Annotated in this window: 314 protein-coding genes, 2 tRNA genes, 1 other RNA gene, 6 pseudogenes and 1 riboswitch (1 of these 324 only partly in view); of the genes and pseudogenes, 138 read left to right on the forward strand and 185 right to left on the reverse strand. The window is 67.9% G+C overall.

The features are described from left to right. The 4 genes from purB to B3Z70_RS15595 form a co-directional block, all read left to right on the forward strand. Positions 1–364 carry the 3' portion of an adenylosuccinate lyase gene (gene purB, locus B3Z70_RS15580; protein WP_292023143.1) on the forward strand. The gene continues 938 nt to the left of window position 1, outside the view, so only the last 364 of its 1,302 coding nucleotides appear in the window; its start codon lies beyond the left edge, outside the window; the stop codon is at positions 362–364. Next, a complete protein-coding gene (locus tag B3Z70_RS15585; RefSeq protein WP_292023141.1) occupies positions 361–873 on the forward strand; it encodes a DNA-deoxyinosine glycosylase in 513 nt (170 codons plus the stop codon). The genes purB and B3Z70_RS15585 overlap by 4 nt, the downstream gene beginning before the upstream one ends. After that, a complete protein-coding gene (purU, locus tag B3Z70_RS15590; protein ID WP_292023139.1) occupies positions 873–1,715 on the forward strand; it encodes a formyltetrahydrofolate deformylase in 843 nt (280 codons plus the stop codon). The genes B3Z70_RS15585 and purU overlap by 1 nt, the downstream gene beginning before the upstream one ends. 106 nt (positions 1,716–1,821) lie before the next feature. Next, complete coding sequence (locus B3Z70_RS15595) at positions 1,822–2,454, forward strand: fasciclin domain-containing protein (RefSeq protein ID WP_292023137.1); 633 nt, start codon at positions 1,822–1,824, stop codon at positions 2,452–2,454. 184 nt (positions 2,455–2,638) lie between these two features. Here B3Z70_RS15595 and B3Z70_RS15600 read toward each other — a convergent pair whose 3' ends face one another. Next, positions 2,639–2,962 carry a DUF1476 domain-containing protein gene (locus B3Z70_RS15600; protein ID WP_292023135.1) on the reverse strand — a complete coding sequence of 108 codons (324 nt, stop codon included), beginning with the start codon at positions 2,960–2,962 and terminating at the stop codon, positions 2,639–2,641. A gap of 315 nt (positions 2,963–3,277) precedes the next feature. On the opposite strand from B3Z70_RS15600, the gene purC reads away from it, so the two are divergent. The 7 genes from purC to purQ are packed head-to-tail and all read left to right on the forward strand — an operon-like array spanning position 3,278 to position 7,438. Continuing rightward, positions 3,278–4,036, forward strand: a complete 759-nt coding sequence (gene purC / locus B3Z70_RS15605; RefSeq protein WP_292023134.1) for a phosphoribosylaminoimidazolesuccinocarboxamide synthase — start codon at positions 3,278–3,280, stop codon at positions 4,034–4,036. Continuing rightward, complete coding sequence (purS, locus tag B3Z70_RS15610) at positions 4,036–4,272, forward strand: phosphoribosylformylglycinamidine synthase subunit PurS (protein WP_292023131.1); 237 nt, start codon at positions 4,036–4,038, stop codon at positions 4,270–4,272. The genes purC and purS overlap by 1 nt, the downstream gene beginning before the upstream one ends. Before the next feature lie 44 nt (positions 4,273–4,316). Further along, a complete protein-coding gene (locus B3Z70_RS15615; protein ID WP_292023128.1) occupies positions 4,317–4,577 on the forward strand; it encodes an AbrB/MazE/SpoVT family DNA-binding domain-containing protein in 261 nt (86 codons plus the stop codon). Beyond that, a complete protein-coding gene (locus tag B3Z70_RS15620; RefSeq protein ID WP_292023126.1) occupies positions 4,574–4,978 on the forward strand; it encodes a type II toxin-antitoxin system VapC family toxin in 405 nt (134 codons plus the stop codon). Before B3Z70_RS15615 ends, B3Z70_RS15620 begins: the two co-directional genes overlap by 4 nt. 29 nt (positions 4,979–5,007) lie before the next feature. Then, positions 5,008–5,487, forward strand: a complete 480-nt coding sequence (locus B3Z70_RS15625; protein WP_292023124.1) for a YbhB/YbcL family Raf kinase inhibitor-like protein — start codon at positions 5,008–5,010, stop codon at positions 5,485–5,487. 37 nt (positions 5,488–5,524) lie between these two features. After that, positions 5,525–6,742 (forward strand): MFS transporter, encoded by a 1,218-nt coding sequence (locus tag B3Z70_RS15630; RefSeq protein ID WP_292045889.1) that lies wholly within the window; start codon positions 5,525–5,527, stop codon positions 6,740–6,742. Between the two features lie 33 nt (positions 6,743–6,775). Next, positions 6,776–7,438: a phosphoribosylformylglycinamidine synthase subunit PurQ gene (purQ, locus tag B3Z70_RS15635; RefSeq protein ID WP_248120374.1), complete on the forward strand. Its 663-nt coding sequence runs from the start codon at positions 6,776–6,778 to the stop codon at positions 7,436–7,438. A 159-nt stretch (positions 7,439–7,597) separates the two neighbouring features. Here purQ and B3Z70_RS15640 read toward each other — a convergent pair whose 3' ends face one another. Next, positions 7,598–7,798 carry a hypothetical protein gene (locus B3Z70_RS15640; RefSeq protein ID WP_292023121.1) on the reverse strand — a complete coding sequence of 67 codons (201 nt, stop codon included), beginning with the start codon at positions 7,796–7,798 and terminating at the stop codon, positions 7,598–7,600. A 56-nt stretch (positions 7,799–7,854) separates the two neighbouring features. Further along, a complete protein-coding gene (locus B3Z70_RS15645) occupies positions 7,855–8,253 on the reverse strand; it encodes a hypothetical protein (protein WP_292023119.1) in 399 nt (132 codons plus the stop codon). Between the two features lie 115 nt (positions 8,254–8,368). Here B3Z70_RS15645 and B3Z70_RS15650 point away from each other — a divergent pair, with 115 nt between their 5' ends. Then, entirely contained in the window at positions 8,369–9,166 is a 798-nt protein-coding gene (locus B3Z70_RS15650) for a hypothetical protein (protein ID WP_292023117.1), read from the forward strand. Between the two features lie 61 nt (positions 9,167–9,227). Here B3Z70_RS15650 and B3Z70_RS15655 read toward each other — a convergent pair whose 3' ends face one another. Together B3Z70_RS15655 and B3Z70_RS15660 are read right to left on the reverse strand one after the other, a co-directional pair. Next, a complete protein-coding gene (locus B3Z70_RS15655; RefSeq protein ID WP_292023115.1) occupies positions 9,228–9,476 on the reverse strand; it encodes a Tat pathway signal protein in 249 nt (82 codons plus the stop codon). Then, the gene (locus B3Z70_RS15660) at positions 9,473–9,616 is read right to left on the reverse strand and encodes a hypothetical protein (RefSeq protein ID WP_248120384.1); all 144 of its coding nucleotides are present in this window, start codon (positions 9,614–9,616) and stop codon (positions 9,473–9,475) included. The genes B3Z70_RS15655 and B3Z70_RS15660 overlap by 4 nt, the downstream gene beginning before the upstream one ends. A 112-nt stretch (positions 9,617–9,728) precedes the next feature. Here B3Z70_RS15660 and purL point away from each other — a divergent pair, with 112 nt between their 5' ends. The 4 genes from purL to B3Z70_RS15680 all read left to right on the forward strand — a co-directional run bounded on the left by purL (position 9,729) and on the right by B3Z70_RS15680 (position 14,957). Next, on the forward strand, positions 9,729–11,957 hold the full coding sequence (gene purL / locus B3Z70_RS15665; RefSeq protein ID WP_292023113.1) for a phosphoribosylformylglycinamidine synthase subunit PurL: 2,229 nt from the start codon (positions 9,729–9,731) through the stop codon (positions 11,955–11,957). Beyond that, positions 11,954–12,382 carry a DUF305 domain-containing protein gene (locus B3Z70_RS15670; protein WP_292023111.1) on the forward strand — a complete coding sequence of 143 codons (429 nt, stop codon included), beginning with the start codon at positions 11,954–11,956 and terminating at the stop codon, positions 12,380–12,382. Before purL ends, B3Z70_RS15670 begins: the two co-directional genes overlap by 4 nt. Positions 12,383–12,423: 41 nt before the next feature. Beyond that, complete coding sequence (locus tag B3Z70_RS15675; protein WP_292023109.1) at positions 12,424–13,809, forward strand: cytochrome P450; 1,386 nt, start codon at positions 12,424–12,426, stop codon at positions 13,807–13,809. 71 nt (positions 13,810–13,880) lie between these two features. After that, on the forward strand, positions 13,881–14,957 hold the full coding sequence (locus tag B3Z70_RS15680; protein ID WP_292023106.1) for a glycosyltransferase family 4 protein: 1,077 nt from the start codon (positions 13,881–13,883) through the stop codon (positions 14,955–14,957). A gap of 4 nt (positions 14,958–14,961) precedes the next feature. Here B3Z70_RS15680 and B3Z70_RS15685 read toward each other — a convergent pair whose 3' ends face one another. The 7 genes from B3Z70_RS15685 to B3Z70_RS15715 form a co-directional block, all read right to left on the reverse strand. Beyond that, on the reverse strand, positions 14,962–15,783 hold the full coding sequence (locus B3Z70_RS15685) for a TIGR00282 family metallophosphoesterase (RefSeq protein ID WP_292023104.1): 822 nt from the start codon (positions 15,781–15,783) through the stop codon (positions 14,962–14,964). Beyond that, positions 15,780–16,325 (reverse strand): 5-formyltetrahydrofolate cyclo-ligase, encoded by a 546-nt coding sequence (locus tag B3Z70_RS15690; RefSeq protein ID WP_292023102.1) that lies wholly within the window; start codon positions 16,323–16,325, stop codon positions 15,780–15,782. The genes B3Z70_RS15685 and B3Z70_RS15690 overlap by 4 nt, the downstream gene beginning before the upstream one ends. Further along, positions 16,322–16,801, reverse strand: a complete 480-nt coding sequence (locus B3Z70_RS15695) for an RES family NAD+ phosphorylase (protein WP_292023100.1) — start codon at positions 16,799–16,801, stop codon at positions 16,322–16,324. The genes B3Z70_RS15690 and B3Z70_RS15695 overlap by 4 nt, the downstream gene beginning before the upstream one ends. Next, positions 16,798–17,220, reverse strand: coding sequence for an antitoxin Xre/MbcA/ParS toxin-binding domain-containing protein (locus B3Z70_RS15700; RefSeq protein WP_292045890.1), 423 nt, complete (start codon positions 17,218–17,220; stop codon positions 16,798–16,800). Before B3Z70_RS15700 ends, B3Z70_RS15695 begins: the two co-directional genes overlap by 4 nt. 150 nt (positions 17,221–17,370) lie before the next feature. After that, positions 17,371–17,531: non-coding RNA, 6S RNA (gene ssrS, locus B3Z70_RS15705), on the reverse strand. A 52-nt stretch (positions 17,532–17,583) separates the two neighbouring features. After that, the gene (locus B3Z70_RS15710) at positions 17,584–17,901 is read right to left on the reverse strand and encodes a cell division protein ZapA (protein WP_292020466.1); all 318 of its coding nucleotides are present in this window, start codon (positions 17,899–17,901) and stop codon (positions 17,584–17,586) included. Then, positions 17,901–18,167: a hypothetical protein gene (locus B3Z70_RS15715; RefSeq protein ID WP_292020464.1), complete on the reverse strand. Its 267-nt coding sequence runs from the start codon at positions 18,165–18,167 to the stop codon at positions 17,901–17,903. The genes B3Z70_RS15710 and B3Z70_RS15715 overlap by 1 nt, the downstream gene beginning before the upstream one ends. 96 nt (positions 18,168–18,263) lie before the next feature. Between B3Z70_RS15715 and tkt the strand changes: the two genes are divergently transcribed. The 4 genes from tkt (at position 18,264) to B3Z70_RS15735 (ending at position 24,168) form a co-directional block, all read left to right on the forward strand. Further along, complete coding sequence (tkt, locus tag B3Z70_RS15720) at positions 18,264–20,255, forward strand: transketolase (protein ID WP_292045891.1); 1,992 nt, start codon at positions 18,264–18,266, stop codon at positions 20,253–20,255. A gap of 149 nt (positions 20,256–20,404) precedes the next feature. After that, positions 20,405–21,604 (forward strand): formate-dependent phosphoribosylglycinamide formyltransferase, encoded by a 1,200-nt coding sequence (purT, locus tag B3Z70_RS15725; RefSeq protein WP_312082900.1) that lies wholly within the window; start codon positions 20,405–20,407, stop codon positions 21,602–21,604. Between the two features lie 250 nt (positions 21,605–21,854). After that, positions 21,855–23,942, forward strand: coding sequence for a carbon starvation CstA family protein (locus tag B3Z70_RS15730; RefSeq protein WP_292020458.1), 2,088 nt, complete (start codon positions 21,855–21,857; stop codon positions 23,940–23,942). After that, positions 23,935–24,168 (forward strand): YbdD/YjiX family protein, encoded by a 234-nt coding sequence (locus B3Z70_RS15735; RefSeq protein WP_292020455.1) that lies wholly within the window; start codon positions 23,935–23,937, stop codon positions 24,166–24,168. The genes B3Z70_RS15730 and B3Z70_RS15735 overlap by 8 nt, the downstream gene beginning before the upstream one ends. Positions 24,169–24,327: 159 nt before the next feature. Here B3Z70_RS15735 and B3Z70_RS15740 read toward each other — a convergent pair whose 3' ends face one another. Next, a complete protein-coding gene (locus B3Z70_RS15740) occupies positions 24,328–25,599 on the reverse strand; it encodes a S41 family peptidase (RefSeq protein ID WP_292045892.1) in 1,272 nt (423 codons plus the stop codon). 142 nt (positions 25,600–25,741) lie between these two features. Between B3Z70_RS15740 and B3Z70_RS15745 the strand changes: the two genes are divergently transcribed. The 4 genes from B3Z70_RS15745 (at position 25,742) to carB (ending at position 33,904) form a co-directional block, all read left to right on the forward strand. Continuing rightward, positions 25,742–26,440: an HAD family hydrolase gene (locus B3Z70_RS15745; protein WP_292020451.1), complete on the forward strand. Its 699-nt coding sequence runs from the start codon at positions 25,742–25,744 to the stop codon at positions 26,438–26,440. A 295-nt stretch (positions 26,441–26,735) separates the two neighbouring features. Next, positions 26,736–30,071 (forward strand): TonB-dependent receptor domain-containing protein, encoded by a 3,336-nt coding sequence (locus B3Z70_RS15750; protein ID WP_292020448.1) that lies wholly within the window; start codon positions 26,736–26,738, stop codon positions 30,069–30,071. Positions 30,072–30,267: 196 nt separating this feature from the next. Then, positions 30,268–30,582: a ribonuclease E inhibitor RraB gene (locus B3Z70_RS15755; protein ID WP_292020446.1), complete on the forward strand. Its 315-nt coding sequence runs from the start codon at positions 30,268–30,270 to the stop codon at positions 30,580–30,582. A gap of 25 nt (positions 30,583–30,607) precedes the next feature. Beyond that, positions 30,608–33,904: a carbamoyl-phosphate synthase large subunit gene (gene carB, locus B3Z70_RS15760; protein ID WP_292020443.1), complete on the forward strand. Its 3,297-nt coding sequence runs from the start codon at positions 30,608–30,610 to the stop codon at positions 33,902–33,904. A gap of 56 nt (positions 33,905–33,960) precedes the next feature. On the opposite strand, the gene B3Z70_RS15765 is transcribed toward carB, so the two are convergent. Both B3Z70_RS15765 and B3Z70_RS15770 read right to left on the reverse strand, forming a co-directional pair. Further along, positions 33,961–35,874, reverse strand: coding sequence for a methyl-accepting chemotaxis protein (locus B3Z70_RS15765; protein WP_292020441.1), 1,914 nt, complete (start codon positions 35,872–35,874; stop codon positions 33,961–33,963). 192 nt (positions 35,875–36,066) lie between these two features. Then, entirely contained in the window at positions 36,067–37,371 is a 1,305-nt protein-coding gene (locus B3Z70_RS15770) for a dicarboxylate/amino acid:cation symporter (protein WP_292045893.1), read from the reverse strand. 130 nt (positions 37,372–37,501) lie between these two features. Between B3Z70_RS15770 and B3Z70_RS15775 the strand changes: the two genes are divergently transcribed. The 7 genes from B3Z70_RS15775 to trxB all read left to right on the forward strand — a co-directional run bounded on the left by B3Z70_RS15775 (position 37,502) and on the right by trxB (position 41,811). After that, entirely contained in the window at positions 37,502–37,726 is a 225-nt protein-coding gene (locus B3Z70_RS15775) for a cysteine protease (RefSeq protein WP_292045894.1), read from the forward strand. A gap of 58 nt (positions 37,727–37,784) precedes the next feature. Further along, positions 37,785–38,450: a glutathione S-transferase family protein gene (locus B3Z70_RS15780; RefSeq protein WP_292021393.1), complete on the forward strand. Its 666-nt coding sequence runs from the start codon at positions 37,785–37,787 to the stop codon at positions 38,448–38,450. Positions 38,451–38,504: 54 nt separating this feature from the next. Next, on the forward strand, positions 38,505–38,705 hold the full coding sequence (locus B3Z70_RS15785) for a hypothetical protein (protein ID WP_292021395.1): 201 nt from the start codon (positions 38,505–38,507) through the stop codon (positions 38,703–38,705). 145 nt (positions 38,706–38,850) lie between these two features. After that, positions 38,851–39,324, forward strand: a complete 474-nt coding sequence (gene greA, locus B3Z70_RS15790) for a transcription elongation factor GreA (protein WP_292021397.1) — start codon at positions 38,851–38,853, stop codon at positions 39,322–39,324. Positions 39,325–39,328: 4 nt separating this feature from the next. Beyond that, positions 39,329–39,751: a VOC family protein gene (locus B3Z70_RS15795; protein WP_292021400.1), complete on the forward strand. Its 423-nt coding sequence runs from the start codon at positions 39,329–39,331 to the stop codon at positions 39,749–39,751. Further along, positions 39,748–40,734 carry a mitochondrial fission ELM1 family protein gene (locus B3Z70_RS15800; protein ID WP_292021402.1) on the forward strand — a complete coding sequence of 329 codons (987 nt, stop codon included), beginning with the start codon at positions 39,748–39,750 and terminating at the stop codon, positions 40,732–40,734. The genes B3Z70_RS15795 and B3Z70_RS15800 overlap by 4 nt, the downstream gene beginning before the upstream one ends. 69 nt (positions 40,735–40,803) lie before the next feature. Then, a complete protein-coding gene (trxB, locus tag B3Z70_RS15805; protein WP_292021404.1) occupies positions 40,804–41,811 on the forward strand; it encodes a thioredoxin-disulfide reductase in 1,008 nt (335 codons plus the stop codon). A 143-nt stretch (positions 41,812–41,954) separates the two neighbouring features. Here trxB and B3Z70_RS15810 read toward each other — a convergent pair whose 3' ends face one another. The 4 genes from B3Z70_RS15810 to B3Z70_RS15825 form a co-directional block, all read right to left on the reverse strand. Next, positions 41,955–42,914, reverse strand: coding sequence for an aldo/keto reductase (locus tag B3Z70_RS15810; RefSeq protein WP_292021406.1), 960 nt, complete (start codon positions 42,912–42,914; stop codon positions 41,955–41,957). A 72-nt stretch (positions 42,915–42,986) separates the two neighbouring features. Further along, complete coding sequence (locus B3Z70_RS15815; protein WP_292021408.1) at positions 42,987–43,394, reverse strand: response regulator; 408 nt, start codon at positions 43,392–43,394, stop codon at positions 42,987–42,989. A 63-nt stretch (positions 43,395–43,457) separates the two neighbouring features. Then, the gene (locus B3Z70_RS15820; RefSeq protein ID WP_292021410.1) at positions 43,458–45,323 is read right to left on the reverse strand and encodes a PAS domain-containing protein; all 1,866 of its coding nucleotides are present in this window, start codon (positions 45,321–45,323) and stop codon (positions 43,458–43,460) included. Positions 45,324–45,489: 166 nt separating this feature from the next. Next, on the reverse strand, positions 45,490–46,668 hold the full coding sequence (locus B3Z70_RS15825) for a cell wall hydrolase (protein WP_292045895.1): 1,179 nt from the start codon (positions 46,666–46,668) through the stop codon (positions 45,490–45,492). Between the two features lie 130 nt (positions 46,669–46,798). Between B3Z70_RS15825 and B3Z70_RS15830 the strand changes: the two genes are divergently transcribed. After that, positions 46,799–50,155, forward strand: coding sequence for a PAS domain S-box protein (locus B3Z70_RS15830; RefSeq protein ID WP_292024179.1), 3,357 nt, complete (start codon positions 46,799–46,801; stop codon positions 50,153–50,155). 60 nt (positions 50,156–50,215) lie between these two features. Here B3Z70_RS15830 and B3Z70_RS15835 read toward each other — a convergent pair whose 3' ends face one another. Further along, positions 50,216–50,572, reverse strand: coding sequence for a DUF6481 family protein (locus tag B3Z70_RS15835; RefSeq protein ID WP_292024180.1), 357 nt, complete (start codon positions 50,570–50,572; stop codon positions 50,216–50,218). 249 nt (positions 50,573–50,821) lie between these two features. Then, positions 50,822–51,004 (reverse strand): hypothetical protein, encoded by a 183-nt coding sequence (locus tag B3Z70_RS15840; RefSeq protein ID WP_292045896.1) that lies wholly within the window; start codon positions 51,002–51,004, stop codon positions 50,822–50,824. Between the two features lie 513 nt (positions 51,005–51,517). On the opposite strand from B3Z70_RS15840, the gene B3Z70_RS15845 reads away from it, so the two are divergent. After that, positions 51,518–52,612 (forward strand): cell wall hydrolase, encoded by a 1,095-nt coding sequence (locus tag B3Z70_RS15845; RefSeq protein ID WP_292045897.1) that lies wholly within the window; start codon positions 51,518–51,520, stop codon positions 52,610–52,612. A 19-nt stretch (positions 52,613–52,631) separates the two neighbouring features. Here B3Z70_RS15845 and nadC read toward each other — a convergent pair whose 3' ends face one another. From nadC to nadA, 4 genes are read right to left on the reverse strand one after another with little or no spacing between them, the layout of a single operon-like run. Next, positions 52,632–53,489, reverse strand: a complete 858-nt coding sequence (gene nadC / locus B3Z70_RS15850; RefSeq protein ID WP_292045898.1) for a carboxylating nicotinate-nucleotide diphosphorylase — start codon at positions 53,487–53,489, stop codon at positions 52,632–52,634. Beyond that, complete coding sequence (locus B3Z70_RS15855) at positions 53,486–55,006, reverse strand: L-aspartate oxidase (RefSeq protein ID WP_292045899.1); 1,521 nt, start codon at positions 55,004–55,006, stop codon at positions 53,486–53,488. Before B3Z70_RS15855 ends, nadC begins: the two co-directional genes overlap by 4 nt. Continuing rightward, a complete protein-coding gene (locus B3Z70_RS15860; RefSeq protein WP_292045900.1) occupies positions 55,003–55,872 on the reverse strand; it encodes a metalloprotease in 870 nt (289 codons plus the stop codon). The genes B3Z70_RS15855 and B3Z70_RS15860 overlap by 4 nt, the downstream gene beginning before the upstream one ends. A 54-nt stretch (positions 55,873–55,926) precedes the next feature. Beyond that, the gene (nadA, locus tag B3Z70_RS15865; RefSeq protein ID WP_292045901.1) at positions 55,927–57,006 is read right to left on the reverse strand and encodes a quinolinate synthase NadA; all 1,080 of its coding nucleotides are present in this window, start codon (positions 57,004–57,006) and stop codon (positions 55,927–55,929) included. A 211-nt stretch (positions 57,007–57,217) separates the two neighbouring features. Here nadA and ilvA point away from each other — a divergent pair, with 211 nt between their 5' ends. Together ilvA and B3Z70_RS15875 are read left to right on the forward strand one after the other, a co-directional pair. After that, positions 57,218–58,732, forward strand: a complete 1,515-nt coding sequence (ilvA, locus tag B3Z70_RS15870; RefSeq protein WP_292045902.1) for a threonine ammonia-lyase, biosynthetic — start codon at positions 57,218–57,220, stop codon at positions 58,730–58,732. A 121-nt stretch (positions 58,733–58,853) separates the two neighbouring features. After that, positions 58,854–60,281 carry a purple acid phosphatase family protein gene (locus B3Z70_RS15875; protein ID WP_292045903.1) on the forward strand — a complete coding sequence of 476 codons (1,428 nt, stop codon included), beginning with the start codon at positions 58,854–58,856 and terminating at the stop codon, positions 60,279–60,281. 56 nt (positions 60,282–60,337) lie between these two features. Here the strand turns inward: B3Z70_RS15875 and B3Z70_RS15880 are convergent, their stop codons facing one another. The 7 genes from B3Z70_RS15880 to B3Z70_RS15910 all read right to left on the reverse strand — a co-directional run bounded on the left by B3Z70_RS15880 (position 60,338) and on the right by B3Z70_RS15910 (position 65,016). After that, entirely contained in the window at positions 60,338–60,736 is a 399-nt protein-coding gene (locus B3Z70_RS15880) for a host attachment family protein (RefSeq protein ID WP_292019410.1), read from the reverse strand. Positions 60,737–60,841: 105 nt separating this feature from the next. After that, on the reverse strand, positions 60,842–61,387 hold the full coding sequence (locus B3Z70_RS15885; protein WP_292019408.1) for a methylated-DNA--[protein]-cysteine S-methyltransferase: 546 nt from the start codon (positions 61,385–61,387) through the stop codon (positions 60,842–60,844). Further along, positions 61,371–62,555: a bifunctional transcriptional activator/DNA repair enzyme AdaA gene (locus B3Z70_RS15890; RefSeq protein ID WP_292045904.1), complete on the reverse strand. Its 1,185-nt coding sequence runs from the start codon at positions 62,553–62,555 to the stop codon at positions 61,371–61,373. Before B3Z70_RS15890 ends, B3Z70_RS15885 begins: the two co-directional genes overlap by 17 nt. A 7-nt stretch (positions 62,556–62,562) precedes the next feature. Next, positions 62,563–62,772 carry a helix-turn-helix transcriptional regulator gene (locus tag B3Z70_RS15895; protein WP_292024566.1) on the reverse strand — a complete coding sequence of 70 codons (210 nt, stop codon included), beginning with the start codon at positions 62,770–62,772 and terminating at the stop codon, positions 62,563–62,565. Beyond that, a complete protein-coding gene (locus tag B3Z70_RS15900) occupies positions 62,765–63,466 on the reverse strand; it encodes a hypothetical protein (protein ID WP_292024567.1) in 702 nt (233 codons plus the stop codon). The genes B3Z70_RS15895 and B3Z70_RS15900 overlap by 8 nt, the downstream gene beginning before the upstream one ends. 54 nt (positions 63,467–63,520) lie before the next feature. Next, positions 63,521–64,654, reverse strand: coding sequence for a hypothetical protein (locus B3Z70_RS15905; protein ID WP_292024569.1), 1,134 nt, complete (start codon positions 64,652–64,654; stop codon positions 63,521–63,523). A 26-nt stretch (positions 64,655–64,680) separates the two neighbouring features. Beyond that, positions 64,681–65,016 carry a PadR family transcriptional regulator gene (locus tag B3Z70_RS15910; protein ID WP_292024572.1) on the reverse strand — a complete coding sequence of 112 codons (336 nt, stop codon included), beginning with the start codon at positions 65,014–65,016 and terminating at the stop codon, positions 64,681–64,683. 120 nt (positions 65,017–65,136) lie between these two features. Between B3Z70_RS15910 and B3Z70_RS15915 the strand changes: the two genes are divergently transcribed. Together B3Z70_RS15915 and uvrB are read left to right on the forward strand one after the other, a co-directional pair. Further along, positions 65,137–68,556, forward strand: coding sequence for a class I SAM-dependent DNA methyltransferase (locus B3Z70_RS15915; RefSeq protein ID WP_292024574.1), 3,420 nt, complete (start codon positions 65,137–65,139; stop codon positions 68,554–68,556). Between the two features lie 64 nt (positions 68,557–68,620). Next, on the forward strand, positions 68,621–70,960 hold the full coding sequence (gene uvrB, locus B3Z70_RS15920) for an excinuclease ABC subunit UvrB (RefSeq protein ID WP_292024576.1): 2,340 nt from the start codon (positions 68,621–68,623) through the stop codon (positions 70,958–70,960). A gap of 118 nt (positions 70,961–71,078) precedes the next feature. Here uvrB and B3Z70_RS15925 read toward each other — a convergent pair whose 3' ends face one another. Beyond that, the gene (locus tag B3Z70_RS15925; protein WP_292024577.1) at positions 71,079–72,662 is read right to left on the reverse strand and encodes an RNA-directed DNA polymerase; all 1,584 of its coding nucleotides are present in this window, start codon (positions 72,660–72,662) and stop codon (positions 71,079–71,081) included. Between the two features lie 415 nt (positions 72,663–73,077). Then, complete coding sequence (locus B3Z70_RS15930; RefSeq protein ID WP_292024578.1) at positions 73,078–73,848, reverse strand: hypothetical protein; 771 nt, start codon at positions 73,846–73,848, stop codon at positions 73,078–73,080. A 173-nt stretch (positions 73,849–74,021) separates the two neighbouring features. On the opposite strand from B3Z70_RS15930, the gene B3Z70_RS15935 reads away from it, so the two are divergent. Together B3Z70_RS15935 and B3Z70_RS15940 are read left to right on the forward strand one after the other, a co-directional pair. After that, positions 74,022–74,591 carry a hypothetical protein gene (locus B3Z70_RS15935; RefSeq protein WP_292045905.1) on the forward strand — a complete coding sequence of 190 codons (570 nt, stop codon included), beginning with the start codon at positions 74,022–74,024 and terminating at the stop codon, positions 74,589–74,591. Between the two features lie 294 nt (positions 74,592–74,885). Beyond that, complete coding sequence (locus B3Z70_RS15940) at positions 74,886–76,379, forward strand: DEAD/DEAH box helicase (protein WP_292045955.1); 1,494 nt, start codon at positions 74,886–74,888, stop codon at positions 76,377–76,379. A 113-nt stretch (positions 76,380–76,492) separates the two neighbouring features. Here B3Z70_RS15940 and B3Z70_RS15945 read toward each other — a convergent pair whose 3' ends face one another. Further along, positions 76,493–77,860 carry an OmpP1/FadL family transporter gene (locus B3Z70_RS15945; protein ID WP_292022352.1) on the reverse strand — a complete coding sequence of 456 codons (1,368 nt, stop codon included), beginning with the start codon at positions 77,858–77,860 and terminating at the stop codon, positions 76,493–76,495. Positions 77,861–78,205: 345 nt separating this feature from the next. On the opposite strand from B3Z70_RS15945, the gene map reads away from it, so the two are divergent. The 7 genes from map to B3Z70_RS15980 all read left to right on the forward strand — a co-directional run bounded on the left by map (position 78,206) and on the right by B3Z70_RS15980 (position 82,617). After that, on the forward strand, positions 78,206–79,024 hold the full coding sequence (gene map, locus B3Z70_RS15950; RefSeq protein ID WP_292022350.1) for a type I methionyl aminopeptidase: 819 nt from the start codon (positions 78,206–78,208) through the stop codon (positions 79,022–79,024). A gap of 270 nt (positions 79,025–79,294) precedes the next feature. Then, positions 79,295–80,020, forward strand: coding sequence for a RadC family protein (radC, locus tag B3Z70_RS15955; RefSeq protein ID WP_292022348.1), 726 nt, complete (start codon positions 79,295–79,297; stop codon positions 80,018–80,020). After that, on the forward strand, positions 80,017–80,541 hold the full coding sequence (locus B3Z70_RS15960) for a GNAT family N-acetyltransferase (protein WP_292022347.1): 525 nt from the start codon (positions 80,017–80,019) through the stop codon (positions 80,539–80,541). Before radC ends, B3Z70_RS15960 begins: the two co-directional genes overlap by 4 nt. 56 nt (positions 80,542–80,597) lie before the next feature. Further along, positions 80,598–80,840: a BolA family transcriptional regulator gene (locus B3Z70_RS15965; protein WP_292022345.1), complete on the forward strand. Its 243-nt coding sequence runs from the start codon at positions 80,598–80,600 to the stop codon at positions 80,838–80,840. Between the two features lie 5 nt (positions 80,841–80,845). Then, a complete protein-coding gene (locus tag B3Z70_RS15970) occupies positions 80,846–81,751 on the forward strand; it encodes an oxidoreductase (RefSeq protein WP_292022342.1) in 906 nt (301 codons plus the stop codon). 81 nt (positions 81,752–81,832) lie between these two features. Beyond that, on the forward strand, positions 81,833–82,186 hold the full coding sequence (grxD, locus tag B3Z70_RS15975) for a Grx4 family monothiol glutaredoxin (protein WP_248118129.1): 354 nt from the start codon (positions 81,833–81,835) through the stop codon (positions 82,184–82,186). Continuing rightward, a complete protein-coding gene (locus tag B3Z70_RS15980) occupies positions 82,186–82,617 on the forward strand; it encodes an acyl-CoA thioesterase (protein WP_292045906.1) in 432 nt (143 codons plus the stop codon). The genes grxD and B3Z70_RS15980 overlap by 1 nt, the downstream gene beginning before the upstream one ends. 157 nt (positions 82,618–82,774) lie before the next feature. Here B3Z70_RS15980 and B3Z70_RS15985 read toward each other — a convergent pair whose 3' ends face one another. Then, positions 82,775–83,155: a hypothetical protein gene (locus tag B3Z70_RS15985; protein WP_292022338.1), complete on the reverse strand. Its 381-nt coding sequence runs from the start codon at positions 83,153–83,155 to the stop codon at positions 82,775–82,777. Positions 83,156–83,432: 277 nt separating this feature from the next. On the opposite strand from B3Z70_RS15985, the gene B3Z70_RS15990 reads away from it, so the two are divergent. Then, complete coding sequence (locus B3Z70_RS15990; RefSeq protein WP_292022336.1) at positions 83,433–84,536, forward strand: NADH:flavin oxidoreductase/NADH oxidase; 1,104 nt, start codon at positions 83,433–83,435, stop codon at positions 84,534–84,536. 176 nt (positions 84,537–84,712) lie between these two features. On the opposite strand, the gene B3Z70_RS15995 is transcribed toward B3Z70_RS15990, so the two are convergent. The 3 genes from B3Z70_RS15995 to rpsD all read right to left on the reverse strand — a co-directional run bounded on the left by B3Z70_RS15995 (position 84,713) and on the right by rpsD (position 88,311). Further along, positions 84,713–87,076, reverse strand: coding sequence for a bifunctional diguanylate cyclase/phosphodiesterase (locus B3Z70_RS15995; protein ID WP_292022334.1), 2,364 nt, complete (start codon positions 87,074–87,076; stop codon positions 84,713–84,715). 100 nt (positions 87,077–87,176) lie between these two features. Then, the gene (locus B3Z70_RS16000; protein WP_292022332.1) at positions 87,177–87,560 is read right to left on the reverse strand and encodes a hypothetical protein; all 384 of its coding nucleotides are present in this window, start codon (positions 87,558–87,560) and stop codon (positions 87,177–87,179) included. Positions 87,561–87,693: 133 nt separating this feature from the next. Continuing rightward, positions 87,694–88,311: a 30S ribosomal protein S4 gene (rpsD, locus tag B3Z70_RS16005; RefSeq protein WP_055806141.1), complete on the reverse strand. Its 618-nt coding sequence runs from the start codon at positions 88,309–88,311 to the stop codon at positions 87,694–87,696. 256 nt (positions 88,312–88,567) lie between these two features. Here rpsD and B3Z70_RS16010 point away from each other — a divergent pair, with 256 nt between their 5' ends. Next, positions 88,568–88,789, forward strand: coding sequence for a hypothetical protein (locus tag B3Z70_RS16010; RefSeq protein WP_292022330.1), 222 nt, complete (start codon positions 88,568–88,570; stop codon positions 88,787–88,789). Between the two features lie 3 nt (positions 88,790–88,792). Here the strand turns inward: B3Z70_RS16010 and B3Z70_RS16015 are convergent, their stop codons facing one another. From B3Z70_RS16015 to B3Z70_RS16045, 7 genes are all read right to left on the reverse strand, one after another. Next, positions 88,793–89,740 carry an MBL fold metallo-hydrolase gene (locus B3Z70_RS16015; RefSeq protein WP_292022328.1) on the reverse strand — a complete coding sequence of 316 codons (948 nt, stop codon included), beginning with the start codon at positions 89,738–89,740 and terminating at the stop codon, positions 88,793–88,795. A gap of 88 nt (positions 89,741–89,828) precedes the next feature. Then, entirely contained in the window at positions 89,829–90,440 is a 612-nt protein-coding gene (locus B3Z70_RS16020) for a superoxide dismutase (RefSeq protein WP_292022326.1), read from the reverse strand. A gap of 106 nt (positions 90,441–90,546) precedes the next feature. Then, positions 90,547–90,771 carry a hypothetical protein gene (locus B3Z70_RS16025; RefSeq protein WP_292022324.1) on the reverse strand — a complete coding sequence of 75 codons (225 nt, stop codon included), beginning with the start codon at positions 90,769–90,771 and terminating at the stop codon, positions 90,547–90,549. A 128-nt stretch (positions 90,772–90,899) separates the two neighbouring features. Then, complete coding sequence (gene fghA / locus B3Z70_RS16030; RefSeq protein WP_292022323.1) at positions 90,900–91,739, reverse strand: S-formylglutathione hydrolase; 840 nt, start codon at positions 91,737–91,739, stop codon at positions 90,900–90,902. A 160-nt stretch (positions 91,740–91,899) separates the two neighbouring features. Continuing rightward, a complete protein-coding gene (locus B3Z70_RS16035) occupies positions 91,900–92,283 on the reverse strand; it encodes a VOC family protein (RefSeq protein WP_292022320.1) in 384 nt (127 codons plus the stop codon). Positions 92,284–92,349: 66 nt separating this feature from the next. Next, positions 92,350–93,042, reverse strand: coding sequence for an SDR family oxidoreductase (locus tag B3Z70_RS16040; RefSeq protein ID WP_292022317.1), 693 nt, complete (start codon positions 93,040–93,042; stop codon positions 92,350–92,352). Positions 93,043–93,044: 2 nt separating this feature from the next. Beyond that, a complete protein-coding gene (locus tag B3Z70_RS16045) occupies positions 93,045–94,151 on the reverse strand; it encodes an S-(hydroxymethyl)glutathione dehydrogenase/class III alcohol dehydrogenase (RefSeq protein ID WP_292022315.1) in 1,107 nt (368 codons plus the stop codon). Positions 94,152–94,338: 187 nt separating this feature from the next. On the opposite strand from B3Z70_RS16045, the gene B3Z70_RS16050 reads away from it, so the two are divergent. Then, positions 94,339–95,229, forward strand: a complete 891-nt coding sequence (locus B3Z70_RS16050; protein ID WP_292022313.1) for a LysR family transcriptional regulator — start codon at positions 94,339–94,341, stop codon at positions 95,227–95,229. 94 nt (positions 95,230–95,323) lie between these two features. Beyond that, positions 95,324–96,025, forward strand: a pseudogene (locus B3Z70_RS16055) (NAD-dependent deacylase). A 61-nt stretch (positions 96,026–96,086) separates the two neighbouring features. Here the strand turns inward: B3Z70_RS16055 and B3Z70_RS16060 are convergent. Next, on the reverse strand, positions 96,087–96,638 hold the full coding sequence (locus tag B3Z70_RS16060; RefSeq protein WP_292022310.1) for an OmpA family protein: 552 nt from the start codon (positions 96,636–96,638) through the stop codon (positions 96,087–96,089). Between the two features lie 376 nt (positions 96,639–97,014). Between B3Z70_RS16060 and B3Z70_RS16065 the strand changes: the two genes are divergently transcribed. Next, positions 97,015–97,851 carry a hypothetical protein gene (locus tag B3Z70_RS16065; RefSeq protein ID WP_292045907.1) on the forward strand — a complete coding sequence of 279 codons (837 nt, stop codon included), beginning with the start codon at positions 97,015–97,017 and terminating at the stop codon, positions 97,849–97,851. Here B3Z70_RS16065 and B3Z70_RS16070 read toward each other — a convergent pair. The 5 genes from B3Z70_RS16070 to B3Z70_RS16090 form a co-directional block, all read right to left on the reverse strand. Further along, entirely contained in the window at positions 97,848–98,174 is a 327-nt protein-coding gene (locus B3Z70_RS16070; RefSeq protein ID WP_292019466.1) for a YnfA family protein, read from the reverse strand. The two genes, B3Z70_RS16065 and B3Z70_RS16070, sit on opposite strands and share 4 nt — an antisense overlap. Beyond that, entirely contained in the window at positions 98,171–98,479 is a 309-nt protein-coding gene (locus B3Z70_RS16075) for a GIY-YIG nuclease family protein (RefSeq protein WP_292019464.1), read from the reverse strand. Before B3Z70_RS16075 ends, B3Z70_RS16070 begins: the two co-directional genes overlap by 4 nt. Before the next feature lie 162 nt (positions 98,480–98,641). Continuing rightward, positions 98,642–99,418, reverse strand: coding sequence for an RNA methyltransferase (locus tag B3Z70_RS16080; protein WP_292019462.1), 777 nt, complete (start codon positions 99,416–99,418; stop codon positions 98,642–98,644). A 226-nt stretch (positions 99,419–99,644) separates the two neighbouring features. Continuing rightward, positions 99,645–100,664 (reverse strand): S1/P1 Nuclease, encoded by a 1,020-nt coding sequence (locus tag B3Z70_RS16085; RefSeq protein ID WP_292019460.1) that lies wholly within the window; start codon positions 100,662–100,664, stop codon positions 99,645–99,647. Positions 100,665–100,774: 110 nt separating this feature from the next. Further along, positions 100,775–102,637, reverse strand: coding sequence for a monovalent cation:proton antiporter-2 (CPA2) family protein (locus B3Z70_RS16090; RefSeq protein ID WP_292019468.1), 1,863 nt, complete (start codon positions 102,635–102,637; stop codon positions 100,775–100,777). 154 nt (positions 102,638–102,791) lie between these two features. Here B3Z70_RS16090 and B3Z70_RS16095 point away from each other — a divergent pair, with 154 nt between their 5' ends. From B3Z70_RS16095 to B3Z70_RS16120, 6 genes are all read left to right on the forward strand, one after another. Continuing rightward, the gene (locus tag B3Z70_RS16095) at positions 102,792–104,645 is read left to right on the forward strand and encodes a vWA domain-containing protein (protein ID WP_292019458.1); all 1,854 of its coding nucleotides are present in this window, start codon (positions 102,792–102,794) and stop codon (positions 104,643–104,645) included. 76 nt (positions 104,646–104,721) lie between these two features. Further along, positions 104,722–105,129 carry a CBS domain-containing protein gene (locus B3Z70_RS16100; RefSeq protein ID WP_292019456.1) on the forward strand — a complete coding sequence of 136 codons (408 nt, stop codon included), beginning with the start codon at positions 104,722–104,724 and terminating at the stop codon, positions 105,127–105,129. A 75-nt stretch (positions 105,130–105,204) separates the two neighbouring features. Next, on the forward strand, positions 105,205–105,774 hold the full coding sequence (locus B3Z70_RS16105; RefSeq protein WP_292045908.1) for a hypothetical protein: 570 nt from the start codon (positions 105,205–105,207) through the stop codon (positions 105,772–105,774). A gap of 90 nt (positions 105,775–105,864) precedes the next feature. After that, on the forward strand, positions 105,865–108,249 hold the full coding sequence (locus B3Z70_RS16110; protein WP_292045909.1) for a sensor histidine kinase: 2,385 nt from the start codon (positions 105,865–105,867) through the stop codon (positions 108,247–108,249). A gap of 172 nt (positions 108,250–108,421) precedes the next feature. Further along, positions 108,422–109,222, forward strand: a complete 801-nt coding sequence (locus B3Z70_RS16115; RefSeq protein WP_292024233.1) for a DeoR/GlpR family DNA-binding transcription regulator — start codon at positions 108,422–108,424, stop codon at positions 109,220–109,222. Positions 109,223–109,232: 10 nt separating this feature from the next. Continuing rightward, on the forward strand, positions 109,233–110,381 hold the full coding sequence (locus tag B3Z70_RS16120) for an MFS transporter (protein ID WP_292024232.1): 1,149 nt from the start codon (positions 109,233–109,235) through the stop codon (positions 110,379–110,381). A gap of 225 nt (positions 110,382–110,606) precedes the next feature. Here the strand turns inward: B3Z70_RS16120 and B3Z70_RS16125 are convergent, their stop codons facing one another. Then, entirely contained in the window at positions 110,607–111,794 is a 1,188-nt protein-coding gene (locus B3Z70_RS16125) for an acetyl-CoA C-acyltransferase (protein WP_292024231.1), read from the reverse strand. A 45-nt stretch (positions 111,795–111,839) separates the two neighbouring features. Continuing rightward, positions 111,840–112,805: a flavin reductase family protein gene (locus tag B3Z70_RS16130; RefSeq protein ID WP_292024230.1), complete on the reverse strand. Its 966-nt coding sequence runs from the start codon at positions 112,803–112,805 to the stop codon at positions 111,840–111,842. Between the two features lie 147 nt (positions 112,806–112,952). On the opposite strand from B3Z70_RS16130, the gene B3Z70_RS16135 reads away from it, so the two are divergent. Continuing rightward, entirely contained in the window at positions 112,953–113,843 is an 891-nt protein-coding gene (locus B3Z70_RS16135; RefSeq protein ID WP_292024229.1) for a hypothetical protein, read from the forward strand. Between the two features lie 72 nt (positions 113,844–113,915). On the opposite strand, the gene B3Z70_RS16140 is transcribed toward B3Z70_RS16135, so the two are convergent. Beyond that, complete coding sequence (locus tag B3Z70_RS16140) at positions 113,916–114,668, reverse strand: alpha/beta hydrolase (protein ID WP_292024228.1); 753 nt, start codon at positions 114,666–114,668, stop codon at positions 113,916–113,918. 53 nt (positions 114,669–114,721) lie between these two features. On the opposite strand from B3Z70_RS16140, the gene B3Z70_RS16145 reads away from it, so the two are divergent. Then, a complete protein-coding gene (locus B3Z70_RS16145; RefSeq protein WP_292024227.1) occupies positions 114,722–115,789 on the forward strand; it encodes a FecCD family ABC transporter permease in 1,068 nt (355 codons plus the stop codon). Continuing rightward, positions 115,786–116,556: an ABC transporter ATP-binding protein gene (locus tag B3Z70_RS16150; RefSeq protein ID WP_292024226.1), complete on the forward strand. Its 771-nt coding sequence runs from the start codon at positions 115,786–115,788 to the stop codon at positions 116,554–116,556. Before B3Z70_RS16145 ends, B3Z70_RS16150 begins: the two co-directional genes overlap by 4 nt. On the opposite strand, the gene B3Z70_RS16155 is transcribed toward B3Z70_RS16150, so the two are convergent. The 6 genes from B3Z70_RS16155 to B3Z70_RS16180 all read right to left on the reverse strand — a co-directional run bounded on the left by B3Z70_RS16155 (position 116,553) and on the right by B3Z70_RS16180 (position 123,347). Then, on the reverse strand, positions 116,553–117,413 hold the full coding sequence (locus tag B3Z70_RS16155; RefSeq protein WP_292024225.1) for a class I SAM-dependent methyltransferase: 861 nt from the start codon (positions 117,411–117,413) through the stop codon (positions 116,553–116,555). The two genes, B3Z70_RS16150 and B3Z70_RS16155, sit on opposite strands and share 4 nt — an antisense overlap. Before the next feature lies 1 nt (position 117,414). Continuing rightward, the gene (locus tag B3Z70_RS16160; RefSeq protein ID WP_292045910.1) at positions 117,415–118,533 is read right to left on the reverse strand and encodes a YncE family protein; all 1,119 of its coding nucleotides are present in this window, start codon (positions 118,531–118,533) and stop codon (positions 117,415–117,417) included. 34 nt (positions 118,534–118,567) lie between these two features. Continuing rightward, positions 118,568–119,707, reverse strand: coding sequence for an ABC transporter substrate-binding protein (locus B3Z70_RS16165; protein ID WP_292022071.1), 1,140 nt, complete (start codon positions 119,705–119,707; stop codon positions 118,568–118,570). Beyond that, the gene (locus B3Z70_RS16170; RefSeq protein ID WP_292022069.1) at positions 119,707–120,636 is read right to left on the reverse strand and encodes an alpha/beta hydrolase; all 930 of its coding nucleotides are present in this window, start codon (positions 120,634–120,636) and stop codon (positions 119,707–119,709) included. Before B3Z70_RS16170 ends, B3Z70_RS16165 begins: the two co-directional genes overlap by 1 nt. Continuing rightward, complete coding sequence (locus B3Z70_RS16175) at positions 120,636–122,690, reverse strand: TonB-dependent receptor domain-containing protein (RefSeq protein WP_292022067.1); 2,055 nt, start codon at positions 122,688–122,690, stop codon at positions 120,636–120,638. Before B3Z70_RS16175 ends, B3Z70_RS16170 begins: the two co-directional genes overlap by 1 nt. A gap of 222 nt (positions 122,691–122,912) precedes the next feature. Beyond that, positions 122,913–123,347, reverse strand: coding sequence for an acyl-CoA thioesterase (locus tag B3Z70_RS16180; protein WP_248118446.1), 435 nt, complete (start codon positions 123,345–123,347; stop codon positions 122,913–122,915). Between the two features lie 137 nt (positions 123,348–123,484). Here B3Z70_RS16180 and B3Z70_RS16185 point away from each other — a divergent pair, with 137 nt between their 5' ends. Then, entirely contained in the window at positions 123,485–124,615 is a 1,131-nt protein-coding gene (locus B3Z70_RS16185) for a zinc-dependent alcohol dehydrogenase family protein (RefSeq protein ID WP_292022065.1), read from the forward strand. A 341-nt stretch (positions 124,616–124,956) separates the two neighbouring features. Here B3Z70_RS16185 and B3Z70_RS16190 read toward each other — a convergent pair whose 3' ends face one another. From B3Z70_RS16190 to B3Z70_RS16205, 4 genes are all read right to left on the reverse strand, one after another. Further along, entirely contained in the window at positions 124,957–127,434 is a 2,478-nt protein-coding gene (locus B3Z70_RS16190; protein WP_292022075.1) for a S9 family peptidase, read from the reverse strand. A gap of 307 nt (positions 127,435–127,741) precedes the next feature. Next, positions 127,742–128,587, reverse strand: coding sequence for a ribokinase (locus tag B3Z70_RS16195; protein WP_292022063.1), 846 nt, complete (start codon positions 128,585–128,587; stop codon positions 127,742–127,744). Next, complete coding sequence (locus B3Z70_RS16200; protein ID WP_292022060.1) at positions 128,584–129,537, reverse strand: nucleoside hydrolase; 954 nt, start codon at positions 129,535–129,537, stop codon at positions 128,584–128,586. The genes B3Z70_RS16195 and B3Z70_RS16200 overlap by 4 nt, the downstream gene beginning before the upstream one ends. A gap of 52 nt (positions 129,538–129,589) precedes the next feature. Beyond that, positions 129,590–130,264 carry an aspartate/glutamate racemase family protein gene (locus tag B3Z70_RS16205; RefSeq protein WP_292022058.1) on the reverse strand — a complete coding sequence of 225 codons (675 nt, stop codon included), beginning with the start codon at positions 130,262–130,264 and terminating at the stop codon, positions 129,590–129,592. A 139-nt stretch (positions 130,265–130,403) separates the two neighbouring features. On the opposite strand from B3Z70_RS16205, the gene B3Z70_RS16210 reads away from it, so the two are divergent. Beyond that, positions 130,404–131,096, forward strand: a complete 693-nt coding sequence (locus tag B3Z70_RS16210; RefSeq protein WP_292022056.1) for a hypothetical protein — start codon at positions 130,404–130,406, stop codon at positions 131,094–131,096. A 20-nt stretch (positions 131,097–131,116) separates the two neighbouring features. Here B3Z70_RS16210 and B3Z70_RS16215 read toward each other — a convergent pair whose 3' ends face one another. From B3Z70_RS16215 to B3Z70_RS16225, 3 genes are read right to left on the reverse strand one after another with little or no spacing between them, the layout of a single operon-like run. Beyond that, the gene (locus B3Z70_RS16215; RefSeq protein WP_292022054.1) at positions 131,117–131,629 is read right to left on the reverse strand and encodes a hypothetical protein; all 513 of its coding nucleotides are present in this window, start codon (positions 131,627–131,629) and stop codon (positions 131,117–131,119) included. Positions 131,630–131,656: 27 nt separating this feature from the next. Then, a complete protein-coding gene (locus B3Z70_RS16220; RefSeq protein ID WP_292022052.1) occupies positions 131,657–131,896 on the reverse strand; it encodes a DUF3253 domain-containing protein in 240 nt (79 codons plus the stop codon). Positions 131,897–131,901: 5 nt separating this feature from the next. Beyond that, positions 131,902–132,900 carry a D-cysteine desulfhydrase gene (locus B3Z70_RS16225; protein WP_292022050.1) on the reverse strand — a complete coding sequence of 333 codons (999 nt, stop codon included), beginning with the start codon at positions 132,898–132,900 and terminating at the stop codon, positions 131,902–131,904. 493 nt (positions 132,901–133,393) lie between these two features. Here B3Z70_RS16225 and B3Z70_RS16230 point away from each other — a divergent pair, with 493 nt between their 5' ends. Both B3Z70_RS16230 and B3Z70_RS16235 read left to right on the forward strand, forming a co-directional pair. Further along, positions 133,394–134,236 (forward strand): TIGR02587 family membrane protein, encoded by an 843-nt coding sequence (locus B3Z70_RS16230; RefSeq protein WP_292022048.1) that lies wholly within the window; start codon positions 133,394–133,396, stop codon positions 134,234–134,236. A gap of 6 nt (positions 134,237–134,242) precedes the next feature. Next, complete coding sequence (locus B3Z70_RS16235) at positions 134,243–134,626, forward strand: hypothetical protein (RefSeq protein WP_292022047.1); 384 nt, start codon at positions 134,243–134,245, stop codon at positions 134,624–134,626. Between the two features lie 7 nt (positions 134,627–134,633). Here the strand turns inward: B3Z70_RS16235 and B3Z70_RS16240 are convergent, their stop codons facing one another. After that, positions 134,634–135,041 (reverse strand): BLUF domain-containing protein, encoded by a 408-nt coding sequence (locus B3Z70_RS16240; protein WP_292022045.1) that lies wholly within the window; start codon positions 135,039–135,041, stop codon positions 134,634–134,636. A gap of 123 nt (positions 135,042–135,164) precedes the next feature. Continuing rightward, positions 135,165–135,274: riboswitch (TPP riboswitch) on the forward strand. A gap of 191 nt (positions 135,275–135,465) precedes the next feature. Between B3Z70_RS16240 and thiC the strand changes: the two genes are divergently transcribed. From thiC to B3Z70_RS16270, 6 genes are all read left to right on the forward strand, one after another. Further along, on the forward strand, positions 135,466–137,355 hold the full coding sequence (thiC, locus tag B3Z70_RS16245) for a phosphomethylpyrimidine synthase ThiC (protein ID WP_292022073.1): 1,890 nt from the start codon (positions 135,466–135,468) through the stop codon (positions 137,353–137,355). 139 nt (positions 137,356–137,494) lie between these two features. Beyond that, the gene (locus tag B3Z70_RS16250) at positions 137,495–138,544 is read left to right on the forward strand and encodes a DUF262 domain-containing protein (protein WP_292022043.1); all 1,050 of its coding nucleotides are present in this window, start codon (positions 137,495–137,497) and stop codon (positions 138,542–138,544) included. Positions 138,545–138,927: 383 nt separating this feature from the next. Then, the gene (locus tag B3Z70_RS16255; protein WP_292045911.1) at positions 138,928–139,188 is read left to right on the forward strand and encodes a hypothetical protein; all 261 of its coding nucleotides are present in this window, start codon (positions 138,928–138,930) and stop codon (positions 139,186–139,188) included. 2 nt (positions 139,189–139,190) lie between these two features. Beyond that, complete coding sequence (locus B3Z70_RS16260) at positions 139,191–139,700, forward strand: AAA family ATPase (RefSeq protein WP_292045912.1); 510 nt, start codon at positions 139,191–139,193, stop codon at positions 139,698–139,700. After that, on the forward strand, positions 139,697–139,873 hold the full coding sequence (locus B3Z70_RS16265; RefSeq protein ID WP_292045914.1) for a hypothetical protein: 177 nt from the start codon (positions 139,697–139,699) through the stop codon (positions 139,871–139,873). Before B3Z70_RS16260 ends, B3Z70_RS16265 begins: the two co-directional genes overlap by 4 nt. Positions 139,874–140,067: 194 nt before the next feature. After that, positions 140,068–140,982: a hypothetical protein gene (locus tag B3Z70_RS16270; protein WP_292045915.1), complete on the forward strand. Its 915-nt coding sequence runs from the start codon at positions 140,068–140,070 to the stop codon at positions 140,980–140,982. A gap of 67 nt (positions 140,983–141,049) precedes the next feature. Here the strand turns inward: B3Z70_RS16270 and B3Z70_RS16275 are convergent, their stop codons facing one another. Both B3Z70_RS16275 and B3Z70_RS16280 read right to left on the reverse strand, forming a co-directional pair. Continuing rightward, a complete protein-coding gene (locus B3Z70_RS16275) occupies positions 141,050–141,721 on the reverse strand; it encodes a DsbA family oxidoreductase (RefSeq protein WP_292019595.1) in 672 nt (223 codons plus the stop codon). Positions 141,722–141,907: 186 nt separating this feature from the next. Next, the gene (locus tag B3Z70_RS16280; RefSeq protein WP_292019593.1) at positions 141,908–142,798 is read right to left on the reverse strand and encodes a DUF1206 domain-containing protein; all 891 of its coding nucleotides are present in this window, start codon (positions 142,796–142,798) and stop codon (positions 141,908–141,910) included. A gap of 134 nt (positions 142,799–142,932) precedes the next feature. On the opposite strand from B3Z70_RS16280, the gene B3Z70_RS16285 reads away from it, so the two are divergent. After that, on the forward strand, positions 142,933–143,133 hold the full coding sequence (locus B3Z70_RS16285) for a hypothetical protein (protein ID WP_292019591.1): 201 nt from the start codon (positions 142,933–142,935) through the stop codon (positions 143,131–143,133). Positions 143,134–143,296: 163 nt separating this feature from the next. Here the strand turns inward: B3Z70_RS16285 and B3Z70_RS16290 are convergent, their stop codons facing one another. The 3 genes from B3Z70_RS16290 to B3Z70_RS16300 are packed head-to-tail and all read right to left on the reverse strand — an operon-like array spanning position 143,297 to position 145,748. Continuing rightward, on the reverse strand, positions 143,297–144,736 hold the full coding sequence (locus B3Z70_RS16290) for a sensor histidine kinase (protein ID WP_292045916.1): 1,440 nt from the start codon (positions 144,734–144,736) through the stop codon (positions 143,297–143,299). Next, positions 144,733–145,413: a response regulator transcription factor gene (locus tag B3Z70_RS16295; RefSeq protein WP_292045917.1), complete on the reverse strand. Its 681-nt coding sequence runs from the start codon at positions 145,411–145,413 to the stop codon at positions 144,733–144,735. The genes B3Z70_RS16290 and B3Z70_RS16295 overlap by 4 nt, the downstream gene beginning before the upstream one ends. Further along, complete coding sequence (locus B3Z70_RS16300) at positions 145,413–145,748, reverse strand: hypothetical protein (RefSeq protein WP_292024683.1); 336 nt, start codon at positions 145,746–145,748, stop codon at positions 145,413–145,415. The genes B3Z70_RS16295 and B3Z70_RS16300 overlap by 1 nt, the downstream gene beginning before the upstream one ends. Before the next feature lie 220 nt (positions 145,749–145,968). Here B3Z70_RS16300 and B3Z70_RS16305 point away from each other — a divergent pair, with 220 nt between their 5' ends. Then, positions 145,969–146,349 (forward strand): hypothetical protein, encoded by a 381-nt coding sequence (locus B3Z70_RS16305; protein ID WP_292024681.1) that lies wholly within the window; start codon positions 145,969–145,971, stop codon positions 146,347–146,349. 26 nt (positions 146,350–146,375) lie between these two features. Here B3Z70_RS16305 and B3Z70_RS16310 read toward each other — a convergent pair whose 3' ends face one another. From B3Z70_RS16310 to B3Z70_RS16335, 6 genes are all read right to left on the reverse strand, one after another. Next, positions 146,376–147,173 (reverse strand): acid phosphatase, encoded by a 798-nt coding sequence (locus B3Z70_RS16310; protein ID WP_292024680.1) that lies wholly within the window; start codon positions 147,171–147,173, stop codon positions 146,376–146,378. Between the two features lie 24 nt (positions 147,174–147,197). Further along, positions 147,198–148,769 (reverse strand): alkaline phosphatase D family protein, encoded by a 1,572-nt coding sequence (locus tag B3Z70_RS16315; protein WP_292024677.1) that lies wholly within the window; start codon positions 148,767–148,769, stop codon positions 147,198–147,200. Then, entirely contained in the window at positions 148,766–150,076 is a 1,311-nt protein-coding gene (locus B3Z70_RS16320; RefSeq protein WP_292024674.1) for a serine/threonine protein phosphatase, read from the reverse strand. Before B3Z70_RS16320 ends, B3Z70_RS16315 begins: the two co-directional genes overlap by 4 nt. A gap of 58 nt (positions 150,077–150,134) precedes the next feature. Next, positions 150,135–152,360: a TonB-dependent receptor gene (locus B3Z70_RS16325; RefSeq protein ID WP_292024673.1), complete on the reverse strand. Its 2,226-nt coding sequence runs from the start codon at positions 152,358–152,360 to the stop codon at positions 150,135–150,137. A gap of 274 nt (positions 152,361–152,634) precedes the next feature. Then, entirely contained in the window at positions 152,635–153,885 is a 1,251-nt protein-coding gene (locus B3Z70_RS16330; protein WP_292024671.1) for a TetR/AcrR family transcriptional regulator, read from the reverse strand. 61 nt (positions 153,886–153,946) lie between these two features. Then, complete coding sequence (locus B3Z70_RS16335) at positions 153,947–155,191, reverse strand: MFS transporter (protein ID WP_292045918.1); 1,245 nt, start codon at positions 155,189–155,191, stop codon at positions 153,947–153,949. 201 nt (positions 155,192–155,392) lie between these two features. On the opposite strand from B3Z70_RS16335, the gene B3Z70_RS16340 reads away from it, so the two are divergent. Beyond that, positions 155,393–157,249 carry a glycoside hydrolase family 9 protein gene (locus tag B3Z70_RS16340; RefSeq protein WP_292024666.1) on the forward strand — a complete coding sequence of 619 codons (1,857 nt, stop codon included), beginning with the start codon at positions 155,393–155,395 and terminating at the stop codon, positions 157,247–157,249. Positions 157,250–157,307: 58 nt separating this feature from the next. On the opposite strand, the gene B3Z70_RS16345 is transcribed toward B3Z70_RS16340, so the two are convergent. The 4 genes from B3Z70_RS16345 to B3Z70_RS16360 form a co-directional block, all read right to left on the reverse strand. Beyond that, positions 157,308–158,756, reverse strand: coding sequence for a sugar porter family MFS transporter (locus B3Z70_RS16345; protein ID WP_409514359.1), 1,449 nt, complete (start codon positions 158,754–158,756; stop codon positions 157,308–157,310). Positions 158,757–158,793: 37 nt separating this feature from the next. Then, positions 158,794–160,101, reverse strand: coding sequence for a cation:proton antiporter (locus B3Z70_RS16350; RefSeq protein WP_292024663.1), 1,308 nt, complete (start codon positions 160,099–160,101; stop codon positions 158,794–158,796). A 27-nt stretch (positions 160,102–160,128) separates the two neighbouring features. Further along, complete coding sequence (locus tag B3Z70_RS16355; RefSeq protein ID WP_292024661.1) at positions 160,129–162,654, reverse strand: glycoside hydrolase family 3 protein; 2,526 nt, start codon at positions 162,652–162,654, stop codon at positions 160,129–160,131. Positions 162,655–162,804: 150 nt separating this feature from the next. Next, positions 162,805–163,848 (reverse strand): LacI family DNA-binding transcriptional regulator, encoded by a 1,044-nt coding sequence (locus tag B3Z70_RS16360; protein ID WP_292024688.1) that lies wholly within the window; start codon positions 163,846–163,848, stop codon positions 162,805–162,807. Positions 163,849–163,990: 142 nt separating this feature from the next. Here B3Z70_RS16360 and B3Z70_RS16365 point away from each other — a divergent pair, with 142 nt between their 5' ends. Further along, the gene (locus B3Z70_RS16365; RefSeq protein ID WP_292024660.1) at positions 163,991–165,517 is read left to right on the forward strand and encodes a tryptophan halogenase family protein; all 1,527 of its coding nucleotides are present in this window, start codon (positions 163,991–163,993) and stop codon (positions 165,515–165,517) included. Beyond that, positions 165,517–166,917, forward strand: a complete 1,401-nt coding sequence (locus tag B3Z70_RS16370) for a tryptophan 7-halogenase (RefSeq protein ID WP_292045919.1) — start codon at positions 165,517–165,519, stop codon at positions 166,915–166,917. Before B3Z70_RS16365 ends, B3Z70_RS16370 begins: the two co-directional genes overlap by 1 nt. Positions 166,918–166,978: 61 nt before the next feature. Here the strand turns inward: B3Z70_RS16370 and B3Z70_RS16375 are convergent, their stop codons facing one another. The 5 genes from B3Z70_RS16375 to B3Z70_RS16395 form a co-directional block, all read right to left on the reverse strand. Next, complete coding sequence (locus tag B3Z70_RS16375; RefSeq protein WP_292021184.1) at positions 166,979–170,074, reverse strand: TonB-dependent receptor; 3,096 nt, start codon at positions 170,072–170,074, stop codon at positions 166,979–166,981. Between the two features lie 174 nt (positions 170,075–170,248). Further along, positions 170,249–171,757 (reverse strand): tryptophan halogenase family protein, encoded by a 1,509-nt coding sequence (locus B3Z70_RS16380; RefSeq protein WP_292021186.1) that lies wholly within the window; start codon positions 171,755–171,757, stop codon positions 170,249–170,251. A gap of 351 nt (positions 171,758–172,108) precedes the next feature. Continuing rightward, entirely contained in the window at positions 172,109–174,979 is a 2,871-nt protein-coding gene (locus B3Z70_RS16385) for a TonB-dependent receptor (protein WP_292021188.1), read from the reverse strand. A gap of 214 nt (positions 174,980–175,193) precedes the next feature. Further along, entirely contained in the window at positions 175,194–175,802 is a 609-nt protein-coding gene (locus B3Z70_RS16390; protein ID WP_292021190.1) for an HD domain-containing protein, read from the reverse strand. Positions 175,803–175,844: 42 nt separating this feature from the next. After that, positions 175,845–177,983 carry a phosphocholine-specific phospholipase C gene (locus B3Z70_RS16395; protein ID WP_292021193.1) on the reverse strand — a complete coding sequence of 713 codons (2,139 nt, stop codon included), beginning with the start codon at positions 177,981–177,983 and terminating at the stop codon, positions 175,845–175,847. 182 nt (positions 177,984–178,165) lie between these two features. On the opposite strand from B3Z70_RS16395, the gene B3Z70_RS16400 reads away from it, so the two are divergent. Next, complete coding sequence (locus B3Z70_RS16400) at positions 178,166–178,885, forward strand: UTRA domain-containing protein (protein WP_292021195.1); 720 nt, start codon at positions 178,166–178,168, stop codon at positions 178,883–178,885. Here B3Z70_RS16400 and phnX read toward each other — a convergent pair. After that, positions 178,882–179,712, reverse strand: a complete 831-nt coding sequence (phnX, locus tag B3Z70_RS16405) for a phosphonoacetaldehyde hydrolase (protein ID WP_292021197.1) — start codon at positions 179,710–179,712, stop codon at positions 178,882–178,884. The two genes, B3Z70_RS16400 and phnX, sit on opposite strands and share 4 nt — an antisense overlap. Beyond that, positions 179,709–180,842: a TIGR03364 family FAD-dependent oxidoreductase gene (locus tag B3Z70_RS16410; protein ID WP_292021198.1), complete on the reverse strand. Its 1,134-nt coding sequence runs from the start codon at positions 180,840–180,842 to the stop codon at positions 179,709–179,711. Before B3Z70_RS16410 ends, phnX begins: the two co-directional genes overlap by 4 nt. A gap of 74 nt (positions 180,843–180,916) precedes the next feature. On the opposite strand from B3Z70_RS16410, the gene B3Z70_RS16415 reads away from it, so the two are divergent. The 3 genes from B3Z70_RS16415 (at position 180,917) to B3Z70_RS16425 (ending at position 188,879) form a co-directional block, all read left to right on the forward strand. After that, positions 180,917–182,188, forward strand: a complete 1,272-nt coding sequence (locus B3Z70_RS16415; RefSeq protein ID WP_292021211.1) for a DUF5690 family protein — start codon at positions 180,917–180,919, stop codon at positions 182,186–182,188. A gap of 554 nt (positions 182,189–182,742) precedes the next feature. Then, on the forward strand, positions 182,743–184,506 hold the full coding sequence (locus B3Z70_RS16420) for a PAS domain-containing protein (RefSeq protein ID WP_292021201.1): 1,764 nt from the start codon (positions 182,743–182,745) through the stop codon (positions 184,504–184,506). Positions 184,507–184,619: 113 nt separating this feature from the next. Beyond that, positions 184,620–188,879 (forward strand): YadA-like family protein, encoded by a 4,260-nt coding sequence (locus tag B3Z70_RS16425; protein ID WP_292045920.1) that lies wholly within the window; start codon positions 184,620–184,622, stop codon positions 188,877–188,879. Between the two features lie 171 nt (positions 188,880–189,050). Here the strand turns inward: B3Z70_RS16425 and B3Z70_RS16430 are convergent, their stop codons facing one another. The 4 genes and pseudogenes from B3Z70_RS16430 to B3Z70_RS16440 all read right to left on the reverse strand — a co-directional run bounded on the left by B3Z70_RS16430 (position 189,051) and on the right by B3Z70_RS16440 (position 193,788). Beyond that, positions 189,051–189,941: a LysR substrate-binding domain-containing protein gene (locus B3Z70_RS16430; RefSeq protein WP_292021205.1), complete on the reverse strand. Its 891-nt coding sequence runs from the start codon at positions 189,939–189,941 to the stop codon at positions 189,051–189,053. Between the two features lie 39 nt (positions 189,942–189,980). Further along, a complete protein-coding gene (locus B3Z70_RS16435) occupies positions 189,981–191,078 on the reverse strand; it encodes an alkaline phosphatase D family protein (RefSeq protein WP_292021207.1) in 1,098 nt (365 codons plus the stop codon). Then, positions 190,988–191,614, reverse strand: a pseudogene (locus B3Z70_RS17270) (alkaline phosphatase D family protein); the annotation flags it as partial. The pseudogene B3Z70_RS17270 and the gene B3Z70_RS16435, both read right to left, overlap by 91 nt. Next, positions 191,503–193,788 carry a TonB-dependent receptor plug domain-containing protein gene (locus B3Z70_RS16440; protein ID WP_292021209.1) on the reverse strand — a complete coding sequence of 762 codons (2,286 nt, stop codon included), beginning with the start codon at positions 193,786–193,788 and terminating at the stop codon, positions 191,503–191,505. The pseudogene B3Z70_RS17270 and the gene B3Z70_RS16440, both read right to left, overlap by 112 nt. Positions 193,789–194,265: 477 nt before the next feature. On the opposite strand from B3Z70_RS16440, the gene B3Z70_RS16445 reads away from it, so the two are divergent. Genes B3Z70_RS16445 through B3Z70_RS16455 form a run of 3 tightly spaced genes read left to right on the forward strand, consistent with a single transcriptional unit; the run spans position 194,266 to position 199,695 of the window. Then, entirely contained in the window at positions 194,266–194,874 is a 609-nt protein-coding gene (locus tag B3Z70_RS16445; RefSeq protein WP_292045921.1) for an ImuA family protein, read from the forward strand. Continuing rightward, entirely contained in the window at positions 194,765–196,333 is a 1,569-nt protein-coding gene (locus B3Z70_RS16450; RefSeq protein WP_292045923.1) for a Y-family DNA polymerase, read from the forward strand. The genes B3Z70_RS16445 and B3Z70_RS16450 overlap by 110 nt, the downstream gene beginning before the upstream one ends. Further along, on the forward strand, positions 196,330–199,695 hold the full coding sequence (locus B3Z70_RS16455) for an error-prone DNA polymerase (RefSeq protein ID WP_292023979.1): 3,366 nt from the start codon (positions 196,330–196,332) through the stop codon (positions 199,693–199,695). The genes B3Z70_RS16450 and B3Z70_RS16455 overlap by 4 nt, the downstream gene beginning before the upstream one ends. A 531-nt stretch (positions 199,696–200,226) precedes the next feature. Here the strand turns inward: B3Z70_RS16455 and B3Z70_RS16460 are convergent. From B3Z70_RS16460 to B3Z70_RS16520, 13 genes are all read right to left on the reverse strand, one after another. Beyond that, a complete protein-coding gene (locus tag B3Z70_RS16460; RefSeq protein WP_292023981.1) occupies positions 200,227–203,562 on the reverse strand; it encodes a TonB-dependent receptor domain-containing protein in 3,336 nt (1,111 codons plus the stop codon). Positions 203,563–203,693: 131 nt separating this feature from the next. After that, positions 203,694–204,698, reverse strand: coding sequence for a FecR family protein (locus tag B3Z70_RS16465; RefSeq protein WP_292023983.1), 1,005 nt, complete (start codon positions 204,696–204,698; stop codon positions 203,694–203,696). Continuing rightward, positions 204,695–205,285 (reverse strand): RNA polymerase sigma factor, encoded by a 591-nt coding sequence (locus B3Z70_RS16470; RefSeq protein WP_292023985.1) that lies wholly within the window; start codon positions 205,283–205,285, stop codon positions 204,695–204,697. Before B3Z70_RS16470 ends, B3Z70_RS16465 begins: the two co-directional genes overlap by 4 nt. A gap of 252 nt (positions 205,286–205,537) precedes the next feature. Continuing rightward, positions 205,538–206,497: an NAD(P)H-dependent flavin oxidoreductase gene (locus B3Z70_RS16475; RefSeq protein ID WP_292023987.1), complete on the reverse strand. Its 960-nt coding sequence runs from the start codon at positions 206,495–206,497 to the stop codon at positions 205,538–205,540. 92 nt (positions 206,498–206,589) lie between these two features. Next, positions 206,590–207,369 (reverse strand): SDR family oxidoreductase, encoded by a 780-nt coding sequence (locus B3Z70_RS16480; RefSeq protein ID WP_292023989.1) that lies wholly within the window; start codon positions 207,367–207,369, stop codon positions 206,590–206,592. Beyond that, positions 207,366–207,797 (reverse strand): nuclear transport factor 2 family protein, encoded by a 432-nt coding sequence (locus B3Z70_RS16485; RefSeq protein ID WP_292023991.1) that lies wholly within the window; start codon positions 207,795–207,797, stop codon positions 207,366–207,368. The genes B3Z70_RS16480 and B3Z70_RS16485 overlap by 4 nt, the downstream gene beginning before the upstream one ends. Before the next feature lie 44 nt (positions 207,798–207,841). Beyond that, positions 207,842–208,603 (reverse strand): SDR family NAD(P)-dependent oxidoreductase, encoded by a 762-nt coding sequence (locus B3Z70_RS16490; RefSeq protein WP_292023993.1) that lies wholly within the window; start codon positions 208,601–208,603, stop codon positions 207,842–207,844. A 95-nt stretch (positions 208,604–208,698) separates the two neighbouring features. Further along, positions 208,699–210,261, reverse strand: coding sequence for a class I adenylate-forming enzyme family protein (locus tag B3Z70_RS16495; protein ID WP_292023995.1), 1,563 nt, complete (start codon positions 210,259–210,261; stop codon positions 208,699–208,701). Positions 210,262–210,427: 166 nt separating this feature from the next. Continuing rightward, positions 210,428–211,600, reverse strand: a complete 1,173-nt coding sequence (locus B3Z70_RS16500; RefSeq protein ID WP_292023997.1) for an acetyl-CoA C-acetyltransferase — start codon at positions 211,598–211,600, stop codon at positions 210,428–210,430. Positions 211,601–211,737: 137 nt separating this feature from the next. Next, positions 211,738–214,407 carry a LuxR C-terminal-related transcriptional regulator gene (locus B3Z70_RS16505; RefSeq protein ID WP_292023999.1) on the reverse strand — a complete coding sequence of 890 codons (2,670 nt, stop codon included), beginning with the start codon at positions 214,405–214,407 and terminating at the stop codon, positions 211,738–211,740. 194 nt (positions 214,408–214,601) lie between these two features. Further along, entirely contained in the window at positions 214,602–216,938 is a 2,337-nt protein-coding gene (locus B3Z70_RS16510; protein WP_292024002.1) for a TonB-dependent receptor, read from the reverse strand. Positions 216,939–217,012: 74 nt separating this feature from the next. Beyond that, positions 217,013–218,092, reverse strand: coding sequence for a 2Fe-2S iron-sulfur cluster binding domain-containing protein (locus B3Z70_RS16515; protein ID WP_292024004.1), 1,080 nt, complete (start codon positions 218,090–218,092; stop codon positions 217,013–217,015). 15 nt (positions 218,093–218,107) lie between these two features. Further along, entirely contained in the window at positions 218,108–219,211 is a 1,104-nt protein-coding gene (locus tag B3Z70_RS16520; protein ID WP_292024005.1) for a fatty acid desaturase, read from the reverse strand. Between the two features lie 135 nt (positions 219,212–219,346). Here B3Z70_RS16520 and B3Z70_RS16525 point away from each other — a divergent pair, with 135 nt between their 5' ends. From B3Z70_RS16525 to B3Z70_RS16560, 8 genes are all read left to right on the forward strand, one after another. Beyond that, positions 219,347–220,126 (forward strand): enoyl-CoA hydratase/isomerase family protein, encoded by a 780-nt coding sequence (locus B3Z70_RS16525; RefSeq protein ID WP_292024007.1) that lies wholly within the window; start codon positions 219,347–219,349, stop codon positions 220,124–220,126. A gap of 113 nt (positions 220,127–220,239) precedes the next feature. Further along, complete coding sequence (locus B3Z70_RS16530; RefSeq protein WP_248118237.1) at positions 220,240–221,343, forward strand: NAD(P)-dependent alcohol dehydrogenase; 1,104 nt, start codon at positions 220,240–220,242, stop codon at positions 221,341–221,343. A gap of 21 nt (positions 221,344–221,364) precedes the next feature. Next, on the forward strand, positions 221,365–222,789 hold the full coding sequence (locus B3Z70_RS16535; RefSeq protein ID WP_292024009.1) for an aldehyde dehydrogenase family protein: 1,425 nt from the start codon (positions 221,365–221,367) through the stop codon (positions 222,787–222,789). A gap of 73 nt (positions 222,790–222,862) precedes the next feature. Then, the gene (locus B3Z70_RS16540) at positions 222,863–223,639 is read left to right on the forward strand and encodes an enoyl-CoA hydratase-related protein (protein ID WP_292024011.1); all 777 of its coding nucleotides are present in this window, start codon (positions 222,863–222,865) and stop codon (positions 223,637–223,639) included. A 479-nt stretch (positions 223,640–224,118) separates the two neighbouring features. Then, complete coding sequence (locus B3Z70_RS16545; protein ID WP_292024065.1) at positions 224,119–224,505, forward strand: HipA domain-containing protein; 387 nt, start codon at positions 224,119–224,121, stop codon at positions 224,503–224,505. A gap of 397 nt (positions 224,506–224,902) precedes the next feature. Further along, on the forward strand, positions 224,903–225,919 hold the full coding sequence (gene dusA / locus B3Z70_RS16550; RefSeq protein WP_292024013.1) for a tRNA dihydrouridine(20/20a) synthase DusA: 1,017 nt from the start codon (positions 224,903–224,905) through the stop codon (positions 225,917–225,919). Positions 225,920–225,988: 69 nt separating this feature from the next. Beyond that, positions 225,989–226,681 (forward strand): hypothetical protein, encoded by a 693-nt coding sequence (locus B3Z70_RS16555; protein WP_292024015.1) that lies wholly within the window; start codon positions 225,989–225,991, stop codon positions 226,679–226,681. Positions 226,682–226,877: 196 nt separating this feature from the next. Then, the gene (locus B3Z70_RS16560; protein WP_292045924.1) at positions 226,878–227,435 is read left to right on the forward strand and encodes a 3D domain-containing protein; all 558 of its coding nucleotides are present in this window, start codon (positions 226,878–226,880) and stop codon (positions 227,433–227,435) included. A gap of 76 nt (positions 227,436–227,511) precedes the next feature. Here the strand turns inward: B3Z70_RS16560 and B3Z70_RS16565 are convergent, their stop codons facing one another. The 3 genes from B3Z70_RS16565 to B3Z70_RS16575 all read right to left on the reverse strand — a co-directional run bounded on the left by B3Z70_RS16565 (position 227,512) and on the right by B3Z70_RS16575 (position 230,893). Further along, on the reverse strand, positions 227,512–228,402 hold the full coding sequence (locus tag B3Z70_RS16565) for a hypothetical protein (protein WP_292024021.1): 891 nt from the start codon (positions 228,400–228,402) through the stop codon (positions 227,512–227,514). Positions 228,403–228,492: 90 nt separating this feature from the next. Further along, positions 228,493–228,816 carry an Mpo1-like protein gene (locus tag B3Z70_RS16570; protein ID WP_292024023.1) on the reverse strand — a complete coding sequence of 108 codons (324 nt, stop codon included), beginning with the start codon at positions 228,814–228,816 and terminating at the stop codon, positions 228,493–228,495. A 187-nt stretch (positions 228,817–229,003) separates the two neighbouring features. Continuing rightward, positions 229,004–230,893, reverse strand: a complete 1,890-nt coding sequence (locus B3Z70_RS16575; protein WP_292024026.1) for a DEAD/DEAH box helicase — start codon at positions 230,891–230,893, stop codon at positions 229,004–229,006. 206 nt (positions 230,894–231,099) lie between these two features. Here B3Z70_RS16575 and B3Z70_RS16580 point away from each other — a divergent pair, with 206 nt between their 5' ends. After that, a complete protein-coding gene (locus B3Z70_RS16580) occupies positions 231,100–231,291 on the forward strand; it encodes a flagellar hook protein FlgE (protein WP_292024028.1) in 192 nt (63 codons plus the stop codon). 4 nt (positions 231,292–231,295) lie between these two features. Here the strand turns inward: B3Z70_RS16580 and B3Z70_RS16585 are convergent, their stop codons facing one another. Continuing rightward, positions 231,296–231,979: a winged helix-turn-helix transcriptional regulator gene (locus B3Z70_RS16585; protein WP_292024030.1), complete on the reverse strand. Its 684-nt coding sequence runs from the start codon at positions 231,977–231,979 to the stop codon at positions 231,296–231,298. 58 nt (positions 231,980–232,037) lie between these two features. On the opposite strand from B3Z70_RS16585, the gene B3Z70_RS16590 reads away from it, so the two are divergent. The 4 genes from B3Z70_RS16590 to B3Z70_RS16605 all read left to right on the forward strand — a co-directional run bounded on the left by B3Z70_RS16590 (position 232,038) and on the right by B3Z70_RS16605 (position 234,259). Continuing rightward, complete coding sequence (locus tag B3Z70_RS16590) at positions 232,038–232,481, forward strand: VOC family protein (protein ID WP_292024032.1); 444 nt, start codon at positions 232,038–232,040, stop codon at positions 232,479–232,481. Further along, complete coding sequence (locus B3Z70_RS16595) at positions 232,481–232,963, forward strand: VOC family protein (protein ID WP_292024034.1); 483 nt, start codon at positions 232,481–232,483, stop codon at positions 232,961–232,963. Before B3Z70_RS16590 ends, B3Z70_RS16595 begins: the two co-directional genes overlap by 1 nt. Positions 232,964–232,984: 21 nt before the next feature. Continuing rightward, positions 232,985–233,338, forward strand: coding sequence for a DUF1428 domain-containing protein (locus tag B3Z70_RS16600; protein ID WP_292024036.1), 354 nt, complete (start codon positions 232,985–232,987; stop codon positions 233,336–233,338). Positions 233,339–233,407: 69 nt separating this feature from the next. Continuing rightward, on the forward strand, positions 233,408–234,259 hold the full coding sequence (locus B3Z70_RS16605; RefSeq protein WP_292024038.1) for a Ku protein: 852 nt from the start codon (positions 233,408–233,410) through the stop codon (positions 234,257–234,259). Positions 234,260–234,446: 187 nt separating this feature from the next. On the opposite strand, the gene ligD is transcribed toward B3Z70_RS16605, so the two are convergent. The 7 genes from ligD to B3Z70_RS16640 all read right to left on the reverse strand — a co-directional run bounded on the left by ligD (position 234,447) and on the right by B3Z70_RS16640 (position 243,633). Continuing rightward, positions 234,447–237,020: a DNA ligase D gene (gene ligD, locus B3Z70_RS16610; protein ID WP_292024040.1), complete on the reverse strand. Its 2,574-nt coding sequence runs from the start codon at positions 237,018–237,020 to the stop codon at positions 234,447–234,449. 34 nt (positions 237,021–237,054) lie between these two features. Beyond that, positions 237,055–237,798 (reverse strand): extensin family protein, encoded by a 744-nt coding sequence (locus B3Z70_RS16615; RefSeq protein ID WP_292024042.1) that lies wholly within the window; start codon positions 237,796–237,798, stop codon positions 237,055–237,057. 55 nt (positions 237,799–237,853) lie between these two features. Continuing rightward, a complete protein-coding gene (locus B3Z70_RS16620) occupies positions 237,854–238,033 on the reverse strand; it encodes a DUF2256 domain-containing protein (protein WP_292024044.1) in 180 nt (59 codons plus the stop codon). Positions 238,034–238,085: 52 nt separating this feature from the next. Then, complete coding sequence (rpoD, locus tag B3Z70_RS16625) at positions 238,086–240,029, reverse strand: RNA polymerase sigma factor RpoD (RefSeq protein ID WP_292024046.1); 1,944 nt, start codon at positions 240,027–240,029, stop codon at positions 238,086–238,088. A gap of 74 nt (positions 240,030–240,103) precedes the next feature. After that, on the reverse strand, positions 240,104–241,963 hold the full coding sequence (dnaG, locus tag B3Z70_RS16630; protein ID WP_292024049.1) for a DNA primase: 1,860 nt from the start codon (positions 241,961–241,963) through the stop codon (positions 240,104–240,106). 264 nt (positions 241,964–242,227) lie between these two features. Then, positions 242,228–243,061, reverse strand: coding sequence for an LD-carboxypeptidase (locus tag B3Z70_RS16635; protein WP_292024051.1), 834 nt, complete (start codon positions 243,059–243,061; stop codon positions 242,228–242,230). Beyond that, a complete protein-coding gene (locus B3Z70_RS16640; RefSeq protein WP_292024053.1) occupies positions 243,058–243,633 on the reverse strand; it encodes an isochorismatase family protein in 576 nt (191 codons plus the stop codon). The genes B3Z70_RS16635 and B3Z70_RS16640 overlap by 4 nt, the downstream gene beginning before the upstream one ends. A 71-nt stretch (positions 243,634–243,704) precedes the next feature. Between B3Z70_RS16640 and B3Z70_RS16645 the strand changes: the two genes are divergently transcribed. Continuing rightward, positions 243,705–245,099, forward strand: a complete 1,395-nt coding sequence (locus B3Z70_RS16645) for a UDP-N-acetylmuramate--L-alanine ligase (protein ID WP_292024057.1) — start codon at positions 243,705–243,707, stop codon at positions 245,097–245,099. Between the two features lie 54 nt (positions 245,100–245,153). Here B3Z70_RS16645 and B3Z70_RS16650 read toward each other — a convergent pair whose 3' ends face one another. From B3Z70_RS16650 to B3Z70_RS16705, 12 genes are all read right to left on the reverse strand, one after another. Beyond that, on the reverse strand, positions 245,154–246,524 hold the full coding sequence (locus tag B3Z70_RS16650) for a sulfite reductase subunit alpha (RefSeq protein WP_292024059.1): 1,371 nt from the start codon (positions 246,522–246,524) through the stop codon (positions 245,154–245,156). Further along, positions 246,521–247,630, reverse strand: a complete 1,110-nt coding sequence (locus B3Z70_RS16655; RefSeq protein ID WP_292024060.1) for an FAD:protein FMN transferase — start codon at positions 247,628–247,630, stop codon at positions 246,521–246,523. The genes B3Z70_RS16650 and B3Z70_RS16655 overlap by 4 nt, the downstream gene beginning before the upstream one ends. Positions 247,631–247,639: 9 nt before the next feature. Then, positions 247,640–248,440 (reverse strand): DUF4198 domain-containing protein, encoded by an 801-nt coding sequence (locus tag B3Z70_RS16660; protein ID WP_292045925.1) that lies wholly within the window; start codon positions 248,438–248,440, stop codon positions 247,640–247,642. 11 nt (positions 248,441–248,451) lie between these two features. Further along, positions 248,452–248,964, reverse strand: coding sequence for a DUF2271 domain-containing protein (locus tag B3Z70_RS16665; protein ID WP_248118316.1), 513 nt, complete (start codon positions 248,962–248,964; stop codon positions 248,452–248,454). Positions 248,965–248,975: 11 nt separating this feature from the next. Beyond that, positions 248,976–249,653, reverse strand: coding sequence for a PepSY-associated TM helix domain-containing protein (locus tag B3Z70_RS16670; RefSeq protein WP_292019875.1), 678 nt, complete (start codon positions 249,651–249,653; stop codon positions 248,976–248,978). A 67-nt stretch (positions 249,654–249,720) separates the two neighbouring features. Beyond that, positions 249,721–250,407, reverse strand: a complete 687-nt coding sequence (locus tag B3Z70_RS16675) for a Fe2+-dependent dioxygenase (RefSeq protein WP_292019876.1) — start codon at positions 250,405–250,407, stop codon at positions 249,721–249,723. A 79-nt stretch (positions 250,408–250,486) separates the two neighbouring features. Beyond that, a complete protein-coding gene (locus B3Z70_RS16680; RefSeq protein WP_292019878.1) occupies positions 250,487–252,808 on the reverse strand; it encodes a TonB-dependent receptor in 2,322 nt (773 codons plus the stop codon). Between the two features lie 95 nt (positions 252,809–252,903). Further along, positions 252,904–253,671 carry a peptidase gene (locus B3Z70_RS16685; protein WP_292019888.1) on the reverse strand — a complete coding sequence of 256 codons (768 nt, stop codon included), beginning with the start codon at positions 253,669–253,671 and terminating at the stop codon, positions 252,904–252,906. 79 nt (positions 253,672–253,750) lie between these two features. Beyond that, positions 253,751–254,593, reverse strand: coding sequence for a transglutaminase family protein (locus B3Z70_RS16690; RefSeq protein WP_292019880.1), 843 nt, complete (start codon positions 254,591–254,593; stop codon positions 253,751–253,753). Positions 254,594–254,597: 4 nt separating this feature from the next. Next, positions 254,598–255,536, reverse strand: a complete 939-nt coding sequence (locus B3Z70_RS16695) for an alpha-E domain-containing protein (protein ID WP_292019882.1) — start codon at positions 255,534–255,536, stop codon at positions 254,598–254,600. Further along, positions 255,537–256,958, reverse strand: a complete 1,422-nt coding sequence (locus B3Z70_RS16700) for a circularly permuted type 2 ATP-grasp protein (protein WP_292019884.1) — start codon at positions 256,956–256,958, stop codon at positions 255,537–255,539. It abuts the gene before it with no gap. Positions 256,959–257,039: 81 nt separating this feature from the next. Beyond that, positions 257,040–258,245, reverse strand: a complete 1,206-nt coding sequence (locus B3Z70_RS16705; RefSeq protein WP_292045926.1) for an NAD(P)/FAD-dependent oxidoreductase — start codon at positions 258,243–258,245, stop codon at positions 257,040–257,042. A 153-nt stretch (positions 258,246–258,398) separates the two neighbouring features. Here B3Z70_RS16705 and B3Z70_RS16710 point away from each other — a divergent pair, with 153 nt between their 5' ends. The 13 genes from B3Z70_RS16710 to B3Z70_RS16770 all read left to right on the forward strand — a co-directional run bounded on the left by B3Z70_RS16710 (position 258,399) and on the right by B3Z70_RS16770 (position 270,903). After that, positions 258,399–258,683 (forward strand): YerC/YecD family TrpR-related protein, encoded by a 285-nt coding sequence (locus B3Z70_RS16710; protein ID WP_292019637.1) that lies wholly within the window; start codon positions 258,399–258,401, stop codon positions 258,681–258,683. Between the two features lie 10 nt (positions 258,684–258,693). Beyond that, positions 258,694–259,575, forward strand: coding sequence for an ATP phosphoribosyltransferase (hisG, locus tag B3Z70_RS16715; RefSeq protein WP_292019639.1), 882 nt, complete (start codon positions 258,694–258,696; stop codon positions 259,573–259,575). Next, on the forward strand, positions 259,575–260,897 hold the full coding sequence (gene hisD, locus B3Z70_RS16720) for a histidinol dehydrogenase (RefSeq protein ID WP_292019641.1): 1,323 nt from the start codon (positions 259,575–259,577) through the stop codon (positions 260,895–260,897). Before hisG ends, hisD begins: the two co-directional genes overlap by 1 nt. 172 nt (positions 260,898–261,069) lie before the next feature. Beyond that, entirely contained in the window at positions 261,070–262,494 is a 1,425-nt protein-coding gene (gene hisB, locus B3Z70_RS16725) for an imidazoleglycerol-phosphate dehydratase HisB (protein WP_292019643.1), read from the forward strand. A gap of 166 nt (positions 262,495–262,660) precedes the next feature. Next, positions 262,661–263,260 carry an imidazole glycerol phosphate synthase subunit HisH gene (hisH, locus tag B3Z70_RS16730; RefSeq protein ID WP_312124168.1) on the forward strand — a complete coding sequence of 200 codons (600 nt, stop codon included), beginning with the start codon at positions 262,661–262,663 and terminating at the stop codon, positions 263,258–263,260. Continuing rightward, the gene (gene hisA / locus B3Z70_RS16735) at positions 263,254–263,985 is read left to right on the forward strand and encodes a 1-(5-phosphoribosyl)-5-[(5-phosphoribosylamino)methylideneamino]imidazole-4-carboxamide isomerase (RefSeq protein ID WP_292019645.1); all 732 of its coding nucleotides are present in this window, start codon (positions 263,254–263,256) and stop codon (positions 263,983–263,985) included. The genes hisH and hisA overlap by 7 nt, the downstream gene beginning before the upstream one ends. A 31-nt stretch (positions 263,986–264,016) precedes the next feature. Then, complete coding sequence (gene hisF / locus B3Z70_RS16740; RefSeq protein WP_292019647.1) at positions 264,017–264,784, forward strand: imidazole glycerol phosphate synthase subunit HisF; 768 nt, start codon at positions 264,017–264,019, stop codon at positions 264,782–264,784. Then, positions 264,781–265,410 (forward strand): bifunctional phosphoribosyl-AMP cyclohydrolase/phosphoribosyl-ATP diphosphatase HisIE, encoded by a 630-nt coding sequence (gene hisIE / locus B3Z70_RS16745; RefSeq protein ID WP_292019649.1) that lies wholly within the window; start codon positions 264,781–264,783, stop codon positions 265,408–265,410. The genes hisF and hisIE overlap by 4 nt, the downstream gene beginning before the upstream one ends. Before the next feature lie 42 nt (positions 265,411–265,452). Then, a complete protein-coding gene (gene zwf, locus B3Z70_RS16750; protein WP_292019652.1) occupies positions 265,453–266,913 on the forward strand; it encodes a glucose-6-phosphate dehydrogenase in 1,461 nt (486 codons plus the stop codon). Further along, a complete protein-coding gene (pgl, locus tag B3Z70_RS16755) occupies positions 266,906–267,622 on the forward strand; it encodes a 6-phosphogluconolactonase (protein ID WP_292019654.1) in 717 nt (238 codons plus the stop codon). Before zwf ends, pgl begins: the two co-directional genes overlap by 8 nt. Further along, complete coding sequence (gene edd / locus B3Z70_RS16760) at positions 267,622–269,511, forward strand: phosphogluconate dehydratase (RefSeq protein ID WP_292019656.1); 1,890 nt, start codon at positions 267,622–267,624, stop codon at positions 269,509–269,511. The genes pgl and edd overlap by 1 nt, the downstream gene beginning before the upstream one ends. Then, a complete protein-coding gene (glk, locus tag B3Z70_RS16765) occupies positions 269,393–270,514 on the forward strand; it encodes a glucokinase (protein WP_292019658.1) in 1,122 nt (373 codons plus the stop codon). The genes edd and glk overlap by 119 nt, the downstream gene beginning before the upstream one ends. An 83-nt stretch (positions 270,515–270,597) precedes the next feature. Next, positions 270,598–270,903 (forward strand): hypothetical protein, encoded by a 306-nt coding sequence (locus tag B3Z70_RS16770; RefSeq protein ID WP_292019660.1) that lies wholly within the window; start codon positions 270,598–270,600, stop codon positions 270,901–270,903. Positions 270,904–270,963: 60 nt separating this feature from the next. Here the strand turns inward: B3Z70_RS16770 and B3Z70_RS16775 are convergent, their stop codons facing one another. The 4 genes from B3Z70_RS16775 to B3Z70_RS16790 form a co-directional block, all read right to left on the reverse strand. Beyond that, positions 270,964–271,329, reverse strand: coding sequence for a hypothetical protein (locus B3Z70_RS16775; RefSeq protein ID WP_292019662.1), 366 nt, complete (start codon positions 271,327–271,329; stop codon positions 270,964–270,966). Next, on the reverse strand, positions 271,326–272,621 hold the full coding sequence (hmgA, locus tag B3Z70_RS16780; protein ID WP_292019664.1) for a homogentisate 1,2-dioxygenase: 1,296 nt from the start codon (positions 272,619–272,621) through the stop codon (positions 271,326–271,328). Before hmgA ends, B3Z70_RS16775 begins: the two co-directional genes overlap by 4 nt. 69 nt (positions 272,622–272,690) lie before the next feature. Further along, the gene (locus B3Z70_RS16785) at positions 272,691–272,948 is read right to left on the reverse strand and encodes an Lrp/AsnC ligand binding domain-containing protein (protein ID WP_045811868.1); all 258 of its coding nucleotides are present in this window, start codon (positions 272,946–272,948) and stop codon (positions 272,691–272,693) included. Positions 272,949–273,021: 73 nt separating this feature from the next. After that, positions 273,022–273,534 carry a GNAT family N-acetyltransferase gene (locus B3Z70_RS16790; protein WP_292019666.1) on the reverse strand — a complete coding sequence of 171 codons (513 nt, stop codon included), beginning with the start codon at positions 273,532–273,534 and terminating at the stop codon, positions 273,022–273,024. A gap of 203 nt (positions 273,535–273,737) precedes the next feature. Here B3Z70_RS16790 and B3Z70_RS16795 point away from each other — a divergent pair, with 203 nt between their 5' ends. Continuing rightward, positions 273,738–274,418 (forward strand): bifunctional 4-hydroxy-2-oxoglutarate aldolase/2-dehydro-3-deoxy-phosphogluconate aldolase, encoded by a 681-nt coding sequence (locus B3Z70_RS16795; RefSeq protein WP_292019668.1) that lies wholly within the window; start codon positions 273,738–273,740, stop codon positions 274,416–274,418. A gap of 5 nt (positions 274,419–274,423) precedes the next feature. Here B3Z70_RS16795 and B3Z70_RS16800 read toward each other — a convergent pair whose 3' ends face one another. From B3Z70_RS16800 to B3Z70_RS16860, 13 genes are all read right to left on the reverse strand, one after another. Beyond that, positions 274,424–274,954: a periplasmic heavy metal sensor gene (locus tag B3Z70_RS16800; protein WP_292019669.1), complete on the reverse strand. Its 531-nt coding sequence runs from the start codon at positions 274,952–274,954 to the stop codon at positions 274,424–274,426. Beyond that, entirely contained in the window at positions 274,951–275,358 is a 408-nt protein-coding gene (locus B3Z70_RS16805) for a hypothetical protein (RefSeq protein ID WP_292019671.1), read from the reverse strand. The genes B3Z70_RS16800 and B3Z70_RS16805 overlap by 4 nt, the downstream gene beginning before the upstream one ends. After that, the gene (locus B3Z70_RS16810; RefSeq protein ID WP_292019674.1) at positions 275,355–275,930 is read right to left on the reverse strand and encodes an RNA polymerase sigma factor; all 576 of its coding nucleotides are present in this window, start codon (positions 275,928–275,930) and stop codon (positions 275,355–275,357) included. Before B3Z70_RS16810 ends, B3Z70_RS16805 begins: the two co-directional genes overlap by 4 nt. Positions 275,931–275,996: 66 nt before the next feature. Further along, positions 275,997–276,602 (reverse strand): EF-hand domain-containing protein, encoded by a 606-nt coding sequence (locus tag B3Z70_RS16815; protein ID WP_292045927.1) that lies wholly within the window; start codon positions 276,600–276,602, stop codon positions 275,997–275,999. Between the two features lie 52 nt (positions 276,603–276,654). After that, positions 276,655–279,576: a bifunctional [glutamine synthetase] adenylyltransferase/[glutamine synthetase]-adenylyl-L-tyrosine phosphorylase gene (locus B3Z70_RS16820; RefSeq protein WP_292045928.1), complete on the reverse strand. Its 2,922-nt coding sequence runs from the start codon at positions 279,574–279,576 to the stop codon at positions 276,655–276,657. A gap of 138 nt (positions 279,577–279,714) precedes the next feature. Continuing rightward, positions 279,715–281,136 (reverse strand): sensor histidine kinase, encoded by a 1,422-nt coding sequence (locus tag B3Z70_RS16825; protein ID WP_292019948.1) that lies wholly within the window; start codon positions 281,134–281,136, stop codon positions 279,715–279,717. A gap of 145 nt (positions 281,137–281,281) precedes the next feature. Further along, positions 281,282–281,953 (reverse strand): response regulator transcription factor, encoded by a 672-nt coding sequence (locus B3Z70_RS16830; RefSeq protein ID WP_248117903.1) that lies wholly within the window; start codon positions 281,951–281,953, stop codon positions 281,282–281,284. 84 nt (positions 281,954–282,037) lie between these two features. Beyond that, complete coding sequence (locus B3Z70_RS16835) at positions 282,038–283,579, reverse strand: Do family serine endopeptidase (protein ID WP_292019947.1); 1,542 nt, start codon at positions 283,577–283,579, stop codon at positions 282,038–282,040. Positions 283,580–283,686: 107 nt separating this feature from the next. Further along, complete coding sequence (locus tag B3Z70_RS16840; protein ID WP_292019946.1) at positions 283,687–284,193, reverse strand: cytochrome c-type biogenesis protein; 507 nt, start codon at positions 284,191–284,193, stop codon at positions 283,687–283,689. Then, positions 284,190–286,178 (reverse strand): heme lyase CcmF/NrfE family subunit, encoded by a 1,989-nt coding sequence (locus tag B3Z70_RS16845; RefSeq protein ID WP_292019944.1) that lies wholly within the window; start codon positions 286,176–286,178, stop codon positions 284,190–284,192. Before B3Z70_RS16845 ends, B3Z70_RS16840 begins: the two co-directional genes overlap by 4 nt. Next, complete coding sequence (ccmE, locus tag B3Z70_RS16850) at positions 286,175–286,669, reverse strand: cytochrome c maturation protein CcmE (RefSeq protein WP_292019943.1); 495 nt, start codon at positions 286,667–286,669, stop codon at positions 286,175–286,177. The genes B3Z70_RS16845 and ccmE overlap by 4 nt, the downstream gene beginning before the upstream one ends. A 58-nt stretch (positions 286,670–286,727) precedes the next feature. Next, on the reverse strand, positions 286,728–287,546 hold the full coding sequence (gene ccmI, locus B3Z70_RS16855; protein ID WP_292019941.1) for a c-type cytochrome biogenesis protein CcmI: 819 nt from the start codon (positions 287,544–287,546) through the stop codon (positions 286,728–286,730). A 54-nt stretch (positions 287,547–287,600) separates the two neighbouring features. Then, the gene (locus B3Z70_RS16860; RefSeq protein WP_292045930.1) at positions 287,601–288,953 is read right to left on the reverse strand and encodes a hypothetical protein; all 1,353 of its coding nucleotides are present in this window, start codon (positions 288,951–288,953) and stop codon (positions 287,601–287,603) included. A 158-nt stretch (positions 288,954–289,111) separates the two neighbouring features. Here B3Z70_RS16860 and B3Z70_RS16865 point away from each other — a divergent pair, with 158 nt between their 5' ends. Genes B3Z70_RS16865 through B3Z70_RS16885 form a run of 5 tightly spaced genes read left to right on the forward strand, consistent with a single transcriptional unit; the run spans position 289,112 to position 293,728 of the window. Then, positions 289,112–290,044 carry an ABC transporter ATP-binding protein gene (locus B3Z70_RS16865; RefSeq protein WP_292045931.1) on the forward strand — a complete coding sequence of 311 codons (933 nt, stop codon included), beginning with the start codon at positions 289,112–289,114 and terminating at the stop codon, positions 290,042–290,044. Further along, entirely contained in the window at positions 290,041–290,808 is a 768-nt protein-coding gene (locus B3Z70_RS16870) for an ABC transporter permease (RefSeq protein WP_292019952.1), read from the forward strand. Before B3Z70_RS16865 ends, B3Z70_RS16870 begins: the two co-directional genes overlap by 4 nt. 41 nt (positions 290,809–290,849) lie before the next feature. Continuing rightward, a complete protein-coding gene (locus B3Z70_RS16875) occupies positions 290,850–291,872 on the forward strand; it encodes a hypothetical protein (RefSeq protein WP_292045932.1) in 1,023 nt (340 codons plus the stop codon). A gap of 60 nt (positions 291,873–291,932) precedes the next feature. Then, complete coding sequence (gene tldD / locus B3Z70_RS16880) at positions 291,933–293,363, forward strand: metalloprotease TldD (protein WP_292024241.1); 1,431 nt, start codon at positions 291,933–291,935, stop codon at positions 293,361–293,363. Positions 293,364–293,422: 59 nt separating this feature from the next. After that, a complete protein-coding gene (locus tag B3Z70_RS16885) occupies positions 293,423–293,728 on the forward strand; it encodes a hypothetical protein (protein ID WP_292024240.1) in 306 nt (101 codons plus the stop codon). Between the two features lie 17 nt (positions 293,729–293,745). Here the strand turns inward: B3Z70_RS16885 and B3Z70_RS16890 are convergent, their stop codons facing one another. Beyond that, a complete protein-coding gene (locus B3Z70_RS16890; RefSeq protein ID WP_292024239.1) occupies positions 293,746–294,723 on the reverse strand; it encodes a TraB/GumN family protein in 978 nt (325 codons plus the stop codon). 112 nt (positions 294,724–294,835) lie between these two features. On the opposite strand from B3Z70_RS16890, the pseudogene B3Z70_RS16895 reads away from it, so the two are divergent. After that, a pseudogene (locus B3Z70_RS16895) lies at positions 294,836–296,904 on the forward strand (TonB-dependent receptor plug domain-containing protein). 76 nt (positions 296,905–296,980) lie between these two features. Here the strand turns inward: B3Z70_RS16895 and B3Z70_RS16900 are convergent. Beyond that, positions 296,981–298,912, reverse strand: a complete 1,932-nt coding sequence (locus B3Z70_RS16900) for a peptide MFS transporter (RefSeq protein WP_292045934.1) — start codon at positions 298,910–298,912, stop codon at positions 296,981–296,983. 284 nt (positions 298,913–299,196) lie between these two features. Here B3Z70_RS16900 and B3Z70_RS16905 point away from each other — a divergent pair, with 284 nt between their 5' ends. Next, positions 299,197–300,345, forward strand: a complete 1,149-nt coding sequence (locus B3Z70_RS16905) for an N-acetyltransferase (protein WP_292045936.1) — start codon at positions 299,197–299,199, stop codon at positions 300,343–300,345. Here the strand turns inward: B3Z70_RS16905 and mscL are convergent, their stop codons facing one another. From mscL to aroA, 6 genes are all read right to left on the reverse strand, one after another. Continuing rightward, positions 300,346–300,768, reverse strand: a complete 423-nt coding sequence (mscL, locus tag B3Z70_RS16910; protein WP_292045937.1) for a large-conductance mechanosensitive channel protein MscL — start codon at positions 300,766–300,768, stop codon at positions 300,346–300,348. 31 nt (positions 300,769–300,799) lie between these two features. Then, positions 300,800–301,090 carry an integration host factor subunit beta gene (locus B3Z70_RS16915; RefSeq protein ID WP_291540503.1) on the reverse strand — a complete coding sequence of 97 codons (291 nt, stop codon included), beginning with the start codon at positions 301,088–301,090 and terminating at the stop codon, positions 300,800–300,802. A gap of 272 nt (positions 301,091–301,362) precedes the next feature. Further along, a complete protein-coding gene (gene rpsA, locus B3Z70_RS16920; protein ID WP_292020517.1) occupies positions 301,363–303,066 on the reverse strand; it encodes a 30S ribosomal protein S1 in 1,704 nt (567 codons plus the stop codon). A gap of 201 nt (positions 303,067–303,267) precedes the next feature. After that, entirely contained in the window at positions 303,268–303,912 is a 645-nt protein-coding gene (cmk, locus tag B3Z70_RS16925; protein ID WP_292045938.1) for a (d)CMP kinase, read from the reverse strand. Positions 303,913–304,011: 99 nt separating this feature from the next. Next, the gene (locus tag B3Z70_RS16930) at positions 304,012–304,278 is read right to left on the reverse strand and encodes a hypothetical protein (RefSeq protein ID WP_292022128.1); all 267 of its coding nucleotides are present in this window, start codon (positions 304,276–304,278) and stop codon (positions 304,012–304,014) included. After that, positions 304,278–305,585: a 3-phosphoshikimate 1-carboxyvinyltransferase gene (aroA, locus tag B3Z70_RS16935; protein WP_292022130.1), complete on the reverse strand. Its 1,308-nt coding sequence runs from the start codon at positions 305,583–305,585 to the stop codon at positions 304,278–304,280. The genes B3Z70_RS16930 and aroA overlap by 1 nt, the downstream gene beginning before the upstream one ends. Before the next feature lie 125 nt (positions 305,586–305,710). Here aroA and B3Z70_RS16940 point away from each other — a divergent pair, with 125 nt between their 5' ends. The 3 genes from B3Z70_RS16940 to B3Z70_RS16950 all read left to right on the forward strand — a co-directional run bounded on the left by B3Z70_RS16940 (position 305,711) and on the right by B3Z70_RS16950 (position 306,929). After that, on the forward strand, positions 305,711–306,175 hold the full coding sequence (locus B3Z70_RS16940) for a TIGR02300 family protein (RefSeq protein ID WP_292022132.1): 465 nt from the start codon (positions 305,711–305,713) through the stop codon (positions 306,173–306,175). A gap of 269 nt (positions 306,176–306,444) precedes the next feature. After that, positions 306,445–306,520, forward strand: a tRNA-Ala gene (locus tag B3Z70_RS16945). Positions 306,521–306,677: 157 nt separating this feature from the next. Next, complete coding sequence (locus tag B3Z70_RS16950) at positions 306,678–306,929, forward strand: DUF2171 domain-containing protein (protein ID WP_292022134.1); 252 nt, start codon at positions 306,678–306,680, stop codon at positions 306,927–306,929. 19 nt (positions 306,930–306,948) lie between these two features. Here the strand turns inward: B3Z70_RS16950 and B3Z70_RS16955 are convergent, their stop codons facing one another. Further along, a complete protein-coding gene (locus tag B3Z70_RS16955; RefSeq protein WP_292022136.1) occupies positions 306,949–307,599 on the reverse strand; it encodes a DUF1345 domain-containing protein in 651 nt (216 codons plus the stop codon). A gap of 341 nt (positions 307,600–307,940) precedes the next feature. Here B3Z70_RS16955 and B3Z70_RS16960 point away from each other — a divergent pair. The 4 genes and pseudogenes from B3Z70_RS16960 to B3Z70_RS16970 all read left to right on the forward strand — a co-directional run. Beyond that, a pseudogene (locus tag B3Z70_RS16960) lies at positions 307,941–309,842 on the forward strand (TonB-dependent receptor); the annotation flags it as partial. Further along, positions 309,815–309,890, forward strand: a pseudogene (locus B3Z70_RS17275) (hypothetical protein); the annotation flags it as partial. The pseudogenes B3Z70_RS16960 and B3Z70_RS17275, both read left to right, overlap by 28 nt. A 97-nt stretch (positions 309,891–309,987) precedes the next feature. Beyond that, positions 309,988–311,079, forward strand: a pseudogene (locus B3Z70_RS16965) (PepSY-associated TM helix domain-containing protein); the annotation flags it as partial. Then, the gene (locus B3Z70_RS16970) at positions 311,076–311,258 is read left to right on the forward strand and encodes a hypothetical protein (protein WP_292019472.1); all 183 of its coding nucleotides are present in this window, start codon (positions 311,076–311,078) and stop codon (positions 311,256–311,258) included. The pseudogene B3Z70_RS16965 and the gene B3Z70_RS16970, both read left to right, overlap by 4 nt. A gap of 101 nt (positions 311,259–311,359) precedes the next feature. Here the strand turns inward: B3Z70_RS16970 and B3Z70_RS16975 are convergent. Both B3Z70_RS16975 and cpdR read right to left on the reverse strand, forming a co-directional pair. After that, positions 311,360–311,434: transfer RNA gene (locus B3Z70_RS16975), tRNA-Val, on the reverse strand. A gap of 126 nt (positions 311,435–311,560) precedes the next feature. Then, positions 311,561–311,917, reverse strand: a complete 357-nt coding sequence (cpdR, locus tag B3Z70_RS16980; protein ID WP_292019475.1) for a cell cycle two-component system response regulator CpdR — start codon at positions 311,915–311,917, stop codon at positions 311,561–311,563. Between the two features lie 111 nt (positions 311,918–312,028). Between cpdR and B3Z70_RS16985 the strand changes: the two genes are divergently transcribed. Beyond that, complete coding sequence (locus tag B3Z70_RS16985; protein WP_292019477.1) at positions 312,029–312,844, forward strand: N-formylglutamate amidohydrolase; 816 nt, start codon at positions 312,029–312,031, stop codon at positions 312,842–312,844. 243 nt (positions 312,845–313,087) lie between these two features. Here the strand turns inward: B3Z70_RS16985 and B3Z70_RS16990 are convergent, their stop codons facing one another. Continuing rightward, a complete protein-coding gene (locus B3Z70_RS16990; RefSeq protein WP_292019479.1) occupies positions 313,088–313,771 on the reverse strand; it encodes a DUF599 domain-containing protein in 684 nt (227 codons plus the stop codon). Between the two features lie 130 nt (positions 313,772–313,901). On the opposite strand from B3Z70_RS16990, the gene ppa reads away from it, so the two are divergent. After that, positions 313,902–314,459 carry an inorganic diphosphatase gene (gene ppa / locus B3Z70_RS16995; protein ID WP_248121224.1) on the forward strand — a complete coding sequence of 186 codons (558 nt, stop codon included), beginning with the start codon at positions 313,902–313,904 and terminating at the stop codon, positions 314,457–314,459. A 67-nt stretch (positions 314,460–314,526) separates the two neighbouring features. Here ppa and B3Z70_RS17000 read toward each other — a convergent pair whose 3' ends face one another. Next, positions 314,527–315,057: a GNAT family N-acetyltransferase gene (locus B3Z70_RS17000; RefSeq protein WP_292019481.1), complete on the reverse strand. Its 531-nt coding sequence runs from the start codon at positions 315,055–315,057 to the stop codon at positions 314,527–314,529. A gap of 156 nt (positions 315,058–315,213) precedes the next feature. Between B3Z70_RS17000 and B3Z70_RS17005 the strand changes: the two genes are divergently transcribed. Together B3Z70_RS17005 and hslU are read left to right on the forward strand one after the other, a co-directional pair. Further along, positions 315,214–316,212 carry a DUF2268 domain-containing putative Zn-dependent protease gene (locus B3Z70_RS17005; RefSeq protein ID WP_292019483.1) on the forward strand — a complete coding sequence of 333 codons (999 nt, stop codon included), beginning with the start codon at positions 315,214–315,216 and terminating at the stop codon, positions 316,210–316,212. Between the two features lie 57 nt (positions 316,213–316,269). After that, positions 316,270–317,571 (forward strand): ATP-dependent protease ATPase subunit HslU, encoded by a 1,302-nt coding sequence (hslU, locus tag B3Z70_RS17010; RefSeq protein ID WP_292019485.1) that lies wholly within the window; start codon positions 316,270–316,272, stop codon positions 317,569–317,571. Between the two features lie 8 nt (positions 317,572–317,579). On the opposite strand, the gene B3Z70_RS17015 is transcribed toward hslU, so the two are convergent. After that, complete coding sequence (locus B3Z70_RS17015; protein WP_292045940.1) at positions 317,580–318,860, reverse strand: YihY/virulence factor BrkB family protein; 1,281 nt, start codon at positions 318,858–318,860, stop codon at positions 317,580–317,582. Between the two features lie 77 nt (positions 318,861–318,937). Between B3Z70_RS17015 and prmC the strand changes: the two genes are divergently transcribed. Continuing rightward, positions 318,938–319,849 (forward strand): peptide chain release factor N(5)-glutamine methyltransferase, encoded by a 912-nt coding sequence (gene prmC / locus B3Z70_RS17020; protein WP_292045941.1) that lies wholly within the window; start codon positions 318,938–318,940, stop codon positions 319,847–319,849. 250 nt (positions 319,850–320,099) lie between these two features. Then, positions 320,100–320,456 carry an endonuclease domain-containing protein gene (locus B3Z70_RS17025; protein WP_292045942.1) on the forward strand — a complete coding sequence of 119 codons (357 nt, stop codon included), beginning with the start codon at positions 320,100–320,102 and terminating at the stop codon, positions 320,454–320,456. Positions 320,457–320,652: 196 nt separating this feature from the next. Here the strand turns inward: B3Z70_RS17025 and clpB are convergent, their stop codons facing one another. Together clpB and B3Z70_RS17035 are read right to left on the reverse strand one after the other, a co-directional pair. Further along, positions 320,653–323,241, reverse strand: coding sequence for an ATP-dependent chaperone ClpB (gene clpB, locus B3Z70_RS17030; protein ID WP_292045943.1), 2,589 nt, complete (start codon positions 323,239–323,241; stop codon positions 320,653–320,655). 142 nt (positions 323,242–323,383) lie between these two features. Continuing rightward, positions 323,384–325,627 carry a TonB-dependent receptor domain-containing protein gene (locus B3Z70_RS17035; RefSeq protein ID WP_292045944.1) on the reverse strand — a complete coding sequence of 748 codons (2,244 nt, stop codon included), beginning with the start codon at positions 325,625–325,627 and terminating at the stop codon, positions 323,384–323,386. A 160-nt stretch (positions 325,628–325,787) separates the two neighbouring features. On the opposite strand from B3Z70_RS17035, the gene B3Z70_RS17040 reads away from it, so the two are divergent. The 3 genes from B3Z70_RS17040 (at position 325,788) to B3Z70_RS17050 (ending at position 329,935) form a co-directional block, all read left to right on the forward strand. Continuing rightward, the gene (locus B3Z70_RS17040) at positions 325,788–327,674 is read left to right on the forward strand and encodes a BCCT family transporter (RefSeq protein WP_292045945.1); all 1,887 of its coding nucleotides are present in this window, start codon (positions 325,788–325,790) and stop codon (positions 327,672–327,674) included. Between the two features lie 46 nt (positions 327,675–327,720). After that, the gene (locus tag B3Z70_RS17045; RefSeq protein ID WP_292045946.1) at positions 327,721–329,373 is read left to right on the forward strand and encodes a serine hydrolase; all 1,653 of its coding nucleotides are present in this window, start codon (positions 327,721–327,723) and stop codon (positions 329,371–329,373) included. A 106-nt stretch (positions 329,374–329,479) separates the two neighbouring features. After that, entirely contained in the window at positions 329,480–329,935 is a 456-nt protein-coding gene (locus tag B3Z70_RS17050) for a hypothetical protein (RefSeq protein WP_292045947.1), read from the forward strand. 240 nt (positions 329,936–330,175) lie between these two features. Here the strand turns inward: B3Z70_RS17050 and B3Z70_RS17055 are convergent, their stop codons facing one another. The 4 genes from B3Z70_RS17055 to B3Z70_RS17070 all read right to left on the reverse strand — a co-directional run bounded on the left by B3Z70_RS17055 (position 330,176) and on the right by B3Z70_RS17070 (position 334,120). Beyond that, positions 330,176–330,940, reverse strand: a complete 765-nt coding sequence (locus B3Z70_RS17055; protein ID WP_292045948.1) for a DUF4893 domain-containing protein — start codon at positions 330,938–330,940, stop codon at positions 330,176–330,178. 63 nt (positions 330,941–331,003) lie between these two features. Next, on the reverse strand, positions 331,004–331,720 hold the full coding sequence (locus B3Z70_RS17060; RefSeq protein ID WP_292045949.1) for a DUF4893 domain-containing protein: 717 nt from the start codon (positions 331,718–331,720) through the stop codon (positions 331,004–331,006). 41 nt (positions 331,721–331,761) lie between these two features. Then, complete coding sequence (locus B3Z70_RS17065) at positions 331,762–333,072, reverse strand: hybrid sensor histidine kinase/response regulator (RefSeq protein ID WP_292045950.1); 1,311 nt, start codon at positions 333,070–333,072, stop codon at positions 331,762–331,764. A gap of 70 nt (positions 333,073–333,142) precedes the next feature. Beyond that, positions 333,143–334,120 (reverse strand): DUF4167 domain-containing protein, encoded by a 978-nt coding sequence (locus B3Z70_RS17070; RefSeq protein ID WP_292045951.1) that lies wholly within the window; start codon positions 334,118–334,120, stop codon positions 333,143–333,145. A 356-nt stretch (positions 334,121–334,476) separates the two neighbouring features. Between B3Z70_RS17070 and B3Z70_RS17075 the strand changes: the two genes are divergently transcribed. Both B3Z70_RS17075 and B3Z70_RS17080 read left to right on the forward strand, forming a co-directional pair. Then, positions 334,477–335,706: an NAD-dependent epimerase/dehydratase family protein gene (locus B3Z70_RS17075; RefSeq protein WP_292019820.1), complete on the forward strand. Its 1,230-nt coding sequence runs from the start codon at positions 334,477–334,479 to the stop codon at positions 335,704–335,706. A 26-nt stretch (positions 335,707–335,732) separates the two neighbouring features. Then, the gene (locus B3Z70_RS17080; RefSeq protein ID WP_292045952.1) at positions 335,733–336,623 is read left to right on the forward strand and encodes an SDR family NAD(P)-dependent oxidoreductase; all 891 of its coding nucleotides are present in this window, start codon (positions 335,733–335,735) and stop codon (positions 336,621–336,623) included. 58 nt (positions 336,624–336,681) lie between these two features. Here the strand turns inward: B3Z70_RS17080 and B3Z70_RS17085 are convergent, their stop codons facing one another. The 7 genes from B3Z70_RS17085 to B3Z70_RS17115 form a co-directional block, all read right to left on the reverse strand. Continuing rightward, entirely contained in the window at positions 336,682–337,293 is a 612-nt protein-coding gene (locus B3Z70_RS17085) for a DUF1134 domain-containing protein (protein WP_292024389.1), read from the reverse strand. A 108-nt stretch (positions 337,294–337,401) separates the two neighbouring features. Beyond that, positions 337,402–338,856 (reverse strand): alpha/beta fold hydrolase, encoded by a 1,455-nt coding sequence (locus B3Z70_RS17090; RefSeq protein ID WP_292024414.1) that lies wholly within the window; start codon positions 338,854–338,856, stop codon positions 337,402–337,404. A 172-nt stretch (positions 338,857–339,028) separates the two neighbouring features. Then, positions 339,029–341,452, reverse strand: coding sequence for a phenylalanine--tRNA ligase subunit beta (gene pheT / locus B3Z70_RS17095; RefSeq protein WP_292024391.1), 2,424 nt, complete (start codon positions 341,450–341,452; stop codon positions 339,029–339,031). Continuing rightward, positions 341,449–341,856, reverse strand: a complete 408-nt coding sequence (locus B3Z70_RS17100) for a hypothetical protein (RefSeq protein WP_292024393.1) — start codon at positions 341,854–341,856, stop codon at positions 341,449–341,451. The genes pheT and B3Z70_RS17100 overlap by 4 nt, the downstream gene beginning before the upstream one ends. Then, complete coding sequence (locus B3Z70_RS17105) at positions 341,853–342,266, reverse strand: hypothetical protein (RefSeq protein ID WP_292024397.1); 414 nt, start codon at positions 342,264–342,266, stop codon at positions 341,853–341,855. Before B3Z70_RS17105 ends, B3Z70_RS17100 begins: the two co-directional genes overlap by 4 nt. Before the next feature lie 12 nt (positions 342,267–342,278). Next, a complete protein-coding gene (gene pheS / locus B3Z70_RS17110; protein ID WP_292024399.1) occupies positions 342,279–343,355 on the reverse strand; it encodes a phenylalanine--tRNA ligase subunit alpha in 1,077 nt (358 codons plus the stop codon). A 41-nt stretch (positions 343,356–343,396) separates the two neighbouring features. Further along, the gene (locus B3Z70_RS17115) at positions 343,397–344,380 is read right to left on the reverse strand and encodes a polysaccharide deacetylase family protein (protein ID WP_292024401.1); all 984 of its coding nucleotides are present in this window, start codon (positions 344,378–344,380) and stop codon (positions 343,397–343,399) included. Between the two features lie 172 nt (positions 344,381–344,552). Between B3Z70_RS17115 and B3Z70_RS17120 the strand changes: the two genes are divergently transcribed. After that, entirely contained in the window at positions 344,553–346,148 is a 1,596-nt protein-coding gene (locus B3Z70_RS17120) for an ATP-binding protein (RefSeq protein WP_292024404.1), read from the forward strand. 118 nt (positions 346,149–346,266) lie between these two features. Here the strand turns inward: B3Z70_RS17120 and rplT are convergent, their stop codons facing one another. The 3 genes from rplT to B3Z70_RS17135 all read right to left on the reverse strand — a co-directional run bounded on the left by rplT (position 346,267) and on the right by B3Z70_RS17135 (position 348,373). Further along, positions 346,267–346,620 carry a 50S ribosomal protein L20 gene (rplT, locus tag B3Z70_RS17125; RefSeq protein ID WP_292024406.1) on the reverse strand — a complete coding sequence of 118 codons (354 nt, stop codon included), beginning with the start codon at positions 346,618–346,620 and terminating at the stop codon, positions 346,267–346,269. A 109-nt stretch (positions 346,621–346,729) separates the two neighbouring features. Beyond that, the gene (rpmI, locus tag B3Z70_RS17130) at positions 346,730–346,927 is read right to left on the reverse strand and encodes a 50S ribosomal protein L35 (RefSeq protein WP_003166435.1); all 198 of its coding nucleotides are present in this window, start codon (positions 346,925–346,927) and stop codon (positions 346,730–346,732) included. Positions 346,928–347,092: 165 nt separating this feature from the next. Next, entirely contained in the window at positions 347,093–348,373 is a 1,281-nt protein-coding gene (locus B3Z70_RS17135; protein WP_292024408.1) for an MFS transporter, read from the reverse strand. Between the two features lie 156 nt (positions 348,374–348,529). On the opposite strand from B3Z70_RS17135, the gene B3Z70_RS17140 reads away from it, so the two are divergent. Then, on the forward strand, positions 348,530–349,282 hold the full coding sequence (locus B3Z70_RS17140) for a hypothetical protein (RefSeq protein ID WP_292024410.1): 753 nt from the start codon (positions 348,530–348,532) through the stop codon (positions 349,280–349,282). A 141-nt stretch (positions 349,283–349,423) separates the two neighbouring features. Here the strand turns inward: B3Z70_RS17140 and infC are convergent, their stop codons facing one another. Both infC and B3Z70_RS17150 read right to left on the reverse strand, forming a co-directional pair. Next, positions 349,424–349,945 carry a translation initiation factor IF-3 gene (gene infC / locus B3Z70_RS17145; RefSeq protein ID WP_201099872.1) on the reverse strand — a complete coding sequence of 174 codons (522 nt, stop codon included), beginning with the start codon at positions 349,943–349,945 and terminating at the stop codon, positions 349,424–349,426. Between the two features lie 125 nt (positions 349,946–350,070). Next, positions 350,071–351,033, reverse strand: a complete 963-nt coding sequence (locus tag B3Z70_RS17150; protein ID WP_292045953.1) for a glycosyltransferase family 9 protein — start codon at positions 351,031–351,033, stop codon at positions 350,071–350,073. A 192-nt stretch (positions 351,034–351,225) separates the two neighbouring features. Between B3Z70_RS17150 and B3Z70_RS17155 the strand changes: the two genes are divergently transcribed. Beyond that, positions 351,226–351,966 (forward strand): alpha/beta fold hydrolase, encoded by a 741-nt coding sequence (locus B3Z70_RS17155; RefSeq protein ID WP_292021634.1) that lies wholly within the window; start codon positions 351,226–351,228, stop codon positions 351,964–351,966. A gap of 136 nt (positions 351,967–352,102) precedes the next feature. Here B3Z70_RS17155 and aguB read toward each other — a convergent pair whose 3' ends face one another. From aguB to B3Z70_RS17180, 5 genes are all read right to left on the reverse strand, one after another. Beyond that, complete coding sequence (gene aguB / locus B3Z70_RS17160) at positions 352,103–352,966, reverse strand: N-carbamoylputrescine amidase (protein WP_292021632.1); 864 nt, start codon at positions 352,964–352,966, stop codon at positions 352,103–352,105. Between the two features lie 45 nt (positions 352,967–353,011). After that, a complete protein-coding gene (locus tag B3Z70_RS17165) occupies positions 353,012–353,383 on the reverse strand; it encodes a four helix bundle protein (RefSeq protein WP_292021630.1) in 372 nt (123 codons plus the stop codon). Positions 353,384–353,407: 24 nt separating this feature from the next. Continuing rightward, positions 353,408–354,427, reverse strand: a complete 1,020-nt coding sequence (locus tag B3Z70_RS17170) for an agmatine deiminase family protein (RefSeq protein ID WP_292021629.1) — start codon at positions 354,425–354,427, stop codon at positions 353,408–353,410. Positions 354,428–354,559: 132 nt separating this feature from the next. Further along, positions 354,560–357,151, reverse strand: a complete 2,592-nt coding sequence (locus B3Z70_RS17175) for a TonB-dependent receptor (RefSeq protein ID WP_292021626.1) — start codon at positions 357,149–357,151, stop codon at positions 354,560–354,562. Between the two features lie 178 nt (positions 357,152–357,329). Next, positions 357,330–358,688: a capsular biosynthesis protein gene (locus tag B3Z70_RS17180; protein ID WP_292021625.1), complete on the reverse strand. Its 1,359-nt coding sequence runs from the start codon at positions 358,686–358,688 to the stop codon at positions 357,330–357,332. Between the last annotated feature and the right edge of the window lie 276 nt (positions 358,689–358,964).

Raw genomic sequence — 358,964 nt, forward strand, 5'->3', positions numbered from 1 at the left:
CGGCATCGGGCCCGACGCCACCATCCACCTGGATTTCGCCCTGCACCGGCTTGCCAATGTGGTCGAGCGGCTGAACGTCTATCCTGAGAACATGCAGAAGAACATCGACCGCCTGGGCGGTCTGGTTCACTCGCAGCGTGTCATGCTGGCCCTGACCCAGGCGGGCATTTCGCGCGAAGACGCCTATGCCGCCGTTCAGGAAAACGCCATGAAGGTCTGGCGCGGCGAAGGCGCCTTCATCGACTTCCTGAAGGCCGACGACCGCGTCACCCTGCCCCACGACCAACTCGAAGCCCTGTTCGACTTGGGCTACCACACCAAGAACGTGGACGTGGTGTTCAAGCGGGTGTTCGGAGAGACGTGAGCGACAGCCGCCGCATCGGTTTCGCCCCCGTCGTCGATGCGGACACGCGCCTGCTGATCCTGGGCAGCCTGCCCGGGGATGCCTCTTTGAAGGCGGCGCAATATTACGCCCATTCGCGCAATGGCTTCTGGGCGCTGATCGGGGGCGTGCTGGACGAAGACCTGCCCGCCAAGCCCTACATGCAGCGTTTGGCGCGATTGAAAGGCCGCGGGGTGGGGCTTTGGGACGTGATCGCCTCGGCCGAGCGGTCGGGCAGTCTGGACGCGGCGATCCGGTCGCCGGAAGCGGCCGATCTGCGGGGTCTGGTCGAAAGCCTGCCCATGCTGCGCGCCGTGGCGTTCAACGGCGGCTTGGCGGCCAGGCTGGGTCGGCGAATCCTGAGCGACCTGGAGAGCGTCGCCCTGATCGATCTGCCGTCGTCCAGCCCCGCGCACGCCATATCCTTGTCGGCAAAGGCCGAAAGCTGGGCCATACTGGGGACGTTTCTCCCGGATAAGCCTCCCGCCTGATGATTCTCACCCTCTCCTGCCCCGACCGTCACGGCATCGTCGCGGCCGTTTCCGCCTTCCTGCTGCAGCGGGACGCCAATATCTCCGACGCCCAGCAGTTCGGCGACGCCTCCAGCGCGACCTTCTTCATGCGTGTGGTGTTCGAACCGGCGCAGGGAGACGGCGAAGACGCCATCCGCAACGCCTTCGCGCCCTTGGCCGAGCGGTTCTCGATGGATTGGACCTTGCGGGGCGCCGAACCGCGCAGGGTGATGATCCTGACGTCCAGGCTCGATCACTGTCTGGCGGATCTGCTGTACCGCTGGCGCATCGACGAACTGCCGATGCAGGTGACGGCCGTCGTGTCGAACCATCCGCGCGAACTGATCGGCCATGTCGATCTGGGCGACCTGCCCTTCCATCACCTGCCGGTCGACGCCGCCGACAAGCCGGCGCAGGAGGCCGCGTTGCTTCGTTTGATCGAGGAGACGGGGACGGAGTTGGTCGTGCTGGCGCGCTATATGCAGATCCTGTCCGACGACCTCAGCCGGCGGCTGGAGGGGCGTTGCATCAACATCCACCATTCCTTCCTGCCGGGCTTCAAGGGCGCCCGCCCCTATCATCAGGCCCATGCGCGGGGCGTGAAGGTGATCGGCGCCACCGCCCATTATGTGACGCCCGACCTGGACGAAGGCCCCATCATCGAACAGGACGTGGAGCGCATCAGCCACCGCGACACGCCCGAAGATCTGATCCGCAAAGGTCGCGACATCGAACGTCGAGTTCTGGCCCGCGCCGTCCGTCGTCATCTGGAAGACCGCGTTTTGCTGCACGGCGCAAAGACAGTGGTGTTCGAAGACTGAATGGTGAAGCTGCGATTTCTTGTCGCGCGACACGCATCCTTTCGGCCGCCCCGAACGTAACGTTCCCGTTACCGCCTCGTGAGCGGCAAATAGGGAACGAAACACCATGACAAATCTTCGCAATCTTATGCTCGTCGCCGTATCCGGCGGCGCGCTGATGGCGCTGGGCGCCTGCAACAACAACGAACCGGCCAAGACCGCGCCAGCGGAATCGACCGCCATGGCCCCGGCCGAGGGCGCAGCCATGGCTCCCGCCGCCGATCCGATGGTCGGCGGCGCGGCGATGAGCCCGAACGAGACCATCGTCGCCAACGCCTCCAAGGCGTCGAACCTGACCACCCTGGTCTCTGCCGTCAAAGCCGCCGGTCTGGTCGATACCCTGCAGGGCGCTGGTCCCTTCACGGTTTTCGCGCCTGACAACGCCGCCTTCGACAAGATTCCCGAGGCGACGCGCACCAGCCTGATGCAGCCGGCGATGAAGGCCGATCTGACCAAGATTCTGACCTATCACGTCGTCGCCGGTCGTCTGACCGCCGCCGATCTCGCCGCCCAGGCCCAGGCCAATGGCGGGACCGCCACGCTGAAGACGGTTCAGGGCGAAGAACTGAAGGTTTCGGCCGGCCCGAACAACACCTGGGTCATCACCGACGCCAAGGGCGGCAAGTCCACCATCACCCAGGCGGACGTGGCGCAATCCAACGGCATGGTCCACGTCGTGGACACGGTTCTGATGCCGTAAAAATAATTGCGTTTCGGCGTCTCGGCGCTGAAACCAAATTCCCGCGTCCGTGTTCTTCAGGGGCGCGAGACGCACAGTACGCCGGGTGAGACATCCCCCAACGTCCCCGGCAAAAAAGAAAGGGCCGCACTTTCCCCCGGGTGCGGCCCTTTCGAATTCCGATATCGCCCCGAAGGTCGAAGGCTTACTCGCCGGCGCGAATCTGCTCGCGGGCGATGGAGGCCAGTTCGTCGATCTTGGAGCGAATCTCGCCTTCGGACACCGACAGGCCCGAGGCCTTGAAGTCGCCGGCGACCTTGCGGAACACGTCCTCGTCGCCCGGCTGCTCGAAATCGGCGCGCACGACGGCGGCGGCGTATTGATCGGCGCTTTCCGCCGACAGGCCCATCTTTTCGGCGGCCCACAGGCCCAGCATCCGGTTGCGCCGGGCGATGGCCTTGAACTCCTGCTCCTGATCGAGGGCGTACTTGGCCTCGAAGGCCTTTTCCCGATCGTCGAAGGTCGTCATTTCGCTCAGCATAGCTCCGTACGCCCCGCTAACGTCGGGGCAACGGCCGTCTATAGACCGCCCGGCCATGAACGCAACCTGACTTCAGTCGGGTGGGACCGACTGTCCCCATCCGTCGCATTCGTGACCAGGGGGTCCACAGGGCGCGCCCGCCATCCATATTTGTATCCAGGCCCGCCTTCCGCTAAGGAGACCGCGAACGAGATTGACTGCCCGAACGATTCCGAAACGCGCCGCCAGGACCGGGTATTGCCCTTCCATTCATGGCCGCGCGATTTTTGTTTCTGGAGGGCGCCCGTAGGCCGGGACCGGACGATGAACAGCAAACGCAAGAAAATCTACGAGGGCAAGGCCAAGATCCTCTACGAAGGACCCGAGCCCGGCACCCTGATCCAGTATTTCAAGGACGACGCCACCGCCTTCAACGCGCAGAAGAAGGCCGTGCTGGAAGGCAAGGGCGTGGTCAACAACCAGATCAGCGAGTTCATCATGTCGCGCCTGAACGGCATCGGCGTGACCAACCACTTCATCAAACGCCTGAACCTGCGCGAGCAGTTGATCCGAGAAGTCGAGATCATTCCGCTGGAAGTCGTGTGCCGCAACATCGTCGCCGGTTCGATGAGCCAGCGTCTGGGCATCGAGGAAGGCACGCCCCTGCCCCGCTCGATCATCGAATTCTACTACAAGAAGGACGAGCTCAACGACCCGATGGTCACCGAAGAGCATATCACCGCCTTCAACTGGGCCTCGACCCAGGAACTGGACGACATGCTGGCCATGACGGTGCGGGTGAACGACTATCTGTCGGGCATGTTCGGCGCCGTCGGCATCACCCTGGTCGACTTCAAGATCGAGTTCGGCCGGGTTTGGGAAAACGACTTCAGCCGCGTGCTGCTGGCCGACGAGATCAGCCCCGACAGTTGCCGCCTGTGGGACGCCTCGACCGGCGAGAAGCTGGACAAGGACCGCTTCCGCCGCGACCTGGGCAATGTGATCGAAAGCTACACCGAGGTCGCGCGTCGCCTGGGCATCATGAAGGGCATGCCGACGGTGATCCAGGGAGGACTGCACTGATGGCTAAGGTGAAAGTTCACGTCTTCCTCAAGCCCGGCGTCCTGGACGTTCAGGGCAAGGCCGTCGAAGGCGCCCTGCAGGGCCTGGGCTGGCCCGGCGTGTCGAACGCCCGCGTCGGCAAGCTGATCGAATTCGACCTGACGGGCGTCGAAGACCCGCAAGCCGAGGCCAAGAAGATGTGCGAGCAGTTGCTCGCCAATACGGTGATCGAAAGCTACCGCATCGAGGCGGCCTGACCCCGGCGGTTGAATGTAATGCAAAATCGCATTACATTGGCGAAATGACGACGCTGACCGTCACGAGCCGAGGCCAGGTGACCTTCCGCAAGGAGGTGTTGCAGCATCTCGGCATCCAGCCTGGGCAGAGAATCCGTCTGGATCTGCTGCCTGACGGTCGCGCCGAACTCAGCGCCGAACAGATGAAGGGGTCGTGGGCCGACCTGTCCGGTTTCCTGAAAGGCCGGACGAACGGCGCCCGCCTGTCGATCGAACAGATCGACGCCCTGACGGCCCAGGCCGGCGCGGATTCCGAGCAGCCTTGAACATCACCGCCGACACCAATGTCCTCTTGCGGGCCATCGTCGGCGATGACCAAAGTCAGCAACGTCTGGCGGTAGAGGCTTTGGAATCCGCGGAGCGGGTGGCTGTCACCAGCCAATCCCTGTGCGAGTTGGCCTGGGTTCTGGCGCGGGGCTATCGCACTTCGCGCGAAGACATCGCCGCCGCCATTCGTCGCCTGCTGGAGATGCGCAACATCTCGGTGGATCGTCGAGCCGCAGAGGCCGGTCTCGCCGTGCTCGAAGCCGGCGGCGATTTTGCCGACGGCGTCATCGCCCATGAAGGCCAATGGCTGGGCGGGGAAACCTTCGTCTCCTTCGACGTTCAGGCGGTAAGGTTGCTGGAGCGCAGCGGCGTAAAGGCGCGCCTCCTGTCCGCCTACTGAGTTCTGCATTTCCGAGAAAGCGCCTTCAGATGACCTTCACCCTTACCTCCACCGACATTCAGGACGGGGGCGTGCTGCCGGACGCCCAGGTTCACGCCAAGGGCAATACCTCTCCGCAACTGGCCTGGTCGGGCGCGCCCGAGGGTACGAAAAGCTACGCCATCACCTGCTACGACCCCGACGCCCCCACCGGTTCGGGCTTCTGGCACTGGACGGTGGCCAATATTCCGGCGGACGTGACGGAGCTGGCGACCGGCGCCGGATCCGCGGGCGGTCATCTGCCGCACAGCGCCATTCAGGGGCGGACGGATTTCGGCCAGGCCGGTTTCGGCGGCGCCGCCCCGCCGCCCGGCCACGGCCCGCACCGCTACATCTTCACCGTCTTCGCGGTGGACGTGGAAAGCCTGGACGTCACGGCCGACAACTCGGGCGCCGTGTTCGGCTTCAACCTGCATTTCCATACCCTGGCCAAGGCGTCGATCACGGCGACCTACGAAAACCGGGGCTGATCGCGGGTTTGCCCTTGTCGGGTCATCAAGCGAGCTTATGTTGCGCCGCAACATGACCCAGGCCGCTCTCGTTCCCGACTCGCCAACGCTGTCACGCGGCGCAGTGGCGCTGGTGCTGATCGCCCTCGCCATGGGCGGCTTCGCCATCGGCGTGACCGAGTTCGCCGCCATGAGCATCCTGCCCGACTTCGCAACGGGCCTGGGCGTCGATGCGCCGACCGCCGGCCATGTCATCAGCGCCTATGCGGCAGGCGTGGTGGTCGGGGCGCCGATCCTGGCGGTGCTGGGCGCGCGTCTGCCGCGCTGGCAGTTGCTGATCGGCTTCATGGCCTTGTTCGCCGTCGGCAATGTCGCCAGCGCCCTGGCGCCCACCTATCACTGGATGCTGGTGTTCCGCTTCCTCAGCGGCCTGCCGCACGGGGCCTATTTCGGGGTGGCGGCCCTGGTGGCGGCCTCGGTCGTGCCGCTTCATTTCCGTACGCGCGCCGTCTCGACCATACTGATGGGCCTGACAGTGGGGACGGTGCTGGGCGTGCCGGTGGTCAACATCATCAGCCACGCCCACGGCTGGCGCTGGACCTTCGCCATCGTCGGCCTGCTGGCCGTAACGACCATGGCCCTGGTCGCCCTGTTCGCGCCGCGCGATCCGGCCCATTCGGACGCCAGTCCCTTGCGCGAACTGGGCGCCCTGAAGCGCGGTCAGGTGTGGCTGACGCTGGGCGTCGGCGCCGTCGGCTTCGGCGGCATGTTCGCGGTCTACGCCTATCTGGCCTCGACCCTGCACGCCGTGACGGGCGCGGGCGCGGACGTCATGCCCTGGGTCTTCGCCGTCTTCGGCGTGGGGATGTTCATGGGCAATATCCTGGGCGCCTGGGCGGCCGACCATATGGGGTTCAAGGCGGCCGGCGTGCTGTTGCTGTGGAGCGCGGCGGCCCTGGCCCTGTATCCGATCGCGGCGCCGCACCTTTGGGCGGTGATGATCGTGGTCTTTCTGATCGGCGGCGGCGGCGGCCTGGGGTCGATTCTGCAGACGCGGCTGATGGACGTGGCGGGCGACGCCCAGACCCTGGCGGCGGCGCTGAACCACTCGGCCTTCAACACCGCCAACGCCATCGGTCCGCTGCTGGGCGGCATGGCGATTGCGGCCGGCTACGGCTGGACCTCGACCGCTTGGGTCGGCGTGGGTCTGTCGCTGGGCGGCTTCGTCATCTTCCTGGTCGCCTGGCTGACGGGCCGGGCGCGCACGACGACCTGACAAGCCGAAAGAACCCTGCTAAAGGCCCGCGCCATGAGCGCCGCCGTCATCGTCTTCCCCGGTTCCAACTGCGACCGCGACTGCAAGGTCGCCGTCGAACGCTCCACCGGCGAGCCCGTCAGCATGGTCTGGCACGCCGAGACGGAGCTTCCCCAGGGTCTGGACCTGATCGTCATTCCCGGCGGCTTTTCCTACGGCGACTATCTGCGCTGCGGCGCCATGGCGGCCCAGTCGCCGGTGATGCAGGCGGTCAAGAAGGCGGCGGAAGACGGCGTCGCCGTGGTCGGCATCTGCAACGGCTTCCAGATCCTGTGCGAGGCCGGACTGCTGCCCGGCGCCCTGCTGCGCAATCAGGGTCTGAAATACGTCTGCAAACCCATCGCCCTGACCGTCGCCAACGGCCAGACCCGCTTCACCGCCGGCTATCAGGGCCAGCGCGAGGTCGTCATGACCCAGGGCAACGGCGACGGAAACTTCTTCGCCGACGCCGAGACCCTGGCCCGCATCGAGGGCGAGGGTCAGGTGGTGTTCCGCTACGTCGACAATCCCAACGGCTCGGTCAACGCCATCGCCGGCATCCAGAACGCGCGCGGCAACGTCCTGGGCATGATGCCCCACCCGGACCGCGCCTTCGAGGCCGAACTGGGCTCGGCCGACGGCGCGGTCCTGTTCCAGAGCATCTACGCGGCCGCTTGACGGCAATCTGACGTTGGCTACAACCTGTGACGATCCGTCGAACGGTCGCTGCCGCGCGCCCGCCTGAAGCTGTCCGATCAGGCCGCTGCGGCCGGTCTTTCGCTCGCCGGCCGCATGGTCCGCTTCTCGGTCAACTTCAAGATGGAGCCCTGAGGGCCGTCAGATGTCCTTGATCTGAGCGCGTCCGTCCGACAGGTCGGCGGCTTCGTCGTCTTCGGTCTGGTCGTCGTCGAACGCCTTCTCGCCGGCCTCGCGTTGAGCGGCCAGTTCGCGGGCACCGACGCCCAGCCCCTGTTCGATCGCCAGGTTGGCCTCCACTTCGTCGGTCAGGTTCAGGTCTTCGTTGTCGGGGTCGGCCACGGGAGCATCCTTTTGAGGGGTTCCCGCGAACAACAGCCGGTGGGCGCCTTCGGTTCCTAGCGGCCGAAGAAGGGGTCCAGGCTGGCCCGCGACAAAGGGCGGAACACCAGGAACTGGCCGCCGACCGTCACCGTGACCTCATGCGCCTGGGGGCGTTGCAGCAGAGCGGGGTCGTCGAGCGACACGGTGCGGCCGGAGGCGATGTCGCGAGCGTCCAGGGGCGGCAGGGTCGGTCGACGCTCGGACGCCGCAAGCGCCGAGAGGAAGCCGCGCACGGCGTTGGCCTGCTGGGCGGGCGTCAGGGCGGCGCGCACCTGGCTCCAGGCGTCCTGAACCGACGCCGGCAAGAGAGCGGCCTGGACCGCGGGCTGAACCTGAGCGACCGCCGAAGCCGCAACGGCGCCCCCCGCCAGAAGGGCCAGAATCGACAGGAGCGGGCGGCGCAGCGTGAGCATTCGCAAACAGACGCCGCCGGCCGCGTGAAATGCAAGCTTCACTTTTCCAGGCGGCTGGGTGAACCTCCCGGGCTCCGGCGCGTATGGCCGGGGCAAGCGTCATATTGGAAACCCAATGTCCTCCATCATTCGCCCCACGCCGCGCCAGCGCACCCGCCGTCTGGTCGTCCTGGCCGCCGCCCTGTTCGCCATCGTCGCACCCCTGGTTCAGAACCTGGCCGGTCTAGGTTTGACGCAGGCCGAGTTCGCCGCCGACGGGAACACCACCCTGCGCGTCGCCGGTTACGCCTTCTCGATCTGGGGGCTGATCTATCTCGGCATCCTGGCCTATGCGATCCGTCAGGCCCTGCCTCAGACGGGCGAGAGCCCGCTGCTGGGCCGGATGGGTCTGCCGTCGGCTGTCGCCTTCTTCGGCATCGGCTTCTGGATCATCGTGGCGGCCATGAACCTGAAGGCGGCCAGCGTGGGCGTGATCTTCGCCTCGCTGATCGCCCTGCTTCTGCCGCTGCTGGCGGTGTCCGGCCATATTCGCGCGCTGCGACTGATGGATCGCGAGCGTATGCTGGTGGTCTGGCCCCTGGCGGCCCTGGCCGGTTGGCTGACGGTGGCCGCCCCGCTGAACCTGATCACGACGGTGACGGCGTTCGACGCCCTGCCCGCCGCCCTGTCCCCCAGCCTGTGGGCCATCGTCGCCATCGTGGCGGTCACGGTCGTCGCCCTGGCGGCGACGGCGGTTCTGCGGACGATGGCCTATCCGTTGCCGACCGCCTGGGGTTTGCTGGGCGCTTTCGTGGCGGAACAGGCGGACAAGCCCGCCGTCGCCTTCACCGCCCTGGCGGGCGCCATTGTCCTGCTGGTCGGTGGACTGCTGCTGACCTTCCGCCTGCGGCCGGGCGTGGAGCGCGCGCGATAGGGCTGGACTCTATCACTTCCGCTCATCCCCGCGAACGCGGGGATGAGCGGAAAGAGATGGATCACGGCTGGGGCGTGTCGGTGACGGCGTCATCCTGCGGCTCGTGATCGTCGGCGCCGACGTCGAAGGCGCCGCTTTCATCGAAGCCGACGCTGCCTACCCCGACCGCCGAACCCGTCAGGCGCTGACGGCTGGCCAGCGCGGCTTCCGGCGCCGCCGCATCCATCTCGCGCGTCGTTTCGGGATCGTTAGAGCGATCCATCTGCTGGCCCGAAGCGGGGACGATGCGGTCGGTGTGCGGCTTGCTCACTTGTCGTCCTCCTCGGCGTCGTCTTCCGCCTTCTTCTGAGCGGCTTCGGCAAGGGCGGATGCGCCCGCATCATCGGCGGCGATCTCGGGCCGGTCGTCATCCTCGGGCGTGGCGGCGGGGTCGATGGGGGTGTCGGTCATGGTGTGCTCCTTGGGACTGTCGCCGGAATCAACCGCTCGCGATGGTCGATGTTCCCCGATCTTGCGCCACGCGGGCTGACAATCGGCGCATCTGCGGCTAGAAGCGCCGCCCATGAGCGCTCCTGAAAAGACCCCCCAGAAGTCGATGGCTGAATTGGCCGCCGAATACGGCCTGGCCCCCAACGAGTATCAGGTCGTCCTGGACCGGCTGGGGCGCGAGCCGAACCACGTCGAACTGGGCGTCTTCTCGGTCATGTGGTCCGAGCATTGCTCCTACAAATCCTCCAAGATCCACCTGGGCAAGTTCCCGACGACCGGCGAGCGGGTCATCTGCGGACCGGGCGAGAACGCGGGCGTGATCGACATCGACGACGGCGACGCCTGCATCTTCAAGATGGAGAGCCACAACCACCCCAGCTTCATCGAACCCTATCAGGGCGCGGCGACGGGCGTGGGCGGCATCATGCGGGACGTCTTCACCATGGGCGCGCGCCCGGTGGCCCTGCTGAACGCCCTGCGCTTCGGCGACGTGAACCATGAGAAGACCAAGCGTCTGGTCTCGGGCGTCGTCTCGGGCATCGGCGGCTACGGCAACTGCGTCGGCGTGCCGACCGTGGCGGGCGAGACCAACTTCCACGCCGGTTACAACGGCAACATCTTGGTCAACGCCATGTGCGTCGGCCTGGCCAAGGCCGACAGCATCTTCTATTCGGCCGCGCCCTCGGCGGGCCTGTCGGTGGTCTATTTCGGCTCAAAGACCGGCCGCGACGGCATCCACGGCGCGACCATGTCCTCGGCCGAGTTCGACGACGAATCGGAATCGAAACGCCCCACGGTCCAGGTCGGCGACCCCTTCGCCGAGAAGCTGCTGATCGAGGCGACGCTGGAGCTGATGGCGTCCGGCGCCGTCGCCGCCATTCAGGACATGGGCGCGGCGGGCCTGACCTCCTCCTCGGTCGAAATGGCCGGCAAGGGCGGCGTCGGCATCGAGTTGAACATGGACGCCGTGCCCCAGCGCGAAGAGGGCATGACCGCCTATGAGATGATGCTGTCGGAAAGCCAGGAGCGGATGCTGGCGGTGCTGAAGCCCGGCCGCGAGGAAGACGGCCACCGCATCTTCCAGAAGTGGGGCCTGGACGCCGCCGTCATCGGCGTGACCACCGACACCGGCCGTCTGGTGCTGAAGCATCATGGCGAAACCGTCTGCGACGTGCCTCTGGCGCCCCTGTTCGACGACGCGCCCCTGTACGACCGCCCGTGGGTTCAGCCGGTGTTGCAGGCGAAACTGAACCACGCCGAAATCCCCGCGCCCGAGAACTGGGCCGATGCGGTCATCAAGGTAATCGCCTGCCCCGACATGGCGTCCAAGCGCTGGATCTGGGAACAGTACGACCGCCATGTCATGGCCGACACCCTGCAGGATTCGGCCACCGGCGCCGACGCCGGCGTGGTGCGCGTGCATGGCACGGACAAGGGTCTGGCCGTCACCTCGGACTGCACCCCGCGCTATGTCCAGAACGACCCCTACGAGGGCGGCAAACAGGCGGTGGCCGAGGCCTGGCGCAACCTGACCGCCGTGGGGTCGCGCCCCATCGCCATCACCGACAATCTGAACTTCGGCAATCCGCAGCGGCCCGAGATCATGGGCCAGATCGTGCGCGCCATCGACGGCATGGCCGAGGCCTGTCGCGAACTGGTCTTCCCGGTCGTGAGCGGGAACGTGTCGCTCTATAACGAGACCAATGGCGTCGCCATTCCGCCCACCCCGACCGTGGGCGCCGTGGGCCTGCTGCCCAACTATGACGTGGTCACCAACTTCTCGACCATGGCCGAGGGCGACGCCCTGGTCCTGATCGGCCAGACGCACGGGGAACTGGGCGCATCCATTTATTTGCGCGAGGTTCTGGGCCGCGAGGACGGCGCCCCGCCTCCTGTCGATCTGAAGCTGGAAAAGAAGACCGGCGATTTTGTGCGCGGCCTGATCGAAGCCGGCGAACTGACTGTGGTGCACGACCTTTCGGACGGCGGCCTGATCGGCGCCGCCGCCGATCTGGTCCTGGCCTCCGACGTTGGCGTGACCCTGGACGCCTCCAGCGCCGCCCACGCCCACATCTTCCTGTTCGGAGAGGATCAGGCCCGTTATCTGGTCGCCGTCACCGACGCCGACGCCCTGATCGCCAAGGCCCAGGGCGCCGGTCTGCACGCCTCGGTCGTCGGCCATGCGGGCGGCGACGCCTTCGCCTCCAGGGGCGACAAGGGCGAACTGTTCAGCATCCCCGTCGCCCACCTGCGCGAATGGCACGAAGGCTGGATGCCAGGCTGGATGGGCGACGCCGCATGATCCGCGCCGCCCTGCCCGTCGCGCTGGTCCTGATGCTGGGGGCCTGCGACGGCGGCGGCGATCCGGTGCAGCAGGCGCTGCGCGACACATCGGCCGCCAATCATGCGGCGGCGGCCCGCACCACGGCTGAAGCCGAGACGACCCACAGCCCGGCGTCGAACGTCACGCCGGGCGACCGCGCCTTCGCGGCGTCCGAAGCCGAAATGCATCGCAAGATGGCCGCCGCGTCAGGCCGGACGATCGACCAGGCCTATGTCGCCAAGATGATCGCCCACCACGAAGGCGCCGTCGCCATGGCCAAGGTCGCCCTGCGCGACAGCCGCGACCCGGACATCCGCCGCACGGCCCAGACCGTGATCGATACACAGACGCGCGAGATCGCCGAGATGAAGGCCTGGGCGTCCTCCACGCCGCCAACGCGCTGATCCGCCTTTCGAACGTCACATCCCGCGCCTAGAGTTCGGGAATGGCTGACGGCGCAACGCCCTTTCGTCCCGCGATACCGCCCCGACGGGCGGGCAAGCCCCTGTCTCTGCTGCCCTTCCTGTGGGTCAGTTGGCGCGATCCGATCCGCATGTGGTCGCAGCGGCATTTCACCAAGCCCCAGATCTACGGTCACTCGGCCTTTGGCGAGGTTCTGGTGGTCAGCCATCCCGAGGGCGTTCGGCACGTCCTGACCGAAAACGCCGCCAACTATGAGAAGGGCGAACTGCAGAAGCGGGTGCTGGGTCCGATGCTGGCCGAGGGCTTGCTGTTGACCGAGGGCGACAAATGGCGCCGCGCCCGGCGCATCCTGGCGCCCCTGTTCACCCCGGCGAAGATGGCCACGTTGAACGCGCGCATGGCCGAGGTCTGCCATGCCCGCGTCGCCGTCTGGGCGCTGTCGGCGCGCGGGCGGGTGCTGGATATCGACAGTGAGATGTCGGGCCTGACCTTCGACATTCTGTCGGCCACCATGTTTTCGGACGAGCTGGGCGGCGAGGCGCGCGGGTTCGAGCGGGCGCTGAACCAGTTCCTGGCCAATGGCGCGCGCATCGACCCGCTGGATGTGCTGGGCGCGCCCGACTGGGCCCCGCGTCTGGGGCGGGTGGCCAGTTTCCGCTCGGCGCGATTCTTCGAACAGCGGGTGACGCGGCTGGTCGAGGCGCGACGGGCGCACATCCAGGCGGGCGACGCGCCGCCCGCCGATCTGCTCAGCGCCCTTCTGCTGGCCACGGACGAGAATGGCGGGGCGGGCCTGTCGGACGCCGAGGTGGCCTCCAACATCCTGACCTTCATCCTGGCCGGGCACGAGACGACGGCGCGCGCCCTGGGCTGGGTGCTGCATCTGCTATCGCGCCAGCCGGAGTATCTGGCCCGGGTGCAGGCCGAGGCCGACCAGTTCGACATCGCCGATCCCAAATGGGCCGAGGGCCTGCCCTGGACCCGCGCTGTGCTGGAAGAGACGATGCGCCTGTTCCCGCCCGCCCCGACCATGGCGCGCAAGGCGCTGGCGGACGACGAGATCGGGGGCCAGAAGATCAAGGCCGGCGCGACGGTGATCGTCTCGCCGTGGATCCTGCAACGCCACACCCTGCTGTGGGACGATCCCGACGCCTTCAAACCCGAGCGGTTCCTGCCCGAACATCGCAAGGCCATCGACCGTTACGCCTACATCCCCTTCAGCGCCGGGCCGCGCGTCTGCATCGGCGCGGCCTTCGCCCTGCAGGAGGCGATGATCGCCTTGGCGGCTATCCTGCGGATCGCCGAGGTCGAGCCCCTGACGACCGCCGAACCCCGCCCCGTCCACCAGATCACTCTGCGCAGCCGCGAACCGATGCGGCTGAGGCTGCGGGCGCGGCGCAAAGGCTGAGCGACGCCCGTCGCCGTTCCGCCACGGATGAGCGATAGAGGATCATCGCCCTTCAACGGACCCGATTCCCTTTGCGCGTCGCCATTCTCCTGCCGCCCGGATGCCGGTTTTCGGAAGCCCAGCCGAACTCGATGGAGACGGTGGTGCGCACCCTGGCGGGCGCGAATCGGAGCGCCGAGACGCGCATCTTCTGCTGCGCCGGGGCGGACGATCACAATGTCGAAGGGGTCGACGTTCTGCCAGTCGGCGGCAGGCGGATGGAGACCTTGATCGCGCGGCTGCGCGCCTTTCGCCCCGACGTGATCGAACATCATCAGCAGGTCAAACAGGCGCTGGCGGTGCAGAACGCCCTGCCCGAGGCCGTGCATCTGCTCTATCGCCACAATGCGCTTCGAACGCCGCGCCATGCGCTGGACGTTTGGCGCTATCGGGCGCGTTATCGGCGAGTGGACGGCCTGGTCTTCGTCAGTCGGGCCGAACGCGACGCCTTCGTCGGCGCCTTCCCGGAGATGGACGCCCGCGCCTTCGCCGTGCCCAACCCCATCGACGCCCGCGCCTGGCTGGCCTCGCCCGAGAATCGGCGGCCGGTCATCGCCTTCGCCGGGCGCGCCATGGCCGAGAAGGGCGTCGATGCGCTGTGCGCCGCCCTGCCCGCCGTGCTGGACGCCCATCCCGATTGGCGGGCCGTGCTGATGCTGAACGACTGGGACGATCATGCGCGCTGGGCCGCCCGCCACGTGGCGCCGCTGGAGCGATATGGCGACCGGATGGAGGTGCTGAAATCCGCCCCCTTGGCCGAGGTTCGGCGGCGGATGCAGTCGGCGGCCATCGCCCTGACGCCCTCGGTGTGGGACGAGCCGTTCGGCCTGACAGCCATAGAGGCCCATGCGGCGGGCGCGGCCCTGATCTCGTCCGGTCGCGGGGGCCTGCGTGAGGCCAGCGGGCCGCACGCCCTCTATGTCGATGCGGTGACGCCTCAGACGCTGTCGGCGGCGATGGATCGGCTGATCCGCGACCCCGCCGAACGATTGGCGCTGGCGCGCGGCGGTCAGGCCTATGTGCTGGAAGCCCACACGCCCCAGCGGCGCGCGGGCGAGTTGAATGCGATCAGGCGCATCCTGGTCGAGCGACGACGGATCGCCGCCTGAGGCGTCAGACGGCCGGCACGGCCTGAGACAGCCGCCCGCCGACGCGGATCGGCTCGACGCGCGTCGCCAACCCTGTCCGGTCGTCCGTCTCCACGAAGACGCCGCAGATGGTGGCGGGGCCGGATGCCGGCATATAGCGACCACCGGAGATGCGGGTTGTGAAGCGCCGCAGCGGCTCTTCCTTCTCATTGCCGATGACGCTGTCATAGTCGCAGCAGCCGCCGGCGTCGGTCTGATAGGCCGTGCCGCCGGGCAGAATCTGGCAGTCGGCGGTCGGGACGTGGGTGTGGGTGCCCACGACCAGCGACGCGCGGCCGTCGCAGAAATGCCCCATGGCCATCTTCTCCGAGGTCGCCTCGCAGTGCATGTCCACGATGACGGCGTCCGCGACGGCGCCCAGGGGGGCGGCCGCCAGTTCGCGCTCCACAGCGCCGAACGGATCGTCCATCGGGTCCATGTGGACGCGGCCCAGCACGTTCATGACCAGGACGGAGCGCCCCGTGTCTGTTTCGAACAGATTGGCGCCCGCGCCCGGCGCATCCATCAGACGCGGATAGTTCGCCGGCCGGATCAGGCGCGGCTCGCGCACGATATAGGTCAGGGCCTCGCGCTGGTCCCAGCTGTGGTTGCCCAGCGTCAGACAGTCGGCGCCCGCCATGAACAGTTCGCGCGCCGTGTTCTCGGTGATGCCGAACCCGCCCGCCGCGTTCTCGGCGTTGACCACCACGAAGTCGAGCTTCAGGTCGCGCTTCAGGCCGGGAAGATGATCGCTGATGCCGTCACGGCCGGACTTGCCGATGACGTCGCCAAAAAATGCCAGTCTCATTCGAAAGCCGTATAGCCGTTCTCGGTCAGAACGCCATGCAGTCGGATGTCATGATCTTCCAGCGCCAGCCGGTCGACCGCCTGTCCCGCATAGGCGTAGCCGATGCGCAGGGCGTCCGGGCGCGCGGCGAAGGTGCGGTCGTAATAGCCCCCGCCCTGCCCCAGCCGCCCGCCGAAAGGGTCAAAGGCCAGAAGCGGGGTCAGGATCAGATCGGGATCGACCGTCTGGGCCAAGGGCAGGGGCGCGGGGCATCCGGCGGCGTCCAGCTCCAGCGGTTCGCCCGGCGACCAGGCGCGAAAGATCATCGGGGCATCCCGTTCCAGCACCACCGGCAGACACAGCTGACGCCCCGCCGCCTCCAGCGCCACGGCCAGGACGTCGGTGTCCAGTTCCGACCCCATCGCACGGTAAAGGGCCACGACCTCACCCTTCGGCATTTGGTCCGCATGATCGGCGGCGCGCGCCGCCGCCTCTGGATTACGCCCGGCCAGATGTTTGCGTCGCGTGCGCATGTCCGCACGCTGTTGGGACTTGTCGCTCATGGAAACAGTCTCGCGTCCCAATAGACGGGGGTGTTCAGCCCGGTCGTGATCCGCGCGAACTCGGAGTGGGCGGGATTGATCAGGATGTTGCTGTCCAGCCGCGCCACGACGGAGGGAACGATCAGGATCAACGACCGCGCCGATCGGTGCCATTCGCAGCCGAAAGCGCGGCTGACCGCGCCATTCGCCAGATCCCAGCCCGGATGGGCGGCGGGCTGAAACACCTCGTAGCTGACGCCTGCGGGGATGGCGATCTCGATGTAGTGCTGGTTCGGCGGCAGGGCGCCGGAGCCGTGGACCAGCTTCTCCAGCAGGCTGGTGGAATAGTGTTGCGCCGCATAGATCAAAGGATGCGTCGGGTCGTTCCAGCGGCCTGGATTGAGGGTCGATCCTGTGGCGTCGAAGATCGGATAGGCCCCCGCCGGATCGCCGATCCGATAGGCGGTCAGCCCCTTGTCCAGCCGTTGCGCCGTCAAGCCGCCGAGCCGTAGCGCAGCCGACCCAGAATATCGCACACCAGTTCCGCGCCCAGCTCGCTGCCGATGGCCACCGTCATCGGGGCCTGATTCTCCAGCATGGCGTGGGGGCGGAACAGGAAGCCGCGCGCCGCGACATCGCCGCCCCAGACCGCCACCGCCTCGGCCCAGACGCGCGCCACGCGGGCGACCCGCTCGCTGGCGGCGGGAGACAGGACGCCCGACTTGTTGCGGGCGGCCGTGGCGCGCGGCACGACCTTGTGCCGGAAGGCGTTGTCGTCGGGGCTGACGGCGTCGGCCACCAGCGTCAGGGCGCGCGTCGGCAGACCTGCGCTGACCGATCGGGCCAGATCCATTGGCGAAATGCTGGCGGCGTCCTTCACCCCCAGCACATAGGCGACAGTGGAATAGTCAGACATGACCGGCCTCGCTCAACATAGACACGATGTCGTCTCGCATGAGACGTTTGTCAATGACGGCAAGCCGATGTGGCTGAGCGGGATCACGCACACGCGCTCAAGCAGCGAGCCGCCGCGCGGCGAGTGTTAGCGCCAAAAAGAATGGAAGGTGGCGGCGCCGCGCGAACCGTGAAGAACGTTTAAATCCTCTCGACCTGGGTAGCCAGGTGGGCTCCATATGCCCAGGCCCTCGAGCCCGGACAGGGACAGATCCCGTAGAGTGAATTAAGGTCAGAAGGATATGTTGTCTTCGACGTGAGCCGCAGCATGACCCGCCGCCGGACAAGATAGGGCCTTGCGCCCGAACGCGCCAGCGGCCCTGCGTCAGATATTTTGAGCGATCTTCTCGATCCGGGCGGCGACGGCGTTCAGGGCCTCGGCGACCCCGTCGGTCGCGGCGGACGCGGGCGCAGCGGCGAAGGGCGCCTTTCCCCCGCCTAAACGGGCTTCGTGCAGTTCGTCGGCCAGGATCAGGGCGGACATCAGGAACAGACGCAGGTCGCCGACCTGACCGACATCCTGGGCCACGGCGCGAACCTGATTGTCGAACTGTTTGGCCAGGATGCGGACCCGTTCTTCCTGACCGTCGGCGCAGCCCACCGCATAGGGGCGGCCGTTCACCTCAACCGTCACCGTCGCCATCAGCGGTCCTCGCCTTCGGTCATGTCCTGGGCCTCTTCCAGAACCTCGCGCACGGCCTGGGCCGCGCGGCCCAGGGCCTCGGACGCCTCGCGGCCTGCGGCCTCAAGCTCGGCGACGCGCGCATCCGCGGGGCGGGGCGCGAACAGGTCGTCATCCGCCACGGCGGGCGCCGAGGCGGGCCGCGCCTTCAGCTCCAGGATCTTGCGTTCGAGATCGGCCAGGGCGCGGTCGATGCGCGCCCGTGCGGCCGTGGTGGCGTCTGCCATCGGTCGCTCCTTGCAAATTGCGTATAGAACCCGAGGACGCGCCGGGGTAAAGCGGCGCCGCCTCTTAAATTCCGCATCGTTCGAAAGGTCTCCGCCGTGACCGACGCCAAATCCGCACCCAAGGCCACCCCCGAACAGATGGCCAACGCCATCCGCGTCCTCGCGATGGACGGCGTGGAGAAGGCCAAGTCGGGCCACCCCGGCATGCCGATGGGCATGGCCGACGTCGCCACGGTGCTGTTTTCCAAGTTCCTGAAGTTCGACGCCTCGCGCCCCGACTGGGCCGACCGCGACCGCTTCATCCTGTCGGCCGGCCATGGCTCGATGCTGATCTACGCCCTGCTGCACCTCACCGGCTACAAGGCCGCGACCAAGGAAGAGCTGTCCAACTTCCGCCAGTGGGGCTCCAAGACCGCCGGCCACCCGGAATACGGCCATATGCCGGGCGTCGAAGTGACCACCGGCCCGCTGGGTCAGGGTCTGGCCACCTCGATCGGTTTCGCGATGGCCGAGCGTCATCTGGCCGCCAAATACGGCGACGACCTGGTCGATCACCGCACCTGGGTCGTCGCCGGCGACGGGTGCCTGATGGAGGGCGTTTCGCAGGAAGCCATAGCGCTGGCTGGCCGCTACAAGCTGAACAAGCTGACCGTGCTGTGGGACGACAACGAAATCACCATCGACGGCAAGGTCTCGCTGTCGGACGCCGTTGACCAGAAGGCCCGCTTCAAGGCCGCCGGCTGGGCGGTCAAGGCCGTCGACGGCCACGACATGAAGGCGATCAAGTCGGCGATGCAGTGGGCGATCCGCCAGGACAAGCCCGTCCTGCTGGCCTGCAAGACCAAGATCGGCAAGGGCGCCGCCACCATGGAAGGCAGCCACAAGACCCACGGCGCGGCCCTGGGCGCCGCCGAGATCGCGGCCACCCGCCTGGGCCTGGCCTGGGATCACGACCCGTTCGAAATGCCCGAGACCATCCTGTCGGCCTGGCATAAGGTCGGTCGGCGCGGATCCAAGGACCGCAAGAAGTGGGAGGCCCGTCTGGCCGCCTCGTCCCAGGCCGCCGACTTCACCCGCGCCATGAAGGGCGACCTGCCCGAGGCCGCCTTCGACGCCCTGAACGCCAAGATCGCCGAACTGATCGAGACCAAGCCGGCCCAGGCCACGCGCCAGTCGTCGGGCGCCGCGCTGGACGAACTGTTCGCCGCCATTCCCGAACTGGTCGGCGGCTCGGCCGACCTGACCGGATCGAACAACACCTTCGTCAAGGGCACCCCAATCCTGGACGCGCCGACCTATGAGGGGCGCTACGTCAACTGGGGCATCCGCGAGTTCGGCATGGCGGCGGCCATGAACGGCCTCGCCCTGCACGGCGGGGTCATCCCCTACGGCGGCACCTTCATGGTGTTTTCGGATTACAGCCGTCCGGCCATCCGTCTGGGCGCCCTGATGGGGGTGCGCGCCATCCACGTTCTGACGCACGACAGCATCGGTCTGGGCGAAGACGGCCCGACGCACCAGCCGGTCGAACATCTGGCGGCCCTGCGCGCCATTCCGAACCTGCTGGTCTTCCGCCCCGCCGACACGATCGAGGCGATGGAGTGCTGGCAGATCGCGCTTCAGACCAAGACCGCGCCTTCGGCCCTGGCCCTGTCGCGCCAGAAGACGCCTGCGGTCCGCACCGTCGCCGCGTCGGAAAACCTGTCGGCCAAGGGCGCCTATGAGATCAAGGCCGCCAATGGCGAGGCCAAGGTCACCCTGTTCGGCACCGGCACGGAACTGGCCCTGGCGCTGGAGGCTGCATCGGTTCTGGAAGCCGAAGGGACGCCCACCCGCGTCGTCTCCGTCCCCAGCTTCGAACTGTTCGAGCAACAGGACGCCGCCTATCAGGCCGCCGTCATCGGCCGCGGCACGGTGCGCGTGGCGGTGGAAGCCGCCATTAAACAGGGCTGGGAACGGTTCATCGGCGAGGACGGCGCCTTCATCGGCATGTCCAGCTTCGGCGCCTCGGCCCCGGCCGAAGTCCTGTACGAAAAGTTCGGCATCACCTCGGATGCCGTGGTCGCGGCGGTCAAGGCTCGGCTGTAACTCTCCGTCTCCCTGTTCGCGCAGCGAATGGGGAGGTTGCTCGCAGCGAAGCGGAGAGACGGAGGGGCTCTTTCGGCGCCCAGAACCCCTCCACCGCTTCGCGGTCCCCCTCCCCGCTGGCGCGGGGAGGACACAGGCGCCTGAGATTGATCGCCATGAAACTCGGCACCCCGCTTTCCGACACCGCCGTGCGCGTCATGCTGCTCGGCGCGGGCGAACTGGGCAAGGAAGTCGCCATTGAACTGCAGCGGCTGGGCTGCGAGGTGATCGCGGTGGACCGCTATCCCAACGCCCCGGCCATGCAGGTGGCGCACCGCAGCCACGTCATCCCCATGACCGACGCCCAGGTGCTGAACGGCGTCATCCTGGCCGAGGCGCCGCACATCATCGTGCCCGAGATCGAGGCCATCGCCACCGAGGTTCTGGCCGATATCGAGGCGGCGGGCATGGCGCGGGTCGTGCCCACCGCCCGCGCGGTGCAGCTGACCATGAACCGCGAGGGCATCCGCAAGCTGGCGGCGGAAACCCTGGGCCTGCCCACCAGCCCCTACGCCTTCGCCGGTTCGCCTGAGGAACTGGCGACGGGCGCCGAGACGGTCGGCTATCCCAATTTCGTCAAGCCGGTCATGTCCTCGTCCGGCAAGGGTCAGTCCTTCGTCGAGAACGCAGACGAAATCGCCGACGCCTGGACCTATGCCCAGGAAGGCGGCCGCGTCGCCGGCGCCCGCGTCATCGTCGAGGGGCGGATCGACTTCGATTTCGAGATCACCCTGCTGACCGTGCGTTCGCTGCGCGACGGCGTGGTCGTCACCGACTTCTGCGCCCCCATCGGCCATCGTCAGGTCAAGGGCGACTATGTCGAGAGCTGGCAGCCCCAGGCCATGAGCGCGGGCGCCCTTGCCTCGGCCCAGGACATCGCCGCCAAGGTGACGGAGGCGCTAGGCGGTCTTGGCGTCTTCGGCGTCGAACTGTTCGTCAAGGGCGATCAGGTCTGGTTCTCCGAGGTCTCGCCCCGTCCGCACGACACCGGCCTGGTCACCCTGGCCAGCCAGACAATGAGCGAGTTCGCCCTGCACGCCCGCGCCATCCTGGGCCTGCCGGTCGATGTGACCCAGCGCGAGCCCGCCGCGAGCGCGGTCGTCTACGGCGGCATGGAGGCGCAAGGCGTGGCCTTCGAAGGCGTGGCCGAGGCCCTGTCGGTCCCCACCGCAGACCTGCGCCTGTTCGGCAAGCCCGAAGCGTTCGAGCGCCGCCGCATGGGCGTGGCGAGCGCGCGCGGCGCCGATGTGGATCAGGCCCGCGAACGCGCGCGCGAAGCCGCCGGGCGCGTGAAGGTGGTGCGGGGCTGACGCCGACCGTCTCCTCCCCACTTGTGGGGAGGGGGACCGCGCGTAGCGTGGTGGAGGGGCTGTTGAAGCCCCACGGGCGCCTGCGAAGCGGTGAAGAACCCCTCCGTCACGGCGCTAAGATGCGCCGCGCCACCTCCCCGCTCCGCAGGGAGGAGACGTCTTTCTACGACTTTGGTCGATTGGCCTTGTCCCGCATTGTGGTGCAAACCATGGGCGAGGGCCGCGATCAGTCGGCTGGGAGGAGTCTGTCGTGGGCAAGCTGAGCACACCCATAATCTTCGGCGCCATCGCCATCCTGGGGGCCGTGTCCCTGGGCATCATCGCCCTGCACCAGGGCGAGAGCATCAGCGCGGTCTGGATGGTGGTCGCCGCCGTCTGCACCTATGCGATCGCCTATCGGTTCTACAGCCGGTATCTGGCCAACAAGGTCATGGGATTGAACCCCGCGCGCCTGACGCCCGCCATGCGTCGCAACGACGGGCTGGACTATGTGCCGACGCCCCGGAACGTCCTGTTCGGCCACCACTTCGCCGCCATCGCGGGGGCCGGGCCGCTGGTCGGGCCGGTGCTGGCCGCGCAGATGGGCTATCTGCCCGGCGTCCTGTGGATCCTGGTCGGGGCGGTGCTGGCGGGGGCGGTTCAGGACATGATGGTCCTGTTCATGTCCACGCGCCGCGACGGCAAGTCCTTGGGCGACATGATCCGCACCGAAATGGGCAATATCCCCGGCATCATCGCCCAGGTCGGCGTCCTGATGATCATGGTCATCATCCTGGCCGTTCTGGCCCTGGTGGTGGTCAAGGCCCTGGCCGAAAGCCCGTGGGGCACGTTCACCGTCGCCGCCACCATCCCCATCGCCATCTTCATGGGCCTGTACACCCGCTTCCTTCGGCCGGGCCGCGTGGGCGAGGTGTCGGTGATCGGCGTCGTCCTGCTGATCCTGGCCATCATCGGCGGCGGTCATGTGGCGGCTGATCCCTACTGGGGCCCGGCCTTCACCCTGACCGGCCCGACCCTGGCCATCCTGATGATGGTCTATGGCTTCATCGCCTCGGTCATTCCGGTGTGGCTGCTCTTGGCGCCGCGCGACTATCTGTCGACCTTCCTGAAGATCGGCGCCATCGTGGCCCTGGCCGTCGGCATCCTGATCGTGCGTCCGCACCTGCAGATGCCGGCCATCACCCCCTTCATCGACGGCACCGGCCCGGTCTTCGCCGGCGCCCTGTTCCCCTTCCTGTTCATCACCATCGCCTGTGGCGCCGTGTCGGGCTTTCACGCCCTGATCTCGTCGGGCACCACGCCCAAGCTGCTGGAGAACGAAGCCCAGATCCCGATGATCGGCTATGGCGCCATGCTGTGCGAAAGCTTCGTCGCGGTCATGGCCCTGATCGCCGCCACGGTTCTGGATCCGGCGGTCTATTTCGCCATGAACAGCCCGGCCGCCGTGATCGGCAAGGACGCGGCCTCGGCCGCCGCCGCCGTGGCCCAATGGGGCTTCCACATCACGCCCGGCGAGCTTGAGCAGCTGGCCCGCGACGTGGGCGAGCATTCGATCCTGTCGCGCGCGGGCGGCGCCCCGACCCTGGCGGTCGGCATGGCCCACATCCTGTCCAGCGTGATCGGCGGCAAGGCGATGATGGCCTTCTGGTATCACTTCGCCATCCTGTTCGAGGCCCTTTTCATCCTGACCACGGTGGACGCCGGCACCCGCGTCTGCCGCTTCATGATCCAGGACCTGCTGGGCGTCGCCGTGCCCAAGATGCGCGAGACCAAGTCCTGGGCCGCCAACGTCGTGGCCACGGCCCTGACGGTCGGTCTGTGGGGCTATTTCCTCTATACCGGCGTGGTCGATCCGCTGGGCGGCATCAACAGCCTGTGGCCCCTGTTCGGCATCGCCAACCAGATGCTGGCGGCCGTCGCCCTGATCCTGGGGACCGTGGTCCTGTTCAAGATGAAGCGCGAGAAGTTCGCTTGGGTCATGGTGGTCCCGGCCACCTGGCTGCTGATCTGCACCCTGACGGCGGGCTTCCAGAAGCTGTTCCACCCCGAGGTCCGCATCGGCTTCCTGGCCCATGCCCGGAAGTATCAGGAGGCGCTGGGCGCCGGCGAACTGATCGCCCCGGCCAAGTCGGCGGCGGACATGCACCGGATCGTGGTCAACGACTACGTCAACTCGGCGCTGACGGCGGGCTTCCTGTTCGTGGTCATCACCATGGTCGTCTATGGCGTCCTGGCCTGCCGCAAAGCCTATCTGAACAACCGTCCGACCGTGCGCGAATATCCCGAAAGCCACGAACTGACGGCGGCCGACGAAGCCGCGGACGTGGCCCGTGCCTGACCCCTCGAACGAGGACCTGCTGTGCCTGTGCCGCGACGCCGCCCTGCGGTGGGGTCGCGGCGTCAGGCGCACGGCCGGCGCCATGATCGGCCAGCCGGACTATCAGGCCTATGTCGACCATGCGGCGGCGACCCATCCCGACCAGCCGCCGCTGGACAAGACCGCCTTCTTCCGCCTGCACGAACAGCGCCGGTTCGGCGGGGCGGGCGGGTTCAAATGCTGCTGATCGCTCTTTGATCTTCCGCTCATCCCGGCGGAAGCCGGGACCCAGCGCTTCGGGCGGTCAACCCGGAGCCAGAGCGCCAGCCGCCCATCCAACGCACCCATCTTGCAAAAGACCTGGGTCCCCGCTTCCGCCGGGATGAGCGGATAGAGGAAGATGATCTTAGAGCGGGCCGGGTCGGTCAGCGGCGCCGGCCCGGTCCTGGCCGCGAAGCGCGGCGATGGCGGCCTCCAGCGTCGGATCGTCGCCGGCCCGGCGCTGGGCCACGGTTCGAGGGGCGGCGATGTCGGGCGTCACCCCGCGCTTCTCCAGCCGCGTCCCGCCGGCGGTGACGAAGTCCGCCCGGCTGAGCGTCAGCCGCCCGCCGTCGGGCAGATTGGTCTCCTGCGCGATCAGCACCGAGCCGCCGGTCCGTTCCCCCACCACGATGCCGCGCCGCGCCTCCTGCAGGGCCGCCGGGGTCAGCTCGGCCGCGCTGCGGCTGCCCTGATCGACCAGCACCGCGACCGGATTGGCCAGCGGATCGCGCCGGTCGCCGCAGTCGCCCGCCGCCCTCAGCACCACCGCCCGGCCGGTGCGTCCGGTGCGCGTGGCCCAGGCCTGATTGCGCGGCAGGAAGCAGGTCAGAACCGATTCCGCCTCCCACAGCCGTCCGCCCGGATTGCCGCGCAGATCCAGCACCACGTCCACATCGGGCGGCAGGCCCTCCAGCGCGCTGCCCATCCACGGCCCAAGGCCCTTGTCGAACTGCTCGACCCGCAGCACCAGCACCCCGGGCCGCGACGTATCGGCGACAAAGGGCTGGACCGCATCCATGATGCGCGGCGTCAGGGTCGTCTCGCGCCGCTGGCCCGTCTCGTCGGTCAGGACCAGATGCACGGGCCGGCCGTCGAACGTCTCCACGTCCGGCCCCCACGGCTGGCCATCCACGGTATTCAGCGCCCAGCCCAGTTGTATGCCCGCCTCCTCGGCCGGCGAGCCGGGGCGGATGCGTTCGACGGTCCAGTCGTCCGGGCTCTGACCCCGCATCAGGGTCATGCCCATCACGGCGCGACGCGCGAACTGGGCCTCCTGGCGGCGCACGGCCGCCGGCGGGCTGGCGGCGGCGTGGCCGTCGTCCAACAGGTCCAGCATGGCGTTCAGCACCCGGTACAGCGCCCGTTCATCGGGCGCGGCCAGGGCCTGGGGTCGGAACTGCGCCCGCGCCGCGCGCCAGTCCACGCCATGCAGGCCGGGGTCGTAATAGCCGCGCCGCACCTCGTCCCACACGCGGTCGAACACCCGCTGGTTCAGCCGCGCCTGCTGGCGGGTCGGCCCCGCCGCGACGACCGCCGCACTAGCACTGTCAGGCGCCGCATCGGCCGCCGCCGCCTGCCCTACGGGAAGGCCCAGCAACAGGACGCCGAACAACCGTGCGGAAAGGCAAAGACGCATGGCCTTCATCTGACCCAAGCCCCGCCACGCCTCAAGTCACGAATGCGCGTCATCCGGGCAGTCCCGCCTGCCGCCCCCACGATCGCATCCGATCCTTTCGTCACGTCTCCCTTCGCGCCGCATCCCATGATAGGGGCGCGGCATGAGCATCACCACGGTCGGCCTGGACGCCGACGACACCCTTTGGCACAACGAGACGATCTTCCGCCTGACCCATGCGCGGTTCGTCGATCTGCTGGCCGACCATGGCGACGAGGCGACCATTGAGTCGCGCCTGGCCGAGACCGAACAACGCAATCTGCGCCTCTATGGTTACGGGGTGAAGGGCTTCACCTTGTCGATGATCGAGACGGCGATGGAGTTGACCGACGGAACCGCCCCGCCCCACGTCGTGCGCGAGATCCTGGCCGCCGGCCGCGAGATGCTGGCCCACCCGGTCGAGACCCTGCCCGGCGTCGACGAAGTGATCGCAGAGTTGTCGGAGAAATATCGCCTCGTGCTGATCACCAAGGGCGACCTGCTCGATCAGGAACGCAAACTGGCCGCGTCCGGCCTGGGCGAACGGTTCAGCGCGGTCGAGATCGTGTCGGAGAAAGACCGCACCACCTACGACCGCATCTTCGCCCGTCATGGCACAGGCCCGGCCGAGGCCGTCATGGCCGGCAACTCCATGAAGTCCGACGTCCTGCCCGCCATCGCCGCCGGCGCCTTCGGCGTCCACATCCCTTACGCCGTCACCTGGGCCCACGAACTCGCCGACGCCCCGGTGGACGAACCTCGCTATGTCTCGCTGGCCCGCATCGGCAAACTGCCGGACTGGATCGCGGCGATCGATTTTTAAGACAGAGCCTAATTTCAAGGCCTTGGTCGCCGCGAGAGGAACCTAAGCCGAGACACACATAAGAAATCTTCAATAACGTCCGACTGTGCTTCAGCAGCAAAAAAGCTCAGATCACAGGCAAAATGGGTGAGTGTGTCTATTCTAAAACACTGCGAATGTATAACATCGTTATATTCGCTATAATCACCCCCTGCCTTGACGTCACCATCTGTGTCAGGTTTGTGACCCGCAAGCGGCGGATCAACGACGTCTTTTGGCGTCTTGTCCCCCATCGGCCGCGCCATACGGAGTCCATATGCGAAATATTCTATTGTCATCAACGGTGCTCGCTGGCGCCCTGATCGCCACGACCGCCTTCGCCCAAGATCTGCCTGCCCAGACGACGTCCCCCTCAGACGCTTCGGCCACGCAACTTGACGAAATCATAGTCACCGGATCGCGCATCCGTCGCAGCGCCGCCAATGCGCCGACCCCTCTGATCCAGGTGTCGCAGGACGAGATTCTGTCGACCGGCCAGACCAGCGTCATCGACTATCTGGCGACCATCCCTGCGCTTCAGAACTCCACGGTGCCCTCCGACACCACCGGATCCAGCCTGAACACGGGGGGCCTCTCCTTGCCCAACCTGCGCTCGCTGGGCGCGGGTCGCACGCTGACGCTGGTCGACGGTCGCCGGCATGTCGGGTCTTCCGGCGGCGAACTGTCGGTGGATGTGGACACCATTCCGCGCCTGCTGATCCAGAATGTCGAAATCATCACGGGCGGCGCCTCTTCGGTGTACGGCGCCGACGCGGTTTCGGGCGTCGTCAACTTCATTCTGAAGAAGGACTTCGAAGGTCTGGAGATCGACGCCAACTATGGCCAGATCAACAGCAACGGCGAAGCCAGCCGCCGCATTTCCGGCCTGATCGGTAAGAACTTCTTCGATGACCGGCTCAACGTCTATGCGCATGCCGAGTACGAAAAGATCGACAACGTCGATTCGATGGACATCAACTGGATCCGTCGCGCCCCGATCCGTTTGTCGATCGACGCCGACCCCACGACGGCGCCGTATGACGGCCGTCTAGACGCCACGGTCTTCTATGGCGTCAACCGTCTGGACATCCTGCCGTGGGGCCAAACCACGCTGGCCAATCTGCAACAGCCCAGCAACCTGACCAATCCCAACATTCCCTATCAAAACTGCTTCAGCGGTGGGAACTTCACCTATGCCGCAAACTGCTACGGCGTCACGCCCGGAAAGACCTACGTTTATGACGGCGCAAACGGTCGCCTGGCGAACTTCGGTCAGCGCGTCGGCAACGTCGGCATCAATCGTCCCTATAACATCGGCGGCGACGGCATGCCGTTGGGCGAAGTGGCTGGCTACAGCCGCGTTCCCGCGTCGGAATCGCAGCGTTACCAAGTCGGCACCAACTTCAAGATCACGGACGCAATCAGCTTCTACGCCGAAGCTAAATATGTCACCGAAGACACCTTCATGCGGGGTCAGCGGACCTTCTTCGACGTTGATCTGGACAACGATTCCTACGGCGCCAACGACACGAACTCTATCTGGGGCACATCGGCCTTCGACCTGCGCTGGGACGACAACGCCTTCCTGCCGCAGAACTTGAAGACGGCTATCGCCGCCAATCGCATTGATATTTATGCACCCCCGACCGCCGCGAACGCCGGTCAGTTGATCAGCAGCCAGGCGCTGCCGATCGCGCGTCACAGCTTCTTCGGCCCCGACCGGACGCAGTCGAACACCCGTGACATCCAACGCTATGTCGCTGGCTTCAAGGGCGATCACGGGCCGATGGGCTTCGCCAAGTCGCTGTCCTGGGACCTGGGCTACACCTACGGCAAGGCCGAGATCGAAAACATCGAGCGCGCTGTCGATTCGCAGCGCATGGCGCTCGCCGCCGACTCGGTCATCGACAGACTGGGTGTCGCTGGCCCGGCAGGCTCCATCGTCTGCCGCTCCAAACTGCTTCAGGCGCAAGGCGCGACCTTCATCGCCGACAAGCACCGCAGGGACGCAAACGGCGCCCCCACCAACCTGCTGGACACGGAATACGGCCGCAACTCGATCGCGCAGTGTGCGCCGCTGAACATCTTCGGCGCAGGCAATCAGTCGGCTGAAGCGCTGCAGTACGTGGACGCCGCCGTCGTTGTTAAGGAAATGAACGAGCAGCAGCAGGCTGTCGGCTCGATCTCCACCGAGCTCTGGGATCTCTGGGGCGCCGGCAACCTCGGCTTCGCCTTCGGCGGTGAATGGCGCAAGGAAACGACATCGGCCATCGGTCGTAGCGCGTCGGCCGGCGACCGCCTGCTGTTCCTCAACACCGGAGCGGATTTCCCTGAAGTCAGCTATGAATCCAAGGAAGTGTTCACGGAGCTGTCCGTGCCGCTGTTCCGCGATTCCCGTCTTGGCGAATATGCCGAACTCAGCGGTTCGTACCGCTGGGCCGACTATTCGACGGTCGGCAATGTCGATGTCTACGGCGTGAACCTGGTTTATCGCCCGATCCGCGACATCACCTTCAAGACCAGCTTCAACTCCTCTGTTCGCGTTCCGAACCTCGGCGAGAACTACGCTCCGTTCGGCCAAACCTTCGCGAACAACTTCGTCGATCCCTGCGCGACCGCCAGCATCGCCGGAGTGAACGACCAGGAGACGAAGGCCAACCGTATCAAGAACTGCACGGCCTTGGCCGCGCAGAAGGGTCTGACGTTCGACTTCGCCGGCGCGACCGCCACCAACACCGACGACTTCCGCCCGGACTACACCTCGGGCATCGCCGGCGTCAGCGGCGGCAATCCGAACCTGGAGCCGGAAGAATCCGAATCCTTCACCTTCTCGACCGTGCTTCAGCCGCGCTTCATCCCCGGCCTGACCATGACGCTGGATTACTATGAAATCCGCATCGACAAGGTGATCGCCTCGGTCTCGGCTGAAGGGATCGCGAACAACTGCGTCAATGGCGCGGAACTGAACCTGGACGCCTGTAACTCGATCTTCCGCAACTCGCCGAACATTCCGTTCGGTGTCGGCGCACCGTCCGGCAATGCGATCGGCGGCTTCATCGAGCGGTCGTTCAACTACGCTGCTCTTGAGACCCGCGGGCTCGATTTCGGCGCCAACTACACGCTGGAAACGGCTGACTTCGGCAAGAACTGGGGCGCCTTCGACTGGCGTGTGAACGGGTCGTGGCTGATCGAGCAGAAGCAATATCTGAACGAGTCGGACCCCAGCGACTACGATGAACTGGCCGGCAGCATCGGTCTCAGCGGCACGAACGTCTATCCGCGTGTGCGTCTGAGCTCGTCGCTGGCATGGCGTCCGAACGACACCTGGAACATCAACTGGACGGCCGACTGGCAGTCGAGCGCCAACATCATCCGGGCGCGTGACTTCATCAACAACGCCGACGCCCGCTTGGTCGACCAGATGGAGACCGGACCGTTCGTTCGTCACGATCTGACCGTTCGCTACAAGGTGCGGGACGATCTGACGCTGCGCGCCGGGGTCGTGAACCTGTTCGACGCCGAACAGCGCGACATCCTGGGGACGACCATCTACTCCAACTACGACCCCTACGGCCGTCGCTTCTTCGTCGGCCTGAACTTCCGCCCCTTCTAAGGCGGGTTCACTTCTGAGACTGAAGGGCGGCGTCGCAAGACGCCGCCCTTTTTCTTTGCGCAGAGGCCGCACCGCCTTGTCAGGCGTCCCCTCCCTCTCTAAACGGGCCGCTTAACCGACAACATGACGCGAACGTCGCATGGCCCTGCCGTGCGGGGGCTTCTCGCGCGCGTGAAGACCGAAGGAACAGGCCGCCTTGCTCGCCCCCGACATCCGTCATGACGAACGCGACGCCATGGTGCGCGCGGCGCTGGCCGAACAGGGCGACAGCGGCGTGACGCCGCGTCACACGCGGTTCTACTTCTATGGCGAAGGCGACCACGGCGACCTGAACGAGGTCGCCCGCCGCGCGGGTTTCCTGACCAGCGGCGCCGACGATTCCACCATTCTAGAGACCACCATGGCGGTGGACGAGGCGTCGTTTTCGGCCACCTCGGCCATGATGCAGACCTGGGCCGCGGCCTTCCAGCTGGACTATGACGGCTGGGACTGCGCGGTCGTGACCCATTAGCGTTCAATAAGAAGAAGAGCTGGCGATGCCCAAGCGCACAGACATCAAGTCCATCCTCATCATCGGCGCCGGCCCGATCGTCATCGGCCAGGCGTGCGAGTTCGACTATTCCGGGGTTCAGGCCTGCAAGGCGCTAAAGGCCGAAGGCTATCGGGTCATCCTGGTCAACTCGAACCCCGCCACCATCATGACCGACCCGGAGGTGGCCGACGCCACCTATATCGAGCCGATCACGCCCGAGATGGTCGAGAAGATCATCATCAAGGAAAAGCCCGACGCCCTGCTGCCGACCATGGGCGGACAGACGGCGCTGAACACCGCCCTGGCCCTGCATGAATCCGGCGCCCTGGCCCGCCACGGGGTCGAGATGATCGGCGCCAAGGCCGAGGTCATCGACAAGGCCGAGGATCGTCAGAAGTTCCGCGACGCGATGGACAAGCTGGGCCTGGAATCGCCCCGCTCAAAGGCCGCCCATTCGATGGAAGAGGCGCTGGAGGGGCTTGAGTTCGTCGGCCTGCCCGCCGTGATCCGCCCGTCCTTCACCCTGGCCGGCACCGGCGGCGGCATCGCCTATAACCGCGAGGAGTTCGACGAGATCGTGCTGCGCGGTCTGGACCTGTCGCCGACGACCGAGGTCCTGATCGAAGAGTCGGTGCTGGGCTGGAAGGAATACGAGATGGAGGTCGTCCGCGACACGGCGGACAACTGCATCATCATCTGCTCCATCGAGAACGTCGATCCGATGGGCGTCCATACGGGCGACTCGATCACCGTCGCCCCTGCCCTGACGCTGACCGACAAGGAATATCAGCGGATGCGGACCGGCTCGATCAATGTGCTCCGCGAAATCGGGGTCGAGACGGGCGGATCGAACGTCCAGTGGGCCATCAATCCCGTCGACGGCCGCATGGTGGTGATCGAGATGAACCCGCGCGTGTCGCGCTCGTCGGCGCTTGCCTCCAAGGCCACCGGCTTCCCCATCGCCAAGGTCGCGGCGCGCCTGGCCGTCGGCTACACGCTGGACGAACTGCAGAACGACATCACCCAGGTCACGCCCGCCTCGTTCGAGCCGAGCATCGATTATGTGGTCACCAAAATCCCGCGCTTCGCCTTCGAGAAGTATCCGGGTTCGGAGCCGCTGCTGGGCACTTCGATGAAGTCGGTGGGCGAGGTCATGGCCATCGGCCGCACCTTCCAGGAATCGATGCAGAAGGCCCTGCGCGGGCTGGAAACCGGCCTGTCGGGCTTCGACGAAATCGAGATCGAGGGCGTCGCCGGCGCCGCCGACGATGCGACGGCCCGCGCCGCCGTGGTGCGGGCGCTGGGCGTGCCCACGCCCGACCGCATCCGCGTCATCGCCCAGGCCTTCCGCCACGGCCTGTCGGTCGAAGAGGTCAATGCTGCCTGCGCCTATGAGCCGTGGTTCCTGCGCCAGATCGCCGACATCGTGCGCGAGGAAGGCCATGTCCGCGTCAAGGGCCTGCCGTCCGACCCGACCGAGTTCCGCCGCCTGAAGGCCAAGGGCTTCTCCGACGCCCGTCTGGCGCAACTGACCAGCGCGACCGAGAAGGCCGTGCGTCTGGCCCGTCGCGGTCTGAACGTGCGCCCGGTGTTCAAGCGGATCGACACCTGCGCCGCCGAGTTCGCCTCGGCCACCGCCTATATGTATTCGACCTATGAGACCGGCGCGCTCGGCCAGATCCCAGAGTGCGAGGCCGAACCGTCGGACAAGAAGAAGGCCATCATCCTGGGCGGCGGTCCGAACCGGATCGGCCAGGGCATCGAGTTCGACTACTGCTGCTGCCACGCGGCCTTCGCCTTCGACCAGATCGGCGTCGAGTCGATCATGGTCAACTGCAACCCCGAGACCGTCTCGACCGACTACGACACCTCCGATCGCCTGTATTTCGAGCCGCTGACGGCCGAGGACGTGCTGGAGCTGATCGAAGTCGAACGCTCCAGGGGCGAACTGATCGGCTGCGTCGTGCAGTTCGGCGGCCAGACGCCGCTGAAGCTGGCCCACGCCCTGCAGGACGACGACATCCCCGTTTTGGGCACCAGCGTCGACTCCATCGACCTGGCCGAGGATCGCGAGCGCTTCCAGCAGATGCTGGAAGGCATCGGCCTGCGCCAACCGCCCAACGGCCTGGCCCGCAGCGCCGAAGAAGCCGCGCAGAAGGCCGAAGAGGTCGGCTACCCCGTCGTCCTGCGCCCCTCCTACGTCCTGGGCGGACGCGGCATGATGATCGTCCACGACCGCGAGCAACTGGACCGCTATGTCCATGAGGCCATGCGCGTCTCGGGCGACGATCCCGTCCTGATCGACCACTATCTGAACCGCGCCACCGAGGTGGACGTGGACGCCCTGTGCGACGACGAAACGGTCTTCGTGGCGGGCGTACTGGAGCATATCGAAGAGGCCGGCGTCCATTCGGGCGACAGCGCCTGTTCCATGCCGCCCTACTCCCTGTCCGCCGAGACGGTGGCCGAGCTGAAGCGCCAGACCACCGAAATGGCCAAGGCTCTGAAGGTGCGCGGCCTGATGAACGTGCAGTTCGCCATCGAGGAACCGCACAGCGCCGAGCCACGCATCTTCGTGCTGGAGGTCAACCCGCGCGCGTCGCGCACCGCGCCCTTCGTGGCCAAGACCATCGGCCAGCCCATCGCCGCCATCGCCGCCAAGGTCATGGCGGGCGTGCCGCTGAAGTCCTTCGGCCTGACGGACAAGCCCTACGACCATATCGCGGTCAAGGAAGCCGTCTTCCCGTTCGCGCGCTTCGCAGGGGTCGACACCATCCTCGGCCCGGAAATGCGTTCGACCGGCGAGGTCATGGGCCTGGACTGGAAGCGCGAGGGCGAGGCCGACATGGCCCCCGCCTTCGCCCGCGCCTTCGCCAAGTCCCAGATCGGCGGCGGCACCACCCTGCCGACCTCGGGCTGCGCCTTCATCTCGGTCAAGGACGAGGACAAGCCCTTCATCGTCGACGCCGCCCGGACCCTGCTGGCCGAGGGCTTCAGCCTGATCGCCACCGGCGGCACCCACACCTATCTGGTCGAACAGGGGCTGGAGGTGAAACGGGTCAAGAAGGTGCTGGAAGGCCGCCCGCACATCGTGGACGCCATGAAAAACGGCGAGGTCCAGCTGGTCTTCAACACCACCTCGGGCAAACAGTCGCTGCAGGACAGCTTCAGCCTGCGCCGCACGGCTCTGATGATGAAGATGCCCTATTACACCACCACCGCCGGCGCGCTGGCGGCGGCCCAGGCCATCGGCGCCATCAAGGCCGGCGACCTGGATGTGAAGGCGATCCAGGAATACTGAGCGATCGACGGGCGGAGGTTTCGACCTCCGCCCGTCGGCTTTTGAGACTTAGCGGGTCAGAATTCTTCCCAGCCTGCGTCCTCGGCGACCGGTTCGGGACGGCGCACGGCGGCGGAGCCCGACCCTGTGTTGCGCATCTGGACGACCGGCCGCGGGGCCTGGCGGGCGGCAGGCGGGACCGGGGCCTTGCGCGCGACCGAAGCGGGCGCGCCGAGGTTGAACCGAGCGACCGAGTCCGCAAGCCCCATCGCCTCTTGCGACAGAGAATGGCTGGCCGCCGTCGATTCCTCGACCATGGCGGCGTTCTGCTGGGTCACCTGGTCCATCTGGTTCACGGCGGTGTTGACCTGGGCCAGGCCGACGGCCTGCTCCTGCGCCGAGGCGGCGATTTCGGACACCAGGCCGTCGATCTCGGCAACGCGGCCGACGATGCGTTGCAGGGCCTCGCCCGTCTGGCCCACCAGATTGACGCCCGTATTCACCTGGCGCGTCGACGCCGAGATCAAAGCCTTGATCTCCTTTGCGGCCTCGGCCGAACGCTGGGCCAGGGCGCGCACCTCGGAGGCCACGACCGCGAACCCGCGACCGGCGTCGCCCGCGCGGGCGGCCTCCACACCGGCGTTCAGGGCCAGCAGATTGGTCTGGAAGGCGATTTCGTCGATCACGCCGATGATCTGGCTGATCTCCTGCGCCGACTTTTCAATGTCCCCCATCGCCTGGACCGCGTCGCGAACGATGACGCCGGACATCTCGGCGTCGCCCTTGGCGGCCTGAACGGTATCGGATGCCTGACGCGCGCCGGCTGCGGTGCGGTTGACGGTGGCGGTGATCTGATCCAGCGCGGCGGCGGTTTCCTCCAGGCTGGCGGCCTGTTGTTCGGTGCGGCGCGACAGGTCGTCGGCGGCGTGGCTGATCTCGCCCGAACCCGAGCGGATGGCCGACACATTGGTCACGACGACCGACATCGTGTCCTTCAACGCGGCCATGGCGGCGTTGAAATCGGAACGCAGCTTTTCGTACTCCACCGGCAGGCTGTCATTGACATGATAGGTCAGGTCGCCCTGCGCCAGCCTGTCCAGCGCGACCCCGAAGGATTGCACGACCAGGGCCTGCTGTTCGGCGATGGCCGTTTCGCTGGCGATGCGTTGATCGTGGTCGGCCTTGGCCTTGGCCTCGACCAAGGCCGCGTCCGCCTTGATCTTGGCGACGGCGGCGTCGCGGAACACCACCACGGCGTCGGCCATCTGCCCCAGTTCGTCGCGCTGCCCCACCGCCGGAACGACGATGCCGTGGTCGCCGTCCGCAAGGCGCAACATGGCGCCCGTCATGGCCTGCAGAGGCGTGGAGACCCGTTTGACGATCACATGGGTGGCGAAGATCAGCAGGCCGACAGCCGCCAAGGCGATCAGGGCCATGACGATCATGGCGATCTTGAAGACTCCGGCGGCTTCCACGCCATCTTCGCGGGCCACGCGAACCTGAAGATCGACAAGCTTGGCCATGTTGGCGCTGACCGGATCGATCGCGGGATAAAGGTCGGTTCGAACGAACCGGTCCAGCCCCGCCGTGTCGCCCGCGCGCAGCAAACGCTCCAGCTCGTCCACCGCCGCATTGGCGGCGGGCAGGGCCGCCGACGTGCTCTCGACCAGAGCATGCTCGTCGGTCGTCATGCGCGTGACGCGGTAGGCGTTCCAGTTGCTGGCGATGGTCGACTTGGCGGCCGTGATGGCCTGGATCGCCTGGTCGGACGTCATCGCGCCGTCGCGCGCCTTGTGTGCGGTATCGACGATGTTGACGGCGTACATGTCGACGGCCGCCTTCAACTGCTGCATCGGGACCACGCGATTGGCGAGAACCGACTGCATGCGCTGGTTCATGACCGATGCGGACACCCAGCCGCTGAGACCGATCGCCGCCATGCCGACGGCCAGGGCGGCCAGACACAGCAAGAGCCGCGCTTTGATGCTCATGATCGCAATTCACCTCGAATGGGATCGCGCGTGCCGATGCCGCGCCTGTCCTCGTCCCTGCGGCGATTACAGAATGCGCATTAAGCAAGTCTCAATTGTTGCTTTTGGAGTAAAGTATCGTCGCAACTCCGAAGACACGCGCCAGTTGCGTTATTCTTTTCGAAAGGGACAGAATAGTTTCAGTCCGGCGTCTTATGACGTCTTGGAGTGCTCGGACCCGATCGGCTCCGCATCCCCGCCCTGCACGATCCGCGTCGCGGCCAGGTCGGCGGTGACATTGCCCACGGTGCGGAAGATGTCGGGGATGACCTCGACCGCCAGCAGCAGGGGCAGGACGCCCAGCGGCAAACCCATGGCCAGGCAGATGGGGCCGATGGCGGCGAAGAAACTGACCTGGCCCGGCAGGCCGACCGAGGCGATGGACACGGCGATGGCCGTCAGCCCGCCCGCGATCAGAACGCCGAGACCGAGGTCGATCCCGTTCAGCTGCGCCACATAGAGGCAGACCGCCAGGTTGGCGACCGGGCTGGTGATGCGAAACACCGCCACCGCCAGCGGCAGGATCAGGCCGGCCGAGGTCTGGGGCACGCCCAGCCAGTCACGCGCCCGTTCGATCATGACCGGCAGGCTGGCCAGGGACGACTGGGTCGAGACGGCGACGACCTGGGCCGGGGCCACGGCGCGGGCGAACCGGGCCAGCGAAATCCGACCCCAGACCACCGCCACGACATAGGTGATCAGGATCAGGCCGATCTGGCTGAGGCAGACAATGGCGACATAGTGGGCCAGCGTCCCCGCCACGCCCAAACCCGCACGCAGCCCCACGCCCAGCGCCAGGGCGAAGACGCCGAACGGCGCGGCCAGCAGCACCCAATGGACGATCACCACCATGGTCTCGGCCACCGCCTCGAAGAAGCCGGCAAGGGGACGACGCAGTTCGGTCTTGATCCGGGTGGCGGCGAAGCCGAAGGCCACGGCGAAGACGACCACGGCCAGCACCCCGTCGTCGGCGGCCGCCTTGACCACATTGGCCGGCGCCAGACTGGACAGGAAGGCGCGCAGGCCGTCCGTTCGCGCCGCCTCGCCCACCACGGCGGCCGAATCCGCCGGCGTTCCGGCCAGAAGGGCGCGGCCGGCCTCCGGGTCGATGGGCCACAGGGCCAGCAGCCCCAGACCCGCCAGGATCGCATAGACGGTGGCCCCGACCAGCAAGACGCCGAAGACCATCAGCGACCGCGCCGCGATTCGCCCGGTGGCGGCCGCGTCGGCGATGGAGACGATGCCGGTGACCAACAGGCTGAAGACCAGCGGGATGACGGTCATACGCAGCGCGTTCAGCCAGACCTGCCCCAGACTTTCGACCACCCCCAGCCCGCCTGTCAGCCACGGCGCGTCCGCGCCCTGGGCCATCCCCCCGACCACCACGCCCGCGACCAGGGCGGCGATGACGAAGAAGCTGAGCGAGGTGAAGAAGGCGGCGAGACGAGAAGAGCGCATCGGCCAGAGCTAGCATCCCTTTTTGCGATGCGCGCGCCAAACCTTCTGACGGTCGCTGGCAGATCAGGTCGTCGCAGCACGAAACGCGAACCCGACGGGCGCGTTGGAGACCAGAACAAGGAGATCGACCATGTCCCGTGTGCACAAACTGGTTCCCATGCTGGGCGGCCTCTTGCTGTCCAAGGGCGGACGCCGTCTGGCGGGTCGCCACGCCGGCAAACTGGCCCTTGCGACCCTGGCCTATGAGGTGTGGCGCAGCCGTCGCGACGGCGGCCGGCCCACGGCCGCCGCCCCGAACCAGACCCAGGGCCGGCCGCGCCCCCGCGCCCGCTGGAGCGGCCGCAAGCCGCATTAGGCCTCGACTTCACCTCCCGCGGCGCGAATAGTCGCCGTTCGCCGTCCGGAGCCGACCCATGATCAAAGTCCATCACCTGAACGACAGCCGCTCGCAGCGCGTGCTGTGGCTGCTGGAGGAGTTGGGGCTGGACTATGAAGTGATCCGCTACGAGCGAAACCCCGGCAACCGGCTGGCGCCACCCGAACTGCTGAAGGTTCATCCGCTTGGCAAATCGCCGGTGATCGAGGACGGATCCATCACGGTGGCCGAGACCGGCGCCGTGGTCGAATATCTGCTGGATACTTATGGTCAGGGCCGACTGAGCCCGGCGGCGGGCACCGAGGATGCGCGGCGCTTCACCTATTGGCTGCACTATGCCGAGGGTTCGGCCATGCCCCCGCTGTTGCTGAAGCTGGTGTTCAGCATGCTTCCCCGCCGCGCGCCGGGGCTGATGAAGCCGCTGGTCAAGGGCGTGGCGAACAAGGCTCTGACCAGTTTCGTCGATCCCCAGCTTCGCACCCATGTCGCCTATTGGGAGGCCGAGTTGGCGCGCTCGGAGTGGTTCGCCGGGGATCAGTTCACCGCCGCCGACATCATGATGAGTTTCCCCGTGGAGGCAGGCGCCGATCGCGCCTTCGACGCCTCGACCAAGCCGCGCTTGAAGGCCTTCCTCGACCGCATCCATGCCCGCCCGGCCTATCGCCGCGCCCTGAAGAGAGGCGGCGAATACAGCTATGCGTGATCGGATCGTGATCGGCTGATCGCAACCCGACAGGGCGCAAGGCGTTAACGGATCATGCGCCTTCAAACCATTCAGATCATCGCCGGGCTCGCCGCCGCCGTCGCCTTCGTTCTGGCCTTCATGGCCGCCGGGGCCGCGCTGGTCTCGGGCCTGTTCATGTTTACCGGCCTGGCCGCCATCGGCTGGCTGGCCTACAGCCTGATCAAGGGCGTCCTGCGCCGCGATCCCAAGTCGGAACCGCCCGCGCGGGCCTGAAATATGGCCCGCTTGGGGCGGCGCTCTTGATTTGAGGCGCGATAACCCCTAGTTTTGATGCCCGGCCGCGCCCGCCCCGCGGCCTTTTGTGTGCCTACTTCCGCGTCTTTCCAGTCTCCGGGCGAACAAGAAAAATCACGACACAATGGAAAAAGTGCCGATGACGGCCGAGGGCTATCGCGCCCTCGACGATCAACTGAAACAATTGAAGTCGGTCGAGAGGCCCAGCGTGATCGCGGCCATCTCCGAGGCCCGCGAGCACGGCGACCTGTCCGAAAACGCCGAATACCATGCCGCCAAGGAGCGGCAGGGCTGGATCGAAGGCCAGATCGCCGAGATCGAGGACAAGATCAGCCGCGCCCAGGTCATCGACGTGTCCAAACTGTCGGGCGACCAGGTCAAGTTCGGCGCCACCGTCACTGTGGTGGACGAGGACACCGAGGAAGAGAGCCGCTACCAGATCGTCGGCGAGCACGAGGCCGACGTGAAACAGGGGCGCATCTCCATCGCCTCGCCCATCGCGCGCGCCATGATCTCCAAGGAGGTCGGCGACGTGGTCGAGGTCAACACCCCCGGCGGGGTCAAGGCCTATGAGATTCTCAAGGTCGAGTGGAAATAAGACCATGACCGGCGCCGCCGAAACACGACCGCCCCTGGTGTCGCATGTTTCGGTGGGCGTCACCGACCTGGCCAGGGCGGGCGTCTTCTACGACGCCGCCTTTCAGGCGCTGGGCGTCGGCCGGGTGATGGACCACCCCATGGGCCTGGCCTACGGCCGCACCCTTCCCGAATTCTGGGCCTCCGTGCCTCAGGATCGTGAGCCGGCTACGGCCGGCAACGGCGTCCACGTCTGTTTCGCCGCGTCGGATCGGGATGCGGTGGATCGTTTCCATGCCCAAGGACTGGCCGCAGGCGGCCATGATGCGGGCGCGCCCGGCTTCCGTCCCGAGTATGCCCCCGGCTATTACGCCGCATTCCTGCGCGATCCCGACGGCAACAAGATCGAGGCCATGACTTGGCTGCGGGCCGACACCGGCGGGGCGTGACCCCCATTCCCCCCTCAAGCCCTCTAAGCGTCTGGGTCGTCTCGGACGGCCGCGCCGGGATCCAGAACCAGGCCCTGGGGTTGGCCGAGGCCGTTCAGCACCTGACCCCGGCCGAAATCACGATCAAACACATCCGCTGGCGGCCCGTCTTCGACCGCCTGCCGTCGGCCTTGAAGACGACGGCCATGCTGGCGCCCGCATCCGATCCGATCATCGCGCCCTGGCCCGATCTGTGGATCGCGACGGGCCGCGCCACCCTGCCCCTGTCGACGCGGGTGAAGACCTGGAGCGGGGGCAAGACCTTCGTCGTCCAGACCCAGGACCCGCGCTGGGCGAACGACCGCTACGACATGATCGTCGCCCCCGCCCATGACGGCCTGTCGGGCGACAATGTCTTCGAGATCACCGGCTCGCCCCACCGCATCACGCCCCGGCGCATCGCCGAGGCCGCGCCCGCCTTCGCCGACCGCATCGCCCCCCTGCCCCATCCGCGCGTCGCGGTCCTGATCGGCGGCCGTTCCAAGGCCTTCGACCTGCCCCCCGAACATGCCGCCGACCTGGCCGACCGGATCGCGGCGGCCGTTCGGGCGTCGGGCGGGTCGCTGATGCTGACCTTCTCGCGCCGCACGCCCGAGGCGGCCAAGGCGGCCATGACCGCCCGCCTGGCGGACCTGCCCGGCTGGATCTGGGACGGTGCGGGCGACAATCCCCTGTTCGGCTTCCTGCATTTCGCCGACCACATCCTGGTCACCGAGGACAGCGCCAACATGGCCGCCGAGGCCGCCTCGACCGGCAAGCCGGTCCACGTCCTGCCGATGGTCCCGCTGAAATCCGGCGACAAGTTCGCCCGCCTGCACGACGACCTGCAATCGCGGGGCGCGACCCGCCCGTTCGACGGGACGTTGGACAACTGGACCTATGAGCCGCTGGCCGAAACCGACCGCGCGGCGCGAGCGGTTCTGGAGGCGATGCGGGCGCGATAAGGCGACGCTTCGTCGTCATCCGTCATGACCGGCATCGCGCAAAAGGGAATCACCGCCTAAATAGGCGTCATGACCCAAGCTCGTACCGTTCGCGTCGCCATCATCGGTTCCGGCCCCGCAGGCTGGACCGCCGCCATCTACGCCGCCCGCGCGTCGTTGAACCCCGTCGTCATCGCCGGCATCCAGCCCGGCGGCCAGCTGACCATCACCACCGACGTCGAGAACTATCCCGGCTTCGCCGAGACCATTCAGGGCCCCTGGCTGATGGAGCAGATGCAGGCACAGGCCCTGCACGTCGGGACCGAGGTCATCCACGACATCGTCACCTCGGCGGACCTGTCGCAGCGTCCGTTCCGCCTGACGCTGGACAGCGGCGAGGAGATCCTGGCCGAAACCGTCATCATCTCCACCGGCGCCCAGGCCAAGTGGCTGGGTCTGGACAGCGAGGCCGCCTATCAGGGCTTCGGCGTCTCGGCCTGCGCCACCTGCGACGGGTTCTTCTATCGCGGCAAGGAAGTGGTCGTGGTCGGCGGCGGCAACACCGCCGTGGAAGAAGCGCTGTTCCTCACCAACTTCGCCTCCAAGGTCACGGTCGTTCACCGCCGCGACGAGTTCCGCGCCGAAAAGATCCTGCAGGACCGCCTGTTCGCCAACCCCAAGGTCGAGGTGGTCTGGAACGTGGCCATCGAGGAGATCGTCGGCGTCGTCGACGGCATGGCCAGGAACGTCACCGGCGTGCGCCTGAAGAACGTCAAGGATGGCGCGACCCGCGAAATCCCGGCGGACGGCGTCTTCATCGCCATCGGCCACGCCCCGTCGTCGGAACTGTTCAAGGGCCAGCTCGAAACCAACGCGGGCGGATATCTGCGCGTCAAGCCCGGCACGGCCTCCACCGCCATCGAGGGCGTCTGGGCCGCCGGAGACGTCACCGACGACATCTATCGTCAGGCCGTCACCGCCGCCGGCATGGGCTGTATGGCCGCCCTGGAAGCCGCCCGCTTCCTGGCCGAGGAAGACCACGCCAAGGCCAACCACCCCATCAGCCACGCCGAGGCCGAGAAGATCGGCGTCTGGTGACGCGCTTTACACCCAAGTCGTCATCCTGGGCCCTGCGCCCAGGATCCATAGACTCCGTCTATGACGGTGAGCACCGGCGAAACCGGGCGTATGGATCCTCGGGACAAGCCCGAGGATGACGAGGATGTTGGGCGAGATGCGGTTTAATAGGCGCTCGCCTCCGTCAACTCCGACACATCTTCGTCCGACAGCGTCAGATGCGCCGCCTTCAGCGTATCGGCCAGTTGCTCCAGCGTCGTGGCGCTGACGATGGGGGCGGTGACGCCGGGCTGAGCCAACAGCCAGGCCAGGGCGACCTGGGCGGGGGTGGCTTCGTTCTTCTGGGCGATGGCGTCCAGAACGGCCAGGATGCGCACGCCGCGCTCGTCGAACTTGTCCTTCAGCGCGCTCTCACGCTTGGTTCCGGCGATCTGATCGACAGTCTTGTACTTGCCGGTCAAAAAGCCGCTCTCCAGGCTGAAATAGGTGATGACGCCCAGGCCCTGCTCGACCGCCAGATTCTGCAAAGGCCCTTCGAAGGTGTCGCGGCTGTAGAGGTTGTAGTGCGGCTGGATCGAGGCGTAGGCGGCCAGCCCGTCGCGTTCGGATATGGCCAGCGCCTCGGCGACCTGTTCGGCGCTGTGGTTGGACGTGCCGATGGCCCGCACCTTGCCCGCCTGCACCAGCCGGTCCAGCGCGCGCAGCGTCTCTTCCTGCGGGGTCAGGGGGTCGGGCCAGTGGGTCTGATACAGGTCGATGTAGTCGGTCTGGAGCCGACGCAAGCTGTCTTCGACCGCCTTCTCGATCCAGGCGGGCGACAGGTCCTTGTGGCCCTGGCCCATGTCGGATCCGACCTTGGTGAAGATCTTGACCGCGTCGCGATCGCCACGCCTCTTCAGCCATTCCCCGATGATGGTCTCGCTTTCCCCGCCCGAGTGACCCGGAACCCAGCGCGAATAGGCGTCGGCCGTGTCGATGGCGTCGAAGCCGGCCGCGATGAACCCGTCCAACAGGTCGAACGACGTGGCCTTGTCCGCGGTCCAGCCGAAGACATTGCCGCCGAACACCAGCGGCGCGATGTCCATACCGCTGCGGCCCAGGGGACGTTTTGCGAGATTGCTCATAGGGGGAGGCTCCGTTTCGGGGAGCCCTGGACATAGGGGACGGCGAACCGACCGCAACCGCTTCGCCGGCGATCAGCCGAACAGTTGAAGTCCGGGCGGCGCGTAATCTGTGGGCTGCCCTTGTCGGCGACGCAGGGCGTAATCCACGGCTGTCTGGACGGCGCGCTCGTCGGTCGGCTTGGACAGGACGCCGATGGTGCCGGCGACGCCCTCGCGCACCATGCCGGGATTGGCGGTCATGAACAGGACGCTGACGCCCATCTCCTGGCCCAGTTCGCGGCCCAGTTCGATGCCGGTGGGACCATCGGAGAGGTGGATGTCGACCAGCGCCAGATCGACGTCGTTTTCGCGCACGAGGTCTTGCGCGGCCTTTGCGGTCGCGGCGACGCCCATGACCTGGTGGCCCAGGTCTTCCAGGACGAACCGAAGCTCCATGGCCACCAGGGCCTCGTCTTCGATGATCAGGATACGCGCAGTCATGGTTTAAGCTTGTGCCCGGGAGCGTACGGAACGCGGTTTGCCGCAGTAGGTTTCAAGAAAATGCTAAATTCCGCCGGCGATCGCCGCACGGCGACGCGACAGAGCCGTCGAAGGCAGATCGACAATGACCTTCAACCCGTCCGCGTTCCACTCCCGGTCCAGTTTTCCGCCCAACTGACCCTGCACGGACAGGGTGGCCAGGGACGAGCCGAAGCCCGAGCGCAAGGGCGGCCCATCGATGCGGGGACCGTCCCGCTCGATCCAGGTCAGGATGAAGCGATCATTGTCCCGCACCGTGTTCAAAAGCACGGTGCCCGCCTTCTGCGACAGCGAACCATATTTGGCGGCGTTGGTGGCCAGTTCGTGAAACAGCAGGGCGACCGATGTCGCCGCCTGATCGTCGAACACCGCGTCGTCCCCGTCGATGATGACGCGCGGCAGGCCCACCTCGTCGGCATAGGCCTTGAACAGATCGGCCAGGAAGGCGTGCAGGGTCGTGGCGCCGATGGTGGTCTTGGACGTCTCGGTGTGAGGCCGAACGAACTCGTGCGCGCGGGCCAGGGCGGCGATGCGGGTGCGCAGGGACGCGGAGAAGGCCTTGGCCTCCGGGTACTGACGCGCGGACAGGGCGACCAGGGCGGTGACCACGGCGAAAATGTTCTTGATCCGGTGGCTCAGCTCCTGGCTGACCAGTTCGCGCCCCTGCTCCAGACGTTTCAACTCGTCGATGTCGGTGCAGGTCCCGAACCAGCGCGTGATCTGACCGTCGTCGTCATGGATCGCCACGGCCCGACCCAGGGTCCAGCGATAGGCGCCGCTGTGGTGTTTCAGCCTGTATTCGATCTCATAGGGATCGCCCGTCTCCAGCGAATGGCGCCAGGTCGTCCAGGCGCGTTGCTGGTCGCCGGGATGGAAGATGTCGCTCCAGCCCTCCCCGTCCGTCGAGCCCACGGGGACGCCGGTGAACTCGTACCAGCGGGCGTTGTAATAGTCGTGGAAACCGTCCGGCTGGGTCGACCACACCATCTGCGGCATGGCGTCGGCGAGCACGCGGAACCGGGTCTCGCTTTCGCTGAGGGCGCGGGCCGTTTCGGCCAGGTCGGTCTCGATCTGCTTGCGTTCGGTGATGTCGACGGCCACGCCGGGCAGACGCACCGCCGCGCCGGAGCGATCATATTCGACCCGACCTCGGGCCAGCACCCAACGCGCCAGGCCGTCGACGACCAGCCGATACTCGCTGACGAACGGCCCTTCGCCGTCCAGGGCGCGCTGGATGTCCTCTCCCAGCCGGTCAGCGTCGTCGGGATGGACGCTGGCGCGAAACACCTCGATCGGCGCGCCCTCGCGCGCGGCGACGGGGTCGACGCCGTACATCCGCGCGAAACGCTCGTCGGCCACAACGCGGTCCGAGGCGATATCCCAATCCCAGGCGCCGACATAGGCCGAGGCCTCGATCGCCAGGCGGGCGGTCTTTTCGCTGCGGTCCCGGTCCAGCAGGGCGCGACGCAGCTCCAGTTGGGTCATGACCTGGGCCGCCAGGGTTTGCAGGGCCAGGGCCTGAAGCTCGGTCAGGCCTTGCGGCCGCGCCTGATGATCCAGCACGCACAGCGCGCCCAGCGGCGTCCCCTCCGGCGTCTTCAGCGGATAGCCGGCGTAGAAGCGGATATGCGGGGCGCCGGTCACCAGCGGATTGTCGGCGAAGCGTGGGTCCTGCTCGGCGTCGGTCACCACCATCGGCTGGTCGCTGACCATGGCGTGGGCGCAGAACGATGTGGGACGCGGCGTCTCCGACACGCCTAGCCCGACCTCGGCCTTGAACCATTGTCGCTCGGCGTCGACCAGACTGACGGCGGCCATCGGGGCGTCGCAGAGGCGCGCGGCCAGATTGGCCAGATCGTCGAACGACGCCTCGGGCGTCGTGTCCAGCACCCCATATCGCCTGAGCGCCGCAAGACGATCCGCTTCGTCCCACCGGGAACAATCGACTTCTGGGTGGTTCAACGAGGCATCCTCTTGGGCCCGGCCTCCAGGGCGCATGGCGTTTCGCGTAAGCCCCTCAATGCCCCGAGGCGTCAAACCGTTGCAAGCCGGCTTTTCAGTTCGTCGGCCGGCCGACTTCCTCGACCTCCATCGTCGTGACGCCGGCCGGCGCGGGCGTCGCGGCTTTCGGCCGCTCCAGGGCGGTCAGGCGGGCGTTGATGGTGGCGACCTCGTCGCGCGTCGGCAGGCGCCGTCCGCCCAGACTGACCACGCCGACAACGCGCTGCTGGCCGTCGATCTCCACCGTCCGAAGGGGCGCATCCTTCACCCCCGCCGCAGGGGCGTCGGGATCGGGTCCGCCGGTCGCGGACCCGGCGGCCTGGATGGCGCGCGGACGCGAGAAGCGCGCCTCGTCGATCGCGGGCTCGCGCCCCTTGTAGACGTTGCGGAAGGCGGCGGTCTCGCCATAGACGCCCTTCCAGCGATAGAAGATGTGCGCGCCGATCTGCGTGACCTTGGCCACAGTCGGCGCCCACCAGGGATGCACATAGTCGGCGTGATAGTGGGTGGCTGTGCCGACCTGCTGCGCGACCGCGCCGTCCAGCGCCTTTTCCGCCACGCGACGCGCGCGATCCCACGCCCAGGCGACCGGCGCCTGAGCCAGGGAGCCGTCGCAGGTGAAGCTGAACTGGCAGCCCGTGGTCCGCTCGGCCCCTTCGAACACCACGCCGCAGACGGTGTTGGCGTAGTTGGGATCGCGCACGCGGTTCAGGACCACCTGGGCCACGCCGGCCTGGCCGCTGTCCGGCTCCAGCGCCGCTTCGAAATAGACGGCCTGAGTCAGGCAGCGCAGGGCGCGGCGACGGTCCTCGGCGCTGCCCTTGAAGACGAACGGCTGAGCGGGGCGCAGCGCGCCCGAGGCGGGCGCCATGGCGGCGTTCAGACGCTGGGCCTCCAGCCCGCTCTTGCCCGGCTCCAGTCCCGGCTTTCCGGCCAGGGTCAGGCTTTCCCACCCCGGCGTCAGGCCATAGAGGGCCGGCTGCAGCAGGTTGGGATCGTGACGCATGGCCTCGGCCAGTTGGGCGGGCGTCAGCCGCGCCTTGATCGCCGCCAGTCCGTCCACGCCCAGGTCGCCGCCGGTGATGCGCGACACCGCCTCGGCCGTGCGGTCGGCGTCGGGGCGCACGCTGGACCCGGCGGCCATGGCGACGCCCAGCACCGCGCCCGCCGCCGGCAGGGCCGCCGCCGAACGCCGCAGCGTCTTCAACATCGTCTTCCAGGGCGGCAGGGTCATTCAGGGTCCGACAGGGCGTTCGACAACGTCGCCGAACGCCAGAGGTTCGCGCCTTTAACGACAAACCTAGACCAATTTCCGGCGACACGGCGACCGCTGTTACCTTGTGTCTCGGTCGGTGCGGATCAAGATGGGGTGGCCGGTCGCGACGCAAGGTGTAAAGCTGTCGCCAGTTCGCCTGATCGAGACGGGACCGGGGATGCGGAAAACCAGGGACGACAGGGCGTCGTCGTGGCGCATGAAGGCGGCCGACAGGTGGCTGGTCGGCCTTGCGCAGCTATCGACCCCTTCCGTCCTTGGGCGCGTGCTGATCGGCGTCGGTTTCGCGGCGGCGGCCCTGATCGCGCGTGCCGCGCTGTCGGCGATCTATGGCGAACTGACCGGCTTCACCATCCTGCTGCCGGCGGTCAGCCTCGCGGCGCTGGCGGGCGGCTGGACCGCAGCCCTGGTCGCGCTGGTGATCTGCATCGGCGGGGGCTGGGCCATTCTGGGCGTGACCGCCACAGGCAAGGACGGGGTGCTGAGCGCGATCGGCCTGGTGGCCACGGTCAACTTCATCATGGTCGGCCTCTTCATCGCCGCGGTCAGCGCGGCCCTGCGCGGGGCCCTGCTGCGGATCAGCGAGAGCGAGACCCGGTTTCGCCAGCTGGCCGACACCACGCCCGCGCCCATCTGGCTGCGCAACGCCGACGGCGCGTTCCAATTCGCCAACGCCGCCGTGCTGAACCTGCATGGCCTGGATCAGGCGGCGCTCGCCGACGGCGGCTGGCGGCAGGCGATCCACCCCGACGACCTGCAACAGATCGACGTCCTGGAGGCCGAGGCTTCCAAGGATTGCAAACCCTACGAGTTCGAGGCGCGTGTTCGCGGGACCGATGGCGACTGGCGCTGGATGCGCGCCATCGCACGTCCCCGCTTTGACGATCATGGTCGCTTCCTGGGCCACACCGGGATCGCCTTCGACATCACCGACAGCCATGCGGCGCTGGAGGCGTCCGCGCGGGCGGAACGTCGCCATGCATTTCTGCTGGACCTCAGCGACCGGCTGCGCGACCAGACCGATCCCGACGAGATCATGGGCCAGGTCGAGAGCGCGCTCGGCGGCCTGCTGGACGCCGACCGGGTCGGCTACGGCGAGGTCGATCAGGCGGCCGGCATTGTGTCCATGACCCGCGACTGGACCGCCGGCGTCGCCAGCGCCCGGGGGCATTTCAGCCTGCACGCCTTCGGCGAGGGGCTGATCGCAGACCTGGCCGACGGCCGCACCATCCAGATCGAGGATGTTCGCCAGGACCCCCGCACCGCCGACTTCGCCGACGCCTTCGACGCCATCCAGACCCGCGCCCTGATCCGCGCGCCTCTGATCCGCAACGGTCGACTGCGCGGCTTCCTCTATGTCCACGCCTCGCGGCCCCGCGCCTGGACCGAGGCGCAGGTCAGCCTGGTCGAGGAGGTCGCCGCCCGCACCTGGGCCGAGGTCGAACGCGCCCGCGCCGAGAACGAGACCCGCGAGAGCGAACAGCGGTTCCGCGTCATCGCCGACACCGCCCCCGTCCTGATCTGGGTGACGGGCCAGGACGGGCGCCGCAGCTTCGTCAACCAGACCTACGTCGATTTCTATGGCGCCGGCTATGAGGCGGCGCGCGACCTGGACTGGCGCGTGGCGATCCATCCCGACGACCAAGCGCGCATCCTGAGCGAATCCGTGGCCGGCGAGGCCTCGCGCACGCCCTTCTCGCTGGAGGCCCGCTATCGTCGACATGACGGCCAGTGGCGCTGGCTGAAGTCGTTTTCGCGGCCGCGCGTCAGCGGCTCGGAGGTGATCGGCTTCGTCGGCGTGGCCTTCGACGTGACCGAGACCCGTGCGGCCCAGGCCAGGCTGGAGGAATCCGAGAACCGCTTCCGCACCGTCGCCGACAGCGCCCCGGCCCTGATCTGGATGAGCGACGACGCGGCCCAGCTGATCTTCGCCAATCGTCGCTACCGCACCTTCTTCGGCGTCAAGGGCGAGACCCATCTGCCCGACAGCTGGCGCAGTCTGGTGCATGGCGACGACGAAGCGGTCTTTTCGGCCGCCTTCATGCGCGCCTTCGAAGCGCGGGATCGGTTCGAGGCCCTGACGCGGGTGCAGCATCCGTCGCTGGGTCTGCGCTGGCTGCGCACCGAGGGGGTGCCGCGCTTCGATGCGTCCGGCCTGTTCCAGGGCTACGTCGGGGCCTGCCTGGACGTCACCGACGCCAAGCGGGCCGAGGACGACCTGAAACGGATCAACGAACTGCTGGAGGAACGGGTCGACGAGGCCCTGGTCGAAAAGGCCCAGGCCGAGGCCCAGTTGATGCACGCCCAGCGGATGGAGGCGGTCGGGCGCCTGACCGGCGGTGTGGCGCACGACTTCAACAACCTGCTGACCGTCGTGATCGGCGCGCTGGACATCATCCTGCGCAGCGACGATCCGGCCAAGCGCAAGAAGCTGGGCGAGGCCGCCCTGGCCGCCGCCCGGCGGGGCGAGAGCCTGACGCACCAGTTGCTGGCCTTCTCGCGCCGTCAGGCGCTGCGGCCCGAACCCATCGACCTGAACGCCCTGATCCACGAGGGCGAGCCGTTGTGGCGGCGCGCGGTCGGCGAGGCCGTGGACTTCAAGGTCAAGCTGAAGCGCGGCGGGGCGCGCGCCAACGTCGATCCCGCCCAGTTCGAGGCGGCCCTGCTGAACCTGATCGTCAACGCCCGCGACGCCCTGGGCGACGTGACCGGGCCCAAGGGGCGCGGCGGGGCGCGCATCACCGTGCAGACGCGCGAGGTCCAGGTCGCGGCCGGTCAGGTCGCCGAACTGGCGCCCGGCCGTTATGTCTGCGTCGCGGTGATCGACAATGGCGAGGGGATGTCGCCCGACATCCTGGACCGGGTGTTCGAACCCTTCTTCACCACCAAGGGGGTCGGCAAGGGCACCGGCCTGGGCCTGAGCCAGGTCTATGGCTTCGCGCGTCAGTCGGGCGGAGGGGCGCAGATCGTGTCGGCGCCGGGACAGGGGGCGGAAATCCGTCTGTATCTGCCGCCCCTGTCGCGCGACGACGCCGCAGTCGAAGGCGCGCCGGTCGAGACCGACGCCAGCCGCATCGAGGGCGGCCGACTGCTGCTGGTCGAGGACGATCCGGGCGTGGCGGCGGTGGCGCTGGAAATCCTGGAGGAGCTGGGGCTGGACGTCGATCTGGCCGAAAACGGTCAGGACGCCCTGCGCGCGCTGGATCAGGCCGCGTTCGACATGATGCTGACCGACGTGGTCATGCCGGGCGGGATGAGCGGCGTCGATCTGGCGCGCGTCGCGGCCCGGTCCTGGCCCGAGATGCGGATCGCCCTGGTGTCGGGCTATGTCGGCGACGATGTGGACGAGGCGCTGGCCGACACGCCCTGGCCGCTGCTGCGCAAACCCTATTCCTCGGACCAGCTTCGCGGCCTGCTGGAACAGTTGACCGCCGCGCAGGTCGCCTGACCAACAAAAAAAACGCGCCGCAGAGCCTGCGGCGCGTCGATCGTTCAGTTGGGCCGATGGTTAGCGGCGCGCCTTGCGGGCGGCGTAGCGGGCGTCGCGCTTGGCCTTCTGCTCTTCCTTGGTCAGTTGCTTGCGCGCCTTGCGGTCCGCGCGCTTCTCGGCGTCGATCTCTTCCTGAGCGGCGAGTTCGGCGGCGAGGCGAGCGGCTTCCTTCTCGGCCTTTTCACGACGCAGCTCGGCCTTGGCCAGTTCGTGCTGCTGGCGCAGGGCTTCCTTTTCGGCGGCCCGCTTTTCGGCCAGCTTTTCGAACTCGGGATCAGGCGCGGCGGCCTTGGGCTTGAACTTGGCGAGCAGCGCCTTCTTGGCGTCCTGCTGGGCGGTAATGCGGTCGGAGAATCCGGTCTTCAGATCTTTCATGCGAAAGCGTCAGGGTTCCTTGTGAGCGGCCAGGAGCGGCCGTCGGGGGTCAGGCGGCGAAGAAAACGCGCGGCCCGAAGCGGGGCGCACAAAGCCGATATGCGAGCGAAAATCAAGGTTCGCCGCCATGAAATCGACGGCGAAAGAGATTCGATGAACGGTGGCGGCCTCGCCGCAACACCGCCATCAGATAGGACATCGCTGCCGGACGGCAAGCGCCGCCGTCCGGCGGACCCGCCGTTCTGGGGCTTAGCGCGGCTTCTGCGACTGGCCGACCGCCGTGCCGGCCGCGCCGCCGACGGCCGCGCCGACAGGGCCGCCGACCACGGCGCCGGCGACCGCGCCGCTGGCGGCCTTCTGTTCGATGGTGGTTCCGCAGGCGGCCAGGGCCAGGGTCCCCAGGACGGCGGCGGCGGTGATGGCGATTTTCATGAGAGGTCTCTCCAAAAGCCACGCTTCAACGCCGAACACGGCTTAACGGTTCCGGCGGCGGCTTTCAGTCGTGGATTACGGCCTATGTCACATTTAACAACCGTATCGACGCCATTTTTAGTTATCGACATCAGATACGTCGATTTATGACAAAATGCACAGATAACGGAATACAGTATTGGCCCTATAGATTGCGCGTTCAATGTCGGCTTTCGGCCACATGACGGGCGACTGCTGAAAAATACATAGGCGCTTCTGTCGTTTAACCATCCGATTGCGAATCGACCACATTGCGGCCATAAAAGGCTGGCTATAGGCCCGTCCTCGACGCCCAGGCCAGTGAGCCGAGCGCCGGAAATTGCAGGCTGGAAAGCGACCGACAGCGTCGCCTGGCCGGCAAGACTACCCCCGGGGGCCGCGTTTCTCGCCCTGCTGAACAGGACTACCTCGTTGTCGCATTCCTCGCAGACGCGCGCCCTTCTGCGCGCCGATCGTGTGGCCAGGATGAAGCCCATGACGGCCGCCGCAGCGATCGGCGGTCTGGTGGGTCTGGCGATCGGATGCGCCTATCTGGGCGGTACGGCTGCGCGCGCGACGACGCTGCGCGCCCAGGCCGAACGGATCCAGGGCGCCACCGCCGCCGGCTTCACCGAAGAGGCCCTGGCCGCCGCCGCCGGCGGTCTTGACGCCAGCGCCCTGACCATCGCGCGTCGGCACGATCCCTATACCAGCGCCGGGTCCGCCCAGCGCGACCGCCAGTCCGAACTGCTGGCCGCCCGTCTTGAACAGCTTCGCGCGTCGGACGGTTCCAATCTTCGTCGCGCCAGCCTGACGGCGCCCGACCCCGCCCGCCCCTTCCGCATGGACCACGCGCTGGACGCCAGCCGCGATCTGGATTGCCTGACGCAGGCCGTCTATTACGAAGCGCGCGGCGAAGGGTCCGACGGCATGAAGGCCGTGGCCCAGGTGGTTCTGAACCGCGTGCGTCACCCCGCCTTCCCCAAGACCATCTGCGGCGTGGTGTTCCAGGGCGCGGCCCGCAGCAGCGGGTGCCAGTTCTCCTTCACCTGCTCGGGCGTGATGCGCGGCCGGGTCAACGCCTCGGCCTGGACCCGCGCGCGTTCGGTCGCCTCCGGCGCCCTGTCCGGTTCGGTCTTCGCCCGCGTCGGCAACGCCACCCATTTCCACACCACCAATGTCGCGCCCGGCTGGCGCTCGTCTCTGGTGCAGGTCAGCCAGGTCGGCAGCCATCTGTTCTATCGCTTCGGCGGGCGTTCAGGCGGTAGCAACGCCTTCACCTACGCCGCCCATCCGTCGTCCGGCGCCGAGCGCCCGCGTCTGGTCCAGGCCAGCCTGAACCCGGTCGAGACGGCCCGCCAGGCCGGTCAGGCCGTGGCCTATTCGCTGGTCTTGGCGCAGGAAGGGCTCAGCGTCCCGACCGCCCATGCGGCCGCGCCCCAGCCGCGTGCGGCGAACGCCCAAACGCCCACCCCGGCCCAACCCGTCACTCGCTCGACCGGCGCTGCGGCCCCCGCCGCGCGTCCTGCCCGCCCCGCCGAGACGGCCGCCAAGGCCGAGATGGCCGAAACCGCCGCCAGCCCCGCCTGATCGGCGGCGGCGGCGCGGCTCACAGCGCGTCCAGACCGATATCCAGCACGGGCGCAGAATGGGTCAGGGCGCCGACCGAGATGACGTCCACGCCCGTCTCGGCGATGGCCCGCACCGTGGTCAGATCGACCCCGCCCGAGGCCTCCAGCACGATGCGGCCGGCGACGCGGTCCACCGCCGTGCGAAGATCGGCCAGGCTGAAGTTGTCCAGCATGATGACGTCCGGGGCGGCGCCTTCGTCGATCAGGGCCAGGACATCGTCCAGTTGATCCAGGCCGTCGACCTCGACCTCGACCTTCATCAGATGCGGCGCAAAGGCCCGCGCGCGGCGCACCGCCTCGGCTGCGCCGCCGCAGACGGCGACATGGTTGTCCTTGATCAGGATGGCGTCATCCAGACCGAAGCGATGGTTCATGCCCCCGCCGCAGGCCACCGCATGCTTCTCCAGCGCGCGCAGTCCGGGGGTGGTCTTGCGGGTATCGGCGATCCGCGCGCCCGTGCCCTTCACCGCCTGAACATAGGCCTGCGTCAGGGTGGCCACGCCCGACAGCCGCCCGACCAGGTTCAGCGCCGTCCGCTCGGCGGACAGGAAGGCGCGCGCGTTCGCCTCGACCACCGCCAGAACCGCGCCGGGCGCCAGGGCGTCGCCGTCGTTCAGACGCACGTCGATCCGCGCCTGGGGATCGAGCGCGAGGACGGCCAGACGCACCGCGTCCACCCCGGCCAGCACGCCGGACTTGCGCGCGACGAAGGCCGCCGTCATCCGCGCATCCTCGGGGATGCAGGCCATGGCGGTGACGTCGCCCGCCCGACCCAGGTCCTCGGCCAGGGCCAGACGCACGACCGGCGCGATCAGGATGTCGGGCAATCGTCTCATTCCGCCGCCTCCAGCGCCGCCGGGCGCGCCAGCCGCACGCGGGTATGGGCGGCCTCGACCGCCGTTTCGGGATGGTCGGCGCGATAGTGGCCGCCCCGGCTCTCGCGCCGGTCCAGCGCGGCCTGGGCGATCAGCCGCGCGGCCAGCAGGGACGCCGCCGGACCGTGCGCGGCCTCAAGCCGGTCGATCAGGGCGATCAATGTCGCCAGTCCCTCGGCCGTCCGCACCACGCCGGCATGGGCCGTCATGGCCTCCCGCAGTTCGGCCAGGGCGTCTGCGGGCAGATCGGGCGCGATCTGGACCGGCAGCGGCCGTCCGCCACCCATCTCGCCGGCGGCCGCCCGGCCCGCTCGACGCCCGAAGGCGGCGGCTTCCAGCAGGGAGTTGGACGCCAGGCGATTGGCGCCGTGCACCCCCGTCGCGGCGCATTCCCCCACGGCGTAAAGGCCAGGCGTCGTCGTGCGACCGTCCGCGTCGGCGGCGATCCCGCCCATATGATAGTGGCAGGCGGCCATTACGGGGATGGGGCTGAGGCGCGGGTCCAGGCCGGCGCGCATACAGGCGGCGAAGACGGCGGGAAAGGCGTGGGGGAACTCTGCCCCGATGGCGGCGCGCGCATCCAGATCGGCGCCGCGTCCCTCGCGTCGCGCCGCGTGAACCGCGCGAGCCACGATGTCGCGCGGCTTCAGATCGGCGTCGTCCGCCTGGCCCAGCAGGAAACGTCCCTCGCCGTCAATCAGCCGCGCGCCTTCGCCACGCAGGGCCTCGGTCGCCAGCGGCGCCGGGTCCAGGCCCACGTCGATGGCGGTGGGGTGAAACTGCACGAACTCGGGATCGAGAATCTCAGTCCCCGCCAGGGCGGCCAGGGCCATCCCCTCGCCCTTCAAGGCAGAAGGGGTCGTGGTGGCGGCGAACAGGCCGCCCGCCCCGCCGGTGGCCAGAACCACCGCCGTCGCCGTGATCTCGACCAGATGACCGTTCGGCCCGCGCGCGATCACGGCGCCGACGACCCGCCCGTCGGCGTCCTGCGTCAAGGCCTTCAGCCGGCCGTCGTCCCAGACCTCGATTCGCTTTTCGGCGCGGACCGCCGCGACCACGGCCGACAGGATGGCGCGGCCCGCGCCGTCGCCGCCGACCCGCGCCACGCGCGGGGTGGAATGGGCGGCTTCCAGACTGACGACGAAACCGCCGTCCGCATCGCAGTCGAACGGCGCGCCCAGGGCGGCCAGCCATTCCACCGTCTGGCGACCCACGCCGGTCAGGGCCCGCGCCGCGTCCGCCTCGACCAGACCCGCGCCCGCCGCCTCGGTGTCCAGGGCATGGCGTTCGGGGGAATCGACGGCGGTCAGGGCGGCGGCCATTCCCCCCTGCGCCCAGGCCGAGGAACAGGCGTTCAGCAGCGGCTCGGGCGTGACCACCAGAACCGTCGCGCCCGCCCGCGCCGCCTCCAGCGCCGCCGACAGCCCGGCCAGGCCCGCGCCGACGATCAAGGGCCCGTCCTGTCGCGTCCGGTTCACCGTCCGACCCCAAGATAACTCAGCCCCAGCCGCACCGCGCCCGCCGGGTCGCCCTCGGTCACGGGCAACAGGGCGCCGACCGCCGCCGCCGCGCACACCGCCAGCGTCAGCAGATAGAGGACCAGGCTCTTGCCCGCCTCGGGCCAGCTCAGCGTGCCCCAGGCCGCGCGCCAGACGCCGCGCTTCATGTGCGAGAAGACCGACAGGGCCAGGAAGGCGGCCAGGATGAACCGGCCTGTCGACAGCCCCCACCAGACCACGGCGACGCCGATCACCAGCAGCACCACCTGCTCCAACCGGGGATGCACCCGCGTCAGCACCGGCCCCAGCGCCTTGGATCCATCCAGCGGCGGGGCGGGAACCAGGTTCACCAGGTTGAGCATGGCGATGAAGAAGGCGCCGGCCAGCCATTCGGACTGACCGAGAACCAGACCCACGCCCATGAAGGGGATCATGGCCAAAAGGCCGAACGCCGGCCCGGCCAGCGACACCAGGACGCCATGCCACTCGCTCCTGGGCTCGCGCCGGGCCTTGGCCAGGCCGCCCAGGAACGGAATGATGTAGATGCGCGCCGGCCCCATGCCGAGCCGGTTCATGACCAGGGCGTGGCCCGCCTCATGGACGAACAGGCCGATCAGCACGGCCCCGGCGACGACGGCGCTGCCTGTGATCCACCACAGGAAGCCGCCCATCAGGGCGGTGGAGGCCAGGGCCCAGACCAGGCTCTGGTCCTTTTCGACCGGCTGTTCGGCGGCGGGCGCCGCAGCGGCGGAGGCGTGCGGCGTCTCGGGCTGCGGGGACGGTTGGACGTCCCAGGGGCCAGGCGTGCGGCCAGGCGTGCGGGGTGTGGTGTCGATGTCGCTCATGGCGTCCAGATGGGCGCGGGCGTCGGCTCCGTCGCCGGGACCGAACGCCGCGCCTCAGATCAGCTCCACATCCACGTGATGACGCGCCTTGACGATGTCGTAGCGGGCCGGAACGGCGGGCGGCGGCAGGTCGATCATGCGCTGCACGGCCAGACGCCCGCGCTCGATCATCTCCTCGGGCACCGTCACCTCGAACTGCAGGTTCACCAGGCAGTCGTGAATGTTCTGCAGCGTGATCCGCTTCATGTGCGGACACAGGTTGCAGGGACCGACGAACTCGACGCTGGGCACGTCGCCCTTGATGTTGGACGCCATCGAACATTCGGTGATCAGCACCACGCGCTTTGGCCGGCGCTGCTCGACATAGTCGGTCATGGCCGCCGTCGATCCGGCGAAGTCCGAGGCCGCCAGAATCTCTTCCGGGCATTCGGGATGGGCCAGCACCTCGGCGTCGGGCCAGGCGTCGCGCATGTCGGCGATGTCCTGGGCGGTGAAGCGCTTGTGCACCTCGCAATGGCCCTTCCAGGCGATGATGCCGACCGTGGTCTGGGCCGCCACGTTGCGCGCCAGGAACTCATCGGGGATCAGGATGACGCGGTCCACGCCCCATTCCTTCGCCGCCCATTCCACCACCTGAACCGCGTTGGCGCTGGTGCAGCAGATGTCGGTCTCGGCCTTCACCTCGGCGGTCGTATTGACATAGGTGATGACCGGCAGGCCCGGATAGCGCTGCTTGATCAGCCGCACGTCCGCCCCGGTGATCGAGGAGGCCAGCGAGCATCCGGCCTTCAGGTCCGGGATCAGCACGGTCTTCTCGGGGCTCAGGATCTTGGACGTCTCGGCCATGAAGTGGACGCCGGCCTGAACGATGACCTTGGCGTCCGAGCGCGCGGCCTCCTTGGCCAGGCCCAGGCTGTCGCCGACATAGTCGCCGACCCCATGGAAGATTTCCGGCGTCATATAGTTGTGGGCCAGGATCACGGCGTCGCGCTCGCGCTTCAGCCGGTTGATCTCGCTGATCAGCCGCGCCTGTTCGGGCCACTCCAGGGGTGTGACGTGGTCCTTGACCTTGGCCCACACCCCGGCGGTCTCCCGCTCCAGGTCCTTCGTCAGACCGAACACGCCGTCCGCCATGACCGCCTTCTCCCTACCCTTATGCTCAAAGTTAGCATAAGCAGAACCAATGTAGGCCGATAGAGGGCGCGCGCAAGAGGAAACCGAGGTCGACGAGCCGAGGCCGTGTTTGGCGGCGCGGCCCAAGCGCAAAAACCTTTCCCAAAACCGCCGCCATCGCCTAGACGAAAGCACGTTTCGTTTCCGACTTCAGCGCCTTTTCGATATTTGCATGCAGGACACCATCCGCCGCATCCTGACCGCCCGCGTCTATGACGTGGCGGAGGAGACCCCGCTCGATCCCTTGCGTCGCCTGTCGGCGCGGCTGCAGCGGCCCATCCTCTTGAAGCGCGAGGACCTGCAGCCCGTCTTCTCGTTCAAGATCCGCGGCGCCTACAACAAGATCGCCGGCATGTCCGAAGGCGAACTGGCGCGAGGGGTCATCTGCGCCTCGGCCGGCAATCACGCGCAGGGCGTGGCCCTGGCGGCGGCGCGTCGCGACACGCCCGCCACCATCGTCATGCCGACCACCACGCCGGGCATCAAGGTCGCCGCCGTCCGCGCGCTGGGCGGCGACGTCGTGCTGCATGGCGACAGTTTCGACGCCGCCTATGCTCATGCGCGACAACTGGAACACCAGACCGGCGCGGTCTTCATCCACCCGTTCGACGATCCCGACGTCATCGCCGGCCAGGGCACGGTGGGGCTGGAGATCGCCCGCCAGCACGCCGATCCGATCCAGGCCGTCTTCGTGCCCATCGGCGGCGGCGGCCTGGCGGCCGGCGTGGCCGCCATCGTCAAATTCCTGCGGCCCGAAACCCGCGTCATCGGGGTGGAGCCGGTCGATGCGCCCACCATGAAGTCCGCCATGGACGCGGGCCAGGTCGTGACGCTGAAGGAGGTCGGCCTGTTCGCCGACGGCGTCGCCGTGCGCCGCGCGGGCGAGTTGACGTTCGACCTGTGCAAGGACCTGCTGGACGAGATCGTGCTGGTCGACACCGACGCCATCTGCGCGGCGATCAAGGACATCTTCGACGACAGCCGCGCCATCGCCGAGCCGTCCGGCGCCGTGGCCCTGGCCGGGCTGAAGGCCTGGGCCGCCGCCAACCCCGGCGAAGGCTCGCTGATCGCCATCAACTCGGGCGCCAACGTCAATTTCGACCGACTGCGCCACGTCGCCGAACGGGCCGAGATCGGCGAGGGCGCCGAGGCCCTGCTGGCCGTGGCGATGAAGGACGACCGCGACGACTATCGCCGCTTCCTGAACAGTCTGGACGGTCGGTCGGTGACCGAGTTCAACTATCGCTGGTCCGGCGACGGCCAGGCGCAGATTTTCGTCGGGGTGGCGCTGAGGAACGGCCCGCACGAGCGCGACGACCTGATCGCCGCCCTCCGCGACGGCGGCTACGCCGTCGAGGACATGAGCGACAACGAGACGGCCAAGCTGCACGTCCGTTACATGGTCGGCGGCCGCACCGTGGGCCTGCCGCACGAACGCATCCTGCGCTTCCAATTCCCCGAACGGCCCGGCGCCTTCCTGCGGTTCCTGAACAGCCTGCAACCCGCCTGGGCCCTGACCCTGTTCCACTATCGCAACCACGGCGACGACGTCGGCCGGGTGCTGGCGGGGATCAGCGTGCCGCCCCAGGACCAGGATCGGTTCGCGGCCGCCCTGGCGGACCTGGGCTATCCCTATGTGGAGGAGACCGACAATCCGGCCTGCCGCCTGTTCCTGGACGGCGCCTGAGGAACCAGCGGCGACGATGCGTCGCATGGCGACGGAGCGATCATGACGAAACCGTCGCATCTTCGTCGCCGACCCGACATTCGACGCCCCTAGCTGGCCCGGATCGATCCGGGGGACCGCCATGCGACTGTTTTCGACCATCGCGCTGTGCGCGCTCATCGGTGCAGGCGCGGCCCGGGCCCAGGTCGTCGCGCCGCCCGATCCCGATCCGCTGCCCCCGCCGGCCCAGGCGCCGAACGGCCGCTATGCCGCCAAGGGCTGGGCCGACCGGATCGTGCTGTCGCCCGGCGCCGACGCCGCGCGCGAAATGGCCGTCGCCTGGCGCACCGACACGCGCCAGACCAGCGCGCAAGCCCAGATCGCCCTGGACATCGCCGGCCCCTTGCTGGACCACGCGGCCCGCACCGTGACGGGGCGAACCCTCGCCTCCACGGCCGAGAACGGCCCGGCGAACCACCACCATGTCCGCTTCACCGACCTGACGCCGGGCGCCCGCTATGTCTATCGGGTCAAGGCCGCCGACGGCTGGTCGGAATGGCTGCCCTTCACCACCGCCAAGGCGGAGCCTGCGCCGTTCCGCTTCCTCTATTTCGGCGACACTCAGAACGACATTCTGGAGATCGGCTCGCGCGTCATTCGTCAGGCCTTCCTGTCGTCCGGCCCGGTCGCCCTGGCCGTTCACGCCGGCGACCAGGTGGCCCAGCGCGAGACCAAGGTGACCGACGACGAATACGGCGAATGGACCGCTGCGGGCGGATACGCCTTCGCCATGATCCCCCAGGCCGTCGCCGCCGGAAACCATGAATACCGCGACGCGGTGGCCGCCGACGGCTCGGAGACCCGCGAACTGGGGCCGGGCTGGACGCCCCACCACGCCCTGCCCGCCAATGGCGCGCCGGGCGCCGAGGCGACCTCCTACGTCTTCGATTATCAGGGCGCGCGGTTCGTGGTTCTGGATGGGACCTCGGCCCTCGACCTTGGCACGCTGGACAGCCAGACCGCCTGGCTGGAGCGCGTGCTGTCCGAAAGCACGGCCCGCTGGACCATCGTTCTGATGCACCAGCCGATCTTCACCTGCGCGCGGCCCAACGACACCGCCGCCCTGAAGGCCGCCTGGAAGCCGATCTTCGACCGCCGCAAGGTGGATCTGGTCCTGCAGGGCCACGACCACTGCTACGCCCGCGTCTCCAACGAGGCCGGCGCCGCCGCCTCTCGTGCAGCATCCGACGCGGGCCAGCCGGTGGGCCCGGTCTATCTGGTGTCGGTGGTCGGTTCCAAGATGTACGGGCTGAACGACCGCGCCGACGTGCAGCCGGTTCGCGCCGCCGAGAACACCGAACTCTATCAGGTCATCGACGTCGCCGACGACCATATCGACTTCCGGGCCTTCACCGCCAATGGCGATCTTTACGACGCCTTTTCCCTTAGGCGCGGGGCCGATGGCCGCAATCGGCTGGTCGAAACGGACGAGACATTGCCCGCCGCCCGCCGCTGCGACGGCGCGGCCGGTCCCGACGACCGGCCCTGCACGGCCGAGATCAAGGACTGACGAAAAAGGGGGCGCTTGCGGCGCCCCCTCTGCGCCTAAGCGTCAGACCTGAAAGATCAGGCCTTGTCGATGGCGGCCGCGATCTGGTCGCTGGAATGGCCGGTCAGGTCCTTGGCGATCTCGCCGACCAGCTTGTTCTGCAGATCCTTGTGCCAATGCTTGCGCAGTTCGCCCAGCGTCTTGGGCGCGGCGATCACCAGCAGTTCGTCGATCTTGTTGGTGACCGACCATTTGTTCAGCACCTCGGCCACGCCCATGGCGAAGCCGTCCTCGGCCTGGGTGTCGTTGTCGGGATTGGCCTCGTTGGAGCGGCGTCCGGCCGAACCGGACACGCGGTCGGCGATGGGCGGGTTCTCCAGCGGGACCAGGGTGATGTCGGAACCGTTCGTGTTCTTGAACAGGGCCAGCTTCTCGCCGTCCAGCACAGCCACCAGCGCGCCATTGGAAAGTTTCATCGTCGGTTCTCCAGTCTCTTTCGGGCTGTAGGTAACGAACCGGGGCCCGCGCCGTTGCGCGATGCAGGTGATCCCATGATGTCGCGCGACAAACTGCGAAGGATGTTAGAGCAACCCACCGCCCGCCTCGTGGGCCAGCAGCCAGCGTTTGCGTTCCAGACCGCCCGCATAGCCGGTCAGAGCGCCGTTCGCGCCGATCACGCGGTGGCAGGGTACGATGACGCCGACCGGATTGGCGCCGTTCGCCAGGCCCACCGCGCGCACGGCCTTTGGCGCGCCGATGGCGGCGGCCAGCTGGCCATAGGTGCGGGTCTCGCCGGCGGGGATGTCGCGCAGCGCCCGCCAGACCGCGCGCTGAAACACGGTGCCGCCGGTGCGGACCTCCAGCCCGTCGAAGGCGGTCAGATCGCCGCCGAACCAGGCGTCGAGGGCGTCGCGCACCGGCTGCGGCGCCCGGCCTTCACTCAGCACGACCGCGCCATAGTGTCGGGTCAGCAACCGCCGCAGTCGCGGCTCGTAGTCGTGAAAATCCAATGCTCGAACCGCGCCGTCGGCGTCGGTCACGACCAGCACCTCGCCGACCGGCGACGCCAGCCGGTCCAGGGTCAGCGCCAGCGGATGCGTCAGGGCCGTCTCAGCCTGTCCGGTCATGTCGAAACTCCTCGCTCAGGGTCCAGTAAAGGGCGCCGTAGGCGCGCCACGGCCGCCACCGCTCCGCGCGCGCCAGCAGATCGCCGTCGTCCGTAATCAGCCGGTCGCTGGGCGCATCCTGGCCCACATCGATCCAGTCGCCTGCGGGCCTCAGCCCCGGCCGGGCCACGAGCGCGGGCCGCAGCAGGGGATCGGCCCACAGATCACGCGCGATCGCCTCGGGATCGGCGGCCAGGTCGAACACCCGCCGCACGCGGGCAAGCACACCCGGTAGGGCCTTAAGCGCGTCGATGCGCGCCTGGACCGCCGCCTTGCCGTCGGCGGCGGCTCGCACCGTCACCCATCCGTCCGCGCCATCGACCGCCGCGCGCAGCAGTCGCGTCCAGACGCCGTCAGCCACCGTTTCGTCCGTTGCGCCGCGCGTCGCCAGGGCGCCCATCATCGCCGGCCAGTCATAGGGCGGGCGATAGGCCAGGTCGATGCGGATCGCCCCGCCCGCCTCGCCCGCGACCTCGCCGCCAGTCTTGCGTCGCCGCAGGTCCGACGGCGCCCGGCCATAAAGAGCCTGAAACGTCTCGTTGAAACGCCGCACGCTGCCGAAACCTGCCGCCAGGGCCACGTCGGCCATCGACAGATCGGTCTCGTGGATCAGTTGTTTGGCCAGAAGCACGCGCCGGGTCTGGGCCACGCTGACCGGCGCGGCGCCCAGGTGCTGGCGGAACAGGCGGCGCAGTTGCCTCTCGCCCAGGCCCAGCCGCGCGGCCAGGGCCTCCGTGTCGCCGACATCCAGCGCCCCCGCCTCGATCAGGGCCAGCGCGCGGCTGACCGTGTTGGCGGTTCCGCGCCAAGCGCCCCCGCGCGGCGCCTCCCCCCGCCAGCCGGCGAAATCCGGCGCCGTCTCGGGCCGACAGCGCAGACAGGCCCGAAGGCCCGCCGCCTCGGCCGCCGCCGCCGTGCGGTGAAAGACCACGTTCTGGCGCTTGGGCGTGCGCGCCGGGCAGACCGGACGGCAGTAGATGCCGGTCGAGACGACGCCGGTGAAGAAACGCCCGTCGAAACGGGCGTCCCTCGCCACCACCGCCCGCCAGCAGGCGTCCTGATCCAGACCCATGTCCATGACGTCGAGGATGCCCGCGCCGGCCCGCGATGTCTCGCGGTTTTCGGACATGGATCGGTCAGTCCTTCAGGAAGAACAGGTCCTCCACCGTCGTTTCCAACGCCCGCGCCAGATCCAGCGCCAACAGGGTGGAGGGGATGAAGACGCCGTTCTCGACCGTATTGATGGTCTTGCGCGACACCCCGGCCAAATCGGCCAGTCCCTGCTGCGTCAGGCCGGCGGCGGTGCGGACGTCCTTGAGCCTGGAGCCCAGGCGCGGATCACCCATCGCGGCCGGCCTCGCGGTCCAGCCAGGCGAACCGCAGCCCCGCCGAGGCGCCGCCCAGCGCCAGCACATAGGGCAGGGCCATCACCCCATAGTCGGCCCGCCACAGCCCCAGGCCCAGCGCCACGGTCACGCCGCCCATCAGCACGACGAAGGCCAGGATCATCGACTTCGCCCGCATGACCTGAGTCAGCTCGTCCTCCAGCAGGCGCCGGTTGCGTCGCGCGTGCAGGTCCCACCCCATGACCAGGACCGGGATCAGCCAGCCGTACAGGATGGGCAGCAGGATCTGCACATAGGCGCCCGCGTTGTGATCGCCGCCCAGCACCCGCTGCATCCCCATCTGGGCCTGAGCCATGAACAGCAGCAGGACCAGGGGAAACAGCACCAGTTGGTGCGTCCGCTCGCGTTGCAGCTTTTCGCGGCGCGCGCCGTCGCGGCTGGCGGCCAGGTTGATCGGCCGGCCCGGCCGGCCCCACCACATCGCCAGCCCGCCCAGCAGGATGAAGGCGAAACCCATGCCGGCCGCGACCCCGGCGATGGTCGCCTGGTCGCCTTCCGCGCCCTTCAGCAGGACGAACCCTATCCCTCCGATCAGACCCATGACCCCGACGGCGACCAGGGCGACGCCGCCCCACCAGCATCGCCCCCGTTCCGTCGTCGCCCGCTTCAGGGCGTCCGCTTCGTTCTGACTCATCGCAACCTCCTCAAGTCACCTTGAGGTTACATATCACCTATAGGTTACATGACGTCAAGCGGCCTTCGCATCGCCCCCGACCGCCAGGCGCGCGCCCGCCCCCACGATACGCGCCACCTCCACCGCGAAGGTCCAGACCACGACCACCATTAGTATGGTCGCCAGACTGGCCTCCTGCCCGCCCGAACGGTCGAACAGGATGCGAATCCGCTCGAAGAACTCGGTCGCCGTTCCAACCCATATCGCCGGCGACAAGGGCGACCAAAACCAGATCCACAGCACGCCCCAGGCGGCGGCCAGGCCGAACAGGATGTCGCCCGCCGCCGTCAGACGCGCATTCCCCCCAAGGGCCACGCGCATCAGATCGAACCCGATGCGGCACACGGCGAACAGGATGACGGGCCAATAGGCGGCGGCGAACATCTGGCCCAGGATGCGGCCATAGTTCACGCCGTCGACCACCCCGGCCCATTCCTCGGGCTGGATCGGGCGGATCTGCAACAGGCCGGTCCACCACAGCAGCATGACCGACCAGCCGATGGCGCTGGCCGCCGCGCGCGCGACCGGCGACATCTGGGCGCCCTTGCGCACCTCGCGGCCCGATTTCGACGCACGCTCGCGCCCCCTGCTGAACCACTCGCCCTTGGCGATCCGTTCGCTGGTCCAGCGTTCGGCGTCGAAGTCGCCGCCCAGTTCGAACACGCCCAGATCCTTGACCCGCCATTTGGCGATGAAGTCCGGCTTCTTCTCCTGTCGCTCCAGGATGAAGCCGGCGATGGTCAGAAGGCCGACCACGGTGACGGCGCCGCTGAACAGGCTGGCGAAGGCCTGGCCGACGGCCTGCCCGACATAGACGTCGCCGACCAGCACCCGCACGGCCAGGCCGACCAGGGTGACGCAGGCCATGACCACCAGCCCGACCTTGGCCCCGAACAGCCACCACGGATAAAGCGTCGGCCCGATCAGCGCCTGAGGGCCTGGACGATAGCGGGCGGCCACGCTCAGCGGATGCCCCACGTCTCGCAACAGCCCCTCGACCTCTTCGTCGGTCGCCGGGCGCCCTAGCCTGGCCTCCATGGCCTCCAGCCGCCCCATGATCTCGTCGCGCAGTTCGGCGACGATGTCCTCGCGAACGGCCTTAGGCAGCTGCGCCGCCACGGCGTTCAGATAGCGTTCCACCAGGTCCATATCGGCCCCTCCTTCAGTCCCGTTTTTCACAGCATCGCCTCCAGCGAGGCCGACAGGCCCCGCCATTCCGTCGCCAGTCGCTTCAGCATCGTCTCGCCGCGCGTCGACAGGCGATAGAACCGCTTCTTGCGCCGTTCCTCCTCGCGCCATTCGCTGTCCAGCAGCCCCTGGCTCTCCAGCCGGCGCAGCAGCGGATAGAGGGTGCTTTCCTCCATCTCGATCCCCGCTTCGCCCAGGGCGACCCGCAGCGAATAGCCGTATTGCTCGCGCCGCAGGCTGGCCAGCACGGCCAGGATCAACGACCCCCGCCGCAGCTCCAGCCGCAAGCTCTCGAACAGCAGCGCCTCTTCATTCTGGCTCAACGTCCAGCCTCCGTGCGTCACATAGTGTGTGACACACAGTGTATGGGACATACTGTGTGAGAAAGTCAAACTGAAACGGCTCTATCCGACAACCTTGCAAATGCTACCTAGACGTGTGTTATGGCGAACGTCACGCGCGGGGGCTGCATGGACATCGACGGCTTCATCGCGTTTTGGGCGAACAAGGAAGGCGGCGCCGAACGGGCCAATACCGCGCCGTATATTCTGGGGTTGTTGCAGGCGCTGGACCTGCCGCCGCCCGATCCGGCCGGCGCGACCACTCTGCACAACGACTATGTGTTCGAACGCGCCGTGCGCCCAAGTTTCCATTCGGGCCATCCGAAACGCATCGACCTGTACAAGCGGGGCTGCTTCGTTATGGAGGCGAAACAGTCGCGCCTGTCCGACACGTCCAAGCTTTTGCCGTTCGGGGATACGCCCGCCCTGTCCCAGCCGGCGCACGGCCCCGGCTGGGACACCCTGATCCGCAATGCGCGCGCGCAAGCCTTCGCCTATGTCTCCATGCTGCCGGCCGATCATGTGGCGCCGCCCTTCGTCATCATCTGCGACGTGGCCCATTCGTTCGAAATCTGGGCCGATTTTTCCGGCACGGGTCGGGGTTACGCCCCCTTCCCCGATCGCCTGGGCCACCGGTTCACGCACGCCGATCTGGCCCGGCCTGAAATCCAGGCTCGTCTGCGCGCGATCTGGACGGACCCGCACAGCCTGGACCCGGCGCGGATCTCGGCGGTCGTCACCCGCGAGATCGCCGACGAACTGAGCGTCATCTCCCGGCGGCTGGAACATCAGGGCGTCTCGGCGCAGGACGCGGCCCATTTCCTGATGCGATGCATCTTCACCATCTTCGCCGCCGACGTCGATCTGATCCCCAAGCCGAAGCTGGTGGAGATGCTGGAGGATTGCGTCCGTTCTCCAGCGCGTTTCGCACCGATGATGCAGGATATGTGGGTTCGCTTTGACAAGAAGGACCGGGCCGAGAGATTCTACTCCGGCTTCGGCGAATACCTGCCCCACATAAACGGCAGTCTGTTTGCGGACTGTCGCGCCTTTTCGCTCGGGGCGCCGGAAATCCGCCGGCTGATCCTGGCGGCCTCCAAGAACTGGAAGGACGTCGAGCCCGCCATTTTCGGCAGCCTGCTAGAGCACGCATTGGAGCCGACCGAGCGGCGCAGGCTGGGGGCGCACTACACGCCCCGCCGTTTCGTCGAACATATGGTCGAGCTGACCGTGATGGAGGTGCTGCGCGCCGATTGGCGCCAGGTTCAGCAAAGCGTCGAAATGGCCTGCGACGAGGGCGACGTGCGCGGCGCCGTCCGGCTGGTGAAAGGCTTCCACGACAGCCTGTGCAGAACGCGCGTCCTGGACCCGGCCTGCGGCACCGGCAACTTCCTCTATGTGGCGCTGGAACAGATGAAGAAGCTGGAAGGCGAGGTCCTGCAGACGCTGTTGGATCTGGGCCAGTCGGGCACGCTGGGCCTGCTGGCGGTGGACCCGCGCCAGTTCCTGGGCCTGGAGTTGAACCCGCGCGCGGCCGCCATCGCCGACGTCGTCTTGTGGATCGGCTTTCTGCAACAGCATTACCGCAACCAGACCGGCCACCCTTCCGAACCCATTCTGAGGGCGCACGGCAACATCCGCTGCACCGACGCGGCGCTGAATTGGGACGGCGCGCCGGACGTGGTGACAGGCTATCGCGACGGGGCGGCGGTTCAGTTGTGGCCCAACCCGAGACCGGCGATGTGGCCCGAGGCGGAATTCATCGTCGGCAACCCGCCCTTCATCGGCGGCAAGGATCTGCGCTCACGACTGGATCCCGGCTATGCGGAGGCGCTGTGGGCGGCGCACCCGCGCATGAACGAGAGCGCGGATCTGGTGATGTACTGGTGGGATCAGGCCGCCGACATCCTGACACGGCCGGGGACGACGTTGCGTCGCTTCGGCTTCGTGACCACCAACTCGATCACCCAGGTGTTCCAGCGCCGCACCGTCGAGCGCTGGCTTGACGGCGCGCGGCCGCTCAGCCTGATCCACGCCGCGCCGGACCATCCCTGGACCAAGGCCAGTCGCGACAGCGCCGCCGTCCGCATCGCCATGACGGTGGCCCAGGCCGGCCGTCATGACGGGACGGTGCTGACGCGGGTGTCCGAATCCGCGCTCGACACCGATGAGCCGGTGATCGAGCTGACCGCCAGCGTCGGCCGCATCAACGCCGATCTGACCGTCGGCGCCGACGTGACGAAGACCCTGGCGCTCAAGGCGTCGGCCGGAATCTGCTCGCCGGGCGTCAAACTTCACGGCGCCGGCTTTATCGTCAGCCATGGTCAGGCGCATCGTCTGGGCCTGGGCAGGCGACCGGGGCTTGAAGGCCACATCCGCCCCTATCGCAACGGGCGCGACCTGACCGGCAAATCCCGCGACGCCTGGGTGCTGGATTTCTTCGGCCTGTCGGCGGACGACCTGCGCCTGCGCTTTCCCGAGGCCTATCAGCATCTGGTCGAGCACGTGAAGGAGGCCCGAGACCCGAACGGCGTCCTGGTCGGACGCGACGCCAATCCGCGCGCCGCCTATCGCGACTCCTGGTGGATTTTCGGCGAGCCCAGAGGGGAGTTCAGGCCCGCCCTGGCCGCCCTGCCGCGCTATGTCGCCACGGTCGAGACGGCCAAGCACCGGATTTTTCAGTTTCTGGACGCCGAGATCCTGGCGGACAACAAGCTGATCGTCTTCGCGTTGAGCGACGCCGCCGACCTCGCCGTGTTGAGTTCGGACATCCATCACGCCTGGTATCAAGCCAACGCGGGTCGGCTCGGCGTCTACGACCGTAACGCGGTCTATGTGAAATCGCGCTGCTTCGATCCCTTCCCCTTTCCGATCATGGACGACGCCATGCGTGGTCGGATGAGAGCGGCGGGCGAAGCGCTGGACGCCCACAGGCGCGCCGTGCTGGCCGACAACCCGGACCTGACCCTGACGGCGCTCTACAACTGTCTGGAACAGGTCCGGGCCGGAGCGCCGCTCGAGCCCAAGGCCGAAGCGATCAAGCAGCGCGGCCTGGTCATCATTCTGCGCGACTTGCACGACGCCATCGATCAACTGACCGCCAGCGCCTATGGATGGCCCGAAGGCCTGCCGCGCGAGGCGCTGGTGACGCGGCTGGTGGCCCTGAACCAGTCCCGCGCGCAGGAGGAGGCGGCCGGTCGGGTTCACTGGGTCCGACCGGAGTATCAGCAGCGCCAGGCCGGCGCGCCTTCGCCCCAGACCCGCAACCTGACCTTGGCGGCCAGCACGCCCGATCCCATCGCCAGGCGCCCCGCCTTTCCCGCCGACCGATACGCCCAGCCGTTGGCGGTGCAGGCGCTGCTGCGCGCCGCAGGCCCCATCGCGCCGCCCGACCTGGCGCGACGCTTCAGCGGCGGCGTCCGGCTGGAGCCGCGCATCAGCCGCGTCCTGGCCACCTTGCACCGTTATGGACACGCCGAGCGGCTGCCGGATGGTCGATGGGCGGCCGCGCGCGCCGCCTGACGCGCAACCGCCCGCCCTGCGGCGCGCTATGGCGAGATACGCCCTCACGCACTAAGTTCTGTTCATGAACCGTTCTTCGACGCCGAAGCCCGCCGCCGCCAAGCCTGTCAAACCCGTCCACGTGCCCAATCCCGGCGTGCAGGAGGCGTCGACCGCCTTCATCCGCGACACGGGAAAGATGCCGATGTTCGCCCCCGTGACCGGCCCGCGCCTGACGCCGGAGGAGCCGGTCGCCGCCCCCGCCGACTGGGTGCCGCACCGTCCCTCGCGCGAGGGGACCAGGAAGGGCGGCAGGTTCCGGTTGGAGACCAAATACACCCCCGCCGGCGACCAGCCCGCCGCCATCGCCGAACTGGTGGCCCAGGCGGACGCCGGCGACCGCGATCAGGTGCTGCTGGGCGTCACCGGCTCGGGCAAGACCTTCACCATGGCCAAGGTCATCGAACAGACCCAGCGCCCCGCCCTGATCCTGGCCCCGAACAAGACCCTGGCGGCCCAGCTCTACTCGGAGTTCAAGGCGTTTTTCCCGGATAATGCTGTCGAATATTTCGTCAGCTACTACGACTATTATCAACCAGAAGCCTATGTTCCGCGCACGGACACCTACATTGAGAAGGACTCAAGCATAAACGAGCAGATCGACCGGATGCGCCACTCGGCGACGCGGGCGATACTGGAGCGGGACGATGTGATCGTGGTGGCGTCGGTCAGCTGCATCTACGGTATCGGGTCGGTTGAGACCTATACGGCCATGACGTTCACGCTGAAGGTCGGGGACCAGATCGACGAGGCGAAGCTGCGGGCCGACCTGATCGCGCTGCAGTACAAGCGCAACGACGTGCATTTCGACCGGGGCATGTTCAGGAAGCGCGGCGACGTGATCGAAATCTTCCCGGTCCATCTGGAGGACCGGGCCTGGCGCATCAGCCTGTTCGGGGACGAGTTGGAGGCGATCCAGGAGTTCGATCCCCTGACCGGCAAGAAGACCGCCGATCTGACCGAAATCACCGTCTACGCCGCCAGCCACTATGTCACCCCGCGCCCGACGCTGAATCAGGCCACCAACGGCATCAAGGCGGAGTTGAAGGAGACGCTCGACTGGATGGTCGAGAACGGCAAGCTGCTGGAGGCGCAACGCCTGGAGCAACGCACCCGCTTCGACCTGGAGATGATGGAGGCCACCGGCTCCTGCGCCGGCATCGAGAACTACAGCCGCTGGCTGACCGGCCGCGCGCCGGGCGAGCCGCCGCCCACCTTCTTCGAATACATCCCCGACAACGCCCTGCTGTTCGTGGACGAGAGCCACGTCACCATCGGCCAGATCAACGGCATGTTCCGGGGCGACTACCGCCGCAAATCGACGCTGGCGGAGTACGGCTTCCGCCTGCCCTCCTGCATCGACAACCGCCCGCTGAAGTTCGAGGAATGGGACGCCATGCGGCCCCAGACGGTGCACGTGTCAGCCACCCCCGGCCCGTGGGAGATGGAGCGCGCGGGCGGCGTCTTCGTGGAGCAGGTCATCCGCCCCACCGGCCTGATCGACCCGCCGGTCGAAATCCGCCCCGTCTCGGGCAAGACCCGCAACCAGGTCGACGACGTCATCGACGAGGTCAAGGCCACCACGGCGCGCGGCTATCGCAGCCTGGTCACCACCCTGACCAAGAAGATGGCCGAGGACCTGACCGAATATATGCATGAACAGGGCATCCGCGTCCGCTACATGCACTCCGACGTCGACACGCTGGAGCGGATCGAGATCCTGCGCGACCTGCGGCTGGGGGCGTTCGACTGTCTTATCGGCATCAACCTGCTGCGCGAGGGTCTGGACATCCCCGAGTGCGGCCTGGTCGCCATTCTGGACGCGGACAAGGAGGGCTTCCTGCGCTCGGAGACCTCATTGATCCAGACCATCGGCCGCGCCGCCCGCAACGTGGACGGCCGCGTCATCCTGTACGCCGACCGCATGACCGGCAGCATGGAGCGCGCCATCGCCGAGACGGACCGCCGCCGCGAACGGCAACAGGCCTATAACGCCGAACACGGCATCACGCCCGAAAGCGTCAAGCGCGACATCAAGGAAATCCTGGACAGCCCCTATGAGTCCCGCGACCTGGACCGCCTGACCAGGCCGGGCGTGGCCGAAGCCTCCAAACCCTTTGTCGGCTCCAACTTCCAGGCCGCCCTGCGCGATCTGGAAGGCCGCATGCGCGAGGCCGCCTCCAACCTGGAGTTCGAGGAAGCCGCCCGCCTGCGCGACGAGATCAAGCGCATGAAGCTGATGGACCTGGAGTTCGCCAACGAAGCCCTGACCGGCGCCGGCGAAGAGGTGGACCGGTCAGCGCCGAAGAAATGGCGCAAGGAGGCGGCGGCGGAAGCCCAGGAGCGGTTCAGGAAGGGGCGATAGGACGACGGAGCGGCTGCATTGTTGGAGGCGTCTAGGGCTGTAGCGGACTCACGCGCATAACGACGATGGCTGTAGATTCTGCCAGAGAGGTATTGGAGGCAAAATAGATTGTCAGCGACTAAGCCATAGCAAGAACATACTTGATCAAAATCTCGGTCACAATGTCTCGGCCGGATACCTTCCGCTCAAGGTTCCTGAGGAAAGGGCCCCGCTCATCCTTGCTTAGAATTCTCGAAGCTTGGACCATTGCTCTCGCATCCCATTCTCCTAGTTGGTCGACCTGTCCGCGGTGAGCTCGCACCCAAGCCAAGTCTTTGGAAATTATCGCTGCGCTAGCTTTGTGACGCATGTCGCCGGTTGCTCTGATGACATCATGAGCGCCCGATCCTTCTAGAAGGTCTGCGCTTTGCGTTGCGAGCCAGTCCGACCAATATCTGACGAATTTTAGGCCGATGAATTCGGACGAGTAGATGTTTCGAGCGAATTTGATGACTTCATCCTTGAGGCCAAACTCAACGAGTTGACGCATGGTCTTGCAGTGCTCGTGGAATACCGGAAGAAATACGCCTGGATATGAATTATAAATCCTTAGATAGGCGCCATCATTAAAAATTCGGGACTTTCGCAGAAGGGCCTTTAGCAGGTTCAGATCGCACCGTCCTGTATCGGCTATAGTCTTCTCTACTCGCTCTACAATTTGCGATATGGTTTCTTTGGGATCAGCGTCTTCTGTTGCCACTAGAATACCAAACGGCATTCCTTCTTCATCCTCGTCCTCTTCATCTCCCCAGTGGATCACAGATGCCACGCCACCATAAGCAACGCTCCCAAGGACCTTAAATGCTTCTTGAACTGCTAGCGTGTAGTGATTGAAAAATTCCTTATCTAGGAATGGTTTACTTTCCCAAATTCGCGTTTTCGCTGCGCTAAGGTGGAGCCTATGATGCACGAACAAATATTCACCGAGAAATTCAGAAGCCTTTCTCAGTTGAGGCTCTGATTCCCCGAAGATGCGTATGTCGTCCACATATCGGCAAAACTTATAACCCTCTTTGAGAAGGGCTTGATCGATATCAATGAAGATCGCTTCAGAAAAAATTATGCTGGCATTGGGACCGGTGGGGATGCCCTTGGAGGCTTCCGCTCCGAGCGCATGAATGACGTGTTCAACGTCCTTTGCCACATGCTCAAGTGAAGCGTCAGCCGATGCGAGAGCGTTCCTTACTCGGTGCGAATAAATTTGGTTATAGAAATCGCTGATATCGGCCGTCAGAAGAAATGGATGACTTTCACACCCTGATCGGGTTACTTCCAAGAAGTCCGCATATCCTGTTCCATCTGAGAAAAATGCTCCGTTATCTATGCTTATCCTGTAAGAACAGGCAACCTTATCTTCCGGAGCGATTCTCTTTTCCTCCACGACTTTAGCGACGTCGTGAGCAAGCGTTGTGTAGGCAATGGCCGACAGAGGATCTAGCTGGTGAACAATCCTGAACGTATCAGTTAGTTTCGGTGCCGGCAGTGTGAGAGGCGAGGGAAGCCATAGCTTGGCAACATTCGACTGCGTCACCGCCGTTTTAAATTCGGCCCAGTTCGACCAAATCGCCTCGTACTCGAACAGCGGCGGGAAGAAGTCAGAGTCTGCAAACTTCGTGAGGTGTTCGCGGGCAAACTCAAGCCCCGCGTCCGAAAGAATCGTCATTTCCGCCTCGCCCAATCCCGAAGCGTTTTCTTAGGGTACTGGCGCAGCAATGCAAAGGTTGTGGATCCTTCCGCCTTAGGTTGGACCCGAAGTAGCTGGGCACATGGCTGGTGGGTCCAGCTTCAAACTCGACGCCTCACCATCAAGCACCCGGCTCAGTTTGACGTGACTTGTCTCCCGTTCGGCAGCTATGGCGGTGCGAGTGCGTGGTTTCGCGACGAGGGGTTTCGGGTACTGCGGTTTCCCAATCAGATGATCGAGAACCATCGGGAGAAGGTGCTGGCGGCGATTGTGGCGGCGACGCGGGAGGGGCTGATGGGGGATTAGCGTGGTCGCGTCCAACGGCGGCGTGACCCCTCATCCGACCTCGCTACGCTCGGCCACCTTCTCCCGCAAGGGGAGAAGGGTCGGACGCTCATAACTCATCCAACGTCTTGTCCCATTCCTCCATCGAGATGATCCCGCGCGGGCGGCCGACGTAGAGGTCGAGGCCCTGGGAGATGCGGCGGTCGCGTTCGCGCTCGATGACGGGGTCGAGGCCGGCTTCGCGCAACTGGGCCTCAAGCGCGGCGATGCGGCGGTCCAGCTGGACGCGGCGATACAGCTGGGCCGTGCCCCATTCATTGTTGGCGCGCTCCAGCTTCTGCTTTTCCTGCCAGTAATGGCCGCGCAGTTCCCAGTCGCTCTTGTCGCTGGTGTTCATGGCGAAGCGGCGCTCTGCCTCGTCCGGGTTGGTCAGGATGTCGAAGACCAGTTGCAGGGGCGCGGTCTTGAGCGTCAAGCGGGCGGCGCGTCCGCGACCGTCGCCGTCGGCCAGTTTGCGATAAGTCTCGGCCAGGGACGCCAGGGCGCGGGCCTGGGGGAAGTCCTGGGCGTGCAGGGCGCGGCCGGACGCCTGGGCGGCGGCGCGGGCCAGGTCGGCGGGATCGTGAACCTCGCCGTCCGACGCCGACAGGGCGTCCATCGCCGGGGGCGGCAGGGCGTCCGCAGACCCGTCGTCCAGGGGCGGGGTGTCCGCATTGCGGGGATTGCGGGACCATCCCTCGCGCGTGGCGCGGGCGCGAAGGGCGGCCTCGGTCACGCCGTGCCGGTCGGCGACGGTCCGGGCGTCATCGCCCGACAGATAATCCTGGCGGATACGGTTCCAGACCTGGGGCGGTTGAATCTTGTAGGTGCGTTTTGTCATGCCGACAGTATGGGCGCGGTCCTACCTCAGGCCGGATGATCGGCGAATTTCGAGGCTAAAGGTCTGATTTTCCATATGTGGAGATGTCAGGTTAGACGCGCCAGCCATCCTAAAATCACCGCCGGCGCCGCCTACGTCCGGCTTTGGCGCAACGGCGTGCGACGACGACGGGCATGAGCCAGGGCATTCATCGCAAGATCCGGTCCGACGCCGTCTGGGCCGAGGCGCGCAAGGCGTGGGAGGACGGCGAGACCGCCCGCTCGGTGGCGCAACGCTATGACGTCGGGGTGCCGGCCCTGCGGAAGCGGCGCGAGGCCGAGGGCTGGACCCGGCCCGATCCGGCCGCCTCGGCCGCCCCGGTGGAGCCGGCGGAAGGCTGGTGTCGCCACATCCAGGCGCGGCGCGACGACTTTCACGCCCGGCTGGAGGAGGCGCGGGTGCTGGCCGAATGCCTGGTGAAGGCGATGCGGGACGAGCGGCTGAGCGCGGCGCCGGACTGGCATATTCCGTGGCTGTATCACTGGCGCGCCAGACATCTGGGGCCGGACGCGGCGGCGCGGGACCGGGCGCGGGCGATCGAGATGAATCAGCCGTGGGCCGAGCGGTTCTGGGACGCCGACGGGACGCTGAAACCCCTGCCCTGGCTGGATCTGGAGATGGCGCGGCTGGATCCCGAGGCGTGGCGCGTGGCGTTGGGTCTGCCCGACGGCCTGCCCGAGGCGGCGCGGCGATGGCTGGCCTGAACGGGGCGGCGGGTTGACTTATCGACGATAAGCGCCCATTTGCGCTGCATCGCACACTCGCGATCTCCGGCGTCTCCAGCGCGTGTGGGTCCGTTTCGGACCTGACTGTAGCAGCCGCCGGTTCCTCATGTTCATTCGCTGCCCGGACACGCGGGGCGGCGCCCGATCCACCCCGCAGGCCTCCTCTCCGAGGCTCCGTCGGGACTGGCGGTGCGCGGCCCGACGGCGTCATGCCATGGCCGATGCGCGTCGCCGCACGCGAAAGACAATGCTGTGAGCACCACCTTCGAATCCATGGGCCTGAACAAGGCCCTTCTGCAGGCCCTGACCTCGACCGGCTACACCAAGCCCACGCCGATCCAGGAAAAGGCCATCCCCGACGTCATGCTGGGCAAGGACCTGCTGGGCATCGCCCAGACCGGCACCGGCAAGACCGCCGCCTTCGCCTTGCCGATCCTGCATCGCCTGGCCGAGAACCGCACCCCGCCCGTGCCGCGCACCACGCGCGCCCTGATCCTGTCGCCCACGCGCGAACTGGCGACCCAGATCGGCGACAGCTTCAAGGCCTACGGCGCCCACCTGGGCTTCCGGGTCGCGGTGATCTTCGGCGGCGTGAAATACGGCGCCCAGGAGCGCGCCCTGCAACAGGGTCTGGACATCCTGGTCGCCGCGCCGGGCCGCCTGCTGGACCATATCCAGCAGAAGACCTTGGACCTGTCCTCGACCGAAATCTTCGTGCTGGACGAGGCCGATCAGATGCTGGACCTGGGCTTCATCAAGCCGATCCGCCAGATCGTCAGCCGGATGCCGGCGCGCCGCCAGAACCTGTTCTTCTCGGCCACCATGCCGTCCGAAATCGGCAAGCTGGCGGGCGAACTGCTGAAGGACCCGGTCAAGGTCCAGGTCACGCCGCAATCGACCACCGTCCAGCGCATCAGCCAGTCGGTCGTCTATATCGAACAGGGCAAGAAGCGCGCCCTGCTGACCGAAATGTTCAGCGACCCGGAATACAAGCGCTGCCTGGTCTTCACCAAGACCAAGCACGGCGCCGACAAGGTCGCGGCCTATCTGGAAACCGGCGGCGTCGAGGCCGGCGCCATCCACGGCAACAAGTCCCAGCCGCAGCGCGAGCGCACGCTGGAGGCCTTCAAGAAGGGCAAGCTGCGGGTGCTGGTCGCCACCGACATCGCCGCGCGCGGCATCGACGTGGACGGCGTCTCGCACGTCGTGAACTTCGAACTGCCGCACGTGCCGGAAAGCTACGTCCACCGCATCGGCCGTACGGCCCGCGCGGGCAAGGACGGCACGGCCGTCAGCTTCGTGGCCGGCGACGAGATGAAACTGCTGCGCGACATCGAAAAGGTCACGCGCCAGAAGATCCCGGCCGCCGACCGTCGCAACGACAAGCAGCTGGCGGCTCTGGACGCCTCCATCATGTCCGCGGGCGTGGCCAAGAAGGCGACCATGCCGGAACGTGAAGGCGGCGAGCGCAACGAAGGCGGCCGTGGCGGTCGTGGCGGGCGCAACCGCGCGCCGCACCGCGAGGGCGTTCGCCCCGAAGGCGGCGGCCAGCCCCACCGCCAGCGTCGCAACCGCCCCGGCGGCGAGGCTGCGGCTCCTCGTCCCGAGAAGACCTACAATCCGATGGCCGGCGAAAAGACCACGCCGCGCGAACCCCGCCAGGCCGACGCCCGCAAGAGCGAGCCGCGTCCCGAGGGCGAGATGAAGCGCCGCCCCCGTCGCCGCCCGTCGAACGGCGGCAAGGGCTACGGCGCCGCCAAGGGCTGACGTCCAGCCGCGTCATCCTCGGTTCGAGCCGAGGATGACGGTCGGAAATCGGCAAAGAAAAACGGCGGCTCCTTCGCAGGAGCCGCCGTTCTCATGTCAGGCGTATGGAAGGCTTAGAAGTTCCAGGTCGCGCCCAGCGAGAAGCCGACGCCATTGCCCTTGGCCTCGCCCCGCAGGTTCGAGATGACCAGGCCGTTGCCATAGACGTCGCGCGTGTCGTTAATCGCGGCGGTGTCGATGTCGATGTAGGTCACGGCGCCGTCGAAGGTCATCGAACCCATCGTCTTGGACAGGCCGGCGGCGTAGAGCCAGCGGTCGCCGTCCGGGATGCGCGCGGTGCGGTGATCGTCCGGGGTCGGGGTCGGGTCGTAGCCCACGCCCGCGCGGAAGGTCATGGTCGGGTCGATCTTGTAGTCGAAGCCGACCGCGCCGGTGGTGACGTCGTCATAGTCCTGAACGATGGTCGATGCGCCGGTGGCGCCATAGTTGACGCGGATGGCGTCGAACTTGCTCCAGCCGATCTGGTTGACCTGGGCGTTCAGGGTCAGGCGGTCGTTGACGGCGTAGCGGGCCGAGAGGGTGGCGTACCACGGCGTGGTGAACTTGGCCGTGCCGTCCGCCGAAACGTTGGCGGCGGCCAGAGCGCCGGTCAGGCCCGAGATGTTCACCGTGCCGTCAAGCTCGTGCTTGATTTCCGAACGGTAAGACAGGCCCAGGTCCAGCTTGCCGAAATGCATCTGGGCGCCGGCGTTCCAGCCGTAGTTCCAGCCGTCGCCTTCCAGTTGGTTGCGACCGTCGGTCGCCGCAGGGATCAGCACCAGCGGGGCGACGCCGGCGACGGTGGGCAGGTTCGGCAGCGACGACGACAATGTGGCCTTGGCGTATTGAGCGTCGAAGCCGGCGCCGATGTCCAGCCAGTCGGTGACCTTGGCGGCGGCGACCAGGCTGACGTTGGCGGAACGCAGTTCCGACGTCAGAGCGTCGTAACGGGCGAAGTCGTCGGCCAGATATTTGGTGGTGAAGTTGTACGGCGCCTGGACCGCCAGACCGACGTTGAACCGGTCGCCGATCGGGGTCGAGATGGCGAAGTTCGGCACGATGCCGCTTTCGACCACGTCATGGACGTGCGGATCGCCGGCCACGACCGTGGAGCCGCGCAGGATCGTTCCGGCGGGGAACGGCGGGGTCGGGGCGGGCAGATTGTAGCTGAGGGTCGAGCCGCGGTTGTCGACGCTGGAGTCCAGGATCAGGCCGTGCATGCCCGTATAGACTTCGCGCTGGGTTCCGGCGATGGCGGCGGGGTTCCACCACAGCGACTGCACGCCCTTGTCGGCGCCGACGCCGGCGTTGGCGCGGCCCTGGCCGCGCGTCGATTGTTCCTGAACGTAGAACGAACCGGCCATGGCGGGCGCGGCCACGCCGGCCAGCAGGGCGGTGGTCAGGGCGATGCCGCCCATGCGGACGAGATTCCTGGATGTCATGTACCATTCCTAAGTGGAGCCCCCGCCATCAAACGCGGCGGTGGGGTGTCGGGGGAGAGACGTTGCCGCAGCGCTTTCGACCAGAAAGCGTTGCACGCATGGCCGCTCTCTGCTCCGATCCGGGCGAAACTGTGTCATCAAAGCTGCACACGATCACACCCGCGCGAGGTTCCGTTGCGGCAAGAAGCCGTCGCTGAATCACAGACTTACGCTGCGGAAAGCGCGCAGACCTCTGTTCCGCCGGATTTCCTTGCCTGCCCCCGACCGCCCCAAGATCGCCTTGTGCATCCGTGATATAAAGACCATCTGCATCGCGCCCCGTCTTCAAGACTGATCGAAGCCCCCATGTACGAAACGCCCGAACTGGAAACCGACGTCCTGGTCCGTTCCAGCGCCATCCGCATCCACAGCCCCGAGGATTTCGAGGGGATGCGCAAGGCCGGCCGCCTAGTCGCCGAGGCCCTGGACATGATCGCGCCCCATGTGAAGCCGGGCGTGACGACGAGCGCCATCGACGACCTGATCCGCGAGTTCACCCTGGACCACGGCGGCCTGCCCGCCTGCCTGGGCTACAAGGGCTATGAGAAGACGGTCTGCACCTCGATCAACCACGTCGTCTGCCACGGCATTCCCGGCGACAAGGTTCTGAAGGACGGCGACATCGTCAACATCGACCACACCGTCATCGTCGACGGCTGGCACGGCGATTCCAGCCGGATGTATGCGGTGGGCGAGATCAACGCCCGCGCCAAGCGCCTGATCGACGTCACCTATGAATCGCTGGAGCTGGGCCTGGCGCAGGTCAAGCCGGGCAATACGTTCGGCGACATCGGCTTCGCCATCCAGAAGTTCGTCGAGGCCCAGCGCATGAGCGTGGTGCGCGACTTCTGCGGCCACGGCATCGGCCGCGTCTTCCACGACAGCCCCAACGTCCTGCACTACGGCCGCAAGGGCGACGGCGCCGTGCTGAAGCCCGGCATGTTCTTCACCGTCGAGCCGATGGTGAACCTGGGCAAGCCGCAGGTGAAGGTGCTGTCCGACGGCTGGACCGCCGTGACCCGCGACAAGTCCCTGTCGGCCCAGTGCGAACACACCATCGGCGTGACCGAAGACGGGCTGGAGATCTTCACGGCGTCTCCGGCGGGGCTGTTCCGCCCGAACTGAGCAACACGCTCGTTTACTTCGTCATCCTCCGGCAAGCCGCGTCTTCGCGGCGCAGACCGGGGGACCCAGCGGCGCGCGAGAGCGCGAACCTGTCGCAGGGTCCATCTTTCGGCATAAAGCGGCGGACAAATCGCCTTCGGCGCCGCTGGGTCCCCCGGTCGCTTCGCGCCGGAGGATGACGAAATAGTTGTGTGAACACACGCCGCACTTGCGCGCCTCGCCGGATCAACCGATCCTGCAAAGGTTGCGCATCTGCGAGCCTGACGGCGTATGACCGACGAACTCACCGCCAAGCCCAAGCCCCGCCACAGCGGCCATCGCGACCGGCTGCGCGAGCGGGCGGCCAAGGGGGGCTTGGGCGCCCTGCCCGACTATGAGCTGCTGGAGCTGCTGCTGTTCCGCAGCGTGCCCTACAAGGACGTCAAGCCGCTGGCCAAGGACCTGCTGGCGCGGTTCGGCGGGCTGGAGGGGATCGGGGCGGCCAGCCACGAGGCGGTGGAGGATCAGGTGGCGCGGTCGATGGGCTATGTCCCCGGCAAGGCGACGCGGGCGGTGGCGCTGGACCTGCAGCTGATCTTCGACGTGACGCGGCGGATCGCGCGCGAGCCGGCCGCCAAGCGCGCGGTGATATCGTCGTGGACGGCGCTTCTGGCCTATGTCCGCGTCGCCCTGCAGCACGAGCCGCGCGAGCAGTTCCGGGTCCTGTATCTGGACAAGAAGAACCAGCTGATCCTGGACGAGGTGCAGAACCGGGGCACGGTCGATCATGCGCCGGTCTATCCGCGCGAGGTGGTGCGCCGCGCGCTGGAACTGTCGGCCAGCGCCCTGATCCTGGTCCACAATCACCCGTCCGGCGATCCCACCCCCAGCCGCGCCGACGTTGAGATGACGAAACAGGTTGTGCAGGCCGGCCGCGCCCTTAACGTCGAGGTTCACGACCATCTGGTCGTCGGCCGCGACGGGGTGGCCAGTCTGAAGCAACTGGGGTTGATGTGACGACGACGCTGACGACGGAACGCCTGGTCCTGACCCCCGCCGGGCCGGACGACTTCACCGACATCGCCGCCCTGTGGAAGAACCTGGACTTCACCCGCTTTCTCAGAGGCCGCGCCCTGTCGGATGAAGAGGTCTGGTTCCGGTTGCTGCGCGACATCGGGCATTGGTCCGCCATGGGCCACGGCAACTGGTCGATCCGGTCGAAGGACGGCGGCGCCTATCTGGGCAGCGTGGGGGTGCTGAACTATCGGCGCGAGATGACGCCCGCTTTCGACGCGCCGGAACTGGGTTGGGGGCTGGACCCGGCGTTTCAGGGCCGGGGCTATGCCGGCGAGGCTCTGAGCGCCGCGCTGGACTGGGCGGAAGGCGTTCTGGGCGTCCGGCGCACCGTCTGCATGATCTCGCCCGACAACCTGCCCTCCCTGAAACTGGCCGCGCGCGTCGGCTATCGGCCCTATGCCGAGACGACCTACAACGACCATGCCGTGCGGCTGTTCGAACGCCGCCAAGCCGCCCCGTAGTCAGCCATTAAGGTTTATCGGTCACGCTGGCGGGGAAAGCTCCGAGAGTCTCGCCCATGCCCATGTCCGTCGAAACGCTGCGCCAGCATCTGGTCGAGGCCTTTCCCGACGCCGAGATCGCCATCGAGGACCTGGCCGGCGACGGCGACCATTACCGCGCCCGCATCGTGTCCAAGGCCTTTTCCGGCGTGCCGCGCGTGCGTCAGCACCAGCTGGTCTATGCGGCGCTGAAGGGACAGATGGGCGGCGAACTGCACGCCCTGGCGCTGGAGACCTCCGCGCCGGCTCAGGCGGGGTAAGGCCGATGCGCTATCGCCCGTTCGGGGTTTCCGGCTCCGCCATTTCGAACCTGACGCTCAGCTTCGGGGCGGCGGCGCTGGCGCGCGGGCGGGCGGCGGGACTGGACCTGCTGTATTCGGCGCTGGAGGCGGGGATCAACAGCTATCGGCTGGAGACCGCCGATCCGGTGGCGGCCGAGGTGCTGGGCGAGGCTTTGTCGCACGTGGACCGCAAACTGGTCTATGTCAGCGTGACCCTGGGGGCCGGCGACGGCCAGGGCGACGCGGGGGCGCGCGACTTCTCGGCCGAGGGAATGACCGGCGCCATCGACCGAGTGCTGCACTTCTCGGGCCTGGGCTGGATCGACATGGCCGTGCTGCACGAGCCGGGCGAGACGGAGCTGGCGCAGTCGTCGCTGGCGGCGCTGAAGGCGCTGCGCAAGACCGGGCGCATCCGCCTGTTGGGCATCGCCGGCGGCGGGCCGGTGATGGACGCCTATGTCTCGACCGGCGCGTTCGACGCCCTGCTGACCCCGTTCGACATCAACGCCGACTGGCCGATCCGCAACCGCATCCGCTCGGCGCGCGAACAGGACATGGCCGTCTTCGCCTACGACTTCTACATCGACCGGCGCAGGCGCGAACCGGACGCTCCGGTGTTCAAGAAGGGGCTGTTCGGCCTGGGCGGCGGCAAACGGCCCGTGGACACCCCCAAAAAGGACGCCTTCGGCTTCCTGTATCGCACCCCGAACTGGACGGCCGAGGCCATCTGCCTGTCCTACGTCCTGACCGATCCGTCGGTGTCCAGCGTGATCGTGGGGCCGACCGACACCGACCGCCTGGCCGTGCTGGCCACCGCGCCCGAGCGCGACCTGCCGCCGGGCCTGGCCGCCCAGATCGAGATGGGGCGCGTCGTGGCGAACGCCGCCTGATAGACACGGCGGATCGTCGCGCACGCCTTGACCGCGCCCCTCGCGCTCCCTAGCTGACGGGCTTCACGAAAGGCCCATCCCGTGACCGACACCGTTCAAGCCGCCGACCCCGTCCACGCCTTCATCGGCGACACCGTCGCCCAGCACGACGTGGTGCTGTTCATGAAGGGCACGCCCGACCAGCCCCGCTGCGGCTTCTCGTCCCTGGCGGTGCAGATCCTGGATCATGTCGGCGCCGCCTTCGTGGGCGTGGACGTCCTGCAGGACGAGGCCCTGCGCGAAGGCATCAAGAGCTTCACCGACTGGCCGACCATCCCGCAGCTCTATGTGAAGGGCGAATTCGTGGGCGGATCGGACATCATCCGCGAGATGTTCCAGGCCGGCGAACTTCAGGCCCTGATGGTCGAGAAGGGCGTTCCGCTCGGCGAGGCCTGATGGCGAAGAAGACCCTGACCCCGCGCGAGGACCGAGAGGTCTTCGTGGTGCCGCTGGACCTGCGGCCCGAACACATCGACGCCAACGGCCACGTCAACAACGTCGTCTATGTCGGCTGGCTGCAGGATGCCGGCACGGCCCACTGGAACGCGCGGTTCGAAGAGGCGACGCGGGCGAAATGGTCGTGGGTCGCGACCCGGCACGAGATCGACTATCTGCGCGGGATCGAGCCGGGGGCGACGGGCGTCGTCGCCCGCACCTGGGTCGGCGAACCGCAAGGCCCGCGCTTCAACCGCTATGTCCGCATCGAGGACGGCCAGGGCCGCGTCTGCGCCCAGGGCGTGACCGAATGGGTGCTGGTGGACGCCAGGACCCTGAGGCCCCAGCGCATCCCGCCCGAAATGCTGGGCGTCTTCGAGGCGGCGGTCTGAATCAGCTTCCAAGTCTTCTGCTCATCCCGGCGAAAGCCGGGACCCAGTTCTTTCGCATCGTTGGCGCGCGGGATGGTCGCACGGCCCGGGCCGCACTCATCTTTCGCCCAAAGCACTGGGTCCCGGCTTTCGCCGGGATGAGCGGAAAGGATGGTCCTTACTTCAACGGATTGAGGATGCGGGCGGGCGTGCCGGCGTCCAGGCCCAGGTCGGCGTAGGTCCAGCGCAGTTCGACGCCGTTGGGGACCAGGGCCCTGCACAGGTCCTGTTTGGTGCGGCGCAGGGTGATCTCGACCGGATTGTTGTCCGCCACCGCCACCTCGAAGTCCGACGCCTGGGTGCAGCCGTTGGAATCGACGCGCACGACCAGGGCGCCGTCGGCGAACCGGGCCTCGCGGATGGCCTCGGCCGGCGGGGCGTCGTTGCGGCTGACGTTGACCGAGACGTTCTCGCCCGCGCTGCTGTCATAGATGACGCAGGCGCTCAGCAGGGGGGCGGCCAGGACCGCCGCCGCCACACCCTTGACCAGGCCCCGCATTATTGACCCGAAGCCGGGGCGGTGATGACGCGCGTGGTCGGCTTTTCGGTCGAGACGATGATGCAGCCCGACAGCAGAGGCGCGGCGATGGCGATGGCGAGAGCGAGACGAAGCATTTGGGTTCCCCATTGAAAGCTTGGCCCTTTGTGGCGCGCGGGCCGCGACTGCACACGTGAATTATCGGCAAGCTGGATGAACAATCGGAAAGGCGCCGGTTGAACCGAGCCCGCGGGGGCTTAGGTGAACAGCCTCCCCTCCCCCCATCGGACGCCTTGCCATGAGCCTGCTGTTCTCGCCCCACGCCGTGGGTCCGCTGACCTTGAAGAACCGGGTCGTCATCGCGCCCATGTGCCAGTATTCGGCCGTCGAGGGCGTGCCCCAGCCGTGGCACGTGCAGCACCTGGGGCGGCTGGCCATCTCCGGCGCGGGACTGGTCATCGTGGAGGCGACGGGGGTCGAGGCGGCGGGCCGCATCACGCCCGACGACACCGGCCTGTGGAACGACGAACAGGCGGCTGCCTTCGCCGCGATAATCCGCGATATCCGCACCTATAGCGACACGCCCATCGGCATCCAGCTGGGCCACGCGGGGCGCAAGGCCTCGACCAGCGCGCCGTGGAAGGGCGGCGGGGCGCTGGCGGCGGACGACGGCGCCTGGGAGACGTTCGCTCCCTCGGCCCTGCCGTTCAAGGCCGACTGGCACACGCCGACCCAGATGACCGAGGCCGACATGGATCGCGTGGTCGCGGCGTTCGAGGCGGCGGCGCGACGGGCCGAACGCGCCGGGTTCGATCTGGTCGAACTGCACGCCGCCCACGGCTATCTGCTGAGCGAGTTCCTGTCGCCGATCTCCAACCAGCGCACCGACGCCTTCGGCGGCTCGGCCGAGAACCGGGCGCGCTTTCCGCTGCGGGTCGCCCGCGCCGTGCGCGACGCCTGGCCCAGGGACAAGGCGCTCGGCGCGCGGTTCAACGGCTCGGACTGGGTCGAGGGCGGCGTGGCGCTGGAGGAGGTGGCGGCCTTCGGCCGGGCGCTGCACGACATGGGCTATGACTATCTGCACCTGACGTCGGGCGGCAATGTCGCGCGGGCGGACATTCCCGGCGACCAACCGGGATACCAGCTGCCTTTCGCGGCGGCGGTGAAGGCGGCGGCGCCTGGCGCAGCGGTCATGGCGGTGGGCATGATCTTCGACCCGCGACAGGCCGAGGACATCGTGGCGTCCGGCCAGGCGGACCTGATCGCCATCGCGCGGGCCGCGCTGGACGACCCGCACTGGGCGCACCACGCCGCCGTGGCTCTGGGCGAGGAAGAGCGGCTGCCGAAACAGTATGGACGGGCGGCAAAAGGGGTCTGGCCCGGCTACGGCCGGAGAGGCTAGCGCACGTTCCCCATCGTCATTCCGGGGCGTCCGAAGGACGATCCCGGACCCGAAGGGCGGCGCGAAGCAGTCAGCACAGGAGGCGCACCCCGGGCGTCGAAGGGGTTCAAGCGCCGCAACCGTAGCCCTGGGTTCCGGGTTCTTCGCTTTGCTCAGCCCCGGAATGACGATGAGGGTCAGGCCGCCGCAGCGACCGTCGGCGGCTCGGCGTCCCACAGCACCCGTGCGGCGGCCTGGATTTCGGCGTCGGCCGTCTTTTGCGGCCGCCCCAGCAGATAGCCCTGCACCTCGTCGCAACCCTGGTCGCGCAGGAAGCTGAGCTGATCCAGCGTCTCCACCCCCTCGGCCAGAACCGGGATGTGCAGGCTTTCGCCCAGGGCCAGGACGGCGCGGATGATGGCGGCGGATTCCGGCCCGCCGTCCAGTTCGGACATGAAGGAGCGGTCCAGCTTGATCTTGTCGAACGGGAAGGCGCGCAGGGTCGACAGCGACGAATAGCCGGTGCCGAAGTCGTCCATGGCGATGGAGACGCCCAGCAGCTTCAGCTGGCGCAGCACATGGGTTGTGCGCTCCATGTCGGTGATCATGGCCGTCTCGGTGATCTCCAGCTCCAGCCGCGAGGGCGCGAGACCCGTCTCGATCAGAACCTGATGCACCAGGCGCGGCAGGTCGACATGGCCCAGTTGGACCGGCGAAAGGTTGACGGCGATCTTGTGCGGCTCGGGCCAGCGGGCCGCCTCTGCGCAGGCGGTGCGCAAAACCCACTCCCCGATCGGCAGGATCAGGCCGTTCTCCTCGGCCAGGGGGATGAAGTCGGCCGGAGAGATGAAGGTCCCGTCCGGCTGTATCCAGCGCAGCAGCACCTCATAGCCCGTGATCGCCCCGGTCTCGACGGCGGCCTGGATCTGCCAGTTCAGGCTGAACTGGCCCTGGTCCAGAGCCTCGCGCATCTGCTGGGCCATGCGGCGGCGACTGCGGACGGCCTCGTCCATCTCCTCCTCGTAGAAGCAGACGTCCGCGCCCAGCGACGCCTTGGCCCGGTACATGGCCAGGTCGGCGTCGTTGATCAGGGCCGAGGCGTTGTCGGCGTCGTCGGGCCAGACGGCGATGCCGACGCTGAGCCCGCAGGACACCTCGGCGTGGTCCAGCATGACCGGCGCGGTGACGGCGGCGCGCAGCCGTTCGGCCAGGTCCAGCGCGTCCTCGCGACGCTGGACCGGCACGACGGCGACGAACTCGTCCCCGCCCAGGCGGGCCACGAACTCGCCGGGACGCAGGGCGGCGCGCATCCGCTCGGCGACCTGGATCAGCAACTGGTCGCCGGCGGCGTGGCCGTGGACGTCGTTGACCTCCTTGAACCGATCCAGGTCCATGGCCAGCAGGGCGACCTTGGTCGCGGCGACAGGATCGGACGTCTGGCGCGTCAGCCATTCCAGGAAGGACGAGCGGTTGGGCAGGCCGGTCAGGCCGTCGTTGCGCGCCAGATGGGCGATGCGACGCTCCTGCGCCAGGCGGGTGCGCAGGTCGCGCACCGCATAGATCATGATGTCGCTTTCGACAGCGCGGCCGCCGTCGCGGCGCGCGGCGATCTCAACCGGGATTTCGGCCCCGCCCGGACCGATCAGGCGCGACTGTGTCAGGCAGCCGACGTGCAGATGGGCGGTGTCGGCCATCCAGCGCGAAAGCGGCTCGCCGACCAGGGCGCCGTGATCGACGCCGACCAGATCGGCGAAGGCGGCGTTGGCGGCCAGGATCAGCCCGTCCTGCTCGACCACCATGCCGTCGACGCTGCCCTCCAGCAGATGCTCCAGACGCGCCTTGGCCTGGATGCGGAACTGCATGTCCAGGGCGTAGGTGGCGATGCCGGTGCCCAGCATCATCAGTCCCACGGCCGAGACGGCGAAGGCCAGCACCACATTGGCGCTGTCGGCGGCAGAGGCGTCCGTCAGGGGCGCCAGCGGGATCACCGTCATGGCCGCCATGCCGGTGAAGTGCAGGGTCACGATGCCCAGGACCATCAGCACGACCGGCGCCGCCTTGCCCGGCCGCCGGGCCAGGTGGAAGGCCAGGCCGCCGAAGACCACGGCCCCGGCGACGGAGGCGGCGACATAGGTCGCAGACCAGTGGATGATCGCATCGGTGGCGAAGCCGGCCATGCCTGTATAGTGCATCGCCACCACCGTCAGGCCGAACAGAACGCCGCCCAGTTCGGCGGACCCGCGCATGGCGCGCGATGCGACCCACAGGGCTGCGCCGCTGCCCAGCATGGCCACGCCCAGCGACAGGCCGGTCAGCAGGGGTTCGTAACTGACCGTCGCGCCCGGCTCATAGGCGATCATCGCCACGAAATGGGTGCACCAGATCGTCGCCCCGGTCGCCACGGCGCCCATGAAGCTCCAGGCCAGGCGCGTGCCCGTTTCGGCCGCGCGCAGACGGCGGAACAGGCGGAAGGTGATGACGGAGCCGATCAGGCAAAGGGCGGCGGCGAGCCCGACCAGCCAGAGGTTATGGTCGTCGGTCAGGCAGGTGAAGAAGCGCATGGAGGCTACGAACCGGGGAGAAAACAGCCCGGTCTGATAACGGACGAAATTTAACCGGACGCGCCCGAACAGGCTTAACGAAACCTTTCGGTCCCGACGATCAGGAGCGCGGCAGCTGGTAGGGGTTGTTGACGCTGACCGGCGCGCCGGGCGTCAGGCCCAGTTCCTGGAACGACCACTTCAGCTCGACCCCTTCGACCAGATCCTGACGGCATCGGTCCTCGTCGATGCGACGCAGGGTGATGACCGCCTGGCCGCCCTGCAGGCTGACGATGGGGATCAGGTCGTCCTTCTTGGTGCAGCCGTTGGAGCTGACCCAGAAGATGGCCTCGTCCTTGGTGAAGGTCGCGGCGTGGATGGGCTCCAGCGCGCCGGGCATCCCGCGCGTCGAGACGGTCGGCTCCGACGTGGCGCAGCCGGACAGGACCGCGGCGCAGGCCAGGGCGCCGACAAGGACAAAGCGTTCGATGATGGAGCCGTTCAACCGACGACCTCCCCAGATCTCCAGGCCCGATCGGGCCAGAGTGCGCCTGTTCGCCCGTGAAGGGAACAGGGTGAAAGACGAAGGGCCCCGGACGGATCCGGGGCCCTTCCAACTCAATCGGTCGAAACGCGACTTACGAGGCGTAGTATTCGACGACCAGGTTCGGTTCCATCTTCACGGCGTAAGGCACGTCCGACAGTTCCGGCACGCGAACGTAACGGACCGAGAACGAACGGTCCGACAGTTCCAGATAGTCCGGCACGTCGCGTTCCGACGACTGCTGAGCTTCCAGCACCAGCGCCATGTTGCGCGACTTTTCCTTCACGGTGACGACGTCTTCCGGCTTCACGCGGTAGGAGGCGATGTCGACCTTCTTGCCGTTGACCAGGACGTGGCCGTGGCTGACGAACTGGCGGGCGGCCCAGACGGTGGGCACGAACTTGGCGCGATAGACGACGGCGTCCAGGCGCGATTCCAGCAGGCCGATCAGGTTTTCCGAGGTGTTGCCCTTGCGGCGGGCGGCCTCGTCATAGGTCTTGGCGAACTGCTTTTCGGTGATGTTGCCGTAGTAGCCCTTCAGCTTCTGCTTGGCCTTCAGTTGCAGACCGAAGTCGGAAACCTTGGACTTGCGACGCTGACCGTGCTGACCGGGACCGTAAGAACGCTTGTTGACCGGCGACTTGGCGCGGCCCCACAGGTTCTCACCCATGGCCCGGTCGATCTTGTATTTGGCGCTGTGGCGCTTGGACATTCTATTCTCTTTTCAGCGATGCGGCCCGGCATCCCCTCGATTGGGAATGCGATCTCAACGGCGGTCCACGCATCTTCCGTCATGACCGCGCCCGGCGGCGAACCGTCGGACGTGGAAGGCGGCGCTTATGGCCAGACGCGCCCGAGGAGTCAAGCCGCGCGGGCCGTTAAGCACGATGGCCGGGAACGAAGGCGCGATCGTCCGCCTTCTGCCTGTTGACGCAACCGAGCCCTGCACCCCGACAAGGAGGAGTGGAATGCATCGCGAAGACAAGAGCTTTCAGACCGGCCTCTCCGAACAGGGGGTCGAGGCGCTGAAACGCCAGCTGGTCGATCTGGTCGAACCGCTGTCGGACGGCCAACTGCTGGAACTGGCCGACGGCATTCACGAGATGCTGCGCCAGCGCCGCATGGTGCGCCGCCACCACGCCGAGCGGATGCAGGATCTGATGCCGCCCGGCGTGGACCTGTTGGTCTGAGACCTATTGCGAAGCCGATCGGGTCGATTGGGCTTCCGCGATGAACATGGCCCGGCCCTCGCGCGTGGCGATCTTGCCCAGGCCAGGGAACGGGAAGTGATAGGCGTAGATATGGGCGCCCGAGTTGCGCAGCGCCGTCACCTCGTCCAGCCGCGCCTTCTGGCCCGCCGTCTGATCGTCGTCATAGCCGACCTCCCAGTCGGGATGTTCCACCGACAGGATCCAGTGGTGCATCAGGTCGCCGGTGTAGAGCAGCTGGTTCTGACCGTCGGCGATCAGATAGGCGACATGGCCCGGCGTGTGGCCGGCCGTGTCCTGGGCCGTGACGCCGGGCGCCACCTCCCCGCCCGGCTTGAAGGCCTGGACCTTGGGCGTGATGACCCGCACCAAATCGGCCATCTCGGGATTGGCGCGGAGTGAGGTCCATTCCGCCTCCGACATCCGAACGGCGGCGTTGGGGAAGGCCAGGGCGCCGTTCGCGACCAGACCGCCGACATGGTCCGGGTGGCCATGCGAGATCAGGACGTCGGTGACGGCGGCCGGATCGACGCCGGCGGCGCGCAGGCTCTGCATCAACTGGCCCTTGCCCTGACCCAGGCCGGTGTCGAACAGCATCGTCCGGTCGCCGTTCCTGACCAGCAGCGGATGGATTTCCAGCATGATGGGATCGGCCGGCTGGCCGGCGGCGGTCAGGGGGCCTGCGACCGCCTGGGGCGTCAGGCCGACGCCGAACACCGTGTTGTCGTTCGGCACGGGGTTCTGGCCGTCGAACAGGGCGATGGCGTCCAGGCCGCCGATCTTGAAGCGATAGACCGGCTTCTCGGCCGGGGCCGCGACCGTCTGGGTCGGGTTGGGCGGGGCGGGATCGCCGGGCTTCTGGTCGCCGGCCGGCTGCTGGCAGGCCGCCAGGGTCAGGCAGGCCAGGGCCGCCCCCGTCATCGTCATCCGCATCGCATTCGTCTCCGTTGGAATGAGCTGAATCGAAAACGCCCGCCGGAGGTTCCGGCGGGCGTCGTCATGTCTCGATCTCTGAACGGCCTTACTTGGCGGCGGCGTACAGTTCGTTGACCTTGTTCCAGTTCACCACCGTCCAGAACGACTTCAGATAGTCGGCGCGACGGTTCTGATATTTCAGATAATAGGCGTGTTCCCAGACGTCGGCGCCCAGGATGACCTCGCCGCGCTCGTCCACCACATCCATCAGCGGATTGTCCTGATTGGGGGTCGAAGTGATCTTCAGCTTGCCGTTCTGAACGATCAGCCAGGCCCAGCCCGAACCGAACTGCGCGGCGCCGGCGGCGTTGAAGTCTTCCTTGAACTTGTCCATGCCGCCCAGATCGGCGTCGATGGCGGCGGCGAGTTCGGCCGACGGTTGGCCGGCCTGATCGGCCGGGGCCAGCAGTTCCCAGAACAGGCTGTGGTTCCAGTGACCGCCGCCGTTGTTGCGCACGGCCTTGGGCGCGGTCGAGATGCTGGTGAAGATTTCCTCCAGCGACTTGCCCTGCAGGCTGGCGTCGGCGTCGACGGCCTTGTTCAGGTTGTCGACATAGGTCTGGTGGTGCTTGTCGTGGTGGAAGGTCATCGTCTCCTTGTCGATGGCCGGCTCCAGCGCGTCATAAGCGTAGGGCAGCGGGGGCAGGGTGAAGGCCATGGAGAGCTCCTTTTTCCGACAATCTTGATGGGCGAAACATAGGCGCCCGTTCGTGAAACCCAAGCGACAAAGCCCGGATTCGTTCCGACTTATCGGCTCGGAACGGTCAAGCTGGCAAGTTCGCCTTCAGGCAGTCGCGCACCGCCCGCTTCAGATCGCCCGGCGCATTGGGTTCGTCCACGCCCTCGGCCGCGAAGACCGCGCGCACGGCGGCGTCCAGACCCTTGGGCAGGGCCTCGACCACCCGCTTCTGACCCTTCTCGTGCAGGCAGAAGCCCACCTCGCGGCACAGGGCGGAAAACAGCGGTTCGTAGGCGTCGAGAACGGTCATGCCGCCCCTCTAGCATCGGGGCGGCCATGGGGACAGATGACGCGAGGAAAGCCCCGAAGATTCGGCGCGGCCCCTCCCTCCCCTCTGTCATCCTCGCCCTTGTGGCGAGGATGACGATCAGGATTGGATCAATCCTTCAGACGCTCGGCGTGGAAGGCGACGTGGTCGGCGATGAAGCTGGCCATGAAGAAATAGGAGTGGTCATAGCCCGGCTGCATGCGGATCATGATCTTCTGGCCCGCAGCGTCGGCGGCGGCCTGCAGCAGTTCGGGCTTCAACTGGTCGGTCAGGAAGCTGTCGGCGTCGCCCTGGTCGATCAGGATGTCGTCGTACACGCCCTTGGCCGCACCGGACGCCATCAGCTTGGCGGCGTCATGCCGATTCCAGACGGCGCGGTCGTCACCCAGATAGGCGCTGAAGGCCTTCTCGCCCCACGGCACGACCGACGGCGACACGATGGGCGCAAAGGCCGAGACCGAGCGGAACAGGTCGGGATGTTTCAGCGCCAGGGTCAGGGCGCCATGCCCGCCCATCGAATGGCCCGAGATCGCGCGCACGCCCGTCGTCGGGAACTCGCCGTCGATCAGGCGGATCAGTTCGCCCGTGACATAGGATTCCATGCGGAAATGCGCCGCCCACGGCTCTTGCGTCGCATCGACATAGAAGCCTGCCCCCTGCCCCAGATCATAGGCCGGATCGTCGGCGACCCCTTCGCCGCGCGGGCTGGTGTCGGGCGCCACGATGATGACGCCCTGCTTGGCGGCGGCGCGGTAAGCCCCCGCCTTGGTGGTGAAATTGTCCTCGGTGCAGGTCAGGCCCGACAGCCAGATCAGGACCGGAAACGGCCCCTCTCCGCCCGGAACGAAGACCGACAGCGTCATGGGCGTGCCGGTCGTCTCGCTGTCATGCTTCAGATAGCGAAGGGTTCCGCCGTGGACGATGTGGGTCTTGGTGGTTTCAAAGGTCATTTGGTCTAAGCCCCTGTCGTGTCTTCGGCATCACCCGAACGCGCTTCGGCGATGACGAGATCGCGTAGATAGTCTTCCAGCGCCTGGCCTCGTGATCGTGCAATCAAGCTCAGCCGCGCAATCAGATCGTCGTCGAGTTGAATGCGAGATCCGCCATCGTTCACCCCGCCCGGTGCATGGCGCAGATCTTGTTGCCGGATGGGTCGCGCAGATAGGCCAGGATCATCGGGCCGTAGGGTCCGTTGCGTTCGCCCGGCGGGTCTTCGATGGCGCGGCCGCCGGCGGCGACGCCGGCGTCGTGGAAGGCCTGAACCGCCTCGGCGTCCTTGGCGAAGAAACCGATGGTGCCGCCATTGGCGTGGCAAGCCGGTTCGCCGTCGATGGGCGCGCCGATGGCGAAGGCGCCCAGGCGGCTGCGCCACCAGTAACGCCCCTTGGCATCCGGCCCCGCGCCCGGCTCAAGCCCCAGCGCGCCGAGCGCGGCGTCATAGAACCGGCGCGACGCCTCGATGTCGTTGGCGCCGACGGTGACGTGGGTGAACATGGCGAGCCCTCCTGATCTATGGTCGGCTAACGATAGCCACGACAGTTTCTTTTGGCAACGAACCCGTCACCGGGGAACGGGCTGGCCGTCGCGGTCCAGATAACGCAGTCCCGGCCGCCCCCTCTGGGCCAGGATAACCGCGACCAGTTTGGGGATGCTGTCCTCGATGGTATAGGGCGCATCGGGGCCGCCGAGATCAGTTTTAATCCAGCCGGGCGCCAGCAACAGCAGGGCGCGGGGGTCGTCGGCGCGGCGGGCGGCGTAGCAGCGCATCAGCATGTTCAGGGCCGCCTTCGAGGCGCGATAGGCGTCCACGCCGCCGCCCTTGTTGTTGGCGAGACTGGCCTGGCCCGACGACATGACGCCGATCACCCCGTCCGGCGCCACCCGCTCGCCCAATGCCTCGACCACCTGAAGCGGCGCCCAGGCGTTGGTGGCCATCAGGCGGGTGAAATGGTCCAGCGACGTGTCGGCGATGGCGCCAGGCGCGTCGGCCACGCCCGCATTGACGAACAGACAGTCGAACCGTCGATCTGACAGCCGGTCCGCAAGCGCCCCGATCTCCGCGCCATCGGTGATGTCCAGCGTCTCGATCTCAAGCGCCGGATGATCGGCCGCCAGGGCGTGCAGAGGCGATTCAGAGGACCGGACGGTGGCGACCACGGACCATCCCAGCCCCAGGAAGGCCTGGGCCAGGGCCAGACCCAGGCCCCGCGACGCCCCGATCAGCAGGATGGAGCCAGTCGTCGCCCCGGCCATGGTCAGAACACCACCACGCTGCGGATGCTCTTGCCCTCGTGCATCAGGTCAAAGGCCTTGTTGATGTCTTCCAGACCGAAGGTGTGAGTGATCATCGGGTCGATCTCGATCTTGCCGTCCATGTACCAGTCGACGATCTTCGGCGTGTCGGTACGGCCGCGCGCGCCGCCGAAGGCCGAACCGCGCCAGACCCGGCCGGTGACCAGTTGGAACGGGCCGGTGGCGATCTCCTTGCCGGATTCCGCCACGCCGATGACCACGCTTTCGCCCCAGCCGCGATGGCAAGCCTCAAGCGCCTGGCGCATGACGACCGTGTTGCCGGTGCAGTCGAAGGTGTAATCCGCACCGCCGCCGGTCAGTTCGACCAGATGGGCCACCACGTCCGGCACATCCTTCGGATTGACGAAATGGGTCATGCCGAAGCGACGGCCCCATTCCTCCTTGTCGCCATTGATGTCCACGCCCACGATCATGTCGGCGCCGACCATCTTCAGCCCCTGAATGACATTCAGGCCGATGCCGCCTAGGCCGAAGACCACGGCGTTGGCGCCCGGCTCGACCTTGGCCGTATTGACCACGGCGCCGACGCCGGTGGTCACGCCGCAGCCGACGTAGCAGGCCTTGTCGAAGGGCGCGTCCTTCCTGATCTTGGCCAGGGCGATCTCGGGCAGGACCGTATAGTTCGAGAAGGTCGAGCAGCCCATATAGTGGGCGATGGCCTGGCCCTTGTAGCTGAAACGGCTGGCGCCGTCGGGCATGACGCCCTTACCCTGGGTCCCGCGAATGGCGGTGCACAGGTTGGTCTTGCGCGACAGGCACGACTTACACTGGCGGCATTCGGGGGTGTAGAGCGGGATGACGTGATCCCCGACCTCGACCGAGGTCACGCCCGCCCCCACCTCGACCACCACGCCCGCGCCTTCGTGGCCCAGGATGCTCGGGAAGATGCCCTCCGAATCCAGACCGTCCAGCGTATAGGCGTCGGTGTGGCAGATGCCGGTGGCCTTGATCTCGACCAGCACCTCGCCCGCGCGCGGGCCTTCCAGATCGACCTCGACGATTTCGAGGGGGCGTTTGGCTTCGAACGCAACGGCGGCGCGGGTTTTCATGATCTTAGGTCCTTCGGAGACCCCTATCGCTCGCCGCGCGTCCCCGCCTGCGCGGGGATGACGACGCTCGCTACACTAGGGCCAGGGCGTGTGATGCGTTCCTTCTAGGCCGGGTCGCAGACGAGCGAAACGGCGACAAACGCAAAACATTATTGCTGAACAGGGATAATCATGCTGGATCATCCGCATGACCAGCCGTTGGGACGGGATCGACGAGTTCACCGCCGTTGCGGAGCAGGCCAGCTTCTCCGCCGCCGCCAGACGGCTGGGCCTTTCCACATCCGCCGTCAGCCGCGAGATCGCGCGGCTGGAGGACCGGCTGCAGACGCGGCTGCTGAACCGCACCACCCGCCGGGTCGAACTGACCGATGCCGGGCGCGACTTCCTGACCCGCTGTCGCCGCCTGATCGACGAGCGGGACGAGGCCCTGGCCGCCGTCCAGCCGGACGACAGCGCTCCGCGCGGCCTGCTGCGGATGACCTGTTCGGTCTCCTATGGCGAGCGATTCGTGGCCCCGGCGGTCAACCGCTTCGCCCGCGCCCATCCCGAACTGTCCATCGAACTGGATCTGGACAACCGTCTGCGCGACCTGGTCGGCGACGGCTACGACCTGGCGATCCGTTTCGGCCATCTGACCGATTCGCGCCTGATCGCGCGCAGGCTGGCGTCGCGGCGGCTGATCCTGTGCGCCAGTCCCGACTATCTGGCGCGGCGAGGGGCGCCGCGCGATCTGTCCGAGATCGCCAGCCATGACGGACTGCTGGGCTCGTCGGAACACTGGCGTTTCACCGAGGGCGGGCGCGAGGTGACGCTGCGCCCCACCGGCCGCTGGCGCTGCAACTCGGGCGCCGCCGTGCTGGATGCGGCGCTGCAGGGTCTGGGCCTGTGCCAACTGCCCGACTTCTATGTGGCCGAGGCCCTGGGGTCGGGCGCGCTCGTCTCCCTGCTTGACGACGCCCGTCCGCCTGACGAAGGCGTCTGGGCGGTTCACCCGCATCCGCGCCACGTGCCGCCCAAGGTCCGCGCGGTGATCGACGGGTTGCACGACGCCCTGTCAAGGACGCGACGCCCGCTCTGACGCAAAGCCCGACCAATGGGTCAGACGAAACTGACGCATCTTCCGCCTAACATCGCCCCTTCCCGTTTCGGTCCCGTCAGAGGCGCAGCCGCCCATGAACCTGGTCATCCTCACCGGCGCCGGCATATCGGCCGAGAGCGGCGTGCCGACCTTTCGGGCGTCGGACGGGCTGTGGTGCGGACACATTGTCGAGGATGTGGCGACGCCGGAAGGTTACGCCGCCGATCCGGCCCTGGTTCAGGACTTCTACAACCAGCGCCGTCGCCAACTGGCCGAGGTCGAACCCAACGCGGCCCATCGCGCCCTGGCCGATCTGGCGGCGCGCTGGGAGGGGGACTTCATGCTGGTGACCCAGAACGTCGACGACCTGCACGACCGCGCCCATGAGGCGGCGCCCCCCGCGCCGGGGTTCGAACTGATCCACATGCATGGCGAACTGCTGAAGGGGCGCTGCACCCGTTCAGGCGTTGTCAGCGACTGGCCCGGCGACATGGCGGCGGACGAGCCGTCGCTCGACCACCCGCAGGGCCGGATGCGGCCGCACATCGTCTGGTTCGGGGAGACGCCGCTGCACATGGATCGGATCGAGGCGGCCCTGGCGGCTTGCGACCTGTTCGTCTCCATTGGCACGTCGGGCGCGGTCTATCCGGCGGCCGGGTTCGTGCAGGCGGCGCGCTAGGCCGGGGCGCGGACGGTGGAGATCAATCTGGCGCCGACTTCGGGCGCGCGCCTGTTCGACGAGGGCGTCTATGGGCCGGCGACCGCCGCCGTGTCCGCATTCTTCGACGCCTTGTAGAAACGAAAACGGCGACCGCTGCGAAGCGGCCGCCGTTCCGGTCGTTCGAGGTCGAGGCGGCTTAGGCCAGGACGACGATGGTCACGCGGCGGTTCTGCGACCGGCCCTCGGGCGTGTCGTTGGAGGCCACCGGCTGTTCCTGACCATAGGAGATGGTCGCCATCCGGTTCAGGGCCACGCCCTGACGGTTCAGGAAGCGACGCACGGCCTCGGCGCGCTGCTCGCCCAGCTGATCGTTATGCTGGGGCGTGCCGGTCGCGTCGGTATAGCCCTGGATTTCCAGATAGACGTTCTTGTTCTCGCCGCGCAGACGCTGGGCGAACTGGGCCAGGCGCTGCTCGGCCTCGGGCGACAGGGCCGCCGCGTCGGTGGGGAACTTCACCGAATCGTCGGACAGCACGACCTGATAGAGGAACTTGCCCTCCGCCAGCTTGTGCGCGTCGTTGGCGCGTTGCAGCGCCTGACCCGCCGTGCCTTCGACGCCGGTCACGCGGGTATCGACGACTTCCACCTGATCACGCACGAAACGATGGCTGGCGCAGCCGCTGGCCGCAAAGCCGAGGGCGATGAGGGCGCCGCCGACGACCGCCGTCCTGAGTTTCGATCTGCTCAAGTTCTGTCTCCTTCTTGCCGGGGGCGCCACGCCCAGTTCATGCGCCAGATGAAAATGGCGTAGGCTGAAAGGCGGAGTAATGACGTGCGTTGGGCAGGAAGATGTCAGCTTGACCATAACGACATGGGCGTATTTCGACGATTTATGCCAGATCATGGAACCGGCGGGCGAGATGCGACGTTGGTCCGCCGACGGCCGTGCCGGAGGGCGGGCCGGCTGATCTCAACGAAATCTGAAACGTCGCCCGGTTGTATTGGGCTTGCGCCTCTTTCCTGACGCGCCCGAATGTTTTCAACGGGTCGTCGTGATTTTTTTACAGGCGTTTCGTTGCGATGACCATGCGACCAAGGCTGTCGGCTTCATCACGGATCGGCGATTGAGACCGGCGCGGACACGGCGATGGGCGCTGGCGGCGACGCCCATCCTGGCGGCGCACCTGGGCCTGGGTCTGCTGATGACCGTCCAGACCCCGACGGCGCCCGAGGTTTCGGAGCCGCCGCTGGTGATGGTGGAGTTGGTCGATCCGCCGCCTCCCCCGCCGCCGCCGCCGCCCGCCCGTGTCATCGCGCCCGAGCCCTCGCCCAAGCCGGACGAGCCGGCGGCGGCCGCATCGGCCGCGCCGCCCAGACCCGCGCCGCAGCGTCGGCCCCCGGCCGTGGCGGCGGCCCGGCCGCGCCCGGTCATGGCAAGGCGCCCGCCCGACGTCGAACCGCTGCACGTGGCGCCCGCCCCGCCGGGGCCGCCCCTGCCCCTGCTGGGTCCGGCCGAGATCGCCGGCGCCCTGACCGTGGGCGCGGGCCCGGGCGGCGGCGGCGGCCAGGGCGCTGGGGCTGGCGTGGGCGGCGGGCCGGGCGGCGCGGGAACAGGGCGCGGCGGCGGATCGTGCGACATGGTGCGCTGGGTCCAGGATGCGGTGCGGGACGACCAGGCGGTGCGCCGCGCCGTCATCGACGCCGCGCAGGAGATGAACGCCTCGGGCCGCGCCATACTGGTGTGGAACGGCGACTGGCTGCAGAGCCGAAACCAGTCGGGCAAGGGTCTGGCCGGGGTGCGCCAGGCCATCGCGCTGGAGGTCGCCTTCGCGCCTGCCGACTGCAAGGCCCAGCGCATGACCGGCCTTGCGGTGCTGAAGCTGGAAGACCGCCCCGGCGGCGCGCAACTGGCCCTGGGCAAGGGCAGCTGGCGCTGGTCCGACCTGCTGGGGGCGGGTTAGGCGGCGCGCGGCCCGAACAGGATGATCCCCGCGCCGGCCAGGCAGACCAGCCCGCCCAGCACGTCCCAGCGATCCGGCGTCGTCTTTTCGATCACCGCCATCCAGATCAGCGAGGCGCAGATATAGACGCCCCCATAGGCCGCGAAGGCCCGCCCCGCCGCGTCGCTGGGGATCAGGGTCAAGAGCCAGGCGAAGGCCATCAGACAGACGACGCCCGGCGCCAGCCACAGCGGCGACCGATCCAGCTTCAGCCACGCCCAGAAGGCGAAACAGCCGCCGATCTCCGCCAGGGCCGCAAGGGGATAGATGAGGATCGGCGTCATGGGCGGGCGTCATACCAACCGGCGGCCAGATCGAGCCACTGTGGGTTTGCGCCTTCGATCAAGGCCAGCTTCCAGGACCGCCGCCATTTCTTCAGCGCCTTTTCACGCCCGATCGCCTCGATCATGTTCTCATGCTGCTCGTACCACACCAGCGTCTTGCAACCATGCTCTGAAGCGAACCCCGGCGTGGCGCCAGTGCGATGCCGCCATATCCGCTGCAACAGATCGCTGGTGACGCCGGTGTAGATCGTGCCGTTGCGAAAGTTCGCCATGATGTACACGGCGATGACGGCGTCATCTCTCATGTTCGGGACATGAGCATGTAAGTTTGACCCATACAACATTCGTCATTCCGGGGCTTCGCGCAGCGAAGAACCCGGAACCCAGGGCCGCATAAACCAGCGTGGGCCGCCCTGGGCTCCGGGTTCCGCTGCGCGGCCCCGGAGTGACGGTCATTAATGCTCCATCTATTCTTCCTTCGCCGCCCGTTCGGCCGCCAGCTTGGCCAGCACGCGGCCCCGGCCGCGCGACAGGGCGTGGATGGCGCCGCGCATGGTGGCGACCTCCTGTTCGGAGAAGGCGGCGCGGCCCAGCATGACGCGCAGGTTCTGGCTCATGGAGCGCTTCTTCTCGGGCGGATAGAAGAAGCCGCCGTTTTCCAGCTCCTCCTCCAGATGCTCGTACAGGCCGATCAGCAGGTCGTTGGACGCCGGCGGTTCGCTTTCGCGAAAGCGCGGCGGCGGGGCGTCCAGGATCAGGGTGCGCCACTCATAGGCGTTGATGGCCACGGCCTGGGCTAGGTTCAGCGAGTGATGCTTGGGGTCGATCGGAATGGTGACGATGCCCGCGCACAGGGCGATGTCGGTCGTCTCCAGCCCCGCGCGCTCGCCGCCGAACAACAGGCCGGTCTTCAGGCCCGACGCGGTGTCGTCATAGAGAACGCGGCCGGCCTCGCGCGGGGTGCGGACGGGCTGGCGCGTTTCGCGCGGGCGGGCGGTGGTGGCGAAGACGGTGTTCAGGTCGGCGATGGCCTCGGCGACGGTCGAGAACACCCGCACGCCCTCCAGCACCCAGTCGGCGCCCGAGGCCGTGGCCCAGGCCCGCTCTTGCGGCCAGCCGTCGCGCGGACTGACCAGACGCAGGTCCGCCAGGCCGAAGTTGGCCATCACCCGCGCCACGGCGCCGATATTCTCGGCCATCTGCGACTTGTCGAGGATGACGGCGGGGGGAGTGAGGTCGGACATGGGCGCTGCTTAACGCCTCAGGCCACGCTCGCAAAGCATCCCTCTTTTTCGTCATCCTCCGGCAAGCCGCGCAGCGGCGCAGACCGGGGGACCCAGCGGCGCGCGAGAGCGCGAACCTGTCGCGAACCCGATCTTAGGCACCGAGCGCCGTATGCATTTCGCCTACGGCGCCGCTGGGTCCCCCGATCTCGCTACGCTCGTCGGAGGATGACGAAAGCAAGGGGGCTCAGTCCTCGCCCACCATGGCGATCCAGGGGTCGACGGTTCCGGCCTCGACCTCGGCGACCTTGACGGCGGGCCAGCCGATGGAGGCGCTGGCCGAGGCGGTCCAGGCGGAGACGATGAAGTCGCGCAGTTCGCCCGCGCCCGCCGCCAGACGTTCGTTGACGAAGGCCGCGCCGCGCGGGTCCTGATCCTTGAAGCCGCCCGCCTTCTCCATACGGTAGAAGGGGATCACCGTGCCCAGGGTGGTTTTCAGATAGGCGACGGTGCGCGCCTTGGGATCGAAGCCGTCCAGTCGGGCGGCCGGCATGGCCGCCTCGATGGCGTCCAGACGCGCGACGCGGCCGGTGAACTCGCCCTCGAACAGGGCGTGGGTCTGACGCGAGTTGGTGAAGCCTTCGGGATTGGGGAAGTCGCCCCAGCCGTTGAAGTGGATGCTGGCATGGTGCGGCTGAGAGCCGTCGCCGACATAGTGACCCATGACGCCGATGTCGCGCAGGATCAGGGCCTCGCGACGCAGGCGGTCGGCGCGGTACCAGGCCTGGCGCTCCATGTTCGTCTCGCGCTTCTCGGCGGCGTTCAGCACGCGCCAATAGGCGAAGTCGCGGCCCAGCTGCTGCCAGCCGTCGATCATGGCGTAGGGCAGATAGCCGGCGTCGTTGACGCTCAGGCCGGCCTTGGTCAGGGCGGCGTCGTATTCCGATTTCAGGCGCGGCAGGTCGTCGATGCTCATGCCGCGCTGGTCGAAGACCCGGCCCTGGTCGTCCAGGTCGATGAAGTGGGCGGTGTCGCGTTCGCGGTCGTGCGGCTGGCCGGCGCCCTTCCAGCGGTCGGGTTCGCGCGCCAGTTCGCCCACGTCGGCGATGGCGGCCGGGGTGCGCAGGAAAGCGGGCAGGTCGTCGGGCAGGGCCCGCATCGCCGCCACCCCGATCAGTCGGTGGCCGGTGTTGCCCCAGGCGGTGACGGTGATGGCGGGCGCGACGACGGCGAGCATGGCCACGGCGGCGATGGCGAGACGTTTCATGAGACGGACCTGAAGGGTGAGATTGCTCGCTCTAAGAGCATGATCGGGAGGGGGTGAGAAGTGCCAGCGAGCAAGGGGTGAGCCGCCGGATCGACGGCCGTGCGAACCGCCTACCTGCTCGGCTCGACCGGCGCCGGCGGGCCGGCCTCGTCCTCGTTCAGCAGACGGCCCTCGCGGCGGGGCTTGATGTAGGGGGCGGGCTGGGGCGTCGGCATATTGCCGCGCATCAGCTGGCGGCCGGCGGTGACGCCGCCGGTCAGCTGCAGATCCAGGCGGGCGTCGTCGCGGCGGCGCACGTCGCCGATGGTCTCGGCCGCCTCGCGCTCGTCCAGGCCCAATTCGACCAGGGCGCGCTCTCCGAACTTCAGGGCGGATTCGAAGGTCTCGCGGATCTGATAATCGACCCCGGCCTGGATCAGGCGCATCGAATGGCCCCGGTCGAAGGCGCGGGCCATGATCTTGGTGGTCGGGAACTCGGACTTCACCAGTTCGACGATGCGGTCGGCGGCCTCGGGCTTGTCGACGCAGACCAGAACGATCTCGGCCTCTTCCGCGCCGGACGCTCGCAGGGTGTGCAACTGGGTGCCGTCGCCATAATAGACCTTGAACCCGAACTGGGAGGCGGCCTGGATCATCTCCACGTCGTTCTCGATGATCGACACGTCCACGTCGCGGGCCAGCAGGGGCTGGGACACCACCTGGGCGAAGCGGCCGAAGCCGATGATCAGCACCTGGCCGCGCAGGTCCTTGGCGAGGTCCACGCCCTCGGCGCTTTCGGCGTCCTGGACCGGCTGGGGCGACAGCCGCGCGATCAAGAGCGAGGTCAGGGGCGTCAGGGCCATCGACAGTATGACCACCGCCGACATCATGGCCCCGATCCGGGCGTCGAACAGGCCGGCGGCGACGGCGGCGCCGTAAAGGACCAAGGCGAACTCTCCCCCTTGCGCGAACAGGCCCGCACGCTCGACCGCCTCATGGTGCGAGGCCTTGAACAGGCGCGCGACGGCGTAGATGCCCACGCCCTTGACCAGCATGAAGACCACGACGCCGCCGATCACCAGCCGCCAGTCGGCGACCACCACCGACACGTCCAGCGACATGCCGACCGACAGGAAGAACAGGCCCAGAAGGATGGCGCGGAACGGCTCCACATCCGCCTCCAGCTGATGCCGGAAGGTGGATTCCGACAACAGAACCCCGGCCAGGAAGGCGCCCATGGCCATGGACAGGCCGCCCAGCGACATGGCCCAGGCGGCGCCCACCACCACCAGCAGGGCGGCGGCCGTCATCACCTCGCGACCGCCGTAGCGGGCCAATAGGCGGAAGATCGGATTGACCGCATAACGGCCCGCCAGCAGCACCCCGCCGACCGCCGCCAGGGCGAAGCCGATGGTCTGCCACAACGGCGGGGCGTGTTCGGCCGCGCGTCCGGTCAGCGAGGCCAGGACGGCGACGATGGCCAGCAAGGGCACGATGGCCAGGTCCTCCAGCAGCAGGATGGACACCGCCCGCTGGCCCGGCCCGCCGGCGATCTCGCCCCGCTCCTCCAGCATCTGCATGATGACGGCGGTGGACGACAGGACGAAGCCCATGGCGCCCACGAAGGCGACCGAGGGCGAAAAGCCCGCCAGCATGGCCGTGCCCGTCAGGATCAGGCCGCAGAACAGCACCTGGGCCGCGCCCAGGCCGAAGATCTCCTTCCGCAGCCCCCACAGCCGTTTGGGCCGCATCTCCAGCCCGATGATGAACAGGAAGATGACCACGCCGAACTCGGCGACGTGCAGGATGGTCTGGGGTTCGCGAAACAGCTTCAGGCCGAACGGCCCGATGGCCAGGCCCGCCGCCAGATAGCCCAGCACCGACCCCAGGCCGATGCGTTTGAACACCGGCACGGCGAGAACCCCCGCCGCCAGCAAGGCCGCCGCCGCGCCCAGATCCAGTCCCGCCGTCGCCTCGGCCATCGCGCGTCCCATCAAGCTTGGCGTCTATTGTGGGGAAGGCCGCGCGCGATTGCGAGAGGACGCGAAAGACACGGTGCGCGATCCGATGTCGGGGCGCGTCGCGGGCGCCACAGTTTCGCCTCAGGACCACAGATCAGTGTTGTCCAACCAACAACCGGAGGACGCCATGCCCCGTCTGGCCAGGATCGCCGCCCTGTCGCTGCTCAGCGTCTCTTTCGCCGCACCGCCGGTCGCCCTGCCCTCCGTGGCCCTGGCCAAGCCCCTGGACGGAGAGGCGACGCCGGCGGCCTGCGGCCCTCTGGGCTTCGATCTGGGACAGGCTGCGCCCGTGGTTGCGCCTCCGGTGGTGCGGCGCCCGCCGCCCCCGCCCGTGAACATTACGCCGACCCGCAAGGAGGACCGCCTTCCCTACGGTGCGCCCCCTCCGCCTCCACCGCCGCCTCCTCCGCCTCCGCCGCCCGCACCTCCCGCGCCGATGCGGCCGAACCTCATTCAAGGCTCGTCGTCAGCTTCAGGCGCGGTGAACGACATCGTCGTATCCGGTTCTCGGGTCACGGCGTCGCCGGGCATGACGCCGCCGCCCGCCGACACCGAACGCTATCCCGACGCCACGCCCAATCCGGTGAAGCGGACCAGCGACCAGCCGGTGTCGACCTTCTCCATCGACGTGGACACCGCGTCCTATTCCAATGTGCGCCGCTTCATCGGCGAAGGCCGGACGCCGCCCAAGGACGCGGTGCGGGTCGAGGAGCTGATCAACGCCTTCGACTACGACTACGCCCGGCCCCCGTCGCAGAGCCGGCCGTTCGCCGTCACCACGGCGGTCGCGGCCTCGCCCTGGGCTGAGGGACGGCAGATCGTGCATATCGGTTTGCAAGGTTATGAACTGCCGGCCGACCAGCGGCGGCCGCTGAACCTGACCTTCCTGGTCGATGTGTCCGGGTCGATGCGCAGCCCCGACAAGCTGGACCTGGCCAAGAAGGCGATGAACCTGGCTATCGACCGGCTGCGGCCCCAGGACACCCTGGCCGTCACCTATTACGCCGAAGGGGCGGGCACGACGCTGCAGCCGACGCCCGGCGACCAGAAGCTGAAGATGCGCTGCGCGGTGGCCAGCCTGCGCGCATCCGGCGGCACGGCCGGGGCGACCGGCATGACCAACGCCTATGACCAGGCCCAGGCCAGTTTCGCCCGCGACAAGGTCAACCGCATCCTGATGTTCACCGACGGCGACTTCAACGTGGGCGTCACCGACGACAAGCGGCTGGAGGATTATGTCGCCGACAAGCGCGGGACCGGCGTCTATCTGTCGGTCTATGGCTTCGGGCGCGGCAACTATCAGGACGCGCGGATGCAGGCCATCGCCCAGGCGGGCAATGGGGTCGCGGCCTATGTCGGGGACCTGAGGGACGCGCGTCGCCTGTTCGGCCCGGCCTTCGACAAGGGCGCCTTCCCCATCGCCGACGACGTCAAGATCCAGGTCGAGTTCAATCCCGCCCGCGTCGCCGAATGGCGGCTGATCGGCTACGAGACCCGGCTGCTGAACGAGCAGGATTTCAACAACGATCAGGTCGACGCGGGCGAGGTCGGATCGGGCGCCAGCGTCACGGCCCTGTATGAGATCACCCCCGTCGGCGGGCCGACCCAGATCGGCGAGCGTCGCTATCCCGACAACCGGATCGGCGTGGGCGGCGGCGATCCGAACGGCGAGATCGGCTTCATCCAGGTGCGTTACAAACAGCCGGGCCAGAGCCGGTCCGAGCTGATCCAGCAGCCCCTGACCAATCGTACGACCGGCCCCGTCAGCGCCCAGCCGCCCGAGGCCACGCGCTGGGCCTTGGCCGTCGCCGCCTTCGGCCAGAAGCTGCGGGGCGATCCGTGGATGGCCGGCGACTATGGCTGGGACCGGATCGTGGACCAGGCGCAGGGCGCGCGGGGCGACGATCCGTATGGCGAGCGGGCCGAATTCGTTCAGCTGGTGCGGGCGGCCGAGACCCTGCCGCCGCAGCGAACGCCATGATGGGGACGTCCTGACCGGAACCGCCACGCTCGCGGCGGGTTTTCAGCGCAACGCTTCAACCGCAAGGACACCCGCCATGAAAATCCGCGACGTGATGACCAGGGACGTTCACCTGGCCCGCCCCGGCGACACCCTTCAGGACGTCGCCAGCCGGATGGCCAAGGGCGGTTTCGGCTTCGTGCCCGTGGCGGACGGCGACCAGCTGATCGGCACGATCACCGACCGCGACATCGTGGTGCGCGCCCTGGCGACCGGCGCCGCCCCATCGGCGACGGTGGTGGAGTTCATCACCCGCGACGCCCAGACCGTGCTGGACACCGACGACCTGAAGGTCGTGCTGGACCTGATGGGATCGAAACAGATCCGCCGCGCGCCCGTGGTGGACAAGCACGGCCGCGTGGTCGGCGTGGTCTCGCTGGGCGACCTGTCGACGCGGGTGAAGGAGAAATACGCCGGAGAGACGCTGGAAAGCATCTCGCGTTAAGGACTGCGTAACCGCGCCCCGACACCGGGCGTCAACGATCGTCATTCATCCTGGCCGTTGGTTTCGGAGAGTGGCATGGCGCGCGCGCAGTTCCAGAAGGGTCAGAAGGTCTGGGTCGAGTGCGTCGGCGCCTGGGCCTTCGTCGAACAGGTCCAGCCGGTCTGGGCCAAGGGCTTCGACGAGCCTGTGCGCGTCACCTACGATGTCGGATTGGGGCGCGAGTTCACGGCCAACGAGCTGATGCTGGCCGCCGAGGACCCCGGCGCGGACCAGGACGGCGGCGACTGGCGCGTGCTGCGCGCCCGCAACAAGTGGCAGCAGCCCGAGGACTGCCTGCACCACCCCCAGCCCGGCACCTATCCGGTGGTGGTGACGGACCGCGCCGACTGGGGCGGCTGGCGCGTGCCCGGCGCCGAATACGACCGCGATCCCGAGCATATCGAGCGTCAGGCGCGCCTGATCGCCAGCGCGCCCCAGCTGATGCAGGTGGCGCAGGGTCTGGTGGACCTGGTGTCGGAAAGCCCCGACGACGCCCCGCCCGCCGTGCTGGGCCTGGCGCGTCGGGCCCGCGATCTGCTGCAGGGCGTGAACCGCGTGCTGGACGCGGCGCCCGAGCGCCTGCCCGCCCCGGCCGTCCTGGCCTAAATCCGGCGAAAAGACCCATCGGAGGGTCGACACGAATCCGCGACGCAGCCTAGATTCCCGTCTCAGCCGGTATTGGTCGGGAGGGGTGGCTTGCGCGACGCGGAGCGGCGGGAACATGGGCGGGGGCGACGTGCGTCGGACCGCGCCCCTGGCGCGCCGGCCTGGCTGCGCATCGGCGTGCTGGTCGCGGCCCTGCTGTCCACCGGCTATGTGTTTCTGGCGTCTCGTGAAATCACGCGACCGACGCGCGAGGCGGATCGGCTGACGGCCGAGAACCTGATGTTGAACGCGCGGCTGACGGCCAGCCGCATCGAGGTGTTGACGCGCGCGGCCGACGCCGGTCTGGCCGCCGGAACCGCCGCCGCAGCCGGGAACCGGCCCGCCGCCGAGGTGGTCGAGGCCGCGCGCCGCGCCGCGCCGGACGTCGCCTTCGCCCTGATCGGGCCGGGCGAAACGGCGCTGGCCCAGGCCGGCGACGGCGCGATCCCCGCCGCATCGACGTCCACCCCCGCCGGCCGGCTGGAGGCGCGCATCGTCCCGCCGCTGGACGAGGCGAAGGGCCTGCGGATCGTGTCGCCCGCCGGCGTGGTGCTGGCCTCCGCGCGCGTCGCCGAAATCGGCCAGCCGATCCGCGCCCTGATCGGCGCGGACGTCGCGGCGCTTGCGCCCCTGACCACGCCCGCCCCCCTGTCCATCGGCGGACAGGACCGGCTGACGGCGACGGCGCGGGCGGGCGCGCAGGGCTCCTATGTCGTGGCGGTGTCGGACGATGCGACGGTGGGAACGATGGACGACGCCTGGCTGATCGGGGCGCCGCTGCTGCTGGGTCTGGCGGTCATGGGTCTGTTCGGCCTCTACGGCCTGCGCCGCAATCGCCAGCACCGCGAGCGGATCGCCACCGAAAAGCGGTTCCGCATCGCCGTGGAGGCCGCGCGCTGCGGCGTGTGGGAATGGGACCTGGCCAAGGGCGAAGTGTCCCTGTCCGACTATATGGCGACCCTGCTGGGGTTCCAGCGCGGGGGCGTGGCCGAGGCGGAAGAGGTGATCGCCCGCATCCATCCCCGGTTCCATGAGGATTTCCGCCACGCCCTGCGCCAGGCGGCGGCCTATGGCGCCTTCGAGATCACCTTCCCCGTGCCCGGCGCGGACGGGCGCACGCGCTGGATCGACGCGCGGGGCCAGGCGCGCGGCCCGCGCGGCGAGGCCGGCTTCACCGCCATACTGGGCGTGGCGCTGGACATCACCGAGGCCCGCCGCGCCAAGGCCGCCGCCCAGGCCGCCGAGAGCCGGCTGCGCGACGGGGTGGAAAGCATTTCCGACGCCTTCGTCCTGTTCGACCGTCAGGGGCGGTTGATCCTGTGGAACCAGGCGTTTGAGGACGCCTTCGGCTTCGACCACGGCGTGGTGCGGCGCGGCGCGCTGAAGGACGAACTGAACCGCATCGCCGGCCTGGCCATCAAGGCCGAACATCCGCCGGCCGGAGGGCGGGCGGGTCTGCGCGAGGTCGAACTGCACGACGGGCGCTGGCTGCAGCTGTCGGAACGCTTCACCTCCGAGGGCGGCTCGGTCGTCACCGCCGCCGACATCACCGCCATCAAGCGCGAGGAGGCCGAGCGCCGCCGCGCCGCCGACGACCTGCGCGCCACCGTCGACCAGCTGGAATCCAGCCAGGAAAAGCTGTCGCTGCTCGCTCGCAAATACGAGGTCGCCATGACCCGGGCCGAGGCCGCCAACCAGGCCAAGTCCGAGTTCCTGGCCAATATGAGCCACGAGCTGCGCACGCCGCTGAACGCCATCAACGGCTTTTCCGAGATCATGGCCAGCGAGCTGTTCGGGCCGCTGAACGAGAAATACAAGGGTTACGCCGCCGACATCCTGAAGTCGGGCCAGCATCTGCTCAGCCTGATCAACGACGTCTTGGACATGGCCAAGATCGAGGCCGGCAAGATGACCCTGCATTATGAGCCGGTGTCGTTGCAGGCGGTGTGCGAGGACGCCGTGCGCCTGATGCGCGGCAAGGTTCAGGACGCGGGGCTGAAGATCGCCGTGGAAGGCGGCGACCTGCCCGACATCGAGGCCGATCAGCGCGGCGTCAAGCAGGTAATGCTGAACCTGATCTCCAACGCGGTGAAGTTCACGCCCGAGGGCGGGTCCATCGTCGTGTCGCTGCAACCGTTCCAGGGACCGGCGGGCGAGGCGCGCATCCGCGTCGCCTGCGCCGACACCGGCATCGGCATCGCGCCCGAGGACCTGGTGCGCCTGGCGCGCCCGTTCGAACAGGTCGAGGGCCAGCATTCCAAGACCACCCAAGGCACCGGCCTGGGCCTGGCCCTGACCAAATCCCTGATCGAAATGCACGGCGGCCAGCTGTCGATGGAAAGCCAGCCCGGCGTCGGCACCACCGTCAGCTTCGACCTGCCGGTCAAACGCCCCGATCAGACGGTGCAGCCGATCCGGGCGGCGTTCGCGGCTTAGGGCGGTCGCCTGACGTTATGTTAGCCCGAAAAGCGATGTCGCTTTTCAAGCCAAGGCGGACGTGAGCGTCCCCGGCAAGCGCGGTCACCCTTAATCCACCAAAAGCCGTTAGGGCTGTCCACGAGGACTCGTCATATTGACTGCACGATTTTGCACGATTATGTGCACGGTCATGAACGTTTACCTGCTCCCAGAACGCCGCCGCGAAATCATTCTTGAACGGCTAAACAAGTCACAACGTGTCGTCGCGCGCGAACTCGCAGATGAGTTTGGCGTATCCGAGGACGCGATACGTCGCGATCTTCGGGACCTTGCCGGGGCGGGCAAATGCCGACGCGTTTACGGCGGCGCCCTGCCGCTGACCGACACCGCTCCGTTCGTTGATCGGGTAGACCGCAACTTCACAGCAAAACGCGCGCTAGCGCGTGCTGCAGCCGCCTTGGTCAAACCCAGGGACACGATCTACATCGACGCCGGGACCACAAACCTGCTCCTTGCGGAAACCCTGCCCCTTGGCCAGCCGGTGACCGTGATCACGAACTCGGTGACGATCGCCGCAGCGTTGTATCGCAAGCCCGAGGTGACGCTGTTCCTTATCGGGGGCCACGTTGATCCCCAAATCGACGCTGCAGTCGGGGGGACGGCGGTGGCGCAAATCGGGCGATATCGACCAGACATCACCTTTATAGGCGTGTGTGCGGTCAGCGCCAGCTCGGGACTTTCGGTGCTGGACGAACGGGATGCGGACGTGAAGCGTGCGGCGATCGAGGCGAGCCGTCGCCTCGTCGTCCTGGCCACGAACGACAAACTGGGACGGGCTGCACCTTATCACATCGCACCGGCAGCAGGAGTGCAAGCGCTCGTGGTGGAACGAACTGCGCCAGCGGATGAAGCCAGCGCGTTCGAGCAAATCGGGTCGATGATTATCCGAGCGGAAGGCGCATCCGATATCATGGCGCAGCGCGCTGACTGAGGCCGAGTGGATGACAAAGCCTCAAACTCAAGGTCGTACGCGGCTTGGGACACGATTAGCCTTTCTCGCCGCGGGGTTCGGTCTCGCAAGTTGGGCTCCTTTGGTGCCGTTTGCCCGAGACCGGGTGGGGGTCGATGAAGGCGCGCTGGGCCTGTTGCTGCTGTGCCTCGGGGTTGGATCGGTTACGGCGATGACGCTGACAGGCATGCTGAGCGCCCGGTGGGGCGTTCGCCCTGTGATCGTGCTCAGCGGCCTGTTGATGGCGGCCACGCTACCTTTCCTCGCAAGCGTTGATACGCCCGCTCTCCTCGGCGTGACCCTGTTTCTGTTTGGCGCGGGCCTCGGCTCACTGGACGTAGCCATGAACATTCATGCCGTGGAGGTTGAGAAAGCAGGCGACGCGCCTCTGATGTCGGGCTTCCACGCCTTGTTCAGTATCGGCGGGTTCGGCGGCGCCGCTGTCGTTACGGGACTACTGTCGCTGGGTGTATCGGCGATCTTTTGTGCGGCGGCCAGCGCAGTGGTCGTCGGCCTAGCCATCCTCGCGGCCTGGCCTCGCCTGTTGAGGATTAGAGGCGCGCAGGACGGACCCTTGTTTGCTATTCCCCGGGGCGTCGTTCTGCTGCTGGCAGTCCTCGCAGCTGCCGCCTTTCTCGCTGAAGGGGCCATTCTGGACTGGAGCGCGGTTCTCATCACGGACGCGGCCCTCGTTCCGGTCGCCCAAGGCGGCCTCGGCTACATCGTGTTCTCGATCGCCATGACGGTCGGACGTCTTCTAGGCGACGGCGTCACTGCGCGGATGGGAGACCGAAGGGTGCTGTTCTGGGGCGGGATCGTCGCCGTGTGGGGGTTTGTCCTGCTGTTGCTCGCGCCGAACGCTGCCATCGCCTCGGGTGGCTTCGTGTTGATCGGTCTGGGCGCCTCGAACATCGTACCAGTCCTCTTCCGCCTCGCAGGCGCCCAGACCATTATGCCGTCGGGACTGGCCATCGCGGCGGTCACAACGACGGGCTATGCGGGCGTGCTGGTCGGTCCGGCCGGCGTCGGCGCCATCGCTCATGTCCTTGGACTGGGCGCCGCTTTCTGGGTGGTGGCAGCTCTGGTTGCGCTCGTCCCGATTTTCGCCTTCAGGGCGACAGCGCTAGCTGGGAGGGCCTGAGATCGATGGTGTCAACAAGACGATTTCAAGGTCCGCGAACGACTGCCGCCAAGATCTCGCAACACCTGACAGTCGCGATCCTGAGCAGATTGGCGCGTTTCGAAACCGGTGAAACCGTCCGAGTCTGACGGCATACGCCACCCTCGTCATGCTCTGAATGCAGACGCGCTTCACCCTTAGCCGATGCACACTGCGCCCGCTAAGATCTCATCATAGCGAATAGATTCAGACCAACTCCACGCCCATCGCCGTCGCTTCGCCGCCGCCGATGCACAGGGCGGCCATGCCGCGGGTCTTGCCGTGGGCCTTCAGGGCGGACAGCAGGGTGGTCAGGACGCGGGCGCCAGAGGCGCCGAGCGGGTGGCCCAGGGCGCAGGCGCCGCCGTTGACGTTGATCTTGTCGTGGGGGATGCCGAGTTCCTGCATGGCGATCATCGGCACGATGGCGAAGGCCTCGTTGACCTCCCACAGGTCCACGTCGTCGGCGCTCCAGCCCGCCTTCTTCAGCGCCTTCTGCAGGGCGAAGACCGGGGCGGTGGTGAACAGGTGCGGCTCGTGGGCATGGGCGGCCTGGCTGACCACGCGGGCGACCGGCGTCAGGCCCAGGGCCTGGGCCGTCGACTGGCGCATCATGACCAGGGCGGCGGCGCCGTCAGAGATCGAGGCGGCGGAGGCCGCGGTGATGGTGCCGTCCTTGCCGAAGGCGGGCTTCAGATTGGGGATCTTGGACGGATCGGACTTGGTCGGCTGTTCATCGCGGTCGACGGTGACGGGGCCTTTGCGGGTCTTGACCTCGACCGAGGCGATCTCGGCGTCGAAGGCGCCTGAGTCCTGCGCGCGCTTGGCCCGGCCGGCGCTCTCGATGGCGTAGGCGTCCTGCTGCTCGCGCGTGAACTGATAGACCTTGGCCGTGTCCTCGGCGAACTGTCCCATCAGCTTGCCGGGGGTGTAGGCGTCCTCCAGTCCGTCCAGATACATGCTGTCGGAAATGACGTCGTGGCCGATGCGGGCGCCGCCCCGGTGCTTCTGCATCAGATAAGGGGCGTTGGTCATGGACTCCATGCCGCCCGCCACGATGACGTCGGCGGAACCGGCGGCCAGGGCGTCATGCGCCATCATGGCCGCCTGCATCCCCGAGCCGCACATCTTGTTGATGGTGGTCGCCTCGGTCGAGGTGGGCAGGCCCGCGCCCATGCCCGCCTGACGCGCCGGCGCCTGGCCCAGACCGGCGGGCAGGACGCAGCCCATGATGATCTGCTCGACCTTGGCGGCGTCCAGACCGGCCCGCTCCAGCGCCGCCTTCACCGCCGCGGCGCCCAGTTCGGTGGACTTGGCGTCCGACAGCGCGCCCTGGAAACCGCCCATCGGGGTGCGGGCGTAGGAGACGATGACGACGGGATCGGCGGACGACATGGCGGTTTCCTTTGATTTGCAGCGACAGATAGCGATCCGGCCGGATCAGGAGAAGTGCAGCCGCCGATACTTGCCCCGGAAATAAAGCAGGGGATCGCGGCGCGGCTCGAACCGGGCGCGGGTGACGCGACCGATGAAGACCAGATGATCGCCCGCCTCCACGATCTGGTCGGTGGCGCATTCGAAACTGGCCAGGGCGCCCGACAGGATGGGGGCGCCGGTGTCCCACGCCTCCCACGCCACGTCCTGGAACCGGTCGCCGGCGCGGGCGAAGACGCCCGACGTCGGCTGCTGGCCGATATGCAGGACATTGATGGCGAAATGCGCCGCCTGGCGGAACCGCTCCACATTGGCCGACGACCGGGCCAGGCAGAACAGGATCAGCGGCGGGTCCAGCGACACCGAGGAGAAGGAGTTGGCGGTCAGGCCGACGGGCTGGCCCGCCTCGTCCATGGTGGTGACCACCGTCACCCCCGTCGCGAAACAGCCCAGGGCGTCGCGCAATGTGCGGGGGTCGGACCCGGCCATGTAATGCAGCGCCTCGCGCGGGGCCTGGCGCTCCAGGAAGCCGAGGACCAGGGCGTTCTCCGCCTCGCCGGAATCTGCGCCGTCGTCGCGGGCGACGATCTGGACCGGCAGATCGAGCGCCGCCGGATCGAGAGGCGGCTGGAACGCCGGGTCGGAGGCCGAAATCACCAGACAGCTGGCCAGGGCCGCGCCCGTGACCTGCAGCGCCGGGATCACGGCCGGCAAGCTGGCCTCGGCGCAGATCAGGGCGGGACGCGACGGCAGGTCGGTCAGGAGGCGCCGAAGCTCGCCCGTCGGATCGTCCGCCCTGTCGAAGGCGGGCGCGATCAGGACATGACGACCGGCCTCCGTCAGCGCGCGCACCGACCGCCGCCAGTCGCCGAACAGGGCCTGGGGCCGGCCGATCAGCAGCACGACGGGATCCTCGGGATCGCCCCAGCTTTCGACGTCTTGGCCCCCGATGCGGGGCGGCGATTGGGTCATGGCGTCAGAACGGTCCGGTCACGGGATATCGGCCCCTCATAAGGGAAGTGGACGGGTCGATGCTAGCGGCGGCGGCCGGTTCGGCGGCAACCAAGCGCGCCAACCGTCGTTCTTTCGGCTCGAAACAGAACACGAAGGCTTTTCCCCATGACCTCTCCCCGCACCGCTCCGACCCGTCTGGCGCTGGCCGGCGCCACCGCCCTGGCCCTGACGCTGACGGCCGGCGCCGCCTCGGCCCAGACGCCCACCAATCAGGATCGGCTCGGCGCCGTCGTCGGCGCCCTGTTCGGCGACCGACTGGGCCTGTCGGCCATGGACCAGGCCTGGCTGCGCGGCGGTCGCCCCTTGCGTGACGGCCAGACGCAGTTCACCGGCCGGGTCGACGCCGGCGTGCGCGCCGGAACCGTGTCCGCCTCTGCCGCCACACGGCTGAGGGCCGACTACACCGCCCTGGTCGATCTGGAGAACCGCTACGCCGCCGATGGCATTTCGGCCCAGGAACGCGCCGATCTGAACGCGCGCTACACCGCCCTGACCCAGACGCTGGATTCGGGGGCCGCCGGCTATGGCGACGCCAATACGGTCGCGGAAGGCCGCGCCGCCTTCGACGCGCGGGTGGACGCCTCGGTCACGGCGCGCCGCATCACCCGCACCGAGGCCACGCGCCTGAAGGCCGACTACCAAGCGCTGATCCAGGTCGAGAACCGCTACAAGGCCGACGGCTCGATTAATGCGACCGAGCGCGCCGATCTGGACGCGCGCCTGGATGCGCTGGACCTGCGCGTCGGCGACGGCCCGGCCGGCCAGACCCCGACCACCGCCCTGCCCGCCCGCACCCGCCTGGCGAACCTGGAAGCCGGCGTGACGACGGCGGAACGCGCCGGCGCCGTCACCCGCGCCGACGCCGCCGACATCCGCGTCGAACTGGGCGATCTGACGCGCCTTGAGGCCGCCTACAGCCGCACCAACCCGTCGTCGGACGACACCGCCTATCTGACCCGCCGCATCGGCGAACTGGAAAGCCGCGTCCGTCGCTGACCGAAGCCGCCGCCCCGGGTCGGTTAGCGGCCTGGGGCGGCCCTGTTTGCCGTGCCGCATGGCGCGACGACCTTATCCCCGCGCTCCGCTGGCGTGGCGCAGGATGTCGGGGATCAGGGCGAACGGCGCCGAGCCGTGGTCGGCGGCGGGGGCCTGTTTGAAGATCGCGCCGTCGGGCTTGGCGGCCACCCAGCCGGCGATGCGGTCGCGCATGTCGCGCCCCGTCTCGGCCTCGCCGCAGCCGATCAGCAGGTCGGGGGTGGCGATGTCCGGGGAGGGCGTCGACCACCACAGGGACGGGCTGACGGCGACCCAGCGGGCGAATAGGGTCGGGTCGGCCCGAAGCGTCTCCAGCACGAACAGGCCGCCCAGCGAATGGCCGAACAGGGTGGCGCGCGCGAGGTTCAGCGGCGCGCCTTGCGCCAGCATCGGCAGGACGCCATCCGCGATCAGACGCTGGAAGGCGTCCCCGCCGCCTGACGGACCCAAGAGGCCCGGATCGGGACAGGCGCTGCGGGTGAAGTCGCGCGCGCGCTGATCCCCAGGCGCGCCGGCCGCCGGCCGATGCGCCAGGGCGGCGACGGCCATCGGGGCGACCCCGGTCTTGTCCGTCCGGTGCGACAGGGCCGCAGCGGCGCCGGCCAGGGCCGCGAAGAACCGATCGCCGTCCAGGGCCAGCACCAATGGCCAGCCGCCGGGGGGCGCATCGCCCTGCGGCAGGGCCAGCATCAGGTCCATCGTCCGCCCGTCCGGCCCGACCAGCGAGCGGTTTCGCCATTCCGCTGCGGTCCAGGGCGTCCAGGCGGAAGGGGCGGCTTCGGTCATGAGCCCTTCCTAGCCTATCGCCGCGCGATAATGTAATGCGACGCAATCTTATCATGACCGCGTCCCTTCCCGCCTCTTCCGCCGCGCTTCAGGTTCTGAGCCAGCACCGGCGTCTGCGCCTTCGCCGCCGGCTGCTGCTGGCGGGACTGGCCGTCGCCTGCGTGGCGGCGCTTTGTCTGGATGCGGCGACCGGGCCGTCGGGCCTGTCCGCCTGGCGGATCGTGACCGGCATCGTGCGGCCCGACCTGCTGAGCCCGGCTGAGGCCGCCATCGTGTGGCAGATCCGCCTGCCCTACGCCCTGACGGCGATCTTGGTCGGGGCGGCCCTGGCCCTGTCGGGGGCGGAGATGCAGACGGTGCTGAACAACCCGCTGGCCAGCCCCTTCACGCTGGGGGTGTCGTCCGCCGCCTCGTTCGGGGCGTCCCTGGCCATCGTGCTGGGGCTGGGCCTGCCGTTCGTGCCGGCGGACGGGGTGGTGGCGCTGAACGCCTTCGTCTTCGCCTTCGGGTCGGTGCTGCTGTTGCAGGCCCTGGCGCGGGCGCGGCGCGGCGGGGTGCAGAGCATCGTCCTGTTCGGCATCGCCCTGGTCTTCGCCTTCAACGCCCTGACCGCCCTGGTGCAGTTCGTGGCCTCGCAGGAGGCGCTGCAGCAGCTGGTGTTCTGGACCATGGGGTCGCTGTCGCGGGCCAGCTGGCGCTCGGTCGCCGTGCTGGCGGCGGTCATCACCCTGACCCTGCCCTTCTCCTGGGCGGCGGCGCGGGCGTTGACGGCGCTGCGGCTGGGCGAGGACCGGGCCTTGAGCGCCGGGGTCGATGTGGGGCGGCTGCGCTTCTTCTCCCTGCTGCGCGCCAGTCTGCTGTCGGCCGCCGCCGTGGCCTTCGTCGGCGTGGTGGGCTTCGTCGGTCTGGTCGGGCCGCATATCGCCCGGCTGCTGGTGGGCGAGGATCACCGCCTCTACCTGCCCGCCAGCCTGCTGAGCGGGGCGCTGTTGATGTCCCTGGCGTCTGCGGCGTCCAAGGTCATGGTTCCGGGCGCGTTGTTGCCGGTGGGCGTGGTGACGGCGGTGATCGGCGTGCCCGCCTTCCTGATCCTGATCTTCCGCAGCGGAGCGCGGGGATGAGCCTGGTCGTGGAGCATCTGACCGCCCGCTACGGCGAGCGGACCATACTGTCGGACGTGGACCTGCAGCCGCTGGCGGCAGGCCAGGTCGTGTCGCTGATCGGTCCGAACGGGGCGGGCAAGACCACCTTGATGCGCGCCGTCGCGGGCCTGACGCCGGCGGCGGGACGGGTCATGCTGGACGGGCTGGACCTGAACCGGATGTCCATCGCCGAGCGGGCGCGCCATGTCGCCTATATGCCCCAGACCCTGCCGCAGGACGTGGCCCTGACGGTGCTGGAGACGGTGATCGCGGCGCTGGAGGCCTCGCCGTCCGCCGCCGGTTCGGCCCAGGCCGAGGTCCGCGCTTTGGCGGCGCTGGAGCGGGTCGGGGCGGTCGATCTGGCGCTGAAGCGGCTGGACCGGCTGTCGGGCGGCCAGCGTCAGATCGCGGGCCTGGCCCAGGCCATGGTCCGCCAGCCGCGCGTCCTGCTGCTGGACGAACCGACCAGCGCCCTGGACCTGCGGCATCAGCTGGAGGTGTTTCGCCTGGCCCGCGACTATGCACGCGAGAATGGGGCGGTGGTGGTGATGGTGCTGCACGATCTGCAGGCCGCCGCCCGTGTCTCGGACAGGATCGTGGTGCTGGCGAACGGCCGGGTGCAGATCGAGGGCGCGCCGGCCGAGGCCGTCACCCCCGCCGTCCTGGCCGACGTCTGGCAGGTGCGCGCCCGGGTCGAACCCTGCGCGAAGGGTCAGATCCAGGTGATGGTCGACGACGTGCTTTAACCCCGACGTGCGCTGACGATCCAGGCGGCGCCGTCGATCCAGACGCCGTCGGAACGCAGCTTGCCGGCGAAGGCCAGACGCACCGCCGCCAGGGCCTGATCCCGCACCGGGCCCGAAACGCCCCTCAACGCCCGCTCCAGCGGCCCGACGCGGATGGCGTGATCGACCGCATCGTCCAGGGCGGCGTCCGCCGTGTCCCCCACGCCGAAATGGACCGGACTGTCGAAGGGCCGGATGTCGATATCGGCATAGCCGGCGTCGATCAGAATGCGTGCGATCCGGTCGCGGTCGCCGAACGCGAAGGGTCCGGGCGCCTCGGGATCGGCCGGGGCTAGGGCCGGCGCGAGATCGCGGATGGCCGCCATCGGCAGGCGGGTCCAGTCGTTCTCGGCCGCGCCGCGCCAGCAGACGAAGACCAGCCGCCCGTCCGGCTTCAGCGCGCGCTTCAGATTGGCGAAGGCCGCGACCGGATCGTCGAAGAACATCACGCCGAAGCGCGAAACGATCCGGTCGAAGTCGGGCGTGAACTCGGCCAGGGCGGCGTCGGCGAGGCGGAACTCCACCGCCTCGCCGCCCTGCGATGCGGCAAGGTCCAGGGCGCGCCCGATCAGGGGCGCCGAGATGTCCAGCCCCACGACCCGCCCGGAGGGACCCACGCGGGCGGCCATGTCGAAGGTCGTCGCCCCGGCCCCGCAGCCGACGTCCAGCACATGGTCGCCCATGGCCGGGGCGGCGGCGCGCGCCAGGGCCGCGCCATAGGCCGCCAGCATCCGGTCCAGCCGGTCCTGGTTCTCGACCCAGCGCCGCCCGTTGTCGCCGTTCCAGTCCAGCGAAGGCGCGACCGCCGCTCGGCCCATGTCAGGGCCGGATCAAGGTGACGGTGTCGCCCGCCGGATCGACCGGGACCGGCGTGCCGGCCGGGGCGTTGCGCGGCAGGCCCCGCGCCTTGTTGGTCACATAGACGGCGTTGGTGGCCGGATCGATGGCGATGGTCTGGGGGAAGGTGCCGGTCTGGAGATTGGCCAGCACGGCGTAGTCGCCGCCGCCCACCACCGTCACCGTGCCCGCCTGGCGATTGGCGACATAGACCTGATCGTTGCGGGGGTTGTAGGCGACGCTCAGCGCGCCCTCGCCCGTCGGCACCTTCTTGATCACCGCCCCGTCCGCTGAGTTCATGACGGTCAGGTCGCCGGTGCCCTGGCTGGCGACGAACAGGCGGCCGCCCGCCGCGTCGAAGGCGACATTGGTGGGCTTTTCGCTGCCGGTCGGCCAGGTTGCGACCGACTGGCCGGTCGCCAGGTCGATGACGCCGACGTCGTTGGAGCTCATGCCCGTCACGAACAGGCGGTTGTTTTGTGCGTCCAGGGCGGCGCCGGTCAGGCCGCCGACCGGGGCTGCGATCTTGCGCTCGATGGCGTTGGTCGCGCCGTCGACGACCCAGATCTGGTTCGGGCGGCTGGCGTCGTTCGCTTCTCCGCCGACGACGGTGACATAGGCCTTGTTGCGCGTCTCATCGACGATGACCTCGCGGACGTGGGCGGAATCGTCGTCGCCGTCCTTGATGGTGGCGACCAGGCGGCCGGTTCGGACATCGACGACCCCGACCGAGCCGGAGCGCGTCGCCGTGCCGTAAAGCGTCTGGGTGCGGCTGTTGAAGCCCAGGCCGTAGAGCGGATTGGCCGAGACGTCGATGGACTGGCCCGGCGTCAGATCGGCGTTCAGGCGGGCGATGGCGCCGCGCGTCTCGCCGCGCGGACCGACGGCGGCGATCAGAATGTTGCTGTCGGCCGGGTTGAAGACGATTTCATACAGGCCGCCCGGCTCGACCTTCACCGACTTGACAATGGTTGGCGCGGGGGCGGGGGCGGGGGCGCTGGCGGCGGGCGGGATCAGTGCGGTCGTGCGGGCCAGGGCGGGCGCGGCGACGGACGCCAGCAGGGCGGCGGCCGCAGCGGCGGCGAAACGGACGGAGGTCATCGGCATAGTCCTTCTTCGGTCTTCGGGGGATGGATCAGGCGGGCGTCAGGTCGGCCCAGTAGTCGCCGCGATAGGGCACGGCCAAAAACTGCTGATTGATCTGGTCCAGGGTGGCGCGCGGGTTCAGGTCGGCGAACAGCTCGGGATGAATCCACTTGGCCAGGATTTCGGTGGCCACGATGTCGATGGGCGAGTTGATCAGCTGGTGCGACAGGCCGTGCGCCCGGCCCTGACGCACCGCCTTCAGCGTCGAAATGCCAGGGCGGCCGGTCACGCGGCGCAGGCCCGCCTGCGACTGTTCGGGCGTGAAGTCCGGCCCGACGACGAAGCCGCCGGCCTTGGCCAGATGCGGGCCGCCGGTGGCGATATAGACGTCGGGGTCGCGCTGGATCACATATTCCAGGTTCAGCTTGCCCGTCGGCGCGGTCAGCACATCGGCGCCGATGTTGCGCCCGCCGACGAAGGCGATGTAGTCGCCGACATTGCCCCGCCCCGGCGAGTTGCAGCAGTCGGGCGTGATCATGGCGTGCGGTTCCAGAAAGACCGTCGGCCGCTGGTCCATCGGCACGGTCGCCACCTTGGCCGAGATGGCGTCCAGCCGCGCCGTCTTGAAGGCGTTGAAGGCGGCGGCCTGTTCGCCGCGCCCGATCAGGGCGCCCAGCAGGGCCAGGCTGCGGGCCTGGTTCTCGAACGGATGATTGAAGAAGTCGATGAAGGCGACCGGCAAGCCCGCCGCCTGCAACTGGCCCGCCTGTTCGTCGTTGGGGCCGGACTCGACCGAGACGACCGCCGTCGCCGGCTGCGCGGCCAGCACGGCCTCCAGATTGAACGGTTCGCCCGAGCGGGGAATCTTGGGCAGTGTCGCCAGGGCCGGGAACTTCTCGACATAGGCCTTGTACATGTCCGGGCTGATCCGGTTCACGTCGCCGCTCCAGGCCGCCAGCAGGGACACGGGATCGGGATGGATCAGGGCCAGGGCGATCAGATAGCGGCCGTCGTCGATGCTGATCTTCTGGCCCGGCGACAGGGGGCGGACCGGCCTGTCGCGCAGGTCCTTCAACTCGGACACCGTCGCCGCCGTCTCGCGAGCGCCGCAGGCCGCCAGCAGGGACAGACCGCCCAGCGCCAGCAGGGCCGAACGGCGCGACAGGATGGAGGACGTCGGGTCGGTCATCACAGGGGCTCTCCAGGCGCCGGGGCGACGCCGGCCAGGGACAGAAGGGTGGGGATCAGCGAGGCGGCCAGCATTCCGCCGTGGCCCTGGCCCGGCAGTTCGCCGAACCGAACATCGACCCCGGCGCCCGCCAGTTGGTCCGCCAGATCATGCGTCGCGCCTGCGGAAACCGAGGTCCACATCGGATGGGTGTGCGGTCGCGACCCACGCCCGCGCACCTCGTCCTCGCCCACCAGCAGGGTCAGGGCCAGGTCGGGCCGCGAAGACCGCGCCAGGAAGGGTGGGGCATCCTTCAGCACCGCGCCATAACCCCACCACAGGGACGGGCTGGCCGCGACGAAGGCGCGATAGGCGTCCGGCCGGGTCAGGGCCGCGTGCAACACGCACAGCCCGCCGTAGGAATGGCCCCAGATCAGGCTGCGCGCCGGATCGAGCGCGACACGCCGGGCCACCTCCGGCGCGATCCGATCCTGCAACAGGGTGAGGAAGGCGTCGGCCCCGCCGCCCGGCCGCCCCGCCGGATCGAGCGCCGGGCCGTCCGAGAGCGGGGGCGTATAGTCGAAGGCGCGCGCCAGGACGTCGAACTGGCGGCCCCCCTCATAGCCGATGGTGACGATGACGGGCGGGTCGCCGGCGTCCAGCCGCGCCAGCAACCCCTCGTCGATCCGGGTCAGGGCGGCGTCGCCGTCCAGCAGCCAGGCGACCGGATAGCCGCCGGCGGGCGCCGGGCTCTTCGGCGTGGCGATCCACACGCGATAGACCCGCGCCCCGTCCTCGGACGTCACCGACAGCCGTTCGAACCCGTAGTAGGCCGAGCCGACATCGGCGATGGTCCGGTCCACGCGCGCCGCGGCGGCCGGCTGGGCCAGGGCGGGCGCGGCCGCCAGGACCGCCACACCGCAGACGGCGATGAGCAGGGCGCGGCGCATCAGAAGCTGTAGTTCACGCCGATCCAGCCGCGACGCCCGTCGCCCTGGAAGTCGTAGTCGGCGACATCGATCGCCTCGTCGCCCAGATTATAGACGCCCGCCTTCAGGCTGACCGCCGGGGTCACGCGCCAGTTCGCCCCGACGTCGACGGTGGTGTAGCTGGGATAGCGCCGCCCGACCTGGGTCGCGCCGTTCAGGATCGGCTGGCCGTTCGCCCCCACGCGCAGGCCGGCGTTCAGCTCCGCCCCGTGATAGTTGACCGCGCCCCACAGGTTCAGCCGCTCGCTGACGTCATAGTCGGCGCGCAGGTTGGCCATATGCTCGGGCGTGCGCGACAGCGGCAGACCCTTGTAGGTCCCCGACTTCTGCTCGGAGTCGGTATAGGTGTAGCCCGCCTTCAGCCCCAGTCGGTCGATGGGCCGCCAGCGCCCCGACACCTCCACGCCCTGCAGATCGGCGTCCTGAAGATTGTACCAGTAATAGAGGCGATAGTTCGGGTTCTCGCTCCAGCGGGCGACGGTCCCGTCGGCGTTGTAGACCAGGGCGCTGTCGATCTTGTCCTTGAAGGCGGTGCGGAAGACCGTCGCGCTGGCCGACAGGGTGGTCGACGGGTTCCACAGCACGCTGATCTCATAGTTGGTGCTGGTCTCGGGTTCGATGTTCGGATCGCCCAGAATGACGCCGCACGTCCCGTTCGGCCCGACCGAGCAGTTGGCGCCGCCCGTGGTGTAGGCATAGCCGGTCGCCACCTGACGCAGTTCTGGCGCGCGGAAGCCGGTGGAGACGCCGCCCTTGATCGTCCAGGCCTCGGCCGGGGTCCAGACCGCATAAAGACGCGGGCTCCAGTGGGAGCCATAGCGTTCGTGGTCGTCGAAGCGCAGGCCGGCGGTCAGGGCCAGTTGCTCGTTCAGCCGCCATTCGTCCTCCACGAACAGGGCGCGCTGCCACACGGTGAAGGTTCCCGGCTGGGTCGCGCTGACGCCGGGGTTCAGATCGACCAGCTTGTTCTCGATATACTGACCGCCGACCACCAGCTGGTGATCGCCCAGGCGCGTCCCCTCCAGCGGAATGTTGAACAGGGCGTCATAGACGGTGTTGGTCAGTTCGGGCGCACGCGCGTCCTGGACGAAAGAACCGCTGCGCTGGGTGAAGGTCTTGCGCTGGGTCTGTTCGCGCAGCACCGACAGGGCGCTGGCGCCCCAGTCCCAACGGCCGTTCCAGCCCAGGGACGCGGCCGTCCGCTCATTGGTGTTGTAGTTGGACGCGGCCGTGGCGGCCAGGGTCGCGCCGGCGGTGTTCTCGCGCCGGACATCGGTGCGGTCGACCTGCAGCAGCACCTCGTGATCCGTGTTCGGCGTCCAGGCCAGGCGGCCGGTCAGGTTCCAGTCCTCGCCGCCGTTGACGCCGCCCAGAATGTGATCCTCGTCGCGCTTATAGGTGCGGCCCCAGACTTGCGCGCCCAGCACGCCGCCCACCAGCGGCCCGGCCAGATAGCCCTGAGCCTGACGCCAATCGCCCGAAGCGCCCTTCTCCTGGGCCACATAGTCGCCGCCGATGGAGCCGCCCCAGCGCTCGGGCACCTTCTTGGTGATGATGTTGATCACGCCGCCGATGGCGTCCGACCCGTAAAGCGACGACATCGGCCCGCGCACCACCTCGATCCGCTCGATGGCGCCGGACGGCGGGGTGAAGCTCTGTTCGAAACCGGCGTTGCCGTTGACCCGGCTGTCGCGCGTGGACTGGCGCTTACCGTCCACCAGCACCAGGGTGTAGCTGCCCGGCAGGCCGCGAATGAAGACGTCCTGACTGTTCGATCCGCCGCTGACCGACACGCCTTCGACATCGCGCAAGGCGTCGGTCAGGTCGGCGTTGGGCCGATTGGCCAGGGTCTCGGCCGTCACCACCGAAATCGACGCCGGCGCCTCCACCACCCGCTGCGCCCGCGTCGAGGCCGTGACCACCACATCCTCGAGCGCCGCAGGCTGCTGCGCCTGGGCAAGGGCCGAAACGGGCGCAAGGGCGAAAACGGTGGCGAGCAACAGACGACGGCGCATGACGAATCCTCAAATCCGCCTCGCTGTTAATGCGATTGGTTCTCAAATGCAAGAATTCGACTTTGGCGCGCTCTGCCGAAGGGCTGGATTCTGGACCAGAAGATTATGGCGGCGACGATGCGGAGACCCGCGAGGTCGTTCCTTGATTGGATCAGGACGGACCGATCACCTCAATCGCGTGCTGAGCCTGGTTGAGCTTACGACATGCGCCGCGTCCCCCCCTCAATCCGCCCGCAGGTTCTCGACCACGGCGCGGAGGCGTTCGGGCAGCGGCTTGGGCCGGCGGGTTTCGGCGTCGACATAGACGTGGACGAAATGGCCGATGGCGGCGGGGACGTCGACGCCGCGCTTGAACACCGCAAAGCCGTAGCTGACGCTGGAGGTGCCGATGCGGTCGACCTTGATCCCCACCTCGATCACGTCCGGGAACTTCAGCGACGAGGTGTAGCGACAGCCGGAATCGACCACCAGGCCGATGGATTCGTTCAGGGCGTTGGCGATCAGCAGATGGGCGTTCACCGCCGAATCCACGAACTCGTAGAATTTGGCGTTGTTGATATGGCCGTACTGATCGTTGTCGGCCCAGCGGGTGGAGACCATGTGATAGGCCTTGTAGGTCGCCCGTTGCGCCAGGGCGCCCTCGTCACGTTTCGGCATCGTCGTTTCCCTCGGCGACGCGAACCGTCGCTCTCGATCACGACGCTCTCGCTTGGACGACGTTAGGTCAAGCGCCTATCGGTAGCAGTCCGATCACGAACGCGCTGGCCGACAGCGCGCGCCAAAGGGAAGCCCCGATGACCCTGACCACCCGCGCCGCCGTCCTGTCGCAGATGGGCGCCGCCCGGCCCTACGCCGACAGCCGCCCCCTGTCGGTCCAGACCGTCGCCCTGGACCCGCCCGGCCCCGGCGAGGTGCGGGTCGCGATCAAGGCGGCGGGCCTGTGCCACTCGGACCTTTCCGTCATCAACGGCGACCGCCCCCGCCCCCTGCCCATGGCCCTGGGGCACGAGGCGGCCGGGGTGGTCGAGGCCCTGGGCGAAGGGGTGACGGATCTGACCATCGGCGATCACGTCGTCATGGTCTTCATGCCCTCCTGCGGTCATTGCGACCCGTGCGCGGGCGGCCGTCCCGCCCTGTGCGAACCCGGCGCCGCCGCCAATGGCCGGGGCGAGCTTCTGTCCGGCGCCCGCCGCATTTTCCGCGAGGGCGAGCCCGTCAACCACCACCTCGGCTGTTCCGCCTTCGCCGAACGCGCCGTCGTCTCGCGCCGCTCGCTGGTCAAGATCGACCCGGCCCTGTCGTTCGAGGAGGCGGCCCTGTTCGGTTGCGCCGTCCTGACCGGCGTCGGGGCCGTGGTGAACACCGCCGGGGTGAAGGCGGGCCAGAGCGTCGTCGTCATCGGCCTGGGCGGGGTGGGTCTGGCCAGCGTCCTGGGCGCGCTCGCCAGCGGCGCCTCGCCCGTGGTCGCCGTCGATCTGTCCGAGGAGAAACTGGCCCTGGCCCGCACCCTGGGCTCGGTTCAGACCGTCAACGCCGCCGACCCCGATGCGGTCGTTCAGGTCCGCGCCCTGACGAACGGCGGCGCCGACTTCGCCTTCGAAATGGCCGGCTCTGTCCGGGCGCTGGAAAACGCCTGGAAGATGACCCGGCGCGGCGGAACCACCGTCACCGCCGGCCTGCCGCCGCCCGACGCGGCCCTGGCCGTCAACGTCGTCTCCCTGGTCGGCGAGGAGCGCACGCTGAAGGGTTCCTACATCGGAACCTGCGTCCCCAGCCGCGACATCCCCCGCTACGTCGCCCTGTATCGCCAGGGCCGCCTGCCCGTCGACCGGCTGATGAGCGGCGTCATCCCGCTGGAAGACATCAACACCGGCTTCGACCGCCTGCACGCCGGCGAGGTGGTGCGGCTGATCGTCAGACCGTGACGAGGCCGGCCTCCGCTCGAACCTGATCGGAACGACCGCGATGCGTCGTCGGCGCGGCTCAGAAAAAGGTTCATCACAACGGTCACGACGAGGGCGCGGCGAACACGACGGCGCCCAGACCCGCAAGACCCGCGACGCCCAGGCCCTAGGCTCCGCCGACAGCCTCTAGGACAGGCTCCCCCGTGTCGTCATTCCGGGGCTGAGCGGAGCGAAGAACCCGGAACCCAGAGCCGCAAACGCAGCGCCGAACGCATTCTAACGCCCGATGCGCGCCTCCTGGGTTCCGGGTTCGTCCTTCGGACGCCCCGGAATGACGTTCCCAGGCTGGATCTCGCTTGACCCTAGTTCGCCCCCGCCCTCGGCGGCGCATTCTTCACATACTGGTCCAGCCAGCGGGTCATCTCCCACAGCGTATGGCCCACCGATTCCCGCGCGCGGTATCCGTGCGCCTCCAGCGGCAGGGTGACGTATCGCGCCGTCGCCCCCAGCCCCTTCAGCGCCGCATAGAACCGCTCGGACTGCACCGGGAAGGTGCCCGAGTTGTCGTCCGCCTCGCCGTGGATCAGCAGGATCGGCTCGTTCATCTTGTCGGCATAGGTGAAGGGCGACATCTCGGTATAGACCTCGGTCGCCTCCCAATAGTTCCTCTGCTCGGACTGGAAGCCGAACGGCGTCAGGGTGCGGTTATAGGCGCCCGAGCGCGCGATCCCGGTCCTGAACAGATCGGTGTGGACCAAGAGGTTTGCGGTCATGAAGGCGCCGTAGCTGTGGCCCCCGACCGCGATCCGGTCGCGGTCCGCCACCCCCATCCGCACCACCGCGTCCACCGCCGCCTGGGCGTCCGCCGTCAGTTGCTGGACATAGGTGTCGTTCGGCTCGGCCCCGTCCTTGCCGATGATGGGCATGGAGGGGTTGTCGAAGATCGCATACCCTTGCGTCAGCAGGAACAGATGGCTGGACCCGCCCGGCCGCACGAAGCGGTTCTGGACGTCCACCGTCTGGCCCGCCACCGCCGCATCGGTGAACTCGGCCGGATAGGCCCACATCAGCATCGGCAGCGGCCCGTCGCGATCCTTGTCGTACCCGGCCGGCAGATACAGCGTCCCCGACAGCTTGACCCCGTCCGCCCGCTCATAGGTCACCAGCTGCCGCGTCGCCTCGGCCAGCTGCGGCGCCGGATCGGGGAAGTTTGTCAGCCGCGTCGTCTGGCCCGTCGTCAGGTCGCGGATCTGCAGGTTGGGCGGATCCAGCCGCGTCTCGCGCTGCGTCACCACCCGCTTGCCGTCCGCGTCCAGGAAGCCGACCACCGCCTCGTAATCCGTATCGGCCGAGGTCCACAGCCGTTCGCTGCGTCCCGTCGCCGGGTCCATGGCGGCCAGGAACGGGAACTCGCCCTGCGGCGTCGCGCCGGCGCCCGACATCAGGATGCGCCCCTGCGGATCGAACCGGATCACCGAGCGGCCCTGCGCATTCGGCTGGGTCACCGGCTGGCCCGGATTGTCGTAGCGCGCCTGATAGTTCCGCTCCAGCAGCACCCGACCCTGGCCGGGTTTGGACGGATCGACCACGAAGCGCGTCTCGTGGCGGGTGTTGAACCAGCGGCTGTTGACGATGGCCAGATCGTCCCGGCCCCAGACGATGCCGCCGAACCGCTCCTTCAGGTCGATCAGCTTGACCGGCTCGCCCGTGAACGGCGCCGCCTGCATGAAGACCCGGTCCCGGAACTCGGCCTCGCGCCTGATGTCCCCGCCGTCCAGCGCCTCGACCCAGGTCAGGGTCGCTGGCGCATCGGCGCGCCAGCCGACCGAACGCGGCCCCGGCGCCACGGCGTCGAAGGCGGTCGGCACATCGTCCCGCAGCGGCAGATCGGCGATGGTCCGCACCACCCGCCCGTTCAGGTCCGTCACCACGATCTCGGTCGGGAACAGGTCGTCCGGCACCGCATAGGAATAGGGCCGCTTGGCGATCTCATGCAGGATGTATTTGCCATCCGGCGACACCGACGCATCCAGATAGACCGCCGGCGCCCCGATCGTCCGTGCACGGCCGTTCAGCGGAACCAGCGTCAGCTGGCTGGTGAAATAATGGTCGAACAGGGCCTCGTCGCCGGGGTTCGACAACAGGTCCTGATAGGTCCGCACCGGCGCGACCCGCCCGGCCGTCTCCTCGATGTTCGGCCCCGTCGGCGCGGCCGTCACGTCCGGCGCCGGACCGCGTCCGGCGGGCACGGCCTCGACCAGCAGACCCGAACTGTCGGGCAGCCATTCATAGCCCGTCCCGCCCGTCATATTGACTACCGGATCGGTCAGCTTGCGCGCCCGCGCCGAGGCCACATCCACGACCCAAAGCTCCAGCCCCGTCGGCCGATCCATCACAAAGGCCAGCGACTTGGCGTCCGGCGAGAACCGCGGCGCCGTAAACCGCGCGCCGCCGGGCAGGGCCACGACGCGAGGTTGCCCTCCGTCCACCGCCTGCAGGCTCAGCCCCGTCAGCCAGGACACCCGGCTTTCGGCCGCGCCATTGTTCCTGGGATTGATCCGCGTCCCGGCCAGCCTCAACATCGGCTCGGCCAGGGCCTTGATGCTGGGCAGGTTCGACCGATCCATCAGCACCAGCGTCCGCCGATCCGGGCTCAGCATCGACGACGGCGTCGGCTTGGCGTCCAATATGTCCGCGATCGGCGCCGGCGGCTGCTGATAGACCAACGGCCCCGCCGCTGCGCCCTGCCCGCCCGCGCTCTTCGCAAACGCCGCCCCCGCCGTCGAAGCCAGCAACACCGTCGCCAGCGCCAGCCCGGCGCCCCGCATACCCATCGTCATCATCCGAAGTCCCCACAAAAGCCCGAACCCCAGACCTAACCCCGCCTTTACGTCCCTGCCAACCCGTTTCGCTGTTACGGTGTTACATCGCCACTGAAATCACTTTCCGCTCATCCCCGCGAAAGCGGGGACCCAGGGCTTTGGGCGGGCATCTTGGAAAGCGTGATGTGCTGCTGATCCCACGCACTGCCGAGCGACAGAACTGGGTCCCCGCTTTCGCGGGGATGAGCGGATTGGTGAAGTCCTTCCATCGTCATTCCGGGTTCGTCCTTCGGACGCCCCGGAATGACACCGACAAGCGTGAGGTTCAAAACCCCAGCAACCGCTCCACCTCGTCCCGCTCCGGCGCGGACGGTTGCGCCCCTGCCCGCGTCGCCGCGACAGCCCCGGCCGCGCAGGCGAACCGCAACGCCTCGGCCGGGTCCATGCCTTCCAGCAGGGCGACCGTGATGGCCGCCACGAAGGCGTCGCCGGCGCCGGTCGCATCGACCGCCTCCACCACGGGCGGGGTGGCCCAGGCCATTTCGACGCCGCGCTGATACATGGCCGCGCCTCTCGCGCCCTTGGTGACGACCACCCGGCCGCCGCCCCGGTGCAGGCCGTCGCCATAGAAGGCGGCCTCGGTTTCGTTGACCACGATCAGGTCGGCGCGGCGCAGCAGCCGTTCCGACACCGGCGCGGCGGGCGCCAGATTGGCGCAGACGAAGCCCGTCGCCCGGCCCACCGCCGCCTCCACCGTCTCGATCGGCAGCTCCAGCTGGACGATCAGCGCGCCCTCGATCCGCTGCGGCAGCTGTTCGGGCGTGACCATGTGGTTGGCCCCGGCCGCGACCACGATCTGGTTCTCGCCGGTCGGATCGACGGCGATCAGGGCGACGCCGGTGGGGGCCGCCACATCGACCTCCACCCCCGCCAGATCGACGCGCAGGTCCTCCATCAGGGCCAGGGCCTCGCCCGCCATGGCGTCGTCGCCGACCCGCCCGATCAGACAGACCTCGGCGCCCAGTTTCTCGGCCGCCAGCGCCTGATTGGCGCCCTTGCCGCCGGGATGACGCGCCAGGGCCGCCCCCGTCACCGTCTCGCCCGGCGCCGGCAGCTGGGGCGCGCTGGCCACCAGATCCAGATTGATCGAGCCGACGACGGTGATTCTCATGCCGCCGCCTCCCGCGCCTGACCCTTCAGCTTTTCGACGATCAGGTCGAAGACACCCTGCGCATCCGCCGCCACGGTCCAACGATGCCGCGCCGTCGCCGGATCGACCCGGAACTCCACCGCCGTATGGCCGCGCGTCAGATCCGAGGCCGTCTCCACCTCAATGCGGCACGCCTTCGTCTCGAACAGGTCGGGCCGGATCAGCCAGGCGATGGGACAGGGGTCGTGCAGGGGCGCTGCATCCCATCCTACGACCTCGCGCTCGACCCGTTGCGAGAACCGCAGCATCGCGGCCGTGGCCCGCGCGGCGTCGCTGTCTATGGCCTCGACGGCGGCGATCCGGTCCTCGGTCGCGCGCACCTGATGGGTCGCGTCCAGGCCGAAGGCGACGACCTGACAGCCCGATCCGAACACCACCGCCGCGGCGTCCGGGTCGGCCCAGACGTTGAACTCGGCGGATGCGGTGATGTTGCCGCCCTCGGCCCGCGCGCCGCCCATGACGACCACCGGCCCAAGCCGTTCGGCCAGCCGCCGCTCGCGCCGCATGGCCAGGGCCAGATTGGTCATCGGCCCGATGACGGCGACGGCGACCGAGCCTTCGGGCCGGCGCATCACCAGATCGACGATGGCGTTGGCCGCCGGCCCGTCGCCGACGATGCCCGCCGGCTCGAACGGCTCCAGATCGCCCAAGCCCTCCGGCCCATGGAACTCACCCGCCCCCGCCGGCGGGCGTTTCAGCGGCCGTTCCGCCCCGCCGAAGACCGGCACGTCCTCGCGCCCGGCGATCTGGCGGATGATCCGCGCATTGCGCTGGGTCTTGGCGCCGGGAACATTGCCCCCGACCGTGGTGATGGCCAGCAGCTCCAGCTCGGGCGCCGCAAAGGCCAGGAACAGCGCCACGGCGTCGTCCACGCCGGGGTCGCAATCGATGATCAGGGATTGAATGCTCACCCGCTTCGTTTGGCGGGCCGAACGCCGGGGGGCAACCCCGTCGACGACGAAACTACAGGCACGCCTCGACGCACGCCTGCGCCAGCACCTCGGCCGAGTCCGTCAGCGGCGCGGCGGCCTCCTCCGCCCGCAGCAGCAGCGGAACCTCGGTACACCCCGCGATCAGGGCTTTAGCCCCCGCATCCGCCAGCGCCCGGGCCAGCCCGCGCATCCCCGCCCGCGCCGTCTCGCCGACGTCGCCGCGCTTGACCCCATAGACCAGGCCCATGAAGGCCTCGCGGTCAGCGCCGCCCAGCAGCACCGCCTCGACCCCGCGCGCCGCCAGCGCCTCCCGATAAAGCCGCTCGCCCCCCGGCGTCGCCAGGACCCCGATCCGCCGCGCCCCGGACGCCGCCGCCGCATCCGCCGTCGCCGCGATCATGTCGATGAAGACCAGACCCCGGGCGGCGCACACCTCCCGGATCGCCCCGGCCTGCCCATGGGCGGTGTTGCACGGCATGGCGATCACCTGCGCCCCCGCCGCCGCCAGCCCCGCCGCCATCCGGCCCAGCTCTTCCTCCGCCTCGCCCGGCCGCACGTTCCGGTCGGGCACCTGGGGGTTCAGATCCATCACCACCCGGACATGGTCCGCATCCCCCTCGGCCGGCGTCAACGCCTGCACCCGCGCCAGAAACGCCACCGTCGCCGCCGGCCCCATGCCCCCGATAACGCCCAGGACCTTGCTCATGCCACCCTTCCTGAACCGCATCGGTTCGCGTTCGAGCGCGCGAAACGCCCCAGCGTCATCCCGCCAAATCGCTTAGCGGACACTCCCGGAATCCGGTACGAGAGGCAAGCAGCCCCTTGGACATCGAAGTGATCGCACGATGAGACGCCTGCCCGCCATCGGCGCCCTGTCTTTCCTGGCCGCATGCCAACCTTCGCCGGCGAGGGACAAGGCCGAGGTCGATCCTCCTGCAACCCCGTCCGCCGCCGTCTGCGTGGGCGCCGGCCGCAGCGATTGCGTCGTCTATCGATCGGGTCCCGTGAAGGATGCTGCTGTCGATTGGGATCGCGGTTTCTTCTATCAGCTGCAAGGAACGGGTGCGCCAGGCTCCGGGGACAATGAATACTGCAAGGGCGGCTATTGCGCGGTGGCCATTCTGAAGCGCGACGAGAGCGGCCGACTGATTCCGGTCGCCCATGTCGAAAGCACAGACGCCCGATGGTACGAAACGCCCGAGATCGTCCCCAGCCCGGCGGGACCGCTGATCGTCGCCCGAAGCAACAGCCTGGGGATGGGCGCCTTCAATGACGATGTCGTCTTGAGAACGGACGAAGCCGGAAAGCTGCGCCGCATCGACGTCAACAGCTGGAAGAACGAGGCGCATCGGCTGGCGCCCGACGCCAACAGCCATTTCGACTGGAATACGGATTACAGCGCGTTCGTCGGCCAGACCGGGCTGGCGTCTCGTGATCCGAACGACAGCGCGCGCGCCTCTGTCGGGTCGGTCCGGGTGTTTCTGGTCCTCAAGGGCGACGCTTTGCAAATCGGCTCCCCGATGGCGCGGTTTCCGTAACCGCCTGAGCACATGGATCGCTAGATAGCCGACATCCCCTCGACGCGCCTGATCTTCGGCCACAGTATCCAGACCCCTATCAGGGCGCAGAACATCAGAGCCATAGTTACTGCTATCCGTCCCGCCGACGCATGACTGGTGAGGGCGTCTGCGTTTTCCAAGGCTTGAGCGGCGAACCACAGGACGGTGAAAAAGACGACGAAAAACAACAGGGCGACAGGACTGTTGTTCATCGACCAACCGGCCAGCACCGCGACCAGTGGAATGATCGGCGGGACCGCAAACAGCCATGTCCACGGCGGCATGGGCGCACGGCTCCTCGCCGTCTTGGATACGACGAAGACGGACCAACACCAAAGGCAGGTGGCGGCGATCGGCAAGACGGTCACAAGGCCGCGCACAAGCGACGGAGGCGTCGTGCCGGACAGGACCATCTGCATGACCAAACCGGCCACGAACAGAATCGTGAGAAACGTAGGATGCGCTCGCGCGATGCGTTGTGAAATCTCAACCATGCCCGCCAATATCGGCATTCTCGAAATTCGCAACCTTCGAGCGGCTCAACCGCCGCCCCACGCGATCCGATACGGCCCCGCCCGCGTCGCCAGCGGGCGGCCCTTCCAGCTCAGGCGCACCAGACCGTCGGCCGCCAGTTGATCGACGGCGGCATGAACCTCCGGCATCGCATCGCGCCATTCGCCGGTCGCCGCGGCCAGAACCCGCGCCACTTCGCTGGGGCACACCGTGGCGTCCTCGGCGCGGGCGGCCAGCAGCGCCAGCGTCGTCTCGCGCGCATCCACCTGGCCTACAGCGCCCCCTCGATCTCGCTCTGATAACCGAACAACCCCTGCGCCCCGCCGGTGTGCAGGAAGACCACCGTCTCGCCCTTGAACTGCCCCGCCCGCGCCAGGGCGATCAGCCCCTTCATCGCCTTGCCGGAATAGACCGGGTCCAGCACGATCCCGTCCAGGCGCGCCGCCAGAGTCAGGGCGTCGATCACCCCCTGGTCGATCAGGCCGTATCCCTCGCCCACATAGTCGCAGTCGGCCACCACCCTCTCGCGCGTCACCCGCCCCGGCTGGCCCAGCAGGGCGGCCGTCTCCTCGGCCAGTTTGAAGACGTTCGCCTCCTGCTTCTCCTTGGGCGCCCGCACCCCGATCCCCAGCACCGGAATGTCGGCCCCCATGACCGCCAGCCCGGCGACCAGTCCCGCATGGGTGCCCGCGCTGCCTGTCGCTGTCACGATCCGGTAGACCTCCAGGTCCATCTCGTCGGCCTGGACCACGATCTCGCGCGCGCAGTCGACATAGCCCAGGGCGCCGACCGGGTTCGATCCGCCGCCGGGAATGACATAGGGTTTGCCGCCCCGCGCCCGCACCTCGGCCGCCGTCTTCTCCAGCTCGGCCGCCATGTCCGTCCCGCCCGGCACGGTGCGGATCGTCGCGCCGAACAGCCGGTCCAGCAGCACGTTTCCGTTGCCGACATAGTCCGTCGCCTTCGACCCCGTCCGCTCTTCCAGAATGATCTCGCACGCCAGGCCATGCGCGGCGGCGGCGGCGGCGGTCTGGCGCACATGGTTCGACTGCACCGCCCCTTGCGTCACCAGCGTATCGGCCTCCTGCTCGAACGCGGCGCCCAGCAGGAACTCCAGCTTGCGGGTCTTGTTGCCCCCGCCCGCCAGGCCGGTGCAGTCGTCGCGCTTGATCCACAGGTCCAGGCCCAGCGCCTCCGACAACCGAGGCAGCGGCTCCAGCGGCGTCGGCAGATGGGCCAGGCGGATGCGGGCGAAACGGGCGAGATGCATGGGGACGGCTCCTAGTCGATGTCTTGATACCCCGCGCCCGTGACAGCCCCAAATAGGCAATCCCGATGATCCCGCTATGGTGACTGCCGCGCGAGCGGCGCAGTGTAAGGCGATAGGCGTCCTATCCTATAGCTGACGGCTGGCGACGAGCAGCGATTGCAACCTTAAGCGATATATGATGCAATCTTTCGGGGAAAATGGTTCCCATGGAGGACGCACATGAACACCATTAAGATCGCTCTTACGGCCCTCACTCTCGCGAGCTCGGCATATGTCGCCCTGCCAACATCTTCGGCGCAGGCATTTGAGCCCGAGAAATGCTTCGACGTGGTAATCACCTGCAGCAGAACCACAGGTGAGTGTACAGCAACCCTGCAAGAAGTGATCTGCTGATCAAATTGGCGCTCCGGTTTTATCAGAGGGCGGAGCGCCAACCTAACGGAGAGCCGTAGACGCGCGGGAGCCAAAGCCGCGCGTCAACCGTTGCCGTCCCATGACCACCGCCGCCCCGTTCGTGAACCTGGATCGAGAGCGGGCCTATGTGTCGGATCTGGGCCGCGCCTTCGCCGGCGCCCTGGTGTTCAACATCCCGCTTCTGATGACGATGGAGATGTGGGAGCAGGGCGTGGTCATGGACCGCTGGCGGCTGCTGACCTTCATCCTGTGCGGCCTGCCGCTGCTGTACGGCCTGTCCTATTATGCGGGGTTTTCAAAGCGGCGCGGCCTGGTCAACGACGCGCTGGACACCGCCGTCGCCCTGGCGGTCGGCTTCGTCACCGCCTCCCTGCTGCTGATCCTGTTCGGCGTGGTGGAATGGGACGCCCCGCCGCGCGAGGCCCTGGGCATGGTCGCGCTTCAGGCCGTCCCCGGCGCCATGGGCGCCCTTCTGGCCCGGCGTCAGCTCAGCGGCGCCCGTTCGGAGTCCGGGGGCGGCGACACGGACGAGGAAGAAGCCTCCTATTTCGGCGAACTGTTCCTGATGGCGGCGGGCGCCCTGTTCTTCGCCCTGAACATCGCCCCGACCGAGGAGATGATCCTGATCGCCTACAAGGCCTCGCCCGCCCACATCCTGGCCCTGATCGCGGTGTCGATCGTGCTGCTGCACCTGATCGTGTTCAAGGCGGGCTTCGCCGGTCAGGAAGAGGCCGACCGTCCCGCCGCCGCCTTCCTGCATTTCACCCTGCCCGGCTACGCCATCGCCCTGGGGGTCAGCCTGTTCACCCTGTTCCTGTTCGGGCGCGCCGATGGCCATTCGGTCGCCGGCGTGGTCCAGACCATGGTCGTCCTGGGCTTTCCCGCATCCATCGGGGCCGCCGCCGCCCGCCTTCTGGTCTGACCGCTCATGCCCACGAAGAAGAAACCCGCCGCCTCCTCCACGCCCCGCCCGGTGCTTCAATGGGTCATGGCCGGGGTCGGCGCCGCCGTCACCCTGGGCGCCGTCGCCATCGTGGTGTGGGAGGCGGTGCAGCCGCCCTCGCCCCCCGCCCTCAGCGCCCGCATCGTCGCGGTTCAGTCCACCGCCGCCGGCCAGGTCGCGACCATCCGTGTTCAGAACGACGGCGACGACACCGCCGCCGCCGTCGATATCGAGGGCGTCCTGGGCGACCAGACCGCCACCGCGACCCTGGACTACGTCCCCGGCCACGGCCACGCCCGCGCCTACCTGCGCTTCGACGCCGATCCGCGCCGGGCGGCGGTCGCGGTCAAGGGCTGGTCGGCGCCCTGAGACAGGCTTAAGCGGATTGAGCCAGGGCGGCCTGGCGCATCCGGTCGACCGTCTCCGCGCTCGACCGGCCCTCGGCCACGGTCTCGCGCAACAGGTTCTCCAACGCCGGGGTCACGCGCACGCTGGCCATGGCCCAGCCTGCGAAGCTGCGTTCGGCGATAGGGGTGCGCTCCATGATCGTCACCGCCTCGTGCCGCCCGTCGGCCGCCAGCCGGGTCATCAGCCGATCAAGGTCCTGGGCTGCGCCCTCCAGCACCTGCAGGAACCGGCCGTCATGGATCATCAAGGCCCCGGTCAGGTCGTCGCGCGCATTGTTGCGCTGCGATGTCGCCAGAATATCCACCTGCATCAGCAGGCTGTCGGCGTCGCCCCGCGCGCGACTGATGTAGACGATCCGCTCCAGCGCCAGACCCATGACCGACCCTTATCCCCGACGAAACGCCCCTCAAACAGCATAGGCGGAAAAACAGCCGCTACAACAGCAACTTATGTCAGATACCGCACATCTCGACTTCCCCCGCCGGCCGCGTTAGGCTGCAGGCGTTCTCCGGGGGGTCGCAATCGAGCGGCTGAGATAGAGGTTTCTCCTCTGACCCGTCGAACCTGATCCGGGTCATGCCGGCGAAGGGATGAGTAACGCTATCGGTCCTCGCGCCACAGGACCCACGCGCCCGACGTCGGCGGACCTCAAACCGTTTGAGGCCGCCATGAACATCCAAGTCACCCCGCCCGCCCTGCCCGAAGAGCTCGACCTAGCTCAAGCAGCGAGCGACCGCGTCGCGAGCGCTAGCCACGAAGGGAATGTCGATCTGGCTCTGAAAGACGCCCGCGAGCAGGTGATGCAGGAGACCGGCGCCATCCCCACCGGCGAGCGCGCCGGCAGCCGCAAGGTCTATGTCGCGGGCGAACTCTATCCCGACATCCGCGTCCCCTTCCGCGAGGTCGCCGTCCACCCCTCGGCCAATGAGCCGCCGGTGACGATCTACGACAGCTCCGGCCCCTACACCGACCCGACCGTCACCATCGACATCAAGAAGGGCCTGCCCCGCGTGAAGTCGTCGTGGCAGCTGGATCGCGGCGACATCGCCCCGGTGGCCAACCCGCGCGAGGTCAAGCCCGAAGACAACGGCCATGCGTCGGGCCGCCACCTCGCCCCGCGCTTCGACACCTCCAACCACCGCGTCTTCAAGGGCGTCGAGGGCCGTCCGGTGACGCAGTACGAGTACGCCCAGGCCGGGATCATCACGCCCGAAATGGAATATGTGGCGATCCGCGAGAATATGCGGCGGCAGGACGTGAATCGTGACGTCGTGAATCGTGATTCGGGCGCCTCCACTCACGATTCACGATTCACCGCTCACGCCCCGATCCGCGACGGCGAATCCTTCGGCGCATCCATCCCCGACTTCGTGACGCCCGAGTTCGTGCGGCAAGAGATCGCCCGCGGCCGCGCCATCATCCCGCACAACATCAACCACCCCGAGGTCGAGCCGATGATCATCGGCCGCAACTTCCTGGTGAAGATCAACGCCAACATCGGAAACAGTGCGGTCCTGTCCAGCGTCGACGACGAGGTGGACAAGCTGGTCTGGGCCACCCGCTGGGGCGCCGACAATGTCATGGACCTGTCGACCGGCAGGAACATCCACAACATCCGCGACTGGATCATCCGCAACTCGTCCGTCCCCATCGGCACCGTGCCCATCTATCAGGCGCTGGAGAAGGTGAACGGCATAGCCGAGGACCTGACGTGGGAGGTGTTCCGCGACACCCTGATCGAACAGGCCGAACAGGGCGTGGACTATTTCACCATCCACGCGGGCGTGCGCCTGCCCTTCGTGCCGATGACGGCCAAGCGCGTGACCGGCATCGTTTCGCGCGGCGGCTCCATCATGGCCAAATGGTGCCTGGCCCACCACAAGGAGAGCTTCCTCTACGAGCATTTCGAGGACATCTGCGACATCATGCGCGCCTATGATGTCTCGTTCAGCCTGGGCGACGGCCTGCGCCCCGGCTCCATCGCCGACGCCAATGACGAGGCCCAGTTCGCCGAGCTGCGCACCCTGGGCGAACTGACCAGGATCGCCTGGGCCAAGGGCTGCCAGGTCATGATCGAGGGCCCCGGCCACGTGCCGATGCACAAGATCAAACAGAACATGGACGAGCAGCTGAAGCACTGCCACGAGGCGCCCTTCTATACGCTTGGCCCCCTGACCACCGACATCGCGCCGGGCTACGACCACATCACCAGCGCCATCGGCGCGGCTATGATCGGCTGGTTCGGCACGGCCATGCTCTGCTACGTCACGCCCAAGGAGCATCTGGGCCTGCCGGACCGTCAGGACGTCAAGGACGGCGTCATCACCTACAAGATCGCCGCCCACGCCGCCGACCTGGCCAAGGGCCACCCCGCCGCCCGGCTGCACGACGACGCCCTGTCACGCGCCCGGTTCGAGTTCCGCTGGGAGGATCAGTTCAACCTGGGCCTGGACCCCGAAACCGCCCGCAAATACCACGACGCCACCCTGCCCAAGGAGGCCCACAAGACCGCCCACTTCTGCTCCATGTGCGGCCCCAAGTTCTGCTCGATGAAGATCAGCCAGGACATCCGCGACGCCGCCAAGGCCCAGAACGACGCGGGCGGTTCGCTGGCGGAGGCGGATGCCGGCATGGCGGAGATGAGCGCGAAGTTCAGGGCCGGCGGCGGGGTGGTGGAGGTCAAGGTGTGAGGGCGGTGCGTGCGACGACTAGGCCCGTTACCGCTACGTAAACACCACACTGCTATTTGCCTCGTGGCGACAGGCGCATATGCTGAGCCACGCCATCGAGCCTATGGGCACGATGCAGGCTCAAAAATGAAATATAACGATGCAAATCCGCGACAACAATTACAGCATAGCTGAAATAAAAGACATGATCGATCGGCGCGATCTTCATGTAAATCGTGACTATCAACGCGGATCAGGACTATGGCCTAGCGCCCCTAGAAGTTATTTTATCGACACTATTTTGGGCGGATTTCCTTTTCCCAAAATCTACTTCCATGAAGTTTTGCCTAGGGAGCCTGGCAACCCCATACGATTGAGAAGAGAAATTGTAGACGGTCAGCAGCGTATAACTACAATTGTAGATTTTCTAAACGACGGTTTCTCGCTTCTTCCTGGTCACAATCATGGCGGCCGACGGTTTTCACAGCTGGAGGACGACACGCAGAGAGCATTTCTTTCGTACACAGTCAGTGTGGACGTGATCAGAGACGCCACGCAGGCTGAGATCGTGGAGATGTTCAGAAGGATGAATGCTTACACGCTCCCATTGAACGATGCTGAAAAACGCCATTCATCGTATCAGGGCGAGTTTAAATGGTTTGCAAATCGTCTGTCGGACGAAATCGGTGAATTTCTCATACAATTTGGAGTATTCACGAACAGGCAACTTGTTCGAATGGGTGATCAAGAACTCATTACCGAAGCATATCAGTTTACTAAAGAAGGCATCACAAGCAGTTCACCGTCAGGCCTCAAAGCAATTTACGCAGAAAACGACGATAGCTTCGCTGATGGCCCTGAATTTGGGCAGCAGATTAGGGATTCGCTGCGATATGTAAGCGAGAATTTTCCGGATTTACGCAAAAGCTTTATGATGAAGCCCTACGCGTTCTACACACTTCTCACTGCTTTGATCTTCAACAGATACGGCTCCCCGCAAGACCTTGAGAATTCCGTGAGCTTAGGGGTTTTCGCGGCAAACCCTCGGGCAGCTCAAGAAAGATTGTTACTACTTGCTCAAGCGCACGAGGCGAAGGAAACTGACGGCCCATTCCGGGAATACGTTCTAGGCTGTTTGGGAGGCACAAACCGCATAACGCAGCGAACTCAACGTTTTACACAAGTACTCGGCGCGTTGCAGTTACGCTAGTGAGGCTAGGACGTCTTTCTCTGGCCTTGGAGCGCCGATTGAAGGCGATCGATTCTGAGATCGATGACGCGATCTTGGGCGGGCGAAAGCTATCTCGCCGCGAAAGATGGGCTCTCCAAGAGGGATTGCTGTCGCAGAAGTGGCAGTCATGGTGCGGCTTTTGTCGATCAGTCTTAATACAATCGGCTATCGGCGCACAGACAACCGGAGGCAGCGCGACAACTAGCCCGCATGCTGCACGGTCAGAAGCTGAACTCGCGTGGCTTGCGAGTAGGGCCTCTCGCAATCAGAGCATCTCCAACATTCAACCTATCGGCGGGTCTCACCTAGAGCCGACTTGGGGTGATCCGATAAAGATTGGTTTGATATCCCATGCTTTTGCCATGACGAATGAAGGCCAGCTTTCGGCTGGGTTGCTTTCTGCCAGCGCCGAAACCCGCCATCTTCAAATCGTTCGCAATGCAACGGCGCACATAAATCGTGAGAACTACCAAGAGGCGCGTGATCTATCTCTTATCTATCGAGCAGGTCCGTTTGAAGCGCCCAGCGATGTGATGCTTTGGGAGGAACCTACGACCGGCGAGTTCGCCTATCGTTATTGGTCTGATCGGTTGATCATCGCCGCAAAGATCGCTGTCATCTAAGCATGCCCACCCTCGTCCTCCTCGCCGGACCCAACGGCGCCGGCAAGACCACCTTCATCAACCGCTTTCTGCGTCAGCGGGCGGAGGCGTTTCGGTTCGTGAACCCGGACGAGGTGGCGCGCGGTCTGACGGGCGAAGGCGCGGCGCGCGATCTAGCGGCCGGGCGGTTGGTGCTGGAGCGGCTGGACGCCCTGTTCGTCGAGCGGGCCGACGTGGTGCTGGAGACGACCCTCGCCACCCGCTCCCACGCCCCGCGCATCCGCCGGTTCAAGGCGGCCGGATACCGGGTCGAACTGATCTATCTGCGCCCGCCCTCGGCGGACTTCTCCGTCGCCCGCGTGGCGCGCCGCGTCGCCCAGGGCGGGCACGGCATTCCCGAAGACACGCTGCGCCGCCGTTTTTCGCTCAGCCTCGACTATCTGGAGACGACCTACAAACCGCTGGTGGACGCATGGGAAGTCTATGCGAGTAGCGACGAGGGCCTCAAACTGTTAGATTGGGGGCCGCAATGAATACGATCTTCGACCGAGAAACCGTTCTGAAAGCCGGACGCGACGCCGCCCGGATCGCGCGCGAAGGCACGCGCGAGGAAAAGTCCGGCAAGTTCCTGCCGCCGCCCGGCTGGAAGGGCCATCTGGTCACCGCCGCCGACGCCGCGCCCTCGCGCCGGAAGACGCGCGCTTAGGTCTCCCCCTCCCTTCAAGAGCGGGGCGAATGAACGGCTGGCCCGCCTTCCTATGCACGATGTGCCCGCGCGGGCCGTTGAAATCCCTCGTCTTTCGGCAAAATGCGCGGCCCCAACCTATCACGGTTCGGGGCGGGGTTAGACTGAGGGCGGCGCTCCGGTTCGGGGGCGTGGGCCAAGGACTGGAGGCGCAGATGGACAGCAACGCACCCCGCATCATCGCGCGCGGCGAGTGGGAGCAGAACGAGTTCGGGGACCTGTCCTACATTCCCCGGCACAAGGCGCCGCCGATGGGCGATGCGCGCGGCAATATCGGCCCCTGGCAGGACGGGCGCGATCCCGACGACCTGCCGGTCGACGAATATGTCCCCGGCGCCCCCACCGATCCGGCGGTCGCCGCCGCGATGGCCGAGATCATGGCCGCGCGGGACGCGGCGGGGGCCGACATCATGGCCGCGCGGGACGCGGCCGGGGCCGGGTCGCGCGGCGGCTATGTCCGCGCGTCGGAGGCCGCGTGGCAGGCGGCGGCGAAGGACTATCTGGCGGGCGCCAGCGCCGAGACGGTCAGCGCCCGTTACGGCATGGCGGTCAGCACCTTTCGCGCCCGCGCCGCCGAGGAAGGCTGGCGGCGCCGGGACCAGCCCGACCCCGCGCCTCTGGACGATCGCGCGGACGAGGCCGACCTGCCAGCCGACCTTGACGACGAGCCGGCCGATTTCGCCGCCATGGCCGATCAGGCGCGGGCGCGGCTGAACCGGGCGGTCCAGGCCGGGCGCGCGCTGGAGGCCGCCCGCTGGATGCGGCTGCACCTCAGCCTGTCGGCCCTGGCGCGCCGGACGGACGGCGACGCGGCGCCCCCGCCCCCTGCCCCGTCGCCGCCTGAACCGAAGGAACCCGACCTGCTCGACCGCGCCGGCGCCGTCGCGCGCGAGATCGGCGTCATCGCCCGCGCGGCCATGGCCCTGACGCCCGGCGACATCGCCGGCCGCGACGCCCTGATGGCGCGTGTGGAGGCGCTGGACGACCTGAAGCCGTCGCCGATTTCAGACGATCTGCACACATTGGACGGTGTTTTTGTTCAGCCGACGTCCGCCACCCAGCCGCCGTGATCTCGCACCGTCTCCCAGTTTCCGGGTTCGTCCGCCGGACGCCCCGGAATGACGGCAGGGCTGCGCCTCACCCCTCCGACGCGATCTGTCGCAGCGCCTGTTCGAACGCCTGGGGCGGCTGGCCGCCCGAGATCAGATATTTGCCCTCGACCACCACGGCCGGGACCGAACTGACGCCCCGCGACCGCCACAGCTCCTCGGCCTGTCGCACCGCCCGGGCGTAGCGGCCCGAGGCCAGCACCTCGGCCGCCTCGGCCCGGTCCAGGCCCGCCGCTTGCGCCGCCTCGGTCAGGACGCGGGCGTCGGTGATGTTCTTGTTGTCGGTGAAATGGGCGGCGAACAGCGCCTGTTTCAGCGCCTTCTGCCTGTCGGGCGCGGTCTCGTGCGCCCAGTGCAGCAGGCGGTGGGCGTCGAAGGTGTTCCAGATGCGGCTGTCCGGCCCCATCCGCATGTCGAAGCCGACCTCGGCCGCCCGCTCGCGGATCATGGCCCGGTTGGCGGCGGACTGTTCGGGGGTCGACCCATATTTGCGGGCGATGTGTTCGCCGACGTTCTCGCCCTCGGGCGCCATCCGGGGGTTCAGCTCGAACGGCTGGAAGGCGATGTCGGCGGCGATCCCCTCGGCCTTCAGCGTGTCCAGCGCGGTCTCCAGCCCGCCCAGCCCCACCACGCACCAGGGGCAGACCACGTCGGAGACGAAGTCGATCTTGAGGGTCTTGGTCGGAGTGATCGCGGACATGGCGGCGGCCTTCTGGAACAGCGAGTGTTGCGAAGGATATGGGAAGGCGAGGCTTTTAGTGAAGAGTGCTGGTGAGCAAGCGGTGAGCATTTTCCTTAGGCGGCGCGACGATGGCCAGGGTCGCGACGACGAGGCCAGCGTGGATCACCTCTTGCTCACCAGCACTCTTCACTCCCACAACCGCCCCTACCCGATCTTCAGGTCCCGAGGCGGCCGGATGCGCCGCCAGCGCGCCTCCACGAAGGCGAAGGCCCCGAACGCCATCAGCCCCGCCGCCGTCAGCCCCAGGATCACCGAGCCGCCCGGCTGGGCCTCCAGCGCGTCCAGGGCCGCCGCCGTCGTCGTAACCTCGCCCGAGCGCGCATGAAGCCCCGCCAGCACCACGAACACCCCCAGCGGCAGATAGGCGAAGCCCCGCGCGGCGTATCCCGCCCTCGCCAGGGCGGTGGCCGTCCCGCAGAAGGCCCTGGGACAGGCCAGGGCGTCGTCGAAGTCGTCGCGGAAGGCCCTGACGATGTTGCCGACGCCGACGCCCAGCACCGTCAGCCCGGCCCCGATCAGCAGCGCCTCGCCGAACGGCAGGGCCAGCAGGGCGGCGGCCTTCTCCTGGTTCTCGGCGACGCTCTCGGCCTGGGCGGAAGAGGCGTCGGTCGCCTCGGCGAACTCGTCCAGATACTCGAACACCCCCGACGCCAGCACGCCGTAGAACAGGCCGCTGACCGCCTGGCCCGCCCGCGTGGTCCAGCCCTTCAGGTCGGTCCCCTCATGGTCGGCGTCGAACACCGCCTGCAGCACGCGCCAGCCGACGAAGGCCCACAGGCCCAGGCCCAGCAGCACCAGCCAGACCTTGCCGAACGGCTGTTCCGCCAGCCAGCCCGCCGCCCCGCTGGTCCCCACCGCCTCGCCGATCCGGTCGGTCGCGGCCAGAAGCGTCAGGGCGCCCGCCGACAGATAGACGAAGCCCCGCGCCCCATAGCCGATCCGCGCCGCCCCCTCCAGCAGCGTCGCCAGCGAGGGTCGGCCCACGATACGGCCGATGTCGGCGGTGGCGCGGCGAAAGGTCTTGGCGGCGGTCATCGCATCTCCGGCGGCGGGGCGCCCCTAAACGTCCAATGCCGACAAAGGCTCAATACCCTTTTAGGTTGTATTGCCTGTCGGGCAGGCGGCGCGACGCTTAGGAGAACATCGGTCATCTCATGGGAGCGGGTCCATTGCGCATCTACGAGTTTCATTTCTTTGATCGGGCGGATCGCCGACCCTTGCTGGATTTCTTCGACGGCGCCGACGACGATGCGGCGCTGGTCGTGGCCCTGGCCCGGCTGGCCGACCATAGGTCCTGCGTCGGCGTCGAAGTGCACGAGGCAGGCAGAATGGTCGCGAGATTGCGACGAGACCAGTCTGCGGCCCTCTGACCGATGGGATGCGCAATACGGTGATATCGGGCTTTTGCCCCAAGAGCTGAAGTCCAATGCTGTCGCGCCATGTCGGGTTGCGACAGACGCGGCGAGCGGGGGACGGGCGCATGGGGGTGGCCGCGATGATCGGGCGCGACAGGGCGCGGCGGGTGGACGCCCGTCAGCTCTGGGCCGCCGGCAGTTCCAGCACCGCCTTCAGCCCGCCCATGTCGCTGTCCGCCAGGGTCAGCCGCCCGCCGTAGGCGCGGGTCAGGTCGTCCACGATCGACAGGCCCAGGCCCGACCCCGGCGCGCTTTCGTCCAGCCGCGCGCCGCGCTGCATGACCGTGTCGCGCTGGTCGGCGGGCAGGCCCGGCCCGTCGTCCTCGACCACCAGGATCATCTGCCCCAGGCCACTGCCGCCGGCCGAGACGCGCACCCGGCGCCGGGCGAACTTGGCGGCGTTCTCGATCAGATTGCCCAGGATCTCCTGCAGGTCCTGCCGCTCGCCCAGGAAGGCCAGGTCGTCGGGCGCGCGCCAGTCGATCTCGACCCCCTTGGTGCGGAACACCTGTTCGATCATGACCGCCAGCTCGTCCAGCACCTCGGGCACCGGCGTCGTCTCGCCCAGGCCGTGGGCGGCGCGGGCGGCGGCGCGGGCGCGGCGCAGGTGGTGGTCGACCTGGCCCTGCATGACCTGGGTCTGGCGGCGCACCAGTTCGGGCAGCGGCCCCTCCTGCGTCCCCGCCTCGGCCAGCATGACCGAGATCGGCGTCTTCAGCGCATGGGCCAGGTTGCCGACGTGGGTGCGCTGGCGCTCGACCACCTCCTGATTATGGTCCAGCAGGCGATTGACCTGTTCGGCCAGGGGCTGGATCTCCAGCGGATAGGACCGGCCGATCCGCGCCGACCTGCCCTTGCGCACGTCCGCGATCTCGTCTCGCAGGTCGAACAGGGGCCGCAGGCCGATCCGCACCTGGATGAAGACCGCCGACACCAGCCCCAGCCCCAGGATCATCAGGGCGATCCAGGCGACATGGGCGAACTGGCGCGTGTCGGCGTCCACCTCGGACCGGTCCACGGCGGCGATGAAGATGATCGGATGCTCGTGCCGGGGGATGGACTTCATGCTGGCGGCGACGCGCAGGGGCTCGCGCGTCTCGGCGTCGTCCTTGGGGCCGGTCGTGTTGAAGGTGATGACGTCGCCGAAGGCCGCGTCCAGGCGCCGGGGCAGGTCCGGCGGCAGCGCCAGGTCATAGCGCCACAGCGAGTTGGAGCGCGCCAGATTGACCAGCCGCCCGTCGGGCCGCACCTCCAGGATCTGCCAGTATTTGCCCGACAGCAGGCGCAGGGTGCGGGCGTCCTGAATCTGGGGCGACACGTCGCCGGGCGGGGTGCGGCTGGCGGCGACCACGATCTCGTCGATGGTCTCGTTCAGCGTGGCCCCCAGTCGCCGCAGGGCCGATTCCTGGAAGGCCTGGGTCAGGACCAGGGCCGCGATCACCAGGGCCACCAGGATCCAGGCCGAGGCCAGCCAGATCAGCCGGCGCGTCAGCGACCGGCCCGGCCGCCCGAACCAGCGCCCCCAGTCCAGACGTTTCGCGACCGGCGCCTCGGTCACGCCGGTTCGGATTCGCCCGCCAGCGGCGTCAGCCGGTATCCCAGGCCGCGCACCGTCTCGATCCGGTCAGGCCCCACCTTCTTGCGGACCCGGCCGATGAAGACCTCGATGGTGTTGGAATCCCGGTCGAAATCCTGGTCGTACAGATGTTCGACCAGCTCGGTCCGGCTGATGACGCGGCCCTGATGCATCATCATGTAATGCAGCAGCCGGTACTCCAGCGACGTCAGCCGCAGCGGCTCGCCGTTGACGCTGGCCCGCGCCGCGCGGGGATCCAGTCGCAAGCCCCCGCACGACAGGGTCGCCGAGGCGATGCCCGCCGAGCGGCGCAGCAGGGCCCGCAGACGCGCCAGCAGCTCCTCGGTATGGAAGGGTTTGGTCAGATAGTCGTCGGCGCCCGCGTCGAAGCCCGCCACCTTGTCCGACCAGGCGCCGCGCGCCGTCAGGATCAGGACCGGCGTGGTCTTGCCCTCGCGCCGCCAGCGCTCCAGCACCGACACCCCGTCGATCTTGGGCAGGCCCAGGTCCAGCACGATCACGTTATAGGGTTCGTTCTCGCCCAGATAATGGGCTTCCTCGCCGTCCGGGGCGTGGTCCACGGCGTATCCCGCGTCGCCCAGAGCCGCCTTCAGCTGACGCGACAGGTCCGCGTCGTCCTCGACCAGAAGCACGCGCATCAGTTGGGCCTGCGTCGTTGAGTGTTGTCGGAACCACCCTGGCGGGCCTGGCCCGTCTGGCCGTCGACGACGACCTCGCGCACGCGACCGTCGCGTTCGACCAGGACGGAGTAGTTGCCGTCGCGGCGCGGCTGGGTGTCGATGGGGCGGCCGCCCCCGGCCTCGCCGCCGCGACGACGCGCCTCGTCGGGACTGACGCGCGGGCCGCGATCTTGCGAGCGCTGGTCCTGATCGCGCGACTGGGCGGCCGCCTCCGTGGTCAGGACAGGGGCGAAGACCAGGGCCATGATCAGGGCCTGGACGGCGACGATGGGACTGGCGAGCTTGCGGGACATGGCGACCGATCTAGCCCCCTTCATCTGAACGGGTGCTGAATGCCTCGTATAGGTCAACAGCCGCCGCGCGCCAAACCGGGGATCGCGCAAACCTGTCGATCCGGTCATCCCGATGAACGCCGCCTGATCGCCGCCGTTCAGATCGGGCTCAGGCCAGGGAGGGTCTTATCGCGTCGACGCCGGCCGTTTCCGACCGGCGCAGTCCTTGAAGGAGACCCACATGCGCAAGCTCGTCGCCCCCGCCCTCATCCTGGCCGCCGTCTCCGTCGCGGCCCCGTCAATGGCCCAGTCCTATCACCGCCCGGCGCCGCCCCCGCCCCATCATGGCCCCCAGCACGCCGGCTATGGCGCCTGGCAGTCGATCAACGCCCGCCAGGCCAATCTGGATCGCCGCATCGACGGGGGCGTCCGTACCGGCCAGCTCAGCCGCCGCGAAGCCGTCCGCCTGCGCGGCGAGTTCAACAGCTTGTTGCGGCTGGAAGCCAACTACCGTCGCGGCGGCCTGACGGCGTGGGAGCGCGCCGACCTGGACCGCCGCTTCGACCGCCTGTCGGCCCAGATCCGCTACGAACGCGGCGACCGGGACCATCGGCGCGGCTAAAACCCCAGGACGGACCTTTCGGCAGGTCAGCGCGCCCCGGTCGACACGGCCGGGGTGCGCGTCGCCGCGCGGACCTGGGCCAGTTCGCGGGCGGCGACGGCGAAGTCGGCCTGGAAGGCCGGGTCGGCCTTCAGGGCGGCGAACAGGGCCGCGCCGACGATGCGGCCGGCCTCGACGTCGCTGACGTAATGGACGCCGCAGATCGCCCGGCTGTCGCCATAGGCCAGGCCGCGCGCCAGGATCTGGTCGGCGCGGTCGGGGGCCATTTCGGACAGGACCAGCGCCCAGGCCCAGCCCAGGGCCGAATGGCCGGAGGGATAGGAGCCGCTGGCCGCCAGCCACGGCTCGGGCGCGAAACAGGTCTCGGCCGGTTCGGACACGAAGGGGCGCGGACGGATGAAGCCGCGCTTGGCCGGGGTCTGGATCGTCTCCAGGTCGCCCAGCATCCGCCCCAGCAGCCGCGTCAGGGTGGGCATCCGTTCGGGCGTGAAGGCGACGCCCAGCGCCTGGTCGAACACGCGCGGCGCGGACGGGGTCTCGATCTCGTTGTCGGCGCGCGCCTGGTCCCAGCGGGCGGTCCCTTTCAGGGCGCGGGTGGCGCGGTAATAGGCCAGGTCGTCCTGTTCCCTCAGCGATCCCGCCTCGGGCGGCGGCGGCAGGAAGGCGGAGGCGTCGGGCGCGTGCGCCGCGTCCAGATAGCCGTGCGGATGATCGCGAAAGCCGGTCCAGAAGCCGGGGGTTGGCGCGGGCGCGGAGGCGCAGCCGACGAGGGTCAGGGCCAGGGCGGCCGCCGTCGACCGGCGACCGAAAAGGGAAAGACGCATGGAAACTCTGAAACTCTTGGGAACTCAGGCGATCTGGGCGCCGGGACGACCGTCCTCGACGACCCAGGTCTTCAGGGTGGACAGCGAGGCCTTGGGATCGCGCACGTCGCTGACGGCCTGATAGCGGGCGGTCATCCGTTGGGGCGTGACGTCCATCGACATGTAGCCCCGCACGCGGCTGTCGAAGAATTTGATGTGCGGATTGGCCGGCATGGCCGCCATCAGACTGTCGTAGGGCGGGCCGCCGGAGGTGATGGAGGTGCCCACGAACTCGGTCGCGACCACCGGCGATCGCTCGTCGCGGCTGTCCAGCAGGACGTCGTTGGTCCAGAAGGAATGGTAGTCGCCGGCCAGGACCACCGGATTGCGCGGCTTGATCGTGTGCAGCGCCTGGGTCATGCGGTCGCGCGCGGCGGGGAAGCCGTCCCAGGTGTCGGTCCAGTAGCGGGTCTCGCCGTTGGGGTTCTCGAACCGCAGCCCGGCCATGACCAGGTCCTGACCCAGGATGTTCCAGCGCGCCTCGGCGCCGGCCAGGCCGTCGTACAGCCAGCGTTCCTGCTCGAAGCCCAGGAAGGTGCGCGACGGGTCGGCGCGGTCCACGCACTGGGCGTCGGCGACGATCTGGCCCCTGGCGCCGCCCTCGTCCACGCAGGCCCCGCGCGAGCGATACTGGCGGCCGTCCAGCATGAAGAACTCGGCCAGATTGCCATAGCGGACGCGCTTGTGGATCGGCATCTGCAGGCGGCGATCCAGGCGGGTGCGACGGATCGGCATGGCCTCGTAGAAGGCCTGATAGCCGGCGGCGCGGCGGCGCAGGAAATCGTCGGGCCGGCCGCCCTTGTCGGCCCAGACGCCGGAATAGTTGTCCAGCACCTCGTGGTCGTCCCAGACCACCAGACAGGGCGCCGCCGCGTGCAGACGCTGCAGGTCCGCGTCGGTCCGGTGCAGCGCATAGCGGTTGCGATAGCCGGCCAGGGTGGTGGCGTCCTCGAACCCGTAGGGGCGCACGATATTGGCCGCCCGCGCCCCGGTGCGGGTGTATTCGTAGATGTAGTCGCCCAGCAACAGGGTCAGGTCCGGCGCCTCGTCGGCCATGTGGCCATAGGCGCTGAAATATCCGACCTCCCAGTTCGAGCAGGAGGCGACGGCCAGCTTCAGCCGATCCACCTCCGCATTCGGCGCCGGCGCCGTGCGGGCCAGGCCGACCGGGCTGCGCTGACCGGCGGCGGTGAACCGATACCAGTAGGGGCGGCCGGGGGTCAGGCCCTGGACCTCCACATGGACCGAATGGGCGGCGGCGGCATCCGCCGTGACCTGGCCCGAGGCGACGATGCGGGAAAAGCCCTCATCGGCGGCGACGTCCCAGCGGACCGGGACAGGCGCGGCCAGACCGCCCTGACCGTCGGCGGCGACCGGATCGACGGCCAGCCGCGTCCACAGCACGAAACCGTCCGGCCACGGATCGCCGCTGGCCACGCCCAGCGGGAACAGATAGGCCCCGCCCGCCTGGGCCCGACCAAAGCGCAGCACGACGGGGGCGGCGACCAGCCCCCCGATCAGGGCGCGGCGGGAGAAGCCGGCGTTCAGAACGCTCATCGACCCGCGCTCCCCGCCTGGCCGCCGGGACCGAAGCGGGCGCGGAAATCGTCCAGGCGGATGACGAAATCGTCGCTGGCGACGAAGTCGGCGTCGCTCATCTGGGGCTGTTCGTTGGGCTTGTAGCGACCGGCGTATTCCGGCTGGTCCGACGCATACTGACGATAATGGGTCGAATAGGCGCGCACACGCACCGTCGGCGTCTCGCCGGTCATGTCGAAGGCCATCAGCCGCATCCAGCCGTCGCCGATCCCCGGCGCGCGATCCGGCGCCAGACCTGCGTCCAGCGCGGTCTGGTTGCGGTCCTGATAGTCCGACAGCAGTTGATAGACGGCGCCGCCCTGGCGGTTGGCGTCGGTGCGGAAGGCCTGGCCGTTGTGGTGGCCGCTCAGGACCATGAAGACCTGCGGATTGCGGGCGATCAGCTTGTCCCACACCGCTTGGGCGTCGTTGTCGAACGGATCCAGCGCGTGCAGATCGACCACCGGATGGGCGCGGCGCTGGCCGGTCTTGTCGATGAAGTCGTGGGTGGTGATCAGGGTCGGCAGGCCCGGATGGGCGTGGATGACCGTCTCGGCCCATTTCAGGCTGGCGTCAGAGGGAGCCATCTGCAGCCCGATATGCAGGAAGCGATAGCCGCCCGCCTCGAACAGCTGGGCGCTGTCGGCGCCGCCGTCGTGAGAGGCCACATACCAGGGGCGGTCCTTGAAGAATTTGCTCTCCGCCCCGAAGGCCTGGTTCCAAGCGATCAGGCCGCCGATGTGGATCATGCCCAGGCGGCGCAGGTCGCCGGCCGGCGCGGTCAGGTCCTGGGGCCATTGTTCGTCCCACCACTGACCGTCGTAGTCGTGATTGCCCGACACGACCGAGAAGGGCAGGACGCCGTCGATGCGGTCGTAGGCGGCGATGGAGGCCGGAATCTCGACCGTCCGCACGCCCTCGGCCATCTTCTCCAGATCGGCGCCGCCGGGCGCCGGGCGGGGACGAAAGCCGCGCGCGGCATGGTCGGGGTCGATGGCCAGGACCGGGTGCTGCCACACGTCGCCGACGGCGGTGGCGAAGACGATGTCGCCGCCGCGCGAGGCCGCATGATCGGCGATGAACTGCAGCTGTTCGGTCATCATGTCGCGCGCATCGAAGGGAAAACCCGCCGCGCGCTGATGGGTGAAGTCCGCATAGTTCTGGGTGTCGGGGATGACGGCGATGGTGAACCGGCCCGGCGCCGGCTGGGCCAGCGCCGCGCCCGAGGCCAGGGCGATCCCGCCCGCCAGAAGGGCGTAGGTCAGGCGTTTCCAAAGGGTTTGCACGACGCGATCTCCCGGCGAAAGGATGGGCTTCGGCCTGACGACCGAAGCCCGGGTTGGATCAGTAACGATAGCTCAGGCGCACGCCCCAGGTGCGCGGCGGATTGGGCGAACCCGTCGCCGCCGAGATGAAGCGGTTGCGCGATTCCTCGGAGTAGGAATCCGTCAGATTGTTCACATAGACGCCGAACGCATAGTTCCCGTTCATCGGCCGCACCGTCACCCCGGCGTTGACCAGCCAGTAGGAGTCGATGATCGAGTTGGACGAGGTGGAGAACTTCTCGTCGCGGAAGGCGTAGTTGGTCTGGGCCTCCACGCCCCAGTCGCCCATCTGCCAGTCATAGGCCACCGAACCCTTGTAGTCCCATTTGGGGAAGGGCAGCCGCTCGCCGGCGCGGTCGCTGTAGACGATGGTGTTGTACTGGCCCGTCACCGGGTCCTTGGCCGCCTCGGTCGCCGTGGCGTTGACGAAGAAGAACTCGTCGTATTCGCCGTATTTGTAGGCCAGGGCCTGGGTGATGGTCAGGTTGGGCAGGGGCCGCCACACCGCCTCGATCTCCGCGCCCTGGATGTGGGACTTGGGCACGTTGATCATCCGGCCCACGCGGCCGGTCTGGGTGTAGAGCACGCCCTGCAGCTGCTGGTCGCGGTAGTCGTAGTAGAAGGCGGCGGCGTTGAACTGCAGCTTGCGGTCGAAGAAGCTGGACTTCACCCCGGTCTCATAGGCGATCAGCTCTTCGAACTTGAACGGCTCCAGCTGGTCCGGCAGGCCGCTGTTGTAGGTGGTGAAACCGCCCGACTTCACCCCGCGCGAGACGTTGGCGTAGGTCAGGATGTCGTCGCTGATCGTATATTCGACGCCCAGTTTGCCGGTCCATTCGCGCATCGACTGCGACTTGGAGGCCGTCGCCCGGATCGCCGGATTAGGCGACAGGATTTCGGTCTTGAAGTTGTTCAGCTCGCGCGTCTCGTCCTCGTAGCGCAGGCCGCCGACCAGGGTCAGGCGGTCGGTCAGCCTGTAGTCCAGATTGCCGAACACGCCGGTCGTCTCGACCTTCTGACCGTAGGTGGTGCTCATGTAGAAGCCCAGGGAGCGGGCCTGCGAGAAGTCGGAGTAGAAGCCGCCGTCCACGCTTTCGTTGGCGTGATAGACGCCGGCCAGCCACTGGGCCCGGCCGCCGGTCGGCGAGGCCAGGCGGATCTCCTGCGACGAGGTCTCGATGTCGTTGAAGAAGAAGGTGCCCGCCTCGTTGGACGCGGTGGCGTCCCAGTCGTTGAACTCGTTGCGGTCGAACGTCTCATAGCTGGCGATGGCGGTCAGGGTCGCCCAGGTCAGGTCCTGGTTCAGGCGCAGGCTGACGCCCTTGCCCTCGTTGTCGCGGAACGGCTTGGCGTTGGGCGAGGCGCCGATCAGCTGGGCGAAATAGGGGCTGATGCCCCAGCCGGTGATGCGGTGCGACGTGTCGATCGGATAGACTCGGCCGCCGCCCGCGGTGAAGGGGCTGGTGATCAGGCGCAGGCCCCGGCCGTCCGACTGGTCGCGGCTGTAGTGCAGGTTCAGGTCGATGTCGGTCTGGGCCGTCGGGGTCCAGTTGACGCGCAGGCGGGCGGCCTTGGTGTCCTTGTCGCCCAGGCTCTCGCCGGTGTCGCGATTGTACTGCCAGGCGCCGCCCGATTCCGCCGCCACCGACAGGCGCGCCGTCAGGTTTTCCGCGACCGGACCCGACAGATAGCCCTCCAGCTTGGCCGCGTCATAGCTGCCGTAGCTCAGGTTCAGGCCGGCGGCGACATGGTCGGTCGGGGCGTTGGTGATGACGCTGACGGCGCCGCCGGTGGTGTTGCGGCCGTAAAGCGTGCCCTGCGGCCCGCGCAGCACCTCGACGCGGGCGATGTCGTACAGCAGGCCTTGCGTCATCACGCCGTAAGGATAGGCCACCTCGTCGACGTAGATGCCCACGGTCGAGGTGTTGTTGGCGGCGTAGTCGGTCAGGCCGACGCCGCGAATGCGGAACTGGGGCTGGCCGCCGCCCAGCTGGCTGTCGACCTCCAGGCTGGGCACCGTGTTCTCCAGGTCGTTGACGGTCTGGATGTTGCGGTCGTCCAGCGTCTCGCCCGAGATGACGGTCAGGGCCAGGCCGACCTTCTGCGAGGATTCGGCGCGGCGCTGGGCCGTGACGATGACGTCGTCGACCGATGCGGTCGCGGCTTCCGATTGGGTTTGAGCGGCGGCGGGCAGGGCCGCCAGGGTGAGCGCGGCGACCGAGGCGCCGAGAAGAAGACGTTTCATTTTGACCATCCATCGGGCGACGCGCGGGGCCCCCGCCCTCGCGTGTCGATGTGTTTCGGGATGTCGTCGAACAGCCGCTGCATCCACGCTTTAGGTCGAGACGCGCGCGGCCCGGGGGAGACGAGCCTGGAGCGTCTTCGTCGCGTTAGAAAAACAACTGTTCGACAACGATGCCGCAATAGGCCGCACGGGCGATGCTTTTGTGACGCTTGTAGGAACTGTTTTTGTCAGATGATGGCCAACCAGCCACAACAGGCCGGTAACGCGCGTTCTGCTACGGCTCGCGCGCAACCAGCAGGCAGGCCGCCGCCTTCAGGGCGTCTTCATCGAGCGCCTGGCCACGCGCGCAGGCCAGCAGAGCCTCGGCCTTGATCCACAGGGCGAACCGGGTGGCGGCCAGACGGTTGAGATCGAACTCGGCCGGCCAGACGCCTGTTCGCTTGTAATAGGTGCCGCCGCCCTCCGGTCCGCGCAGCAGCATGGCCAGGTCGCGCAAGGACGGATCGCGCCGGGCCTCGATGCAGATGCTGGCGATCAGTCGGGCGTATTTGACGTAGAAGCCTTCCGCCTCGCGCCCGATGGCCACGGTCGGGGCCATGATGGCGGCCCAGCGATCAAGGTCGGCGACGGCCGGGTCGCCGTCCGGCGTATGCCCCGCAAGGTGGCCGGGCATGTCGCGGAACACGCTGTGCCAGACCGCGTCCAGCACGAAATGGCGCATGTCCGGCCAGTGATAGGCGATGGTCGAGGTCGAGGTCGCGGCCACGGCGCTGACCGAGCGGTTGGTGATGGCGGTGATGCCGCCGGCCAGAATCTGGTCCGCCGCGATGTCCAGCAGCTTTCGCCGCATGGCCTCGGGCTCGGCGTCCCGCGCGGGCGCCTGGGGCAGGACCATGGCGTCGCGATACCATAAGGTCGCGGTGGGGGGACCATCGGCCAAACCAAAGGCGCGGTCGATCATGGCCCCCAGCCCCTCGGCGGCGACGACGCCATAGTCCGCCCGGCCGCGAAGGGCGCCCGCATAATATTGTTCGAACGTCAGCCAGGCGACCAGGGGCTCCACGAACCCGTCCAGCCGCGCGTCGCGCGCCAGATGCCGACGCCAGGCGGCGCAGCGCATGGCGTGCCAGCGGCCGACCATCTCGCGCTGTTCCGGGGCCGGCTCGGCGTCCAGCAGCAGGGCCTCCCAGATGCGGGCGAACCCCGCATCGTCCGCCACCCGATGCCGCAGATAGGTCTGGGCCAGGGCCAAAAGGCCGTCGCGTTCCAGCGGCAGGCCCGCCACCGAGCCGAAGAAGGCGTCGTGGAAGGCCGCGTCGCGCCGCAGCGCCTCCTCGCCCACCGCCTGGATCAGCCCGGACTTGGCCCCGAACAGATTGACGATGACGGTGGTGCTCTTGCCCACCGCCTGGGCCAGGTCGCGAAGCGTCAGGCTGTGCAGCCCCTCGGCGGCGGCCCGCTCGATGGCGGCGTCCAGAATGAGCGCGGCTTCGGCGGCGCGACTGTGGCTCTGGCTGATCGACATGGGTCCTGAGGCCGGGGTGCGCGGAAAAGGCGTCATCTCATGCGGGGTCGGGGCGCTGCGATCAAGCCTGACGGCGAAACAGACCCACGACCACGACGGCCGAGGCGAAACAGGCGGCGGCGGCGATATAGAGCCCCCGCACGTCGATGTCGGCGCGCTCCAGGATCAGGGCGGCGAGGGGCGCCAGGGCCTGAGGCAGGGCGACCGCCAGATTGTTCAGCCCCATGTCGCGCCCCCGGTTTTGGCGCGACGGCAGGGCGTCGGCCATCAGCCCCATCTCGACGGAGCCATAGGCGCCCTGCCCCAGGCCATAGGCGGCGAAGGCGACCACCGCGACGATCCAGGACGGGGTCAGCGCCAAAACGAGGGTCGTGCCGCACAGGAGCGCCGCCCCGATCAAGGCGACCGGCTGGCGACGACGGATGCGCCGACCGAAGACGGCGACCAGGCCGGCGACGATCACGACCCCGCCGAAGCCGACGCCGGTCAGCAGGGCGTGGGCGCTTTCCGGCGTGCGGCCGGCCCACCCCACCGCATCGGTGATGAAATAGAGCAGATAGACGCTGACCAGGGCGTATCCCGTCGCGATCAGCAGACGGCAGGTCCAGACGACGACGAAGTTGCGCGATCGGAACGGATCGAAGACCGCGCCCCGCGCCGCGGCAGGTTGAGGCGCTTGGCTCTGCGGACCCTCGGTCGAGGCGGGTTCGTCGAAGACGATCAGGAACAGGGCGGCGGCGGCCAGCAGAATGCCGCCCAGCAGCGCCAGCCGCCCCGGTTCATGCTGAGGCCCCAGCGCCATCAGGCTGGACCCCAGAGCCACCGCCAAGGGATAGGACAGGCCCATCAGGGCCGAGACGGTGCTGCGCAGGCCCAAGGGCACGCGCTCGGCGAACACCGCAGACAGCGGCGCCATCAGGACATTGAACGCCAGCTGGAAGCCGATGATGGCCCAGACGAACTGACCCGGGGTCGCGGACTGCCATATGCCGACATAGCTCAGCACCGTCAGCACGGCGCCCAGCGCGATCCAGGGTCGGCGACGACCGAACCGCGAGCGTGTCCGGTCGCTGATCGCGCCCATGGCGATATTGGCGACGGCCGCCGTGACGGCGCCCCAGACCATGGCCCGGCTCAGGATTTCCGTCTTGGCCCTGGCGTCCAGACCGGCGGCGTGCAGCGGGGCGACGATCTGGAACAGGGGCGCCAGGCCGATGAAGGCCGCCAGGAAAAGCACCAGATAGGCCGCCAGCACCAGAGGCGTGCGGCGGGTTTGGGAACGGCTGGAAACTTCGCCCTCCTCCATCGAACGGCCCTCGCCTCTATGGCACGAGGCCCGACGCGCTTGCTAGCGCGATCATGGCGTCAAGCAGGCTGAAAGGCTGCAACATAATGCGATCAGGCCGCCCCTTGTGACAACGCTGTCAGCTGCTAGAGTTTTTGCACGGAGATGCTGGCGCGGATCGGCGTCGCTCGTGAAAGAACAATGGCCTTGAGGGAGGTTGGGGTGAGGAAGAGATTGACGGCCGGCGTCGCGGCATTGGCCTTGGCGGCGGCCTTCGGAGCGGCGCATGCGGAACCGGAGGCGGGCGCCGTGCGCATGAGCCAGGTCGGGTTCGAAACCCAGGGTCCGAAGACGGCCACGGTCGAGGACCCGGCGACCCGTCCCCTGCCCTGGCGCATCGTGGATCGAGCGGGCGCCACCGTGGCGCAAGGGACGTCCAAGGTCTTCGGCCAGGACGCCGCCTCGGGCCAGGCCGTGCATACGGTCGATTTTCATGCGCTGCAGACGGACGGCGAAGGCTATCGGCTGATCGTCGGATCGCACGAGAGCCGCCCCTTTACGATCCAGCAGCACCCGCACGCCCGGCTGAAATACGACGCCCTGGCCTATTTCTATCATAACCGGGCCGGCGTGCCGATCCTGGCGGCCCATGTGGCGCGGCCCGATCTGGCGCGCGCGGCGGGACACCCGCACGAGACGGCGAGCTGCTTCTCGGGCGCGGACGCGGCCGGCGTGGTCTGGCCGGGCTGCGACTATACGCTGGACGTCACCGGCGGCTGGTACGACGCGGGCGACCACGGCAAATACGTCGTCAACGGCGGGATTTCCGTCTGGATGCTGCTGAACGCCTATGAGCGGGCGATGGCGCGTAAAGGACCGGGGGCGGACGCCTTCGCGGACGGCAAGGTCAGCATCCCGGAGGCCGGAAACGGCGTCAACGACCTGCTGGACGAGGCCCGCTACGAGATCGAATTCCTGCTGAAGATGCAAATCCCCGACGGGGTGAAGCTGCGCGTGCCCGTCGGCGCCCAGACGCCGGGCCAGCCCCTGACCCTGACCGAGATCGACGCTGGCGGCATGGCCCATCACAAGGTCCACGACGCGCGCTGGACCGGCATCCCCCTGGCCCCGGCCGACGATCACGAGACGCGCCTGCTCTATCCGCCCAGCACCGGGGCGACCCTGAACCTGGCAGCCGTCGGCGCCCAGTGCGCGCGCATCTGGCGCGAGATCGACCCGGCCTTCGCCCGCCAGTGCCTGGCCGCGTCGCAGCGCGCCTTCCGCGCCGCCCTGCGCAATCGCGACGTGCGGGCTGGCGAGAATTTCGCCGGCGGCGGCGCCTATGGCGACAACGACTTCTCAGACGAGTTCTACTGGGCGACGGCCGAGCTTTTGGCCACCACGCGCAATCCCGCCTATATGACGGCGCTGAAGACCTCGCCCTATTATCTGGGCGGCCCGACATCGGGCAGGAGCGCGACCGGCGATCCGGGCTATTCGTGGACGGCGGCGCTGGGGTCGCTGACCCTGGCCACCGTGCCGGACGTGCTGCCCGAGGAAGACCTGGTCAAGGTGCGCGCCAACATCGTGGCGGCGGCCCGGACCTATGTCGATGCGGGCTACGGCCAGGGCTATGGCCTGCCGGTCGCGGGCGAGAAATACGAGTGGGGATCGAACGGCGCCCTGATGAGCCGGGCGGTCGTTCTGGGGTCGGCCTTCGACTACACCGGCGACTGGAACTTCCGCAACGCGGTGATCTGGTCCCTGGACTATGTGCTGGGGCGCAATCCGCTGGATCGGTCCTATGTGACGGGCTATGGCGACCGGCCGGTCCAGAACCCGCACCATCGGTTCTGGGCGCATCAGGCGAACCCGGCCTATCCCCTGCCCCCGGCGGGCGCCCTGTCGGGCGGGCCCAACAATCAAGCCATGATCGACGACGTGGCCAAGACCCTGGTCGGCAAATGCGCGGCCCAGACCTGCTGGGCCGACGACATCAACGCCTATGCCCTGAACGAAGTGGCCATCAACTGGAACGCGCCCCTGGTCTGGGTCGCCGCCTTCATCGACGATCACTGACGGGATCGATGAAGAGACGCCCGCTGCGGTTTCGCAGCGGGCGTTTTCGTGACTGGAGTCAGCGCATGTCTTCCAGTTCGCGGCCGCGCGTCTCCTTCACCCAGGCCTGGACCAGGAAGAAGGAGATCAGGGCGCTGACGGCGTAGAAGCCGTAGGTGACGACCAGACCCAGGGTCGCGGCCATCCAGGGGAAGCTGACCGAGATGGCGAAGTTGGCGATCCACTGGGCGAAGCCGGCGACGGCCAGGGCCGAGCCGCGCATCTGGTTGGGGAACATCTCGCCCAGCATGACCCACATCACCGGGCCCCAGCTGAAGTTGAAGAAGACCACATAGGCGTTGGCGGCGATCAGGGCGATCAGGCCGGTCTCATCGTCCAGATGCAGCGACCCGTCGATCAGGGCGGCCTTGGAGAAGCACCAGGCGACCGTGGCCAGGGTCACGAACATCCCCGCCGAACCGATCAGCAGCAGGGGCTTGCGGCCGATCCTGTCGATGACCGAAATGGCCGCCAGACAGGCCGCGATCGACAGGACGCCGGACAGGATGTTGATCTGCAGCGCGTCGTTCTCGGAGAAGCCGACCGACTGCCACAGCACCGCGCCGTAGTAGAAGACGATGTTGATGCCGACCAGTTGCTGGAACACGGCCAGGATCAGGCCGGCCCAGACGATGGGGCGCACCTTCCGGGTGGCGGGGTCCAGCAGGTCGGCGAACTTGGGCTTGTGGTCGGCGGCCAGGGAGGCGCGGATCTCCTGAACCTTGCGCGCGCCGGCTCCCGCGCCGAACAGTTTGGACAGCACGGCCTCGGCCTGGGCGTCCTTCTTCTTGACGACCAGGAAACGCGGGCTTTCGGGAATGACCAGAAGGGCGATCAGATAGACGGCGGCCGGGATCACCTGCAGCCAGAACATCCAGCGCCAGGCGGGAAAGCCCAGCCAGAAGTCGGCGGTCGATCCGCCGGCCGTCCGCGCCAGGACGTAGTTGGCCACGAAGGCGCCCGTCAGGCCGGTGATGATCATGATCTGCTGCACCGAGGACAGCCGCCCCCGGATCGAGGCCGGGGTCACTTCGGAGATGTAGGCCGGCGACAGCACCGAAGCCGCGCCCACGCCCAGGCCGCCGATGAAGCGGGCGATGATGAAATGGGCCGAACTGTCGGCCGCCCCCGCCCAGAAGGCCGAGACGATGAACAAGGCGGCTGCGATCTGCATCACCGTGCGGCGGCCGATGGCGTCCGCCAGCCGCCCCGCGATGAAGGCGCCGACCGCGCAGCCCAGCAGGATGGCGCCGACGTTGAAGCCGGTGCCCAGGGCCGACAGGTTGAAGGCCGCCTCCAACCCGTCCTGGGTGCCGTTGATGACGCCGGAATCATAGCCGAACATGAAGCCGCCGATGGTGGCCACCGCCACGATCAGGGCGATGAAGGCCATGTCGACCCGGTCGCTCCCCGCAATATCGGGGCCTGCGCCCCCCGTCGGTCCCGCCATTTCGATAGTCCCTCCCATAAGGCCCGTCCGACGCGGGCGGCTCGTCTTTTTTTCGTCAGGCTTTGTGCGCCGAGGCGGCAGGCGCCGCCAGGTCGTTATCCGCGTCGTTCAGGCCGCCTAGATCACCGCGCTCGCGCGCCCTTCGTCCATAGACCCATTCGAACATCGGCGAAGCCATCAGGGTGGTGATGATGGCCATCAGCACCAGGATCGAGAACAGGGCCGGACCGATGATGCCGCGCTGCAGGCCGATGTTGATGATAATCAGCTCCATCAGGCCGCGCGCATTCATCAGGGCGCCGATGCCCAGGGCCGTGGCGTTGTCCTGACCCGTCAGGCGGGCGGCGGCCCAGCAGGCGCCGCCCTTGGCCAGGATGGAGCCGATCAGGATGACGCCCGTCACCGCGACCAGCCCCAGATTGTCGACCAGGGTCAGCTGGGTGTTCAGGCCCGAGAAGGTGAAGAACATCGGCAGCAGCAACAGGACCACCAACGGCTCCAGTTGACGCCGCACGTCCTGGGCCAGCACGCCGCGCGGCATGACGACGCCCAGGATGAAGCCGCCGAAAACCGCGTGAACCCCGACCGCATCCATGGCCCAGGCGCTGGCCATGAACAGGATCACGACGACGCCCAGCAGCGTCGGCCCCACCCGCCCCTCGCGCTCGGCGATCCGACCCAGGGGCGCCAGGAGCCTGGGGCTCAGGGTCAGCATGAACAGGGCGAAGGCGCCGCCGCCGCAGATCGCCGCGATCGCCACCATCGGGCCGGCCCCGAAACTGGCCAGGACGACGGCCAGGACGCACCAGGCGCCCGCGTCGTCTATGGCGCCGGCCGCCAGCGACAGCGACCCCAGCCGGGTGCCGCTGAGCCCCCGCTCATGGATGATGCGCGCCAGCATGGGAAAGGCGGTGATGGAGATGGCCGCGCCCATGAACAGCATGGCCTGCCATGTGGCGATGCCGTCGCCGAACAGACCCATGGAGACCAGCCAGGGCGCGATGGCGACGGCGGCCAGGAAGGGGGCGGCCATGCCGGCCAGGGAGACGGCCGCCGCGCTCTTGGCGTTGGCCTGGAAATGATCGCGCCGGAAGCCCAGGCCGACCAGGAACATGTAGAGGCCGACGCCCAACTGACCGCCGACGAACAGGATGGAGCGCGAGTCCTTGGGGAAAAGGGCCGCCTGCAGATCGGGCGACAGCAGGCCCAGCAACGACGGCCCCAGGATGACGCCGGCGATCATTTCGCCCACCACCTGAGGCTGGCCCAGATAGCGTTTGGCCAGCCAGCCCACGATCCGGCAGGCGGCGACGATGATCGCCATCTGCAGGAAGAAGGCGACGCTCAGCTCAGCATTCGTCATCGTCCAGCCCCCTCCCCCGAAGAGCCCTTAATGCGTCGTCGGGCAGACCGTATCACCCTCATTGGAGGCCAGGCGGATATTTTCCACCGTCACCGCGAAGGCGCCATTGGAACGCAGGCCCCAGGGCTGTTCCACCGCCGCCAGATTGGCGCCGGCGTCGCGCAGGCACGACAGACGCACCTTGAGCGTCCGCCATTCGCCAAGGGGCGCAGCCTTGAACAGGCTGGTCAAGTCCACCTGTCCGTCGCCCAGCGCCAGTTGCACGGGGGCGACCGGGGCGGCGTCGACGCGATAGCGGAAGGCGATGGCCATCTCGCCGTTGGACTGACGGGTCAGGTCGACAGGCTGGGCCACGATCATCGCCATGCCGCCGGCGGACGAGAAGGTCAGGGCGCGGGCCGATTCCTGGCCGGCGCCGTCGGTGGAGCGCACGGAGACGCCGCCGCGCGGACTGGCGCCCGTCTTCTCGGCGCCCAGCCGGAAATCGCCGCCCGCGTCGCGCAGCATCAGCGACCAGGGGGCCACGAAGCGGCCGTCGACGAAATAGCGGTCCAGGCTGCCGCCCGCGCCGGCCACGCCGCTGTCCTCGGACAGGGCGCCGACGCGGGCGGGTCGGGCGTAGGTCAGGCCGTAGCCATAGGCGAACTGGGGATCATAACCCGGCTGGCCCACGTTCAGCGGCTCGCCCTTAGCGGTCTTGGGCCAGCTGAAGGACAGGGCGCCGTGGAAGTCGTTGCGGGGCTTGCCGGCCTGATCGCCGATCAGCACGTCGGCGACGCCTGCGCCTTCCGTGCCCGGCAGCCAGGCGGCGACGAAGGCGTCCGACGCATTGATCTCCGGGTTGGTCCACATCGGACGGCCCGACAGGAAGACCGAGACGGTCGGCACGCCCGCCGCCTTCAGACGCTTCAAAGTCTCCAGCGGTTCGGTCGGGACGAAGTCCAGCGTATCCACGTCGCCCTGGAACTCGGCATAGGGGGTCTCGCCGAAGACGACGATGGCGACGTCGGGCTTCTGGGTGAAGGATCCGTCGGCGCTGAGGGTCGCCTGGCCGCCGCCCGCGGTCACGGCCTCGCGGATGCCGCTCCAGATCGATTGGCCGTTGGGGAAGTCGGCGTTGGTGTTGCCCGTGCCCTGCCACGTCAGGGTCCAGCCGCCCGAGGCCTGGCCGATGTCGTCGGCGTGGCCCGCGACCAGCACCCGCGCGCCCGACCGGATCGGCAGGACCGAGCCCTCGTTCTTCAGCAGCACCAGCGACTTGCGCACCGCCTCGCGGGCCAGGGCGCGGTGGGCGGGCGAGCCCAGCTCGTTCAGATGGCCCTCGACCGGGCGGCTGTCGTTGAACAGGCCGGTCTTGACCTTGACCCGCAGGATGCGGCGCACCGCCTCGTCCAGCCGGGCCATCGGGATCTCGCCCGACTTCACCTGGGCCAGGGTCGAGGCGTAGAGCGGCTTCCAGCTGTCGGGCGCCATGAACATGTCGATGCCGGCGTTGAAGGCCAGGGCGCAGCTTTCGTTCGAACAGCCGGGCAGTTGGCCATGCGCGTTCCAGTCCGACACCACAAAGCCGTCGAAGCCCAGCGGGCCGCGCAGCACGTCGGTCAAAATCGTTTCGTTGCCCGAATGTTTGACGCCGTTCCAGCTGGAGAAGCTGGCCATGATCGACAGCACGCCGGCGTCGATGGCCTGGGGATAGCCGGACAGGTGGGTGCGGATCATCTCCTGTTCGGAGCCGGCGTAGTCGCCCTGATCCTTGCCGCCCGTGGTGCCGCCGTCGGCCAGGAAGTGTTTGGCCGAGCCGGCGATGTGGCCGGCCGCCAGCGGATGGTCGGCCGACAGCGCGCCCTGCAGGCCCAGGGTCATCGGCCCGGCGTAGCTTTGCGCCACCTCGGGGTTCTCGGCATAGCCTTCGTAGGCGCGGCCCCAGCGGTCGTCGCGGGGCACGGCCAGGGTCGGGCCGAAGGTCCAGTCGGCGCCGGTCACCGCCACTTCCAGCGCGGTCGCTTCGCCGATACGGCGGATCAGGTCGGGATCGCGCGCGGCGCCCAGGCCGATATTGTGCGGAAAGATGGTGGCGCCGACGATGTTGTTGTGACCGTGCACGGCGTCGATGCCGTAGATCAGCGGCACCTTGGCGCCCGGCCGCTGGGCCGCCGCCGCGCGGAAGGCCCGGGCCAGTTCGACCCATTTGTCGGCCGAGGCGCGCTCGTCCCCGCCGGGCGAAGAGTTGCCGCCCGCCAGGATCGACCCCAGCGGATAGGTCAGCAGATCCTCGGGCTTGATCGAGCCGATGTCGGCCTGGATCGTCTGGCCGACCTTCTCCTCCAGCGTCATCCGGCTCATCAGTTCGGTGACGAAGGCCTCCGTCGCCCGATCCGTCATCGCCGCCGGCGACGCCGCACGCGGCCAAAGACCCGGATGCGCCCGCGCCGCATCCGTCACGATCGACGCCTGGGCCGTCATCGCCTGAACCGGAACAGAACGAGAGGGCATGGCGACCGCGCAGGCGCTCGACATTAGGGTGATCACCAAGGCGGTGGCGGTCTTTCGCATGGACGAGGCCCGATCCTTACGGCCCTCGCGCCGCCCAAGCCAACCCCGGCGGCGCGCGTTCAGGCCAATGCTGACGTCCGACAAACAATGGACGATCCGACTGTGCCAAACCAATGACAGCGCTGTCAAGAAAAAGGCTGGCCGATGGCGTCAGCGTGGGCGCTCCGCCGTGGATTGGCGGGCGATCAGGTCGTGAGCGACGATGACCCGGGCGTTCGGGTCGCCCGCCAGAAGGCGACGCAGCGGGGGGATCAGCCGTTGGGCGGCGGCGGCGGCCATCTCCGCCACCGGCTGGCGGATGGTGGTCAGATCGGGGGTGCTGAACCCCGCGCCCGGCGAATCGTCGAAGCCTGCGACGGACAGGTCGGCCGGAACCGACAGGCCCAGACGCGCCGCGCCATGCAGCACCCCCAGGGCGGTGTCGTCGTTGCTGGCGAAGACGGCTGTGATCTCGGGCGCGGCCTCGTGCAGCCGCTCCATGGCCACGGTTCCCGACCTGAAGGTGAAGTCGCCCTCCACCACCCAGTTCGCCTGAACCTCCAGCCCGGCCTCGGCCATGGCGTCGCGATAGCCGGCCAGACGACGGCGACTGGCGCCATAGGCGATGGGCCCGGTGACGAAACCGATCCTGTCGTGACCCAGGGCGATCAGATGGGCGGTCATCTCGCGCGCCGCGCGCCGCTCGTCCATCTCGACGCAATAGCCCCGGTCGAAGGCGGCCTCCGGCCCGATCCGGGCGTAGGGGGTGCCGGCGGCGTCCAGCACATCCATGACCATGGCGTTGTCGGAATTGGGCGGGGTCAGGATGACGCCCTCGGGCCGGATCGAGTTCAGCAGGGCCATCAGATCCCGCTCCAGGTCCGCCGAGTTGTGATCGACCAGTTCGACCATCAGGTGATAATCGACCTGACGCGCCTCCATCAGGGCGCCGAACTCCAGACGGCCCAGATAGTCGCTGCCCCGGCCGCTCTTCCAGTGTTCGATGGTCAGGTCGGCGTCGACCAGCACGGCGATCAGGGACGAGGAGGCCCCCGCCAGGCTGCGCGCCGACAGACTGCGCCGATAGCCGAGAGACGTGGCGGCCTCCTCGACCTTGGCGCGCAGCGAGGGGCTGACATTGGGCTCGTTGTTCAGAACGCGCGACACAGACTTGATGGAGACGCCGGCCCTGGCCGCCACGTCATAGATCGTCACCGTCGCCAAATTCCGCCCCCGAACACCATCCGCTGCAATCGTTCTTAGCATCTGAGACGGGAATAGCGATGTCGCGCGAGCGCATATTCTTCGCCGATTGTCCTGCGCTGTCATGGGCCGGTTTCATCTGATACGAAGCCGCATGGACACGATCGAAGATCAGGGCTCGATTAAACGGGTCGTCATTCTCGGCGGCGGCACGGCGGGATGGATGACCGCCGCCGCCCTGTCGCATCGGCTGGCGGGGCGCGGCGTCGAGATCGAACTGATCGAATCCGACGCCATCGGCATCGTCGGCGTGGGCGAGGCCACCCTGCCCCACATCCGCGCCTTCAACACCGCCATGGGCATCGACGAACAGGCCCTGATCGACCGCACCCAGGCGACGTTCAAACTGGGCATCCAGTTCGTCGACTGGGGCCGGCCGGGCGACGCCTACATCCACCCCTTCGGCGCCTATGGCGAGCCGTTCGAGGGGATCGACTTCCACCAGGTCTGGGCCGCGCGCCGGGCGGGCGGCGACGTAACGCCGCTGGACGACTACAGCTATCCGGTGCGGGCGGCGGAGGCCTGCCGGTTCCAGCGGCCGACGTCGGACGCCGGTTCGCCCCTGTCCACCTTCTCCTACGCCTTCCAGTTCGACGCCAGCCTCTACGCCGCCTTCCTGCGGGAGGTGTCGTGCGGGCGCGGCGTGGTCCGCACCGAGGGCAAGGTGGTCGAGCACCATCTGGACGCCGAGACCGGCCATGTCGCGGCCCTGACGCTGGAAGGCGGACGGCGCATCGAAGGCGACCTGTTCGTCGACTGTTCGGGCTTTCGCGGGCGGCTGATCGCCCAGGCGCTGGACACGGGTTTCGAGGACTGGAGCCATTGGCTGCCCTGCGACAGCGCCTTCGCCGTGCCGTGCCAGACGGCGGCGCCGGTCGGCCCCTATACGCGCGCGACGGCCCGTCAGGCCGGCTGGCAATGGCGGATCCCGCTTCAGCACAGGACCGGCAACGGACTGGTCTTCCCCTCGGCCCATCTTTCGGATGAGGCGGCGCAACGGACCCTGATGTCCAATCTGGAGGGGCCGGCGCTGGCGGAGCCGCGTCGGCTGTCGTTCCGCACCGGGCGGCGGCGCAGACTGTGGGACCGCAACGTCGTCGCCATCGGCCTGTCGGGCGGGTTCCTGGAGCCGCTGGAATCGACCAGCATCTATCTGATCCAACTGGGCGTCACGACCCTGCTCGACCTGTTCCCCGATCAGGCGGGGATGGCGGACGACGCGCGCGAATACAATGAGATCATGGCGCTGGAATTCGACCGCATCCGCGACTTCCTGGTCCTGCACTATGTCGCGAACCAGCGCGACGAGCCGTTCTGGCGCGAAATGCGAGAGATGGCCTGGCCGGACAGTTTGTCGGCCAAGGTCGAGGCCTTCGTCTCGCGCGGCCTGCTGCCCGACTGTGACGTTGGGGTGTTTCATCCGCCCAGCTGGCTGGCCGTGCTGATCGGCCAGAACATCGTGCCGCAGGGCTGGGACCCGCGCGTGGATCGCCTGGATGCTGGCAGGCTTTCCGCAAAGCTTGGCGGACTGCGCGACGCGGTTCGGGACGCGGTGGACGGGACGCCGGATCATATGAGCTTCATTCGGGCCAAGGGTCGGCCCATGCGGGGGGCGGTCTGATGGCGACGAAGACCTGGCGGGTTCAGGGCGACGGGCCGGCGGCCTGGGCGGCGGCGGCCCTGCTGGCCCGCGCCCTGCCGGACGGCCATGCGGTGACGGTCGAGGCGGGACCAGAACCGGAGGCCCGGGATCTGCAGCCCGTTCTGGTCGAGCCGGACGGGCTGCTCCTGCAGTTGGCGGACGGCGGCGACGACCTGATGGTCCAGGCCCAAGGCGGCTTCTGCCTGGGCGTGGTGCTGCGCGCTTGGTGCGGGGGGCGCGATGTGGCGGTGGTCGAGCAGGAGCCCTTGCCCGCCATCGACGGCGTCGCCGTTCAGGACGTGGTGCTGCGCGCCGCGCAACGGTCGCCGGGCGGGCATGGCTATGCCGCCCTGCTGGAGCCGCTTCGGTTTCAGGCGCGGGTCATGTCGGCGGGCAAATACGCCCACCCCAGCCCCGACCGGCAGTCGCCGCGTTCGCTGCTGAGACCCCGGCTGCTGCTGGACCGCGCGGTCCTGACGGCGCGTTTGAAAGCGGCGGCCCTGCGCGACGGCGCCCGGTCTGTTGCGGCAGGCGAGCCGGAGGGATCGACGCCCTTCATGACCCTCGACACGCGCGCCGCCGTCTTCCGGGGCGACGACGACTGGCGCGACCGGCTGGGCCATGATCGCCGTCTGGCCGTCCGCTATCGCGGCGACGACCAACCGCCCCATGTCGCCGTGCGGGCGTTGGCCGAAGGTCTGCTGACCCTGACGCCGCTGCGCGGCGCCGGCGTGGCCAGCCTCTGCTACGCCGAACGACAGACATCGCCGGATCAGGCGAGGCGAGCTTTGATGGCCGTCCTTGGCGATGTCGAGATCGTCAGCCAATCCGATGCCGCCGCCGGCCCCGGCTTCCTTCGGACGCCCTGGGCGGGCGACCGACTGGCGCTGGGGCCGGCGGCCGCCCGCTTCGGCCCTGCCCTGGGGCTGGACGACATCGTTCTCGGTCAGCAGTTGAAGACGCTGGCCGCCTGTCTGCCCGGCGCGCCGGACCAGACCCCGGCCTGCGCCGCAGCCTATACGACGGCGACCGTCAGAGATCTCGGCCATCGCGCCGACCGGCTGCACCTGATCCTGCGGCACGGTCCGCGAGGTGCGGCGATGGCGCCGTTCGGGCCGGATCTGGAACGGCGGGTTCGTCAGTTCGTGTCGCGCAACGGCGCGGTCCTGCTGGACGGCGATCCCTATGACGCCCAGCACTGGGCCATGCTGATGGCGGGCCTGGGCCTGACGCCCCGCCGCCATGACGTCCAGGCCGACCGGCTGGACCTGTCGGCCGCCCTCGGCGCGCTGGGACGCATGGTCATGGCCTTCGACCAGACGCTGGCGGCCCTGCCGACGCACGATACCGTCATGGCCGAGCTGCACGCCGCCGGCTGATCCATAAAAAAGGGGCGTCGATCGGTGATCGACGCCCCAGGCCTTCGGCTCAGAGAAGGTCTTAGAAGGTGTAGCGCAGGCTCAGCGTCACGCGGCGGTCGCTGCGGAAGTAGGAGCGCGGGGCCAACGGGCCGGCCTGATTGACGCCGTTGAGCGGGTAGGACGTCTGCTGCTCCGTGACGGTGACTTCGTCCAGCAGATTGGCGCCGTACAGACCGATCTTCCAGTTGTCGTTCAGGGTGTAGAAGATCGACCCGTCCAGCTGCCCCGTCGAGGCGTTGAAGATCGGCGAGAACGGATTGATGTCGTCGCGCGGCGTCAGGAGGAAGCCGTTGCGCCAGTTGTAGGCCAGACGCGCCGACAGACGATCCCGCTCGTAGAAGACCGAGAAGTTGTAGGTGTGGCGCGACAACTGCTGCAGCGGCAGCTCCAGCCCCACGTAGCGAGGCTCGGTCACGGCGTTGGGGAAGGTCGAAGGCTCGACGAAGGTATAGTTGGCCTCGATCCCCAGCCCGCTGAGCAGACCCGGCAGGAAGGTGTAGGTCTGCTGATAGCCGACCTCGAAGCCCTTGATCCAACCGGAGCCGATATTCACCTGCTGGTTGACCAGAACATCGGTCGTGACGCCCTGAGCGTTGCTGAACTGCTGAACATTCGAGCCGCTGGCCAGGATGTCCGTCAGATCCTTGTAGAAGGCGTTGAAGGTCAGCGAGCTGCCAGGCTTGAAGTACCACTCCACGCCCAGATCATAATTCCAGGCGCGAACCCCCGTCAGCTGCGAACCGCCGGTGAATGTGGTCAGCAAGGGCGCCGTATTGACGTCGCCGCCATTCGCGCGAATCTGGTTCATGTCGGTATAGAACAGCGTCGCCGAGAAGGCTGTTACACCGAAGTCCGGGCGTGTCATGGCGCGCGACACTGCGCCCCGGAAGACCCATTCCTTGTACTTCAGGTTCAGGTTCAGGCTAGGCAGCCAATCATCGTAGCTGTTGCTGCGCTCGACTTCCTGGTTGCTGCCGTCGCTGAAGGCGATCAGCTCGTTCAGGCGCGTATCGGACAGCAGGCAGTATCCCGGCGCCGACTGACCCGGCTGGATCAGGCTGCAGCGATAGCGAGCGATGGCCGCTGCGTTGTTCTGCGTCACTGGAATGTTCTGGCCGGGGAAGCGCGGATCGTTCTGGTTGGCGTCGCCAAAGTTCAGCCCCACGTTGGGGCTGGCCACGAAGCCGATCGTCTGGAACTCGGTTTTGGCGTAGCGCAGGCCGAGATTGCCGGTCAGGGCCGTGTCGGGCCCGAAGATGTCGTCGCGACCGAAATCGAATCTGACGTAGGCCGAGGTGGTCTGCTCGTTCGAGTTGTTGATCTCGCCCGGCAGGAAGCGCGTGCCGGCGATAGCGCCCGGGCGCTTGTCCAGCGGCACCCATGTCGCACCCGAGCTGCGGACGCCTTCCAGAGCGGTCTGCAACGTGCCGTCGCGATAGGCCGAGGCCAGGCCGACGGTCGGATAATAGGCGTTGATCGGCGACGGGTTATGGCCGCGCTGGAAGTTGGGGAAGTCGAACTGTTCGACAGCCAGCGGGCCCGTCGTCTGGAAGGGCGAAATGCCGCCGGCCCAGCTTTCCGAAATCGCGCCCCAGTTATAGGCGCTGTATCGGCGCGTCTGCTCGCGATCCGAATAGCGCGCCCCCATGCGGATGGCGCGCAGGAACGAGTTGTCGAAGTCGTATTTCAGGTCGGCCTTGAACGCCTTCTGCTCGCCCTCGGACTGTTCGACGTGATCCATGGCGGCGCGATAGTAGAAGTTGGCCGGATCGTTGGTCAGGGCCGAGGGCTGGCCCGAGGCGTCGACGAACTGGATGTCCGGCACGCCGTGACGACCTTCGCCGATCAGGGTGTAGACCGGCGTGATCGCGCCATACAGGCTCATGTCCACGTCGTCGGCCGAGGCCTTGCTATACTGGGCGTCCAGCCAGATCGACAGGCGGTCGGTCGGGTGGAACTCCGCCGCCAGCGAGAAGTCTTCCGTCAGGGTCTGCAGATCGCGCTCGCGCTTGGGCGCCACCTGCAGGTTCGGGGCGTTGTTGACCAGAAGCCCGCTGGTGAAGACGCCGTTGGAGCCATAGGTGAACGGATTGCCGGCGGTCGGCGTCGGATCGCCGCCGCTGCCCAGATCCACCTCGATCACCCGCTCGGTCCAGCCCGAGCGAGAGTCGGCGCGGATGTATTCGCCGGTCAGCTTGGCGCGGCCGTCGTTGGATTCCCATTGCAGCGAGCCGTCCAGGGTCGAGCGCGAGCGGTCGAACTGCTGGGTCCGCACGGCGCCGCCGCGCGGGACATAGCGGCGATCCTCGCCGTTCGACAGGTCGGGGCGGTAGACGAAGTCGGTCAGGTGGGTGCCGTAGGCCTCGGAATAGAGGTCGGATTCGCCGTAGCTCAGCAGGGCGCCGAACGCGCCGTGCTGGGTGTCCCAGACGTTGCTGACCAGGGCCGAATAGCCCAGGCCGGCCTTCTCGCGCAGATCGCCGTAGGAACCCTCGGCCGAGGCGGCGAAGACAAGTTTGCGGCTGTCGAAGGGCTTGCGGGTGCGCAGATCGACCACGCCGGCGATGCCGCCTTCGATGCGGTCGGCCGTGGCGTTCTTGAACACCTGAACGCTGGACAGCAGTTCGGGCGAGACGTCGTTGAAGCCAAGCGCGCGGCCGGTGTTGACGCTGAAGGCGTCGCGGCCGTTGAACTCGGAGCGGACATAGGACAGGCCGCGAATGATGACGTTGGAGCCTTCGACCGAGAAGTGGTCGGGGTCGGTCGGCCCCTGGAAGCGGTTGATGTTCACGCCCGGGATGCGTTGCAGCACCTCGTTGACGGACTTGTCCGGCAGGGCGCCGATGTCGTCGGCGGTCACGGCGTCCACGAAGGTGTCGGAATCGCGCTTGATCGCCTGCGACGAGGCGATGCGCGCGCGGATGCCGGTGACGACGATGTCGTCGACCTGGGTCGCGTCGTCCGTGGCGGGCGCCGTGGTCTGCGGGGCCGGCGCGGACTGAGCATGAGCGGCGGTCGCGCCGACGACGGCGACCGTCAAGGCCAGGGCGGATACGGAACGGCGCAGACCGCGCGCGGCAGGCGCACGTCCGGAATCGAAGAACTCTGACTTCATCTTGGTTTCCCCCGAGGTCCGACGGTGCTGCCCGTCGCAAGAATGTCGGCGGCCTTATCGACCGTCCGCAAAGCGTATGGACTACCGATTGACAGCGATGTCAACGCTTCGCGACAGTCTTGCTCGCGTTTTTCTTCTGCGTGGCGGAACAGTTGTGTGTTGTCCGCGCGCCTGTCAGGCGCGACGGTTCATCGTCGCCGCGAGGGCATCCGCGTGGGACGGCAGGGCGTCGGCGGTGCGCCAGATGCTGTCGCGGATCGCCGCCAGCCGCGCCCGGTTTTCATCGCGGCCGAGGACGTCCGAGATCGGGTGACGCCCGCGCGGCGCCAACCCCTGGCCCACCGCCACGGCCAGCCAACTGGATTCGGAGAAGATGTCGTGATCGCGCCGGACGATCCGGCCCGTCTGCTCGAACAGGGCGATCTTGTCGGCCAGTCGGTCAGGGATCGGCATGGCGCGGACCTGTTCCCAGAACGGCCCGTCGCGCTGCGTGACCTTGTAGTGCAGGATCAGGAAGTCGCGGACGGTGACGAATTCCTCTTCCATCAGGGCGTTGAACTCGCGCCGCAGGCCCTCGTCGGTCGTCTGCGACGGGAACAGGGCGATCAGCTTGGTGATGGCGCTCTGGATCAGATGGATGCTGGTCGATTCCAGCGGCTCCAGAAAGCCGCTGGACAGGCCGACCGCCACGCAGTTTCGCTTCCAGCATTCGCGGCGGCGCCCGGTGGCGAACCGCAGGCGACGCGGCTGGGCCAGCGCCGGCCCCTCCAGCCGCGCCATCAGAGCGTCCTCCGCATCCTGATGCGACAGATGGCTGGACGAATAGACATAGCCGTTGCCGACGCGGTGCTGCAGCGGGATGCGCCACTGCCATCCCGCCTCGCGCGCGGTGGAGCGGGTGTAGGGCGACAGCGGCTCGACCCGCTCGCACGGCACGGCGACCGCGCTGTCGCACGGCAGCCAGGCCGACCAGTCGTCGTAGCCGGCCTTCAAGGTCTTTTCGATCAGCAGGCCGATAAAGCCGGTGCAGTCGATGAAGAAGTCGCCCGCCGCCACGCGACCGTCCTCCAGCACCAAGCCCGAGACGTCTCCCGTCTGTGTTTGCTGGACCTCGACGACCCGCCCCTCGCACCGCACGACGCCCCGCGCCTCGGCGTAGCGACGCAGGAAGCCCGCATAGAGGGCGGCGTCGAAATGATAGGCGTAGCCCAGGCTGGACAGGGGCGACTGCGGCCCGCCCTGCGGATGGACGAACCGCCCCCGCCGCGCGGCCTGCCAGGCCATGGAATAGGTTTCCAGCGGATCGGCCTGACCCTCGGCGCAGGCCTTCAGCCAGAAGTGATGAAAGGCGACGCCCTCCATGTCGACGCCGAACGCGCCGAACGGATGGAAGTAGCGCTGGCCCTCGCGACGCCAGCCGTCGAACTCGATCCCCAGCTTGAAGGTGGCCTTGGTCTCGCGCAGGAAATCCGCCTCGTCGATGCCGAGCCGGGCGTTGAACTTCAGAATCTCGGGGATCGTCGCCTCGCCCACGCCGATGATGCCGATGGCCTCGGATTCGACCAGCGTCACCGACTTGCCGGCGCCTTCGAACACATGCGCCAGCGCCGCCGCCGCCATCCACCCGGCGGTCCCCCCGCCGACAATGACGATGCGATTGATGGCCTGCGACGACTGAGGCAACGCGATCTTCCCTGGGCGATAGGTCGGGCAGCCGGCGCCCCGTTGGCCGGCTTCGTGCGACTGACGTTGAGCCGACGTCAGAGGACCCGATCCAGCGCCCCCAAGAACCGGCCTTACAACCTGTTTCAAATCCAGGCAAGCCGCCAGGAATATTATTTCCTTTCAATAGGTTGCACGAGACCTAGATCGACAGACAGCCTGCGACCGCTACAGCGGCTTGGTCACGGCGTGACCCTCGGCTTCCGACCTGGATCTCCCCCATCCGGTCAAGCGTATGTCGCCTGAGATCCAGAGCGCAGCGCTCTGATCTCAGGCGAACGCACTGCCAGCAATCCCGCCAACGGCGCGCGATCAGTAGGAATAGGCGAGGCGGATCAGGAAGTTGCGGCCGGGCTCCATGTAGTCCTTCTGATAGGACGGGCTCTCGCCCTTGGTGGTGTAGTAGCGGTGCCCGTTCAGGATGTTCTGCACGTCGAAGTCCATCGTCAGGCCGGGTCGGAAGGTGTAGCGCGAATGGAAGTCCAGGCTCTTGTTGGGCTGGACCCATTTGTCGACCGCGTTGTCGCGCAGGTCTTCGATGTAGGCGCCCTGATACTGATAGGAGAGCCGCGCCTCGACGCCGTATTTCTGATATGTCAGCGAGGCGTTGTAGATCAGGTCCGGCGCCTGGATGAACGAGATCGAGCGACCCCGGCGGTAGTCCAGGCCGGTCTCGGCCTCGCTGACCTGACGGGTCAGGTTGGCCTCGACGCCGAAGCCGTCGAACGGCGCCGCCATCCCTTCGAACGACTTGATCAGGTTCAGCTCGACCCCGGTGATCCGGGCCGTCTCGCCGTTCTTTGGCTGGCTGATGGTGATGGAGCCTTCCTGGGTGTCGGCGTCCACCGCGCTGCCGTTGGTGAAGATGAAGTGGTCGATCTTCTTGTGGAAGACGCCGATGGAGACCAGGCTGGAACGGTCGGGATAGTATTCGGCCGACAGGTCGAGGTTCAGCGCTTCGGCCGGCTTCAGATCCGGGTTGCCCCGGCTGATGGAGACGATGTCGCCCAGGGTCTGGCCGGGGCGCGGGGCCGCACGCCCGACGCTGACGCCGCGCGAGATGTTGCTGAACTCGGGCCGCGAGAAGCTGGTCCAGATCGCGCCGCGATAGACGAAGTTTTCCGAAGGCCGATAGACCGCCGTCACGCTGGGCAGGACGTTGGTGTAGTGGCTGTCGGTGTCGCCGAAGCCGGCCTGGCCGCCGTCGTCGATCCAGTTGGTGTTGGTGACTTCCGTGTGTTCGACGCGCACCCCGGCCACCACGTCCAGGGCGTTGAACTGGAAGTCGGCCAGCCCGTAACCGGCGTAGATGGTCTCTTGCCCGCGCTTGTCGGCCGAGTTCAGATCGGCATAGGAATAGGTCACCGGATTGGCCCGCTGGGCGGCCTCGATGGCGGCCGTCACCCGGTCGCGGTTCAGGATTGCGCCATAGTAATAGCGGCCGTTCAGGACGTTGCGGACCTCACGGTCGATCAGGCCGGACTGGGCCAGGTTCCTGCCCGCCAGCGGGGTGTTGTCGAACGATCCGCCCCAGATCGGGGTCGAGTCGTAGCGGCGTTCCGAACGCAGGACCTTCACCCCCGCCTTCAGGTGTCGAACCCCGCCGTCCATGTCGTAGGCCGCGTCGAGCCGAAAGGCCGTGCGCGCGTCGGTCTGCTTGTCCTTGCTGCGGCCGCCGCCGTCATAGGGCAGCAGGGACGGATCGTTGGGAGCGTTCTGCGCGAAGGCCGGCAGTTGCGGCATGGGGAAGCGCGGATCGTAGGATGACCACAGCAGGCCGGTCTGATTGAACGGCGCCGAACAGGCGTCGCAGTTGTAGCCCACCGAATAGTTGTCCGGCCCGCCCTTCTCGCCCGCGCTGTAGCTCAGATCGTAATCCAGGGTCAGGCGGTGCAGACGGCTCTGGCCGCCCACATTGATCGTGCCCAGGGTCGAGATCTGGTCCAGGGTCTGGAAGGTGCGGGCGAACTGGAAGGTTTCGGGCTTCCACACCCCGGACCGGCCGAACAGAGACCAGTAGGACGAACTGCTCTGGCGGTCGGCGTCGGTGATCAGGCCGTCGCCGTCGAAGTCTCTGATCTGGGCGGTGGTGTAGCCGTAGATGCGGCCCTTGGCGCCGAACCCGACCACGGCGTTGTCCGGCTGGATCAGGCTGACGTCTTCGAGATCGACCTGCTGCAGGCGCTTGGTCCTGCGGCTGCGGAAGTCGGTGTAGTCGTTCGTGCCCGTCCGCTCCAGCCGGCTGTACTGGCCGCGCAGATAGAAGTCGTTGTCGACGCCGCGATAGTCGAGCGAGAAGTTGCCGCCGAAACGCTCCTGTTCGATGCGACGGTAGTCCAGGTCGATCCCTGGCAAATACAGGGAGCGTTCGTCGATCGGCTCCTGGCTGTCCTTGCGCCAGCGATAGGGCTCCCATTCGCCGTCGTTCTCTGATTCTTCGTTCAGGCCGTTGCTCTTGCCGTAGTTGAACGAGACGAAGGCGCCGAAGCGGCTGTCTGCGGCCAGACGGCTGGCGAAGTCGAGCTGGATCTGACCGGCGCCGTCCTTCTCGTCCTGCGCCCGGGCCCGGTCGTTGACGCCGTAACTGAGAAAGGCGCGCGCGACCGGCTTGGAGAAGTCGAAGGCCGTCGGCGTCTGGAAGTTGACCGACCCGCCGATGGCGTCGCCGTCCATGTCCGGCGTCAGGGTCTTGGAAACGGTGATGCTCTTCAGGCCGTTGGGCGGCAGAACCGTCATCGACATCTTGCGGCTGTCGGGATCGGTCAGGGCGACGCGGACGCCGTTGATCGAATAGGCGTTGAAGGTGCCGGCCAGACCCCGGACCGAGACATATTCGCCCTCGCCCGTCTCCTGGTTGACGACGACGTTGACGCCCGGCGCGCGCGCCAGGGCGTCGGCGACGTTGGCGTCCGGCAACTTGCCCAGGTCGTCGGAGGAGATGACGCTGGACACGACGCCCGACCGGCGTTGCGCCTCGATGGCGTTGGCGGTGCTGAGCCGCTGGCCGGTGACGACGACCTCGTCCACCTCGGCCGGAGCGGCGACTTGAGGCTGGGCGGTCTGGGCGTGGGCGGACGATGCGACAAGGCCGGCGGCCCCCGCCAGAAGCGCCGCGCGCCGACTGGCGCCGGCGACGGTTTGACGATGAACGGCCCGCGCGTGGGCGAAGACGTGATGGGACATGTCGGTTTCCATTGATCCTGATGTGAGTTCGGATCGGCCGCATGGGTCCGCGCCGGGCGGCCGGCCGCGATCAGCGACGCGCATGCGCGCCCTGGCGGCTTCGATCCCCCGGCCGACCCGGCCGAAACTGTTGAATTCTGACGGCCTCGTCGCGGACGACGGGCGATACGCTGTGGCTCCGGCTAGCCGGAGCGGTGACGACTTGAACCTCTACTCATTCAACGACCCCCTGTGTTGAAATGAAAAACCAGGCATCCGCTCTGCGCGCGATCAGGTCGCAGAGAAGCTCGCGATAGGTCGCAAAATCGGCGACCTCGACGCCCTGGGCCTTGCCCATTTCGTCGTAGGCCCGCAGCCGAAGCGCAGCCTTGGCTTGCGGCAGGGCCATGAAGGCGTCGATCTCGGCCGCGTCCATCGGTCCGCCCTGCAGGGCCAGGCTTTGCAGCGAGGCGGCGCTGAGCCGGTCCACATAGCCCGGCGCGGTCGCCGCCAGACAGCGTTTGGCCGCCACATGCAATCGGACCGGCTCGGTCACCTCGGGCCCGAAGGCGCGCGACAGATAGCCGGCGCTGATGTGTTCGTGGCGGGTGTCGATCCCACGGTCGGCGGCGTCCTCGCCCGCCTTTTGCATCATGTGGCCGACATCGTGCAGCAAGGCCGCCGCCACCAGGGCGGGCGGCGCGCCGTCGACCTTGGCGTGGTGCGCCGTCTGCAACGCATGTTCCAGCTGGCTGACGTCCTCGCCGTAATGAAGACCGCCCAGCCGCGCGAACAGGTCCGACAGTTCGGCCACGAAGGCGTCTGCATCCACGGGAGAAGTCATCGATAATCCGTCTTCAGGGGGGGGGCGAAGGCGCGCGGGCGATCACAGGCGCATACGCCCGATGGCCGGATCCGTGCGGCTGGGCGCGCCGGTTTCGACGTGCCCGGCCAGCCGCTGGACGAAGCCGGGATCGTCGGCCAGCGTCAGGGTCAGATCGTACCAATGGTCGCTGCCGCGCAGATCCCACAGCGAACGCGCCGTTCTGCCGGGATGAACGACCAGGCGACGGCGCGCCTCGCCTTCCGACAGAGGATAGGCGGGGTCCATGTCCAGAACCGCCACCCGTTCGCCTTCGCCCGCGCCGGTCAGGCCCACGGCCAGGACGCCTTTCGCATCGGTGGAGATCGTCACGCGCGGTTCCGGCCGCGAGGCGTCGCCCGCGAAGCGCCGATAGAAGCCGTTCGGACCATGGACCGTCAGGTCGTAGGGTCCCGTTCGCCCCGTGTTCCAATGCCCGGCCGCATAGGATTCGCCGCCCGCCAGCGTGAACCGCCACGGCCCCGCGCGATCCGTGCCGTCGAACACCTGGAAGACGGCGCCCGCCTGGCCTTTGTTGGCCAGATCGATCCAGACCGCTCCATCGTCGGTGCGAACCTCGGCCGCCAGGTCATAGGGCAAGGCGCGCGCGCCGCGCTGGGGGCCGTCCTGCAGCGCAGGGCTCTGGCGTTCGGGAATGCGCAGACTGGGCGCGGCCTTGGACCGGGCGACACGCTGCATGTAGTCGGCCGTCGCCGGCAGGGACAGGGCGGCCCAGTCCTGGTTGGGACGGGCGAAGTCGAAGGCCGAGGTCAGGTCGCCGCACACCGTGCGACGCCAGTCGCTGATGTTCTCCTCGCGCACGCCGAACCGCTTCTCCAGAAACTGCAGCGTGGAGGTGTGGTCGAACACCTGCGAGCAGACGAAGCCGCCGCGGCTCCAAGGCGACACGACGATCGCAGGCACGCGGATGCCCAGGCCCAGGGGCTGGGCGCCTCGATGGTCGGGATCGGCGTCCGCGCCATAGACCTTGGCCTCTCCAGCGACCGAGACCGTGCTGTGGCCCTGTTCCGGTGTCAGGGGCGGCATGGGCGGCTGCATATGGTCGTAGAAACCGCCGGCCTCGTCGTAATTGACGATGAAGACCGTCCTGGAAAACACCTCGGGGTGATCGACCAGGGCTTCGATCAGCTTGGCGCAGACGTGTTCGCCCTTCGACGGCTCGGCCGATGGATGTTCCGACAGGTCCGCCGCCGTGACGATCCACGACACCTGCGGCAGGCGCCCGCCCGCGATGTCGTTGCGGAAGGCCTCCACCAGCTGCTCGCCGTCCGAACGGGTGCGATCCGCGCCGGTCTTGTCCTCCGACACCCAGGCGCGCCCGCGCCGATACAGGGCCGAGTCCTTGTCGCAGGGGCGGAACGGCTTGAACACCGACAGGATGTTGTCGCCGAAGTTGTCGTATTCCTGATAGACCTTCCAGCTGACGCCCGCCGCCTGCAGCCTTTCGGCATAGGTGGTCCAGTCGTGCGGCCCTTCGGCCATCGGTCGGTCTTGCGCCATGTCGGCGCTGGGCGTCTCGTCCTCGCCGTAGTTGCTCATTTCCGGGTCGCCGCCGACCTTCCCGCCCCCGTTGCAGCCGGTCCATAGATGAAGCCGGTTCGGATAGGTCTGGGTCAGGGTCGAACAGTGATAGGCGTCACAGACGGTGAAGGCGCCGGCCAGGGCGTAGTAGAACGGCAGGTCGGACGCCTTGTAATAGGCCATCCGCTTGTGCAGTTCGCGCGACCGGCCCCATTGGTCGTAACGCCCGCCGTTGACGATGGCGACGGCCGCCTTGTGCCCCTGCTCGGACCCGTCCACCGTATAGGCGTTGGTGGTGCGCGAATCCCCGTGGAAGGGCATGACGTAGCCGTCGGGATGCTCGTCGCTGGGCTGACGCCAGACCGTGGCCCCGCCCGGCAGGCGCTGAGGCCGCGGATCGCCGAAGCCGCGCACCCCGTTCAGCGCGCCGAGATAGTGATCGAAGGCGCGATTTTCCTGCATGAAGACGACCACATGTTCGACGTCCATGATCGTGCCCGTCGCATTGTTGGCGGGAATGGCCATCGCCCGGCGCACCGTCGCGGGCAACAGGTTCAGGGCCGCTCCAGCCGCCACGCCGCCAAGGGCGCCTTTCAAGAACGACCGCCGATCATTTGACATCGATCAAATCTCCTTCTCGGAATTTGGTATAGACCAGTCGCCCGATTTGTTCGGCGAAATTTTCATGAAGGTTGAGCGGCGGATGGCTGACCCTGCCCACGCGGCCGCGCCTTGCTTGACCCCCGGGGCGCAACTTCTCATTTTCGGATCGGGCGGGATTCGACCGTCGATTGAGCGATTCCATGCCGCAGCCTGACAGTCTCCATTATCTGGGGGTGCGCGACGCCATCGCCGCCCGGATCATGGGTGGAGAGTTGAAGCCGGGCGAGCGTCTGCCTTCCGAACGTCAGTTGCAGATCGGCGGCGGGGTCGCGCGCGGCACCATCCGCGAGGCCCTGTTCCAGCTGGAGGCCGAGGGCGTCATCTATCGCAAGGACCGCAGCGGCTGGTACGTCTCGCCCCCGCCCATCGTCTATGATCCCACGCGATGGGAAGGCTTCATGTCCTATGTCGAGGCCCAGGGCCGCAGCCCGACCACGGAGACGCTCAGCAAGACCGAGATCGTCTGCACCCCGCCCCTGGCGTCGCTGTTCGGACGCCCTGTGGGCGCGCCGATGTACCGCATTCGTAGAAAGCGCTCGGTCGACGGCCGGGCGGTGCTGGTGGAGACGATCGTCGTCGACGCCGCCATGGCGCCCGATCTGCTCAGCCATCCGCTGGACGGCTCCCTGACCAGCGTCCTGAAAACGGCCTACAATATCGCCGTCGCCCGCAATCGCGTGGACATGCAGCCGTGCGCCCTGACGCGCGACGAGGCCGAGGCGCTTCAGGTCAAGTCCGGCCTGCCCGGCCTGAACGTGATCCGCACCAGCTACGACGCCCAGGGCCGGGTGGTCGAGTTCGACCGCGAATACTGGCGCCACGACGCCCTGAAGATCAGCGTCGACATCCGCGTCCGCTAGGTCCCGCGCCGGCTCAAGGCGCTCGCCGGCGCGCCCTCCAGCGCGGGAACCAGGTCGGCGACCGTGGCGATGACCAGATCGGCGCCCGCCGCGCGCAGACGGTCGGCGGCGGCGCCCAGCACGACCCTTCGTTCGTCGGCGTCCATCGCCGACAGGGTCTGCGATGTCCGTCCCGTCAGATTGCCCGAGGCCGCCACCCCCACGGTGAAGCAGCCGGCGTTGCGCCCTTCGGCGACGCCGACCTCCGCGTCATCGACCTTGACCACGCGCGACAGGGGCCAGACGCCCAGATCGGCGCAGGCTTTATAGATCATCAGCGGCGACGGCCGTCCCTGCGCGGTCTCGTGCGCGCAGACCACGGCATCGGGCGCATAGCCCTGGGCGGCGGCGCGCGGCAGGATGGCCTGCATCATCTCGCGCGTGTAGCCGGTGCAGGAGGCGATCTTCACACCCAGCCCTCGCAGGTGCGCCGCCGTCTCGGCCGCGCCGGGGATCAGGTCCGCCGTCTCTTGCGCCAGCCGCATCATCGGCGATTGAAGCTGGGCCATCACCCGCGCGACCGCCGATGGGTCGGGCGCCGCGCCCTGGGCCTGCCCGATGTGGGCCGCCGCCCAGCCCGCGCCGATCCGGGGCGTCTCCAAAAGAGCGCGCACATGGTCGGCCTTGGCGCGCCCCATGTCCAGCCGAGCCTCCTCTTCCGTCACCTCCACGCCCAGGGCGGCGAAGGCCTCGATCAGCGCCAGAACCGGCGCGCGGCTGCCGAAATCGACCATGGTGCCGGCCCAGTCGAAGACCACCATGTCGAAACTGTCTCGGATGGAGCTCATGGTTCGATCGTCTCCTCGAACAGATCTGCGATCACCTCCTCGCCGAAAGCGAAGCCGGTGGAGGCGCCGTTTCCGGCGGTGATGAGGGCCAGCCGCACCTGGGGATGCGGCGCGGCGATCAGGTCCGCCGACGGGCCCCGGGCGTAGGTTCCGATCCAGCGTTGCAGAACCGCCGGCGCCGGCTGATCGGTGACGGCCCGCCATTCGTCCAGGATCAGTTGATCGACCGCCTCGCTGGCGAACGGATCGGGCGTGGCGGCGTCATGATGGCTGTCGCCCACGACCAGGGCGCCGTCGGCGTCCTGAACCGCGATCAGATGAACGCCGTCAGCGACGGCGGCGCCCTGTTCGGCCTCCAGTCGCGCGCGCAGGGCGGCCGCCTCCGGCAGGTTCGCGTAACCGCCATAACGGATCAGGCCCAGGTCGGACATGACCGGGGCCGGCAGATCGAAGCCCGGCGACGCCAACCGCATCATCTGCAGCTTGCAGCGCGTCAGGCCCGCCTCGGCCAGATGATCCGGGAACAGGCCGGCCAGGTCGTCGCCCGGGCAGACCACGATCCGCTCGGCCTCGATCACGCCGCGCCCCGTGACGAGGCGGGGCGGCTCGATGGCCTGGACGGCGGTCTGGCGCAGGAAGCAAACCCCGAACCGCTGGCTCAGCCATGCGGCCAGCCGGGGAATGGCCATGCGCGAATCCACGCGCAGGTCGTGGGGGCTCCACAAGGCAGCGACGGTCTGGCGTCCGATGATCTGGGGCGCCCGCGCCCGCGCCGCTTCCGCCGTCATCAACCGGCAGCCTTCGCCCATTTCCGTCGCCATGAAGGCTTCCAGCACGGCCGCCGCCTCGGGCCGCCGGACCGGCAGCCAAAGGCCGCGTTGCAGGATCGGCACGTCCGCCTCGCCCGCGATCTCGTCCCAGACCGCGCGACTGCGCCGGGCGCGATCCCAGATCCGCCCCCGAGGCTGGCCGGTCACCGTGACGAAGCCGAAGTTGCGAACGGAGGCGCCGTTGGCCTGGGCGTCTCGATCGATCACGATCACGGAAAGGCCGCGCCGCGCGGCGGCCAGCGCGCAGGCCAGACCCACGATCCCCGCCCCGACCACGGCCACATCGTAACGCCCCGTCATTTCCATCGCCCTCGTCATCCAAGCGTCGCAGGATTGGTCTAGACCAAATTTGTGCAACGGGACGATGTCAAATGATGAATCGGATGCGGCTTTGGCTGACCCAGGCCAACCCCGTCGTCTTCGTCCTGTTCGCGGGGCTTGCGGGCTTCTGCGCCTATTTTTCGATGTACGCCTTCCGCAAACCCTTTACGGCGGCGACCTTCGATGCGGTCCCGGGCTGGTATTTGGCGCTCGATTACAAGATCGCCCTGGTCATCGCCCAGGTCGCCGGCTACGCCCTGTCCAAGCTGATCGGCGTGAAGGTGATCGCCGAGATGCGGCCGGAGCGTCGCGCGGCGGCGATCCTGAGCCTCATCGGCGCGTCCTGGATCGCCCTGGTCCTGTTCGCCCTGACGCCGGCGCCGTGGAACGTCGCGGCCCTGTTCCTGAACGGCCTGCCGCTGGGACTGATCTGGGGCTTGGTCTTCGGCTTCATGGAGGGGCGGCGCACCAGCGAAGTGCTGGGCGCCATCCTGTGCGCCAGCTTCATCCTGTCGTCGGGCGTGGTGAAATCGGTGGGCAAGGCGCTGATGCAGACCTGGCACGTCAGCGCGTTCTGGATGCCGTCGGCCGTCGGCCTCGTCTTCATGCCCGTCCTGGCCCTGTCCGTCCTGGCCCTGGCCGCCCTGCCCCCGCCCAGTCCGGCCGACGAGGCCGAACGGGTGGCGCGCCGGCCGATGATGGCGCGCGAACGCGCCGCCTTTCTCGCCGCGCACTGGCCGGTGCTGCTGCTGCTGATCACGGCCTATGTGCTGCTGACGGCGTTCCGGGATCTGCGCGACAACTTCGCCGCCGAAATCTGGCAGGCGCTCGGTTACGGCGACGCCGCCTCGATCTTCACCGCCAGCGAAGGGCCGGTGGCGGCCCTGTCGCTGGTCGCCATGGGCGTGCTGATCATGGTCAAGAACAACGGCCGCGCGCTGTTGTTCATGCATGGCGTCATCGGCGTCGGTTTCGCGATCCTGGGTCTCTCCACCCTGGCGTTTCAGCAAGGCCTGCTGTCGCCGATCGCCTGGATGATCGCAGGCGGCGCGGGCCTCTACCTCGCCTACACGCCGTTCAACGCCATGCTGTTCGACCGTCTGATCGCCTATTCCGGCACGGTCGCGACTGCGGGTTTCCTTATCTATGTGGCGGATGCGACCGGCTATATGGGCAGTGTCGCGCTGCTGCTTTTCAAGAATTTCGGCTCCCTCGACCTGGCCTGGCTGCCCTTCTTCGTGAATACCGCCTATGCCACCAGCTTGATCGGCGTTCTGTTGGTAAGCGGCGCCATGATCCTGTTTCCACGCAGGCGCAGGGGTTGATCGCATTGGCATCGAAGGTTCTGGGTCGGCACGCCGCATCGCCCCGTCCGGATCGTCGCCTTTGACCAGGAAATCGGCTGTTCGATAGTTAGTGTGTGGCGCGGTTACAGTCGCTTCTCGCCGCCAATGCGTCGCCCGGCGCTTCAGCCTCGCGCCCGTCCTTTTGTATCCTGCGCTGTAGCGAGCCACTCTCTCATCGTCACGGAAGCGGACGTCTCTTCGCCCACCTTCAAAAACCGCGCATGCAGCAGGGAGACGATAGTCGGCAGCCAGGCTTCCATTCGCCGATATCGAAACTGTTTTGGACTGATCCTGTCCGGCCACGATCTCAGCCTCATCGCAGGAGTCGCATGGACCAGAGAAGCGAGGGGTCGTCACCGATCATGACGCCTTTCTTAGCACGGACGCATCTGACCGGCCCCACACACGTTCAGAGAGAACCGCCACCTTTATCCCCACGAAAATAAAGCTTTACAGTAACTTACTGCTCCACGGACATTTACCACAAGTTGTGACTGGATAGAGATATCCACGCAAGTCGGGAGACGCGCGAGATGATCACGGCGATGACCGAAGGACTCAGGCAGCCGGAAGAGGGGGCGAACACGCCCTCCTCTTCTGATCGGGACTGGATGATCCAGTCGGTGGAGTCGATGCTAAGGCAGACCTTTCCGACCTTCATCATCGTCGGGAGCCGGGAGACGACCTATTTCAACGAAGCCTGCCGCGAACTCTTGCTGCCGCTTTCCGCCGCCCAAGGCGTGGCTTTCAGGGATTTGGCGCCGTCGCTATCCGCACAACTGGCGGGCGCCGTGGACGCCGCCTGGTCCAACGCGGCGACTACGACCAGCGATGTCCGCCTCTATGTCGACCGACCCAACGGGGCGCGCGAGACGTGGGTGACGGCGGCGATCACGCCCGTTTCGCGCGAGGGCAAGGTGTTCGCCCTTCTAGGCGTGCTCCGTGACGTGACGGAGGAGAAACGCCTGCGGACACGTCTGAATGCGGCGGAAGCCACCTTGGAGTCGCTCTCGATCCTGGCGCCCGCCTTCCTCTGGCGACTGGACGCCCGGGGCGTCGTCCGTTGGATGAATGCGCGTTGCCAGGACTTCCTCGGGGTGGGACTGGCGAAGGCGCGAGAAGACGGGTGGGTTGGCTGGCTGCATCCGGCGGAGCGCGATCGGGTGGTGGCGGATTGGGGTCGTTCCGTCGCACTGGCCCAACCGTTCGAAAGTCGACATCGGCTGCGCGACGCGAGCGGCCTCTACCGGTGGTTCACCTTGCGCGCGCTGCCGCAGTTCGACGAGAAGGGAGAGCTTCACGAATGGCATTCGGCGGCGCTGGAGGTGATGGACGCCTCGCCGCCCAGTGCGGCGCGTCGATTGCTTTGGGCGGCCGACGCGGGCGACTGGACCCGACGCTATCTCAATACCGACCGCCAGGCCGGGTGGCCGGATGATCGCAGTCCGGTCATCACCTGGGCCGATCAACTTGCGGCCGTGGTCGAAGAGGACAGGCCTGCTTTTCTGCACGCCTTGGAGACGCTTGCGGCCGGGGGAACGATCGACGCCGTCTATCGCGCCCGCAGCCGCGCCGGCGACCTGTTCTCGATCGAAGACACGGCCTTTCCCCTGGTTGAATCTGATGGGTCGATCAGCCGGTTCATCGGGGAATCCCGCATTCGATTGAATGCGGCCGCAGAGATTCTGCTTGTCGATCCCGCACGTCGTGGGCGTCAACTCGGGCGCGCATTGGAGGATGACGGATTCAAGGTGCAGACGACCCACGACCTTTCGACGGGACCTCGCGGACGCAAAACCTTCCAGGCGATCGTCTACTGCTCCGACTCGACGGCGACGGACATTCTCAAGATGGCCGAGACAGTCAAACTCGAATATCCCGGCATCGCCTTGGTCGTACTCGGCGATCCCGTCGCGACCCCGCGTGAAGTCATCGCCTTGCATCAGGCCGGCGTCGTCGACTTGCTTTCTTATGACGAGAGCAATGAAACCTATATAGCCGCAATTCGCGGAAGCAGCGAAACCACAAACAAATTCAATGAAATAGATCTACCTAGTAATGTCACTAGGGGAGCTCTCAACCGGTTGTCGGCGCGCGAGCGAGAGATTCTGGCGCTCGCCGTTTCAGGCGGTACGTCCAAGACCATCGGCCGCGCTTTGGGGATCAGTCCAAGGACGGTGGATTACCATCGCGGAAAGGCGCTGGACAAGTTGGGATTGAAGACGGTCGGACAGGCGTCTGACCTTTTCGTCCCCGAAAAGCACTACTCATCCATCGCTCCCAAGGCGGGAAAGTAGAACCCCTGCGCGAAATCTAGGGATTCGAAATCGCGTCACGATTGTGGCTCTGACCGCCTTAGCCTCTCCGATCGGGAGCCGTCCTCACGCCTCCCGACGCCGGGAGGAACGAGATGCACGCACGATCCAACGACCGCCGCCCCGTCGCTCCAAGCGGCGCGGCGACCCTGGCGACCCGTCTGCTGGTCGCAACCTTGTATGCGCTGGGCGTCGTCTTCCCGCTGGGCCTCATCATGACGCCCGCGTCGGCGAGCGCGCAGACCAGCGTCGTCGACGTGTGTACAGGCGTGGCCCTGCCGCGATCGGTCGTCACCGACATTGTCGCCCCGGTGATCATCGGCGTCGCGACGCCGATCGAGAACACCGTCAACGGCCTGCTCAGCATTCTGGCGCCTCGTCTGAACGTAGGCGCAACCGCCCTGCTGGCGAGCGCGGCGCGCGGCGACGACATCACGCTGCGGTTGCTGGACGTGAACGGCAATGCCGTCAATCCGGCGAACAGCTGCGTGAACCAGGCCGATCGCTTCACCCTGGCCGAAGAGGCGGGGATTTCCATTGGCGGCAATCAGATCACCGGCCTGGGCTCAGGCGGCGCCATAGCGATCGCGGGGGAGTTGAACTCCATCGCCTTCGGCAACGGTTCTCGCACGGCGGCCACCTCGGCCGACGCCATCGCCCTGGGTCGCACGGCCCGCGTCCTGGCCAATGCGGGGCGGTCCGTCGCCCTGGGCGCCGACGCCTCTGTCGGCGTGTCCAACAGCCTGGCGCTGGGCGCCAGCAGCGCCGCCCTGAGGGGCGCGCTCGCCAACTATACGGCGACGGGACTGCCCACGCTTCAGACTTCGGTCGGCGAAGTGTCTTTCGGCGCGGCCGGGGCGGAACGTCAGCTTACCAACATCGCCGCCGGGTCGGACGCGACAGACGCGGTCAACGTCGGCCAGTTGCGTGGGGTGTCGACCAACCTTCAGGCCTTGGCCGACCTGGCCGTCACCTATGACGATCTCAGCGCCTCGGTCCTGACGCTCGGGGGCCTTGGCGGGACGCGGATCACCAATCTGGCGCTGGGCCAGCTGGCCGCCGGCTCGACCGACGCCGTGACGGGCGCCCAGCTGTTCGGCCTGGGATCCAGCCTGGCCGCGGAAATCGGCGGAAGCACCGCCTTCGATCCCGCGACGAGCACGATCAACATCGGCCTGACCTACGACGGCGTGGTCTACAGCACGGTGCAACAGGCGCTCGACGCGATCCTGGCCGCGCCCGGCGGCGGAACGCCCTTCCTGGCGGTCAAATCCGCCCTGGGCGGGGCTCTTGCCTCCGGCGTCGACGCCACGGCCGTCGGACCGGCAGCCTCGGCCGCCGCCGACAACAGCGTGGCCCTCGGCGCCGCCAGCCTCGCCGATCGCGGCGCCCTGGCCGACTACGCCGCCCTGGGTCTCGATGCGCTACAGAGCTCCGCTGGAGAAGTGTCGTTCGGCGGCCTCGGCTCGGAGCGTCAGCTGACCCACGTCGCGGCCGGCTCGGAGCTGACAGACGCGGTGAATGTCGGCCAGTTGCTGGGCGTCTCGGACGACCTTCAGGCCCTGGCCGACATCGCCGTGGCCTATGACGATCCGACGGCGGCCAGCGTGACGCTGGCCGGCGTCGGCGGCACGATCATCTCCAATGTATCGGCGGGCGACCTCGCCGCCGGCTCCACGCAGGCGGTCAACGGCGCCCAGCTGTTCGCCACGAACACCCAGGTCGGCTTGAACACGACGGCCATCACCAACCTCACGACGGACCTCGGCGCCCTGTCCGATACGGCTGTCATGTACGACGATCTGCTGGCCGGTCGCGTGACCCTGGCCGGCGTGGACGGAACAGTCATCGGCAACGTCGCCGCCGGCGCCCTGTCGGCGACATCGACCGAAGCCGTCAACGGCGGGCAGTTGTTCGCCACCAACACCCAGGTCTCGTTGAACACCACCGCCATCACCAATCTGGGCGCCGATCTCACCGCCCTGTCCGACACGGCCGTAATGTATGACGACCTGCTTGCCGGTCGCGTGACCCTGGCCGGCGTCGACGGGACCGTGCTCGCCAACGTCGCCGCCGGCGCCCTGAACGCAACCTCGACCGAGGCCGTCAACGGCGCCCAGCTGTTCGCCACCAACACCCAGGTCGACGTCAATACGACCGCCATCACCAATCTGACCACCAACCTCGGCGCCCTGTCCGACACGGCCGTCATGTACGACGACCTGCTGGCCGGTCGCGTGACCCTGGCCGGCGTCAACGGGACGGTGCTCGCCAACGTCGCCGCCGGCGCCCTGAACGCGAACTCGACCGAGGCCGTCAACGGCGGGCAGCTGTTCGCCACCAACACCCAGGTGGCCCTAAACGCCGACGCCATCGCAAATATCGCCACGGCGTCCGCGCTGGCGGTCGTTTATGACGATCCCAGCTTCGACACCCTGACGCTGGCCGGCGCCGCCGGCACCACGATCGGCAATGTGGCGGCCGGCGAGCTCAGCGCGACCTCGACCGAAGCGGTCAACGGCGCCCAGCTGTTCGCCACCAACGCTCAGGTCGCGAACAACGCCGCCGACATCGTCACCAATACGACCGCCATCACGACCATCACCAACAATCTCAACAACGGCGCGGTCGGCGTGGTGCAGTATTCGAACGCCGCCGATCCGACGGTTCCGAACGGCGGCGTGGCGACCAACGACGTGACCCTGGTCGGCGCTGTGGCCGCCCCCGTCGGTCTGCACAACGTCGCCGCCGGCCTGATCGCGGCGGGATCGACCGATGCGGTGAACGGCGGCCAGGCCTTCACCCTGGGACAGAGCCTAGCGAGCGGTTTCGGCGGCGGCTCGGCCTTCGATCCGATCACCAACGCCCTGAACGTCGCCATCAGCTATCAGGGCGTCCAATACACAAGCATTCAGGCCTTCCTGAACGCCCTGTCGGCAGCGCCGGCGGGCGTCGCCTCCAGCGTCTATCTGGCCGTCAACTCCAACCTGGCCCCTGCGACCGCCCAAGGCCAGAACGCCGTCGCCGTCGGCGCTGAGGCTCAGGCGGTTGCGGACAACAGCGTCGCCTTGGGTTCTTCAAGCATCGCCGATCGCGACGCTCAGACCGACTACGCCGCGCTGGGCGTCGCCGGACTGCAATCCTCGGTCGGCTCCGTCTCGTTCGGCTCAGCCGGGGCCGAACGCCAGCTGACCCATGTGGCGGCGGGCACGGCGGCGACGGACGCGGTGAACGTCGCCCAACTGCAAGGCGTCTCCGACAGAGTGGACGCCCTGGCCGGGACCGCCGTCTCTTACGACACGACCACCCGCGACACCCTGACCCTGGCCGGCGCGAACGGCACGACGATCACCAATGTCGCGGCGGGCCAGGTCAATGCGACCTCGACCGACGCCGTCAACGGATCGCAGCTGAACGCCACCAACACTCAGGTCGCGCTCAACACCACCGCGATCACCAATCTGACCAACACCATCGCCAACGGCGGCGTAGGCCCCGTGCAATACAGCGACAGCGACGACCCCGAGACCCCGAACGGCGGCGTGCGCTCCGACGACCTGACCCTGGTCGGCGCCAGCGGCGGCGCGGTGGGCCTGCACAATGTCGCCAATGGTCGGATTTCGGCCGGCTCGACCGACGCCGTCAACGGCGGCCAGATCTACGAACTGGCCTTCGCGGCGACCAATGCGGTGCAGTATGAAACCGACGCCTCCGGCGCGCGCACCAATCGCGTCACATTCCAGGGCGGCGACGCCTCCACGCCGGTGACGCTGAACAATGTCGCGGCCGGCGCGATCACAGCCACCTCCACGGAGGCGGTCAACGGCTCGCAACTGTTCCAGACCAACCAGGCCGTCGTCACGGCTCAGACCACCGCCGACAACGCCCTGGCCCTGGGTCAGAACTCGCTGCAATACGCCGACCAGGGCCAGACCCGCGTCGTCCTGGGCCGCAGCAATGGCCCGGCCGTCACCGTCAGCAACGTCGCGGCCGGGGTGGCCGACACCGACGCCGTCAATGTGCTCCAGCTGCGCGAGAGCATGAACGAGGCGATCCAGCAGTCGAACACCTACACCGACATGCGGCTGGCGGCGGTCAACTACAACGTCCAGGAAGTGCGCAAGCTGGCCTTCGCCGGCACCGCGGGCGCCCTGGCCGCCGCCGGGATGCCGCAGATCGCAGAGCGCGGCAAGTCGATGTTCGCGGTCGGCTACGGAACCTACGAGGGCCAGTCGGCCATGGCGATGGGCTACTCCCGCGCCCTGGGCGACGGCTCCATGGTCTTCCGGGCCGGCGCCACCTTCGACACCCAGAACCACGTCGGCGCCAACGCCGGCATCGGCTGGAGATTCTGATGCAGGTCACGAACCGCCGTGCAGATGGCGCGTCATCTCGCCGCGCGCACCGGCGACCGGCCTACGCCGGCAGGACATAATGGGCGGATTTTCTCGGCTTCACGGTTCGGGTCGGCGCGCTGCATTCTCCCCATGCCAGGGCGCTCAGGCTTGTCGCCGCTCGACCGGTCCTCATCTCAGCCCCTCGAATCTCGCCATGGACTGCGCCACCTGGCCCGTCATCCAGTCCATGAACACACCCTCGACGCCTCTCCGAGATCGCGCCGACGGATGGAAGAGGTCGTAGGAAAGGCCGAGGGGGCGTGGCTCGCTTGAGCAGATGCGCAGCCGTCCGCTGGCCAGGAAGGGCTCGGACAGCAAGGGGGTGGCCAGCGCGACGCCGAGGCCGGCGGCGGACGCCTCGTACATCATGTGCAGGGTGTCGAAGGACCGAACCTGACGCGGCGCGATCCCGAGCCAGCGTTGCCAGAGGTCCTTGGGCCGGTGAACCGACACCAGCGGGAAATCACCCACCGACTCGCCCGGTCGAGGCGGCGCCCGGCCGTTGGCCAAGCGTTCCGGCGCCACGGGCACGGCGGTCACTTCGAACAGGGGAACCGCCTTGAGGCCGCTGGGTGCGACACGCCCGCCCCATATGCCGATGTCCGCCTCGTTCGAGGCCAGGGCGTCGAAGCCGGCGCCGACCACCAGTTCGACATCGACGCCCGTCTCCTCCAGCAACGTCGCGAGGCGCGGAAGAAGCCAGATCGAGGCGAAGGAGTGAGAGGCGGCCACGCGCAGCCGTCCGCTGCGGGGCGCGGCCATGTCGTCGGTGGCGTCGGTTATGGTCCGCAATCCCGGCTCGACCCGTTCCAGATAGCGCAGACCGGCGGCGCTGAGGACCGGCACGAGACCGGACCTGTCGAACAGGATGACGCCGAGAAACTCTTCCAGACCGGCGATCCGCCGGCTGACGGCCGACGGGCTCAGCGCCATGTCGCGGGCGACCGCGCGAAAGCTGCCGCCCCGCGCCGCGGCGACGAAGACCTCTACGGATTCCAGCGGCGGCGCCTTGCGAAGCATGAGGCGACGCCGATAGCACCGCCGCATCACCGAAATGCGTCAGTCCGCGACCTGCACCGGCCGCGCGCCGGGCCGCCCGGCCTCGACCGCGAACCGTCCGGCGCTGCGACAGGCGCTGTTGGGATCGGTCAGATCGTCCACGGCGCGCAGATCCGCCGTCAAACGCGCGCGGTCGAAGTCCAGCAGGACATAGCCCGCCCGTCGATTGTCCAGATGCCGAACGTGCGGGTTCAGGGCCTTGGCCTGACCGAACAGGGATTCCGGCCCATTGCGCGAGGCCAGGCAACTGGTGACGAACTCCGTCGCGATCGGCGGCTGATCCGGCCTGGCGAAGTCGCCCAGCACATCGTTGACCCAGAAGGAATGGACGTCGCCGCTCAGGATCACCGGATTGGGCTTTTGCGCCAGAGCCGTCAGGACACGTTCGCGACTGGCGGGATAGCCGTCCCAGATGTCCGAGTATCGCGCCTCGGGCCCATTCGGCAGGACCAGGCGGGAAAACAGGGTCTGTTGCGCCAGCACGCTCCAGGTCGCCCCGTCGCGCGCCAGACTGTCCCTCAGCCAATCCTCCTGCGCCTGTCCCAACATGCTGGCCGCCGGGTTCAAGACGGTGGAGCAGTCGTCCAGAATCCGGCCGCCCAGATGGTCGGCGGCGGGGCAGGGGCCGGCCGTCCGGTGCTGGCGCGTGTCCAGCACATGGACCGTGGCCAGGTCGCCAAAGACGAAACGCCGGTACAGACGCACGCCCCCGTCGCGCCGCAGGGCGCTGGGCCGCAACGGCATATGTTCGAAATAGGCCTGATAGGCCGCCGCCCTTCGGCGCAGGAAGGCGGCTGGATCGGCGGTGACGCCGGCGGTGTCGCCGCCATAGTCGTTCTCGACCTCGTGGTCGTCCCAGGTGACGATGAAGGGCATGGCCGCATGGGCCGCCGCCAGGTTCGGGTCCGTGCGGTAAAGGGCGTGACGCGCGCGATAATCCGCAGGGTCATCGGCTGGGCGGCGCCGAAGGCGCGGACGTCTGGGCCCTGGCCGAACGACTTCTCGTAGATGTAGTCCCCGACCTGCAGCACGGCGGCCGGCGCGGCCGCGATCATGTCGGCATAGGCGCTGAACCAGCCGTGCTCCCAGTGCTGGCACGAGGTCAGGGCCAGGCGCAGACGCTCCGGCGCCGTCGGCAAGGTCGCCGTGCGCCCCATGGGGCTGACCGCTCCGCCATGGTGAAACCGATAGGCGTATGATCGCCCCGGCTCCAGTCCCGCCGCTTCCAGGTGCACGGCGCCGCCGCGCGTCTGGCGCGCGACCGCCCGACCGCGACGGACGATGCGCCGAAAGCCGTCGTCCTCGGCGATCTCGAACCCGACCTCGGCGTCCGCCGCCAGGTCGGGGATGCGCGTCCACAGGACGAAGCCGTCGCTCGAAGGTTCGCCCGAGGCCACGCCCAAGGCAAAGGGATAGGCCGATGGGTCGGCGCCGTATGCGCCCGCCGTCGCGACCCCGGGCGTCAGGAAACGATGGGCCGCCAGACCCAGGGCGACGGCGATCAGATCGCGCCGGTTCATCTTCAGAACCGGGCCGAGGCGCGGATGAAGAAACTGCGTCCGTTCACGCCCAGCGGCGTCTCTTCGCCGGTCGGGAAACTGCCGCCCGTGGCGGCCAGGCTGGCGGCCGGCCATTCCAGTTCCTGAGGACGGACGTCGCTGAGGTTCTGAACGCCGCCCTCCAGCGTAAGGCCGGGGCGAACCTCGTAGGCGGCGGACACATCGACGGTGTAGCGTCCGTCGAAGGTCTGAGGCGCCACCAGCGGGGCCGAGACATAGTCGCCGAACACGGCCGTGGACAGCTGGACGGACAGGGGGCCGCGCGACAGCACCGCCTGGCCCGTGATCTTGTCCTTGGGCTGGGCCTCGGTCAGGAACAGGATCGACTTGGTGTTCAACAGCGGCAGGGTCGGCAGCACCGGATTGGCGCGCAGCCTGTCCAGGGTCGAATCGAACCGGCCATAACCCAGGTTCAGGCTCAGGGCGGTCCGGTCATCCAGATCGCCTCGCCAGCGGGCCATGATTTCAAATCCCTTGGTGGTGGTGTCCACCGCATTGGTGAAGAAGCGCGCCTGCTGGAAGTTGGTGATGCCCGCCGCCCGCAGCACCGCGACGACGGCCGCTCCCGAAAGCTGCTCGCTCAGGGCGATGCGGTCGTCGATGCGGATGTCGAAATAGTCCGCCGTCGCGCTGAAGCCGCGCCATGGCCCCACCACGACGCCGGCGCTGAGATTGCGGCTGCGTTCAGGCTTCAGATCCTCGGCGCCCAGGGCCTTGGCGACCGGGTCGGACACCGGCAGGGTGCCGACCGTTACCAGTTGCCCCGCGGAGGTCGCGCCCTGGACCGCGCTGAAATACTGCTGCTGCAGCGACGGCGCCTTGAAACCCGTCCCGGCCGAGGCTCGCACAGCCAGACCCTCCGTCACGTCCCAGCGCGCCGTGGCCCGATAGGTCGTATCACCGCCGAAGTCGTCATAGTGGTCGTAGCGCGCCGCCAGCCCCAGGAAGACGGATGCGACGGGACGAAGCTCCATATCCACGAAGGCGGCCTGGGCGTCGCGCCTGGCGTCGGTGGGATTGCGCGGATTGAAGCCGGCGAAGCCGTCGGCGCCCAGTCCGAAATAGGCGTCCGGCTCGCCGTTGCGGATCGCATAGGTCTCGTGGCGCAACTGACCGCCGACCGCCAGATTGCCGCCCGCCATCAGGGTCAAGGGCCGAGACGCGGTCGCGTCCGTGACCCACTGCTCGTATTTCACGCCGCCGGAATCGAAGCGCGTCGGGCTGGTCGCCCCCAGCGAGGCGTTGGCCGTGTCATGGACGTCGAAGTCGGCGCCGTTGCGGCCGTAGGTCTGGCTCAGATCCAGATCGAACCCCGCCCATGCGCTGCGCAGACCCGCCGTCAGGGCGCCGTCCCATATCGTCGGCTCGATGATCGGAAGAAAGCCGTTCGGCCAGGCCGCCGAAAAGCCGGGAACGCGGAAGCCGGCGGCGTTGTTCGACACCTTGTGCGTCAGCGTGCCGAAGCCGTAGATTTCGACGCCGCCCAGCGGCAGGGCCGCGTCGAAGGCGGCGGACTGGGCCGAACTCTTGGGATCGCCGATGCGATAGGTCACCCGACCGAACCGTTGATCGACATGGGCGCGATTGGTCGCGGCCTGACCGCGGGCCTCCGCCGACAGGGTCAGGTGGCCGCCGTCGCCGATGGCGAAACCGACATGGCCGCCCGTGGCCCAGGTCTCGCCGTCGCCCTCTCCGGTCACCCCGGCCGAGGCGAAGGCCGCGCCGCCCCCGGCGTTGGATTTCAGGATGATGTTCACCACCCCCGCGATGGCGTCCGAGCCGTATTGCGCGGCGGCGCCGTCGCGCAGGATCTCGATCCGGGCGATGGCGCTTTCGGGAATGGCGTCCAGATCGACCCCGGCGGAGCCCCGGCCGATGCTGTTGTTGACGTTCAGCACGCTGTTGGCGTGCCTGCGCTTGCCGTTGACCAAAACCAGCACCTGGTCCGGCGCCAGACCGCGCAGGGTGATCGGCCGGGTGTTGGCGGCGGTCGCCGTGGTCGCGGCGCGGGCGAAGTTGACCGACGGCTGCAACTGGTTCAGCGCGCGGTTCAGGTCCGTATAGCCCGTCGCCTCCATCGCCTCGGCCGAGACGACGTCGATCGGCGTGGAGGCCGCCAGGGCGCTGCGCCCGTCGGAACGGGTGCCGGTGACGACGATCTCGTCGACCTGGGTCGCATCGTTGCTCTGGGCGTTTGCTGCATGGGCGATGGCGCTCAGGCCGGCGGCGGCGAGTAATGCGGTCTTCATTCGATATCCCCGAGATGCTGGGATCGACTACCTCGGTTCGCCGGACAGCCGTTATTGCTCGATCCGGCACGCGCGTTGCGCGCAACGCAACGCAACGCTCATGACCCGGCCATCAGCGCGAACGGGACAAGACCGAAGTCCGAAATCGTCCGTATCTCAAACGGCTAGGAGCCGAGACAACCACCGCCTGCAGGGAGAAATACGCTCGAGCATGAGGACCTAAGAACCCTTCGACCAAGGTTCGACAGAGCCCCAAGTGGCTCCGCTTGACTCTCTAGCGTGTTCGCGCGCCATATAGAACAAATGAGGAACATAGAGCCAGACGACCGCCTGACCGCCCTGCGCGACCAACTTTCAAGGCTTGGCGCGTTTCGCAGGTCTTCGGCGCCTCATCCTCATCCCCCCTCCCCCGCTTTTCCCGAGCGATGGACGCGCGGCGTCCTGCACGACCTCTATGCGGCGACACCCGCCGACGCCGTGGCGGTCAACGCCTTCGGGCTCGGGGCCGGACTTCAGGCGGCGGATGGAGGGATCGTCGTCTGGGGGCTGCACGAGATGATGGGATGGGAGGCTGGACGTCCGCACGGCCCTGGCTTGCACGAAATGGGGCTGGCGCCGTCCGACGTGCTGCTGGTGCGGGCGCCGGACATCCAGACCCTGCTGATCATAGGCGAGGAGGCGCTGCGGACGCCGGTTGTGGGGGCGGTGCTGCTCAGCGCCTGGGGCGAGGCCAAGGCTCTGTCGTTGACAGCCAGCCGACGTCTGGCCTTGGCGGCGGAGACGGGCGGCGGGACGCTGTTTCTGGCGCGGGCCGGGGCGGCGCCGGCGCCCAGTGCGGCCGAGACGCGATGGGCGGTGCAGGCGGCGGCGTCTGCGCCGCTGGAAGGGGGAGCGCCAGGTCGGCCGTCTTTTTCCGCCACCCTGCTGCGGCGGCGCGGCGGGGGCGAACAAAGAACCTGGACCCTGGAGTGGGATCGTGACGACCGATCGTTTTGCGAACCGACGCCGCTATCTGGCGCTGTGGTTCCCATGGCTGCCCAGCGATCGGCTGAGGCGTGGGACAAGCACGGACGATGCGTCGCCTGAGACTGGGCCTGATGCGGCGCCTGTGGTCCTGGTCGAGAAGATCGGCGGCGCCCTGCGTCTGGCCGCCGTCGATCCGGCGGCGGCGGGGGCGGGCCTGACGCCCGGCCTGACGCTGGCCGATGCGCGGGCGCGAAACCCGTTCCTGCGCACCATCGTTCACAGGCCCGAAGCGGACGCGGCCCTGCTGCTGCAGGTGATGGAGGATTTCGGCCGCTTCACCCCCATGATCGCCGAGGATGGGCCGCATGGCCTGATGCTGGACGTCACCGGCTGCGCCCATCTGTTCGGCGGCGAAGCCGGCCTGGTCGGCGCGGCCCACCAACGGGCGGAGCGGATCGGTCTGACGGTGAAGAGCGCCCTGGCCTCGACCCCCCAGGCGGCGCGCGCCCTGGCCCGGTTCGGGCCGGGCGGTCTGTTCCAGGCCGGGCAGGATCGGCGGGCGGTGCGCCACCTGCCGGTCGCGGCGCTGGAATTGCCGGAGCGCGACGCCCAGGCCCTGCATCGGGCCGGGCTGAAGCGGATAGGCGATCTGGACGACCGGCCGCGCGCGCCGCTGGCGGCCCGGTTTGGGACGGACTTCCCCGCACGTCTGGCCCGTGTGCTGGGCGATGAGGATGTGCGGATCACGCCGCATCGGCCCGCGCCGCCCATCGCGGTCGACCGGGTCTTCTTCGAGCCCATCCTGACCGATGCCGACGTGGAGCGGGTTCTGTCCGATCTGCTGGTCGATACCGCCGACCGGCTCGAACAGACCGGACAGGGCGGGCGCGCCTTCGAGGCCGGCTTCTACCGGATCGACGGTCAGGTGCGTCGCATCGTCGTGCGGACGGGCCGGGCGACACGCGACACCGACGGGGTGCTGCGCCTGTTCCGCGAACGGCTGGCCGCCCTGTCCAATCCGCTGGATCCCGGGTTCGGCTTCGACCAGATGCGGCTGTCGGTGCTGGAGGCCCAGAGGCTGGCCCCCGCCCAGCGCGGTCTGGACGGCGACCGGCCCGGTGGCGAGGATCTGAGCCGGCTGATCGACCGGCTGACCGCCCGGTTGGGGCCGGAGGCCGTGCTGTGGTTCGAGCCTTTGGGCTCTCACATCCCCGAACGGGCGTCGCGGATGGCCCCGGCGGCGGCGACGCGATCCGATCAGGCCTGGCCAGAGCGGATTCCCGGCGGTCCGCCGTTGCGGCCGCTGCAGATGTTCGACCCGCCCCAGCCCGTCGAGACCCTGGCCGAGGTGCCCGACGGCTCGCCCTTGCGGTTCCGCTGGCGGCGAGTGCTGCATGAAGTGGCCCTTGCCGAAGGGCCGGAGCGGATCGGCGGCGAATGGTGGCGGGCGCCGGATCAGCAGACGCGCGACTATTACCGCGTCGAGGACCGCGAAGGCCGGCGCTTCTGGCTGTTTCGTCAGGGCCTGTACGGCGAGACCGACGAGCCGCGCTGGTTCGTGCATGGCCTGTTCGCATGAGCGCGCCCGCCCCCACGCCTGCCTATGCCGAGCTGGCCAGCGCCAGCAACTTTTCCTTCCTGCGCGGGGCGTCCCACCCGAAGGATCTGGTGCTGACCGCGATCCTGCGCGGGCACACGGGCCTGGGCCTGGCCGACCGCAACACCGTTTCCGGCGTTGTGCGAGCCTGGAGCGCCCTGCGCAGCCTACGCGAGGACGGCCTGTCGCCGCCCGATGTGGTGCGCGACGGCGCGGGGCCCGGCGAGGTGACCTATGTCGAGGATCCGCTGAACGATCCCGCCCTGTCGGAGGAGGTCCGGCGACGGGCGGCAGACTTCAAACTGGCGACCGGGGCGCGCCTGGCCTTCAACGACGGAACGCCCGACATCATAGCCTATCCCGAGACGCGGGCGGGTTGGGGGCGGCTGACGCGGCTTTTGACCTTGGGCAACCGGCGGGCCGTGAAAGGACAGTGCGAGATCGGGCTGCGTGACCTGATCGCCGCGCCCGAGGATCTGCTGTTGATCGTCATGCCGCACGCCCGGCTGGACGGACTTGACCGTATGCTGGCTCGTCTGACCGGGGCCGCGCCCGGTGCGGTCTGGTTGGGCGCCGCCATGGGCCGGAGCGGCGATGACCGGCGGCGGCTGGCGCGGCTGAAGGCGCTGGCGGGACAGAGCGGCGCCCCGCTGCTGGCGGTCAACGACGTCCTCTATCACGACCCGATCCAGCGTGACCTGCAGGACGTGCTGACCTGCATCCGCGAAGGCGTCACGGTCGAGGCGGTTGGCCGGCGCCTGAACGCCAACGGCGAACGCTGGCTGAAGCCGCCCGCCGAGATGCTGCGCCTGTTCCGCAATGCGCCCGAGGCCGTCGCCGAGACCGCGAACCTGCTGGCCCGCGTCGGTTTCGACCTGGGCGACATCCGCTATCAATACCCCGAGGAGACGACCCCGCCAGGCCAGACGCCACAGGCCTGGCTGGAGCATCTGACCTGGCGGCACGCCGAGGTCCGCTACGCCAATGGCGTACCAGACAAGGTGCGGGCGCTGTTGGCCAAGGAGTTGGCCTTCATCGGGGAAGCCGAATACGCGCCTTACTTCCTGACAATCTACGACATCGTGCGTGTGGCGCGCGACAAACGCATCCTGTGCCAAGGGCGGGGTTCGGCGGCCAACTCCGCCGTCTGCTACGTGCTGGGCATCACGGCGGTGGACCCGGCGGAATCCGACCTGCTGTTCGAGCGCTTCCTGTCGTCGGACCGGGGCGAGCCGCCCGACATCGACGTCGATTTCGAGCATGAGCGGCGCGAGGAGGTCATCCAGCACATCTACACCCGTTATGGCCGCGAGCGCGCGGGCATCGCCGCCACCGTCATCCGCTACCGCCCCAAGAGCGCCATTCGCGACGTCGGCAAGGCGCTTGGCCTGACCGAGGATGTCACCGCCCGTCTGGCCTCCAGCCAATGGGGCAGCTGGGGCTCAGAGATCGGCGAGCGTCATATCGAACAGGCAGGGCTGGACCCCGCCAACCCCATGATCCGGCGTGCGGTGACGATGGCCATGCGACTGCTGGGCTTTCCCCGGCATCTGTCCCAGCACGTCGGCGGCTTCGTCCTGACCCAGGACCGGCTGGACGAACTGGTCCCCGTCGGCAACGCCGCCATGGCCGACCGCACCTTCATCGAGTGGGACAAGGACGACATCGACGAACTGCGCCTCATGAAGGTCGATGTGCTGGCGCTGGGCATGCTGACCTGTATCCGCAAGGCCTTCGACCTGATCCGCACCCATCAGGGCCGGGACTGGGCGCTGCATACGATCCCCGCCGACGATCCCGGCGTCTACGACATGCTGTGCAGGGGCGACTCCATCGGCGTCTTCCAGGTCGAAAGCCGCGCCCAGATCAACATGCTGCCCCGGCTGAAGCCGCGCCGCCTCTATGATCTGGTGATCCAGGTCGCCATCGTCCGTCCCGGCCCGATCCAGGGCGACATGGTCCATCCCTATCTGCGTCGCCGCAACGGGCTGGAGCTGCCGGACTACTCCAAGCCGGGGCCACAATACCCCCAGGACGAGCTGGAGAAGGTGTTGGAGAAGACCTTGGGCGTGCCTCTGTTCCAGGAACAGGCGATGAAGGTCGCCATGGTCGCCGCCGAGTTCAACGAGAAGGAGGCCAACGGCCTGCGCAAGGCCATGGGCACCTTCCGGGGCGACGGCACCCTGCACACCTACGAGGACCGGATGGTCGGCAAGATGATCGAACGGGGCTACGACCCGACCTTCGCCCAGCGCTGCTTCGATCAGATCAAGGGGTTCGGCTCCTATGGCTTCCCGGAGAGCCACGCCGCCTCCTTCGCCCAGCTGGTCTATGTCTCGTCCTGGATCAAACACCACTATCCGGCGGCCTTCGCCTGCGCCCTGCTGAACAGCCAGCCGATGGGCTTTTACGCCCCGGCCCAGATCGTGCGGGACGCTCGCGACCACGACGTCGAGGTGCGTCCGGTCGATGTCTCGTACAGCCATTGGGACAACAGTCTGGAAGGCCCGAGCATACAGCCCGCGCTGCGGCTCGGCATGCGCCAGATCGACGGCTTCCGCGAAGACTGGGCCGAGGCCCTGGTCGCCGCCCGCGCCTTCCGCCCCCCTGATATCGAGACCCTGGCCCGCCGCGCCGCCCTGCCGTCCGCCGCCATGCGCAAACTGGCCGACGCCGACGCCTTCCGCTCGATGGGTCTGGATCGGCGTCAAGCCCTGTGGGCGGTGCGCCGCCTGCCGGACGACGCGCCGCTTCCCCTGTTCGCCGCCGCCGATGCGCGCGAACTGGGCGTCGAACCCGACGCGCGTCTGCCGGCCATGCCTCTGGGCGAGCACGTCGCCGCCGACTACCAGACCCTGCGCCTGTCGCTGAAGGCGCATCCCATGGCCATCCTGCGCCCCCTCTTCGACGCCGAAGGTCTCATGACCTGCGCCCGGACCGAGGCGAACCGCGGGGGCGCCCTGGTGCGGGTCGCCGGCGTGGTTCTGGTGCGTCAACGTCCCGGCAAGGGCAACGCCATCTTCGTCACCCTGGAAGACGAGACGGGCATCATCAACGTCGTCCTGTGGGCGCGGATGTTCGAACAGTTCCGCCGCGAGGTCATGGCCGCCCGGCTGATGGAGGTCGAGGGCGTGATCGAGAAAAGCCCCGAAGACGTCGTCCACCTGGTCGCGCGCAAGGTCATCGACCGATCATCGGAGCTGGCGCGCCTGTCCGAGGATCACGATACCGCCGTCCAACTCGCCCGCGCCGACGTCGTCGCCAATCCCCAGCCGCCTCGCCATGCGCCGCACCGCCATCCGCGAGATGTGCGGATTCTGCCGGGATCGCGGGATTTCCACTGAGTGACGCCTTGGGATCTGAGAGAGGCCGGCGTCTGGGGCCTCAGGTCCGGATTCCCACCGAGAAGAGGTCTGATCTCGACCGCTTGTTCCTTGGAAAAGTCGAAGACGAGGCGTGGCGGGCCGAAATGGACACGTCGAACCTTTGTTGGGACAAGGGATTGTCGGACGTCGAGGCCCAGGATCCGCTGACGCGCAGCTTCGGGTCAGGCGACCAGGCAATGACGAGGTCGGCGCCTCGCCCGCCTCCAGAGTCTTCCGCCTGGCGCAGCGAACCGCCGACAGTCAGGGTCGTCGTCCCCCAGCGCGGCGAGAACGCTGATCACAGTCTTGGAAAGATTCTTCATGGTCTCAGTCCTTTTCGATGTGAAGCAGAAATTGAGCAATTATCACACCATTACTGCTCAAATGAGTTTTTATACCTCGTTTACGACAACATCGATTTTCATTTATAAATTATGAGCTCCAGTATAGTCAGATAAGGATGAAAAGCAGGCCGCTCAATGAGCAGCCTGCCGATCAAAGAAATCTCTGCTAGAATGTTTTTCGAACTGAAACGCCTATTATGCGCGGATCCAGCGTGAATACATTGGTGAAGTTGCCAAGCTCGTCCGGCCCAGTATAGGCGTCGGTGATAGGCGTGTCGTCGAGGACGTTTTTCACATAGACTTGAACAGCGATATTCTTGTCCGGATTGATCAGGGTCGCCGACAGGTTCAGGTTGCCCCAGGCTTTCAGTCGGTCGTACTCGCTGTTGTAGACGCGGGCGTAGCTATCCGACTGGCGATAGTAGTCGCCTCGGATCATCAGATCCCAGCTTGACGGCAGGACAATGCGGTACTGCGCCCCGATATTGAAGGTGAGTTCCGGCGCATTGGGCAGGCTGTTGCCGCTCAGATCCGCCGAGAAACCGCGTCCCTGGTTGGTGGCGTGGACGCCCGTCACGGGGTCGATATAGGTCAATGGGTCATAGACCAGCGGCCCCCACTGGTCCTTGTAGGCCGTGCTCCAGATGCTGCCGGGCAGGAAACCGTTCTGGAACACGGTCGGTCCGGGGCAGAGCATCTTGATGAAGATGTTTCCGGTCGACGAGATGGCCGCGTTTTTCACGTCGAGGTTCTGAATGTAACGGCCCAGGACTTCATTGGGCACGATGCAGGTCATGGGACTGGTCGGCCAGGGACGCATGACGGTGTAGTCTGTACGGCCTTGCAGCCGATCCATCACGTCCACCGAGGTCGCCCCGTCAGCGATCCGGGTATTAAGCCACCCAAGTGTCGCGTCGAGCCGGAAGTTGCGGCTGGGCGCCCAGGCGGCCTCGAACTCGACGCCCCAGGTCTTGGCGTCAAAGGTCTCCGTGTGCATCGCCCGGTCGATGAATTGGGAAACCTGGTAGTCCTTGTAGTCGTAGTAAAACGCCGAGCCGCTCAGCATGAGCTTGCCGCCCTGAAGGCTATTCTTGGTCCCGATCTCGAAGGCGTTGACATACTCGGGCGAGAAGGTGCGCGGCAGAACCGGATAGTTGGAGTTGGCGTCGTTCCAGTCGGGTCCGGGCGGATTGCCGCCGCCCGCCTTGTAGCCCCGCGAAAAGGACCCGAAGATCAGGGTGTCGTCGGTAAACGAGAGTTCCGGTTTCCAGTCCAATGCGATGCGGCCGGTGACCGCGCCCCAGTTCTGCTCCTGATTCGGTCCGCGCGGATAACCCTTGCCGACCGTGCCCCCGCCCCAGAAGCTGTCGGCCGCGAGCAACTGTGTCGGGACAGGCGTAGTGGTCTTTGTGTCATCGGTGTAGCGCAGGCCGGCCGTAAGGCGGAGACCGTCGTTGATCTTGTAATAGCCCTCGCCGAAGACAGCCCAGGATTCCGTGCGAGCGATGTCCAGGCTGCGGTAGTAGTTATGACCTTCGCCATCGATCTGGTCGATGGGATTGGGATCGATATAGACGCAGGCGTTGGGCTTGGCGCTGGCGCTCTTGGGCGTACAGTCGGGATTATAGTTGGCGCTGAGATTCTGTTGCACCGCGATCATGGTGAAAGCGTTGCTGAATATGTAATAATCTTCCTGAGTCTCGAACTTTAGATAGTTGGCGCCGATATTGAAGTTGAACGCCCCATCGAAGTCCGACTGTAGACGGATTTCCTGAGAGAACTGGGTGCTGTTCGACTGCGAGATGTCTACTGCGGCGAGCCTGTCTAGGGCCCCGAGTTGGGGATCCGCGAAGGTGCCCAGCCCATTGACGGGCTCACCCAGCCAGGGGCTCCAGTCCGGCTTGACGGAACGGCCGGCGCGACTGGCGATCAGACCAGGGGCCGGATCGTAGCGGAAGAAGTCCTGAGATCCATAGTAGCTGTCCTCCATGTAGAGCGTCTGGGAGAAGAGCGTCAGATGCGGTGTAAGCTGAGCCTCGATGTTCAGCTGAACGACGTCGTTGTCGGCTTTGAACTTGGGATCGTAGAAGGTGGCGATTTCGCGCAGATCGGTCGACTGCCGTCCGGTGGCCGATCCGAAGGGATCAATTCCGGTCCGAAACAGATAAGTGTCGTTGTCTGGCCCGCCGCGCGTGAGGAAAGGTAGAACCGTGATCAAACCGGTGACCAGCGGCATGCCGCGGCCGTTGGGCGTACCATAGGCTTCGTCCGTGTAGAGAGAGGCATTCCGGCAACCGGGCGTCAGACTGTCCATCGTCCATCGCGTAAAGACCGGCGAGGTGCGGGCGGCGCCGGATGGGTCGGTCCATGCGACGCTCGATGGCGGCGCGCCACGCGTGCACAGTTGCTTCCCGGTCCTGGAGCGGTCATCGTCCTCTCCAAAATGTTCCCAAAGAAGATTGATGCTCAGGCGGTCGTTCGGCGCCCACAGAGCGCCCATTCGGGTCGACCACAGGTCCCGTCCGTTGACGTTCTGATCCGTCACGGTGTTGACGTCGAAACCATCGCGTTGCGTCATGGCGCCGGCAAAGCGAAGGGCGAATGTCTCTCCGAACGGAATGTTGACGAAGCCCTTGACCCGACGGGTATCGTAATTGCCGAGTTCACCCTGCAGCTCTCCAGAGAATTCACCTCGTTCAGGCAGGTTCGGCAGCATGTTGACCACGCCTGCAGTGGCGTTTCTTCCGTACAGGGTGCCTTGAGGACCGCGCAGCACCTCAAGCCGCTGGACGTCGAAATACTCCTGCTCAAAGAGCCGGTTTCTCAACAGGGCGGTGTTGTTGAAGCTGATCGCCACAGCCGGATCCGCCGTGACAGACATGGCCTTGGTGCCGACGCCGCGGATCGAAAAGTTGTAACCTGTGAAATTGTCCTTCGAGAAGGATACGTTGGGAATGGCGCGCAGCAGCTCGGACCCGCCCTCGATTTTACGGTCGTCCAACTGTTGGGCAGAGAAGGCCGAGACCGAGATCGGAACATCGACGATCCGTTCCTGAATGCGGCGCGCGGTCACGATCACCTCTTCGAGGTTTGCGGCTCCAGGATCGCCGGCAAGCGTTTGGATCGTTGCGGGAGGCGGAGTCGAATCGGCGCGCTGTCCCGGCCGGGCCGGCGTGGGTCCGGCTGCGCGGCGTATGACCACGGCGCCTTCACCGACGAACTCGTGCTGGACGTTCAGCCCATTCAGCATCCGCCGCAACGCGGCTTCGGACGTCATGGAGCCCCTTACAGGGCTCGCTCTCAAACCGGCTATCTGAGTGTCGTCAGCGGCCACGCGCAGTCCTGACTGGCGACCGAACGTCTGCAGCGCCGTCGTCAGGGGTTGGGCAGGAATATCGAAACTGCGGACTTGGCGGGCTTCAGCCGCAGCGGGCGCGCACGCTATCGCCAGCACCCCGGCGGAACTCATGGAAATGGCCGTCGCTTCCAGCAACGCACGCATCCGGCTTTTACTAACCAACATCGATCACAATCCCCCAGTCGAACCACAATGGCCCCACTTGAAGGACGCGATCTGGAGAGCGCCCCCTACGGATTATCGCGTGAAGTTTTTGCGTCCATTCCGGACAAGGATCATCTGGGCGGGCCGAGCAACAGATCTCCGTTCGGCGTGCGGCTGAGAGACAAGCCGTAAAGCGCCGCCAGGATCGCCGCCGAGCCTTCGAGGTCGCCGGCCTTCAACTCGCCGCGAAATTTTTGAGCGCTGGTGTCGCTGATGATGAGTTTTCTGGTTTCATACCGATTGACCTCAGCCGCCACCTGCGTGAGCGGAACGCCGTTGAACAGCAGTCGTCCGGACGTCCAGCTCCACCGCGAGGCAGGATCGAAACGCACGACCCGAAGCGGCGCGGCAGAAGCAGAGACCTGAACGTGATCTCCGGGGGAAAGCCGGACGGGCTGAACAGACGACTGGCCCTCACGGCGGACCTCGACGCCCCCCCGAAACAGGTCGACGCCCACGCCGTTCGCCGCCCGGCTTACATCGAAGACGGTGCCGAGCGCTTGGACACGAGCCTGGCCTGCCTGAACGATGAAGGGACGGTCAGAATCATGCGCGACATTGAAACGTGCGCGACCATCTCGCAGGCGCACATTTCGCTGGCCGGAGGTCATCTTCACCGCCACCTCGCTCGCGGTGTCCAGATGAATGACCGATCCGTCGCTCAGGATGACGTTGCGCTGTTCGCCGAGGTCGGTCGCATAGACCTCCTCGACCGCTCCCGGGACGGCGTGCAACTTCAAGACAGTTCCGATCCCGGCGAGACCGATGGCGCCGACGAGGGCCGCGGCCAGGGCTCGCCTGTTCCATCCGCCTCGCTCTGAGGCGGTTGGACCGACGTCAGATGGCGTGCGCGCGATCAGGTCGCGAATTTCCGGATCGTTCGCCAGCTCTCCGGCAAGGCCCCAGACATCCTCGATTTCTTCGCAGGCCTGGCTGCGCTCCGGGGCCGCCAGAAGCCAGCGTGCGTAATCCGCCCGAGCCCGACGGCCGTCCGGTCCACGCAGGCGGATGAACCATCCGGCGGCGTCGCGAATGACGTCGGGTGTCGTACGGCGCTCGAAGCGATGGTCCGTCATGATCGGTCCTCTCTGCGTAAAGACGCATCCGGACGATCAGACCCTACGGCCAACCGCAATTGTGCGAGCGCGGCCGAGACATACTTCTCGACGGTCTTTACGGAAACCCCCATGGTCGCCGCGATCTCGCCGTAGCTCATCTCGCGGTAGCGGCTCATGACGAAGGCGGTTCTTGCTGGCTCGTCCAGGGCCAGGATGGCGGCGCGCGTCCGCGTCAGCGCATCGCGGTGCTCCACGACAATGTCCGGCTCCGGAGCAGGATCGGTCAGATGATGGCCATCGAGAGGCTCATGCAGATCTCGCCGTCGCGTGCGTGCGCGGCGCGATCGGTCGCGCACCAGGTTTTCGGCGACGCGAAACAGGAAAGCGCGAGGGTTGTCGAGGTCCGCCACGGCATCGTAGCCGGCGAGACGCAGAAAGGTCTCTTGCAGCACCTCTTCGCGTTCGGACAGGTCTGCGAGGCGCGTTGCAAGAAACCGACGAAGATCCACGGCATGGTCCGCTGCGATCCGGGCCACCACCTCGCGATGCGCCGGGCCTGGAAAGGGCATGGGGCCGATGATCGTCGGGCATTCGCCGCCATTCATCTCCGCCCCCAAGGCCGTTTTTCACATCCCGATCGCCCAGCGTCTGCCCCAACCTTGGGCATGAAGCAATCGCGCGCGCCTGTCCCTTGCCTTCACGGCCGATGGCGGCGAGCCTGAATACAAAAAATTCACACGACCGTAATGTTATCTGGAGGCGTGTGCAGAGTTTGCAGACACAGTTCTTCTTTTCCACGTGTTCCTGCGCCACGCTATGATCTGAAGCCTTCCTGTCTGGGCGAAACACAGGCAGATTTACTGCCCCACACATATCTGACTTCTGACAGCTTGGTACTCCTGTTCCAGCCTCAGAATGAAATTCCTCGCAGGGTGAATGCGGTCGATGACGCCGATGCCTTGGCCGCAGCCCCAGATGTCTCGCCAGGCCTTGGTCGCACCGGAGCCGAAATCCATGGCGCCGGGATCGCCTTCGGGCAGGTCATCCGGATCCATTCCCGCAGCGATGATCGACGGCCGCAGATAGTTTCCATGAACCCCGGTGAAATGGCTCGAATAGACAATGTCCGAGGCGGCTGAAGCGACGATGCAGTCCTTATAGGCTTGCGACGCCCGCGCTTCTTCGGTGGCGATGAACGGGGAGCCGATGTAGGCGAAATCGGCGCCCATGGCCTGTGCGGCCAGGATGGAACGGCCAGAGGCGATCGATCCTGACAAGGCCACGGGTCCATCGAACCAAGATCGGATTTCCTGCATCAGGGCGAAGGGCGAAAGCCGACCGGCATGTCCGCCTGCACCGGCGGCGACCGCGATAAGTCCTGTCGCGCCCTTTTCAACCGCCTTACGCGCAAACTGATCGTCGATGACATCGTGCAGCGTGACCCCGCCCCAGTCTTTCACGGCCCGATTGAGGTCTTCGCGAGCGCCCAGGGAGGTGATGATGATCGGAACCCTGTACTTTTCGCACAGCGCCAGATCCTCATCGAGCCGATCATTCGACCGGTGAACGATCTGGTTGACGGCGAAGGGCGCGGCGGGCTGGTCGGGATGGTCGCGATCCCACGCCGCGAGCGTTTCGGTGATCTGGGCCAGCCACTCGTCCAACTGGCTCGAGGGTCTGGCGTTCAGCGCGGGAAAGGAGCCCACGACGCCAGCGGTGCATTGGGCGATCACCAGTTCGGGGCAGGATATGATGAACAGGGGCGAGGCGATGATCGGCAGGCGGAGTGGGGCTGTAAGGGGGTTGCTCGTGATCATGTCCAGGTCTCCAGCGGCCGGCCTTTAGGAGCGAAGGGCGGCAAGGTGGGATTAAGGGCGACAGGAATGTCGGAGGGGTCGTCAGCCACGCTTCATGACAAGCAGTCGGCGCTGGAGTCGCCCAGATCGTTGCCTCCATCGACATTCAGAATGGTCCCGGTGACGTAACCCGCCGCTTCGCTCGCGAGATAAAGCGCCGCCTGAGCAATATCCTGTCGCGTTCCATAGTCGCGCAGCGCCAGCCTGCCCTTAAGGGCGGCTTCCGACGCGGGATCGGCTGTCAGACGAGACATGCCCTCCGTTTCCTTGATCGGTCCCGGCGATATGCCGTTCATACGGATGCCGGCCGGTCCCCATTCCAGCGCCAGGCATTTGACCACCATGTTGACGCCGGCCTTGGCGGCGCAGGCGTGCACCTGGAAGGGCATGGGATTGACGGCCTGACCCGCCGTGATGGCGATCAGGGCTGCGCCGGGCTTTCGCAGATGGGCGAAGGCCGCGTGGAAGACATTGAAGGTGCCAAGAAGGTCGATGTCGACCACCGTCTTGAACCCATTGGCCGACAGCTTGGCCGCCGGCGCCAGGAAGTTCCCGGCGGCGCCGGACACCAGGACGTCGATGGGGCCATGGGTTTCGGCGACCTCGGCGAAGATCGCCTCCAGCCGGTCATGGTCGCGGACATCCCCGGCATAGGCCGTCGCATCGAGGCCAAGCGCGCGCAGACCTTCGGCCGCCGCCTCGATCCGTTCGGGATTGCGGCTGAGGATGACCACCCGCGCCCCGGCCCGGCCATAGGCCTCGGCGATGGCCAGGTTGATGCCTCCCGAGGCGCCGGCGATGAAGGCGACCTTGTTCTCGAACGACGGGTTCATGTCGCGTCTCCTGGCGCTGGGCCGCGCATCATGGCGGCGATGTCTGGATGCTCCTTGATCCTGGCGGTCATTCTTTCGAGGAACAGCAGGGCGACCTTGGGCGGCCGAGAGAAGATTTCGAAGACCGAGATCAGGCCCTGATCGTTCAGCCGCACCCAGTCGACGCCCGACAGGGTCTGCCCCTCAACCTCTGCTTCGAAGCGCAGGATCAGGATGTGGCCGTCCGCCACGACGTCGGTGTAGCTCAGGCGATCGAACGACGCGGCCGCGAACCCGAGAAGCGGGGCCACAAGCCCCCTGCCCCTCCAGGATTTACCATAGGTCGGGGGACGCAACTCCACATCCTCGGCCAACAGATTGTCCAGCGCGCCCGGAGCCTTGTCCTGGAATGTCGCGATAATGCGGGCGCTGATCGGGTCTGTCGGCATGGTTTCCGGCCTCGTGCTTCGCGCCCCGTGGACGGGGCGGACGCCTATTTCGCGCCCATGCGGATGGCGCCGTCCAGGCGGATCACTTCGCCGTTCAGCATGGGGTTGGCCACGATCGACGAAACCAGATGGGCGAACTCTTCCGGCTGTCCCAGACGGCTTGGGAAAGGGACCTGCTTGCCCAGCGAATCCTGCGCCTCCTTCGGCAGGCTTTCCAGCAGGGGCGTCCAGAAGATGCCGGGGGCGATGGTCATCACGCGAATGCCGTAGCGGGCGAACTCGCGCGCGACCGGCAGGGCCATGCCGACGATGCCCGCCTTTGACGCCGCATAGGCCGCCTGGCCGATCTGACCGTCGAAGGCGGCGACGCTGGCGGTGTTGACGACCACGCCGCGCTCCTCGCCCACCGGATCGGCGTCGTGCAGACGGGCGGCGAACTTGGACATCACATTGAAAGTGCCGATCAGATTGATGGCGATGATCTTCTGGAACAGCTCCAGGGCCAGGGGCTGGCCGTCCTTGCCGATCACCTTGTTGGGCGGGCCGATGCCGGCGCAGTTGACCAGGATGCGGGCCTTGCCATGCAGGCCCTCGGCCTCTTCCAGGGCGCCGGCGACCGCCTCGGCGTCGGTGACGTTCACCTGAAGAAAGGCGCCGCTGATGCTCTCGGCCAAGGCCCGGCCGGCTTCGGCGTTCAGATCGAAGATCGTCACCTTGGCCCCGCCCTTGGCGAGGGTTCGCGCCGTCGCGGCGCCCAGGCCGGATGCGCCGCCGGTGACGATGGCCGGGATGGCTTCGGTGATCATGGTGTTCTCCACTGGAATGCGAACGGGGACGACGCCCGAGGGCGGGCGTCGAAGGGAAATGTTGAGACGCGGCGCGGCCGCCTTGTTCGGCGCGACTAGACCGTGGCGGGCGCCGCCTCGCGCTCGGCGGCCTCGATCAGGACGCCGCGCACGACCTTGCCGGTCGGGGTGCGCGGCAGCTGGTCCAGGATCATCAGCTGTCGGGGATGCTTGTATCGGGCGATCCGGCTTTCAAGGAAGGTGCGGACGGTCGCTAGGTCCACGGTCGCGGGGTTCACCCCAGGACGCAGAACGGCCGCCGCCGCGATCCGGCTGCCCCAACGGGCGTCGGGCACGCCGAACACCGCCGTCTCCTGAATGTCCGGGTGCTCCAGAAGCGCCGCCTCGACCTCTGACGGATAGACGTTCTCGCCGCCGCTGATCATCATGTCGCGGGTGCGATCGACCACGGTGACCAGGCCCGTCTCGTCCACGAAGCCGGCGTCGCCGGTCATGTACCAGCCGTCGCGGAGCACCTTGGCCGTCTCGGCGGGGCGACGCCAATAGCCGCCCATGATGGAGGCGCCCCGCAAGGCGATTTCGCCGACCTCGCCCGTGGCGGCTTCCTCGCCACGTTCGTTGAAGACCTTCAGCTCCAGGCCCTTCTGCACGCGCCCGGCGGCCCGCAGGGGCGGGTTCTCGCCCAGATGGTCGTCCGGCGCCAGGCTGACGGCCGCCGCCGTGGTTTCGGTCGCCGCATAGACCTGGGTGAACTGGCAGCCGAACACCTTCATGCCGCGTTGAAGCGTGGGCAGGGAGACGCCCGATCCGCCATAGATGATCGACTGCAGGCGCGCGTGATCCAGCGCCTGCACCCGCTCGTCGCGGCTCAGCATGTCGATCAGGGTCGGCACCAGCGGCATGCGCGTCACCCCGCCCTGGTCCAGCGCCTTGAGCGCGCTGTCCGGCGAGAACTCGCGCAGCAGATAGACGGCCCCACCCTGCAGCAGGGTGAACAGGGTGAAGTTCGCGCCGATGGCGTGGAAGACCGGAAGAGCGATCAGGCAGACGTCGCCCGGCGCCCACTGGCCGATGCCGCTGTCGGCCCAGGCGCGATAGGCCGCCATATGGTTCAGGTGCGTCTGGGGCACGCCCTTGGGCACCCCGGTCGTGCCGCTGGTGTAGAGTTGCAGGAAGGGCGCGGCGGCGTCGCCGACCGGGGCGATGTCGGCGGCCTCTTGAGCGGCCGAGCGCAGGGAAGGCAGCACGCCATCGGCGCCCGCACCCGCGACCCAACCCTTGCGGCCGCCTTCGGCCAGCAGACCGGCGAACTCCTCCGACACGATGACCAGACGCGGCTCGCTGTCGTCAAGAATGGCCTCGACCTCGCGAATGGCCAGTCGCCAATTCACCACGACCAGGACCGCTCCGATGCGCGCGGCGGCCAGCACCAGCGCCACATAGTCGACGTGGTTCTTGCCCCACCAGACGATGCGGTCGCCCGGCTTGACGTCCTGGCTCAGCAGGAAGGCCGCCAGCCGATCCCGCTGCTGGGCCATATCCGAGAAACTATGGACCTCGTCCTCGAACAGGACCGCAGGGCTTTGGGGATTGGCCTGGACCTGGGCGGCGAAGGCCGCGTCGATCGTGTCGAATTGTTCGAAGGGTGAGAGCGCCATTCACTTGTCCTCCACATCGGCGGCGTTCGGACCGGAGATCGGCCCGCCGCTGCCTATCGTTGAACCCGAACCTTTGCCGATCGGATGGGGCCGCACCCCATACCAAGGTCGGGGTCGCGCGGCGGGCCGCCTGCGTCAGATCGCCCGCCGCGCGCCTTTGTGACGGCTAGAGCGCCTCGATGATGTTCGCGTTGGAGACGCCGCCCGCCTCGCACATGGTCAGCAGGCCATAGCGCTTGCCCCGCGCCCTGAGGGCATGGACCAGGGTTGCGGTCAGCTTGGCGCCCGAGGCGCCCAGCGGGTGGCCCAGGGCGATGGCGCCGCCGTTGACGTTCATCCGCTCCGGGTCCGCGCCCAGGGTGTTCGCCCAGGCCACCGGCACGCTGGCGAAGGCTTCGTTCACCTCGTAAAGGTCGATGTCGTCCAGCGACAGTCCGGTGCGCTCCAGCGCCCGGCGCGTGGCGAAGATCGGCTCTTCCAGCATGATCAGCGGATCGCCCGCCGTGACCGTCATGTTGTGGATGCGCGCGATCGGCGTCAGGCCGTGGGTCTTGAGCGCGCGTTCGCTGACCACCAGGACGGCGGCGGCGCCGTCGCAGATCTGGCTGGCGTTGGCGGCCGAGATCACGCCGCCGTCGTGCAGCAGCTTGACCGATCCGATCGACTCCAGGGTGGCGTCATAGCGGATGCCTTCGTCCCGGCGGTGGACCTGCGGCCCTTCGGGCGTGTCCACCGTCAGTTCGACGATCTCCTTGTCGAAGGCGCCCGCCTCGGTGGCCTCGATGGCGCGGCGGTGGCTTTCCAGGGCGAAGCGATCCAGGGTGTCGCGGTCGAGTCCGTGCTTCTTGGCCAGCATTTCCGCGCCCAGGAACTGGCTGAAGTTCTGAACGCCCCATTCGGCCTTCAGCTTGGCGCTCAAAGGCCCTTCGCCGATCCCGGCCTTTTCGTGCAGGGTGAAGTTGGAGAACATCGGCACGCGCGTCATGCTTTCGGAGCCGGCGGCGATGACCACGTCCTGGACGCCCGACATCACCGCCTGGGCCGCGAAGGACACCGCCTGCTGCGACGAACCGCACTGACGGTCGATGGTCACGGCCGGCGTCGAATTGGCCAGACGCGAGGACAGGACGGCGTTGCGGCCGAAGGCGAAGGCCTGTTCGCCGGCCTGCATCACACAGCCCATGATGACGTCGTCGACCCCTGCCGGGTCCAGCCCGCTGCGCTCGACGACCGCGTTCAGAACCTCCGCGCCCAGATCGACGGGATGCCAGCCCGCCAGCCGTCCCGCGCGCTTGCCGCCTGCGGTGCGAACCGCCTCAACAATATAGGCCTCAGCCATGATCCGATCCTTCCGGTGTTGCGAGGGTCAGCCCGGACGCCTCTCCGAACCAGAGGCCTAGGACCGCCCGACGCACCGCGCCCCCGACGAAAGTATGGCGGGCGCCGACCAGGAGATCGGGTGGGGATCGGGCGGGGTCAGATCAGGTGCAGGTCGCGCGCCAGCCGCACCGCGCTGGCCCGATTGCGGACCTCGATCTTGGAGAACAGGTTATGCAGATGCCATTTGACGGTCGGCACCGCGATGCCCAGACGCACGCCGATCTCCTGATTACTCAGGCCGCCGTCCAGGAACTCCAGCATTTCGCGCTCGCGCTCGGTGATCTGGAACCCGGCGTCGTGCGCCTCGGCCGTCTGGACCAGGCGGGCCTCGGCCCGGACCTCCAGCCCCAGCAGGTCGCAGAACCGCCGCCACGCGCGGGGATCATTGCCCAGAGGCGTGCGCTCTCCGGCCTCGGCCAGTTGTTTGAACATCGGCTCGATGAAGCGGCGTTCGCGCAGGAACGGCCGGTACAGCCCGTCGCGCACCGCCGTCTCGGCGCACTGGATCACCAGCCTGAGCGCGGTGGCCTGTTTGCCCATCCGGTACAGGGCCGATGCGCGCAGCAGGGTCAGTTGCATGTCCGCCAACCCCCTGCCCTTGCGCTGGGCGTCGGTGATCCCCGGCACCAGCAGGTTCAGCGCCTGCTCCAGATTGCCGCGGCGGATCTGAAGGCGGGCCTGGATGCCGATGTTCAGATCGCGCAGTTGCCAGCCATGCGCCAGGAAGTGCGGGTCCGCGCTCTTGGCCGCGTCCATGCGCGCATCGAACACCGCCACCGCGTCCTCCAGGACCGCCAGGTCCACGTCCTTCTGGGTCACCGCCTCCAGCCTGTAGGCCTCGCGGATCAGATTGATCGCCGGCGACCGCAGATGGTTCTCCAGCCGACGCTCTTTCCAGTTCAGGCCCAGGGCGCGCGCCACGGACGCCGCGCAGACGACGATCAGCGGCAGGCCGTGCTCGTCGTCGGACTGTTCCGCCTTCTCAAGGTCCGAAATCGCGCCCTCGTCGTCGCAGGCGTACCATTCGACCGAGGCCGCCACCAGGCGGGCGACGCGGGCGATGGGGGCGTGCGGCCCCATCAGGGCCTCGACGGTTCGGATCGCCTCCCTGGCCTTCAGCCCGCCCTCGTTGACCTTGCCCTTCAGCAGACTGGTGAAGGCCGTCAGGGCCAGGACCCAGACCCGGCCATAGGAGAAGTCGGTCTTGTCGATGGCGAAGCGGGCGCGGTGCATCGACTGCTGCGCGCTGTCGAACGACCCCTGGGCCAGTTCGGCGACGGCGACGGCGCAGTACATGACGCATTGGTTGAAGGCCGAACCGGCCGCGCCATCGGCCAGCCAGCGGTCCACCGTCCGCCGCAGGGTCGGCTGATCGTCGCTGAAGGCCGACAGGGTGGCGGAGATCACCGGATGGGCCGCGTCGTCCAATCGGTTCTGCACCGCCAGGGCGTCGCGCCAGCGCCCGCTGAACACCAGGCTCCACAGCCACCAATGCTTGACCCCGTCGCTGAGGTCGGTTCCCCGCTCGACCAGGGTGTCGATCCACTGGGTGAACAGAAACACCTTGCCGTCCAGCGCCAGACGGCGGTCGCCGTAATCCTCGATCATGGCCAGGACATCGTCGCCCCCTGCCTTCAATGCGTAGCCGATGGCCTGTTCGTGCTCGCCGCGTTTCAGATGCCAGGCGCTGGCCCGCGCATAGACGTCGCGGGCCGCATCGTCGGCGCCGGCCTGTCGCTGCGACAACAGGAAGTCGCGGAACAGCGAGTGAAAACGGTAGCGGCCCGAACCTTCGACCGTCTCGGTGATGAAATAGTCGTTCTTGGGCAGATCCTGAAACCGCTGCTGCGTCTCCTGGCGCCCGAATACGTCGTCGATCATCTCCGCCGTCATCTCCTCCAGCAGGGCGATGTCGCGAAGAAACGCCTGACGCGGCGCCGGCAGATGATTGAAGAAAGCCTTGCTGAGATAACGGGCCACGTCGGATTTCGGCCCCGACAGGTCCATGCCCCGCGCGGCGGCGCCATCCGTCTGATCCAGAGCCAGGCGCAGAAGCTGGACCGCCGCCGGCCAGCCCTCGGTCATCTCCACCAGGCCGAACAGGGACAGGGACAGATCGCGCCCCCCATCCGGCGCCAGAATCTGGGCCGCCTCGTCATTGGTGAAGGCCAGGTCGCGCGCCCCCAGTCCGGTGAAGGCGCCCGCCATGCGCCAGGTCTCGAACATGAACTCCGGCACGCCGCGCGACGAGACGACGAAATTGACCAGGTCATCCGTCTCGATCAGCAACTGGTCGAAGAAACGGTTGGTCGAGGGCGCCTCGATGAAGTTCCAGTTGTCGATCAGGACCACGACCGGCGCGGCGGCGGGTCCGGCCTGCGGCCCCATGCCGACGGTGGCGCGATAGGCCAGGGAGGCGAAGTCCTCACCCGGCAGGGCCTCGAGCGAGAACAGGCGGGCCAACTGGGCGGTCAGCATCCGCGACAGCCAGGCCGCGTCGCGATCGGCCTCGGTCACGCTCAGCCATAGGCAGGCCGCGCCCGCGTCGCCCAACGCGCGGAACGCCTCGCTCATCAGCGTCGTCTTGCCATAACCCGATGGGGCGCAGATCAGGGTCAGGCGCTTGGTCAGGGCCGCCGTCCGCACCCGCTCGGTCAAAGCCGGGCGGGCGATCTGATTGGGATGGGCGCGAGGCGGACGGACATGGGCGGGCAAGGCGGCGCGTACATCAAGCGCATGCTGACGCCCGTTCAACTCGTCCGTCATGCAGCGCTCCCCCGCCGAATATTCGTCCGCGTTTGGTGCGGGCGTTCGACCCCGTTTTCCGGGATCGCCATTGCGCGTCATGCCAGCATCCGACTCTCGTCAGGTCAAGAGACGCAGGAGGTCAAGAAACGCGGGCGCCTTCGGGGCCGCTTGAGGGAGGCGCGGTTGGCGCGCCTCCCCCCTGTCGTCCTGCGTCAGAAACGATATCGGGCGTTCAGGCCGTAGGTCCGCCGCTCGCCGCGCACCAGGAAGTCCACGCCGATCGAGTTGCGAAGGTCCAGCCCGTAGGAGAAATACTCCTCCTCGAAGATGTTCTTCACATAGGCGCCGATCGACAGCGGTCCGCGCTCATAGCTGGCCTGGAGGTTAGCGACCCAATAGCCGTCCTGCTGAAGATTGGCGTTGCCGTTCTTGTCGTTGAAGGGCGAAAGCCAGGTGTGGCCGGTGTAGACCACGTTCGGCCGCAAGATGAAGGCGCTTTCCCCATCGTCGAACAGACGGATTTCCGCATCGGCGTTCAGCGTCATCTCCGGCGCGTTCGAGAAGACGTTGCCGCTCAGATCCACGCCCGCCAGCTCCAGCGTCTTGTACTCGCTGTCCAGATAGCCGAAGCCCAGGTTGAAGGTCAGGGCGTTGGTCGCGGCGAAGGTGGCGTCGAAATCCACGCCCAGCACCTGGCCTTCCGGCGCGTTGCGAAGGAAGGGAACGATGCCGACGATCTCCTGCAACTGCTGATTCTTGTAGTCGTAGAAGAAGACCGCCCCGTTCATGCGCAGGCGCCGATCCAGGAAGCGGCTCTTCAGGCCGATCTCATAGGCCGTGACCTCTTCCGGCTCGACGAAGGTCAGCTGCGCCGGCGACGCATAGGCGGTGCCGTTGATCGCGCCGGAGCGATAACCGCGGCTGTAGCTGACATAGGCCAGCACGTCTTCGGCCACATCGTAGTTGAGGATCAGTCGGCCCGTCACGCTGCTGGAGTCGGTCTCAAGCGACGGGCAGCCCGGCGTATCGGGGCATTTGGAGCCGGGCGGCGCCAGGAAGGGGATGAAGTTGAACTGCGGCACGCCGGCGTAGTTGCGGGCGGTCGAGCTGACATCGGTCAGTTCCAGATCGTCGCGCGTATAGCGCAGGCCCGCCGTCAGGGTCAGCCGGTCGGTGATGTCCCAGTTGCCGTCGCCGTAGATGGCCGCCGACTTGCGGGTCTGGGTGAATCGGTGATCCACGTTGAACCCGCTGAAGACGCCCGGCACGCCGCCGAACAGGCCCGGATAGGGCGGAGGCGCGAAGATGTTGGGCGGATCGAACGCCGGCAGGCCCGGCACCCCTTCCAGGAAGCCGAAGAAGTCGTAGGTGTTGAAGGTCTTGTTCTGATCCCAGCCGTAATAGGCGCCGATGATGCCGCGCACCGGGCGGCTGGGATCGGACGCGATACGGATGTCCTGGCTGAATTGTTCGTAGTCCGAATACCAGTTGATGTTGAACTCATCGACCGGGCCGCCGTCGGCGTCCTGATCGACGCGCAGTTCACCCTTGTCGTAGGCGGTGATGGAGATCAGGTCCCAGGCGCCGAGCGCCAGCTTGCCGGTCACCGAAATCCCGCTGGCCTGGGCGCGGTTATGACCGACATAGTTGGTCGCGGTCTCGTAGAAGCCCATGTCCTTGGGCCGCGAATAGCCGGTGATCGGGTTCACGCCGCCGGGACCCGAACCGATCACGAAGGGCGGCTCGCCGGTCGGATTGCTTTCGCCGGTATAGGCTCGCACCAGCAAGGACAGGTCGTCCGTCGGCTTCCACAGCAGCGAACCGCGAATGGCGTAGTTGTCGATCGAGCGTTCGTCGGGATTGCCGGGGAAGAGGTTCTTCAACTGGCCGTCACCCTTTTCGACCGTTCCGGCGATGCGGAAGGCCAGCCGGTCCTCGACCAGGGTCCCGCCCGCCGCGCCTGTCAGGGACCAGCGGTTGAAGTTGCCGTATCCGCCCTCGACGAAGCCGTTCAGAGGCGCGAATTCGGCCTTGCGGGTGATGATGTTGATGGCGCCGCCGACGGTGTTGCGGCCGTAAAGCGTGCCCTGCGGCCCCTTGACCACCTCGACCCGCTCCAGATCGAACAGGTTCATGCCCTGGGCGAAGCGGGCGCTGAGATAGACCTCGTCCAGATAGACGCCGTTGGGCGACGCCTGGTTGGCGTTGAACTCATTGGCGACCGAAACGCCGCGCAGGCTGAAGTTCGGCTGGGTCTTGCCGTATGGCGAACTCACCTGAAGGTTAGGCACGATGGCGGAAAGCGAGGCGGTGTCGACGATCCCCTTGTTCTCCAGGGCCTCGCCGCCGATGGCGTTGATCGCCATGGGCACGTCCTGAAGGTTCTGGCTGCGACGGTTCGCCGTCACCACGATATCGTCGACCGTGGCCGCCTGCGGCTCGGCGGGCGGGGTCGGCGACGCCGTCTGGGCCATCGTTCCCCCGGCGCCGAAGCCGCCCGCCAGGGCGACGCTCAACGCCAGAATCGAAGTCTTCGTCTTGGTCTTCATGGTTTCCCTCCATCGTCGCAATTATCGCGATCTTGAGAGGGTTGTACGCGGCCCGCCGAGGCCTGGCCCCATACTTAAGGTTTGGCCTCGGCGATATCTTTGAGCCGCGCCTGGGTTCCGCTGGACATATCCAGGAAGCGATCGGCCAGAATCCGGTCGGACGCCCAACCCTGGGCCGCCAGACTGTCGGCGCAACTGTCGACCATGATCGGCGGACCACAGAGATAGGCGTGCCCCGCCCCGCCGCCGAAGCCGTTGAACTGCTCAAGCGCCGAGGCGGCGAATCCACGCATCCCGGTCCAGTCGCTATCCTCGGCCTCGGCCGACAGGATCGGCGCGAACCGCCAATTCGCAGGCCAGCGCTCGGCCATGGCCTGGATCCGCTCCAGCCCGAACAGATCGGCCTGGGAGCGCACCGCCAGGAAGAAATGCACGTCGCGCGTCTGGCCGCTGTCTAGCGCGTGCTGCAGCACGGCCAGGATCGGCGCCAGGCCCGTCCCCCCCGCGACGCACAGCATCGGCGCCTCGTCTTCCGAAAGGCCGAAACCGCCCAGCGGCCCCTCGACCGTCGCCTTCTCGCCCGTGAAGTCCCTAGCGAACAGCGCCTCGGTGAACTGCCCCCCGGGCGCCAGGCGAATCATGAACTCCACCTCCTGCCCGACCTGCGGCCGGCACGGCGTGGCGAACGAGAAGGACCGCGCCACCGGCACGCCCTCCAGACCGACATGGGCGTACTGGCCGGGCCGATAGCTCATCGGCTCATCCAGCACGATCCGCAGCCCCATGATGTCCGAGGTCAGGCGGGTCTGGCCCGCCACCCGGCCGGACACCTTGGCGAAGTCCGCCTGAGAGCCCAGATCGACCTCGATGACGACGTCGGTTCGAACCGAACTCTGACAGGCCAGGATATAGCCGGCCCGCAACTCCTCCCCCGTCAGGGGCGACAGGGCGAAGTCCGTCAGTTCGACGATCTTGCCCTCGGTCAGGCGGCATTTGCAGGCGCCGCAGGTGCCCACCGTGCAATTATGCGGAAGCGGCACGCCGGCCAGCAGCGCCTCTTCCAGGAGAACCCCGCCTTTTCTGGCCGAAAACTGGCGGCCCGCCGGCGACACGGTGATCGTGCGCGGCGGCGCGGGGCGGAACAGATTGAACATCGTCGGCTAACCTGATCAGCGCGCGGCGACGATGGTCGCGGTCGCCGGCTTGTCGATCCATCCGGCGCGGACATTCTCGGCATGGGCCAGGGCGCGCTCCTTGTCGGTGGCGAACCGCTCGTCCCAGTCCTGAAGGCGGGGCCGGATCACGGCGAACCAGGCCGGCGGCACGAAGGCCAGCAGCACGCAGACCAGGAAGTGCGGCTGTTGCGGCCCGGTGCGGTCCGGCTCCAGCAGATAGAAGGGCTTGTAGCTGTCGACGTGGTGGCCGGCGTGGTTGGTGATCTCGAAGCTGAGGACCCGCACCAGGGGGCTGAGGTGGTTCCAGGTGTGACGCGGCGCGAACCGGCCCGGATGCTCCGTCACCAGACCGTAGTGACCGACGTAGTTGAAAATCTCCAGGCTGACGCGCGGGATCAGACAGGCGCCGGCCACGCACAGGGGCGCGACCCAGCCGCCGCCGATGACGGCCGCGGCGATCAGGAAGGCCGCAACGGCCAGGACCGCGCGAAACACCATGCCGTGCTGGGAAATCATCCCGACGCCGCGCTTGGCGCAGACCATCCGGTCCAGCTTCCAGGCGTCCAGCATCTGGTGCGCCAGGGAGCGCGGCAGGAAGGCGTACAGATTGTCGCCGCGCCGCGCCGTGTCGGGGTCGTTCGGCGTGGCGACATGCAGGTGGTGGGTCACCACATGGGTCCGCTCGCGCAGGGGATCCAGGATCAGCATCTGGCTCCAGCGGCCGAACACCCGCTGCCAGGGCGACCGGCGGTGGAACAGTTCGTGGATGGCGGCGGTGATCGGCACGAAGCCGATCAGACCGGCGTTCAGACTGGCGCTGAGGATGGTTCCCGTCGTCCATCCGGCGCGGCCGACCTGCCAGGCCAGGACCGCGATCTGGACGAAGCCGAGCAGCACCGTAAAGATGATCACCGTGTCGTAGAGCGCCGGATAGCGTGGATCGCGACGGCTGAAATCACGCGGCAGCGCGATATCTATGACCAGCAGGGCGAGCACCAGGGCCGTACCGGCCCAAACCCAGGCGCCGCCGGCCAACAGCCCGGCGATGCTTACACACACCACGAATGGCGAGATCAGATATTTGGCAGGATCTTTCACGGGCGCCTCCATCATTTTGACGGCAAGCTAGCCCCGGGGGCCTGATCGCACCCCCACCGGAAGTTCGGGGTCCCCGACCCGCCCGCCGCCTATGGCTGGCGCCACGTTCAAACGCGGCGACGAAGAGAGGCGAACATGGCGATCGATCTGACTATCGAGGGCAAGACGGCCCGGATCGTCCTGAACCGGCCCGAGGTCGGCAACGCCCTGGACACCGACAGTTGCCGCGCCCTGCTCGACGCCGTTCATCGCTGCGAGGCCGATCCGGCGATCCGGGTCGTGATCCTGACCGGCGCCGGGCGGATGTTCTGCGCGGGCGGCGACGTGGCGGGCTTTTCGTCGGCCGGCTCGGACCTGCCGCGCCTGTTGCGCGACCTGACGGCGCCGCTGCACATGGCCGTGGCGCGCCTGGCGCGGATGCCCAAGCCGGTCATCACCGCCGTCAACGGCGCGGCCGCCGGCGCCGGTCTCAGCCTGGCCCTGATCGGCGACATCGTGCTGGCGTCGGACGCCGCCAGCTTCTCCGTGGCCTATCCCGGCGTGGGCCTGTCGCCGGACGGCGGGGCGACCTTCCTGTTGCCCAGGCTGATGGGGCTCAGGCGCGCCCAGGCCTTCATCCTGCTGAACCGCAAACTCTCGGCGGCCGAGGCCCTGGACCAGGGCCTGGCGACGTTCGTCTGCCCGAGCGCGGATCTGGCCACAGAGACCCAGGCCATGGCCGAACGGCTGTCGGCGGCTCCGACCCTGGCCATCGGGCGGTCCAGAATGCTGCTGGCCGACAGTTTCGCCGCCGTCCTGGAAAGCCAGCTGGAAGCCGAGGCCCGCGCCATCTCGGCCTGCGGGGGCGAGCCTGACGCCCTGGAGGGCATCGCCGCCTTCGTCGGGCGTCGCGCCCCGGTGTTCGACCGCGACTGAGCGCCAGGACCAAGCCGCCGGGTGCCCGTTCCAACCCCCAGACTTTGGATGGGGGGCGGGCGATGGGAAAGGGCGCAACACTCGGGTCAAACAGAAACGCGAGGAGACCCCCTGTGAAAGCCGTCGCTGCGGTTCTTAAGGAACCGAACACCCCCTTCGTGCTGGAGGAGCTGGATGTCGCCCAGCCGCGACCGGATGAGATTCTCGTCCGCATCCAGGCCGTCGGCATCTGTCATACCGACCTGGTCTTCGCCAGCGGCGCCATGGGCACGAACTTCCCCTTGGTGCTGGGCCACGAAGGCGCGGGCGAGGTCGTCGCCATCGGCGAGAAGATCACCAAGGTCGCCCCGGGCGACAAGGTTCTGCTGACCTTCGATTCCTGCGGTCACTGCGCCAACTGCGAAGCCGAAGCGCCGGCTTATTGCGACAGTTTCACGGGTCTGAACTTCGCCTGCGCCCGGCCCGACGGCACGTCGCCGCTCAGCAAGGACGGCCAGGCGGTCTCCGGCGTCTTCTTCGGTCAATCCTCCTTCGCCAGCCTGGCGGTGGCGCATGAGCGCAATGTGGTGAAGGCGCCGTCGGACGCGGACCTGTCGCTGCTGGCGCCCCTGGGCTGCGGCGTTCAGACCGGGGTCGGGGCGGTGCTGCGTTCGCTGGAGGCTCGCAAGGGCAGCGCCCTGGTCGTCCTGGGCGGCGGGGCGGTGGGTCTCAGCGCGGTGCTGGGCGGCGTTCTGGCCGGGTGCGACCCCATCATCCTGATCGAGCCGCGCCCCGAACGGCGCGCCCTGGGCGCGGAGCTGGGCGCCCATCATGTGATCGACCCGGCGGCCGGCGACATCACCGAGGCGGTGCGCGCGATCTCGCCGCGCGGCGTCGACAACATCGTGGACACCAGCGGCGTGGTGAAGGCGCTGGAAGGCGCCCTGGGCATGCTGGCGCCCAAGGGCGCCCTGGCGCTGATCGGCGTTCCGGGATCGCTGGACGCGGTCCTGCCCGTGCCGATCGTCGGCGCCATCACCTATGGCTTCACCGTCAAGGGGGTGATCGAGGGCGACAGCGATCCCGACGTCTTCCTGCCGCAACTGGTGGAGTGGACCCAGTCCGGCCGGCTGCCGCTGGAGAAGATCGTGCGACGCTACCCCTTCGCCGACATCAACCAGGCCATCGCCGACGCCCACGACGGACGTTGCGTGAAGGCCGTGCTCATTCTCGACTGACCGCGCCCCTGGAGCTTGTTCATGACTGACTATCTTCCCATGACCGTCGGCGGCGTCGATCTGGACGCCGAGAAGCGACTGCAGATCCTCAACCCCGCCGACGGCTCTCCGGTCGGCGAAACCCCGGACGCCGGCGAGGCGGAGCTGGAGACGGCCATCGCCGCCGCCCAGGCCGCCTTCCCGAAATGGGCGGCGACGCCCTGGGCCGAGCGCCAGGCCGCTGTCGCCGCCATCGGCCAGACCCTGCTGGACAACGCCGACGAACTGGCGCGGATGCTGACCCGCGAGCACGGCAAGCCGATCGACCAGGCCGCGTTCGAGATCAACGCCGCCGGACAGTGGTGTCTGGCCACCTCGAGCTACGCCGATCCGGTCACGGTGGTCGAAGACACGCCGGAACACCGTATCGAGACCCACCATGTGCCCATCGGCGTCGTGGGGGCGATTTCGCCGTGGAACTTCCCCGTCCTGCTGTCGATGTGGAAGATCGGCCCTGCCCTGCTGGCCGGCAACACCATGGTCCTGAAGCCCTCGCCCTTCACCCCCATGACGGTGCTGAAGATCGGCCAGCTGCTGCGCTCGGTCCTGCCGGCCGGGGTTCTGAACCTGATCACGGGCGGCGATCACCTGGGACCGCTGATGACCTCGCACGAGGCGTTCGGCAAGATCAGCTTCACCGGCTCCACCGCGACGGGACGCAAGGTGATGCAGAGCGCGGCGCCGACGTTGAAGCGTCTGACGCTGGAACTGGGCGGCAACGACGCCGCCATCGTCTTCCCGGATGTGGATGTGCGGGACACCGCCGAGAAGCTGTTCTGGTCCGCCTTCACCAACGCCGGTCAGATCTGCGTGGCCACCAAACGCGCCTATGTTCACGAAGAGGTCTATGACGCCGTGCGCGACGTCATGGCGGAAATGGCCCGGACTCTGCCGATCGGCGACGGGTCGCAGCAGGGCGTCGCCTTCGGCCCCGTTCAGAACCGCCCGCAGTACGACCGCGTGCGCGACCTGATCGCAGACAGCCGCGCCTCGGGCCACACGGTGATCGAGGGGGCCGCCCCGCCGCCCGGCGACGGCCTGTTCGTGCCCGTCACCCTGATCGACAACCCGCCGGAATCCAGCCGGATCGTCCAGGAGGAGCAGTTCGGCCCCGTCCTGCCGCTGATGCGCTTCAGCGACGAGAACGACGTCATCGCCCTGGCCAACGCCAGCGAGTTCGGCCTGGCCGCCACCGTCTGGACCAAGGACGAGGATCGGGCCATGCGCGTGGCCTCGCAACTGGAGGCCGGCAGCGTCTGGATCAACGAAGGTCTGGCCCTTTCGCCCTTCGCCGCCTTCGCCGGCCACAAACAGTCCGGCGTCGGTCAGGAGAACGGCCTGGGCGGCCTGCTGGAATACACCAACCCCAAGACCGTCACCCTGCGGCGCGCCCCCGTCGCGGCCTGACCGTCCGACATCCCTGTCCGGCAAGGCGGTCGAGCCACTCGACCGCCTTTCTTTTCACAAGAGCACAAGACCCATGAGCCAAGCCTACGCCGTCGTGGAACGGGACGGACCGCTGACGATCATCACCATCAATCGACCCGAGGCGCGAAATGCACTGAACGGTCCGGCGCACGAGGCGCTGGGCGACGTCTTCGACGACTTCGCCTCGGACCCGGATCAATGGGTCGCCATTCTGACCGGCGCCGGCGACAAGGCCTTCTGCGCGGGGCAGGACCTGAAGGTCCAGGCCGAGGGCGCCGCCCTGGCCCTGCCGAGGCGCGGATTCGGCGGGCTGACCAGCCGCACAGGTCTGGACAAGCCGGTGATCGCGGCCGTCAACGGCTTCGCCTTCGGCGGCGGTTTCGAACTGGCCCTGGCGTGCGACATCGTCGTCGCCGTCGAGGGCGCCGCCTTCGCCCTGCCCGAACCCAAGGTCGGACTGGCGGCCCTGGCCGGCGGGCTCCAACGCCTGCCGCGCGAGATCGGGCTGAAACGCGCCATGGGCCTGATGCTGACCGGCCGTCCCGTCTCGGCGCGCGAAGGCCTGACTCTGGGGTTCGTCAATGAGGTCGTCGAGGCCGATGTCCTGGGCGCGGCGCGCCGCTGGGCCGACGACATCCTGAAATGCAGCCCCATGTCCGTTCGCGCGACCAAGGCCGCCGTTCTCGCCGGACTGGACCAACCGCTGGACCAGAGCCTGGCCGAGGTCTGGGCCGCCCCCGCGACGCTGAAGATGCTGGCCTCCGAAGACGCGCTGGAAGGGCCAAAAGCCTTCGCCGAAAAGCGCGCGCCCGCCTGGAAGGGATGCTGAACCATGATCCTGTCCGAAACCCAGACGATGATCCGCGACGCCGTGCGCGACATGGCCCGCGAGCGGATCGCCCCTCACGCCGCAGCCTCATTCAACGGTTGGTGATCGCCCGCGCACTCTGAGGCTGAGGCAGGGCGGCCCCGGTCGCTCTGCCCTGCCAAGACGCCGCACCCCGCCCCAACTTTCGTACAGGTCGCACGTCGCCCGCATCTCCTAGCGTCGCTGCAAACGGCGCAGACCGTTTTTTGATAACGCAATGGGAGGATTGCAATGAGGGGACCAATCGGTCGGAATTTCAACGCTTCCGAACACCCAGGACGGCAAGGACGCGGGCGTGATCGAATAGGTCTATGCGCAGATGGCGCAGGCTGCAGGCGTCGCGATGACCGATACGCGTCTGATCAAGACCGCGAAGGGCGGAGCCTATTTCGCGACCAAGCGGTCTCGACTACGAGACCCTGATCGCCCTTACCCAAGGCATCACCAAAGATGCCCGTGAGGTCGAAGCAATGTTCCGCTTGGCCGTATTCAACGTCATCGTCCACAACCGAGACGACCACGGCAAGAACGTCACCTACCTGATGAACGCCAAAGGGGAGTGGCGTCTATCGCCCGCCTACGATCTGACATTCTCGTCCGGCCCCGGCGGGGAGCAGACGACGACGGTCATGGGCCAGGGCCAGGCGCCGTCGATCGCTGACCTGAAGAAGCTTGGCGGGTTTGCGGGTCTATCGAAGGCTGATGTGCAGGCCGTCATAGGAAGCACGCGCGACGCCGTGCGCGAATGGCCTGAACTGGCGGCCCGACACGGTGTGACCAAGCCGCAGATCAAGCTAATCGGATCGCGGTTGGCCGGCCTGTCTTAAAGCAGCAGGAGCGGCGAACGGTTTCGGGCGCGGTTCCCTTGGACGACGAGGATTGGCCTCGAAATGCTCGATCAACCTCGCGAGTTCTTCTTTCGTCGGGCGACGATCCCGCGCCATTCCCTTTCCAACCAGTCCCAGACGCTTCAACGCCGATCACGCCATGTGGACTGCCTCTATCGCCCATGCCTTGGCATCGTCGAATCGCAAGAAGGTCTCTTTTGCAACGTGTCCCTTACGCCGAACTTGGGCGCGTCACCGACCAGACCTTTGCTTGCGGATCGAAGCCATGATTTGGGTGCAAAAAGGGTGCAGAGAGATTTCGTATAGGGCGAAAGCCGTCGAAAAAGCGCGTAACAGCGTCGGAACATCGTCAGTCAACCGCCTGAACTTGCCGAAAATGCCTTTGAATCTAGCTCGTAGACTGTCCGTGGCCCCGATGATGGACTGGACCGACAGGCATTGCCGGGCGTTTCATCGGGCGCTGACGGGGCGGGCTTTGCTTTATACGGAGATGGTGACGGCGCCGGCGGTGGTGCATGGGGACCGCGAGCGGCTGCTGGGGTTCGACGCGGTGGAGCATCCCGTGGCGCTGCAGATCGGCGGGTCAGATCCGGCGCAGTTGGCCGAGGCGGCGCGGATCGGAGAGGCCTTCGGCTATGACGAGATCAATCTGAACGTCGGCTGCCCGTCCGACCGCGTTCAGTCCGGCCGGTTCGGCGCGTGTCTGATGCGCGAGCCCGAACTGGTCGCCGACTGCATGGCGGCGATCCGCGAGGCCGTCGCCGTGCCCGCCACCGTCAAATGCCGCATCGGGGTGGACGACCAGGACCCCGAGGTCAGCCTGTTCGCCACGGTGGACGCCTGCGCCGCCGTTGGGATCGAGGTGTTCATCGTCCATGCGCGCAAGGCCTGGCTGAAAGGTCTGTCGCCCAAGGAGAACCGCGACGTGCCGCCGCTGGACTATGGGCTGGTGCGTCGGTTGAAGCGCGAGCGGCCGCATCTGAACGTGTCGATCAACGGAGGGATCGCGTCGCTGGACGCCGCCGAGGCGCTGCTGGCCGAGGAGGACGGGGTGCGGCTGGACGGCGTCATGCTGGGCCGCGCGGCCTATCACGAGCCGGCCATCCTGGGGCAGGCGGATCGGCGCCTGTTCGGAGAGGCCGTGGCCGATGTCGACGCCTTCCAGGCGGTGGAGCGTTATCGGCCCTATATGGCCGCGCGTCTGGCCGAGGGCGTCGCCCTGTCGGCGATGGCGCGTCATATGCTGGGGCTGATGCACGGCCGGCCGGGCGCGCGGGCGTTCCGGCGCATCCTGACGGTGGAGGCGATCCGGCCGGGCGTGGGGCTGGAGGTTCTGGACCGCGCCGTCGAGGCCGTGCGCGAGGCCGAGGCCCGGCGCGATCAGGCGGCGTAACCCAATCTTCAAGAGCGGCGGTCAGGATGGGCGGGAACTCTCATCCGCCAAGTCCCTGGAAACCGCGTCATGTCCCCTCGTCTTCGCCTGGCTCCGCTGGCCGTCGCCGCCTGCCTGATCCCGTGTGCGGTTCAGGCCCAAGCCCAAGCCCAGTCCAACGAAGGGGGCCGGTTCGCCGTCGGCGCCCAGGTGGGCACGCCGGGTCTGGGGCTTCAGGCGCAATGGGCGCTGAGCCCCAAGGTCGTGCTGCGCAGCGGCTATGATGTTCTGAACTGGGACCGCGACCAGACCTACAAGGGCATCGATTACGATGCCAAGATCGACTTCAAGTCGCCGGGCGCCTTCGTGGACCTGCACCCGTTCGAGAACGGCTTTCTGGTGTCGGGCGGCGCCTATTTCGGCAGTCGCAAGATCGATCTGGACGCCACACCGACCGGCAATGTGAATATCGGCGGCGCCACCTTCACCCCCGCCCAGGTCGGAACGCTGACGGGGCGGATCGAGCTGGAGAAGACCGCTCCCTTCATCGGCGTGGGTTATGACAACACCTTCGCTCCGAACAGGCGGCTTGGCTTCCGCATTCTGGCGGGCGCGGCGTTTGGCGACGAACCCAAGGTCGATCTGGATGCGCGAGGCGGAACCCTGTCGAACGACCTGGTCTTCCGCGCGCGTCTGGACGACGAAGAGCGCCAGATTCAGGACGAAGCCGACAACTACAAGGTCCTGCCCGTCGTCCAAGCCGGCCTTAATTTCCGATTCTAGACGTCAGAGAGCGGATTGAGGCCGCCAGGCCGGCCGCCCCAATCCGCTAAAAATATCTATTTGTTTCCGATGGTTAACTACGAAACAAATCGTAACGTCTTGCGCGTTCAGCCGGTTCGCCGCTTTCTCGCCACAAGTTAACGCGACAAGACGCGCGCCGGCGGCGTTGGGAGCCGGTGTCTCCTGAGCCAAGCCTATGATCGGCGCATCCGCTGCTCTCGCCATGTTTTGGGCTGCCCTGTCGTCGATGACGAGCGGGCCTGTCCCCTACAATGTCGCAGTCGCGGCGGATCAAGTCAGGGCTGAAACCCCTGCCGAAACGATCGGTTCCGAAGCTCAAGACGCCGCGCTGGACGCCGAACAGACCGAGTTGATGGCCAGCGATCCCGACTGGCGCGCCTCGGCCCGCCTCTATCACGCCGGCGGCGGCGGGGCGACGGGCAACGATTCCCTGGGCTGCCGCCCGATCGCCATGCGCACCGTCGCGGTGGATCCCCGCGTCATTCCCCGCCGTACCAAGCTGTTCATCCGCGAGACGGTCGGCATGCGTCTGGCCGACGGCACCATCCACGACGGCTACTGGTATGCGTCCGACACGGGCGGCGCGATCAAGGGCCAGAAGATCGACCTGTTCACCGGCACCGGCCGCGGTTCGATGACCCAGGCGCAGCGCCTGAACATGCGCACCCTGACCATTGTGGACGCCGGCGATTTCGACGGTTGCCCCCCGGCCTGGACCAGCGCCTCCAACTGATCCCGGCTGAAACGAAAAACGCCGGCTGACCGATCGGGTCAGCCGGCGTTTTCGCGTCTGCGACGCCCCGCGGGCTTCAATCCAGCTCGGACACTTCCAGCGTGGATTGGACCATGCTGTCGTTGTAGGTGCCCACCCAGATGTCGTAACGGCCGCTTTGCGGATTGGTGATGGTGACCTTGGGGTCCAAGTCCCCGCCGCTGTCGTCGTCGCAATAGAAGCGGCCGTTCGGCGTGTTCACCAGCAGGGTGGTGTCTTCCGACGCGCGCACGCGGAAGGTCAGGTCGCCCTCGCCCGGTTCGAAGAAGATCTGGATGTCTGGCGCGGCGCTGACCGAGCCTTCGCAGCCGGACTTGGCGGCCGAGGCGGGCACGGAGCCGCCGGCCAGGATCGACTTGGTCCACGGATCGGGCGTGAAGCCGCCGCGCAGGGTGGCGGTGCCGTAGTTGGGCTCCAGGTCCATGTTGGGCGCGGCGCCCGAAGCGCTGTCGGATCCGCCCAGTTCGCTGATCTGCAACGTCGACTGGACCATGTTGTCGTTATAGGTGCCCAGCCAGATGTCGTAGCGGCCGCTTTCGGGGTCCGAGATGGTCACCAGCGGATTGAACTCGCCGCCGCCGTCGTCGTCGCAATACCACCGGCCGCCGGGGGTGTTGATCAACAGGGTGGTGTCCTCGGACGCCACGGCGCTGATCGTCAGGTCCAGATCGCCGGCGGTATAGTTCAGCTGCAGGTCGGGGGCGGCGCTGACCTTGCCCTCGCAACCCGACTTGGCGGCCGAGGCGGGGATGGAGCCGCCGGCCAGGATCGACTTGGTCCAGGGGTCGGGCGTGAAGCCGGTCTCCAGCCGAACCGAACCGTAGTTGGGCTCCAGGGTGAAGTCGGGCTTGGCGCCGCTCTTCTGGGCCAGGCTGACGCCGGGGGCCAGCAGGACCGAAGCGGCGGCGACGAAGGCGATGGATTTCATTGAGGCTCCCTCCAGCAACGGCTGACCGCCGCAGGAAGGCACCCTAATGGCTTTCAGGTAATGGCGCAGCTTGAAATCGCAGTCCGTTGCTTAGAACTTTCGACGACCTGACACCGTCTCGAGGAACAGGCGGAAATCACCCATCAGGCTCCACAGCGGATATTTGAACGTCGCCGGACGGTTCTTCTCGAAGAAGAAATGGCCGACCCAGGCGAAGCCGTATCCAACCAACGGCATGGCCAGCAGCCACCACGGGTTCCAGGTGATGAGGAACACGCCAAAGGCCGCGATGACCAGACCCGTGCCCACGACGTGGATGCGCCGACAGGTGCGGTTGGAATGCTCGTGGATGTAATAGGGATAGAAGGCCTCGAACGAGGCGTATCGTCCCTCGGGCGCGGACGGCGTGCTCATGGACGTAGCCTGCGCCCGGATTTCGCGGGTGGCAAGTCAAGCGATCCGCCCGCACCTTCCCGCGTCATCCCTGGGCCGCATGCCTAGGGTTCATGCGCTCGGTCCCGAAGACCGCGCACCGGCGAACACCGGGAGTCTGGATCCTCGCCACAAGGGCGAGGATAACGAGGAGGGTGGAACGGGAGATTTAGCCCTTCGGCTTGCCCTTGAAGCCGTCCTTCTTGAAGCCGGGCTTGGCCTTGAACGGCTTCTTGGCGAACGGTTTGTCGCCGGCGGGCTTGCCGCCCTCGGCCGCCTTGGGCGCCCAGGGCTTCTTCTTGAACGGCGGGCGGGCGTCGCCCTCCCCGCCTTCGGCGCGCTTGTAGGGGGTCTTCTTGAACGGGCGATCGCCTTCGTCGCGGTTCGGCTTGCCGGCGAAACGGCTGGCCTTCATCGAACCGGGCGTCGGGGCTTCCGACGGCGTGATCTTCACCTCGTCCTTGGAGGCGGCGATGGCTTCGCGGAACGCCTTCTCGTGAGTCTTGGCGATCTCGAACCGGGTCTCTTCGGGGAAGGTGCGGATGGCGCCGATCTGGGGCTTGGAGATGCCGCCGATGCGGCAGATCAGCGGGATCAGCCATTTGGGGTCGGCGTTCTTGTTGCGGCCCACGTCCAGGCGGAACCAGGTCACGTCGTCGGCGCCCAGGCGCTCGCCCGGCCAGGGCTGGGCCGCCGTGCCGTCGTCGTTGCGGACCATGCGGTCACGCTTGGCGGGGCCGCGATCGGCGCCCGGATCGGACAGTTCTTCCGGCGCAGGCTGCTCCTTGCGCAGCAGACGCACCAGGGCGGCGGCGATCTCGTCGGGCGTCCGCTCGGCGATCATGCGCTTGGCCACGATCATGTCCTCGTCGGACACGTCGGCCTCGAAGAACTCGGGCGACAGCAGGCGGCCTTCGTCGGCCTTGCGGATTTCGTCGAAAGTCGGGGCGCCCGACCAGACGGCGTCGACACCGGCTTCGTCCATCAGACGCTCGGCCTTGCGACGGCGCGAGTGCGGGACCAGCATCACCGATACGCCCTTCTTGCCCGCACGGCCCGTCCGGCCCGAACGGTGCAGCAGGCCGGCGCGGTTCATCGGCAGTTCGGCGTGGATGACCAGGCCCAGGTCCGGCAGGTCCAGACCGCGCGCGGCGACATCGGTGGCGACGCAGACGCGGGCGCGGCCGTCACGCAGCGACTGCAGGGCGTCGGTGCGCTCGCGCTGACCCATTTCGCCCGACAGAGACACGGTGGAGAAGCCGCGCTCCAGCAGCGAGGATTGCAGGTGACGCACGCTGTCGCGGGTCGAACAGAAGACCATGGCCCGCGGCGCCTCGAACCAGCGCAGGGTGTTGACCACCGCGTGTTCGATCTCATTGGGCGCGATGCGATAGGCGCGGTATTCGATGTCGGCGTGCTGGCGCGTCTTGTCCGTCGCGTCGATGCGGACGGCGTCCTTCTGATAGCGTTTGGCCAGGGTCGCGATGTCGCGCGCGATGGTCGCCGAGAACAGCAGGGTGCGACGTTCGGCGGGCGCCTGATCCAGAATGAACTCCAGATCCTCGCGGAAGCCCATGTCCAGCATCTCGTCGGCCTCGTCCAGGACGGCGACCTTCAGCTCCGACAGGTCCAGGTTGCCCCGGTCGATGTGATCCTTCAGGCGGCCGGGCGTGCCGACGACGATGTGAACGCCAAAGCCTAGGGCCCGGGCTTCACGACGCGCGTCCATGCCGCCGACGCAGGTGGCGATCTTGGCGCCGGAATCGGCGTACAGCCATTGAAGCTCGGACGCGACCTGCATGGCCAGTTCGCGGGTCGGGGCGATGGCCAGGCACAGCGGCGCGCCGCCGGGGCCGAAGATCGGCTTGTCGCCCAACAGGGTCGGGGCAGCGGCCAGACCGAACGCCACCGTCTTGCCCGATCCGGTCTGGGCCGAGACCAGCAGGTCGCGATCCGCATGTTCGCCTTCCAGCACGGCGGCCTGAACCGGGGTGGGTTCGGCATAGCCCTTGTTGATCAGGGCGCGGTCGAGCGCGGGGTGGACGGCGGGAAAGGGCATGGGAAACCTGGACAAACGGACAAGGGCGGTCGCCGAAACGACCGCGCCCGGCCGAGGTCAGACCTCAGGCCGGGCGAATGGTGGCGCTCTATACACGGATAAAGGCTGAAGCGGGGCGGAAAACGCCGTTCACCCTGATCCTTCAGGCGGCGTTGACCTGAAAGACGCACTTTGGCGACCGAACGCCCCTCGCCCGGACCCTCGACATGCAAACGCTGTCCATCGCCGCCGCCGGAATGATGAACGCCCAGACCCGTTTCGACGCCAGCGCGCGCCGAACCGCCGCCGCGCCGCTGGACGACCTCCCCGGCGAAACCGTCGAACGCCTCCAGGCCAAGACCGCCGTCGCCCGCACAGCCGACGACATGACCGGAACCTTGCTGGACATCCTGGCGTGACCCGTCAGACGCCCGCCTTCTCCGGCAGGTTGAAGAAGCCCACGAACCGCTCGAATACGGCCCGATCGCCGGTCAGGGCCATCAGGCCGTCGCCCTCGAATACGGCTGGCGGAACCTTGCCATAGACGCAGGCCGCGACCAGCGGCGGCTGGGTCGTGACGACCACCTCGGCGGCGTCCGTCGCGTCGCGGCGCGTCGTGAGGGCGCCCTTTTCAATATGGACCACGAAGGGCTCGTCACCGAAGACGAAGCCCAGGGTCATGACCGCCTCGCCCGGCAGGGCCGGGTCGAACATCGTTTCGAACGACTGCATGATCGACACCGCGCTGATCGGCAGGGTGGGGTCGTGCAACGGCGAACGCGCCGCCCAGCGGCCCAGCACCATGAAGACCGGCTTGATCTCATACCCCCAGTCCGTCAGCTCGTAGACCTGGACCGAGGCGGGCGGCGGCAGCTTCCTGCGCCGCAGGATGCCCGACGCCTCCAGCCCCTCCAGCCGCTGGGTCAGCACATTGGCCGAGATGCCGTGCAGGTCCTTCCTCAGGTCGCCGAACCGGCGCGGCCCCATCATCAGTTCACGGATCACCAGCAGGGCCCAGCGCTCGCCGATCAGATCGAGCCCGTGCGCCGCACCGCAGGCGTCATGATACCTGCGCCCCGCCTTATAGGTTATCTTTTCTAACTTCATGGTTGACTATCATAATCATCGGAGTCAGGTTTCGCAAACAACAAGGAGAGGAAACGCCGTGCCCCAGCTGATTTTCATCAACCTGCCCGTCGCCGACCTGCCCCGGTCAATCGCCTTCTACGAAGCCGTTGGCGCGACCAGGACCCCGATGTTCAGCGACGATGCGGCCGCCTGTATGGTCGTGTCGGACGTGATCCACGTCATGCTGCTGACCCACGACAAATGGCGCACCTTCACAGACCGCCAGATCCCCGACGCCCACGCCTCGGCCCAGGTGCTGCTGTGTCTGTCCAAGGACAGCCGAGACGCGGTCAACGCCGTTGTCGATCAGGCCGGCGATGCGGGCGGCCAGATCGACCCAAACCCGACCCAGGACTACGGCTTCATGTACGGCCGCAGCTATGCCGACCCCGACGGCCATATCTGGGAGGTCATGTGGATGGACGCCGCCGCCGTCGCCGCCGGCCCGGAAGCCTTCGCCGCCGACGCCGTGGTGTCGTGATGAAGGACAAGATCGTTCTCTGCCTGTGGTTCGACGGCGATGCAGAGGCCGCGACGGCCTTCTATGTCTCGCTCCTGCCCGACAGCCGCATCATCGCCGTCAATCGCTCGCCCGTGGACACGCCGTCCGGGCGTGAAGGCTTTGTCCTGACCGTCCAGTTCGTTCTGGCCGGACGCGAATATGTGGCCCTGAACGGCGGGCCGGCCTTTCGCTTCACCGAGGCCGTCTCCTTCATGGTGATGACCGAGGATCAGGCCGAGACGGATCGGCTGTGGCACGCCCTGCTCTCCGATGGCGGCGCCGAGAACGCCTGCGGCTGGCTGAAGGATCGCTGGGGCCTGTCGTGGCAGATCACGCCGCGTCGCCTGATGGACCTGACCACCGATCCCGACCCGGCGCGCGCCAGGGCCGCAATGACGGCCATGATGACCATGACCAAGATCGACATCGCGGCGCTGGACGCCGCCGTCGCCGACCTCTGACCCCATCCAAGGAGACGACCGATGACCTATGTGACCGGATTCCTGACCCCCGTAAAAACCGAAGACAAGGCGCGCTACGTCAAATCCGCCGAAACCGCCTGGCCACTGTTCCAGAAATACGGAGCCCTGTCCCAGGTCGAGACCTGGGGCGAGGACGTGCCCAACGGCGCGCTGACCAGCTTCCCAATGGCCGTGAAGCTGGAAGAGGGCGAGGTTGTGGTCTTCTCCTGGATCACCTGGCGCGACCGCGCCACCGCCGACGCCTGTTTCGCCAGGATGCAGGATGACCCCGGCTTTGCGGACATGGACATGCCGTTCGACGGCAAGCGCATGATGTGGGGCGGGTTCAAGGTCGTCTTCGACGGCAAGGCGTGACGGCCAGACGGCGGTCCTGTTCGAACGCAAATCGCCCTGACGCATTGTCAGGGATCGAGGAGAACCGACATGGCCGCCCGCCCCACCTGGCAAGGACATTTGAAGCTGTCGCTGGTCACCTGTCCGGTGGCCCTCTACACGGCGACGACCAGCACCAACGACGTGCGGTTTCACCTGATCAATCCCGACACCAACAACCGCATCCGCATGGTGCCGACCGATCCCGACACGGGTCCGGTCGAGCGCAGCGACCTGGTGCGCGGCTATGAGGTGTCCAAGGACGAATACGTCCTGTTCGACGACGCCGACTTCGACAAGGTGAAGCTGGAAAGCACCAAGACCATCGCCATCGACAAGTTCGTCGACGAGGCCGAGATCGACCGGCTGTACTGGGACGATCCCTTCTTCGTGGTCCCGGAGAAGGGCGCGGGCGTCGAAGCCTTCGCCGTCATCCGCGACGCCATGAAGAAACAGGGCAAGGTGGCGCTGGGTCAGCTGGTCCTGCGCGGCAAGGAGCGCCAGCTGGCGCTGGAGGTCCGAGGCAAGGGGCTGGTCGCTTACACCCTGCGCGCCCATGACGAGGTGCGCGATTCCGACGACTATTTCGACGACATCCCGACCGTGAAGGCCGATCCCGACATGGTCGAGATCGCCGCCCGCATCATCGGCCAGAAGGAGGCGGACTTCGATCCGTCCGACTTCAAGGACGGCTATGACGACGCGCTGCGCGCCATGATCAAGGCCAAGTCCAAGGGCGGCAAGGGCGTGGTCGATGTCGCCGAACCGGACGACACCAACGTCATCGACCTGATGGCGGCCTTAAGGAACAGTCTGAAGGGTTCGGCGACGGGCGCGAAGACGGGGGGCAAGAAGGCTGCACCGAAGAAGAAGCCGGCACCCAAGAAAAAGGCCGCCGCCTAGAGCCACGGACGGCAGGAATCGCTCCCTCTCTCCGCTCATCCCGGCGAAAGCCGGGACCCAGTGCTTTGGGCGAGAGTCGCGCGAGATAGAGGTCGGTTGTGATCCAGCGCGCATGCGATGTGAAAGGACTGGGTCCCGGCTTTCGCCGGGATGAGCGGATTACAAAGTTGCGCGGAACTCCAAAGACCTACACGCCCATCTCTCTCAGCGCCGGTTTCAAACCGACCGCCGCCGCCCGGAAATCCGCCCATGGGTCGGGCTTTTTCAGCAGCGTCTCATAGGTCCAAAGGTTGAACGCCGCCGGGTCCAGCCCCGCCCTCACCTGCCCCCACGACAGCGGAAACGCGATCCCCGCCCCCGGCCGGGCACGCGGCGACCAGGGCGCCACCGCCGTCGCCATCCGCCCGTTCCGCAGATAGTCGATGAATATCTTCCCGCCCCGCGCCTTCTTGGCCAGGGTGGTGGTGAACCGATCCGGCGCCTCGGCGCGGATGGCCTCGGCCACCGCCTTGGCGAAGGCCTTGTTCTGATCCCAGGTGATGCGCGAGCGGGCGTCGGTCTTGATCGGGACGACGACGTGCAGCCCCTTGCCCCCGGTCGTCTTGACGAAGGCCGCCAGACCCAGCCTTTCGATCTTCGCCTTCACGACCTTGGACGCGGCGATGACGTCGGCGAAATCCAGCCCCTCGTCGGGGTCCAGATCGAAGGTGATCTGATCGGGGATTTCAGGCTGGCCGGGCGCACAGCCCCACGGATGAAGCTCCAGCCCGCCCGACTGGGCGATGGCGACCAGGCCGCCGACATCGACGGCGGCGACGTAAGGGGTGCGCGCCTTGACGTCGATCAGCTTCAGCCGCGGGTTCGATCCCACCATGGCATGACGCTGGAAGAAGGTCTCGCCCCCGATCCCCTCGGGCGCCCGGATGATCGAGGTCGGCCTGTCCGCCACATGGGGCAATATTCGCTCGGCGGTTGCCTCATAATACCGGGCCAAATCGGCCTTGGTGATCGCCGGCCAGTCGCCGACGGCCGGCCACAGAACCTTGTCGGGGCTGGAGATGGTCACCCCCGCCACGACCACCTTGCCGGGCTTGCCGGCCGACCGCACCGTCGTCGTGGCCTTCTCGCCGTCGCCCATCTGCGTCGGCGGTTGCGGCGCCTCGGTCACCTCTGCGGCCGTCTTGTCCTCGCGCAGCCCCTTGAACGCCGCCTGCCTCAGCGACCCGGCGTCGGTGTATCCGCCATGTTCGACCTCGGCGACCAGCACCGGCTCGACCCAATGAATGTCCCTGGCCGCCTTGGGCGCGCCCGCCCCGGCAAACGGCGACCTGTCCGCCGCCACGGCCTTCAGCGCCGGAACCAGCGTCTTGGTCACCGCCTCGCCATAGCCGGTTCCGACCCGGCCCAGATAGCGCAGGCCCTTCCTGTCGCGCACCCCGACCAGCAGCGAGCGAAACCGCGTCCCGCCCTCCGACGACCAGCCGCCGATCACCACCTCGTCGCGCCCCCGGCATTTCGATTTCAGCCAGGTCGAGGATCGGCCCGCATGATAGGGGGCGTCCAGCTTCTTGGAGATCACCCCTTCCAGATCCATCCGACAGGCGCTCTCCAGCACCGCCTGCCCGGTCGAGGCGAAATGCTCGACGTAGCGCAGCCGCCCTGCGCCTGCCCCCGACCCTAGAGCGCCGATCCGGTCCACATAGGCCTGCAGTCGCGCCTTGCGATGCGACAGCGGCAGCTTGCGCAAATCCTCCGCCCCCTCGAACAGCAGGTCGAAGGCGAAATAGACCAGGCCGCTTGTCTTCTCGTCCGAAATGGCGGCCTGCAACGCCCCGAAGTCCGGCATGTGATCGTCGTCCAGCGCGCACAGTTCGCCGTCGATCACCGCGTCGGGCCAGGTCGCAGCGTCCGCCGCCAGGTCCGGGAACCGATCGCTCCAGTCCAGCCCCTTGCGCGTCCGCAACACCGCACGGCCGCCGCCCACGCCGATCTGGATGCGGTATCCGTCGAACTTGATCTCGTGCGCCCACCCCGCGCCGCCCGGCGGATGATCGGCGACCTTGCACAGCTGAATCGGCGCGAAGGCGGGCGGCTTGGTCGCCTTCGCCGCCGCCTTCGACGGCCGGGGCTTGGTAGGACCTTTACGCCCTGTCGGCTTGGACGCGGTCCACTCCTTCGTCCCGTCCGCGATCTCGGCCAGCGACCGCCCGGTCGTCACCGAGGCGTCGATCTCGGCCAGGGCATCCCCCTCGCCCGCCACCGCGAAGTCGTCCCTTTCCTTCAGCAACAGCCAGTTGTTGCGCTTGGACGGCTTGCCCCGGTCGCTCTTCAACCGGATCAGCGCCCACTTGCCCTTCAGCCGCTCGCCGTGAAGGATCATCTTGATCTGACCCTTGGCCCAGGCCGCCTCCAGGTCCGGCTCCTGCGGCTCCCAGGTTCCGACGTCCCACATCTGCACCGTGCCGGCGCCATAGTTGCCGTCGGGGATCGTGCCCTCGAACGATCCGTAATCCAGCGGATGATCCTCGACCTCGACCGCCAGCCGCTTCACCGCCGTGTCGCGCGACGGCGCCTTGGTCACGGCCCAGGACTTCAGCACCCCGTCCGCTTCGATGCGGAAATCGTAATGCAGCCGGGTCGCCGCATGACGCTGGATCAGATAGCGGAAACCGCCTTTCGACCGCCCGCCTTTCGCCCCCTTCGGCTCCGGGGTTTCGCCGAACCGGCGCTTGGCCTGATAGGTCTTCAGTTCACCGCGCATAGGGGCGTAATCCGCCCCGCGCCAAAGCGTTGCCTCAGCGACAGAAGCGCGTGTCGGTCGCCTCCAGGTGCAGGTGGTCGTGATGGACGGCGTTGTAGTCGGGGCTCAGGGTCGTGCCGAAGATGCGGCAGGCGTCGTCGCGGATGCGCTTCAGGAAGCGGGCCTCGGGCGTGTCGCCGTTCCAGTCCCTGGTCACGGTGATGCGCCGCCCATCCCTCAGCCGCACCCCGGCGAAGTCCAGCGCCGCCGCCTGGGCATGGGCGCTTATGCGGTTCGACCCCACGCCGTTGTTCACATTGCGACAGGCATAGGCCCCCATATGGTCGATCTGCACCACGTCCGATCCCAGGATCTCCCGCGCCGCCGGCTCCAGCGACTGTCGCCGCCAGATGCTCAGCGCCAGCGCCGTCTGGCACGTCATCTCCACATCGCCCGGCGTCATGCGCGCCACCGTCCCCAGGTCGGCGCCCAGCACCCCGCCCTGGCTCAGGCCGCAGGTCGCGGTGTTCTGTCGATCCGGCACGGGGCTGAACCGCACCCGCGCGGCGTTCAGCTCGGCCAGACACCGGCCCAGGTCGCGCCCCTCGCGCACCACCAGCGCCTGGGTGCCGCCGTCGATGGGTCGGTCCACCAGCCCGCCGACCAGCGGCGCCTCCGTCCGCGACGGATAGGGCAAAGACGGCCGCAACGGCTCGGGCGGCCGCCGCACGCAGCCGCTCAGGATCAGCACGACGCCGAGGGCGATCAGAAGGGTCGACAGGCGTGACGGTGAGAGCATGGTCGCGACGCTATCTGATTCCCGCCCCGCCCGTGGTCACGACGCGGAGAGCCGCCTATCGGCGGTCTTCCGACCCACCCTTGGCCCGGCACCGATCAGAGCAGAAGCGCACCTGCTCCCAGTCCCGCACCCACTTCCTGCGCCACGCGAACGGCAGGCCGCAGGCGGCGCAGACTTTGGTCGGCATATCGGCCTTGGCCGGCGCCGTGCCCAGATTGACGTGCTTTCGACCCATGTCGCTCGCTCAACGAAAAAGGGCGGCCCCGTCGGAGCCGCCCCTGATCGTATCAGCTGTCCAAGAAGGACCGCAGTTTGCGGGACCGGCTGGGGTGTTTCAGCTTGCGCAGCGCCTTGGCCTCGATCTGACGGATGCGTTCGCGGGTCACCGAGAACTGCTGGCCGACCTCTTCCAGCGTGTGGTCGGTGTTCATGCCGATGCCGAAACGCATCCGCAGGACGCGCTCCTCGCGCGGCGTCAGCGAGGCCAGAACGCGGGTGGTGGTTTCGCGCAGGTTCGACTGGATGGCGGCGTCGATGGGCAGGACGGCGTTCTTGTCTTCGATGAAGTCGCCCAGGTGGCTGTCTTCCTCGTCCCCGATGGGGGTTTCGAGCGAGATCGGCTCCTTGGCGATCTTCAGGACCTTGCGCACCTTCTCCAGCGGCATGGCCAGCTTTTCCGCCAGTTCTTCCGGGGTCGGTTCGCGGCCGATCTCGTGCAGCATCTGGCGGCTGGTGCGGACGATCTTGTTGATCGTCTCGATCATGTGCACCGGGATGCGGATGGTGCGCGCCTGGTCGGCGATGGAGCGGGTGATCGCCTGCCTTATCCACCAGGTGGCGTAGGTCGAGAACTTGTAGCCGCGACGATACTCGAACTTGTCGACCGCCTTCATCAGGCCGATGTTGCCCTCCTGGATCAGGTCCAGGAACTGCAGGCCGCGGTTGGTGTATTTCTTGGCGATGGAGATCACCAGGCGCAGATTGGCTTCGACCATCTCCTTCTTGGCCTGGCGGGCTTCGCGCTCGCCCTTCTGCACCGTCTGGACGATGCGGCGGTAGTCGTCGATCGGCAGGCCCGCTTCCAGGGCCACCGCGGCGACGTCCGAACGGATGGTCGCGATCTGGCTGGCTTCGTTGTCGCTGAACTTGGTCCAGCGCACGCCCTGTTCCTTGATCCGCTCGGTCCAGGTCGGGTCCAGCTCGGCCCCGAAATAGGCTTTCAGGAACTCGGGACGCGAGATGCCGTAGCTGTCCGCCAGGCGCAGCAGCCGGCCTTCCAGACCGATCAGGCGCTTGTTGATCGCATAGAGCTGCTCGACCAGCGCCTCGATGCGGTTGTTGTTCAGCTTCATCGTCTTCAGACGGTCCGATATGGACAGCGTCAGCGCCTGATAGGCCTTCTCGTCCTTGGCGCTCAGCGTCTCGCCCTTCAGACGCGCCTGGACCAGCTTGTCCTGAAGCCCCCGGAAGGCGCCGAAGTCGGCGGCGATCAGGTTCAGGACCTCCATCACCCCGTCGCGCAGCTCGGCTTCCAGCGCCGAGATCGACATGCCGCCGCCGTCGTCGAAGTCGTCGTCGTCCTCGTCGTCGGATTCAGGCTTCTCTTCCGCCGCCGGTTTTTCCTCGGCCTCGTCTTCCTCGCCCTCGGGCTGCTCGGCGCCGGGGACGGAAGACGGGTTCAGCACGCCATAGGTCGCGTCCAGGTCGATGACCTCGCGCAACAGGATGCGGTTGTTCTCCAGCTCGTCGCGCCACACCATGATGGCCTCGAACGTCAGGGCGCTTTCGCACAGGCCCGAGATCATGGCGTCGCGCCCGGCCTCGATCCGCTTGGCGATGGCGATTTCGCCCTCGCGGCTCAGCAGTTCGACCGAACCCATTTCGCGCAGATACATCCGCACGGGGTCGTCGGTGCGGTCATAGGCGGCCTTGGCCGGGGTTTCGGCGACGCCGGTGGAGGCGGCGGCGGCGACGTCGGTGGACTGCTGCTCCTGCGCGTCCTCTTCGGCCTCGACCACGTTGACGCCCATTTCCGACAGCATGGCCAGGGTGTCTTCGATGGCGTCGGGGGTGACCTCTTCGGACGGCAGGACCTTGTTCAGTTCCTCCATCGTCACATAGCCGCGCGCCTTGGCCTGTTTGATGAACTTCTTGACGCCGGCGTCGGTCAGATCGAGCAGGGGCCCGTCGGTCGAAACCTCGGCGTCCTGCGTCTCGGTCTGTGCGTTCATAGTCAGTCTGTCTCCAGCCGGAGGGGTGATCAATCCGCCCCGGCGAAAAATACAATGCCTGGCGAGGCGTAAGGTTACGCGCCCGCGCTGTCTTCCCAAATCGTCCCGGCTTTGATCGCACGGCGAAGCGCATCCCGCTCGGCCTTCAGCCGGCGGAACGCCTCATCCTGCCCAGGCACGCCACGCGCCTGGGACAAGGCGTCCTCCAACGCGGCGACCCGCGTCGAAGCGTCGAACGCCTGCGACCATCGGACCCTTGCCTCGGCGAGGGGCGCATTTGCGGCCAGGAATGGCGCGCCGGACTTCGCCGCCGCCTTCTCGACCTCGCGCACTAAGGCATCATGACCCGATTGCGCCAGATGGCGTCGCAGGGCGGCGGAGTCAAGGGATCGTCCCGACAGACGCAGGCGAACCAGCTCCTGCGCCAGGCCGTCCAGACCCTTGTCGCCGAAACCGTGGGCCGAAATCTCCTCCAGATGGTCGTCCATCCGCTCGGGATCGTCGATGGCGCCGTGCGCCAGGGCGGCGGGCACGGGCTCGATGGCCCGAAACAGCGACTGCATCGCCTGCGCGCCTTCCGCCGTCTGACCCAGTTTCGGCGGCGGGCCGAAACCCCGCCTGCCCTGCCCCGGCGTCCAGGGCGCGCGCTGGGGGCTGCGGGGAAACAGGGCGTCGAAGCGGTCGAACAGATCGCGGCGATACTGTTCGGCCAGATCCTTGTCCTGAATGGCCGAGGCGGTGTTGCGAAGACGCGCCTTGAAGCCGGCCTTCCGCTCGGGCGTGTCCAGCGGCTCCGCGTCCTGCTCGCGGCGGAACAGAACCTCGGCGAAGCCATGGGTGTCCGCCAAGGCTTGCCGCAGCGCCGGCGCGCCCTTGTCGCGCAGGATGTCGTCCGGGTCCTGCCCGCCGCTGAGGAGCGAAAACCGGAACGACCGCCCCGCCTTCAGCAGCGGCAGCGACCGTTCGATGGCGCGATAGGCGGCGCGCAGTCCCGCCGCATCGCCGTCGAAGCACAGCACCGGCTCTGACGACACCCGCCACAGCCGCTCCATCTGCTCTTCGGTCAGTGCCGTGCCCATCGGCGCCACGGCCGGCAGGCCCGCGCGCTGGCAGGCGATGACGTCCATATAGCCCTCGACCACGATGATGGCCTGGTCGTTCTTGGATTCCGCCCCAAGGATCCGCCGTGCTTCCGGCAGGCCGTAGAGGGTCGCCCCCTTGTGAAACAGCGGGCTTTCCGGGCCGTTCAGATATTTGGCCCGGTCGTCGGGGTTCATGGCCCGACCGCCGAAGCTGACGATCCGCCCGCGCGCATCCAGGATGGGGAACATCAGCCGGTCGCGGAAGCGGTCATAGGGCTGGCCGCCGCTTTCGGGCGAGATCAGCAGGCCGGCCTCGACCAGATCGGCCGGCCGCGCGCCGCGTTGGACCAGCGCCTGTTTCAGCCCCTCGCGGTCATTGGGCGCATAGCCCAGACCGAACCGCTCCCACTGATCTTCCGGCAGGCCGCGCTTTTCCAGATATTCCCTCGCCGCCTTGCCCGGCGTGCGGCGCAGGTTGGCGGCGAACCATTTCTGGGCCAGATCCATCCAGTCCGACAGGCCCGCCCGCTTCTGCTCGCGCTCGGCCTCCTTGGGGTCTTCGGCGGGAAGCTGCATCCCCGCCTCGCCCGCCAGCCGCTGCACCGCCTCGACGAAGCTCAGCCGCTCCGTCTCCTGCAGGAAACTGATGATGTCGCCGTGCTTGCCGGACGAGAAGTCGTGGAAGAACCCCTTGTCGTCATTGACGAAGAAGGACGGCGACTTCTCCTTGGAGAAGGGCGACAGGCCGACGTATTCCCGGCCCTGACGTTTCAGCTTCACCGTCCGCCCGATGACGTCGGACGGCCGAAGGCGGGCCTTCAGTTCATCGATGAATCTTTCGTCGAAACGCACCCGGCGATCCTTAGGGCCTGTGGACCTCTGCGTCGATATCGGGGGCGATCAGGCGGCTCGTCCAGGCATCCCCCGATATCCGAACGAACCGCCGCATCGCTGAAGGCGTCAACCGCAGCGTCCCCCAACGCCTATGGCTAACGAAGTCCTAACGCCTCGCGGACTCGCATCTGACTGAAGGACCGGCGCTCTGTCGAGAGGGCGGCCATGGCGACGCTGCGGATCAAGGCGAGACTGTGTCCTTTTCGCCGCGACCGATTTTCGTCACCGGCGGCCGAACGGCACGACCTTGTTGGCGCCGTCGTGCCCGATATCGGCGGTTCCCAGGAAAGGGATGCCCGACCTCAGGCACCAGTAGCGAACGATTTCTTCCGGTGTCTGACCAAAATCGGGATCGTTTGGCGTGACATCCGAAACACGTCCCAGGCGAATTCCGGCCACACGACGGATCGACGTCTGGCCCGTTAAGTGAAACATCATCCGGTCGATCCGATAGGCGGCCTCGGACACCTCCTCCAGCATCAGGACGTGGTCGGACAGATCAGGCTCCAGCGCCGTGCCGGTCAGTTCGTTCAGGATGGTCAGGTTGAAGGCGACGGCCGGGCGCGGATCGGCGGCCAGCGACGGCTCGATCCAGTCGGTGCGGCCCGTGGTCAGCCACGACAGGGCCCCGCGCGCCGTCTCGTCATGGCGAACCGCGTCGGACGCCATCGGCCCGTGCGCCAGATGCTGAAACCCGGCCTTGTACATTCCCGCCAGCAGGCTGCCCGCGTCGGAATAGCCCATGTAGCGCTTCTTGCGGGCCGTGGCGTCCAGGCGTGGGATCACCGCCTCGGCGATGCGGCACGATCCGTATCCGCCGCGCGCGAACCAGATGGCGTCGATGCGCGGATCGTTGGCGAACGCCACAAAGGCCTCGGTCCGCGCCCGGTCGTCGCCGGCGAAATGACCGTGCTTCAGGAAACAGGCGGGGTGAAACACCACCGAGACGTCGCGGTCGGGACGGTGCTCGGCCATCCAGGCCTCGATCCGGTCGGCGCGCTCGCGAGAAAAGCGCGAACTGGCGCAGACGACGCCGATCTTGAAATCGTTCTTCACGACGCCCCCAGGGCGTTCAGCGTCTGCGCGGTCGAGCGGACGCGGGCGATGCGCGGCAGGATCTGGGTGGTCGCGAAATCATGCGCCTCGGATGAAAAGCTGCTGCAGGCGTCCTCGACCACCACCATGCCGTAGCCCAGGGACCAGCCTTCGCGGACGGTGGATTCAACCCCCATATTGGTCGCCACGCCCGCGACCAGCACCGTCTCGATCCCCAATCGGCGCAGGCCGGGATCCAGGTCCGTGCCGAAAAAGGCGCCCCACTGGCGCTTGGTGACGACCAGATCGGGGCCGAGCGCCAGAATCTCGGGTCGCAGGTCCGCGAAGTCGGCGGGCAGATCGCCGAGGGCCGGCGCGTCGGTCGCCCCCCTGGGCGCCAGTTCGCCTCCGGCGCCGAAATCCACACGCACCGCGACGACCCGTCCGCCGGCGGCCTGCACGGCCTTGGCCAGGGCCACATTGCGTTCGACCACCGTCTCGACGTCATGCGGCAGGCGCGGGGTCGACAGAATCCCCTTCTGCAGGTCGATCATCACCAATGCGGTCTTGCGGGGATCGAGTTCGAGGGCCACGACGTCTCCTGACGGAATCATCTGCATCACTGCGCGCCGCCGTCGGGCGCGACGGGTCTTCCTAACGCACCATGACCGACAGCGCCTCCTACTTCTTCTGCGGCATCGGCGGATCGGGGATGCTGCCCCTGGCCATGATCGTCCAGGCGCGCGGCAACGCCATCGAAGGCTCCGACCGCGCCTTGGATCAGGGCCGCACGCCCGAGAAGTTCGACTGGCTGCGCGCCCACGGCGTGACCCTGCATCCTCAGGACGGATCGGGCGTGACCCGCGCGGATCAGACCGTGATCGCCACCGGCGCCATCGAGGAGACGGTGCCCGACATCGGCGCGGCCCGTCGCGCGGGCGCCGCCATCAAGACCCGGCCCGAACTGCTGAGCGAACTGTTCAACGCGGCCCCGACCTCGGTCGGCGTCGCCGGCACCAGCGGCAAGTCCACCATCACCGGCATGATCGCCTGGATTCTGCATCAGACCGGGCGCGCCCCCACCGTCGTCAACGGGGCGGTGATGAAGAACTTCGCCGACGCCGACCATCCGTTCGCCAGCGCCCTGATCGGCGGGCATGACCTGTTCGTGGCCGAGGTGGACGAAAGCGACGGCTCCATCGCCCGCTATGACCCGACCGTCGCCGTGGTCTCCAACATCTCGCTGGACCACAAGTCGATGGAGGAGCTTCGCGACCTGTTCGGCGGCTTCACCGCGCGGGCGACGACGGCGGTGCTGAACCTGGACAACCCGGAGACGGCGGCCCTGGCCCAGACGCTGGCGCCCGGCAAGGCGATCACCTTCGGCCTGGGCGAGGAAAAGGCCGACCTGTCCGCTCACGACCTGCACCCCCTGCCGACGGGAATGAAGTTTCGCCTGATCGAGGGCTGGAGCGAACACGACGTGGTCCTGAACGTGCCCGGCGCCCACAATGTCGCCAATGCCCTGGCGGCGCTGGGTGCGGTCAAGGCGCTGGGCGTGCCGGTGGGCGAGGCGGTCAAGGCGTTGGAGACCTTCGCCGGCATCCGCCGCCGCATGGAGGTGGTCGGCACAGCGAACGAGATCACCGTCATCGACGACTTCGCCCATAACCCGGACAAGATCGCCGCCACGCTGAAGACGCTTCACGCCTTCGACGGCCGGCTGCTGATCCTGTTCCAACCGCACGGCTTTGGCCCGCTGAAGCTGATGAAGACCGAGTTCATCGACGGCTTCGTGGGCCTTATGCGCCCCGACGATGTGCTGCTGATGCCCGAGCCGGTCTATTACGGCGGCACCACCGACCGCAGCGTGGGCTCCGAGGACATCGCCTCCGGCGTCCGCGCCGCCGGCCGTCAGGCCGAGGCCCTGCCGACGCGCGCGGACTGCGGCGACCGGATCGTGGAAATCGCAAAGCCCGGCGACCGCATCATCGTCATGGGCGCCCGCGACGACACCCTGTCCACCTTCGCGGCGGAACTGCTGGCGCGGCTTGGCTAAGCCTTGGCTCGTCGTCCTCGCCCTTGTGGCGAGGATGACGGACGGTTGGACGCTTCAGTACACGTCGCGCCGATAGCGTCCGTCTTCCAGCATCGTCAGCACCACCTCCGCGCCGAGCGCCTGTTCCAGCGCTGCATGGACGCCTTGCGACATCCCTTCCAGACTACCGCAGACATAGATCGCCGCCCCGCGCGCGACCCAATCGCGCAAGTCGTCGGCCGCCGCTGCGACCAGATCCTGCACATAGCGGCCGTCGCCGGCGTCGCGCGAGAAGCCCCGGTCCAGCCGCTTCAGCACGCCCGACGCCAGCCACCCCCGAAGCTCCGCATCGAAAAAGGCGTCGTGCGCCTGCGTCCGTTCCCCGAACAGCAGCCAGGCCCCGCCCGCCGCCGTCCGCGCCTTCAGATGCGCCCGCAGGCCCGCGATGCCGGTGCCGTTGCCGATCAGGATCATCGGCGTCGCGTCCGCCGGGCCGTGGAAGCTGCGGTTGGCGCGCAACCGCATCCCGATCTCTCCGCCAAGCGCCAATCCTTGCGTCAGCCAGCCCGAGGCCAGGCCGGGCGTCCCGTCGGGATGGCGCATCAGGCGGATCAGAAACTCGACCCGGCCGTCCGACGGCAGGGAGGCGATGGAATATTCGCGCGAGCCGGGCGTGGCGCCGTCCCGCTCCGGCAGGCCGACCTCGGCGATGTCGCCGGCCGACCAGGCGGGCGTCGCGCCCACGGTCTCGAACGCCAGATGCCAGGCCTCGCGGCCCGGACTGCCGGGATTGACCAGCGTCCGTTCGACCAGCCGCCAGGGGTCGTAGGCCGGCGGGGTCCAGTCGGGGGCCGTCACGCTGCCGGTGATCTGGTTCAACTGATGCTGCCAGTGGCGGATGGCGCCGGCCTCGCCGTCATCGACCTCGACCATGTCGAACAGGGGTTCGGCGCCCGCGCGCCGCAGCCAGCCGTCGACCGCATGGCCGAAGCCGCAGAACTGGTCATAGCTGCGGTCGCCCAGGGCCAGGACGCCGAACCGCAGGGAGGCCAGGTCGGCCCCGGCCGTCATCGTCTTCCTGACGAAACGGGCGGCGGCGTCGGGCGGATCGCCCTCGCCCGTCGTGGAGACGATCAGCAAGGCCCGGTCCGCCGTCTTCAGCGTCTCAGTATCCAGGTCGGCGAAGGAGAACACCCGCGCGCCCACGCCGCCGTCGCCCAACGCCCGCGCGGTCATCCAAGCCAGTTCCTCGGCGAAGCCCGTCTGGCTGGCGAAGGCGACCAGGATCGGCCGTCCCTGCCCCGATCCGGCCGCAGCCATGACGTCGGAACGGGCGCGGGCCAGGGCCGCCGCGCGCCGTTCGCGCCAGACCGTCACGGCGATCAGGGCCAGCCAAAGCACAACCGCCCCGACCGCCCACAGCCAGCGCTGCGGATCGGCTGTCACCCCGGCCGGTCTCCGTCGGGATCGTCCATCATGGCGGCGAAGGCCGGTGTCATCCGCTCGACCGGCCCGCGCTCTGTGCGCTCGACGAAGTGGGCGGCCAGACCTGCCGCCTCGGCGTAGTCCGGCCCGTCGAACGGCCCCATGACCGTCAGCGCCGTGGCGTAGGCGTCCGCCATCATGGCCGAGGCATGCAGCACGGTGACGGAGGTCAGGTTGCTGTTGACCGGACGGCCGGTCGAGCCGTCCAGGGTATGGGGATACAGCCGCCCGTCATGGACGAAGGCCCGGCGATAATCCCCGCTGGTCGCCACCGCCAGGTCGAACAGGGCCGCCACCGTGCGCGGCGCGGGGCTGTCCTGGACGCGCTCGATCTCGACCCACCAGGGCTGGGCGTCCGGCTTGACGCCGCGCCCCTTCAGCTCGCCGCCGATCTCGATCAGGTGCGAGGTCGCGCCCATGGCCGTCAGCCGGTCCGACACCCGGTCCACCGCATGGCCCTTGGCGATGCCGGAGAAGTCCAGCTTCATACCGCCCCTCTGCATCACGCCGCGCGCGTCGGGATTCAGCCGCAGCTTTTGCCAGCCGGACACGGCCATGGCCGCCGCGACCTCGTCCTCGGACGGAACGGGCAACAGGGCCGAACGCGGTCCGGGCGGGCCGAACCCCCACAGATCGACCAGGGCGCCCAGGGTCGGATCGACAGCCCCGTTCGTCTCGTCGCCCAGGGTCATGGCCGCATCCAGCAGGTCCCAGAACGGCTGGGACACCGCCCAGAAGCCGGCCGGCGCGGTGTTGAAGCGGCTGATTTCGCTGGACGGCTCCCACGGGCTGAACAGGCCGACGACGGCCGCCAGCTCCTGCTCGATCGCCTCGCGAACGGCCGCTGCGCCGACGCCGGGCGGGGCGATGACGCGCGCGCTCCAGGTCGTGCCCATGGTCTGGCCGTCCAGCGAACGGATCAGATTGCTGGGCGGACGCGGCGGCGCGCCCTCGATCAGGGGCACCAGAACGCGGTTGTCGGCCCGATCCGAGAGCGGACCGGGGTCGCCGATGGCGACGGCGGAGGGAGCGGCGCGCGAGCCGCGCGAGAAGGGCGTGTCGGACATCCCGCTCGCTTAGGGCAGGACTTCCACCGACGCCACATAGCTGGCGCTGGACCCGAGGGTCTGGCCCTGCCCCTCGGTGCGGACCGAGGCGTTCAGCCAGTACATGCCGGCCGCCGGCCAAGTGATGGTGAAGGCGCCGTCGGCGCCGGTCGTCACCGTCGATTCCTCGGGATTGTCGCGATAACGGATCGCCCCGCGCGCCACGGTGACCTCCAGGCCCGACGCCGGCTGGCCGTTGTTCAGCAGTTTGAACGTGGCCGGCTCGCCCGCGACCAGGTCGTTGGGGTGGGTGACGGGAACCAGCTCCAGCCCCTCGCCGGTCGTCTTGAAGACGGTGTCGGTGGGGTTGTTCAGGGTGACGAAGGTCTCGATCCGGCTGGTGGTGCGGGTCGCCTGGACGTCGGTCGCGCCCGCCGGCAGGGCGGCGGGATATTCGGCGGCGGTCCCGCGCCAGCGCTTCTGCTCGCCGTTCAGCTTGTAGCTGGCCATCACGCCGCTCATGACGTTGGCGATCTTATAGGTGCCGTTCTGCGTCAGATGGGCGTCGAAGGTGGAGCGATACTGACCCTGCATGGCGTGTTCGGGCTGAACCGCCGAGCCGTCCGGCGCCGTGATGGTCAGGCCGGTCATCCGCATGGCGGCGTGGTCGGGATCGAACACCTTGTTGGACATGCCGGCGTCGAAGCCGACCCAGGCGTCGGTTCCCGACAGGGTGGTGGCGGTCGGCGCCATCCAGGCGCGGTGAGCCTGGGCCGCCATCGGCGCGGCCAGGGCGGCGGCGAGCGTCAGAAGGGCGATCGTCTTCTTCATGGTCATGATCCTCAGCGAGAGACGGCGACGCGCACGGCGCCCAGTTCGGTGGAGCCGGTTCCGGCGCCGGTGTTCGCCGCGCCCCAGCGGAAGGGCACGCGCACGACCTCGCGGCCGCCCAGTTCGCGGGCCGCCTCGACGACGATGTTGTATTGGCCCGGCTGCAGGCCGGCCAGGCGCGCGCCCGGCACGGTGACGGTCTGACGACCCGGCGCGCGCGTGGCGCCCGACACGCCGTCGGCCGGCAGGCTCATGGCCCGACCGCCCTTGCGCCACCAGGTGCGCAGATCCTTCAGCCAGTCCTTGCCGTCGCCCTCGTTGTTGCGGGTCTGCTGATACCAGACGGCCAGGGTCCGCTCCGCCGACTGATCCGGCTTCTCGATCCACACGGCCACATAGGGACGGTGATAGGAGGCGGTGTTCAGCCGGGGGATTTCGACCGAGACCGTCAGGTCGGCGGCCATGGCCGGCGCGGCCGCTGCGGCGAGGCCGACGGTGGTGATGACGACGGGGAGAAGGCGCATCGGAATACTCGTCAGTGAATGAAGATCAGGGCGATGACGACGGGGATCAGCAGGCCCAACGCCGCCAGCGGCCAGGTGGAGGGTCGGCCCTTGGCGTGCAGGACCATCAGGCCCAGGCCCGTGACCGCGAAGATGACGCAGGCCGCCGCGAACACGTCGATGAACCAGAACCAGACCACGCCGGCGTTGCGGCCCTTGTGCAGGTCGTTGAGGTAGGCGATCCAGCCGCGCGTGGTCTTCTCGTGCAGCGTTTCGCCCGTCGCACGGTCGATGGTGACCCATCCGTCGCCGCCGGGAATGGCCAGGGCGACATAGACCTCTTCCGGCGTCGTCTCGGTCGGCTTGCCGGCGATCTCGACCTTCAACGCCTCAGACGCCCAGCGCGCCACGGCGTCGGGCACCGGCTGGGTCGTTTCTTCGGGGAAGGTGGCCAGACGTTGCACCAGCGGGGCCGGCAGGGTCGCGGTCTGTTCGACCGTCACCGGCGTTCCGGGGATGGCGGCCGCGTGGTTCAAGGTGATGCCGGTGACGGCGAACAGGATCATGCCCACCAGGCTGACCGCCGCCGAAATCCAGTGCCAGCTATGAAGTTGTTTCAGCCAGAACGACCGCGCGCCGTTCAGCGCCGCCTTGGGCTTGGGGCCCTTGGCTTCGGGTTCGGCCTGACGCTGTGCGGCGAGTTCGGTCACGCGCTCGCTGTGCCATTGTTGCGAACGGGTTGCAATAGCGTTCAGCGTCCCCGCGACGCAACGACCGTCACACCTCGGCCCAGCGCCGCAGCAGATTGTGATAGACGCCGGTCAGTTCGATCACCGCCTGATCCTTGGGGCCCTTCTCCAGGCCGACGCGCTGGATCGCCACGTCCAGGCGGAACAGCATCTCGCGGTCGCCGTCGTCGCGGATCAGGCTCTGCATCCACATGAAGGACGACACCCGGGCGCCTCGCGTCACCGGCATGACCCGGTGCAGGCTCTTGGACGGATAGAGCACCAGATCGCCGGCCGGCAGCTTGATCGACTGCGAGCCGTACATCTCCTCGATGATCAATTCGCCGCCGTCGTAATCCTCGGGCTCGGACAGGAACAGGGTCGCCGACAGGTCGCTGCGGATGCGCATCGCACCGCCGCCCCGCGCCTGGCGGATGGCGTTGTCGACGTGCACGCCGAACTCGCCCCCGCCCTCGTAGCGGTTGAACAGGGGCGGAAAGATCGTGTGCGGCAGAGCCGCCGCCACGAACATCGGATTGGCGTTCAGCGCCTGGACGATCAGGGCCGAGACCTCTTTCGCCACGTCCGAATCCTCGGGCAGTTGCTGGTTGCGCTTGGCCGTGGCGGACTGGTGGCCCGAGGTCATGTTGCCGTCGGCCCAGGGGCCCGCGTCCAGCCGCTCGCGCAGCGCCTTCACTTCGGCCTTGGAGAAGACTTCGGGAATCTGGAGCAGCACGGGCGGCCTCGCTCTCGCAAAAAGAAGACGGCCCCGCCGGAAGGACGGGGCCGCCAGGATAGACCGGGGGAGGCGGTCTTTAGAAGCGCAGGTTCAGCGCCAGGATGGCTTGGCGCCCCGCCGCCACGTCAGCGTGGTGAACGCCGTTGGTGCGGATGATGTAGTCCTCGTCCGTGGCGTTCTTGACGTTCAGCTGCAGCGTCGCGCGGTCGGTCAGGTCGTAGGTCGCAAAGGCGTCCACCCGCGTCCACGACGGCGCATAGACGCGGTTGGTCCCGCCGCCGGCCCCGCCCTGGTTCCCGCCGAAGGACTTGGACGTGTAATAGACCCCGCCCCCGACCGTCAGCCTGGGCAGCAGGCGATAGGTGGTGAACAGGCTGGCGCTGTTCTTGGGCGTGTTGGCCAGCGGATCGCCGATGTTGACGCTGGTGTAGGCGCCGCGCACCAGTTCGGAGTCCATGTAGGTGTAGCCGCCGAACACGGTCCAGGCCGGCGTGATGCTGCCCGACACGCCCAGTTCGACGCCCTTCACCTCGACCTCGCCCGCCTGTTCATAGACATTGGGCGCGACCAGGATCGCCGCGTTCTTGCGCACGGTGCGGAATGCCGCCGCCGACAGGGCCAGGTGGTCGCCGAAGACATTGGCCTTGGCGCCGACCTCGTAGCTTTCGGTGTCTTCCGGCGACAGCACCACATTGGCCAGGTTGCCCGAACCCGTGCCGCCTGCGGCGTTCTGGTCGCCAGCGGACAGGGTCGGCGGCGTCGAAGAGGTGGCGAAGGAGGCGTAGAGGCTGCTGCTCTCGGTCGGCTTGAACACCAGACCGACCTGATAGTTGGTGAACTCCCAGGTGCGTTCGGGCACGGCCGTATAGCCCGTGGTGGTCCAGACGCCGGCGGATTGCGTCGCCGCCGCCGTGACGCCGCTCACCGAATACTGATCCCAGCGAACGCCCAGGTTCAGCAGCAGGCGCTCGGTCAGGGCGATGCTGTCGTTGGCGTAGACGCCGATGGTCTCGGTGGTGTTGGAGCTGGTCGGGCCGCGATTGATCACGCCGGTCCAGGCGTCGTCCGGCGTCGGCCCATAGACGCGGGTGCAGTCGCCGGCGCCGAGCGCGCCGGTCGCCACGGGATAGGTTCCCGACAAGGCCGTCAGACCCGTCGGGCAGGCCGCGCCCGAGGTGGTGTAGGTCGAATAGGTCGCATTGCGGTTGCGCTCACGCGACAGCTCCACGCCGATGTCGTAGCTGTGCTTGATGCCCCCGGTGGCGAACTGGCCATAGACGTCCGTCACATTGGCCAGGGTGGTGACCGGATTCCAGCGGGTCTTGGTCCCGCGCTTCATCCAGTAGGTCCCATCCGCCGCACGGCCGACATAGCCTCCGTCGCCGGGATTGGTGACGATGTAGTCGTTCAGCGTCTCGGAATAGCGGCTGACGTTGCGCACCGTGGCGAAGTCGCTGAGGCGATGCTCGGCCTGGAAGGTGAAGGTATCCACCTCATTGGTCATGTAGTCGCGCGCCTTGAGGCCATAGAAGCTGCTGTAAGGCACGTCCAGAACGCCGCTGTCCGTCGTGCGGTTCTGGATCTTGGTGAACAGCGGGATGCCGTAGTCCGGCATCTGGTCGCTGGTCAGGTGGTAGTAGCTGAACACCATCGACGACGGGGTGCCGAGCCCGGCGCCCAGGCTGAGGCCAAGGCCCCATTTGTCGTAATCGACGGCGTCGCGGCCCGGCACGTCGCCCTGGGCGCCCATCAGATTGATGCGCAGGGCGGCGGTTTCGCCCAGCGGCAGGTTGCTGTCGATGGTTCCGCGCAGATAGCCGTCCGTGCCCACGCCGGCCGAGATATTGTTGAAGGCGTTCAGCTTGGGCGACTTGGACGCCAGATTGATGCTGCCCCCGCCCGAGCCGCGCCCCGAATAGACGGCGTCCGGCCCCTTGATGACCTCGACCTGCTCCAGGTTGAAGACTTCGCGCTGCTGGCCGCCGGTGTCGCGCAGCCCGTCCACGAAGATGTTGTTGCCCGACGACTGGCCGCGAATGAATGGACGGTCGGCCAGCGGCTGGCCGCCCTCGCCCGCGCCGAAAGTGATGCCCGGCGAGTTGGACAACAGGTCCTGCAGCGACGAGGCCGAGGTCTGTTCGATGATGGTCTGGGGAATGATGGTGATCGCGCGCGGGGTGTCGACCAGGGGCGCGACGAACTCGGGGCTGACCGGCGCGGGCTTTCTGACCTGGCCGTTGACGTCGATGGTCCCCAGATTGGCGGGCTGCTGCTGATCGGCCGTGGCGATCACGCCATCCGCGGCATCGGCGGCGAAAGCGGGGGCTGCGACCAGCATTCCGGCGGCGCTGGAGGCGAACAGGAGCGCACGGAGAGAGGCGGCGCGGGATTCGGACATTGTCTTGCGATCTTTTGGTCTGATTTTGCGATGCGGTCGCAATAACCAGCTTCAATATGTCGCACAAGCGAATTGCGAACAAATCGCAATCTTAATCAGCCGACAGCAGCCATCGTCCTCGGGGCCGGCGCCGCGTCCAGATCCAGCCAGGTCGGATCGGGTATGGCGCGATGCGCGGCGGCCATGGCTTCGGACCACTGCCGGCCCAGATCGCGGAAATAGGGGTCTTCCGCCTCGATGCGCCGCGCCATTCCGCTCAGTCGGTCGCGGGGCATGACGATCAGGTCCAGGGGCGGTCCGACCGCGATGTTGGAACGGATGGTCGAATCGAACGAGATCAGCCCCAGCTTCACCGCCTCCGACAACGGCGTAGAGGTGTTCAGCGCGCGGTCCAGGATGGGCTTGCCGTACTTCAACTCCCCGATTTGCAGATAGGGGGTGTCTGGCCCGCATTCGATGAAATTGCCCTGACCATAGATCAGATACAGCCCCATCTTGCCGCCGGCGATCTGCCCGCCCAGCAGCATGGAGGCGTTGACGTTCAACCCGTCGGCGGTCGGCGTCGGCGGGGTGTTTATGCTGGCGCGGACGCTGGCCATCGCATGGCCCAGGATCTGCGCCGCGCGGAAAAGGGTCGGGGCGGTCTGAAGTGTCTCCGGCGTGGTGGAATCCGGCAGCCGGACCCCGGCGGCCGTCATGGCCAGCGCCGTCTGCGTGACCGACAGATTGCCCGCCGTCGCCACCGCCAGGATACGTTCGCCCGACGACTGATAGATGTGCAGCTTGCGATAGGACGAGATGTTGTCCACGCCCGCATTGGTGCGGGTGTCGGCGATCATCGCCAACCCCTCGTCCACCAGCATACCCACGCAATACGTCACTTCGCTCTATCCGCTCCCCGCGTTGCGAACCGCACGACGCTAACAGATTCGCGCGTCATGCCTATCGGGCCCATCCGCTCGACTGCAGTTGTTGCTGGCTCTGTTGCACCGGCCGCACATTCAGGGCGACCGTCAGCGTCTCCTGACCGCCGCCATAGCTGGTTCCCCGGATCGGCGTGGCCCCGCGCGCGTCCAGGCCCACGGCGACGCGGACATAGTGTTCGGTCGGACAGATGCCGTTGGCCGGATCGAACCCGACCCAGCCCAGGTTCTCGACCCAGGCCTCGGCCCAGGCATGGGCGGCGTCCTGATCGTGCTTGCCGTCCTGGCGGCTGAGGTGGCCCGAGACATAGCGGGCGGGAACCCCCATCCGGCGCGCCGCCGCGATGAAGATCTGGGCGTGATCCTGACAGACGCCGCGCTTCTGGGTGAAGGCCTCTGCGGCGGTGTGGCTGGCCGAGGTCGAGCCGACCTCGAACGCCACATCCCGCTTCAGCGCGCCCATCAAGGCATGCATCCGCCCCAGCGTCGCGCCTTCGGGGATCGAGCGGGCGAAGTCGTCGATGGCCGCATCCGGCTTGGTCATCGGCGTTTCGCGCAGAAAGACGCTGGGCGACAGCCGTTCGGCCTGCCCCTTCACCACGCCGCCCGTGTTGACGGTCGCCACCTCGCCCGTGACGCGGATCGTCAGGGCGTCGGTCGGCCGCTCGGTATAGAGGCTGTGGACGATGTTGCCGAAGGCGTCTTCGCTGCGTCGCAGCCGGGCGTCCACGTCGGTCTCGATGCGCCAGTCGCGCACCTGCTGGCTCTCGCACGACTTGGGCGTCAGCCGCAGCATCTGCACGATGAAACGCGCCGGGCGGGCGTAGGCGTAGCGGGTGGCGTGGTCGATCCGAATCCGCATGAGTTCAGACCAGATACTGTTCGTGGACGGCGGCGGCCAAGGCGTTGTTCTCGTTCAGGAAGCCCTGGATGTATTCGTGCAGGCCGGACTGGAAGATGTCCTCGATCTTGGCCTCGTTGAACTGACCCAGACGGTTGGACGCCAACCGTTGCGCCGGGCCGCGACGACCGTAATCGGCGGCCAGTTTTTCAAGATAGGACACGATCATCCCCTGGCACGAGGCCAGCGAACGCGGCATCTGGCGGTTCAGCACCAAGAGGTCCGCCACCAGCCAGGGCCGCACCGATTCCCGATAGACCCAGCGATAGGCGGTCAGGGCCGAGACCTCGCGCAACAGGGTCGTCCACTGGAAATAGTCCAGCTGCCCGCCCACCCGTTCGCCGGGCGGCAGCAGCAGATGGTATTTCACGTCCAGCAGGCGGGCGGTGTTGTCGGCCCGCTCGATCGCCATACCCAGCCGCAGGAACCAATAGGCGTCGTTCCTCAGCATGGTCCGCGAGGAGGCGCCCTCGACCGCCAAGGACGTGGATTTCACGAAGTCGAGGAAGTTGGTGAAGTCGTCGCGCTTGGTCGGTTCGCCCAGTTCGTTCAGGCCGTTCCAGGCGCCGTTGATCGCCTCCCACAGTTCGATGGTCAGGGCGGTCCGCACCGAGCGGGCGTTGGTCCGCGCCTTGGTGATGCAGGCCTTGATCGAGGTCGGATTGTCGTAACCGAAAGCCAGATACTCCCGCACCGACTTCTCTGACACGGTGCGCCCGGTGGCGTCGAAGCTGGCCTTGACGCCCGACGAGGCGATGGCGCCCGCCCAGGCCGTGACCGTGGCCTGGTCCTTGGCCGGCAGGGCGGCCAGGCGAATGGCGGCTTCCAGAATGCGCGCCAGGAAGTCCGCCCGCTCCATATAGCGGCCGGTCCAGTAGAGACTGTCTGCAGTGCGTGAGAGCATTTAGTTGTCCAGCACCCAAGTGTCCTTGGTTCCGCCGCCCTGACTGGAGTTGACCACCAGCGACCCCTCCTTCAGCGCCACCCGCGTCAGGCCGCCGGGCGCGACGCGCACCCCCGCCGGGCTGGACAGGACGAACGGCCTGAGATCGACGTGGCGGGGCGACAGGGCGCCGCCGTTCAACGTCGGGGCCGTGGACAGGCTCAGCGTCGGCTGGGCGATGAAGTCGTCGGGATCGGCGATCAGCTTGGCGCGGAAGGCCTCGATCTCGGCCTTGGTCGACGTCGGCCCGACCAGCATCCCATAGCCGCCCGATCCGCCGACCTCCTTGACCACCAGCTCGTCCAGCTTGCCCAGCACCTCCTTCAGCGCGTCCGGCTCGCGGCAACGCCAGGTCGGGACGTTCTTCAGGATCGCGTCCTCGCCGGTGAAGAAGCGGATGATGTCGGGCATATAGGTATAGACGGCCTTGTCGTCGGCGACCCCCGTTCCGACCGCATTGGCCAGGGTCACGCGCCCGGCGAAATAGGCCGACATCAGCCCCGGAACCCCGACGGTGGAGTTCGGCATGAAGGTCAGGGGGTCGATGAAGTCGTCGTCGATGCGGCGGTAGATGACGTCGACCCGCTTCGGCCCCTCCGTCGTTCTCATGAAGACCGTGTCGTCGTTGACGAACAGGTCCGTGCCCTGAACCAGTTCGACCCCCAGCTTGTCGGCCAGGAAGCTGTGCTCGTAGTAGGCCGAGTTGAACGGCCCCGGCGTCAGGACGACGATGGTCGGATCGGCCCCCGCCCCCGCAGGCGCGGACGCCTGCAGCGAGCGCAGCAGCATGTCGGTATAGATTTCGACGGGCCGCACGGCATGTTCAGCGAACAGATCGGGGAACAGCCGCATCATCATCTCGCGGTTCTCCAGCATGTAGGAGACCCCCGACGGCGTGCGGCAGTTGTCTTCCAGCACGTAGAAGCCGTCCTCGCCCGTGCGCACCAGATCGACGCCCGAGATGTGGCACCAGACGTCGCCCGGCGGACGGCGGCCCTGCATCTCCGGCCGATAGTGGGGATTGGTCAGGATCAGGTCGGGCGGGACGATGCCCGCCTTGATGCATTCCTGCGCGCCATAAATATCCTTCAGAAAGGCGTTGATGGCGGTGACCCGCTGCTTCAACCCCTTTTCCAGACCGCTCCATTCATCGGCGCCGATGATGCGCGGCACCACGTCGAACGGGATCAGCCGTTCGTTGGATTCCTCATCGCCATAGACGGCGAAGGTGACGCCCATCCGCCGGAAGAACAGCTCCGCCTGGCGCGAGCGCGCCTGCAGCAGATCGGACGGCGCGTTTTCCAGCCACGCCGCCAGGGTCTTGTAGCTGTCGCGGATCGCACCCGATCCGCCGCCGCTCATTTCGTCGAACGCTCTCGTCATCCGCCCCGCCGAGAATAAACCACAGAGTGAGGGCCTCGAAACGGAAAGCGCAACAGTTTTGTTGCACTGCGGCGACGCCTATTACGCCGCCACCGCCTTCATCGACACCGCAATGTCCGCCAGCTTGTCCACGTCCACAGGCGTTCCCTTGGCGATCAGCTGTTTGCCGGCCATGAACTCGGGCGGGGCGTTTACCGCCTCGACGCAGACGATGCGGTCGCCGGCCAGATGGAACACCGCAAAGCTTCCTGCAGCCGGATCGCCGCGCACCACCTGGCGATCCGCCTCGAACGGCAGGCCGGCGATCTGCAGCTTGTACTCGTACTGGTCCGACCAGAACCACGGGACCTCGGGCGCCGGCCCGGGCCGACCGACGATGGCGGCGGCCGCCTGTTTAGCCTGTTCCAGGGCGTTGGGCACGCTTTCCAGCCGGTGATGCACGCCGCCGTGGACGGGGATGGGGCGGCGCGTCATGTCGCCGACGGCGAAGATGGCCGGATCGCTGGTCCGCGCCTGATCGTCCACCACCACCCCATCGTCGCATCGCAAGCCCGCCGAGCGGGGCAGGCCGTCGCAGGCCAGGGCGCCGACCCCGATCAGCACCGCGTCCGCCTGAACCACCGTTCCATCGGCCAGGGTCACGCCGTCCCGCGCCACGGCGACCACCTCGGCCCCCGTCAGGATTTCGACGCCCCGCGCCCGATGCTGTTCGGTGAAGAAGGCCGAAAGCGCCTCGGACGCCACCCGCGCCAGCACGCGCGGCGCCCGCTCGATGACGACGGCCTCGGCCCCCAGCGCGCGCGCCGAGGCCGCCGCCTCCAGCCCCACATAGCCGCCGCCGACCACCGCCAGCCGCCTGCCCGGCCCCAGCACGGCCTTCAGCCGTTCGGCGTCCTTCAGCGTGCGCAGTTCCAGCAGGTCGGGATGATCCCCGCCCGGAACCGGCAGTTTCCGCGCCGTCGATCCGGTGGCCAGCACCAGCACCTCATAGGTTTCCGACGATCCATCGTGGAAGGCGACCGTCTTCGCCTCCGGGTCGATGGACACGGCGACGGTCGAGGGCCGGAAGTCGATGTCCTGCTCGACGTAAAAGCTCAGCGGCCTCAGCAGCAGGCCGTCCAGATCCGCCTCCCCCTTCAGCCACGCCTTTGAAAGGGGCGGACGCTGGTACGGCGGCGCATCCTCCTCGCCCGCCAGAACGATCGGCCCCTCATGGCCGTACTGCCGCAGAAAGGCCGCGACGGAGCCGCCGGCGTGCCCGGCGCCGATGATGAGAACCTTGGTCATGGAGGTGATGTAGAGCGGTGAACCTGTGTGCGTAAGTCGTGATTGGTGAATCGTGACTCGGGATTGAAGCCTGCGCCATCCAATCACGAGTCACCGATCACGACACACGCCCACCCCTTGACCGTTCCATCGTTACAGCATAGTGGAACGCGCATGACGACCCCGCCCGCCCGTGACGCCCTGCATGACGCCCTGCTGTCGATGCGGACGCGCGCCGAGATCGACGCCTTTCTGGCCGATCTCTGCACGCCTGCGGAACTGCGCGCCTTCGCCGAGCGCTGGCAGGTCGCGCGTCTGCTGGATGCGGGCGGCAAATCCTATCGCGAGATCGCGGCCGAGGCCCATGCCAGCCCCACCACCGTCGTCCGCGTCGCCCGTTATCTGAAAGACATGCCGCATCAGGGATACCGCATCGCCCTGGACCGGTTGAAAGCCTGAGTATCCGAACATGAGCACTGTCCAGGGTCGGCTCCGCATCGCCGTCCAGAAATCCGGCCGTCTGGCCGACCGCAGCCTCGACCTGATCCGCGACGCGGGCCTGAAATGGGTCAAGGGTCACAACGACCTGCTGTACCGGGTCGAGAACTACCCCATCGACCTGCTGCGCGTGCGCGACGACGACATCCCCACCTTCGTGGCCGACGGGGTCTGCGATCTGGGGATCGTCGGCGAGAACGTGCTGGAAGAGGGCCGCAACGGCGGGCCGAACGCCTCGATCGTCATGCCCCTGGGCTTCGGTCGCTGCACGCTGAAGATCGCCACGCCCCCGACCCTGGCCTACGACGGGCCGGCCTCTTTGGAGGGTCTGCGCATCGCGACCTCCTATCCCAAGATCCTGCGTCGCTTCCTGGACGAGCGCGGGGTCAAGGCCGACATCGTGGTCATGCGCGGGGCCGTCGAGGTGGCGCCGCGGCTCAAGCTGGCCGCCGCCATCTGCGACCTGGTCTCGACCGGCGCGACGCTGGAGGCCAACGGCCTGGGGGCCAAGGATACGGTTCTGGAAAGTCAGGCGGTCCTGATCCAATCGCCTGTCGCGCCCGAGCCCAGCCTTCAGCCCCTGCTGGACAGCGTCGTCGAACGGATGGCGGGCGTGGTGTCCTCCCAGGGCGCCAAATACGTCATGCTGAATGCGCCCCGCGCCTCGCTGGACCAGATAACGGCCATCCTGCCCGGCGCCGGTTCGCCGACCGTCATGCCCCTGATGGGCCGCGACGATGCGGTCGCCGTCCACGCCGTCTGTCAGGAGGCCGTCTTCTGGGAGACGCTGGAGAAGCTGAAGGCCGCCGGCGCCTCGGCCATCCTGGTCCTGCCCATCGAGAAGATGATGTGATGACCGAAACCGCATTCAAACGCATCGACTGGTCGTCGCTGGACGCCGCTGGAAAGAAGGCGGCGCTGGTCCGCCCGGCCCAGCGCACGGCGGGCGACGTGACCGAGGTCGTCCGCGCCATCCTGAACGACGTGCGCGAGCGCGGCGGCGCGGCGGTGACCGAATGGTGCCTGAAGCTGGACAAGGCCCCGCCCCGCCGCATCGCCGTCACACCCGGCGCTGTCGCCGAGGCGCGCAACGCCCTCCCCCCCGCCGACGTCCGCGCCCTGCGGATGGCCGCCGACAATGTGCGCGTCTTCCACCAGGCGACCAAGCCGGAAGACACTCCCTTCGTCGAGACCACGCCCGGCGTGCGCTCGAAACTGGCGTGGCGGCCCATCGCCTCGGCGGGCCTCTACATTCCCGGCGGCACCGCGCCCCTGTTTTCGTCGCTGCTGATGCTGGCCATTCCGGCCGGGGTCGCGGGCGTCGGCCAGCGCGTCGCCGTGACGCCGCCGAACAAGGACGGCGGCGTTCACCCCGCCATGATCCTGGCCGCCGCAGAGGCCGGTCTTGACGCCATCTGGCTGATGGGCGGGGCGCAGGCCATCGCCGCCCTGACCTTCGGCGTCGAGCTGGAGGACGGGACCATCCCCGCCTGCGACAAGCTGTTCGGACCCGGCAACGCCTATGTCGCCGAGGCCAAGAAACAGGCGTCCGCCCTGCCCGGAGGTCCCGCCGTCGACATGCCCGCCGGCCCGTCTGAGTTGATGGTCATCGTCGACCGCGACGCCGCCCCCGAGATCGCCGCCGCCGACCTGCTCAGCCAGGCCGAGCACGACACCGACGCCCAGGTTCTGCTGGTCTCCACCAGCCGCGCCACCATCGACTACATCCTGACCGAGGTCGAGGTGCAGGTCGCCACCTTGCCGCGCGAAGCCATCGCCCGCGCCTCGTTGCAGGAAGCTCGCGCCATTCTGGTGCGCGATCTGGACGCCGCCGCTGAGGTGGCCAACCTCTATGGTCCCGAACACCTGGCGATCCAGATCGACGATCCCGAACCCCTGGTCGATGCGATCAAGGCCGCCGGCGCTGTCTTCGTCGGGCGGTTCGCCGCCGAGACGCTCGGCGACTACGCCGCCGGTCCCAGCCACGTCCTGCCGACCGATGGCGGCGCCAGGACGCTGGGCGGCGTTACCACCGCCAGCTTCATGACCACCATGTCGGTCCAGCTGGTGACCGAGGCCGGCGCCCGCGGCCTGGCCCCCATCGCCGCCCGCCTGGCCCGGATGGAGGGCCTCGAAGCCCACGCCCGCGCCGCCGACCTGAGGAGCGAGGGATGAGCCTGATCGCAAATACCCTTCTCCCCTCGGGGGAGAAGGTGGGCCCGAAGGGCTCGGATGAGGGGGCTCTGTCCGCCTCGCTGACGGCGGGAGCGGGTCTGTATCCGGCAACCCCCTCATCCGTCTCGCTCCGCGAGCCACCTTCTCCCCCGATGGGAGAAGGAGATCTGTCATGACCCTGCCCGCCCCCTATCCCCCGCTGGTGTCCGGCGGCGACGGCCTGGACCGCTATCCCGGCGACGCCTCGGCGCTGGCCGCCCGCATGGCCGCCCTCTACGCCGTGCCCGCCGACCAGGTGCTGCCCGTCCGTGGCCTGACCCACGGGCTGGAACTGGCCTGGCGTCTGGCCGCCCGCGACGGCGGATCGGTCGAGGCCCCCAGGGCCGAACCCTACGACAGCCTTGCCGCCATCTATCCGTCCAAGGGCGAAGCCGCCGTGGTGGTCATCCGCGCGCTGGGCTCGCCCGAGGCCGTCGCCGAAATGGCCGCTCGCGTCGCCCCCGCCCTGCTGGTGGTGGACGAGGGCGTGATCGAGTTCTCCGACAGCGCATCGGCCGTCACGGTCGTCGCCGACCTGCCGAACCTGGTCGTCCTGCGCAGCCTGTCCCTGGCCTATGGTCTGGCCGGCGCGCGGGTCGGCGCCGCGATCGGCCAGCCGCAGACGCTGGCCCGGCTGGCGTCGGTGCTGGAACCCTACGCCCTGCCCGAGCCGCTGGCGCGGCTGGCGCAGCAGGCGCTGGCCCCGTCGCGGATGATCGAGACCGCCGAACGCATCGCCTCGGTCCGGCGCGAACGCGAGCGCATCGCCCGCGAACTGGGCCGCCTGATGCCGGTCGAACCCGGCGTCGGCCCCATCATCATGACCCGGCCCGAAGATCCGGCGGCGGCGCTGGCGGGACTGAAGACCTATGGCGTCGCGGGCGACCTGTCGGGCGACCGTCTGCGCCTGCCCGTCTCGATCAAGCCCGAGGTCAACGACCGGCTGCTGGCGGCCTTCGGCCTGACGCCCGCCAAGCGCCGCGCACCGCGCGTAGGTCAGGCCGTGCGCGACACCAAGGAGACCCGCATCGTCTGCGCCGTCGATCTGGATGCGCCTGGCCCGATCAGGATCGAGACCGGCGTCGGCTTCTTCGACCACATGCTGGAGCAGATCGCGGCCCACGGCGGCTTCTCGCTGCGGCTGCAATGCGAAGGCGACCTGCACACCGACCCGCACCACACCATCGAGGACAGCGCCATCGCCCTGGGCCAGGCGCTGAAACAGGCGCTGGGCGAACGCAAGGGCATCGCCCGTTACGGCTTCGTCCTGCCGATGGACGAAGCCAATGCGACCGTCTCCATCGACCTGTCGGGACGGCCCTATCCGCTGTTCGAGGGCGCGTTCGAGACGCCCTATATCGGCGACTACCGCACCGACCTGACCGCCCACGTCTTCCGCTCCCTGGCCGAGGCCATGGGCGCCGCCGTGCACATCAAGGTCACCGGCCAGGACGACCACCACAAGACCGAGGCCGTCTACAAGGCCTTCGGCCGCGCCCTGCGTCAGGCCATCCGCGTGGAGGGGGATGCGGTGCCGAGCACGAAGGGCGTGTTGTGATGAGCGCACCTGCATTCCTTCTCCCCTCGGGGGAGAAGGTGGGCCCGGAGGGCTCGGATGAGGGGGCTCTGTCCGCCTCGCTGACGGCAAGAGCGAGCCTGTATCCGGCATCCCCCTCATCCGTCTCGCTCCGCGAGCCACCTTCTCCCCCAAGGGGAGAAGGCTGATGGAGGTCGCCGTCATCGCCTATGGCGCGGGCAATATCGCCTCGGTTCAGTTCGCGCTGGAGCGGCTGGGCGCGACCGTGCGCCTGACCGCCGATCCGGTCGAGATCGCAGAGGCCGAGCGGGTCATCCTGCCCGGCGTCGGGGCGGCGGGCTACGCCATGTCGCGGCTGGCGGAACTGAACCTGATCGAACCGATCCGCGCCTTCCCTCGCCCCCTGCTGGGCGTCTGCCTGGGCCAGCAGTTGCTGTTCGGATCGAGCGACGAAGGCGACGGCGTCGAACTGCTGGGCGTCATCCCCGGCGTGGTGAAACGTCTGGAGCCGTCCGAGCCCCTGCCCGTGCCGCACATGGGCTGGAGCCGCCTGACGCGCGACCGCGACGATCCGCTGCTGGAAGGCGTCGCCGACGGCGCCTACGCCTATTTCGTCCACGGCTTCGTCTGCCCCGACGGGCCGGCGACCCTGGCGCGGGCCGACTATGGCGGGCCGGTCCCTGCCGTGGTGCGCTCTGATAACCGCTGGGGCTGCCAGTTCCACCCCGAACGCTCGGCCGAGGCCGGGGCGACGATCCTCAAGAACTTTCTGGGCCTGACATGCTGATCTATCCCGCCATCGACCTGAAGGCCGGCGTCTGCGTGCGGCTGATGCACGGCAAGTTCGACCAGGTGACCCAGTATGACGAACAGCCGGCCGCCCGCCTGACCGCCTTCGCGGCCGAGGGCGCGCAGTGGATCCATATCGTCGATCTGGACGGCGCCGAGGCGGGCCAGGCCGTGCAGCACGCCCTGATCGGCGAACTGACCCAGGCCATCGACGTCAAGGTCCAGTCGGGCGGGGGCGTGCGCAGCGCCAACGACGTGGCCAAACTGCTGGATTCGGGCGTCTCGCGCGTCGTCGTAGGCTCCCTGGCCGTGACCCAGCCCAACGACGTCGCCGCCTGGCTGAAGGGGTTCGGGATCGAGCGCATCACCCTGGCCCTGGACGTCAAGATGGAGGACGGCGTGCCCGTGCCGGCGCTGAAGGGCTGGACCCAGTCGTCGGGCGTCACTCTGTGGGAGGCGCTGGACCGCTATCCGAAGGGGACGGCCAAACACCTGCTGGTGACGGACGTCGGCCGCGACGGCGCCCTGACCGGGCCGAACCTGGAGCTGCTGGCGGAAATCCGCAGGCGACGTCCCGACCTGGTGCTTCAGGCCTCGGGCGGCGTGTCGTCGCTGGATGATCTCAGCGCCATCAAGGCGCTGGGCTGCAACGGCGCCATCGTGGGCCGCGCACTCTACGAGGGCTGTTTCACCCTGCCCGAAGCCATAGCGGCGGCGGCATGACCGCCCCGTTCGCAAGCATAAGGGCGGTCCAATGACCGCCCGGCGGATCATCCCCTGCCTGGACGTCAAGGACGGGCGGGTGGTCAAGGGCGTGAAGTTCGTCGGCCACACCGACGTGGGCGACGCCGCCGAACTGGCCGCGCGCTATCGTGACGCGGGCGCCGACGAACTGGTCTTCTATGATATCGCCGCCAGTCCCGAGGGGCGCACGCTCGACTATGGCTGGATCAGGGATATCGCCCGGCTGCTGGACATCCCCTTCTGCGTCGCCGGCGGCATCCGCAGCGTGGATCAGGCCGCGCGATGCCTGGACCACGGTGCGGACAAGGTGTCGATCAACTCCCCCGCCCTGGAGCGGCCCGAACTGATCGCGGAGATGGCCGAACGGCTGGGCGGCCAGTGTGTCGTCGTCGGCGTCGACAGCCGGTTCGAGGACGGCGACTGGGTGGTCCATAAATACACCGGCGATCCCGATGCGCGCCGCCGCGCCGGCAAGCGCACCCTGGACTGGCTGGATCAGGCGCAAGCCCTCGGCGCCGGCGAGATCGTGCTGAACTGCATCGACCAGGACGGGGTGCGCAAAGGCTATGACATCGAACAACTGTCCGCCGCCCGGGCGCGCCTGACCATCCCCTTGATCGCCTCGGGCGGAGCCGGCGCGCCGGAGCATTTCAAGGCCGTGTTCGACCAGGCCAACGTGTCCGGCGCCCTGGCCGCCAGCGTCTTCCACACCGGCGCCATCGCCATACCGGACCTGAAACGATACCTGGCCGGCCAAGGCCTGGAGATGAGACTGTGATCGACCCGAACACCATCGACTTCGCCAAGGGCGGCGGCCTTGTCCCCGTCGTGGTTCAGGACGCCGCCACGCTTCAGGTCCTGACTCTAGCCTATATGGACCGCGCGGCCCTGGACGAGACGATCGCGTCGGGCGAAGCCACCTTCTTCTCGCGCTCGCGCGGCGGACGGTGGAGGAAGGGGGAGACCTCGGGCGACCGGCTGCATGTCGTGGGCGTCACGCCCGACTGCGACAACGACGCCCTGGTCCTGTCGGTCCGGCCGGTCGGCAACGCCTGTCACCTGAACCGGACCAGCTGTTTCGGAGAGGCCGACGCGCCGGGCGTGGGCCGCATCGCCCGGTTGGAACAGACCATCGCCCGCCGCGCCGCCGCCGATCCGTCAGAGAGCTGGACCGCCAAACTGATCGCCCAGGGCCCCAAACGCATCGCCCAGAAGGTCGGCGAAGAGGGCGTCGAAACCGCCCTGGCCGGCGTCGCCGGACCGGACGAGGAACTCGCCAGCGAGGCTGCGGATTTGATCTATCACCTGCTCGTTCTTCTCCATGCCCGTAACATGGTGTTTCAGGACGTGCTGGATGTGTTGGCCTCACGCGCCGAAGCGGGCAAAGGCCAACCTGCACCTTAACGGCGTCGATCCCACAAAGCGGGATCGCTGAAGGGATACTTCATGGCGGCTCTCATTCTGTTCGGCGGCGGCGGCGATCTGGCGATGCGCATGCTGCTGCCGTCGCTGTATTTCCTCGAGCACGACGGCCTGCTGCCCGACGGGCTGAAGATCATCGGCGCCGCGCGTTCGGAAGAAAGCGCCGACGACTATATCGCCAAGGTCCACGACGCGGTGAAGGCCAAGGCCGAGGCCGACAAGGCCTGGGACGAGGACAGCTGGTCGCGGATGAAGGCGCGTCTGGATTATCTGGCGGTGGACGCCACCTCGCCCGACAGCCTGAAGCCGCTGAAGGACAAGGTGGGCGACGGCGAGGTCACGTCGTTCCTGGCCGTGTCCCCGTCGCTGTACGCCCGCATCGTCACCGCGATGAAGGCCGCCGGTCTGGCCGAGAAGAACTGCCGCATTGTTTTGGAAAAGCCGGTCGGGCGCGACCTGACGTCCTTCCTGGACATCGACGACGCCGTGGCCCACGCCTTCAGCGAGAACCAGGTGTTCCGCATCGATCACTATCTGGGCAAGGAGACGGTGCAGAACCTGATCGCCCTGCGGTTCGGCAACACCATCTTCGAGCCGCTGTGGAACAATCTGTCGATCGACCACGTCCAGATCACCATCGGCGAGACCGTGGGGGTCGGCGACCGCTGGCCCTATTACGACGAATACGGCGCGCTGCGGGACATGCTGCAGAACCACATGCTGCAACTGCTGTGCCTGGTGGCGATGGAGCCGCCCAGCGACTTGGACCCGGACTCGGTGCGCAACGAGAAGGTCAAGGTGCTGCGCTCGCTTCGCCCCATCACCCCCGACGAGGCCGAGCGCGTCACCGTGCGCGGCCAGTATGTGGCCGGGACCAGCGAGGGCAAGCCGGTCAAGGGCTATGACGAGGAGCGGGGTCAGGATTCGGACACCGAGACCTTCGTCGCCATCCGCGCCGACATCGACAACTGGCGCTGGGCCGGCGTGCCCTTCTTCATGCGCACCGGCAAGCGGCTGCCGGAAAAGCGCACCGAGATCGTCATCCAATTCAAGCCGGTGCCCCACTCGATCTTCGACCGCGATGATCGCGGAGAAGTGACGGCGAACCGGATGATCATCGAGCTTCAGCCCGAGGAAGACATCTCCCTGACCGTCATGAACAAGCGCCCCGGCCTGGATCGGCGGATGCAGCTTCAGCCGATCAAGATGAGCCTGTCGTGGGGTGTTGACGGCAAGGGCGACGCCCCGCCGCGCCGCCGCATCGCCTATGAGCGTCTGCTGCTGGATGCGATGGCGGGCGATTCCACCCTGTTCGTGCGTCGCGACGAGGCGGAACAGGCCTGGAAATGGGTGGACGAGGTGTCCGAGGCCTGGGCCGAATCCGGCCTGAAGCCCGACGAATATGTCGCCGGAACTTGGGGTCCCGACAGCGCCGACATGCTGATGATGCGGACCGGCCGCGACTGGAACACGACCGATGTCTGATATCCCTGCCATCGAAACCTTCGCCGGCGTCGACGCCTGGGCCGAGGCCATCGCGGCCCGGCTGAGCGAGAGCCTTTCGACAGCCCTGCGCGACAAGGGCGCGGCCCTGTTCGCCGGGCCGGGCGGTTCGACGCCTGCCCCCATCTATCGCCGGCTGGCGGCGACCGATCTGGACTGGTCCCGGGTCGCCGTGACCCTGGTGGACGAGCGCTATGTTCCCGAAACCTCGCCGGAGTCCAACGCCCGACTGATCCGCGACGTCCTGTTGCAGGACAAGGCGGCGGCGGCGCGCTTCATCCCCCTCTATACGCCCGAGGTCACGGTGGACCGGGCGGCCATGGTCGCCGCCAAGGCTTTGGCGGACGCCGGCGGGCGGTTCGATGCGGTCCTGCTCGGCATGGGGGAGGATGGCCACATCTGCTCCATGTTCCCCGAAAGCCCGACGCTGAAGACCCTGCTGACGCCGACGCTGAAACCCACGGTCCTGGGCGTGCCCCACGGTCGCGACGGCATGGCGCCGACCATCGAGCGGCTGTCGATCAACCTGGCCTATCTGATGTCGGCCGGTCGGGTGATCCTGGGCCTGAAGGGCGCCGCCAAGCGGCGCGTCTTCGAAGAACAGGCCAAGGGCGATCCGAAGGTTCAGCCCATCGCCGCCCTGATCGCCGCCGGCGTTCCCCTTGAAGTTTTGTGGACGGAGGAAGGCTGATGGCGCTTCACCCCACGGTCGCCGCGGTCACCGCCCGCATCGTCGAGAAAAGCCGCGAGACCCGCGCCGACTATATCCGTCGCATGGACGCCGCCCGCGACAGCGGGACCGGCCGCGCCAAACTGTCCTGCGCCAACTGGGCCCACGCCTTCGCGGGCCAGACAATCGCCGACAAGCTTACGTCGATGGACGGGTCCAAGCCGAACCTGGGCATCGTCACCGCCTATAACGACATGCTGTCGGCCCATCAGCCGTTCGAACGTTTCCCCGACGTGGTGCGCAAGGCGGTGCGCGAGGTCGGCGCCACGGCCCAGGTCGCCGGCGGCACGCCCGCCATGTGCGACGGCGTGACCCAGGGTCGCCCCGGCATGGAGCTGTCGCTGTTCAGCCGCGACGTCATCGCCATGTCGGCGGGCGTGGCCCTGACCCACGACGCCTTCGACGCCGGCCTGATGCTGGGCGTCTGCGACAAGATCGTGCCCGGCCTGTTCATGGGCGCCCTGGCTTTCGGTCACCTGCCCGTCGTCTTCGCTCCGGCAGGCCCCATGCCGTCGGGCATTCCGAATGCGGAAAAGGCCCGCGTCCGCGCCGAATATGCGCAGAACAAGGTGGATCGTCAGACCCTGCTGGAAAGCGAGATCGGCAGCTATCACTCGCCCGGCACCTGCACCTTCTACGGCACCGCCAACTCCAACCAGATGATGATGGAGCTGGGCGGGCTGCACATGCCCTCCACCGCCTTCGTCCATCCCGACACCGGCCTGCGCGACGCCCTGACGGCGGCGGCGGCGAAGCGGGCGGTCGAACTCGCGCGCAGCGGCGAGTGCCGCATGGCCGATGTCATCGACGAGAAGTCCATCGTCAACATGATCGTGGCCCTTCTGGCCACCGGGGGTTCGACCAACCACGCCATCCATCTGGTCGCCATGGCGCGGGCGGCGGGGGTTCTGATCGACTGGACCGACATGGACGAACTGTCGTCGGTCACGCCGCTGCTGGCGCGGGTCTATCCCAACGGCTCGGCCGATGTGAACGCCTTCCAGGCGGCCGGCGGCGTGGCCTTCATCGCGCGCGAACTGGCCCAGGCCGGCAACATCCACACCGACGTCACCACCATCATGGGCCAGGGGATCGAGGCCTATTTCCAGGAGCCGTCGATGGTGGACGGCGAACTGGTCTGGCGCGACGGGGTGAGCGAGAGCCTGGATCGCGACATCCTGCGTCCCGCGTCCGATCCGTTCGACCACGAGGGGGGCCTTCGCCTGGTCCAGGGCGACCTGGGCCGCGCGGTCATCAAGATCTCGGCGGTCAAACCCGAGAACCGCATCGTCGAGGCGCCCGCCGCCGTGTTCGAAACCCAGGAAGACGCGCTGCAGGCGTTCAAGGACGGCAAGCTGTTCCGCGACGTGGTGGTGGTCCTGCGCTTCCAGGGACCCAAGGCCAATGGGATGCCGGAACTGCACAGCCTGTCGCCAGCCCTGTCGGTCATTCAGGACAAGGGGTTCAAGGTGGCCTTCGTCACCGACGGCCGGATGTCGGGCGCCAGCGGCAAGACGCCCGCCGCCATTCACGTCAGCCCCGAGGCCCTGGCCGGCGGTCCGCTGGCGCACGTTCAGGACGGCGACATCATCCGCCTGGACCCCGAGGCCGGGGTGCTGACCACCGTCGGGATCGCCGACCTGACCGCCCGACCGGCCGCCACGCGCACGCCGGCCATCGCCCAGGGTTCGTCCTGGGGCTATGGCCGCGAGCTGTTCGGCGCCTTCCGCCATGTCGTCACCACCGCCGAACAGGGGGCCACCGTCTGTTTCGCCCTGCCCAGCGCCAGCAACGGCCACGACGACACGCCGCCCAACCCCAACTTCGTCGACCGGACCGTGGACGCCTGATCCACCGAACCGAGCGCAGGAAACGCCCAGAATGAATGACAAGACCCTCCTCGTCGGCGACGTCGGCGGCACCAACGCCCGCTTCGCCCTGGCCCGCATGGTGGACGGCCAGCCCGTGCTGGACCACCACGACAGCTTCCCGGCCGAGACCTATCCGACCTTCCTGGAAGGCGTCGCCGCCTTCATCGACGGCTGCGAGGTCAAGCCGACCGGCGGCGTCATCGCCGTGGCCGGCCCCGTCACGGACGGCGCCATCGACCTGACCAACTCGCCCTGGCAGGTGTCGGAGAGCGAGCTGCAGACCCTGGGCCTGAAGCCGGTCAAGCTGATCAACGATTTCGAGGCCCTGGCCTGGGGCGCGCCCGTCGTGCCGGCGGACCAGCTGGAAAGCCTGGGCGGGCCGGTCGACGGCGATCCGCATTCGACCGTCGCCGTGCTGGGTCCCGGCACCGGCTTCGGCGTCGCGGCCCTGGTGCGCGACGCCCACGGCAAGGAGATGGCCATGCCGTCCGAGGGCGGCCACGCCTGCTTCCCCCCCGGCGATCCGGTCGAGGACGAAATCCTGCGCATCCTGCGCCGCCGCTATGATCGCGTCTCCATCGAGCGTCTGATCTGCGGCCCCGGTCTGCTGAACATGCACCGGGCCCTGGCCGAGATCGACGGGCGCGAGACCCATATCGACGATCCGGCCCAGATCACCCAGACGGCGATGACCGATCCGAACAGCCCGTGCGGCGCGACCCTGGCCCGCTTCTGCGCCATCCTGGGCGCCGTGGCCGGCGACATCGCCCTGACCACCGGGGCGCGCGGCGGGGTCTATATCGCGGGCGGCATCGTTCCGCGCATCCTGCCCTTCATCAAGGCCAGCCCCTTCCGCCAGCGGTTCGAGCGCAAGGGCCGGTTCAAGGACTATATGTCCGAAATCCCGACCAAGGTGATCATGCACAAACACGCCGCCTTGCTGGGCGCCGCGCGCGTCGCCTTCGCCGAGGCCGAAGGCTAGGCGATCACGCAAATCTCACGGCGGCGTGAACCGATCCGCCGCCGTGACGTTTCCTCGTCTCCACAAAGGAGAGGAAACCCAAGATGAAAAAGTTCGCCATCGCCGCCGCGTCGCTGTTCGTGCTGTCGGGCGTCGCCGCCTGCGGTGAAAGCGCCACCGACAAGGCCGCCGAGAAACAGGCCGACGCCATCGAAGCGACGGGCGAAGCCCGCGCCGACCAGCTGGAAGCCCAGGCTGCGACCGCTCCGACCGAAGCCCAGAAGGACGCCCTGAACGCCCAGGCCGATCAGGTCGAGAAGAACGCCGACCGCAAGGCCGACCGTGTCGAGCAACAGGGCGGCAACGCCGACGGCGGCATGACCACGTCGAACACGCCGTCGACCCACTAAATCCGTTTACGGATGGACCGGCCCCCGTCGTTCGCGACGGGGGCTTTTTCTTATCGGCGGTCAGTCGATGCAGAGGGTCGGGCCGACCTTGCCGTCCACGACCGTGGCGTTGCAGCCGAAGCGATCGCTGGTCGCCTGGCACACGCCGGCGGTCGCCGTTCCCGCCGCGGCGCCCGTATTGCCCTCGACGCGGCAATCGCCCTGACACTGGGCGCCGTCGGTGCAGCGCTTGCCGGCGTCGGCGTAGCTGATCACGCACTGCCAGGACTGCATTCGCCCGACCTGTTTCATCGTGCCGCCGCGCGTCGCGCAGGCCGAGGCCTCCGCGCTCTGCATCGGCGCGTCGGAACCCGCGCTCGTGGTGGTCTGGGGCGTGCAGGCGGCCGCCAGAAGCGCGGCGGCGGCGATGATCCAAATACGGATCATGATATCTGTCCCTTGGTGAATCCCGACCACACGTCGTCGTAGTCCAGTTGCATCTGAGGGGATTGCGACGCCCATTTCGTGACGCGGATCGGCGCACGGGTTTCGAACATGAAGGCCAGGGTGTTTTCGATCTTGTGCGGCTTCAGCTCGGCCTTGATCGCGCCCTCGTAGCTGGCCTGATCCGGGCCGTGGCCGCTCATGCGATTGTGCAGCGACGCCCCGCCCGGCGCGAAACCGCCCGCCTTGGCGTCATAGGCGCCGGTCACCAGCCCCATGAACTCGCTCATCACGTTCCGGTGGAACCACGGCGGACGGAAGGTGTGTTCGGCCACCATCCAGCGCGGCGGGAAGATGACGAAGTCGATGTTGGCCGTCCCCGGCGTCTCCGACGGGCTGGTCAGGACGGTGAAGATCGACGGATCGGGATGGTCGTAGCTGACGGTGTTGATGGTGTTGAACCGCGCCGTGTCATAACGGCAGGGCGCCAGATTGCCGTGCCAGGCGACCACGTCCAGCGGGCTGTGATCGAAGGTCGTGGCCCACAGACGGCCGCCGTACTTCTGCACGCACTCGGTCGGGCGATCCACGTCCTCGTAGGCCGCGACCGGCGTCTCGAAATCGCGCGGATTGGCCAGGCCGTTCGCGCCGATGGGGCCGAGATCGGGCAGGCGGAACGGACCGCCGTAGTTCTCGCAGACATAGCCCCGCACGGGACCCTCGACCTCGACGCGGAAGCGCACGCCGCGGGGGATCAGGACGATCTGGCCGGGCCGGGCCTCGATCACCCCCATCTCGGTGACGAAGCGATGCGCCCCCTCCTGGGGCACGATCAGCACTTCGCCGTCGGCGTTATAGAAGACGCGGTCGGTCATCGAACGGTTGGCGACATACAGGTGGATGCCCGCGCCCGCCCCGGCGTCCGGCTCGCCGTTGCCGCCATAGGTGGTCAGCCCCTCGACCCAGTCGGTGGGGGCTTCAGGCATCGGCAGCGGATCCCAGCGCATCCGGTTGGGATTGGGCGGCGTCTCGTCGAACGGCCCCGAGCGCACCCGGCCCTGGTCGAACGGCCGATAGGGTCCGTGCTGGGCCGAGGGCCGCAGACGATAGAGCCAGCTTCTGCGGTTCTCGGCGCGCGGGGCGGTGAAGGCCGTGCCCGACAGCTGTTCGGCGTACAGGCCCATCGGCGTCTTCTGCGGCGAGTTCTGGCCCTGCGGCAGGGCGCCGGGCGCGGCCTCGGTCGCGAAATGATTGCCGAAGCCGGTCATGTAGGCGGGCGCGTTGGATCGCGTCATATGGTGTCTCCCTATGCCCCCGGTTTAGACCCCGCGCACGCCAGCGTCACCCTGTCGCGCGGACGGCGGTCAGACCTTGGACGGCAGGAAGGGCGAGAAGGTGATGACGGTGAAGGTGTCGCGCACGTGCGGGCGCGTCTGGACCTGTTTGGTCACGAAGGTGCCGATATCGGCGTCGCGCGGCAGGTTGAACTTGGCCAAGAGGTCGTGCTGGCCCGAGGTGGAATAGACTTCCGACACATTCTCCACATTGTCCACGATGTCGGCCGCCACATCGTTGGCGTAACCCAGCTCGCATTTGATGAAGACGAAGATGGCGGTCATCATGGCCGTGGCCTTCCTGAAGTTTGAACGCCTTCTAGCCCATGGCGACCGCCGCCGAAACGGCCGACGGCGCCGATCAGCGCAACCGCTTGCTGACCCAGACCAGGGTGGGGTCGTCCTCGACCGGGGCGACGTCGAAACCCATGTCGTTCTCGACCTGCAGGGCGGCGTGGTTGGCGCGGTCCTCCAGCGATTCCACCACCGCATAGCCGCGCGCCCGCGCCTCGGCCACCAGCCGTTCCAGCAGGGTCCAGCCGATCCCCTGCCCCTTCAGGTCCCCGCGCAGCAGGATGGCGGCCTCGGCCCGCTCGCCCGCCGCGTCGCCGGCCAGGACGGCGGTCGCCGCAATGGTCCCGTCCTCGCCCCAGGCGATCAGGCTCTCGCCGTTCGCCGAAGGCTTTTCGATCAGGGCCAGCAGCTGGTCGTGACCGGGCGCGCCCAGGGTGGAGAGGAAACGGAACCGCATATCCTCCGGCGTCACCTTGGCGAAGAAGGCCGCCAGGGCGCGCTCGTCCTCGCCGCGCGCCGCGCGGACCTCCAGGCGCAGGCCTGTGCGGGTGACGAGCCGTTCGCGATCGAGCAGGGTCATGGGCTTCTCCTTTGATCCCGACCCTCGCCCCTTCGGCGACGCCGCGCCTTGACCTCGATCAAGACCGGCGAATGAAACAATATGTTCCGTCGCCTCACGGCGAAGCTGGCCCCCCGGGCTTTGGTCTGGGCCGGGCGTGCGATAAGCAGAACGCCGAACGGCCCACACGATCCCGCCGCATCGGGACGACCAGGAGACAGACCATGGCCCACGATCGCGTCAGCGTGCTTCAGGCGCTGGAGACCCAGGGCGTCTGCCCCGTCTTCTACCATCCCGATCCCGAGGTCAGCCTGAACGTGATCCGCGCCTGCGCGCGCGGCGGCGCGCCGGTGGTGGAGTTCACCAATCGCGGCGACTTCGCCTGCGACCTGTTCGGCGAGATCAATCGCGAACTGATCAAGACCGATCCGAACGTCGTGCTGGGCATCGGTTCGGTGGTCGATAGCGGCACGGCGGCGCTCTATCTGAACCGCGGCGCGCGGTTCGTGGTCAGCCCCTGCCTGGTTCCCGACGTGGCCAAGGTCTGCAACCGGCGCATGGTCGCCTATTTCCCCGGTTGCGGTTCGGTGACGGACATCGGCGAGGCCCACGAACTGGGCTGCGACATCGTCAAACTGTTCCCCGGTTCGTCGGTCGGCGGCCCGGACTTCGTCAAGGCGGTCAAGGGGCCGATGCCCTGGGTCAAGATCATGCCGACCGGCGGCGTCGATCCCGAGGAAGCCTCCATCGCCAAATGGTTCGGCGCCGGCATCGTGGCGGCGGGCATGGGCTCCAAACTGGTGACGGACGCGGCGGTCAAGGCCGGCGACTGGACGGCCATCGAGACCTCCGTGCGCGCGGCGGTGGACGCCGTGGCGGCCTTCCGCGCCTCGAAAGCCGCCTAGGACCTTCAGCGGCCGGGGCGGTCTTGGCCGGCGCGGTCCGACCCGTTCGTTTCCGGCCCGTCGTGGCGCGCGGCGTTGCGACGGGCGGCGCCCTTGCGCTGCAACAGGGGCGTCATGGCCTTGCGCTCTGCCGGCGTCAGGGTCGCCAGCAGGGCCACCGCCCCGGTCTCCAGCCGCTGACGCCCGCGCATCTCGGCCGCGCGCGACTGTTCCAGCAGGGCCTGGACGCGCGGGGAGTCCAGCGTCGGCTGACCGGCGACGGCGATGGCCTCGCGCCGCGCCGCCCGCGCCGCCTCGAAATCGGGACGGGCCAAGAGGGCGGTTTCGCGTAAGGAAGCGCGCACCCGCTGGCGCACGGCGGGGTCCAGCCCGGCCAGCACCTCGGCCAGCGGCCCTTCGCGGCCGCCCCGGCGCTGCTCATCGATCCGCCGTTCGATCTTGTCGCGGCCGACGACATAGGTCACGCCCCCCGCCACCGCGAAAAGGTTCAGGGCCACCGATACGGCCAGGGCGATCTTCAGCGTCTTGGTCGTCATCCCAGAACCTCGGTGTCGTCCACCCCGGTCAGGGCCGATTGATAGAGCACCGCATCCGCCCGCGCATCGGCCGTCAGATGGCTGGTCAGGCCGACGCCCGCCACCACGCCGGCGCAGGCCGCCGCCGCCCAGCCGGCGCCCAGATACCAGACAGCCTGACGCCACCGCCCGCTGGTCTTCGGTCGAGGCGCCGCCGCCAGGACCCGCGCCGTCAGCGCCGCCGAAGGGACCGGCACGGGCGCCGTATCCAGCAGGGCATCCAGCGCCGCAGCCTGGTCCAGCACGTCCCGCAACGACGGATCGGCGGCCAGCAGGCTTTCGGCGAAGGCGCGCTGGTCCGCAGGCCAGCGACGCAGGTCCGCGCCATAGGCGTCCGCCAGAGCCTGCAACCGTTCCGCCTTCATCGTCCGTCTCCCTTAGAGGCGGTGATCGGAGACATATCCGACAGCGCCTGACGCAATGCGCGACGACCGCGCGACAACAAACTCTCCAGCGCCTCGACGCTGATCGCCATCAGGGCGGCCGCCTCGATATTGGACAGCTCCTGATAATGGCACAGCACGATGGCCTCGCGCTGACGGTCGGGCAGCCGCTTCAAGGCCGCCGTCACCCGCGCGCCGGTCTCGGCGGCCAAGAGCCCCCGATCCGGCCCCGGTCCCTCGTCCGGTCGATCCGGCGGCGTATCGGTCGGGATTTCGCGCCGGCGCCTCAGCCGGTCGTAACAGAGGTTCAGCGCCACCCGGTGCAGCCAGGTGTCGAACCGCGCCTGGCCGGGCCGCCACTTCGGGGCCTGTCGCCAGGCCCTGAGCATGGCCTCCTGCGCCACGTCCTCGGCCTCGGCCGCGTCGCCCAGCATCCGCTGCGCCAGAGCCAGGATGCGCGGCAGCTTTCTGGCGACCAACGCCTGCGACGCCGCCGGGTCGCCCTGACCCACGCGGCGCACTAGTTCCTCGTCGGGGTCGACGATGGCGACCAAGCCTGCCTCTTCCGCTGCTGACGAAAGGGACCGATTCGTCCATGACGGCCGACCCCGACACCGTTCTTACTCCGAAGCCGGAGCCGGGGAAGCGGCTTGTGGCGCCGGACGCGCGGCCTGGCGCTCCGCACGACGGGCCTGACGATCCGCGCGGTGGGCGGTCATGGCGGCGCGGCGCTCGTCCGGCGAGATCACGCCGTCGCGGTTGGCGTCCATCGTGTCGAACCGCTCGCCCAGCTTGGCGGCGACCTCCGAAATCATCACCGGACCGCGCTCGCGACCCTCGCGGCCCGGACCGCGCATGGCGTGACGCGGACCGCCGCGACGACCCTCGCGCGCGCCGGCGCGTTCGGGACGGGCGACGTTGGCGGCGTCGAACTCGGCGCGGCTGATCGAGCCGTCGCCGTTGGCGTCCAGCTTGGCGAAGCGGGCGTCGGCGTGTTCGGCGCGTCGGGCCTGCAGGGCCGCCTGACGCTCCTCGACGCTGATCGTTCCATCGCGGTTCGCATCCATCGCCGTCAGGCGGGCGACGCGCGCATCGACGAACTCGGCGCGGGTGATCTGGCGGTTCGGCTCGCCACGCGCATGATGCGGCGCGGGCGGGGTCTGTGCGGTCGCAACGCCGGCGCTGGCGGCCAGCGCGATGGCGCCCAGGCCGGTCAGAAAGGTCATTCTCATCTCGATCGTCTCCTTGGGCCGCATACGGCGGCCGGACATAGCCCTGTCAGGAGATTGAACGCAGCGTCTCCGAATCTCCGTCGCGACCCGCCGGAACCGCGCGTTCGAAGGCCTTGCGGGCGCGCACGCGCAGGTCCGTCAGTTCGGTCTTCAGCGTCTCGAAATCGGGCGCGCCCGCCGCCTCGGCCAGACGCAGCTGGAACACCGACGGCTCGGCCTCCGGGTCGACCCGTCCCTCGAAGGCGGCGGCCAGCAGATGGGCCAGCCGCTGCTGCACCCGCCACGCCTCGGCCAGGACCGGATCGTCGTGCAGCGCCTCCAGCGTGGACAGGGTCAGCGGTTCGCCGATGGCGGCGGCCTGAAGCTGGCGGAACTGGGCCGCGAACTCGGCGTCCACCTGTCCGCCGGGCGACAGCTTCAAATCCCAGAAGCCATGCGGACGACGCTCGCGGTCCATCAGTCCCCGCATCCTGCGCACATCGGCGGCGACATCGACGCCGGGGCGCGGACGGCGCAGGGCCGCCTCGATAGCCGCCCCGACACGCTCGCCAAAGGCCGGATCGCTGGCCCAGACCACGCGGGCGCGGGTCAGGACCATGAACTCCCACGTCTCCGCCTCCTTGGCGTAATAGGCGTCGAACGCCGACAGACGCACCGAAACCGGCCCTTTCGACCCCGTGGGCCGCAAGCGCATGTCGACTTCGTAAAGACCCCCTTCCGCCGTGTGGGCCGACAGGGCCGCGATCAGCCGCTGGGTGAAACGGGCGTAGAAGACATCGGCGGTCCAGTCCTTCAGGGTCGATGTCGCCTCGGGCGGCGCCTCGTAAAGCGTCATCAGGTCCAGGTCGGAGCCGGCCGTCATCTCGCGCGAGCCGGCCTTGCCCAGCGCCACCACCGCCACCGCGCCCGGAAACGCGCCGCCCAGCCGCACCGTCTCGGCCAGGGCCGCCGGCGACAGGGTCCGCATGGCCGCATCTGCCAGGGCGGCGTAGGCCCGGCCGGCAGCTTCGGTGCCCGCCCGCCCGGTCAGGGCGTGGATGCCGATACGGAACATCTGTTCGCGGTGCAGTCGGCGCACCGCGTTCATGGCCCCCTCGAAATCCTCGGTCTCGCCCGCCTCGCGCAGGATCTGTTCGGTCAGGCCGGTGTCGTCGGACAGGTCGGTCAGGAAGCGCGCATCCAGCACCCCGTCCAAGGCCGCCGGCTGGCGCCCCAGGGTGCGGGCCAGGCGCGGGGCGAAGGCCATCACGCCGAGCACCATCTCGAACAGTTTGGGCTGGTTCAGGAACAGGGCCTGGACCTGCACCCCCGCCGTCAGACCGGAGAAGAAGACGGCGAACCGGCGAAAGGCGTCGTCGGGCGCGCCGGACCGCGCCACCGCCTCCAGCAGGCGCGGCGCCAGGCGGGTGAACAGTTCGCGCCCGCGTTCGGTGCGGGTCGCGGGGATGCGGCCGTGGTGCCAGGCGCGGATGGTGTCGGCGACCGAGGCCGCCTCGGAAAACCCCATCCGCTTCAGGGTCTCCAGCGTCTCGGGGTCGTTCTCGACGCCCGTAAAGACCAGGCTGCCATAGCTGGAATCCAGATCCTCGCCGCCCTCGAAGAGTTCGCCATAACGCGCGTTGACCCTCGCCAGCAGCGCCTCGACATGGGCGTCGAAGGCCGAAAGGTCCGACCCGCCGGCCAGGGCGGCCACGGCGGCGCGGCGTTCGGCGTCCTCGGGCAGGCGGTGGGTCTGTTCGTCGTCCAGCATCTGCACGCGATGCTCCAGACCGCGCAGTTCGACATAGGCGGCCGACAGTTCGCCCGCGACGGCGCGGGGGATATGGCCGGCGTCGGCCAGGGCGTAGAGCGCCTCTATGGTGCGCGGCGTCCTCAGGGCCGGATCGCGTCCGGCCAGGATCAGCTGCTGCGTCTGGGCGTAGAATTCGATCTCGCGGATGCCGCCGCGCCCCAGCTTCAGATTGGCGCCCGCCGCGGCCAGACCCTCGCCGGTCTTGTGGACGTGGATCTGGCGCTTGATCGCCTGGATGTCGAGGACGGCGGCATAGTCCAGGCTGCGCCGCCAGACGAAGGGGACCAGCGCCTTCAGGAACCGCCCCGCCGCGCGCAGGTCGCCCAGCACCGGCCGCGCCTTGATGAAGGCCGCCCGCTCCCAGTTCTGGCCGACGCTTTCGTAATAGGCCAGGGCCATGGGGGCGGCGACCACCGGCTGGGTCGACGACGGATCGGGCCGCAATCGCAGATCGACCCGGAAGACATAGCCGTCGGCCGTCCGCTCGCTGAGCAGGGTCGCGACCCCCTTGCCGACGCGATTGGCGAAATCCTGCATCTCCACCCCCTCGGCCAGGGCCAGGGTGGTCAGGCGCGGCTCGAAGAAGAGCGAGATGTCGATGTCGGAGGAATAGTTCAGCTCATTGGCGCCGTGCTTGCCCATGGCCACGCCGAACAGGCCGGGCACGGGACCGCGCGAATCGTCGGGCGGGGAGATCAGCCGACCGCGCGCCCTCTGCTCGGCGGCGACGGCGCGCAGGGCCGCGCGGCAGGCGGCGTCTGCGAATTTCGACAGGGCCTGTGTGACCTGGTCCAGATCCCACACGCCCCCCAGATCGGCCAGCGCCGTCAGCAGATGCAGATCGGCCTTCAGCACCCGCAACGGCGCGCGCACATCGTCGGGTTCGCCGTCCAGAGCATCGGCCTCGCCGAGGATCCGAGCCAGGCTCTCGGCCGGATCGCCCTCCAGCAGTCGGCGCAGATGGGCCGGACGGCGGCGCATCAGGCCGGTCAGATAGGGCGACGCGCCCGCGACGGGAGCCAGGGCGGGCCAGGCGGCGGTCAGGGTTTCGGACCAGCCGTCCGCCGCGGCGACCTCGGTCAGGGTGTCGTGCAGACGATCGGCGGCGGCGGGATTCGCGACGGGGCCGGCGGGGGCGAGGGATTGAAACAGGGGTTTGGACTTGAGATCAGGCATTCAAATCTTCCGCTCATCCCCGCGAAAGCGGGGACCCAGTGCTGTCGCTCGGCAGGGTGTTGGACCACGATCCCAACACGGCCCACAAGTCCGCACGCCCAAAGAACTGGGTCCCCGCTTTCGCGGGGATGAGCGGAATCAGGTCGAGGCCAAGGCAGCAGGCAACACCAGCGCGACCCGCAGGCCCGGGCCGAAGTCGCCATAGGCGCCGGGGCCTTCGTCCAGCACGACCCGGCCGCCATGAGCTTCGGCCACCGCCGTCACCAGCGACAGGCCCAGGCCCGAGCCCGGCTCGGTGCGGCTGTTGTCCAGACGCACGAACCGCTGGACCACCCGCTCGCGGTCCTCCTCCGGCACGCCCGGCCCGGTGTCGGTGACGGAATATTCGATCTCGCCCGACGAACGCCGACGCGCCCTCAGCTTCACCGCCCCCCCGGCCGGGGTGTATTTGATGGCGTTGTCGATCAGATTGGCCAGGGCCTGGGCCAGGAAGGGCTGGTTGCCCTCGATCGTCAGCCCCCGGTCGATCTCGGCGGAGAAGTCGATGGACTTGTCCTCGGCAGCCGGTTCGTAAAGCTCGGCCATGTCGGCGGCCAGGTCGGCGGCGTCCATCACCTTCGGATCGGGCGCGCCGCCGGCTTGCAGCCGGGCGATGGCCAGGACGGTGTTGAAGGTCTTCAGCAGGTGATCCGCCTCGTCCAGGGCGATGCCCAGGGCGTCCACCCCGTCGATCTTGCCCGCCTCGGCGTCGATCAGGGCCACCTCCAGCTTGGCCCGCATCCGCGTCAGGGGCGAGCGCAGATCGTGGGCGATGGCGTCGCCGGCGTGTCGGATCGAGGCCATGGACGCCTCCAGCCGATCCAGCATGGTGTTCAGCCCCTGCCCCAGTTCGTCCAGTTCGTCGCCGGTGTGGCGCACGGCGGCGCGGACCTTCAGGTCGCCTTCCTGCACCGCCTGCACGACCTGGTTCAGCCCGGCCATCGACTTCTCCACCCGACGGCTGATGTAGAGCCCGCCCGCCAGGCCCAGCAGCATGACCAGGGCCATGGCGCCCCACAGCGCCTGGGTCAGGCGGGCCAGATAGGCCTCGATGCCGCCGATGTCCTCGCCCACGAACAGGGTGTCGCCGCCCGCCAGCGGCATCACCACGCCGATGGAGCGCCGGTTCTGCACCCGACCGTCGTCGTCGGCGCTGGTCAGGCGAAAGGTGCTCCACTCGCCCCGTCCGACCTGGGGCGGCTCCTTCAGGTCGAAGGGCATGACCGACAGATTGCCGGTGACGATCTGTCCGTCAGGCGCGGTCAGCAGATACAGATACGGCCCGCCGCGAATGGTGCGTTCGACCAGCGCCTGGTTCAGGGCGTCGATCCCGCGCGTGCGGTGAATGGCGGTCAGGGCGCTCAGTTCGCCCTCCACATCCGCCCTCGCCCGCCCCTGAGCCTCCGACGCCGAGGCGAAATAGACATAGGCCAGTATCGCCCCCGCCGCCGCCACGAACAGCGCCAGGAACAGCAGCGTCAGCCGAAACGGCGTGCGACGAAGGACGGAAGGGAGGCGCATGAAGGCGTGAGCGGTGACTCGTGATGGGTGAGTAGCGATATGTGAACGGCGGAAATGGTCAAAGCGGTTCAGAAAGATAAGCCGTGTTGGCGGCCGCTTCTCGCTGCGACCCTGCCTACTCACCAATCACCACTCACGCCCGAGGTTACGCCTCCAACCGATACCCCGCGCCGCGCACGGTCTGGAGCATGGCCTTGTCGAAGCCCTTGTCGATCTTGGAGCGCAGGCGGCTGATGTGGACGTCGATGACGTTGGTCTGGGGGTCGAAATGGTATTCCCACACCTTCTCCAGCAGCATGGTGCGCGTCACCGACTGACCGGCGTGACGCATCAGGAACTCCAGCAGCTGGAACTCGCGCGGCTGCAGGTCGATCTCGGTCGTTCCGCGATGCACAGTGCGGCCGATCAGGTTCATCTCCAGGTCGCCGACCTTCAGCACGGTCTGCACCCCGCCCGTCTCGCGCCGGCGCGCCAGGGCCTCGACCCGCGCGATCAGTTCGGCGAAGGCGTAGGGTTTGACCAGATAGTCGTCGGCGCCGGCCTTCAGCCCCGTGACCCGATCCTCGACCTCGCCCAGGGCCGACAGGAACAGGACCGGCGTCTGATCGCCGCCCTTGCGCACCGTCTCGACCATGCCGACGCCGTCCAGACGCGGCATCATCCGGTCCACGACATAGACGTCGTAGCCGCCCTTCTGCGATTCCAGCAGGCCGAAGGCGCCGTCCACCGCATGGGTCACCTCGTGCCCCGCCTCGGACAGGCCCCGCACCATGGCGGTCGCCGCCTCGGCGTCATCCTCGACCACCAGAATCCGCATCGAAACCCCTCCCGGAATCAAAATCGCCGCCGATGTTAGCCCATCGGCGGCGATTGACGAGTTAAGGCTTGGTCAGAATGCCGATCAGTTCTTGTCTTGCAGCGGCAGAACGATGGGGCTGTTCCCACGCGGGGTGCGGACCAGCAACAGAATACCAGGACGTCCCGCGCCTTTCACCGCTTCCACGGCGCTCTTCAGGTCGGCCGTCGATCCAACGCTGCGCCCGTTCGCCTGAAGGATGACCATGCCCGGCTGGAAGCCCAGCCGACCGGCGCGCGATTGCTGGCTCACGTTCGTCACCACCAGCCCCTGAACGCCTTCGGGGATGTCGAAGCGGCCGCGCAGCGCACCCGTGACGGGCGCGACGGTCAGGCCTTCGACGACCTCGCCTGTGGCGGCGCCGGGATTGGACGGCGTCTTGGAGCCGTCGCCGTCTTCCGTTCCGGCGACTTCGAGGTTCGCAGGACGCGTGCCGGCACGGACGTTGACCGTCTGGCGACGGCCCTCGCGCAGCAGTTCGAGACGCAAGGTATCGCCCGGCTTGGCCGATCCGACCGCGCGGGTCAGTTCGCTGGAGCCTTCGATCGCGCGACCGTTCAGGTTCACCACGACGTCGCCCGGCTGAAGTCCTGCGCGCGCCGCCGGGGCGTCGGGCGTGACTTCGACGACGTAGGCCCCCTTCGTGGTCGCCGGTAGTCCCAGGCTTTCCTTGTACTCGTCAGTCAGGTTGCCGATCTGGACACCCAGATAGCCCCGCTCGATCGTTTCGCCGCGCATCAGCCGCTCGGTGATCGCCTTGGCCGTCTCGGCCGGGATGGCGAAGCCGATGCCGACCGATCCCCCGGTGGGCGAATAGATGGCCGAGTTCACGCCGATGACGCGGCCATAGATGTCGAAGGTCGGGCCGCCCGAGTTACCCCGGTTGATCGCCGCGTCGATCTGGATGTAGTCGTTGTAGCCCGACGGATCGATGTCGCGCGCCTTGGCCGAGACGATGCCCGCCGTGGCCGTGCCGCCCAGGCCGAACGGGTTGCCGATGGCGATGACCCAGTCGCCCACGCGGGGCTGGGCCGTTTCTTCGAAGCTGACGTATTTGAAGTCGTTGCCCTCGACCTTGATCACCGCCAGGTCTGTGCCGGCGTCGCGGCCGATCAGGCGGGCCGGCAGTTCGCGGCCGTCCGACATCTTGACCTTGATCTCGGTCGCGTCGGCGACGACGTGATTGTTGGTGACGATGAAACCGTCCTGCGAGATGAAGAAGCCCGAGCCGGCGCCCTGGGTCGTCTGCGGTTCGTCGCCGCCCTGACCGCCGCGCCCTTGCGGAGGCACGAACTGGAACGGCAGGCCGGGAATGGTGAAGGCGCCGCCCTGGGGCTGGTCCACCTTGACCGTCACGTCGATCTGAACGACGGCCGGGGCCACCTGTTCGAAGATGGTCGCGAAGCTGTTGGGCGCGCCCGGCGGCGGGGTGAAGCTGTCGCCATTGGCCGGGACCGGGGTGATGCGGTTGACCGCCTGGGGTTCGGCGTGCGCGCCGGGCCAGTTGATCACGCCGCCGGCGGTCGCCGCCGCCGCCAGGGTCAGGCCGGCCGCGGCCCCGAGAATGAACTCCTTGCGCTTCAGCATCGTGGTCCTTGCGATCCTCTGTCCGGCGCCAGACGGGCGCCGGTTTCGCGATTGATATAGGCCGGAAGGCTTTTCCGCCAATGCCGACGTTCGATGGTTGGTCCCGACTAAAGCCCGTCGTGAGGCGAGGTTGCGTCAGGATCGCGGCGAAGCTTCTCATTTCGTAGAACTTCGTCCAGCCGCCGCTCCTCGTCGGGCGTCAGGCCGGGCGTCTCGGCGGGCTTGCGACGGGCGCGCAGCAGTAGGGCGGTCCCGGCCAACAACACCAGCCCGAACGGCCCGAACCACAACAGCCAGGTGCCCGTTCGCACCGGCGGCGTGAACAGCACATAGTCGCCGAACCGGCGCACCAGATCGTCGCGCACCGCCTGGTCGGTCGCGCCCGCCGCGATCTGCTCGCGGATCAGGCGGCGCATGTCGCCGGCGACGCCCGCCGGACTGTCGGCGATGGCCTCGTGCTGGCAGACGACGCAGCGCACGTCCTTGAACAGGGCCTGGGCGCGGGCTTCCTGCGCCGCATCGGCCAGGGGTCGGTCGGGCGCGGCGGGCGGCTCCGCCGCCGTCAGCATCAGCGCCAGGATCGGCGCGGCCAGGAGGACGGCCAGACGCCTCATGCCGTTTTCCGCCGTCTTTGCCCCACGCCCAGGCGCAGGCGTCGATCCATCAGCGACAGCGCCCCGCCCAGGGCCATGATCGCCGGCCCCAGGAAGATCAGCCGCGCCCAGGGGTTCCAGTACAGGCGCACGACCCAGGCCGGTTGCTGGGGACTGCCTGCCCGTTCGCCGATCACCACATAGACGTCGTCCAGCACCCGGAAATCCAGGCCGACCTCGGTCGTGGTCTGGCCGCCGGCAGGGAAAAAGCGGCGTTCGGCCGTGACGGTCGTCGCCCGCCCCCGGTCATCGGCGGGACGCACGGTCAACCGCCCCTGTTCGGCCAGATAGTTCGGCCCTTCGACCACCCGCACGTCGTCCAGCGTCACCGTCCAGGGCCCGGCCGACAAGCTTTGGCCCAGGGTCAGCGACCGCGCGGCCTCGGCCTTGAACCCCGTCTCGACCACCGCGCCCAGGATGAAGACCCCCACCCCCAGATGCGCCAGGGTCATGCCCCAGGCGCCCAGCGGCAGGCTCTTCGTCCGTCGCCAGGTCTCGGCCCCGGCGGCGCGGAACAGGCGGATGCGCTCGGCGACCTCGGCCAGCGATCCCGCGATCAACCAGGCCCCGACGCCGACGCCGACGGCGGCCAGGGCCTTTCGCGGCTCCCACAGGGCGTATGCCGCCAGGGCCGACAGAATGGCGATGCCGCCCGCCACGGCCAGTCGTTGCAAGGCGCCGGGCAGATCGCCGCGCTTCCACGCCAACAGCGGCCCGGCCGGCAGGATCAGGAAGGCGACCATCATCAGGGGCGTGAAGGTGGCGGCGAAATAGGGCGGGCCGACCGAGATGGTCGCGCCGGACGCCGCCTCTAGGATCAGCGGATACAGGGTGCCCAGCAGCACGGTCGCCGCCGCCGCCGTCAGGAACAGATTGTTCAGCACCAGCGCGCCCTCGCGGCTGATCGGCGCGAACAGGCCGCCGCCCTTCAACTGCGGCGCCCGCCACGCGAACAGGGCGAAGGCGGCGCCCGCCGTGACGCCCAGGATGGCCAGCAGCATCATGCCGCGCTGCGGATCGACGGCGAAGGCGTGGACCGAGGTCAGCACGCCCGAGCGCACCAGGAAGGCCCCCAGCATGGAGAAGGTGAAGGCCAGAAGCGCTAGAAACACCGTCCAGCCCGCCAGCGCCCCGCGCCGCTCGGTCACCACCGCGCTGTGCAGCAGGGCCGCCCCCGCCAGCCACGGCATGAAGGAGGCGTTCTCGACCGGGTCCCAGAACCACCAGCCGCCCCAGCCCAGTTCGTAATAGGCCCAGAACGACCCCAGGGTGATCCCGACCGTCAGAAAGGCCCAACTGGCCAGGGCCCAAGGCCGCACCCAGCGTCCCCAGGCGGGCCAGAAGGCGGTCTGCGCCCGCCCCTCGATCAGGGCCGCGACGGCCAGGGAGAAACAGACCGAAAACCCGACATAGCCCGCATAGAGCAGCGGCGGATGCACGGCCAACGCCGGGTCCTGCAGCAGGGGGTTCAGCGACGCCCCCTGGAACGGCGCGGGGTCCAGACGGGTGAAGGGGCTGGAGGTGAAGACGGCGAAGGCCAGGAACAGCGACCCCAGCGCCCCCTGCACCGCCACGGCCGAAGCCTTCAGCCCGAACGGCAAACCGCGCGCCCGCGCCAGCGCTCCGCCGAAGACGGTCAGGACCAGGCACCACAGCAGAAGCGACCCCTCGTGGCTGCCCCAGGCGCCCGCCACCTTGTACAGCATCGGCTTGTCGGTGTGGCTGTTGGCCGCGACGTTCGAAACCGAAAAGTCGGATACGACGAAGGCGTAGATCAGGGCGGCGAAACTGAGCGCGACCGCCGCCGCCGCCGCCAGGGCCGCCCCTTGCGCCGCCCCGGCCAGCACCGGGCTGCGTCGCACGCTCCCAGCCGCCGACAGCCCCGTCTGCAGGATCGACAGCGCCAAGGCCAGCGCCAGGGCGAAGGCCCCGAATTCAGCGATCATAGGGGAACGGTCTTTGTCGCGGCGCCCTGCGACGGCGCGCCGTCAGGCCGCCATTCGCCCTTTTCCTTCAGGCGGTCGGCGACCTCGCGCGGCATATAGTTCTCGTCGTGCTTGGCCAGGACCTGGCTGGCGTGGAAGGTGCGGTCGGCGCCGAACGACCCTTGCGCCACGATCCCCTGCCCTTCGCGGAACAGGTCGGGCAGGTCTCCGTGGTAGACGACCCGGGTCACGCCCACATTGTCGGTGACGGAAAAGGCCACCACGCCGTCGCCGGATTTCTGAACGCTGCCGACCTCGACCAGGCCGCCCAGGCGGATGTTGCGCCCCTCCGGCGCCTTGTCCGCCGTGGCCTCGGACGGGGAATAGAAGAAGGTCACGCTGTCCTGCATGGCCCACAGCGACAGGCCGACCGCCAGCGCCAGGATCGGCGCCACGGCGGCGACGACCCACAGACGACGGCGGGCCTTTGGCGATCTGGGCAGCCAGCTCATGCGACGGACCTTTTCGGTTCGACGCCGTATAGCCCCGGCGCCGGGCGCGACCAAGGCGTCATTGCGGCCTCGCCTCGGGCAGGCGGCGTTCCAGATCCTGGCGGCGCGGATCGGCCGGATCGAGGGCCGCGATCAGGGGCGCCCACAGGTCGCGCGCCGCCGTCCGGTCGCCCCGCCTGAGCGCCGCCTCGCCCAGGAAGAAGCGCGCGCCCAGCTGATCGGGGTCCAGGTTCAGCGCCTGGCGGAAGGCCGCCTCGGCGTCGCCGCCGATCTGGTTGTCGTTGGCCACCACCAGGCTTTCGCCCAGCCGCGCCCAGGCCTGGGCGTCCCTGGGGTCCAGGTCGATCAGCCGGCGAAAGGCCGAGGCCGCCCCCAGCGGATCGTCGGCGGCGAAACGCGCGGAGCCCAGCATGGCCAGGGCTTGGCGATCGCCCGGCCGTTCCTTGGCGACGCGGGCCGTCACGGCGGCCAGTTGCGCCGGCTCCAGCCCATTCAGATCGGCCGACCAGGCGTCCACCCTGCGCTCATAGCCCTGGTCCGGCAGGCCAGGCGCGCCAGTGGCGACATAGAGGCCCAGCGCCCCCGCCACCGTCACGCCGATCCCGGCCAGCACCCACAGCCTGTCCCTGGCGCCCGCGACGGGGGCCGTCGTCGCCGTCATGGCCAGAAGCCGGCGTCCCGCCTCCGCCCGCGCCGCCGAATAGGCGGCCTCGTCCAGAAGGCCGCGCGCCTTCAGCCGGTCCAGTTCCTCGATCTCGCGCGATCCGGCGTGCGTCTCGACGTCCGCCGCCGGTTCGGCCCCGCGCCGCGCGCCGGCCAGCACCAACAGGGCGGCCAGGGCCGCCGCCAGTCCCGTCATCATCCAGAAGGCGATCATGATTCAGGGATCTAGCCGAACAATGGCCGCCGGGCGAGCCGCCTTTCACGCGCATCAGGGCAGTCGGGCGGTCTCCGCGGTCGCCGCGCGCCGTCGCACCGCGCGCGCCGCCTCCAGCGCCTCGATCAGCGTCAGGAACCGCGCGGCGATCCCGACCAGTCGCAGCGCCTGGTCCGGGTTGTCGACCTCGCCGTCCGCCACGCCGTCCAGCGCCTCGTTGGCCCAGGTGGACAGATAGTCGGTCATCTCGGTCTTCAACGCCGCGCGGTCGGCCTCGCAGCCGAAGGTCACCGCCGCCCCGCGCAGGCCAGCCACCGCCGTCAGCAGCGCCGCCGCCGCCTCGATCGGCTCGCCGTCCGCCGGCGCCTCCAGCCACGGAGACATCCGGGTCATGCGTCCGGCGATGGTGCGGCGCTTCGTCGGCAGGGCGGCGTGAACCGCCGCCGCCGTCGACTTCATCAGCCCCGAGAGCTGCCCCGACACCTGCACCCGCGCCATCCGCGCCGTCTTGCCCCAGCTGGAATCGGGGCGGATCTGCAAGGTGATGTCCATTTCGGCCAGGACGCCGGCGCACCAGCCGACCTGGTCCACCACCGTCTGCATGGCGTCGGCGGTCAGAGAGGATCGCAGCGCCGCCACGCCTTGGACCCGCGCCTGGACCGAGGCCAGCAGCCGCTCGACGAAGACGCCCATGTCCGAATGACTCAGCGTCACCTCCCGGTCGGCCAGGCGGCTGGTGCGCGCCACCACCCGCAGCATCCGCTCGGCGTCCGCCACATGGGCGAACAGGATGTCGATCATCCGCCGCCCGCCGTCGGGGGCCACGGCCAGACAATCCTGGATCAACAGACGCAAGCCTGCCATCTGGTTGTCGTCCGGCCGCTCCAGCCAGACGGACAGGCGCGGCAGGGCCGTCCGGGCCAGCGGGGTCAGGTCGAAACAGCCCGCCAGTTCGGCCGGGGTGGACGGCGGCGCCCCGTCGGGCGGGCGCTGAAACTCCGGCCAGACCCCGCGCGGCCGGTCGCGCAACACCGCCGCCGCCCGCGCGCACAGCCGATCCGCCGCCAGGGTCCATTCCCCATCGACGATCGCCGCTCCGTCCAGCAGGGGCAGAAAGGCTTCTTCGCCGATCTTCGCTTCGCGCCAGACCCGCGGCAAGACCATTGGAGGAAAGACCAGGGCCGGCACGCCGTCGGCGCGGGCCTGGAACAGCGGAAGCAGCGGCGCGAAGGCGGTGGCGCGTCGGGCGCGATCCCGCGCCTCCTCGCCCACGATGACGGCCAACTCCGCCGCCTTGTCGCCCGGCAGGGCCGCGACCGCTCCGCCCAGTTGCGCCAGGGACGCATCGGGACATGCCTGGACGACCGCCGTCAGGGCGGCGCGGTGGGCGGGGGACAGGGACGACACGCAAGCTCCCGTCGAGACCAGGACACAAGACCCCACGGTGGGCCAATCGGGTTAACAACGACTTGGCGAAGGCAAGCCCCTTGAGTGCGGGCCGCGGCACGCCATATTGCCGCCACATCCGGCGACGCGCCCGTGCGCCCGCCGCGCCAGGAGGCTGCATGCCCGTTATCCAGATCGACGGCCTGACCAAGACCTACAAGTCCGGGCTTCAGGCGTTGAAGCGTATCGACCTGAGCATCGAGAAGGGCGAGATCTTCGCGCTTCTGGGGCCGAACGGGGCGGGCAAGACCACCCTGATCTCCATCATCTGCGGCATCGTCACCCCGTCGACGGGCACGGTGGTCGCGGACGGTCACGACATTCAGACCGACTTTCGCGCCGCACGCACCAAGATCGGCCTGGTGCCGCGGGAGCTGACCACCGACGCCTTCGAAACGGTGATGGCCACCGTCACCTTCAGCCGGGGCCTGTTCGGCAAGGTGCCGAACCCGGCCTTCATCGAACGGCTGCTGCGCGACCTGTCGCTGTGGGACAAGCGCGACGCCAAGATGCGCACCCTGTCGGGCGGCATGAAGCGACGGGTCATGATCGCCAAGGCCCTCAGCCACGAGCCGGACATCCTGTTCCTGGACGAACCGACCGCCGGGGTGGACGTCGAGCTGCGCCGCGACATGTGGGCGATGGTGCGAACCCTGCGCGAACGCGGCGTCACCATCATCCTGACCACCCACTATATCGAGGAGGCCGAGGAGATGGCCGACCGGATCGGGGTGATCCTGAAGGGCGAACTGATCCTGGTCGAGGAAAAGACCGCCCTGATGAAGAAGCTGGGCAAGAAGACGCTGACGCTGAATCTGGTCGATGCGTTGGACGCCCTGCCCGCCGAACTGTCCGACTGGGACCTGACGCTGAAGAACGACGGGGGCGAGCTGGAATACAGTTTCGACGCCAACGCCGACGACACCGGCGTTCCCTCGCTGATCCGCAGGCTGGAGGGACTGAACATCGGCTTCAAGGACCTGAACACCCGCCAGAGCTCGCTGGAAGACATCTTCGTCAGCCTGGTCCACACGAACGGAGCCGCCGCATGACCTTCAACGGATACGGCGTCTGGGCCATCTATCGCTTCGAGATGGCGCGCGCGCTTCGCACCCTGTGGCAGAGCGTGGTCACGCCGGTCATCACCACGGCCCTGTATTTCGTCGTCTTCGGCGGCGCCATCGGCAGCCGGATGCAGGAGGTCGGCGGCGTGCCCTACGGCGCCTTCATCGTGCCGGGCCTGATCATGCTCAGCCTGTTCACCCAGTCGATCTTCAACGCCTCGTTCGGCATCTATTTCCCCAAGTTCACCGGGACGATCTACGAGATTCTGTCCGCGCCGGTGTCGTCGCTTGAGATCGTGCTGGCCTATGTGGGGGCGGCGGCGACCAAGTCGGCGGTGCTGGGGCTGATCATCCTGGCGACGGCGGCCTTCTTCGTGCCGCTGCAGATCCTGCACCCGGTCTGGATGATGACCTTCCTGGTCCTGATCTCTGTGACCTTTAGCCTGTTCGGCTTCATCATCGGGGTGTGGGCCGACGGGTTCGAGCAGTTGCAGATGATCCCCATGCTGATCGTGACGCCCCTGACCTTCCTGGGCGGCGCCTTCTATTCCATCGACATGCTGCCGGAGGGTTGGCGCACCGTGACCCTGTTCAATCCGGTGGTCTATCTGATCTCGGGCTTCCGCTGGGCCTTCTACGGCCAGGGGGACGTGGCGGTCGGGATCAGCGTGGCCGCGACCCTGGGTTTCTTCGCCGTCTGCCTGGCCATCGTCATGTGGATGTTCCAGACCGGCTACCGGCTCAAGAACTGATCCGTCACGAAACGGGCCAGATCGCCAGCGATTGAGAGACCATGTCCGACGACCAGAAGACCCCGCCCGAGCCCTTCGCCCGCAAGCCGGCGCAGTGGGGGCGCATGCCCGCGACGACCTTCCACGTCGGGCCGGTGCCGGTCGCGCCCAATCCGCTGGACCGGATTCCCGATCCGCCGCGCAAGGCCCCGCCGCAGCCGCCGCGCGGCATCGGCGACCAGAGCCTGGCCACGGGCCTGACGCCCACGCAGCCGCGCCCGAAGCAAACGCCTGCCGCGCCCCGGCCGCAAGCGCCCCGTCCGGCGACCTCAGGCGGCGGCATCCTGGGCGGATCGCTGATCCCGACGGCCCGACCCGCGGCCCCGGCGCCGGAGCGTCTGGCCCAGCCCGAGCCGGCGACTGAACAACCCACCGCCCCCGCCGACCTGACGGTGCGCCCCCTGCCGACGCCCGTCGCCGAACCCCTGCCGGCCTTGGAGCCTGCCCCTGAGCCGGCGCCGGTCGTGGCGCCGCGCATCGCGCCTCCCCCGCCCCAGGCGACGCCCACTTTCGCCCGCACGCCCGCCAAGGCCTCGCGCCTGCCGCTCTATGTCGGGGCCGGAGTCGTCGCCGTGCTGGCGCTGGGCGGCGGCCTGTGGTTCGCCCTGCGCCCGGCGGCGACACCTGCCCAGCCCGCGCCTGCGTCCGTAAGCGCGCCGCTGACCACCCCGCCCGCCGAGACCCTGCCGACCACGACGACGCCGGCCGCCGCGCCGGTTGCGACCGAACCCGCTCCGACCCCGCCGCCGACGACCGCGACCAGCACGCCGGCGCCGGCATCGACCGCCGCCGCCCGACCGGCGACCACGCCGCCCTCCACGGCATCCACCCGCCCGACGACCGCGACGACGACGCCGGCCCCCGCCGCATCCCGACCGGCGCCCGCCGCCGCCTCGACCCCGGCGCCGACCGTGCAGACCGAGCCGCTGGTCGTCGTGCCGCCCACGCCGGCGCCGACGGCCGCGCGTCCGACCGCCAGCGATCCCGATGGTCCCGTCGTCACGCGGCCCCAGCCGCTCGACTGACCCCAGGTTTCGCGATCCGGGACAGGTGACGAAGCGGTCCCGAGCCCCTACCTAGGAGCCATGACCGTTCATGCCGCCCCGCCGCCCATCCTCGACGCCGCCGGCGTCGCTGCCGACGAAGCCCTGTCCATCCTGAAGACGGCCCTGACCGGCGCCGACGACGGCGAACTGTTCCTGGAGCGGTCCGAAAGCGAGAGCCTGGTCTTCGACGACGGGCGGCTGAAGTCCGCTGCCTATGACGCCACCGAGGGCTTCGGCCTACGGGTCGTGGCGGGCGAGACCGCCGGCTACGCCCACGCCAACGAAATCTCCGCCGCCGCCCTGCGCCGCGCCGCCGACAGCGCGGCGTTGGCCAAACAGGGCCACGAGGCCCGTGTCGCCGAGGCTCCGCGCGCCACCAATCAGAAACTGTATGGCGAAATCGATCCCCTCGCCTCGCCCGCCTTCTCCGACAAGATCGCTCTGCTGGCCGAGATCGACGCCTGGGCCCGCGCCCGCGATCCGCGCGTGGTCCAGGTCTCGGCCTCTCTGGTCGGAGAGCGCCGCGCCATCGAGATTTTGCGCGCCGACGACCGGGCCGTGCGCGACATCCGCCCGCTGGTGCGCCTGAACGTCTCCGTCACCGTCGAGCAGAACGGCAAGCGCGAAAGCGCGTCGTCCGGCGCGGGGGGCCGCGCGGGCTTCGAGGAATGGGTCGCGCCCGAACGCTGGCAGGCCCAGGTGGACGAGGCCCTGCGTCAGGCCCTGGTCAATCTGGACGCCATCGACTGCCCGGCTGGCGAGATGGATGTGGTGCTGGGCGCGGGCTGGCCCGGCGTGCTGCTGCACGAAGCCATCGGCCACGGCTTTGAGGGCGATTTTCACAGAAAGGGCTCGTCCGTCTTCAACGGCATGATGGGCCAGCGCGTCGCCGCGCCCGGCGTGACCGTGGTGGACGACGGCTCCATCGCCGGTCGTCGGGGCTCCCTGTCCGTGGACGACGAAGGCACCCCGACCTCGCGCACCGTCCTGATCGAGGACGGCATCATGGTCGGGCTGATGCACGACCGTCTGTCGGCGCGTCAGCTGGGCGTGGCCGCCACCGGCAACGGCCGACGCCAGTCCTTCGCCCATATGCCGATGCCGCGCATGACCAACACCTTCATGGAAGGCGGCAAGGACTCCAAGGCCGACATGATCGCCAGTACGAAGCGCGGCCTCTACGCCGCCAACTTCTCGGGCGGCCAGGTGGACATCACCAACGGCAAGTTCGTGTTCCAGTGCAACGAGGCCTATCTGATCGAGGACGGGGTCATCACCGCACCCGTGCGGGGCGCCACCCTGATCGGCGACGGGGCCACAGCCCTGACTAAAATCCAGATGATCGGCGACGACTTCGCCTTCGACCCCGGCGTCGGCGTCTGCGGCAAGGCGGGTCAGGGCGTGCCGGTCGGCATAGGCCAGCCCTCGCTCAAGATTGGCGGCCTGACGGTGGGCGGCACGGCGGTCTGAGCCAGCGGAACCGTATCGCGACGCAGGGTGTTTCCCCGCCACACTGGAGAGGAAACACCATGCCTACCGAGCGCACTGTCGAACATCCCGATGGCCGGGTCGAACGCATCACCGAGACCAGCGCCGCCCCCACCACCGTCGTCGAACGTCGTAGCGGCAGCGGCATGGGCGCCATCGTCGCCCTGATCATCGGGCTCCTGGCCGTTCTGGTGATCGGCTACTTCCTGATGAACATGAACCGCAGCGACGCGGTCAAGGACAACGCCATCGCCGGTGCGGCCGAGAGCGTCGGCAACGCGGCCGATAATATCGGAAACGCCGCCCGCGACGCCGTGCCAGAACGCGCGCCGGCGCCGGCCAACTGATCGGCTAGCCCAAGGGATCAGGGCTGGGGCGGGCGCCAATCGGGGCCCAGCGGCTCCAGCCCGTCCGCCGCCAGCCGATCCAGCACCCCGTTCGGCTCGGCCAGCAGTCTCAATGGCGCGATGGCCACGGTGACGCCAGGCTCGGACAGGGACGTATCCACCGCCGCGTTCCAGATGTCGCGCAACCGCTGCCCCTCCCCCATCACCGTCCAAAGGGAACAGGCGGTCGATGCCTGTTCCAGCGGCGAGGCCAGCACCGCCGGGATACGTCGCAGCCGCCAGTCCTGCGCGCGCTGGGCGCCGCTTTCAGGCCCCGCCTCGGCCGCCGTCGCGGCCGCCTCCATACAGGCCAGATAGGCTTCGGGCGGCGTCGTCAGCACATTGTCGATCAGCTCGTCTCCGCGATAGACGCCCACCGGCTCGGCCGGCTTCTTGTTGGCGCGGGCGGCGCGTCGAACGATCTCGGACACCGAGCGCACGCGCTGCGCAGAGCCGCCATGCTCCATCAGGTCCGCCGACAGCATCAGAAAGCTCTTGCGGCTGGGGCCCTCGCCGGTGATCCGTTCGACCCGCGCCTCCAGATCGGGTGACAGATAGTCGGCGCTAGTCCGTTCGTTGGGCAGGCGCGTCAAGGTGCGGATCCGCCAGATCACCCGCCCCAGGTCGGCCAGCGACGCCTGGCCCTGCACCGGGAACAGCACCCGATCGGCTCGCTCCACCGCCGAGACCAGGGCGTCGGTGCGCCATTCCATGTCGCGGGGCAAACCCTCGATGGCGCCCACCAGGATCAGCACGCTGTCGCCGCGCCGCACCTCCCAGATCGGGGCCTCGATGCGCCGGGCGGTGACCACGATATCCTCCACCGCATCGGAGGCTGGCGGCTCCTGCGTCGTCGCTGCGCCCGCCGACAGGACGGCCGTCGCCAGAATAGACAAGAACAGGGAAGAAGAGCGTGCGGTCATTCCGTCGATATAGGATTTTCTACTGTCCTGCATGTAATGAAATCCCTGTAATGATGTCGTCGATTTAATCCACCTTGCCGCCTTGTAACTGGAGATGAAGAGGCTGGATCGGCACACCTCTCGCCAACGAACCGAGGGGAAACCGATGACCAAGACCCTGCTGCTGGCCAGCACCGCCCTGCTCCTGACCGCCACCTCCGCCTTCGCCGGCGACGCGCCGCAGGTGGCCGAGGCGCCCGTGCCCACAGGCCCGACCAGCCAGGCGCCGCTGACCGACGCCGCCCAGCGCGGCGTGCTGGTCTTCACGCCCGACTTCTTCGCGGCCCAGCGCCCGAACACCGCCCTGGACATGGTCAACCGGGTGCCCGGCTTCTCCATCGACAACGGCTCGGGCGCGCGCGGTTTCGAAGGCGCGGTCGGAAACGTGCTGATCAACAACAACCGCCCGGCGTCAAAGAACGATTCGGGTTCGAACGTCCTGGGCCGCACCCTGGCCAATCAGGTCGAGCGGATCGAGCTGATCCGGGGCGGCGCCGCCGGCGTGGACATGCAGGGCTATGCCGTCGTGGTGAACGTCATCCTGAAATCCACCGCCAGCCGCCAGTCGATCCTGACGTGGAACGCCATGCTGTTCGAAGGCGGCCATGACATCTATGGCGGCAGCTATCAGTTCACGGCGCGCAACGGCGACCGCAGCTGGGGCTTCACCCTGTCCGACGGCATGGGGTCCAGCGATTCCAACGGCGTCGGACGTTCGGTCCGCACCAATGCGGCGGGCGTGGTCATCCGCGACGAACGGTTCGAGAACGACGGCTGGGGCGGCGGCAACTCGATCCGCGGCAACTATTCCGGTCCCCTGTTCGGCGGCAAGGTGGAGAGCACCGCCCGGTTCGGCGTCAACGACTGGCAAAACTGGTCCGAGCTGAGTTCGGACACCTCGCTTCGTCGCAACGACTACGAGGAAAGCAGCCATTCCGGCGAACTGGGCGTGACCTGGACGCGCCAGTTGCGGCCCCGCTGGCAGGTCGAGACCCGCTTCATCCACGAATTCAGCTCCTTCGAGAACGTCTCCAACAGCAATGAGCGGCTGAACGGCGTGGCCGCGCCGGAGCAGCAGTTCACCTCCGACGGCGATTCATCCGAGACCATTCTGCGCGGCCTGATCCGTCACGAACGCTCGCCCGCCCTGACGCTCGAAGCGGGCGGCGAGGTCGCCTACAACATGCTGGACGTCCATCAGGGCTTCACAATCGGCGGCGCGGCCATCGACCTGCCCAGCGCCTCGGTCAAGGTGGAGGAGACGCGCGGCGAAGCCTTCTCCAAGGCCACATGGCGGCTGAACCCCAAGCTGACGCTGGAAGGCGGCGTGCGGCTGGAGGCGTCCACGATCAAACAGTCGGGCGATGCGGACCAGGAAAAGAGCTTCTTCTTCGCCAAGCCGCGCTTCCTGGCGACCTGGACGCCCATGGCCGACACTCAGGTGCGGCTGCGGTTCGAACGCGAGCTGGGTCAGCTGGACTTCGGCGACTTCGCGGCCTCGGCTGATCTGGGCGACAACAACGTCTATGGCGGCAACGTCAACCTGGAGCCGGAGCAGCGCTGGATCTCTGAGCTCAGCTACGAGCGTCGCTTCTGGGGTCAGGGCGTGGTTTCCATCGGCCTGCGCCATGACGAGATCATCGACGTCATCGACCGCCTGCCCCTGCCCGAGGGCCTGTCGGCGGTGGGCAATATCGGCGACGGCACGCTGGACCGGCTGTCGCTGAACGTCACCCTGCCGCTGGACAAGTTCGGCATTTCGGGCGGTCGCTTCACCTTCAGGAACGACTGGAACAAGACCCGGGTCACCGACCCGACCACCGGCGAGGAACGGCCCATCTCGGGCGTGCGCGCCAGCCAGGCCAACGTCGGCTTCGAGCAGGACATCACCAGCTGGAAGACCCAGTGGGGGATCAACTGGCTGCCGCGTCTGGGCCAGGGCACCTATGGCCCGGACCAGGTCAGCGTCTGGCGCGGCTCGGACTACATCGAGGCCTTCGCCGAATACAAGCCGACCCCGACCCTGGCGATCCGCGCCAGTTGAACCTGTGGGACGACTTCACCCAGCGTCGCACGGTGTTCGATTCGCGCAATCCGCGCACCGTCGCCTTCGTGGAGGACCGCACCATCGACCCGCGCACCTTCGTCTCGCTTCGGGTGCGCAAGACCTTCTGATCCGCTCGCCGGTCAGAAAAAAGGGCGGCGTCCGCATGGACGCCGCCCTTCTTTTTTGGTCGATCCGCTTAAAGGATCAGCCGACGATGGAGGTGCGCGGGGCGGCGACGTTGCCGTCTTCCTGACCGCGATCGTTCAGCGCCGGACCGGGATGGTCGCCGCCGCTGTTGGCCCCATGCGACCAGCCCTTGATGAAGAAGCTGATCACGATGAAGGCGACGCCGATGCCCATGCCCCACAGGCCCAGCATGCTGAACACCTCAAGCGAGGTCTGAAGCGCCAGACCGGGGTTCAGCACCTGGCCGCCCACGGTCTCGGTTCCCGCCAGGCCGGCGATCCAGCCGCCGACGTATTGGGCGATGGAGCTGGCCAGGAACCAGACCGCCATCATGAAGCTGACCACCTTGGCCATCGACAATTTGGTGATCTCCGACAGGCCCACCGGCGACAGGAACAGCTCGCCCGTCGTGTGGAACAGATAAAGCAGGCCCAGCAGCAGCAACGGCATCTGGAAGGCCGAGTTGGCCATGCCGGCGCCCCACACCACCACCATGAAGCCCAGGCCGACCTGCAGCAGGCCCAGGCCGAACTTCATCGTCGGATTGGGGTCCAGGTTGCGCTTGGCCAGGAAGGCCCACAGCGCCGCCATGATCGGCGCGAAGATCAGGATGAAGCCGGCGTTGAACGACTGTGTCTGGGCGGCCGTGATGGTCGCGTCGATCCACATTCCGGTGGGCGTGATGCCCGCCGCGGCCAGCTGCGCCGGCGTGCCGACGGTCATGCCCAGGAACTGGAAGGCCTGGGGCGTGATGCTGAGGTCCACGTTACGGTCGGCGAACAGGTTCAGCGAGGTGCCGGCCTGTTCGAACAGGGTGAAGAAGACCACCGAGCCGAAGATCAGCACCAGGGCCAGCATCATCCGCTCGCGCTGCGCCTTGCTCTCGCAGACCTTGACGATGACGTAGAGGATGAACAGCAGCGAGGCGACGGTCGCGGCGCCCAGCACCCAGCCCACCAGGGCGTTGCGCTGAACCATGAACCAGACGACGCCGACACCCAGGATGCTGGCCAGATAGATCGACCATTCGCGGTTGATCGGACCCAGCACGGGCTTTTTCAGATCGGCCTCCGCCGGCGGCTCGCCCTTGCCTTGCAGCAGCGGCTTGCCCAGCATGAAGACGACCCAGCCCAGGGCCATGCCGACGCCGGCCAGGCCGAAGCCCGCCCACCAGCCGACCGTCTGGCCCAGAAGGCCGCACAGGACCGCGGCCCAGAAGGCACCCAGGTTGATGCCGTAGTAATATAGGGTGAAGCCGGAATCGCGTCGCGGATCGCCCTGCGGATAAAGCTGGCCCACGATCGTGGAGATGTTCGGCTTCAGGAAGCCGACCCCCATGATGATCAGCGACACCGCCAGATAGAAGACGTTCACGCCCGCCATGTCGCGGGTCGTCTCGATCTTGTAGTCGGCGGTCGGGATGACGGCCGGCAGGGTCGAGGTCGCGGGCAGGCCCTGGATGGCCAGGCCGTTCTCGGCGGGTTCGAACTTGTACTTCTGGCCGTCGACGACGATGGCGACGTCACGCGCCGCGCCGCGCCCTTCGGCGTCGATCTGATAGGTCTGGCCCGCATAGGTCAGGGTTTCCGTCGCCGGACGTCCCTCGAAGGCCATCATGCCGTGACCGGCGACCAGCAACAGGGCGCCGAAGGCCACGGCCTTGCGCGTGCCGATGAAGCGGTCCGCCATGATGCCGCCCAGCAGCGGCAGCAGATAGACCAGCGAAGTGTAGGAGCCATAGGTCGACCCCGCCATGGCGTCGTCGAACAGGAAGTGTTGCGTCAGGAAGAAGATCAGGATTCCGCGCATGCCGTAGTAGGAGAACCGCTCCCACATCTCGGCGAAGAACAGAATGATCAGTCCGCGCGGGTGGTTCTTGAAGATCTGCATCATGACCGGCACGCCGGTCGCGAAGGTGATGATCAGCCCGAGGGCGACGACGATATTCATACCCCCACCCCGCATCGAAGCCCGTTAACGCAGCGCGTAAGTCGCGCTCCCCCCATGTCCGTTTGTGTCAACGGCTCACTCCTGACTGCTGCGCCCTCACCGACGCACGAAAGGCGCATAAGCAGCACGGCCGGGAAATCCGAACAAGTGTTAAGGCCATTGTGGGACAGCGTGCCGCGAACGCAGCCTCTCTAATCGCAACCTGGGGTGATCCTTCCTGGCGCCCGATCTGCAAGGGCCGGACGAGAAGAAGGTTGCGGTTTCATTTTGAGAAGGACCGTCCGATGGCTGTCCGGCCGATTGTCAGATCCGATCACGACGCGCTTAACCGGCTGCACCGCGAGGTGGGCTGGCCCGAACGGTCGCCGGCGGGCTGGCGCTGGCTGGAAAGCAATCCGGCGCGCGAGGACCTCGGCGCGCCCGCGGGCTGGGTGGTGGCGGACGACGACGACCGGCCGGCGGCCATGCTGGGAAACTTCGTCCAGCGGTTTCAGCACGGGTCGCGCAGCCTTTATGGCGCGACAGGCTTTTCGATCATCGTGCCGCCTAGCCGCAAGGGCGCCAGCCGGCCGTTGATCCGGGCCTTTCTGAAACAGCCGGGCCTGTTCGCGCGCTACACCTTCAACGCCAATGCGCGTTCGGCGCCGCTTTACGGACTGTTCGGCCTGAAGCCCTGGCCAGAGCAGACCCACGCCCTGAAACTGTCCTGGACCACCGACCGCCTGGCCTGCGCCCAGGGGCGGGTGCTGCGAACCCTGCTGGGCCGCATCTCAGCCGCAACGGCGACCCGGCTGGGCGAACGACTGATGAATCCCCGGGTGTTCGGTCGCCGCGATCTGGACCTGCCGGCCGGCGTGACGATCCTGCGCGATCTGTCCGACGCCTCGGCCTATGGCGACTTCTGGTCCCGACTGGTCAGGGAGGATCGGCTGCTGGCGGATCGCAGTCCCGCGACCTTGCGCTGGCGTCTGTCCGACCCCGACCTGACCTTGGCGCCGATCATGCTGACCTGCGTGCGCGGCGGCGCCGTGGTCGGCATGGCCATGGCCCAGATCACCAAGACCAGCCTGATCGAACCGCCGTGCCTGGACATCGTCGATCTGATCGCGCTGGAGACGGAACAGGACGCCCTGCCGCTTCTGACGCGCGCCTTGATCGCCAATGCGCGCAGCCTGGGGGCGGCCAAGGTGCGATTGCCGATGACGACGCCGCGTCTGCTGGCCGCGCTGGGCGACCTGACGCGGGCTGCTCGGCGAGAAGGCGGCTGGGGCCATTGTCACGCCATCGTGGACGATCCGGCGCTGGCGGCCGCCTGGGCGCCGACGCCGTTCGACGGCGACTACGCCATCTGCGCGCGCAATCCGCCCGCGCCGACCCTGCGCCGCCGCGCGACAGCCCTGGCCGCCTCGCGCGGCCGGGCGGCCAAGGCCTGATCAGCCGTTGGGGCGGGCCTTCAGCTCGTCGCGGATTTCGGTCAGCAGGGCCTCGGTCGCCGTGGGCGCAGCGGGCGCCGGATCGGGCTTGGCCGCTTCCTGACGACGCAGGGCGTTGATACCCTTGACCACCAGAAACACCACCCAGGCCACGATCAGGAACTGGATCACGGTGTTCAGGAAGGCCCCATACTGAATGGAGACCTTTTCGACCGCCTCGGTCGCCGGGTTCTCGGCCCGCAGCACCCATTCCAGCTTGGAGAAGTCGATTCCGCCGGTCAGCAAGCCGATGGGCGGCATGACGACCTGATCCACCAGGCTCTTGACGATGCCGTTGAAGGCCGCGCCGATGATCACGCCGACGGCCAGATCGACGACATTGCCCTTGACCGCAAACTCTCGGAACTCAGACAGAAGGCTCATGGACTATCCTCGCGATTGGGATGGAACGGGTTCAGGCGTCGCCCGAGGCGTTCAGACGCTCGCGCAGTTCCTTGCCGCTCTTGAAGAAGGGCACGGCCTTGGCGGGCACCTCGACGGCCTCGCCGGTCCGGGGGTTGCGGCCCGCGCGGGCCGGCCGGGCGCGCACCGACAGGGCGCCGAAGCCGCGCAGCTCGACCCGCCCGCCATCGGACAGGGCCGTAGTCATGGTGTTGAGAATGGCGTTGACCAGCCGCTCCACCTCCGCATGGGTCAGGTGGGTGTTCTCCATGGCCAGCTTTTCGATCAGCTCGGACTTGATCATCGGCGTCCCCGGTCAGGTCGTGAGGACGGGCTGTCTCCCCGCCTCGATCCAGATGGGGCACCCTAACCCCCGACCGGCGTGCGAAAAAGCCCTTATCCGACAAGGATGCGGCGCAAGCGCTACAATTACGTCCGCTATCGAACACAAGCCTGCGCCGAACAGAAAAAAGGGCGGCGGGATCGCGCCCGCCGCCCTTCGTTCTTGTTTCGCTATCGCCAAGCGCCCGGCGCTCCGCTGCCTGAGCGAAGCGCCTGACGCTTTCGGACGAGCGCTTAGTCCTTGGTGCCGGCGTTCTTCAGCGCGGCGCCCAGGATGTCGCCCAGCGAAGCGCCCGAATCGGACGAGCCGAACTGTTCGATGGCTTCCTGTTCGTCCTTCATTTCCAGCGCCTTGATCGACACCGAGACGCGGCGCGAGGCCTTGTCCACGGCGGTGATCATGGCGTCCACGCGGTCGCCGACGGCGAAGCGTTCGGGACGTTGCTCGTTGCGGTCGCGCGACAGGTCCGACTTGCGCACGAAGGCCGTGACCGGCGCGTCGTCTTCACCGAACTTGACCTCGATGCCGCCCGACTCGATCGACGAGACGGTGACGGTGATCTGCTGGCCGCGGCGATAGGTGTCGCCCTCGCCGATCGGATCGCCGCCCAGCTGCTTGATGCCCAGCGAGACGCGTTCCTTCTCGACGTCGACGTCCAGGACCTTGGCCTTGACCATCTCGCCCTTGCGGTAACGCTGGATGGCTTCTTCACCCGACACCGACCAGTCCAGGTCGGACAGGTGCACCATGCCGTCGATGTCGTTGTCCAGGCCGATGAACAGGCCGAACTCGGTGGCGTTCTTGACTTCGCCCTCGACGGTCGAACCGATCGGGTGGTTGGCGACGAAGGCGTCCCACGGATTGTCCTGAGCCTGCTTCAGGCCCAGCGAGATGCGGCGCTTGGAGGCGTCGACATCCAGAACCACGACGTCGACTTCCTGCGAGGTCGAGACGATCTTGCCGGGGTGGACGTTCTTCTTGGTCCAGGACATTTCCGAGACGTGCACCAGGCCCTCGACACCGGCTTCCAGCTCCACGAAGGCGCCGTAGTCGGTGATGTTGGTGATGCGGCCCGTGTATTTGGCGCCGACCGGATATTTGGCTTCCACGCCGTCCCAGGGGTCCGACTGCAGCTGCTTCATGCCCAGCGAGATACGTTGGGTGTCCGGGTTGATCTTGACGATCTGGACCTTGACGGTGTCGCCGACGGCCAGAACCTGCGACGGATGCGAGACGCGCTTCCACGACATGTCGGTGACGTGCAGCAGGCCGTCGATGCCGCCCAGGTCGACGAACGCGCCGTAGTCGGTGATGTTCTTGACGACGCCTTCGCGGACTTCACCCTCTTGCAGCTGGCCGACCAGCTCGGTGCGCTGTTCGGCGCGGGCTTCTTCCAGGATGGCGCGACGCGAGACGACGATGTTGCCGCGCGGACGGTCCATCTTCAGGATGGCGAAGGGCTGTTCCTTGCCCATCAGCGGACCGACGTCGCGGACCGGACGGATGTCGACTTGGCTGCCCGGCAGGAAGGCCGAGGCGCCGCCCAGATCGACGGTGAAGCCGCCCTTGACGCGGCCGACGATGGCGCCGTTGACCGGCTGGCCTTCGGCGAACACGACTTCCAGACGGGTCCAGGCTTCTTCGCGGCGCGCCTTGTCGCGGCTGATGACGGCTTCGCCCAGGGCGTTCTCGACGCGCTCCAGGTAGACCTCGACGTTGTCGCCGACCTTGGGCAGCTTGCCGTCTTCGCCCTGGCCGAATTCGCGCATGGCGATGCGGCCTTCGGTCTTCAGACCGACGTCGATGATGACGATGTCTTTTTCGATGCCGACGACGCGGCCGTGAACGACCTGGCCTTCGCCGAAGTCGCGGCCCGACAGTTGTTCGTCGAGCAGCGCCGAGAAGTCGTCGCGCGTGGGGTTGAGAGTATCAGACATGAAGCTCTGGTGTTTCCGGTGGGGCTGTGGCGCGCGACAAAAAGGCCGTCCCGCGCGAGGTGAAACCCCTCACGCAGCCTAAGGGCCGCGCGCGAGGCGATGGGAATCGATGAAGTCAGGTCGTCGGGATGCGAGGCCGTTCAGAACGATCAAAACGCCCGCGGAAGCCGAGGATGGGAGCGTTGGATTTGCGAGAGACGATCAGAGATCGTGTTTCGCGCGCGCCGCCTCGACGATACGGCGGGCCGCATCGAAGGCGGCCTCTATACCCATGTCGGTCGTATCCAGCAAGACCGCGTCTTCGGCCTGCACCATCGGCGCCGATCCGCGCCCGGCGTCCCGGTCGTCGCGCCGCTGGATGTCGGCCAGCATGTCCTCGAACGAAATCTCGATCCCGCGCGCCGTCAGCTGTTTCCAGCGGCGGGTGGCGCGAACCTCGGGCGCGGCGGTGACGAACAGCTTGGCCTGGGCCTCCGGAGCGATCACCGTGCCGATGTCGCGCCCGTCCAGCACCGCCCCGCCGGCCTGGGCGGCGAACGCCTGCTGCAACTCCAGCAGGGCCGCGCGCACGCCGGCAAAGCCCGCCACGCGGCTGGCGGCCTCGCCCGCCTCGCCCGTGGTCAGTCGCGCGTCGTCCGACAGGTCCGCCGGATCCAGCCCCCGCGCGGCTTGCGTCGCCGCCGCTTCGTCGTCCAGCGACCCGCCGGCCTCCAGCACCTTCATCCCCACGGCCCGATACAGCAGCCCCGTGTCCAGATGCGGCAGGCCATAGGTCTGGGCCAGGCGCGCGGCGATGGTCCCCTTGCCAGAGGCGGCCGGTCCATCGACGGCGATGATCAGGGTCAAGCAGGTCTCCGCAGCGCAGGGCGCTTTACATTTCCATCCCGGATGCGCGGGAGGGCGAACCAGATAGCGAGGATCGTCGCAACGATCCAGCCGCCCGGCTCACGTCCAATCCCTCCAGCGCGCCAGGACCAGCACAGCGAACGCCGCGAGGGCCAGCCAGATGAAGGACGCCGCTGCATTCAGGACCAGGGTCGAATAGTAGAAGACATCGCCGTCCGCCCGCAGATGGACGACGCCCTGCTTGCCCCTGACCGCGCCCGTCGTTGCGCCCCGCCAGACGATCCAGCCCGTCCACGCGGCGCCGCCCAGGCAGGTCAGAAACGCCAGAACCGCAAGGCCGCGATGAAGGGCCTCGCGCAACCGCATCAGCCGATCCGGCCGCCCAGCCCGTTCATCATCTGGACGAAACCGGGGAAGCTGGTGGCGATCATTTCGGGGTCCAGCACCGACACCGGCTGTTCGGCGGCCAGACCCAGGACCAGATGGCTCATTGCGATGCGGTGATCGTGGGCGGTGGCGACGGTCGCCCCGCCGCGCACATCGCCGCCCGTGACCAGGAAGCCTTCCGGCTCTTCTTCCACCTGAACGCCGCAGGCGCGCAGGCCGTTGACCATCAGCGCGATCCGGTCGCTTTCCTTGACCCGCATCTCGCCGACGCCACGCATGACGGTGACGCCCTCGGCGAAGGCCGCCGTCGCCGCCAGGATCGGATATTCGTCGATCATCGAGGCCGCGCGCTCTTGCGGCACGACGACGCCCTTCAGCCGGGAATAGCGGGCGGTGATGTCGCCGACATCCTCGCCGCCCGCCTGACGCCGGTTCGCGATGGTCAGGTCGGCGCCCATCTCGATCCAGGTGTCGAACAGGCCGGTGCGCAGGGTGTTCAGCATCACGCCTTCGACCGTCACCTCCGACCCCGGCACGATCAGACCGGCGGCCAACGGGAAGGCGGCGGACGACGGATCGCCCGGCACCGCCACATGGGCGGCCTTCAGCGGTTGGCCGCCCTTCAGCGTGATCTTCCAGCCCTCGCCCCGCTCTTCGACCGTCACCTCGGCGCCGAAGGCGCGCAGCATCCGCTCGGTGTGGTCGCGGCTTTTTTCCGGTTCCGTAACGGTCGTGACGCCCTCGGCGTTCAGCCCCGCCAGCAGGATGGCCGACTTGATCTGGGCCGAGGCCACCGTCTGCACATAGTCGATGCCCGCCAGCGCGCCGCCGGTCAGGGCCACCGGCACCCGGTCCTCGGCCGCCAGCCAGTCGAACCGCGCGCCCATTTCGGCCAGGGGCCCCGTCACCCGCTTCATCGGCCGTTTGCGCAGGGAGGCGTCGCCGTCGAAGGTCGCCGTCAGCGGATAGCCCGCCGCCGCCCCCATCAGCAGGCGCACCCCCGTTCCGGCGTTGCCGCAGTCGATCACCGACAGCGGCGTCTTGAACCCGCCGGCCCCGACGATCCGCCATTCGCCCTCGCCGGTTCGCTCGACCTGGGCGCCGAACGCCTCGACCGCGCGGCCGGTGGCCAGAACGTCGTCGCCTTCCAGAAGCCCCTCCACCGTCGTGACGCCGACGGCCATTCCGCCGAAGATCATCGACCGGTGCGACATCGACTTGTCGCCGGGCGCACGGACCTGTCCCGCCAGGGCGGAGGAGCGACTTGCGGTCAGTTGGGAAGGCATATTCACCCGCTTCAGGCTGCATTGGCGAAAGGGCCGCGCGGGCGGCGCGAAAGACAGCTTTTGACAGCGGCCCTAAGGGGTGGCAAGGGACCGCCCCGAATTCAACCCGTTGAAAGCATCCAACCGTGGCCAATCCCGAACTGGGCGCCAAGCAGGTCTGCCCCAACTGCCAGGCGAAATTCTACGACCTGAACCGCCGCCCGGCCCACTGCCCCAAATGCGGCACGGACTTCGATCCTGAAGAGGCGATGAAGCTGCGCAGCCGCCGCGCCCGTCCCGGCTATCCGGCCGACGACGAGGATGCCGAAGATCAGGTCAAGGCCAAGCCGGCCGACGGCGACGACGAGGAAGAGGACGCCGAAACGTCCACGCCCGAAATCGACGAGGAAGGCCACGAGCCGATCCTGACGCCCGACGACGACGACGATTCCCCCGCCGACGCCTCGGAAGAGCCCGGCATGGGTTCGACGGACGGCGACGACGACGACCTGCTGGCCGACGACGATGACGACTCCGTCCCCTTCATCGAAGACGAGGACGACGACTCCATCGACGACGAAATCGCCAAGCCGTCGCGCGACGACGACTGATTTCGACACAGGACCCGGCGCGCCCTCGCTTTGTGGGGATAAGCGCGGATTGTTGTTGCACCCGCCGCATTTCCCGCTAGGGAAGTCGCGGCGGGACAGCAGTCTTTTCGAGCCGCTTCGGCTTGAAAAACCTGCATATTTTCACCTCCGGGAACGCGGTGAAAATAAATCTCGAAACGGGCTTGATCGCAGAAAAAGCCTGACATAGTTTCCGCCGCCTCGCCGGGGGCCATCGCAAGATGAACCGGGCGAACCAGACCGCAAGGTCCGGGGCTTTAGCTCAGTTGGTAGAGCGCTTGCATGGCATGCAAGAGGTCAGCGGTTCGACTCCGCTAAGCTCCACCATCAGTCTCCCTCTTTCCTCGGTTCGCTGGGAAAGAGGGAGACTGGCCATCCTCCCTCATATTTCGATCTTCGCGCCTGATCGTTCATCGTCCGACGGGAACCTCGGCCGATCCGTCGCGCTCCTCTGCTGCAATCCGTTTCAGCCAGGAGAACGACGATGAGCGAGATCAAGGAAGGCATGGAAGTCATCGGCGCCGACGGCGTCCATGTGGGCACGGTGGACCGCCTGGACGGCGACCGCATCAAGCTGACCCGGCGCGAGAACATCGGCGCCCACAGCGACCATCACCACTATATCGAAAAGGGCTTCGTCGCCGACGTGGAGGGCGACAAGGTGCGCCTGTCGGCCAACGCCGACGTCGCCGTCACCTTGGAAGAAGAGGAATCCGGCAAGCCGGTCGACCTCTGAGCCCGATCGGCGGCGGCGTTCAGAACAGCGCCGCCGCCAGATTGACCGTCAGCGCCAGGACCACGGCGTTGAAGAACCAGGCGATCAGACAATGCAGCGTCGCCAGCCCCCGCAGCTTGCGGCTTGAGATCTGAACGTCGGCCGTCTGGTTCGCCACGCCGATGATCAGGCTGAAGTGCAGGAAGTCCCAGTAGTCGGCGTCGTCCTCGCCCGGAAACATCAGCCCGCCCTGATCGCCCTTGCCCTTGTCCTTGGGCGAATAGAATTCGTGGGCGTAATGCAGGGCGAAGATGACGTGGACATACAGCCACGACAGCCCCACCGTCAGGATCGAAAAGGCCGCCTGGGCCAGCGACGGCTTGCCGCCGTGCATCAGGGCCAGCACCAGAACGACCAGGCTGGCGATCGCCGCCGTCAGGCTGAGCGGCAGCACCAGCGCGCCCGCTTGATCCAGTTCCGCCGCCCGTCGCCGAATGGCCGCCTGCGAGCTTGAGCGCAGGATGTGAACCAGGGTCAGGATCAGAAAGGCCGCCACCCCGGCGTCCCAACCCGCCGCGAGCCGCAACGCCAATCCGGCCGACGTCGGCGTCGCCAACGCCACGACCGCCAGCACCGCCAACCCCAGCCAGAGGGAGAAATGCAGACGGAACAGGCGCGCGATAAACCCCATGCCCCGAGATCGCCCATTTGCCGGTCGCCGTCCACTGGCAAACCCGACGGCGCAACCGAAACGTCGCAGTTGTCATACCCTAGCTGCGGGAGTATTGCGACGCATTCTTATAATCAAAAGCGATCCTCCCCCCGATGCGTGCTTCCCTGTTCGGCCTTCTGGCGTCCGCCTCCGTCGCGACGCTGCTCGGCGCCGCCCCCGCCCTGGCCAAACAGCAGGATGCGCCCACCACCCTGTCGGACATCGTGGTGACGGGATCCCAGGTGGACCTGCCCGCGGCCTATGCGGGCGGTCAGGTGGCGCGCGGCGGACGGGTCGGCCTGTTCGGCGCCCTGAACGCCATGGACACCCCCTTCTCCTCCACCAGCTTCACCGAAAAGCTGGCGCGCGATCAGCAGGCCCGCAGCGTCGGCGACGTGCTGCAGAACGATCCCGCCGTGCGGCTGACCAAGGGGTTCGGCAACTTCCAGGAGCTGTATGTGATCCGGGGCTTCCCGGTCTATTCCGACGACATGACCTATAACGGTCTCTACGGCGTGCTGCCGCGCCAGTATGTGGCGGCCGAACTGCTGGAGCGGGTGGAGGTGTTCCGCGGCGCCACCGCCTTTCTGAACGGCGCGGCGCCGGGCGGCAGCGGCGTGGGCGGCGCGGTCAACCTGGTGCCCAAGCGCGCGGGCGACGCGCCCCTGAACCGGCTGACGGCCGGCTGGGAAGGCGGCGATCAGATCTACGCCGCCGCCGACCTGTCGCGCCGCTTCGGCCCCGATGGCGACTGGGGTCTGCGCCTGAGCCTGGCCAGCCGCGCCGGCGAAGGCGGCGTCGAGGGCGAGAGCCGCGACATGAAGGTGGTCGGCCTGGGTCTGGACCATCGCGGCGACCGCGCGCGCTTCTCGGCCGACCTGGGCTGGCAGGACAACCGCATCGACGCGCCGCGTCCGCAGGTGACGCCGAACGGGGCCATTCCGCGCGCACCGGACGCCGACAAGAACTTCGCCCAGCCGTGGACCTATACGGACGAGACGCAGATGTTCGGGGCCGTGCGCGGCGAGTTCGACGTCACCGACGCCGTGACCGTCTGGGCCGCCGTGGGCGGTCGCGACGGCAAGGAGCGCAACAGCCTGGCCAATCCGCGCGCCAACGCCGATGGGGCGCTGACCGCCAACCGCTTCGACAACGGCCGTCGCGATCAGGTCTTCTCGGCCGACGTGGGCGTGCGCGCCGATTTCGACACCGGCCCGGTCCGCCACCGCCTGGTCGCCTCGGCCGCCCAGGTGCAGTCGCGCGAGAAGAACTCCTACGCCTTCTCCGACTTCGGCGGCTTCGCCAGCAACCTGTACGATCCGGTCTTCGTGCCCGCCCCCGCCCCGACCGCCCTGGCCGCCGGCTCCCTGACCGACCCGACCGTGGTGGGCCGGACCCGGACAAACAGCGTCGCCATCGCCGACATGGCGTCCTTCCTGGACGACCGGCTGATGATCACCCTGGGCGCCCGCTATCAGGAGATCGACACCCGGTCCTATGACTACAACACCACCGCGCGCACCGGCGGTTACGCCAGCGACGCGGTGACGCCGGTCTTCGCCGTGGTCTATCGCCCGATCGACCGGGTCTCGCTCTACGCCAACTATTCGGAGGCGCTGGTGCCCGGCAAGACGGCGCCTGGCGCGGTCAACGGCGCGCCCGTCGCCAACGCCGGCGAGGTTCTGGAGCCCTTCCGCGCCGAGCAGAACGAGATCGGGGTGAAGTACGACGCCGGGTCGTTCGGCGCCACGCTCAGCGCCTTCCGCACCACCCTGCCCAGCGAATATTTCGACACGGCGACCCGCACCTATTCCGCCGGCGGCGAGCAGGAGAACCGGGGCGTCGAACTGACCGTCTTCGGCGAGCCGCTGGAGGGCGTGCGGGTGATCGGCGGCGCGACCTGGCTGGACGCCGAGATCAAGCGCGCCCTGAACCCCGCTCTGGACGGCAAGTCGGCCATCGGCGTGCCGGACTTCCAGGCCAATCTGAACGTCGAATGGGACGTGCGCGCCATCGACGGCCTGACGCTGGAGGGCCGGGTCGTGCACACCGGCGCCCAGCCGGCCAGCGCGGACAACGCCGTCGAACTGGACAGCTGGACCCGATACGACGCCGGCGTCCGCTACGCCTTCGAGGCGGGCGGCAAGCCGCTGACGCTGCGGGCGCGGGTCGAGAACCTGGCGGACAAGAACCAGTGGGTCGCCGTCGGCGGCTATCCGGGATCCAACTATCTGACGCTGGGCGCGCCGCGCACCCTGCGCCTGTCGGTCTCGGCCGAGTTCTGAGCCCGCTCAATCGCGACGCGATGACGCCCCCGGACGGAGCCAGACCCTGGTTCCGCCCGGAGGCCAGCCGTTCTAGAGGCGACCGATGAAAGCCCGAACCATCCGCGCCTGGTCCTGGGTCCACAAATGGTCGAGCCTGGTCTCGACGGTGTTCCTTTTGATGCTGTGCGTCACCGGCCTGCCGCTGGTGTTCACCCACGAGTTGGACGAGGTGCTGCTGCACGAACCCTGGCAGCCCCAGAACCCGGACGGGCCGCTTCTGAACCTGGACCAGGTGTTGAGCGCGGCCCTGGCCCTGCATCCGGGCGAGGTTCCGGCCTTCATGAGCTTCGACGAGGATCGGCCGGTGGTGAACGTCACCAGCCGCGCGCCCGACGCCCCGGCCGGCCAATACAGCTTCGAACCCATCGACCAGACCAGCGGCGAGGTCGCCCCCCTGGTCGCCGGCCATCCGGTGATGGAGTTTCTGTTGCAGCTTCATACCGACATGTTCCTGGGCCTGCCGGGAATGCTGTTCCTGGGGGCCATGGGGCTGATGCTGGTCGCGGCCCTGGTGTCGGGGGTGGTGTTGTATGCGCCCTTCATGCGCCGCCTGCCGTTCGGCACGGTGCGGGCGTCCAGGGCGGCGCGAACCCGCTGGCTGGACTATCACAACCTCTTGGGCGTCGTGACCCTGGGCTGGGTTCTGGTGGTGGGGGCGACCGGGGTGGTCAACACCCTGGCCACGCCCATCATCGCCTTTTGGAAGGACACGGCGCTGAAGGAGCTGACCGTCGCCTATGACGCGCCGGCGCCGGCCGGCCAGCGCGCCTCGCTGGATGCGGCGGTCAAGCGCGCCCAGGCCGCCCTGCCCGGCATGACGCTGCAGTTCGTGGCCTTTCCGGGATCGACCTATTCGACCGACCATCATTATGCGGTCTTCTTCCACGGCGACACGCCGCTGACCAAGCACATGACCACGCCTGCCCTGATCGACGCGCGCACGGGCCAGTTGGCGGCCGTGGCGCCCATGCCCTGGTATGTGAAGACCCTGTCCCTGTCCCAGCCGCTGCACTTCGGCGACTATGGTGGGCTGGGGCTGAAAATCGTCTGGGCGCTGCTGGACATCGCCACCATCGTCATCCTGATCTCGGGCCTCTACCTGTGGCTGGCCAAGCGCAGGAAGCCGGCATGAGCCGCAAGGAGCTCAGCCTGCGCGCCATCTTCGGCGCGCCCGTCATCCTGTTCGTCCTGACCCTGACCGGCCTGATCGGCGCCCTGTTGGAAGACGGCCTGTGGGACCACCTCGGCGCCGCCCTGCTGACCGCCTGGCTGATCGTCCTGGCCTGGGCGCTGATCCGGCGGCGTCGATAAGGACGGGCGCCCTCGGCCCGCGGACAACGCCACTGAAAGACCCGCGCAGCCGGAACCGGCTTCGCGATCGTGGCGGCTGCCTAATGATGTCGGGAAGGAAATGGTGGACGCGACAGGGATTGAACCTGTGACCCCCTCGATGTCAACGAGGTGCTCTCCCGCTGAGCTACGCATCCGCCGTAGGGCTCCGAAAAAGCGGTTCGGAGCGGGAAGAGCGGTCGTATAGCGGCGCGGCCTGTCGGCATCAAGCCGATTTCACGGCAAGAAAGAGATTTCTCGAAAAACGTCGTCGGATCAAGGCGTCAGGCGGCGACCATGCGCTCGACCTCGTTGACCAGGTCGCGCAGGTGGACGGGCTTGGACAGGACTTTGGCGTCCGGCGTGGCCTGGGCGGCGGTCAGGGCGACGGCGGCGAAGCCGGTGATGAACATGATGCGCAGGCCCGGCTGTCGGGCGGCGGCGATGCGGGCCACCTCGATCCCGTCGGCGCCCGGCATGACGATGTCGGTCAAAAGCAGGTCGTAGGGGCCGTGTTCCAGGGCGTCGATGGCGTCGTCGCCGTTCTCGCAATCGATCACCTGATGGCCCGCCCGCTCCAGCGCCCGGGTCAGGAAGCCGCGCAGGGAGCCGTCGTCTTCGGCCAGGAGGATACGCGCCATGGAGAAACACCCTTGAAACTGGCGGCCAGCCTAGGGCCGCAACGGTAAACCGCCCATGAAATTCAACGATCAGCCGACTTCCTTCCACAGCGAAACCCGCTATGCCGGGGCATGACCGACGCCGGCGACAGCTTCTGGATCACCCCGGCGTCGCCGACGGCCGAGGCCACGCCCCTGGTGTTCGCCTCGCCCCATTCGGGCGACCGTTATCCCGACGACATGGACGCGGCGCCGGGCCTGAGCCCCGCCAGCCTGAGAAGCGCCGAGGACGCCCTGGTCGGCCGGCTGATCGCCGAGGGGCCGCGTTCGGGCGCGCCGCTGATCGAGGGGCGGATCGGCCGGGCCTATGTGGATCTGAACCGCGATCCGGGCGAGCTGGATCCCGCCCTGATCGAAGATCTGGACGGGCCGGTCGGGGCCAAGACGGCGGCGGGCTATGGCGTTCTGCCGCGCCTGGCCGGCGACGGGACGCCGCTCTACGCCCGCCGCATGACGCTGGAGGAGGCCGAGACGCGGATCGCGACGGTCCACCGGCCCTATCACCAGGCGCTGGGCGAGCTGATGCAGGCCACGCGGGTGCGGCACGGGCGGGCGGTGCTGATCGACTGGCATTCCATGCCGGCGCGCGCGGTGGGGGCCGAGGTGGTGCTGGGCGACCGATATGGTTCCGCCTGCAGCGCGCGCCTGACCCGCCGCTTGCGCGACCTGTTCGAAGGTCTGGGGTGGCGGGTCTCGCTGAACCGCCCCTACGCCGGGGGATGGTCCACGCAATGCTGGGGCCGGCCGGACGAGGGCTATGAGGCCATCCAGATCGAGATCAGCCGGGGCCTTTATCTGGACGAGGCGACCCTGGCGCCCAGCGCCGGCTGTAGCCGCACGCAAAAGGCGTTGGGCCGGGTCATCGCCGCCCTGTGCGCGGAACGCTGAGCTGACTGATCGCTGATCAGATCAAAAAAAAGCCGCACCCGAGGGTGCGGCATATAAGTCTATAGGGAGGAAACGCCCAGGAAGGGCAAGACGTCCGGAGACGTCGAAGAACAATCTAGGTTGCGATGCACAATGGGTCAAGACCCCAGCAGTCACGCCGTGTTACGAAATTCCAACGTTCCGACTACGTCATAGACCAAAGTCGAACAGGCCGCCGATTTCGCAGGTGCGAAGACGCAAGGTTCAATGTTCCAGCAGGCGACGCGCATTGCGGATGGCGCGGGCGGCCGGCGACGCCTCCTGGCGATAGATCAGCAGGCCGAACGACGACGCCACCCCCAGCGCCAGCCATAAGGGGCCGAACAGCCAGGCGGCGGCCGCCAGGGCGAAATAATAGCCCCGCACCCCCTGGCTGAACGAACTGAGCGCCGGGTTCAGCAACTGGCCCGCCGCCTCGCCGAACGCCTTGCGGTCGGTGTTGGAATGCAGCTCCGGCGCCGATCCGATCAGGGCCAAGGCATAGTTCATCTGACGCAGGGCCCAGATGAAATCCAGAAAACCGCGCGCCAGGCAGATCAGCACCAGGGCCAGCTTGGCCTCCAGGATGCGGGTCGGCACATTCTCGGCCCCCACCGCCGCGAACCCCTTCAGGGCGCTCTCGCCGCCGAACAATATGCCCGCCACCGCCGCGATCAGCAGCAGATTGGTCGAGGCGAAGAAGGAGGCCGAGTTGATCGAATGGCCCATCAGCTGGCTGTCGATCAGCTTCATCTCCCGGTGCGTCATGGACCGCATCCACATGGCGCGCACATGGGTCATGTCGTCGTTCAGCGACCCGCCCTTCTTGCCGATGAAGGACAGGATGGGCCCATAGCCCAGCCAGCAGATGAAGAAGAGGGCCAGCGCCGCCCAGTCAATCCAGCTCATGACGTCATGATGTCCGCGATCCGCCGGGCCTAGGCAAGCCTGTTCGCCACAGGTCGCGCTTGCCGTCCGCGCCCGCGCGGCCTATCACCCTTCGCCTTTCAGAATTTCGCAGTCGCAGCAAAGACCCGCCATGAACCTGGACGCCATCCCCGTCGGTCCGAACGCCCCCTGGGACATCAACGTCGTCATCGAAATCCCTCAAGGGGGCCTGCCGGTGAAATACGAGATGGACAAGGAATCGGGGGCCCTGTTCGTCGACCGCTTCCTGCACACGGCCATGTACTATCCGGGCAACTACGGCTTCATTCCGCACACCCTGTCGGACGACGGCGACCCGTGCGACGTGATCGTGCTGAACCCCACGCCGGTCGTGCCGGGCTGCGTGATCCGCTCGCGCCCCATCGGCGTTCTGATGATGGTGGACGAGGCCGGCGGCGACGAGAAGATCCTGGCCGTGCCGGTCGACAAGCTGAACCCCTATTACACCGAGATCGCCAGCTATCGTCAGCTGCCGGCCATCCTGATCGAGCAGATCGAGCACTTCTTCACCCGCTACAAGGATCTGGAGAAGGGCAAGTCGGTCACGGTCAAGGGCTGGGGCGACGCAGGCGAAGCCGCCGCCCTGATCGAGGCCGGGATGAAGGCCCATCAGGACAAGCTGGCCAAGAAGGCCGCCAACGCCGCCTGATCCAGGCGACATCGGCAGACGTTTCGAAGGCGTCCTCCTGATCCGGGGGACGCCTTTCTGCTGGGCGTCAGCCGTCCCGTTCGCTTCGCAGCAGGGCGTACTGATAGGTGTTGACGTAGATCGGCTGGCCCGCGGCGTCGTTCACGAACGAGATGAAGTCGCGGAACAGCCCCTCGCGCCGCATCCCCAGCCGCTCGCAGACCCGCTGGGACGCCAGATTGTCGTCCTCGACATAGGCGTAGAGACGGCGCGCCGCCCGGTCGGCGAATAGATGATCGACCAGGGCCTTCGCCGCCTCTGAGGCATAGCCGTTGCCGGCGACGTCGCCGTTGAAGTTCCAGCCGATGGACCAAGTGTCCGGCTCCTCGAAATGGGCGAAGACGTCGCCGATCACCCGCCCGTCGGCCTTGGACTGGACGGCGATATAGTCCCCGGCTGCACCGCGCTTGACCGCCTCGGCCTCGGCGGCCGCCAGGTTCGCCAGCCGCATCGACGCAAAACAGTCGGCGCGGGGCTGGCGCAGATAGGCGAACAGGTCGGCGGCGTCGCCCGCCTGAAAGTCCCTCAGGATCAGACGATCCGTCTCAATCGATGTCATCCGTCGTCTCCGGTTCGGTCGGCGCCGTCCTAACGCAGGAATGCGACCGGCATGACGCGACATGACGCCCCTGTTTCGCCCGAGGATTACAGCGATTTCATTTGAGACCAGGCGGCGCTTGGGTCCCCATGCCGGTCCTTGGAGGGGGAGACCATCATGCGCCACGTCCTGTTCGCCGCCTGCGCGGCGCTCGCCGTCCTGTCGTCCGCGCCCGTGCTGGCCCAGTCGCCCGCCCCGGCGCGGCGGGTCCAGGTCGTCGACGGCGACATCGCCCGGTTCTGGGCCGCCTATGACGCCGTGCGCGCCGAGAGCGATCCGGCCCGCCAGCGCGACCTGTTCCAACGGCTCTACATCGACCAGGGCACGCCGGGCCTTGGCGCCTTCATGCAGGCCAAGGGCTATACGATAGACACCTTCCTCGACGCGATCCGGGCCTATCCGGCCTATTGGGACACGGTGCGTCCGCGCACGGCCCTGGCGGGTCAGGCGCTGGAGAAGCTGGAGATCCATCTGGCGCGACTGCGCGAACTCTATCCCGACCTGCGCCCCGCCGGCGTCTATTTCGAGGTCGGCGCCCTGCGTTCGGCCGGCACGACGCTGGACGACAAGGTGCTGATCGGGGTGGAGATGGCCACAGGCGACGCCAGCGTGGACCTGTCGCAGATGCCGCCCAATCTGAAACGCTTCTTCACCACCTATTTCGCCAGCGATCCGCTGGAGAACCTTGACCTGCTGGCTGCGCACGAGGTGGTCCACACCCAGCAACGGGGCGAGCGCCAGACCCTGCTGGCCCAGGTGGTCTATGAAGGCGTCGCCGATTTCGTGGCCGAAAAGGCCACCGGCCGGATGCCGAAACTGCCCTATGTGACCTACGGCCCGGCCAACGATGCGGCGATCAAGGCGGCCTTCCGCGCCGACATGAACGGCGCGGACTTCGGCGGCTGGCTGTACAATGGGGTGAACAACCCGTTCGGCACGGCCGACCTGGGCTATTACGTCGGCTATGTCATCGCCAGCCGCTACTACGACCGCGCGCCGGACAAGGCGGCCGCGATCAAGGCGATGCTGGAGCTGGACTATGCCGATCAGGCGGCGGTGCAGGCCTTCGTGGACGCCTCGGGCTATCTGGAAGAGGGCGCCGGATCGGGGATTTGACGCGCCGCGACGCCCTGCCCTCTCCCGCAACGGTTCGCGCGCTCCTATCTGGTCGGCATGACTGAACTGACCCCCCGCGAGATCGTCTCGGAACTGGATCGCTACATCGTCGGCCAGAACGACGCCAAGCGCGCCGTCGCCGTCGCCCTGAGGAACCGCTGGCGCAGGAAGCGCGTGCCGACGGACCTGCGCGACGAGGTGACGCCCAAGAACATCCTCATGATCGGGCCGACCGGCGTGGGCAAGACCGAGATCGCGCGGCGCCTGGCCAAGCTGGCGGGTTCGCCCTTCCTGAAGGTCGAGGCGACCAAGTTCACCGAGGTCGGCTACGTCGGCCGCGACGTGGACCAGATCGTGCGCGACCTGGTCGAGAGCGCCCTGGTCATGGTGCGCGACCGCAAGCGCGGCGACGTGCGGGCCAAGGCCGAGGCCGCCGCGGAGGACCGCATCCTGGACGCCTTGGTGGGCGCCGGCGCGGGCGCCGCGACCCGCGACAGTTTCAGAAAGAAGCTGCGCGCCGGCGAACTGGACGACAAGGAGATCGAGATCTCGCTCGCCGACAACGCCTCGCCGATCCAGGGGCTGGACATCCCCGGCGGCGGCAACGTCGGTTTGCTGAACCTGTCGGAGATGCTGGGCAAGATGGGCGGCGGGCGCACCAAGACCGTCAAGCTGACCGTGCGCGAAGCGACCACGCCCCTGATCGCCGAGGAGGGCGACAAGCTGCTGGACCAGGACAGCCTGACCAGCGAGGCCCTGTCGCTGGCCCAGAACGAGGGCATCGTCTTCCTGGACGAGATCGACAAGGTGGCCGCGCGCCAGGGCGCATCCGGCGCCGACGTGTCGCGTGAAGGGGTCCAGCGGGATCTGCTGCCCCTGATCGAGGGCACCACCGTCTCGACCAAGTACGGGCCGGTGAAGACCGACCACATCCTGTTCATCGCCTCGGGCGCCTTCCACGTCGCCAAGCCGTCGGACCTGCTGCCCGAGCTTCAGGGGCGCCTGCCGATCCGGGTCGAGCTGAAGGCCCTGACGCGCGATGACTTCAAGCGCATTCTGACCGAGCCGGAGGCCAATCTGATCCGTCAGAACCAGGCCCTGTTGGCCACCGAGGACGTCACCCTGGTCTTCACCGACGATGCGGTGGAGGCCATGGCCGATGCGGCGGTCGCGGCCAACAGCGCGGTCGAGAACATCGGCGCGCGCCGCCTTCAGACCGTGCTGGAGCGGGTGCTGGAGGAGACCAGCTTCAAGGCGTCGGACCTGTCGGGCCAGACCGTCACCTTCGACGCCCCGGCCGTGCGCGACCGCATGGACGCCCTGACCAAGGACGTGGACCTGAGCCGGTTCATTCTCTGAACCCCGCCCTACCGAGCGTTCCGCTTCAGGCGGCGTTTCAGCAGCTTGTCGGCGACCGCCTCGGCCTGGCGCTGGGTGAAGGCCAGGGCGGCGGGGTTGCCGCGTCGGGCGCCCACGCTGTCGGCGACCATGGCGCCCCGCTCGCCCAGCGGCCGGGGCTTGCCGGTGGTGGTGTCCACGGCGGTCTGATGCTCGATCTCGGCGTTCAGCGCGGCGCCCAGCAGGATCACCTGCACCGACAGCCAGGTCCACAGCAGGAAACCCATCATGGCCGCCAGCGGGCCATAGCTGTCGGTCCGCACGAAGTGGCTCAGATACCAGCTGAACGCCAACGACAGGCTGACGCTCAGCGTCGCCGAGAAGATCGCCCCGGGCGTCAGCCAGCGCCAACGCGCGTTCTGGCGGCACGGGCCGTAGCGATAGATGCCCATCAGGGCCAGCACATAGCCGGCGAACAACAGGGGCCAGCGCAAGGGGGCGAACAGGCCCCACTCCTCCTCCAGCCCGAACAGACGCACCACCACCGGCACGCCCACCACCAGACCCGACGTCAGCAGCACCGCGATCAAGGCGCCGATGGTGAAGGCCAGGCAGACCAGGTTGTAGCGGATGAAGTTGCGCTTCTCGGTCTCGTGATAGGCGACGTTCAGCCCGTAGAACAGCATCTTGACCGCCCCGCTGGCGGCCCACAGCGACAGGACCAGCGTCCAGATCAGGGTCAGGGTCAGCTGGGTGCTGGAGTTCTCGGCCAGGCGCTGCATCTGGGCGCCCAGGAATTTGGCGATGCTGTCGGGCATCAGGGCGTAGAGGAACTGAAGCCGGCCCCAGGCGTCGGCCGGATCGGCGAACAGGCCGTACAGCGTCACGAACGACCCCAACAGCGGGAACAGCGACAACAGGGTGAAGAAGGTCACGCCCCCGGCCACGAAGCCCACCCGGTCGCCGAAATAGGACGCTCCGGCCCGCCAGACGATGTCGGTCCAGCCCTTGCGCGGGATGCGGTGCGGACGGTCCGCCAGACGCCCACGCCCCGGCTCCTTGGCGTCGTAATCGGCCGGCGTGGGCGGGGGCGGCGGCAGAACCTCGGGCCGGGGGGCGCGCAGCTCGACCCCCACCTTGTGCCCCTGGCTGTAGATCAGATGCGCCGCGCCCGCGCCCGCCGCCAGCCCCCCGGCCGCCGCCGCCAGATAGCGCCACAGGCCGCCGCCCGCCGGCCGTCCGCGCGGCTGCGGCGAACGGGCCGAGACGGCGGCGGTCAGACGGGACAGGGGCGAGGCGCGCTTGGACATGGACAGGCGAACGGTATAGCTGGCCGCGCGTTCCGCAAATGCTTGAAATCGTCGTCGGCTGGGGCCAATCAACGCCCATGACCGACCCGATCACGCCAAAGCCCGAGAACGACGCCCCCACTCTGCTGACCGCCTGGAAGGCGGCGCAGGCCCGGCTCAAGACCGGCCGCATCGACAGCCCCGCCATCGACGGCCGCCTGCTGCTGGAGGCCGCCGCCGGCGCCAGCCGCATGGACATCCTGACCGACCCTTACCGGCCCATCACCGCCGACCAGCTGAGCGCCTATGAGGCCATGGTCGAGCGCCGGCTGAAGCGCGAGCCCGTCTCGCGCATCGTCGGCAGGAAGGGCTTCTGGAAGATCATGCTGAACGTCACCCCCGATGTCCTCAGCCCCCGCCCCGACACCGAGACCCTGATGGACGTGGCCATGCTGGCCTTCGCCAGGAACGAGGCGTTCGAGGCCATCGACCTGGGCACAGGCTCTGGCGCCATCCTCCTGGCCCTGCTCAGCGAAAGGCCGGCGGCCAAGGGCGTCGGCACCGACATCTCGTCCGAGGCCCTGGCCGTGGCCAAGGAGAACGCCGCCAACCTGGATCTGAACGAGCGCGCCGTCTTCCTGCGCACCGAATGGGCCGCGGGCTTCGGTGACGCCAGCTTCGACCTGGTGCTGTCCAACCCGCCCTATATCCCCACCGACCATATCGCGACCCTGGACCCGGAGGTCCGCGACCACGACCCGCATCTGGCCCTGGACGGCGGGCCGGACGGCTTGCAGGCTTACCGCGACCTGGCGCCCGAGGTGAAACGCATCCTGAAGCCGCTGGGCGTCTTCGCCGTCGAGATCGGCTTCGACCAGGGCCCGCAGGTCAAGGAACTGTTCCAGGCCGCCGGCTTCACCGACGTCAAAATCATCAAGGACCTGGGCGAGCGCGACCGCGTCGTCACCAACGGCCCGGACCCGCGCACCAATCCGATCCCGCAGGACTGACCGAGATCAGACGGTCGGCGGACAAAAACACCGTCTGAATAGTGCACATCGTCTGAAACCCACCCTCCTCGATGCGGACGCGCCAAGACAGGATCGCACGGTTTGAAACCGTGAGCAGGAAGATGACGCTGGCCGGCGGCAAGGTGTTGAAATCGTTCGCCCGCTTGACCGGAGATATGCTGGCTGGCGACTTTCGCTTGCCCAGAGGGGGCTGCGGCTGTGGGATGGCTGCCGACAAAGGGAGCCGCGCATGACGACCAGCCGCCTGACGCCACGCTCGCGCGGACTGCGCCAAATCTGCGGCCTGGCCGAGGACCGGATATGGACGCGGCTGCGCGGCGGTGCCGTCGATGGCTGGAAGGTGCGTCGCCAGCATCCGGTTGGAGGGTTCGTGGTCGATTTCGTCTGCCTTCCGCTGCGCCTGGTCATCGAGGTCGACGGCGGAGTGCATGAGCGTGACGAAGTCGTGTTGAACGACCACTATCGCCAGCAGGCGATCGAGGCGCTGGGCTGGACCGTCATCCGCTTCACCAACGCCGAAGCCCTTGCCGACCCCGCCCGCATCGACGCCGCCATCCGCGACCGCGCCAGAACGCTGGGTCTCTAACCTTCCCTCTCACATTGGGAGAGGGCTTGAGCGCCCGAGAGCGCAGCGAGCGGCCTTGCGCGAAAGGGTGAGGGTCGCCCGCCGCCCGCCATCCGCTGCGGCCCGACCGCTGCGACGGCTCACGCCGACTTCGATACCCGACCTCAACCGTCCGCTTCGCGGCCACCTTCTCCCAATGGGAGAAGGATAGGGTCCGTCAATGCACCCGCATCTTCCCGATCTCCAACCCACCTTCGCCCGCCGTCACCGCGATCACCCCGCCGTCCTCGATCTCGCCGGCCAGCAGCTTGCGCGCGATCGGGTCCACCAGGTCCTTCTGGATCACCCGCTTCAGCGGCCGCGCGCCATAGGCGGGGTCGTAGCCGCGGTCGGCGAGCCAGGCCAGGGCGCTGTCGTCCAGGTCCAGGGTCAGGCGGCGGTCGGCGAGCAGCTTTTCGAAGCGTGATAGCTGGATGCGGACGATGCCGCCCATCTGGTCGCGGCCCAGGCGGTGGAACAGGATGATCTCGTCGATCCGGTTCAGGAACTCGGGCCGGAAGTGGGCGCGGACGGCCTCCATGACGAAGGGGCGCACGGCCTCGACATCATCCCCCTCGCCCTGATCGGCCAGATACTGGCTGCCCAGGTTGGAGGTCATGATGATCAGGGTGTTCCTGAAATCGATGGTGCGGCCCTGCCCGTCCGTCAGGCGGCCGTCGTCCAGCACCTGCAGCAGCACGTTGAAGACGTCGGGGTGGGCCTTTTCGACCTCGTCGAACAGGACGACCTGATAGGGGCGACGGCGCACGGCCTCGGTCAGGGCGCCGCCCTCGTCATAGCCGACATAGCCGGGAGGGGCGCCGATCAGGCGGCTGACCGAGTGTTTCTCCATATATTCCGACATATCCAGGCGCGTGATGGCCGCCTCGTCGTCGAACAGGAAGTCGGCCAGCGCCTTGGTCAGTTCGGTCTTGCCCACGCCGGTCGGGCCCAGGAACAGGAAGCTGCCCAGCGGACGGTTGGGGTCGTTCAGGCCGGAGCGGGCGCGGCGCACGGCGTCGGAGACGGCGGCCAGCGCCTCGTCCTGACCCACCACGCGGCCGCCGAGCGCCGTCTCCATCTGCAGCAGTTTTTCGCGTTCACCCTCCAGCATCTTGTCGACCGGCACGCCGGTCCAGCGGCTGACGACGGCGGCGATCTGTTCGGCGTCGACGACTTCCGGCGTCAGGGGGCCCTTTCCGCTGGTTTCCTCAGCCTCGGCTTCTTCGAGTTGCTTTTCAATCTGGGGGATCTGGCCGTAGGCGATCTCGGACGCGCGGCCCAGGTCGCCGGCGCGCTGGGCGTTGGCGAGTTCCAGGCGCAAACGGTCCAGGGTTTCGCGCAGCTGGGCGCCCTGGCCGACCTTGTCCTTTTCGGCCTTCCATTGGCGGGTCAGGTCGTCGGACTGACCTTCCAGATCGGCGATCTCGTCCTCCAGCTTTTCCAGACGATGCTGGGACGCCGTGTCGGTTTCCTTCTTCAGGGCCTCGCGCTCGATTTTGAGCTGGACCAGGCGGCGGTCGATCTCGTCCAGGGCCTCGGGCTTGGAGTCCACGGCCATGCGCACGCGGCTGGCGGCCTCGTCGATCAGGTCGATGGCCTTGTCCGGCAGGAAGCGGTCGGTGATGTAGCGGTTCGACAGGGTCGCGGCGGCGACGATGGCGCTGTCGGAGATGCGCACGCCGTGGTGGACCTCGTACTTCTCCTTCAGGCCGCGCAGGATCGACACCGTGTCCTCCACCGTCGGTTCGGCGACGAAGACAGGCTGGAAACGACGGGCCAGGGCCGCGTCCTTTTCGACGTGCTTGCGGTATTCATCCAGGGTCGTCGCGCCGACGCAGTGCAGCTCGCCGCGCGCCAAGGCGGGCTTCAGCAGGTTCGACGCATCCATGGCGCCGTCGCCCTTTCCGGCGCCGACCAGGGTGTGCATCTCGTCGATGAACAGGATGATCCCGCCCTCGGCCGCAGAGACCTCGGACAGGACGGATTTCAGCCGCTCCTCGAACTCGCCGCGGTATTTGGCGCCCGCGATCAGACTGCCCATGTCCAGGGCCATGACGGTCTTGTCGCGCAGGGATTCGGGCACGTCGCCGTTGACGATGCGCAGGGCCAGACCCTCGACGATGGCGGTCTTGCCCACGCCGGGTTCGCCGATCAGGACGGGGTTGTTCTTGGTGCGGCGGGCCAGGACCTGAATGGTGCGGCGGATTTCCTCGTCGCGGCCGATGACCGGGTCGATCTTGCCGTCGCGGGCGGCCAGGGTCAGGTCGCGGGCGTAGCGTTTCAGGGCGTCATAGCCGTCCTCGGCGCCGGCGCTGTCGGCGGTCTTGCCCTTGCGCACCTCGGCGATGGCGGCCTCCAGCTTGTCGGCCGTGACGCCCGAGGCCTTCAGCACCTCGGCGGCGACCCCGCCTTCCCTGGCGAGCGCGGCCAGCAGCCGTTCGGTGGTGACGAAGGCGTCGCCTGCGGTCTTGGAAGCTTGCTCGGCGGCGGCGAAGACGCGGGCGGTGTCGCCGTCCAGATAGAGCTGGCCCGAGCCGCCGGTGACCTGGGCGCGCTTCTTCAGGGCGGTTTCGACATCGGCCTCGGCGCGGCGGGCGTCGCCGCCGGCGGCCGTGATCAGGTTGCGGGCCAGGCCGTCGCGTTCCTCCAGCAGCACCTTGAGCAGATGCTCGGGCGCGAACTGCTGGTGGCGGCGGGCCAGGGCCAGCGACTGGGCTGACTGGACGGCCTGTTTGGCGCGGTCGGAATAGAGTTCGAGATTCATAATGGTCCCCTCATCAGGCGGATTTCCGCCCGCGACGCCCTTTCAGGAAGCGACGACGCGGGTCTGTGAAACCGAGATGGTGTGGCGGATGAGGCACACAAGGGGGCGGCAGGCGGAGATTTGCGCCCGCCCGCGCGGGACGTCAGCCGCCCGATGGGCCGGTCGAGAAGTCGAACTGTTCGGGCTGACGACGCTGGCCGCCGCCGAAGTTCCAGGTCAGGCCGACGTAGAAGGCGCGCAGCTTGATCTTCTGCTCGTTCCGCTCGCTGAACAGCGGCGTGTCATAGACGGTCGTGTTGCTGAACGAGTTGAACAGGTCGCGGCCGGTGAAGTTGAACGACAGGGTGTCGCTGAGCTTTCTGCGATAGCCCAGATTGACCATGCCGCCGGCCTCGCGCGTGCCCTGGGCCAACAGGCTGTCGCCCTGCCAGAAGCCGCTCAGCTGGACGAAGTCCTTGGTCGTCGGCTGCCAGTTCAGGCTGAGACGGCCGCTGGCCAGCGCAGCCTCGCGGTCGCCGCCGCCCGCCACGGCCCCGGCGTCGATCTCCTGGCGGAAGACGTTGACGCTGGCGTTGTAGCGCAGGGTCGGGTGCAGGCGGCCGTTGGCCGTCAGCTCCAGGCCGATGTCGCGACGCGAGCCCAGGTTCTCGGGCCGGGTCAGCAGCACCCCGCCGCCGATGTCGGTCGCCACGTCGGTGAAGGCCTTGTCGGTGTCGCGCAGATAGGCGGTGGCCTGATAGAAGCTCTGGCCCTTGCGCATCTGCCACATGGCCTCGAACGAATCCGTCTCCTGCGGCTGCAGGTCGGGATTGCCCGAGCGCCGGTTCAACGGATCCTGATAGGAGACGAAGGGGTTCAGCTGGCTGGGCTGGGGCCGCTGGATGCGGCGCGAATAGCTGGCGCGCAGGGTCTGTTCGGGGTTCAGCTGATACTGCAGGTGGGCGGTCGGATAGGCGCGGAAATAGTCCTGGGACGCCGTGGCCCCGCCGGTCAGATCCTCGATCCTGATGTCGGCCTGCTCCAGCCGCAGACCCAGCTGGCCCGACAGCTTCTCGCCCAGCGGCCGCTCATAGGTGGTGTAGAGGGCGTGGACGGTCTGGCGCGCCTCGAACCGATTGTTCAGGGCCGGAACCGGGACCACCGCCGCTTCGGACGGTCCGCGCAGGAAGTCGGTGCGCTGTTCCGGGCGCTGGTCGTTCAGCTCATAGCCCAGGCGCAGCTTGCCGCCGGTCGACAGGGGGCGGGTATAGGCGCTGGTGAAGCCCCAGTTGACCTGATCGGTGGCGTTGGCGGTGCGTTCGTACAGCGCCTGACCGGCCGGGATCAGATAGTTGGTGACGGCCAGGCCCGAGCTGTCGTTGCTGTTCTTGTCATAGCGCAGCTCGTTGGACCATTCGTGGCCCGCGTCGTCGAAGCGGCGCAGCACACGGGCGGTCGCGCCCCAGTTGGCGAAGTCGAAATCCGAGGCGCCGTCGCGGCGATAGGCGCTGGTCACCGCGCCGCCAGCGTCGCGCGTCTCGAACAGGCCGCCGCCCGTGCCGCTTCCGTCGAAGGCGACGCCGCGCAGTTCGCCGGTCAGCTGGGTCTTGTCGTCCAGCTTGTATTCGGCGGTCAGGCGGCCGAAGGCGCCGTTCTGCTCGGAGGCGATGTCCTGATCCATCCGCGTGGTGGAAACCGTGGCGCCGGTGATCGGATCGCGCTGGTCGCGCTGACGCAGGATGGTGATGTCGGTGGGATCGGCGCGGTAGCTGAAATCGCCCGACAGGGTCAGACGATCCTTCTGATACGAGCCGCTGAGGCCCGTGTTCCAGCGGCCGTTGTCGCCGACATTGACCCGCAGCGAGCCGGTGGTCTGGGTTCCCGGCTTGGGCGCCGTGGGCTTGGTGATCAGATTGATGACCCCGCCCGAGCCTTCGGGGCTGTAGGCGGCGGAGGGATTGGTCATGACCTCGATGCGCGCATACTGGCTGGCCGGCAACTGGATCAGCGCCTGGCCGCGACCGGGGCCGGTCAGGATGCCGGACGGGCGGCCGTCGACCAGAATGGTGACATTGGCGTCGCCGCGCAGCGAAACATTGCCTTCCGGGTCCACATCGACGGAGGGCACGTTGCGCAGGGCGTCGGCCAGGCTGCCGGTCACGGCCTGAAGGTCGTTGGCCAGGCTGTAGCTGATGGAATCGATGGAGGTGCGCACGTCCGCGGCGCGGGCGTTGACCACCACGTCGCCGACGCTGGCGAGTGCCTTCTGATCAGCGGCGGCCGGCTGGGTTTGGGTCGGGGGCGTTTGGGGACGCGGGGCCTGGCCGGGCGCGGTCTGGGCCAGGACCGCGCCGGCGGGCAGGGCCAGGACGGCGCCCAGAACGGGCGCGAGTTTGACGATCGACATTGGCATCCCCTGCGGTCGTTTCGCGCCGCTCCTCTCGCGCAACTATCAGTCGGCGCCCGTGCGCCCGAGTTACATCTTTTTCATCGACAAGGCGGCTGCGTGGCCAAGCTCGGGAACCGTCAGCTTCGCCATACGCTTTGGGCCGATGCTGACCACAAAGATGAACCCCCGCGTCTTCTGGGGCGCCAGCGCCATCGCGGGCGTCCTGCTGCTGATGACGCTGGTGGCGCCCAATACCTCGGACCTGATCTTCGGCCACGCCCAGGCCTGGGTGATCGACACCTTCGGCTGGTTCTACGTCGCGGCCGTGGCGGGTTTTCTGGGCGCCGTCGTCTGGCTGGCGGTCGGGCCGACCGGGCGGCTGAAGCTGGGGCCGGACGACGCCGAGCCGGACTTCCCCTATCTGTCGTGGCTGGCCATGCTGTTCGCGGCGGGCATGGGCATCGGCCTGATGTATTTCGCCGTCGCCGAGCCGGTGCAGCACTATATCGCCCCGCCCGACGAGGCGCCCGGCACGGTCAAGGCCGCGCGCGAGGCCATGGTCATCACCTTCACCCACTGGGGCGTCCACGCCTGGGCCATCTATGCGGTGGTGGGGCTCAGCCTGGCCTATTTCGCGCACCGCAAGGGCCTGCCCCTGACCATGCGGTCGGGCCTGTTCCCCCTGCTGGGCAAGCGGATCAATGGGCCGATCGGCGATGCGGTCGACATCTTCGCCATCTGCGGCACCCTGTTCGGCATCGCCACCTCGCTAGGGCTGGGCGTGGCCCAGATGTCGGCGGGCCTGAACTATGTCTTCGGCATTCCCAATACGGTGCTGATCCAGGTCGGGCTGATCGTGGCGGTGATGGGGATCGCGACCCTGTCGGTGCTGTCGGGCGTCGAAAAGGGCGTCCGGCGACTGTCGGAGCTGAACCTGATCCTGGCGGTCTGTCTGATGCTGTTCGTCCTGTTCGCGGGGCCGACCCTGTTCCTGCTGCGGGCGCTGGTGCAGAATTTCGGCCTGTATCTGGACCACTTCTTCCAGCGCACCTTCACCCTGTACGCCTATGAGCCGCGCGCCTGGATGGCGGACTGGACCCTGTTCTACTGGGCCTGGTGGATCGCCTGGTCGCCGTTCGTGGGCATGTTCATCGCCCGCATCTCGCGCGGGCGCACGGTGCGCGAATTCGTGGTCGGGGTGCTGCTGGTGCCAACCGGCTTCACCTTCCTGTGGATGACGGTCTTCGGCAATACGGCCATGGCCTATGACATGGGCCAGGCGGCGGGCGCGATTTCCCAGGCGGTGCAGGCCGATCTGTCCACGGCCATGTTCCACTTCTTCGAACAGCTGCCGGGGACCCTGTTCACCTCGACCCTGGCGATCCTGCTGGTGGGGGTCTTCTTCGTGACCTCGGCCGATTCAGGGTCTCTGGTGATCGACACCCTCGCCTCGGGCGGGGCCGACGACACCCCGCGCTGGCAACGGATCTACTGGTGCGTCATGCAGGGGGCGGCGGCGGCCCTGCTGCTGCTGGCCGGCGGCCTGGGGGCCTTGCAGGCCGCGACCCTGGTGGCCGCCCTGCCCTTCTGCATCATCATGATCCTGTTGGTGTTCGGCCTGTTCCGCCAGATGAACGCCGATCTGACCGGCGAGACCCTGACGACCGAGGCCGCGCCCCTGTCGCAACAGCTGAAGCGGATCATGACGCCGGCCAGCCGCAGCGACATCCTGAAGGAGATCGAACGCCAGGGCCTGCCCGCGCTGGAGACGGTGTACGCCGCCCTGGGCGCCGAGGATTCCGACGCCGAGATCGGTCGCGACGACGCCGCCGCCTGGCTGACGATCCGCCACGCCGACCGGGTGTTCATGTATCGGCTGGGCGCCCGATCCCGCGCCCGCCCCGCCATCACCCAGCGCGACGCCCCCGTCGGCCGCCGCCCTCTGGAATGGCGCCTGACCGCCCAGACCGGCGCCGGCGAACGCCCCCACGACATCACCGGCTTCACCCAGAGCCAGATCGTCGCCGACGTCCTGGACAAGCTGCAGGGCTGGCGACTGGCGTAAGCCGACATGGGGCGCTAGCGTCGCGGGGTCTTCGTCGGAGTTCGCCATGTCCATTCGCCTTTCGCGCCGGTCCCTGTTCGCTTCGGGCGGCGCAGCAGCGCTGGCGGCGCAGCCGGCGTTCGCCCAAACGGGGGCTCAGACGTCGGCGGCGAACGACGACGCCGCGCTGGCTCAGGCGGTGGACGCCTATGTGGCGAAATGCATGGCCGCCTGGCCCGATCAGCCGGCCCTGGGCGTCGCCGTCGTCAAGGACGGGGCGACCATCCTGGCGCGGGGATACGGCGTCAAGGTGCAGGGCAGGCCGGCGCGGGCAGACGAGCACACCGTGTTCGCCATTGCGTCCAACACCAAGAACGTCACCGCCGCCGCCCTGGCCATTCTGGTCGACGAGGGCAAGGTGAAATGGGACGAACCCGTCAAAACCTATCTGCCCGACTTCAAACTGTCCGACCCCTATATCGGCGAACACATCACCGTGCGCGACACGCTGAGCCACCGGGCCGGGTTCGGCCTGGGCGCGGGCGACCTGCTGTTCTGGCCAAACTCGGACCGCACCCGCGCCGAGGTGTTGGCCCAGGCCGCCTTCGTGCCGATCGAGGACGGGTTCAGGGCGCGCTATCACTACTGCAACCTGATGTTCGTGGTCGCGGGCGCGGTGTTGGAGGCGGTGTCGGGCATGACGTGGGAGGCCTTTATCCAGACCCGCATCCTGGACAAGGTCGGCATGACCGAGACGGTCCCGCTGGCGCGTCTGGCGGACGCCGGCCGCTCGGCCCTGCCCCACGCCCGCGTCGGGCCGCCGTTGCGCACCCACGGGCCGATGGTCCAGATCGCCCAGTCCATCGCCGAAGTCTGGAACTGGGATTCGGCGGCGGCGGCGGGCGGCATCTGCACCACCCCGACCGACTGGGCCAAATGGATCGCCGTGCGCCTGAACGAGGGCAGGCTGCCGGACGGATCGCGGCTGTTCTCCGAAGACGCCGCGCGCGAGATGTATCGCCCCAACATCATCGTCGGATCGTCGTCGGGGCCGACGGCGGAACTGCCGAACCGCGCCATCGCCTCGACCTACGCCATGGGGCTGCAGGTCCAGGATTATCGCGGCGAGCGGATCGCCAGCCACGGCGGCGGCTCGCCCGGCGGGATTTCGGCGACGGTGCTGATCCCCGGCCGCAAGACCGGCTTCTGCATCTTCTCCAATGCGGAGGAGAGCTTCCTGCTGCGCGCTCTGCGCTCGGGGATTTCCGATCTCTGCATGGGCAAGGTGGACGTCGACTGGATCGCTGATTCCAAGAAGCTGGAAGAGGAGGGCGAGGCCAAGTCCCAGGCCGCCGCCGTCGAGATCGACGCCAAGCAGCGCGCCGGCGCCCCGCCCGCCATGCCGCTGGACGCCTATGCCGGAACCTGGCGCGACCCCTGGTACGGCGACATCCTCATCGAACCGCGCACCGAGGGCCGGGGCCGCAACCGAAAGAGCGGCCTGTGGCTGCGTTTCACCCACACCCCTGCGCTTCAGGGCTGGCTGGAGCCGTACGACGGCGAGACCTTCCGCACCCGTTTCCCGGACAAGCGCGAGGAGGACGCCTTCGTCACCTTCGCCATCCAAACGGCCAAGCCCGCGACGGCGACGATGAAGGGGGTCAGCCCCGACATCGACTTCAGCTACGACTATCAGGATCTGCGCCTGACGCGGGTCTGACGCGGGCCTGAGGGTCGCCGGGCGGCCCTGTGACCCAGGGTCGCAAACCCGGAACGGGGCCCGGGAACCAGGCGCTGTCTTCCCATCAATCCGAAGGGAGACCGTCATGTCCAAGACCCAGAACCCCCGCGCGCTCGACCGCGACGAAGCGCAGATGGTGGAACAGTCCAAGGCCCTGGCCGACCACGGACCGGCCGAAATGCGAGACCTGATCGGACGGCTGCGCGCGCGCCGCGACCGGGTGCAACGTCAGATCCGAACCCGGGTCCGCGACGGCCGCGACGGGCCGGATACGGGCGCGCGCGACAAGAAGGCGATCCTGACCGAGGCGATCGCCCGCGTCGCCGACGAGATGGCGGCGCGCAAGGACGGCCGATCCGCCGCCGCCAATCTGCGCAAGGCCGTGGCGCAAAAGGCTGAGACGCCCCGCTGGACCGGGCCGGACGACCGCACCGCCAACACCGGCCCGGCCGAGACGCCCAACACCAAGATCGCCCCGTCCGGCGCCCTTCACGCCGAGGGCATGCGCGCCGCCATCGCCCGCGCGACCGGGGCGCGCTGATCGGCAATGAGGCCCGGCGAGCTTGGTTTGATCGACATTCGGCTTGATGACGTCATTCCGGGGCCTCCGAAGGACGAACCCGGAACCCAGGAGGCGCGCCTCAGGCTTAAGGCGCGTCTAGCAGTTCATGTGAGGCCCTGGGTTGACTGCTGCGCGCCGCCCTTCGGGTCCGGGTTCTTCGCTCCGCTCAGCCCCGGAATGACGAACAGGGTAGCCTGTCCGAAAGCATGTCGGGCGGACCTAGCGCACGATTTCCAGCAGCTCCAGCTTGGCCTCCTGCTTGGGCCAGGGGACGACCAGGCGCCAGCGGTTCTGGCCGATCCGCTCCAGCACGCCCAGCTGGTCGCGCTCGGCCGTCTGGCCATAGCGGGGGTAGGTCGCCTCGTCCCCCCAGGCCTGGGCGCCGACATAGACCAGGCGACGGTCCGTGTCGGGATAGAGCAGCCCCTGCGTCCGCTGCGAGCCGGTGGTCTTGCTCAGGATCAGATCGCCGCCCGGCGTCAACTCGACCGAACAGGCGAACCAGGGATAGTCGACATAGGCCAGACCGCCCCCGTCGCGGCTGCCCATCTTGATCGTGCGGCAGCGATAGGTTCCGGGCGCAGGCTGCAGGCGGCCGCTCTGGCCCGCATTGGGATCGGCCAGCGGCCCCAGGGCCTCCACCTGACGCGAGAACCCGCCCTTCTCGGCCTCGGCGCGGGCCAGCCGCCAGGCCTCGTCCATCCGACCCAGCGCGGAGGCGTCGGCTGGCTTGGCGACCTTGCGCCAGTCGTCGGTTCCGCCCTGCATGCCGCCGCCTGCCGAGGCGTCAGGCGTCGCGGCCTCCTGCTGCTGCGGCGTCGCCGTCGCCTCCGGCGCGGCCTGGGGCGGGACGCCGGCGGCGGGCGCGGACACGGCGGGCGAGGTCTCGGCCGGCCCCGCCGGCCGGTTGTCGCCACAGGCCGCCAGGGCGGCGGACAAGGCTGTCGCCGTGGTCAGGGACAGGATCAACGAGGTGGGGCGCATGGACGTCTCCTTCGATTGCGAGGAAGGAAACGCGGCGGCTGGCCCCCGGTTCAGCCTTGAAGCTCAGGCCGAGGGACGGCCGGGGACCAGTTCGATCAGATCCAGGTTCGATTCGTTCTGCGGCCAGGGCAGGACCAGCCGCCAGCGCGCCTCTCCGATCCGCTCCAGCACCCCGACCAGATCGCGCTCGGGATTGCGGCCATAGGAGTTGGCCGCCGGCTCCTGGGCCAGGGCCAGCGAACCCAGCATCACCATGTGGCGGTCGTTCTCGGGGAACAGCAGGCCGGACGGGCGCTGCGAGCCGGTCAGTTTGGAGAACTTCAGCCCGCGCGGCGTCTGTTCGATGCGGCAGGCGAACCAGCCATAGACGACATAGCCCAGCCCGTCCTCGCCGCCCTGCGACCCCAGTTTGACGGTGCGGCAGCGATAGTCGCCGGGCGGGGGCGTGACGCCGGGCCGGGCGGCCTTGGGCTGGATCAGGTCGCCCAGCCCGTTCAGATCGCCCGATCCGGGCTGGCGATGCGCCTGCTGCAGGGCCAGAGTCCAGGCGGCGTCCACGCGGCGATAACGGTCGCGGTCGCCCGAGGTGATGACGCCGCGCCAGTCCATCAGGGTCGCCGCGCCTGGCGCGCCCGTCGATGCGGGCGGCGGAGGCGGCGGAGGCGGCGGCGGCGGGGTCGCGGCGCAGGCGGCCAGGGTCGCCGCCCCGCCCAGCACGGCCAGGCGCGAGCAGGCGCGGGCGCGAAGACGGGACGAAACCAACCGGACGAACTGACGCATCGAACGCTGACCTTGGGCGGACCTGGGGCGAGATCGGTCCCTTAGGCCCTTTGACGCCGGTCCGCGTCAAGGCCGTCGCTTGTCCGAGGCTGCGACAGAAGGCGCGACAGGGCGTCCGCCAGGGCGTTGAGGTCAAGCGGCTTGGTCAGATAGGCGTCGAAGCCGGCCGCCCGTCCGCGCCGCCGATCCGACGGCGCGACGGCCCCGGTCACGGCCATCACGGGAATGTCGCGCGTGAGCGGATCGGCGTCCAGCGCCGCCTTGACCGCATAGCCGTCCAGGCCGGGAAGGCCCAGGTCCAGCAGGATCACGTCCGGCCTCAGGGCGCGCGCCAGATCCAGCCCCTCCGGCCCCGTGGTCGCGGCGTGCAGCGTCAGCCCCATCGCTTCGGCCGCCTGACGCATCAGGGCGACATTGGCCGGGTTGTCCTCGACATAGAGCGCCGTGGCCTGCGGGCGATCCATCGCCGTCAGATCCGCCCCGGCCGCCGGGAGGGTGAAGGAGAAGGTCGTCGCGCCCCAGGCGTCGCGCGCGGCGTCCAGACGTCCGCCCATCCGCTCGGCCAGCCGTTGCGCCGCACCGAGGCCCAGCATCGTGCCGCCGCGCGCGTCCTGTCCGTCCAGCGGCTGGAATGGCCGGGCGGTCGCCGCGTCGGGCGAGCGGGCGGGATCGTGGACATCGACCGTCACCCGGTCCCCCTGACGGGCCGCCGTCATCCGCACCGTCGCGCCGGGCTGCGAATGATGCAGGGCGTTGGCGACCAGCCTGCGCAGGATGCGCCGGACGTGGACCGGATCGGCCATTACGATCAGACCCGCCTCGGCCTCTGGACAGCTCAGGGTCGCCCCCGCCGTCTTCGCCTGCGGCTCCAGTCCGTCGCAGACCTGGCGGAGAGCCAGGCGCAGATCGACCCGCTGGAGGAAGGCCGCGGCGCGGGCGTCGCCCGAGGCGACGAACTCGTCGGCCTCCTCGATCAGGGCCAGCAGGACCCCGCCGGCGGCCTCGATCTGACGCAGGCCCTGCGACTGGCGCGTCGTCAGCCGCTCGGCCTCGGCATGGGTGCGCAGCAGCTGGGCGAAACCCATGATGGTGGTCAGGGGCGTGCGAAGTTCGCGCGTCAGGGCCTGGATCACCTCGCCCTTGGCGGCGTCCTCGGCGGTCAGGCGGCGAACCTCGGCCTCGACGACGGCCAGGGCCTGGCGCTGGGCCTCGGCGGCCTGGGCCAACCGATGCGCCAGCTGGTCCCTGTCCCGGGTCAGGCTCTCGGTCGCGCGATGGGCGCGAAGCCACAGCCAGATGCCCGCGCAGGTCCCCGACAAGGCCAGGGACAAAACCCACAAGACGATATCCATGACGCTCTCCCACGCGCCAAGGATGACACGTCAGAGTTGCGATAGGGTAAAACGCCCGCTTGAGTTGTCGTCAGTCCTCGCTGACGGCGGCCTCGGTCTTGCGACGCGGGGCGCGACGGCGGACGGGAGCCTCGGCCTCGCCTTCCGTCGAAACGGCGGGGGCGGCGGCGGCCGGCGCGCGGGTCAGGAAGCCCGGAAGAGCGGTCGGGGCCTCGCCCTCGTCCGACGCGGCGGCGGCGGTGCGACGCGGGCGGCGGGCGGGACGGGCGTCGGCGGCAGGCTCGGCGGCGACCTCCGCAGCCGGTTCCACGGCGGGGCTTTCGATGGCGGGCGCGTCGGTCGGGGCGGCTTCGCCCTCGGCGCGGGCGGCGACGTCCTCGACGCCCTCCTCGCGGTTGTCGAAGCGGCGGTTGCGTTCCTCGCGGCGACGCTCCCAGCGTTCGCGGCGGCTTTCGCGACGACCGCCGCCCTCGCCCTCTGCGCGGGCCTCGCCGTCTTCACGCGGCTCGCGGGGTTCGCGGGGTTCACGCTGTTCGCGGGGTTCACGGTTCTGATCGCGGTCCCGGTCCCGATCCCGGTCGCGGTTGTAGTCGCGGTCACGATCACGGTCGCGCGGCTGATTCTGGTTCTGCTCGGCGCGCTCGGCGGCTTCCTGCGCCTGGCGGTCGGCCGCCTGCTGGGCGGCGACGAAGGCGGCGGCCTGGGCGCCCGATTCGTCCTCGAAATCGATGTCGAAGCCCTGGTTCGACTGTTCGCGCGCGGCGATGTCCGAGAAGGACCGCTGGGGCTGAAGCGCGCGCAGCACGCGGTAATAGTGTTCGGCGTGCTGCTGATAGTTTTCGGCCAGCACCCGGTCGCCGCCGGACGCCGCGTCGCGGGCCAGCTGCTGATAGCGTTCGTAGACGGTCTGGGCGTTGCCCCGGACCTTGATGTTTTCGGGGCCTTGCGAATCCCACGAACGATTCGGATTGGCGTTGTTGGCGTTGTTGGCGCCCGCCTTGTTCCGATTGCGTCCGCGCTGACGCTTCATGCCCTTGAAATCTCTCATTCGCGCTACCGTGTGCAGGGACGAGGCCAGGCCGTTGGCCGGGTTCGTCCGTTTCTGGGTTCCGTCTCGCTCGGGGCCGATCCCCGATTGTCGATCTGTCGGAATGCCTTGTCGCCCGCATGGTGCGCCGGTCCTTTCGGGACCGACCGTCATGATCGGCTCAAGCCGCGAACAGCCGGGTATGCGCCCGTAAAGCTGCGTTTGAGTGGGAGACAGGCCAGACTTAACCCGTGCGCGGCGCCTTTCCAAGGGGGATTCGTCAAAGCGTCGCACCGCGTCTTTAACAGCCGCGCTTTGCCGCGACCGCTCCGCTGGGCTAGGCATGACCTTCGAGACGACGAAGAGGCTATCTATCCATGCGCGTTCTGGTTCTGGGCGGCGACGGTTTCTGCGGCTGGCCGACGGCCCTGCATCTGTCGGCCGAAGGTTGGGACGTCACCGTCGTCGACAACCTCAGCCGCCGCAACATCGACAACGAGCTGGAGATCCAGTCCCTGACGCCCATCCGCACCATGGGCGAGCGGATCAAGGCTTGGAAGGCGGTGTCCGGCCGCGACATCGGCTTCGTCAACATGACGGTGGGCAAGGAGTTCGACCGTCTGGTCGCCCTGATCCGCGATCTGGCGCCCGACAGCGTGGTTCATTTCGCCGAGCAGCGGGCGGCCCCCTATTCGATGAAGTCGGCGCGGCACAAGCTCTACACCGTCGACAACAACATCAACGCCACCAACCATTTGCTGGCCGCCATCGTGGAGAGCGGTCTGGACGTTCATCTGGCGCACCTGGGGACCATGGGGGTCTATGGCTACGGCACCGCGGGCCTGCGCATTCCCGAGGGCTATCTGAAGGTGACGGTGGACACCGACCAGGGCCCGGCCGAGCAGGAGATCCTGTTCCCGCCCAATCCGGGCAGCATCTATCACATGACCAAGACCCAGGACGCCCTGCTGTTCCAGTTCTACGCCAGGAACGACCAGCTGCGGATCACCGACCTGCATCAGGGCATCGTCTGGGGCGCACAGACGCGCGAGACCCGAATGGACGAACGGCTGATCAACCGCTTCGACTATGACGGCGACTACGGCACGGTGCTGAACCGCTTTCTGATGCAGGCGGCCCTGGGCCATCCGCTGACCGTGCATGGATCGGGCGGCCAGACGCGGGCCTTCATCCACATCCAGGACACGGTGCGCTGCGTCGAACTGGCGCTGAAGAACCCGCCGCGTCGGGGCGAGCGGGTCAAGATCCTGAACCAGATGACCGAGAGCCGCCGGGTGCGCGACCTGGCCCGGATGGTCGCCGACATGACCGGCGCCGAGATCCGCAACCTGCCCAATCCGCGCCAGGAGGCCGACGAGAACGATCTGGTGGTCGCCAACGACCAGTTCCGCGAACTGGGGCTGAAGCCCATCACCCTGGCCGAGGGGCTGATGCAGGACGTGACCGACATCGCCCGCCGCTACGCCGACCGCGCCGATCTGGCTCGGGTGCCGTGCGTCTCGGCCTGGAACCAACGCCGCGCCGAGGCGCTGCAAAACGACGGAGCGCCGGCCGTCGCCGCCCCCGCCCAAGCCCTGTCCGCCTGATCTTTCGCCGCCCGAGTTCCGATCCGATGCCCGACGCCCCCGCCCTGAACCTGCTGGTCTTCGGCGGCGGCTATGTGGGGCGGGCGACGGCGCTGGAGGCGATCCGGCGCGGCGGCCGGGCTGTCGCCACCTCGCGCGATCCCGAACGTCGCCGCGCGCTGGAGGCCGAGGGGATCGCGGCGCTGGATCCCGGCGACGCCGCCGCCCTGAAGACCGCGCTGGAGGCCGCCGGCGCCGTCCTGATCACCGCCGCGCCCGACGCCCACGGCTGCCCCGCCCTGCGCGCCCTGGGGCCGCTGGCCGGCGACGCCTGGCCCGACTGGATGGGCTATATCTCCTCCACCTCCGTCTATGGCGACCGGGCGGGCGGCTGGGTGTTCGAGGACGGCCCGCTGAACGCCGCCAATCTGGAGGGCGCGCGCCGCGTCCGGGCCGAGCGGGACTGGCTGGACGGGGCGCAGGGCATGGGCCTGACCGTCCAGATTTTCCGCCTGCCCGGCTTCTACGGCCCGGGCCGCAATGTGGTGGAGCGGTTGCGCGACGGCTCGGCCCGGCTGGTCAGAAAGCCTGGCCAGATCTTCAACCGCATCCATATCGACGACATCGTCTCGGGCCTGTTCGCCTCGATGGCCCGCCCGCGGCCGGGGGCCGCCTACAACCTGACCGACGACGCGCCCGCGCCCGCCGATGTGGTGATGGCATGGGCGGCGGACCGCATGGGCCTGCCCCGCCCGCCCGAGGTCGACTGGACCGACGAAAGCGTCAGCGAACCGATGCGTCGCTTCTATCTGGACTCCAAGCGTGTCTCCAACGCCCTGGCCAAGGCCGAACTGGGCTGGCGGCCCGCCTATCCCAGCTGGCGTGAAGGGCTGGCGACGCTGATGGACGCGCCGCCGCCGCTGCGGTTGGTGAGCTAATCCCGAGAAACGGTCGCGCGCTCAAGCCGCGAGTGACCGCGTCGCGATCATAGCGCGCTTAAAAGGGCAGCAGGTTGCGCTGACGGCTGTAGCTCATGGTGCCGACATTGGCGCCCAGACGCAGGCCGACGCCGGTGCGGATGGGGGCCAGCACGATGCCGTCGGCGCGCTGATAGTTCACGCCCAGGCCCGCCACCAGATAGGCCGAACCCTCGATGCCCGGATAGCGGCGATAGATCATGTCGGGGTGATACAGGCCATAGACCAGGGTGAAGACCCGGCTGGCGTTGCCGCCCCAGTCCCAGCCCACCGAGGCGCCCTGCCAGAACACCTCCTGCGAGGCCGACAGGTCCTTCATGTGCAGGGCGCCGCGTCCGTAACGCGCGCCCACGACCACGGCGCCGGAGCCTTCCTCGCCCGCGATATAGGCGGTGGGACGGTCGCCCTGATCGGCGAAGACGCGCTCGATGGCGCCGCCGACGACCTCGGCCGCGATGCCCAGCTCGCGCGACCCGGCCGAGACCAGTTCGTCGAAACTGTAGGCCTGGGCCGTCTGGTCCGAAGCGATGGGATAGTTGGGATCGCGCGCCGGCGCGGTGGCGCAGGCGCCCAGGGACGACGCCCCGGCGGCGGTGGCCAGGCCGGACAGAATCAGTTGACGACGATGCATGAAGGGCGCTCCGAAAGACGGCGAGAGGACGGCCGGCTGAGACGCCGAACTTGACGCCACCGTCCCCGACCTTTGCGGCAGCCTTGCGGCTTCAAGGTTAACGGGGACTTACCGGACGGCGCTGGCGGCGAAGTCGGCGCCCGCCAGTTTGGCCACGCACGTCATGACCGGCGGCGCGGTCGGATCGTTGACGAAGTCGAACGCCATCCGCCCTCCGCAGGCGTTGAAACTGGCGCCGTGGCTGAGGCCCGGCATCTGCACGAAATAGGCTTTCGGCATGTTCGCCAGCAGCCGCCGCCCCCATTGAGGCGGGGTGGAGGGATCGAACTCGCCGGCGAGGATCAGGGTGGGGGCATCGCTGCGCACGGCCTGGTTTTCGACCGCCGACGCCGCGGCCACGTTCCAGGCGGAGCACATGGCCGGCGACGCCGTGCGGGCGTCCATGCCGCCCAGACCATAGTCCGGCGACGTCTGCGCCCGGACGCGGTCCGCGTCCTGAAACGGCGCCTCCTCGCCGCACCAGACCGACAATCGCAGCCCCCAGGTGAAGGTCGAGGGGCCTTGGGCCTGTGTGATCCAACCGCCGATTTCCTCATACCGGCCCTGCCGCGCGGCGCCCACGGCGCGCGGGATGAGAGGGATCAGGCGCGGGTTCTGCAACGCCATGCCGACGGCCTGGGCGACTTGGGCTCCCCTTGCGTCTATCGAGGCATCGGCCAGACCGAAGGGCAGGCGTTCCTTGTCGGCCCTGGCCACCAGGGCCTGGAAATCCGCCCTGGGGTTCGGCCAGGCCGCCGCGCACGCGGGGTCCACGGCGCAACCGTCAAACGCCGCATTCAGCGCCCGCCAGCTGTTGGCGCTGGCGGTCTCGTCATAGTTCACCTCGGGCGGCAGGGCGGAGTCCAGCACCATCGCCCGAACCGACGCGGGATGCCGTCTGGCGACCGTCAGGGCCAGCCGCGTGCCATAGGACAGGGCGTAGAGGTTCAACTGACGATAGCCCAGGGCGAGGCGAAGATCCTCGATGTCGTCGGCCACCTCCGCCGAGGTATAGCCGTTCAGGTCCACGCCTGCGTCCGCCAGTCGGGCGCGACAGGCGGCGGCTGCGGCGACCAGGGCCGCCTCGGCGGCCTCGCCCCTCATCCGACCGGCCCCGATCTCGCCCTTCAGGGCGTTGATGTCCGGGCATTCCAGCGCGGGCTGAGCCAGGCGCGCGCCGCGCGGCTCCAGCAGCACCTGATCGCGGGCGTCCAGGAACGGATTGCTTTTGCCCGACCGCTGTCCGGTCAAGGCGCTGTTGCCGGGACCGCCCGTCAGGAACATCACCGGATCGGATGCCGGCTGGGCCGCGCGGCTGCGGAAGATGATGACGGGCAGCCGGATCGTTCGACTGTCCGCCGCCGACCTGTTCTCCGGGACGGTCAACGTGCCGCAGTCGATCTTTTCGTCGCTGGCGACCTCGACGGCGCAGGCGCCCGGCTCGAACACCGCGCGCGTCTGCGGCGTTTGCGCATACGAAACGCCGGGAAGGGCGCCGGCAAACGCCAGGCACAGTGTCAGCATCCTCAAGGCGCGGCCTCCCCGGTTCGCCGGGACCGTCGCGGCTTGCGGGCGGCGGGGCAACTTAAGGATCGGTAACGCCGTCAGCGGCCGGCGTCTCCCTGACGCCGTTCGCCGATCATCGCCGAAGCGCGCGATGCAGTCCTGGATCTCGTCCAGGACCGCATCATGGACATCAGGCCCGCAGCCTGCCGCCCTGCTTTTCCACCGCCGCCACGACCTTGGCGGTCAGGGCCTCGATCTCGGCGTCGGTCAGGGTGGCGTCGCGGGGTTGGAGGACGACCTCCAGGGCGACGGACTTGAAGCCCTCGTCCACGCCCTTGCCGCGATAGACGTCGAAGACGCGGACATCGGCGATCAGGGCCTTGTCGGCGCTGCTCGCGGCGCGAACCAGGTCGCCCGCCGGCTTGGCGTCCTCGACCACGAAGGCGAAGTCGCGGGTCAGGGGCATGAAGGCCGACAGGTCGGCGGACCCGCGCGCCTTGCCCGCTTTGCCGCGCGGCTCGGGCACATTGTCCAGCACGATCTCGAAGGCCAGCATGGGGCCGTCGGCGTCCAGCGCCTTCAGGATACGCGGGTGCAGTTCGCCGAACTCGACCATCACATTCTTCGGCCCCAGCTGCAGCCGGGCCGAACGGCCGGGGTGCCACCAGTCGCGGTTCTGCCCCTGCACCAGTTGCAGCGAGGCGACCGGGGCGCCGATCTCCTCCAGCACGGCGGTCAGATCGCCCTTCAGCGCGAACAGCGGGGTCTCGCCCGCGCCCTCCCAATGCCGGGCGGCGTGGGGGGCGACCAGGCCGGCGATGACGGTGCGCTGATCCTTGGGCCCGTCGCCCAGATAGATGGGGCCGATCTCGAACAGGGCGGCGTCGGCGAAGCCGCGCGCGGCGTTGCGGGCGGCGGCCTGGATCAGGTTCGGCAGCGCCGAGGGGCGCATGCAGTCCAGATCGGCGGCGATGGGGTTCTCCAGCACCAGACGATCGTCGCCGCCGCCGAACAGCACGGCGGTCGACTGTTTGGTGAAGGACCAGGTGACGGCCTCGGCGTATCCCAGCGACGCCAGGGCGCGGCGGGCGGTGCGGACGCGGGCCTGGCGCGGGTTCAGCACCCCGCCCGCCGGAACGGCGACCGGCGGCAGGGCCACGTCGGGCAGGCTGTCGAAACCCTCGATCCGCGCGACCTCTTCGACCAGATCGGCCGGCCCCTCGACGTCGCGGCGCCACGACGGCGGGGTGACGACCCACGGTTCGGCCTGACCGGCGGGGGCGGCCTGAACCAGAAAGCCCAGTTGGCCCAGAATGGTCCCGATCCGGTCGTCGGCCAGGTCCATGCCCGTCAGCCGCTTCACATGGGCCGGGTCGAAGGCGAAGGGGGCAGGGTTCGCAGGCGGTTCGCCCACGAAGACGATGTCGGACGGCTCGCCGCCGCACAGGTCCAGGATCAGGCGGGTGGCCAGCTCCAGCCCCGGCGTGACCGAGACCGGATCGACGCCGCGCGCGAACCGATATTGGGCGTCGGAATGGATGCTGAGCGCGCGCCCCGTCTGGGCGATCACCAAGGGATCGAACCAGGCGCTTTCCAGGAAGACGTCGGTCGTGTCGTCGTCGCAGCCGGTCGATTCCCCGCCCATGACGCCGCCCAGGCCGATGGGCCGCTCGCCGCCTGCATCCGCGATGACGCAGTCGGCCGCCGACGCCGCATAGGTCTTGCCGTCCAGGGCGATCAGATGTTCCGCCTCGCCCGTCTCGGCCGACGCCTGCCCCCCGCGCACCACGATCTCGGTGCCCGACAGCTTGGCCAGATCATAGACGTGCAGCGGCCGCGCGCGGTCGTAGGCGATCAGATTGGTCACATCGACCAGCCGGTTGATCGAGCGCAGACCGATGGCGGTCAGACGCTTCTGCAGCCAGGCGGGCGACGGGCCGTTCTTGACGCCCCGGATCACGCGGCCGGCGAAGACCGGACACATCTCGGGCGCGTCCAGCCGCACCGAGATCGGCGAGGGGAAGGCGCCGCGCACCACGGCGATGTCGAAATGCTTCAGCTTGCCCACGCTGGCGGCGGCCAGATCGCGGGCGATGCCGGCGACGCCCAGCCAGTCGGGACGGTTCGGCGTGACCTCGAAGTCGATGACGGGTTCGGCGCCGAACAGGCCGGCGACCGGGGTTCCCACCGGGATTTCCGGCGGCAGTTCCTGGATGCCGTCGCTCTCGTCGGCCAGCTCCAGCTCGGACGCCGAACACAGCATCCCGTTGGACACCACGCCGCGCACCGGCTTCTCGACCAGGGTCACGCCCAGGCCCGGCACATAGGCGCCGATGGGGGCATAGATGGTGGTCAGACCCGCGCGTGCGTTCGGCGCGCCGCAGACGATCTCCTTCATCCCATCGACCGTTTCGACCTGACAGACCTGCAGCCGGTCGGCGTTGGGGTGACGCTCGGCGGAGACGATCTTTGCCACGGTGAAGGGCGCCAGCTTGGCGGCGGGATCGAGAACCTCCTCGACCTCCAGCCCGGCCATGGTCATGGCCTCGGCGATCTGGTGGACGTCCGCCTCGGTCTCGAGATGGTCCTTCAGCCAGGAGAGGGTGAATTTCATGCCGCCGATCCCGCGTTCGGACCCGCCACGGTCGGCACCGCCGCCAACTGCTCCAGGATGTCCTTCGCGCCGGTGAAGCCGACGTTGTAGAACTCGCACCCAACGAAGGTGCAGTCATGCATGGGCACGGTGCCCAGCGCCTTGTCGCCCATCGGCTGAAGCAGCAGATTCTTCATGCCGCCGCGCGGGTCGCCGAAGTTGGTCTCGTCAAAGGTCGTGCCGCCGCCGATCAGGATGATGGCCGGCCCTTGAAGACGGCACCCCGTGAAGGTTCGACCGACGATGGCGCCCTGTTGCTGGTGGGCGGCGTAGAGGTCGTACAGATTGATGTCGACATCGGCGAAATCCGTTTGCGTCAGCGACTTGGCGACGCTCATGGGGCGGGTGATCGGCAGGCGGCTCATGCCTGGGCCGCCTGGGCGCTGAGCAGGTTTTCTTCGATCTGCTGCAGCAGTTCCGGTGATCCGGTGAAGCCGACTTGGACGAAGCGGCAACGCACGAAGCGGCAGTTGGACATGCCCACCACGCCCGCGATCATGTCGCCTAGGGGCTGCAGAAGCAGGGTGCGCGGGTTTCCGGCCACGCCCATGTTGCAGCCGTCGAACGTCGTGCCGTTCATGACCGCCATCACGGCAGGCCCCTCGATCAGGCATTCGGTGAAGGTCTTGTCCTCGATGAAGGTCTTGCCCGCATTCATGTGATGCACGGCCAGAGACGGCAGCCACACGGCCTCCTTCTCAAAGGTCGTGCGCGCCACCAGTTCGCGGCCGAACTTCTCGTCAGGCGACATCGGCGTTTCGGTTTGATCGGTCATCTTGAAACTCGTTCAGCTCAGGCCCAAGGCCGGGTTGGGGGCGGCGAAGGCGGAGAAGCCGTAGTGGGCCAGCCAGCGGGTGTCGGCCTCGAACATGGGGCGCAGGTCCGGCACGCCGTATTTCAGCATGGCCAGCCGGTCCACGCCCATGCCGAAGGCGAAGCCCTGGTATTCGTCGGGGTCCAGGCCGCAGTTGATCAGCACATTGGGATGCACCATGCCGCAGCCCAGAATCTCCAGCCAGTCGTCGCCGGTGTTGAACACCAGCTTTCCGCCCGAACGGTCGCACTGGATGTCCATTTCCGCCGACGGCTCGGTGAAGGGGAAGTGGTGCGGCCGGAAGCGCGCCTGAACCGCGTCCAGTTCGAAGAAGCGGGCGATGAAGGTCTGAAGCGTGGTTTTCAGATGACCCATGTTGATGTCGCGGTCGATCACCAGACCCTCGATCTGATGGAACATCGGCGTGTGGGTGGCGTCCGAATCCTTACGGAAGGTGCGGCCCGGCGCGATGATGCGGATCGGCGGCTTTTGCGACATCATGGTGCGGACCTGCACCGGGCTGGTGTGGGTGCGCAGCACCTTGCGCTCGCCCGTTTCCGGGTCGGGCTTCAGGAAGAAGGTGTCGTGCATCTCCCGCGCCGGATGTTTGGGCGGGAAGTTCAGGGCGGTGAAGTTGTGGAAGTCGTCCTCGATGTCCGGGCCTTCGGCGACAGCGAAGCCCATCTCGGCGAAGATGGCGATCATCTCGTCCATCACCTGCATGGTGGGATGGACGCCGCCCTTGCGACGCGGACGCGCCGGCAGGGTCAGGTCGATGCGCTCGGCCTGAAGCCGGGCGTCCAGTTCGGCGGCCTCCAGCTCGGTCTTCCTGGCCGCGATGGCCGAGGCGACCCGGTCGCGCAGGCCGTTGATGATCGGCCCCTGCTCGCGCCGCTGATCGGGGCTCAGGGCGCCCATGCCCTTCAACAGGCCGGAAACCGAGCCGGACTTGCCCAGGGCGGCGACGCGCACCTCCTCCAGGGCGGCGACGGTTTCGGCGCCGCCGATGGCGTTGATCAGTTCGAGTTCGAGTGTGGCGAGATCGGTCATTTGGGCCGTGCCTTAGCGGGCCTGAGCGATTTCGTCACCCTTCAAGGCGCGGTTTGGCCCGTCGCGATGGCCTGAAGCTCCGACGCCGGGGCCGCATTGGCCGCCGCGATCCAGGCGGGCGGCTTGGGCTCCCAGCGGATGGGCCGGCCGTCGGTCCGGGTCCAGCGGTGCAGCCAGGACACGCCATTGGCCGCCACGAAGGCGTCGGCGTGGGCGTAGATCGGATCGGCCAGGGCTTCCTCCAGCGGCACGAAACGATATCCGCGCGCCAGATAGATGGCATGGATCTGCGGATAATAGGCTTGGTTCAGGCTGTTGGCGTGCAGCAGCAGAACCTGGGCCGGTTCGCGCCCGCCCGTGATCTCGGCGCTATAGGGTTCAAGGAAATCCAGCACCGTCGCCATGTGCGCCACATAGGCCGCGCCGATCCGCCGTTTCAGCGTCTCGTCGCCGATCTGCTCGGCCTTGCGATAGACGTCGGCGAACATCCAGTCGTTGTTGTCCAGGGTGACGGGCGCGATCGTATAGCCGCGCTGGGCCAGGCCGGCGGCGATAGCGTCGTGCTTGGCCTGGGTCTCGCCGGTGAACAGATAGGGATGGCGGAACCAGCGCAGACGCATCCCCCGCGCCTCCAGCGCCGCGCGCACGACGGGCGCCCCCGCATCGACGTCGGCCAGATAGGCGTCGGCCGTCGTGCGGTGGATGCTGATATGGCTGAACGTGTGGTTGCCCAGGTCCAGCCCCGCATCCAGCCAGACGTTCAGCACCTGCGGCAGGAGGGCGTCGCGTTCCGCATCGCACAGCCGGCCCGCATTGACGAAGGCGGCGCCGTGGGTGTCCAGCGGCTTCAGCATGGCGGCGAAGTCGCGGGTGATCGCAATCACCCGGGCGGGATCGCACAGCGCGGCGGCGTCCGCCTGGAACGGCAGGTCGTCGAAGGTGACGGCGACGCGCCGGTCCTGCGCCATCGCTGTCTGAGTGAGCAGAAGGGCCGTCGCCAGGCCGCAGATCAGGGCGCGCATCATGGGCCAAGCCTAGCGGCTGAACCGGACCGTGGGAACGCGGATTTCTCGATGCGCGCTTTTTCGATCCGTCCACGGATCGACTGTCGAAAACCCGCCGCGAAAGGTTCATGAACCGCAAAGCTGGCGTTAAATATCCGCCTCTAAGGCGAGGGCGGAACAGGTGGGGACCTTGATGCCGCTGATCGGTGATTTCGTCGACTTGATCGCGCCGGTGGCGCCGTCCACCCTGGGTGCAGAGGTGTTCGAACGGTTTCAGAACGAGCCGAACACCCTGGCCCTGGCCGTGGTGGACGACGGCGGCCGCCCGTTGGGCGTTATCGAACGCAACGCCTTCACCCTGCGCATGGCGGCCGAGTTCGGACGCGCCCTTTACGCCCGTAAACCGGCCGAAAGCCTGATGGACCGCAATGCGCCCGTCGCCGAGGCCTCGACCAGCGCGGAAGCCTTTTTCCAGGCCTATGACGCCGCCGAACTGGGCGCCCTGCTGGGCGGCTTCATCGTGGTGTCGAACGGGCGCTACGTCGGGGTCGGCACGGCGCTGCAGATCGTTCAGGCGGGCGCGGCGCTCCATCGCCAGCGCGCCGAGGAAATGGGCGCCCTGGCCCGCGACCTGGCCCTGGCCGAGGCCGAGGCCGTCGCCTCCAGCCGCGCCAAGTCCGAATTCCTGGCCGTGATGAGCCATGAGATCCGCACGCCCCTGAACGGCGTCCTGGGCGTCGCCGCCCTGATGGACAAGAAGCTGGAGCAGGAAGAACTGCGCCCCTATGTCCGCACGGTGATCGATTCGGGCCAGAGCCTGCTGCGCCTGCTGACCGACGCCCTGGACATGTCGCGCGCCTCGGCCGGGATGCTGACCCTGGAGGAGGAGCCGCTGGATCTGTCGGCCGTCGCCTTCGACATCGACGCCCTGTGGCGGGCGCGCGCCGAAGAGAAGGCCCTGACGCTCGGCGTCCGCACCGACCTGGCCATCCCCTTCGTCCAGGCCGACGGGATGCGGCTGAAACAGCTGCTGAACAATCTGATCGGCAATGCGCTGAAGTTCACCCTGACGGGCGGGGTCTCGGCCCTGATCGAAAGCCGCGCGGACGGCCAGGTGATCCTGACCGTGGACGACAGCGGTCCGGGCGTGCCCGAGGCGGCCGCCGCGACCATCTTCGAGCCGTTCAACACCGGAAAGGCGGGCCGCGAGGGGGCCGGGGCGGGCCTGGGCCTGGCCATCTGCCGCCAGATCGCCGAGCGGATGGGCGGCGACATCGCGCTGGGCGCCTCGCCCCAGGGCGGCGCGCGGTTCCAAGTGCGCCTGCCGCTGCGCCCGGCGATCCAGGGCCAGGCCGCCGCGCCGGACATAGTCGCCCCCACCCCGCACCCGACGCTGCATGTGCTGGTGGTGGACGACAACGCCGCCAACCGTTTCGTCGCCGGAAAGCTTTTGGAGATGTTCGGCTGCACCGCCGAAATGGCCGAGAACGGACGCGAGGCCGTCGCCGCCGTCTCGGCCCGCCCGTTCGACCTGGTGCTGATGGACATCAAGATGCCGGTGATGGACGGGGTCGCCGCGACCCGCGCCATCCGCGCCCTGCCCGCCCCCGTCGGCGCCCTGCCCATCCTGGCCCTGACCGCCAACGCCGACGAGCGCGACGAGATGGATTATGTCGCCGCCGGCATGAACGGGGTGGCGCAAAAGCCGATCCAGCCCGACGCTCTGCTGAACGCCATCCGCCTGGTGATGACCGCCGCCGCAGAGGCCGCTCTGTCTCAGGCGGCCTAGTGGAGGGCGTCCGCAGGACGCCCGGAATGACACCCAGCGGCGCTTCTAAGCCCCAGACACGAGAACGCCCGCCCCGGCGAACCGGAGCGGGCGTTGATCTTCGTCGCTGTGACCTAGCTTACGCCAGGGCGGCGCGGACCTTGTCGGCGACGGCCTTGAAGCCGGTCGCATCGGCGGCGATCGACGCCAGAACCTTGCGGTCCAGTTCGATGCCGGCCTTGTTCAGGCCGTTGATGAACTGGCTGTAGGTGAAGCCTTCCAGGCGGGCCGCAGCGTTGATGCGCTGGATCCACAGGGCGCGGAAGTTGCGCTTCTTGGCGCGACGGTCGCGATAGGCGTATTGCCCGGCGCGGTCGACGGCGGCCTTGGCCGTACGGATGGTATTCTTGCGGCGGCCGGAGAAGCCCTTGGCCTGCTCCAGAACCTTCTTGTGCTTGGCGTGCGAGGTTACGCCACGTTTAACGCGAGCCATTTTTTGTTCCCTTCGGGAAGTCCCTATCGTTCGCCGCTCGGCGGCTTACTGCTTGAGGGACTGTCAGTTCAAATTCGATACGGAAGATGGTCTTTATGCAGCGCGCCGATCAGGCGTACGGCATGTAGGACTTGATCTTCTTGGCGTCGGCGTCGGCCATGACCGAGGTGCCGCGGTTCTGGCGGATGTATTTCGAGTTGTGGCTGATCAAGCGGTGACGCTTGCCCGCAACGCCGGCCTTCACCTTGCCAGTGGCCGTGAATTTGAAGCGCTTCTTGGCGCCCGACTTCGTCTTCAGTTTCGGCATTTCAGTCTCCTTTTTGGAGAGGCCGCCGCCCGTCAGGCTGCATGAGCCCGCTGGGTGAGGTGTCTCTCCAGAGTTTAAGAACCGCCCAGGCATGCCTGTTCGCCCGACGGTTCGGTACGCGAAGGCGCGGCTTCTACGCCAAGACGCCCCGCGACGCAAGACGAGTCAGTTCAACGGCTTGGCCGCCGCCTGCGCCCGCCGGATCGCCCGCCCGGCGTTGATCGCCATGACGGCGGCCGGGATGGTCAGCAACGCCCCGATCAGGAAGGGCCAGTCGCGCCCCAGACCCGAGAACAGGGCGCCGGCGACCATCGGCCCGAAGATGCGCGCCACCGAGCTGGACGCCATGTTCAGCCCCAGCATCGCCCCCTGCCGGTCGGGCGGCGAGGCCCGGCTGATCATGGCCGAGATATTGGGCATGGCCAGCGACATGCCGCACGCCCCCACCGCCATGACGATGGGAATGATCCAGCCCTGCACCAGGGGGATCGAGACGGCCCCAAGCTCCAGCCGCATCGCCGGGAACCAGGCGACGGGGGCCAGCACCTGCAGCACCAGCGAGGTTCCGAACAGCAGCATCCCGGTCGCCAGCACCCGCGATTCTCCGAACCGCCGCGCCAGCCGCCCGGCCAGGAAACCCTGGTTCAGGGTGGAGATCACCCCCACGATCATGAAGCTGAGGCCCACCTCGCGCGCGCCCCATTGATAACGGCTCTCGGCCCACAGGCCGAACACGCTCTCCATCGCCGAAAACCCGGCCATATAGATCAGGGTCACGACCAGAACGCGCGACACCACGTCGTTGTCGCGCGCGGCCTTCAGGCCCGACAGAAAGGCCGGGCGCGGCGCCGCCGGATCGGCCTTGGCCCGGCTCTCGCGCAGGAAGACGATCACCCCGACCGCCGCCAGGGCCGCCAGGGCCGCCGCCAGGAAGATCGGCAGCTGATAGCCGATATGGCCCAGCTGCGGCTGGGTCAGCAGGCCGCCCAGCCCCGGCCCGACGATGAAGCCCAGGCCGAACGCCGCCCCGATCAGCCCCATCCGCCCGGCCCGCTGCTCCGGCGGCGTCACGTCGGCGACATACCCCTGGACCGTCGAAATATTGCCGGCCCCAAGGCCGGTGAACAGCCGCACCGCGATGGCCAGCCAGATGTTGGGCACGAAGGCCAGCATCAGATAACCCAGCGCATTGGCGATCAGGGTGATCAGCAACACCGGCTTTCGCCCGATCCGATCCGACAACCGCCCCCAGAACGGCTCGGCGAAGAACTGTCCCAGCGAATAGGCCGAGAACATTAGCGTGATCTGCCACGCCTCGGCCTTCAGGCTCTGCGCGAAGAAGGGCAGCAGCGGAACCACCAGCCCGAACCCGACCAGATTGATGAACACCACCGCAAACAGCACGGCCAGGGCGGGGGTCTTCAGCTTGGGCGGGGACGCGGTCATGCCGAACGCTTAGCGCGACAAGCCCGGCCTAGCGAGCCGTTGTTTGGTTCACCGTAAGTTCGATTAATTCGGGCGATATCAACTTCCCGCTTGCGAACAAAGAACGTTGATATACGACTACCCGTGGTTGCGTTTCTGCAGCCAAGGAAAAAAGACATGGGTATTTTTGATTGGCTGAACGTGGGCGGCCAAGTGGTCGACCTTGCGTCCAATATCGCAGGTCTTCTGTCCGGGGATTCGCAAGAAAGCAGCGGCGCGACATACGATCTCGGCTCGGTCGCATTCGCCGTCGACCAGAACCAGCAAACCTGGGTCGGCAATCCGACGGGCAATGACATGCTTATGCTGCTGGCCCAGACGCAGCTGCAGGCCGGCAGCGCTCAACCTGGCACCACCACTACGCCGTTGGCGATTTCCGCCAACGGCGGCCAGAACATCACCCAGGCCATGCAGCTGTATCAGAGCGGCGGAACGTTTACGGTCTCGCCGATCAGCAGCACCTCCGACACGCTCTCCAATGCGATCAACTTTGCGATCCGCTCGGTGGCGATCGCCTCGACCGTTTCGATCATCAACGGCGTGACAGCCAGTGGCGGACGGCAAGCCGACGGCACCTGGGCCTTCACGATCAAATCCACGGGTCCCACACTGACCGGCGGCAAGATCACTGTGACCGATCAAAACAATGTCACAGCATCGGCCCAGGTGACGTTCACCAACCCCGACGCGGCGCAAGACATCAGCGACGGCACGGCCATCCTGCCCGAAAGCCTGCTTCTTTCGCCAACCATAACGGCGCTTGAAATAGAGTTGGAGATGAGCGCCGACGACATTCGCGCCTTGTCGAAGGCGTCGGCCAGCACGCCTTTGAAGGACATCCCTGTCTTCAGGAACCTGAAGCCCCGCTAGACCGTAGCCGGGGTTCAACGCCTCGGGATTACCCAAGCCTGCGGCGCCTTGCTCAAAAAGAAAGGACTGGACGCTTCGTGCGTCCAGTCCTCGTTCTTTTGATATTTCGGAGCCGTGATCGGCCTGCGCCAGGGATCCCGATCAGCGCGGGGCCAGGATCATGATCATTTGGCGGCCTTCCATCTTGGGCGCGAACTCGACCTTGGCGATTTCGTCGAAGTCGGCCTGCACCTTGTGCAGCAGCTTCATGCCCAGTTCGGGGTGCGCCATTTCACGACCGCGGAAGCGCAGGGTGACCTTGACCTTGTCGCCCTCGTCGAAGAAGCGGTGCATGGCCTTGGCCTTCACCTCGTAGTCGTGAGTGTCGATGTTCGGACGGAGCTTGATTTCCTTCAGCTCGACGACCTTCTGGCGCTTGCGCTGCTCGGCCTTCTTCTTCTGCTCCTGGAAACGGTGCTTGCCGTAATCGAGGATCTTGGCCACCGGCGGCTCGGAGGTGGAGACGATCTCGACCAGGTCCATCCCGGCTTCCTCGGCGGCTTCAAGCGCGGCGGAGGTGGGCATGACGCCTTGTTTTTCGCCGTTCTGGTCGATGAGCAGAACGCGAGGGGCGCGGATATCCTGGTTCATACGCGGCCCGTCTTTCACGGGTGGCGCTTGCATGGGACGGCGAATGGGCGTCGTTTCCTTATGTGGTTAGAAGAGGCGTGTTTTTCGATAAGCGGAAATGCGCGGCTGCCGCCACGTTTCCCGCAGGGTTGGCAATATGCGCCCGAAGCCCCGGTTTTTCAAGGCTTGGCGGGCGTCTCGGCGATATCGGCGTCATGCAGGGCCAGCACAGCCTCGAACACATGATCGACGGTCAAATCCTCGATGGGGGCGAACTGGCCGCGCGTTTCGTTGGACGCCGCCGTGCGGGTCTTGGGTCCCCAAGGCCCATACAGCCACCATTCGGTCGGACCGAACAGGCCCAGGGTCGGACGCCCCAGCGCCGCCGAGACGTGCATCAGGCCGCTGTCATTGCCCACGAACAGATCGGCCCGGTCGATGGCGGCGGCCGAGGCCAGGATGTCGCCCTTGCCGACGAAGTCGACGCCGCGCGGCCCGGCGGCTTCCAGCGCGGGCGTCGCCGGCGGCCGGTCGCCCGGTCCGCCCACGGGCATGAAGCGCCAGCCGTCGAAGCGCGGCTCGGCCTTCAGCTTTTCGACCAGCGCGCCCCAGCGGTCGGCGGGCCAGCTCTTGCCCGGCTGGTGGGCGATGGGGGCCAGCGCAATGATCGGACCTGGACCCGCGCCGTCCGCCAGCTGAGGATCGATGACGGCGGCGGCCTCGGCCCGCGCCCGGTCGTCCAGGAAGATTTCCGGGTCCAGCGGCGTTTGCGACCCCATCAGGCGCGACACCATCTCGACCTTGCGCAGCCCCGTCTCCCAACGGCGATTGTAGACGACCCGACGCTTGGCCGGGATCAGATAGGACAGGGCTGATCCACGAATGTCGATCACCAGATCCCAGCGCGTCGACCGCACCTGTTTCCACAGGTCGAACCAGTGGCCGGACAGTTTCTTTTTGTCGAGGATGATGGTCCGCACCACGCCCGGCGCCGACCGGAAGAAGGGCGCGGGCGGCCGACCGCAGGCGACGGTGATCTCGGCCCCCGGGACCTGGCGCGCGATCTCGCGGATCACGCCCGACGAGATCACGCAATCGCCGATGCGGTTGGAGGTGACGAACAGGACCTGGGGCGCGGACAAATCTTCCTCCGTCATCCTCGGGCTTGACCCGAGGATCGGAAGCGCCCCGCGTGCGATGCGGAACGCGGGCTGCGGCCGGGGCCGCCTTCAGTCGTCCGTGTGCGTCACGCCCCATCCTCGGGTCAAGCCCGAGGATGACGAAGACAGGGCGCAGAGGGTGACGGGATGCGAAACACGCGGCAAAAGAAGGCCATGACCGACATCCAGCACCTGCCCCGCCCCGACGGCGAAACACTGGCCTTCAAGCGCGTCGAGGGTGACGGCCCCACCGTGGTCTGGGTCGGCGGCTTCCGCTCGGACATGGAGGGAACCAAGGCCCTGGCTCTGGACGCCGCCGCACGCGAACGCGGCTGGAACTTCGTCCGCTACGACCATTTCGCCCACGGCCGGTCCTCCGGCGACTGGAGGCAGGCGACCATCGGCCGCTGGCGCGAGGACGCCATCGCCCTGATCGACAGCCTGTCGGGGCCGGTGATCCCAGTCGGTTCGTCGATGGGCGGCTGGGTCTCGCTGCTGGCGACCCTGGCGCGGCCCGAACGGATCAAGGGGTTGGTGCTGGTCAATCCGGCCCAGGACTTCACCGAACGGCTGATGTGGCCCGGTCTGGCCGACCACGAACGTCAGACCATCCTGCGCGAGGGCGAGACCCTGATCGTCGAGGAGGGGCTGGGCGAATATGTCCTGACGCGGCGCATGTTCGAGGAGGCGCGAGACTGGCTGCTGCTGGACGGCGTGATCGACATCACAGCCCCCGTCCATATCCTGCAAGGCCGGGCCGACGACGTGGTGCCGTGGCGGCATCAGGTCGAACTGGTCGAACGCCTGACCGGCGGCGACGTGCGCCTGGACCTGATCGACGGCGGCGATCACCGGCTTTCGTCCCCAGCCGACCTCGACCGCCTGGTCGCGGCGGTCGAGACGATGCGCCTGTAAACCCCGCTCATCCCGGCGAAAGCGGGGACCCAGCGCTTTGGGCGCTCCAGCGTCTGATCTTCGCCCTAACACCGATCCAACGCACGGCTGCGCAAAAGAACTGGGTCCCCGCTTTTGCGGGGATGAGCGGATTCTCTCAGACCTTGCCCGTCAAAGCCCCGTACAGATCCGTGCGCCGATCCCGGAAGAAGCCCCAGGCCGCACGGTATTTCTCCAGTTCGTCCAGGTCGAAGCCGTGCACCAGCACGCCCTCTTCCTCCGCCCCTAGGCTTTCCACCAGTTCGCCCTGCTGGTCGGCGATGAAGGAGTGGCCATAGAAGGTCTGGCCCGCCTCGGTCACCGTCTCGTGCCCGATGCGGTTGGCGCCGACCACCGGCACGGCGTTGGACACCGCATGGCCCTGCATGGCGCGCCGCCACGGCTCGGCCGTGTGCAGGGTCGCATCGTGCGGCTCGGTGCCGATGGCGGTGGGATACATCAGGACATCGGCGCCCATCAGCATCATGGCCCGCGCCGCTTCCGGGAACCACTGGTCCCAGCAGATGCCGACGCCGACCTTGCCGAACCGGGTGTTCCACACCTTGAAGCCCGTGTCGCCCGGCCGGAAATAGTATTTCTCCTGATAGCCGGGGCCGTCGGGGATGTGGCTCTTGCGATAGATCCCCAGCGCCTCGCCGTCCGCATCCAGCATGACCAGCGAGTTGTAATACTGCGGCCCGTCTTTTTCGAAGATGGACACCGGAATGGCAACGCCCAGTTCCTTGGCCACCGGCGACAGCGCCGTCACGCACGGATGGGTGCGCCATTCATAGGCGTGGCTGAACCAATGCTCCTCCTGCGATACGCAGAAATACGGCCCCTGGAACAGTTCCGACGGCAGGATCACCTGCGCCCCCCGCCCCGCCGCCTCGCGCACGAAGCCGATGGTCTTGTCGATATTGGCCTGCAGGTCCTCGCCATACGAGGTCTGGATGCCGGCGACGGTGATCTTGCGGGTCATGCGGGGCTCCGGGTGATGAGTGCTAGTGAGCAAGGGGTGAGCAGATCAGCGGCGGTCGCTGATCGATTTTAGCAGGCCGGTTGTCATGCGTCCGAGCTCGAACAAGTCATCCATTATGGCGCGGAAAGAAGGCTCTTCGATGTAGCTGAGGCGACGCGCGATAATCAGAAGGGTCTCGAGTTCCGCCAACGAGCCTCGGGCGATGCCAATGAAGTGCATGAACTCGCCAGGCGTCCGCCGGCCGGCCCCTTCGGCGATATTCGCCGGCACGGATACGGCGGCTCGACGAACCTGGCTGACGAGACCGTACTGCTCCGCCTTCGGCCAATCGACGGTCGTCCGGTAAAGCGTCTCCGTCATGTCCAGGGCGATCTGCCAGACCTTGAGGTCGCGATGGCGGACCGCTCCCTCGCTCACCCCTTGCTCACTAGCACTCGCCACTCACGCCGGCTCCTGCTGAGAAATGCAGTGGAACGATCCGCCGCCGGTCAGAATGGCGTTGGACGGCAGCGGGATGATCTCACGGTCCGGGAAGGCGTCGGCCAGGGCTTCGCACGCAAAACGCGCCGCTTCCGCGTCGCCATAGGTCGGCACGATCACCGCGCCGTTGGCGATCAGGAAGTTCATGTGGCTGGCGGGGATCGGGCGTTCATCCTCGTCCAGCACCAGGCCGGGCGACGGGATGCGCACGACCTTCAGACGGCGTCCGGCCGCATCCGTCATGGCCGACAGATCGCGCGCCGTGGCGTCATAGACGTCGGCGTTGACGTCGTTGGTCCCCCACGCGATCGGGCAGGCCACGACGCCCGGCGCGACAAAGCGGGCCAGATTGTCGACGTGGCCGTCGGTGTGATCGTTCAGCAAACCATCGCCCAGCCACAGCACCGCCTTGGCCCCCACGGCCTGATCCAGCGCCGCCGCCGCGACAGCCTCGTTCTGGTTCCAGGCCGGATTGCGGTTGGGGTTCAGCAGGCACTGGCGCGTGGTCAGCACCGTCCCCTCCCCGTCGTGATCCAGCGACCCTCCCTCCATGACGAAGTCGTTCCAGGTCAGGGGCGTGCCCGAATGCTCGCCGATCTGGCCGGCCACCAGATCGTCGCCCGGCATGTCGTATTTGCCGCCCCAGCCGTTGAACCGGAACGCCGCCGCCGTCTTCGAACCCGCGCCGAAGATCGGCCCCGTGTCGCGCAGCCAGATGTCGCCGAACGTCCCGGCCACCACCTCGACATTCTCCACGCCCGCGAACCGGGCCTGAACCTGGGCCACGATGTCGGCCTTGCCGACCATCAGCCTGACCTGCTCGCGCCCCGGCCCGGCCAGCGCCCGCACCAGCCCCTCGACCTCGTCGCGCGCCTGCTCCAGCGCCTCGAACCAATATTCCGCATGGCTGGGCCAGCCGACCCACATGGCGCGGTGCGGAGCCCATTCGGCGGGGATGGGAGCAGCAGTCGGATCGGTCATGCGGGCGTCCTCAAGAAGGGCCGAACTCGGAGCCGCGCCATATGGCCCCAAGCGCCCCCGACTTCAACGTCGGCCACGAAAAAGGGCGGCCCGCGAACGGACCGCCCTTCGTCGTTTCAGTCTGGCTGAGCCTTAGAACTTCAAGCCAACCGTCATTTGGACGGTGCGCGGCGCGCCCAGCGAGAAAGTGCGCGGCTGGCCAGAGCGCGTGACACCGCCGCCCACCGCCACCGGCAAGGCATTGTTGCCGGTCGAGATGTTGCCCAGGTAGTCTTCGTCGAACAGGTTGGTCACGTTCAGCTGAACATAGGCGCCGCGGATCGAGATGTTCTGCAGGTCGTAGCGAACGTCCATGTCGGCGACGACGTAGGACGGCGAGGTTTCGTCGTTCACGTCCGTCGAGAAACGCTCGCCGACATATTTGGCCTGCAGACCGACGTGGAAGGCGTCGGTCGGATCCCAATCGACGCGCGCCGAATAAGTCCATTCCGGCGTCTCGACCAGCTTCTTGCCCTTGGTCGGCAGGAAGGTGGTCGCCGACAGGGCCAGATCGTCCTGCAGTTCGCTGTCGTTCCACGACGCCGAGGTGTTGAACGTCCATTGGTCGTTCAGCACGTAGCCCAGTTGAGCATCGACGCCCTGTTGCTTCACCTGACCGACGTTGCGGTCGATGCTGATGCCAAACGTCGGCGAGTTGATGTCGTTGTCGAACGACGACACGATCCGGTCGTTATATTCGATGTACCAGGCCGCGACCGAACCGATGATGCGTTCGTTGCGGAAGCGATAGCCCAGATCGTAGGACTTGGTCGTCTCCGGCACGACGGTGGTGAAGTCCAGGGCGTTCGTCGTGGTGTTGCGAACCGGCTGATACAGGTTGTCGGTGCGCGGCACCGAAATGCCCTCGGCGTAGCTGGCATAGACGCTGTGTCCTTCGCCGAAACGATAGACGATGCCGGCGTTCGGCAGAACGTCGTCATATTTGATCGTCTGCGAATACGGCGGGATGTAGGCCTGCGTGCCGGTCGAGGCGAAGTTGACATTGCCGTTGGCCAGGGTCGCCGACGGGGTCTCGGTGGTGCAGCGCACCGTCGAGGTGCCGTTCAGCGAGTAGCAGTACTGGTTCAGCTGGCGCTCGAAGAAGGGCGCGCGAACGCCCAGGTTCACCGTCACAGCCTTGTCCAGGAAGTCGCCGACGTATTCGACGGCGATCTGGTTCAGCTGGGCGATCGAGAAACGATCGCGGCCGCGCAGGAAGGAACCGTCGCGACCGACGATCCGGGCGTCCTTGTCGCCCCAGCGCTCTTGGCCGCCGAAGACGTTGCCCGGCTCGCTGTCGATGCCCGTGCGGGTCCATTCGGCTGTCTGGCGGTGGCGGCCGTAGTCCAGCGTGTAGGCGGCGCGCAGGCGCTGCGAATCCGTGATGTTCCAGATCAGCGAGCTGGTCAGGCCGTAGCGATGGGTATTGGTGTTGTTCGGCGTGTACAGGCCGACGTTGTCACAGCTGTCGCCGTCGCCGTTCAGATCGACGCCCGTGCTGTTAAAGGCCGCCGTGGCGCACTGGGCGTTGGTGATGGCCAACAGACCGGTCGCGCTGTTGTTGTTGGTGCGGTTCTGATCAAGGCGGTCGTCACGCTCGTTGACCAGGGTGTAACCGCCGCCATTGGCGATGGTGTACTGGAACGAGGGGTCGATGGTCAGGCGAATGCTGTCCGTCAGGCCGTAGCTGAACTGACCGCGGATATTGCCGGTGTTGGACGGGTTGATCCGGATGCCGTGATAGTTGGAGCAGCTTCCGGTCGCGGTCGTGCCGTCGCTCAAGAAGCGGGTCGAAGCCGAGTTCTCATCCTGCACAGTGCCGGCGACAGCCGCCGGGCGAACGCAGGCGACGTCGTTTTCCAGGAAGGAGTTGGCGTCGAACTGGGCGCGTGTGATCTGGTTGTTATACTGGCTGTTGCGGTTGATGTTCCAGTGTGCGGCCAGGCTGGCGAAGTTGCCTTCACCCAAATCCTGATAGATCTTGCCATTGAACTGAGTTTTCTCGAGTTCGCCGGGCCCTTTGAACTTGTCGTACTTCGTGTAGGAAGCGGTCGCGTAGGCGGTGGTGCCCCACGGTCCGAACTCGCCAGAGTCCACGCGGGCGAACATGCGCTTGTAGTTGAACTCGCCGATCGAGGTGTTGATCTGCAGACCGCGCACGTCCAGCGGCGTCGCCGAACGATAAGCGATGGTGCCGCCGGTCGCCGAAGCGGTGGGGCTGTCAACGTCGGTCGCGCCAAGGTTCACCGAGGCACGCTCGATGATCTCGGGATCGAGCTGCTGGTTGGTGTAGGCGGCGTAGTTGCCGGTGTCGTTGAGCGGCATGCCGTCGAAGGTGATCGAGACGCGGTTGCCGTCGAAGCCGCGCAGACGAATGTTGCCGCCAGAGTTGCCGTAGGGATCGGAGTTCACGAAGTTCAGGCCGGGAACCAGGTTCAGGCTCTGCAGGATCGTCTGGCCCGACGCCTGGGTGCCTATGAATTCTTGGTTGATGCTGGAGCGGCTCTTGGACGAGGTTTCGGCCGTGACGCCCGCGATGGCGCGCGGAGCCCGCGTGCCGGTGACGACCACTTCCTGCACTTCGGTCGCTTCCGTGCCGGTCGATTGGGCGGCGGCGACGCTGGCGAAGGCGAGCGAGCCGACGAGGGCGGTGGTCGCCCAGATCAGGCTTTTACGAGTGGTCATTACATCTATCCCCAGATGGATGGTGGCGCAGGGCCAAGGCGACAAGCGGCCATCGCCCGTCGTAATCCCGCCCCCTCTAGGGCCCATGTCCGAACTTGGGGCGACAGTTATGTAACAGCAATATGACAGCGATTGAGGGTGGCCCGGACGCCACACCCCAACCCGCTTAAGCCACGCCTTATGGGCCGGCGCGCTCGAAAACGTCGGCGACGCCGCGCGCCGTTGGCAGGATGGCGTGCGGCTCGTGATAGTTGCCGTTGACTTGGCTCTGGGCGATCACATGGGCGCGGAAGCGCGTGAACAGGGCCGTGTCCGGCGCCTGGGGCGCGGACCAGAAGGCGTCGAGGGGCTGCTGATCGGTAAGGCCCTCGAAATCGAAGAAGGCGTCGCCCATCACCTTGACCGGCGTATGGAAGCCCAGGGCCGACAGGGCGGCGCTGGAGTTGTTGACCACCATCCCCTGCGACGCGCGACACAGAGCCGCCAGATTGCCGCCGTCGATGAAGTCGACGCGCCCGTCCAGCCCGTGTTCGCGCGCCAGGCGCAGGGTGATCTTGCGCAGGTCGACGATGCCGGGATCGAGGGGATGGTTCTTGACCACCAGCCGGCTGGCGGCCGGCGCCTGTTCCGCGAAGCTCTTGATGACCGCCGTCAGAAAGGCGCAGTTGTCGGCGTAGCGCGAATAGCGCAGCAGCTGGGCGTCGCCCTCGCGCTGAAGGCAGGCGATGAAGAAGTCGCCTTTGGCCTTGATGACGTCGGCGTCGCAGTTCTCGGGGCGGCGGAAGGCCAGGCTGACGTAGCGGCGGATATGCCCCGCGCACTGTTTCAGCGGCGAAAAGACATAGGGCGCGGCATAGTTGGGGAACAGCGCCCCGCCTAGAATCTGCACCGTATGATAGGCGCTGATGTTGGCCACATGGTGGGGCAGGATCTTCCCGACCTGATGCGGTTCGGGCAGGCGCGGCGCCGGCTCGGGATAGCCGTCGCGGAAGCGCGGCAGGGCGCTGGAGCCGTTGACGCCATTGCGCTCCACCGTGATCCAGTCGGGGCGGAAATAGCCGTTCTCCAGCACCCAGATGCGCGCGGACAGGATGTCGGCCGCCGCCAGCACCGCACGATTATAGGGGCCGGCCTCGCCGAAGACGATGATGTCGCTATAGGCGTCGAGCGTCGGAACGCCGTCGGCCCAGGCCTGGGCCGTGTCCTTGAAGCGTATGCCGCCCGCGCGACGCCAGTTCAGCGCGTCGCCCGCGTTGAAGATCATGCGGTTGACGCTGGCGCCCTGGCCTTCCAGCACGCCGGCCAAGGCCATGCCAAAGGCGCCGAACGGCGCCGAGACGATCAGGAAGCGACGGCCTTTCAGACCATCGCGCGCACGGTGCGTCGGCGACGGGAAGGCCGAAATCGTGGCGGAGACGGCCGTCTGGGATGATCGCGCGCGCAGGACGGTGTCGCGCTGCGCCGTATCCGAACGCAGGCGATAACGCCGACGGCGACGCGCGGAAAGCAGTCTGGAAGACGACCTGAGATCTGTCATCTAATCCGCCTTGCCCACGAAAAGTCCTGACGTCTTCACCGATCCGCCGGCGCTGACGACGCAATCAGGACGTTCAAACAAAGCGGTCATTCTCTGCCTTGTGTCGCGACGGTTACGCACGATCAACAGGAAAAGTCGAACGGGGCGACGTTTCCGAAAATAGAATGGCCTGCTGTGGCTTAATCGCACGAAAGCCGCCGCCGCCCATGAGACGACGACGGCTTCCGGTTTAGAAATCGACACGTCCGTCGATCCTCAGGATCGCCGGTCTGGTTG

The organism is Brevundimonas sp. UBA6550 (genome assembly GCF_002434505.1).
Classification (GTDB): domain Bacteria; phylum Pseudomonadota; class Alphaproteobacteria; order Caulobacterales; family Caulobacteraceae; genus Brevundimonas.

Bases quoted from the DNA above. Each gene is read 5' to 3' on its own strand.
- B3Z70_RS15845 (WP_292045897.1), top strand. From the start codon at position 51,518: ATGACGGCCGCCGCAGCGATCGGCGGTCTGGTGGGTCTGGCGATCGGA.
- B3Z70_RS16160 (WP_292045910.1), bottom strand. From the start codon at position 118,533: ATGACCTCCGTCCGTTTCGCCGCCGCTGCGGCCGCCGCCCTGCTGGCG.
- purS (WP_292023131.1), top strand. From the start codon at position 4,036: ATGGCTAAGGTGAAAGTTCACGTCTTCCTCAAGCCCGGCGTCCTGGAC.
- B3Z70_RS16085 (WP_292019460.1), bottom strand. From the start codon at position 100,664: ATGAAACGTCTCGCCATCGCCGCCGTGGCCATGCTCGCCGTCGTCGCG.
- B3Z70_RS16680 (WP_292019878.1), bottom strand. From the start codon at position 252,808: ATGTCCGAATCCCGCGCCGCCTCTCTCCGTGCGCTCCTGTTCGCCTCC.
- B3Z70_RS15885 (WP_292019408.1), bottom strand. From the start codon at position 61,387: ATGACCGGACAGGCTGAGACGGCCCTGACGCATCCGCTGGCGCTGACC.
- B3Z70_RS15925 (WP_292024577.1), bottom strand. From the start codon at position 72,662: ATGACGATTCTTTCGGACGCGGGGCTTGAGTTTGCCCGCGAACACCTC.
- B3Z70_RS16515 (WP_292024004.1), bottom strand. From the start codon at position 218,092: ATGTTCAATCTGTTCCGCCCCGCGCCGCCGCGCACGATCACCGTGTCG.
- B3Z70_RS16645 (WP_292024057.1), top strand. From the start codon at position 243,705: ATGACCGACAGCGCCTCCTACTTCTTCTGCGGCATCGGCGGATCGGGG.
- B3Z70_RS15775 (WP_292045894.1), top strand. From the start codon at position 37,502: ATGTCCCGTGTGCACAAACTGGTTCCCATGCTGGGCGGCCTCTTGCTG.
- B3Z70_RS17100 (WP_292024393.1), bottom strand. From the start codon at position 341,856: ATGAGCCGCCTGCCGATCACCCGCCCCATGAGCGTCGCCAAGTCGCTG.
- B3Z70_RS16260 (WP_292045912.1), top strand. From the start codon at position 139,191: ATGCCCACCCTCGTCCTCCTCGCCGGACCCAACGGCGCCGGCAAGACC.
- B3Z70_RS16205 (WP_292022058.1), bottom strand. From the start codon at position 130,264: ATGAGCAAGGTCCTGGGCGTTATCGGGGGCATGGGGCCGGCGGCGACG.
- B3Z70_RS15965 (WP_292022345.1), top strand. From the start codon at position 80,598: ATGCCCATGTCCGTCGAAACGCTGCGCCAGCATCTGGTCGAGGCCTTT.
- hisB (WP_292019643.1), top strand. From the start codon at position 261,070: ATGACCCTGCCCGCCCCCTATCCCCCGCTGGTGTCCGGCGGCGACGGC.
- B3Z70_RS16775 (WP_292019662.1), bottom strand. From the start codon at position 271,329: ATGATCCGTATTTGGATCATCGCCGCCGCCGCGCTTCTGGCGGCCGCC.
- B3Z70_RS16305 (WP_292024681.1), top strand. From the start codon at position 145,969: ATGCGCAAGCTCGTCGCCCCCGCCCTCATCCTGGCCGCCGTCTCCGTC.
- B3Z70_RS16455 (WP_292023979.1), top strand. From the start codon at position 196,330: ATGAGCGCGCCCGCCCCCACGCCTGCCTATGCCGAGCTGGCCAGCGCC.
- B3Z70_RS16970 (WP_292019472.1), top strand. From the start codon at position 311,076: ATGAGCCGCAAGGAGCTCAGCCTGCGCGCCATCTTCGGCGCGCCCGTC.
- B3Z70_RS17055 (WP_292045948.1), bottom strand. From the start codon at position 330,940: ATGCGCCCCACCTCGTTGATCCTGTCCCTGACCACGGCGACAGCCTTG.
- rpoD (WP_292024046.1), bottom strand. From the start codon at position 240,029: ATGAACGCACAGACCGAGACGCAGGACGCCGAGGTTTCGACCGACGGG.
- B3Z70_RS16095 (WP_292019458.1), top strand. From the start codon at position 102,792: ATGCCCCGTCTGGCCAGGATCGCCGCCCTGTCGCTGCTCAGCGTCTCT.
- B3Z70_RS16400 (WP_292021195.1), top strand. From the start codon at position 178,166: ATGCCGCAGCCTGACAGTCTCCATTATCTGGGGGTGCGCGACGCCATC.
- B3Z70_RS17070 (WP_292045951.1), bottom strand. From the start codon at position 334,120: ATGAGAGATTTCAAGGGCATGAAGCGTCAGCGCGGACGCAATCGGAAC.
- B3Z70_RS16465 (WP_292023983.1), bottom strand. From the start codon at position 204,698: ATGACGGACCATCGCTTCGAGCGCCGTACGACACCCGACGTCATTCGC.
- purU (WP_292023139.1), top strand. From the start codon at position 873: ATGATTCTCACCCTCTCCTGCCCCGACCGTCACGGCATCGTCGCGGCC.
- B3Z70_RS16255 (WP_292045911.1), top strand. From the start codon at position 138,928: ATGACGAATGAAGGCCAGCTTTCGGCTGGGTTGCTTTCTGCCAGCGCC.
- B3Z70_RS15600 (WP_292023135.1), bottom strand. From the start codon at position 2,962: ATGACGACCTTCGACGATCGGGAAAAGGCCTTCGAGGCCAAGTACGCC.
- infC (WP_201099872.1), bottom strand. From the start codon at position 349,945: ATGCAAGCGCCACCCGTGAAAGACGGGCCGCGTATGAACCAGGATATC.
- B3Z70_RS16235 (WP_292022047.1), top strand. From the start codon at position 134,243: ATGCCCACGAAGAAGAAACCCGCCGCCTCCTCCACGCCCCGCCCGGTG.
- map (WP_292022350.1), top strand. From the start codon at position 78,206: ATGTACGAAACGCCCGAACTGGAAACCGACGTCCTGGTCCGTTCCAGC.
- aguB (WP_292021632.1), bottom strand. From the start codon at position 352,966: ATGACCCGCAAGATCACCGTCGCCGGCATCCAGACCTCGTATGGCGAG.
- B3Z70_RS15840 (WP_292045896.1), bottom strand. From the start codon at position 51,004: ATGAAAATCGCCATCACCGCCGCCGCCGTCCTGGGGACCCTGGCCCTG.
- B3Z70_RS16180 (WP_248118446.1), bottom strand. From the start codon at position 123,347: ATGCCGAAACGTGACGAGGGCGCCCTGGCGCAACGGGCGACCTACAAG.
- B3Z70_RS16090 (WP_292019468.1), bottom strand. From the start codon at position 102,637: ATGGGACGCGCGATGGCCGAGGCGACGGCGGGACTGGATCTGGGCGCG.
- B3Z70_RS16705 (WP_292045926.1), bottom strand. From the start codon at position 258,245: ATGACCAAGGTTCTCATCATCGGCGCCGGGCACGCCGGCGGCTCCGTC.
- B3Z70_RS15830 (WP_292024179.1), top strand. From the start codon at position 46,799: ATGGGGTGGCCGGTCGCGACGCAAGGTGTAAAGCTGTCGCCAGTTCGC.
- B3Z70_RS17105 (WP_292024397.1), bottom strand. From the start codon at position 342,266: ATGACCGATCAAACCGAAACGCCGATGTCGCCTGACGAGAAGTTCGGC.
- B3Z70_RS16495 (WP_292023995.1), bottom strand. From the start codon at position 210,261: ATGGCGCTCTCACCCTTCGAACAATTCGACACGATCGACGCGGCCTTC.
- purQ (WP_248120374.1), top strand. From the start codon at position 6,776: ATGAGCGCCGCCGTCATCGTCTTCCCCGGTTCCAACTGCGACCGCGAC.
- B3Z70_RS16135 (WP_292024229.1), top strand. From the start codon at position 112,953: ATGACCTCTCCCCGCACCGCTCCGACCCGTCTGGCGCTGGCCGGCGCC.
- B3Z70_RS16485 (WP_292023991.1), bottom strand. From the start codon at position 207,797: ATGCCGACAGACCCGATCAGCGCCCGCATTATCGCGACATTCCAGGAC.
- B3Z70_RS16365 (WP_292024660.1), top strand. From the start codon at position 163,991: ATGGACACGATCGAAGATCAGGGCTCGATTAAACGGGTCGTCATTCTC.
- B3Z70_RS16510 (WP_292024002.1), bottom strand. From the start codon at position 216,938: ATGAAGACCAAGACGAAGACTTCGATTCTGGCGTTGAGCGTCGCCCTG.
- cpdR (WP_292019475.1), bottom strand. From the start codon at position 311,917: ATGGCGCGTATCCTCCTGGCCGAAGACGACGGCTCCCTGCGCGGCTTC.
- B3Z70_RS15675 (WP_292023109.1), top strand. From the start codon at position 12,424: ATGGCTGACGGCGCAACGCCCTTTCGTCCCGCGATACCGCCCCGACGG.
- B3Z70_RS16350 (WP_292024663.1), bottom strand. From the start codon at position 160,101: ATGACGAATGCTGAGCTGAGCGTCGCCTTCTTCCTGCAGATGGCGATC.
- B3Z70_RS16905 (WP_292045936.1), top strand. From the start codon at position 299,197: ATGGCTGTCCGGCCGATTGTCAGATCCGATCACGACGCGCTTAACCGG.
- B3Z70_RS16140 (WP_292024228.1), bottom strand. From the start codon at position 114,668: ATGACCGAAGCCGCCCCTTCCGCCTGGACGCCCTGGACCGCAGCGGAA.
- B3Z70_RS17050 (WP_292045947.1), top strand. From the start codon at position 329,480: ATGTCCAAGACCCAGAACCCCCGCGCGCTCGACCGCGACGAAGCGCAG.
- B3Z70_RS15765 (WP_292020441.1), bottom strand. From the start codon at position 35,874: ATGAGCATCAAAGCGCGGCTCTTGCTGTGTCTGGCCGCCCTGGCCGTC.
- B3Z70_RS16185 (WP_292022065.1), top strand. From the start codon at position 123,485: ATGACCCTGACCACCCGCGCCGCCGTCCTGTCGCAGATGGGCGCCGCC.
- B3Z70_RS16345 (WP_409514359.1), bottom strand. From the start codon at position 158,756: ATGGGAGGGACTATCGAAATGGCGGGACCGACGGGGGGCGCAGGCCCC.
- B3Z70_RS16570 (WP_292024023.1), bottom strand. From the start codon at position 228,816: ATGAGCACGCCGTCCGCGCCCGAGGGACGATACGCCTCGTTCGAGGCC.
- B3Z70_RS16425 (WP_292045920.1), top strand. From the start codon at position 184,620: ATGCACGCACGATCCAACGACCGCCGCCCCGTCGCTCCAAGCGGCGCG.
- B3Z70_RS16015 (WP_292022328.1), bottom strand. From the start codon at position 89,740: ATGCGGATGACGATGACGGGGGCGGCCCTGGCCTGCCTGACCCTGGCG.
- B3Z70_RS15995 (WP_292022334.1), bottom strand. From the start codon at position 87,076: ATGCGCTTCTTCACCTGCCTGACCGACGACCATAACCTCTGGCTGGTC.
- rpmI (WP_003166435.1), bottom strand. From the start codon at position 346,927: ATGCCGAAACTGAAGACGAAGTCGGGCGCCAAGAAGCGCTTCAAATTC.
- B3Z70_RS16170 (WP_292022069.1), bottom strand. From the start codon at position 120,636: ATGCGCCGCGCCCTGCTCATCGCCGTCTGCGGTGTGGCGGTCCTGGCG.
- B3Z70_RS16315 (WP_292024677.1), bottom strand. From the start codon at position 148,769: ATGAGCGTTCTGAACGCCGGCTTCTCCCGCCGCGCCCTGATCGGGGGG.
- rpsA (WP_292020517.1), bottom strand. From the start codon at position 303,066: ATGTCTGATACTCTCAACCCCACGCGCGACGACTTCTCGGCGCTGCTC.
- B3Z70_RS15740 (WP_292045892.1), bottom strand. From the start codon at position 25,599: ATGCGTCTTTGCCTTTCCGCACGGTTGTTCGGCGTCCTGTTGCTGGGC.
- B3Z70_RS16375 (WP_292021184.1), bottom strand. From the start codon at position 170,074: ATGAAGTCAGAGTTCTTCGATTCCGGACGTGCGCCTGCCGCGCGCGGT.
- B3Z70_RS16120 (WP_292024232.1), top strand. From the start codon at position 109,233: ATGACAAAGCCTCAAACTCAAGGTCGTACGCGGCTTGGGACACGATTA.
- mscL (WP_292045937.1), bottom strand. From the start codon at position 300,768: ATGAGCCTTCTGTCTGAGTTCCGAGAGTTTGCGGTCAAGGGCAATGTC.
- B3Z70_RS16795 (WP_292019668.1), top strand. From the start codon at position 273,738: ATGGCCCACGATCGCGTCAGCGTGCTTCAGGCGCTGGAGACCCAGGGC.
- B3Z70_RS16840 (WP_292019946.1), bottom strand. From the start codon at position 284,193: ATGAGGCGTCTGGCCGTCCTCCTGGCCGCGCCGATCCTGGCGCTGATG.
- B3Z70_RS17090 (WP_292024414.1), bottom strand. From the start codon at position 338,856: ATGCTGACACTGTGCCTGGCGTTTGCCGGCGCCCTTCCCGGCGTTTCG.
- B3Z70_RS15690 (WP_292023102.1), bottom strand. From the start codon at position 16,325: ATGAGCGACAAGTCCCAACAGCGTGCGGACATGCGCACGCGACGCAAA.
- rpsD (WP_055806141.1), bottom strand. From the start codon at position 88,311: ATGTCCAAGCGCCACAGCGCCAAATACAAGATCGACCGGGCCATGGGT.
- B3Z70_RS16165 (WP_292022071.1), bottom strand. From the start codon at position 119,707: ATGACCGACCCGACGTCCTCCATCCTGTCGCGCCGTTCGGCCCTGCTG.
- B3Z70_RS15810 (WP_292021406.1), bottom strand. From the start codon at position 42,914: ATGAGCAATCTCGCAAAACGTCCCCTGGGCCGCAGCGGTATGGACATC.
- B3Z70_RS16875 (WP_292045932.1), top strand. From the start codon at position 290,850: ATGTCCGACGACCAGAAGACCCCGCCCGAGCCCTTCGCCCGCAAGCCG.
- B3Z70_RS16230 (WP_292022048.1), top strand. From the start codon at position 133,394: ATGACCACCGCCGCCCCGTTCGTGAACCTGGATCGAGAGCGGGCCTAT.
- B3Z70_RS16930 (WP_292022128.1), bottom strand. From the start codon at position 304,278: ATGCGGTTGCGCGAGGCCCTTCATCGCGGCCTTGCGGTTCTGGCGTTT.
- B3Z70_RS16460 (WP_292023981.1), bottom strand. From the start codon at position 203,562: ATGCGTGCGTTGCTGGAAGCGACGGCCATTTCCATGAGTTCCGCCGGG.
- B3Z70_RS16815 (WP_292045927.1), bottom strand. From the start codon at position 276,602: ATGACCTTTCTGACCGGCCTGGGCGCCATCGCGCTGGCCGCCAGCGCC.
- B3Z70_RS16615 (WP_292024042.1), bottom strand. From the start codon at position 237,798: ATGCTCTCACCGTCACGCCTGTCGACCCTTCTGATCGCCCTCGGCGTC.
- B3Z70_RS16385 (WP_292021188.1), bottom strand. From the start codon at position 174,979: ATGTCCCATCACGTCTTCGCCCACGCGCGGGCCGTTCATCGTCAAACC.
- B3Z70_RS16790 (WP_292019666.1), bottom strand. From the start codon at position 273,534: ATGACCCTGCTCGATCGCGAACGGCTCGTCACCCGCACAGGCCTGCGC.
- B3Z70_RS16685 (WP_292019888.1), bottom strand. From the start codon at position 253,671: ATGCTGGTGGACGAGGGGTTGGCGATGATCGCCGACACCCGCACCAAT.
- B3Z70_RS15660 (WP_248120384.1), bottom strand. From the start codon at position 9,616: ATGACCGACACCCCCATCGACCCCGCCGCCACGCCCGAGGATGACGAC.
- B3Z70_RS16470 (WP_292023985.1), bottom strand. From the start codon at position 205,285: ATGAATGGCGGCGAATGCCCGACGATCATCGGCCCCATGCCCTTTCCA.
- hisH (WP_312124168.1), top strand. From the start codon at position 262,661: ATGGAGGTCGCCGTCATCGCCTATGGCGCGGGCAATATCGCCTCGGTT.
- B3Z70_RS16175 (WP_292022067.1), bottom strand. From the start codon at position 122,690: ATGCGCCGTCGTCTGTTGCTCGCCACCGTTTTCGCCCTTGCGCCCGTT.
- ccmI (WP_292019941.1), bottom strand. From the start codon at position 287,546: ATGATCGCCTTCTGGATGATGACGGGACTGGCGGCGGCCCTGGCCGCC.
- B3Z70_RS16335 (WP_292045918.1), bottom strand. From the start codon at position 155,191: ATGGAGGAGGGCGAAGTTTCCAGCCGTTCCCAAACCCGCCGCACGCCT.
- B3Z70_RS16410 (WP_292021198.1), bottom strand. From the start codon at position 180,842: ATGACGGGGCGTTACGATGTGGCCGTGGTCGGGGCGGGGATCGTGGGT.
- B3Z70_RS15795 (WP_292021400.1), top strand. From the start codon at position 39,329: ATGACCGGCGCCGCCGAAACACGACCGCCCCTGGTGTCGCATGTTTCG.
- B3Z70_RS17060 (WP_292045949.1), bottom strand. From the start codon at position 331,720: ATGCGTCAGTTCGTCCGGTTGGTTTCGTCCCGTCTTCGCGCCCGCGCC.
- B3Z70_RS17000 (WP_292019481.1), bottom strand. From the start codon at position 315,057: ATGACATCGATTGAGACGGATCGTCTGATCCTGAGGGACTTTCAGGCG.
- B3Z70_RS17120 (WP_292024404.1), top strand. From the start codon at position 344,553: ATGCCGCTGATCGGTGATTTCGTCGACTTGATCGCGCCGGTGGCGCCG.
- B3Z70_RS16325 (WP_292024673.1), bottom strand. From the start codon at position 152,360: ATGAAACGTCTTCTTCTCGGCGCCTCGGTCGCCGCGCTCACCCTGGCG.
- B3Z70_RS16145 (WP_292024227.1), top strand. From the start codon at position 114,722: ATGACCGCGTCCCTTCCCGCCTCTTCCGCCGCGCTTCAGGTTCTGAGC.
- glk (WP_292019658.1), top strand. From the start codon at position 269,393: ATGTCGTCACCACCGCCGAACAGGGGGCCACCGTCTGTTTCGCCCTGC.
- B3Z70_RS17075 (WP_292019820.1), top strand. From the start codon at position 334,477: ATGCGCGTTCTGGTTCTGGGCGGCGACGGTTTCTGCGGCTGGCCGACG.
- B3Z70_RS16210 (WP_292022056.1), top strand. From the start codon at position 130,404: ATGAGACGCCTGCCCGCCATCGGCGCCCTGTCTTTCCTGGCCGCATGC.
- B3Z70_RS16070 (WP_292019466.1), bottom strand. From the start codon at position 98,174: ATGACGCCGATCCTCATCTATCCCCTTGCGGCCCTGGCGGAGATCGGC.
- B3Z70_RS15835 (WP_292024180.1), bottom strand. From the start codon at position 50,572: ATGAAAGATCTGAAGACCGGATTCTCCGACCGCATTACCGCCCAGCAG.
- B3Z70_RS16575 (WP_292024026.1), bottom strand. From the start codon at position 230,893: ATGCCCTTTCCCGCCGTCCACCCCGCGCTCGACCGCGCCCTGATCAAC.
- B3Z70_RS17085 (WP_292024389.1), bottom strand. From the start codon at position 337,293: ATGCATCGTCGTCAACTGATTCTGTCCGGCCTGGCCACCGCCGCCGGG.
- B3Z70_RS15685 (WP_292023104.1), bottom strand. From the start codon at position 15,783: ATGAGACTGGCATTTTTTGGCGACGTCATCGGCAAGTCCGGCCGTGAC.
- radC (WP_292022348.1), top strand. From the start codon at position 79,295: ATGACCGACGAACTCACCGCCAAGCCCAAGCCCCGCCACAGCGGCCAT.
- B3Z70_RS15615 (WP_292023128.1), top strand. From the start codon at position 4,317: ATGACGACGCTGACCGTCACGAGCCGAGGCCAGGTGACCTTCCGCAAG.
- B3Z70_RS15650 (WP_292023117.1), top strand. From the start codon at position 8,369: ATGTCCTCCATCATTCGCCCCACGCCGCGCCAGCGCACCCGCCGTCTG.
- uvrB (WP_292024576.1), top strand. From the start codon at position 68,621: ATGAACCGTTCTTCGACGCCGAAGCCCGCCGCCGCCAAGCCTGTCAAA.
- B3Z70_RS16870 (WP_292019952.1), top strand. From the start codon at position 290,041: ATGACCTTCAACGGATACGGCGTCTGGGCCATCTATCGCTTCGAGATG.
- B3Z70_RS17045 (WP_292045946.1), top strand. From the start codon at position 327,721: ATGTCCATTCGCCTTTCGCGCCGGTCCCTGTTCGCTTCGGGCGGCGCA.
- B3Z70_RS17155 (WP_292021634.1), top strand. From the start codon at position 351,226: ATGACCGACATCCAGCACCTGCCCCGCCCCGACGGCGAAACACTGGCC.
- B3Z70_RS16505 (WP_292023999.1), bottom strand. From the start codon at position 214,407: ATGACGGACGAGTTGAACGGGCGTCAGCATGCGCTTGATGTACGCGCC.
- B3Z70_RS15780 (WP_292021393.1), top strand. From the start codon at position 37,785: ATGATCAAAGTCCATCACCTGAACGACAGCCGCTCGCAGCGCGTGCTG.
- trxB (WP_292021404.1), top strand. From the start codon at position 40,804: ATGACCCAAGCTCGTACCGTTCGCGTCGCCATCATCGGTTCCGGCCCC.
- B3Z70_RS17035 (WP_292045944.1), bottom strand. From the start codon at position 325,627: ATGTCGATCGTCAAACTCGCGCCCGTTCTGGGCGCCGTCCTGGCCCTG.
- B3Z70_RS17005 (WP_292019483.1), top strand. From the start codon at position 315,214: ATGCGCCACGTCCTGTTCGCCGCCTGCGCGGCGCTCGCCGTCCTGTCG.
- B3Z70_RS16420 (WP_292021201.1), top strand. From the start codon at position 182,743: ATGATCACGGCGATGACCGAAGGACTCAGGCAGCCGGAAGAGGGGGCG.
- B3Z70_RS15710 (WP_292020466.1), bottom strand. From the start codon at position 17,901: ATGGCGACGGTGACGGTTGAGGTGAACGGCCGCCCCTATGCGGTGGGC.
- B3Z70_RS15860 (WP_292045900.1), bottom strand. From the start codon at position 55,872: ATGAGCGACATCGACACCACACCCCGCACGCCTGGCCGCACGCCTGGC.
- B3Z70_RS15770 (WP_292045893.1), bottom strand. From the start codon at position 37,371: ATGCGCTCTTCTCGTCTCGCCGCCTTCTTCACCTCGCTCAGCTTCTTC.
- B3Z70_RS15595 (WP_292023137.1), top strand. From the start codon at position 1,822: ATGACAAATCTTCGCAATCTTATGCTCGTCGCCGTATCCGGCGGCGCG.
- B3Z70_RS15875 (WP_292045903.1), top strand. From the start codon at position 58,854: ATGCGACTGTTTTCGACCATCGCGCTGTGCGCGCTCATCGGTGCAGGC.
- B3Z70_RS15825 (WP_292045895.1), bottom strand. From the start codon at position 46,668: ATGACCCTGCCGCCCTGGAAGACGATGTTGAAGACGCTGCGGCGTTCG.
- pheS (WP_292024399.1), bottom strand. From the start codon at position 343,355: ATGACCGATCTCGCCACACTCGAACTCGAACTGATCAACGCCATCGGC.
- B3Z70_RS17170 (WP_292021629.1), bottom strand. From the start codon at position 354,427: ATGACCGATCCGACTGCTGCTCCCATCCCCGCCGAATGGGCTCCGCAC.
- B3Z70_RS15970 (WP_292022342.1), top strand. From the start codon at position 80,846: ATGCGCTATCGCCCGTTCGGGGTTTCCGGCTCCGCCATTTCGAACCTG.
- B3Z70_RS15630 (WP_292045889.1), top strand. From the start codon at position 5,525: ATGTTGCGCCGCAACATGACCCAGGCCGCTCTCGTTCCCGACTCGCCA.
- B3Z70_RS15935 (WP_292045905.1), top strand. From the start codon at position 74,022: ATGAGCCAGGGCATTCATCGCAAGATCCGGTCCGACGCCGTCTGGGCC.
- B3Z70_RS16430 (WP_292021205.1), bottom strand. From the start codon at position 189,941: ATGCTTCGCAAGGCGCCGCCGCTGGAATCCGTAGAGGTCTTCGTCGCC.
- carB (WP_292020443.1), top strand. From the start codon at position 30,608: ATGCCCAAGCGCACAGACATCAAGTCCATCCTCATCATCGGCGCCGGC.
- B3Z70_RS16390 (WP_292021190.1), bottom strand. From the start codon at position 175,802: ATGACTTCTCCCGTGGATGCAGACGCCTTCGTGGCCGAACTGTCGGAC.
- ppa (WP_248121224.1), top strand. From the start codon at position 313,902: ATGAACCTGGACGCCATCCCCGTCGGTCCGAACGCCCCCTGGGACATC.
- B3Z70_RS16100 (WP_292019456.1), top strand. From the start codon at position 104,722: ATGAAAATCCGCGACGTGATGACCAGGGACGTTCACCTGGCCCGCCCC.
- purL (WP_292023113.1), top strand. From the start codon at position 9,729: ATGAGCGCTCCTGAAAAGACCCCCCAGAAGTCGATGGCTGAATTGGCC.
- B3Z70_RS16490 (WP_292023993.1), bottom strand. From the start codon at position 208,603: ATGATCACCGAAGCCATCCCGGCCATCGTCACCGGCGGCGCATCCGGC.
- B3Z70_RS17025 (WP_292045942.1), top strand. From the start codon at position 320,100: ATGACGACCAGCCGCCTGACGCCACGCTCGCGCGGACTGCGCCAAATC.
- B3Z70_RS15990 (WP_292022336.1), top strand. From the start codon at position 83,433: ATGAGCCTGCTGTTCTCGCCCCACGCCGTGGGTCCGCTGACCTTGAAG.
- B3Z70_RS15900 (WP_292024567.1), bottom strand. From the start codon at position 63,466: ATGAGTCAGAACGAAGCGGACGCCCTGAAGCGGGCGACGACGGAACGG.
- B3Z70_RS17180 (WP_292021625.1), bottom strand. From the start codon at position 358,688: ATGACAGATCTCAGGTCGTCTTCCAGACTGCTTTCCGCGCGTCGCCGT.
- B3Z70_RS16300 (WP_292024683.1), bottom strand. From the start codon at position 145,748: ATGTCCCGCAAGCTCGCCAGTCCCATCGTCGCCGTCCAGGCCCTGATC.
- ilvA (WP_292045902.1), top strand. From the start codon at position 57,218: ATGCAGGACACCATCCGCCGCATCCTGACCGCCCGCGTCTATGACGTG.
- B3Z70_RS16540 (WP_292024011.1), top strand. From the start codon at position 222,863: ATGAGCCAAGCCTACGCCGTCGTGGAACGGGACGGACCGCTGACGATC.
- B3Z70_RS16660 (WP_292045925.1), bottom strand. From the start codon at position 248,440: ATGAAGAAGACGATCGCCCTTCTGACGCTCGCCGCCGCCCTGGCCGCG.
- B3Z70_RS15785 (WP_292021395.1), top strand. From the start codon at position 38,505: ATGCGCCTTCAAACCATTCAGATCATCGCCGGGCTCGCCGCCGCCGTC.
- B3Z70_RS16585 (WP_292024030.1), bottom strand. From the start codon at position 231,979: ATGAAGTTAGAAAAGATAACCTATAAGGCGGGGCGCAGGTATCATGAC.
- B3Z70_RS15895 (WP_292024566.1), bottom strand. From the start codon at position 62,772: ATGGGTGATCCGCGCCTGGGCTCCAGGCTCAAGGACGTCCGCACCGCC.
- B3Z70_RS16115 (WP_292024233.1), top strand. From the start codon at position 108,422: ATGAACGTTTACCTGCTCCCAGAACGCCGCCGCGAAATCATTCTTGAA.
- B3Z70_RS16785 (WP_045811868.1), bottom strand. From the start codon at position 272,948: ATGATGACCGCCATCTTCGTCTTCATCAAATGCGAGCTGGGTTACGCC.
- B3Z70_RS16565 (WP_292024021.1), bottom strand. From the start codon at position 228,402: ATGAAATCCATCGCCTTCGTCGCCGCCGCTTCGGTCCTGCTGGCCCCC.
- B3Z70_RS15670 (WP_292023111.1), top strand. From the start codon at position 11,954: ATGATCCGCGCCGCCCTGCCCGTCGCGCTGGTCCTGATGCTGGGGGCC.
- B3Z70_RS16130 (WP_292024230.1), bottom strand. From the start codon at position 112,805: ATGACCCAATCGCCGCCCCGCATCGGGGGCCAAGACGTCGAAAGCTGG.
- pheT (WP_292024391.1), bottom strand. From the start codon at position 341,452: ATGAAATTCACCCTCTCCTGGCTGAAGGACCATCTCGAGACCGAGGCG.
- B3Z70_RS15940 (WP_292045955.1), top strand. From the start codon at position 74,886: ATGGGCCTGAACAAGGCCCTTCTGCAGGCCCTGACCTCGACCGGCTAC.
- B3Z70_RS16295 (WP_292045917.1), bottom strand. From the start codon at position 145,413: ATGCGCGTGCTTCTGGTCGAGGACGACGCGGACCTGTCGCGTCAGCTG.
- B3Z70_RS16190 (WP_292022075.1), bottom strand. From the start codon at position 127,434: ATGACGATGGGTATGCGGGGCGCCGGGCTGGCGCTGGCGACGGTGTTG.
- B3Z70_RS16955 (WP_292022136.1), bottom strand. From the start codon at position 307,599: ATGGGGTTTATCGCGCGCCTGTTCCGTCTGCATTTCTCCCTCTGGCTG.
- B3Z70_RS16280 (WP_292019593.1), bottom strand. From the start codon at position 142,798: ATGACCGCCGCCAAGACCTTTCGCCGCGCCACCGCCGACATCGGCCGT.
- greA (WP_292021397.1), top strand. From the start codon at position 38,851: ATGGAAAAAGTGCCGATGACGGCCGAGGGCTATCGCGCCCTCGACGAT.
- B3Z70_RS16475 (WP_292023987.1), bottom strand. From the start codon at position 206,497: ATGATCACGAGCAACCCCCTTACAGCCCCACTCCGCCTGCCGATCATC.
- B3Z70_RS16225 (WP_292022050.1), bottom strand. From the start codon at position 132,900: ATGCATCTCGCCCGTTTCGCCCGCATCCGCCTGGCCCATCTGCCGACG.
- B3Z70_RS17080 (WP_292045952.1), top strand. From the start codon at position 335,733: ATGCCCGACGCCCCCGCCCTGAACCTGCTGGTCTTCGGCGGCGGCTAT.
- B3Z70_RS16900 (WP_292045934.1), bottom strand. From the start codon at position 298,912: ATGAATATCGTCGTCGCCCTCGGGCTGATCATCACCTTCGCGACCGGC.
- purC (WP_292023134.1), top strand. From the start codon at position 3,278: ATGAACAGCAAACGCAAGAAAATCTACGAGGGCAAGGCCAAGATCCTC.
- B3Z70_RS17065 (WP_292045950.1), bottom strand. From the start codon at position 333,072: ATGGATATCGTCTTGTGGGTTTTGTCCCTGGCCTTGTCGGGGACCTGC.
- B3Z70_RS15945 (WP_292022352.1), bottom strand. From the start codon at position 77,860: ATGACATCCAGGAATCTCGTCCGCATGGGCGGCATCGCCCTGACCACC.
- B3Z70_RS16580 (WP_292024028.1), top strand. From the start codon at position 231,100: ATGCAAACGCTGTCCATCGCCGCCGCCGGAATGATGAACGCCCAGACC.
- hmgA (WP_292019664.1), bottom strand. From the start codon at position 272,621: ATGACGCGATCCAACGCGCCCGCCTACATGACCGGCTTCGGCAATCAT.
- hisF (WP_292019647.1), top strand. From the start codon at position 264,017: ATGACCGCCCGGCGGATCATCCCCTGCCTGGACGTCAAGGACGGGCGG.
- B3Z70_RS16125 (WP_292024231.1), bottom strand. From the start codon at position 111,794: ATGTCGTCCGCCGATCCCGTCGTCATCGTCTCCTACGCCCGCACCCCG.
- B3Z70_RS16915 (WP_291540503.1), bottom strand. From the start codon at position 301,090: ATGATCAAGTCCGAGCTGATCGAAAAGCTGGCCATGGAGAACACCCAC.
- B3Z70_RS16250 (WP_292022043.1), top strand. From the start codon at position 137,495: ATGCAAATCCGCGACAACAATTACAGCATAGCTGAAATAAAAGACATG.
- B3Z70_RS16035 (WP_292022320.1), bottom strand. From the start codon at position 92,283: ATGTTCACCCACGTCACCGTCGGCGCCAACGACATCGAGGCGTCGCGC.
- B3Z70_RS16310 (WP_292024680.1), bottom strand. From the start codon at position 147,173: ATGCGTCTTTCCCTTTTCGGTCGCCGGTCGACGGCGGCCGCCCTGGCC.
- B3Z70_RS15905 (WP_292024569.1), bottom strand. From the start codon at position 64,654: ATGGACCTGGTGGAACGCTATCTGAACGCCGTGGCGGCGCAGCTGCCT.
- dusA (WP_292024013.1), top strand. From the start codon at position 224,903: ATGCCTTTGAATCTAGCTCGTAGACTGTCCGTGGCCCCGATGATGGAC.
- B3Z70_RS16395 (WP_292021193.1), bottom strand. From the start codon at position 177,983: ATGTCAAATGATCGGCGGTCGTTCTTGAAAGGCGCCCTTGGCGGCGTG.
- B3Z70_RS17115 (WP_292024401.1), bottom strand. From the start codon at position 344,380: ATGATGCGCGCCCTGATCTGCGGCCTGGCGACGGCCCTTCTGCTCACT.
- B3Z70_RS16010 (WP_292022330.1), top strand. From the start codon at position 88,568: ATGCATCGCGAAGACAAGAGCTTTCAGACCGGCCTCTCCGAACAGGGG.
- B3Z70_RS16805 (WP_292019671.1), bottom strand. From the start codon at position 275,358: ATGAAGGCGGAACGGTTGCAGGCTCTGGCGGACGCCTATGGCGCGGAC.
- B3Z70_RS15915 (WP_292024574.1), top strand. From the start codon at position 65,137: ATGGCGAACGTCACGCGCGGGGGCTGCATGGACATCGACGGCTTCATC.
- B3Z70_RS15980 (WP_292045906.1), top strand. From the start codon at position 82,186: ATGGCGAAGAAGACCCTGACCCCGCGCGAGGACCGAGAGGTCTTCGTG.
- zwf (WP_292019652.1), top strand. From the start codon at position 265,453: ATGGCGGCTCTCATTCTGTTCGGCGGCGGCGGCGATCTGGCGATGCGC.
- B3Z70_RS16045 (WP_292022315.1), bottom strand. From the start codon at position 94,151: ATGAAAACCCGCGCCGCCGTTGCGTTCGAAGCCAAACGCCCCCTCGAA.
- B3Z70_RS16600 (WP_292024036.1), top strand. From the start codon at position 232,985: ATGACCTATGTGACCGGATTCCTGACCCCCGTAAAAACCGAAGACAAG.
- fghA (WP_292022323.1), bottom strand. From the start codon at position 91,739: ATGACCTTTGAAACCACCAAGACCCACATCGTCCACGGCGGAACCCTT.
- tldD (WP_292024241.1), top strand. From the start codon at position 291,933: ATGACCGTTCATGCCGCCCCGCCGCCCATCCTCGACGCCGCCGGCGTC.
- B3Z70_RS15715 (WP_292020464.1), bottom strand. From the start codon at position 18,167: ATGGCAGACGCCACCACGGCCGCACGGGCGCGCATCGACCGCGCCCTG.
- B3Z70_RS16370 (WP_292045919.1), top strand. From the start codon at position 165,517: ATGGCGACGAAGACCTGGCGGGTTCAGGGCGACGGGCCGGCGGCCTGG.
- B3Z70_RS16480 (WP_292023989.1), bottom strand. From the start codon at position 207,369: ATGAACCCGTCGTTCGAGAACAAGGTCGCCTTCATCGCCGGCGCCTCG.
- B3Z70_RS16415 (WP_292021211.1), top strand. From the start codon at position 180,917: ATGAATCGGATGCGGCTTTGGCTGACCCAGGCCAACCCCGTCGTCTTC.
- thiC (WP_292022073.1), top strand. From the start codon at position 135,466: ATGCAGGAGACCGGCGCCATCCCCACCGGCGAGCGCGCCGGCAGCCGC.
- B3Z70_RS15985 (WP_292022338.1), bottom strand. From the start codon at position 83,155: ATGCGGGGCCTGGTCAAGGGTGTGGCGGCGGCGGTCCTGGCCGCCCCC.
- B3Z70_RS16800 (WP_292019669.1), bottom strand. From the start codon at position 274,954: ATGACGACCAAGACGCTGAAGATCGCCCTGGCCGTATCGGTGGCCCTG.
- ligD (WP_292024040.1), bottom strand. From the start codon at position 237,020: ATGCGCGGTGAACTGAAGACCTATCAGGCCAAGCGCCGGTTCGGCGAA.
- B3Z70_RS16195 (WP_292022063.1), bottom strand. From the start codon at position 128,587: ATGAGAATCACCGTCGTCGGCTCGATCAATCTGGATCTGGTGGCCAGC.
- B3Z70_RS16830 (WP_248117903.1), bottom strand. From the start codon at position 281,953: ATGCGGATTCTGGTGGTCGAGGATGACGCCGAGGCGGCGACCGCCATG.
- B3Z70_RS16835 (WP_292019947.1), bottom strand. From the start codon at position 283,579: ATGCTGAAGCGCAAGGAGTTCATTCTCGGGGCCGCGGCCGGCCTGACC.
- B3Z70_RS16845 (WP_292019944.1), bottom strand. From the start codon at position 286,178: ATGATCGCTGAATTCGGGGCCTTCGCCCTGGCGCTGGCCTTGGCGCTG.
- B3Z70_RS16820 (WP_292045928.1), bottom strand. From the start codon at position 279,576: ATGCCTGATCTCAAGTCCAAACCCCTGTTTCAATCCCTCGCCCCCGCC.
- B3Z70_RS16275 (WP_292019595.1), bottom strand. From the start codon at position 141,721: ATGTCCGCGATCACTCCGACCAAGACCCTCAAGATCGACTTCGTCTCC.
- hslU (WP_292019485.1), top strand. From the start codon at position 316,270: ATGACTGAACTGACCCCCCGCGAGATCGTCTCGGAACTGGATCGCTAC.
- B3Z70_RS16655 (WP_292024060.1), bottom strand. From the start codon at position 247,630: ATGTCCGACACGCCCTTCTCGCGCGGCTCGCGCGCCGCTCCCTCCGCC.
- B3Z70_RS16150 (WP_292024226.1), top strand. From the start codon at position 115,786: ATGAGCCTGGTCGTGGAGCATCTGACCGCCCGCTACGGCGAGCGGACC.
- B3Z70_RS15750 (WP_292020448.1), top strand. From the start codon at position 26,736: ATGCGAAATATTCTATTGTCATCAACGGTGCTCGCTGGCGCCCTGATC.
- B3Z70_RS16265 (WP_292045914.1), top strand. From the start codon at position 139,697: ATGAATACGATCTTCGACCGAGAAACCGTTCTGAAAGCCGGACGCGAC.
- B3Z70_RS15645 (WP_292023119.1), bottom strand. From the start codon at position 8,253: ATGCTCACGCTGCGCCGCCCGCTCCTGTCGATTCTGGCCCTTCTGGCG.
- B3Z70_RS16825 (WP_292019948.1), bottom strand. From the start codon at position 281,136: ATGCGCCTCCCTTCCGTCCTTCGTCGCACGCCGTTTCGGCTGACGCTG.
- B3Z70_RS16885 (WP_292024240.1), top strand. From the start codon at position 293,423: ATGCCTACCGAGCGCACTGTCGAACATCCCGATGGCCGGGTCGAACGC.
- hisA (WP_292019645.1), top strand. From the start codon at position 263,254: ATGCTGATCTATCCCGCCATCGACCTGAAGGCCGGCGTCTGCGTGCGG.
- B3Z70_RS16040 (WP_292022317.1), bottom strand. From the start codon at position 93,042: ATGGCCGGGGCGACGACTGGCTCCATCCTGCTGATCGGGGCGTCGCGG.
- B3Z70_RS16500 (WP_292023997.1), bottom strand. From the start codon at position 211,600: ATGGCTGAGGCCTATATTGTTGAGGCGGTTCGCACCGCAGGCGGCAAG.
- B3Z70_RS16535 (WP_292024009.1), top strand. From the start codon at position 221,365: ATGACTGACTATCTTCCCATGACCGTCGGCGGCGTCGATCTGGACGCC.
- B3Z70_RS16770 (WP_292019660.1), top strand. From the start codon at position 270,598: ATGAAAAAGTTCGCCATCGCCGCCGCGTCGCTGTTCGTGCTGTCGGGC.
- B3Z70_RS15880 (WP_292019410.1), bottom strand. From the start codon at position 60,736: ATGAAACTTTCCAATGGCGCGCTGGTGGCTGTGCTGGACGGCGAGAAG.
- B3Z70_RS15890 (WP_292045904.1), bottom strand. From the start codon at position 62,555: ATGTCCGAAAACCGCGAGACATCGCGGGCCGGCGCGGGCATCCTCGAC.
- B3Z70_RS16865 (WP_292045931.1), top strand. From the start codon at position 289,112: ATGCCCGTTATCCAGATCGACGGCCTGACCAAGACCTACAAGTCCGGG.
- nadA (WP_292045901.1), bottom strand. From the start codon at position 57,006: ATGGCGGACGGCGTGTTCGGTCTGACGAAGGACCTGGAGCGGGAGACC.
- B3Z70_RS16950 (WP_292022134.1), top strand. From the start codon at position 306,678: ATGAGCGAGATCAAGGAAGGCATGGAAGTCATCGGCGCCGACGGCGTC.
- B3Z70_RS16025 (WP_292022324.1), bottom strand. From the start codon at position 90,771: ATGACCGTTCTCGACGCCTACGAACCGCTGTTTTCCGCCCTGTGCCGC.
- B3Z70_RS17175 (WP_292021626.1), bottom strand. From the start codon at position 357,151: ATGACCACTCGTAAAAGCCTGATCTGGGCGACCACCGCCCTCGTCGGC.
- rplT (WP_292024406.1), bottom strand. From the start codon at position 346,620: ATGGCTCGCGTTAAACGTGGCGTAACCTCGCACGCCAAGCACAAGAAG.
- B3Z70_RS16990 (WP_292019479.1), bottom strand. From the start codon at position 313,771: ATGAGCTGGATTGACTGGGCGGCGCTGGCCCTCTTCTTCATCTGCTGG.
- B3Z70_RS16605 (WP_292024038.1), top strand. From the start codon at position 233,408: ATGGCCGCCCGCCCCACCTGGCAAGGACATTTGAAGCTGTCGCTGGTC.
- B3Z70_RS16620 (WP_292024044.1), bottom strand. From the start codon at position 238,033: ATGGGTCGAAAGCACGTCAATCTGGGCACGGCGCCGGCCAAGGCCGAT.
- B3Z70_RS15745 (WP_292020451.1), top strand. From the start codon at position 25,742: ATGAGCATCACCACGGTCGGCCTGGACGCCGACGACACCCTTTGGCAC.
- B3Z70_RS16595 (WP_292024034.1), top strand. From the start codon at position 232,481: ATGAAGGACAAGATCGTTCTCTGCCTGTGGTTCGACGGCGATGCAGAG.
- edd (WP_292019656.1), top strand. From the start codon at position 267,622: ATGGCGCTTCACCCCACGGTCGCCGCGGTCACCGCCCGCATCGTCGAG.
- B3Z70_RS16695 (WP_292019882.1), bottom strand. From the start codon at position 255,536: ATGCTCTCACGCACTGCAGACAGTCTCTACTGGACCGGCCGCTATATG.
- B3Z70_RS16330 (WP_292024671.1), bottom strand. From the start codon at position 153,885: ATGTCGATCAGCCAGAGCCACAGTCGCGCCGCCGAAGCCGCGCTCATT.
- B3Z70_RS16240 (WP_292022045.1), bottom strand. From the start codon at position 135,041: ATGGGTCTGGCGCTGGAGCGGATCGTCTACATCAGTCGCGCGCGGGGC.
- B3Z70_RS16075 (WP_292019464.1), bottom strand. From the start codon at position 98,479: ATGAGAGATGACGCCGTCATCGCCGTGTACATCATGGCGAACTTTCGC.
- B3Z70_RS16690 (WP_292019880.1), bottom strand. From the start codon at position 254,593: ATGCGGATTCGGATCGACCACGCCACCCGCTACGCCTACGCCCGCCCG.
- B3Z70_RS17040 (WP_292045945.1), top strand. From the start codon at position 325,788: ATGAACCCCCGCGTCTTCTGGGGCGCCAGCGCCATCGCGGGCGTCCTG.
- B3Z70_RS16525 (WP_292024007.1), top strand. From the start codon at position 219,347: ATGGCGATCGATCTGACTATCGAGGGCAAGACGGCCCGGATCGTCCTG.
- B3Z70_RS16710 (WP_292019637.1), top strand. From the start codon at position 258,399: ATGACGACCCCGCCCGCCCGTGACGCCCTGCATGACGCCCTGCTGTCG.
- phnX (WP_292021197.1), bottom strand. From the start codon at position 179,712: ATGAGCTCCATCCGAGACAGTTTCGACATGGTGGTCTTCGACTGGGCC.
- B3Z70_RS15625 (WP_292023124.1), top strand. From the start codon at position 5,008: ATGACCTTCACCCTTACCTCCACCGACATTCAGGACGGGGGCGTGCTG.
- prmC (WP_292045941.1), top strand. From the start codon at position 318,938: ATGACCGACCCGATCACGCCAAAGCCCGAGAACGACGCCCCCACTCTG.
- B3Z70_RS16105 (WP_292045908.1), top strand. From the start codon at position 105,205: ATGGCGCGCGCGCAGTTCCAGAAGGGTCAGAAGGTCTGGGTCGAGTGC.
- B3Z70_RS16985 (WP_292019477.1), top strand. From the start codon at position 312,029: ATGACCGACGCCGGCGACAGCTTCTGGATCACCCCGGCGTCGCCGACG.
- clpB (WP_292045943.1), bottom strand. From the start codon at position 323,241: ATGAATCTCGAACTCTATTCCGACCGCGCCAAACAGGCCGTCCAGTCA.
- B3Z70_RS17135 (WP_292024408.1), bottom strand. From the start codon at position 348,373: ATGACCGCGTCCCCGCCCAAGCTGAAGACCCCCGCCCTGGCCGTGCTG.
- ccmE (WP_292019943.1), bottom strand. From the start codon at position 286,669: ATGAGCTGGCTGCCCAGATCGCCAAAGGCCCGCCGTCGTCTGTGGGTC.
- B3Z70_RS16440 (WP_292021209.1), bottom strand. From the start codon at position 193,788: ATGAAGACCGCATTACTCGCCGCCGCCGGCCTGAGCGCCATCGCCCAT.
- B3Z70_RS15700 (WP_292045890.1), bottom strand. From the start codon at position 17,220: ATGTCTGACTATTCCACTGTCGCCTATGTGCTGGGGGTGAAGGACGCC.
- nadC (WP_292045898.1), bottom strand. From the start codon at position 53,489: ATGAGACGATTGCCCGACATCCTGATCGCGCCGGTCGTGCGTCTGGCC.
- B3Z70_RS17015 (WP_292045940.1), bottom strand. From the start codon at position 318,860: ATGTCCAAGCGCGCCTCGCCCCTGTCCCGTCTGACCGCCGCCGTCTCG.
- B3Z70_RS16555 (WP_292024015.1), top strand. From the start codon at position 225,989: ATGTCCCCTCGTCTTCGCCTGGCTCCGCTGGCCGTCGCCGCCTGCCTG.
- hisG (WP_292019639.1), top strand. From the start codon at position 258,694: ATGAGCACTGTCCAGGGTCGGCTCCGCATCGCCGTCCAGAAATCCGGC.
- B3Z70_RS15815 (WP_292021408.1), bottom strand. From the start codon at position 43,394: ATGACTGCGCGTATCCTGATCATCGAAGACGAGGCCCTGGTGGCCATG.
- B3Z70_RS16890 (WP_292024239.1), bottom strand. From the start codon at position 294,723: ATGCAGGACAGTAGAAAATCCTATATCGACGGAATGACCGCACGCTCT.
- B3Z70_RS16355 (WP_292024661.1), bottom strand. From the start codon at position 162,654: ATGCGAAAGACCGCCACCGCCTTGGTGATCACCCTAATGTCGAGCGCC.
- B3Z70_RS15930 (WP_292024578.1), bottom strand. From the start codon at position 73,848: ATGACAAAACGCACCTACAAGATTCAACCGCCCCAGGTCTGGAACCGT.
- B3Z70_RS16050 (WP_292022313.1), top strand. From the start codon at position 94,339: ATGACCAGCCGTTGGGACGGGATCGACGAGTTCACCGCCGTTGCGGAG.
- B3Z70_RS16080 (WP_292019462.1), bottom strand. From the start codon at position 99,418: ATGTCCGACCTCACTCCCCCCGCCGTCATCCTCGACAAGTCGCAGATG.
- B3Z70_RS17140 (WP_292024410.1), top strand. From the start codon at position 348,530: ATGGGTATTTTTGATTGGCTGAACGTGGGCGGCCAAGTGGTCGACCTT.
- B3Z70_RS16155 (WP_292024225.1), bottom strand. From the start codon at position 117,413: ATGGGCCGAGCGGCGGTCGCGCCTTCGCTGGACTGGAACGGCGACAAC.
- hisD (WP_292019641.1), top strand. From the start codon at position 259,575: ATGACCGAAACCGCATTCAAACGCATCGACTGGTCGTCGCTGGACGCC.
- aroA (WP_292022130.1), bottom strand. From the start codon at position 305,585: ATGCCTTCCCAACTGACCGCAAGTCGCTCCTCCGCCCTGGCGGGACAG.
- B3Z70_RS16665 (WP_248118316.1), bottom strand. From the start codon at position 248,964: ATGCGCCTTCTCCCCGTCGTCATCACCACCGTCGGCCTCGCCGCAGCG.
- B3Z70_RS16700 (WP_292019884.1), bottom strand. From the start codon at position 256,958: ATGACGAGAGCGTTCGACGAAATGAGCGGCGGCGGATCGGGTGCGATC.
- pgl (WP_292019654.1), top strand. From the start codon at position 266,906: ATGTCTGATATCCCTGCCATCGAAACCTTCGCCGGCGTCGACGCCTGG.
- B3Z70_RS16020 (WP_292022326.1), bottom strand. From the start codon at position 90,440: ATGGCCTTCACCCTGCCCCCGCTGCCCTACGCTTATGACGCGCTGGAG.
- B3Z70_RS16560 (WP_292045924.1), top strand. From the start codon at position 226,878: ATGATCGGCGCATCCGCTGCTCTCGCCATGTTTTGGGCTGCCCTGTCG.
- B3Z70_RS16215 (WP_292022054.1), bottom strand. From the start codon at position 131,629: ATGCCGATATTGGCGGGCATGGTTGAGATTTCACAACGCATCGCGCGA.
- B3Z70_RS16270 (WP_292045915.1), top strand. From the start codon at position 140,068: ATGGACAGCAACGCACCCCGCATCATCGCGCGCGGCGAGTGGGAGCAG.